The sequence below is a fragment of the Thermococcus prieurii genome (assembly GCF_054657655.1).
This window is the reverse complement of sequence record NZ_BAAHYH010000002.1, coordinates 712,465-1,151,521: the sequence shown is the minus strand read 5'-3', so window position 1 is coordinate 1,151,521 and position 439,057 is coordinate 712,465. Positions and strand designations below refer to the sequence as shown.

Here is a 439,057-nt window from a genome sequence, read left to right as displayed (position 1 = left end):
GAATTGCCAATCTGACGGGCATTTTTCTTTGCTTCACGTAACTTACCGGTTAACCCATTCCAAAAATCACCCTCGATGTGATAGAACCTTAGGGTGAGCCCCAAGGCTTTCAGGAATTTGTCGATATCAAACCCCATGTTAAGAGCATGGAAAAGGTCGTAGATGTCCTTGCCTTCCATGCGGTTGTACAAAGCCACCATCTTTTTTGCAAGCAGGTCCTCCAAGGAGTAAACCCTGAACATCGTGGGATGGCTATCAATGAATGGCGACTTCACCAACGCAACCTCTGCTTCAATGTATGGTGGCCTGCTGAGATAAAACTCCACCTTCACTCTGTCCCTGTTCCCAAGCGTGTTGGTATAGTAACAGTCAAAGCGAAACGTTCTGTGCAGAACCCTTGGCCCCTTCACGTTGAAGTCCTTTATTTTCTTCATTCCGTTAATTATTTCCTCGGCAGATACCTCAACGTTACCGTTGAAGTAGTCGATATCGATGTCCTCCGAAAATCTTGCCGCTCCAATCTTGGCTAAATAAACCCTGTTGAGTGCAGTCCCACCTTTTAGGATTGCTTTCTCACCAAAAACCTCCCACAGCTGGCTTAAGAGAAGTGAAATCTTTTCCTCCTTGTCCACATAGTTTAGACCCAGCCCGGTCTTGGCGGCCGTGTATCTCAGCATTCTCTCATCCATACACCCACCCCAGTATTCTTTCCTTTCCGAGGTTATCAATCAGCTTCCATTCTCTGATGCCTTTTCCTTTAGAGGGAAGCGTTGGAACGAGCTTGGTCCATGCCCCCACTCTGCTCTTTAGGCATTCAATAACCTCCCCCGGAACGTCAACACCGATATCTTTCACGAGCTGCAAGACATAGCCAGTTCTCTGACAGAGGGAATTGCTCGCAAAGCGCTTGAAGTAGCCCAAGAACTCGTTCCAGTCTATTTTCCCAGCCTCGTAGAGTGCTTTTGTTACCTCAGAATAGCCCCCACAGTAGCTCGGTTTGTAAAAGCAGTCAAAGAAAGTTTTAGCCAGGGTGGATGTGTAGATTCCATTTCTAAGGACCATTCCTACCGCTTTTTCACCCAATGCAATGGCTTTTATGGTGTACTCCCCGATTTCTTTTTCACCTGACTTCCCTGGTGTGGCTACAAATATAGTGAACGGTTCGTACTCAATAAGACCATAGAGCCTCAGGGCCGAGGAGAATGCAACGTAGCCCGGGAAGAGCATAAGCGCTATTTGATACGGATTTTTTATTAGAGGCTTTCCGGGTTCTTCATTTACAAGGTAGAGGCCCCTTTTAAGCCTGTAAAGGTGGCCCTTTCTTACAAGACTTGAGAGCACCTTTTTAATCATGTCATTGCTTAGCCTTGGGAACAAGTCCTTTATCTCTTGCGCACTCAATATCTCCGTGCTCCTGAGAATGCTCATTACTTCCTGCTCAGTTCTTGAAAGGTAGTAATTTTTCATCATATGGTGACCGTTTTGGTCACTAGCCTAATAAACTTTTCGGCCCAGATACTCCCTCAGCCCCTCCCTCCAGTCCGGCATCCTCAGGCCGAGCTCGTGAAGCTTTCTGTTCTCCAGCGCCGAGAACCTCGGCCTCCTCGCGAGCCTGTCCAGCTCGTCGGAGCTTATCGGCTCGACATCAACGTCCCAGCCGAGAATTTCAAATATCGCTTTAGTGAACTCGTACCAGGAACAGTGTCCTTCGTTCACCATGTGGTAGACCCCGTACTCCGGCTCAATCTTCAGGAGCTCGGTGAGGGTTCTGGCAACGTCGAGGGTGTGGGTCGGGCTCATAACCTGGTCCCTCACTATCCTGAGCCTCTCCCCGCGCTTCGCCCTCTCGATGACCCAGTTCACGAAGTTGCCCCCTTTTCCGCTCGCGCCGGCCTTTCCGTAGAGGCTCGCGACACGGATGATGTAGTGCCTCCTCGAATAGTTCCGTGTGAAGACCTCGCCCGCGAGCTTGCTCGCCCCGTAGACGTTTATCGGGTTTGGAATGTCGTCCTCGGTGTACAGCTCTCCTTTCTCTCCGTCGAAGACGTAGTCCGTGCTGATGTAAACGTTCACCGCTCCAACTTCCTCCGCAGCCCTCGCTACGTTGAGTGCTCCAATCGCGTTCACCGAGAAGGCCTTCTCCGGGTAACGCTCGGCGTCGTCGACGCGGACGTAGGCGGCCGTGTTGATTATGACGTCGGGCCTGACCTCCTTCAGAATCTCCAGGCTCTCGGGAACAGTCACGTCGAGGTCCCCGTGGGTCAGCGGAACGACATCAAATCCTTTCTCCCCAAAAACCTCAACCAAATCCGTCCCGAGCTGGCCGTTTGCCCCTATGATTGCGACCCTCATGGGGAACCACCTTTTCTGATCGCCTCATGAAAGTAGTCCAGGATAACATTGCTGTCAATGAAAAACCTAAACCCCCCACTCGTCATAGATATCAGCCTCAATCTTATCGATGCTTTTCTTTTTCCCTTTTAGAATCCCGGAGGTGTCTTTGAAGTCCTTGGTGGAGATTTTTCGCACTATGAGCTTGGCCTCCCTCTCTAGGAGCGACTTAACGAACTCCTCCATGCCGTCGGGAACGTTGAGAGTAATCACAACTTTGCCCACCTTATCACCTCAATTTTTGTCTGGGTAACGGGGGCTAAAAAGATTTGTGAGAACAACCTCAGAACACCCAGCCCCTCTCTATGGCCTCCCTCAGCGTCGGCAACTTCCTGTCCTTCTCCGAGACTATCGGCTCGTCCACCGGCCAGTCTATGCCCAGCTCGGGGTCGTTCCAGATTATTCCCCCCTCGTAGTTGGGGGCGTAAACGTTGTCCACCTTGTATACCACGTCGGCAACCTCGCTGAGGACGACGAAGCCGTGGGCGAAGCCCCTGGGAATGTAGAGTTGCCATTTGTTGTGCTCCGAGAGGATGACTCCGACCCACTTTCCGAACGTCGGCGAGTCCTTCCTCAGGTCAACAGCAACGTCGTAGATAACCCCCCTGACAACGCGGACAATCTTCGCCTGGGCGTAGGGCTCTCGCTGGAAGTGCAGACCGCGGAGCACGCCGTACCGGGAGCGGGAGTGATTGTCTTGGACGAACTCCCCTTTTATTCCAGCGCTCTCGAAGTCGGGCTTCTTGTAGGTCTCCATAAAGAAGCCCCTCTCGTCGCCGAAGACCTTCGGCTTGATGAGTACAACGTCCGGAATCTCAAGCCTCTCGAACTCGAAGGGCATGTTAATCACCTTAACTCAAGTTTAAGTTCGGGCGCCACTTTCTTTACCTCACCGAAGTGTTTATCCATCGTTACCAGCGTTAGCCCCCTGCTAATGGCAACGGCGGCAATTACCAAGTCCACGGCGGGAATTGGAGTTCCCCTCTTTACGAGCTTTTCCGAAAGCTCAACTGCCAATGCGTACTCCTTGGGTGTGGGGATTAGAACCCCCAGGTCAAGAACAACGCCTTTTGGATACTCGACGAGGTTGAGGGTCGTCGTGTACCCCCTGCTGGCATTTATCGTTCCTTTGACCATCTCAATCAGGACGTTCGTGTCGTAAAGCTTTTTGTCCTCTCCCATTCAAGCTCCCTCGCTTTTTTGTGATTAATCTCATATTTCTCAGCGGGAGTCGATGATATCTCGTCGAGTACGTTCTTTCCCAGGATTCTCCTGAATTCCTCCATTGACATCTCAGTCTTGGAGTTCTCAAGCTCTCTGAGGTATTCGGCTATTGCCCTTCTTGCAACTTCACTCCACTTTATCTCCGGATGTTCCTTCATCTTTCTGTACAGGTCAGGGGGTATCGAAAGCGTCATCGTTGGCATGGCACCACCGTACATAATTATGTGGAACCACATATTTAAGTTTTCTCACCACCCCAGCTTCCACGGCGTCGGGTGGAGGACCTTCTCGTTCACCAGCGGCCTCCACCAGTCCTCGTTCCTCAGGTACCACTCGACGGTCAGCTTTATGCCCTCCTCAAAACTCACCTTCGGACGCCACTTCAGGTCCCTCGTTATCTTCCAGGAGTCGAGGGAGTACCTCAGGTCGTGACCCGGTCTGTCCTCGACGAACTCTATCAGCGACTCGTCCTTTCCGAGGAGTTTGAGAATCGTTTTGACGACTTCGAGGTTCGTCTTCTCCTCGCCGGCGGAAACGTTGTAGACCTCCCTCGGCTCGCCCTTCAGAAGAACCGTCTCGACGGCCCTCACGTGGTCCTCAACGTAAATCCAGTCCCTGACGTTCTGGCCGGTGCCGTAGATTGGAACCTTGAGCCCCATGTTCGCCCTTATTATCGTCTTGGGTATGAGCTTCTCCGGGAACTGGTAGGGGCCGTAGTTGTTTGTGCATCTCGTTATTGAGGCGTTGAGCCCGTAAGTTCTCGTCCATCCGAGGACGAGGGTATCGGCGGCCGCTTTGGTGGCGGAGTAAGGGGATGAAGGCATCAGCGCGTCCTCCTCTCTAAAGGAGCCTCTGACTATGTCACCGTAGACCTCGTCGGTGCTTATGTGGACGAGCCTTACCTCGGGGTTCTCCTTCCGTATCGCCTCGAGGATTGTGTAAACGCCAATCACGTTGCTCCTGAGGAAGTGGTCGGGACTTGAGATGCTTCTGTCGACGTGGGTGTTGTGGGCTACTATGTTCCCGACACCAGCTATAAAGTTGTGAGATTTTTCGACCTCTAAGTCATAGACGTAGCCCTCGTACTCGATTTCAATTATCTCCCTTTTTCCAGCGGAAACATTGTAAAACAGCCTTGTCCTGATGGTGTATGAAGTATGGTTCCCATTTCTCGGCTTGCTTATATGGTACGTGTAATCAACACCCATCAGTGCCAGGAGCAATCCCAACCCAGCTGCCAGTCTTCTTGAAACCGTTGTATACTCGGCAGTCTTATCCCTTTTCCAGCGCCTATACGTTCCGTCTCCTTCTAATAACGTTTCCCAGAATAGCATTTGGTACTTCTTATCCAGTCCATACACGAAATCCGGAAGTCTTTTTTCTGAAGCATTTTTACCACAGAACCTTATGCACATTTGGTAAAATTCTTTGCTGTTTAGTTCCAGCTGATAAACTCCGTGTTTTCGTTTTGTAATTGAATATGAGCCGTTCGAAATTAGCGTATAATCTTCAGCCAAGCTCTTTAGCCATTCTTCATTGCTGTTATTTATGACCACAGTGTATGAGCCGTTTGCTTTGTTGTATGTAGCGTTTCCTTCTGAAATGTATGCTGCCAGGAGTTTTAGTAGTGCTTCTAATTTCTCTCCCGTGTATACCTTATCAAGAGTTACCCTTAAATGGCCGGTTCCCTCAGCACGAATCTTGGCAGTGTTTCTAAATTTGTGTTCATGTGGGTAGTAGTTTATCCTCCTAACTGCCAAAAGCTCCGGGTTTGAACCTGCATTGACGAGATTTCCAAAAACATCGTATACGGAGTGATTCGGGGTCACGCAGATTTCTCCCCACTTCTGGCGCAGGCATAGGAGTTTTCCCTTGTAATAATGCCTGATAATCTTTTTTAACGGAAACCATGCCCCACAGCCGTTGTAAAATGACAGCACCTTTATGTTTTTCCCCGAAACATCGATTATTTCATGCTTTCCGTCTTTTATCACTCTGTTGGTTTTGCTCAGTTGCTCAAATAATTCACCGAATGTTACAAGCTTTACCCTGCCATGTCTGTGAACTGCCACAAATTCATTTTCCGCAACGCTTTCGGCCGCGAAGTTAACGACCGCGTCAACCTGCTTTACGAGCCCCTTCATCAGCTCGAAGTCCGCTATGTCGCCCTTCACGAAGGTGTAGCGCGGGTCGTTTTCAACGTCCCTCAGGTTTGCCGGGTTCGAGCCGTAGCCGAGCTTGTCGAGGTTGATTATTTCCCAGTCTTTATGCTTCTCAAGGACGTAGCGGATGAAGTTGCTCCCTATGAAACCCATTCCTCCCGTTACGAGGAGTCTCATCCTTTCACCTCACAGGATTATCCTCGAGTTGTCGCCGACGACGAGCTTCTTCCCTAAGGGGTGGGAGTTGCCCTTTAGAATCTTAACCCCCCGCCCGATGACGCTCTCGACTATCCTGCCGGCGTTCCTAATCTCGCTGTCCGGCAGGATTATCGAGTCCTCCACCTCGGTGTTCTCAATGACGACGTTGTCGCCGATGCTCGTGTAGGGCCCTATGTAGGAGTTTCTGATTCTGACGTTCCTGCCGATTATCACCGGGCCCTTTATGACCGTGTTCTCGTCTATCTCGCTCCCCTCCCCGATGACGACCCTACCGTGAACCCTCGCCCTCGTCTCGATTCTCACGTCCGGTTTTAGGTCGTCGAGGATTAACCGGTTGGCGTCGAGCAAATCTTCAGGCTTCCCGGTGTCCTTCCACCAGCCCGTAACCTTGGTCCAGCCAACGCGGTAGCCGTGGTCGATGAGCCACTGTATTGCATCGGTAATCTCGAGCTCGTTCCTCCATGAGGGCTTTATGCTCCTCACCGCCTCGTGGATTACCGGCTTGAAGAAGTATATCCCGACAAGCGCGAGGTTGCTCGGCGGGTTCTTCGGCTTCTCAACGAGCCTCTTTATCGTTTTCCCGTCCTCGCTCAGCTCGGCGACGCCGAACTGCCTCGGGTCCGGGACCTCCGTGAGGAGGATGCTCGCGTCGTAGTTTCCCTTCTCGAAGTGCTCCCTGTGTTTGGCTATTCCCTCCCTCAGGATGTTGTCTCCGAGGTACATGACGAAGTCGTCATCGCCCAGGTAGTCCCTGGCCACAAGTATCGCGTGCGCCAAACCCTTCGGCTCTCCCTGGTAGATGAACTCTATCTCCGCGTCCCAGTCCCTGCTCATGACGGTTTCCTTCACCTGCTCGGCGTTTGGGCCGACTATTATCCCAATCTTGTGGATTCCCGCCTCGATGACATCCTCTATCGCGTAGAAGAGGACCGGCTTGTTGGCAACTGGAATTAGTTGCTTCTGCTGGGAGTACGTAAGGGGCCTGAGTCTCGTTCCGTGGCCACCGGATAGTATGAGTGCCTTCATCTCCATCCCCCCTCGAGCACGTCCTCAATCCTAAAAACTCCCCTGTCCACTATAACCTTTCCCTCCGCGTAGGCGTACCTGACCACAACGCTCCCGTTCAGGTTCTTCGGAAGCACGAACTCATTTCTGCCCTTCACGCCGTACCACTTCTTGAACACGAGCGTTCCGTTGTCGAGGTATCCCCATATCCCAAGTCCGGTCCCGGTCGCGTTCTCGAACTTGAGGACGACGGAGCCGTTTTCAGCGGTAACGACGACGTTCGGATGAAGGAAGCGGTAGACCTTGATGTAGCCGCCGTCGGAGTACACCAAGCGGTACCCCTTCATCCCGCCGTTGAAGAGGAGCTGGGCGAGCGTCGTCCTGAAGGCCTTTTCGTTCATGATGAACGCGTAGTCGTAGTTGAGGTTCACGTAGACGTAGAGGCCGTTTCCGCCTTTTCCCACGCGCTTGATGGACTTCCCAGCTTCAATAATCAGCTCTGCGGGGGTCACGGGTCCCCTCGGCGTCTGCACAGAGACGGAGATGGCGTTGCCGCTCCGCGCGAGGACGACGGAGTAGCCATCTCCCGAGAACACCATCGTCCCTCCTAGTCCTCCGTGAAGCCAGAGGGGCACGATGAAGTAGCCATCCCACCCCTTTATCCCCGCGGTGTCGAGTATGGACGGGAACTGAAGGGCTGTTGGAAGCGAGACGATGACGTAGTCAACGCCAAGGGTCATCAGCGTCCTGTTGGGCAGGAGGCCGAGGTAGTACTTTGCAACCAGTCTGCTTGGGCTTCCCTGTGCAACCGGTGCCCTGTGGGCGTAGTAGGTTACCCAGTGGCCGTAGTTCCACCAGGTGATGACAACGTCGTTTATAGCGGAGTGGTTGCCGATGTACTCCAGGGCGGCCTCCCAGTGGGGGTTCATGAAGGGCTCCACGTCCCACGTCGTCTTGACGCCCTCGATTGCAGTCACCGCTGGAACCAAGAGAACGAGGGCGGTGACGGCGAGCGCCGCGCCCTTCCTTTCCCTTCCCTTCACCAAGTCGGCCAGCTCAACGAGTCCAACCCCCGCCATAACCGCGACCGCAAGGGACCCTATGAAGAGGAACCGCGTCCATATCAGGAGCATTGGAACAGAGACGAACGCCAGGCCAAGGATGACGTAGTCGCCGAGCCTCTTTCTCCTGAAGCCCAGGAGGAACGCGGGGGCCGCGAGGAAGGAAAGGCCGTAAGCCTCCCAAAGGTCGTGGAGACCCGTTCTCTGGGTCTCTATTATCGGTGCGTTCACGAATATCCCCTTTACCAGCGACTCCGCGGTTCCGTAGTACCTGAGACCGATGAGGGCTGCGACGACCGCACCGGCTCCAACGACCCAGAGCCTCTTCCTTCCCCTGACCTTCCTCCCGACCACGAGGAGGACTACAATTGCAACCAGGGCAACCGGAACGGCGTACTTCAGGTAGGCCAGCAGAAACGCGTCTTTTATGAAGCCGAAGTGGAGGCCGAGCTTCTTCGCGAGGCTTTGTCCGAGTCCCCTGTCGTAGCCGACCATGCCGTAGTGGAAACGCCCGCCAATCCAGTTGGCGATGAGAACCCCCAAGACCGTTGAGAGCACGACCGCGAGTCCGTCGGCAATCTTCTCATCCTTTCCAAGGAGGAAAGCTCCGATTGAGAGGAGAACGGCGTTCGCCAGAACGAACGCGAATATCGGATAGTAAGCCTGCCAGAAGAACGCTGAAAGTCCGGTGGCAACGCCTGGAATCATATAAAAGGCGAACCTCTCATACCTCCATTTCTTCGGCTTCCAAGTCAGTCCGAGGGAGATTCCCAGGAGGGCGACGCCGTACCAGAAGAGCATGTAGTTGTCGCCGCGGTAGTAGCCCGCCATCGAGCGGAAGACGTGGCCGAAGCTAACCGCGAGGAGGAACGATGCCAGGAGCGCCTCCTTCTTCCCGTACAGTCGAAGGACCGCGAGGTACGTGAGGACGACCGTCAGCACGCCGAAGATTACAGGCGTGATTCTGAAGGCGTTGAAGACCGAAACTCCGAAAGGATGGAGGAGCTTGTACACGTAGGCCGGCGTCATCCAGAGGCCGAGCGGGTGGAAGAGCTTAATCTGCATGCCCCATGGGCCGAAGGCGTAGGGAAAGAAGTTCACCCAGCCGTGCTTGAGCGCGTACTCGATGTAGGCCAGGTGGAAGTACGGGTCGTAGCCGAGCAGGTACTTGAAGCGCATAGGTAGGAGCCTTACGACGAGCGCTACGGCCGTCACGACCGAAAGGGCAACCTTGGGCTCCAAGAACCTGGCGAGAACGTTTTTGGTTTTGTTTTCACCGCCCCCCATCAGAATCTCCCTCTCTTTCGCTGTTGTTATCCCTACGAAGGGGGGCAATAAAAGGATTGCGCAAGCGCTGGGGAGTTATTACCCCCGTTGAGCGCGGGGAAATGCCCCCAGGGACAAAAATTCGAATCATTTCAAAATACTATGGTGAATGTCCACCGGGGAGACTGAGGCGAAAGCTTCACCCCAAGCGAACCCCCTAAACTAGTGGTTCCATGGTCGGAGGGTCGTGGAATCGCTAACCAGGGGAAGTCCGTCAGGGATGAAGCTTCACTCCATCCTTTCCAGGGGCACTCCTCATTCCTTCTAACCCCCTCTTACACAGTCTGAAAATATCACGTCTGAAAGAGCCTCCTGACCACCGGGTCCGGGATTATGTATTCCCTTCCCACATGCTCCAGAAAGCCGTAGTTAACGAGCTTCTTGAGGAGCAGGTTAAGATTTTTGTCATCAATCCCCTTACCTTCTCTGAGTTCTAAGGCGTTCTTTATTTCCGTCCAGGAAGCAGAGTTCTTCCTAGAGGTGATGCCCGCTACGATTTCCATGATAGCCCTGTACCTTGGAGAAGTCCTGTCCAGTTCCTCAAACTCCGAACGAATGTATCCCTCAGCCTCGATGAGAACGTCCTGAATGGCATCCCAGTGTGTCTTCCCATCGACTCTGCTTGCCCCGTAGTGTGTCAGCCAGCCGGGTACACCATCAAGGGCCTTGATAGCGGAGAGTATTTCCTTTGGGCCCACAGACAATCCATATTCTTCAAAACCCCTCTCGAGGAACTCGAAACTCTGTGAGGGGGTGAACCTTGTTAGGGGTATTTTCACGTGATATCTGCCATAAAGGGGAGCTTTGTAGTCGTAAAAGCGCAGGAAGTTTTCAAGAACCCCCACCTGTGAGCCCGTCACAATCGTGATTATATTGGGAAGCTTATCGTAAACCCAGGCGAGGATTTTTGTAAAGTCCTCGTTTGCATATCTGAAGTACTGCGCTTCGTCGTACGCTATGATGAGCACGTCGTTGGAGTCGTTGAGCTCCCTCAGGATATCCGGCAAAGTGTATTCCCCGTCCTTCTTGAGCTTAAGTTTGACCCCCTTAATGGTGATACCCTCAATCGAGTCTGCTATTTTCGATAGCCGCCTTTTTTTGGAATGCTTTTTAATGCTAAGGAGTTCTCTCACAATTTGACCCTGGGGATTCTTTGAGTTGGCAGTTGAAATGGCCCTGGCGTCGATGATTATGTGGGGTATTTTGTACTTCTCGTGAAGGTCGTTCAGCGCCGCCGTGAGGAAAGTAGTCTTTCCAATCCTTCTCGGGCCAGTTATAACAAAGAAGTTCCTCCCGTTTTCGATTTTCTCAACCAGCTCCCAATACTCAGCCTTTCTTCCAAAGACTTCATCCATTGAAGCCTTTGGGCGAGTGTCAAAAAGCATTAGACCCTACCTGTTTCAGGTAGGGTCTAGTTGTTAATAAGGATTGCGATTTGATTTACCTCAAGACCAAAGAAGTAGACCTCACCTGAAACAGGTACCCTCTACTCTCCCCTCTGTATCTTTGCGTGACCACCGACGAGGCTTTTCCTCAGCTCGAGGTTCCTTATCTCGCACTTCTCGTCTATGATGGAGCGCCATATGGTGGAGTTCCTTATCACGGTCTTCCTGAATATTATCGAGTCACTGACGTCGGAGTTCTCAATGAGGCAGTCCTCGCCGATGTAGGCGAATGGCCCAATAATCGAGCGGCCCAGTATCTTCGCCCCGCGCTTTATGACGACCGGCGGGATTATCTTCGCGTAGGGACTTATCTGGATTTCCTCTATGCGGCTCTCCTTCAGAAGCGTCTTCAGAGCCTCCAAGTAGCTGTCCGCGCTTCCTATGTCGTACCAGTACTCGGAGAAGCGGTATGCCTTTATCGGTTCTCCCTTGGAGAGGAGCCACTGGACAAAGTAGCCCGGCGAATCCCTGTTCCCGTTGCTCAGGTAATCGTCGAGGAGCTCCATAACCCTCTCCGGAAAAACGTAGACGCCCGTACTGATTAGCGTCGAACGCGGCTGTGCCGGCTTCTCCTCAAACGCCACCACCCTGTCCCCCTCAAGCACGACAACACCGTAGCGCTTGGCCAGCTCAAGGTCGCCGACGTCGTAGACCGCTATGAGGGTTTCGCCAGAGTACCTCGCCAGGAAGTCCCCCAGTGAGAATGAGAAGAGGTTGTCACCGGCGATGACGAGGTAGTCGTCCAAACCGAGCTCATCGACGGCTTTCTTCATTGCCCCTATCGTCCCGAGCTTCTCCTCCTCGTGGAGCGTGTCTTCGACGATTAGCTCGACGCCGTACTCTTCCGCGACCGGCCTGAAGTGGGACTCAAAGAAGCGGTTCGTCGAGATGTAGACCGGGAGGTCGAGGTTGAGGACCTTCTCGAGGATGTAGTCTATTATCTTCTTCTCCCCGACAGGGAGCAGTGCCTTCGGGTTGTCCTTCGTTATCGGCCACAGCCGAGTTGCGTAGCCGCCTGCCATGATTAGGACCTTCACGGTTCTTCCCTCCGAAGTGCCTTTGAAATCGAATCCATAAATTCCTCAATATCCGACAAGTTATCCTGGAGTATCTCATAAATAAACTCATCATCAACCTCCCAGTAAATGTGAACGAGTCTGTTCCGGAATCTCGTCATGAGAACAAGTCTCTTGGTTAAATCATCGTTAATGATTCCCCTTTCGTTTAAAACCCTGAATGAATCTGCGTAGTCCTTTGGAAGCCTCATTTTGTTCTTTGATATCAGGTGGTAGGCAATGTCAATGCACGCTTCGATTGCAACAAGAAGGTTGTACTTTGCGCTTGACACATAGTGTCTGTTCTGAAGAAATTCCTCCTTAGGAAGTTCCGAGAGCTCATAAAGTGCCTCCAGAGCAGTCCTCGCCTCTGACATCAGGCGAGTTACCTTCTCCTCATCGTATTCCAAGGACCTCCCTCCTGTACATGTCCAGGTAGTATGAGTAATCGTGATACTCCCTCATCGTCCCCTCCTCGAAGTCGCACCGGGCTTTCTCGTCCCTGCTGAAGAGCAACAGGCCCCCAATGGCGCGGAACCTGAACGTTACAGGAGCGTCGTTGAGAACTCTAACGTCAACCGGAAGCCCGATTATTCTTGAGAGCTCCTCTTCCAGCTCCTCCTCGTAGAACGGGTGAACCTTTGACTTAACGTAGACTGCAACGTCCACGTCCCTGAAGGGACCGTCCTCGAGGAAGGAACCGTGCAGGTAGGCGAAGGCAACCTCATCTCGTTTCAGAAGAAACTCCCTGAGCAGCTTGATAATTCTTTCTTTTTCTTCCTTCCCAAGCGTGTAAACCCGCATGGTAGTGAGTATGGTGTTGGATACAAAAAACTTTCCCAAACCTTAATAACCTTCCTTCAAACTCCCAACGGTGATGGCATGAGGGTTCTTGTAACCGGCGGGGCAGGCTCATGGAGCTCGGACACGAGGTTAGGGTCCTCGACGACCTGAGCGCGGGCAGTCTGGACAACGTAAGGCGGTGGCTCGATAACGGGCGCTTTGAGTCCATAAAGGGCGATATGAGAAACCTCGAGATTGTAAAAGATGCCGTTAAAGACGTTGAAGCCGTCTTCCACCTCGCCGCCAATCCCGAGGTTAGAATCGGCTCCCAGAGCCCTGAGCTCCTCTATGAAACCAACGTGCTGATAACCTACAACCTCCTCAACGCGATGAGGATTCGAGTGCGAAATACATCATCTTCACGAGCTCCTCGACGGTCTACGGTGATGCCGAGGTTATACCAACTCCCGAGGACTACGCCCCCCTCGAGCCCATAAGCGTCTACGGCGGGGCGAAGCTCGCGGCTGAGGCCTTGATAAGCGGCTACTCACACACCTTCGGCTTCAGGGCATTAATCTTCCGCCTGGCGAACATCATAGGTGAGCGCTCCAACCACGGCGTAATCTATGACTTCATCAACAAGCTCAGGAGGAACCCAGAAGAGCTTGAGATACTCGGCGACGGAACCCAGAGGAAGAGCTACCTCCACGTGAGCGATACCGTTGAGGGCATGCTCAAAATATTCGAGCACTTTAAAGGAACCGGGAAAACCGTTGACTTCTACAATCTCGGCAACGACGACTGGATAACAGTCCGGGAGATAGCGGAGATAGTGAGCGAGGAGATGGGCCTTAAGCCGAGGTTCGTCTTCACGGGCGGCGTCGACGGCGGCAGGGGCTGGAAGGGTGACGTTAAGTTCATGCGCCTCAGCATAGAGAAGGCAAAGAAAACCGGCTGGAGGCCGAGGCTCAGCAGCTATGAAGCCGTGAGGAGAACGGTTAGGGAGCTCCTCTAACCGAAAACTTTTTAAACCCTCCAGCGCCCTTAATCTCGGACGCGCCCGGGTGGTGTAGCCCGGTCAATCATGCGGGACTCTCGATCCCGCGACCCGGGTTCAAATCCCGGCCCGGGCACCATAATTCTCGCGGGCCCGTGGCTCAGCCTGGTCAGAGCGCCCGCCTGATAAGCGGGAGGTCCGGGGTTCGAAGCCCCGCGGGCCCACCACATCAGCCCTTGCTTGCGCAAGCGCTGGCGGAAGATTAAGTGCTTTTTTGAAGTGTTCATTTCTGAGTGGGTTTTTATCTACTTGCTTCTTTGGTGAGTGTTCCACTCTTTAAACGGCGTCCTTCGGACGCCAATGACAAAGTTGGAACTGCTTGAAAAGCCTTGTTTTGGTGTTAAACCCTGTCTAATCTTGCTCTTTTGTTAGTGCACGACTGACTTCTTGCTCTCTGGTGAGAAGGGCGTTCCTTTCGCCAGCCTTTCCCAAAGGCTGTTGCAAAGTTTCATCAAAGTTCGTGATTCTCTTTTGAGTTGCTGTTCTTTGAGTGGATTTCTCTTGATTGCTCCTGTGGAAGGGTGAATTTTTCTAAGGGCGTCTTTTAACAAGGGGTTCAAGCCTTTTTGCGCTCCTTCGGAGCGCGGTTCAAGCAGAACCCGTGTGAAGGAGTCCTTAGAGTGTGAATTCAAACTTTCAACGGCTGACTTGATTTTGAAATCCTTTGAAGAGGAGCCCTAAAGAGGAATCACAAGCTTTTTGGTCAAGCTTTGTTAAAGCTTGCTGGCGAAAAGTTTGACCAAAAGTGTTTGACTGTCCAAGAGTGAAGTTTATAGTTCGTGCACGTCAGGGGGAGTGTCTCTTGTTTGGGGTTTCTCTTGACTTGCTCTTTGGTGAGTGTTTCTCTCTTTGAAGGCGCCCCTCTGGGCGCCCTTTTAAGTTGTAACACTTCCTCCCAAACCTACTCTGGAAGTAAACCCCAAAGCTATTGGGGTGCTTGATGAAGCATGCAACTTTTCCTTGCCTTTTCGGATAGTTAGACCATTTTGGTCAAGCTTTGCGCAAGCAAAGCTTGCGGGGAGTAAAATTTATAAATCCTCCCCTTTAGCTATCAACGGGCACAGCCCCGTGGTGTAGCGGCCAAGCATGCGGGACTCTGGATCCCGCGACCGGGGTTCGAATCCCCGCGGGGCTACCATCGTTTAAGGGCTCCAGAACCCCGAACCCCCTCTCTTAAATTCCCTTCTCGAACCTCGTGTTATACCTCAAGACGTATTTTTGCCGTTGATGTTCATCCTAACTTGTCGTGTTTTGTGACGTTTTTTTACCTCACTGGCTTCGTTGGAGGGACCTTGGAGGTTCCAGTTCCCTAAACTCTGGAAAATATCCAATCGTTCCTCTAACGAAAAAAGGCATTCCTTCGACTTCGGTGGTGTTGTCCGTTGATGTTTCCTTGTACCACCAAATGAACCCCTTCCAGCAGTTTTTACTCATTTAAAGTCTCTTTTCGAACTTTTGAGGCAGGTTTAAATACTCCTGTGACTTAATTTTCCCAAGGCCGGGTCTTACTCCGGTCGGGAGGTCGTAGTCATGAGGAAGGATTTTGAAAGTGAGATTGTTGACATGCTCCGGGAGAGGGAGCTCACGGTTGCGTTTCTCACGCGGTTTTTAACGGAGAGGGGCTTTGACGTCACCCGTCAGAGGGTTGAGAGAACGCTGAGGAAGCTCGTGAGCATGGGTCTCGTCGAGGCGAGGGTCGGCAACAACGGCAGAAAGCACTACAGGTTGGCACGGTGATTGCCATGGGAACCTCCTCGGTCATACTCGGAAACAGCCGGAGGATGCTCCTCATAGAATACCTCCGAAGCTGTGAGGGGAAGGCCGAGCTGAGGGACGTTGTTGAATTCATAGCCGAGAATGAGGGGAACACTGACAGGAAGCACAGGAAGAGCGTCTACGTGAGCCTCGTTCAGACGCATATCCCGAAGCTTGAGCGAGAGGGAGTTATCACATTCAAGCACGGCGTTATCACCCTCGTTAAGGTCCCGGACGACGTTACGGTTTACATGGAAACTGTAAAGAAGAACGACATAAGCTGGAGTTCGTTCTACATCGGACTCTCGGTTATGTTCTTCATAACCGCCCTCTACCTAAACAACCTTCACCTTGCCCTCGCGTCGCTGGTTTACGCCGGTGTTGGGGTCATTCACCATAGAAAAATGAGGCGCATCTGAGCCTTTTTCTTTGGGTAATCTCCCATTACCGGCCGTTAATCCGACATTTCATATATACCCCAAAGGTTCAATGAATCAGTGAGCAACCCCACGGGGTTGCAGAGGCACTGCGTTGATTTCACCGTTGCAGTGGTCGTGAGTGTGTCTTGGTTTAGGGATGAACTTTCACTCTCACCGCTGGCTTCTCTACCACAGTGCCTCCCTAATCCGGAGGCGAAAAAAGATGAGAAAGAATATTGCCCTTGGAATTTTTGGCCTGTTGGTGGCCTTTGGCCTTGTCTTAGGGGCTGGAGCCAACTTCAGGGACTACCACGCCAGCAGGAGCGTCCACTGGGATATCGTCAGCGACGATAACGAACTCATTGACCTAACTCCCCTTCAGCCCTACGCGTACATAAACAGCGGTGGCGTTCTGGTGGTGGATATCAGTCCGGACAACCCGAACTACCCAGGCTACGGCCAGGGCCTCAGCCCGAACTCGGAGTACAACTTCGACGAGGTCTTTGAGGTAAGCAACGACCTTTGGGAGAACAACATGAGCATAGTCGTTAGGATTACAAACGCCAACACGGCGATTCAGTTCTACGGCGCCGACCACGACGTGCACGACGCCGCGACCGGAGCGATTGTCTACCGCAGTGACATGGCCAAGAACGACGTCTGCTTCACCCTTGGTCCGGGAGAAGCCGCCAAGATAGGTATGGACTTCACCGTCGGAAACAACGCGCTCAACACCACTGAGAGCAGCACCATACACATTCAGGCATGGAGGCTCGGCACCGAGCCTGATGAACTCGCAGGAAAATGTGGACAGCCGGGACAGTGAGGGGGTGTAAAAGATGAATAAACTGTTTGGATTGGCCTTATTGATGGTTGGAATGCTCCTGGCCGTTGGAGCCGGAGCCAATTTCAGGTACTACTCTGCCGACAGGCAGGCGAGCTTTACCGTCGTTTCAGACGATAACGAGCTCATTGATTTGACTGCCCTCCAGCCCTACGTAACCTACGACGCTGGAAAACTCTACGTGGACATAAGCAAGTACAACCCGAACCACCCTGAATACGGCGGTGCTGGAATGAGCCCGAACACGACGTACGTCTTTGAGGAGATGTTCGAGGTCAGCAACGAGCTGTGGGAGAACAACAACACCGACTACCCGATATGTGTCACCATCACGACCGGGAACGACCATGTGTTAATCTTCGCCGGCGACTACGGAAACGAGATTGCCGGACCGGCCCACAACCTCAAGTTCACCGTTGAGCACGGAAGCCCTGTAAAGATTGGCATGATATTCAACAACACCAACGTCAGCATGGGCGAGTACCAGTTCCAGATGAACGTAGAGGCTCAGGCTGGTGCATGCGGACAGTGATTTCTTTTCGGGGCCTTTGCCCCAACCCCTTTGAGGGGGAGTTGATATGAGAAAACTAATCGAACTCACGTTTGCCATCATCGTTCTCGTTTTCATCACCGGTTCGTTAGTTGGCTTCTTCCTTGACAGGCCCGTTTTTCTCTCGTACGCTTACTCCAAGAGCATGACCCCCACTATAGACAAAGGTGACCTCTTTTTGATGAACCCATTCGCGAGGAACTTCGACGTCGGGGACATAATAGTCTTCCACCGCAGGGATGGCTGGACCGTCCACAGGATATTCGCCGTGACCGAGGAGGGTTTCATAACGAAGGGTGACAACAACGTGGCAACGGACCAGCAGGATGGCCTTTACAAGCCCGTTAAAGAATCTGACATCGCCGGAAAGGTCGTGGTTGTCCTCGGCCACCCCCTGGTCATCCGCGGCGGCGGTGCGTTCATACAGTCCCTTAGGGCAAGGCTGAACAACGTCTACGCCATAGCGTTTCTGCTTCTCGTGGGGGCCTTTCTAACGTTCTCGGGGGGCTCCAAACGGAAAAGGCGAACTAAATACTACCGAGTCAGTGTTAAGACCCTCTACGCAGTTGTTTCCGTCTTCATAATAGCGGGTTTTCTCTTCGTGACGGTGGCATCATGGGGAACTCTCGCATTCACTTACTCATCGACCCTCGCCGGTGGTCAGAGGGAGGGATGGTACCTCCCGGGTTCAACCTTCGAAAAGAACCTGAGCGTCCACAACAACGCGGTTTACCCCTTCTACTACTTCGTGGAGGGGGGCAGTGAGCGGGCGGAGCTCCTGGGACCTAATTTCCTGAGGCTCACTGGGGGTTCGAGCGCCAACGTCTCGGTTCACGTCACGGTTCCTAAGGACACGCGGATTTACAGGGAAGAGTTCAGCGTGCGCTCGTACCCTGCCATACTGCCGGCGTCCTTCGTTATCTTCCTGTACTCCCTAAACCCGTACCTGCCGCTGGTCGCCTACGCCCTTCTGCTGTCCGCGGTCCTCTGGGCGTTCTACCGCCTCGCGGGGATTTCCGAGGGTGACGTCATTAGAATCAGAAAAAGGAGGGGAAGCGTTCTCTCCAAGGTACTCGGAGATGGTTAGCATGAGAAAGTTCATACTCTTCACATCGTTCCTGCTGGGACTGCTCCTCATAGTGGGTTCGAGCGGGAACTTTAGGGAATACACGTCCCAGAGGGACGCGGACTTCGCCGTGGTGGATGGCAGCAACTCCTACGTTGCGTACCATTGCCTTCAGGGGCCGGTTATGCTGAACGCAAGTTCGGGCGTTGAATTCGCCGCGATAAAGCTTGAGAACCTGATGGACAGGATCATAACGGTTCGCGTCGTCGGCGATTACTCCAGCCTTCCTGATGGTATCAACGGGAGCGTGGACGGCTCCACTTACACACTCGAACCCGGCGAGGAGGTCTCGATTGGCGGTAGTTTTTCCGCCGGTGACGACGTCGAAAACGGAACTTACGGTGTTCCGCTGACGGTCTACGCCGAATGGGATGGTGGAAGCGCCGAACTCAAGGACTGCTCGATGTACGTCACCGTTAGGAGACCGACTTATGTGCTGAAGAAGGGAATAGTCGGGGACGTCTACAACTACACGACGAAGAAGGTCTACCGCATAACGCTTCAGCTCAACTTCACGAACAATGGACCAAGTGGGGACTTTGTCATAAAGGACTTCATCCCCAACCCGGGATGGAAGGCCATATACGTGCCCCTGCCCCCGGAGCCAACGACAGGAAACGTCAGCTACACCCTTGGGTTCTCGTGCTGTCATTGCTCTGGCATGGTGATAGTATGGAGGGTTCACGTCGCCCACGGGGCAACGGTGACCCTGAACATCCCCATGGAAGTCGTTTTCTTCCGCAAAGGGGACTATACACTCAACTGCGGTGCGCATCTCTGCGGGACGCACGTCGTCTCGAACCGCGTCACCGTTCACGTAACTGGAGGTAGGTGATTATGAAAGTTGATAAGAGAAAGGCTTTCCTGGTTGGGATTGCCTTTTCAATTTCCCTTGCCGTTGTTTTCGGCATGTACTCAAGCCTAGCCTACTCAAGGGCTCCCATAACGACCCACGCAACGTATTCAACGCTCTACGTCGAGGAGGGACACTTCAAGCACTCTGGATTTTTCTCGAACGAGACGGTGTACAAGAACGGAACGTCTCTTGAGTACTACCCCTCGAAGATAACCGAGGAACTGCTCGGTAACTACACCTTCACTTCGTCCCCGGGCACCATGGGAAGCTACGAGGCGACGCTTCACGTGAAGTATTACGTTTCCTCCGGGAAGAAGAAGGTCTACATCCTCAACGAGAGCTCCTCGCTCGGCAGGGGGACCTTCGCGGGTTCATTCACCCTTCCCGTTGAGTTCAACATGAGTGCCCTCGACGCGAGGCTCAAGGAGGTAAGGGAAGGAACGGGACTCTACCGCGCCGAGAGGGAAGTTTACTTCGTCGTCAAGGTGCGAGCCAACGGCAGGGAACCCTTCACCCAGGAAATCCGCCTGAACCGCGACGCCTCGGGAATGCTGTACTTCAGCGGTGCCGACAAGGAGTACAAGAAGGTCGTCAGGAACGTGAGCACGACCACGAACTCGGTGTCGTTCCTCGGCTCGGACGTCGGCGTCTCAACGGCCAGAACGGTCTTTCCAGCGATGGCGCTTCTCTTCGCCATCCCGCCGGCGGGCTTCATGTACGCGAGGAGGGAGAGAAAGGAGACGGAGCCTAAGGAGTTGAAGGGTCTGAGGAAGTACACCGTCGAGGGAACCGTTCCGGAGGGAAGGCGCGTCGAGCTGTCTTCTCCGCGCGACCTGGAGAGGGTCTTTGAGCTCGTTGACAGGCCGATAATTCATTACCGCGACGGCGAGACGGACGTCTACGCGGTTGCAGACGGAGAGACGGTTTACGAGTACCGGGCGAATTAGCCCGGGCACCAACAACTTTAAAAGCCCAAGCTAAAAGCCACCTTAGGAGTTCTAAAAAGGGTTAGAGGTGGTTAGAGATGAACCCGTTCCACGACATAGAGCCCGGACCGGAGGTTCCGGAGGTTGTCTACGCCCTTATAGAGATTCCGAAGGGGAGCAGGAACAAGTATGAGCTCGACAAGAAGACTGGTCTCATAAAGCTCGACCGCGTTCTCTACAGCCCGTTCTTCTACCCGGTTGACTACGGTATAATCCCGCAGACCTACTACGACGACGGCGACCCGTTCGATATAATGGTCATAATGCGCGAGCCGGTTTACCCGCTCACCCTCATCGAGGCCAGGCCGATAGGCATAATGAAGATGAACGACTCCGGCGACAAGGACTGGAAGGTTCTCGCGGTTCCCGTTGAGGACCCGTACTTCAAGGACTGGAAGGACATCGACGACGTCCCGAAGGCCTTCCTCGACGAGATTGCCCACTTCTTCCAGCGCTACAAGGAGCTCCAGGGCAAGGTCACCGAGATAGAGGGCTGGGGCAACGCCGAGGAAGCGAAGAAGGAAATCCTCAGGGCCATAGAGCTCTACAAGGAGAAGTTCGGGAAGAAGGAGTGACTCCTTCTCAACTCTTTTTGGAGGTCAGGCCATGTACAAGCTTTTGACGGTTAAGGACGTTGTCAGGATTCCGCCCAGGATGTTCACGATGGACCCGAAGGAAGCCGCCAAGAAGGTCCTCCGCGAGACCTACGAGGGCATCTACGATAGGGACGAGGGGGTTATTCTGGCAATCCTCGACGTCCACGACGTTGGCCAGGGAATAATCGTTCCAGGCGACGGAGCCACTTACCACGAGGTAACCTTTGACGTCCTCGTCTGGAAGCCCGAGAACCAGGAGGTCGTCGAGGGCGAGGTCGTTGAGATGATGCCCTACGGTGCCTTCATCAGAATCGGCCCGATGGACGGTCTCGTCCACATAAGCCAGCTCATGGACGACTACGTCGTCTTCGACGAGAAGAACAGGCAGTTCATAGGCAAGGAAACCAACCGCGTCCTCAAGCTCGGCGACTTCGTGAGGGCGAGGATAATCGGCATAAGCGTCAAGAGCAGAATCATTAGGGAGAACAAGATTAACATGACCATGCGCCAGCCCGGTCTCGGAAAGTTCGAGTGGATTGAGAAGGAGAAGAGAAAGGCCAAGGAGGAGTGAGCATGGCGAAGGAGAGGGCCTGCAGGCACTGCCACTACATAACGACCGAGGATCGCTGTCCCGTCTGCGGGAGCAGGGATTTGAGCGACGACTGGTTCGACCTCGTCATAATCCTCGACACCGAGAGCAAAATTGCCAAGAAGCTCCGCGAGAGCATACCAGAGGCCGCCAAGGTTCCCGGCAAATACGCCATAAGGGTCAGGTGAAATGCTGTTCCGCCTAACTGAAGAGCTCCGGCGAGAGCTCAAGGAACCGCTGGGAGAGCTGATAAGGGGCCCGATTCCGGAGCCCTACCTTCGGATTAAGGACGAGCTTAGGGGTAAAACCGTAATCACCGTCGGAGACGTCGTTACCGAGAACGTCCTCAAGCTTGGCATTTCTCCTTCCTTGGCTTTATACGACCTCAGGACGAAGAGGGCCGACTATTCTCCTGACATAAACGCGAAGGCCGTCTTCATGACCGTTTCAAATCCTCCTGGAACCATAACGAAAGCTTTATTAGACGCCATCAGAAAGGCCTTCCGCCTCGTCGAGCGGGGCAGGCCGGTTCACATACTCGTCAGCGGTGAGGAGGATTTGGGGGCGATTCCGGCGGTGCTCTACGCCCCTCTCAACTCGGTCGTCCTCTACGGCCAGCCCGACGAGGGGGTAGTGCTTATAAAGGTAACACCCGAATGCAAGCGCAGGTGTGCGCAGATACTTGCCAAGATGGAGGTGGTTCGTGATGGAGATTAAGGTGACCGAGATAAGGGAGAACAAGCTCCTCGGGAGAAAGGAGATATACTTCGACATCATCCACGAGGGCGAGCCTACCCCGAGCAGGGAAGCGGTGAAGGGTAAGCTCGTCGCCATGCTCGACCTCGACCCGAACACTACCGTTCTTCAGTACATCAGGAGCTACTTCGGAAGCCACGTCAGCAAGGGCTACGCCAAGGCCTACGAGACGAGGGAGAGGATGCTCTACATCGAGCCCGAGTACATCCTCGTTAGGGACGGCCTCATCCAGAAGGAGGAAGAGTGAGGTGGTATAAATGGCGAAGAAGAAAAAGACCAGCCAGAAGTGGAAGCTCTACGAGGTTAAGGGCGGAAAGGTCGTCAGGAAGAACAAGTTCTGCCCGCGCTGTGGGCCCGGAGTTTTCATGGCCGACCACGGCGACCGCTGGGCCTGCGGAAGGTGTGGCTACACCGAGTGGAAGAAGTGATTTCCCTTTCTTTTCTCTCTGGCGGTCAAAATGCCCACCTACTACGGTCTCAGAATCCTGCTCGACGAGAACGTCTATGAGCCGGCGGAGGATACGTTTCTCCTCGCCGAGACCCTTGAGGTTAAACCCGGTGAAACGGCGCTTGACGTTGGAACCGGGACGGGGATTATAGCCCTCCTCATGGCGAGGAAAGCCAAACGCGTTCTCGGCGTTGACGTGAATCCAAAGGCCGTAGAGCTCGCAAGGAAAAACGCCCTGCTGAACGGAATCGGGAACGTCGAGTTTCGCCTGAGCGACCTCTTTGGGAACGTCTCGGGAAGGTTTGACGTGATAACCTTCAACGCCCCCTACCTGCCGGGTGAGCCGGAGGAGGCCATAGATTTGGCCCTCGTCGGTGGGGAAACCGGGAGGGAGGTAATAGACCGGTTCATCCGAGAGGTGCCTGAGTACCTGACCGAGAACGGCAGGGTTTACCTCGTCCAGAGCTCGATAACCGGGATTGAAGAAACGCTGAATCTTTTCCGGAAAGCCGGCCTTAGGGCTGAGGTCGTCGCCAAAAGGCACCTCTTCTTTGAGGACATCGTGGTTGTTCAGGCCAGGCGGTAGCGCCTTATCTCGTGGAGGAGCTTCACCTTGGGCCTCTCGTTACCTTCCTCGGGCTCCTCGCTAGGGAATAGAACTATCTCCCTCGGCTTGAGCATGGGTTCGGGTTTTATGCGCATCATGGTTGTGGGCTCGGCTTTAGCTTTTTAAACCTTTCGCAGATTGACGAAGGAATTTTCGACGATGCACAGTCGCGACCAATCAGGTTTTTAAAACCTCCTCCGAGTTTGGGTTAGGTGAGACTAATGGCGATAGTGGTCAAGGCCAACCCTAACATGCCCGAGGAAATCGCGCTTCTCTTCAGGAAACAGCACTACGAGCTCGTCGGCAGGCACAGCGGAGTTAAGCTCTGCCACTGGCTCAAGGAGAGCCTCACCAAGGGCCGCTTCTGCTACAAGCAGAAGTTCTACGGCATAGCGAGCCACCGCTGTTTGCAGATGACGCCGGTCTTAGCCTGGTGCACCCACAACTGCATCTTCTGCTGGCGCCCGATGGAGGGCTTTCTCGGAACCGAACTGCCCCAGCCCTGGGACGACCCTGCTTTCATCGTCGAGGAGAGCATAAAGGCCCAGAGAAAGCTTCTCGTCGGCTACAAGGGCAACCCCAAGGTTCCGAAGGAGAAGTTCGAGGAAGCGTGGAACCCGAAGCACGCGGCGATTAGCTTGTCGGGCGAGCCGATGCTCTATCCGTACATGGGCGACCTCGTTGAGGAGTTCCACAGGAGGGGCTTCACGACCTTCATAGTCACCAACGGAACCGTTCCGGAGAGGCTGGAGGAGATGATTAGGGAGGACAAGCTCCCAACGCAGTTCTACGTCTCGCTGACCGCTCCGGACATCGAGACATACAATCGCGTAAACGTCCCGATGATTCCCGACGGCTGGGAGAAGATAAAGGAGACGCTTAAGCTCATGCGCGACGCGGAAACGAGGACGGTGATAAGGCTCACCCTCGTCAAGGGCGAGAACATGCACAGCCCGGAAAAGTACGCCGAGCTGATTAAGCTGGCGAACCCGATGTTCGTCGAGGCCAAAGCTTACATGTTCGTCGGCTTCTCGCGGAACAGGCTCACCATCAACAACATGCCGAGGCACGAGGAAATCAGAGCCTTCGCTGAGGAGCTCGTGAAGCACCTGCCAGGTTATCACATCGAAGACGAGTACGAGCCGAGCAGGGTCGTTCTCATCATGCGCGACGATGTGGACAGCAGAGGAAGGGGATTGACGGGAAGGTTCATCTCTGATTGATTCCACGCCACGTGGAAAACTTTATTTATATTCCCGACTTTTCTCCTCTAGGGGTGTTAGGGCTATGAATATGAAAAGGGTATTAACTATGATGCTACTCATAGTGCTTTTAACGATTCCGTACTCCGCCGCCGGTAGCGTCCTAGATAACGCTTCTAGGGTCTTCATCGGGGTCAATTCGTATGCGGACACCGTTCCGCTGAAGGCGTACTCACTGCTCGCACTTGATTCAATGGCCGGAAAGGTTCACAACGAGACCCCCCTTTTTGTCTCCATTGAAAACATTACCAAGAGCCTGCTCTCAATGCAGAATCCGGACGGGGGTTGGGGCTATCACGCGAATGAAATCAGCACCCCCCAGGATACTGCACTTGCGTTGATAGCTCTCAACTATTCCCTTACAGTTTCGAGGGAGTTTGGGGTTGGGCTGGATGAAAACGCCCTTCTAAAGGCCCTTCGAGAGGGGGAGAGCTATCTCCTGGACTCCTACTCCTCCCCCGGTTGGGGCTACGTTTCCGGTTCCGTCCCCAAGTTCTATCCAACCGCGCTCTCCCTCTGGGCCCTCGGCACCCTCGGGCTGAAGTACTCCAACAGCCTCATCGTTAAAACGGCCGCAGATTTCATAGCGAACGCCTCGGACCTTTCCCCGGAGTACATGGCCCTAAGGCTGATTGCCTTCCATGCCGTTGGTTATCCAAACGTGACCCCATACCTTTCCAAGTGCCGCGAACTGCTCTCAAGTGACACCCTAAACGAGTATCAGAGGGCGATACTCACCTACGCGGTCATACTCTACGACCCCCTAAGCTTCGACGTCGGTAGGTCCCTCGCGATACTCGAGAGCTTGGGGATGAGGAACGATACATACTTACTCGTGACCGAAGGGGTCCCCTTCATGACGAGGAACGACTTGATGGCAACGGCATACGCCGTCATGGCGTTTTCTAGCGTTTCCGACGTTCTCGTCAATGCTTCTCCCCGCAATCCTCGGGGTTTCCTTTACAACGACCTGGTTTCTCGTCAGAACCCCGACGGTGGCTGGCCGCTCCTCAAGAGTGGTATCTCCTCGGCGAAGGCCACTTACTACGCCCTCCTCGGAATCTCTGCCTCTGGGAATCCGTCTGGAGCCGTTGTGAAGAAGGCCGTCGCGTGGGCCAGGAACCACCTCCCCTCAGCCGAGGAGGCCGCTCGGGTCCGTGGCACCGTAACGGATGACTACTACTATACCGCCATGATACTCATTAAATTTGGGAATTTGTCCTCCGCCGAAAAGGACGAGTTAATCAACTTCACCCGGTCCCTTGAATCTGCCCCTGGCCTCTGGAGGGGTCTCTTTGGTATTCCCCAGCCATATCAGACGGCCCTTGGTCTGAACCTGCTTCTGGCTCTCGGTTACAGGGGGGAAGATGTGGACCTCGCCGCAAATTGGCTGCTCTCAATAAGCCCATCCGGCTGGGGCGTTAGGCTTAACTACTTCATGCCCGCCACCACCGGGATGGACGTTCCAACAACTGTCACCGTGCTCGAGGCCCTCTCCAAGGTAGTGTCTCCCGAGAAGTTGACTCCCCACGTCAAGTGGCTGATTGAGCAGAGGCTTCCGAGCGGTGTCTGGGGATACTTTGGAAAAAGTGTCACCATGCTTGGTAGAGTGTCTTACGCAACCCCCTCAATGGAATACACCGTGAGGGTCGTCGAGGTCCTGAGGAAGCTTGGTTATGACTACTCCAGGGACGTCCTCCCGTGGGTTCTCAAGCATGCCCTTGACTCCAACATGAGCACGGTTGATGAGGGCCTAGCCCTCCAGTTCCTCAGCGGCTTCAATCTCCTGCCCCCCACGACCCTCTACGAGGTAATTGAGAGCTTGGAGAGCGGAGGTCAGTGGTACCTCAACTACTGGGAGGGCTACGACTTCATCGCCCAGGAGATTGCCTCATCTCTCCTTCCAGAGACTGTGATAACGCTCGTTAAGGGCAACTTAATGCCGAGTGCCGGAAACCACATAATCATAGCCCCCATCGGTCTTGTGAACGTTTCCCGCTACAATCCGTTCGTCTCCGTCTATGTCAATGGCACTTCCGTTGTTGTAAACGGTCGTGAGTACCCGCTCTCAACGAGCATCGTCCTGGTGCCCGGAAGGACCCAGGATGGGGGCTACGTCCTCGTAATCCTCGTCGGTAAGGATGCCGTTGATGGTGTCCCAGTACTCTTCACGAGTGGCCTCTACCGCTACCTCCACGGTGCATACATGGTTCTCAGTGCCGTTGATAAGAACAACGATGGGAAAATTGAACCTGAAGAAATAACACTGCTGGGGTTGGGGTGAAGGCCCTTGAGGGCCCTGATAATAGGAATCGGACAGTGTGGGACGAAGATAGCCGACCTCTTCGCGCTGGTTGACTTTGAAACCCTCGCGGTAAACACCTCCCGCGGTGACTTGGAGTACCTCAAGCACGTCCCGCAGGACAGGAGAATACTCGTTGGGGAGAGCATAACGGGGGGCAAGGGAGTCAACGCGAACCCAATACTGGGTAGAGAGGCAATGAAGCGAGACCTACCGCTCGTGATGCGCAAGATAAACTCCATAGTCGGTTACGAAGACGTTGACATCTTCTTTCTAACCTTCGGCTTCGGCGGTGGAACCGGTGCCGGCGGAACGCCCGTCCTTGCTGAGGCCCTCAAGGAGGAGTACCCGGACTCGCTCGTCGTTGCCATCGGCGCGCTCCCGCTCAGGGAAGAGGGGATAAGGCCCACAATCAACGCGGCGATAACGATAGACAAGCTCTCCAAGATTGCGGACTCGATAATCGCTATAGACAACAACAAGCTGAAGGAGGGCAACGACGACATAAGCCGGGCCTACGAGAGGATTAACTATACCATAGTCGAGAGGATAGCCTCGCTTCTTGCCTTAGTCGACGTCCCCGGCGAGCAGACCCTTGACGCGAGCGACCTCAAGTTCGTCCTCAAGGCCTTTGGAAGCTTTGCAACGGTTGGCTACGCCAAGGCTGACGCGAGCAAGGTGAAGAGCCTGTCGAGGCTAATCATCAAGTCCTTCGAGAGCGAGGGACTGTATTTGGATGCCAACATTGAGTCCGCCCTCTACGGTCTCGTTGCCATACACGGCCCGCCGGAGGTTCTCAAGGCTGGAGACATCTTTGAGGCCCTGGACTACCTCACGGGCAAAATCAGGGGCAAGCAGATTTTCCGGGGCTTTTACCCTGACCCACGCGAGAGGGAAGTTGAAGTCGTTACGCTCCTCAGCGGAATCTACGAGAGCAAGAGCATCGAGGAAATCGTTAAAACTGCCAAGCAGTACGCGAGGTCCTTCATGGAGGCTAAGAAGGAGGCCGAAACCAAGAAGAGTGAACTGCTCAGTGGTCTGCCGGATTTCGACGATGTCTACAACGCACCGATTATTGGGGACGTTGTTGAGGATGACGGTTCCGATGTGGAGAGTGTTGTGAAGAGCCTCAGGAGGAAGAGAAATGGTTGACCTAACGGTCAGGGACTCGGTTGAGGTTGCCCTCGAGCTCGACGAGAAGTCCGTTTACTCACACATCGCCCACGACAGTGCAGAGGACATAATCAGAATTATCTCCTCCCTCGACGCGGAGAGGGCAAAGCTCAGGGGGGAGGTCATCTACTACGCCGACGACTGGGATGCTCTCATACGGGAGAGGATAGCCAAAGGAAAGCGTCACACGGCTTTTGACTTCTACAATCCGACTCTACTTGACATCTGGGAGGAGAAGGTTAAGTTTGGAAAGAAGCTAAAGCTGATTGAGAAAGCCGCTTACTCTATCCTGGGGGTTCTCGTTGCTGGAACTGGGGTTGCAACAATATTAACAGGCTCTCCATTTGTTCTCATCGGCCTCTCGGTAATCCCCCTAGCAATCGCCGTGAGGGATAGGGTGAAGAGCTCGCTCGACCTTATCTACTACGAGCTGACCCAGTTTTTCATTGACGAACTCAGAGAGATTGTTTCAAAACACGGTCTTAACCCCGGCCGGTACAAGTTTAAACTTTTCACTGGGGGTTATTTTGGGGTAGAGACTAGGAGAACACCTTCTGGCATATTTGCGGTTGTTGAAGACAAATCTGCGGAGTAACCGTTAAATATAGTCCAATCCAACTATTGATGGAGGGGAGATTATGGGGTTAGTCCTTAAAAGGCGAGGCCAGATATCACTGGAGTTCATGCTGGTGTTCGCGATAATGATGGTTATGCTGATGTACTCGGTCAAGAGCGTTGGCTTTAATTCGAGCTCTCCTTCCTCGGGAACGCTGGCCATTCAAATTGCCCTTGAGGAGAAGAGCGTCGCCAACGTGATAGCCGGGGCCATAGACCAGGTCTATGCCCAGGGGCCCGGCTCTAAGGTCACGGTTTACGCTCACTTCAACCTGCTTCGCAATTCGAAGTACCTCAAGAACGCCTTTAACCTCACGTCTCCCCAAGTTCAGCTCATGTTCCTTGGAACTAAGGACCCACTTTTCCCAACTGGGGCCGAAAACTCTGTGGTTGTCGTCGCGGTTTCCAACGCCGGCTCAACCCCGGTGATTTCCGGCTCCAACAGGACGGGGGTTTGGGTTCAGACGTACTTCCTTTACAACTCGACGTCCAAGACGGGGTTTACGCTTAGCTTTGCTCCATCAGACGTTCCCACAACGATGAGGGTGGTAGTGGAGTGGAACCCTTCAAAGCCCGTTTCCATGACCTATGATAGCACCTCCGGGACACTCCACATAAACATTAGGCCAGGTGGATGAAATGAGGGGTCAGGTGAGCCTTGATTTGCTCTTTGCAGTGACGATAATCTCGATAACGATGCTCAGCGTGATGAACGTCGCCCTGAGTGAGAAGACCGAGACAGAGGTTATCGGAACCTCCGCGCAGCTCAAGGCCTTCGCCATAGATTTGAGGGGAACCGTCGCGAGACTCTACGCGGCCCCCGGCATGACCGTGCTGAAGACGGCCCCCCTAAAGCTTCGGTCTGGGGACTGGATTAACGTCACCCTCAAGTCGGAGGGTTACCTCATAGTAAAGGCCCACATAGATGGAAAGGACTACGTCGTGGTTCAGAAACTTCAGGTTTCCCCCGGTGCCAACAGCTCCGTGATACTTACGCCCTCAAGTGAGGGGTTTAAAATGGAGTCAAGGAGGCTCTCCGATGGTGTTGAGGTCACGGTCACAACGTAGGGGTCAGACCGCTGTGGAACTGCTCTTCATAACCGCGATAATCCTGACTGGGATAGTTTACATTGTCCCTTCCGTTGTTCACACCAATAAGACCGTCTCCACAACGGACGCCTTCAGAACAGTCGGTTCGGACGTCTGTACGTACCTCAACACCGGTGTTATCGTTAACGATTCAACCCACGCACCCCTCAACAACATCGTTGAACTCTGGAACTACACTCCCGTTGGATGTCGGCTCGTTGGCCTCTCAGTTGTTCCAGTAAACGGCACGCTTAACGTTTCAATTGTGTACTCGTACCCGGACCCCGTCACGAAGTCAGCCTTCGTAGGCAACGTTACGGACTTTCTCAAGCTCAGACTCTCATCGATTCAGGGCTTCCGGCTCGTTGGTGATAACCTGTATTACGGCGGGATGAAGGTTAACCTCACGGTGGTGGTGAGATGAGGCGCGGTCAGCTCCTGAGCTTTGATGCCCTCCTCGCGGTCGTTATCGTCATCTTCATGCTCGGTGCGGTTAGTGCTACCTCCGATAACCTTAAGTCCGGCCTTACAAGCCTCCTCGGCTGGTACGATAGGACCAGTATCCCCGATACCATGCTCGATGTGCTCCTTAAAAGCCCGGGAAGTCCGCCAAACTGGAGTGAAAACGTTTCAACTCTTGCGGTCCCCGGCCTTAGGTCCTATTCCGGTCAATACGTCGATTACAACAAGGCAGTTGCCTTCTTTAACCTCCTGAAGAACAACGATTCCCGAGTCGAGAAGGCCCTCCTGAACCTCAGTTTAAAGCATCCGTTTCTCCTTGACTTTTACCTCGGCAAATGGACGTTTAAGGCCAACTTCTCATGGAACCCAAACGCGGGAGGGGGCATTCCACCGGGTTTTAGTGTTTATAACGGCAGTTGTTCGGTTTCCGGGACGACGAACATAGACTTTACTCAGCCCACGATAATTCCCTGTGACCCGGAGTTTTTCTCCCATGGAAGCCTAAGTATAAACTCCAACTCCGATATCTGTATAGTTCACGAATTCAGGAGCGTTGGTTCCTCTCACCTGTACATATCCAGCGGTGGCAACCTCGTGGTGGGTGGGGACTGGGTTATAGATGGAGCGGTTACTACCGATGTGGACGGAAGCGCCTACATTATGGGAGCCCTAGTGATAAGGGGAGAAGGTTCGAGGACTATTAACATAAAACACGACCTTTACATCTTTGGCGAGACCTCAACTCGGCCCTTAATCTCTGTAACTGGCGCCGCCACGATAAACATCGGAACCCCTGGATGCACGCCTGGCACCCAAGTTCCAGGATGTACCCTCGGTAACCTTTATGTGAACGTGAACGGCGTTTGGTACGCCGCCAACCGGTCCCCGATAACCGACCCCAACTCATGGTATAAGTGGACGGGAAGTGGATGGGAAAAGCTTGACAGCCTCGCGCCTCTGGAGGGAACCGTTTTCGTGAGGGGAGCCCAGCTTGCGATTAACATCGCTGGTCACCCCCTTTCCTCCGACTGGACCCCGCCTTCACCCCCCGAGTGCCTTAACTACGGCTCGGGCCAGCCCCTGACGGTTTCGTCCCTTGAGGGCAATTACACATATCCGCAACAGCTCAACGTGAGCCAGGCGTGGAACCGCGTCGCGTACCTCAACGGCTCGTTTCTCGTGAACCCGACCAACGTTTCCAACGTGTTTGCTGCGATGAACGCCTCCAGCTGGGTCTCGTACTCGGAGAGGAACACTGTAATGAGTCTATTCAAGTACAACAGAACCATGTGGATTGTAGGTAACTCCAAGGGCATAATCTTTGGAGGTGTCCTCAGGTACTCGATTCCCAACTACGCTCTCCTCAAGTTTGTTGTTCCCAACGAAACTGGCTACGTCCTCATCATGGTAGTTGATGGTGGAAACCTAAAGGTCCTCGGCGTTTGGAAAACTTCGGGAACGTCCACGGTAATGGGCCAGATATGGGAACTCGCCAATGGTACCGTCAGAACAGTGGCAACTTACAGGGGCTCCAGTAACTCCCTCACTGTCCCCTGGGGAGACGTATTCAGCTCCCCCGGCGGGGCGGGTCGGCCGGTGCTCATGTACCTGTACTCAAACACCTTCACGCTGCCCGTTGAGATGGTTGATGAAGGCGACATCGGGGTTCTTCTTAGTCCAATGTACGAGCCCCTCCTTGTAAAACTGTGGGTGTGGGATGAGAGATGAGGCGGGGATTCATATTCACGCTTGATGCCGTGCTGGCTCTCTTCCTAGTTTTGATAATGATAACCGCCATAACCACCGCCGAGAGCCAAGTTCAATCGGTTTACAAAACCCAGATGAGGATGGGGGAGTTGGGTGATGCGAACGCGATGCTAAAACTGCTCAGAACCGTTCCGCTGAGTCAGCTGGTTCCGGCTAACGTGATAGATAACTGGGAATCTGGCTCCGACCCGGTTCTGAACCTGACCTTGGTTACCCCCGACATGAGCCCCCTTGAGATAGCCGCCACCTACTGGGCAGTGAGCCCGCTTTACCCATCGAGGGATTACCAGAAGAAGGCCTCAATAATCATCGGTTACATTCTGAACTCGACACTCAAGGGCTACAACTACGAGCTTCTCATAAACAACTGGACGAACACCTTCCTGAGTAAGGGAACCTACAACTACTCCCTCGCAAAGGACGTTTCCGCCGCCACCCTTGTGCTCAGCGGTTACGCCTACAACCAGACTCCGAGGGGCTACGTTGCAAGGGCGTTCCTCAGCAAGCTGAGGGCGAAGGTTACGAGCTACGTGTACCAGGGAGACTACATTTCAACCCAGCACAGTAAGAAATGGATTCAAATTACCTACATTATACCTACCAGTCAGTTTCCGCTTAACACAACGATTATCAACGTCACCTGGTACTTTGAGGCCGCTGTCGTTGATTCCACTTATCGCGCCTACATCAATGGAGAGCCCGTCACTTGCTTTCCTCAATGGAGCACCATGACCTTTAAAGAAATCACTGACGATGGAAGTGGAAGCTGTAACTTGGTTGAGAACGTGCAGAAGAGTGTAAACGAGAGTACTGACACGAACTTTACCGTTGAGGTATACAACAGCGGTGGCGTGTCTGGTGAAGACGGTGCTCAGCACATCATAATAACTTACAAGACATCTCAGGCGTCCACCTTTAGGTATCCCCACTACTATCACTTCGCGGACGTTAGGGCAAACGACTCAATTCACATAGAGAAGTACGTTTTTGTTCCCGGTAACCTTACTGACTTGAGCATTAAGATAGCAGGTCAGAACATCAAAACGGTAACCGCTGCGATTAGGGTTTATGGAAGTGTATCGAAGAGTTTCTCTCTCACTAAGGTAGGTGGATACTTTGTTGCCACCAACGGAACGCTTGCGGACATAGTCAAGGACATGGGTTATAACTACTCTGACCTGTCGGGAACGTATTTCACGATACTCTTCAACGTCACTTGGGATGGGAGCGGTGAGTTGCATTTGGACGGTAGGGACTCCTATGTTTACGCCGACTACATACCGTTTACTGCAATGAGTCTGTATTCTGTGGACGTTACTGATGTGATACCCCCGTACTATTGGTCAGGCGGTCCCGCCTTGGGGTACTTCTATCACAATGCGGAGTGGGAGTGGGACATACCGGAGTACGCGACACCGCTGTACGTTACATTCCAGCTTCCATGGTATCACTCCTCTTTCAGTGATTGTCGTCAGAAGGTTTCTATCCTCATGAACTCGTCAACGAATCAGTGGAGAACCCTTTACTATGCCCCTGACTACAATCCATTCATAGACGCCTTCGCCAGGTGGGGATACACTAGGGTTACCAGGGATTACCTGGATAGAATCATTGGGAATGCCCTCCATACCGGGTTGAACGCCTTTGAGCTAGACTTTGGAAGCTGTTACTACGTTGCCCCCAAGTACACACTGGCCTCTGTCGTTTACCTCCTCAACGCTTACGCCCCCTACGGCAACGTTAAGCCCTACCTCATGCAGGGATACCCCAAGGTTAAGGCCTACAACTTGACCTACGTTTACAACCTTGGCGGACGGAACTACACTGCCTCCATCATAGTTGGAAGCCTCAACGCCGTGACATCTGGGGAGTACCTAAACATTACCGCCTGCAAGTTGGACCCGACCAAGTACGCAGTTGATGACGCGATACTCAGGCTCTTCAGGAACCTCGGGGGGAACGGCTGTACCAAGCCAATCTTGGTGAACCTAGGGGACACGCTCATAGACTACGTTTCCCTTCCGGGTGTTCCGCGGTCTATATCACCCATTACAATCACCCTCAGGATTTGGAGGGTCGGAGGATGAAGAGGCGAGGATTTGTAATAAACGCCACGGTCCTTGTTCTGCTCATACCCCTACTCCTGTTGCTCGCCACGTACAGTAACGTTACATCCTACGTAATACAGGCCCAGTCCCAGGCGACGCGTTTAAAGACGACCCAGGACGTTGTCTCCTACCTCCAGCTCGACCTTCAGAATGTTATGAGGCTCTCCCTTCAGCGAGCCCTTGTTCTGAGCATCGCCTACGTTACCACCGTTCAACCTCTGGACAACGCCCAGCTCGCACTTGAGAGTTTGGTTAAGTACGGCAAGTACTCCCAAATCAGCAATGCTGGGCCCGAGTGGGTGTCCCGGGAGGACCAGTTCATGGGAAACGCCACCCTCCTTAAGTGGCTTGAGAACATGAGAGACTACCTTAAGAAAATGGGGTACATCATGGTCACACCGCCTACCCAGATAGTTAACAACGTGAAGCTTACTATCGCCCCCCTCGACTCCTTCCACATCGTAGCCAACGTAAGCATCCCCCAGATTGTCATAAAAGACACATCCGGAAAGATAGTCTACAACTCTAGCATCCCCCCCAGGGGCTCTCTGTACGTTGTTGTACCAATAACGAACCTTGAGGACCCCCTAATTGCCTACTTAACCAAGGGCAGAATGTCGAGGGTCATCGAACCGTGCTCCTTTGCGTACCCGAACCTCACACCTCCATACTACCTCCTCACGGGTTACGGCAGTGACCCAAGTACGTATCCCCTTAGGTTTGCTGCCCCGTTTTCCCCCACTATTTCAAGCGATAAAGTGTACTACGGCGACACATACCCTGGGGATGGAGCCCTGGCCTACGTCCTCAGGGACAGTCCGAGCACTGCCCCAACGGTTCCCTACGTCTTTGGAACCTCCATAAACGGTTCCCTCGTTTCCCCATCATCCGTCCTCGGAGACGGGGACATGGGTGTCCTAGTCTTCTCTGGAAGGGTTGGCCAAGCGGTTCAGTGGTGCAACGATAGCTTCAACAAACGCGTTGAATTCACTCTCTCCGGCGTAACCAACCATAGCGTTGTCCTCCTTAAGTTCAACCCATCTTCCGTCCCGTTTTCAGAAATCTCCCACAACGGTTCCCTTGCCGAAATGAGAATATACACCTCGACCTGTCAGCTCGCTAATTACTGGATTGAAAAGTGGGACTCGAACGAGATTCTAATATGGCTCAACGTGACCGGAACGGACTACTATATCTACTACTCTCCTACTTCCCAGGTTCAGCCGAGCAGGGGCTATCTTTCGAACGTCGTTGGGAACAACTACTACACGAACGTTACCGTTTATCCAGGTCAGCGCGTCTTCTTGTTCAACACCACTGGGTCAGTCTTTGTGCGCTATAACATTACTGCAGATGAGAACTCCGGTTTCAACGGTGGCGTTGAAGTGCTGACACCCTCTGAAGGCCTTACAAGCGTTCTAAATATCACTTTGGATTACCCTTATAGTGTTAATGACGTTCAAGTTCCGATATACCTAAACTCGACATGGGCATCGCGTATTCCCCATTATGGGAATGAGTCCAGGATTGAAGTCTACTCCGACCCAGATTTCACGGAGAAGGTTCCCTTCTGGATAGAGTACTGGAACGATAGCGGTGCCCTGATATGGGTCAGGACGAACTTACCCGGCAACGTCTACATTAAGTTCGGTGAAGACCTTCCCCTTACCCGGGGCAACGGAGATGAAGTGTTCCTGTTCTTCGACGACTTCAGCGGCAACTCCCTGAACACCTCAAAGTGGTACGTTAAGAACCCGCGCGGAAGCTATTCCGTGAGCAACGGAATCTTACGCTTAAAGGGAAACAACAAGGCAAGTAACCCCGACGTCTGGCTGTGGACGAAGAAAACGTTTCCCTACTACCGCTACGTTATCGGGATGAGGGTGTACATAAAGAACCAGCCATTCTGGATGTGGTACATAGATAACGATGGATGGGGTTGGATGGAGCACATCATTGGACTGTACGGGCACCTGGGGGACTTCGACGTTAACAGCGGAGACTTCGATGATGGGATTGAGGATGGCGGTAAGTATACCAAAAACAGATGGAGCTATGTTGAGGTTGCAGTCAGGGACTATTACTACAATGGCTACCATCTTGCTAGCTTCACAACTTACCAGACGTTGAATCCGTTCGTCTGGAACTGGAGCGACCAGAGCGAGGTTAGTTACTATTACAGGTATTGGCAGGATGGGTGGAATTATTATCTAGCTACATACAACACCTCAATTGGCCTCGGCCAGTTTTATAAAGGCCCCACGGAGTACGACTTCATCTACGTTAGAAAATACCTCGACCTTTATTACCTCACTGAGAGCGTCAAGCAACTTACCTCTTCCGTTCCTGTATCGGTCCAACTCGTTGACAACTGGACGACGGCTGGAAGGCTGTTCATACTCAGGAACTGGACGGAGGTCCTGTCGAGGTATCAGACCGGAACATGGCCGGTGAACGTCCCCAATCGCTATGAGGTGGACATCATTCCCTCATCAACGCTGGCCTTGAACTTCACTCACGAGCCCAATTCTGTGGTTTCCCAGAACTCAAACGCTGACTTGGAGGTAACTCCAATCGGCAACCTGAGCGTATACCTCGTAGTTAACAATACCGCCGACAACTCAGCTCACTTTGCGTGGGTCTTCTGGGCCCCGTATCCATATAAGGTTATCACTCCCGCTCTTGGCGTTCCGGAACAGAAGCCGCCGACTGGCAACTATGTGAGCGCCAAGGTCTTCGACATCCAGCCGTTCATAAGCTGTGTTGTCAATGCCAGGTACTTTGGCGTCGCTGGAGCGCCTTCGTTCTTCGAGCGTCTTGAGGGCGGAAGTACTGCCCACAGAGCACAATACCTTGCCCTTGCCCAGGCGATGCAGAAGGCAGTGTACGGTCGCGTTAAGTATCCGATAGGTCTTGTCAGCTTCATTCTCCCGAGGAACCTTCCGGCAAACCTCAACTTCCTAATCCGCGAACAACCAGCCGTTGATTACATATACCTGGATTACTCCGACTACCCCGGAAACGACCCCGGTGCAATGAAGGTTCTGGGAATTTCGGCAACCGGCGGAATCAGCACGACTCCAGTTCTCGACCAGAACTTCTACCTGACGCTCCAAACCGCCCAGCTAATCTTCGGGCCCTACGCGGCAGACCTGCTCGTTCCACTAACATCTGGGTGATGCAAAATGAGCATTGAGAACCTCCTGTACTCGATAGGAGAGGGGGTAGAACGCCTCGCATCTGGATTTAAATCTTTCCTTTTCCCTGAACCTTCGAGGGAGCCTCCATCCTTTAGGCTGACCTCGCGGCTCGTGAAGTCCCGCGTTACCGTTCACGAGCTCCTCAGCCTTCACCTCCAGCTGTGTTTCCTAACGTACCTCCTTCTCAACTTTGCCGTGGTACTCCTGACGAAGAATCCCCAGTGGGTTGTCGCGGTTGCGGTCCCGTACTTCATTTACTTACATTATCTCTTCGGTCGTTATGGAAGTTTTCTTCTAGATGAGAAACCGTACCGGGTTTTCTATACGGTGATTTCAGCCCTATCCTTCCTGGCTTTTATCGGTTACTCCCTTGTCAGACTCTACCTTAAAAACGTCGTTGCCGTGTATCTATACGTCCTTATTATTGCAATTTCGGTCCTGCTCTTTCGCTGGTACTTCAAGAGAACCTTCGGCAGGGACTACACCTACGGCACCGTTGAGGAGGTTCGGGGTGACCTGGTTAGGGTTTTCGTTCACGACGATATAGCGGCCAACGTTAAGCCCGGCCTTTACTGGCTTCCGGCCGTTCCAGATGCCGAACCCGGTAGAGTCGTTAAGGTCCTCGTGGAGGACAGAACCTTCAGGAGCGCCAAGCCCGTGAGGATAATCGAGGTTTACTTCTCTCAGTCCTCCCAGAGCTCCACCGAGCCGAAAGCCGAGACCGAGTGAAGGATGAGAATGTAAATTGAATGGTGGGGCTCTATTAGGTTTGTCTTTGCGAATCCCGGCCCTTCTCTCTCTATTCTGAGGGGTTCGACCAGGGGGTGACCAGGATTCAGCACGAGTGCGTTGTCGAACACCTCAAGCCCGTATCCCAGTCCTGTGGAGACCCTCTCCATCAGCGAGACGAACGCTTTCCATTTCCTCACCACCGTGGTGTAGTAGAGGGTGTGTCCCACGATATCACCATTAAAGGTAAACACTAAAACTTTAAAAGATTTACTAATATGCAATCCCTAAGCGTAACAAACCCATTAAGTTTTTAAGGGCCGTCCATCGTGCTCGGTTGGTGGTGCCATGATAAACTTGGTTGCCCTCTTCAAGTACCTCCTGATTCTCTACGGCGGCCTGTTCGCGATAACTAACCCTGTTGGGGCCGTCCCCGTGTTCCTCGGCGTTACCCACGACCTCAGCCTCCGCGAGAGGAGGGAGATAGCGACGAAAACGGCCATGACTGTTATAATGACCCTAATCGTTTTTGCCCTCATCGGTCAGTGGATTTTCAAGTTCTTCGGTTCGAGCGTTGACGCCTTTGCGATAGCCGGTGGAATCCTTCTCTTCAGGATGGCGATGGACATGCTCTCTGGCAGGCTCTCCTCCGTCAAGATAAGCCGAGAGGAAACCGAGGAGTTCGATGAGGAGGTCGTTACGCTTGAGGAGGTCGCGATAATACCCCTTGCGATTCCACTGATTTCCGGCCCCGGTGCTATAACGACGGTGATGCTTTACATGGCAAAGGCGGGGAGCATCGCTGAGAGAGTCATAGTCTTGCTCAGCATCGTTCTCATAGGCATTACCGTCTGGCTCGTCCTCTGCTCGGCAAACGTGATAAAGGCCCGCCTCGGAAGGGTCGGCATAAAAGTCATGACGAGGATGATGGGTCTAATCCTGACGTCAATGGCCGTTCAGATGATTATAAACGGCATCAAGGGGGCCTTTGGTCTCTGATATGGTTTTTTCAAATCTCGCCGTTCACGGCGGAGGGAAGTCAGTTTTCCAAAACCCTTAAATCGTTCGAGTTGAACTCCCCTGGGTGTTGAAAATGCGCGGGGACCTGATAAGGATTCTGAGTGCCGTTGAGGAGAAGGCGAACGAGCTGAAGCTTGAAGGTTTCGAGCCCGATGTGGTTCTAGTCGGAGGGGAGGCCTACGAGTTCATAAAGGCCCAGGTGAACGAGGAATTCGGAGGCGACGAGGAGGTCCTCGAGCTCTCGGGCCTGCCTGTGAGGATAGTCGACGAACTCGGTAAGGACGCGGTTGTGATAGACAGCAAGGCCCTCGGCTACGCACCCGCCGCCAAGCGTTTCACCGTTGTGAAGTGACCAGCCAGGCCCTTCCGTTTCTCATTTCGACCCATACTCCGGCCAGAAACAGCAGGCTCAGCGAGACTGCCATAACGTCCGCCAGACTGCCCGGGTTCCTTAAGTCACTCTTCTCGCGCATGAACGTGTCGAACTCCTCAAGGCCCATTCTTCTCTCCAGAACGTCTCCTGCTTTTTCCCTGACGAGCTCGGCCTCTTCAATACCTGCCTTGCGCAGGATTAGCGTGTCGAGGTTTTCCGCGAGGAGCTCAATGAAGACCCCAACGACGGTCTCCTCCAGCGGGCCAGGAATCTCCCCGACAAGCCTCTTAAAGGTCTCGTAGGTGAGCCGGTAACCCTCAATCCACTCGCGAAAGACGAGCTCCCTTTCCTTGCTAATCTCGGCAATCCTGGAGAGGTTTATCCTGTCTCTGAATAGCTCCTCGAAGGCCTTCTCCGAGTAGACGTCGTATTTCACCCCGCTCGGGAGCCCCTTGGGGTTCGCGATTCTTATCGCCCGGTAGAGCTCCATTGTGTCCCTCACCGTTGACTCCTCGATGAGTAACTTCGCCTTCTCGCCTCCCTCGCGTATCTTCCTCGTCATCGAGAGCCCCATCAGGAGCGGAATCGAGAGGATTATCACCCCAAAGTTCGGGTTGGCATCTTGAACCCGTTTGCTCGCCTCAACGCCACGCCTTATGAGCTCCCCTATTCCCGCCTCGTTCGGCCTGAGAAGGCCGGAGCGGATTGATTCGGCCCTCTTTATCGCCTCGTGGTAGACCCCAGCCAAAGCAGGATACGCAACGAGAAAGTTGTAGATACCCAAATCCTCGAAGTCCCTCTTCCTGCTCACGTTTCCGGGCTTTGGAACGGTCGCCTCCACGAGTGGGCCGGTGAGAAAAGCCCTGATGAGCTCCCATCGGTTCATACTTCCACCACTGAAAGAAGGTAGGGGAACCTTAAAAAGTCAGCCCCCGACCTCGACGTTTCCCACCACGTCGTTCACGGAGACCTCAACCGACCCGTTTCTGGTGGCGTCGTTGATGACGTTGCCCATAACGTTCCTCGCCTTGAGCACCGCGCCCTTCCCCGGTGGAACCGCAACGACCACGTTTCCAACCACGTCGCTGACGGTGGCCCTCTCCATCACGTTGATGTAAACGTTACCTACGATGTTCGAGACTCGGTAGTCAGCCCACGCACGCCCCTTAATCGTTCCAACGATGTCGGAGAGCCCCACACTCGTTGCGTTCACGCCAACGTAAACGGTCCCAACGACGTTCTCAACCTTCACGTAATCGAGCTTCTTAGGAACCTCAACGATGACTGTTCCGTTCCTGTAATCGTCGCAGATTGTCCCCCCGCCGAGATGTGTGTGCTTCGCGGGGCAGTAGACGGTTAGGGCGCCGTTTTGAACGCTCGCCCTGACTGGGAGGTTGCTCTTGATGAGAACCTCGCTCACGTTGGCTGGAACAATTGAGACGTCACCGTTGACGTTCACAACCTTTAAAGCCGAGACTGAAGAATTAAACGCTCCCACCTTGACTATCCTTCCTGCAGTCTTCTTGGGCTCGGAACCGTTTAGTGTTATCTTTCCGCTCATGGCCAGCACAGTTATCGTGCCTGCGACCAGAAGAACGAGCAGGAAAATGCCAAGCGCGAGAACGTGAATGCCACCCCTCCTCATGGACTCACCCATGAGAACAATATCATATTTCCGTATAAGCTTTACGCAAAAACAGGGAAAGAAGAGTTCAGCGGAGCAGTTTGACGAACTCCCTCATCCAGGCGTACAAATCCCCGGGGTGCCTTGAGCTGACCCAGTTGCCGTCAACGACAACCGGCTCATCCACCCATTCTACCCCAGCGTTCCTCATGTCGTCCCTTATTCCGGCGTAGCTCGTTCCTTTCCTACCCCTGAGCACACCGGCCGAGATGAGTATCTGCGGCCCGTGGCAGATGCTCGCGACCGGCTTTCCGTCCTCGAACATCTTCTTCGCTATCGCCACGGCCTTCTCGTTGAGCCTCACCCTCTCAGGCGCCTTTCCGCCCGGAAGGACGAGGGCGTCGAATTCATCGGGGTCAACCTCGTCAAAGGCCAGCTGAACCTCAACGGTGTAGCCGTGTTTTCCGGTAATCTTCCCGCGCTCGAAGCTCGCTATATAGACCTCGTGACCCTCCTCCTTGAGCCTGTGGAGCGGATAAATCAGCTCGACGTCCTCAAAATCGTTGGCGCTGAGGAACAGAACCTTCACTTCAATCACCCCCTTAACGTTCAGAAGAATATATGGGTGACCGCTTATAACCCTAACTGGACAAAAATGGTTAGAGCGGGAGCTCGGTGGTTTCCTTGTGGGTCTTGAGGACGACCATCGTGTGGGTTGATTCGACTCCGTCGACCTCCCCAATCTTGTCGAGGAACTCGTTGAGCTCCTCACTGCTTCTCGTCCTAATCTTGACGAGCATATCGTAGTCCCCGGTCGTCTCGTAGACCTCGCATATCTGGGGGTACTTCTTGAGCTCGTCCGCGACGTGGCCGTACATGCCTGCGCGGGCCTTTATGAGAATGAAGGCGAGAATCTTGAAGCCCAGTGAGTCCGGGTCGAGGATAACCGTGAACTTCTTTATTATCCCCCTATCCTTCAGTTTCTTTATGCGTTCGTAGATGGTTGATTCGGCGAGGCCAACTTCCTTAGAAATCTCACGGAGAGGAGTTCTACTGTTTCGCTGAAGTATTGTGAGTATCCTCCTATCAACTTCATCGAGACCGCTCCTCGTCATTTCCATCACCATCGTGGAAAATTTTCGGGATTCCTTATAAATTTGCCGATTCTCGATAACCATACGTTTATAAAACGCCGTTCGTCTTTTAGTTCCGGGCCGGGGGTGGGCAGGAATGCCAACGAACGTAACAGCGGAATACCTTACCGCGGAGGAGGAATACAGGAACGCAAAGACGATTCCTGAAAAGATTCGGGCACTTGAAAAGATGTACGCGACGGTCCCAAAGCACAAGGGGACCGAAAAGCTCCGCCTCCAGATAAAGCGCAGGTTAGCGGAGCTCAGAAAGGAGCTTGAGAAGCAAAGGCAGATGCGCAAAGGTGGTGGCGGGCCTTCCATAGCCGTTAAGAAGGAAGGGGCTGCCCAGATAGTCCTCGCTGGTTTGCCGAACGTCGGCAAGAGTTCCCTCCTCAAGGCCCTTACCAATGTGGATGCGGACGTTGCCGACTATGCCTTCACAACCGTTCAGCCGATTCCGGGGATGATGCACCACAAGGACGTTCAAATCCAGCTCGTTGAGGTTCCTGGCCTCGTTGAGGGCGCCGCTTTGGGTAAAGGAATGGGCCCACAGCTCCTGAGCGTCATAAGGAACGCCGATGCAATAGCTATAGTCGTTGACCTCTCCCAGGACCCAGTCAAGCAGATGGAGATTCTTTTGAGGGAGTTTGAGAGGGCCGGAATAAAGGTCAACAAGAGGAAGCCGAGGGTCGAAATCAAGAGAACAGCGATGGGCGGAATCGTCATCAACGGCCAGGAGAACATAAAGGGCGACATCAGCGAGGTCATGAAGATGCTCCGCGAGGAGCGCATACACTCGGCCGAGATAACGGTCAAGGAGCCGGTGACGCTCGAGGAGTTCGCCGATGCCATAGACGAGAGCCTCGTCTGGAGGAGGGCCATAATCATAGCCAACAAGGGCGACGCCCCCGGGAGCAGGGAGAACTACGAGAAACTCGTCAAGGCCTACGGCGACCGCTTCAAAATAATCCCGATATCGGCAAAGAAGGGCATAAACCTTGAGGAACTCAAGGACGAGCTCTACGATTTGGCCGGAATCATTCGCGTCTTCACCAAGAGCCCCGGTGAAGAGCCGGCTTATCCGCCGGTCGCGCTTAAGAAGGGCTCTACCGTTATGGACCTGGCCGAGAGAATTCACAAGGACTTCGCCAAGAACTTCCGCTATGCAAGGGTCTGGGGCAAGAGCGTCAAGTTCCCCGGTCAGAGAGTCGGCGCCGACCATGTGCTCGAGGACGGCGACATAGTGGAGATTCACGCAAGGTGACCCTTCTTCCAGCGTCTTTAACCATTGGTGTACAACCTAACGTTTATAAGCATCGGTGTATAAGGTCGAACGCTTACCGTAAAATTTTCGGGGTGGGAGCATGCGAAAGCTCGACCTTACCGAGAAGGACCCTTCTAAGAGAGTCACGATTTACTTCGAGGGGCAACCCCTGGAGGCCTACGAGGGCGAGAAGATTACCGTCGCGCTCCTCGCGAACGGTATCTACTGGCTCACGACGAGCACCGAGGGCAGAAAGAGGGGCGCCTTCACCTTCGGCCCGGTCCCGATGGTGGTCAACGGCGTCAAGAACGTCAACGCGAGGAAAACAGCTGTAAAGGACGGCATGAGGCTTGAGAGGCAGGGCTACGGCGACTTCCAAGAAAAGGTAGAAATCGACGAGGACAAGCCCGTTCTCCGCTATGTTGTTGACGTGGCCGTTATCGGCGCCGGTCCTGCTGGCCTCGGCGTCGTCAAGGAAATCGGCGGAAGGCTCACGACGGCGATAATCGAGGAGAAGGGCTGGCTCGGTGGAGACTTAAAGCTCAAGGGCGTCGAGCAGGAGGGCTTTGGAGACCCGAGAGAGGCCCTGAAGGGGCTCTCCGATTTGCCCGAAAATACGAGGGTCTTCCTGAAGAGCGTCGCGATAGGTGTCTTCGACAAGGGTGAGTACTTCCTCGTGCCCATCGTTAGGGGCGACCAGCTGATTGAAATCCTCGCCAAGCGCGTGGTTTTAGCTACCGGAGCCGTTGACAACATCATGCTCTTCGAGAACAACGATTACCCCGGCGTCTTCAGGAGGAGTGACGCTTTGGAGGTTATGAACGTCTGGGGAGTTGCGCCAGGAAAGAAGGTCGCCGTCGTCGGGGCCTTCCCAGAGGAGCTGACGGCCGAGCTCGACCGCTGGGGGATTGAGTACGTTGTGGTACCCAATCCGAAGCGCGTTGAAGGCAACGAAAAGGTCGAGAGGCTCATAGACGCGAACGGCAACGTCTACGAGGTTAACGCCGTCATAGTCTCCGATGGCAGAAGACCTGACATAAACCCCGTGACCCAGGCCGGCGGGAAGCTGTACTTCAAGCGCGGTTACTACCGTCCGGTTCTCGACTCAAGTCATAGAATCCGCGAGGGAATCTACGTTGCGGGCAGTGCGGTTTCGATAAAGCCCCACTACGCGAACTACCTTGAGGGGAGGCTCGTTGGTGCCTACATCCTCAGGGAGTTCGGCTTCGAGGCCGAACCGTGCATCTACGGGGAGAGGCTCAGGAACTACGAGCCGATAGCGGTTCCAGTCCACAGGCTTCCGCTTGACGAGTTCAACGGCGAGGACGTCCAGATTTGCGGTTGCGACGTGACGCTGAGAAAGGTCGACGACGTCGTGAAGTCCGGCATTACCGACCTCCAGATAATCAAAAGGTTGACCCACCTCGCCATGGGCTTCTGCCAGGGACGCTTCTGTCTCTTCAACGGTGCCGTCGTTGTATCCCAGAGAACGGGAACGCCTATGGATAAACTTGACATTCCGGTCGCGAGGCCCCCGCTCAAGAACATCCGCATGAAGGTCCCCGCGGGGAGGGATTGAGGATGCCGACGAGGGAACTTCCTGAGAGGAGCGAGATAACGATTATCGGTGGCGGAATAGTCGGCGTCACGATAGCGCACGAGTTAGCCAAGCGCGGTGAGGAGGTCACGGTAATAGAGAAGCGCTTCATCGGCTCGGGCTCCACCTTCCGCTGCGGAACGGGCATAAGACAGCAGTTCAACGACGAGGCCAACGTTCAGGTCATGAAGCGCTCAGTCGAGCTGTGGAAGAAGTACAGCGAGGAGTACGGCTTCTCCTTCGAGCAGACAGGCTACCTCTTCCTGCTCTACGACGACGATGAAGTCGAGGAGTTCAGGCGCAACATCGCGATACAGAACCGCTTCGGCGTCCCGACGAGGCTCATAACGCCGGAAGAGGCCAAGGAAATAGTCCCGCTCCTTGACATCAGTGAGGTTATCGCCGCTTCCTGGAACCCAACCGACGGAAAGGCCGACCCCTTCCACTCCACCGCGAAGTTCGCGATAAAGGCCGAGGAGTTCGGGGCGAATCTGGTGGAATACACGGAAGTGAAGGACTTCATCATCGAGAACGGCGAGATTAAGGGCCTGAAGACGAGCAGAGGGGTTATAAAGACCGGCATCGTTGTCAACGCCACCAACGCCTGGGCCAAGCTCATCAACGCGATGGCCGGGATAAGCACTCCGATTCCGATAGAGCCCTACAAGCACCAGGCGGTCATCACACAGCCCATAAGGAAGGGAGCGATTAAGCCGATGGTCATATCCTTCAAGTACGGCCACGCCTACCTAACGCAGACCTCGCACGGTGGTGTCGTCGGCGGAGTTGGCTACGAGCTCGGGCCAACCTACGACCTCAACCCGACCTACGAGTTCATGCGCGAGGTGAGCTACTACTTCACCAAGATTATCCCGGCTTTGAGGGAGCTCCTTATACTAAGAACCTGGGCCGGCTACTACGCAAAGACACCCGACAGCAATCCGGCCATAGGGAAAATCGAGGAGCTGAGCGATTACTACATTGCCGCTGGTTTCAGCGGGCACGGCTTCATGATGGCGCCGGCTGTGGCGGAGATGGTGGCCGACCTGATTACCAAGGGCAGAACAGACCTGCCGGTCGAGTGGTACGACCCGTATCGCTTCGAGCGCGGTGAACTCCGCGGGGAAGCGCTCCAGATGGGCTGATTTCCCGCGATTTCCACCCTTTTCTTATCATTTCGACGGAAATTTTATAAGTCCCTCGCCGGTTCTCCCAGCGATGAGCAAGCGAGAACTCGTTGTCACCCAGGGAAAGCGCGAGAAAACGCTCAAGCTCAAGAAGCTTCGGGTTAAGCGGAGGAACGTCGTAGTCTTGGCCGTAGCCATGTTCATCGCCAACGTTTCATTCGGAATGGCCTTCCCCTATCTCAGCGTCTACATGCGCCTCCTCGGCGCGAGCATGTTCATGGTCGGCCTTTTGAGCGTGGCCTTCAACCTGACCTCGACGGTCTTCCAGTACCCCTTCGGCTGGCTCTCCGACTCAACCGGCAACAGGAAGGGCTTCATAGCCTTCGGCGTGGCCTCGATAGGATTCTTCTACATCGTCATGGCCTTCGTCGGCTCCGCCACCAGCGTTCTAATCCTGAGAACCCTCCAGGGTGTTTTCGGTTCCGCCATGACCCCGGCACATTCGGCGCTGATTTCAGAACTCTCCACGAGGGCGGGCTCGATATTCGGCCTCTTCAACTCCATCGAGAACGCAGGATACATGGTTGGCAACTTCCTCGGCTCCGCGATAGTCGGCTACCTCGGCGTCAGGAAGCTCTTCCTAATCTCCGGTCTCCTCCTGTTCGTATCCGCCGGAATAGTCCTCTTAATCCGCGAGCGTCCCATGGGAAGGCGCTCCCTCCTCGGCATGATTCTCGTGCAGGAAGGCAGGGAGAGCTGGAGGGCAACGGTTAAGGGCTCGGCCTTCAAAAAGCTCATGCGCGGGCACCTCGGTCTCTTCTACGTTACCGTCTTCCTCGTCATGGTCGCCAGCGGGCAGTTCTACAGCGTTTCCTCCGTTTACTTCAAGGAGACCTTCGGCGAGTGGAGCGTTGGCGTAATCTTCGGCATCGAGAGCCTCGCCGCGGCACTAACGGGCTACTTCCTCGGGAAGCTGATAGACAGGCACGGTGCGAAGAAGTTCTACCTGATAGCGATAGCGGGCTATGGTTTGGCCTTCCTGCTCTACGCCGTCGTTAGAAACGTCTGGCTCGTCTTTGGAATAGCCTTCCTCTCGGGCGTCAAGTGGGTTCTGACAATAAACTCGACCTCCGCCTACGTGGCCCAGAACGTCAGGGTGAGCGAGAGGGCCCAGGGAATGGGCCTGCTCAACGCCATGATGAGCCTTGGCTGGGTCGTCGGGCCTCTCCTCGGTGGCTACCTCTCGGGAATAAGCTTCCAGCTGAACTTCATGAGCACGCTGATTCCCCTCGGGCTGGCCTTTCTGCTTGCCTTTAAATTGTAAACTTCAATTTAATATTAACGGGTCTGACTATTTAATGTTATAAATTAAATATCGATAACTTTTTATTGTCATTGTTCGTACTTCTAATAGGGGAAGTGCCTATGGAGTACAGTGGTGATTGGTATACTGAAGCTATGACTTGTCTTATAGAGGCAAACCAGGGAATAAAACCAATTGAAAATTTTCTTTGCGTTATACAAAAAAGTGATAAGATTATAAAAAAGCCCACCCAAAGTCACGTGAGTATAAAATTGCTATATCTCTCAAAGCGGAGGCTCTAGGTTGGCCAGCGGAACATGGATATTCTCCAGAGAGAACATTGAATGATGCTATAAAAACATGCGATGAAGCTTTGAAAGTAATAACACCTACAGAAAGACAGCTTTATTCAGATATTTTGTTAATCAAAGCAAATGCACTAGTCAGACTTTCTGAACACTCCAGTAATGCAGTGAAAAATTTAAAGGAAGCCATAAAACTATGTGATGAAATCCTGACAACAATAGATTTTTCCTTACCAGTATACTATCTGGCATTAGGAACTAAAGGAAATGCACACCTCTTTCTGGCTCGATTATCAATTGATCCTGAGTTTAATTTGAATAGTGCGATTGAGGCATACACCCGAGCTATTGAGGGGCTAGCAAAACTCCAAACTGCCCCATACGGCATTGTTCAAATATTAATGAACAGGGCAGTGGCTTATAGTGTTCTAGCATTATATGCTAAAGATAACTACGTGCCATATTTAAAAAGATCTCTGGAAGACTATGATGTTGTTATTAAGAGTCTATCTAACAATGTAAAAAGCCAAAGTTATAATAGAGCGTTAGTCAATAAGGCATTAGTTTTGATAAGGTTGGCAGAATCTTCCCCAGATTCTCACACATTGTTAGTTAAGTCCATTGAGCTTTGCAATCGTGCGTTAAAAAATCTGCTCCCTACTTCGCAAAATTATGGAAGAGCTCTTCTATGTAAAGCTGAAGCATTGTTTAAACTGGGAAAAATCTCAGAAGCAGAAAAGGTGTATGCTTCAGCTATTGAAGTATTTAAAAATGCTGAAAACTGGCTTGGGTTAGTAGGGGCAAACTCTGAAATCGGGGATATCTATTACAAAAAAAGGGAACTTTAAACAGGCATTTGCCTACTATAAAGAAGCGATAGAATTAGTAGAAAAAGTAAGGTCGAATATTATGTCTCCTCAAGAGCGTGCGGGATTTCATGGGATGTACATTGAGGTATATCAAAAAATGGTTTCTACATGTATTAAACTTGAGAAGTATCAAAAAGCATTTGAATACGCCGAAAGGGCCAGATCGAGAGTTTTTGCTGAGATGTTATCGGAAAAAATACCTGAGAATAAGACAATTAGCAACACTATCTTGTCTCCCAATTTGCTAAAAGATCCCTCCGAGTCTATTCTTTATTACTTTGTTGCATATAGTGATGAAATTGTTGGGCTATTAATAAATCAGGGACAAATAAAAAGTGCCAAGTCTCTTGGCAATCTACATGAGATACGAAGTGATATACGAACAATACTGGAGAACTCAAAAGACATAGAGGGGCTTCCAGAAAACTCGATAAATGCACTATATAATATTTACCAAAAGCTTATTCAGCCTTTTGAGTCCCACTTAATGGAAGACATTATTATAATTCCACATAGAGAACTTCATTATATCCCCTTCGCGGCATTGTGGGATGGGAAATTGTACTTAATTGAAAAGCATAGTATAAAACTTGCTCCCTCTGCTACTTCGTTGAAACTCTTGAAAACTAGAGAATATCCCAATAAGAAGGCACTAATACTCGGCAACCCTACGACGGATTTAGAATGGGCCGAAGATGAGGCAAAAATTGTGGAAAAAATTCTCAAAGAGAAACAGACTTATGAGGATGTTGTGATTCTTCTTAGAGAGGATGCAACAACAAATAATCTAAAAAAAGAAATTAATACTGCAAATCTAGTTCACTATAGTGGGCATGCATTCTTTGATTGGGCTCAACCTGAGAATTCCGGGCTAATATTAAATGACGGAGTATTTACCATAAAGGACATTGCAGAGTTACATATCCCAGCCAATCTAGTAGTTTTATCTGCTTGTGAAACGGGACTTGCTAAAATTTCACCGGGAGATGAGCTAGAAGGGCTAGTTAGGGCTATCCAGCTAGCTGGAACCCGATATGTAATTGCAACACTTTGGCCTGTCAATGATTATATTGCGAGAAAGATTTTTGAAATATTTTATCTAGAAAAAGGAAGCATTGCGGAGAAACTAAAAAGCAGTCAAGAAAAGATAATCAAACTTTATAAGGAGAATATTGGTGAAAAGAGTTTCTGGTATTGGGCACCGTTTCAGATTTATGGAGGGTGACTTACACTCTATGGTAGTATGCACTCGGGCGGAACGCGCTCGACGATTCTCACGTTCTTTCCGGCTTTGTAAACCCTCAAGCCCCTTCTCCTCAGGCAGTCTGCATCTATGATGAGCAGGACCACATCTTTTCCGTGCCTTCTGCCCGTTTCAAGGGCCTCGCTTTTACTCGTCGTTAGGTGAACGAACTGCCTTTTCATCGGCTTGAGCCCTTCTCTCAGGATTCTATCGAGATTCTTCCTTGGCGTGCCGTGGTAGAGAACCCTTGATTCGGTGTCCTTCTCGTGGTCGAGGTCAACTTTGAAGCTGTGACCATAGCGGGCGCGGATTTTATCGTCCCTTATCTCGTAGCGCCCCTTGGAGTCCCTCTCAACTATCTCCCTCACGGACTCCTCTGTAACGCCTGGATAAACCGTTTGGAGGGCTTTAACGAGCTCGTCCAGCGGGATGAAGCCCTCCTCATCTGGCTTTAGCCCGAACTCTTCCGGCGAGTGCCTGAGAATGTATGCCATGAGCTTGCTGACCTTCACGCGGTTCATCGGTTGGGAAATAGAAAGGGGGTAGAAAAGCGTTTCTCACGCCCTGTACGATGCCGGAACGTGAACGGGCTTTTTGACGTTGATGTCCTTAACGACGAACTCGTCGTAGACGTGGCCCACCTCGTGGACCTCGACGGGCGTTCCCGTCGGTTGCACCGTTCTGAGCGTCATTTCTATTCTGTATGCCATTCTGCCCCCGACGAAGGTTCCGTTCCTGAACCTCAGCTCGAGAATCCCGTTCGTGACGTTCAGGCTGACGTTGGTGTTTGAGCCCAGGAAGGCAGAGGCTATGGCCTCGAGGTCCTCCTTTGTGATTGGGTAGTAGAGCAGTTCAGTGCCGTTGGCGTAGCTGACGTTGGAGGGCTTCCTCTTGAGGTACTTCATGGCGAACGACACTGTGTTGTACTCCCAGGTAAAGTTCAGTATCTTCGAAACGTTCAGCTTCGACGTCGCGTTGGTGAGCTTAATCCAGCTCCCGCTTGCGAAGATGTATATGTCGTTGCCCTTCACAATCTGGCGGGTGAATACTGAAGCCCCGCCCGGGAATGTAACCGTGGTTATGTTGATGGAAGCTTCCCTGTCCTTCAGGTCCACGTAGCCGGCCTTCCGGTAGATGATGGTTATGTTCTCGCTCTGCGTGAGGTTGCCGACGGCCAGGTTCATCGTGAGCTTGAGGCTGGTGTTCTCAAAGTAGGTGAACTGCTCTATCTCCTTCATTTTCTCCAGAAGTTCCTCGGTTGTGTAGAGCTTTGGTCCCGACGCTACTGGGGTCGTCGTTCCTGTATGGCTCCCTGAGGTGACGTTTGAAGCGCCGGGGGACCCGGTTGAAACGCACCCCGAAACGAAGGCCACCAAGATAACGGAGACCAAAACGAGTGCGAGCTTTCTCATGGTTATCACCCTTTCTGTACCCTAAGGGGATACCTTTAACTTGTAGCACTTTGGAGAGCCACTGGTTGGTACAACTTCCACACTTTAAAAATTTCCTCTTGTGCGTGGGATATCAAAAAGAAAAGAGGTCACCTGAACCTCCTCAGCGCCATCTCCGCCGCGACGCTTATCGGGTCAATCGTCGGGCTTATCGGCGGGGCGTAGGCTGTCTCAAGGTAAACGATATCTTCTACCGTCGCTCCCTTCTGAGCTAAGGCCGAGAGCGTCATTATCCTTCCCCAGACCCTCTCACCGCCGACTATCTGCGCGCCGACAAGCTTCCTGTCGGACTTCCTGAAGAGGACCTTGACCGTTATTGGCTTTCCTCCGGGGTAGTACTCGGGCTTTGTTGAGCCTTTGAACTTGCCAACCGCCACCTCGATTCCCTCTTTCTTCGCCCTCTCCTCAGTGATGCCGAAGGTGCCTATCTCGAGGCCGAAGAGCTCTGTTATCGCTGTATTGAAGACGGGCCTGAAGGAGACGTCCTTTCCCGCTATGTGCTCCGCCGCCACTTTTGCCATTCTAACCGCGCTCGTTCCGAGCTGGCTGAGCGTTCTTTCCCCGGTTACAGCATCTATCACCTCGGCGCAGTCGCCTATCGCGTAGATGTCCGGGTCGCTCGTCTGAAGGTGCTCGTTGACCACTATTCCCCTGTTAACCTCAAGCCCTGCCTCCTTTGCGAGGTCCGTGTTGGCCCTGACGCCGGTCGCGACGAGAACCAAATCAGCTGGAACCTCCTCGTCGCCTATCCTAACCGCCTCGACGGGACTGCCGATTATCTCGCTAACACCAACGCCGAAGCGGAAGGAGACGCCGTTGGCTTCCATCTCCTTCTGGACGAGCTTCGCGGTGTCTTTGTCGAGCATCGTCGGCATGAGCCTGTCCATAAGCTCGACGACGAGAACCTCCATGCCGAGCTTTGCAAACGCTTCAGCCCCTTCAAGGCCGATTAGGCCAGCGCCGATGACAACTGCCCTCTTCGGCTTTCTCTCGGCGATGTAAGCTTTAATCCTCCTCACGTCGTCGAGGCTCTTGAGGGTGAAGACGCCCTCGTCCTGAACCCCTTTAATCGGCGGAACGAAAGCTTTGGAGCCGACGGCAAGGACGAGCTTGTCGTAGGGAACCTCGCCCTTGTCGGTGATTACGACCTTTCTCTCGCGGTCAATTGCCTTTGCCTCGGTGTTGAGCATGAGCTTTATCTTCTGCTTTTCGTAGAACTCGTTCGGGAAGACGATGACATCTTCGGGCTTCTCTATCGTCCCGCTGATGACGTGGGGCAAAGCGCAGGGCGAGTACTGCATCGTGCCTTCCTTCCCGATGACAACTATTTCCGCCTTCCTGTCGAGCTTCCTCATAAAGAGGGCGAAGTTGCTCCCGGCTGTTCCAGAACCGATAACGACGATTTTCATGAGCACCACCAGCTTGAGAAGGGCGGGGAGGTATAAAAAGTTGGCTTTGGAAAGGGCGTTGCCTTTTCAAAAAGAATGCGCTGGGGAGGAGACAAACGTCAAGGTTTCCCGTCAGCGCATCCACTTCCTCGCTATCACCGCGACGATGAGGGCCATGAAGACGGCTCCTGTTAAGGCTTCGATTGCGCTGAGGGCTTTGAGCCAGCCGGCTGTGTGTATTTCGTCTTCCAAAGTTCAAATACAATCGTACCAAAAACTAATAGGATTGAACATATAATCCACTTGAAGGCAAGATCTCCCAGTGCGAGGAACAATGGCAGAGTTACCATACCAACCCCGGAGTTTACCAATGAGATCATTGAAATAGCCGAAGCTCGTATCTCAGAAGGGATTACAGAGTTCCTCATGTGGGCGATAAAGACGTAGTATGAACCGATTAATATCTCAAAGATAAACAGAAGCACTAATATTAACATTGCAGTAGGTTTAGTTGGATTTAATTTTAGCAGTAGGGCTATGGTTGATGTAATGACGGTGCCACCAATTAGGAACATCTTTATCCCCTTAATTTCACTGGAGGCCTTTCTTGCAAGGTAACTACCTAGGGCCATAAAGGTCATTAGCAAGAAATACACAAACCCAAGGAGGCTTTCATATATACCCACATCCCTCAGGGTTATCGGCCATATTACAAAGAACACTGAGAGCATTAAGGATACTAAAAGAATAATCAGCACCAGCATAGAAAATCTGATGTCCCTAAACATTCTTAGATTTTTTAATAGAATTGTTCTGCTGTCATGATTGCCCCTGTTATCTTGCAGTAAAAATAACATTGCTGGAGAAAGAACACCCAGGACACCGGAGAGTAACAGTGGCCATTTCAGACCCATATATTTGACAGAAATCCCAGCTAATATTGATGCGATCACCCCGCCAATGTTCTTCAGTGTTCCCATATTGGAGAACAGCTTTTTCATGTTAGTCTTACCAAAAGTATCCACTGCCCATGCCTCTAGGGAACCAGAGATGAAAGCCATTCCCGCACCTCCAAGTAGGGCGGAGAGAATTACAATGTAAACCTTGGGTGTTCCAAAAATCACCAGTACAAGCATACTCATTCCAAGCAAAAATGAACCCAACATTGTTGATTTAAGCCTTCCAACCTTATCTGCCAGCACCCCGGATGGGTACTCCAGCAGAAGATTGGAAACCCTGTTCAATGAGTATGCCAAACCAATCCAAGGTAGAGCGACGTACGTGTTAAGATACAGTATGAAATAGGGTCCCGGTAGGTACATGGAGACGGAGAGTAGAAAATAGAACAAAAGAAAGATCAGTTGTCCATTTGAACCTCCTCTATGTGCGGGCATAGAGGGTCCTCCCTGTTGATCGTACCGTAAAACGCATATGAGTTGTATGCACATCCACCTTTGCAGATGTTGAAAAATTGGCATTTTGAACAGTTTGTACTTTCTAAGGTGATCACCCTCTTGCTCCTGAAAGTATTTAGCACCTCCGAGTTCACCCAGAGGTCATAGAAATCCTGTTTAATGAGGTTCCCAGCTATGAACTCCTTATGGCCTAGAAACAGTGAACATGGGTATACATTCCCTGAATTGTCCACATGGAGAATCGTTCTTCCTGCGGCACAGACTCCTGCTAAATTTAGTTCCTTTAGCGTGCTAAAAGAGTCTGGATGTTTTTCCCAGGTAAATGTATACCCGAAGTCATCCAACATTACCTTGAACGTGTCTGTGGAGTACTTCTCAACAAGACGCTCCAGTTGGTATTGTATCTTTTGGACCTCATGCTTATTGATACCATATGTTTCAAAGACCTTTGAAGCCCTTCCTGCTGGGGTAAACACCATGAAATGTATTCCATCGGCCCCAAGATCTTTACTGAACTTGATAATTTCTTCCAATCTATTCATGTTGTGCCTGTGGATAACAGTCCCTATTATAAATGGAATTTCGGTCTTGTTAATCTTATTGATGAAGTCTACAGTTTGCTCCCATGCACCAGGTGTTCCTCTGAATTCGTTATGGCCCTCGCTGTCCACATCATCGAGGCTTATAAAAAGACCACCAACCTCTCTAACCTTGGACAGGAGATTAATAACATCCTCGCGGAATATGGTTCCGTTCGTCAGCACAGTGAAGTTGAGTTTTGTTGAGAGGTAAATGTACTTGATTATCCTGTCCAGTTCGGGGTGAAGGAAAGGTTCTCCTCCAGTAATGGCCAGATGGGTGACTCCTACTGAATCTAATTTTGACAATATCCTAACGAGATCCATAAAGCTGGCATGTTTCCCGCGGTGCAAGGCACTTGCATAACAGTGTTGGCATGATAGATTGCATGCGTTGGTCACATCCACTGACACATCATACGGAGCTGAAAGACTAAACACTGGAGTTTTGGATGGTGTTATTATTCTAGTGTCCACTGTGTCCATTGAGCCGAGCGAGACTTCGAAGATCTCTTTCATCATGTCTGATGGCTCCTCGAGAAATCCTGAAACAACTTCCTCTACAGGGGTACTATCCGGACTTGAGCACCTTCTCTTAAGTGAACATACGCTCCAAATGGCTCCTCTCTAATGGTCACATTATACTTCACCATATCAAAGCACCTCCTTGTGTTTGAGAGTATAAAAATCAAAAATAAAAAAGGTAACTTTAGAGTCCAACTGAATCATGGCTGTTCCAGTGGTAGCACCCGGCATTTGTCAGTTTTTTTATCTTCAGCTTCCGTTTCATTTGGGTCACCTCCGTATGTTTGTGTTGTGTGCATTAATTAATACTGGCTATTAAAATTTAAATATTTTGTAAACCTTAAGTTAATAATAAAAAGTTTAAGAGTTTGTAATATGATTTATTGATATTAAAATTTAAGAAACTCCGCCGGCGTCAGGATTAGAAACTCGTGCCCGTTTAATACGAATCTCCTTTCCTCATCCCTCAGCTTCAGCGCGTGCTTCTTGTCCAGACTTATCAGGAAGCCTGCCTTGGCTGAATATACAACGTCAAACAGCTTGTTGTCGTCCGGGTCGGGCGAGACTTCAAACCTCACTGCCGGGTTCACAACGATGGACGAGGCTCGGAAAACCCTGTAAACCCAGAGCGCATAAACCCTGCTTTCAAGATATCTGAGAACCTTCCCGCTCGTCAGCTTAAAGCGTAGCTCCTCGAGTATGGCCTCAGAGGTGTAGGAGAGAACCTTCCTCCCAACAACCAAATCCATAACCTTCCCGGAGCTTCCGAAGGGGTTTATAGCGGCCGTTATGACGACATTGGTGTCTAAGACGACCTTGCGCGCTTCCATTCCTCGTCCACTTCCTCGAGGAGCTTTTCAAGTTCTTCCTCCGGCGGAATCCTCCGCTCCCTCGCGAGGAGCTTGTAGGCCTCCCACAGCTCCTCTGGGGACTCGTAGTGGAGCAGGAAGAACCTCACGGCTTCCTTAATGAGCTCGCTCCGGCTTGAGAACTCGCCCTTTTCGACGAGCTCGTCAATCTGCCTCATAAGACCCGAAGGAAAGCGGACCGACACCTTGTCCGTTGCGGACATTCAACCACCGTAGGACAATAGTCGGACAAAATATATAAGGGTTGCGAAGGTTCAGCGATACGCCCTTTCGCGAGGTTCAACTTTCAAGATAACAACGGTATCCTCATCCCAGCGGACGGTGTAGAGAACCCTGTAATTACCGAGTCTAACGCGGTAGGCCCTTTCAGAACTGCGCATCTTCTTGACGTCGAAACTTTCAACAGGGACAAGGTTGGTTTTCAGTGTCTCAACGAGTTCCGCAAAACGCTTTAAGTGAGCCGGCGGAAGACTTCTTATCTCTTTCTCGGCTCTTTTGCCAATGATCACCTTGAAGCTCATAGGCCAAGCTCCTTCTTCAGCTCTTCCCAGTCCTTTCCTCTTTCAAGCGCTTCCCTTTCGAGCGCCTCGATTTCCTCTGGACTCTCACCATCTTCCTCCTCAATTAGCCTCGCCTTGAGCATAAGGAGGGCCTTTTCCATCTCATCTAATCGCTTCTTCATCTCGCGGATATCGTAGAGGAGAACGTTTATCGGGTCGGCTTCCATGCTCCCACCACTTCTGAATAAGCGGGGGAATATAAAAGGGTTAAGTACTGGACTAGATGACACTTCATTCCTCAAACTCTTCGACGAACACTTCCTTTCCGAGGATAGCTGAAATCATAGCGGCATACACGACACCTAAGAATGCTTCGATACTTGCCAGAAGTTTAACGATACCTATTGGATGGAAGTCTCCGTATCCAAGAGTCGTGAATGTAACTGCGCTGAAGTAGAGGTAGTTCAAGATGTTGTTGGCTGTTTTGTTTGTATCTGCTTTAATCCCCCCATAACCAGCTACTTCGATTACACAAAAGAGTACACCAAAAATCAAAATGAGTATCATACTCGAAATAACAGTTCTTCTCCAATTTGTAAGGTACTCACTAGGAAGTTCAAGGAAAATCAACTCGAGATATGCAATAGCTTTCTCTCTAAGACTACCTTTTTTCCTCTGATATCGGTTCAATTCTTTTTTAAATTCAACAGCGAGCCTGGATGCTTCTCTTATTCGGCCTTCCTGTTTTAAGGTCATAATGTAGACTCTCATAAGCTCTTTCTTTGCGTCTATTTCTGTAACTACAACTCTACCCCAGTCTATTTGGACTCCGAGGTAAAATGTTGAACGTTTAAAACTGATATTACCATAATACTTAGCTGTCAACTCTGCTAATCCCTCAAATAGAGACCAATCAAATACAACATCCCCCTTAAATTGAGATTCCAAAAAAGTTGCAGAGTCTCTAAACTTATCGTGTATAAATTCAGCTCGTGTTTCGAACATTGCACTCTTGAACTCTATAGGTTCTAATACTGTACTTTCGTTGAATTGGAGCGTATCTTTGAATGTTGCATTATTAAAGTTTGCTCCCTTCTCAAAAGTGGCAAAGTTGAAGAAAGCTTTCCCAAACTCTGCAAAGTCAAAGAATGCCGTATTTTTAAATATTGATTTTGCAAAGGTAGTCTCGGGATATGAGTAGTTCTTTTTAATTGGGGTTATATTCTTGTTAAGAAAGACACACCACTGGAAATCTGCTCCGTTATCAAATATGGCTCCACCGAAGTTAGCACCTTTTCTAAACTGGCATTTTGAGAAGGTTGTTTTAGAATGAAATTCAGCCTCTTGAAATGTCACTTCTTCATAAAACTGCGCAGAGGGCATGTTAAGTTTTTCGTAGAAAGGCGCATTAGAGTGAAGGACACTTATCACGTCTATGGATGCTCCTGAGAATGTCACATCATCCTGAAATTTTACACTTTTGAAAGAGACTTTATCCCCAAATTTTGCGGAAATAAAAATTGCAAAGCCATTAAATTGTGCTTCCTCAAATGTTGACTCTTTTACGAAAAATGCGTTCATAAACGATGCGCCTTCCATCTTAGCATTTCTAAAATCAACGCCACATCTAAACGTTACTCCGTTAAAACATGCACCGATTCCAAGAGAAGAACACCCTAAAAGTGCAGGTTCATCTGCTCCCAGCACTAAGGTACTATTCTGCAAGTCTTCCTGTTCAAATCTGTAGAATTTTGAGTTAGAAAAATCTGCTTGTTTGCCTGAAAACTTACATCCATCAAATAATGCCCCTTTTTTAAATACAGTACCGGAGAAAGAGACACTTGATTTGAAGACGGCATTTTTGAATGTAACAACGTCCAAGAAAATGGCTTCATCGAACCTTGCGCCAATTTCTATTTCCTTGGGCAGGTCATTGCGTTGGAGCAAGATTCTACCAAGAGGGATGTTCTGAAGAGCTTTGACAGTATCATGTGTCTCTCCTCCAAATATCGCACCTTTGAACGAAATTGGGCCCTCAAAAACTGCTTCATAAAATATTGTCTCCTTTTTAAATATCGCATTCTCAAATGGGTTTCTGCCCACCCATGTATGTCCTGAATTGTCTGTATGCTCAATGAACCAATTAAAGTCATTTGGTGTTTTCGGAAATACAAATCTTGGAGCAATTATTGGTTTTTCAAAAACCAGCCTCTTTATATTCCTTCCGCCAACCTCAATCTCTTCAACTCGCGCTCCAAACTTCTTCAAAAACATCTCCCAAAACAGTTTGGCTTCTTCAGGCGTTTTATTCTCCTTATAAAAAATCGACTCATCAACAGAGCCATTCGGCGACATGAAGTTATCTTACCCTCAGAGACTATAAAATCTTTTCGAAAAGATTCAGAATAAAATTTTAACGAAAATCTCAAGGCTCCACCACAGTCCCACTGTGCTTTCCTCTCACGACATCGAAGAGGTGATAGGCGTCCTTCTTGCCGACAATGTAAGTCCTTATCCGCCCGCGCTGGATGAACTTCGCCGCTAAGGCATCGACGACACCGCTTCCGCCGGCTTTGCTCTCGGCCTCCATCGCAATCTCGACGAGCCCTTCCGGCGTTATTCTGTCGAGCTTCTTCGCGTTCGGGTTCTTCCTCGGGTCGGAGTCGTAGACGCCGTCCACGTTGGTGACCACCACCAGAAGGTCGGCCTGAAGGTACTCGGCGAGGAGCGCCGAAACGGCATCGGTCGTGTGGCCAGGATGAGTTCCGCCCATTATCGGTATCTTCTTGAGCTGTATGACCTCCCACGCCTTACGGAAGTCCTGAATGACGAAGGGATAGGCCTTCTCGCCGAGCGCCGCTATCAGGAGCATCGCGTTCGCCCTCGTGATGTGGATTCCTATGTAGTCCTTGAAGGTCTCGTTGGGCGTGAAGGTCTTTGCGGCTTCTATGTACTTGCGTGCTACCTTTCCACCGCCAACTACCACCGCTACCTCGTGGTCCTCGCTTATCTTGATGAGCTCGTACGCTACCGCCTTGATGAACTCGACGTCCGGGTCTTCGGGAACGAGAACAGAGCCACCTATGTCGAAGACGATTCTCATGACGACCCTCACGGTGCTAATCGGCTCGATTTATAACCTTTTTCTTGACGGAGGGATGTTAAAAGGGAAAGCTGAAGAAAAAGCTCATCCAATCTGGAACGCCGAGCTTCTCAGCTCTCCGCGCTCGAAGCGGTACGGGTCGTACCACTCCCAGTCGAGAGGTACCTTGGAGCGGCCTTTCGATATTAGCTCCGCCATCGCCTGGGCAACGGCCGGCGCCATCATGAAGCCGTGTCCTGAAAAGCCGGCAGCAATGTAGAAGTTGTCGAGGAGCTTCCCGATTGCCGGGTTGGTGTCGGGCGTCTTCGCGTAGAAGCCGGCCCACTGCCTAACAACGTGGGCGTAGCGGAGCGGAGGGGCGATTCTCACGGCGTAGCGGAGGACCCCGCGCAGGAAGTCGTAGGTCGGTTCAACATCTTCTAAGCTCTTCGCCTCGTGCTCTATTCCAGCACCGCAGATGATTCCGCCGTCCTCGCCGTCCTGAATTATGTAGGCGTCTTCCCACGCTGGCGGGCACACCAAAGGCTCGGCCTGTCCCCGCTCAAGCGGTTCCGTTTTGACGAGCTGGTGCTTGTAGGCCTTAATCGGGACGAGGTCGCGCTTTAAGCCCGTCATCTCGTTGATTAGGGGCGCCCATGCGTTGGAAGCATTTAGGACAGCGTCAACCTTAACGCTCTCAACCTTCCCGTTGCTCCTGAACTTCACGGCGGTTATGGTCTCTCCTTCGCGCTCAAGTCCAACGACCTCCGTGTGCTCGCGCGCGTCAACGCCAAGCTCCCTCGCCCTCCGCAGATAGGCGAAGAGCGTCTTGAAGGGGTTCGCCTTTCCATCGGTAGGGTTCCACGCGCCAGCTAAGAACGGCTCGGTGTTGAGGATTGGCACTATCTCCTTCGCCTCGTCCATGTCGATGAGCCTCGTCGGAACGCCGAAGCGGTTTTGCAGCTTTATGTTGGCCTTGAACGCCTCAACCTCCTCCTCGCTCGTCGCCAAAAACAGGTAGCCGGTCTGGTTGAAGCCTATATCCGCCCCGAGCTCCTCCTCAAGCTTCTCCCACCTCTTAACCGAGTGCTTCATGAGCTTGATGTTCGCCTCATCCGTGAACTGGGCGCGTATTCCAGTGGCACAGCGGAAGGTGGAGCCCGAGCCGAAGTAGTTCTTCTCGAAGAGAACAACCTCCTCGCCGAGCTTGGCCAGCTCGTAGGCCGTGGCGACCCCGATTATTCCGCCTCCGATTACCGCGATTCTACTCATCGGCACCACCCACGATGACCTCTACGCGGACCGGCCGAATCGGAACCCTCGCCTTCGGGAGCGGTATCTCCTCGGGCCTCTTCCCGGTCTTCCTCGCGAGGATTGAGATTATGATTGGAATGCACGTCCTCCCCTGGCACGGCCCCATGCCGACGCGGAGGAGCCTTTTAATTTCCTCGATGTCCGTGACGCCTGAATCTATGAGCCTCTCGACGTCCTCAACCGTTACGTCGTTACAGCGGCAGACGATTTTCTTTCCGGTCATGTCATCCCCTCCGTTCAACCCTAACCGCCCGAACATCCCAGGCCAGCTCAATCGGCACCTCGACAACGATTATCGGCGTGTCGCCCTTGCTCTTCTCCCTCGGGACGATGGTGATTACCTTCCCCTTTCCGACCGGCTCGCCGACCCTGTTGAGGAGAACGACCTCTTTGCCCCTCTCTGGAATGGGAAGGAGCTCGTGGGGCATCGTTATGCGCGCTTTGTCCCCGACGTAGTGCACCATGAAGAACGCCAGACCGGGACAGATTTGGACGCAGAGGGAGCAACCGATGCACTTGTCGTAGTCGACAATCGGCAGGTCGTTAGGGGTGGGCATGTTTATCGCGCCCGTCGGACATATCTCCCTGCACGGGGCGCAGGGTATCTCCTGAGGGCACTCAGGAACTGCGACGGGCCTCTTCCTGAGCCTCTCCTCGCTCGGCTTCGGGATTATCGAGAACAGCTCCTCCGGGGTTATGTATCCCCTCTGAAGGTAGGGTGGTATCTCGCTCATGCTCTCGCCTCCGCGAGTATTTTCCTAATCCCCTCCGCCACGTGCCTGCCGAAGGGCCCGGAGCGGAACTCGTCGAGGTCGCGCTGGGCCTTCTCTATCTCCTCAACCCAGCTCCCGTCCGCTATTCCGAGTCTCAAGGCGGCGGCTATTCCAGCTATCTTGCCCTCGAGCATCGCGGTGGTTGCCTCCTCAATTCCGGCCGAATCCCCCGCAACGAAGATTCCCCGAACGGTCGTCTCCATCCACCCGTCGCGAACCGCCACGTGGCCTCCCAGCTCGCGGACGTACTTTATCTGACAGCCGGCCTGGTGGAGCAGTTCGATGCTGGGCCTCAGACCAACGGCGAGCGCTATGACGTCGACCTCGAAGGTCCTCTCGGTTCCCGGAATCGGCCTCCAGTTCTCGTCGAGCTGGGCCACAACCGCCCTCTCGACCTTTCCTTTTCCCTCCGCGCGCAGGATGGTGTGCCTTGTGAGTATCGGAACTCCAAGGCGCCTGACCTTCGCCGCGTGGACGAAGTAGCCTCCAACTTTGGGCATGGCCTCGACTATCGCCTTCACCTCGACGCCGGCCTGGATGAGCTGGTAGGCGAGGATAAGCCCCACGTTTCCCGCTCCAACGATGAGAACCCTGTCTCCGGGCTTGATGCCGTAGGTGTTCATGAGCGTCTGGATTGCTCCTGCCCCGTAAACCCCGGGTAAATCGTTGTTCTCGAAGGGAATCATCCTCTCCATCGCGCCGGTGGCGACGATAACTGCCCTTCCCCTGAACTCTATCAGTTCGCGCTCCTTTCTGACGGCTAAGACGAGCTTCTCTTCGCCCTCCTGGAAGATGCCAACCGCTGAGGTTTCAAGGAAGGCTTTGACGTTCTCGCTCTTCCTCAGCTCCTCCTCGAGGATTCTCGCGATTTCTACTCCCCTGACTCCCGCGAACTGCTCGCGCTTGCCGAAGAACTTGTGGGTCTGCTTGACGAGCTGGCCGCCGAGGGTGTGGTTCTCGTCTATGAGAACAACCTTCGCTCCAGCCCTCGATGCATGGATTGCCGCCATCAGTCCAGCGGGGCCGCCGCCTACTACAATGATATCCGCTCTAACGACCCTTGCATCTTTGAATTCCGGCGGTTTGGCCTTCGTCGGGAGCCTGGACCTTCCGTGCTGGCGCTTTATCCTCATGCCGTCCTCGACGAGGGTTATGCACGTCCTGACGTTTGGAATCCCGTTGACGACCATCAGGCAGGAGGAGCACTTGCCTATGGCGCAGAAGAGGCCCCTCGGGCGCTTCTCGTTCGGGGAGTAGTTGAGGACCCTGATTCCCGCGGCGTGCAGGGCAGTCGCTATCGTCTCGCCCTCGTAGGCCTTGAGGGGTTTCCCTTCAAAGTATATTGTAACCTCTCTGCCGCGTTCAAACCTGAGAACAGGATGTTCACTGAGGCGCATTAACGGTCACCTATGAATGGATGCTTCGTTTTGTTTATGAAAATTTTTCAACCCGAAGGTTCTTCACCTTTGGTTTTCCCACCTACCAAACCTTTATATATCCGGCTTTGAAACTAACGTTGGCGGCGGGCTAGGCCGGGGGGTTCGGCGTCCCCTGTAACCGGAAACCGCCGATATGCCGGGGCCGAAGCCCGGGGGGCGGTTCCCAAAACCGCGCCCCGAAGCCGGGGTGCAACGATGAGCCCTCGTCCCGGGGGGCCGGCGGTGGGCGAGGTCCGGCTGGAGGGCCGGGCTAACGCCCTTTGCCCGCCGAACCCCGCCAGGCCCGGAAGGGAGCAGCGGTAGGCGGGACGTTCGGCGCTCCCGGGGTAGCGGGGGTGAGGGAGCCCCGGTGGAGGGGCGCGGCGGAGGGTTCCCACCCCCGGGCGTGCCCGCCGCCGCTAAACTTTTGAACGGTTCTATCCAAATCTTAACGGTGGTTTCGATGCACCCGAAGATAGGTTCCCTTCTCGCGAGGTTTCCCCGGGTCGAGCTGATAAAGTGGGAGACTCCTATTCGGTACCTCCCGAAGGTCAGCGAAAGGCTCGGGGTTGACGTCTACGTCAAGCGCGACGACTTGACCGGCTTCGGAATCGGCGGAAACAAGGTCAGGAAGCTTGAGTTCCTCCTCGGTGATGCGATAGCCAGGGGTTGCGACACGGTCATAACAACCGGTGCCGTTCACTCCAACCACGCGTTCGTCACCGCTCTCGCTGCCAAGAGCCTCGGATTAGATGCCGTTCTCGTTCTAAGGGGAAAGGAAGAGCTCAAGGGCAACTACCTCCTCGACAAGATTATGGGAATCGAGACGAGGGTCTACTCCGTAGAGAAGACGAGCGAGCTCTGGCTGCTTGCCCAGGAAGTGGCCGAAGAGCTGAAGAAAGAGGGCAGAAAGCCCTACCTCATTCCCGCAGGTGGGGCCTCCCCGGTTGGAACGCTCGGTTACGTGAGGGCCGTTGGAGAAATCCACGCCCAGATGAAAATGCTCGGCGTTGAGTTCGATTCGGTCGTTGACGCCGTCGGCAGTGGGGGAACTCTGGCAGGCCTGCTCCTTGGCTCGGCCCTCGTGAAGGCCCCCTGGAAGGTCGTCGGCATGGACGTCGGCGGCTTCGTTGAAGGCCTTGGAGAGCGCGTTAAAAGCCTCGCCCTTCAGGCGTCGGAGCTGATGGGCGTTACCGTTGAAGTTCCGGAGCCGGAAATCCACGACTACGGCTTTGGAGCATACGGAAAGATAGTGAAGGAGGTCGCCGAGCTCATAAGGTTCGTCGGCACGAGCGAGGGGATAATCCTCGACCCTGTCTACACCGGAAAGGCCTTCTACGGCCTCATGGAGCTGGCCGAGAGGGGAGAACTCGGCGAAACGGTGCTCTTCATCCACACCGGTGGCTTCCCGGGCGTCTTCCACTACGGCGAGGAGATGCTCGAGCTAATCCAAAAGGCTTAAAGTTCCTCCCCCTTTTTGCCTTTGAGGTGTCAAGATGGCGAGCCTTGAGGTCGAGCTTTTCGGGATGAGGTTCGAGAACCCGCTCATTCTCGCATCGGGAATCAACGACAAGGTTCCGGAGCAGTGGATTCGAGCGCACGAGGAAGGCGCTGGAGGAGTCGTTACGAAATCAATCGGAATCGAGCCGAGGAGAGGTTACGACAACCCCACCATCGTCGAGCTTCCCTACGGCTTGATAAACGCGATGGGCCTGCCGAACCCGGGCTGGAGGGGCTTCCTTGAGATGGTTGAGGGCTACACCTTCGACTTCCCGCTGATAGTCTCGATTTTCGGCGGAACGCCTGAGGAGTTCGCCTTCTTAGCCCAAAAGCTGAGTGACGTTGCCGATGCCTTCGAGCTGAACCTCAGCTGTCCCCACGCGAAGGGCTACGGCATGGAAATCGGTCAGAACCCGGAGAACGTCTACGAGGTGGTGAAAGCCGTCAAGGATGCGACGGATAAACCCGTTATCGCGAAGCTGACGCCGAACACAGACGACATCACGAAGCTCGGCCTGGCGGCTGAGAAAGCCGGTGCAGATGCCGTCTCGGCGATAAACACCCTCAAGGCCGTTGCCATTGACATCTACGCGAGGAAACCAATCCTCAGCAACCGCGTTGGAGGCTACTCCGGGCCCGGCGTTAAGCCCGTCGCGCTCAGAGCTGTTTACGACCTCGCGAGGGTTCTTGAGGTTCCGGTGATAGGCATCGGCGGAATAACCACATGGCAGGACGCCGTTGAGTTCCTCCTCGCTGGTGCATCGGCGCTTCAGATTGGGACTGCAGTCTCGCTTCGGGGCTGGAAGGTCTTCAGGGAAATCAACGAGGGCATCGAAGCCTACCTCGAGAGTGAGGGCTTTTCGAGCGTGGAGGAGATAGTTGGCCTCGCCCTTGAGTGAGGTTTTATTCTGTTTTCCACGCCTTTTTCTGCCAAAAGGGCCTTATAGGAGAAAAGCCTACTATACTATGGTGAACTACTATGCCGGTCACGAAGGTAACCCGGAACTACCAGATAACGATTCCGGCCGAGATTAGAAAAGCTTTGGGCATAAAGCAGGGCGAATACCTCACCGTCGAGCTTAGGGGGGATGAGATAGTCATAAGAAAAGCCGAGGTGGAGTGGCCGAGCATTGACCTCGGCAAGGATTTCACGCCGGAGGAAATCGAGAAGAACGCCGAAAAGATACTTAAGGAGGCGTCCAGATGGGAGGAGTAGCGGTAGTTGACACGAACGTGCTCCTCTACTCGGTTAACAGGAGCTCCGAGAGATACGAAGAGGCGAGGGGCATTATAAATTCCCTGGACAGAATCGTCTTGCCGACAATCGTGGTGTACGAATTTGTGTGGAACCTTGCCGTCGCGGGAGCTTCCCCACAGGAAGCCGAAAGAACGCTCTCCAAAATTCTCCTTAATGAAAGGGTTACCCTCGCGGACGACAGGAGGTACCTACTCTCTGCCTTCGAGCTCTTCGGAAACCTCGGTCTCAAGCACTACAACGACTCCGTAATCCTTGCGATAGCCAAGGAAGTCGGGACCCTCGCGAGCTACGACAAAAAGCTTAGAAACCGTGCAGGGAAAGTTGGAATTAAAGCCATCCCGGAGGTGTTGGAATGAAACGCGCAGTGGTGCTGTTTTCCGGTGGACTCGACTCAACGGCCTGCCTCTACTGGGCGAAGAAGAACTACGGCGAGGTCATAATGCTCGTCATCAACTACGGGAGCAACGAGGAGCGCGTCACGAACAAGGTTGCGGAGTTCTTCTCGAAGGAGCTTGGAGTTCCGCTGAAGATAGTTCGCCTCGACTTCCTCGAGGAGTTCTCCAAGCTTAGGGGAACGACGCTCGTCGGTGGGGAGACGCCGAAGGTAACTGCGGAGGAGCTTGAAGACTTCGAGAGGGCGAAGGAGACGGCCAAAAGCGTCTGGGTTCCAGCAAGGAACGTCGTCCTCATAAGCGTTGCGGCTTCACTGCTCGATGCCCTGGGTGGAGGGGACATAATCGTCGGCTTCAACGCGGAGGAGGGAGCGACCTTCCCGGACAACACGCCCGAGTTCGTTGAGAAGATGAACGAGATGCTAAAGTATGGAACGATGGCCGAGGTGAAAGTCGTCGCCCCGCTCATAAACCTTGACAAAAAAGGTATCGCGAAGCTCCTTAAGGAGCTGGACGCTAAGTACGAGTACTCCAACTCCTGCTACATGCCGAAGGGTTTCACAGAGGACGGGAAGCCGATACACTGCGGTGAATGTGAGAGCTGTGTCCGGAGGCACCGCGGTCTCATTGAGGGCATTGGGGAGGATAAGACCGTTTACGCCGTCGAGCCGAAGATTTGATGTGCATACCTGTTCATTCGCCACCGCAAGATTTATAAATCTCTTCCTTGCCCTTATCTTTGGGCGTGGGGCGGTAGCTCAGCCTGGGAGAGCGCCGGACTGAAGATCCGGGTGTCGGGGGTTCAAATCCCCCTCGCCCCACCACTTTCTGTGCGGTGGTAGTCTAGCCTGGTCTAGGACACCGGCCTTCCAAGCCGGTGACCCGGGTTCAAATCCCGGCCACCGCACCACAGAAACTTTTGCCAAGCAAAAGTTTCATCAAAGTTTGTGATTCTCTTTTGAGTTGCTGTTCTTTGAGTGGATTTCTCATTGATTGCTCCTGTGGAAGGGTGAATTTTTCTAAGGACGTCTTTTAACAAGGGGTTCAAGCCTTTTTGCGCTCCTTTGGAGCGCGGGTAAATGGAACCCGCGTGGAAGGCCCTAATCCAATGAATTCAAACTTCCAACGGCTGGCTTGGTTTTGAAATCCTATTATGTCGGAGCTTTGAAGAAGAATCACGAGCTTTTGGTGAAGCTTTTTCCAAAAGCTTCCTGCGCAAGCGCTGGCGGAAAGTTAAGTACTCTTCTAGAAAGTGCAGGTTTTGAGAGGGGGTCTCTGTTAGATTTGCTCAACTTTTGGTGTTCCACTCTAAGAAGGCGCCCGGAGGACGTTAATAAGAGAACACACTTAAAACAGGAGGGTTTAGAAACAAATCACTCAAAAATGAACCTTTTTTAAAAAAGCATGCCCATTTTTGATGAAACTTTTGCTAAAAGTTTTTCTGCCAATGCTGAAGCTTTTCCAAAAGCTTCACCAAAAGTTAGTAGCTCCTCGCCCAAAGGCTCATGAAATCGATTTTGCTCACAAAATCGCGCTTTTCAAAAAGAACACGCTTAATAAGCTCCCATTAAGGAGTTTATTTTTTCCTTGACGCCTGAAGGGCGTCGATTTAAAGGCAAACCCATTACTCCACAAAGCAACATAAAAAGGTTCTCACACTTAAAACAGCCAACTGAAGAGAAAATCACCCAAAAACTTAACCTTCCAAAAGGAGCTACAAACTTTGATGAAACTTTGCCCACAGCCTTTGGGAAAGGCTGGCGAAAAGAGCGCCCTTCTATCCAAGGAGCAGAAAAATAGTCGTGCACTGGCCGAGTGCAAGTTTAGAGGGCGTTTACCACTAAACAAGGCTTTTCAAGCAGTTCCAACTTTGTTATTGGCGTCCGAAGGACGCCGTTTAAAGAAGGACCCCTTCCCAAAGAGCACGTGAATGAGAAACCCAATCAGAAATGAATACTTCAAAAAAGGCACTTACTCTTCCGCCAGCGCTTCCGTCAGAAAGGGCTGCAATGGTGGGGCCGCCGAGATTTGAACTCGGGTCTCCGGCTCCCGAAGCCGGAAGGATAGACCAAGCTACCCCACGGCCCCATGCCCGCTCTTAAGGACTTCGCAGTGCTTATAAAGTTTACGGACTACTACCCCGGGGTGTGGGGAGTGAAAATCAGCATCATCGTCCCAACGTACAACGAGCGCGATAACCTTCCCGAGCTCTTCGAGAGGATTTCAAAGGCGCTAAAAGACTACGATTATGAGATAATCGTAGTTGACGACGACTCTCCCGACGAAACGTGGAAGCTCGCCGAGGAGCTCTCGAAGGATTATCCCGTTAAGGTAATCAGGAGAACCGACGAGAAGGGCCTATCGTCGGCTGTAATCAGGGGGTTTAAGGAAGCAACAGGCGACGTTTTCGTCGTGATGGATGCGGATTTACAGCACCCTCCCGAAGTCATTCCCGAGCTTCTGAAGGCGATAGAGGAAGGTGCTGACATCGCGATAGCCAGCAGATACGTTCCGGGGGGCGGTGTTAAGAACTGGTACTGGTACAGAAAGCTCATCTCGAAGGGAGCGATAATGCTCGGCCGCCTCGCCCTCCCCAAAATCCGGGATGTTAAAGACCCCATGAGCGGTTTCTTCGTCCTCAGGAGAGAGGTCGTCGAGGGCGTTGAGCTGAACCCGGTTGGCTTCAAAATCCTCATGGAGATTCTAATCAAGGGCAACTACCGGAAGGTCGTCGAGGTTCCCTTTGTCTTCGGCCTGAGGAAGGCCGGCGAGAGCAAGCTGAGCGGGAAGACGATGCTCAACTACCTGAGGCACCTTTACCGGCTCATGCGCTGGGAGGGCGAACTCGACAGGCTGATAAAGTTCTCGCTTGTGGGCCTCTCAGGAGTCCTCGTCAACGAGGGCTTCCTCTGGCTCTTCGTTCACCTCGGCCTCAGCAAGTACGTCGCCAACATCCCCGCAACGGAGCTCGCGATACTCAACAACTTCCTGTGGAACGACCTGTGGACCTTCAGGGACCTCAAGAGAAAGCCCCTGTGGAAGAGACTTGTCAGCTTCCACGTCGCGGCCTTGACCGGCGCCGTTGTCCAGTGGGCAATATACGTGCCCCTCGTGTGGTTCGGCCTGCACTACCTCATAGCCAACCTGATAGGCATCGGTGCCTCTTTCGTCGTTCGCTTCGCCGTCAACAGACACGTCACATGGGGTTGAAATTTCCCCAATGGGTAACCTTTTATACTGGCTTTTTTCTAATCCTCATGGGGTGCGCGGAAAATGTACGTAGGTGAGCTACTCAAGGGATTGGACAGAATGCCAAGTGGTGTTCCTGGGCTCGACAACTTAATCGGCGGCGGCTTCCTGCCGGGCAGGGTCTACCTGATTACTGGACCTCCAGGTAGCGGTAAGACTACCCTTGGAATACAGTTCCTCGTCGAGGGCGCCAACAACGACGAGAAAGGCCTTTTCATATCGCTCTTCGAGACCCAGGACGTTATCCTGCGCGACATGCTCCGCTACAACTTCGGAATCCTCGAGCACTTTCAGTCCAAGCGGATAGCCTTCTACGACCTCGGCGAGATTCTCCTCAGCACGAACCGTGAGCTCACCTGGGACGAGCTTTTCAAGCTCCTCATTGAGATTATCAAGCGCGAGAAGGCCAAGCGCGTTGTCATCGACTCCTTCAGCCTCTTCGAGTCATTCGTCAGTGACCCAGCGGGAAAGAAAAAGGCCCTCGGAAGGTTCGTCAGGCTCCTCCGCTCCCTTGAGGTCACGACCCTTCTCCTCGCCGAGATGCTCAGCTCTGAAAAGTACACCGACGAGTACTACCTTGCCGATGGGGTGATAGTGCTCCACCACTTCATGCGCAACTACCAGATGGTCAGGGCCCTTCAGATACTCAAGATGCGTGGCGTTCCACACGACAGCAACCTGAAGAGGCTTCGCTTCACGACAGACGGAGTAAGGGTCTATCCGGAGGCCCCGCTATGACCGAGGAGAAAAAGAACCTCCTGAAGGAAGCCTATCAGTTCGGTTACTTCGTTGGCTTCAGGGGCCACAGCGAGTGGGCGGAGTGGGTGAGACAGAAGAGAGAGGAAATCTACCGGAAGGCCGAGGAACTCGGCATTTATGAGCTCGTCAAAGATGCCTACAGAAAGGGGAAGGAGCTTGGGAAGAGGGACAGAGAGGAGAAGCTCTACGAAGGACTCGCCGTCAAGGTGGATAAGGAGACTCCCACAAAACCGAGACCTCAGGTTGCTGGACCCTCTGAAACCGGAGAAGGACTCCATAAATCAGGTTCGAGGTCACCAACGACGCCTGAAATGGAGCGCGAGTACGTTGAGTTCCTCAACACGACGAAGCTGGCTTTACCACCCGAACTACTTAACACACTCAAACATCTCGAGCCACCGAAGATGCTCCGGCTCGGGGATTAGCCTTTTATAGTTTCTTCTCCACGTTAATACGGTGGTCTTCATGAAGTTGCCCGACGTCCGGCTCAGTCCGGAGCGCGTTCTGAAGGAGATTTCTGAGATAGCGGAGTTCCACAGGATTCAGGGCTCGAGGGAGCTCGTTGAGAGCGTCGAGATGATTAAGGAGAAGCTCGACGGGCTCGGCATTGAGAACAGGCTTTTACGTTCCACCTACGACGGAAAAACCTGGCACGGAACGCTGGCCTCGCCGATAGCTTGGAATCCAGTTCACGGGGAGCTGTCCTACGGCGAGAGGAAGCTGACGACGGAGGAAAGCCCGCTCCTTATAATGGCCCACTCACCCGAGGGAGAGGCCAGGGCCGAACTCTTGCCGGTTTTCCGCGACGAGGACTGGGAGAAGGCCGAGGGAAAAATCGTCCTTGTTGGGAGGAACTGGAGGGACGCCTATAAAAGGGCCAACGAGGCCGGTGCTAAGGCCTTCATAGCCTACCGCGAGGGAACCGGCGAGTTCTATCCCTACATCGGCCTGTTTCTGACGGAGGACGACCTTGAGTGGGCGAAGATTCCCGCACTGGCAGTTCCGGAGAGCGTGGCAAAAGATATGATTTCAAAATCCCTTAAAGGTGGCCTTGAGGTAAGCGTTTCCATTCAGGTAGAAACCCCTGTGAGGGAAGACCTCCCGATGCTCTACGCTACAATCGGAGAAGCCCCTTACATCGTCTTCTCGGCCCACATCTGCCACCCCAAGCCCGGGGCCAACGACAACGCGAGCGGGAGCGCGATGCTCATAGAACTCGCAAGGAAGCTCAGTGAGGCCTATGATAACTCCTTCCGCTTCGGCTTCGCCTTCCTCTGGATTCCTGAGTACCACGGGACGCAGGCCTTCTTTGAAAGGGTGAAACCTGAGGAATTCTATGCCAACGTAAACCTTGACATGGTCGCGGGAAGTCCTGACAGGAGTGGCTCAACGTTGATGCTCGTTAGAACGCCATTCTCACGCTTCTCCGTCGTTTCCGGCCTGCTCGAACACTTCATCGGGCTGACCAACGGGAAGGGGAAGAGCTTCTCTGGAAGCGAGCTCCCGACGATGGCCTTCAAAGCTTACCCCTACGAGATGGGGAGTGACCACGACATCTTCAACTTCTTCGGCGTCCCCGGAACGATGCCGATAACTTGGCCCGACAGGGTTTATCACTCGAGCGGGGACACCGTTGAGAAGGTCAGCCTTGAGACAATCGCGATAGTTGGCAACGCGGTCCTGGCGATGGCTCTTACTCTGGCAAAGGAGGACAGGGAGAAGCTGAGGCGCTTCGCGAGGGGCTACGCCATGAAGGTCCTCGGAGAGGTCTCGATGAGAACAGAGACCGAGGAGAGCGAGAAGCTCGTCATGAAGGGCCTCGCGAGGGATTCAAAGTTCCTCGGCTTCGAGCTCGGTTATGAGTTTGAGAGCGAACCCTGGCTCGAGTGGAAACTCAGGGGAATCCTCAACGAGAGGCTGATTAGACGGAATGGAGGAGACGCTGAGGAGTTCAAGAGGCTCACAGAGGACAGGAGTGCCTACGCCCAGCTCCACGAACTGCTCATGCTCGCGGAGCTGTTGCCAAAGGAGAGGGCCTTCAAAGCCCTTGAGGAGGAGTACGGCAAAGCGGATAAAGAAAAGCTTGAAAGGCTCGTCGGCGTTCTCGAGGGAGCGAAAATCGTTACTCTTTCCTGAGCTCCCTCTCTATTTCGTTTATCCGTTCGAGTATGTACTTCTTGAGGTTCTCAAGGAGCTCGCTCGGGGAAACGGCGGTGTAGGTGTAGCCGAGCCACCCCTGCTGGATTAGCTCCCTCCTGAGCATTCCCCTTCGGTAAAGACTGAGGACGTGCTCCCGAACGGAGCGCTCGCTTATGCCAAGCTCCTTAACTATCTCGGTAACTCTCATCGGCCTCTTCTTCTCCAGGAGCAAACGGTATATCCTCAGCTCCGTCCTCTTCAGACCCAGCGAGCGGAGCAGAGCTTCGAGCCTCTCGTAGACGTCGCCCATCTCTCTCACCACTATGCTTCTCACCTATGAAGTTTTGTGTTCATACGTGTTAATAAATGTTTGCGTTTTTTCACCACCTCCAATAGGCGCGGGTGAAGAGGACTAGGGCCGTTACAATCTCCAGTCGGCCAAGCCACATGAGGAAGAACATCAGGATTTTCGTCCCGGTGGGGAAAATCAGGTAGTTGGCCATCGGTCCGACGGCCCCTATGCCGGGCCCTATGTTGCCAAGCGTCGCCGCGACAGCGCTCATGGCATCGGCGAGGGGAATCGGCTTTCCTGTCGTCGTTCCGTTGAGAACAACCACCACTGACGAAACGAGGAAGACGATGAAATACAGCACTATGAAGGCCAGAACGCTCTGAACGGAGCGCTCATCGACGGGCTTTCCGCCGAGCTTTACCGGCTTGACGCTCTTTCCATGGAAGGACTGGAACAGCTCCCTCCAGACGGCCTTTATTCCGACCACCCAGCGGACGACCTTTATCGAACCGGCAGTTGAACCGCTCGAACCGCCGATGAACATGGCGAAGAACAGGACGAACTGAGCTGGAAGCGACCAGAGGGCGAAGTTCATCGTCGCGTAGCCGGTCGTTGTGACTATCGAGGCCACCTGGAAGAGGGCCTGCCTGAAGGCCGTTAACGGGGAGAAACCGTACTGGTTTATGAGCATTGGGGTTAGCAAAAGGCTCAGCGCGAGGAGCACTGCGATGTACCACCGGAACTCCTCGTTCCTGGTTATCCTGAAGTCTCTGTGCAGGAGGTACCAGAAAAGGGCGAAGTTCGCTCCAGCGAGTATCATGAAGACGATTATCACCCACTGCACCGCTGGAGAAAAGGCCTCAATCGAGAGTGCCAGCGGGGAGAAGCCCCCTGTGCTCATCGTCGTGAAGGCATGAACCAGCGCCATGTACGGGGTCATCTTCGGCGCCAGCCCAAGGTAGTGGAGGAGAACCAGAATTCCCGTTTCGAGGGCAGTTAGACCCACGTAGATTCCCCAGAAAATCCTCGCGGTCTGCCTTATGTGAGGTGTCAGCTTCTGGAGCTGAGGCCCTGGCGCTTCAAGGCTCATGAGCTCGGCACCACCGACACTGAGCCTCGGCAGTATCGCTATGGCGAGAACAACTATCCCCATTCCGCCGAGCCACTGGGTCAGCTGGCGCCAGAAGAGTATTGCCCTTGAAGGCTCGTTGAAGTTGTCCAGAACCGTTGCCCCGGTCGTTGTGAAACCGCTCATGCTCTCGAAGAGCGCGTTTACTGGGTTTGCGAGCGAGCTTTTGCCTGATATGATGTAGGGGAGCGCCCCGATTCCGGCGACGGCAAGCCAAGCGAGCGAGACGAGGAGAAAAGCCTCCTTTACGCCTATCTCCGGGTTCCTGTCGAGGGACCTCATTGCGATGCCGAGAACGAGGCTTATCGCAAGAGGTATCAGGAACGGTTTCACCGGGGTTCCGTCGTGGAGCGCCACGACCGTTGGGGCGAGCAACGTCAGTCCGAGGAGCGCTATTATCTCGCCGAGCAGGGCGAACGTTGCTCTAATCCTCATAGCTCTAACTCCCCCGCTATTTCCTCCTCGACGATAAGCGTTATAACATCCCCCTTCTGGAGGTGGAAGCTTGCCGTCGGCAGGATTACCTCCCCGTTCCTGAGAACCGGCCCCAGCGTTCCCGAAAGCTCGTCCGGCGTTCTGCTGGCGAGTTTCTCGTCAACCTCAACCGCGAGAACCCTCACGCCGGGTATCGAGGCCACGAGGCCGAGCGCCTTTTCGCCCCTCGTTGCGAAGACTATCCTGTCGGCCGTAACGACCTCCGGGCTGACCGCCGTTATTCCAGCCCTCTCGAACATTCCTATCAGGTTCCCGTCCCGAACCACCGCGAAGGTCCTCTCTATTCCCCACTCCCTCGACACCATAGCTCCCATCAGCGTTCTCTCATCCTCGTCGAAGGCTGAAACCGAAACCTCGGCCTCGTCGAGCTCTTCGTCGCGCCATAGTGACCTGCTGAAGGGGTTTCCAATGATTACCGTTGCATCTTTCAGAAGGGAAGAAACCTCCTCGGCCCTCTCCCTGTCCCTCTCAACTATCTTGACGTCACAGCCCTTCCGGATTAGCATCTCGGCGAGCATAACGGCGACCTCGCTTCCGCCAAGGATTAGGACGTTCCTCGGCTTCCTCGGCCTGTAAGCCCGCCTCAGCTCCTCCATGGTGGCAACGACGATTTTCCTGCTCCCGACTTCGGTGTGCCAGAGCCCCTCGGGAACCTCGATGGCGTCGCCGACGTAAATTCCATCGTAGAGGTTTCTCAACTGTCTCAGCTGGGGGAACTCGATGACGTTCGCGATGCTCTTGGCAACCAGCGGAACCGCGCTCACCATCAGGTTGACTCCGAGCGCTTCCCTTCCGCGCCCCCAGAGCCTTATGTAATCAAGCCTTCTCACCCTCGCGACCGTGAAAGGACTTCCGAGCGTCTTTCCAAGGGCGCAGACGACTATGTTGGTCGTGTCGTCCTCGGTCGTGGCAATCAGGTAGTCCGCCTTCCCGACATCTGCCTCCTCGAGCGTCTCAGGAAGCGTCGCGTCGCCAACGACCGTCAGAACGTCCAGATGAGAAACCTCGGCTATCGCTTCCTCGTCGCGGTCAACGACAACGACGTCGTGGTTCTTCGACAGGTGCTCAGCGACCCTTTTGCCGGTTCTCCCGGCTCCGACAACAATTACTCTCATGAAAACCGCCGTAGATATTAGGGTGTTCTCCTTTAAAGCCTCACCCTCCCGAGGTAGAGGCCCTCCGGAAGGAAAAGCTCGACCTCCTCCGCTTTCCTGAGGAACGGAACGAGCTTAAGCCCCTCCCTCACGTCGAAGCCCTCGATGTAAGGATTGGCCGTCGGGAGAACGAGGAATTCATTAACCCTCGCGAAGACCTTCACCTTCCTCGCGACACCGCCGGATTTCAGTGTGTATGCCGGGTGCGCGTGGCCGAGGAAGGCCTCCTCGAACTCTATCTTTGGCAGTCTCGTGTGGCCGTGGAGGAAGAGCTTTCCATCGAGCAGGAAGTGCTCCCGAACCTCGATGTTGGTGAACTTCCCGGCTACCTCCTCGATTCTTCCGTCGTGGTTGCCCTTGGCGATGAGAACCCTGACATCTTTCAGCGAGGAGAAGAAGCGCAAGAGCATTTCCTTCAGGCGGAAGCTCAGGCCGAGCGGTTCCTTCACGTCGCCGAGGATTATCAAGGCGTCGGCACCGCTCTCAACGACGAACTCCGCTAAACTATCCTCGAAGCCCGTTCTAATCCTCAATCCCCGGGAAAGCTCGAAGCCTATATGCGGGTCAGCTATCAGAAGGGTTCTTCCGAGGGAGGTGTCGAGCAAAAGGGATAAACTCTCAAAGTCGGAAAAAGGAGACATAGAACCACCGGGCTTCAGATGAGCCCGCGCTCCTTCCTGCGCTGTTTCTTGAGGCGCCTAATCCTCTTCTTAATCCACTTCCACCTCATCCTTCCCTTCTTCTTCCACTTCCTTGGGCGTCTCTTCATGAGCATCACCCCTGAGTTTCTCTCCGGGGTTAGCTCCGGGAGTCCCTTTTTAAGCTTTTCCCATCGGGTTGAGAAGCCCTCTCGGCCCTTCAATTGGGGCGTGAGCGGTTCAGAAACTCCTCTTGGTTCGCGGTATTTTTCTCGGTTTTGTCCAATCCATTCAGATTTTTAACTATGCTTCATCCTTTGTTCTGGCTTTGCGTTGTTGGGGCTATAGCATTCAGTGAACAAGGGTTTTTACTGAGTTTATACTGAGTTCGGCCCATTAACGTCGCGGATACGTCTCGCTTCCGCCTCCGCTAAGCTTATCTATTCCGGGGCGAACCCTATGCGGTGGTATCATGAAGGTCGCCTACGTGCAGATGGAGCCCGCCTTCCTCGACCCCGAAAAGAACTACTCGAAGGCTGAGAGGCTCATCGGCGAGGCGGTTAATGAGGGGGCAAAGCTCGTAGTCCTGCCGGAGCTCTTCGACACCGGCTATAACTTCGAGAGTAAAAGCGAAATAACGGAAGTCGCCGGCGAGATTCCCGACGGCCCAACCACGGAGTTCCTTGTCGAGCTCGCAAGGGAGAGGGAGGTCTTCATAGTTGCGGGAACGGCCGAAAAGGACGAGCGCGGAAACCTCTATAACTCGGCGGTTGTGGTTGGGCCCGTCGGCTGGGGCTACATCGGGAAGTACAGGAAAATACACCTCTTCAACCGCGAGAAGCTCTTCTTCAGGCCCGGGAACCTCGGCTTCCACGTATTCAATATCGGGGTTGCGAAGGTTGGTGTTATGATATGCTTCGACTGGTTCTTCCCCGAGTCCGCCAGAACGCTCGCTCTGAAGGGCGCGGAGATAATAGCGCACCCGAGCAACCTCGTCATGCCCTACGCTCCCAGAGCTATGCCGATTCGAGCCTTGGAGAACCGCGTTTACACGATAACGGCCAATAGAATCGGCGAGGAGAGGGGCTTGAAGTTCATAGGCAAGAGCACGATAGCTTCGCCGAAGGCCGAAGTCTTAGCGATGGGAAGCGAGGACAGGGAAGAAGTGGGAGTCGTAGAGGTAGACCTTGAGCTGGCGAGGGACAAGAGACTCAACGAGCTCAACGATATCTTCAAGGACAGACGGCCACAGTATTACGTCCTGTAGGGCTTCCCGAGGTAAATTATATCGCCGACGTTCACAACGCCGTGCTCGCTTTTCCTTATTATCCTCGCCTCATTGAAGAGGGCCTTGCCGATGCCTGCCAGGCCAGCCAGGTCCCAGTAGCGCGTCTCGATTTCTCCAATCCTCTCCCAGCCCGGCAACTTGTAGTAGCCCCTCCTGATAACGCCCCTCATCGGGTTGTATCCTTCATCAAGCGAGATTACCGTGTAGTCCTCGCCCCGAACTTCCGGCACAATCTCGCGGTAGGCCCTCCTGTAGAAGAACGCCCCGAAGCGGTCCATCTCTTCAAGCAGGAAGACACCGTCGCTTTCAAGAACCCTCGCGACGTTCCTGAAGAGTTCGGCCGTTTGAAACGGGTCGAAGTGGGGCATCGTGTAGCCGAAGATTAAAGCTATATCGAACCTCCCGAGCCTCCTCAAGTCGTCGAGGCAGTCCATAACGGCCCCGTAAACCTCTCCGCTCACCCAGTCCTCGACGAGGAGTAAATCCTCTTTCCTCTTGTCGACAACGGTCAGGGAAGCCTCGTAGCCCCACTCGTGGAGCGTCTCGTAGAGGGCACCACCTGCTATACCCGTTCCGGCGCAGAGGTCGAGGATTCTAAGCTTTCTCCTCTCGGGAAACAGGCCCTCCTTGACGGCCCAGTTGAAGAAGGAGCGCAGTCCGATGAAGCGGTTTTGGGCGATATCGCTCTTGGGATGGTTCATGGATGCCCATAGGTAGCGGTAAAGCTCCTCCATCGTCCCACCGTTGAACGTTCTCGCGGATTGGTTTTAAACCCATCGAAAGGCTTAAGAGCTTTGTCAACTTACATAGGTTGACAGGGTGGTGGTATGAAGCTCGACTGCTTTCCGTTCCCATCGGCCGGAAAACCGCTGGCCCTGAGGGTGGTCGGGTGGCTCCTGATAGTGGTTTCCCTCCTGTTGAAATCTGGAATTGCGTTCCTCGCCGGGGTTGTTCTCGTAATCGCCTCCACCGGGAGGGACGTCGTAATCGACGGGGGTCTGGTTCTAAGGTACGTCCTTTTCAAAGTCCGGGTCTCTGACGTTGACGAAATCCTCCGCCTGAGCGAGCTTGAGCGGGGGAAGCTGGTTAAGTGGGCGACTCCCCTGATTCTGGAGCCCTTCTTCCTCGTCCTGAGTCTGCTGATTCTTTTGAAGAGGGGGGCTGAAGCTTCCATCCTTCTTCCCGCTCTCCTCTACTGTATAGCCATGTACTCCGAGATGTTAATCTTCCCGCTGAAGGTGCTGAAGGAGAGGCTTGGTCTCTCGGTTCTCGTTCCTCTCCTGGTGTCTCTTCCCTTTGTTCTCGTTAACAGAGAAGCCCTGCCCGCGATGCCCTTCGTATGGGGTACAGGAACACTCTCGCTCATGAACATGCTCCTGAGGGACGGTGTTGTGATACGGACGAAAGGGATGAGCTATTTGCTCCTCTGCGGTGACTCCAGAAGGTTGATGGGGGTGCTGGCCAATGTCCCTAAGGATAATTGACCACCCCCTTCTGCTCCTTCCCTTCCTCCTGCTTGCGGTCTCCTTCCTCCTGGAGGGTAACGTCGGCTGGGCGCTCATGGCGTTCGCCTTCTGGCTTGTTGTTTACCTATCACTCACGAGCGATGCCAGAATCGAGCGTGGCCGGATAGTTGTTAGGATTGGACGGCCCGTTCCGCTTGCGATAAAGGAAATCCCGCTTGACAAAGTGGTGGAGGTTATTAAACTTCCCTCCGCTTCGGGAGTCCGGCTTATCGAGCAGTTCCAGAGGCCGTGGGTTCCGTTGGGCAATCTTGCGATTGGAGTTTCAATAGGTGCTCTCTTCCTTCACAGGGGCGAGTTTTACGGCCTCCTCTGGATTTACGTCTCCATACTCTCGGCTCTCAACTTCCTTTTCCGGCCCTCCGAGAAAAGAAACCGCGTCTTAGCTTCGGTGGTTGTGTCCCTTCTCACGGCCCTGGCGCTCCTGTACCTGGGGCATCCGGAGTTTGTTCTAATGGTTGCCCTCTACGGTCTCTTTGATGCAACGTTTGCCAACGAAAACTACGGCCAGGACGCGGTCATAATCAGAACCGAGCGGGAGAGGATAGTCCTCCTCGGGGATTCAACCGCTATCGAGGGTTTTATGGAGAAAATTAAATCTCTCCTGAGTGCGGGTGGTTCAAATGTTCCGGCTCCCTGAGGCGATGGAGCGAGTCTGGCTCATGAAGGCCAAGGGAATGCGCGAGGTGGATATAGCGAGGGAACTCGGGGTTTCAAGGCAGGCCGTCAACAAGGCCCTGAAGGACGCCCGGGTGAAGCTCTTCGAGGCCTTCTTTGGCCTGGCCGAGGTCTTCTCGTGGGAGATAGCCAGAGTCAACGCGGAGAAGGGCTTCATGGTCGCGAGGGGGAGGTGTCTCGATAAGAACGTACGCGTTTATGCATTCTACCTCCCGAGAAAGGGAATCAGGGCGTTTTTTGATGCGGAGTTTCCGGACTACGTTCTAAGGCACGCCCTCGAGCTGGGAATCGTTGACGAACCCGAGCCGAAAAAGCTAATCAAGGCCCTTGAGAGCTAATAGTAACCCTCCTCGTAGGCGCTCGTTAGGGAGACGAAGGCCGCGTAGAATACCGCGCCCAGGGAGACGAGGAGCATGAGGACTACGAGGAGCGGGCTCGCCTTGGGACTTAAGGCCACAACCGCCAGCTGAAGCGCTATCATCGCCGATACCACTGTCATTGCCCTCGCGAAGCCGAACGCCATCTCCCCCTTGAACTTAGGGGCGAGCTGGAAGACGAGGGGCCGGGAAACGAGGACCGTAAGCGCAAGGAGGAAGAGCTGAATGCTGGCGACCAGGATAATCCCCGGGTCCCTCGGGACTTCTCCGGTGAGAATGAGTGCGAAGGAAACGCCGGCGAACATGAGCTGAAGGGTGATGTGCTTTCTGACGCTCGGGGGTTCTATCCTCCTCCCGGGTTTCTCCGGGGCCTCCTCGGAGAGCTCCTCAAGTTCGTACTCGCGCTTTGCCACGAGGTAAGCGAGCAGGACGGTCACGCCGAGGCCGAGGACTATAACGGCCATGAGCCAGGGCATCGGCAGGAAAGGCGAGAGGACGATGAATGCCACCCCGGTTAGAACAATCCCGATTCCGGAAACGCGGTTCGCTTTTCTCCGCGCCCGCTCCGAGAGGTAGGTGTAGCCTATCCTGAAGCCTATCCCTGGCTCGCCCTTGGACGTGAAAGTCAGGACTCCCGCGATTATAAGGAAAATGCCAAGGAACAGCCCGTAGAGGATTCTCAGGAGCTCATGCCCGTTCATCCTTTCCCACCCGCAGGAGGCGGTAGATGCCGAGCCCGATGAGGACGAGTAACCCCACGGTTGCGTAGTTTATGGCGTTCGCCGAGACGGCACCCACGTTGTAGAGGAGCACCGTGAGGAACACCAGCGCGAGGGCGCAGCTCGTGAGCACGTTGAGCTCGAACCATCCGCGCTGAGTTACGCCCGCGCTCATCCTCGCGAAGAAGCCCGGGTCTCTGGCGAGGAACGTCAGGGAGAAGGGAAGCAGCCAGCCGAGGACCGGGAACACAATTAATCCTGAAAACCTGTCCATGTAGCCGTTCGGTCTTCCGCTCGCGCTGAAGTGGACGGCCACCCGCTCCGGGAGCTTATCCCAGAAAAGGGCAACTAAAATGAGGTAGAACCCCAAAAGGCCGAGCTGGACGAGGAGGTAGGGTCCCATGCTGGTTCCCTTCATAGCTTCCCCTTCGGTTGCTGGTGGCTTCTCCGGGGCCTCAACCGAGAGCTCTTCAAGCTCGTACTCCCTCTTCGCCATCCACGTTCCGATTACAACTTCGGAAAGCACGAAGGCCAGCATCGTTAGGATGAACGGAGTGAGCGGGATACCATAAATGGCAAGGATAAGCAGGAAAAGCGAGTACGCAATAGAGTAGAGGCCGGAGAAGGTGTTCACCTTTCGCCAAACCCTATCTGAGTGCCAGGTGTAACCCACCCGGAAGCCTATCATCCGGTTTCTCCTGTTCCTGAATGCGAGGGTTACCAGCCCCGCCCCGAGCAGGAGAAGCGAGATGAACACTTCAAGGGCTCTATCGTTCATTCAAACCCCTCCAGTCTCATGAGGGTCGTTTCAATCGTTTTTACTTCCTCCTTCAGCTCTAATAAAACTTCCCTTCCGAGGTCGGTGAGGCGGTAGTATTTCCTCGGCCTCCCGCCGACCTCGGCCCAGAAGTCCTCGACGAGCCTGTACTTCTTCAGGCTCTTCAGGATGTCGTAGAGGGCCCCTTCGCTCGGGACGAGTTTGCCATCGCTCAGCTCGCCGAGCCTCTTCCTTATCGCGTAGCCGTGGAGCTCCCCCTCCCTTTCGAGGAGCGAGAGGACTAAGTAGGAGTAAAGTCCGGAGCGCAGGTCCTTTCTGAGCTTTTTGAGGGCCTTCTCCCTGCCCGCGCCGAGCAACTAACGACCTCCTTTTGTGGAAGGGAAGAGGAGAAATAAAAAGGTTCACCACCTCACTTCCGGTTCCTCACTCTCGGCCCTTGCCAGCGGGAGGAGCTTCGGGAGTATCGCCAGGGCCGTGAGGAGCATCACCGCGTAACCTGCCGCGAGGACCTCATTGGAGGGGCTGACGTGCCAGCAGGTCGCTATGCTGTCAGTTAGCCAGTGGACGAGAACCATCGCGAGCAGCGCCTTCCTTCCCCAGCCGTTTCTGTATGAATAAGCAAAGAGGACGGTCGTTGACGCGTGGAAGAGGAGCGCGAGGGCTCTCTCGATGACGGCCATCGGTGAACCGGCGAAGAGCGACGAGAGCACCGCCGCGTACACTGCCTCCCCGACTCCAAAGCCAGCCCCAACGTAAAGGGCCTTTCCGAGGGTTTTGTTGCGGGAGAAGTGGTACTTGAGCGGCTCCTGGAAGAGCGCCGCAATCAGCCCTGTCCAGAGGACGAAGAAGGCCGTGCTGTCCACCCCAAGGAACTCAGGGAGCCTCTGTACAAGCGGCTGGAACAGGAGCACCGGAATCAGCAGGACCGCCCCGAGGATGAGCTCTCCAGCGTGGAACCTCCTCAGGTAGGCCCAGATGAGAAGCAGACCGAGCAGGCCGCCGAGGAGGGGGTAGAGGGCGTTCTTCGGGTTGAAGCCGGGAACGATGTGGAAGCCTTCAATCCTCCCGTCCTTCACAGTCACGCTCACCGTGTAGTTTCCCTTCTCCGCTATGACGCGGTAGATGTATATTTGATAGCCCCCTTTCTCCTCGGTCTTCTCGAGCTGGTAGCCTTTGATTTGCCCGTAGCTCTTCACCATTTCGTCCCTGACGGTCCTGAAGACCTTCTCAGAGAGGCCCTTCTTCATCTCGGGGCTCATGTACGGCTCCGCTATCGAGTAGTTCCCGCTCTTCCAGGCCTTCATCATGGCATCCTGCGGCGCTAAGGGAGGAGTATTCCCGTTTTGTGTCCCTGGAGCGGAGACCACGTGAAACCCTTCAACCTTCCCGTCCTTCACTGCCACGCTCACAGTGTATGCAGCGTTTTTCGCCTCAACACGGTAGTAGTAGACCTCGTAGCCTTCCTCTTTCTCCTTCTTTATCAGCCGGTAGCCCTCAATCTCACCGTACCTCTTTATGAGTTCCCCCCGTGCACTCTGGAATATCCTCTCAGAGAATGCCGCCTTCATGGCGGGACTGAGGTATGGCTCGACGATGGAGTAGTTCCCGGTCTTCCATGCCTGCATCATTGCCTCTTGTGGCGTCAAAGCTGAAACGTGACCAAGGAGGATTAGAGAAAGAAAGAGAAGACCGGCTATCTGGAGAATTTTCCGCCTCATTTCCCGTCCCCCCGCGTTATGTTCATAAAGAGCTTTTCTAGCGGGACCTCCTTGGGTTTCACCTGAAGGATTCCAACACCGTTCTCAGCAAGAGTTCTGGTTATCTCCGGGACCTCTGACGTGTAGTTGGAGACCCTGACGACGATGTTTCTTCCTTCGGCCCTTGCATCATAGCCCCTATCTTTCAAAACCCCAAGGGCGCGCTGGGAATCGCTCACTATCAAAACAACCTCAACACTTCTCAGGAGGGACATGAGGTTCTCAAGCTTTTCTTCAAGGACGAGCTTTCCATCCCGTATTATTCCGACCCTGCACCTGACCCCTTCGAAGTGCTGGAGCTCGCTAAGTATGTGCGTCGAGAACAGCACCACCCGTCCCCCGTCAAGGCTCTCGAAAATTTTGTCCCTCAAGCTTACAACGCTCGGCACGTCGAGGTTGCTGAACGGTTCGTCGAGAACGAGCACCTCTGGCTCGTGGAGGAGGGCCCTCGCGAGGGCAAGCCTCTTCCTCAAGCCCCTGCTCAGTTCTCCAGCCTTTCTGTCCTTATACTCTCTGAGGTTGAACTCGCGGAGAACCTCTTCAATCCTCTCCTCCGCGATTCCGTAAAGACGGGCGAAGAGAAGCAGATTTCTGTAAACGCTCAGGTTTGGGTAAACCCTTTCACCCTCCGGCAGGTAGCCGATTTTCACCTTGGCCTTCTCCGGCTCCCGCCAGAGGTCGATTCCCTCCACTACTACCCGCCCCCTTGACGGGGGGAGGATTCCAGTAATAACTCTGAACGTGGTAGTTTTCCCGGCTCCATTGGCTCCGAGCAGTAAATACAGTTCTCCCTTAGTTGCAGTGAAGGTTAGGTCTCTGATTACATCCCCCTCCCCGTAGCCGGCGCTCAGGTTCTCGACTTCGAGCATGGAATCACCTCAGTTCGTTATGAACGCCAGTCTGTTCACCATCTTCCGGGCGGCGAGCGTCACCAGAACTGCCAGGATCACGCTCGCGACGGCAACCCAGAATATCAGCCTGAAGTAGCCTTCAACAGAGACCTGCGAGGCCAGGATGAGGAGTACTATCGGAACGAAGATGACGAAGGTGCCGGAAGCCATTAGGAATTTGGAGCCTCTCATCCCAACGATTAACGCAAGGGGGAATGCAAGGGAGAGAAAGGCGGGCGGAAAGAACGCCATGAGGAGGAGATACCCCCTTGTCGGCGTCCACCACAGTCCGGTGCAGTGGTGGAAGATGAACTCTATGGCGAGCGTGTTCGCGAGGAACGAGAGGAGAAACAGAGAAACGCCCAGGATTACCCCCGTTATCATCTTGGATGCCACAACGTCGGTTTCGCTTACGGGGGCCGCGAAGAGGACTTCCATCGTCTTGTTGATTCTCTCCGAAACGAACGAGTTCGTTACGTACGAGTACGTCGTTACGTAAATCAGGATTCCAAAGGTCAGCGGGTTCTGGGCAACGAGCAGCCCGAACCTCACCGTCCAGTCTCCAAGGAGATGAATCAACTTGTCGTTTAATCCGAAGAGTGCGGGGTTTGAGAGGATTTGATGCCGGGCCGCATAGGAGCTCTGAGGGGTGGGGGGCACAAGAGAAGACATGAGGGTTACGAAGAGTATCAATCCCAGCCCGAGGAGGAGCATCGAGGGATTTCCCTTCAGAGCCCACAGCTCCTTCTCAACCAAAACTTTCACGCTAGCTTTCATCGTTCCTCCCCCTTGAAGAGGGCCTCGTCGAGGATTAGTATTCCCCTGTCGGTTTTCAGGACAACGGCGTATGGCGTCGTGCAGTGGACGGTGGCTGTTCCGTATTTTGTTTTGAACTTGCCCTTCTTTTTGGATGGGAGATTGATTCCCGATATTTTGTACTTAACCACCGAGTTTACTGGAACCCCGCTGTCGAGAACTTCAAGGATTCTGTACCTCTTTGAGGAGAGCGGAGACCGGAAGAGGACCTCGTTCCCTTTAACTTCCACGCTCGTCTTCATCAGGGAAACCGCGAGCACGACCGCGACGAGTACTAGGGCAACCGCCAAACCTACAAGGAGGATTGGGTCCATAACCCATCACTCCGGCTCGATTACCACCGCCGTCCCAAAGGCGTAGACCTCGGCCATCCTCTGGCCAACGTTGGAGGTCATGAAGCGCATTCCGATTACCGCGTTCGCGCCCATTTCCTCGGCCTGCTGAATGAGTCTTTGGAGGGCTATCTCCCTCGCCTGGGCCATCATCTCGGTGTACTCCTTCACCTCACCGCCCACGAGGTTCCTAAGACCTGCTAGGATGTCTCTGCCCAGGTGGGTGGCCATGACAACACCACCCCTCACGAGGCCTTTCACCTCGACGACCCGGTAGCCGGGGACCTCTTCGGTGGTTACGACAATCATACCTATCACCCCGATGCATCGGACTTCGAGGTATTGTTGGTGGAGAAGTATTTAAGGTTTTTCATCGTAGGGCATCCGGTGGTTGAATGCACGAGGTTCCGCACGGCGAGATACTGAAGGAACTGAGGAAGCTCCACGCTCATTGCGTCCTCATACAGTCACCGGAGGGCCTCAGAAGGGAAGCAGAAGAGCTTGCGCGCTTTCTGGAGGAAAACGGTATAAGGGTAATCCTCCACGGAGAGATAAACTACGGGGCCTGCGACCCGGCAGATGTCGATGCCAAAAGGCTTGGTTGCGACGCCTTAGTCCACCTCGGACACAGCTACATGCGCCTGAACCTTGAGGTGCCGACGATATTCGTCCCCGCCTTCGCGAAGGTCGAACTCGTTCCCGCCCTGGAGAAGAACCTTGACGAGATTCGGAAGCTCGGAAAGAGGATAGCGCTCGTGACAACGGCACAGCACGTTCACAGGCTCGACGAGGCGCGGGAGTTCTTGGAAAGACATGGCTTTGAGGTGCTCATCGGCAGGGGTGATTCGAGGGTGAGCTGGCCCGGACAGGTGCTCGGGTGCAACTTCTCCGCCGCGAAGGTCGGGGCAGACGGTGTCCTCTTCATCGGGGCCGGCTACTTCCACCCGCTCGGCGTTGCGCTGGCAACCAAAAAGCCGACTCTCGCAGTAAATCCCTACTCTGGCGACGCTCTCTGGCTTGATAAAGAGGTGGAGCGCCTGATAAGGAAGCGGTGGGCGCAGGTGGCCAGGGCGATGGACGCGAAAAGCTTTGGAGTAGTGGTGAGCACCAAGAGGGGACAGCTGAGGCTTGCCGAGGCCAAACGGATGGTTGAGCTCCTCCGCAGGCACGGCAGGGATGCGGGGCTCATAGCGATGGACCACATAAGCTATCCGAAGCTTGAGGGCTTTTCTTTCGACGCCTACGTCGTCGTTGCCTGCCCGAGGGTTCCGATAGATGACTACGAGAACTGGAGGAAGCCGGTTTTAACGCCGAGGGAAGTTGAGCTCCTCCTTGGTCTTCGCGAGGACTACGAGTTTGACGAAATAAACGGCGCGAGAAGGGATGTGAACGAACCTCTGGGGGTTGCGGTTCATGGACCTAAAACCGGTCTTTGAGCTCGCGGAGTTCACACTACTCTTTCTCTCCGCCTACTGGGGCCTTAAAGTCTCTACTGAAACTTTAACCTACGTTCGAGTCTCGGGTCCCCTGCTCCTCCTGCCACTGGCTGTTGCGGTAGTTTTTCGAGAAGCAGGTTTTCTTGCGTCGTTCCTTCTGCTCTTCGCGTTCTTCCTTCTAAAGAGAAACGGCTTGGGGCTCTCCTTGGTGGCTTCGATATTCGCGTTTATGGTGTTCCTCGTGGGGGCAATGGCCAGTGCCCTTGCGCTGGGCGTCATTGGCACCTACCTCCACGTCCCAGGTTACGAAATTCACGGCACCCTTCAGGAGCTCCTCCACAGGGCGGTGATGAAATGAGGAAGAAGCACCTCGCAATGCTCCTCTCAAAGCTTGAGGGCTTTCCGGAGCCGAAACCTGAGCTTGAGCAGTACAGGACGCCAGGTGACGTGGCGGCGGAACTCCTCTGGTTGGCCCACTCCGCGGGGGATATCAAGGGGAAGGTCGTTGCCGACCTCGGCACCGGAACCGGCGTTCTTGCGGTAGGTGCGAAGCTCCTCGGGGCGGAGAGGGTTTACGCAGTTGAGGTTGACGGGAGGGCCCTCAAGGTCGCAAGGAAAAACGCCGAACGGGCTGGTGTAGAGGTCGAGTTCATAAACGCCGACGTCTCGGAGTTCAACGAGAAGGTTGACACCGTCATAATGAACCCCCCCTTTGGGAGCCAGAGGAAGGGTGCGGACCGGCCGTTCCTGCTCAAGGCCTTCGAGGTCGCCGATAGGATTTACTCAATCCACCTCGCGAAGCCGGAGGTGAGGAATTTCATTGAGAAGTTCTCAGCCGACAACGGGTTCACCGCGATTCGACTGACAACGGTCCCCTTCGAGATTCCCGCCCAGTTCCGATTCCACAGAAAGAGACTTGAAAGAATCTTTGTTGATATCTACCGTTTCGAAAGGTATTAGGATTCAGAGATAAGCTCCCGAAAATTCCGGGCGAAAAAAATATATTTGTGTTCACATCAGAATCTAAATGATATAATCAAGGTCGGTGACGTGGATGCCTCGGGACGGTCTCGACTCCCTGCTTAAAAAATGGGAGATGCAGGATTTAATCAGGCTCGCCAGAGAGAGCGATGACGCTCTCGTGAAGATTCTAAACGCGGTTAGCTCCGAGGATATTGACCTTAGACTCGGAGCCCTCTCCGCGCTCCTTGAACTCGTTAAAACGGCAAACTGGCGTGAAAGGAAGAGGATTCTTGAGCTGGGTTTTGATACGCTCGTTGATGCCCTCTCGACGGACGACCCGCGCGTTCTGTGGAGGACCCTTGCGATACTCTCGGCCCTTCTGAAGAACAACCCCCTCAACGGCGTTAGGCTTCTCAAGCTCGTAAAGGCGATAACGAACCTCGCGGAGACCAGAAACGTCGTGGTATGGGATGAACTCCTGAACGTCGTGGACAACATAATGGCTCCGTACATAGGTGATGACGTTGCATGCGAGCTCAAGGAGCTCCTCAAGAATGGAACCGCGGGGGAGGCCCTCATAGTCGCAATGGTACTCCTCGAAACGGGTGCAATGGACAAGGATTGCTGGGTTGTTCTCGTCGAGAGAATCTCCAGCGCACTCCTCAGCGGGGAGCCGAGGCTCATTGATGCGGGTCTCGTTGCTTCGCTGAAGATTTCAAAGCTCCCGCCCGTGTACTCGATGGACGTTCTCATAAAGGAGCTCCTCCCCGCCCTCAGAAGGACCATAGTTGACTGCAAGGACCAGCTTAGAAAGATGCGCGCCGTTGAGGTCTTCGATAAGCTCAGGGAAACGCTCGTTCGTTACTATCGCGTTAGACCGAGGGAAGCCCAGAGGGTCGTTGAGGAGCTAATGCGCCTCGGCCTCATGGATGAGGCTTACATAATCTCATCGGCAATAGGCACGATTCCGTCGTCTCCCTGGGAGGCCTACGGGAACAGGGGTAGACTCTGATGCCAAAGCTCAAGCTCTCGGACAGACAGCTCTACGCGCTGGTTGAAGCGGTGAAGCTCGGCGAGGTAATCAAGCCGAGTCAAAGCGCCAAGAGGAAGGCCTTCTCGCGCTACAGAATCGAGGGCTGGGAGAACTCCAAGCTGACCGGAATATTCTATTCAATCCAGCGCAGGCTCGGCCTCATAGACGAGATTATCGCGGAACTGGTTGGCGTTTCTCCCCTAATCCTCGACCCCTGGCTGAGGGCGACGCTCAGGGTTGCGGTTGAGGTCGCTGTCTTCAGGGACCCGGGCGGGAGAACGGTCCAGCACCTCAAGGGCCTCGCCAAGTTCCTCTCGGGTAAAACGCACCCCTACGTGGGCTATTACTACTATGAGCTACTGCCGAGAATCATAAACTACGTCCCAAAGCTCGACTCCGAGGAGAAGAGGTTGAAGTGGGAGTACCTCTTCCCCGAGTGGTTCATAGCGAGGATGAGGGGGCTTTTGGGAGAAGAAGCCGAGGAACTGCTGAAGGCCCTCAACGAGACCCTTCCAGTCAGTCTTCGCGTTAATCGCCTTAAGGCGAGCGTTGAAGACGTTGAGGACTACCTGAGGAGAAAAAATCTCCGCTTCGAGAGGAGCGAGCGCGTTGAAACCGTAATCCGCGTTCTGGACCCCTTCAACCCCGGAAAGCTGATGGAGAAGGGCCTCGCTCTGCCCCAAGAGGAGGCATCGGCCGTCGCTTCCCTGATACTCTCTCCCAAACCTGGTGAGACGGTAATTGATTTGGCAGCGGCACCTGGGGGAAAGACCGCCCACATGGCCGAGCTCATGGAAAACGAAGGAAAAATCTACGCCTTCGACATCGATTCCGAGAGGATTAAGCGCATGAGGCAAATCCTGAAGTGGGCCGGCGTTGAGATTGTGGAAGTTAGGAAGCTCGACGGCAGGAGGGCCCCGGAAGTTTTGGGAGAGGGAATCGCCGATAGAGTTCTGCTCGACGCACCGTGCACGAGCGACGGAACCATCGCCAAAAACCCCGAGCTGAGGTGGCGCCTCCGCGAGAAGAACATACCGAAGGTCGTCGCGCTCCAGAAGGAGTTGCTTGAAAGCGCGTGGAGGCTTTTAAAGCCCGATGGTAGGTTGCTCTATTCGACCTGCTCGATGCTCCCGGAGGAGAACGAGGAAGTCGTAAAGTGGTTCCTTTCGAGGCACGACGACGCTAAACTTGTCCCGCTCAGCGGGCCGTACGATGAGAGCTTCCTGCCCGGCACGATGAGGGCCTGGCCCCACAGGCACGGGACGATAGGCTTTTTCTACGCGCTGATTGAGAAAGCCTAATATAGGGGTTCCTCGTAAGGACTACCATGCGGGACTACAGTGACGTTTTGCGGGAGATGCTCCTCGCGTGGAGAACCTCGAACGCCGTGGAGCTCGCGGTCTCGGACGAGGGGGCATTTTCTTCGCTCTTGGTTCTCCTTCGCGATGGTGACGACCGCGTCAGGAGGCGTGCGCTCATAGTGCTAAGGGAAATCCTCCGGCGCAAACCTGAACCGGGGTACACCTTTCCCGTCCTCAGGAACCTCCGAACCGTTCTCGGTCTTTTGAGGGACACCGACGAAGTTGCCATCGAGGCGCTCCGGCTTCTCGCGGTTCTGTTTTCACTCGTTCACCCTGAGGAGAAGGCCTACGTTGAGACGGTTGATGCGCTGGCTTCCCTCGTGCGCTCCGGTAGAAACGAGGTCGTTCTCCTTGAGATTCCTCCTGTTCTTGAGCGACTAAGGCCGGCGAAGACGTCATCCCTTGCCCGTTCGAGGGTGATGGGTCTGCTCTCTTCCGGCAACCCAAGGCTCCGTGCCATGGGTCTCAGACTGCTCGCCAACATGAGCGTTGGGGACTCGCGGGTTCTCTCGCTCCTGCTGGATGAGACTGACGAAGCCCTGCTGGGGGAGGACGTTCCCCTTCAGGATTTCATCCTCAACCTGCTCTCTGAGGTCCTCGTTCCCCCAAGTGAGGAGACCATCGGCAAGTACTGGGAGCTCCTTCGAGCCCTTGAAGTTGTTTCTCGCCACTCACCGGTTCCGGGGGTCAGGAGCAAGGCCAGGGACCTGGCGTTTCGGGTTAGAAAGCTCCTCGCCCTCTACTATTCCTCCCATCCGGGTGAGGCGATGAGAACAATAGCCGAGCTCCTCTCTGGGGGTAAGGTTGACGAGGCGATGGAGCTCGCCCTTGAGGCGGGAGAAGACGTTCCTAAGGGGTTCTCAAAGCTACCCTCGCGCGGAGGTTCACTCGTTCCGGGGCCGAAGTACGTTGAGCACCCGAGGGGTTCAGGGCCGGGTGATGGTTCGTCCTCGTGGGGAACCGTGCGGAAAAAGAAGCCGGAACCGCCGGAGAAGTCAGAAACCCGCGTTCCCTTTGAGCGCGTGGCCGAGCTCGTGGATGCCCTCTCAGGGAGCATCGAGGAGAAGATGGACGCCCTGTGGGAGCTCCACAGGCTCGCGAAGGAGCTCCCTGAGAAGGGACTCGTGGCATTAGAGCCCGCGGTAGAACCCCTGCTCGGTGTTCTCGCCTCCGAAAACAGGTGGGCAAGGGACAGGTCTGCGAGAATCCTTGCGAGGCTGGCGCTGAGGGCCCCTTACGGTGCCAAAATAGTGAGTTCCGTCATAGGGCTGCTCGAGAGGCAGAAGGCGGTTCCGGGAGCACTAACATTCCTCAGCTACTACTTCTCCAAGCGCTGGGATGGGGAACTCGCCGGAAGAGTGCTTCCGCTCCTGAGGACCCTGCTCAAGGAGTACCCCTTTGAGGTCCTTCTAACCCTCGAGGCCATGACGAGAACAGTCCCGAGGGAAGACGCGGTTCTCTTCGCGCAGTTCGTTCCCCTCCTGAAGGAGATAAAGAAAACGGAGCTTGCGCCGATTGCGCTCAGGGTTCTGGAAAACATAGCGGAAAAGGAGCGCTCACTCGTCCTCTAACTTCACCCTAAGCTCGTTGGCGAACCAGTTGACCCTCTGCGGGAACGGTATCTCGATTCCGGCCTCGTCGAGGGCCTCTTTGATTCTCTTCACGACCTCTGTCCTGACGTCGAACCACTTTTCACTCGGCGCCCACGCCCAGACCCTCAAAACCACCGAGCTGTCGCCGAGGTTCTCGACGTAGACCTTCGGTTCCGGTTCAGCAAGGACGAGGGGCATCTCATCGAGGGTCTTCTTTATGACCTCCATAGCCCTCCCGGCGTCCTCGGCGTACGCTATGCCGACGCTTACATCGACTCTCCTCACGGGGTACCTCTGGAGGTTGACTATGTTGCTGTTGAAGAGAGCCTCGTTTGGAATCCTGACGAGTGTTCCATCCCACGTTCTTATTCTCGTCGAGAGAATTCTTATGTCCTCGACTATTCCCTGAACGTCGCCGACCTGAACGGCATCACCTATCTGGAGCGGTTTGTCGAAGTACATGAAGATTCCTGAGACGAAGTTCGAGACAACGGTTCTTGAAGAGAAACCGAGGACTATGCCTGTTATTCCAGCCGCCGCGAGTAGCGCCCCGAGCTCTCCCATGATTCCCGCGAAGCTGAGCGCCAAAAAGAACGCGAAGGTTATGAACGCGTAGTAGAACAGCTTCGCCTTTATAACGTTCTCGGGTCCCTTCTTGAGCTGGAGGAAGTAGTCTTTTGACTTCTTTGCTATGAGGTACGAGATGTAGAAGAAGCCCACTGAGAATGCTAGGTTCCCTATCGTCGTCGGACCGAGGCTGTATTTCATGAGTCCAAGAGCGTAAAGGGCCCCTATTAGGCCGCCGAGGACGAAGAGCCTGAAGACGAGCTCCGCCGTGTCCTCGTTGAGTATCCATGTGAGGTTCGTTCCCTTTGAGGCCCGGATTATGAGCTTCTTGGCGGCTTCCCCAAGAACCATGGTGACCAGTAGGATTGCCAGCGCCTCGAGGGCACCCTTCACGGTTATCCCAAGGATTACCTCGCTCTGAAAGAGGGCCGTTGTGTTCACGGCCACCACCTCATCCTGAAGTTCGGAAGCGGTTCGGCCCTGTGCGTGGCCTTCAGCCTTCCGTCCGGGGGATTTCCGGTATTGTTGACCTCGTAGGGTTCCTTCGTCGTGAGTATGATGAGGGGATAGTAAGCTTTTTCGTCAGAGTAAAACATAACGCTGCTCCTTATTGGAATTACAACCCGTTCAACGAGTTTCCACTCCTTCGTGGGGTTCCTGACTGTGAGCTTGATTATCCCAAGGGAATCGGGTTCCTTCGCATGGAACTCGCTTACGTGATACCTCGCGATTACCCCAATGGTGTGTTCGCCGTAGAGCGCGTACTTCTCCCGTCCGATTGTGAAGCGGTCTATGAGTGCATTTCCGGCCTTTACAACAACGTCCAGGGGGGCGCTCAGGTAACCGTGAACGGTTTCTCCGGGGGGAACCGCGAGTCTCTCACTCAGTTTTACCAGGAGGAACTTGACACCGTAGCCCTCCGCCGGCGCGGGGAGGACCCACAGATGCCTTCCGCCGAGGATTTTGACCCTGACATCATCCCGTCGGTATGTAAACGTTCCGTCCGGGTTCTCAATGATGTGAATTTTCCTTTCGCCGACGTGGATGAACTGCGTTCTAAGCTCATGCTCGCCAAAGGTTTTCATGCTGAAAAATAGGGGGCCCAAAAATTTAAAGTTTCCTAAGAGGCCTTCGCGAGGTCGAGCTCCTCAATCTTAAAGTAGCCGTATATTGTCCTGGGGTTTCCGTTATCGTCAACGAAGGAGAAGTGACCGTCAACCTCCAGCGGAATGAATATTCTCGGCGCTACTTTCGCCTTTCCTTTCATTGAAACGCCCTCGGGTCCGGCGTAGCTCCAAGTCCCCTCGATGACCCTGAACTTGATTCCCGAGAACTCAACGGTTCCGTCTGGCCTAGTCTGCCAGTTCCAGGTGTGGCCGAAGAAGTCCCGCCACGTTCCGCTCTGCGGCACGAGCAGGTTCTTGCCGCTCCAGTCCGCCCACATTCCCACGTGGAGGACCGCGAACCAGCCGTAGTAGAGGTTCATCAGGTCGGTGTTCAGCTCGTCCATTATGTTCTGGTCGCCGCCGATGTAGGGAATCGCGGACTTCCCGACCGCCATCGGGTTTGTGTAGAGCATCTGCCTGTCCCCGTAGTCCATCTCGAAGCCTACGACTTGATTTTGGCCGCTGCCCCCGGTTGCCCATCCCATGTCCCAGGGGTAGATGAACGCGTCGCTTGCCCTTTCCGTGTACCACACCTTTATGATGAGCTTTTCTTTCATTGAGACCGCCTTAACTGGCGTTATGACCGTCTCGTATTCGTAAACCTCGAAGGTTCCGACGTCGACCTTGTTCCCCGAAAAGTCCGTTCCGTAGACCTTTACCTTTTTCTTCCTTTCGGTTTTCTCAATCCTGTACTCGTAGAGCGGGCTCGTCTCGTTGGGCTTGACCTTGTAAAGAACGACGTAGTGCGTTATTACGTATTTCTCCCCGTTCACTTTTATCGGCGAGTATTCCCAAGGGCTCGTCCAGTAGAGCTCCTCAGTTTGGGTTGAGGTGGACGTCGTCGACGTGGGGGTTTCGGTCTCCGTCTTGGTGGGGGTTGAGGAGGGCGAATTCGAATGCGTCCCGGAGGGGGTTTCAGTCGTCTCTTGGGAGGAGGTTTGAGTCGTTGAACTCGTCCAGCTGGGTGATGGTGATGTGTCGGGCGTTTCCGAAGTCTTTGAGGAAGTGTTCGAACCGGTGCATCCGCTTGCGAGCAGGACAACAACCACGAGCAACAGGGCGAGTGCAAACTTTTTCATAACTAACATCCCCTTAGTCGTTGATTTTGGCCCAGAAAAGCAAAGGGCATCTTTATATAATCCGCTCTTATTCTATTAAAACTTTTTTAAAAGTCCGAGCAAACTTGAAGTTTTTAAAATATCGTGAAGCGGAAATGGCCCGGCACCTGCCAATATTCCCGCAAACCCCGCGAGGTCGAAAACGTGGTCAACCTTCTCGATAACCCCAACGTCGGCAGTCGCCGCTGTTTCGAACGCCTTGAGCTCGTGGTCGGGACTTTTGACGAGCCTTATCTCTCCGGGAATTCCAAACTCATCTAGGAGTTTCTCTGTGAGTCTTCCAACGACCCCGCTCCCCGGGTTGTTCTTCCCGTAGAAGAAGACCGCCCTCCCGGGTGAAAGCTCCGCCAGGGCCGAGACAATGGGCCTCAAGTTGTTCCTGGTCTCCCTGTGCGGTCTGTACTTTCCCCGGTACTCTAAATCCCTGATGAGGCCGTCCTCGCAGAGAATAGCCCTCCCCGCGAGGAGCGATTCGAGGGTTATGAGGACGTTGAAGCCGTCTATTCCAAGAACCCGGCCCCTAATCTCCTCCGGCGGTAGAAGTTTTCGCGCAACTCCCTCAATCCATGAATCAGGGAAGACGCACCTCGCGAGAAGATGTCTCTCCTCCCTCCTCAGCCTGTAGTGGTTGGCCACGAAGTTCAACGCAACGCTCTTCCTGTAGCCCCTGTTGAGGAGGTACTTCAGGTCTCTGTACGCCTCAACCAGCATGGTGAAAAATTGGGAAGAGCTCAGATAACCTTTTCGAGGGTCTCCCCGTCCTTGCCGGTGTGAATCCTGAGCCTTATCTTACCGGCCAGCAGGGAGCTCTTGACCTTCTTCGTCAGAATCTCGTCCACCTGGAAGATTCCGGCGGGGTGCTTCATCCATATCTCGATGAGTATCGGCTGTCTCTCGTTTCCCTCCCTTATCTCCACGCGCTCTATTGCCAGGGCCGAGACGGCGTGTATGTCAACGCGGTCCTTCTTGTGGACGAGCCTGCTCCTTCCTGCCTCCATGTCACAGCCGTCCGCTATCGTGACGAGCGAGCCCTCTATCGTCGTGCACGGCACGTGCTCGTCGTGGGTGTATATAGCGTTGAGGGTTAAAGCCTTCAGGAGGAGCGGGTCGCGCCTCTCGAACTCCCTCACGAGCTTCTCGACTATCGGCTCGGCTAAGAAAACGCTGAACTCGTAGTGGTTTATCCTGTGTATCATGTTGCCGATGTCGTGCAGGAGCGCTCCGAAGGCGACGATGAACTTGCTCCACCAGTGGGGCTTTCCGAGCTTCTCGGCCGTCGTCTGGATTCCGAACTTCCTGAGGATTCTCAGCAGTTCCAAAGCCCTTCTCGTCGTCAGGAGGACGTGAACCGGCCCGTGGTCGTTGAACTGGTAGACGTTGAGCACTATGTAGTTGGTGGTGTCGAAGTAGTAGTGGTACTCCCTGAAGGTTCTTTCGTAGGCCTCAAAGAGCCTGTCGTCGTCGAGGAGTTCCCTAATCTCCTTCAGAAGTTCCTCCTCGGTGTACATTCTCCCACCCAAGGGCCAAACGGCGGGGAGAATTTAAGGGTTTTGAACGGGATTCGGTGAAAAAAGCTGGCGTTTGCGGGGCGGTTTTGACGTATTTGCCCAAATTCGATTTGAGAAGTTTTTATAACCCTCCACGTTGAAACCTCAATGGGGTGTGTAAGGTGAAGCTGAAAGTTGTGCTTGAGCCCCAGCCGGAAGGTGGGTACGTCGCGTACGTTCCTGCATTGCCCGGTTGCGTGAGTCAGGGTGAGACCGTGGAGGAAGCTCTCAAAAACATCAGGGAGGCAATAGAGCTGTACCTTGAGGTGGCAGAGGAAATGAAGCTTCAAGAGACCCTGCGCGAGATAAAGCGCAAGAATAACGTCCAAATTGCGGAGGTTTCGGTGTGAGACTTCCACGCGATGTTTCGGGGCTTGAACTTATAAAAGCCCTCCAGAAACTGAACTACAAACCCGTGAGACAAAGGGGCTCTCACGTCGTTCTCGTCAACGATTCGGGCAAAATGGTCGTTGTCCCTCTACACAAGCGCCTTAAAACTGGGCTCTTAAAGGCCATAATGCGTGAGGTGGGGATAACAACCGACGAACTGTTAGAACTGCTTGATGACCCGTAATCACTCAAGCATGCCCTCGAGCTCGAGTATCTTCTTCGAGCGGAGGTAAACCACTGGAATTCCCTTCTCGCGGAGGCGCTTCTTCAGGCCCTTGTCGTTGGTGCAGACTATTATCCTCTCGTTTTTGACGGCGAAGTCGTAAATCTGGTCGTCTATCGGCCTTTTCCCGAACTCCCCGATTTCAACGGTCTCGAACCTCTCAGCTAATTTCTTCGCCATTCTAACAGCGAGCAAATCCTTCCCGCGCGTCTTCCGCTCTATGACATCGAGCTCCTGAAGAACGACGTTTGGAACGACGATTTTGAACTTCACGTCGAGGATTCTGTTGAGCTCGGAAACTATGTCGACCCCGAACTGGCCGGGGACGAGGAGGAAGTTGGTGTCTGGAAGGACGAGCCATTCTCTCCTATGGGCCATCTCGACCACCGGGAAGAAAAGGGAAGAGGGGTCACTCCTTTATGAAGCCGTAGCCGATGAGGCGCCACCTTGAGCCAACCTGCCTGCTGATGGCAACCCTGTCGCCGACCTCCGCACATACTGGAATCTGGAGCTTGAGCTCGACCTCGTCCTTGCCGAGGCCGGTGACGAGGCCCATCGTCCTGGCGGTGCCGACGTTGAGGAGGAGGACCTCCTTCCTCTTGATGGGCTCGACCTTGAGCTCGTCCTCGGTTCCGACAACGCGCTCAAGCAGGTGGACTTCGAGGCGGAGCTCGTCCCATACCGGAGGCAGCTTTCCGGGCTTTCCGACGACGTTTCCTGCCATGAGGTCGCCCTTGGTGAGGAACGGGTCGAGCTTGGTTCCAACTCCGACGAGTCCACCGGGGTAGGCCTCCTCGACGAACCTTCCCCCTGCCTGGAGCGAGACAATCTCGGTCGTTATCGGCTCGTACTTGATTCTGCCGTGCTCCTCGTAGGGAACGCCCGGGCGAATCTCTATCTCGTCGCCAACTCTGAGCTTGCCCTGGACTATCGAACCGCCTATGACACCGCCGATGAGCTTCTCCGGCGGAGTTCCGGGCTTGTTGACGTCGAAGCTCCTCAGGACGAGCATCTTGGGTGGCTTGGTGGGGTCGCGCTCTGGCGTTGGTATGAACTTCTCTATTGCAGCGAGCAGAACGTCAACGTTCGCGCCGTGAAGTGCCGAAATCGGGATTATCGGGGCGTTCTCGGCGACGGTTCCAGCTACGAACTCCTTAATCTCCTGGTAGCGCTTCATAACGGTCTCCCTATCGACGAGCTCAATCTTGTTGAGCGCTATAACTATGTTCCTGTTGCCGACTATCTGAAGGGCCATGAGGTGCTCCCTCGTCTGGGGCATGACTCCCTCGTTCGCCGCAACGACGAGAACGGCACCGTCCATGAGCGAGGCACCGGCGAGCATCGTCGTCATCAGCGCCTCGTGGCCGGGAGCGTCTATGAAGGAAACGCGCCTCTCGAACTCAGTTTCGGCGCCACAGTACGGGCAGACCGGGGAAGTGGAGTAACGCCCGCACTTCGGGCACTTCCTTATCTCCGCGTCCGCGAAGCCTATCTTTATCGTGATACCCCTCCTCAGCTCCTCGCTGTGGGTATCTGTCCATATTCCGGTTAGAGCCTTGGTGAGCGTCGTCTTACCGTGGTCAACGTGACCTACCATGCCGATGTTAACCTCAGCCTGCCTAAACTTCTTGGCCATCTCTCTCACCCCTAAGCTTAGAAAGCGGGGACGTTTATTAAGGTTACCGCGGGGAGAAGAGGAAAATCGAAGGAGTTCAGAGAACTATCTTCAGGTTGACCTGGACGATGTTCGGGCTTATGGTGTTGCCGTGGACGGTCTTCTTCCTCCTCTCACCCTTCTCCCTGGGCCTGAATCCGGGTCCCTTGGAGAGGAGTATCTTAACCCTCCTCGGGCCGTGGACGTCGGGCCTCATGGGGAATCCGTCCTTGTCGGTTCCGCCGGTTATCTTGAGCTCCGCGTTCTCCGGGATGCTCTCGTCGCCGAATATCTCCCTGAGGTTGAGTCCGAGCTCCTTGGCTGGAATCGTTTCGCCTATGCGCTTTCCTACGAGCTTCTCGGCCTCTCCACCGGTTATCTCAACCTGCTTCGCTATACCGTTCTTCGGGTTCGATATAACGAGCTTGAAAGTGGCCATTCCTCCCACCTCCATTCATCAGCGGGATTCATTGGGCAGAGCCCTTTCCCGAGCGGTCTTGAACGGAGCGTTTAAAAACCTTACCGTGAAGCTTAAATATCATGGAGAAAACTCAAGGGCAGGTGATAGTATGGCGAAGGAAAAGACCACACTTCCGCCGACCGGAGCGGGACTGATGAGGTTCTTCGACGAGGACACGAGGGCCATAAAGGTCAGCCCGAAGGGCGTCATAGCGATGACCCTCATACTGGTTGCGGCCGAGTTCCTGTTGCACGCTTTCGGTCCGAGCATCTTTGGCTAAAGGAAGCTCGTTTTCTTCAATCCCCTCGCGTTTAATTCCTCGTCTATTATCCCCCTGACGACCTCCTCAAGCTGTCTCTGGATTAGGGCTTCAACGTCGGCCTTAATCTTGTCTATGTCCCCCCTGAGGCCCTCGAGAAGCCTTATATACTCCCTCGCCATCTCGAGCTGGCCCTCCTGCCTCACGAGCTGTTCCTTGAGGTGCTCGAAGTCGTCCTTCATGACCTGGAACTTTCTCAGCTCGCGCTGAAGCTCGTCGAGCTCCCTCTTGAGGCGGTAGTTTTCCTCCTTGAGGTGCTCTATCTCCTTTTGCTTCGCGTCGAGTTCGGCCCGAAGCGAGGTGTATTCCTCCGCTATCTGGTGGAGCCTCTCTATCTCCCTGAGCGGGGGAACCTTACCGTCGCCGAGGATTATGACGTCCGGTCCAACGTTGACTATATCGTTTGGGGTTATCTTGAGCTTTTTCTCACTCGTGAAGATGCTCTGTCCCTTTCCGAGGTTTTCGACTTCCTTCATCTTGAGGATGAAGTAGAACTGGTCGCCCTCGACCTCGACGTTTATGTCGGTGACGTAGCCGAGTATCTTGCCGTCGGTGAGGGAGATAACGAACTTGTTTATAAGCTGGTTGGCCCGCGCTTCCTCAGGCATATTCACCACCGCTGGATTTTGTCTTCCGGCATACTTAACCTTTCCGCCAAACCTTTTAAAGGCCCGAAAGAACTTCAGCCCGGTGGGGAGAGATGATAATATTCGCCGGGCGCTCCAACGTTGGTAAGAGCACCCTCATATTCGGGCTCACCGGAAAGAAGGTTAAGCGAGGTAAGAGGCCCGGCGTGACGAGGAAGCCCATCGAAATCGAGTGGCGCGGGAAGAAAATCGTTGATTTGCCCGGTTTCGGTTTCATGAGCGGGCTTCCGAAGCACGTCCAGGAGCGGATAAAGGACGAGATAGTGCACTTCATCGAGGACAACGCCGATAAAATAGAGCTCGCCGTCCTCGTCGTTGACGGAAAGGCCGCTCCCGAGATTATAGAGCGCTGGGAGAAGAGGGGCGAAATCCCGATAGATGTGGAGTTCTACCAGTTCCTCAGTGAGCTGGAAATACCTGTTGTAGTGGCGGTCAACAAGGTTGACAAGGTCAAGAACGTCGAGCGGGTCGTTCACTTCCTCGCCGAGAAGTTCGGCGTCCCCTACTCCGAGATTCCCGAAACCTTCGTTCCAATCTCTGCCAAGTTCGGGAAGAACCTCGACGAGCTCAGAAGATTGATGGAAAGGAAAACCCGCTCATAGAATCTCCAGAACGAGGTGGGTGTTGGTCTCCTTCACCCCGTCGAGGGAAGCTATCTCCTCAAGGATTTCGTCGAGCTTGGTCTTGTCGGCCTCGATGATAAGGTCAACGTCGCCGGTGACGCGGTAGATTTTCTTTATCTTGAGCTTCCTTATCGCCTCGTAGACCTGCCTTCTCTTGGTCGGCTCTATCTTGACGAAGACGAAGACGTCGCCCTTCTTCTCGCCGAGCAGTTCGAGGGCCTTGTCCGTCAAATCGATGAAACCCCTGCCGGTCCTTATGTAGCCGAGCTCCTTGAGAACCTTGAGGTGGTTGCTCAGAGCCTGTCTCGTTATTCCGAGCTCCCTTGCAAGCTCGTCCTGGGTCTTCTCGACGGTGTGAACCTCTATGGTCTTCCCATCCTCGTAGAGCTTCCTTAGAAGCTTAACCTGCCTTGGGGTGAGGGTGTTCCTCTCAACCATGAGCCTTCACCTTACCTTTTTTCAATTTGAGTGCGATAAACGTCAAATCTAACTTTTCATTTTCTCACTGGGAGTGATGTATCTTATAAGTTTTTCTAAGTTTCCCGGACTCAAGGTTTTTAACTCTCGGCGGAAACCTTAAACCATGAACAAGGCCATCTACACCCGCGACGTTCCACCGGACCGGCTTGAACTCCTCGCCGAACTCTCGTCCCGCGACGCGGTTAAGGTCATGGTCATCGGTGGCCTCGACGCCGGAAAGAGTACCCTCGTGACGTTTCTGGCCAACGAGCTCCTCAGCCTTGGGAGGAGCGTCGCGGTGGTTGATTCCGACGTCGGCCAGAAGGGTATCCTCCCGCCGGCCACGATAAGCCTCGCCCTTCCCGATGAGAACTTCTCCAGCCTTTCCGAGCTTAATGGAGTTGCGCACTACTTCATAGGCATCGTATCCCCTTCCCAGTTCACGGGCGAGATGGCCGTGGGGGTGAAGAGGCTCGTTGAGCTTGCCGAGAGGAGCGCCGAAATCGTTCTGATAGACACGACCGGCTTCGTAACTGGACCTGGCTTCGAGATGAAGCGCCTCAAGGCGGAGCTCGTGAGGCCAGACTTAATAGTCCTCCTCGAGCGGAACGGCGAGTTGGAATCCCTGGCGAGGGCTTTGAGCTCCTACGGCGAGGTCGTCAGGCTGACCGTCAGCGAGAACGCGAAAACCGTTGCGCGGGAGGAGAGGCGGGAGATAAGGTTTGAGAAGTGGAAGGCTTACTTCTCCAACGCCAGACTGGCGGAGTTCAGCCTTTCGGAGGTTGCATTAACGGGAACTTCGCTCTTCAACGGCCGTCCCCTCGATGAAAGAGAGAAAACCCTCCTCTCGCGGGCCTTCAGGTGGCTCGTTTTGGCGGGCTGGGAAAACGAGGGGCGCTACACGGTCGTCAAGGCCGATGAGGAGAGCTTCCCAAGGAGCTACCGCTCGATTCACGCCGTTGACTTCGAGAGGCTCAGCAACCTGCTCGTGGGTCTCCTCGACGGGAACGGGCTGTGTCTCGGCCTTGGAATCCTCAAGTGGGTGAACTTCAGCGCTGAAACCCTTCAACTGCTCACTCCCCTCGACGAGGAGGCATTTGGAGAGGTTAGGGAACTCCGCTTCGGCAGGATGAGGGTCCTTGAGACCGGCGAGGAACTCGGTCTCATGAGGAGAGACGAACTTTGAACCCATAAGGTTTTAAAGACTAACCATAACGGTTGGACGGTGGTAGTTTGGAGGCGAGGGCTTTCATCGAAATAACGAGGCCGCACAACTGCGTCCTGGCTGGGGTAGTCGGCCTGCTTGGTTCGATAGTGGCGGTAGGCCACTTCCCGGAGCCGGTAAAGGCGTTGCTCGTCTTCTTAGTGGTCACTCTCGGTTGCTCCGCCGGCAACACGATAAACGACTACTTCGACTACGAGATAGACAGAATAAACCGGCCCGAGAGGCCCCTGCCGAGGGGTGCGATGAGCAGAAAAACGGCCTTCTGGTACGCGATGGCGCTCTTCGCCATCGGCCTAATCCTCGCCTCGTTAATAAACGTCTACGCCCTCCTGCTTGCTGTTGTCGCCTACACAACGATGTTCCTCTACGCCTGGAAGCTAAAGCCACTCCCCTTCGTTGGCAACCTCGTCGTCGCAGGCCTTACCGGAGCCACACCGCTCTACGGCGCGATAGCGGTCGGGAAGATAGGCCTCGCAGGCTACCTCGCCCTGTGTGCGTTCCTCGTTAACGTCGCGAGGGAGGTAATAAAGGACATAGAAGATGTTGAAGGCGACCTCGCCAAGGGCGCGAGGACCCTTCCGATAGTCATCGGGAAGAAGAAATCCGCCTACGTGGGGGCGTTCTTCGCGTTTCTGACGGTTATCGCGTCCTTCCTGCCGATTAAGGCCGGCGTCGGCCTCAGCTACCTCGCGATGGTTCCGGTGGATGCCATAATTCTCTACTCGGCCTTCCTAATCCTCCGCTCTCAGGACAGGGAAACCGCCCACCGCTCGCAAAAACTGCTCAAAATAAGCATATTCCTTGCCGTTATGGCCTTCATGATAGCTTCGCTCGTGAGGTGATGAGTATGGAGTTTAAGGACGAGATAATTAAAGAGCTTGAAAACGATGAGCTCTGGATCGTTTTGACGTTCAAGACCCCGCACGGTCCGTCTAAAACGTTAAACGAACTCGCCAGGGTCGTTGAAGAAGCGGGCTGGAAGGTGACCTTCAAGGCCAACTGGTGGACCGCCGACATACCCTACGGCCTCATAAGGCTCGACCTCCAGAAGGACGGGAGGGAGAAGATTCTCCTTGGGAAGTGGATACTGGGGAGGGACTGCGAGCTAATTAGGGTTGAGAGCCTCGACCTCGAGCGCGGAAAGGACGAGTTCTTCCGCATGGTGGACAGCATAACGTCAACGCTGATACACGACCCCGTGATAAGGACGATGCGCGAGCAGTACTGACGATGGGTTTTTATCCTTACGACCCTTTATCCCTTTTGGGTGGTCCTGTGGGAATTGACCCGGATTTAGTTCTCCGTCGCCTGGAAGAGCTTGAAGATGCACTCACGGAGCTGGAGGAAATAGCTTCAATGGACTTAGAAGAGTTTTTGAGCGAAAAGTACGTCAAAGACGCCGCAAAGTATCGTCTTATAACGGCCATCGAGGCCGCGATTTCGGTCTGCAATCATATCGTTGCCAAACTCGGAAAACCCGCTAATACGTATTCTGAATGCTTTCTCAGGCTTTCTGAGCTGGGGGTGATAAGTGAAGACCTGGCACACAGGCTCTCAATGATGGCAAAGTTCAGGAACATGCTCGTCCATATTTACTGGAGAATAAGTGACGAGCGGGTCTATTCGATATTGAGAAACGACATTGGAGACCTCCGTCAGTTTGTGGATGAGGTGCTTGCGTATGTCGAGAGGACATCTAAACAAGGATGAGGCCATCAAAGCCCTCACCAAATTCCTTATGGAGGAGGGGGAGATAATCTTCGCTTACCTTCACGGTAGTTTCCTTGAGGGCGAATTCTACCGAGACATCGACGTTGCCGTGTACGTTGACCCGGAGAAGGTGAAGGACTTCCTCAGCTACGAGCTCCAGCTTGCGGTGGAGCTTGAGTTGCTCCTCAAATACCCTGTTGATGTCAGGGTTTTGAACGACGCACCACCTGCTTTTAGGTACAGGGTTCTCCACGGAAAGCTACTCTTCACCAAGGACGAGGAGAAATGGCTTGAGTTCTACGACCTGACGGTCAGGGAGTACCTCGACTTCAGGCACTTTGAAAGGGAAATGAGAAGGGAGCTCCTTCACAGGGGCTCGTAGAAGCCTATCTCCGGCTCGTAGATTTCCCCATCGGCTAAGAGCTGGCTTATAGCCTCCTCTATGATTTCCTCGTCGAACTCCTTGGAGAGCTTCTTGACTATGAACTTGTGCGACAGGGCTTTGCCCTTCTCACGGAGGAGGTTCATGACCGCTTCCTTCGCCTTCTCGAGCTCCGGGTTGACAGGTGTCTCCTCGGCCTCCTCGGTCGTTTCCTCCTCGATTAGCTCTTCTTCGAGAGCCCTCTGCTCGAGCATCATGGTGTAGAGCTCGTCTATAGTCTGGAGGAGCTCCTCGTCAACGCCCTTGTTCCTGGCTATGACCTTGGCCTTGGCCGTTATTCCGTAGCGGTCGTAGATTTCGAAGGCTATCTTCGCCTTCTCCGCGTGCTCGACCTTGTCGCGGAGCGTTTCAAAGCGGTGGAGTATCCAGAAGTTCGGACTCACCTTCGCAACTCCCTCGACGAGTATCTGCTTGTCGTCGCGCCATTCCGCCACTTTTCCGATTATCTGGACTATGTCTCCTTTCTTCACGAGCCTTATGAAGCGCGTGTCGTCCCTGAAGCCGAGAACCCAGATGGTTCCGGTTCCGTCGTCAATCTGGAACTTGCCGTAGGTTTCGTCGTCGCTTATCACCGGCTCCCTGACGACTGTGGCAACGACCTTGACGCGGTAGACCTTTCTGGCGTCGCGCGTTATGAGGTAGTTGGGCTCGAAATCACCTTCGCTCCTGACGTAGTAGCCGTCGAGGATGTCCTTGATGTAGACCCTGCTCGCCGGAAGGCGCTTCTTCATAGCTCCTCACCTCCGAAGAAGCTGATGACGTTCTTAACCTTCGGCAGTACTTTCCTCTCAAGCTCCCTTATCTCCTCCAGGGCCTCCAGGTCGGCGTCGCTGAAGTCCTGTATGACCTCGCCGAAGATGTGAACGCTCTCCTCGCTCCTTATGACCCTGCCGATGACCCTGACGACCTGGCCGTTCTCGGGGAGAACGTTCTCCTCGCTTTCGACGAGTATAACTCCAGTTCCGTCGTCGAGCCAGAAGGTGTAGTCGAGCTTGTCAACCTTGAAGGCCCTGCCTATCAGGGAAACCCTCGTATCGTCTTCCCTAATCTCGGCAATCTTCCTCTCAACGGCGGGCTTTCTGCGCCTAAACCTCATCTCCTCCATTTCACTCACCACCGAAGGCCCTCAAAACTTCCCTCAGCTCTCTCCTCGCGAGCTCTATCTCGCGCCTCTCATCAACGTCTTCCCAGGTTCTGGCCTTGAGGAGCGTTCCGAGGAACTTGTCCTCCGTGACGTTGCCCCTGACGATTATCTCCCTGCCGAGGAGTGGGTAGTAGGTTTCCTCCGCGAGCTTTCTTCCGGCTTCCCTCATCGTCAGGCCCTCTTCGATGAGCTTCTTGAGCCTCTCGTCTATCTCTTCTGGACTTTCGCCGAGCAACTCGCTGGCATCGTCGCCGAAGAGGGTAACGCGGATGTAGCCGGTTGAGTCGTCCAGGCCAAAGTCGAGGACTACCATCTTCACGGGCTTGACCGGGCCGTGCTCCGGGCAGACCCAGCTCTCGCTCGCCGGGTCGTAGTCAACCTTCCTTCTGCACTCCGGGCAGGAGTCGTAGGTTATAACCCTGTAAAGCCTCGCTATGGTCCCCCTGAGCTCGACGAAGCGCTCGTTCCCTTCGAGGTCCTTAACCTTCATCCTCCTGTAGTTGTAGTTCCTGACCTCTTCGATGGGCGGTATCTCCTCGACGCGCGGGTCCTCAGGGTCCTTGATGATTCTCGTGCGGTAATTGGCGTGGAGCTCTATCCCGCGCATTCCCTCCTTGACGAGGGGGTCTATGACCTTGATGACGTCGCCCGGGTTGAGCTCGTCGTAGTACTTGCTAACGAAGTTGTCCCAGAGAACGAGCCTCGCCTGACCGGTGGAGTCGTAGATGATGAGGTTGGCGACCCTTCCGGTCGAACCGTCCCTCTTCTGGTACTCCCTCGGCGGGAACTTTCTGAGAACCCTCGCGACGATGTTCACGTTGCTCATTCCCGGGATGAGGTCAGCTATGTGGAGGAGCTCCTCGCCCTCCTCGAGCTTGACGCCGAGCTCTTCGGCCAGCATTACAGCCGCGGCGTGCTCGGAAATCCCGTGGGTTTTAGCCAGCTCGGCAATCCTATCCTCGATTTCCTCCTTTGAGAGGCCTCGATGCCGGATGATTCGATTGATTATCTGCTCCTTTGTAAGGCCTACCATAGCACTCACCTTGATGGTAATTGGGACTCGGGGTATTTAAACTTTTTGTTCTCCGAACTCCTTTTGGCGAGAAGGGGCATTATTTCTGTGCTATCGAAGAAAAAGGATAACTGGGGGCTCAAGAAGTTCCGTCGCTTTCGGAGCTGTCTCCCTCAGTTTCGGTACTCTCGTCCCCTGCCTTGCCCTCGAGCTTCGCTATGAGGTCGCTGTACTCCGCATGGACAACCTTCTTGAAGGCCTCCTTGATTATCGCCGGGTCGTTCTCCGGGAAGCCGTAGAGCTCGGCAAACTTCTGGGTCGTCCCGAGGAGCTTCGTCCTCTCGTAGGGCTCCGCGTAGATTAAACCCATCTCCGTCAGCTTCCTTATGTGCTCGTAGGCCTGGCTTCCGCGGAGCTTTATGATTTTGCTCTGCTCTATCGGCTGGAGGTAAGCAATGAGCGCGAGGGTCTTCAGCTCGCCGGTTCTTAGGTCAGGTCTCGGCATGAGGTGGATAACCCTCTGACTGTACTCCTGCTTGACCTGCATGACGTACTTGTCGCCCAGAACTTTGACGACCTCTATTGCGCTCTTTCTCTCCGCGTACTCAGCCGCTATGAGCTCTATGAGCTTTTCAAGGTAGTCGAGGGATTTTATCCCGAGGGCCTTTGACAGTTCCTTGACGCTGAGCGGTCTTCCCGAAACGAAGAGGGCCGCCTCAACGAGGGCCTTGTCCTCCAGCAGTCCCATGGTTCACACCTGTCGAAGGTCTCGTCGAAGTTGGTTATTAAACTTCCGTCATTCCCCCGCAAAAATCCGCTTCAGCATGGACAGTTCCTTTGGATTCCAGGCATTTTCCTCCACAAAGACGAGCAGAAGGGCATTGTTGACGAGTGCCATGTCCCGGAGCGTCGCGAGGAACTTGAGAACCGGTTGGAGGCCGTTGTACGTCACGAGGAACTCCACGCCGTCAATGACAACAACCCCAGTAACGTCCTGGGTAGAGGCCTCGCGCAGGTATCTGCTCACTATCTCGCTCATCCTTGCGAGGTTCGTGGGGTGGATTCTCATATCTCCCGTCACAGCGGTTAGCATGTATCCGGTCCAAGCAGGAAATGTGTTTGGCTCCCTTAGGAACGCGAGGACGGGATAATCCTTAAGGTGGGTAACAACTCTCTCGTAGTCCCTCCTCGTTAGCAACCGGACACCTGGTTTGACTTCAACGGCAGGTTTGCTCCCAATGAACCTCTCCGAGAGCACCATCTTGGCCATTAGGTAAGCAGATAGTACCGTCAGGAAAGCTCCGAGTGCAAAACCTATTGGCGCGAACCACTGAACGTCCCTGAGGACGGGGTAGTCCATTTCGTGGAGCCCAAAGAGCGCCAAGGCGATTCCAGCCCTTCTCGCCGTTGGGAAGTCGGCCTCAGCAGAGGCTATAGTGACCCCCGCGAGAAAGACGTAGAATGCTGAAATCCCGTAGGACACACCAACTCGTGACTCCCAGCCGCTACCCAATAGGAGGCTGTAGATGGTCCCGACGATTGGAGGGAGGGCCCAAATCCAGGGTCGCTTGAGTGAGACCTGGCCCTCTTCGATTAGGAACAGCAGGGAGCCGTAAAAGAGAACTGCGGAGAAGAGGGCATAGAAAACCGCGACGAGCGTTTCCATATCGAGGGTGTCCATGAGTACGACGACCGCTGACACAAGCCATGCGATGGCGAGGTAAATTGGGGAACGTCTCCCTGAATGTAGGTACGCTTTTAAGAGGAACGCCGCCACGGCAACCTTTGCAAAGAGGCTCAAGAGCTGGCCTGCAATCAGCATAACACCCATTGCAACCACTCTAATATCTTTGAGATGTTGCTGTTATAACCTTTTTCCCCATTATTACTCAGTATTGTCCAACTATGCTCCATCTAAGTATGATGCACAAGGTTAGTTGTATAAACACCACTGTACGCAAGCGAAAAGTTTTTATAGTTGATAGTATGAAGGGATTCCGATGGCAATGAACGGCACCACCACCCGCCTCGGTCTCAATGGTGCCCTTCCCCTTCTTCTCATTGCTATAGACATTATCCTCATCATTGTTCTCTGAAGTGGCGGCTCTTTTTTGCCGCCCGCAAAAGTTCTGGAGGTGTTCTCCATGGAGTCCGTTGGTGGTTTCGGTTGGGATGGGTCCGTCTGGAACGCCCTTGAAAACTCCCCCGGCTGGCTGACCGTTGTCCTCAGAACGCCAGTCGGGCCAAGAGAAGTTGAGAGTTTCGTGGAGGAAGAGCTCAGGAGGCACGGCTGGAGCGTGGACTTCAAGGCCAACTGGTGGGTGTTTGGCTACGGCGTCGCCCTGTTCGAGGCCTTCAGGCACGGCAAGAGGAGGAGTGTCGTCGTCAAGTGGGTCTCCGGTGGAAGGGATGAGGTGCTGAAGGTCGAGCCCCTCGACGAGGAAACTGGCCGGTGCGAGCTCTTCTCGATGGTCGAGATGGTGAGCGACGGCCTGATGAACGACCCAGTGCTGAGGAATATGACTGGGAGGTACTGACGCGATGACGCCCCGCCGTACCAACCTTTCGATTTCCTGCCTTCTTCTCGGTGTCCCAACTATAGCCGTCATTATTGGGATTATTATTCTCTGAAAACCCGGCCAAGCCGGGAAAAGGAGGTTTTCTGTGGTGGTCTCTATGCGCGGTGCAAAGGCCCTCGTGAGGGCTCTGGAAAGGGAGGGTGTGAGGCACACCTTCGGCATAATCGGGGGAGGCATAATGCCAGTCTTCGACGAGTTCCCTGACAGCGAAATAAGGCACATAACGATGCGCCATGAGCAGGGGGCGGCGCACGCGGCGGACGGCTACGCCAGGGTTTCCGGCAGGCCCGGGGTTGCCATAAGCACCTCCGGGCCCGGCGCGACGAACCTGGTGACCGGAATAGCAACGGCCTACATGGACTCCTCCCCGATAGTTGCCATAACCGGCCAGGTGCCGACGTACATGGTCGGCAAGATGGCCTTTCAGGAGACCGACATCATAGGCGTCACGAAGCCGATAACCAAGTGGAACTACCAGATACGGAAGCCTGATGAGGTTCCCAGGGCCGTTAAGATGGCCTTTAGGATAGCGACTCTGCCGAGGACGGGGCCGGTTCTGCTGGATTTTCCCAAGGACGCCCAGACCGGTGAAGCTGAGATGGACTTTGATGTGGACGTTGAGCAGCTGATAACCCCCTTCAAGCCCCCGAAGCTCGACGCCTGTCCGGAGGAGGTGAAGAAGGCCGTTGGCATGATTCTCTCCGCCGAGAGGCCGGCGTTCATAGTCGGCGGGGGTGTCGTTGCCAGCGGTGCCGGCGACGAGATCCTCGCGATAGCGGAGCACCTGCTCATACCGATAATGGCCACCTTCATGGGCAAGGGGGCAGTCCCCGAGAACCACCCGCTCTACGTGGGCAACCTGGGGATGCACGGTAAGGTTGCCGCCAACAAGTTGTTGCCTGAGACGGACCTCATAATAGCTGTTGGAATGCGCTGGAGCGACAGGACGGTAAGCGAGTTCGAGAACTTCGCGCCCGAGGCTAGGATAATCCACATCGACATAGATCCGAAAGAGGTTGGAAAGAACGTCAAGGTTGACCTTGGAATAATCGGCGATGCAAAGCGGGTTCTGGCTTCAATAAGACGTGAGATAATGAGGCGCGTTCAGAAAAGGGAGGACTGGCTGTGGCTTAGGAAAGTTAAGGAGTTCAAGGAGCGCTACCGGGAGGAGATCCCGGAGATCGATGGGAACTACCTCCGGCCTCCTGAGATACTGAGGGAGCTCCGGAAGTTGCTGCCTGAGGACGCCATAGTTGCAACCGAGGTCGGTCAGAATCAGATGTGGGTTGCCCTCTACTTCCCGATACTGAGGCCCCGGACGTTCGTGACCTCCGGCGGGCTCGGAACGATGGGCTTCGGCTTCCCAGCCGCAATAGGGGCCAAGGTGGCGAAGCCCGACAGGGTGGTCATCGACATAGCCGGCGACGGGAGCTTCATGATGTCGGAGAGGGAGTTAGCTACGGCCGTGAGCGAGAAGATACCTGTGATCGTTCTTATCCTCAACAACTCCTCCCTCGGCATGGTGGCCCAGTGGCAGAGGATGTTCTTCAGAAGGCGCTACGTCGGGACGTACATCAGGAACCCTGACTTCGACAAACTGGCAAGGGTCTACGGGGCCAACGGCTTCCGCGCCGAGACAATGGACGAGCTGATCAAAGCCGTGAGGGAGGGCATGAACTCGGACGTCCCGACGGTTATAGACGTCCCAATCCACCCGGAGGACGACGTCCTGCCGATGGTTCCGCCGGGGGAGCACATAACGAAGGTTGTAACGAGGTACTGAGGTGATGGAAATGGTGAAGGTGTACTACGACGATGAGGTAAGCATGGACGTTTTGAAGGACAAGACGGTTGCCGTCATCGGCTACGGCAACCAGGGAGAGGCGCAGGCGAAGAACATGAGGGACTCCGGGGTGCACGTAATCCTCGGCCTCAGACCGAACGGGAGCTCGTGGAAGAGGGCCGAGAAGGACGGCTTCGAGGTTTACCCCATAGAGGAGGCCGTTAAGAGGGCCGACGTCGTGCACATCCTCATCCCGGACTTGATCCAGCCCAAAGTGTACAGGGAGCAGATAGAGCCGTACCTCAGGGAAGGACAGGCCCTCGGGTTCTCACACGGCTTCAACATCCACTTCAAGCAGATAGTTCCGCCCGAGTACGTTGACGTCGTGATGGTCGCCCCCAAGAGCCCCGGGAGGCGCGTCAGGGAGGTCTACCTGGAGGGCTTCGGCGTACCCTCCCTCATAGCCGTCTACCAGGACTACACTGGAAGGGCCAAGGAGCTCGCCCTGGCCATGGCCAAGGCCATAGGCTCGACGAGGGCGGGCGTCATAGAGACGACCTTCAAGGACGAGACCGAGAGCGACCTCATCGGGGAGCAGCTCGTCCTCGTCGGCGGCCTAATCGAGCTCATCAAGAAGGGCTTTGAGGTTCTCGTGGAGCTCGGCTACCCGCCGGAGCTGGCATACTTCGAGGCCTGCAACGAGGCGAAGCTCATCATGGACCTCATCTACGAGAAGGGCTTCACGGGAATGCTGAGGGCCGTCTCGGACACGGCGAAGTACGGCGGGTTGACCGTTGGGCCGAAGGTGATAGACGAGCACGTCAAGGAGAACATGAGGCGCTACGCTGAAAGGGTCAGGAGCGGCGAATTCGCAAGGGAGTGGATAGCCAAGGCTGACAACGCCCGGGAGGTTCTCGCGGAGCTGATGAAGCCGATTGAGGAGCACGAGATCGAGAGGGTCGGACGGTTCATAAGGAAGATGTCCGGCCTCGAGTCCTGACCTCCTTTTTTTGGAGGTGGGGCAATGAGGGTGGACGTTTTTGATACGACGCTCAGGGACGGCGAGCAGACGCCGGGTGTAAGCCTGACCGTTGATGAGAAGGTGGAGATAGCTAAGCAGCTCGCGAGGCTCAACGTCGATGTAATCGAGGCCGGCTTTCCAGTCGCGTCGCCGGGCGAGTTCGAGGCGGTTAAGAGGATAGCCGGGACGGTTGTGGGTCCCGTCATAGCGGCCCTCGCGAGGGCCGTTGAGGGCGACATACGGAAGGCCGGCGAGGCACTCTCAAACGCGGAGCGCTCGAGGATTCACACCTTCATAGCGACCTCCCCTGTTCACATGAAATACAAGCTCCGCAAGAGTCCTGAGGAGGTTAAGAAACTGGCCGTTAAAGCCGTGGAGCTTGCCGCTCAGTTCGCCGACGAGGTGGAGTTTTCAGCCGAGGACGCCACCAGGAGCGACCCCGACTTCCTCGTGGAGGTTTACGAGGCGGTCATAGATGCAGGGGCGACGGTGATAAACGTCCCCGACACCGTGGGCTACACGACCCCCGAGGAGTTCTACGAGCTGATAAGGTACCTCAAAAGGAACCTGAGCATGAGGGGCGTCAAGATAAGCGTCCACTGCCACGACGACCTTGGCTTAGCTGTTGCGAACTCGCTTTCGGCCATAAGGGCAGGGGCCGAGCAGGTGGAGGTGACCGTAAACGGGATAGGTGAGAGGGCCGGGAACGCCGCTCTGGAGGAGGTTGTGGTTGCCCTCGACACGAGGAAGGACTTTTACAAAGCGGAGACCGGGATAAACCTCTCCGAGATAGCGAGGACGAGCCGGCTCGTAGCTCACCTGACAGGGATAGAGGTGCCCCCGAACAAGGCGGTCGTCGGGGCCAATGCGTTCGCCCACGAGTCGGGAATCCATCAGGATGGCGTCCTCAAGGAGAGGACGACCTACGAGATAATAGACCCGAAGAGGCTCGGCTTCTCCGGCAGCAGGATAGTTTTGGGCAAGCACTCCGGCAGACACGCCTTCAGGGAGAAGCTGAGGGAGCTCGGCTACGAGCTGAGCGAGGAGGAGCTTGACAGGGCCTTCGCGAGGTTCAAGGAGATCGCCGACAGGAAGAAGAGGATAACGGAGCTTGACATTGAGGTGCTGCTGTACGAGCTGGAGGAGCCAACGTACCGCGTCGAGATGGTGCACGTGACGGCCACCAAAGGCCTCTCAACCGCCGCGGTCAGGGTTCTGGATGGTGAGGGGCGGGTTGAGGTTTCGCACTCGTTTAACGGACCTGTGGACGCGCTGTTCTCGGCCATAAACCGCGCCCTCGGAATAGAGGCCAGACTCGTGGAGTACCGCGTTAGTTCGGTCGGCTCGGGGAGAGATGCACTTGGGGAGGTCCTCGTCAGGGTTGAGAAGGATGGAAAGGTGCTCGTCGGGCGCGGTCTCAGCACGGACATCCTCGAGGCGAGCGCTCAGGCTTATCTCAATGCCGTAACGAGGTGATTTGAATGGGAATGACGATGGCTGAGAAAATACTCGCAAAACACGCTGGAAGGGAGGAGGTAAGGCCCGGAGAGATAGTCATGGCAAAGCTCGACTTCATGCTTGGAAACGACGTGACTGCACCGCTCGCCATAAAGAAGTTCAGGGAGCTCTCGGATAGGGTCTTCGACCCGGAGAGGATAGCGATAGTGCTCGATCACTTCACCCCGAACAAGGACATAAAGGCCGCGGAGCAGTGCAAGTTCTCCCGTGAGTTCGCCAGGGAGCAGGGGATAAAGTGGTTCTTCGAGGGGGGAAACGTCGGCGTCGAGCACTGCCTCCTGCCGGAGCTCGGCCTCGTTCTCCCTGGAGACCTCGTAATCGGTGCCGACTCTCACACCTGCACCTACGGGGCGCTGGGCGCCTTCGCCACGGGCGTGGGGAGCACGGATCTGGCGGTCGCAATGGCAACCGGCGAGGCGTGGTTCCGCGTGCCGGAGACGGTTAAGTTCGTCTACACGGGCGAGCCCGGCCCGTGGGTCACGGGGAAGGACCTGATCCTCCACACGATAGGGGACATAGGCGTGAACGGGGCGCTCTACAAGGCCATGGAGTTCGGCGGAGAGGTCATCGAGGGGCTCTCTGTGGAGGGGAGGATGACGATGGCGAACATGGCGATTGAAGCCGGGGCGAAGACGGGCCTGGTAGAGCCCGACAAAAAGACGCTCGACTACGTGAAGGAGCGTGCCCAGAGGGACTTCGAGCCGGTGAAGGGCGACGAGGACGCGAAGTACGCCGATATGGTGGAGTACGACGTCACGGAGCTTGAGCCTCTGGTGGCATTTCCACACCTGCCCGAGAACACCGTGCCGGTCAGCAGGGCCTCAAAGATGAACATCAAAATCGACCAGGTCTTCATAGGCTCGTGCACTAACGGCCGCTACGAGGATTTGAAGATGGCGGCTGAGGTCTTAGAGGGCCAGAAAGTTGCCCCCTGGGTCAGGCTCATCGTGATTCCGTGCTCGAGGAGCGTCTACTTCAGGGCGATGAAGGAGGGCCTCCTCGAGGTCTTCCACGAGGCCGGAGCTGTAATAGGGCCGCCGACCTGCGGGCCGTGCCTCGGCGGTCACATGGGAATCCTCGCGAGCGGAGAGAGGGCAGTTTCGACCTCCAACAGGAACTTCGTCGGCAGGATGGGGCACCCGGAGAGCGAGGTCTACCTGGCCAACCCCTACGTTGCTGCAGCATCTGCCGTTCTCGGAAGGATAGCCTCTCCCGAGGAGGTGGTAAAATGAAGGTTCGCGGGAGGGCGTGGAAGTACGGTGACCACGTCGACACGGACGTCATAATCCCTGCGCGCTACCTCAACACGTCCGAGCCGGCCGAGCTTGCGAAGCACGTTCTCGAGGACCTCGACCCCGAGTTCAGGTTCAGGATGAAGCCGGGGGACATGATAGTTGCCGGGGAGAACTTCGGCTCCGGGAGCTCGAGGGAGCACGCACCGCTCGCCATAAAGGCGGCTGGCGTTTCCTGCGTGATAGCGAAGAGCTTCGCGCGCATCTTCTACCGCAACGCCATCAACATCGGCCTGCCGATACTCGAGGCGCCCGAGGCAGTTGATGCCATAGAGACCGGCGACGAGCTCGAGGTGGACTTCTCGACCGGCGAGATAAGGAACCTGACGAAGAACGAGGTCTACCGCGCCAACCCGTTCCCGGACTTCGTGATGGAGATAATAAGCGCGGGCGGCCTCGTGGAGTACACGAAGAGGAGGCTTGCAAAATGAGGATAGCGGTCGTTCCGGGCGACGGGATTGGAAAGGAGGTTGTCGCGGAGGGCCTCAAGGTCCTCGGGAAGGTTGAGGAGCTCTTTGGGGCCTCGTTCGACTTTGAGGAGTATCCATTCGGGGCGGAGCACTACCTCAAAACCGGCGAGACGCTCCCGGACTGGGCGGTCGAGGAGCTCGGCAGGTTCGACGCCATCTACTTCGGCGCGATAGGTGATCCCAGAGTCAAACCCGGAGTCCTCGAGCACGGAATCCTCCTGAGGCTCCGCTTCTCCCTTGACCTCTACGTGAACCTCAGGCCAGTTAAGCTTTACCACCCGAGGCTGACGCCGCTGAAGGGGAAGGAGAGGATAGACATGGTCTTCGTCAGGGAGAACACCGAGGGCCTCTACGCGGGCTCCGGCGGCTTCCTCAGGAAGGGGACGCCGAACGAAGTTGCCGTGCAGGAGATGATAAACACGCGCCACGGCGTCGAGAGGGCGTAAGGTTCGCCTTCGAGTACGCGGTGAAGACGGGGCGGAAGAAGGTCACGCTCGTGGACAAGGCCAACGTCCTCACCTACGCCCACGACCTCTGGGAGAGGGTCTTTGCGGAGGTCGCCGCCGAGTACGGAGACATCGAGACCGACCACTACTACGTCGATGCCATGGCGATGAAGATGGTCCGCTCTCCTGAGAGCTTCGACGTCGTCGTCACACCGAACATGTTCGGGGATATCCTGACGGACCTCGGTGCGGAGATAGTCGGCGGGCTCGGGTTGGCCGCATCCGCCAACGTCAACCCCGAGGAAACGGGAATGTTCGAGCCGGTTCACGGCTCCGCTCCCGACATAGCCGGGAAGGGGATAGCCAATCCGCTCGCGGCGATTCTAACGGCCTCGCTCATGCTCGAGCACCTCGGCCTCGGGGATGCCGCGAAAGCGGTCGAGAGGGCCGTTGAAAGGGTTATAGCTGAGAACAGGGTAACACCGGACCTCGGCGGGAAGCTGAGCACCTCCCAGGTGGGTGATGCCGTCGTCGAGGCCCTCGAGGTGGTTGTATGAAGAAAGTCGAGCTCTACGACACGACGCTGAGGGACGGCTCCCAGATGGAGGGGATAAGCTTCTCGCTGGAGGACAAGCTCAGGATAACGGAGAAGCTCGACGAGTTCGGAATCCACTACATCGAGGGCGGCTGGCCCGGCTCGAACCCGAAGGACATCGAGTACTTTCGGGCCGTTGGAGATTTGAGCCTTGAAAACGCGAGGATAGCAAGCCTTTGGAAGCACGAGACGGCCGAGGCTAAAGCCAGAGGACGACCCGAACCTCAACGCCCTCGTCGACTCCGGGGCCGAGATAGCTACGATATTCGGCAAGAGCTGGGACCTGCACGTCAGGGAGGCCCTGAGGACGACCCTCGAGAACAACCTCGAGATGATAGCGGATTCAATCGAGTACCTCCGCGAGCACGGCATGCGCGTTTTCTACGACGCGGAGCACTTCTTCGACGGCCTTAGGGCCAACGAGGAGTACGCACTGGCGACGGTGAAAGCTGCGGACGAGGCGGGGGCCGAGAGAGTCATTCTGGCGGATACCAACGGCGGCTCGCTTCCATCGTGGATAAGGCACGGCTTCGAGCTCGTTAAGGAGGTCGTGAAGGCTCCGCTCGGCATACACGCCCACAACGACTCGGAGCTTGCCGTCGCTAACTCGCTCACCGCCTTCGAGGCCGGAGCTGTCCAGATACAGGGGACGATAAACGGCATAGGGGAGCGCTGCGGCAACGCGAACCTCGTTTCCATAATCCCTGCCCTCGAGCTCAAGTACGGCGTCGAGGTCGTTGGGAAGGAGAGGCTTAGGAAGCTGAAGGAGCTGGCCCACTTCGTCGCAGAGCTGGCGAACATGGAGATCCCGAGAAACCAGCCCTACGTCGGAGAGAGCGCCTTCGCCCACAAGGGCGGCGTCCACGTTTCGGCTGTCCTCAAGAACCCCGAGACGTACGAGCACATAAACCCAGAGCTCGTCGGCAACAGGAGGAATGTCGTCGTTTCGGAGCTCTCCGGGAGGGGCAACCTCATCTACAAGGCCAGGGAGCTCGGCATAGATTTCGACGAGAACGACCCGGCCCTTCCCGAGGTTGTCAGGCTGATAAAGGAGCTCGAGTTCAGGGGGTACCACTTCGAGGCGGCCGAGGCTTCCCTTGAGCTTCTGATAGAGAAGGTGCGCGGTAACTACAGGCCCTTCTTTGAGCTCGAGCGCGCGAGGATCATAACGGAGATACTCCCGGGAGGAAGCCCCATCTCTGAGGCAACCGTTGTGGTGCGGGTCGGGGACGAGAGGGTCCACACCGTCGCTGAGGGCAACGGTCCGGTAAACGCCCTAGACCTGGCCCTTAGGAGGGCCCTGACGGAGTTCTATCCCGAACTGAGGGAGATAGAGCTGGTTGACTACAAGGTCCGCGTCCTCGGGAGCGAGAAGGGCACGGCCGCAAAGGTCCGCGTCCTCATCCGCACCGGGGACGGGATGAGGAGCTGGGGAACCGTTGGGGCCTCGACGAACATAATCGAGGCGAGCCTGAAGGCGATAACCGACGGTATGGAGTACTGGCTTATGAAGGAGTGTGGTGGGAATGAGAAGCGATGTGGTAAAGAGGGGAGTTGAGAGGGCACCGCACAGGTCCCTCTTTAAGGCCATGGGGCTTACGGATGAGGAGCTGGAGAGGCCGCTCATAGGCATAGCAAACTCCTTCAACGAGGTCATCCCGGGGCACATACACCTCAGGGAGATAACGGAGGCCGTGAAGGCCGGCGTCAGGATGGCGGGGGGAACACCCCTGGAGTTCGGCGTGATGGGAATCTGCGACGGCATAGCGATGAACCACGAGGGCATGAAGTACTCGCTCCCCTCAAGGGAGCTCATAGCGGACACGGTTGAGACCATGGCAAGGGCCTACAACTTCGACGGCCTCGTCCTCGTTGCCTCCTGCGACAAGATAATCCCTGGGATGCTCATGGCCATGGCGCGCCTCGACATCCCGGCCGTTTTCGTCTCCGGCGGTGCGATGCTACCCGGCAGGTACAGGGGAAAGTACGTGGACATAAAGACGGTCTTCGAGGCCGTTGGGGCCGTGAAGGCCGGGAAGATGAGTGAGGCCGAGCTTCATCTTCTCGAGGAGCTCGCGAGTCCCGGCTGCGGCTCCTGCGCCGGCATGTTCACGGCCAACACCATGAACGCCCTAAGCGAGGCCCTCGGCGTCTCCCTGCCGTGGAACGGGACGGCCCCCGCTGTATACGCCCACAGGCGGAGGATAGCGAAGAGGACTGGGATGGCGGTTATGGAGCTCGTGAAGAACGACGTCAGGCCGAGCAGGATACTCACGAAGGAGGCCTTTGAGGACGCGATAGCTGTCGATATGGCCCTCGGGGGCTCGACCAACACGGTGCTCCACCTCATGGCGATAGCGAGGGAGGCGGATGTTGACCTGAGCCTCGACGACTTCGACAGAATCAGCGAGGTAACTCCAAACATCGTCAAGCTGAGCCCCTCCGGAGACCACTACGTCCTCGACCTCTACGAGGCCGGCGGAGTCCTCGGCGTCATGAAGCGCCTCTCGGAGCTCGGCCTCATCCACGAGGAGAGGCTTACGGTGGCGATGAAGACCGTTGGCGAGCTCCTCAAAGATGCCTTCGTGTCGAGGCCTGAGGTGATAAGGCCTGTGGATGAGCCCTACTCCCCGAGAGGAGGCCTGATGATACTCCGCGGAACGCTCGCTCCGGAGGGGGCCGTTCTAAAGGTCTCCGCGGTCTCTGGAGTGGAGAGCTTTGAGGGCACCGCGAGGGTATTTGAGAGCGAGGAAGATGCAACGAAGGCGATTCTCAGCAGGGAGATTGAGAAGGGTGATGTCGTGGTTATCCGCTACGAGGGACCGAAAGGCGGCCCGGGAATGAGGGAGATGCTGACCCCAACGTCCGCCATAGCCGGCATGGGGCTCGATAAGGACGTCGCCCTCGTCACGGACGGCCGCTTCTCCGGTGCCACGAGGGGCCTCTCGATAGGGCACGTCTGCCCGGAGGCGGCCGATGGGGGCCCGATAGCCCTCGTAGAGGACGGGGACAGGATAAGGATTGACGTCAGAGCGAAGAGGATAGACCTCCTCGTCCCGGAGGAGGAGCTCGAGGAGAGGAGAAGGAGGTGGAAGCCGAAGGAGAAGGTTCTTACCGGCTACCTCGCGAGGTACGCGAGGATTGTGGGGCCGGCCAGCGAGGGTGCGGTGCTCAGACCGCAAAATTTATAAACCCGCCACGACAGGTATGAATCGGCACGGCGGCCATAGCGGCGGGGTTACACCCGGTCTCGTTTCGACCCCGGAAGTTAAGCCCGCCTGCGTTCCCGGGTGTACTGCCCTCCGAGAGGGGGCGGGAAACCGGGAACGCCGCCGGCCACTATCACGCGCCCGGGTGGTGTAGCCCGGCCCATCATACGGGACTGTCACTCCCGTGACCCGGGTTCAAATCCCGGCCCGGGCGCCAAAGAACTTTTCCCGGAAACGCTTCACCAAAGTGAGCATGCTTTTGAAGGACAGTTTTTGAGTGGATTCCTTTGTGAGTTGCTCTTTTGGGGAGTGAATTCCTCTAATAATCCTTTTAAAATAGGTTCGAGTCTTTTTACACCTCTCGAGAGCTGAGAAAATGGAAAAAAGCTCAGTCCACGAAGGCCAGACCGTTCCACAGCTCCCTTATCTCGCGCGTCGCGTCGGGATAGAGCCTCTTGAAGGTTATCCTCCAGTAGCCGTTCCCCAAGTCCTCTATGTCCTCGATGTGGATTTTGAGGCCGAGCCTCTCAAAGTGGCTTACCATTCTGTGGGCGGTGCTCACGTTCTTCACTCTCACCCTGAAGGTCTCCTCGACGTCGTGGCCCTGTGATACTTCTTCAATGCTCTCAACGAGGGGCTTTAAGAGGGCCTCTCCGAGTGCCTTCGCGTAGTTCTCAAAGTCCTCGCCCCTAATCCTCCGCTCGGCTATGTGGAAGGCGAGCCGGCTTATCCGGCCCATGAAGTAGCCGCCGGGCAAGTCGAAGAAAATCCTGGAGCCTATCCTTATGTCGTTGATGTTCGCGTAGGGCGTCACGTACTTCGCTATCCTCTTCATGTCCGGCGTCTTCATGACGACGCCTTCCCGCTTCTCCTCGCTGAGCCTATCAACAAGCTCCCTCAGCTCGTCAATCCTTGACCTATCGTAGAGGCCGAAGACCTCAACCTGCGGAATCCCGTACTCCTCGGCGAGTTTATACCTCTCCTCAGCCGGAATGCTCCTGCCGGTTCCCTTCTCCTGGATGTCGAACAGGAAGAACTGGATGTCCTCCTTTACGTAGGGCGGTCCCTCGACGAGGTAGGGACTCTCGGGCCCGGCCATCTCGCCGACGAGAATGAGGTTGGGGTAATCCCTGAAGAACTCCTCGTTGATAAAGTCAAGAATCCTCTCGGTCGTGAAGGGGCAGACGAAACCGCCCCGGGTGAGCGCTAAAATCCTGTCCTTAACTTTGACAACGCGGACGTTGTAGCCGTCAACCTTCTCCTCGACGTAGAAGGGCCTGCCCTTGAAAATCCTCTTTACACCGTTCTCGAGCTGAACGATTCGCTTTATGTGAGGAAATCCTAAAACGACTGTTCCGTCCTCAAAAACGGCCGTTCCTCTCCTAAAGCCTCTCGCAGAGTCTCGGAAGCGGACGTAGCGGATTCCCTCGAAGGTGTCTTCCTCTATCCCGCCTTTGCCTTCAAGAACCTCCAGCCTGTCCTCGGGCAGGCCGAGTTTTAGGAGAAGGTTTCGAAACCCCAAGCTGACCATCCTCTCACCGTAGTACCTTGTCGCTGGGGGTTAAATAACGTTGTCATCCCGCTGTGACGTTCAGCTCCGCCCACGCCCGCCAGCCCCTATCTGAGACCGCGACGACGTAGAGGTGGAACGTTCCGCTCCTCCGCGGGGTGATGCTCACGCTGATGTTCTCCTCTCCGTTCGGCTGAAGGTAGAACTCCTCGGGCAGGACGCTGACGACCACTCCTTCCGGCGCGGTGAGGTGAGACTCAAGGGCTATCCACTGGGGAGTGTCCCTGGCAGGTCCCTCGTAGACTATCAGCGAGACCCGGCCGTAGTAGGGGTATTCCTCTCCGTGGATTCTGTAGTGTCCGCCCACGAGTTCGCCTTTGACCGTGAGCGACTGGCCGACCTTGAGGTGAACGCTGGTGGCGTTTAAGTGAATAAGTTTGGCGTTGAAGTTCCCGAAGCCCGGAGGGATTGGTTGAGCCTGGGGCTGGGAGTTGTAAGTCATGGCGTAGCCGAGAACCGACAGCGCCAGCAGCCCTACCACAACGAGGAGCGCTTCGACTCGCTCCATAGCAATCACTAATGATACATAGGACGAAGTGCGTAAAAACGTGTTGGAATGAAAGAAAGGGTCAGCGCTTCATCGTGGAGAGAACCTTGGTGGTGACGTCGTTGCCTTCCCTGTCGTAAATCCTGTAGTAGGCACTGTAGGGGAGCTTCATCTTGGCCCTCCTCATGGCCGCCAGTGCGAACTTGAGGTGGTTCTCGTTGACCCAGACGGTGAGTATCTTCTGGTCCTTCCTGACGCGGGCAGCTAAGCCAATCGGCTTTCCAAAGGGCCTGCGCATACCGTTTCCGTAACGGTCGGCCTTCCTTCCGGTGGCCATCGGGTTCTCGCGGAGCACCTGGAACGGGTAAACGCGAATCTTGAAGTGGTAGTTGCTCCTGCCGACGTTCTTCTGGAGGTACCTGTTGACCTGTATACGAATCGCCTCAAGGGCGTTCTGCCTTATCTGCATCGCCTGCTCCGCGTGAAGGCTAACCTCGTACTGGAACTCGGCCGAGAGGTTTCCCATGTCGAAGATGGTTATCCTCGGTCCGGGGGCACCGCGTATGTATTCCCTCCTCGTGTAAGCGGGCTTGTCAACGTCCCTATCAATCTTCGCTGGTCTAAGTCCCATAATCTCACCTCCAAATGAGCGTAACCGGTCTGAACTTAAGCCGTTTGAGCCCCTTATAAAAGTTTTGGACTTTCACCATCTTTCACCCTCGTTCCCTCGATTATCAGCCCGAGCGAAAACGGCAGGAAGGTTAGGAGCGCAAGGTTCAGGGTCAGCCCAAGGTGGACCTCCCCGAGTGAGTAAGCCAAGCCGAAGAGCATTCCGCCGATGAAGGTCGAGAGGTTCTGAACCGCGTTCACACCGCCTATCGCGAGCGAGGAGCGGTGGTAGCTTGCCAGAACTTTTCTTGAAATCGGGCGGAAGCTCTGGAAGGCGAAGAGGGCCAGAAAAATTCCAAGGAAAACTGTTGGCGCGGTCTTTATCGAAGCTAAAATCGGCGATATTCCCGCGAGCAACGCTGTGAGTTTTACCATCCTTGCCTCGCTCCTCACATCGGCGAGCCACGAGACGAAGTAGCTGAGCAACGCCGAGAGGAAACCGGTCCAGCCGAGCAGAACTGCGGTTCTCTCCTTGCTCAGCCCCAAAGCCTCCGAGACGTAGACGTAGGTTATCTCGCCCGAGGTGAAGGCCACTATAACCGCCATCAGCGAGGCAATCGTTAGAACCCTCTTCGGGTTTAAGCTCGGCCTCTCTCCGTCCGGCGTTTTCTTCTTCCTCGGCGTTATCAGGTCGAAGAGGAGGTAGTAGCTGAGGAGCATTATAAGGCCCGTCAGGACGAAGAAGGCCGAGGAAATCCACATCTGGCCGGTTAAGCCGAGCCCAACCGTGTAGGCGTAGACGTAGTTGCCGAGGAGAGACGCTATGCTCCCGAAGAAGAAGTAAACCGCGGTAACGCGCGCCCTTATCTCCCTCGGCGTCGTTACGGCCAGAACGAACTGGGCCATTGGCCAGCTTATCCCGTTGAGGAAGCCGTTGAGGAGCTTTATCCCAGCGACCTGAAGCCAGCTCGACGTGAGAGGGTAGAGCTGAACAGCCACCGCGTTCCCCATCATCGCTATCGCTCCGAGGTAGACGAGTTTCTTGCCCCGCTCAAGGACGAGACCGCCGAGGACGGACGAGAAGGCCCTCGCAAGCACAAAGGACATCGAGACGAGGGAAACAGCGAACATGCTCGCCCTGAGAATGTCTCGCGTGTAGAAGGCTATGGCGGGGGTTGCGAGGCGAAATGCAATCGTTCCCGTGAAGGCCGAGACGATGAGGAGCAGAATCCCGGCGAGTCTTCTGCGCTCCATCAGACCACCTTCTGAGCGTTATGCACTTGACTTAAAAGGGTTTGGCCACTGAAAGTTTTTCGAAAACCGAACCGATGGATGCGTCCAGTTTCAGATTTTCCATCTACCTGTCGAGCGAAGACTTTTTACAGGGATGGGTTAACACGCTTCGAGGTGATTGGAATGGAGCTCCGCTTCGACATGCAGTATGAGGACGCTTACAGGGAAGTTTACGAGATGGTGAAGCCGAAGTACAAGCTCTTTACGGCCGGGCCGGTTGCGTGCTTCCCAGAGGTTCTCGCGATAATGAGCGTGCAGATGTTCAGCCACCGCTCGGCCGAGGCGAAGGCCGTTCACGTTGACACCCTCGAGAGGCTCAAGAAGTTCCTTGAGGCCGACAGGGGCGAGATAATTCTCTTCCCGAGCTCGGGAACCGGCTTCATGGAGTCGGCCGTCAGAAACACCGTCCCGCGCGGTGGAAAGGTTCTCGTCACAATCATCGGCGCCTTTGGAAAGCGCTTCGCAGACGTCGTCGAGGCCAACGGAAGGAAGGCGGTAATCCTCGAGAAGGAGCCGGGGCAGGCTATAAAACCCGAAGAACTCGACGACGCCCTCAGGAAGAACCCCGACGTCCACGCGGTCACGATAACCTACAACGAGACCTCAACCGGTGTTCTCAACCCGCTCCCCGAGCTGGCAAAGGTCGTTCACGAGCACGACAAGCTTCTCTTCGTTGACGCCGTCTCGGCAATGGGTGGGGCTGACATAAAGTTCGACGAGTGGGGCATCGACCTCGTCTTCGCGAGCAGTCAGAAGGCCTTCGGCGTCCCGCCGGGCCTGGCCGTCGCCGCTGTGAGCGAGCGCGTTTTTGAGATAGCCGAGAAGATGCCCGAGCGTGGCTGGTACTTCGACCTACCGCTCTACAAGAAGTTCAACGAGAAGAAGAAGGGAACGCCGTCAACCCCACCGCTCCCGCAGATATTCGGCCTCAACGTCGTTCTCAGGATAATCGAGAAGATGGGCGGAAAGAAAGAGTGGCTCGACATGTACAGGAAGAGGAGCGAGATGATACGCGAGGGCGTCAAGGAGATGGGTCTCGGAATCCTCGCCGAGCCCGGCTACGAGAGCCCGACGATAACTGCCGTCGTCGTTCCCGAGGGAATGAAGGGAGTTGACGTTTACAACGCCATGCGCGAGAGGGGCTTTGAGCTCGCCAAGGGCTACGGAAGCGTGGCAGAGAAGACCTTCAGGATTGGAAACATGGGCTACATGACCTTCGACGACATCCGCGAGATGCTCGACAACCTCAGGGAGGTCATAGAAAAGCTTAAGGCTTAATTTTCCCTTCTTTTTAACCATGCGGAGGAGAACGGTTCTACTGGTTCTGTGGCTCACAGGAAACGTCCTCGTCTTCTGGGCAGTTGCCTTAACCGCGAGCGGTTACTCACTGGAGGGTTACCTCCCCTGGGAGAGCTCCAAGGTCTTCGCCTACTCCCCTGTTCTCCACTCCAAGCCCGGCGACGAGCCGACCGAGGTCCTCTACATGGTAGGGTGGGACGGCGAGCTGTACTACTACATCGTCTGGCGCGACGAGTACTTCAGCAACCCCCTCCTCGACAGGCTCTACCGCGTCATGAGGGGTCTAATCTACAGCACCACGGAGGACATAGAGGTCTTCGAGATAAACCCTGAAAACGGCTCCTTCTACTTCCAGACCTATGACCACTCGCCTGTTCACGGAAAAATATTCCCTGACGGCTCGTGCCTGTGGCTCGAACGCGGGCTGAGCGTTCCCAACTGCACCGTCAACGGAACCCACGTGAAGCTCTACGTGGTCACGTGGAACCACATGCTCTCACTCCTCCCCGAGAACGGCACTGTTCGGGTTTCGCCCGAGATGAGGCATATGACTCCAGAGGACTACGTGGCCCTCGGTATGGTGAAGCGGACGAAGTACAGCATCGCGGGCATAACCTTCGGCTCGCTAACGGCTTCCCTCGTCGTTACGGTTCTCCTGAACCTCATCCTCTTCGCCCTCTGGAAGAGAAAGCTTCTCCTGAGGGGAGGAAGAAGAAACGTGAAAAACCGCTGGTAGCTAAACTATTGGCTCGAGCTCCCCGTTCTTAATCCTGTAAATCCTGTTTATCTTCTTCATCCCGGTTCTCCAGTCCCTGCTCAGCTCGACGAGAATATCAAAGCGGTCGAAGGTCTTCTCGTCTATTCCGAGCCAGTGCATAACTTCGGCCTTCAGGTCGTCGCTCATCGCCAGCGAGGTGACTATGAAAGCGTAGTCGTCTATCAGCTCATCGAGAATCCTCGGGACGCTGACGGTGTGGAGGGTGTCTATCACGACGTAGTCCGGGTTGAGCTTCTTCAGCTTCTCAATAACCTCGTCGGTCCTCTCTTTCGTCGGGCGCTGGTCGAAGGCGGTATCTATGACCTCGATATTTGGTTTGAAGGGCTTGAACTCGCCGTAGGCAGTAACAACGGCCACCTTCCAGTCGTCGGGGACGTAGTGTAGTAGCGCCTCCACGAGCTTCGTCTTTCCGCTCCTGCTCGTTCCGACGATTAGTATGTCCTTCTTTCCAAGGACCTCCTCCTTCAGGAGCTCCATCTGCTCTGGCCGTGCCGAGCCGTAGCGTATCAAATCCTCGGGCTTGAAGATGTAGACGCCCATTCGGTTCACCGTAAGTATTTCTCGCCGGGGGTTATAACGGTATCTTTTGATGGGCTAAAGCTTCTCCACCTCCCTCAGCCTCTCGAAGTCCCCGCGCCTTATCATCTCGACGGCGAAGGCGTAGAGGCCAAGCCTCTGGAGGTTTTCGGGCGTGAGCTCCCCCTCGGAAAGCTCGGCAATCCGCGTGGAGAGCTTTTCGACTGCCTTTCGCTTAGCTTCCTCCGAGAAGCCTGCAAATTCCAGCCCGTTGAGGATTGAGAGGATTTCGAGCTTTTCCCGGAGAAGGGCGGTGGAATCCCGGCGCCCTCCACTTTCTTTCGCTCGATTGGTTCCCTCGTGCTCTTCAACGGTTGGTTCCTCTACCGCCTTCTTCTTGGGGGATTTCGGCGCCGGTTGCTCCTGCTCGGTTTGCTTCTGCGCCTTCTTCTCCACTGGGCGGAGGTAGAATTCTTCTCTCATTAGTGTATCTAGGTATCTCGTCAGTTTCTCGAGCTGGGCAAGTTCCTCGGGTTTTACCAGTGCTTTACCGTCTTCTCCAAGGAATTCCGCGACCTCCTCTGCTGCATCCATGGCGAGCTGGAGGTACTTCTCCATCTTCTCGCCATATCTGCTTTTTGGCATCTCGTGGGCTTCCAGAAAGATGTCTATGAACTTCTTCCGAAATTCGGGGTCCTTTTTTAGCTTCTCAAAGGGTGGGAGCAACTTTCCCTCTCTTGGATCATAGGGCGGCAGAACGATGTATTTTCTGCGCGGCACGTCGTCCTCCATTCTGTAGTAGAACACGGGTTCTCCGTGCTCTTCTTCCAGCGCCTGAAGGATGCGCTCGGTTCTCTTTCCCACGTCTTTTAGATCTGTTCTCTTATACTTTACTGCGGGCAGGATCGTTAGAAGCTGAAACAGGATGTTCCATTTTTGGGCGTCCTGCTTGCTCTGGTGGATGTGCCCGTATCTCTTTGAAATCAGAAAGTGGTCGTGTGTGTGTTATTGCTTTTGAGAGCGCCTTGCTCACTTCCTCTTCTTCCTCCCGCCTGCCCGGGAGCTTGCCGTATCGCTCCCGGATCGTCCTCTTGAGCTCACCTATGATTCTTCCGAGTGTGTGTGTCCTCGATCTCGTCCGCAATTATAACTTCAGCACTCTTTGATTTCAGGAACCCTTCCTTTTTCTTGTGGATCTTGCCCGTTCGCTTCACCAAGTACTCTATCATAGTTATCACCGCGGGCAGTTACTAGGGCGGCTTTGGAGATAAGGCTTTCGAAGTCTCCCAAATCCCATACAAGCCAGCCTTCTTTCCTCGGCTCCTCTTTTTCCTCAACACTCTTAGCCACAAGTCCATAGAACCTCTCCCAATCGTCCAACCCTACAAGCTCCGCCTTCCGTTCCAAGTCCTTCAAAACTCCCCGCGCTTCCTTTTTGCTCAGTTCCTTCCACTTAACCTCAACTAAGAGCACTTTCTTCTCGCGTTCGTTCAAAGCGACCAAATCAATCTCCTCACCCTTCCGCCACCATCTGCCGATTTTTGTGAACTTAAAGGGCAGTTTTCCAGCCCTGTTCAGCTCCATGAGGAACTGCCTGGCAATATCCTCGAAAACCCAGCCGAGATAGCGGTTGAAGTTCCTCTCGAAGTGCTCCAGCGCTTCATTAGGCATTCCAATCTCTATCCCTTCCTTGAACGGGTAAACAAACGTGTAGTAGAAGGCGAAGTAATTGTCCCGTATGAAATACCGCGAGTTCCTTGCCCGTTTCTTCGGCTTTTCCGTAACGGGGGCTTCCCTGCCAACGATACCGAGGTTCATGAGTATGCTGAGGTAGCGCGTCAGCTTCGAGCCGTCGAGCCCCGTCGCGTTCTTCAGCTCGTTGAACGAGCGGTGGCCGTAGCTTATCGCCTCCAGAATCGTGTTGTATGTGCTGAGGTCTCGGAGCTCGTAGCGGAGCAGGTATTCCGCTTCATCGTAGAGGAAGCCCCTCCCGAAGAACTCCTCCCGCGCGTTCTCCTCCGGGGAAAGAGACGGGTCGAGACGGAGCAGGTACTCCGGGATTCCATCCACCATGCCATAGACCTTGACGAGGTCTTCGAGGCTGTAGTTCGGAAAGAACTCGCCGATGTGGCGGAACTTCAGGGGCTCAACCTTGAGCGAGAGGGTTCTCCTCCCGTAGATTGGACTGCCGTAGGAAACGAGCTCCTCCATCATCGAGACGCTCGAACCGCAGAGGACGATGCTCCCGCTTCCCCTGAAGTCAAGGTGCTCCTGAAGGACGCCGAGGATTCTGGGGTGGTTTTTTGCTAAAATCTGAAACTCATCGAAAATAACCACGACGTCCTCCGGCAGTCTCTCAAAGAACTCGTCAAACGAGCGTACTGGGTGTCTCAGCAGTGATTCATCGCCCGTGAGCGAGAAGAGCTTCGCGTTGAGCGTTCTCAGGGTCTCACTAACTTCTTCCTCCTTGCAGAGATGATAGAGGGTTTTAAATCCCTTGGAAGCCTCGACGAGGAGTCTCGTCTTCCCCACTCTTCTCCTGCCGTAGACGATAATCAGCGCGCCCTTTTTGAAGGCTTTCCGTAGGGTCGTTAACTCCTCCTTCCTGTCAACGAACTTTTGTGTAATCATAATTATATAATCGCAATTATACTATTTAAAGGTTTTTCATTGTTCCAATTAGGGAAACTCCTCCAAGTCCCATACAAGCCAGCTCTCCTTCCTCAGCCCTTCTTTCTCCTCAACGTTCTTTGCCACCAGCCCATAGAACCTTTCCCAATCGTCCAACCCTACTAACTCTGCCTTCCGCTCTAAATCCTTCAAAATCCCTCTCGCTTCCCTTTCGCTCAGTTCCTTCCACTTCACCTCAACGAAGAGAGCCTTCCTCTTGCGTTCGTTTAAGGCAACCAAATCAATCTCCTCGCCCTTCCGCCACCAGCGACCGATTTTTGTAAAGTGGAACGGCAGTTTTCCAGCTTTGTTCAGCTCCATGAGGAACTGCCTGGCAATATCCTCAAAGGCTTTCCCCACATAGGTGTTGAAGGCGTCCCAATCCATCTCGAACGTTCCGAGCTCTATCTTTCCCCTGTTTGGCTTCACGAAGCGAAACCAGAAGGCGAAGAAGTTGTCGTTGAGGTAGTAGCGCGCCTTTTTGCTCCTCTCCGGCTCGGTAACAGGAACCTCGCGCCTCACGAGTTCGAGGGAGATTAGGGTTCTCAGGTACTTCGGCATGTCCTTCGCCTCGATTCCCGCGAAGCTGGCAATCTCGCTGACCCTGTGCTTTCCGAGGGCAATCGCCTCAAGAATCAGGTAGTGGCGGTGGACGTCGCCGAGCTCTTCCCTCAAAATGAACTCTGGCTCCTCGTAGAGGATTGACATCGGCGAAAAGGCCACCTTGAGGAGCTCTTCCTCGAAGTTTCTCCCCTCAAAGAGCCTAAAGTACATGGGAACACCGCCGGTAACAGAGTATATCTTCACGACAGTCTCAATCGGTGAGTTTTTGAAGTACTCGCGGACGTGGAAGAAGTTGAGGGGCTTAAGCTTGAGCTGTGCCGTTCTCCTGCCGTAGAGGGGGTTGCCGTACTCCATAAGTCCCTCCATCAGGCCGATTATCGACCCGCTCAGGATTAGGAAGAACCCATCGTCAATGATTTCGTCTATAACGTGCTGAAAAACCGCCGGGGTGTTCTTATCGGTGAGCAAAAGGTATGAAAACTCGTCTATAACGACGACGAGCCTTTCGGGAGCCTTGAGCTTCATGAGTTCAAAGGCCTCTCTGAAGTCCCTGACTTCAACCTTTGGCAGGTCAAGAACCTCTGCGGCTTCTCTGTAAAACCTCTTCGCGTTTGACTCTAGCCCGTCCCTATCGGCCAAAAAGTAAACGGCCTTTTTCCCTTCAATGAACCTTTTCACGAGCTCGGTCTTCCCAACGCGCCTGCGCCCGTAGAGAATCAGGACCTCCTTTTTTCCTGAGCGGTAGAGTGAGTCAAGGAACCTCAGCTCATCTTTTCAGTTGACAAACATTATCTTCACCAGGATAATCTTGAGCAGGATAATAATTTAAGCCTTTCTCCCGTCTCCGGTGGTTGGTGTACAAACAATCTGCCAATAAATCCAAGAAAATTTGTTTAATATCTAAAATAACTCGAAAATTCATGTCAAAATTTGACTTTCATCCCAAAATTTCTGCACAAAGGCAATAAACCCGAAGGCACTCTGACGAAAACTGGGTGATTGATATGAACGCTCTCCAAATTGTAAGCAGAAAAATTGACCCAATTGCCGAGGTTCAGACGAGGGCAGTAGCTTACCTCACGGGCGAGCTGTCCAAGAAAGGCTTTCGCTGGCTGCTCCCGATAGTGCTCAGCTCGATAACCGACCCCCTCTGGCCGGACCCCGCCGCCGAAGAGGCATTAAGGCCACCTGAGGTCGAGGTCTATGGGGAAAGGCTCAGGCTGACGCACAGCATGATACTCCACAAGCAGATGGCCGTTGCGATGGGAATAGATAAGCTCTTCGTCCTCTCGCCCAACATAAGGCTTGAAGGTAAAGAGGCGGACGATGGAAGGCACGCCTACGAGTTCACCCAGCTCGACATAGAGATTGCCGGCGCGAGCATGGACGACGTTATGGGCCTAATCGAGGAGCTGATAGTTGGACTCTTCCGCGAGTTGAGACCAGTAGTCTGGGAGTCCTTCGAGAGGGCGCTTCCAAAGCCCAAGAGACCCTTCAAACGGTTCACCATCGAGGAAATCCGCGAGGAGTTCGGGAGTGAGGAAGAGGCAAGCAGAGCCCTTGAGGAGCCATTCTGGATAACTGGAATCCCCGAGGGAGTTCTACGACAGGGAAGTTGACGGAATCTGGAGGAACTACGACCTCTACCTCCCGGGGGGCTACGGTGAGGTCTCGAGCGGTGGAGAGAGGGAGTGGGAGTACGAGAAGATACTGGTCAAGATACGCTCGGCCGGTCTGAGCGAAGAAGCCTTCAGGCCCTACCTTGAGGTGGCCAAGGCCGGTCTCCTGCGTCCGAGCGCCGGGGCTGGAATAGGAATCGAGAGGCTAATCCGCTACATCGTTGGAGCTAAGCACATAGCCGAAGTCCAGCCCTTCCCGAGGATTCCGGGCGTTCCGGCTGTTATCTGAACACTTCGAAATTGATTTAAGCTCTTTTCATATTATCCCTCCGGCGATGCCCATGATGCGGAACCTCTTTCCGGCCCTTGAGAAATTTAAGGCCTACATCAACACCGCGAGCACTGGACTTATGCCCTCGACGGCCCTTCTCGAGGCGACGAAGCTCCTGAGCGACGTGATAGAGTTCAACGGGGAAGTGAATTCCGTTGCCTACATGGACGAAGTTGTTCTAAAGCCCCTCCAGAGGGAAGCGGGCAGGCTCATGAAGGTGAGGCCCGAGAACGTCGGCCTCTCGATTCAAACCACCGAGGGGCTGAGGAGAATCCTGCTGGCCCTCGAGCCTAAGAGGGGGGCAGAACATAGTTTCCCTCGACACCGAGTTCCCCACGATTCCGGCACTGCTCAAGAGCTACGCGAGACGATTCGGCCTCGAGCTCCGCGTCGTTGAGAACAGGAACGGCCTCCACAGCCTTGAAGATATCGAGAAGGCCATAGACGATAACACCTTCGCGGTCGTTCTCAGCTCCGTGAACTGGGTCATCGGCGAGCGGATTGACCTGAGCGAACTTTCAAGAATCGCCCACGAGCACGGTGCGTGGCTGATAGTTGATGCCGTTCAGCACCTCGGCTCGCTGAGGCTCTTTCCGGAGAAGGAAGGTGTAGATGCCCTTTCAGCCGGCTCGGAGAAGTGGCTCATCAGCCCTGACACCGGGGCTGGGCTAATTTACGCCTCTGACGAACTCCTTGAGGAGGCCAAGCCGATATCTGGGCTCCTCAACAACGAACCGCCAACTGGAGACTGGGGCAGCTGGTGGGGTCTGCCGGAGAAGGACCCCTGGGGAGAGCTGAGGCCCGCGAAAGGAATCAGAAAGCTCGACTTCGGCGGAGGGCCGCCCTATCTAATAGCCTCTGCACTTCTCGCGTCGCTCAGGCTGATTAACGGGCTGGGCATTGATAGAATAGAGCGCCACAACACCAAGCTCGCAAAGATTGTCGTCAACGAGGTTAGGGCCCTTGGCCTCGACGTCTTTTCAGCGGACTCATCGATAGTGACGATAAAGACCGGGCTAGAACTACAACACTGAAGAGGAGCTCTACCAGAGGCTCGTTGCCGAGGGAATTTCCGTCAGCCACAGGGGAGTTCTTGGCCACTACGGGATAAGGGTTTCCCCGCACCTCTACAACGAGAGGGAGGACGTGGAGCTGTTCCTCGAGGCGCTCTCTCGGGCCATTGAGATGCGATAAAACTCCGGCCCCTTATGCGTTTTAACGTTTCCTTTTGTTCGTCCTTTCATTTCTGGAGCCAGTTTACGCCGGTCTGGGGATTGCACTTTCCTGTCAAAAGCATTAACGTTTGTTTTTCAATTTAAACACGCACCAGCCATGAGAGTTTCAGGGTTCATTGAATCTCCCCTTGGAATGCAGAAAAGTATTTTACCTTCTTCATTACAGAATTCATAGGGGGTTGTGATGAGGGTCACCGTATCGGAACTGATGAACCTTATTGCACCCGGTGAAACCGTGTTGGTTGAGTACACGACCTCTTACGTACCTGAGTTTGCCTTAAAGTTGCTGGCGGATTATACTAAGGGGGAGGGAATGCCCTTTGTGATAGACGACAACTTTGACAGCCTTTACACGATTCTTGAGCACTGCAACATACTCGGTCTCGACGTTGACCTCGACCATGCGGTTGTTTTTAAAACCGGGGGAAGGAGGTTGGTTGGAGGAACCGTTAGGAAGGTTGATTTCCATCCGGACCCGAGGGTTCTACTGAGGAACTACGAGAAGGTCTTCACGAACGAGTTCGGAACTCTTGAAAAGCCTGCAGTAAACCTGACACTCGGCGTTGAGAATCTCCTCTATTTTGTCAGGGACGTCCGAGACTTCTACCGCTTCCTTCTCGGCCTTCAGCGCTACGTGGGTGATAGGCGGAGGAAAGCCATTTACCTCGTTCACAGGGGGCTCGTTGGAGCACTACCCCCTTACATAATGCCGGAGATGAAACGCCTTGCCACGAGCGTTTGGGTGTTGCAGAGCTATTCCACCGGCGTGCTCGCCTCGATAGTTAAGAGCCCTTCCTTTGAACTCATTGGCAGGGAGTTCACGATTGACGTTGGGGGTGTCTTCGGTGGAGGGACCTAACCTGGGAAAGGTAACGCTTGAGAGCCTTATCGCTACGATGGATAAGGTCCGGTTTGGAGACATAACACTGATTGAGAACTACTCATCGATTGGCGCCGAGTTGTCCCTGTATTTCGTCGTGAAGTACGCCCTTGGAAAAGGCCTACCAGTTCTCGTTGAGGACGTGTTTGACGCATTTCCAGGGTATATGAAGCACTTGGAGTTCATGGGTATCGACTTTCCAATCGATGGCGTTGGCGTCGTGAAAATAGGGGGTGCGGAAGAGTACGGACATGTTGTCGAGAAGGTGCAGTTTGAGGCCGACCCGGCGCTCTACCTTGGCAAGAAGGAGAGGGCCATCTCAAGGGCCATGGGTGATGACAGGTACGTTCATGTGGTCGTCGGCTTTGAGCGTCTCTTTGGGTTCTTAAAGGACGTCAAGGACGTTCATGTTGTGGCAAATCACCTGCGCGAGCTCCTCGGCAACGAGTCGAGAATGGTATTCCACATAATAGACGGAAACGTTATCGAGAGCTTTCCGACGAACCCATTGCCCCTCCTTGAGACCGTGGCCACCTCGGTCGTAGCTATCCACGACCACGGCGATATGCTCCGCCTTCGTTTCAGGAAGTCCGTATTCACTTTCCTCGAAGGGAGGAATGAGGTCCTTCTACAACCCGCCGACATAGCGACATGGTTATAAAGTCAGGAAAAAAGCCCCAGCGGCGAGTAGCCTTCCATCACCCTCTCCATTTTCAGCTCCATTCCGAGGGCGTTGGTGACCGTTCCGCCCTTCTCGGCCCACCTGCCTGCAGGAATAACGAGGGTCTCGCCGGACAGCTCAACGGGTTCGTTCGAAACGACCACGTAGCGTTCTGCCTTCGGTATTCCAGTTACACCGGCCCTTATCAGACCCTCAGCGTTCGCTCCCTTCCTGAGTATCAGCGCCGGGACGTTCAAGACTTCTCCGTCCTCAGTTACGGCCAGCTCGTAGTTCTCCTCAACGATTTCCTTGCCCCTCAGTAGTATCTTGAGGAGCGGGAACTTCTCGGGGTCTGCCCTGAGCAGGACGCGCCTGGCTTTCCTGACGTCGTCGAGGGTCGCCGTCGATGGGCTTCCGCTCACGGTCGAGCCTATCGGAACGCCCTTACGCTCGGCGAAGGCCTTGAGGGCTTCTATCTCCTCGTTGGTCAGGCCGGGCGTTAGAACAAGGGCATAGCTTTCGCTCTCGATGAACTTCTTCGCCTCTTCCCAGCTTACCGGCTTTCCGTTGAGGAGCGGTCCGCTGAGGGTCTTCTCCCAGGGCCTCTCGAAGCGACAGACGTCGCAGAGGTACCTGTTCCACGAGTCCTCGACGCTCGAAGCCCTCACGAGAAGCCCGGCGTAGGTTTCGACGGCCATCTCGCAGGCGAGGGAACAGCCGTTGCAGACGGTTTTGATTTTCTCGGTCTTCCACGGGCCGGGCTTCGTGAGCGGTGGCCTCTCCACTATCACGCCGACGGGACAGACGTCGGCCAGCTCGCCGATGAACTTCCCTTCAACGTCGGCTATGGTGTCGCCGAGCGGTGGCCCAATCCTCGTGTCGTAGCCCCTGAATAGGTAGTCTATCACGCCCTCTTCGGCAATCTCGTGGGTGAAGCGAACGCAGAGGCCACAGAGGACGCACTTGTTGGGGTCGAGCGTAATCCTCGGGTGGCTCTCGTCAATCTCAAAGCGCTTTTCGCCCCTTCCGAGTTCGGGCTTTACGCCGTACAGCGTCGCGTACTCCCTCAGCTTGCAGTCGAAGACAGCCAGGCAACCACAGCTCATGCACCGCGAAGCCTCGCTCCTCGCTTCGCCCTCGCTCAGCGTTTTCTCGACCTCCTCGAAGCCCTTCGCCCTCTCCTCCGGGTCGAGGAGCTTCGGCCTGACCCTCGGCCTCCTCGGCGTCTCGCGGTAGTCCTCCTCCGTAACGTCCCTCCAGTGGTTGTAGGGTCTCAGGTCGAGCAGGAGTTCGTAGAGCTCTCTATCCTCGGTCAGCTCTCTGATGTGCTTCTCGGGTTTGCGAGGACTTCTCTGGCCTTCTCAAGCCTGCCCCTGAGGTAGAGGTCTATCATCAGTGCGCCCCTTCTCCCGGTTGCTATGCTCTCTATTACTGTTGACGGCCCGAGAACGAGGTCTCCGCCCGCGAAGACGCCGGGAACGTTGGTCTGAAGTGTAATCTCGTCAACAACGGCCCTTCCGCGCCTCGCCTCTATCCCAAGGCTCTTCAGGAACTCCTCATCGCAGTACTGGCCGATAGCCAGAATCACGTTGTCGGCCTTAACCCTGAATTCCGAGCCTTCAACTGGCACAGGCCTTCTCCTTCCGCTTGAATCCGGCTCGCCGAGGCGCATCCTGACGAGTTCCACCTCCTCGACCCTGCCGTCGCCGATAATCCTCACCGGGTTGGCCAGGAAGAGGAACTCAACGCCTTCCTCGATTGCTTCTTCCACTTCGCGCTCGTTGGCGGGCATCTCGGCCTTTGAACGGCGGTAGACGACGGTGACCTTCGCGCCGAGCCTTAGAGCAGTCCTCGCGACGTCCATCGCCGTGTTCCCACCGCCGACCACTATAACGCGCTCGCCAAGTTTCACTTCCTCGCCCGTGTTCACCTTCCTCAGGAACTCTATGCCGTGCATCACTCCCTCCAAATCCTCTCCGGGAATCCCCATCTTCCTGCTCTTCCAAGCTCCAACTGCCAGGAAAACGGCGTCGTACTTCTCGCGCAGCTCCTCAAGGGAAACGTCCCTGCCGAGGGCGGTGTTGGTTCTCACCTCGATGCCCGTGTTTATCACGGTCGCTATGTCCTTGTCTAAGACGTCCCTCGGAAGCCTGTACTCCGGAATGCCGTAGCGGGTCATTCCGCCGAGTTCGGGCATCGCCTCGAAGATTGTAACCTCGTGGCCCTTCAGCCTCAGGTAGTAGGCGCACGCCAGTCCTGCAGGCCCTCCTCCGACGACGGCAACGCGCTTCCCGGTCGACGGCGGTATCTCGAGCATCCATGGGCCGTTCTCGAGGTCGTAATCGGCGGCGAAGCGCTTCGCGAGCCTTATGCCGACCGGCTCATCGACGAGGTTCCTCCGGCAGGCCTCCTCACAGAAGGCCGGGCAGACCCTTCCGAGAACGGCAGGCAGGATGTACTTTTCTTTCATCAGCTTGACGGCCTCGTGGTACTTGCCCATCGCTATCAGCGCGAGGTAGCCCTGTATGTCCGCGTGAGCCGGACAGGCGTCCTGGCACGGGCCGATGCAGTCACCGTAGTGGCTCGAAAGGAGAAGCTCGAGGGCAGTCTTCCTCATCTCGATGACCCTATCGCTCAGGGTCTCGACTTTGAGGCCCTCCCTGGGCTTCAGCGTACAGGCTGTCGTTACTCCCCTCTCGGTCTCGACGAGGCAGAGCCTGCACGAGCCGTAGGGTTCGAGCTCTTCGGTGTAGCAGAAGCCGGGAACGTGGCCAATCTCGCGCAGGAACTCTATGAGGGGCTTATCCGCCGGAGCGTCAACTTCCTTTCCGTCAACGATGAGCCTGACCATCTCACTCACCCCCGGTAACGATTTCTATCGCGTTGAACCGGCACACCTCGTAGCAGGTTCCGCACTTGATGCAGGCAGATTGGTCAATCTCGTGGGGTTTGAGCTTCTCGCCGGTTATCGCGTTGGCCGGGCAGAAGATTGCGCAGGCGGTGCAGCCCGTGCACTTCTCTGGGATTATGACGTACCTTATGAGGGGCTTGCAGACCTTGGCCGGGCACTTCCCCTCGATATGGGCGAGGTATTCGTCCCTGAAGTAGCGGAGCGTCGTTAAGACGGGGTTCGGTGCCGTCTGCCCGAGACCGCAGAGTGAACCTGCCTTGACTTGGTGGGCGAGCTTCTCGAGCCTCTCAAGGTCCTCCTCGGTGGCTTTTCCCTCGGTGAACCGCTCGAGGATTTCGAACATCCTCTTCGTCCCGACCCTGCAGAAGGTGCACTTACCGCAGGACTCCTTGACGGTGAAGTCAAGGAAGAACTTGGCGACATCAACCATACAGGTGTCCTCGTCCATGACGACCATTCCGCCGCTCCCCATTATCGCGCCGGTCGCGTTCACGCTTTCATAATCTACCGGCGTGTCGAAGAGGTACTCCGGAATGCAACCGCCAGAAGGTCCGCCGAGCTGAACTGCTTTAATCCTCTTCCCTGTCTTCGTTCCACCGCCTATCTCGTAGAGTATCTCCCTCAGCGTCGTTCCCATCGGCACCTCGACGTTTCCGCCGTGCTTTATCTTGCCCGACAGCGCGAAGACTTTCGTTCCTTTGCTCTTCTCGGTTCCGAGCGAGGCAAAGGCCTTCCAGCCGTGCCTTATTATCCACGGCACGTTCGCCCACGTTTCGACGTTGTTTATGTTGGTCGGCTTTCCGAAGAGGCCCTTCTGGGCCGGATACGGTGGCCTCGGCCTCGGCATCCCGCGTTTGCCCTCTATCGAGGCTATCAAAGCGGTTTCCTCACCGCAAACGAACGCTCCAGCGCCTTCCTTAATCTCGATGTCGAAGGAGAAACCGCTTCCGAGGATGTTTTCCCGCAGAAAGCCCCTCTCCTTAGCCTGCTTCAGCGCTATCCTCAGCCTCCTTATGGCCAGTGGATACTCAGCGCGAACGTAGATGAAGCCCTTCGTAGCTCCAATCGCATAGGCCCCTATTATCATGCCCTCTATAACGCGGTGGGGGTCGCCCTCAAGGACGTTCCTGTCCATAAACGCTCCGGGGTCGCCCTCGTCGGCGTTGCAGATGATGTACTTCTCGTCGCCCTCCGCTTCCCTCGTGAACTTCCACTTCAGGCCGGTCGGGAAGCCCGCACCGCCCCTCCCGCGAAGCCCGGATTTCATAATGATATCTATGATTTCCTCCGGCTCCATCCTGAGGGCCTTTTTGAGGGCTTCATAACCACCGACGGCTATGTACTCGTCTATGTTCTCGGGGTCTATGTAGCCGGAATTTTCAAGGACTATCTTCACCTGCTTGGAGAAATAGTTGTCAACGTCCCACGTCTTCCTCTCGCCGTTCTCCCACCAGTCGCGCTTGACTATCCACTCCTCGACCGGCTTCCCGTTTACCACGTGCTCATCTATAATCCTCGGAACCTTCTTCGGGTCAACGTGGCCGTAGGTGATAATCTCGTCCTCGGTGATTATGTCAACGAGGGGCTCGCGGTAGCACATGCCAACGCAACCGACTATCTTGAGCTTCACGTCGAGGTTTCTCCTCTCAAGCTCGGCCTTTATCGCCTCGTAGGTTTCTCTCGCGCCTGCGGCAATCCCGCAGGAGTTCATGCCGACCGCTATGGCCTTTATCTCAGACATCGAGCTTCCCCTCCTTGAGCTTCTTCATGAGCTTCCTAACCCCGTCCGGCGTGAGCTTGCCGAACACCTTGTCGTTTATCATGACCACCGGTGCCAAACTGCAGCAGCCGAGGCAGGCCACCCTTTCGAGGGTTATCAGCCCGTCCTCCGTCGTCTGGCCCTCCTCTATGCCGAGCTCCTCCGTTATCGCCTGGGCAATGGTTACCGCCCCGTTCACGTGGCAGGCCGTTCCGTGGCAGATTTTGACGACGTACTTTCCGAGGGGCTCGAACCTGAACTGCGCGTAGAATGTTGCAACGCCGTAGACCCTGCTCAGGGGAATTCCGAGGTAGTCGGCGATTCTCTCAAGGACTTCCCTTGGAAGGTAGCCGAAGCGCTCCTGAGTCCGCTGGAGAAGGGGGATTAGCGAGCTCGGCTCGGGGGGATACGAGGTCAGGTAATCGACTTCCGCCTCCATGAGCACCACCACTTATGGGCGATAGTTGGTTTGCCGTGCTTATAAATGTGCATTGAAGCACAAGTTTGTAACAAAAGGTTCCCAACCTCCGGTTTGAAAAATCCTTAAGGGAATCTTTACAAACTTAAAATTATAGCCCGATAGGGGCGTGGTCGAGTTGAGATATGTAAAGCTACCCTCCGGGAACTTTGAGGACTTCTTCAATTCCCTGAAGGGGATAGGCCAAATCTACGGGCCGGTTAAAGAGGGGAAGACCCACCACTTCCGAAGGGTCGAGGAAGCCGGTCAGATGGACCTGAAATACACCAGAACGATGCTCCCTCCCAAGAAGTTCTTCGTCAGGCCGAGGGAGAGGCTCTTCAGCCTCGAGGACGGCTGGTGGCGAAAGGAAGGGGACGGAAAGCCCTTCGTGCTCTTCGGCGTCCATTCATGCGACGTTCACGCCCTCAAAATCCTCGACAGGGTTTACCTCTCCGAGCCGGTTGACCCCTACTACGCAGAAAGAAGGAAGAGCGCTTTCATCGTCGGCATAAGCTGTCTCCCCGACGAGCTGTGCTTCTGCAAGAGCCTCGGAACGCACTTCGCGATGGACGGCTTCGACCTTTTCCTCCACGAGCTTCCCGATGGATGGCTCGTCAGGATAGGGAGTGTGAGGGGACACGAGGTGGTCTGGGAGAACGCGAGGCTATTCGACGAGGTGAGCGACGAGGACATAGCCAACTTCAAGGCCTTCGAGGAGAGGCGCGCTGAAGCGTTCAAGAGGGAGCTACGCTCGGAGGGTCTCGCAGACACGCTCGATTTGGCCTACAACAGCCCGGTCTGGAAGGAGTACGCCGAGAAGTGCCTCGCCTGCGGGAACTGCAACCTCGTCTGTCCGACGTGCCGTTGCTACGAGGTCTGCGACCGCTGGGTCGATGCCTACAGGGCCGTTCGTGAGAGGCGCTACGATTCCTGCTTCATGGAGAGCCACGGCCTCGTCGCGGGCGGTCATAACTTCAGGCCAACGCGCTTGGACCGCTTCAGGCACCGCTACTACTGCAAGAGCTACTTCGACCCCTCGGCCGGCTTCAACTGCGTCGGCTGCGGCCGGTGCGACGAGTTCTGTCCCGCTGGCATAGAGCACGTTAAGGTTCTCGACGAGATAAGGGGGTCGCTGGAATGAATCCCTACGAGAGCCATCCGGCGAGAATCCTTGAGGTTAAGGACCTGACCCCGAGGGAGACGCTCTTTACACTCCGCTTCCTCGACGAGGAGCTCAACGAGGAGTTCACCTTCCGGCCGGGACAGTTCGTCATAGTGGACGTTCCCGGCTTCGGTGAGTTCCCTATAAGCCTCTGCTCGTCCCCAACGAGGAGTCCAATCCAGCTCTGCATAAGAAAGGCCGGCAGGATGACGAAGTTCATACACGGAATGAAGGAAGGCTCGGTCGTTGGAATCCGCGGGCCGTACGGCAACGGCTTCCCGATGGAGGACATGGAGGGCTCGAACCTAATCCTCGTGGCCGGCGGCCTTGGAATGGCGCCCCTGCGCTCGGTTCTCTGGTACGCCCTCGACACCGGCAAGTACGAGCACGTCTGGCTCTTCTACGGCACGAAGGCCTACGAGGATATACTCTTCCGCGACGAGGTTCTTCACCTCCTCAAGCACGGGAGTGCGATGAACTGCACCGTCAAGCTCGCCTACGAAATCGAGAGTCCCTCGTGCATCTACCTGGAGCAGGGCTTTTCCGACAGGGTCTGCAGGGGAGTGGTTACCGACCTCTTCAGGGGCGAGAACTTCGACGTCGAGAACTCCTACGCCCTAATCTGCGGTCCGCCAATCATGTACCGCTTCGTCATAAGGGAGCTCCTCAACAGGAAGCTCTCGCCGGGGAGAATCTACATGACCCTCGAGAGGCGCATGCGCTGTGGAGTCGGCAAGTGTGGCCATTGCGTCGTTGGAACGAGCGTCTCGATGAAGTACATCTGCCAGGATGGCCCGGTTTTCACCTACTGGGACGCCCTCTCGACGAGGGGGTTGATATGATGAAGCTCGGCGTGTTTGAGCTTACCGACTGCGGTGGTTGTGCCCTCAACTTCCTGTTCCTCTACGAGAGGCTTTTCGACGTTCTTGAGTTCTACGAGATAGAGGAGTTCCACATGGCGACCAGTCTCGAGGGGAAGCACTTCGACGTTGGCCTCGTTACTGGAACGGTCTCAAGCCACCGCGACCTTGAGGTTCTTAGAGAGGCCAGAAACCGCTCCGACTACCTCATAGCCCTCGGAACCTGCGCCACCCACGGTTGCCTTCAGGCGAGCGTCGAGCTTCCGCTCAAGGAGAAGCTGAAGGCCGTTTACGGCGACGAGGGAAACCCTATGAGGGCGCTCGACCCAAAGCCCATCGTCGAGTACGTTACCGTCGACCTCGCCATACCCGGCTGTCCCTACGACAAGAACGAGCTCTTCCAGGCGCTTATTGACATAGCGAAGGGCATCGAGCCGGTGAGGCCTGATTATCCAGTCTGCCTCGAGTGCAAGCTGAACGAGTACGAGTGCGTTCTGGTCAAGAAGGGTCTCCCATGCCTCGGCCCGATAACGCTCGGAGGCTGCAACGCTGCCTGCCCGCGCTCCGGACTCGGTTGTATCGGCTGTCGCGGACCCTTGCCCGGTGAGGTGAACCTGGCTGGAGAGTTCGAAGTTCTCAAGGGCCTCGGCTACGACGAGGAGTACATCATGAGGAAGTTCAAGACCTTCGCGAGGTGGGGGCAATGATAATCGAGACGAGGGAGTTCACCCGCGTCGAGGGGAACGGGAAAGCCGAGATAGTCATCGAGGAAAACGAGGTCAAGGACGTCAGGGTCAAAATCGTCGAGGGGCCGAGGTTCTTTGAGCTCCTCACCCTCGGAAGGGACTTCTGGGATGTTCCCGACCTCGAGGCAAGGATATGCGCCATCTGCTACCTCTCTCACAGCGTCGCTTCCGTTCTGGCCATAGAGCGGGCCCTCGGCGTTGAGGTTCCGGAGAAGACGAGGCTCCTAAGGGAGCTCGGCCTCATAGGGGAGCTCATCGAGAGCCACTCTCTTCACCTATACCTTCTCGTCGCGCCAGACCTCTTCGGCTATCCCGACGCGATAAGGCTCGCGACGAAGCACGGCGAGCTCGTTAAGGAGGGCATAGCGCTCAAGGCCTTCGGGAACAGGATTAGGGACCTCATCGGCGGGAGGGAAATCCACGGCATAAACGTTAAACCCGGTGGCTTCGGAAGGTGGCCGGGGCGGGAAGAGCTTGAGGCGATAGAACGGGAGGCGAAGGCACTCCTCACGGTGGCGAAGCGCGCGGTGAGGCTCTTCTCGGGAATCGGGGAGTACGGCGGAAAAGCGGAGCTGTTCGTCGCCACCGACGGCTACCTCACCGGCGACTCGCTCATCTCGAACGTCGAGCGGAACTTCCAGTACTTCGAGCGCATCGAGGAGCGCCCCCCTGTCTACAGCTTCGCGAAGCAGAGCCTCTACAACGGAAAGCCCTTCCTCGTCGGCTCGCTGGCGAGGCTCCTGCTCAAGGCTGAATCGCTGACCCCCACAGCTAAGAGACTCTTCGAGGAGAACCGGGAGAGGCTTGAAGCCGGATGGGTGAGCTACAACAACCTCGCCCAGGCGATAGAACTGGTTTACGCCCTCGAACGGGCGGGGGAAATAGCGAAAACCCTTCTCGACAAAGGCTTTGAGCCCGAGAACGTTCCGGTCGAGGCCGGGGACGGGGAGGGGATAGGTTATGTAGAAGCCCCGAGGGGAGTTCTCGTGCACCACTACAGAATAGCCGGCGGAAAAATCGAGCACTCCAACATAATAACGCCCACGGCCTTCAACCACGCCATGATGGAGGGCGCCCTCCTGTGGGAGGCGAGAAACCTCTACGGGAACGCGCCGGAGGATGAGCTCCTCAGAAGGCTCGAGGAAACCGTCCGTGCCTTCGACCCATGCATCTCCTGCTCGGTGCACTTCGTCAGGGGATAAGCTTTTCTCCTTTCTTTCCCACTCCCTTCGGTGGGAGCATGGGTCTGTTCGACTTTCTGAGAAGGTCGAGGGAAGGTGAATCCGGAGAGTTCATAGCGTCGAGGAAACCGGTCGCGAAGTTCAGGGTGGAACAGGTCCTTAACGTCCTCGGCAGGGAAACGCTGATTGGAACCGTTGAGGGGATAATCTACCCCGGCTACAAGGTCAAGGGAAGGAACATCGCCCTAATCCGGGAAATCCAGAGGGAGCGAAAGAGAGTTGACTTCGCAGTTGACGGCGACAGGGTCGCGCTCATCCTTGAGGGGAAGACAAACGCTAAAAAAGGCGACGTCCTCGAAATCTACCAGTCGTGAGGTGGGAGCATGATAATCCTCGACAATCATTTCCACGTTGACCCCTTCAAGGGTCTATTCCTCGAGGCGGTTAAGCAGTTCCACAGAGCGGGCGGGACGCACCTGATGGTGGTATACAAGACGGCCCACGACTACGGCTTCCCGGGCCTCAAGGCTGAGGACTTCATAAAGGCCATGGACTTCCATGTTGAGCTGGTCGAGAGGATAAACCGCGAGACGCCAGTTAAAGCCTTCGCCGTCGTCGGCGTCCACCCGGCGGAGTTCGTCTATCTGGCCGAGCAGAAGGGCCTTGAATACGCGAGAAACGAGGTCATGAAGGCCCTGGAATACGCGCAAAAGCTGTGCCTTGAGGGCAAGGCCGTTGCGATAGGCGAGATAGGAAGGCCGCACTACGAGGTGAGCGAGGAAGTCTGGAACGCCAGCATAGAGCTGATGAAGTACGGCATGAGCCTCGCCAAAGATGCCGACTGCGCGGTTCAGCTCCACACCGAGAGCTTCGACGAGGAGAAGTTCCGAGAGCTTGGAAGATACGTGAGGGAAGTCGGCATAAAGCCCTACCGCGTTGTCAAGCACTTCTCGCCGCCGCTGGTGAAGGTTGCTGAAGAGGTCGGTGTCTTTCCGAGCATAATAGCGAGCAGGAGGAACATAGAAGAGGCAATAAAGCAGGGCAACCGCTTCATGATGGAGACCGACTACATAGACGACAAGAGGAGACCCGGAGCGGTTCTCGGCCCGAAAACAGTTCCCAGGAGAACGAAGGCCTTCCTCCAGAACGGCCTGTTTACGGAGGAGGACGTCTATAAAATCCACGTCGAGAACCCTGAGAAGGTCTACGGGGTGGAGATGGAGGGGTAAAGCTTAGGGGATGTCTGCGAGGCAGAAGGTCACCCCTTTTTATCTACCTTTTCAGATGAGAATGTTAGTGTCAATCAAAAATCCCTCTCCCATTCCTCCCTCAGCTCCCTGAGGCTCTTCTCAAGGTTCTTCCTGTCCTTATAAATACCCCTGTATTTCGACGGGTCGAAGAACTCGCCCTTAACTTTCTCCCAAAGTTCTGGCGGTATTATCACACCTTTAATCCGCCCATGCTCGTCGTAAATGTACTCGACACCTTCCATTCTCCCACCATCTTTACTAAGAACTGGGACCTATTTAACCCCTTCGTCAGACCTCCGCCTTCCTCACCACCCTCACAACCCCCGGCTCTCCGATTTCTCCCTCGACCTCGAAGGTTTTGCCCAAAAACCGCTCCACGACCCAGACATTGGTGACGAGGTGGTTCGTGATTTCTGCAACGCCTATCTCTCCGCCCGCGAAGGCCAGGAACGGTATCAGCTGGTCGCCGAGGAACCTGTCAACGGCCTTCCTTGGCGTCAGTTGCTCAATCAGTTCTTCAGCGGCCTCCCTGCCGACCACCTCTGCCGGCTTTCCGCGCTTTCCGAGGGCGTCCCCAGCTAACCTAAGCGAGTCCGTCTCGGCCCAGACGACTATTCCGCTTCCCGGCCCGAGGGAGCGCGAGACCTCCCTTTCAATCTCGACCGGGACGCTGTAGAGGCTCCTCAGCTTCTCCTCCGCCGACTTCGCCTGTCTCTCCGCGACGTGGGCCGGCAAATTCGTCGCGTGGCTTATTCCCGCGAAGCGCTCTATCTTACGCCACTCGAGGGCAACGAGGGGCTTTCTCTCCTCCCACCGCTCGACCCTTCCGAGGACGAGCCCACCGCCCTTTGGATAGTGGCCCCTCCTCTTGAGCTCAATTTCTGCCCTCAGCCCCATCTTTTCGAGCGCGAAGAGCGTAATGTTCCTCAGGTAGTCCACAGGCGGGCTCCAGGGCACGTCGGTTCCGCCGGTTACCTCGAAGCTTCCCCTCACGAAGGCCATCGCTGGCAATAACGCCTGGAGGACGAGCGTTATGCTCCCGGCCGTTTTTATCGGGACTTTGATGTGTTTCGGCTCGGCCCTTCCGGGGACGAACTCAAGAACCGTAGAGCCGACTTTTGCCCCTTTAACCCTCGCGTTGCTCAGCTCCTTCAAAGCGAGAATACCGTGCAGGTGCTGGGGTCTTAGTCCGGGGTTCGGACGGTTTGCCCTTATTCTATGAATCCTCACAGGTTTTCCTGTGATTACCGACAGGGCAACGGCCGTTCTGAGTATCTGGCCCCCTCCCTCGCCGTACGAGCCGTCTATCTCGACCCACTCCATTCTCCCACCGTGGGGGAATTTCCCGCGAAGCCTAAAAACCTGACGAAAGGCTTTTAGGTGGGCCGAATAAGGTAACATGGTGAGAGTATGGACGAGCTTGAGTTCTGCGTGAAGAGCCTGAGTTACCCCCTCGGAACCCTCCTCGAGACGCTGAAGAGAAAACCCGGTGAGAGGGTCGAGATTGACGGGGTGCACCTAATCCTTCCGGAGCTCCCCTTCGCGGTTAAGTGCTATCTGACCGCCAGGGCGCTCTTCGAGAGCCTCGACCTCGTTGACCGGAAGAGGCTCGGCGACGAGGTGGCGTACGTTGAGGAGTTCATCGCGAGGGTTCTGTCTTCTCCGCTTGGAGAGAAAATCCGGCCGTACCTTGAGAAGGCCAGTGAAATTTCCATAAGGGGCAGGCTCAACGTGGACTGGCTTGAGTTTGAGAGGCGGAGCGAGAAGCTGAGGCCCCTCCTGGAGCGGATTCTGGCGGGAGAAGAGCCCCAGGAAGTCTCTAACCTTTCAGTTGACGAGTGCCTCCTCCTCAGCTATCTCGCGGGCGAGCGAAAGAAGCGTGAAAGAGTTAATGCTGTCCTTGGAAAGCTCAATCCCGCCTTCAGGGAGGCTGTTAAGGCCTACTTCAGGGCCCTGAAGAGTTGAGCTCGACTGCGATTTTCAGAGCTTCTTCCCTCTCAAACCCTTTCCTCACGAGGGCCTCGACGAGTTTGGCCAGTTTTTCGACGTTGCGCAGGTTTAGCCTGTTCTCGGGGAGGGAAATCAAGCTCACCGGAACGTTGAAGCCGAGCCTCGCCGAGAGCTCGACGGCGAACTCCTCTCTGCTCAGGGGAGGAATCCTCACGAAGGCTGAGAAATCGAGGTTCCGATACCTGCCCGCGTCCTTCGTCTCGACGATTATCGGCCCGTCCCGCTCCCCGTTCAGGAGCTCCGCAACGGTCTCAACGCTCGGCTCGTGAAGGATTAGCGCGTTCGCCGGAACGAGCTCGGACAAATCAACTCCCCTCAGGTTCTCGACGAGCGTATCGACGCCGAGCGAGAGAACTTCCCGCCAGCCAAGGGTTTTTTCCTCTTTTTCCCGCCTTTCCGAGGTGACCCTTTCGTAGAGGACCTCGCTGACGAGGGTTATCTGGTAGACCTCTTCGATGTCCTCGAGGGTCAGGATTCCGTTGGAGAGTAACTTAAGGCCGAGCCTCGCGAGGGAAGAACTGAGCTCCTCCTCGCTCCTCGTCGTTATGGCCTTCTTTCCGGAAACGTTTTCCAGACCACGGCTCACGAGCCTGTAATCGGTGGGGAAGAGTCCCTTGGCGTTGAAGAACTCCTCCAGCGTTTCCTTGGCTTTTTCCTCGCTGACGGCGTATACCTTCACGAACTCGACGTTTCCAGCCCTATCAACGCCGATGAAGACCACCGCGTCCCTCCTCTCGGCCGGCGTCAGTATGTCCATCGGCTCACCTCATACGCTCATAGCCCCCAACAGCTCGCCGGTCTCGATGTTGAAAATCTCCACAACCCTCTTCCTCGTGTCGAGTAAAGCAACGCTCTTGACGCCGGTTAAATAACCGCAGACCTCGCCGGGGTTGACGAGTATCGTCCTGCCCACCTCTCTAATCTCGTAGCGGTGGGTGTGGCCGACTATAACCACGTCGTAGAGCTTGCTGTAGGCCAGAGCCTTAACGAGGACCTCGTTCGTCCCGTGCGTCACCGCTATCTTCATTCCGTCCGCCTCGACCTCGATGAGCTCGTCCTCTATCCCTAACGCCTTCCTCAATCCACTCCTCTCGCCGTCGTTGTTGCCGAAGACGCCCCTCAGCGGGGCCTTGAGCTTTCCGAGCTCCCGTGCGACGAAGGGGGCGATGTAGTCACCCGCGTGGATTACGAGGTCAACGTTCCTCTCGTTGAAGAACTCGACGGCCTTCCTAATTGCCGGAAGGTTATCGTGGGTGTCGCTCATTATTCCAATCAGCATTACTACTCACCTTAACGGGACTGCTCGTTCAGGTTTAAAGGGTTATCGAGGCCAAAAGCGTCCTCCTGCTCATCTGTGCTCATGAATGCATTCGAGTGGAAATCGAACTGGCATAACTCCGCGCAACACCGTTCTAAGCTGTTCCGACAAGGTTTATTAGCCGAAGACCTTAGGTCGTTCAAGGTGGTGGTATGTTCACCGGCAGGGCGCTCATCGCTGTAAAGGTGTTAAAGCCCTTCTCTGACTGGAATCAGGGCGACATCGTCCTAATCGAGGACTGGAAGGCGAGGGAACTCTGGGAAGCGGGAGTGGTTGAGATTGTGGACGAAACTGACAAGGTAATCGGCGAGATAGACAAGGCCATCGCCGGCGAGAGAGAAAGCGAGCCGTTAACGGCACTCCCGGCCGGGCTCTACGAGAGGGCCGAGTTCTACCTGTATTACCTCGAAAACTACGTCCGCCTCAATCCGGGCGAGAGCGTCGAGACGATAAACGTCAAGCTGACGAAGCTTGCCAACCTCAAGAAGAAGCTCCGTGACCTGAAGATGATACGCTTCAACAAAATCCTCAAAGCGGTCATGCTGAGGCCCAACAGCCTTGAACTGCTCTCGCGCCTCTCGCCGGAGGAGAGACGGCTCTACCTCCAGATGTCCAAGATAAGGAACGAGTGGCTCGGTGATGCCTGATGGACAGGGAGGAAATGATTTCGCGCTTCGCAAAGTTCCTCCGCGAGTACGTTGACGACGACGGCAACGAGGTCTACATAAACCGCCTCAAGGACCTCCTTACGGTAACGCCGAAGCGCTCCTTGGCCATAGACTGGGCGCACCTCAACTCCTTCGACCCCGAGCTGGCTGAGGAGCTCCTCAACAACCCGGAAGAGGCGATAGCGAGCTGTGAGGACGCGATTCAGATTATCCTCCGCGAGCCCCCGCTCCTCGTTGAAAGGGATTTGAAGGTTCACGCGCGCTTTTACAACCTCCCTCACACGATACTCGTCAAGGAACTGGGGAGCGAGCACATAAACAGGCTGATTCAGGTCGAGGGAATCATCACGCGCGTCAGCGAGGTCAAACCCTTCGTCCAGAGGGCGGTTTTTGTCTGCAAGGACTGCGGAAACGAGATGATTCGCCTCCAGAGGCCCTACGAGAACCTCGTCAAGCCGGCCAAGTGCGACGCCTGTGGTTCAAGAAACGTCGAACTCGACGTGGAAAAAAGTAGGTTCATCAACTTCCAGAGCTTCCGCCTTCAGGACAGGCCCGAGAGCCTCAAAGGTGGCCAGATGCCCCGCTTCGTCGACGCGATTCTGCTCGACGACCTCGTCGACACAGCTCTGCCCGGCGACCGTGTTCTCGTGACCGGAATCCTGCGCGTCATCCTCGAGCAGAGGGACAAGAGGCCGATTTTTAAGAAGGTTCTGGAGGTCAACCACATCGAACAGCTCAGCAAGGAGATTGAAGAACTTGAGATTTCGCCGGAGGACGAGCAGAAGATTCGCGAGCTGGCGAAGAGGAAGGATATCGTTGACGCGATAGTGGACTCGATAGCTCCGGCCATCTGGGGCCACAGGATAGTCAAGAAGGGAATTGCTTTGGCCCTCTTCGGCGGTGTGCAGAGGGTTTTGCCTGATGGAACGAAGTTAAGGGGAGAAAGCCACGTTTTGCTGGTTGGTGACCCGGGTGTTGCTAAGTGCGTTGATTACCACACGAAGGTTCTCCTAGCCGATGGAAGCCTGAAGGAGATTGGTGAGATAGTTGACGAGGCCATCGAGAAGGCAAAAGCCGAAGGAAACCTCGGAAGGGTTGACGATGGCTTCTACGCGCCGATTGACCTCGAACTCTACGCCCTCGACGCGAAAACGCTGAAGGTCAGGAGAGTTAAGGCGAACATCGCCTGGAAGAGAACTGCTCCGGAAAAGATGTTCAGGATAAAGACCGCGAGCGGAAGGGAGATTCGCGTTACCCCAACTCACCCGTTCTTCACCTTCGAAAACGGCCAGTTCAGGACGAGGAAAGCCGGGGAGCTGAGGGTTGGGGACTTTATCGCAACGCCAAAGCGCGACACCGAGCCGAAAGTGGTTCCTGAAACGGAAGACGAAAGCCTGCGGAAGCTCCTCGAAGAGTCTGACATCTTCTGGGACAGGGTTGTCGAAATTGAAGAGTACAAACCCGAGCACGAGTGGGTCTACGACCTCCAGATTCCGGAGCACCACAACTTCATAGCCAACGACATCTTTGTCCACAACAGCCAGCTCCTCCGCTACGTGGCCAACTTAGCCCCAAGGGCGATTTATACGAGCGGTAAGAGCAGTTCGGCGGCCGGTCTCTGCGTTGCTCCGGATTCACTCGTGTTTTCGGATTCAGGGATTCACCAAATCGGTTCGCTCACTGAGAGCTGGATAAGAGACGTTGGCTCAATTAGGTACTCCGACGGCATCGATTATTCCCCCTATCTTGGTGAGAGCCTATCCGCAGAAGGTGGCAAGGTAAAGACCGCTCCGCTGAGCAGGGTCTGGAGACTCAAAGCGCCCAAGGAGCTTGTGAAAATCAAAACAATCACCGGCAAAGAGCTGACACTAACCCCCGAGACGAGACTTTTGACGATTCAGGACGGTGAACCGAAGTGGGTTGAGGCGAGGAATCTTACCAAGAAAGATTACGTTGCAACCCTGAGAAGGCTGACAGTCGAGGAGAAAAAAGTTCCCCTCTTGGAGCTTCTCAACGACCTCGATGACCTCGTTGTGTACGGAATCAAGGGGCAGGTCAAAGAACTCATTGAAGAAGTCACCAAAAAGCTTGGAATAAGCAAGAGAGAGCTTGCGAAGATGCTCGGGGTAAGTGAGAGCACCCTCTACTACAACTGGACGAATCCTAAGGCAAGGGGCAACATAAGAATGAAACACCTCCGCAGGCTCGTTGAGCTGGCCGGCTGGGGCTGGGAAAGGATAGAGGCAGAGGCCGTTTCAATTCAGGCGGGAACGAAGCTTAAGCTCCCCAAGTACCTTGACGAGAGGCTGGCCTACTTTGCCGGACTGGTAGCGGGCGATGGTAGTGTCTCAAAGGCTGGCTGGGGTGTGGCGATAAGGTTCTCAAACAAGAACCCCGAACTGAGACGCAGGTTTGAAGGGCTTGCAAAGGAACTCTTCGGAATTGAAGCTGCGGAGCAGGTTAAAGATGGAGTTCCATCGCTTCGTTTCCACTCAAAGGTTGTGGCACATCTGCTTGAGAAACTGGGCGTTCCTCAGTCTCCGAAGTCCAGCAAGCTCGATATTTCGAACGAACTCTTCACTTCCCCAAAGAGCGTCCTTGCCTCGTACATCAGAGGGCTGTTTGACTGCGACGGCACGGTGGTTATACGGGAAAACGGCTCTTCATACGTTGAGTTCGACACTGTCAGTGAGGGACTCGCCAAGAAGCTCCAGCTCGCCTTGCTCAGGTTTGGAATAGTGGCGCACCTCAGGAGGAGAAAGCGGGCAGGGTACACCTCAAAGTTTGGGAACAGGGAGATAACGTCAAGGCACGACAGGTGGGAGCTTAAAATCTACGGCGAGAACGTTCTGAAGTTCGCGACTGAGATTAGCTTTGAACACCCGGAGAAGGCGAGGAAGCTGGAGGCTCTCATGGAGAGAATGCAGGGGCAGAAGTACGACACCAACGTAGACGTTGTGCCTGGTGTTGGAAAGCTGATAAAGGAGATTAGAACGTTCTACGGCCTAAGCGTCGAGAAAGTCTACGGCTCGAACTTTGGAGCGCTCGTGGAGAAAGGAAAACCCATATCAAGGAAAGCCCTTCTCAGGGTCGTTGAGAACCTTTCAAAGGCAAAACTAGAGGAGTCTCCCGTTGGGCTTTCCGAAGAGCTCAGGAGTGCGATTGGAAAAGCGTTGAAACCAGAGGAGCTGGGAATGGATTACAAGGAATTCTACGAGCTGTTCCTCAGAAAGAGACCGCGCAGGCTTAAGTTTGGGCTTCTCGTCAAGGTGGCAAGGGTTCTTGAAAGCAGAGACAAATCTCTGTACTCCAAACTTGCTTGGCTTCTCAGTGAACATTATGCAAGGGAAGAGAACGTCAAGGCAAAGCTTGAGAAGTTAAAAGAACTTGCTACCTCGGACTACCTGTGGGAGAAAGTCAGGGAAGTAGAAATGATAAAATCGCAGTATGACCACGTCTACGACCTAACGGTAGAGGGCTCTCACAGCTTCATTGCCAATGGTTTTGTCGTCCACAACACGGCCGCCGCAGTCAGGGACGAGTTCACGGGCTCGTGGGTGTTGGAAGCTGGTGTTCTCGTGCTGGCAGATGGCGGGTTCGCTTGCCTCCACCCGGATTCACGGGTTCTTGTAGATGGAAAATACCAGAGAATCGAAGACCTCTTCGAGCTTGAGAAGTCATACAAGGCGCTCTCCGACGGCCAAATCGTGGACATTCAGGAGAAGGAGATGGAGGTTACTGCCCTCGACCTCGGAAGCATGAGGACGAAAACTTCCAAGGCCACGATAATCCGCAGGAAGCCCTGGAAGGGGGAGCTGTTAAAGCTCAAGTTCCGCTCGGGCAACGAGGTAACCCTAACTCCCGACCACCTTCTCATAGACGGCCAGACCCTTGAGTGGAAGGAGGCGGAGAAGTTTAAGGTTGGCGATATGATGGTTGCTCCGCTGAAGCTTCCATCAGTGGGGAGAAGAGTGTATCTGCTCGATATTTTGCCCCCGGACTGGAAGGTTAAGCTAACCCCCGAAGAAAAGAACGAACTGAAGCGAGAAATCCTCAGGAGATTCAAGAGCCTCGCGGAGTTCAACAGGGAGTATGGCGTTTCAAAGGACTTCCTCTCTGGAAAGGGTTCTATCCGCGTCGGGAAGTTCAGGGAGATACTGCGTGAGCTGGGACTCTACGAGAAGTGGCGTGAGAGGCCTCTAACCTATGGTCCGAACTACCGCAGGGAGCGCCTTAAAGTGGCCTACATAACACCGGAGCTTGCGTACTTCCTCGGATTCCTCTACGGCGACGGGTGGATAAAGAGGAACGGATCTAAGGTTCACGTTCGCATCGTGCAGTCGAAGGTTCACAAAGACCAGATTAGGGCCATCAGGAGGGCATTTGAGAGCTTCTACGATGGACCATTGAGAGAGTACGAGAGAACCACGAGGAGCGAGCTTGCTGGCAATAAAATAGAGAGCGACGCGATAACGTTCCATGTTAGCTCGCCACTGCTCGCCTACCTGTACGAGTATCTCACCGAAGACAACCTGAAAAACGCATTCTCTCTGGACGATGAGGCGCTGAAAGCGTTTATCGCGGGTGCTCTCGATTCGGACGGCTGTGTCTCAGTCAAGAAGAGCAAGAGGGGAAGCGTGGTTCACATAGAATTCCTGCTCTCAAATGATTTGGAAAGAGACAAGGCCTTCTCACTGCTCCTCAGGAGGTTTGACGTGTACGCCCGTGTGATTCCAGGGAAAGGCGTGAACAGGATTAGAGTAACTGGAAGGGAGGACGTCATAAACCTCCTCAACGCGGTTAAGGATTACAGCGTTAAGGTCAAGGAGATACCCATCAAAAAGCATCTCGTCTCGGCGAGGAGCGACAAAGTGCCGGCAGAACCCGTTAGGAAAATTGCTAGGGCCATCATCGAGAGCGTTCCTGCCAAAGTACTGCAGGAGAGAGGACTCTGGAGTACCGTTTATTCTTACGCCAAGGGCAAGTATCAGCCCGGCAGGATTCAGCTCAGAAAACTCATCGAGAGGCTTAGCGATGTCCTGAGTCCAGAAATCAAGATTAAGCTCGAAGTTCTTGCCACAAGGGATTATCTCCTTGACGAAATAGTCTCCATCGAGCGCGTTCCCTACGAGGGCTACGTTTACGACCTCTACGTGCCGGGTGAGCACAACTTCCTGGCCGAGGGAATCATAGTTCACAACTGCATTGACGAGTTCGACAAGATGAGTGACCGTGACAGGAGCGCGATTCACGAAGCGCTGGAACAGCAGAGCTACCACCACGACTTTGAGCTTCTCCTCGCTGACGGCAGGAAGGTGAAGATAGGCGAGCTGGTGAATTCCCTAATTGAGGCCAACCGCGATAAGGTGATACTCGGCAGGGACACCGAGATACTGCCCGTTGATGACATAGAGCTCCTCGCGTACGACCTCGAGCGGAAGAAAATCGTAAAGGTTAAAGCGGACCGCGTGAGCAGGCACAGAGCGCCGGATAAGTTCATACGGCTGAGGTTCTCGAACGGCAGGGAGATAACCGTAACCCCAGAGCACCCGATTATGGTGTGGGAGGACGGCGAAATAAGGGAGAAGCCGGCGGAGGAAATCAACCCGAGGGACATCGTCCTCGGGGTTGCCCGCTATCCCATCGAACTGCTCCCAGTTGAGGGAGAGCTTTTCAGGGACCCCAAAGACGCCGAGGCCAAAGCGGACTATCTCTACTCTCAGGGAAGGGTTGCGAGGGTGAAGCGCACTCGTGGAGGGTACATTGTGGAAGAGATAGAGAAGGCTTTTCCCCGCCCACTGATTAGACATTTAACCAAAGCTGGCAGAATCCTTGGCGTTGTTCAGCTCCCCGCGGAAAGGAGGAGGTTTGCCATTCCGCTAATCAGGGAGAGCTTCATTAGGCCCTACCTGGAGAGGGTCCTGTCGAGGATTGAGGAGTTAAGAACTCTCTCCGAAAATGACCCGTCAAAGGCCGTGGATTTGCTATCTCGCTCAAAGATATACTCTTACACGGGGGTTACGGCCGATAAATTGAAGAAACGCGCCGAACTTGGTGACCGCTGGGCAATTTCGGCTATAAAAACGTTAGCCGAGGGCACAATCAGGAAAGCCGAAAAAGAACTTGAGAGTTTCCTCAGCTACTGGAACGGCAACATCAACTTCCTCAGGGTTACGAAGGTCGAGGAAATCCCCAACGACCGCTGGGAGTGGGTCTACGACGTGACCGTTGAGCCGTACCACCTCTTCGTCTCCCACGGGCTGGTTCTCCACAACACGATAAGCATCTCCAAGGCCGGCATTACAGCCACCCTCAACGCGAGGACGACCGTTATAGCCGCCGCCAACCCGAAGTTCGGTCGCTTTAACAGGCACAAGTCCCTCCCCGAACAGCTCGACCTTCCGCCGACCCTGCTGAGCCGTTTTGACCTCATATTCCTCCTGCTCGACGAGCCGGACGAGAAGGTCGACGCGAGCATCGCCGAGCACATACTCAAGGTTCGCAGGGGGGAGGCAGAGGTTGTTACGCCGAAGATACCCTACGACCTCCTCAAGAAGTACATAGCCTACGCGAGGAAGAACGTCCACCCGGTCCTGAGCAGGGAAGCGATGGAGGAAATCAAGCGCTACTACGTCAAGATGAGGAAGGGCCTGAAGAGGGGCGACGAGGAGGGCGTCCAGCCGATTCCGATAACCGCGAGACAGCTTGAGGCCCTCATACGTCTCAGTGAGGCCCACGCGAGGATGAGACTGAGCGAGACGGTAACGCGCGAAGATGCGAGAGCGGCGATAGAGCTCATCGAGGCTATGATGAGGACGATAGCAGTTGACGAGGAGGGCAACATAGACGTCTCAATCCTTGAGATAGGCAAGAGCTCCAAGAAGCTTAACAAGATAGAGAAACTGGTCGATATAATCAAGAACCTCGAAGGGGAAGGCGACTACGGAGCGCCGGCAGAGAAGGTAATCGAGGCCGCGAAGCAGGCCGGGGTTGGTAGTAAGCGCGAGGTCGAGAAGCTCATCGAGGAGCTCAAGGCAGACGGCAGAATCTACGAGCCGAGGGCGGGCTTTTACAGGGTGCTCTAACAAAGGTTATAAAGCGAAGGGGAAACCTATGAGGGGGTGAGAAGATGAGCGAGAGCATTGACTTTTACGACTTCGAGAAGCTCCTCGATAAGGCTTACGAGGAGTTGCCCGAGAACGTGAAGTCCCACAAGTCCCGTTTCGAGGTTCCGCCGGCGGTCGTTACAATAGCCGGTAACAGGACGATAATCGAGAACTTCGTTGACATTGCCGAGGCCATGAATCGCGACCCGAACCATCTCCTGAAGTTCATCCTACGCGAGGTTGCAACGGCAGGAACGCTCGAGGGCAGGCGCGTAATCCTCCAGGGACGCTTCACTCCGTACTTAATAGCCAACAAGATGAAGAAGTACCTCAAGGAGTACGTCATCTGTCCGGTCTGTGGAAGTCCAGATACCAAGATTATCAAGCGTGGACGCTTCCACTTCCTCAAGTGTGAGGCCTGTGGTGCCGAAACGCCAATCCAGCACCTCTGAGGTCTTCCTTCTTTTTTCCCAGCCATTGGACAAATTATCCACTCTTGGATGAATTTCGCTCCTCAAAAACCCTTTTAAACTTTACAAACTACAACCCCCAAGAAATCAAGGGGGTTACTCTCATGGGCATGGAGGAGAAGCTCAACGAGCTTTACGAGAGGAGGGAAAAGATTCTCGCCATGGGCGGGGAGAAGGCCGTCGAGAAACAGCACGCCAAGGGCAAGCTCACCGCCCGCGAGAGGATTGAGAAGCTCCTTGACCCCGGAAGCTTCGTGGAAATCGGCATGTTCGTCAAGCACAGGGGGACTGAGTTCGGCCTCGACAAGAAGGAACTGCCCGCGGACGGCGTCGTTACTGGCTACGGAACCATCGATGGCAGGCTCGTTTTCGTCTACGCGCAGGACTTCACCGTCATGGGCGGTTCGCTCGGTGAGATGCACGCGATGAAGATAAAGCGCGTCATGGAGCTGGCCCTTGAAGCCGGTGCCCCTGTCATAGGCCTCAACGACTCAGGAGGAGCGAGGATTCAGGAGGGTGTTGACGCGCTCAAGGGCTACGGCGAGATTTTCAAGATGAACACGATTCTCAGCGGTGTGGTTCCGCAGATTACCGCGATAATGGGTCCCTGTGCCGGCGGAGCCGTTTACAGCCCTGCTATCGGAGACTTCATTCTCATGGTGGACAACCCGGCGAGCTTCATGTTCATCACCGGGCCTCAGGTCGTCAAAGCGGTTACCGGCGTTGAGGTTACTCCAGTTCAGCTCGGCGGAGCGATGGTTCACGCGCAGAGGGCCGGTCAGGCCCACCTCATAGGCAAGAGCGACGAGGAAGTTCTGGCTTTGATAAGGCGCCTCGTTGGCTACCTGCCGTCCAACAACATGGAGAAGCCTCCAAAGGTCAAGACGAGCGATTTACCCTTCAGGAAGAGCGAGAGGCTCTATGAGATTGTCCCGGACGACCCGAACAAGCCCTACGACGTCAGGGAGGTCATCTATGAGATAGTTGACCGCGACGAGAACGGTAACCCCGACTTCCTTGAGATACTCCCCTACTTCGCCCCGAACGCCGTCGTCGGCTTTGGAAGGATGAACGGCCAGACCGTTGGAATCATCGCCAACAATCCCAAGTACTTCGCTGGAGTTCTCGACATAGACAGCTCGGACAAGATTGCCAGGTTTGTTAGAACCTGCGACGCCTTCAACATCCCGATAGTCACGCTCGTGGACGTCCCCGGTTACCTGCCCGGCGTTGACCAGGAAAGCAGGGGAATAATCAGGCACGGCGCGAAGGTTCTCTACGCCTACGCCGAGGCGACGGTTCCGATGGTGACCGTTATCCTCAGAAAGGCCTACGGTGGGGCTTACCTCGCGATGGGAAGCAAGCACCTCGGGGCCGACTTCGTCTTCGCCTGGCCGACAGCGGAGATAGCTGTCATGGGCCCTGAGGGAGCGGCGAACATCATATTCAGGAAAGAAATCGCAGCGGCCGAGAACCCGGAGGAAGTTAGAGGGCAGAAGATAGCCGAGTACCGCGAGAAGTTCGCCAACCCGTACGTAGCAGCGGCCAGAGGTTACATCGACGACGTCATCGACCCTGCTGAAACGAGGGGCAAGGTGATTATGGCGCTTGAGGCCCTCGAGAGCAAGCGCGTCAAGCTCCCGCCGAAGAAGCACGGCAACATACCGCTGTGAGGTGAAAGCATGAGCCAGCTCACCGAAGGCGGATGGATTACCGTCATAGGAATCACCGTTGTCTTCGCCATACTCACCATTTTGGCCATCATCCTCTACGCCATAGGCGCCTTCGAGCGCGGTATGACTGGAAGGGCCAAGAAGGCCGAGGAAAAGGCCGCTGAGGAGACTGAGGAGAAGCCTGAGGTTGTCGAGAAAACTGAAGAAATTCCCCCGAGGGATTTGGCCATCATCACTGCCTCAATCCTCGCCTACCTCGCGAAGAAGGCCGAGGTTGCCAGGCCATTGCCCTTTAAGAGGAAAGTTTCCGATGCGTGGCGCCTCTACGGTTTACAGAGTGGTATGGATGAGGTTGAGAACTTCAACTACGAGATGAGGAAGTGGTGAAGATGAAGGTTAAGGTCATCATCGATGGAAGGGAGTACGAGGTTGAGGTTGAAGAGCTCGCCGGCGGGAAGTTCAAGGTCAGATTCGAGGGCAAGAGCTACGAGGTCAAGGCCGAAGGGCTGGGAATAGCGCTCCCAAGCGTTCCCGAAACTGCCAGCACTCCCTCGGCGGTTTCTGCCCCAGCCCCCGCATCAATCCCTGCTCCTGCTCCGGTTAGTGCCCCGGCTCCTTCGCCTGCTCCTGCGAGTGCTTCGCCGAATACTGTTACTGCTCCGATGCCTGGGAAGATTTTGAGGGTTCTCGTGAGTGAGGGGCAGGAGGTTAGGACTGGTCAGGGTTTGGTTGTGCTTGAGGCTATGAAGATGGAGAACGAAATCCCCGCTCCGAAAGACGGGATTGTAAAGAAAATCTACGTGAAGGAAGGCGACACCGTAAACACCGGCGACCCACTCATAGAACTCGGGTGATTGCCATGACGAGCTTCGTGGACTTCCTGAGCACAATGGGCCTGCTTCACCTCACGGTAGGAAACCTCATCATGATTGCAGTGGGCCTGACGCTCGTCTACCTCGCGATACGCTACAAGATGGAGCCGCTGCTTCTGCTCCCGATAGGCATCACGGCAGTTCTCGTCAACCTCCCCCTCAACGGCATAGCAAACTGCCCGACCACGGGGCCTCTCTGCTCCCACCCCGGCCTTTTCGACATAATCTACCACTACCTCATCAAGACGGAGATAGTGCCGCTCCTCATATTCTTCGGCCTAGGGGCGATGACCGACTTCGGGCCGCTCATAGCTGACCCAAAGACCGCTCTCCTCGGCGCGGCGGCGCAGGTTGGCGTCTTCGTTGCCATGCTTACCGCTCTCGCGCTGGGCTTCAACATCCATGAGGCCGCTTCAATAGGAATAATCGGCGGCGCGGACGGGCCGACGACGATATACCTCACCACAAAGCTCGCGCCCCAGATACTCGCCGCGACCGCGGTAGCAGCCTACAGTTACATGAGCCTCGTCCCATTGATTCAGCCGCCCATCATAAAGGCCCTCACCACCCCCGAGGAGAGGCGCATAAGGATGGAGCAGTTGAGACCCGTTTCAAAGCGCGAGAAAATCCTCTTCCCGATAGTCACGATGATAGTCATCGGCCTGCTCGTTCCCAGCGCGGCGCCGCTGATAGGAATGCTCATGATGGGCAACCTCTTCCGCGAGAGCGGCGTCGTTCCAAGGCTCACCAAGGCTGCACAGGAGGAACTCATGAACATCGTGACGATATTCCTCGGGCTCGGTGTCGGCTCAACCATGAGGGCCCAGAGCTTCCTCACGCCCCAGACCCTGGAGATACTGGGACTCGGCATCGTCGCCTTCGCCAGCGCAACCGCTGGAGGAGTGCTCTTCGGAAAGCTCATGAGCAAGCTCTCAGGTGGCAAGATAAACCCGATGATAGGCGCTGCGGGAGTTTCGGCGGTGCCTATGAGCGCGCGCGTCGTGCAGAGACTGGCCAGTGAGGAGGACCCGGGCAACTTCATCCTCATGCACGCAATGGGTCCGAACGTCGCCGGTGTTATTGGAACCGCCGTTGTCGCGGGTGTTTTCCTCGCGCTCCTCGGCTGACGTTCCGTCCATTTTCTTTTCTAAAACCTTAAATAGGGGGGCACCGTCTTAGGTTAAGCGGTGGTAGAACATGAGGGTAAAGACCCTGATGACAAAGGACCCAGTGGTAATTCAGTTGCCGGCGACAAGGGAGTACGCCCTCGAGCTCTTCAGAAAATACAACGTTCGCTCGTTTCCGGTCGTTAACAGGGAAGGCAAGCTCGTCGGGATAATCAGCATCAAGAACGTCCTCATAAATCCGGACGAGGACCAGTTGGCAATGCTCGTGAAGCGGGACGTTCCAATTGTCAAGGCCAACGACGACCTCAAAAAGGCAGTTAGGAGAATGCTCGACACTGACTACCGGCGCGTCGTTGTCGTTGATGACGAGGAGAAGCCAATAGGAATCCTGACGGTAGGCGACATCGTTAGGCGCTACCTGGCCAAGAACGAGAAGCTAAAGGACATAACGATTGAGCCATACTATCAGAAGTACGTCAGTGCGGTGTGGCGTGGGACCCCCCTCAAGGCGGCCTTGAAGGCTTTACTCCTGTGCAACGCGATGGCGATTCCGGTTATAGATGACGACGGAAACCTAATAGGAATGGTTGATGAGACCGACCTGCTCAAGGACAGTGAGGTAGTCAGGGTCATGAAGCAGACGGCCCTTTCGGCCTCAAGCGAGGAGGACTGGATTCTTGAGAGCAATCCGACGCTTCTCTTTGAGAAGGCCGAGCTCCAGCTTCCAAAGAAGCCCGTTGAGGATATAATGAACCCCAACGTCGTCGTGGCAACGCCTCACATGAGCGTCTACGAGGTCGCCCAGAAGATGGTTGAGTATCACATAGAACAGTTGCCAGTCATCAAAGGGGAAGGAGAGCTCGTCGGCATAGTTAGGGACATGGACATAATCAAGGTAATCCTCAACAAGTGATTTAAGCCCTTCCCCCTTTTCTATTCCGGTGATGGGATGGAGGTGAAGGTTGGGCTCTTCGGCTTCGGCAACGTTGGCAGAGCCGTTGCGCGGGTTCTGATTGAGAAGGAGCGCTTCTTCCGGGAGAGGTACGGTTTATCCTTCAGGGTCGTCAGCATTTCAGACACGAGCGGGATGATTTGGCTTCCAGAGGGAATTGACCTGAGGGAGGCTCTGCTCGTCAAGGAGAACTTTGGAAAGCTCAGTAAATGGACCAACGACTACGAGGTTTATAACTTCTCGCCGGCCGAGGCTGTGAGGGAGATTGAGGCCGATGTTGTGATTGACGTGACCAACGATAGAAACGCCCACGAATGGCACCTTGAGGCGCTGAGGGACGGAAAGGCCGTCGTTACGAGCAACAAGCCACCACTGGCGTTCCACTACGCGGAGCTTACTGGTGAAGCCGAGCGGAGAGGCCTGCCGTACCTCTTCGAGGCTACGGTTATGGCCGGGACGCCAATCATCGGGCTCCTCCGCGAGAACATGCTCGGCGACTCGGTAAGGAGAATAAAGGCCGTCCTGAACGCGACTACCACATTCATACTCTCAAGGATGGAGCAGGGGATTGACTTCGAGAAGGCGGTAAAGCAGGCGCAGGAGCTTGGCATAGCCGAGAGGGACCCGAGCGGAGACGTCCTCGGAATTGACGCCGGCTACAAGGCGACTATACTCCACTGCGTTGCCTTTAAGCCAATTACCTTCGACGAGATTGCCGTCAAGGGCATCGCGGAGGTTACGGTTGACGAGGTTAAGAGGGCTCTTGCAAAGGGGAAGAGGATTAGGCTCGTCGCGACAATCGAGGAAAAGGACGTTAGGGTCGCCCCGGAAGAGGTTTCAGGCCCGCTCGCGGTTTCGAGCAACGAGAACGTGGCGTTAATAGAGAGCGACCTTCTGGGAGAGCTTTTCATTAAAGGGGCCGGCGCCGGGCTGAAGGAGACGGCGAGCGGGGTTGTGAGCGACCTCGTGAAGGCTTCATTTGAACTTGAGAAGGTTAGAGAGCTTGATTATTTATTTAATCCATCCAAATATTTTTAAGTATGTACTCCACTAATTTAATAGGTGATGCATAAATGAGTTGGAACTGTAATTCTATTTGTGGATTCTGGGGATACAAAGGCCCTATGCTAAAAAGTGCGGCAGTATTTCTTCTCATTGGAGGCAAGGACGAAACAGGCAATATGTACGTTATAGTAGCAGACTTACCGTCCGAAGCTATGTTGAGTGCACCGATAAGTACGAGTGGCGGAAACGCGGAGTTAGTATATGCTACTTTAAAAAAAGAGCTAAGTAATCGTTGTTCTAAAGATGACACTTCTAATATTAAATGGTTTAGTTGGACAAAGAGTCGCATTGATGAAGTTATAGAAAAAGATAATGGTGAACTAGAGTATAAAACACCAAGTTATGAAATACGTTCGATTCTCCGGAAACTTGTAGAAGAGTGTCCCTGGGCGAGGATTTTGACAGAAAAATATAACTACAAATTATAGTTATATTCTTCCTTTACAAGCTTAGAAATCGGTGAAAGCATGGAGCACGTCATAGCGCTCCACCAGGTTTACGCCGAGCTGATATTCAGGGGCCTCAAAACGGTCGAGGTCAGGAAGAGGAAGGCCTTCGACGAGGGTGACCTGGTGTTCCTCTACATAGCGCGGGGAAACCCCTACGAGCTGAGGGACACGCTGAGGAGGCTCAACCTTCACGAGGAGCAGACGCTAACCCAGAGGGGAACAATAGCTGGAGGCTTCGAGGTTGGTGAGGTGATAAAGGCCGACCTTGAGACCCTCTGGGAGATGGCGAAGGATACGAGCGGTTTAACTCTTGTCCACGGCGAGAACGGGAAGAACTGGCTGGCCAACTACATCAAGGACTACGGCTACGTCTTCACCATCGAGAGGCCGTTTCTCTTCAAGGAACCCATGAGCAGGGAGGAGATGAAGGAGCGCTACGGAATCCACGTCGAGGGCATAATCCACCTCTCAAGGAAGACGAGGAAGCCGTGGGTCAGGGCCCTGATTGAGGACCTGCTCGCGAGGGACTACTTCTACCCCTGACGATTTTAGGGCTTCCTAACGCGCCTGCAAACCTTTTTAAGCTCCTCTCCCCCAGTTCTTGACTACCAGCAAAGTGGATGTGTTCTGAATGAAGTTTGGGATTAGATACGTTCTGGCGTTTCTTCTCGTGGGACTCGTTCTCGCGGGAAGCGGGTGTATGAGCTCCGGGACGAGCAGTTCAACGCCGTCCGCGACCGATACCTTCTCAGAGAAAAGTTCCGAGAAAACTCCGACCGAGACTACCGAAGACGTCAAGCTCAACGCCGACCTGCCGGTCACACTCAAGTTCGACACGATGAGGGTCGTTGTATCGGACGTTGACGAGCCCTTCATCGATGTCATAACGAGCGAAACCGGGAGCACCGATGCGGTCGTGGTCGTTCCAGAGGACTCCTATAATGTTCTCGAAACCGACGACGGCTACGTCGTTAAAATCGACTACTCAGACGGCTACTACATCAACATTGACTACTCATACAGCGACGACGAACCCCTCAAGACGTTCTATTACCTTGAAACCGACGATGACTACCTCGTAGTCAAATCGCGCGACTATTTTGGCGTGGTTGACGACACCGACCTGGGTGGCGACATCGAAAATGCAGTGGAGATGTCCAAGAGCGCGGACAACCTCGGTGAGTACACACTCATGGTGGCCGAGCCCAACGGCAGGCACATGACCTTCAACCCGGACAGCGATGACGTTGACGTTATAACTGGCAACGTTTACATGGCCGACGAGGACGTCGCGAAGGTGGGCAGGCCCTACGTTTTCATTCAAATCGTTGACAACGGCGGTTCGCTCGACGTGAGCGACGTCACCAAGGGCGTCGCCGGCGACATGGCCTTCGGAATGCCCTTCATACTTGAATACTCCAACTACGTGAACGGCGACGACGTCTTCAGCGTCATCGCGGTAAGCATGGATGACTATAAGAAACTCGCGAACGGGGAAGCTGAGCTAAACTTCGACGGAAGAAACGTGGAGGTAAATGGAATCGAGGACAAGGTCTTCGTCCTCATTTCTCACTGAGCTCTTTCCCCTCTTTTTTGGTTTCTTCTGGGTTTTTACCGCCTTCCCCGGCTTCTTCTTGCCCCTCAAGCTCCTCCGGGTTGACTATCTGGTACGGCCCGAGGCTCAGCTTCTGGATTTCCTCCTCGGTTAGGAGCCTGCTCCTGACCTTCTCGCCTATGAGCGCGCTGTTGCCCAGAGGGTCAGCTATCCTCACCGTCAGAGGTTTCTTCCCTTCCTTGACGTCCTCGATGTACTGGAGTATCTCGTCGGCCTTCTTTACCGCTTCCTCGTCGCCCTCCTGCTTCCTGAACTCCCTCGCCATTAGCAGGGTTTCGCGAACCCTCTCAAGAACGCCCTCAACGTTCGTGATGAAGCCTTCAGATGCCGGCCCAGGTTCAATCTTGACGCCTATCTCCTCCAGCTCTATCGTCCCGCTCTTGCTCCTGACGACGCGCGTGAATAAATCTTTCTCGTTCTCGACCTTAACCGTGTAAAGCTTCGGTGGCCTGTCTTCGAGTATCATGACGTCAGCGTTTCTATAACCACACTTCTCACAGATTATCGTGCTCTCCATGACCTTGCCGAAGTAGGGAATCTCGTGGATGTGCTGAATGGCCTTGAGCGTTCCCTTTCCACCGCAGATGGGACAGTCACCGAGGCTTACGACCTGAACCTCACCGAGCTCGGGGTCAACCTTCACCCTTTCACTCCTCTTTTCCTCCTTACTCATGAGCATCACCGAGAAGAGAACCGAGGTGGTGTTTATAAAGACGAGGTTTGAAAAAGGAAAGCCTCACTTGACAATCTTTATGTCGTTCGGCAGGAGGATAAGCTTAACCTCGGTCTTGCATATCTTGGCCGCCTGCCCTCCGAGCGCTCCAACCATACCCTTGAGCTGCTCCGCGACCTTTTCTAGGACATCCGGTCTCTTTTCAAGCGGTGTCAGGTCAACTATAACGATGTTACCCTCGTGGAGCTCGTTGGAAATTCTCTCTAGGTCGGAGTAGCTGGTCACGGTTATCTTCTTCAAGTAGCGAACCTGGGGCTTGACGAGCTCCTTAGCAAGAACATCCTCCTCAATCGGTACGACATCGATGTCATGCCTGGGAGCAACTTCCTTCTTAACGCTCGCGGGAGGCTTCATTTTAGGCTTGCTTTCTTTCTTTTTGAGGCTGTCGAACAATCCCATGAGGGTTCCCCCCGGTTAATCGTAAAGCCGTTTAGTTTTATGCCTTTTCCTTTATAGCTCTTTCCCAAACTCCTTGGGGTTTTCCCCGCGGAGCTCGAAGAGCCCGAGAAGAGAGAGTGCAAAGGCAACCATTCCGGACACAATAACTAGGAGATTAGACGTCCTCCACCCCTTGTCGTTGGCTATGTACAGCCCCCAAACCAAGAGGGCCAGTCCCCACATGGCGGTTGTAAGGAGTAAATCTTTCTTTCTCTCTTCCCGTAGGAGAAGGTAAAGGGTCCTAACGGCGAAGCCCGCGAATATTATTGCGGCGATGATGTTCATCACGTCCATGTTTATCACCGAAAAGAGGGAAAGGGTCAGGCCTTCTCAACGGCCTCGAGGACGATTTTTCTAAGTTCCTCGGCCTTCTTGAAGGCCGTGTCGACGGCGTACATGACTTCCTCGAGCTTAAAGCTTCCTCCCTCGCCCTTTTGGGCGGCCGAGATGTGGCCGTTCTCGTCGGTGGTTATCGTAATCCTGCCGTCCATGACGCGCTCCTCGTCGAGGTTCGGGTCTACTACCATCGTGCTGCCGATTTTCGCGAAGGTGACCGGTATCGGGACGCTCTTAACCGGCAGGGGCTCGTACTCGTCGAGTATCTTTACCTCTCCGCTCTCCTCGTCGTACTCAATCTTCGGAATCTTGGTGCTCATCAGGGCCGCTATGGCGCCTATTCCGCTCGCGTCGAGCAGGTTGCCGTCGTGGTCGAGGACGTGAACGTCGATGAAGATAACCCTGACGAGCTTGCCGGGAACGATGACGAGCTTCTCGAGCTCAACGGCCCCGCTCTCCCTTATTCCCCTGTCCACAACACGGGCAAGCTCGATGGCGTTCTCGTCCGGAGGACCGGGCTCGAAGGTCGGCGAGGCAAGGGGAACGAGCTCGACGTTGGTCGTCATGACTCCCTTCTCCGGCAAATCCGGGAACGGCTCGCCGAGGTCAACCTTTATTCCGACGAGGACCTGCGTGTTACCGAGCCTGACCCATGCAGAACCTTCGGCCTTCTCTATGACGTTGACCTTGACCTCGAGGTCGCGGTAGTCCTCAAAGGAGCGACCGTCAATCCTCTTGCCCTCCCTGAGGAGGTTTATGATGTGGTCGCGCATTATGCTGGCCATGACTTCCATCTCACTCATTGCCCGCCACCTCCTGCGCTATGCGGAGGTATTTTTCTTTGAGGGCCTCCCTCTGCTTCTGGTAAACCGCCTTGGCTCCCTTTATCGCGAGCTTCACTGCCTCGACGAACTCCTCCCTCGTCAGGTAGCCGTCCATCTGAAGGAGCGTTATGTCGTTCTTGAGGGGCATTATTGCAACGGGAACGTCCGCCTCACCGTAGTTGTCCTCGTCCTTGTTGAGGTCGAGGACTATCTCGCCGTCAATCTTTCCGGCGGCGCACGCGGCAACGAGGTCCCTCATTGGTATTCCGGCGTCCGCGAGGGCAAGCGAGGCCGCGGTTATTCCGGCAACCCTCGTTCCTGCGTCGGCCTGGAGGACCTCTATGAAAACGTCTATCGCCGTTCTCGGAAACATCTCGAGGATTAGGGCCGGCTCAAGCGCGCCCCTTATGACCTTGCTTATCTCGACGCTTCTCCTGTCCGGTCCGGGCTTTTTCCTTTCCTCAACGCTGAATGGCGCCATGTTGTAGCGGACGCGCAGAATTGCCCTGTCCGGCCTCTGGAGGTGCTTGGGATGAATCTCCCTTGGGCCGTAGACAGCGGCCATTATCTTGTTCTTGCCCCACTCGACGTAGGCCGAGCCGTCGGCGTTCTTGAGGATTCCAACTTCCATTTTAATGGGCCTAAGCTCGTACTTCTTCCTGCCGTCAACCCTTCTACCGTTCTCGTCGATGAGCTTTAAACCCTCAGGCCTGCCCATCATCTTTCTCACCTTCCTTTTCCTCAAGCTGGGGGATTTCCTCAATAACTCCCTGCTCCTTGAGCTCCCTGAGCCTCGAAAGCAGGTACTCCTTGACCCTGTCGGTCAGTCCCTGCGTGTGGCTCTCGCGGTCGACCTTGAGTATCGCCTCTATCGCGAGCTTCTCGAGCTCGTCGTTCTTTCCGCTCACCCAGACCCAGCCGTTCTGGCCCACTATGATTCTCGTTCTGGTGAGCTTCTTAATCATGTTAATCATCGAACCGCCCTTGCCGATGAGCCTCGGCACCTTGGAAGGCGTTATCGTGACGAGCTGTCCTCCCCTGAGCGGGCCACCCTTGAAGGGCATTCCCTTCGTTGTGAGGTCAATCTGGTTTATCTCGTTGAAGGCCTTCACCTTGGCGTAGATTATGTCGCCTATGTCGTAAATCTTCCTCAGGTCGGTCTTGAGCAGGTCTATGCGCTCCTCAACAGCGTCCTGAACGCGTAAATTGGCCTGGTACGGTGCCCCTATGTCAACGGTCCAGTTGGAGAACTTGACGTCCACTATCTTTCCGAGGACGTTGTCCCCGACCTCTGGAATGTAGGGCCCTTCAAGCGGAATGACCCTTATGAGGTCTCCCCTTATCTCGACGAGTCCTATCACCGTTGAGTAAATCCTGTTGCCTTCCCTGAAGGTTCCCCTTCCGTTCTTAAACGGTCCCTGGGCCAGCAAAGTGCCCGGGACCACCAGTTCCCTTGGTTTTACAAAAATCCGCCTCATAGTCCCTTCCTCTCTACAAGTTTAGTAAGAGCGGTGCCCTTCGTCAGGGCGTTGAGCTTCTCATAAAACTCCTCCTCGATTCCTCCGGGAATCTCGATGAGGAACATCCACGAGCCGTCGCTGGCCCACTCCTCGCGCTTTATCGTTCCGAACTTTCTAACCTCACCGTAGGCTCTTCCAACGTAGTCGCTCGGTATCTTCACCGCTATGACCTTGACCTCGAGCTTTATCGGGAGCAAAGGTCTAATCGCCTTGATGACCTTCGGAACCTGCGCCTCCGCGTCCTTGAAAAGGTCAACGTGGACTCCGGCCTCTTCCATTGCCTTCAGGATTCTGTCAACGGGGTGAGGATAGCCGGTCCTCGGGTCAACCGCGTGTCTGTGGATTATCGTCGCTATGTAGCGCTTCTTCTCCTCGAGCATCTGCCTCCTCTGCTCCGCGGTGAGCTGGACCTCGCCCTTCTGGAGGATTATTTTGGCCACCTCATAGGGGTCGCTGGTTCCGAAGATTTTCTCCATCTCGTGCTCGCTCGCCTTGTCGCCCTTGTGGGCGTCCTTGAAAACGTAAGGAGTTGCGAGGATTTCCTCTATGGGAACCTCCTTGCCCTCCTTGAAGTCCCTCGCGAGGTAGGGGTCAACGAGTATCTCGAAGGTCTCGCCGTGCGTCTTCAGACGGGCGATTACCGCTTTGTCAACGCTAATGGGCATCGCCCGTCACCTCAGTAGTTCTGGTCGAGTTCTGAATAGTCCTCGGCCTTCTCCTCAACCTCTTCCTCTTTAATCTCCTCCAGGACCTCGTTGAGGTACTTCTCAAGCTCTTCCCTTGGGAGCTTCTTCCAGCGCTTGTCCTCGGTGGTTATGTAGGCCACCTCTATCGAGTCGGCGGTTGGCTCTTCGAGGGTCTTGGACAGGGCGAGTATTGCAAGCTTTATGGCACCGTCCCTGTCGAGGTTCTCGTCGTAGTGCTCTTCGAAGATGGCCATCGCCACGTTCCTTCCGCTTCCTATCGCTACCGCCTTCCACTCGAAGTAGGCACCGCTCGGGTCGGTCTCGTAGAGCTCGGGCTTCTCGTTAACGCCCGCCATGAGCAAAGCGGCACCGAAGGGCCTCACACCGCCGTACTGGGTGTGGGCCTGCTTGAGGTCGCAGATTTTCTTCACCAGAACGGTGAGCGGAACGGGTTCGCCGTAGGTGAGGCGGTAAATCTGGGCCTCCAGCCTGGCCCTGTCAACGAGAACCCTTGCGTCAGCGATGATACCACTCGGAGCGGCCGCTATGTGGTCGTCAATCTGGAAAATCTTCTCGTAGCTCCTCGGCTCAATGAGCCTGCTCGTGATTCTCTTCTCAACGGCCAAAACGACTCCGTCCTTCCACTTAACTCCTACAGCCGTTGCGCCTCTTTTTACAGCTTCCCTCGCGTAGTTTACCTGAAACAGCCTTCCGTCCGGGCTGAAAACGGTTATCGCCCGGTCGTAGCCGGCCTGCGGTGGTACAAACGCCATTCTACATCACCCCTGTTTCTCACTCCTTTTCGATAGTTGCCGGGTTTTCTATTAAGCTTTTCTATCCTCCCCGGAAGGCTATAATCGCCATCTTCCTCGCGGTTCTCTTCGCCATCTCGAGCGGTATGAAAGCCAGCGCGAAGACGACGAGACCGATGTAGAGGGACGCCTTTCCGATGGGCTTGAATATCAGCAACGCAAAGCCGAGCAGGAGCAACAGCAGTCCAACCGAGAGGAATTTTTTGTGGAGTTTCTGGAGCGATTCAAGCGACTCCTCCATGCCACCACCGGGAGCTTTTTTAGGCGGGAGGATTTTAAGCCTTTGGTGTTGCCGATGGAGTGCCCCTTCTGCAGACCGCCGAGGGAACAGCTCCTCTACGAGGATAGCCTAACAAGAATCCTGCTCGACGCTTACCCGGCCAGCAGGGGACACCTCCTCGTCGTTCCAAGGAGACATGTCGAGCGCTGGGAAGATTTGACGAGAGAAGAAAAGCTCGCCCTGATACGGGGCATGGAGCTTGCGATGGAAGTCCTACGGGAGACGCTGAAGCCGGACGCCTTCAACGTCGGCATGAACCTCGGAAAGGAAGCCGGTCAAACCGTCCCCCACCTGCACCTCCACGTCATTCCGCGCTGGAGGGGCGACAGCAAAAACCCGAGGGGAGGAGTTAGAAAGGCCGTCCTCGATTTAGAGGACGAGAACTTAAGTTTGAAGGAGCGGTGGGTGAAGAACCGGCTGGACGGGGAAGAGAGGAAAGCCCTCCAAGAGGCCTTCAGTAAACGTGGCTCTCGCTCTCCCTGAGGAGTTCGAGGGTCTTCAGGAGTCTCTCAACTTCTTCCCTCGGGTAATGCTCCTCGACGTCGCTCTCAGGGTCGAGTTTCTCAAGCTCTGCCCTGAGCTTTTCCAGGTCCTTCAAATCCTCCTGAATCTCGACGGCCCTCTGGGCGAACTCGTAGCTCGTGTATGGGCTCTCAAAAATCCTTTGCTGGTTTGTCACGAGAGCTATCCTGAGGTGGCCTATCGTTTCCTCCAAAAGCTCGAGAAGTTCTTTGACCTTCATGAATCTTCCTCTACGTCACGGTATATAAGCCTTGGTTCGAAAATCTTTCGAAATCCCTGCCTGGCTGGTGAAGGCAGAGTTTTAACCTCCTGCGTCAATCCACTACGGTGGTGACATGGAGGCGGTTAAGGCTTACCCTTCTGATTCGGCCGAGGTGAAAGGTGAGAGGCGAGAGAAGAAGCTTCTCATGGGAAACGAGGCGATAGCCTACGGCGCCCTTGAGAGCGGTGTCGTTTTCGCCACAGGCTACCCCGGAACGCCTTCAACCGAGGTCATTGAGACGATAGCGAGGCTCAAGCCTGAAGTTTTTGCCGAGTGGGCGCCCAACGAGAAGGTCGCCCTTGAGGAAGCCGCTGGAGTTGCCTACACGGGCTTGAGGGCGCTCGTGACCATGAAGTGCGTCGGTTTGAACGTGGCGGCGGACCCACTTATGAGCCTCGCTTACTCCGGTGTTGAAGGCGGTCTCGTAATCCTCGTGGCGGACGACCCGGGACCGCATACCTCTCAAACGGAGCAGGACGACCGCTATTATGGAAAGCTCTCGCTCCTCCCCGTCCTTGAACCTACTGACCCGCAGGAGGCCCACGACCTGATTAAGTACGCCTACGAGCTGAGCGAGCGCTATAAGGTCCCCGTCATCTTCAGGACAACGACTAGGGTTAACCACACAACCGCCGACGTGGAGGTCGGCGAGTTCATCGAGCTCGATAGAAAGCCCGTCTTCAAGAAGGACATCGAGCGCTACGTGCGCGCGAGCATGGAAGGCAACAGGAAGAGGCATAAATGGCTCAACGAGACCCTGGCGAAGATTGAGGAGGAGTTCAACTCGATGCCCTTCAACTGGGTCGAGGGGGACGGTAGAATCGGAATAATCGTCGAGGGCGCGCCCTACAACTACGTGAAGGAGGTTCTTCCGAAAATCGGGGAGGACTTCAAGGTTCTCAAGCTCTCAACGCCCCACCCGCTCCCGAGGAAGCTCGTCGTTGATTTCCTCAAAACCGTTGATTTCGCGATTGTAATCGAGGACGGCGCGCCGTTCCTCGAGGAGGAAGTCAAGATAGCCGCTTACGAGGCCGGCTTGAACGTTCCGATATACGGCAAGAGAACCGGCCATCTGCCCCTTGAGGGCGAACTAACCCCGAGCCTCGTCAGAAACGCCCTCCTCAGGCTAATCGGTGAAAGCGAGGAAACCTACGAGAAGCCGGAGGAGGTAAAGCTCGCCGAAAGCCTCGCCCCGAAGAGACCGCCGGTAATGTGCCCCGGCTGTCCGCACAGGGGAAGCTATAGGGCCGCTTTAGATGCCCTCAGAGACCTCAAGCTCGGTCGCTATTCTGTCCCGATACACGGCGACATAGGCTGTTATGCCCTATCACTCCTCCCACCGCTCGAGGCCATCTGGACTGAATACGTCATGGGCGCGAGCATTAGTTTAGCGAATGGCCAGAGCGTGGTAATGGACAAGAAGATAATCGCGACAATCGGTGACTCAACGTTCTTCCACAACGGAATTCAGCCCCTCGTTGATGCCGTCTACAAGAACCTGAACGTTCTGGTGATGATACTCGACAACAGGACGACTGCAATGACCGGCCACCAGCCTCATCCGGGAACCGGTGGAAGTGAAACCGGCAGGAAGTTCAACGAGATTGACATCGAGGCCCTGGTCAAGGCGCTTGGCGTCAAGTACGTCAAGACCGTCGACCCATACGACCTCAAGGCCACGAGGGAGGCTATAAAGGAGGCCATGAATGTGGAAGGGCCGGCCGTCATAATAGCGAAGCGCGAGTGCGTCATTCCGGTAATAAGGCGCGGTGAGATAGGTGAGATACCGCTCGTCGTCGAGGACAAGTGCACCGGCTGTAAGGCGTGCATACTCCTGACCGGCTGTCCGGCGCTCGTCTACGACCCGGAGACCAACAAGGTGCGCATAGACAGCCTGCTCTGTACGGGCTGCGGCGTCTGCAACCAGACGTGCCCCTTCGACGCCATAAAGTTCCCGAGCGAACTGGAGAAGGGGGCTTAACCCCCTCACTCCCTCCAAACCTCAAGAACCATGAAGCGCCTCACGAGCGGGTTTGGATACAGCTCCCAGCTGATTCCCTCTGTTTCTGCTTCAATTTCCCCGAAGAGACCGCCCTCGCGCGGGTCGAGGCTTTCTCCGTAGATTTTTCCGGGCCTTATCTCGACTTTCATGTAGCGCGGGAGGCCGACGATGGCTTTCCTTTCCTTCCTCGCGTACTCGATGGCCCACTTCGCCGTGTACAAGCCAGCGTAGATTTCCGCTATTCTAACCGGGACGCTCGACTTGCCGATGGCGATTATCTCTATCCCCGTCTCCTCCCAGAACTTCTTCGCCAGCGGCTGGAGGTCCTTCGCGAGGTCTTTCCATACCTCCTTTCCGCGGTCGGTTATCGTTAAGGCATCAATGGTCGGCTCGTCGAGCTTTCTCACCTCTATCCCGCCGATTGTCGAGTCGAGATGGATAACGTCCGGTTTGACCTCCCTTGCAAGCTCCACCGCGAGGAACGCCTCGTCCCTGATGGCCTGCCTTCCGCTCATGTCGTAGTCGAAGGGGTCCGCGTAGCGAACCCTGCTGAGCGTCGCGGTTCTGTAGGGCTTCTCAACCAGCACCGCCGCCGTTGCAATGAGTCCTATCGGCTCGTAGTCCTCCGTTAGTAGGGCTCCACCCGTGTCGGCTGAAACAATCCTCATGGCAACCACCGTTAACGACCAATTACCGATATACTCTCAAGTTCAAATACGTATGGTGAGACCGATGGAGAGGACAGTTTATGAAGCTTTGGGAAAGTACGTTGACAGCTTATCAAACTCCCTGTACCTTGGGACGACCAAGGGCAGGGTTTACCTTGAGGGCGAGCCCGTAACTCCGGGGGAGATAAGGCTCTCACTCTTCTTCTCCGGAAAATCAATAGAGATAAGCTCCCTGTGGGGCAGGGAAAAGCACGGAGCGCTCTACTTGAGGGGTTCTCCAAAGGTTCGCTTCCGCTCTGGAAAGATTGAGCTGCTCTTCCTTACGAGACTGGGTCACGTTCTCGTCCAGCTTAGGGCGGGCAGGGGCTTTGCCAGAGTTCTCGCGAACACTGCCTCCCAGTGTAGCGGAGGTATAGGCTCCCTCTGGGTCAGGGGCTGAGTCTCGTCACCGCTCGGAACTCGGCAAACTCATCATCCCCTTCAGTTCTTCCAGCTCCTCCCTTAAAGCTCTTGCCGTTTCCTCACTTCCCGTGAGGGAGGAATACTTTCTCAGGGCCTCCTCGAGCTCAGGCCATTTTCCGAGGAAACCTCCGAGCCTCTCGGCCGGAACGAGCATTCCGGTTTCCCTGTAAACCACCAGCGCGCCGAGCGTTTTTAGGGCGTCGAGAAGGGCCTCAAAAGCCTCACCGTATCTGCCCTCGTTCATCAGCCTCTCGCCTCTCTCAAGGTATGAGCTGAACCTCTCAACCAGCGCCTCCTCCATACGACCACCGGCGGGTTTTTATAGTCGGGGCTAATAAACCCTTGGGATGAAGGCCGAGGAACTCGTATGGGGCGCGGTCGTAGCAATAATCCTCTACGTAACCTGGAGGGTAGTCAATCCACTCGTGACGCCCATATTCTTCGGGTTCGTTCTGGCCTACGCCTCATATCCACTTCAGCGCAGGCTCTCCGTGCGGCTCGGAAGGAAGCGCTCCGCCCTCGTGATAAGCCTTTCAATGCTCGTCTTTGGCGGAGCACTGACGCTGGAACTCCTCCTCGTCTCGGTTCAGGTCCTCATGTCATTCTACGAGGGCATCGTGAACGTCTTCAACTGGCTCCTGACCCTTCCTCTTCCTCCGGATGTCCTCAACTTCCTCCAGCACTTCCAGGACCAGGCCGTCCCCAAGATAGCCGATTACCTCTCAAGGCAGGCGTTCTCCCTGCCTTCCTACCTCCTCCAGCTCTTCGTCTTCTTCTTCACCTACTACTACGCCCTCGCCTACGGGGAGGAAATCCGGGCCCAGATATACGCCCTCCTGCCCGAGAAGAACCGCGAACTCGGCGAAGAAATCTTGCGGAGCGTGAACAAAACCCTCTCCGCCCTCGTTAGGGCATGGCTCCTCCTCAACGTGGCCAAGGGAATCCTGATGACACTCGGCTTCATAATCTTCCGCGTTTCAGACCTCTACACGGCCATAGTCGCCGGTTTCCTGACGTTCGCCTTTTCCTTCGTCCCCCTCTTCGAGGGCTGGATGATTTGGCTCGCGGCGGCGATATACTTTGCGGTCAAAGGCGCTTATCTACACGCCCTCGGAATAGCTCTCTACGGCTTCTTCCTCGTCTCCCCAATGCCCGACTACACGATAAGGCCCATGCTCGTGGCGAGAGACACGGAGCTCGACGAGACCCTCGTGTTCATAGGAATGATTGGAGGAACCTGGGCGATGGGGCTGAAGGGCCTTATAATAGGGCCAATCGTTTTAAACCTGCTCCTCGTCCTACTAAAAGAATGGAAAAGGCTCACAGAATCTTCACGCCAGCCTTCTCAAGCTCCTCAAGAGCTTTCTTCTCGTCCTTCAGGTTGATGCCCTTTACCGCGTCGCTCAGGAGATAGACCTCGAAGCCGTGCTTCACGGCGTCTAATGCCGTTGCCCTGACGCAGTACTCCGTCGCGACACCGCAGACGTAAACCCTCTTAACGCCCTTCTCTCTGAGTATCTCTGCCAGGTTCGTTCCCTCGAAGCCGGAGTAGGCTTCCTTGTCCGGTTCGGTGGCCTTGGAGATTATCACCGCGTCCTCGGGTAGCTCGACAACGAACTCCGCCCCCTCGGTTCCCTGAACGCAGTGCTTCGGCCACGGCCCGCCCTGTTCCTTGAAGCTGATGTGGTTTTCCGGGTGCCAGTCGCGCGTCGCCACTATCAGCGCTCCCTTCTCCCCGAACTTCCTGATGTACTCGTTGACCTTCGGAATTATCTTGTCGCCCTCGGGAACCGGCAACGCTCCGCCGGGCATGAAATCCCTCTGCATGTCCACGACGATGAGGGCCTCCTCGGGCATGGGCTTCACCAATTACAGAATCGGGGTGGAGGTTAATAAGGGTTAATCAGACGTCAATCCTGTCCCTGAACTTCGACATGTCAACGCCCTTCTCAAGGCCGAAGAGGTAAGCTAAAATCCGCTCGTCCAGGTCGCCGTAGCGCTCGCGCAGTGCCTTTATCCCCTCCATCACCTCAAGCTCGCTCCACCCGAGGGTCCTCGCTATATGAACAACCATCTCCCCGAGCAGGTTTTCAGGCTTCTCGGCCTCTTCAAGGGCCTCAATCCTCGCGTGGAGCTTTCCCTCGCGCTCCTCCAGGAGACCTTCCTTAATCCACTCCTCTATCAGCTCCTTTGCCTCACTAACCGAAAAGCGCCGCAGGCGAAAGCTCAGGATTCCGACCAGCTCGCTCCTCGTGAACTCGGTTGAGCCCTTGACCTGGACTGCCTCCTCCAGCGGGTGCATAGGCATCAAGCTTTTTATGCCGAGGGGATAGATAAACTTTTGGTGTGGGAAATGGAGCAGAGGACGCACAGGCTTACCTCTGGGAGACTCGTCGGAAGGCCGCTGAAAATCGAGCCCGGGAAAGCCGAGGTCGAGCTTTTAACCACTGAGGAGATGGCGGTTGATGAGTACGGCCTCGTTCACGGCGGCTTTACCTTTGGACTGGCAGACTACGCGGCTATGCTCGCCGTGAACGAGCCGACCGTCGTCCTCGGAAAGGCCGAGGTTAAGTTCCTCAAGCCCGTTAAGGCCGGTGAAAGGCTGATAGCTAAGGCCGAGGTAATCGAAGACCTTGGGCGTAAAAAGATTGTCAAAGCCGAGGTTTTCAACGAGAAAAACGAGAAGGTCTTCGAGGGAACGTTCCACTGCTACGTCCTTGAAAGGCACGTGCTTGAATAGCCGTCCAGCTTCCTGAGGTAGTACTCCACGACCTCCCTCTGGATTACGGGGATGAAGGGTATTTTCACGAGGATGCCCTTGATTCCGCCTTCCTCGTAGACGAGGAGAGACTCCCGGGAGTCCCTGACGAAGAGGCCTTTCACGACGTAGCGCTCCCCTGTGGAGAAGAGGGCCCTTGCAACTGCCTCCATGAAGTCCCTCGGCTCACCTTCGAGGACCTTTGAGAGGGGGAGGTAGTAAACATCTCCCAGTTCCTCAAGTCTGCTCTCACGGAAGGCCTTCCTCGTGAGTATGAGGATTTTTGGAGTTATTCCTCTCTCCTTCGCCCTCTCAAAGGCCCTCCTGAACTTCAGGACGAGGGCAGGTTCCATAAACGTCGCCACGAACTCTTCTTTGGTTTCTTCAGCGAGCTCCTCGGCGCGGCTCCTAACGCTCCACTCACCCTGGAGGTACCACACGGGGAGCCACTCCTCCTGCCTGTCCCTCTGGCGGCTCTTGAGCATTATTATCGCCTCCTCCGCTGAGCGAATGTAGTCGTCCCTGAGCGACGCTATCACCTTCTCGGGCTCAACCGCCCTGAAGTACGCCGGACTGCCCTCGCTGACCTCAACGAAGCCCCTCTCGTGGAGCCTCTTCAGGACGTCGTAGACCCTGGGCCTCGGGACGCCGCTCTCTTTGGCTATCTCGCTCGCCTTCGCGGGCCCGGTGATGACGAGGGCCGCATAGACCCTCGCCTCGTACTCCTTCAGACCAAGCCTCATCAGCCTCTCAACGAGCTCCTCCATGGGACCACCCTTTAAAATTTGTAACTCTTTCAGTTACAACATCCTTATATCCCTTTTCCCGGAGGTGAACCCGGTGGTGGCGATGCCCGCCCTCGTTGTTAAGGAGCTCAGGAAGAGCTACGGGGACTTTGAGGCCGTCAGGGGGCTCTCCTTCGAGGTTGAACGGGGAGAGATATTCGGTCTCATCGGGCCGAACGGGGCAGGAAAGACGACAACGATAAAGACAATAGTCGGGCTTCTGAAGCCGGATTCCGGCGAAATCGAACTTTTAGGCAGGAAAATGCCGGACAAAGAAGTTTTGGCCAGGGTCGGCTACATGCCGCAGGAGCTGGCCCTCTACCTGAACCTCACCATCGAGGAGAACCTGTGGTTCTACTCCCGCCTCTACGACATCCCCCGAGAGGAGTTCGAGAGGAAGAAGGAGGAGGTGCTGAGGTTCGTGGGGCTTGAGAAGTTTCGGGAGAGGCTTGTCGCAGAGCTCAGCGGCGGGATGCAGAGGAGGGCCTCCCTCGCCTGCGCGCTGGTGCACGAACCCGAGTTCCTAATCCTCGATGAACCCACCGTGGGGGTTGACCCAGGGCTGAGGGCAAGCTTCTGGAGGTACTTCCGCGAGCTGACAGACGAGGGTGCTTCAATCCTTATAACGACGCACTACATGGACGAGGCCGTGAACTGCGACCGCGTTGCGATTGTGATTGCCGGAAGGGTCCTCGTCACGGCGACTCCTGAGGAGATTATGGAGGAGACGGGCTCGGCAACGCTCGAAGAGGCCGTTCTAAAGCTCACGGGGGTGAAAGGATGAACTCGGGAAGGGTTTTGGCCGTGGCAAGGAGGAGCCTGCTGGAGCTGAGGCACGATAAGAGGCTCCTGAGCTACGCCCTAATCACGCCGATTGTCCTCATGGTGCTCTTCGGCCTGGCCTTCGGCGGCCACGTCCACGACGTTAAGGTGGTCGTCGTCAACGACGACGGAAGCTTCGGTTCCGAGTTCATTGGGAACCTCAACGCGAGCACGTTCTCTGTTTCGAGGGCGGAAACCCTGGGGGACGCCTTGAAAGAGCTGAGAGAGGGGAAGTGCTGGGCCGTCATCTACTTCCCGGAAAATCCCGGGGAAATCAGGGTCTACCTCGACAGGAGCAACACCTACATAGCCGACGCCGTCGTTTCGGGCATCAACGGTGCGCTCATGAGGACCCTCGAGGAAAACGGCCTCAGACTGCCGGTCAGGGTCAGCTACAATGCCGTGTACGGAAGGAACGCCAAGTTCATGGACACGTTCCTGCCGGGGGTCATGTCGCTCGCGGTGTTCCTAATCTCGACGGTGCTCTCAATCCTGTCCTTCATAGGTGAGAGGAACCTCGGAACGCTCGATAGGGCCCTGGCGAGCCCATTGAGTGAGGGGGAGGTAGTCCTTGGCTACTCGATAGCTTCGGGTGTAATAGGGACAATCCAGGCGGCGATAATGCTCGCCATAGCGGTCTTCGGCTTCGGAGTGAACGTTGAGGGGAGCCTCCTCTTGGCCTTCGCCCTCGTAGCGCTCTTGGCAATCGTCGGCGTCAACCTCGGGATACTCCTCTCCAACCTCGCCCGGAACGAGGCGCAGGCGGTCCAGTTCGTCCCGATGATAGTCGTCCCCACGTTTCTGCTGTCGGGCATCTTCTGGCCGGTGGAGGCCATACCGAAGTACCTCCGGCCGTTCTCCTATCTGCTCCCCCCGACGTACGCGGTGGATTCCCTCAGGTCGGTCATGATTCGCGGCTGGGGGCTTGATAAGATACGGGGTGACGTGGCAGTTCTTCTCGGCTTTGGGGTCCTCTTCCTCGGCCTGGCGGTGCTCAACATGAAGCGCCGCCGCTGAGCCAAAATTTTTTATACCCAAATATCGCATCTCGATATCGGTGTTCGATATGAAGTACCGCGACTTCTTAGCTCTCCACGTCCTCCACCACGCGAGGGAAGGCGTCACAGGCAGCTTCATGATGGAAGAACTTAGGAGGCACGGTTACAGACTCAGTCCCGGCACGATTTATCCCCTCCTCCACGAGCTCGAGCTGAAGGGCCTTCTCACGAGCAGGGAAGAAGTCCGGAACGGGAGGAGGGTCAGGGTTTACACGATAACGGAAAATGGCCTTAGGGCCCTTGAAGAGGGAAAAGAAAAGCTGAGGGAGCTCTGTGAGGAGCTTCTGGAGGAATGAAGATGGATGAGAAAGAAAAGAGGGTCTTCGGAATCAGCTGGAACGTCTTTCTCCTCGGCATCGTCAGCTTCCTCAACGACATGAGCAGCGAGATGATAGCGCCGATAGTTCCTGCTTACCTGACCGAGGTTCTCAAAGTCGGGAAGCTCGCTGGCGGTTCGATAATGGGCCTCATCGAGAGCGCGAGTTCGCTCTTCAAGGTCCTCTTCGGCTACTTCAGCGACCGTTTTAGAAAGCGTAAGGCCTTCGTGTTCACAGGCTACGCGCTCTCGACGCTCTCCAAGGGTCTGCTTGCCTTCTCGCGCGGTCCGCTCGACTTCCTCGCGCTTAGACTGCTCGACAGAACTGGGAAGGGAATACGAACGGCCCCGCGCGACGCGCTCATTGCCGAATCGAGCAACGGAAAAACCGGAAAGTCCTTCGGCTTTCACAGGATGATGGACACCCTTGGGGCCGTCGCAGGTCCTCTCGTGGCGGTTCTGCTAATCGGGCTCCTCTCATACCTGCCGAGGGAAACCCTCTACCGGAGGATTTTCCTCCTCTCCGCCGTCCCCGGTCTTCTGTCGCTCCTCATAATAGCGCTCTTCGTCGGGGACAGGGGCGGGGAAGTTAAGAGGAAGATAGCCGCCGTCTCGTCGCTGAGGAGCCGTTCCCTTCAGCTCTTCCTCGCGGTCGTTGCCATCGGAACCCTCGGAAGGTACAGCTACGCCTTCACCCTCTGGAAGGCCGAGGAGCTCGGCTACACGGTTCTTCAGGGCTCCGCCTTCTACGCGCTCTTCAACCTCATCTACGCCCTCTCAGCCTACCCGATAGGCGTTTACTCGGACAGGGTGAGCAAGAAAGCCCTAATCGGCGTTGGCTTCCTCCTCTCGGCCCTTGCAAGCCTGTGCTTTGCCTTCGCGAGGGACCTGGCGGTTCTTCTCCTCGCCTTCGTCCTCTACGGCCTCTACATGGCGGTGATTGACACGGTTCCGAGGGCGTACATGGCTGAGCTGGCAGGGGAGGGCGAGAAGGGAACTGTTATAGGTGCCTACCACACTGTGGTTGGAGTATTCGCCTTTCCTGCCTCGCTGATTGCCGGCTACCTCTGGAGCGCCTACTCGTTAACCTACAGCTTCCTCTTCGCTTCCGCCATGGCCTTCCTGGCCTTCGTCCTGCTCCAGTTCGATTGACATTTTGTCAATTTTTTCTGTCCTTTTTTGTTCATTCCCAGTCAAAAAGACTAAAAACTGTGGGGCATACTCGGCACGGTGGTGGGAGTGAGGATTCTAATAATCGGCACCGGCGGGACGATAGCGAGCGCGAAGACCGAGAAGGGTTACAAAGCCACGCTGAGCGTCGGCGAGATACTGGAGCTGGCCGGAATAAGGGGCGACGGCGTTGAGATAGAGGCGAAGGACATACTCAACCTCGACAGCACGCTGATTCAGCCCGAGGACTGGATAACGATTGGAAAGGCCGTTTTTGAGAGCCTGAACGACTACGATGGAATCGTCATAACCCACGGAACAGATACGCTCGCCTACACCTCCTCGGCTTTAAGTTTCATGCTGAGGAACGTTCCGATTCCTGTAGTTCTGACGGGCTCGATGCTCCCCATAACGGAACCCAACAGCGACGCGCCGAGGAACCTGAAAACGGCCCTAACCTTCGCGATGAAGGGCTTTCCCGGGATATACGTCGCCTTCATGGACAAGATAATGCTCGGCACGCGCGTTTCGAAGGTGCACTCCCTTGGCTTGAACGCCTTCCAGAGCATAAACTATCCCGACATCGCCTACGTCAAAGGCGAGGAAGTCGTTGTACGGCACAGGCCTGAGCTCCCGGCCCGGGAGCCGTCCTTCGACCCGAGGATAGACCCGAACGTTGCCTACCTTCGCCTAACGCCGGGCCTTTCTCCGGAGGTCTTTCTCGCGGTTGCGGAGAGGGTTCACGGCATAGTTCTTGAAGGCTACGGCGCCGGGGGAATTCCCTACCGCGGGCGGAACCTCCTCGAGGCCGTTTCAAAGGTCGCCCGCGAAAAACCCGTGGTCATGACGACGCAGGCCCTCTACGGTGGCGTTGATTTGACGCGCTACGAAGTTGGCAGGAGGGCCCTCGAGGCCGGCGTTATTCCGGCTGGAGACATGACGAAAGAAGCAACGCTCGTCAAGCTCATGTACACCCTCGGCAGGACGAGGGAGGTTGAAGAAGTGAGGAGGATAATGGAGAAAAACCTCGCCGGGGAGCTCAGCTCAGCTTTTTGAGCTCCTCGTCGCCTATTATGAGCGGTCTCTCTGCCTCTATGACGTAGCTCAGCTTCCACTCAACCTCTCCCTTGTTCATGAGCTCGGCGTAGCGCTTTGCCTTCTCCTCCGCCTCCTCAAGCGAGGAAGCCTCGACTATTCTCCTGACGTACCACTTTCTGTCTCCAAATCTGAGCTTGAACTCGGCCATGAACATGGGCATCACCATGGAAAATTGATGTGGCGGTATAAAAAATCTAAGGTTCAGCAGCCAGATATTTCCCGTCCCGTTCAAACGCCTCGAAGACCTTTCCTCCTTCTTTCGTTTTCAGCTCGACTAGGACCTTTTTGGGAACCTGTTCGACATCAACCTCAACCCTCTGATTGCTCAGGACTTGAATGAACGCATCACCGAGTCTCTCAAATTCGAAAACAAGGTTTTCGTCTTCCCATTTAGTACTGCGGAAGTTCACTCCGCCCATTCTAAAAGTTACCTCAAGAACTACCTTCAAAGCTTTCACCAGGATAAATAGTGGAGGGGGGTTAAAAGGGTTTCCTCGACAATGCGGTACTGGCCGTTACATTTTTCTTTTGAAAGCCTCGCCCTTTAGGGCGGGGAGGAGGTCAGAGGGACCTCGGAGTAAAGCACTAGCCTTAAGATGCTTTCAGCAATTGCCGAAAGGCTTATAACCCATTACGGGTAGTAACGTTCATGCTGGAGAAAGAGAAGGAAGCGCTCGCAAAGCGTATTGCAGGTGAGATAACACTCTCTTCTGACCCCGGAAAGACTATGCGGAAGTGGCGTGAAATCTTTGGAATAAGCCAAACTGAGCTGGCCGAGCATCTAGGGGTTTCTTCCTCGGTTATCAGCGATTACGAGGGGGGAAGACGAAAGAGCCCCGGTGCCTCCACGATAAGGAAGTTCGTTGAGGCCCTCCTGGAGATAGACGAAAAGCGCGGCGGGAACGTCATCAAGGCCTTCAGCAAAACGATAGAGGGCGAGCTCCCCACCAGTGCAATCCTCGACATAAGGGAGTTTGCAATTCCAGTAAAGATTTCGGACGTCGTCGAGGCCGTTCGGGGAGAGGTCGTTGCCAATCCACATCTCCTCGACAGACGCATCTACGGCTACACCGTCGTTGACAGCATAAGAGCCATCCTTGAGATGAGCAGTGAGGAGTTCCTCAAGCTCTACGGCTGGACTACGGAAAGGGCCCTCGTCTTCACGAAGGTGACTACCGGGAGAAGCCCTATGATAGCCGTTCGCGTTCAGGGGTTGAAGCCGGCTGTGATAATCCTCCACGGCGTCGAGAGACTTGATGAGCTGGCGGTCAAGCTTGCGGAGCGCGAAGGTGTTCCCCTCGTTGTGTCAAAGGCATCGGGAGAAACCGAACTTATAAACTCCCTCAGAAAACTTGTTGAAAAAACGGAAAAGGAATTTTAAATCTCCTTCTTCCTCCATACTCCCCCTTCCGCGAGCTTGGTTAGCCTGTCCCTTATGTGCACTAGAACGTCGCTCAGCGTTTTCCCGTTGTCGTATGACTCCACAATTCTCTCAAGCTCTTCCCTCGGAAGGTCCTTCATCTCGTTCGCCAGCTCTATCATCCTCGGATACGCCCTGACGATGTTATCGACTATCGTCACGTCCGCCATCCTCGCGCTCCTCGAGAGGGGGTTCAGGTCAACCGTAACCACGAACTTGCCCATCCTCACGAGCGCCTCCGTCCTGTCGCCGTCCTCGAGCGGGACGAGAACGACGTCGGCTCTCCAGATGCCGTTTTCGTCGACCTTCCCGCGCTCGTGCTCAAGGCCCGGAATCCTCTTCGTCGGGTTTATCCCGAGTATTTCCATCTCAGGGTCGTACTTCCGGAGCTCCCTCTCTATGGCCCTAACGCGCTCCTCGGTCCGGTAGAAGAGGTTTATCTCGAGCCTCGCGTTGAGGGTCTTCGCCAGCTCAATCGTCTCCTTTGGAACGAGCGCCGCGACGTTGCCGTTCACCGAGATTACGGGCCACTCCGCAAGTAGGAACTTGGCAACCGCCGCCCTCATAGCCCTTTCAGCCGGCTCTATCGTCTTCTCCCCGATGAGGTAGTCAAAGGCCTCCCCACGTCCGTGGGCGATTAGACCTGCTTTGGCAGTCATTCCCTTCTCCATACCCTCGATGATTTTCTCGCGGTAGTAAAGGCTCCAGTAGCGTGGATGGCTCTTGGGAATCTTGACCATTCCAACCACCGGGGGCTTTTCTCCCGAACCCTAATAAACCTGTCCCAACCTGCCCCACAGAAAAAGCCGGCTCGTTCCTCCTTTTGGCCTGAAAAGGGTTCTAAACCTTTGGTTCAAGAAAACCGTATAAACCCTTGGTTCAGAACGTTTGGTGAACAAAAGTGTTCCCGTGAACGGGGGTGTTCATCTTGGGGTACAAGATTACCGCGAAGGAGGACCTGAGTCCGATAGACTATTTCGTCGAAGTGGAGGCCCCTCACGTCGCCAGGGCCTGGAAACCGGGCCAGTTCGTGGTGTTCATCCTCCACGAGAGGGGCGAAAGGGTTCCGATGTCCGTCTACAAGGCGGAGGATGGAAAGGTGGGGATGTTCATAAGGAAGCTCGGAAAGACAAGCCTTCAGCTCTACCATGAGTACAAGCCCGGAGACGAGCTCTGGAGCTTTGTTGGGCCTCTTGGAAAGCCGATTAAGGTCAAGGACTACGGCAGGGTGGCCTTTGTTTCAGATGCGGTCTGCGGTCAGGCCGAGAACTACGCGACGCTCAAGGCGATGCGCGAGGCCGGTAACTACACGATTTCCGTCCAGACCTTTGAGGACAGGGAGAGGGTCTACCCGATGCGCTTCCTCGCGAGGGAAGTGGCGGACGAGTACTACCTTACAACCCTCGACGGTTCGGTAGGCATAAAGGGCCACTACCTCGACGTCGTGAAGGAGCTCATCGAGAAGGACAAGGTCGACATAATCTTCGCCGGCGGAAAGCTCGGCTCTCTCGCCAAGCTCGCAGAGCTCACGAGGCCCTACGGAATCCCAACATACGCAACGGTGAGGCAGATTATGGTGGACGGAACCGGCATGTGCGGTTCGTGCAGGGTCCTCTACGACGGGGAAGTAAAGTTCGCCTGCAGGGACGGGCCGGTCTTCGACGCCCACAAGATTGACTGGGAGGACGCGATTAGGAGGAACGCGGAGCGCTTTGCAGAGCAGGAGAGGCTTGCCAAGGAGCGCTATCTTGAATATCTCCGCGCCAAGGGGGTGATTTGAATGCCGAAGCTCATCAAGGAGAGGGTTCCAACCCCTGAGAGGCCCGTTGAGGAGAGGGTTAAGGACTTCGGTGAGGTTAACCTCGGTTACACCTTCGAACTTGCCGTTAAGGAAGCTGAGCGCTGTCTTCAGTGTCCCGAGAACTACGCGCCCTGTATAAAGGGCTGTCCGGTCCACATCAACATTCCTGCCTTCATAGCCAAGATTAAGGAGGGCGACATCAAGGGCGCCCTGAGGATAATCTGGAACGACAACACGCTCCCGGCTATAACCGGTCGCGTCTGCCCGCAGGAGGACCAGTGTGAGGGTGCATGTGTCGTCGGAAAAGTGGGCCAGGCGGTAAACATCGGAAAGCTTGAGCGCTTCGTTGCCGATTACGCGAGGAAGCATGGCATAGAGGAGGAGCTCCTCTGCGAGTTCGAGGAGAAGTGCACCGGGGAGCTTGGAAAGGTGGCCGTCGTGGGAGCAGGACCAGCGGGCCTGACCTGCGCTGGCGAGCTCGCGAAGATGGGCTACAAGGTGACAGTCTTCGAGGCCCTCCACAAGCCCGGTGGAGTCCTCATCTACGGAATCCCCGAGTTCAGGCTTCCGAAGGAGATACTCGACCACGAGCTGGCCAAGCTCAAGCGCCTTGGAGTCGAGATAAAGACGGACCACGTCGTTGGAAAGACGGTCACCCTTGAAGAGCTTCTCCAGGAGTACGACGCCGTCTTCATAGGAACCGGCGCAGGAACGCCGAAGCTCCTCAACATTCCGGGAATCCTGCTCGACAGGATTTACTCGGCCAACGAGTTCCTCACGAGGATTAACCTGATGAAGGCCTATGAGTTCCCCGAGTACGACACGCCGATAGCCGTCGGGAAGAAGGTAATCGTCATCGGCGCCGGAAACACTGCAATGGACGCGGCGCGCTCCGCACTGAGGCTTGGTTGCGACGTGACGATAGCATACAGGCGTGGCGAGGAGGACGTGACGGCGAGGATTGAGGAAGTCGAACACGCGAAGGAGGAGGGCGTGAAGTTCCTTTACTTCGTCCAGCCGGTTGAGTTCATCGGCGACGAGAAGGGCAAGGTTAAAGCTGTAAAGTTCGAGAAGATGGAGCCGCTGGAGGAGAGGGACTCAAGGGGGAAGAGAAAGATACGGCCGACCGGCGAGTACGTCACCGTCGAGGCCGACACGGTGATAATAGCAATCGGCCTTGAACCCAACAGGATTATCAGCGAGGAAGCCGGGATAAAGACCAACCCCAACGGGACGCTCGTCGTCGATGAGAACCTCATGACGAGCGTTCCCGGAGTCTTCGCCGGCGGAGACGCGATAAGGGGAGAGGCGACTGTTATCCTCGCGATGGGCGACGGAAAGAAGGCGGCGAAGGCGATAGACGAGTACATCAGGGCGAAGAAAGCCAGCGCATGACTTCTCTTCACCATTCCCTTTTTCTTGAGCCGAAGAAGAGGCCCTTTTTGAGGTAGTCCATGAACTCACTGTTTATGAAGATTTTAGCGAACTCCATCGTCTCTTCCGGCGAGAGCCACTCTATGTCCTCGGGGACCCCTTCAACCCAGAGGTACACGAGCTCGTTCTCCTTCCTCGCTATGAGCAGGGTGAAGATTTTAACGCCGAGCTCCTGCGCGAGCTTGACCTCCCTTCCAACGAGGGACGTGAACTTCCCGAGGGGGGCTACCGCTACGAGGTACTCGGCTTCCTTAATCCTGTCGCTCGTGTCCCTCATGCCGTACTTCGAGGGCACGAGGATGTTGTTGGAGTTCAGCTTCTCCTCAATGATTTCGAGGATTGCCTTCTCTGTTTTTGTGTGGTAGAGGAAGGTGGGCTCCGTCAGGTAAACGAAGGGCCCGTAGGTTTTCTTCCTCCTCAAAAAGCCCAGCATTGGACCACCTCGGGTGGGGATAATGTCATCATCTCGACATCAGGAGGGATGACACTCCTCATCGGTTCACAACCCAAATGGGTCTCTTTTGAACGGTAACGTTGGCGGTGCTTATCTCGAGGAAACATTGTGGGGGTAGGGTTATAAGTTTTCCGAGCCTAAGAGAGAAGTACATACTTCCACAAACTATGACCCTCACATGATACGACGGAGGCACCGCTTATGGGGCTCATAAAACCGGCACTCCGCATGACCGCGGTGTTTGTTGTGTTTTTGCTCTTGTTCAGCAACGCCATCGTATGGCATTTTGAGGGATTCGGGGCAAACGGCGGGGTAAAGGGTTTCCTGACCGCGCCAGTTAAAGTAATCGAGTACCGCCTTCACCATAGTGGGCCACCAAGGATAGAAAACCATGTGAGCAAAGAGGTGCCTCCCTGGAGACCTTTTTCCCCTGAGAAACTCCTCAGGGACATCAACAGCCCTCCCGTTAGGGAGTACATTGACAAACTGGTAAATGAGAGCATTCTAAGGATTAGGGCCTCAGGGTATCCCATAGAACCCTCCCTCGTTCGGGGAACAGCGTACTCACTCCTCTTAGAGCGTGTTGTATACACCTACCATCCCGGATGGAACCTTCCGTCCGAGACCATATCCAAAGGAGGAGTCTGTAGGGACTGGGCGCTTGTTGATTACGCCCTCATAAGGGCTGTGAACATGAGGTTTAACATCTCAGCGGATTACTACCTCGTCATAGCGTACCCTATAGTGGGGGATGGCCATGCATTTCTCGCGGTTTATTATCCGAAAACAAAAACGTGGGAGCTCTACGATTGGTTTGCGACTCCTTACCTAGAATCCCCCTATGAGAATTCAAAGTTCAAGGTCGTGAAGCTTGGTAAAAATACGTACCTGGCTGGATGGTTCCCGGCGGGAGTGGCGCGAGCCAACTCATTCTCCTCAATTGAAGAGGCTCTGAGCGTCTACTCTCTGGCAGGGGGCTTTATACAGAGTGGTTACAATGTTACGCTCTACAGGCTTCCAGGGTTTGAGAAGGAGTTTAGCTTTCCAAGTTTCAGTGTGCTGAAATCGGCAGAGAAGAGGCTCTCAGAGATAAAGATAAGGTTTGGAAACTACGGAAAAACTTACACAATAAGGATAACCCCAATAGGGAACCTGAGCGTGAGGCTGAGCAACGTAACCTTGTACGGAAACTTCCTTCGCCTAAACTTAAGCTTTGCAAAGCTCAACCCCCCGGTTGAGCTTGTGGCATCACTCGGAGGAGAGATTATATTCCCCCGAGCGGACCTCAAGATTATAAAGTGGAGGGGATTATCCTACGTTGAAGGATACCCTGCGTACAAGTACCTGCTACTCAGAAACAGTCTAAAAAGCGTTACACTGCTCGTCGAGCGAAACCGGGAGTATTTACCCTTAATCTCGGCGTTCGAGGTCACGGTCCAGGAGTATCTCGGGGGACGGGGCTTTATGATAGAAATTTCAAGCTGGTGAGCCAAATGAGAATCGTCCCGCTCGCCTCCGAAAGCCTCGGCGTTAGGAGTCTGGCGACGTTCGTGGAGGCCGGGGGGATAAAAATCCTCATCGACCCCGGCGTCGCCCTTGGACCCAAGCGCTACGGTCTCCCGCCGGCAAAAATCGAGCTCGAGACCCTTCAAAAGATGAGGAGGAAAATACAGGGCTACGCGAGGAAGGCAGAGGTCGTGACGATTTCCCACTACCACTACGACCACCACACCCCTTTCTTCGAGGGCCTTTACGAGAGCTCCAGCGAAACCTTTGCGAGGGAAATCTACGAGGGGAAGCAACTCTTCATAAAGCATCCCACCGAGAACATCAACTTCAGCCAGAGGAAGCGCGCCTGGGCCTTCCTCAAGAAGGCAGAGCCGATAGCGAAGAAGGTTGAGTTCTCTGACGGGAGGAGCTTTGACCTCGGCGGCGTTACACTGGAGTTCTCGCCGGCGGTTCCGCACGGCAGCGAGGGCTCAAGGCTCGGCTTCGTGGTTATGGTCCTCATCGACGACGGAACCAGGCTAATCCACGCCAGCGACATTCAGCTCCTCAACAGGAAGGCCGTCGGGTGGATAATTGAGAAGAACCCCGACGTCCTCATAACAGGCGGACCGCCAACTTACCTCGGAAAGCGCGCTGAGGGGAGCTGGGAAACGGGAATTAAAAACCTCAACGAGATAATCCGCGAGACGAACGCCCAAATAATCCTCGACCACCACATCGTCAGGGACAGGAACTACCCGCGCTTCTTCGACGAGCTCGAGAAGAGGCCGAGGACCTTCGCTGGATTTCTGAAGGTCGAGGACAGACCGCTGGAGGCCTACAGGCGGGAGCTCCACAGGATAGAGGAGGGGGAAAGGGTGGAGGTGCCGTTCCACGTTTAGGTTTCCCTGAACAATAAAAGATACACCGTGACGTCCTCGCTGCCGCTGTAGAGCCTGAAAGATACCTCGCCGAAATTGCCACATCCACCCTTTCCGTACTGCAACCAGCCGCCGGAGGCGATTAGGGTGAGGTCTCCTACGGTGGCGTAGGGTGCGCTGAGGGTTGTGGGGTCGGAGAAATAAACTTTGCAGAGTTCATTGTTCGGCGTCCTGACTCTCACGGCGTAGGTTGTGTATGGAATTCCGGTGTAAGTTCTGGTCCCATTCGTGAAGTTTGGTGGAAGACGTTGAATGTGCAATCCGCTGACGTTGATGGACTCTGGTCTAAAATTTATCCCGCAGCGTTCCTCGTGGAGAAAAAGGAGAACGTATCCATAGGTTTCGTTTCCCACCTGCATCGCGGTTTCGTTTATCATCCTTGAATCCGAAAGAAAGAGCCTTGTGAAGTTCGAGAATCTCTCCAGTTCTGAACCGTTTTTCTCTTCAATCGTCCGGTAGATTTCTTTTGCCCTCCCCAGCTCTTTCTCCATGAGCTCAACGGCGACTTTGTAAGTTGAACTGTTCGCGGTGATGTTGTCGGCGCCGTTCAGGACCGTAACGTTTCCTCGGTTTGGGCAGGCAACAGGGGTTATCGAGAACGTCGATGCCTTCTCATGCCCGGAGATACAGCCGGATGTGAAAACAAGTGCGATAATAAGGAGGGGCATCACAATATTAACGTTCATTTTGGACACCTATCACTAACACTATGTGCGATGTAGTATAATTACTTTTCGGCCACCTCGAGCCGTGAGAACACATCTGTGCGCGGACTCCTTCGGAAACCCTTAAATCCAACCGCGGGAAGTTTGTTTCAGGTGAGACCTATGGGGAACTTCTACATCGCCCACGAGGATGATATAAAGGCTGGAAAGACGACGGACGTCTACTTCATCAGGACGAAGAAAGTACTGACCGAGAAGGGGATTCACAGGAAAGTCTTCGCAGACGTCACGACGACGAGCCTCCCCCACGGCTGGAAGTGGGGCGTTCTCGCGGGAATTGAGGAGGTCGCGAAGCTCCTTGAGGGCCTTCCCGTGAACGTCTACGCGATGAGAGAGGGCACGATATTCCACCCCTACGAGCCGGTTCTCCAGATTGAGGGCTACTACGAGGAGTTCGGGATCTACGAGACGGCATTGCTTGGAATGCTCAGCCAGGCGAGCGGAATAGCGACGGCCGCCTTGAGGGTCAAGATTGCCGCGAACTTCAAGCCGGTTTACTCCTTCGGAATAAGGCACATGCACCCGGCAATAGCGCCGATGATAGATCGCTCGGCGTTCATAGGCGGCTGCGACGGCGTGAGCGGCGTCCTCGGAGCGGAGATGATGGGGGAGAAGCCCGTCGGCACGATGCCCCACGCGTTAATACTCACAGTTGGCGACCAGGTGAAGGCCTGGAAGTATTTCGACGAGGTTGTCGAGCCTGAAGTTCCGAGGACGGCCCTCGTTGACACGCTCTGCGACGAGAAGTTCGAGGCGCTGATGGCGGCCGAGGCTCTAGGCGAGAGATTAACTGCGGTTAGGCTCGACACGCCGGGCTCGAGGAGGGGGAACTTCAGGAAGATAATCGAGGAGGTCCGCTGGGAGCTTAACTTAAGGGGCTACGACTGGGTGAAGATTTTCGTGAGCGGTGGGCTGGATGAGGAGAGCATAAGGGAGATAGTGGACGTTGCGGACGCCTTCGGCGTCGGCTCGGCCATAGCGAGCGCAAAGCCGATAGACTTCTCGCTCGACATCGTTGAGGTTGAAGGGAAGCCGATAACGAAGCGCGGGAAGCTGAGCGGGCGCAAACAGGTCTACCGCTGTGAGAACGGCCACTACCACCGCGTTCCTGCAGATAAAAAGCTCGAACGCTGTCCCGTCTGCGGAGCTAAAGTAGAGCCGCTCCTCCAGCCCCTTATCGAGAACGGCGAGATAGTGGCCGAGCTCCCGAAGGCGAGGGAGATAAGGGAGTACGTCCTCGAGCAGGCCGAGAGGTTCAAGCTGAGCCTCGAATGAGCTCTTCTTAATTTTTTATATTGTCCTCAGAAAAGCCCAACAAGGAATAGGAAAGAGAGGCCTTCAGGCCTCCTCAATGCTGATAGCGCTAACAGGGCAGGCCTCCATGGCCTCCTGAGCGCAGTTGTAGAGGTTCTCGTCCTCAATAACCTCGACGACCGGCTGAGCCTTGCCCTCGTCGTTCATCTCGAAAACGTCCGGGCAGAGGCTAGCACAGATGGCATCACCAATGCAGGTGTCCTGGTCGACGGTAACCTTCCACGCCATGGCACATCACCGGGCTTAGGTGGAGTTTGACGAATATAAACTTTTCGTTCCTAAAACCGAGGGTTTGAAACGATAATCTGTGGAAAGGGAAGCGGAAGAAAGCTAAGATGAACAGAAAAAGACAAGATGGGTCAGTAAAGGCCCAGCTTCTTCTTGTACTCCGGGCTGATTCTGTCCGGCGTCCATGGTGGGTCGAAGGTAAGCTCAATCTCGGCATCCTTAACGCCCGGAATCTCAAGGATTTTGTCCTCAACGGCGCGAAGAATCCACATGGTCAGCGGACAGCCGGGGGTTGTCATCGTCATCTTGACGTAAACAGTGTTGTCGGGATTGACCTTCAGGTCGTAGATGAGGCCTAGGTTGACTACGTCAATGCCAATCTCGGGGTCTATGACCTCCTTGAGCTTCTCAAGGACCATCTCCTCGGTTATCTTGACGTCTCCAGCTTCCTTCACTTCCCTCTCGCGGTTGATGGTTATCAAGCCGACTCCCTCGAGCTTTCCGAGCTCGGAGTGGAGCTTTATGAGAACGTTGTCTATATCGGGAGTATCCTTTGCAAGGGTAACCGTGACGTTGCCCTTCTCGTCAACCTCGATTGAGCGGATGAACTTCTCGTCAACGACCGATTTCACGACCTTCTCAACCTCTTCCTTCGTAACCATACTCACCACCGCTCCAACTTAAGAACTACACATTTAAACCTTTTGGGTCAAAGTTGGGAACTAACGGAGGAGGACGTCCCTCATCAGCTCGACGGCCATCTCCGGGCTCAACGCCCGAGCGCGCGTCTCCCGCAGGATCCTCTGAAGGGCCAAACGCTTCGTCGAAGGGGCCCGCCTAAAGAGCTCCCAGAGAAGGGGACAGCCGAAACTTAACTCGTATTCTCCACCGATTATCTCAATAATCTCCCCCTTGTCGAGGGCAAGGAACGCCGGAAAGTTAAGGATAACGATGCCGTTCTTCTCGTAAATCGAAATCAAACCTGAACTCAGCATATCCCCCGTCGCAAGGATTCTCACGCCAAGCTCCCTCGCCTTCCGTTCAACCGCTTCCATGACCATTGAGTGACAGCGACCGCATATCGGCGCGCCCTTTTCGATGAGTTCCCTCATAACCTCCTCGTAACCCGGCACCTCAACCAGCACCGCATTCTCTGAGCGAACCTTTTGGAGGGTTTTTTCGTCCATCTGGGGCAGCTTCGCGGTTACTGGAACGACGTCAAAGCCTGCCCAGCGAAGGATTTTCAGCGTTGCGGTGCTGTCGGAGCCAGCGGAGAAGGCAACCGCTATCTTAACGCCCGTTGGTGTTCTCTCAAACTCCCTTCCCTTGAGGCGGAAGAGGAGGAGCTTCCTTAGCCGGGAATACGCGCTCTCACCTATCGCCTCCCTCACGCGCTCGAGGGCCTCAAGGTTGTAGCGGAGGCGGTAGCGCTTGACCGGGTCGTTGACGGGGGCGAGCATGGAGAATGGTGGAGGTTTTCCTTTTAAAAGCCCTCGGGAAAACCTTAAAAGAGGCCTTACCCAACCCCGTTCACGAACCAAAAATGCTTCTGGAGGGATTCGAGATGAGGGAGATAATCGAGAGGGTTAAGGCCAGAACGAGCATTCCCGTTTACGAGAGGACGATAGAGAACGTTCTTTCGGCGATTCAGGCCAGCAGTGACGTGTGGCGCATCGTTGACCTCAGCGAGGAACCGCTCCCGCTCGTTGTGGCGGTTCTTGAGGCGCTCCACGAGCTCGGCCACATCGCCTTTGAGGGTTCGAATGTTATCCTCACCGAGAGCGGTAAACAGCTCGTCGAGAAGTACGGAATCGGGCCAAGGAGGGACTACACCTGCTCCCACTGCCAGGGCAGAACCGTTGAGCTTTCCGCCTTCAGCGACCTGCTCGAGCAGTTCAAGGAGATAGTCAAAGACCGCCCACAGCCGAAGCACGACTTCGACCAGGCCTACGTCACCCCGGAGACGACCGTCGCGAGAGTCGCTCTGATGCACAGCAGGGGCGACCTTGAGAACAAGGAGGTCTTTGTTCTGGGCGACGACGACCTCACGAGCGTTGCTCTGATGCTCAGCGGTCTGCCCAAGAGGATAGCGGTCCTCGACATTGACGAGAGGCTCATGAAGTTCATCGAGAAGACGGCTGACGAGCTCGGCTACTCCGACATCGAGATATTCACCTTCGACCTTCGCGAGCCCCTTCCGGACTACGCGCTCCACAAGTTCGACACCTTCATCACCGACCCGCCCGAGACCGTTCCGGCCATAAGGGCCTTCGTCGGCAGGGGAATCGCAACGCTGAAGGGTCCGGGTTGCGCCGGCTACTTCGGCATAACGAGGCGCGAGAGCTCCCTCGACAAGTGGCGCGAGATTCAGCGCCTGCTCCTCAACGAGTTCGGCGTCGTCATAACCGACATCATCAGGAACTTCAACGAGTACGTCAACTGGGGCTACGAGGAGGAGACGCGCGCCTGGAAGCTCCTCCCCGTCAAGGTCAAGCCGTCCTACAACTGGTACAAGAGCTACATGTTCAGGATTCAGACGCTTGAGGGCTCAAGGGGATTTGAAGAAAAAATAGAAGTCGGAGATGAGCTCTACAACGATGAGGAAGCCTCCACGACCTGACCTGTGCTCAGCGACTTCGTTTTCCTTTTCTCTTCATCAGTGTAGCGTATTCAAACGCTCCCGCGAAAAGGACAACGGCCACGCAGTACACGACATAGAGTTTGTTGCCCTCTTTCTGGTGCCACATCTCGGTCAGCGGTTTTTTCCAGGGGTTTTTTGCCCTGAAGCCCGTCACCGGAACCGCGCTCACGGTTAGGGGATGGGTAGATGGGTACACGACAACGTAGCCCTCGAGACCATTGACGCACACCCTCTCGGTGGTATTCCCGTAGAAAATCCCGTTCTTTATCAAGAGGAACGTTGCGTTCTTTAGCTCAACGACGCTTCCCGTGCTGGTCGGTTGGGGGATATCCGCGTACAATGACCGCCTGATGAACTCGTACCCTTTTCTGTACATCTCTGTATTGGAGAGGCCCGTTTCTAAAAGAGCCCCGAGGACTTCAGCTGTCGTTTTAATGTTGTCTGGTGATTCCGCGTTGTAGCCCCACCCACCGCTTGGATGTTGATGACGTTTGAGTATCGTGAGGGTCCTGTTTAGGGCCTTTTTCATCCCGAACCTACCGAAGTCCACCAGGGCATAAGCGTAGTAGTAGTTTGGGTAGTCGTCCCTAACGTTTGAGGTGAGCCAGTTGAGAACGGGGGTGTAGTTCATCGTGATGTTGAGCGCTGAGAGAACCCAGACTATGTAGGCTGTGTCGTAGAAGTTGCCCCAGTGATTGCCCTCTTCGCTGTCCAGGAGGTAGCTAATCTCCCTCTCGTATGGCTTTCCGAGGTCGTGGTTAAGCCTCGCAATCTCCGCGACCATCCAGGGTTTCAGCTTCTGGAGATGGATTTCGGACAGGTCAATGCTGTGGTTGCACTCAACGTAGTATCTGGCGAGCACGACTTTCTCCCACTCGAACCTTGGCCGAACCTTGAGCATGTACGGGCATGCAATCGGCTTGAGGTCGTAGAACCCTGGAAGCGTTGCGGCTTCGAGGAGGTCAGGGGGTTGGTATCTGAGAACGCCCCAAAAGCCGAAGTGGAGGGAGTTCAACAACTCCTTCTCGTATAGCTTCTCCCCCGTTGCATACAGCAGGAGCGCGAGGGATGCAGGGTCCCGGAGAGGGGAGCTTATTTGAACGTTCTCACCGGTGAGGTACGCTATTGCAAACGCTTTGTATAGTGCGTTCACACCACTCGCCTCAACTTTGCGCAGGTCCTTCACGTCCCCGAGGGCCATGTAGCCGAATATCTGCCCCATCGTTGTTCCCGGCGTGTGGGTCTGGAGGTAGTAGATGCCGTTCGTTATGGCCTTTTTGACAGGGAGCCAAGAGTAAGCGAAGTCCTCATACTCACGGAGGGCAACCACCGCCAGGGCCGTGTCGGTGTAGTCCCCAAAGGAGCCATCCTTCCTCTGCTTGTACAGGAGCCAGTAAACACCCGCGTGAATGGTCTTATTGAAAAGTCCCCGGGCTATTGACTCCCCCCGCATGAGGGCCATCAGGGCGAGCGCCGTATACTTGGCCTGGGGTGCCATACCGTACTGGTACGCCCATGCGCCCTGGGGGGTTCTCAGCTTCATCAGCCAGACGTCGGCCTCCAGAACGTACTGGTATTCATGGGCTTTGTAGAGGGCAACGGCGGCCAAGGCAGTGGCAGGAATCGTGGGAGTGTAAACATATGGAACCAACTCAGCTCTTGCAGGGATCGAGCCCACTGGTAAAAAGAGCATTGCAACGAGCAGTAGCACCGCTGTTTTCCTCATTTAAACACCTCCAAAAAGTAAAAGGAAAGAGGCATCAGCCGTAGTATATCTTAACTGTTAGTTTGTAGCTGGCGGTCCAGTAGTACGTGTCGTACGCGTACACCAGGAAGTACCATGTTCCTGGCTGTGGGTTGCTGTAGCTCACGTGTTCATCTGAACCAGGATTGGTAGAGCTTGTTACGAGGTTCTGGTTCGGGTCGTAGAGGTAAAGGTCGAGGTCGTCGTAGCTGCTTCCATGGAGGAACCCTTCAATCTTTGTGGCGCCGCTACGAACGGTGACTGTGTCGACAACGTAGCTTCCGTACTCAACGGTTCCGGTGAAGTTCTTGACGACGACGTTGGGGGAGGGACTTGGGGACGGGTTTGGACTCGGATTGGGGTTCGGGCTAGGTGATGTTCCCTTCTTCACGGTTCCACCTTCGTCGAGAACCTCGAGGTGATAGTTGCCGCTTCCCTTGTAACTGTTGATTACGAAGTACCAAGTTCCCGGGGTCGGGTTCCGATAGGCGACCTTTTCGAAGCCGTAGTAGCCTGTGGTTGAGGAGTCTACGAGCTGACCGTTCGGGTCGTACATATAAAGGTCAAAGTCCGCGTTCTTGTTATCCCATGTAAGGAGTGCCGCAAGCCTCTTGGTTCCCTGACTGACAACAACGCTCATCGTGACGTTCTTCTTGTTTTCCAGGTATCCCGTGAAATCAACCTTTGAATCCTGGTCGTACTTGAGGGCTTCGTAGACGTTTATTCTGCCGGCACCGTAGGCGACACCGGCAATCTGGCTTGGAGCCACGACATCGGCCGTTATCTCAAGGACGTACTTTATCTTGTCCGGGCTCCAGTCGGGGTGAGCTTGCCTGAGGAGGGCAACGGCACCGCTGACGTGCGGAGTGGCCATGCTGGTTCCGGAGGCGGCGACGTAGTACTGACCGACGAGCTCATTGGTGAGCTCGGTTCCGGCAGCTCTGTCGGAGATAATCCAGTTGCCCGGAGCAACGACCTCCGGCTTGAGCCTGCCGTCCGCGGTCGGGCCCCTGCTGGAGAAGCTGGTGATGACATCGTTCTTGTCAACGGCACCGACGGTGATGACGTCCGGGGCGGCGGCGGGTGAGCCTATGGTGTAGGTGTCCGGTCCGCTGTTTCCAGCGGCAACACAGACGACTATTCCGTCCTCCCAGGCCTTGTCAACTTCCTGGCTGAGGGCGTCGGTTCCGTCGGAGCTCTGGCTTGAGCCGAGCGAGAGGTTTATCACCTTTATGTGATATTTGTCCTTGTTCTTTATAACCCAATCAACTCCCGCTATGATGGTTGAGACTGAACCGCTACCCTCGGCGTTAAGGACCTTAACACCGACGAGCTTGGCCCCCGGTGCAACACCCCTGTACTTACCGTTGCTCGCGGCACCGGTGCTAGCGATTATTCCAGAAACATGGGTTCCGTGACCGTTGTCATCGTAGGGATAATCCTTACCGTTTACAAGGTCCTTCCATCCCACAACTTTACCCTTCAAATCGGGGTGAGAGGCGTCGATACCAGTGTCAATGACCGCTACAACGATGCCGTTTCCGTTGTATCCGACGTTCCATACCTCGGGTGCGGATATCTGAGCCGTGGACTCGTCGAGACCCTCGAGGTCAGCATCAACCTTCACTTTGTAGTCATCCTGAATGAACTGGATGCCCTGGATATCGAGTCCCTGAATGGCCCCCACGTCTGCCAAACCTGCTAGTGCAAGGAGGTATTCGACTTTTATCTTGACCGCTAGCGCGGGTATTGCGTAGTAATTGTACTTTATTTTCGCTCCGAGGAACTTAAGGAGAGGTATGGCTGCCCTCTTGTCCCTTTGGTTGTCGAACATTATGATTGTTGAGATTTCCCTGCTTGGATCCATACCTTGAACTTTCTCAAAGAGCGTCGGCGTTAGGAGGCCGTAGTCTTTGGTGGTTTTATGGGCCATTGGCTGGCCAGTTGATGGCGAAATAGCCGCCGCAAAACCAAACGTCATGCCCACTAAGAGTACGGCAAGTACAAATGCCTTGAGCTCTTTCATTGGGTACACCCCTTGAAAGGTTTTAGTCATCGGGTATAGTAACCCTCATCGAGGAACATCTCTGAACAGTAGGGATATATAAACATTTCGATTTTCTTCCAAGGTATTGGATAATTTCCCATAATAAATGGATTTCTGCAATTATTTGCATAGGCTATTACATAAAGCCTAGAATTCACCAATACATTGAAACGCAGGTTGGATGATGTCACATAAAACAAGTTGCTTTGAACGGATAATATAAAAAGAAAACCTTCAAAGCTCCTCCAGGCCGAGCTCCTTGAGCTTCTCCTCGGGTATCCTGCCGTCCTCAGTCCATCCTCTGAGGGCGTAATACCTCGGAAGCATCAGGTGGAGTCTGACGACGTGGCCCTTGTTCGGTCCGTTCTTAACAGGCTCCTCGAGGAGCCTCTTCGGCAGGGTGTCCTCCTTGAGCGGGTCGAGACCGGCGCGGAGGTTGAAGAGCCTCTCGGCGTTCCAGATGCGCTCGCCTATCTTCATGTACTCCTCGGTCGAGAGGTTCCAGCCGAGGGCCGCGTTCAGCATGTCGCGGTAGTCGTCGGCACCGAGACCGAATGTCGTGAAGACACACAGTCCAGCGGCGTCGATGAGCGCGGTAAGGTCCTGGAACGTAATGACCATCTTGACCTTCTCGTCGCTTATATCGTGCGGGTCCATCTTGTACGGGTATCCGAGAATCTCGGGGCTAATCATGTACTGCTTGATGTGACAGCCACCGCGGTTGTTGGTGGCGTAACCGAGACCGTGACCTTCGGCACCACGCGGGTCGTAAGCTGGAAGCTCCTGCTTCTTGACGCCCATGAAGTACTCGACGCCGTTGTACATCTCGGCCAGGCGGTAGCCACCTTCGGCAAGCTTGTCACCGAAGCCCTCGCGCTTGGCAATCTTCTCGATGTAGTAGTGGAGCACTTCGGTGTTGCCCCACCTGAAGGGCGGAGCGTCCTCGCCGAGGTCCTCCTGCTTGAGCAGGCCCTTCTCGTAGAGCTCCATGGCAGTTGCCAAAGTTCCACCGAGGCTTATGGTGTCCATACCGTACTCATCGGCGAGGTGGTTGGCCTCGATGATGCTCGCGAGGTCGTTTATGCCGTTGTGAGCTCCCAAAGCCCAGATGCTCTCGTACTCCGGTCCCTCGGTGATGCCGAGCGTTGGAAGCCTGTTAACCCTTCCACATCCAATTGGACAGGCGTAACAGGGCTTGTTCCTGACGAGGTACTTGGCGGCCATGGCCTCACCGCTCTGCTCCTCCGCGTACTCGAACTGGCTGTACTGGAAGTTCCTCGTCGGGTAAAGGCCGTTCTGGTTGATTATGTTGACGAGAACAGCGGTTCCGTACTTGGGCAGTCCACCGCCGGCAGTCGGGTCGTTCCTGAGCTTGTCGGTCTTCTCCTTGACTACCGATGTGAACTTCGCCCTGTCTGCAACTTCAACGCGCTTGTGGCCTCTGACCACTATCGCTTTAAGCTTCTTGCTTCCCATAACCGCTCCAACACCGCCCCTACCCGCGGCGCGGTGCTCGTCGTTCATAATGGCCGCGAAGCGGACGAGGTTCTCACCAGCGGGTCCGATGAGTGCAACCCTTATGCGCTTGTCCCCTATCTCCTCCTTGAGGGCCTCCTCGGTCTCGGTTGAGGTCTTGCCCCAGAGGTGGCTCGCGTCCCTAAGCTCAACGCTCTCGTCGTTTATGTACAGATAAACCGGGTGGTCGGAAGCGCCCTCGACTATTATCGCGTCCCAGCCCGCGAACTTGAGCTCCGCTCCGAAGAAGCCACCGGAGTTTGCCATTGCAATGTAGCCGGTCAGCGGGCTCTTGGTTATCACCATGTACCTTCCGCCCGTTGGAGCGGTGGTTCCGGTCAGCGGACCGGTGGCAAAAATCATCTTGTTCTCCGGACTCAGCGGGTCAACGGTCGGGTCCATCTCCTTGAGGAGGTAGTATATGCCAAATCCCCTCGTGCCAAGCCACTTCTTGGCAAACTTCTCGTCGAAGTGCTCTTCCTTTATTGAACCGTCCGTAAGGTTCACTCTCAGAATCTTACCCCAGTAGGCGTACATACTTCGATGCCTCCAGCTGTTGTGCGAATCATTTTTGTACATTGATGCTAATAAACTTGACGAAAGCAAAAAAAGGGAACAAGAATGAACATCGAAAGCACATCTGTTTAACTACCAGAAGCCCTTCATACCCTTCTCCGGAATCGGGCAGAGGACTATCCTCCTAGCCCAAAGACAGTCTGCACAGCTCGGCGTGTTGCCCCAGCAGTCGTAGTTCGTATCCTGCACAAAGGAGCAGGACTCGTTCAGCGGGCAGTCAGTACAGCTCGGGTAGAGGGAGTTCTTGACAACGTAGCGGAACCAGCTGTATTCCCTGCTCGTCCATATCTCGGCCAGACTCTTCTCGCGGACGTTGCCAAAGGAGTGCGCGTAGACCTTTTTCTCCCTGCCGAGGACTATCTCGGGGTAGGTGTGCAGGAAGCGGTAGCAGGGAGCAACTTCGCCGTCCCACCTAACGACCGCCACCTTCTTGTCAACGAACTCGCACTTTCTCTCCGTCCTCAGGGAGAACTCCGCTATCTTGTGAAGGTAGCCGTGGTAAATCGCCTCAAGTTTATCAACAATGGGCTTCATGTCAACGGAACCGTCGTAGACTATCAGCTCCGCGTGCTCTTTGGTGATTGGAATCAGGTTCGAGATGAGCAAAGTGTCAACGCCGAGGGAGCCGACGTAGTGCGCTATCTCCGGCAGTTCCTTGTAGTTCTCCTTGGTTGCAACCACCTCGACGCCGATGTGGGGAACGTCGCTTCCGAGCTTCTTCTTTACCTCCTGAATCTTCCTTATGCGCGAGCTGGTGTAGTCTGGCCTTATGTGGCCGATGTCAACCGGCTGAGTCGGCACGGAGTCAATGGAGAAGTATATGAGGTCGAGGCCGAGCTTTACGAGCTCTTCGATGCGCCTGTCGGTGAGGAGGAAGCCGTTGGTGCTTATTCCAAGGGCAAAACCGCGCTTTTTAACCTCCTTCGCCATGTCCATGAAGCGTGGGTGAACGGTCGGTTCGCCGATTCCGCCGAAGTAAACCATCTCCAGCTCTGGAAGCTCTTCGGCGTCGTCGAGAATCTTGAGGAACAGCTCCCAGTCCATGTCGCCCTCGGGGTCGTCCCAGTACTGCTTGAAGCACATCTCACAGCGAAGGTTACAGCGGTTGGTTATCTCTATGTAAAGGTAGTGGATGTCCGGCTTCTTGGGGATTAGAACCTTGTAGTCCGACAAATCGAAAAGGTGGTGGTCCTCCATATTCGACACCTAAGGGAGGGGTTAAGCGGAACCGCTTATAACGGTTGGTGGGCAGAAGTGGGTAAGGAGCAAAGCTTATAAGGGCTCCCCCAGTTATCCCGTCGGGATGGGCCGGTAGCTCAGCCTGGTTAGAGCGCGGGGCTTTTAACCCCGTGGCCGCGGGTTCGAATCCCGCCCGGCCCGCCATAGAAACTTTTGCCAAGCAAAAGTTTCATCAAAGTTGGTAGCTCCTTTTGGAAAGCTATTTTGAGTGATTTTCTTATTGAATGGCCAATTTAAGTGTGAGAACTTTTCAAATTGCTCCTTGCTTATGGGTTTAACCTTTAAATCGACGCCCGATGGGCGTCAAGAAGAGAGCAAACCCCGTTTGTAGGTGTTCTTTGGATGTGTTCTCTATTGAGGATGCGCGATTTTGTGAGCAAAATCTCTACCATTCGAGCCCTTAAGTGAGAGCTACGAGCTTTTGGTGAAGCTTTTGGAAAAAGCTTCCTGCGCAAGGGCTGGAAGGGGGTGTGGGGGCGTTAGCCCCCCAGCAAGCTTTTAGAAAAAGCTTGACCAAAATGGTTTAACTGTCTAGAAGGGCAGAGGGAAAGTTGCATGCGTTATTAAACAGTCAATGGATTCCGGGTTTACGCTCACAATGGTGCGTGGGAGAAAAGTTTTTAGTTTTAAACAGCGCCCGGAAGGCGCTACCGGGAAGAAAACACATTCAAAACTGGCAGGTTTGGAAGTAAACCCTCCTGAGAACAAGCCATTCAAGAGGCATGCCAACTTTGATGAAACTTTTGCTTGGCAAAAGTTTCCTTGCAAAAAAATTACACACATCCAACCACGAAAAAGGGTTGCAGGGTTCGAAAGTCTTTTAAATAGTCTCCATAAGCTCCCTTCAGCGCGTTGGGGTTAGGGAGGACAGTGGGGGCGAAATATGGCTTGGCACGTCTTCATTCCCGATTCCCTCCTTGAGGAAACCGACGACCCGAAAATCAGGACGTACAAGGTTGGGCAGGTTGCGAGGGCCTGCGCAATCTTCGGCGTCGAGCACATCTGGATTTACAGGGCGGGCGGAAGGGACGGGAGGTTCATAAAAACGGTCCTTGAGTACATGGAGACCCCCCAGTACCTCAGGAAGAGGCTGTTTCCCCTGATGCCCGAGCTCAAGTACGTGGGCGTCGTTCCTCCGCTCAGGACGCCACATCACAAGCTCAAGGGAAAACCAAAGGTCGGGGAAATCCGCGAGGGCTACGCCTTCCGGAAGGGAAGGAGAATCTACGCGGACATCGGGCTCGACGAGCTGGCAATTGTTGAGGGGAACGTCGAAGGCAGGGCAACGTTCAGAATCGTGTCAACGAGACCCCTCAAGGTCGTCCCGGCGAAGCCAACTGAATACTGGGGGTACAAAGTTCACCTGAGCGGGAAGCCCCTGGCGAAAACACTTAAAAAGGCTCACCTGGATTTGGCAATCGCGACCTCGAGGAAGGGTCGCGACGTGAGAAAGGTCAACCTTCCCCCGCTCGAAGGGGAGGTTGGTATCGCCTTTGGCTCGCCGAGGAAGGGCGTCATGGAGCTCCTCGGCGGCGAGTACGAGTTCGACTTCGTGCTCAACATGATTCCAAATCAGAAAACTAAAACCGTCCGCACCGAGGAGGCGCTCCTCGCCACGCTGGCGATATTCAATCTCATGAGGAGGGATTGAGATGGGAAAGGTTCACAGACCAAGGAGAGGTTCACTCGCCTTCAGCCCAAGGAAAAGGGCTAGGAGTGTAGTCCCGAGAATCAAGAAGTGGCCAAAGGACAGTGAGGTCAGGATGCTGGGCTTTGCTGGCTACAAGGCCGGAATGACCCACATCCTCATGATAGACGACAGCCCCGGGCTCACCAAGGGCAAGGAGATATTCGTGCCCGTGACCATAGTTGAGGTTCCGCCTCTCTTCGTCTACGGAATCAGGGCCTACAAGCAGGGCTACCTTGGCCTTGAGACCGCCACCGAAGTTTGGTTCCACGAGCTCAATGACAACGTCAAGAGGCGTATAAAGACCCTGCCGAAGAACTACGACGAGGAGGCCTTCAAGGCCAAGCTCGGTCAGCTTGAGGACCTCGTCAACGACGGAGAGATTGTCGACGTCAGGCTTCTCGTCCACACCCAGCCCTGGCTCATCAAGCTCAAGAAGAAGCCCGAGGTTATGGAGTACGCCATCGGTGGCGACGACGTCAAGGCCAAGTTCGACTACGCCAAGGAGAAGATAGGCAAGGAGCTCCGCGCGAGCGAGGTTCTCCACGAGGGTGAGCTCCTCGACGTCATAGCGGTCACCAAGGGTAAGGGCACCCAGGGCCCGGTCAAGCGCTGGGGAGTCAAGGTCCAGTTCCACAAGGCCCAGAGGGCCGGAAAGGGCAGGCACATCGGTAACCTCGGTCCCTGGCACCCCGCTCGCGTCATGTGGACCGTTCCGCAGGCTGGTCAGATGGGCTTCCACCACAGGACCGAGTTCAACAAGAGGCTCATAGCGATAGGCGAGAACGGAAAGCTCGTGCTCAACGGCAACGAGATTGAGATAACCCCGAAGGGTGGCTTCCCGCACTACGGAATCGTCAGGAGCGACTTCCTTATGATTGAGGGTAGCGTTCCGGGTTCGTTCAAGAGGATAATCCGCGTTAGGCCTGCTATAAGGCCACCCAAGAAGAAGCCACCCGTTGAGAGGCCCCAGATAACCTACGTCAGTAGGGAGTCCAAGCAGTGAGGTGAGATAAATGAAGGTTAAGGTCTTCAACCTCGAAGGCGAGCCCGTTGAGGAGATAGAGCTCCCCAAGGTGTTCAGCACTCCCTTCAGGCCCGACCTCATCAGGAGAGCTGTCATCGCTTCCTGGACCCACAGGATACAGCCCCAGGGAAGGGATCCGCAGGCGGGTAAGAGAAGGGTCACTGAGAACATCGGTAAGGGCCACGGAATGGCGAGGGTCGAGAGGATAAAGACCCCGCCGAGGTTCGCGGCATTCGTTCCGTTCGCTCGCGGTGGAAGGAGAACCCACCCGCCGAAGGTCGAGAAGATAATCTGGGAGGACATCAACAAGAAGGAGCGCAGGTTGGCCATAATGAGCGCCATAGCCGCAACAGCCAACCCGGACCTCGTGAGGGCGAGGGGGCACGTTACGGACAACGTTCCGGCCTTTCCGCTGGTCGTCGTCGATGACCTTCAGGGCATCTTCAAGACCGCCCAGACCAGGGAGATATTCAAGAAGCTCGGCGTTTGGGACGACATCGAGAGGGCCAAGAGGAACACCAAGATAAGGGCCGGTAAGGGTAAGATGCGCGGAAGGCGCTACAAGAAGGCCAAGGGCCCGCTCATCGTCGTTGCCAAGAACGAGGGAATCGTCCAGGGAGCGAGGAACCACCCGGGTGTTGACGTCGTTACCGTTGACAACCTCGGCGTTGAGCTTCTCGCGCCCGGAACTCACCCCGGAAGGCTTACGGTCTGGACTAAGGGCGCTATAGAGAGGCTTAGGGAAATCTACGGGTGATGAGAGATGGACCCCTATAAGGTTATCATAAGGCCGCTCGTTACCGAAAAGGCCGTTTCGCTCATAGAGAGGGAGAACAAGCTCACCTTCATAGTGGACAGAAGAGCTACCAAGGCCGACATCAAGAGGGCCGTGGAAGAGATGTTCAACGTCAAGGTCGAGAAGGTCAACACCCTCATAACCATGAGGGGCGAGAAAAAAGCTTACGTCAAGCTCAAGCCCGAATACGACGCGAGTGAGATTGCCGCAAGGTTGGGATTGTTCTGAGGTGATGTGAGATGGGAAAGAGTCTCATACAGCAGAGGAGGGGTAAGGGCACTACCACCTTCCGCGCTCCTTCCCACAGGTACAGGGGAGCCGTTAAGTACGTTCCTCTTAGCGTGACTAAGGAGAAGACCCTCAGGGGAATCGTTGAGGAAATCCTCCACGACCCGGGAAGGACCGCCCCGGTCGCGAGGGTCAAGTTCGAGGACGGGACCAAGAAGCTCATCCTCGCTCCGGAAGGAGTCCTCGTCGGCCAGGAAATCTACATCGGTCCCGAGGCCCCGGTGGCGATAGGCAACACCCTTCCGCTCGCCAAGATACCGGAGGGAACCTACGTTTACAACATCGAGGGCATTCCGGGCGACGGCGGAAAGTACGTCAGGGCTGGAGGAACCTACGCCCTCGTCGTCAGCAGGGAGAAGGGCAAGGTCATCGTTCAGCTTCCGAGCGGTGAGCTCAAGCAGTTCAAGCCCGAGTGCAGGGCAACCATCGGTGTCGTTGCCGGCGGTGGAAGGCTCGAGAAGCCCATAGTCAAGGCCGGTAAGGCCTACTACATCGCCAAAGCTCGCAACAGGTTCTGGCCCAAGCCGAGGGGTGTCAAGATGAACGCCGTCAACCACCCGCACGGTGGTAAGGAGCACCACATAGGCAGGCCGAGCACCGTTTCGAGGCGCGCTCCGCCCGGAAGGAAGGTCGGTCACATAGCCGCGAGAAGAACTGGTAGGAGGAAGTGAAGATGGCGAGAAAGAAGGAGTTTAAGTATAGGGGTTACACGCTCGATGAACTGCTCAACATGTCCCTTGAGGAGTTCGCCAAGCTCCTTCCGGCCAGGCAGAGGAGGAGCCTCAAGAGGGGCCTTAGCCCGGAGCAGAAGAAGCTCCTCAGGAAGATTCGCCTGGCCAAGAAGGGCAAGTACAGCAAGCCCATAAGGACCCACAGCAGGGACATGATAGTCCTCCCTGAGATGGTCGGCATTACCATTCACGTCTACAACGGCAAGGAGTTCGTCCCGATTGAGATAAAGGAGGAGATGATAGGCCACTACCTCGGTGAGTTCGCCCTCACGAGGAAGATAGTCCAGCACGGCTCACCGGGTGTTGGAGCCACCAGGTCATCGATGTTCGTGGCAATCAAGTGAGGTGGTTTAGATGAGCAGGGGCAGATTTTCCTACTCATTCCAAAATTTTGACCCTGAAAGAATGGCTCGCGCGAGCGGAAGGGACCTCAGGATTTCACCCAAGCACAGCGTCGAGCTCCTCAGGGAGATAAGGGGCATGATGCTCAACGACGCCCTCAGGTACCTTGACGACGTTATAAACCTCAGAAGGCCCGTTCCTATGAAGCGCTTCAACGACAGCCAGGGCCACAAGCCGGGCAAGGGCTTCGGTCCAGGTCGCTACCCCGTCAAGGTCGCCAAGGCCGTCAAGAAGATACTCCTCAACGCCAAGAACAACGCCGAGCAGAAGGGCCTCGACGTCGACAGGCTCAAGATAATCCACGCGGCAGCGCACAGAGGCCCGGTCCTCAGGGGCTACATCCCGAGGGCCTTTGGAAGGGCCACCCCGTTCAACGAGGAGACGACCCACATAGAGATAGTCGTCGAGGAGATTAGGAGGTGAGACCTTTGGCTATCGAGAGGTACTTCATCAAGGAAGGCGTTAAGGAGATGCTCATCGACGAGTACCTTGAGAAAGAACTTAGAAGGGGCGGTTACGGAGGCCTTGACATCAAGAAGACTCCCCTTGGAACCAAGGTCATAATCTTTGCCGCGAGCCCCGGTTACGTCATCGGCAGGGGTGGAAGGAGGATAAGGCAGCTCACGAGAATCCTCGAGACCCAGTTCGGCCTTGAGAACCCGCAGATTGAGGTCGAGGAAATCAAGAACCCCTACCTCAACGCCAAGGTCCAGGCGGTAAGGCTTGCCCAGGCCCTCGAGAGGGGAATCCACTTCAGGAGGGCCGCTTACTCAGCAATCAGGGCCATCATGAGGAACGGAGCGAGGGGCGTTGAGATTAGGCTCAGCGGAAAGCTCACCGGTGAGAGGGCTAAAAGCGTCAGGTTCTACCAGGGTTACCTCGCCAAGGTCGGCAACCCGGCCGAGACCCTCGTCAGCAAGGGCTACGCCCAGGCCCTGCTCAAGCTCGGTGTTATAGGAGTTAAGGTTGCCATCATGCCTCCCGACGCAAGGCTTCCGGATGAGATTGAGGTCAAAGAGGTAGTCGAGGAAGAGGTGAGCGCCGATGAAGCCCAGTGAGATTAGGGAGATGAGCATCGAGGAGATAGACAAGAAGATAAGGGAACTCCGCCTCGAGCTTGCCAAGGAGAGGGGCGTGCTCACCATGGGGGCGTCCATGGAGAACCCCATGGTCATCCGCAACCTCAGGCGCGACATCGCGCGCCTGCTTACCATAAAGAAGGAGAAGCTTAGGGAGAAAAGGTGAGGTTAGGTGCCGAGGATTGTGAACCCTCTGGATGAGATGCTCTTTAAGGAGGTCCTGAAGGAACAGCAGAGGATTAGGGTCTACATTGAGAGGGCCCGCTACGGAAAGCTTAAGACCATAATCGAGGGCATAGACGAGAAGGAGTTCGACCTCGAGGACATAGCAAAGAAGCTGAAGGCGAAGCTGGCATGTGGCGGAACCGTAAAGAAGGGAAGGATAGAGCTCCAGGGCGACCACAGGGACCGTATCAAGAAGTTGCTCGGAGACCTTGGATTTTCCGAGGAGCTCATCGAGGTCGAGTGACGCGGAAAAACATAGTCTGGCACGAGCTCATAGGCCTCAAAGCAAAGATTATAAGGGCATCTCATCCAGAGCTGGTCGGCATCGAGGGCTACGTCCTTGACGAGACGAGGAACACCCTCACCATAGGTGGGGAGAGGGTTTGGGTCGTTCCAAAGGACGTGGTCGAGATTGAGTTCGACCTCGGCGATGAGAAAATCCGAATCAACGGTCGTGATTTGATTGGAAGGCCCGAGATGAGACTCAAGAAGAGGTGGCGGAAATGAGAGAGATTGGATTGAGGGTTCAGCCTCCCGCTGAGGTGTGTAACGACCCCAAGTGCCCCTGGCACGGGAACCTCAAGATACACGGGAGATACGTTGAGGGTATAGTCGTCAGTGACAAGGGTAAGAAGACCGTCGTCGTTGAGAGGCAGTACTACCACTACCTCAAGAAATACGAGCGTTACGAGCTCAGGAGGAGCAAGGTTCACGCCCACAACCCGGAGTGCATCAACGCCAAGACCGGCGACAAAGTCCTCATAGCCGAGACCAGGCCGATAAGCAAGACCAAGAGCTGGGTAGTTGTGGCCGTCCTTGAGAGGGCCGAGAGGAAGGAGGGGGTGTGAGGCAATGGCCAAGAAGGGTGCCGGTGCGACGAGGGGAATCAGCCCCGTTAGGCCCACCCGCGCGCTCCCGATTGGGGCCTACCTCAAGGTCGCCGACAACAGCGGTGCCAAGGTCATCCAGATAATCGGCGTCGTTGGCTACAAGGGAACCAGGAGGAGGCTTGCCAGCGCTGGAGTCGGTGACATGGTCGTTGCAACCGTCAAGAAGGGAAGGCCCGACATAAGGCACCAGGTCGTCAGGGCTGTCGTCGTCAGGCAGAGGAAGGAGTACAGAAGGCTCGATGGCATGCGCGTCAAGTTCGAGGACAACGCGGCCGCGATAGTTACCCCCGAAGGCGTCCCGAGGGGAACCGAAATCAGGGGTGCCATAGCCAGAGAGGCCGCCGAGAGGTGGGTCAGGCTCGGTAGCATAGCGAGCATAGTGCTGTGAGGTGAGAGTTATGAAGCTTGATATGAAACAGCCGAGAAAGCAGAGGAAGTTCCTCTACAACGCTCCCCTTCACCTTAGGAACAAGATAATGAGCGCGACCCTCAGCGAGGACCTCAGGGAGAAGTACGGCGTCAGGAACCTCCCGATTAGGGTTGGCGACAAGGTCAAGGTCATGCGCGGAGACTTCAAGGGTAAGGAGGGAAAGGTCGTCGAGGTCGACCTCAAGAGGTACAGGATTCACGTTGAGGGAGTTACCCAGAAGAAGACCGACGGAACCGAGGTTTACTACCCACTCCACCCCTCGAACGTGATGATTGTTGACCTCAACCTCGACGATGAGAGGAGAGAGAAGATAATTAAGAGGAGGGCTGAGTGATGGCGAGAAAGGGTCCGAAGAGGCACCTTAAGAGGCTTGCCGCTCCAACCGCGTGGTACATACACAGGAAGGCCTACAAGTGGGCGGTCAGGCCGAGTCCGGGTCCGCACAGCATGAAGACTTCCATACCGCTCCTCTACATAGTCAGGGACTACCTCGGCTACGCCAAGACCGCTCGTGAGGCCAGGAAGATACTCAACGAGGGCAAGATACTCGTTGATGGTAGGGTTAGGAAGGACTACAAGTTCCCCGTTGGAATCATGGACGTCGTCTCGATTCCCGAGACCGGTGAGCACTACAGGGTCCTGCCCAACAGGATTGGCAAGCTCATCCTCCACCCGATAAGCGAGGAAGAGGCAAAGCTCAAGCCCTTCAGGATTGACAACAAGAGGATGGTCAAGGGCGCGAAGGTCCAGCTCAACCTCCACGACGGAAGCAACCACCTCGTGGGCCTCGCCGAGAAAGATGCTTACAAGACCTCCTACACCGTCATCATGAAGGTTCCGGAGAGGCAGATAGTCAAGATACTGCCCTTCGAGGTCGGTGCCTACGTCTTCGTTACCCAGGGTAAGAACGTCGCGAGGAAGGGTAAGATAGTCGAGGTCAGGCACTTCCCGATGGGCTGGCCCGACGTCGTCACCATCGAGGACGAGAACGGCGAGCTCTTCGACACCCTGAAGGAGTACGCCTTCGTCGTTGGTAAGGAGGAGCCGGAGATTTCCCTTCCGTGAGGTGAGAGACGATGCAGATTAACAGGGAGGCTATCCTTGCAGACTGGGAAGCTCACCCGATGAGGAAGCCGAGGATTGCGAAGCTTACCATAAACATCGGTGTTGGCGAGAGCGGTGAGAGGCTTACCAAGGCCGAGAAGATGCTCCAGGACCTCGTCGGTCAGAAGCCGATAAGGAGGCGCGCGAAGCAGACCAACAAGGACTTCGGAATAAGGCGCGGTGAGCCGATAGCGGTTAAGGTCACCCTCCGTGGAAAGAAGGCCTACGAGATGCTTGACAGGCTCCTTGAGGCCGTTGACAGGAAGCTCAGCGTCGGCAACTTCGACGAGCACGGGAACTTCTGCTTTGGAATCCAGGAGCACATCAACATACCTGGCGTCGAGTACGACCCCGAGATAGGTATCTTCGGTATGGACGTCTGCGTCACCCTTGAGAGGCCCGGCTTTAGGGTCGCCAAGAGGAAGAGGCAGAGGAGGAAGATACCGGCCAAGCACAAGCTGACGAAGGAAGAGGGTATAGTCTTCGCTATTGAGGAGTTCAAGGTCAACGTGGAGGGATTGTGAGATGGCGAAGGCTGATTACAACAAGAGGAAGCCGAGAAAGTTTGGTAAGGGAGCGAGAAGGTGCATGCGCTGCGGCCAGTATGGCCCGATAATCAGGATACACGGCCTTATGCTCTGCAGGCACTGCTTCCGCGAGGTCGCTCCAAAGCTCGGCTTCAAGAAGTATGAGTGAGGTGAGAAGCGATGACTCTGCTTGACCCGCTTGCGAACGCTCTCTCCCACATGACCAACAGCGAGAGGGTTGGAAAGAAGGAGGTCTACATAAAGCCCGCCTCGAAGCTCATCGGTGAGGTTCTCAGGGTTATGCAGGAGAACGGCTACATCGGCGAGTTCGAGTTCATAGACGACGGAAGGGCAGGCATCTACCGCGTTCAGCTCATCGGCAAGATAAACAAGGCCGGCGCGATTAAGCCGAGGTTCCCGGTCAAGGCCAGGGACTACGAGTACTGGGAGAAGAGGTTCCTTCCGGCCTTCGAGTTCGGAATCCTCATAGTGTCCACCTCCCAGGGCGTTATGACCCACAAGGAGGCCCGTGAGAAGGGCATCGGCGGAAGGCTGATAGCCTACGTCTACTGAGGTGAGAGCGATGCCGATAGACGCGTGGATAAGGGAAGAGGTTGAGATTCCCGAGGGAGTCGAGGTCACCGTTGAGAAGGACGTCGTCAAGGTCAAGGGTCCCAAGGGCGAGCTCCAGAGGGAGCTCAAGTACCCGGGCTTTAAGATATTCACCGAGGACGGCAAGGTTGTCATATACAAGGAGTTCCCGAGGAAGAAGGACATTGCCATCGCGAGAACCTTCAAGGCCCACATAGCCAACATGATTAAGGGCGTCACCGAGGGCTTCACCTACAAGCTCAAGGTCGTTTACAGCCACTTCCCGGTCACCGTCAAGGTCCAGGGCGACGAGGTCGTTATCGAGAACTTCCTCGGTGAGAAGAACCCGAGGAGGGCCAAAATCCTCCCTGGCGTTACCGTCAAGGTTCGCGGTCAGGAGATACTCGTCGAGGGCATAGACAAGGAAGCCGTTGGCCAGACCGCGGCCAACATCGAGCAGGCCACGAGGATAACGAAGTGGGACAGGCGTGTCTTCCAGGATGGTATTTACATAGTTGAGAAGGCTGGCAAGCCGATAAAGTTCTGAGGTGTGAGAAATGGACGAGAAGGCGAGACTCCTTAGGGTGAGGGCCAGGCTCAAGAGGAAGAAGCCCAAGTTCCTCCGTCAGGAGTGGTGGAGGTACCCGAAGTTCAAGAACAACCCCAAGTGGCGCAGGCCCAAGGGAATCGACAGCAAGATGAGACTCAAGAAGAAGGGCAAGCCCCGCTCACCCAGCATAGGCTGGAGCTCACCGAAGGCCGTTCGCGGGCTTCACCCGAGCGGTTACGAGGAAGTCCTCGTTCACAACGTCAAGGAACTCGAGGCAATAGACCCGACCAGGCAGGCCGCGAGGATAGCTGGAACCGTCGGCGCGAGGAAGAGGGAGCTTATAATCGCGAGGGCCAAGGAGCTCGGAATTAAGGTCCTCAACGCGAGGTGATGCTCATGCTTAAGATGCAGAGAAGGATTGCCGCTGACATTTTGAAGTGCGGTGAGAACAGGGTTTGGATTGACCCCGAGAGGATTGACGACGTTGCCGCGGCAATAACGAGGGAGGACATAAAGAGGCTCATCCACGACGGCGTCATCAAGAAGAAGCCCATCAAGGGCCAGAGCAGGGCCAGGGCGAGGGCCTTCCACGAGGCGAGGAAGAAGGGACGCCACAGGGGTCCCGGAAGCAGGAAGGGCAAGAAGACCGCCAGGATGGGCAAGAAGGAGCGCTGGATGATGACCATAAGGGCACTCAGGAAGGAGCTCAGAAAGCTCAAGGCCGAGGGCAAGATTGACGCCCACACCTACAGGAGGCTCTACATCAGGGCCAAGGGTGGCCAGTTCAAGAACAAGAGGCAGCTCTACCTGTTCATGCAGGAGCACGGCATCTTGAAGGAGTGAGGTGAGATAAATGGCGAGAGGACCAAGGTATAGGGTTCCCTTCAGGAGGAGGAGAGAGGGTAAGACCAACTACCACAAGAGGCTCAAGCTCCTCAAGAGCAAGAAGCCGAGGCTCGTCGTGAGGAAGACCCTCAACCACCACATAGCTCAGATTATAGTCTACGACCCGAAGGGCGACAGGACTATAGTTTCCGCCCACACCAGGGAGCTTATCAGGGACTTTGGATGGAAGGGCCACACCGGAAACACCCCGAGCGCCTACCTCCTCGGACTGCTCATCGGGTACAAGGCAAAGAAGGCCGGCGTTGAGGAGGCCATACTTGACATAGGCCTTCACCCGCCGACGAGGGGCAGTTCAATCTTCGCCGTCCTCAAGGGAGCCGTTGACGCTGGCTTGAACGTTCCGCACAGCGAGGAGATATTCCCGGAGGACTACAGGATAAGGGGCGAGCACGTGGCGGAATACGCCAAGGCCCTCAAGGAGGAGGACGAGGCCCTTTACAGGAAGCAGTTTGGTGGCTACCTCGTCAAGGGCCTTGAGCCCGAGAAGCTCCCCGAGCACTTTGAAGAGGTTAAGGCCAAGATAATCGAGAAGTTTGAGGGGGCGAGAGAATGAGCGACCCGAGAGAGATTGCCCAGAGGGTTCTTGAGGAGTGGGAGCCGAGGACCAAGCTCGGCATGCTCGTCAAGGAGGGTCAGATAACTGACATTCACGAAATATTCAGGAAGGGTTACCAGATAAAGGAGCCCGAGATAGTGGACGTCCTCCTTCCCGAGACCAACCTCAGGGAGAACCAGGAAGTGCTCGACATCGCTCTCACCGTCAGAATGACCGACAGCGGTAGGAGGATTCGCTTCCGCGTTCTTGCCGCCGTTGGCAACAGGGACGGCTACGTCGGCCTCGGAATTGGCCACGGAAGGGAAGTCGGTATAGCCATCAGGAAGGCCATCAGCTACGCCAAGATGAACATCATCGAAATCAAGCGCGGTTGCGGTTCATGGGAGTGCAGGTGCAGGAGGCCACACTCGATTCCGTTCGCCGTCGAGGGCAAAGAAGGTAGCGTCCGCGTCAAGCTCATGCCCGGACCGCGTGGCCTTGGACTGGTCATCGGTGACGTCGGCAAGAAGATACTGAGCCTCGCCGGCGTTCAGGACGTCTGGTCTCAGACCCTCGGTGAGACGAGGACCACCGTCAACTTCGCCAAGGCAGTTTTCAATGCCCTCTACAACACCAACCGCGTCGCTATACAGCCCGGTATGGAGGAGAAGTACGGTATCGTCGTTGGCAGGGCGATGCCTCAGAGCTTCACCCTTGAGTGAGGTGAGAGAAGATGGCAAAGCTCGCACTCATAAGGCTTAGGAGCGGGATTAGGGCGAGGGGAGAAGTGAGGGACACCCTCGCCATGCTTCGCCTTCACAGGATTAACCACCTCGTCATAGTCGACGACAACCCGAGCTACCGCGGAATGATACAGAAGGTCAAGGACTACATTACCTGGGGCGAAATAGACAAGGAGACCCTCGTCAAGCTCCTCAGGAAGAGGGGTAGGCTCGTCGGCAACAAGCCGATAACCGACGAGTACGTCCGGGAGAAGCTTGGAATGACCATCGAGGAGTTCGCCGAGAAGGTCATCAACGGCGAGATGAAGCTCAGGGACTTACCCAACATCAAGCCCGTCTTCAGGCTCCACCCGCCGAGGGGAGGACTGAAGGGAAGCAAGAAGCGCACCTTCAAGGAAGGTGGAGCTCTGGGCTACAGGGGCGAGAAGATTAACGAGCTCATTGAGAGAATGCTCTGAGGTGGCGAGAGATGATTAGGAGGAGGAAGAAGGTTAGGAAGTTCCGCGGAAGTCACACTCACGGGTGGGGGTGCAAGAAGAAGCACAGAGGAGGAGGAAGCAAGGGCGGTCGCGGTATGGCCGGTACCGGTAAGAGGAAGGACCAGAAGTTCACCTGGACCATCAAGTACGCCCCCGACCGCCTTGGCAAGCGCGGATTCCACAGGCCCAAGGCCGTTCAGTACGTCCCCAAGGTCATCAACCTGAGCGACATCGACGAGAACTTCGAGCTCTTCAAGGACATGGGCATCATCTACGAGGAGGAAGGAAAGCTCGTCTTCGACGCCACCCAGCTCGGCGTTGACAAGGTTCTCGGTACAGGAAAGCTCACCCGCGCCATCGTCGTCAAGGCCTACTACGTTACCCCCAAGGCCGAGGAGAAGATTAAGGCCGCTGGTGGCGAGGTCATCCTCGCCTGATTTCTTTCAACTTTTGGCGGGTGTCGGCTATGGGAAAGGTAAGGGACATTGTATACGCCATAGAGCGCTACTTCCCCGAGGTTGAGAGGCCGAAGAGGCACGTTCCCCTCAAGGAAAAGTTCATGTGGACCGGAATAGTTCTACTGCTCTACTTCATACTCGCTGAAATCCCGTTGTATGGAATCCCACCCAAGGTTCAGGATTACTTTGCAACGCTTCGTTTCGTGCTTGCGGGTAGGAGTGGCTCCCTGTTAACGCTGGGTATCGGTCCCATCGTTACCGCGAGTATAATCATGCAGCTCCTCGTCGGTTCCGAGATTGTTCACCTTGACCTTTCAAATCCGGAGGATAGGAGATTCTACCAGGCCGCCCAGAAGCTGTTTTCGGTATTCATGAGCTTCTTCGAGGCTGCCATCTACGTCTTCGCGGGAGCGTTTGGTAAGGTTAGCACCGGAATTGGCGCCTTTCAAACTGTCACAAGTCCCGAGGGGGTAATCTACATAGGCCTGGGACTGGCCATCCTGATAGTCCTTCAGCTTGGCTTTGCCTCGACGATGCTCATACTACTCGATGAGCTCGTCAGTAAGTGGGGAATCGGTAGCGGTATCAGCCTCTTCATCGCCGCGGGGGTTTCGCAGACGGTCATCTACAAGGCCCTTGCTCCCATTCCGAGCAAGGAGTACATCGACCCACTCACGGGAAAACCTGCCATAGTAGGTGCCATTCCCGCCTTCATACAGCACCTAATTCACGGTGATATCAGCGGCGCCTTCTACCGTGGACCAACGTTGCCCGATATGGTTAAGCTACTTGGAACCATAGCCGTTTTCCTCATCGTCGTCTACCTTGAGAGCATGCGCGTTGAGATTCCGCTCAGCTACGGTCGTGTAACCGTCCGCGGAAGGTACCCGATAAGGTTCATGTACGTCAGCAACATTCCGATAATCCTCACCATGGCCCTTTACGCCAACATCCAGCTCTGGGCCAGGCTCCTCAACAACTACGGCATAACTTGGCTAGGAACCTTCGACCAGAACGGCTACCCTGCGAGCGGTTTCGTAACTTACCTCTATCCGCCGAGGGACATCTTCCACGTCATATCAGACCCGTGGAGAGCCTTTGTCTACGCCATAATGACCATATTCTGGTCACTGATATTTGGTTTCCTCTGGGTTGAGCTGACAGGACTTGACGCGAAGAGCATAGCAAGACAGCTCCAGCAGGCTGGACTCCAGATTCCGGGCTTCAGACGCGACCCGAGAATCCTTGAGAGGGTTCTCCAGCGTTACATTCCGTACGTTACGTTCTGGGGGTCCTTTACACTGGCGCTGGTGGCAGTGCTGGCAAACTTCCTCGGAGCACTCGGTACGGGTACGGGAATTCTGCTGACGGTTGGTATACTCTACAGGTTCTACGAGGAAATAGCAAGGGAACAGGCAACGGAGATGTTCCCGGCCCTGAGGAGATTCTTCTCCAAGTGACCCTTTCCTTTTCGCAAAACCTTTTAAGGTCGTTTTTCATTACCCAACCAGAACTCCCTGGGTGAGAGAGCTATGCCGTTTGTGGTCATGATTACAGGCATTCCAGGAGTTGGCAAAAGCACTATTACAAGACTTGCCCTTAAGAGAACCCGGGCTAGGTTCAGGCTCGTCAACTTCGGCGACCTGATGTTCGAGGAGGCCGTTAAGGCGGGCCTCGTTGAACACAGGGATGAGATGAGGAAACTTGACCCGAAGACGCAGAGGGAGCTCCAGCTTAAAGCCGCCCAGAAGATAGTCGAGATGGCCCGTGAGGAGCCGGTACTGCTCGACACCCATGCGACCATTAGAACTCCCGTCGGCTACCTACTCGGCTTTCCCAGGGAGGTTATCGAGGTCATAAACCCCAACTTCATAGTGATAATCGAGGCAACGCCGAGTGAAATACTCGGAAGGCGCCTCCGCGACCTCAAGAGGGACAGGGACGTTGAGACCGAGGAGCAGATTGAGAGGCACCAGGACCTCAACAGGGCCGCGGCGGTGAGCTACGCCATGCACTCAAACGCGCTCATAAAGATAATCGAGAATCACGAGGATAAGGGTCTTGAAGAGGCCGTTAACGAACTCGTTCAAGTACTGGACCTGGCGGTGAGTGAGTATGATTGAGGGGATTTACCAGTTTCTTGACAACGTTTTCGGGCCCTTTATGAAGAACTACCACCCCCTGTGGGTTATAACGTTCATGGGCTTCATAATCGGAGGATTCTACACGCTAATCTATTACTTCTTCACTGACATAGAGAAGCAGAAGAAACTCCAGAAGCTCGCCAAGGAAGTCCAGAAGGAGATGAGGGAAGCCCAGCAGAGCGGGGATGAGAAGAAGCTCAGGAAGGCCCAGCAGAAGCAGTTGGAGCTCATGAAGATGCAGGGTGAACTCATGAAGCAGCAGATGATTCCGATGTTCCTCACCATGCCGATATTTTGGATATTCTTTAGATGGCTGCAGAGATGGTACGTTGAGGTTGCGATAGTTAAGGCCCCCTTCAACTTCTTCGTCTTCGATTGGTTCCACAAGATGTATCACTCTGCCCTCTCGGGAAGCGAACTCGGCTACTTCGGCTGGTACATCCTTTCGAGCTACGTCATTGGTATGGTGCTCAGAAAGCTCCTTGACATGGGATAAATTTAAAAACGCTCCGCTGAAAGGGGTTGCGAGGTGAGAGTAATGAAGCCGATGTACCGCTCAAGGTCATGGAGGAGGAAGTACGTTAGGACTCCCGGAGGAAGAACCGTAATCCACTTTGAGAGGAGGAAGCCCAAGGTTGCCCACTGCGCCCTCTGCGGCAGACCCCTCAACGGTGTTCCGCGCGGAAGGCCGAGCGAGCTTAGGAAGCTCCCGAAGACCGCAAAGAGGCCTGAGAGACCCTACCCGAACCTCTGCCCGAGCTGCATGAGGAAGGTTATGAAGGCCCAGGTTAGGGCTTCCCTCAGCTGAGGTGCGCCTATGCCGAAGGGCTGCCTCGTCATAACCGTCAGTGGTCTTGCCGGTTCCGGAACTACTACTCTCTGCCGGAACCTCGCCAAGCACTACGGCTTCAAGCACATCTACGCCGGGTTGATATTCCGGCAGATGGCGAAGGAAAGGGGAATGACCCTGGAGGAATTCCAGAAGTACGTCGAGCTTCACCCGGAGATAGACAGGGAAGTTGACCGGAGGCAGGTCGAGGCAGCCAAGGAGTGTAACGTTGTCATTGAGGGTAGGCTCGCCGGATGGATGGTCAAGAACGCGGACCTTAAGATATGGCTCGACGCTCCAATAATGGAGCGTGCCAAGAGGGTTGCAAGAAGGGAAGGCGTCTCCGTCGAGGAGGCCTTCGTCCAGATTGCCGAGAGGGAGAAGGGGAACAGGAAAAGGTATTTAAACCTCTACGGTATCGACATCGAGGACAAGTCGATTTACGATTTAATCATAAACACTGCCAAATGGGGTCCCGATGGGGTCTTCGCGATTGTGAAGGCCGCCATCGACCACCTTTACCCCGACGGCGACGCGGGGTCGGGTTCAAGCCCGGAAAACAAAAAGAAGGAGGTGGGATGAATGCCAGCTATTGAGGTCGGAAGGATTGCCGTCGTTATTGCCGGAAGGAGGGCCGGACAGAAGGTCGTCGTTGCCGACATAATCGACAGGAACTTCGTCCTCGTCACCGGCGCTGGCCTCAACAAGGTCAAGCGCAGGAGGATGAACGTCAAGCACCTCGAGCCCCTTCCGGAGAAGGTCAACATCGAGCGCGGTGCCTCCGACGAGGAGATAAAGAAGGCCCTCGAAGAGGCCGGCATAAGCCTTGAGTGAGGGCTTTCCCTCACTCTTCTTCCAACAAGTTTCTTAACGCTTCTCTCGTTAATTCCTTGGGGATTGACATGATTGCACTCGTTACCGGCGCAACCGGTGGAATCGGAAGGCTTCTTGTGAAGGCGTTGCTTGATGAAGGTTACAGGGTTGTTGGCGTGGGAAGGAGACGGGAGAAGCTCGAGGAGCTGAAGGCCCTCGGTAACTTTGACTACATCGTCGAGGACCTGAGCGAGCCAAACAGTACAGAAAGAATAGCGAAAGCCCTAAGGGAGCTTGGAATAGGGGAACTCGACCTCCTCGTGAACAACGCCGGCTATGCACTCCGGAAGCCCCTCCTCGAACATAGCGACGAAGAACTCGAGAGGCTCTTCAAGGTTAACGCGTTGGTTCCCATTGAGCTCACACGGGAGCTGTTGCCCCTCTTTAGGCCCGGCTCAACGGTCGTCTTCGTAATCAGCGGGGTCGCCTTCGTGAACGTTCCCGAGCTCCCGTCTTACTGCGCCGCCAAGGGAGCACTGCACTACCTCGCGGTGAACCTCGAGCGGGAGCTGAAGGGTAAGAGAATCCGCGTTATGCGCGTCTATCCAAAGCAGGTCAAGACGGAGTTCTTCACCCGGAACAACGTGCCCTACCCGAAGGGTTCAATAGAGCCCGAAGACGTCGTTAGGGCAATAATGAAGGGACTGAAGAAGGGTAAACGGGAAGTCTTCGTCCCCGGCTACCTCAAACTGGTCAAATACCTCCCCAACTGGCCGGTTTTCACGTATCGCTTTAAGTATTAGGTGGGTTTATTAAGTCTGGTCTCAAACTCTATGGGGGTGAGTGAGGTGCAACTCCACGCCGTCATCTGGGAGGAAGAGGGCGTTTACGTCATTCGGGAGGTCTTCACGGGGGTTACGACTCAGGGAGATACAATAGAGGAGGCAATTGAGAACCTCAAAGAGGCCGTTGAGCTGTACCTTGAGGAGTTCCCTGAGCTGAGAAATGAACTGGAGAAGGTAAAGTTCGTGGGCGATTTTCATGTCGAAGTTGCCAAGGCTCTCGGGTGAAGCGGTCGTTAGAGTGCTTACCAAAAAGTTCGGCTTCCAGGTGTCCCGCCAGAAGGGTAGCCACGTTGTCCTCGTTAAATACGTTGACGGCAGGAAAATAGGAACCGTGGTCCCGCTTCACAAAGAGTTAAAAGCCGATATGTTGATTGGAGTCCTGAGACTTGCTCAAATAAGCAGGGAGGACTTTATCAAAGCGTTGGAAGACCCGTAGGTGATGCTCATGGCGAGGGACGAAGTGAGGAGAATCCTTCCAGCGGATATAAAGCGAGAGGTCCTGATTAAGGACGAGAAGGCCGAGACGAACCCGAAGTGGGGCTTTCCGCCGGAGAAGAGGCCGATGGAGATGCACATGCAGTTCGGCATAATCAACCTCGACAAACCACCGGGGCCGACGAGCCACGAAGTTGTCGCGTGGATTAAGAAGCTCTTCAACCTGAGCAAGGCAGGTCACGGCGGAACCCTCGACCCCAAGGTCAGCGGTGTTTTACCGGTTGCCCTTGAGAGGGCCACGAGGGTCGTTCAGGCGCTCCTTCCTGCAGGTAAGGAGTACGTAGCTTTGATGCACCTTCACGGTGACGTTCCCGAGGACAAAATCCTCGCAGTCATGAGGGAGTTCCAGGGCGAGATAATCCAGAGGCCACCGCTGAGGAGTGCTGTGAAGAGGCGCCTGAGGACGAGGAAAGTCTACTACATCGACGTGCTCGAGATAGACGGCAGAGACGTGCTCTTCCGCGTTGGCGTCGAGGCGGGAACGTACATACGTTCGCTGATTCACCACATCGGCCTTGCCCTCGGCGTTGGAGCTCACATGGCCGAGTTGCGCCGTACCAGAAGCGGTCCCTTCAAGGAGGACGAGACGCTGGTGACGCTCCACGATTTGGTGGACTACTACCACTTCTGGAAAGAGGACGGCATTGAGGAGTACTTCAGGAAGGCGATACAGCCGATGGAGAAGGCGGTTGAGCATCTGCCCAAGGTGTGGATAAGGGATTCTGCCGTTGCTGCGGTAACGCACGGTGCCGATTTGGCCGTTCCGGGAATAGTCAAGCTCCACAAGGGCATAAAGAAGGGCGACCTCGTTGCGATAATGACCCTCAAGGACGAGCTTGTCGCTTTAGGAAAGGCCACGATGACGAGCGGGGAGATGCTCCAGAGGAGTAAGGGCATAGCGGTTGACGTTGACAAGGTCTTCATGCCAAGGGACTGGTATCCGAAGCTGTGGTAGAAACTTTGCCAAGCAAAGTTTCATCAAAGTTGATAGCTCTCTGAAGAGCTAAGTTTTGAATTATTTTCTCCTCAATGGGTTGTTTTGAGAGCGAGAACTTTCTCAGCTTGCTCATTATGTAGGGGTTTAACTTTAAAATCGACGCCCGAAGGGCGTCAAAAGAGAGTAAACCCTTTTGTATGGGTTGTTTTAGTTGGGTTCTCTCTTGTAAAGCTCGATTTTCCTAGTAAAATCTGTCTCCTTTGAGTCTTTGATGAGGAGCTACTAACTTTTGGTGAAGCTTTTTTTCCAAAAGCTTCCTGTACTCTCAAACCCCCGTAGTGGGGCTTCGCCCCACGTTAAGAAACTTTGCTGGGCAAAGTTTCATCAAAGCCGGCATGCCTCTTGAATGGCTTGTTCTCAGGGGGTTTACTTCCAAACCTGCCAGTTTTGAACGTGTTTTCCTCCCGTTAGCGCCCGAAGGGCGCTGTTTAAAACTAAACACTTTCCTCCACACGCCATCATGAGCGTAAACCCTGAATCCATTGACTGTTTGATAACGCATGCAACTTTCTTTTTGCCCTTTTTGACAGTTAAAGCATTTTGGTCAAGCTTTGCGCAAGCAAAGCTTGCTGGGGGGCTAACGCCCCTACACCCCCGAAGCATCATGCCTTAATTCCATATTCTGTTAATCTTCTAGTTTCCTTAGTTTCTTTTTCTGTGTGTCTGCTGTTGAAAATATCCTTGATTTCGGACTCTGAAAAAGGAGGTTCATAAAACTCTACTATTGTTGTATGCGGGTCGATTAATGCCAAACCCAATTGGTTTGCTTCTATCTCTTTTATTCTCTGCTTGAATGTTTGGAACTTTTTGGGAATGCCTTGAGGAGGGATTCCTATGTATGTGTACGTTTGATATGGCAGTAGTCTGTTCTTATAGTCTGAAGTTTGAATGGTTCCTCTATGTGTTAATCTTTGTTTAACTTCAATCCCAATCTTGTGGTGGCCTATTAGGGGGTCCCCCCCTCTAATAATCCCTAAAACATCAATCTTCTGAGTTCCAGTTTTTGATGGGATTGGGTATTGACATAGTACTCTGTGCCCCCTATCTGTTAAAAACTCCCAAAGTGCATGCTCTATTACCAGTTCTCTTTCTTTATGGAGATATTGTGAAATTTTTTCTAAACTATCATTATCGCTCTTTTCCATGAATTCTCTGAGAACTGTTTCGAGATTTTCTGGTTGATATTCACAAATGTATCCTTCTCCAAATGCTTCCGCAACACATGAATTTAGATTTGCTTTAAGCACATTGCTATCCAACCTTAATGTTAAATCATCGGTTACGGATATCAGCCCAATTATCACAGATTCAAAAAAGAGCTCTGCACGTAGTTGTGTTTTTTGCTGGGCGTCAGAAAGTGAATATCTGAGGGTCATATCCTGGTTGAGTATGTACTTTATATCGGCCTTCATAAAAGGAGCAGGTACACCATATAACTCCGTGGGCACCCAAAAAGTCAATAGGGGTATATTTAATTTATCGAGAATTGTTGTATATTCGCTTATCTGACGTAAATCGCTATCGCTTAATCTCTTTTTGCATTTAACTTCAATTCCTATGGCTTGGTTCCCTTTAACTGCAATCAAATCTATGCGCTTGTGGCGGTTAATAAATTGTTCGGGATATACTTCAAAACCTAATTTAGCTAGTTTATCCCAAAGAAGATGAACAACAGTCTGTTCTATAATTTTTTCTTCTGCTTTTTTGCTTCTAATCGGAGGGAATCCATCAAAAGCGGGGCTTGATGTGGCAGTTGGTTTTTTGGGAGGGCCTCCTGGTGGAGAGCCTGCCGAAGAAAGTAATCTTTGGCTAGATTTTTTGTAGGATACAAGATTATACTTCATGTGTATCCCAGTTATAGACTCTTTTTGTTCCACTTTTAATAGTTTTGTTTATTGCTAATGAGTGATGCACATTGGTTGGAATCATAATGTCTAAGTTTATAAATCTAGTCTATTATCTCTGCACATGAGCCACTACTACTCCGAGGAGCCGAACGTCCCGCTGAAGACGAAGACGATAGAGGTCTGCCTTAGGGGCCACTGCTTCAAGTTCATAACTGCCAGCGGTGTCTTCTCCTTCGGGAAGCTCGACAGGGGAACAGAGTTGCTCATAGAGAACATGGTTCTCGATAGGAACTGGCGCGTCCTCGATTTGGGCTGTGGCTACGGGGCAATCGGGATAGTTGCATCGCGCTTCGTTGACTACGTCGTCATGACCGACGTGAACAGGAGAGCGATTAGCATAGCGAGGAAAAACTTAAAAATCAACGGCGTTAGAAACGCCGAGGTCAGGTGGGGAAGCCTCTACGAGCCCGTTAAGGGCGAAAAATTCGACTCAATCATCACCAATCCCCCCGTGCACGCGGGAAAGGAAGTCCTGAGGGAAATAGTTATAAACGCTCCCCGGCATCTCAACGATGGTGGCCTCCTGCAACTGGTGATTAAGACGAAGCAGGGGGCAAAGTATATTAAGGCCCTCATGGATGAGCACTTCACCGAAGTGAGAGAGCTTGCAAAGGGGAGCGGTTACCGCGTGTACGCCGGGATTGCCTAGCCTGGGAAGGCGCGGGCCTTGAGAGCCCGTGGGCGTTTGCCCGCCGGGGTTCAAATCCCCGTCCCGGCGCCAAAATCCCTTTGATTCCCAAGAGGGATGGGAGGTGTATTCGTAATGACCGAGAACTTCAGGCACATAGTCCGCGTTGCGGGCGTTGATTTGGATGGACACAAGCAGTTGAGATGGGCACTGACAGGGATTAAGGGAATAGGAATAAACTTCGCCACAATGGTGCTCAGGGTTGCAGGACTCGACCCCTACATGAAGGCCGGTTACCTCACCGACGAGCAGGTCAAGCTGATAGAGAAAATCCTCGAGGATCCCGTTGCCCACGGAATCCCGGCCTGGGCCGTCAACAGGCCGAAGGACTACGAGACCGGCAAGGACATGCACCTCATTACCGCCAAGCTCGTTATGGCCTGGCGCGAGGACGTCAACAGGCTCAGGAGAATACGCGCTTACCGCGGTATAAGGCACGAGCTCGGCCTGCCACTCCGCGGTCAGAGGACCAGGTCGAACTTCAGGCACGGAACTACGGTCGGCGTTAGCAGGAGGAAGAAGTGAGGTGGTGTAAATGGGAGACCCGAAGAGGCAGAGGAAGAAGTACGAGACTCCCTCTCACCCCTGGATTAAGGAGAGACTCGACCGCGAGAGGGTTCTGAAGAGAAAGTACGCCCTCAAGAACAAGAAGGAGCTCTGGCGCCACGAGACCCAGCTCAAGGAGTTCAGGCGTAGGGCGAGGCGCCTTCTCGCCGCCCGCGGTAAGCAGGCCGAAATCGAGAGGCAGCAGCTCCTCCAGAGGCTCCACAGGCTCGGCCTTCTCCCGGCCGATGCAGTTCTCGATGACGTTCTCTCGCTCACCGTCGAGGACGTCCTCGAGAGAAGACTCCAGACCATCGTCTACAAGAAGGGACTCGCCAGGACCATCAAGCAGGCCAGACAGCTCATAGTCCACGGCCACATCGAGGTCAACGGCCAGATAATCCGCTCACCCGGCTACCTCGTCCTCCGCGAGGAGGAGGACACCATTACCTACTCCAAGAACTCTCCCTTCGCGAAGGAATCTCACCCGGAGAGAATGGTTATCGAACAGGCCAAGCAGGGTGGTGAGGCATGAGCGAGGAAACCCAGCAGCAGGTTAACCTTAAGAAGAAGGAGAAGTGGGGAGTTGCCCACATTTACTCCTCCTACAACAACACCATCATCCACATCACCGACCTCACCGGGGCCGAGACCGTCTCCAGGTGGAGCGGTGGTATGGTCGTCAAGGCCGACAGGGACGAGCCCTCTCCTTACGCGGCCATGATTGCCGCCAAGAGGGCCGCTGAAGAGGCTATGGAGAAGGGCTTCGTCGGTGTTCACATCAAGGTTCGCGCCCCCGGAGGAAGCAAGAGCAAGACCCCTGGACCCGGTGCTCAGGCGGCAATCAGGGCCCTCGCGAGGGCTGGCCTCAGAATCGGCAGGGTGGAAGACGTTACCCCGATACCGCACGACGGAACCAGGCCTAAGGGCGGTAGGCGCGGTAGGCGCGTCTGACCTTTACAACTTCTTTTTTGGTGATGCAAATGGAGCCGAAGTTTGAAATTCTTGAAAAGAGGGAGGACTCAATAAAGTTCATCGTCAGTGGCATAGACGTTGCCTTTGCCAACGCCCTTAGAAGGACTATTTTGGCTGACGTTCCGACCTTTGCCGTTGACGAGGTCGAGTTCTTCGAGAACGACTCCGCTTTATTCGACGAGATAATCGCCCATAGGTTGGCTATGATTCCTCTCACGACACCCGTTGAGAGGTTCTCTCTCGACGCACTTGAACTCGACGACTACACCGTTACCCTCTCACTTGAGGCCGAGGGGCCGGGCATGGTTTACTCCGGCGACCTCAAGAGCAGTGACGAGGGAATCAAACCCGCGAACCCGAACATTCCGATAGTCAAGCTCGCCGAGGGGCAGAAACTCACGCTCAACGCCTACGCCAAGCTCGGGCGTGGAAAGGACCACGCCAAGTGGCAGCCGGGCTTCGTCTACTACAAGTACCTGACGAAAATCCACGTTAGCAAGGACGTTCCCGACTGGGAAGAGCTCAAGGAGCTCGCCGAGAGGCGCGGTTTACCTGTTGAGGAGAAGAAGGACGAGATAGTCATAACCACCACCAAGGCCTTCTACCTGCCGAGGAAGTTCGAGGCCTACGAGGGCGAGAAGATTAGGGAAGAGGTAGTGCCTGGAACGTTCGTCTTTACAGTGGAAACAAACGGAGAGCTCCCCGTTGAGGAAATCGTGAGCATAGCGCTCAAGATACTCATGAGGAAGAGCGATAGATTTATAAACGAACTCCATAAATTAGCCGACTGACGCGGGGGTAGCCGAGCCTGGCCAAAGGCGCGGGATTCAGGGTCCCGTCCCGTAGGGGTTCCGGGGTTCAAATCCCCGCCCCCGCACCATAACGCTCACCCCGTCCACCTGTCGGTTTCCCTGCGAGAGCGTTGAGGAGGTATGTTCATGGTCAAGAGAACCGGTCCCACCGACATCAACCTGAGAAGGCTCATTCGGGCACTCAGGAAGAAGTCGAACGAAGAGGGAGTTAAGATTTGGAAGGACATCGCTTGGCGCCTTGAGAGGCCGAGGAGGCAGAGGGCTGAAGTCAACGTCAGCAAGATAAACCGCTACACCAAGGAGGGCGACACCGTAATCGTTCCGGGAAGCGTCCTCGGAGCAGGAAAGCTCGAGCACAAGGTCACCGTTGCCGCTTGGAAGTTCAGCGAGACCGCTAAGAAGAAGATTGTCGAGGCCGGTGGCGAGGTCATAACCATCGAGGAGCTTATGGAGAGAAACCCGAAGGGTAGTGGAGTAATCATAATGGAGTGATGGGCCATGAGGATTATTAACGCTGAAGGACTCATACTCGGAAGGCTCGCCTCGAAGGTTGCCAAGATGCTCCTCGAGGGCGAAGAGGTCGTTATCGTTAACGCCGAGAAGGCCATCATCACCGGAAACCGCGAGGATATCTTCGCCAAGTACAAGCAGAGGACTGAACTCAGAACCAGAACCAACCCGAGGAGGGGCCCCTTCTATCCGAAGAGGAGCGACGAGATAGTCAGGAGAACCGTTAGGGGCATGCTCCCCTGGAAGACCGACCGCGGAAGGAAGGCCTTCAGAAGGCTCAAGGTCTACGTCGGCGTTCCCAAGGAGTTCGAGGGCAAGGAGCTTGAGACCATAAGCGAGGCCCACATGTCGAGGCTTGCCACGCCGAAGTACGTCACCGTTGGTGAAGTGGCCAAGTTCCTCGGTGGAAAGTTCTGAGGTGAGAAAGATGAGGGTCATCCAGACTGCTGGAAAGAGGAAAACCGCCATAGCGAGGGCCACCATAAGGGAAGGAAAGGGAAGGGTGAGAATCAACCACAAGCCCGTCGAGATAATCGAGCCCGAGATAGCGCGCTTCACCATTATGGAACCGCTCATCCTTGCCGGCGAGGAGATTGTCAGCAAGGTTGACATCGACGTCAAGGTCGAGGGCGGAGGCTTCATGGGTCAGGCCGAGGCCGCACGCGTTGCCATAGCAAGGGCCCTCGTCGAGTGGACCAACGACATGAACCTCAAGGAAAAGTTTATGAAGTACGACAGGACTATGCTCGTTGGCGACAGCAGGAGGACCGAGCCCCACAAGCCCAACCGCTCGACCAAGGGTCCGAGGGCCAAGAGGCAGAAGTCCTACCGTTGATGCCTTCCCTTTAACAATTTGAGGTGTGGGAAATGATAGTCCCCGTCAGGTGCTTCACCTGCGGAAAGGTGCTGGCAGACAAGTACTACGAGTTCAAGAAGAGGGTTGAGGCCGGGGAAGACCCGGGTAAGGTTCTCGACGACCTCGGCGTCGAGAGGTACTGCTGCAGGAGAACGCTCCTCAGCCACGTGGAGCTCATCGACCAGGTAATGGTTTATAAAGTCTACTAAAAACCGCAATTCTGGGCGGGGCCGTGGGGTAGCTTGGTCTATCCTCCCGGCTTGGGGTGCCGGAGACCCGGGTTCAAATCCCGGCGGCCCCACCAACATTCCGTTCACTGAAAAAAACCTCTCTTGAAGGTGTGGAAGGAAGGGGTGGTAAGTATGTTCAAGTACACCCGCTTTGAGAAGGCCCGCATCATCGGTGCGAGGGCTCTGCAGATAGCGATGGGCGCCCCCGTGCTGATAGACGTTCCCGAGGGAATAACTCCCCTTCAAGCTGCCTTAATGGAGTTCGAGAAGGGAATAATCCCGCTCACCGTAATAAGGCCGAGCTGATGAGCGATGACTGTGATAGAGAACGTAATCGGCAGGGTTGCAGTGCTCAGGGGTGGGAAGTACTCCGTCGAGGTAGACGTCATAACCAGCTCGGGCTTTGGGCGGTTTGCCTCGCCGATAGACGAGAACCCGAGCCTCTACATAGCCGAGGCTCATCGCGCTGTGAGCGAGGTTGACGAGATAATCGGGCCCGAGCTGATAGGCTTTGACGCAACCGAGCAGGAGCTTATAGACAGCTACCTCTGGGAGATAGACGGGACCGAGAACTTCGGACACATTGGAGCTAACACCGCGCTGGCGGTTTCGATAGCCACCGCAAAGGCAGCCGCGAGCGAGAAGAACCTTCCCCTCTACAGCTACCTCGGGGGAACCTTCACCACCGAGTTGCCCGTCCCAATCCTTGAGCTCGGTCGCGGTGAGGAGTTCGACTACTACGTCATGGTCCGTGATTTGATGGAGATTACCGACGTCGTTGACGCTTTCAACAGCGTCCTTGAGAACGTTGAGGGCAACACCGTTGAGGCCTACTCGAAGGCCACCGAAAAGGCCACCGACGAGCTCGGCCTTGAGGTTGCCCTCGGGCTCGTCCAGAAGAAGGAGCTCGATATAGAGACCGTCCTCTCGACGGTTGAGGACAACAACGTCGCCTACATAAAACCCATTGGCGGTGAGGAGCTCTTCCTTGAGCTCATAGCCGGAACCCACGGGGTCTTCGTTGACGGTGAGTACCTCTTCCGCGAGAAGGACATACTCGACAGGCGCTACTATAACGCGCTCTCCATAAAACCCATAAACCTGGGCACGCTCACCGACTTGTACAACCTCATAAACGACGCCAAGTCGGAGAGAATCGTTCCAATCCTCTCGGAGGCTCGCTACGAGTCCTCCGATGAGGCCCTTGCCCACCTCGCGGTGGGCTTCCGTTGCCCGGCGATGGTGCTCCACTCGAACTCCATCGCCAGGCTGAACGAGCTGATAAGAATAGCTGAGGATTTGGGTGAAAGGGGCAGGATAATAACCTTTGAAGGATGAGGAGGTGTGAAGGAAATGGAGGAGTATCTCGTTCCACTCGACCAGTATCTGGCAGCGGGTGTCCACATCGGCACCCAGCAGAAGACCCAGGACATGAAGAAGTTCATATACCGCGTCAGGCAGGACGGCCTCTACGTCCTCGACGTTAGGAAGACCGACGAGAGGCTCAAGGTCGCTGGCAAGTTCCTGGCCAAGTTCGACCCAGAGAGCATCCTCGCTGTCAGCGTCAGGCTCTACGGCCAGAAGCCCGTCAAGAAGTTCGGCGAGGTTACCGGGGCCAGGGCCATTCCGGGCCGTTTCCTCCCGGGAACCATGACCAACCCGCAGGTCAAGAACTTCTTCGAGCCGGACGTCATCATCGTCACCGACCCGAGGGCTGACCACCAGGCCATGAAGGAGGCCGTTGAGATTGGAATACCGATAGTTGCCCTCGTTGACACCGAGAACTTCCTCAGCTACGTTGACCTCGCAATCCCGACCAACAACAAGGGTAGAAAAGCCCTCGCGCTCATCTACTGGATACTCGCAAGGGAGATACTCTACAACAGGAAGGAAATCGAGAGCAGGGAGGACTTCAAGGTCCCCGTTGAGGACTTCGAGATGAGGATTGTGAGGACCTGAGGGGAAGGTTTTTAACTTTCCCCCTGTATTTCCCCTCGCGCGGGGGTGCCCGAGCCTGGCCAAAGGGGCCGGACTTAAGATCCGGTGCCGCAGGGCTTCGCGGGTTCAAATCCCGTCCCCCGCACCAAACCTTTAAAAGTTCCCCGTTGAACGAAACCCGTCAAGGTCATTTGAGGTGGTTGAGATGGCGAGATTCCCCGAGGCTGAAGCAAGAATCTTCAGGAAGCTTATCTGCATGCGCTGTGGCGCCACCAACCCGTGGGGCGCAAAGAAGTGCAGAAAGTGTGGTTACAAGGGGCTTCGCCCCAAGGCTAGAGAACCGCGCGGTGGCGGACGCTGATTAGGTTTTCTTCAACTTTTTCAGCGTTTCTTCCAGAAACTCTATTCCCTCTTTTAGCAGTTCCTCGCCCTTCGGCGTGAGCTTGTAATACTTTCTGGCCGGTTTTCCCGTTTCGCTCTCCTGCCACTCGGCGGTAACGTAGCCGTCCTTCTCCAGCTTGTACAGGACGACGTACGAGCTGACGGTGGCTGGCTCGAAGTCGAAGGCCTCTTTTATGCGCTCCTTGAGCTCGTAGGCGTACATCGGCCTCTCCTCGAGGAGCCGGAGTATGTAGAGCCAGAGCACCTCTTTCGTAACCTTATTCCTCAACCTCTCTATCGGCGTCGTCATGCTCCCACCTGTTTTACGTCTTGTAAATATTTTGGATGCGTGTAATTTAAGCCTTTTGGGGAAAGGTTTTATACGTTCGCTTCCTAAGGAACCTTGGTGGTGATTATGGATTTCAACGTTAGTGGCATGTTTGGCGATGTCGGTGTTGGTGCCATCGTTGGCTTTATCACAGGGTACGCCCTCAAAAAACTCATGAAGATAGCGATGGCTATAATCGGTGCCTACGTCCTCAGTCTCTTCTACCTTCAAAAGAAGGGCGTAATAACGATAAACACCGACAAGCTCTTCAATCTGACCGGTAGCCTAACTCAGCAGGTAGTCAGCCTTGGTCAAAAAGTCGTTGGAATCCTCCCCGGAACCAGCGCATTCGTTGCGGGCTTTTACCTCGGCTTCAAAAAAGGATGAAGAATTAAACCTTCCCGCGGTAGAGAATCTTGATGAGCTCCTCGGGAAGGCCTTCCCTCTTGATTTTCTCTTCGACGAGCTTCTTCTCTTTCTCGTAGTCAACCTCGATGAACTTGGCGTGGAGCGTGTCAACGTCAACTAGCGCGAAGGTTGCCTTGTGGTTCTTGTCCGGCGGATAGCCTATGCTTCCGGGGCAGATTACCCTTCCGTACCTGGTCATTGCGTTGACCGGGTACTTCGGCGACGCCACGAAGAGTATCTCGTAGTCCTTGACGGGCCTCATTATGGCCTCGTAGTAGCTCGTCGGCTGGTCGGGAAGAACCTGTCCCTCGAACGGGTTGAGCGGGCTTCCATAGACGCCGAAGATATCGTTTTTGCCTATCTTGTCCACGAGGTAAATCGGCAGGTCCCTGATGAACTCTCTGCCCTCGTGTCTGAGCTTCTCCCATGTGTACTCCAGGGCCTTCTTGATGTAGGGCGGGTAGTTCAGCTTGTCGATGTAATCAGGTCCCTCCGCGTGCGGGTCGCTTGCCGCTATGACTTGGTCGAACTCACCGCGGATGACCTTGACGACGTTGTTCCTGATGAGGTCGTCGAGCGTGTCAAGGACCTCCCTCGGGTACGGGAAGAGACCGACGACGTTTCCAAGGACGTAGTACTTCTCAATCTCATACCCTTCTTCCTTGAGGGCCTCAATCTTCTCGAGGGCCTTCGCCAGGGCGGGGAGATTTCCGTTTATGTTCGCCAGAACCGCTACATATACCATGGTACCACCCCCATTTTTTCTTACCTGAAGAAACTAAAAGTCCCAAGGTATTTAAACGTTTCGGGATATCCGGGAGTTAGGGGGGAGTTGGGAAAGAGTTGAAGGCATCAGAAGGGGAGCGTTCTTTCTTTTCTTGGTCGCCTCGCTCTGTGCATGCTCGAGATATGAAGTAACTCCCGTTACAATGGGAGTCCAAAAGGGAATCACGAACCCTGGTCAAACTTCGCGCACAGCCTTTGAGAAAGGCTGGCGAAAGAAACGCCCTTCTCATCAGTGGGCAAAAGTCAGTCGTGCGCTAACCAAGTGCAACTTTGGTGGGGTTTGACATTAAATGAAGCCTTCCAGTAATTTCAACTCATTTTTAGCGCCCGAAAGGCACCTTTTAGAATGAAACACTCATCAAAAAACAAGTTGAGCAAAACCCCTTTCAAAACTTGCATTACTAAAAAAGCACAAACTCTTCCGCCAGCACTGAAGCTTTTGAAAAAAGCTTCACCAAAAGTTAGTAGCTCCTCACCAAAGGCTCAGAGGAAATAAATTTTGCTTATAACCTCGTGGTTTCTAAAGGAGAACACACCCAAATGGCACTCTTAGAGGGGTTTACTCTCTTTTGACGCCTTTGGGCGTCGATTCTAAAAGTAACCCTCTGCAAAAAGGAGCAATTGGAGAGGTTCTCACACTCAAAACGACAAGTCAATGAGAAAATCACCCAAAATTTAGCCTTCCAGAAGGAGCTACAAACTTTGATGAAACTTTGCCCTCGCAAAGTTTCGATGGCGCCCCGGCGGGGATTTGAACCCCGGACCTCGAGGTCCGCAGCCTCGCGCCCTATCCAGACTAGGCCACCGGGGCACTGCCCGCTAACCCTTCTCGGAAACGCTTTATAAATTTAACCTTTTCCTAAGACCGAAAAATTTATAAATGCTCCCCAGATGAGTTAGTATCGGGCCTGTGCGGTGGTAGTCTAGCCTGGCTAGGACAGCGGCCTGCCACGCCGCTGGCCCGGGTTCAAATCCCGGCCACCGCACCACAAACTTCTTCTGGGGCTTCATCTCAAAACAAGTTCTCTCTGTCTGCTCTCTTGATACATAAGAAAAGAACATCAGGTTAGTTCTCACTGGAGTTTCCAACGCTTTTTCCAAGCTCAAATAACTCTCTGGAAATCCTTCTCAGCCGTTCGTCGCCTTTTTTCTTGGCCTCCTCGAGCATCTCAAAGGCGAGGAACTTCAGAATCCTGCCCCTCTTCCATTCGTCCGTTGCCCATATCAGCGCATTTCGTAGGAACTCCGTGTCAACTCCCCTCTCCTTGGTAACCTCATAAGCCACCATCAGCCTCGTTGCGGGGTTATGGGTCTTTTCGAGGTACTTCAAAACGAGTTCCGGCCTGTCGAGGTTTTTCTTGGCCAAGAGTGACCCTAGAACATCCGAAACTTCAAGCTCCCGAAATATTTCCTCCGCCCTGGTCGTGTCTCCCGTTTCAAGGAGCTTCACGCCAATTTCCTCAAGGTAAAAGCTCCTGAAGGGCTCTGGAAGCCCCTTTGCGAGCTTCTCGGCTTTTTCAAGCTCACCCTCCTCAATGAGCTTTCTGATGTACTCGAACACGTAGTCCTCGGGTTCTGACTCCTCGCTTTCAAAAACCGGTTTAGGTGGTTCCCTCTTCGGCCCCTCCGCCGATCTGTCCACTACCCCGCTCATGACCTTCCCCTTAATCCGGTGGAGCACCGAGCCGGGCATCAGCTTGCCGTCCTTGTAAACGATTCCGTAGGGGAGGGGTTTGAGGTCCTCAAGGTCCCTCTCATCGAGTTTCAGGTCGCTCAGCCGAATCTCAATGCCCTTGGTCGCAATGGCCCTCGCCAGGAAGTTGCTAACCGCTCGAAAGGCTTTCTTTCTCAGGAACGAGTTCCCAATCTTTCTCGCGGTTTCCAGGGCCTCTTTGAACTTCTCGTTCTTGGAAAAAACGTAGGCCAGGGAGCGAAGCGCCTCATCCCTAACCGAGGGTTCTTCAATGGACAGTGCCACCTCGAGGGCCCTCCCCGGTTCACCCGCGAGGGCTTCTGCGACCCATCTTAGTGCATAGGAGCGCCAGTATGGGTCTTCTATCTTCCTTGCTTCCTCCTCTGCCCCTGCAACGTCCCCTTCACTGAGGAGTTGCCTGACGAGTAACAGCCTCTCGTCCATCTCAACCCCTCAGCCCGGGGAACCATACCTTCTTTCCTTTCCTCTCCTTCTCCTCGTCCCACTCGGCGAGTATCTTCACGGCCTCGCTTGCCACCATCGCGGCTTCCTTCTCACCGGCCTTTCCGAACTCGTTCGTAACGCGGTTCGCAAACACTGCACAGACGCAACCGGCCCTAAGTCCGTAGATGTTGGCGAGGGTGTAGAGCGTGGCCGCTTCCATCTCGAAGTTCGTGACCCTCGCCTGTCTGAGGTCATCGAGGATGTTCCTCGCGAAGCTCGGGAAGTAGCCGTTCAGACCCGGCCTGCCCTGGCCAAGGTAGAAGCTGTCCGTCGAGGCCGTGATGCCGATGTGGTATCTAACGCCAAGGGTTTCGGCAGCCTCGATTAGAGCCAGCGTTACCTCAAGGTCCGCAACGGCCGGATACTCGACGCGGACGTACTGCTTTGAGGTTCCTTCAAGCCTCACAGCGGCCTTGGCTATAATCAGGTCGCCTATCTCCATTCCCGGCTGGATTGCGCCGGTGGAGCCGACCCTTATGAAGGTATCAGCTCCTATCGCCGCGAGCTCCTCGATGGCGATAGCGGTCGAAGGCCCGCCTATTCCCGTCGAGGTGACGCTTATTGGAACGCCCTTGTATTTGCCGGTGTGCGTTCTGTATTCCCTGTGGAAGGCTATCTCCCTCGCTTCGTCCCATAGGGAGCTTATCTTCGGCACTCTCTCCGGGTCGCCCGGCAGGAGAACGTAGCGCGCAACGTCACCGGGCTTGCAGGCTATGTGGTACTGGTAGCCTTCCTCGGTCTGTGGCCTTTCGGCTGAAATGAACTTCTCACCCATAGCAACCACCTTTTTAAGTTTCGATGTCCTTTATTCAACACCATCCCTAAAAAAGGTGATGCTATGCTGCGCTGTTCCCGTTGCGGGAGAACTTATCCAGAAATCTTTCGCCTTACCTGCGACTGCGGGGGAACGCTTCTCGTTGAGCGGGACTTAGATGCATTCACACCGGAGCCGTTCCTTGATGTTAGGCGCTACCGCAGGCATCTGCCCGTTAACGAGGAAGTTGCCCCAGTTCCAGCGGTTACACCTGTAAGCGGGCTCGAAATCAACGGCGTTAGGACCTTCTTTAAGCTCGAATACCTCCAGCCGAGCGGTTCTTTCAAGGACAGGGGAACTTGGGTCACGGTTTCAAAGTTGCTCGACGAGGGCATTACCGAGGTCGTTCTCGACAGCTCTGGCAACGCCGCGCTGAGCTTCGCGCTCTACGGCCTTGCAAACGGAATCCGCGTTCATGCCTTCGTCTCCTACGATACGAGTCCCGGCAAGCTCTCGCTCCTTCAGGGGCTCGGTGCTGTTGTTCACTACGTTGACGGCGACAGAATGGCCGTCCACGAGCGCACGGTCGAGTTCTCCGAACGGAGCGGAGTTACCTACGTCTCCCACTGGCTCAACCCCTACTTCCTGGAGGGCACCAAGACGGTGGCCTTTGAAATCTACGAGCAACTCGGAGTTCCCGACTGGGTTCTTGCCCCGACCGGAAGCGGAACCCTCTTTCTCGGCCTTTGGAAGGGTTTTTCCGAGTTAAAAGCGATGGGTGAGATTGATAGACTTCCGAGGCTCGTCGCGGTCCAGGCTTCCGGCTACGAGAGCCTCTGCGAGCGCTCGGCAGTGAAAAACACCCTCGCTGAGGGGATAGCCATTCCCGAACCGCCGAGGTTCTATGAGATGAGAAAGGCGCTGAAAGAGACGAGTGGGCTCTGTGTGAGCGTTGGCGAGCTTGAAACGATGGGCGCGCTCAGCTGGCTTAAGAGACATGGCTTTTTAGTTGAGCCGACGTCCGCCGTTGTTCTCTCCGCGCTGTGGAAGCTCATTGAAATGGGCCGGGTTGAAAAAGGCGAGCTCGCCGTTCTGCCTCTGACGGGGTCGGGGCTTAAAGGGACGATTTAGTGTTTTATCCCAGTTCTGTTAAAGTTTCCACCGGGGTGTTGATTTGCAGTGTGTACACTCCGTACTTTGAAATAACACTTAAGTAATTTCATAACCCACTACCCTCGGCGGTATTTCACGCTGGAATATCGCAAGTGCATGGATGGAGGCCTGTACATGAGAAAGCTATACTTTGGCGTGGTGTTGCTGGTCCTTCTCTTGGTGGCCGTGGTGTCCTTCTGGGGACATCAAGCCGAGCGAACTGGGCACGAGGGAAGTACTGCCGTGAGCCATTCCAGCACCCAGTCTAGTACCGTACTGAACAAGTACAACTCCTCAAATGCCTCGAGGGGGCAAAACACGTCGAAACAACCGCGGAACGCAACAACGGTGATTTACGCATCCAGTCTTCCGCTGGTTAATGCTTCCACAACGAACTGGAGGGAGCTTCTGAGCTCGTTTGAAAACAAGACTGCCCTCCTAGCAAACGTTACAGTCACTTTCAACTTACTGTACAACGGCACGTTCAACGCCACAAAGCGCATTGTCCTTCGAGGAAACGGTACTACCACACGCGTTCTTATCCTAGAAGGGAATTACATAAAAGTCCGGACTCTCACAGTGACAAAGGGAAAACTGCTCAATGCAACCCGCGTATCTCTTGGGGACAATGGAACCGGTATTGTAATAGACATTGCGATGGTGGGTGGAACTGCGGAGTTTGCCGTTAATTACACTGGAACCGTTTCCGACCCCGGAATCACATGGGTCAGTAACTACTTCCAGCATGGGGTCAATGCCGTTGATACGGAGCTCGTTCCAACGTACTTTCTCGTGGACGGCATACCAACGAATCACGCCGTTGAGTCTCTAGTAATAAACCTGCCTGATGAACTCTCGGGCAGCACGGGCATGGCGATGGACCTCAGGAGCCGTAACACATTCAATCTGAGCAAAAACGGTTCAACTCGGCTGATTTTTACATTCTCTGGCTCGCGGCTTCCCCTTCCTTTCGTTGCGATAGGGCAGTATCGCGTTCTCCACGATGAGTTCAGCGTTGGGGGCAGGGAAATCAAAGCCAGCTTTTACGTTCCCAAGATTTATCCCTCGAGCTACGAGGATCTTCTTGTAAACACAACCGAGAACATCGTTAGAACGTACTCGCACTGGTACGGGGAGTACCCATACGATTCCCTCAACATCGTTTTGACTCAGAACTTCTTGTACCATGGCATAAATCTGTTTCACGGCAACATCTTCATAACGTATAGTGAGTACCTTGCACGGGCCGATTATCCGATTGACTTTCAGGTCCTGGCGCACGAACTGGCCCACACTTGGTACGGAGATTATTCGCTCGGCAGTTCCCTTATGTCAGAGAGTTTCGCCACGTATTCTCAGATAACCTACATGGGAATCTTCTTCCACGTGCACCCAGAGGTTGCCCTCATGTTCTACAACACGAAGGATTACTTGGAGTGGCTTAACTCGTGGGAGAAATACGTCGTTAAGTACTCATCGTTACCCATCACCCTAGCCCAAACGTATGGTGAATGGATATCCGACATCAATGAGAGGGAGGCAATCATGTACTTTAAGGGGGCCTTTGTTTTGAGGTCCCTTCAGTTTACTCTAGGCAACGAGACGTTCCATGCAGGGATGAGGCGGGTATTTGAGACCTGTCACTCATCCAACTGCACCCTCTCAACTGTTCTTAGAATCTTCGATGATGTAAGCGGACGGAACCTCACGTGGTTCTACTCGGAGTGGTTTAACTCGACGAGCCTGCCGAACTACACCGTTCGGAATTTAGGGTTGTTGAAAACTGGCGATGGGTACACCCTGAACTTCACCATAGATGATGGAAGCGGCTTCAAAATGCCCCTTCAGGTCGAGGTCGTGACGGCAAACGGAAGCATTACAAAGACAGTATGGGTCAACGGAACTACAAGAGTGTCTCTTAAACTGAAAGAAAAGCCCGAGAAGATAATCCTCGACCCCAACGAATGGATTGCGAACTTCAACAGGGTCGAGACTGTCAACGGGGTTCGGGTCGTGGTGAACTGAACCCCTCTCTTTTACCATTTCCAACTGTTAAACTAACCCAAGGTATTTAAACTCTCGCGCCAACTAACTCCGGGGGTGGTGACGATGATAAGGTACCCTGCAGTCGCGGGAAGCTTCTATCCATCTGACGAAGCGCTCATCGAGATGTTAGAGGAGTTCTTCAGGGACCTCGGCGAGGCGGGGAGCGAGAGAAGGATAACCGCCGGAGTCGCTCCGCACGCGGGCTACGTCTTTTCGGGCTACACGGCATCGAGAACGTACAAGGCCATCTTCGAGGACGGCCTGCCGGAGACCTTCGTAATCCTCGGGCCGAACCACACGGGACTCGGCTCGCCGATAGCGGTCTATCCCGAGGGAGAGTGGCTCACCCCGCTCGGGAGCATCGAGGTTGATGCAGAGATGGCCAAGGCGATAGCGAAGCTCTCTGGCATAGCGGATTTGGATGAATTGGCTCATAGGTACGAGCATTCCATCGAGGTTCAGCTTCCCTTCATTCAGTATCTGGCAGAGCTCGCCGGGAAGAAAGTGAGAATCGTCCCCATAACCCTCGGCATTCAGGACGAAGACGTTTCGAGGGCCCTCGGAAAGGCGATATTCGAGGCGAGCGAGGAACTCGGCAGGGACGTCGTGGTCATAGCGAGCACCGACTTCATGCACTACGGGGCTATGTACGGCTACGTGCCCTTCAGAGCCAGGGCCGACGAGCTCCCGCACAGGATAAAGGAGTGGGACTTCAGGCTGATAAGGAGAATCCTCGACTTCGACGTTGACGGTCTCTTCAAGGAGCTCCGCGAGATGAGGCACACGATGTGCGGACCAGGGGCCGTGGGAACTGCCATCGTTTACTCCCGCCTCGCAGGGGCGCTTGAGGCTGAGCTTTTACACTACACGACGAGCTACGAGGTCAGCAAGAGCACCGAGGCTGTCGTTGGCTATGCGAGCATCGTGATGAGGAGGTGAAGTTTTAATAGTTCCCTTCCTATTTTCTACCATGAACATCAACGATGCCGTGAGAAAAATCCTCCAGCTCGGCGGTGACCGGGTGAAGTTCATCATCCTCTTCGGCTCCCGCGCGAGAGGCGAGGTGAGGAAGGACAGCGACGTCGATTTGTGCGTCTACTACGAGGGCACTCCCAGGGAGGCCTTTGAGTTCAGAATGCGGGTTCTTGGAGTTCTTCCGGAGGAATACGACGTCCAGATTTTCCAGCTCCTCCCAGTCTATCTCAGGAAGGAGTGCCTCAGGGGAAAGGTCCTCTTCTGCAGGGACGAGACTTTCCTCTACGACCTCGCCTACGAGACGCTGAAGGAGTGGGAAGACTTCAAGCGCTACTACTACGACTACCTCGGCCTGGAGGCGATAGAATGAGGGTTGAGCTCATACGCTCAAAGCTTGAGGAGATAATGGAGAGCTTAAGGCTCGTTGAGGAGAACCTGCCCGATGACTTTGGGACCTTTGAGTCCCTTGGGCTCATCAAGGATGGGATATACAAGAGGATTGAGTTCGCAATCCAGAACGTCATCGATATCTGCGCGATAATAAACTCCGACCTGAGGCTCGCGATGCCCGAAAGGGAGGAGGACGTTTTTGAGGGGCTGGTAAGGGCGGGAATAATCCCTCGAGAAATGGCCGAGAAGCTCAGGCTCATGAAGGGCTTTCAAAACATCCTCATCCACAGATACGGGCGAATAAACGATGAGCTTGCCTTCGAGGTCCTTCACGAGCACCTGGATGACATTCACGAATTCGTAGAGTTCATTGAGAGACTCATCGAAAATGAGAAAAAGATGTGAAAATCAGAAGGCCGCCTTGTGGCGCTCGTGCTTGACCTCCCAGCTGAAGAACTTGTAGGCAGCCCTCTTGGTGATGTCCTCGATGAAGAACCACACTATGCAGTAGAGCCAGACGAAGCCCGCGTACTTCCAGCCGATTGCGGTGACTCCCCATCCGTAGACCGTTATCAGCGTCGCTATGAGCTTTGTTCCAACGGCGCTCCAGAGGAGCCACTTGCCGGGCATTATGCTCCAGAACGGCCCTCTCGTTCTCGTGACGAATATCGTCAGGTGACCCGCGACGGCGAGCTTCAGGAAGATGATGCTCTGGAGCAGTGCCAGGCCCGTCGCTGTGTCCGGTGAGATGTTGAAGTAGTTTATCATTATCCAGAGCAGGAGGAAGGTCTCTATAACGCCCATGCTTCCGATGATTGTCGATACCGTCAGGATTTCGCGGATGTTCCACTTCTCGGGCCAGCGGTTGATTTTGACGTTGTCGTAGGCGATGGTGATTATGGGCAGGTCGTTGAGCAGAGCTAAGAGGATTATCATTACTGCCGTCACTGGATAGAAGTTGTACGCGAGTATGCTGAGCGTTATGAAGAACAGGACGCGAATCGTTTCCGTGATGCGGTAGACGACGTAGCTGTACATCCTCTGGAATATCTTCCTCGCCTCGACGATGGCGTTCTTAATGACGCTTATACCCGGCGCGAGGAGCACTATGTCGGCTGCCGCCCTTGCCGCGTCCGTCGCTCCCGAAACTGCGATTCCGACGTCGGCCTGCTTCAGAGCCGGAGCATCGTTGACTCCGTCGCCGGTCATCGCAACCTTGTGGCCGGCCTCCTGAAGGGCCTTGACTATCTTGAACTTGTGCTCGGGGTAGACCTGCGCGAAGCCATCTGCCTCTTCGCAGAGCTGGATGAGCTCGTGTCCCTTGGCCTTCTCAAGTTCATCGGCCGTATGTATCTTCGTTCCGATGCCGAGAATCTTGGCTATCTGCTTGGCAATCGCGATGTGGTCGCCGGTAATCATCTTCACGCGGATTCCATTCCTCTTGAGGAACTTGACGGTCTCGGCCGAGTCGTCGCGCGGCGGGTCAAACAGCGGTATCAGCCCGACGAACTTCCAGCCGTCGCCGAAGTCAACCGCGACGCCGAGTGTTCTATAGCCCTTCCTCGCGAGCTCCTCCACTTTCTCCATGACCTCTTTGGTGAGCTTCTCGTCGGCGTTAGCCATCTGTAGTATGACCTGCGGGGCGCCCTTGGCCGTCCTGAAGCGCTTTCCGCCCTCGCACTCGACCTCCGCCTCGGTGTGCTTTATAACCGGGTCGAAGGGAACGAACTTCACCTGCCGGCACTTTCCGAGCTTCTCCTTGTTCACCTCGCGGAGTATTGCCAGGTCAATGGGGTCCTTGTTCTCCTCCTTGCTCGCCAGCGCCGCGTAGAAGAGCATCTCCTCAACCGTGAAGCCGTCCCAGGCTATCGGGTTGTCGACCGTCAGCTGGTTCTTGGTGAGCGTTCCTGTCTTGTCGGCGCAGAGCGTGTCGACGGCGGCAAGCTCCTCAATCGCCACAAGCTTCGTCACTATCGCCTGCCTCTTGGCCAGCTCGTAGGCTCCTATGGCCATCGTTATGCTCATGACAGCGGGCAACGCCGCGGGAATGGCCGCCACCGTCAGGACGAGGGCGAAGCGCAGGAGTTCGATGAAGGGCTTGCCTCTGTGGAGCTCGACGAGGAACATTATGGCAATCATTATGACGCTAAGCACAATGAGGTAATTTCCGATGTTGATGACGAGCTTCTGGTACTCGCTGGTCGTCTTGGCGGTCTGGACGAGCTGGACGGTCCTTCCGAAGTAGGTGTGCAGGCCGGTTGCGATAACGACTCCCGTCATCTCACCGCGCTTGACGATTGTTCCGCTGTAAACCACGTCACCGACCTTCTTCGTCACCGGAACGCTCTCACCGGTCAGCGCCGACTCGTCCACCGTCAGGAAGTCGCCGTCTATGAGCTTTATGTCGGCTGGGATTATGTCGCCCATGCGGAGCCTCACTATGTCGCCTGGCACGAGCTCCCTCGCCGGAATAGTCTTCCACTGGCCGTCTCTGAGAACCCTGACCTCCAGAGCGAGCTTCTGCTTGAGGTACTCCATGATGTTCTCCGCCTTGTGCTCCTGCCAGAAGCCGACGACGCCGTTGATTATCAGCAGGCTGACTATTATGGCGAAGTCCTCCCAGTGGTGGACTATCGCCGATAGAATGGCCGCCGCTTCAATCATCCACGGAATCGGGCCCCAGAAGTAGGACAGGAACTTTATCAGCGGATGCACCTTCTTCTCGGGAATCTCGTTGGGGCCGACCTCCTGAAGGCGACGCCTCGCTTCCTCACTGCTGAGACCCTTTGTTGGGTCTACTTCAAGAAACTTCAGAACTTCCTCGATGCTCATGTGCTTTGCCTTCTGGGCTATCTTCTGGAGTTTGCTCTCTGGCATTATATCACCTCCGGTGTATTTTTTCCATTTTGTTACTATAATCTCGTAGATACAACCCCGTATAAATTTTACGTCAAAAAGTGTCGCACATCACCGTTATTTTATGATAAATGTTTAGCTATTCAGAAGTTAAACCGATAATCTTTTACTTTAGCCTTTCAACTTCAAGAGTCCCAAAGTTTTTTAGGGCTTTAGTTTAGACCAATTGGGTGGTGGCATGAGAGTTCTGGCTTCGGCCCCCGCTAAAATTATCCTCTTCGGCGAGCACAGCGTTGTTTACGGCAAACCTGCCATCGCGGCCGCGATAAACCTGAGAACCTACGTATGGGCTGAGTTCAACGAGAGCGGGGCAATAAAGATAGAGGCCAAGGACATACGCGTCCCCGGGTTAACTGTTTCATTCTCAGAAGACGAGATTTACTTCGAGAGCGATTACGGTAAGGCCGCTGAGGTGTTGAGTTACGTCCGCCAGGCAATAGAACTCGTGAAGGAGGAGGCCGATGCGAACGGAAAGGGCATTACAGTCTCGATAACTTCCCAGATTCCCGTTGGAGCTGGCCTCGGCTCCTCGGCAGCGGTAGCCGTTGCCACAATCGGCGCGGTTTCAAAGCTCCTCGGCCTCGAGCTGACCAACGAGGAAATCGGAAAGCTCGGCCACAGGGTTGAACTCCTCGTTCAGGGAGCATCGAGCGGCATCGACCCGACGGTCTCGGCGATAGGAGGATTCATTCACTACGAAAAGGGCAATTTCGAGCACCTTCCATTCACGGAGCTTCCGATAGTTGTCGGCTACACCGGCTCGAGTGGCTCAACGAAGGAGCTCGTCGCAATGGTGAGAAGAACCTACGAGGAGATGCCTGAGATAGTCGAGCCCGTCCTCGTTGCGATGGGCAAGATAGTGGAGAAGGCCCGGGAAGTTCTCCTTTCAGACCTCGATGAAGAGGTCCGCTTCGAGAGGCTTGGAAAGCTGATGAACATCAACCACGGCCTCCTCGATGCACTCGGTGTTTCGACGAAAAAACTCAGCGAGCTGGTCTATGCAGCCAGAACTGCCGGAGCCTTGGGGGCCAAGATAACTGGAGCCGGTGGCGGCGGCTGTATGTACGCCCTTGCACCTGAGAAGCAGAGCGAGGTCGCGACGGCCATAACGATAGCAGGTGGAACGCCGATGATAACCGAGATAAGCAGGGAAGGCCTCAGGATAGAGGAGGTGATTCCGTGATAATCGTCAAGGTCGGGGGCAGTGTCTTCAGCGACAAAAAGGGAGAGCCAGAAAACTTCCGTAGGGACGTCGTTGCCCGCATAGCCGGGGAAATCTCGGAGTTCTACCCTGAGAAGGATTTCATAATCGTCCACGGTGGAGGAAGCTTCGGGCACCCGTACGCCATGAGGTACGGCATAAGGGACGGCATTCCCGACGACTGGAAAACCGCGAGGTTTAGGATGGTGGGCTTTTCGGAGACCCATCAGGCGATGCTCAGGGCCAACTCGGCGTTCATTAGGGAATTCCTTCAGAGGGGCCTTCCAGCGTTTTCGGTTTCAACCTCCTCGGTTTTCATGACCGAGAACGGTGACGTTGCCTACGGGGACCTTGAGATAATCAAGAGGCTGGTTGAGCTCAGATTTATCCCCGTCCTCTTTGGAGACGTTTCCCTCGACTTGGCCAAGGGTATCGACATTCTCTCCGGTGACCAGATTATAACTTACCTCGCCAAGATGCTCAAGCCCGAGAAGGTTATCTTCCTCATGGACGTTGACGGCGTCTACGACGGCGACCCGGGCGAGGGTAACCTCATCCAAGCCCTCGGCCGAGATGAAATAGAAAGCCTCCTCTCAAAGCTCAACTGCTCCGGTGGCGATGTAACTGGAGGGATATGCAACAAGCTGAGGGAAGCCAAGAAGATAGCGAAGCACTCTGAGGTGTGGTTCGTCAACGGCCTCGCCCCGGGCAGGCTGAGCGGGGCCATCAGGGGAGACGGTTTCGGTACGAGGATTCCGAAAGCATAATAATCTCCCTGAGAAGTTTAGGCGGTGGTCATGATGGAGGCTTTTGATAAGGAAGAGCTCACTATCATCAGGAAGTTCGAGCACATAGAGCACTGCCTAAAGCGTAACGTGCAGGCCCACGTGAGCAACGGTTTTGAGGATGTGCACTTCGTCCACATGAGCCTGCCCGAGATAGACAAGGATGAAATCGATTTAAGCGTCGAGTTCCTCGGGAGGCGCTTTGATTACCCGATTTTCATAGCGGGAATGACCGGGGGAACGAAGGGTTCTCAGCTCGCCGGAAGGATAAACAAAACTTTAGCGAAGGCGGCGCAGGAGCTCAACATACCGATGGGCGTCGGCAGTCAGAGGGCGATGATAAGGAAGCCGGAAACCTGGGAGAGCTACTACGTTAGAGATGTAGCTCCGGACATCTTCCTCGTCGGCAACCTCGGGGCACCGCAGTTCTCCGAAACCATTCCGGAGCGCTACGGCATCGAGGAGGCCCTGAAGGCTGTCGAAACGATTCAGGCGGACGCTCTGGCGATACACATGAACCCCCTGCAGGAGAGCGTCCAGCCCGAGGGGGACACTCAGTACAGGGGCGTTCTCAAAGCTCTGGCGGAGCTCAAGGCGGAGTTTCCATACCCGATAATAGCAAAGGAAACAGGAGCGGGGGTTTCCAAGGAGGTCGCGGTCAGGCTTGAGAGCATTGGGATTGACGCGATAGATGTCGGCGGTCTCGGCGGGACGAGCTGGAGCGGCGTCGAGTACTACCGCGCGAAGGATGAGTTCGGTAGAAACCTTGCCCTCAGGTTCTGGGACTGGGGAATAAAGACCGCCATAAGCGTCGCCGAGGTTCGCTACGCCACCGACCTGCCGATTATAGCCACCGGCGGAATGCGCGACGGGATAACGATGGCCAAAGCCCTCGCTATGGGCGCGACCTTTGCTGGCGTCGCCCTGCCGTTGCTCAAACCTGCTGTAAAGGGCGACGTCGAGGGCGTCATCAGAATCCTGAGGCGCTACATCGAGGAGATAAGGAACGCGATGTTCCTCGTCGGTGCCAGAAACGTCGAGGAGCTTAGAAGGGTCCCGCTCGTTATCACGGGCTTCACGAGGGAGTGGCTCGAGCAGAGGATTGACCTTCCCGGCTATCTGCGCGCCCGGTGAGAACGGTGAGGCGTCTCTTTTCCCGCACATTTTCCTTCCTTGAAGGCTTCCTCATAGTGATAACGCCCCTGACGGCGGTTGCCGGCATAATCCTCTCCTTTCTGGCCTCGCTGTTCACGGTCTGGGAGCCCGGAAAAGACGGGCCAGCTTTTCTGCTCGGGGCCGTATCGGGCTCGACCGTTGCCCTCTCGCTCTGGGGGAGGGGCTGGTTCTCACTCTGGGGTTCCCTGGGGCTGATTCCTCTGGCCTTCGTCCTGGCGGTTTTTGCCGGGTCGGTGCTCTCGCTGAAGTCGCCAAGATAATGCACACCTTTTTAAACCCTCGTTCAGAGTAATGCCCAACGCAGCCCCGCGCCTCAGGAGGGGCCCGGGGCGGGAGGATGATTGAGATGATAAAGGTCTACACAATCAGCGGTTACGAGGAAGTCGGCAAGAACATGACAGCCGTTGGCTACTCCGACGGCAGGAAGGAGGAAGTCGTGATAATCGACATGGGCATAATGCTCGACAGGGTGATGATTCACGAGGACACGAGCATTCAGAAGTTCTCCGATAAGGAGCTTCAGAAGCTCGGCGCGATTCCGGACGACAGAATACTGTGGAAGAGCCGGAACAAGAAGGTCGTCGCGATTACGCTCACCCACGGCCACCTTGACCATATCGGCGCGATAGCCAAGCTCGCCCCTCACTACCCGGATACGCCCGTTTACGGGACGCCCTACACGATTAAGCTCGCCAAGGGAGAGGTCAAGAGTGAGGAGTACTTCGAGGTCAAGAACCCGATGTACGAGACGAACTACGGCGAGATAGTCCAGGTGAGCGAGAACCTCGCGATTGAGTTCATTCGCATGACCCACTCGATTCCGCAGGCTTCCATGGTAGCGATACACACACCGGAAGGCGTCGTTCTCCACACTGGCGACTTCAAGTTCGACAACAACAACCCGCTCGGCGAGAGGCCCGACTACAAAAGGCTGAAGGAACTCGGGAAGGAGGGCGTCAAGGTTCTCATCGCCGAATCGACGCGCGTTGCGGAGCCTACGAAGACGCCGAGCGAGGCCGTTGCTCAGATGCTCCTCGAGGACTTCTTCCTCTACGAGGGCATGGACGAGAAGGGATTGATAGCGACGACCTTTGCGAGCCACATCTTCCGCCTTCAGGAGCTAATCTGGATAGCCAACAAGATGGGCAGGCAGGCCGTTTTGGTTGGCCGCTCCCTGGCAAAGTACACGGGCATAGCAAAACAGCTCGGCCTCATAAAAATGAAGGGAGCAAGGGCCGTCAGGAGCCCCAACGCCGTCAGGAAGGTCCTCAAAGAGGTCTCTCAGGCGAGGGAGAACTATCTACTCATAGTTACCGGCCATCAGGGCGAACCCGGGGCCGTTCTTACCAGAATGGCGGACGGCGAGCTCTACGACATCGGAAAGGACGATACCGTCGTCTTTTCAGCTGGAACGATACCCAACCCCCTCAACTACGCCCAGCGCTACAAGCTCGAGACCAAGCTCAAGATGCGTGGCGTGAGAATGATTAAGGACCTCCACGTTTCCGGTCACGCGAGCAGGGAGGACCACCGCTACCTCATAAGGATGCTCAACCCTGAGAACATCGTCCCGGCCCACGGCGAGTTCAGGATGCTCACCCACTACGCCGAGCTGGCCGAGGAAGAGGGTTACATGATTGGAAAGGACGTCTTCGTGTCGAGGAACGGCTACATCGTTGAGATTCCGTGAAGGGCAAAGCTGATAAAGACTTGCCCCATTTTTCCTTTGATTGCTTTCATCACTCACGGGGTGGTAGCATGGGGAAGTATGATGCACTCTTCAGCAGGGTTAAAACCAAGGCCAAGGTCGTTGACGAGAAAATCTTCGAGCTCATCCCTGAGAGGGAGCCCAAAAACCTCTACGACGCGGCGAGGCATTACCCACTCGCCGGTGGCAAGAGGGTTCGTCCCTTCGTCGTTCTCCGGGCAACGGAGGCCGTTGGCGGCAACCCTGAGAAGGCGCTCTATCCAGCGGCCGCGGTTGAGTTCATCCACAACTACTCCCTCGTCCACGACGACATAATGGACATGGACGAGCTGAGGCGCGGAAGGCCGACAGTCCACAAGGTCTGGGGCGTCAACATGGCCATCTTAGCTGGCGATTTGTTGTTCTCAAAGGCCTTCGAGGCAGTAGCCAGGGCTGAGGTAAGCCCCGAGAAGAAGGCGAGAATCCTTGAGGTTCTCGTAAAGACCTCCAACGAGCTCTGCGAGGGTCAGGCGCTCGACATAGAGTTCGAGACGAGGGACGAGGTAACGGTTGATGAGTACCTCAGGATGATTAGCGGAAAGACGGGGGCGCTCTTCGACGGCTCGGCAACGATAGGCGCAATCGTCGGGACTGAGGACGAGGAGTACATAAAGGCCCTCTCGAAGTGGGGAAGGAACGTGGGAATAGCCTTCCAGATATGGGACGACGTTCTTGATTTGATTGCCGACGAGGAGAAGCTTGGAAAGCCCGTCGGAAGCGACATAAGGAAGGGCAAGAAGACGCTCATAGTCAGTCACTTCTTCCAGCACGCGAGCGAGGAGGACAAGGCCGAGTTCATGAAGGTCTTCGGCAAGTACGCCGGCGACGCCAAGGGGGACGCCCTCATTCACGACGAGAAGGTGAAGGAGGAAGTTGCCAAAGCCATCGAGCTCCTCAGGGAGTACGGTAGCATCGACTACGCCGCTCAGTACGCCAAGAACCTCGTGAGGGAAGCCAACGAGGCGCTGAAGGTTCTCCCCAAGAGCGAGGCGAGGAAAGACCTTGAACTCCTCGCCGAGTTCCTGGTGGAGAGGGAGTTTTGAGACTGGAGCCCTTTATCCATTTTACCTCCCTCTCGTCCGTCTACATGTTTTGTCGTCTTTCTCCTGAGGGCCGCTCCGGTGTGAGGTCCCGCCAGCCGTTCAATCGATACTTTTAAATTATGTAAGTATTAGTACGTTATTGGTGAGAAAACATGCATGACGCTCAGAAAGTTGCTGGATTGTCCCTTTTGATAGTGCTCTTGTCGTTTTTGGCAGGCTTCCTTCTCGGGATTGATGCTGGGGGGCTCCTTCCGCTTGCACTCTACTTAACAGGACTCCTACTGGGCTCACTTTTTGTTGCATTCGTTGCCTTCAGGCTTGGCGTTGGACCAAGAGAACTCACAAAAACGGCCTTGATGGCAGTTCCGGTCGTCCTCGCTGCTGTGTTGGCACTGATAAGGTTCGCGGCTTCCTTCGTTGAAGCGCCGGCGTCGGGCCCCACCGAGGGCGACGGTTTCATGATAGTGCTGCTCTTCCTCCTGCTCCCATCCATTCTGCTGGGCCTCCTGGGGAGTCTTTTTGAGCTTTCCCTGTGGAGGCGGGACGGCAACCTCTCGGCCTGATGTTTCTGGTTTTCTCTTTTCAGCGCTTTGCAATCAGCCACCCAACTGGGGGATGCTCCGCCCCAGCCTTCCACTTTTCATAGGCTCTCTCCCACCTTCTCAAAAGCTCGGCGCGCTTTTCCTCGTCTTTTATCCTCTCCACGTATTCCCTCGGAATGTAAGCGAGATAGTGTGGCAACTTGGGCTCGAAGGTCCCGCTCTCGATTACCTCTCCTTCCGCCCGCTCAACGAGTTTGGTGAGCTTCTCAATCGTTGGGTAGTGGAGGTCGTCTTTCTCGCCGAAGAGGGCCTCGAAGATTTCCTCGCGGAGGTTGTAGAGTTCGAGGTGTGCTCCCTGTCGCTCGTTTTTCGCCACAGGGAGGCTCTCCGCGATGAATACCCGCTCCGAGACCTGGAGCATTTCAGAGATGACCATAATCATAGTTTCTTCGTTTTTCAGGCTCCTGACTCCGTGGACGAGAACCGCCAAGTCGAAGGTTCTGAACGGGAACGGCAACTCCCGCGCGTCGAGCTTGAGCGGGATTATCCTGTGCTTTACGCCGGCTGAGGAAGTTACCTCCTCGAAGAAGCGCCAGCGGGAGCGGTCAACGGCAACAACACGGCCTGTCTCACCGACGAGATAAGCGAGGGGAACGGTGGTTAGTGCGTGCGCCCCGCAACCGATTTCAAGGACGTTCATTCCCTCTTTGATGGGTGCGAACCTAAGGACGCGGAAGCGTTCGAGCATTTCTGTATGGAGCCAATCAGAAGGGAGCGGTGGCTCGTTCCGGGGCGGGATTTTTGAAAGAACTTCTCTCTTAAACGTTTCTTCGCTAACAGGCATGGACAACACCGAAAAGGGCTAAAGACGCTCTCTTTAAGGCATTTTCGGAGAAAAGGTTTTATAAGTTGGGGGTGAATTGATAGCAGGGCTAGATTTTAGTATGTAACAAAAAAGAAGGATTATAAGGAGTTCTTCTTAGGATAGTTATGGTGATTAAGATGAATGAAGTGCTAATGAAATCGGGCATATTGATAACGATAGTGGAGGCCTTTAGAAGCATTAAAGATACTTTAACTGAAACTTTGCCTGATCCCTTTGGGATGATTCTATTTGTTCTCATAGCGATATTTTTCGTGATTATCTTATTTAATGTGGGTACGAATGTTCTCTTGATATTAAAACAAATTTTAAACCAGCAAGGAGATAAATTTCCAAGAAGATAAAGAGAAGTCAAAGCATCACTCCACAAACACAGCGGGCTTCAACGGCATCGCCTGCTTCTTCTTTCCTCCCCTGTCCTCCTCGGGGTTGATTGTCAGCTCGACGCCAAGTTCCTTCTCTATGAAGTCTTTGGCCTCCCTCAGCGCCTTTTCCTCGTCTATTCTCTTGACCTCGAAGGCCCTCTCCTTTATAAGGCGCTGTATCAGCTTGCTTATCTCCTTGCCGTGCTTCCGCATCTCCGGGTCCTTCATCAGCTCCCCCATCGCCGACTTGAAGTCCCTCTTCTCGGCAACGACCTCAACGACCCTCCACTTCCACTCCGGGGCGGTGTAGACGTAGACCCTGCTCGGGTTCTCTATCTTCGCAACGCGGATTATCTCCTTGACGTCCTCGATGAAGGCCTTGACGAACTCCTCTTCCGCCTCAACCGTCTCGTCCCACCACTCGGGGACGGGCTCTGGCCAGGGAGCGAGGCTGACGAAGCCCTCTCCTCCAAGCTTCTCCCAGAGTTCTTCGCTGATGTGTGGCGTAAACGGTGCCATCAGCCTAACCCAGACGTCGGCGAGCTTTCTCAGCACGTAGCGCTTGGCCTTGTCGTCCCTTCCCTCGGTTCTGCGCATGTACCAGCGCAGGTCGTTGAGAACGGTGTAGAACGCCCACTGGACGGCGGTCCTCGTCCTGAACTCCTCAAGGGCTTTCGTTGCCCCCTCGATGGCCTTGTTGAGCCTGTGGAGCATCCAGCGGTCGATGTTCTTGAGCTCTGTCTCCTCGGCCTCGTAGCTTGAGAACTCGCTTATCAGCTCGTAGAACCTCTCGACCTGCCTGCGGAGCTTTCCGACCTCCTTCCTGCGCCAGTCGAAGTCGCTGTCGTGCTCGGCGAGACCCATTATGTAGAGCCTGACGACGTCTGCCCCGTTCTCCTCGATTGCGTCAATGAAGTTCAGCACGTTGCCTTTGCTTTTGCTCATCTTCTGGCCCTCGAGCGTTCCGAAGCCGTTTACGGCGATTCCCCTCGGCCAGTGCTCGCGCCTGAATATAGCCGTGTGGTTGAAGATGAAAAAGCTCAGGTGGTTCGGAATGAGGTCCTTAGCTGAACAGCGCCAGTCGAGCGGGTACCAGTACTCGAACTCCTCCTTCATCTCGTGGATTGTCTCCGCCGGGATTCCGGTCTTCTCCTCGAGCTCCTTCTCGCGCTCCTCGCTGAAGTCCTCGCGGAAGATGTAGTCGAAGAACTCCCTCGTGAGCTTCTCGGGGTTGAGCCTGCCTTCCTCGCGGAGCTTGTTTATGTGTCTGCTTATCGTGTAGTAGGCCATGTAGATGGTTGAGTCGCTCAGGCTCTCGATGACCCACTCCGGGTCCCAGGGCAGGGGCGTTCCGAGGCCGACCTTTCTGGCACAGGCCTTCTTGTCGAGCCAGTCTATTACGGCTTCGAACTGGGCTCTTCTACTCTCGGGGTAAATCGTCATGTTTGCCAAAGCCTCGCGAGCTTTCTCCTTCCACTCGGGGTTTCCGTAGTCTATGAACCACTGGTCGTGGATTATCTTGATGACCGCCTGGTTGCCGAAGCGCGAGATGACGGGCTTCTCCGCGAACTCGTACATTATCTCGGCAATGCCCTTCTCCATCAGCTCCTTGGCGATGAGGTCTTTTACCTCCTGGACGGGCCTGCCTTTGTAAGGCTCAATCTTGAAGCGCCCCTTGTGGTACTCGGCCTTGTAGATGTTCTTCGTCGCTTCCTCGAGCTTTTCTTTGTCCTTCTGGCTCTTCACGCCGAGCCTCTCTGCCTCCTCAACGGCCGGGAACTCTCCGTAGCCCTCAAGCTCTATCAGCGAGATGTAGGTGATGTCCTCCAAGACGCGCGGGTCTATGTCGAACTTGAGGAGCAGTTCGGTTTCCTTCTTCAGGTCCTCCAGGGCTATGTGGTCGAAGGGGGCATGTGCCGGAACGCTCATCACCACTCCAGTCGCGTTGTCGGGGTCGACGAACTCCGCGGGCAGGATAATGACCTCGTCGCCCGTTACCGGGTTCTTCACGTACTTGCCGATGAGCCTCTCGCCCTTGAACTCCTCGATGACCTCTATCTCCCTATCTTGGAAGGAGAGCTTGTAGGCCGCTTCCTTGCTGATTATCCAGGTCTCTTCCCTATCACCGCGCCTGACCCTGGCTTTGACGTACGTGGCGTTGGGGTTGAGCCACATGTTGGTTACTCCATAGACGGTCTCCGGTCTGAGCGTCGCGGCCGGGAGGTAGATTTTCTCGCCGTTCTCCTCGAGGATGAACTTGATTATCACGTATTCGAGAATCTGGACGTCCTCACCTTCCATTATGTCGTGGTCGCCGAGGGGAGTTCCAACGACGGGGTCCCAGCGGACGCGGTGGGCACCCTTAACCACCAGCCCCATATCTTTGAGCGTCCAGAACTGCCACTCTATGAACTTGCTGAAGGGCGGGAAGAGACTGGTGGTGTGGAACTCTCGCGTCCAGTCCACGCTGAAGCCGGCCCTTATGAAGGTCTCCTTCGCGGCCTTCATGAAGTATTTAACGATTTCCTTGGGGTCCTCAAACTTCCAGAGAATGTCCTCGGGAACCTTGTAGACGTCGCGGTAGATGTGTATGGTCTTGGGGTCGCGGTTCTTTATGCGCTCGGCGATTCCGACTATCGGCGCGCCGGTGATGTGCCACGCCATCGGGAAGAGCACGTTGTAGCCCTGCATCCTCTTGAAGCGTGCTATGACGTCCGGAATCGTGTAGGTCCTCGCGTGGCCGACGTGAAGGTGGCCCGAGAGATAGGGAAAGGCGACGGTTATGTAGAACTTCTTCTCCTTGGGCTTCGCGTTTCTGTCGGGTTCGAAAACCCTCTCCTCAAGCCAGCGCTTCTGCCACTTCTCCTCAATAGCCTTGAAGTCAACTTTCATGTCCAAAACCTCCTCAAGGTTTTTCCAAAAGAGCGGGAGTCAAGAATAGGGGGGTTATCGATGAAATCAGGCACCGGTGTGATTCCAGCGGAGAAGACACTCCCCCCTCATCGGCATCGGTGCGAGTAACGGCTTTGAGTATTTAAGGTTTTTGGGCTTTTTGGCGGGAAACGTTAAATAGGCCCGCGTGATATCCAACCACATGAGGGGGTTTTTGGACGCCGAGGTTCTCATGCTCGCGGTCAGCCTCGCAACGTTCGGCTATCTGACGCTTCGCGCCCTTTGGGAGAAGTCCAGAACGCTTTTTTCGGCCTCCGCCGGTTGGGCGTTCCTCTGCGTTCACGTTGTCCTGAGGATACTTGGCCATCCCTCCTTCGCAGAGGTGTTTCTGTACTTTTTCGCCCTTGGGGTTTCCCTCTACGTAGTCCTCCTCGTCATCGAGATGCACCCATCTAAGACGTCCCTCTTCGCCCTCTACCTCCTTGTTCCCGTCTCTCACGTGGTCTATCGTATCATTGGGGTTCTGGGTTACAAAGTTCCCAAGGGTGTCGGCGGGATAGCGAGCGACTCCGGGGTCATGCTCCTAATAACTGCGTACGTGGCGTATCGCGTCTTCAAGCGTCCTTGGCTTTCTCTTTCAATGATTCCGGTGGCAGTTGTTTTTCTCGGCTACAAGGTTCTAAGGGGAACTTTCTTGGGTCTCTCACTCATGGCCGTTGGTGCCGTCGTTTTCTCGATTGCGACGATTCGTGTTACCCGCGAGGGGCTCTTCAAGGGTGGGAAGGCTCCGGAAGTCGAAACGAAGGGGCTCGTGCTCGTTGAAGGGAGAAATCTAAAGTCCATCCTCGACAAGTACCGGGACTCGCCCGTCCTGCTCCTCACCCGTGAGGAAGGCGAATTTCCGGAGAACTGGTCTGTGTTCCGAGTTTCAACGGTTCCCTTCGAGAACTCCATCCCCCCAACGGCCCTTGAAAAGATAAGGCACTTGATAGTTCAGTATCTCCTTGAGGCAAAGAAGAGCGGGTTCAGGGGACTCGTGGTAATCGACTGCCTCGATTTTCTGCTCCTCTACAACGATAAACTCGCGGTGTTGAAGTTCCTCGGGGATGTACGGGACCATGCGATGGTAAACGACGGGGTGGTATTTGTGGGTCTCAGCGAGTCAGTAGACGAGCACACGAGGCGGCTCATTGAAAAGCTGAGCGATGAAAGGCTGTAGCACAACCCTTTTATACGTCGTGCCTTTGTACCTTCTGGTGAGATGTTATGAGAAAATTCGCGGTGCTTTTGATGATTATCCTCATGACTCTGCAAAGTGTTAACGCGTGGGTGCTCGTCGAACGGGCCCAGCCTGGCAACGGGACTGTCGTGCTCTCAGTTTCTGCTGGGTACTCGTGCAATACACAGCGGGGCTGTTCTCCGCTCCGTCCCCTTTACGTTCTCTACGACGGAACCTCCTTCAGGATGTTGCCCCCGTCCGTTGGGGATTTTTCAATCGTCGGCTACATCAATGGGAGTTGGATTCTCCTCGGAGGCAACGAGCGCAGGTACTGCCTCGCCTACAACGGCAGTGGCTTTAAGGTCCTGTTCTCCGTGAAAACAATTGATTATATGCCCGTGTGGGCAAAGGTACTTGGAAAAAGGCTCTACGTCTACGTTGAGCGCCTTCCCAACGCCACGAGGGGAACCGCCGTCACTTCCGTCTACGAAGTTTCCCTGAACGGGAGTTCTACGTTTCTGGGAAGCGTCGAGGGAGAACCGAGCGGGATAGCATTCAGGGATTTCCTCTTCGTGCGGACCGTTCCGTTGAGATTCACCTGGCGCCGCTACAACTACTACGTCTTTTTCAATGGAAGTTTTCGGTGGCTTGCAAGCGGAAAGGTGTGGCTCGACTACTTCAACGGCACCCTCCTACTCCTGGAGTGGGGAAGAACCGAGCTCAATGAAACGCTAATCAATGCCCTCGGCTTCAGGGTGGATGCCCTGAAGGTCAAGACCCCAGAGATGAGCCTCGGCTGGAACGGAACCTGGTACATCTACCCGAACACGACCTTCGCGCTCAGCGAGGTCCTCTTCAAAGGGCGCCCCCTGAGACTCTACTCTCCCAACGGCTCCCTCCTCGGCGAGTACTACGTCTCGGCTCCTGGAGCCGGCGAGGTCTACATCGCGAACCCGAGAGGTTTCGTGAGGCTTAACGGCCTCTCGTGGTACACCGACAGGGACACCGGTGAGTGGTTGCCCCTCTCCGGCTACGAGAGCTTTGGGTGGCCCGTTGCGTTCGATGGGAGGCACGTCTACCTGTACTGGAACGACACCCTCTACATCTGGGAGAGGGGCACTGGCGAGAGGCGCTCGCTCGAAGTTGGAAAGCCCTACCTCCAGCTGACGCCGGCTGGGAGATTTCTCTTACTCTACAGGGGTGAGATGGGCGCTGACGGCGGCGTGTCAAACGCCCTCTACGTGTACTCCAACGGCTCACTGAGGAGCGTTCTCGACCAGCTTGAAGGTCTGTTCAGCTCGAACGAGAGTGCCCCCAGGGCCGAGGTTACCGCCCTCTTCTCAAACGGCACCTCGGCGTTCGTTGCCATCCAGATTGGGAACGGTACCTACCTCTACACTTTCAACGGAACGTTTAGGTACGCTGGTCCCTATTACCCGGTCTCGTGGATGGGTGTCGCCCTGCTCAAGGGCAGGGACGGCTACTACGTCTTCAACGGGAGCTGTGTTAAACCCGTGGGGCTCAACATCTACCGGGCAGCCGGAAGGTACGTCCTTGTTAAGAGTGGAAGCAAGAACTGGACCCTCTACTTCTACAACGGCGGCTTCCTAAGGCTCGGCTCCTTTAGGGGATGGGTCTACTTCCGCCCGGCACCCGGCGGGGTTCTCCTGCGGAACAACGAAACGTACTACCTGGCAATCAACGGACGGCTGTATCGGCTTCCCCTGAAGGGCGACTTTGAGCACTACGTTTCCGTCGCCTGCAACTCCAGCGGTGAAACCTGCTTCATCGCCTACAACTTCGAGCCGAGGCCGGGGTTCTTCAACGCCACCCTCTACCTCTGGAAGCCCGGCGAGCTCAAGAAAGCCGGAACGGTCAACGGCCGTACGGAGGTCCTCGGCCTCACGCCCTCCGGCTGGGTTCTCAGGTCTTCTCACTTCGGGAACGAGACGGCGACGGTTTACCTCTACGACGGCAGGCTGAGGCCGATTATCGAGACAGACTTGTTAACGGAAGCGTACGTTGTTGGGAACTACCTCGTGGTTTCGAACCTCAGCCTCCCCGTGCGTCCGGAGCAGATAGTCTACCTCCTGAAGAACGGCGTTGAGTACGTTGGAACCTTCCAGTCAAACGGAACCTCGTACCTCTCGGTGGACGGCAGACTTCTGATAGGCGATAACGGACGGATTCTCACCGTGCCGGGGAACGCGACGGTGCCCATCAACGGGACAGTGTACCACATGGTTCACTTAAAGAACGGGGTGATGATAAGCACGGATTCTAGCCTGTACCTCTATCAAAATGGACGGCTCATCGAGTACAGTTTGCCGGAGAAGCGTCCCGTTGAGGGAGTCCCTCTCTGCAGGAAAACCGAGAAACGGAAGAACGGAGGGACCGAAACCAGGCCGGCTGAAACCACGACACAGTCGTTTGAAAAACCCACGGAACCTACACCTTCGACCAGCGGAACCGGCGGGACTCCGTGGGGTGTCCTCTCCGTTGCGGCGATTGTCACAGCCGTGGTTCTCTTTGTGCTCTGGAGGAGGCGCTAAACCGAAATCAGCTCCCGCTCAGCCTTCGTCAGCCTCCTCCCCCTTCCCTCCACGACCACGTCGTCCTCTATTCTCACCCCGCCGAGCCCCGGGACGTAGATTCCGGGCTCTATCGTGAATGTCATTCCGTTCTCGAGGACGACCTCTCCGTCGGGCCCGATGTAGGGCTCCTCGTGGACATCTAAGCCCAATCCGTGACCGGTTCTGTGGGTGAAGTACTTCCCGTAGCCGGCCTCCTCTATGGTTCTCCTCGCGGTTCCGTCGATTTCCTTCGCCTTCGCGCCCTCCCTGACAGCCTGGAAGGCCCTCTCCTGCGCCTCCCAAACAACCTCGTAAATCTTTACAAGCCTCTCGTCGGGCTCGCCGAGGGCTATCGTTCTCGTTATGTCGGAGCAGTAGCCCTTCCACCTCGCCCCGTAGTCGAGTATCACCATGTCACCTTTCCTCAGCTTCCTCTCGCCCGGCTCGTGGTGGGGATTGGCGCCGTTCTCACCGGAAGCGACTATCGGCTCGAAGGAAATCCCATCCGAGCGCTCCCTTATCGCGAGCTCTATCTTTAAAGCCAGCTCCCTCTCGGTCATTCCAACCAAATCCCAGCCCAGAATCTCCTCGAAGACGTCATCAACGACTTTGGCGGCCCTCTCCATGAGCCTTATCTCCTCTGGGTCCTTCCTCATCCTGAGCTCCCTAATCACAACGCTCAGAGGATAGGGCCTCATCCGAACGGTTCTGTTAATCTCTATGAGCCAGTCGGCGCGCATGGTGTTCTCGATGAGGATTTTGCCGTCGCTTATGCCGAGCTCGTGGGCAATCGTCGCGAGCTTCGCGTAGGGGTTCTCGCCGTCGCGCCAGAAGGTAACGGGCACGTCACCTATGACGTTCTCGTAGAGGCTCGGAACGAGGAGGTGAAACTCCCCGTCGGCGTTTAAAGCCAGAATTGTCGGCCTTTCACCGGCCTCGTGGATTCTGATTCCGGTCAGGTAGTAGAAGTTCGAGCCCGGACTGACGAGCGCCCCATCAAATCCCCTCTCCTTCATCAGCTTTGCGAGCTTTCCGATTCTCATACCACCACCGGGGTTTATTTTTCCTGCCCGCCTTAAACCCTTTTCTCAATTCTCACCGCGACGAGAGCCACGAGGAAGCCCGCTACCGCATCCCAGACCCAGTGTTCACCGAGGAGAACCGTCGAGATTGGGACGAGCGCGAGGAAAACTGCGAGCGGGACGGTTTCCTTCCTCCTAACTTCCAGAACCGAGAGCAGGCCGATGAAGGCCAGCGTGCAGTGCGGAGAGGGGAGAACGAACTCGGGCCGAGCGGTCCAGTCGTTGGGCGCGTAGCGCTCCGGAAGGGTGTAAACGACGTGGGGCGCGTGAACGTGGAATACCAGAAAAGAGAGGGCCAGGATTCCGAAGCCAAGGGCGAACCTGAAGGCGAGCCTCTTCGCCCGCTCCGGGTCGGCGAATGTGAAGTAGAGGGCCGGGAGCCAGAAGCTACCCGCGAAGCCGGCCCTATAAACCGCCCTCATAAGCGCGTGGAGGCAATGATGGGAGACCGTCCAGCTCACGAGGGAGTACTCGAAGCTGTAGGACGTTAGTGGAAGGTTGAGGAGGGAACGGGTAACGTCTGCGCTCCAGCGCCCTACGAAGGGGTAGACTAAGGCGTAGGCGTCCCAGGAGAGGTAGACTACGAGGAAGAGTAGGATGAGCCCCAACCGTTTTCCCGTCATCGACGTTAGTCCTCCGCAACCCTTAAAAACCAATCCTCGAAACTCGACCGACTAGGCGGGTTCGCCCGCGGGATGTTCCGCTCTGCGGAGAACCACAAACGTGGGAGGGAGAAAGATGGGAATGTACAAGTATATAAGGGAAGCCTGGAAGAGCCCCAAGAAGAGCTACGTGGGAGAGCTCCTCAAGAAGAGGATGGTCAAGTGGAGGAGAGAGCCGGTCGTCGTTCGCGTCGAGAGGCCGACGAGGCTTGACCGCGCTCGCTCGCTCGGCTACCAGGCCAAGCAGGGCTACGTCGTCGTTCGCGTTCGCGTCAGGCGCGGTGGAAGGAAGAGGCCCAGGTGGAAGGGCGGAAGGAAGCCGAGCAAGATGGGTATGGTCAAGTACTCACCGAAGAAGAGCCTCCAGTGGATAGCCGAGGAGAAGGCCGCGAGAAAGTTCCCGAACCTTGAGGTTCTCAACTCCTACTGGGTCGGCGAGGACGGAATGTACAAGTGGTTCGAGGTCATAATGGTCGACCCGCACCACCCGGTCATAAAGAGCGACCCGAAGATAGCCTGGATTGCCCTCAAGCCCCACAAGGGTCGCGTCTTCCGCGGTCTCACGAGCGCCGGCAAGAAGGGCCGTGGTCTGAGGAACAAGGGTAAGGGCGCCGAGAAGGTCAGGCCCAGCGTGAGGGCCAACAAGGGCAAGACCAAGTGATTTCCTTCCCTTTTCTCTTCAGTTTAACAGTTCTCAATAAACTGTTACTGCCGTTTCTGGGAGATAACGAGAGGGTGACTGCACTCACCTTTTTAAATCCCTCCTCCAAAGGAGTTCGGGTGAGAGAAGATGACGCTCAGGGCGCACCACGTCAGGCTTACAACCTTCATTCACGCGACCGAGGACGAGGACAAGGTCTTAGAGGCGATAGGAACCTTCATTCCCGAGGAGATAGACGACGAGGACGTTCACTTTGATATCGAGGAAACCACTGGCTTCTTCGGCAACCCGATTAAGGTCGTCAACGTCGAGATAAAGAGGAGCCGGGCAGTGAGAACTTTTCTCAAGCACTTCAAAGGGCTCCTCGACGAGAACGCGAGGCGCTACATCCTTGAAAACCTCGACGAGAAGGTCGACGACGAGGGAACGCTCTACGTCCGCTTCAACAAGCAGAAGGCTTACCTCGGTGAGGTAGAGGTTGACGAGGGAGGCGACACGATCCAGGTTAAGATAAAGGTCAAGGCCTTCCCGATGAGGAAAGAGGCCGTTGTGAAATCCGTGAGGGAGTGGCTGGAGGAGGAGTGATGAGGGACTACTTCATCGAGATGGACGTCAGGAGCGTGGAGGCCTACGAGTTAGCTAATGAGTGGTTCGACGAGGTAGTCTTCACGAAGAAGCTCGTTCTCGACAATGAGCCGGACTGGGACTCGCTTAAGGAGGAACTCCGAGAGCTCAGAAGGATCTACGGGAAGGTCGCGGTTCTGCTCGTAACGAGAAAGCCGAGCCTGATAAGGGCTTTCAAGGCCAGGAACCTCAGAGCTCTGCTCTACGTTCAGGGAGGCGACATGAGGGTCAACAGAATGGCAATCGAGGCAAAGGTTGACGCTCTGATAAGCCCCTGGCTCGGGAGGAAGGACTACGGCTTCGACCACACGTTAGCGGGAATGGCCGGCAGGAGGGGCGTCGCGATAGGGTTTTCCCTCTCACCGCTCTTGAGGGCGAACCCCTACGAGAGGGCCCTAACGCTCCGCTTCATGGCCAAGGTTTGGGAGCTAACGAGGAAATACCGCGTTCCGCGCTTCATCACGAGCTCCGCCGAAAGTAAATGGGAGGTTCGTTCTCCTAGGGACTTGATGAGCCTCGGGATAAACATCGGGATGGAGATTCCAGAGGCGAGGGCAAGCCTGAACTTCCACCCGCGTTCAATTCTCTCGCACCTTTGACGCATTTTAGTATTTCTACCGGAAACTACACCAATTTTTTAACAGATTTGTGTTGAAAAACGTCCCATTTTAAAGCCTTTTCAGGCCTTAACTGTAACCACTCAAAGTTGTATAACTAGCGAGAATATTTAATGCCAAAAAATATGTCGAAAATTATATAAACGTCGGCTTCCAGCCACCGACGGTGGTGACATGAGACCCCTCCACGAGCCGGTGTACATCACTGTCGCCTTCGCGCAGTACGGCGAGGCCGGGAAGTCGGACCGGGGATTCGACCTGAAGTACAGCAGGGAGGAGAACCCGACCGTCAGGGTGCTTGAGAGGAACCTCTCGGCCCTCGAGGGCGGGAGGGAGGCTTTGGCCTTCAACAGCGGCATGGCGGCGATAAGCTGCCTCTACCTCTCACAGCTCTCCGCCGGGGACGAGGTGGTCCTGCCGATGGAGGCCTACGGGACGACGGTTCAGCTCGCAGAGGAGCTGGGGAAGTTCGGGGTGAGCGTTAAGCTCGCCTACCCGAGCGCCGAGTCCATCGTCGAGGCGATTGATGAAGGAACTTCCCTCGTGCTCCTTGAAACGGTGACCAACCCGACGCTCAAGGTGATAGACGTCCCGGAGGTCGTGAAGGGGGCGAGGGAGGTCGGGGCGAGGGTCGTCGTGGACAACACGTTTTCCCCGCTCGTCTTCCGTCCCCTCAAGGCCGGGGCCGATGCGGTGGTTCACAGCCTCACCAAGTACATCGCCGGCCACAACGACGTTCTCGGCGGGGCCGTAATCCTCGGGGACCTCGACGTTTCAGGGCTCTGGCACTGGAGGCGGAGGCTCGGCTCGATAATCCAGCCCGTCGAGGCGTGGCTCGTCTGGAGGGGCATGAAGACCCTTGAACTCCGCTTTGAGAGGCAGAGCAGGAGCGCCCTCGCTATAGCGGAGTTCCTGAGCGAGCATCCGAAGGTTAGGAACGTGCACTACCCGGGGCTGAGGGACGACCCCCACCACGAGACCGCGCGCAGGCTCTTTGAGAGGGACCTCTACGGCGGCGTCGTCAGCTTCGAGCACGCCGGGGGTAAATCCGGGGCCTTAAGCTTCCTCCGTTCGCTGAGGAGAATCTTCCCGTCGCCCTCTCTCGGGGGTGTCGAGAGCATAGCCTCCTACCCGGCGAAGAGCGCCGCGAAAGTGATGCCGCCCGAGAGAAGGAAGCTCCTCGGAATCACGGACGGCCTGATACGCCTCTCTGTCGGCCTTGAGGACGAGGATGAGTTAATCGAGGACCTCGACAGGGCCCTGGGGGGTGGTGGCGATTAGGGTCTACTCCTGCCCCAAGAGGCTTCTCAACGGGCCCTGCGGCGGGGCCCTTGAGGGTGCCTGCGAGGTGGACGGGAGGCACTGCCCGTGGACCGGCCTGATAGAGCGCGTTCCACTGGAACCGTGGATGCTCTTTGAGGAGCACCCCCTGCTCGCGGAGCTCGAGGGGCTCGTCGAGTCCGACTCGGTGCCGAGGAGTTCCGCCTTCTGGAGAAAGCTCACGAGGGGGAAGGCCTTCACCGTCGAGTTCCCTGTGAAGGTAGTCCGCTCCAGCGAGGACCTCCTCCGGGTCCTCCGGACGCTTGAGGCTGACCTCGTGACGGTTCCAGACAATCCCCTCGGCTACCCCCACTTCGACCCCGTGGCCTTCGCGACGAGGCTGAAGGACGTTGGCGTGAGGGCCGGCGTCATGCCCCACGTGACCGCGAAGGACAGGAACCTCTCGGCACTCGCCTCGGAGCTCAGGACCGCGCAGCTCTTCGGCTTCGAGGCCGTGCTTCTGACGACCGGGGACTGGCCCGGGCTCTCGATGCCGAGCAGGCCGGTCTTCGACCTCGACTCCCCGAACCTACTCAGGCTTGCGAGGCTCGTATTCGCCGGCGTGATGCCGCCGGGTCAAAGGGTTCAGGTCGAGAGCCGCCCGAGGGTTGCTGGGACTATGAACCCACATTACCGGCCGAGGGTGGAGGCGAGGAGAACAATCAGAAAGCTCGTGGCCGGAGCGGAGGTTCTCTTCACCAGGTGGTTGCGAGGCGGGAGAGCGTCCTCTCAATCCGAGAGGTACTGATGGAGGTTGAAGATAAGACCGGGGCGGAGGTCCCGGTTGTCGTCTCGCTGCTCTACCCCCTGAGGGACGAGCTCAAGCCCTTCCTCAAGCGGATGGGTATACCAACGGGGGATGAGGGCTTTGGAGAGCTCCTTGAGGAGGTGAAATCCCTCGACGCGAAGGGCGGCGTTAACCTGATTCTACTCGCTGAAACCCTCGGGGAGTGGCTCTCTCTGTGGGGTGAGGTGAAAGAACTCGTGAGGGAGGTGTTTGGATGATAGTTCCGGCTCTAATAGGCAGCCTTCCAAGGCCTGTTTCGCTGGCCAAGAAGATTGAGCAGTATTCAATAGGGAGACTGAGCGAGGAAAAGCTCGAAGAGGCCTACAGGGAGCACACGAAGCGGACGTTCGTGAAGCTGAGGGAGGCAGGCATAAGGGTAATCACCGACGGCCTCTATCGCTGGGACGACATATTCAACCCGCTGATAAGGTTCATAGACGGCGTGGAGGTCAACGGCCTCTTCAAGTTCTACGAGAACAACTTCTTCTACCGCTCCCCAGTTGTTAAGGGGGAGCTCTCGCTGAGGGAGAACCCAATCCCGGAGTGGCTCAACATCGCGCTCGAGATAAAGGAGGAGGTTTACCCGGGAGCGACGCTAAAGGCTGTTCTGCCGGGCCCGGTCACACTGGCATACCACTCCATAAACGAGGCCTATAGAAGCCTTGACGAGTTGGCGGAGGCCTACGCCGGCGTTCTGGCGGAGCTCATAAAGGACCTTCCCGTCGGTCTCGTGGAGCTTCAGGAGCCGGCCTTAGCCGCGGAGCTCTCGAGGGCCACGAGGGAGACGAGCGACGCCGTTTCGCCGAAGACGGCGAAGGGGCTCATAGAGGACCTCGCGAGGGTGAAGGAGCTCTGGGTGGTTACTTACTTCGGCACCCCGAGGGTTCTTCCCGAGGGGGTTATAATGAACTTCGACCTCATCGAGGGCTCGGTTCCGGAGAAATACTCGGGAAGGCTCGGTCTCGGTATAGTGAACGCGAGGGAGACGAAGATGGAGAGGCGCGACAGGCTCGTGGACAGGCTCAGGCCATTCCTGAGGAGGTACAGGGACCTCTACGTCACTCCGAACACGCTACTCGACTTCCTCCCTGAGAGTGTCGCGTGGAGGAAACTGAAGCTCCTTGGAAGGCTCGGGGGTGAGTGAGGTGGAGCTTCGAATCCTTCCCACAAGCGTCATAGGGAGCTATCCAAAACCGAGGTGGCTCCTGCGGGCGTACAACCTCTACTCCCTGGGCAGGCTCCCGGAGGAGGACTTCAGGGAGGCCGTGAGGGACGCGAGCGTGGCCGTTCTCAGGGAGCACGAGAGGGCAGGTATAGACATCCCCTGGGACGGCGAGATGGGCAGGAGCGAGATGACCGAGCACTTCACGGCGAAGATAAAGGGCTTCCGCTTCTACGGCCCGGTGAGGGTGTGGGGGAACGCCTACTTCAACAAGGCGGCGGCTGTTTCAAAGCTCGAGTACAGCGAGCCCCTCGTGCTCGACGAGTTCCTGTGGGTTAAGGCCAACACGACCCGTGGGGTGGTGAAGGTCCCGGTAACGGGTCCCTACACCATAGCCGAGTGGAGCTTCAACGAGTACTACCCGAGCAAGGAGGAGCTCGCCTTTGAGCTGGCCAAAATCCTCAACAGGGAGTTCAAGCTCCTCGAGAAAGAAGGAGCGAACTTCATCCAACTCGACGAACCCGCGATGCTCAACCACCCGGACGAGGTTCCCATAGCGGTGGAGGCCATCAACAGGGCGGTGAAGGGGGTCCGGGTGAAGTTCGGCCTCCACGTCTGCTACTCCAACTACCACCTCCTCGCTGACCACTTCGACGAGCTGAAGGTTTCCCAGTTCGCCCTCGAGTTCGCCAACAGGAACTTCCGCGACATGGACTTCCTCAAAAAGCTTACCCACGGGGAGCTCGGCTTCGGTGCCGTGGATGTTCACAACCCGCGCGTCGAGAGCCCGGAGGAGGTCGCGAGGGCGATAAGGAAGGTGATGAACTACGTCGAGCCGGAGAGGCTCTACGTCAACCCGGACTGCGGCCTGAAGCTCCTCGACAGGAGGATAGCCTACCAGAAGCTCGTGAACATGGTCAGGGGTGTTGATATTGTCAGGAGGGAGCTCGCGAGAGAAGGAAAGGAGACCATACCATTCAGGAGGTCCGCCTGATGCTCTGCCCGGGGAGGAGGTTCGTCGTCAAGTTCGGCGGGAGCTCTGTCAGGAACCACTTCGATTCGGCGGTGTCCTTCGCCAGTCGTCTCTGGGACGCCGGAGAAGTCGCCGTCGTCGTCTCGGCAATAAAAGGGGTTACAGACGCCCTGCTGAGGCTCGCAGAGACAAGGGACGGCATCGAGGGCATAGAAGCGCTCCACAGGGACTTCGCGCTCAGGCATGGCCTCGACCCCTCAATCTTTTCACGCCTCCTCGGGGAGCTTGAGAGGAGCGTTGAGTCGAGGGCATCGTTTCCGTCCGAAATGGCCTTCAGGGACCACGTCGTTTCGTTCGGCGAACTGCTGTCGGCGAGGGCATTCGCCGAGGCCCTGTCCGCGATGGGAGTCCCCGTCGTGCTCTTCGACCCCTGGGAGGTCATAGCGACCGACGGCAACTTTGGGAACGCGGAGGTCAACCTCAGGGAGACGCTGAGGGGGAGTGCACCGGTCAGGGAGGCCATCGAGGAGGGCTTCGTGGTCGTTGTCCCGGGCTTCGTAGGCGGCTACCTCGGCCTCAGGACGACCCTCGGGAGGAACGGGAGCGACTACACGGCCGCGGTCCTCGGGGATGCTATCGGCGCAGACGCCGTTCTGATAATGGGGGGTGTCGATGGAGTCTACACCGCTGACCCGAGGAGGGTTCCCTTCGCGAGGCCGGTTCCCTTCATCTCGCGGGAGAGGGTGAAGGTGGCCTCGCTCCTCGGTATGAATGCCCTTCATCCAAAGGCCACCGAGTTCGAGGTCCCAATCCTCATAGGCAGGACCGACGACTGGGCCTTCTCGACGGTCGTCGGTGAAGCGGACTCGGGGACGCCGGTAATCACCCACAGGAGGGAGGGGGAACTCTTCAGGGTCTCTGTGGTGGGCGTTGACTCGGTTCCCGGCTACGAGGGTGAGAGCCGGGAGTTCAACGGCGTTAGAGTGGTCTCCTTCTGGGTCGAGCGCCACTCCCTCAGGGGCTTCCTCAACTCTCTCCACTGGGCCCTCTTCGGGAGGCGTAGAACGGCGCCCCTCGCGGTGGTCTCATGATGACCATTTCTTCAAATTTTTTCCTCGATTACTTCACATTTCGTCAATTTTTCAACTCACGTCTTGAAAAATATTTAACCCCGGTTCCTCCTACCGTTGGGGGTGAACCTCGATGGGTGGTGGGGAAACTCACCGTTGTGAAATTCGGGGGGACTCCCTGAGGTTCTTGATGGAAGGAGCAACGGGCCTCGTTGCCATGTTGCGTGAGGACTCCAACGTCCTCGTCGTTTCTGCGCTTTCGGGCATTATCGACGCTTTGCTGAGGCTCGCAGAGACAGGGGACCCGGGGCTTCTTGAGAGGGTATTGGCCGAGCACTCCGCCCTGGCAGACTCCCTCGGCGCCGACGTTTCGGGGCTCCTGTCCGGGCTTGAGAGGGCAGTTGGGAGGCGCCGCTACGACCCAGTGTGGAGGAACTACATCCTCTCCTCCGGGGAGAGGCTTTCCGCGGTGCTCTTTGCCAGGACCCTCGAAAACGAGGGGATTTCGCTGGTACTCGGCAGGACCGAGGACTGGCGCCTTGGAACCCTTGTCGCTGAGTTCGGCGACGACTGGCCGATAGTCGTTCACGGCCTTGAGGGGAAAACCGCAAGAATAGCCGTCATCGGCGTCGAAGAGCTCCCCGGCTGGGAGGGGGTTAGGGGGAACGGCTATTTCTCCCTCGCCGCTGAGAGGGGGAGCTCACTCTGGTTCTCAGGGAAATACACGGGGTGATTTTCGATGAGAGTTCGGGTTCACGCTACCATAGCGAACTTCGGGCCAGGGTTTGACGTCTTCGGTGTCGGTATAGGCGAACCCTACGACGAGCTGACCTTCAGGGAGGCGGACGAGTGGGGGATACGTGTGAAGGGGCACGACGTGCCTATGGATGAAAGAAACGTCGCGGTGGTTGCCGCGAAGGCCCTCGCCGGGATGCTCGGTGAAGATGTAGCCCTGAGGATGAAGCTGAAGAAGGGGATAAGGCCAAAGAGCGGGCTCGGGAGCTCGGGGGCTTCATCGCTCGCGGGGGCGCTCGCCATGGCGAGGGTTCTTGGCGTGGAGGACGAGGGGCTCATACTCCGTGCGGCGATGGAGGGTGAAAAAGCCGCTTCCGGCAGCGTCCACGGGGACAACGTGGTTCCGGCTTACTACGGCGACTTCACCGTCATAGAGTCCAGCGAGCCGCTGAGGGTCTGGCGCCTTCCGGTGGACTTCGAGGTGGTGGCAGTTCTCCCGTCCGTGGAGATTCCGACGAGCGAGGCGAGGCGCGTCCTTCCGCCAAAAATCCCGCGGGGGGACGCGGTCAGGAACCTCGCGCTCGCGTCATCCCTCGTCCTCGCGCTGAGGGAGAACGACCTCCCGGCGGTTGGAAGGCTCCTCGACGACAGGATAGCTCTACCCTACAGGAAGAGCCTCATGCCGTGGTACGAGACGGTGAGAAAGGCCGCCCTCGAGGCCGGCGCCTACGGGTTCTCCGTGTCAGGCTCGGGTCCTGCGGTCTTCGCCCTCGGTGAGGACGTGGCTCAAATAGGGAAGGCCATCGCCGAGGCCTTCAACGGGATTGGTATCGAGGCCGATGTCTACGTCACAAAGGCTGGAAGGGGTGCCCTATGGTTTTGAGGTGTATCGAGTGCGGGAGGGAGTACGACGAGAAGGAGCTCCGCTACCGCTGCGACTGCGGCGGTCTGTTCGAGAGCGTGAGCGACGAGGAGATACTCCGCGCCCAGCACCTCCTCGCGAGCAGGGAGGGGCTCTTCGTCGAACCGGTCTCTGCAGTGCCGTTAGCGGGCCTCATGAGGCTCCTCGAGAGCGGGGAGCTGGGGAGGGGCAAGAGCTACGTTATCATAACGACGGGACACGGGCTCAAGGACCCGAACGTCGTTGTAAACCGCTTCGCCCTTCCCGAACCGATAGAACCGACGCTGGAAGCCTTCAGGGAGGTGATGGGATGAAGGTTGCCGTTCTTGGAGCGACTGGAATGGTGGGGAGAACGTTCGTGAGGCTCCTCGAAAACCACCCGTGGTTCAAACTCGGGGCCCTCGTCGCGTCGGAGCGCACCGCCGGGAAGCGTTACGGTGAGCTCGTGGAGGACGCACCGGAGGAGTTCCGGGACATGGAAATCGTCCCTCTTGGCGAGTTCCTCAAAGAACCCGACGTTGACCTCGTCTTCAACGCCCTCCCCGCCTCAATCTCGCGGGAGGTGGAGGAGAGGCTTGCGGAGCAAATCCCGGTCTTCACCAACGCGAGGGCCCACCGCTACGACGATGACGTGCCGATACTCGTCCCCGAGGTGAACCCGGAGCATCTTAAGCTCATCAAGATTCAGCGAGAAAATCGGGGCTGGGACGGCTTCATAGTCACGAACCCGAACTGTTCGACAGCGGTTCTAACCGTTTCCCTCGCCCCGCTGAGGAGGTTTGGAATCAAGAGGCTTCACGTGGCGACGATGCAGGCCATCAGCGGCGCAGGTTTCTCGGGCCTTTCCGCGCTCGCGATACAGGACAACGTGATTCCGCTCATCGAGGGCGAGGAGTGGAAGATTGAAAACGAGAGCAGGAAAATCCTCGGGCGCCTCGACGGGGGAAGAATAATCCCGGCGCCCTTCGAGGTGTCCGCGATAGCGACGCGCGTTCCTGTCCTCCACGGTCACACCGAGGCAATCTTCATAGAGCTCGAGCGCGGAAGTGTGGAGGAAATCAGAGAGGCCTTCGAGGCTTTCGACCCGCTGAAAGAGCTTGGCCTGCCGAGCTACGAGAGGCCTCTCGTTTACGCCGACGTTCCCCAGCCGAGGCTCCACAGAGACAGGGGGAAAGGTTTAACGGTGACCGCCGGGAGGCTGGAGAAGAGCGGTTCGGCCTTCAAGTACGTCGTCACCGGGCACAATCTCGTCCGTGGGGCCGCGGGGGGCTCACTCCTCAACGCGGAGCTCGCCAGAAGGATGGGATACATCTAAAAAGAAAGGGAGTCACCTAAGGGCCGGGAAGTAGTCCGGCTCATAATCTTCGAGCTTCCCGTCCAAGTAGTCCTCGTAGCCCTTCAGGTCGAGTAGGCCGTGGCCACTCAGGTTGAAGAGTATGACCTCCTCCTTTCCTTCTTCCTTCGCTTTCAAAGCTCTGTCTATGACGCCCTTTATCGCGTGGGCGCTCTCAGGCGCTGGGATTATGCCCTCGGTCTTCGCGAACAGCTCCGCCGCCTGGAAGACCTCGTTCTGATGGTAAGCTACTGGCTTGACGATGCCATGGTTTATGAGAACGCTCAGCGTCGGAGCTAAACCGTGGTAGCGTAGGCCGCCTGCGTGTATCGGTGGGACGTAGTAAGTGTGGCCGAGTGTGTGCATTTTCATCTTCGGGGTGTATCCTCCGGAGTCGCCGAAGTCGTATTTGTAAACCCCGCGCGTCATGCTCGGAGCTGCTTTCGGTTCGACCGCTATGAACTCGTATTCGTTTTTACCGCTCAGGACGTCCCTTACGAAGGGATACGCTAACCCAGCGAAGTTGCTTCCGCCGCCGACGCACCCGACTATAACGTCCGGCTCCTCGAACTCCTTCATCTGCTCCTGGGCTTCGAGGCCAATAACTGTTTGATGCATGAGCACGTGGTTGAGAACGCTCCCGAGGGCGTAGCGGGCTTTTTCGTCCCTTAAAACGTCTTCAATCGCCTCGCTTATCGCTATTCCAAGGCCTCCGGGATGGTTCGGGTCCTCGCTCAGGAACTTCCGTCCGATTTCCGTCCTGTCGCTTGGACTGGGGTAGATTTCGGCACCGTAGAGGCGCATTATCGTCTTCCTGTACGGTTTCTGGAAGTAGCTGGCGCGCGCCATGTAAACGCGAACCTTCAGGCCGAGCAGGGCACCGGCCAGGCTCAAGGCAGTCCCCCACTGTCCTGCTCCGGTCTCTGTAACGAGCCTTTCTATCCCCTGCTCTTTCGCGTAGTAGGCCTGGGCCAAGGCGGTGTTTATCTTGTGACTCCCCGTTACCGTTGTCCCCTCGTACTTGAAGTAAATCCTCGCCGGCGTGCCAAGGGCCTTTTCAAGGTTCGTCGCCCTGAAGAGCGGTGTTGGGCGACCTATCTTGGCGTAGAGCTCGCGGACCTTCTTTGGAATCTCGATGTACCTTTCCGTGCTCATCTCCTGCTTTACAAGCTCCTCCGCGAAAATCCTCAACAGCTTCTCCGGTCTCATAGGCTCGTCGGTTTCCGGGTCGAGGGGTGGAGCTAACGGCTCCGGGAGGTCGGGCAGTATGTTGTACCACCTCTTCGGTATCTTCGAATCGGGCAGAACGGCTTTCATTCTAACACCTCCTCCGGTTCCTTTAATCCGTTCGAGAAAGGTCCCAAAGGGTGAGGGAATAAGAGCGTGAGAACTAAACCAGAGAGTTTAAGTGACAGAACTGCGCGGCCAAAAGCAATCCCTCCTCAGCTCAGCGCCAAAAACAATCCCGCCTAACCGCTATGCCAAGGTTTGAGAAGCGACATTCAAAACCAAAAACAATCACTCCTAACCATCATGGTGCATCGAGGTAAGGAAACTGCATTTCCTTAAGTTCTTTTCGGTTGCTTTATTGACGATAAGACGAATTGTACGTCTTTGGCTTCCCCTTTAACTGCCACAGCGACGAAGTATCCTCTGCGTTCGAGGCAAATGGAAGTCGTCCTCGGGAGTCAGCCCTTTAACTTCTCGGCCGTTCCGCAGGCCGCAGGGTGAAAGCTCCTCCGCCGAGTTTTTCACTTCTGTAGTTTTCCCGCTCAGAACGAGGATTTCCTTCCCCTTAAGGGCAACGTAATGAGACCCTTCATTCCTTACCCGGAGGGACCACCTGCAGTCCCCGCTTTTTCCCTCCATCAACTTGACGTATCCGGTTCCCTTGAGCTCGATTTCTATGGCTTTGTAGGTGTTCCTTACCCACTCGCCGGGCCAGTCCGATAGGTCGAGCTTTCCAACCCTGACGCCCCCGTTTGAGCTCCAGTTGAAGAGGTATTCTCTAAAAATCGGCGGCTCGCTCGCGTTCCAGAGGTAGTCGTCGTGCCAGCGGAGCGCAAACCCCTTGATGCCCCTGCAGGGGCCCCGCGCCGAGATAACTGCGAGGCCACCGCCGAGAATCCTCGTCTCGGCCAAGTATACGCACTCCCCGCCCCTGGCAAAGAGGGCATCTCTCATGATGTGAGAGTACGTCCCGTAGTTCTCCACAATCCTTAGGTAGCCCTCCGATTCAACGCGTTTTGCGGCCTCACGGTAGGCGTTATCAGCCTTCTCACGTGGTTCATAGAGGGTTACGGAACGGCCAAGGACGGGAAGTCTGACCATTGAGGACTTCCAAGCGACCCCGCTGACGAGAATCGTCGAGTACGCAACCGTTTTGTTGCAGGAGTAGGTAAGCTCCCCACTACCCAGTGGCCAAGTATCGGCCTGTCGTCCCCAGCAGCCCGTAACAAAGTGGAGGCCGAACTCGACGTTCGGGCCCGTGACTGGAGGGGGCATTAAGAGGAGCATCAGGATGAGTGATGTTGCCAGAAACGGTGCCAGCTGGAGGAGCCTTTTGCTGTAGTAGTTCCTGAAAACCACTGGGGGTACGATAACCGCGGAAATGAAGAGGAGGACTCCGAGGAGGTGGTTGAGCTGGAGGATTATCCACGCGAGGGATGAGAGCAACGCCGAGACGGCAACGGAAGCAATCAGTTTGCCCGCCATGGGTCCTCCTCAGTTGTTACGTCTCAGGGAATATAACCTTTGTCATGGTTTCAAATTGTTTTTGAATCGTTCTGGACGGTTGATAAATTATGAAGAAAAGTCAGGTCGCTGGTTCCTGGATTATCTCAACCACTCTGTTCACGTCCGCTTTTCTTCCCTTCAGAACAATGAGGACCGTGTAGTCCCCGGCATCGCTAACAAGGAACCTCAGTCCCCTGTCCTTTTTCTTCATGAGGTACTCGGCGTACTTAACCTGGGTGTCGCTCGAGTAAACGAGGATGAGCACTTCAACGCCGTCCCCTATCTCTGCCTCAAACGAGAGCTTGGCGAGGTACCAGTCCGGTAGGGGTCCCGTCCAGTTGGTCCTGCTAACGGTAATGTTGTTCTTCATGAATTTGGTTCCCAAGGCTAGAGCCTCGGATTCTGCGAGCTTCCATGGGCTCGGCGACGGTAGCGGGCTTGCATCGAGGGGTTTTCCACATAGCCAATGCTCCTCGCTTGCGTTCAGAACCGCGTTTGGTGCACCTCTGATGGCCAGAAACCTCGTTCCGTTGTACGCGATATAATAAGCCTTCTTCCGGTTGTTCCAGTAGCTCCACTGGCACTTTATGCTACTCCAGTTTCCGGAAACCATGGAGTACCCGATTTTTGATAGTTCGCCGATGACCTCGCCGTACACTTCACTTGCGTTCTTCAGGGTTGCGTTGATTATCTCGACCCCTCCGCTCTTCTCCCAGCTCATGTTAACGAGGCTTGGGGGGTCGGTGTAGCCCCAAATTTTGGGTTTCGGCACCGGCGCTACGTAGTAGTACTCCCAGTAGACCAGTCCGGCGAGGAGGGAAACGGCGAGGATGATTCCAGCGACCGCCTTCTTCATCTCCATCACCCGCAGGAGGCTCCTCTTGTATCGGCAACGCTCTCAATCGAATCGTAGGCCCTGGAGATATCCCCCGCAGGGCCGTCGAGTACCACAAGCGCACGATAACTGAGGGCGGAGATGCAGAGCATTTTTCCCTCCAGGAGCGACCTCGCGTACTCAAGCTGTTCGTCCGTTGCGTAGATTAGAATCAGGATTCTCACCTTCCCCGCCTCTACACTGTAGTTGGCGAGGTTCCAGGGGATTTTTCCGTTCCACTCTGAGGGAACGACGATTACGCCGTCTTTCTCCAGTGCGTCGCCTATAAGTGAGGCCGTGTAGGAGAGGGCTTTTTGAGGACTGGGACCGATGACAGTCGTTTTCCATCCGGGCTTTCCGCACTTTGAAGTTTCGTTCACCCACTCGACGACCGCCTTCAGGTCTCCGCGTGCCACTAAAACGCCCTCCTCCGTTTCCCCAACGTAGTAAGCTTTCCTCCCGTTCCAGATTGTCCACCTGCAGTCGCTCCAGTTGGCGTAGACGGGGTAGTAGCCGAGGGGCCTGAGCTGGTAGTCGAGCTTTTCCTCGACGTCCCCGGAAAGCGTCGTCACCTCGATGTTCCCTTCCATCTCCCAGCTTACGGTTTGGAGAACCGGCGGGTCGGTGAGGTTCCAGAGGACGGGTTTTTTCGCCGGACTAACACTTTCTTCCCCGCCTTCCCCGTTCCTAGGCAGGTAGTTTACGACGCCAACGGCTATGAGCGCGATAACTATGATTGCCAGAACCCTGTGCGTTCCCTTCATTCCAACACCTCACGCGACCTCGGTTTGCTCGTAGGGGCTCCTTCCCTGCCTGTGCTTCACGAGGAGCGAGTAGAAGAACTCCTTCAGCTCGGGCGACATGCCGTCGTCGAGGAGTATGTCGGCTTTTCCCGAGTAGTTCTTCTCGGCCTTCGTCACGAGCAGGGCAATCTTCGGGGTCAGGTGTTCGAGCAGGGCCTTACCGACCTCCGCATATTCCTCGTCGTCGAGCTCCTCGTCACTCTCGATTGCTATGTAGACGATGAACCCCTTCATCTGAACCGCCAGCACGGTTTCAGTTTCGGTCACCTCGAAGAAGGAGAAGTTGTAGCCCTCCCTCTCGGCCCTCGCTATGAGGAGGCCCTTTATTGAGAGCGTAACCGGTTTCTCCCCAATCTCGAAGATTAAATCCTCCGCGAACTCCCTTCGCGCTATCGAGTAAAGCTCGTCCCTCATGCTCGAACCTACTCCGGTTCGGATAAAAGACTTTTGGAACAGATTTATAACTTCCGTGCCATCATCTCACTTGGTGGTGTTATGAAGGTGGTTCGTTTCGGCGTCTCCGTACCGGAAGAGCTCCTCGAAAAGTTCGACAGGATAATCGATGAGAAGGGCTACGTCAACAGGAGCGAGGCGATAAGGGACCTCATGAGGGACTTCATAATCAGGCACGAGTGGGAGACCGGCGATACCGAAGTCGCGGGGACGATAACGATGCTCTACAACCACGACGAGGCGGACGTCGTCAAGGAACTCCTCGACCTGCAACACGAGTACCTTGAGGAAATCGTCTCCAGCATTCACGTCCACATGGACGAGCACAACTGCCTCGAGGTCGTCATCGTCAAGGGAAAGGCGAGCAGGATAAAGGAGATAGCGGACAGGCTACTGAGCCTCAAGGGAGTGAAGCACGGCAAGCTCGTCATGACAGGAACCGGGAAGGAGCTGGTTTAACCGACCACCTCCACTATTTCTCCCCCTCCCGGAGGCAGAATCGCGTTCAAATCCTCCTCGCGAACCTTGTAGCCCCACTTCTCGAGGATTCCACGTATTTTCTTGACGAGCTCGCCCTTCTTGAGCCTGCCTGGCCTTATGACGATGTACCTGTTTGTGTGGGCCTTAATCGCGTCAACGGGCGCGCAGACGACGTAGTCTTCCCCTTCGTAGTTTATAACCCCCACAGCCAGCTTGAGCGGAAGCCCTCTCAGCCAGTTCCTCTTCCCGTAGACCATGAACGCTCCTTTGCCGAGGTACTCACCGCTGGGAGCTTGCTTCGTCACCTGATTTGGATAGGCCCAGTAGGCGTCCGTTCCATACAGCCCCTGACTCCATGCTCTGCTCATCGAGACCGCGAACTGGCAGGCCTCGAAGATGGTCTTTTCCCCGGCTTTCTGCCCGTCCTTGATGACGACGTGGGGAGCGCCGTAAACGTCGGCGTGGCAGTAGAGGTCGTTCTCGGTCATGTGCTTCTTTATGAGAACCTCGTTCGTTCCCGCGTCCTTTCCTGCCAGGACGAGAAAGCCCTCACTTGAAACGAACCAGCGGAACTTCTCGAACCACTTCTTCTTTCTCCTCTCGATTCTCTTGACGTTCAGTTCCTTCTTCATCTCCTCCTCGATGAGCTTCTCGACCTCGTCGAGCTTTCTCTTCGTGTCCTTGTAGGCCTTCAAGGCACCCTCGTACTTGTGCCTGAACTTCTTGGCCTTCTCGTAGTAGAGCTCGGCGTTCTCGCCTATGCTTTTGTTGAGGTAGAGTTTGACCTTCTTTCCTTCCAGCTCAATCGTTACGGCCTTCTCCTTCGGGTCGATGGCCTTCACCATGAGGGCTACCTTGTTCCCCGCCCTCTTGCCCTCTTCTATCCTCTTCTTGAACTCATCCCAGCCGAGCTTTTCGGTGGCCTTCCTGAACTCGTCCAAAAGCCGTTCAACCATCGCGTAGTTCGCGTATATTAAATCCCCTATCTCCTGGTTCTCGTTCATGGCCTTCTCGAAGCCCTTCAGCATCTCCTCCTGCTTCCTCAGCGTCGCCAAAAGCCCTTTCTTCCTGTTTTCGAGCTTCTTCGTCCTCTCGATTTTGGCTTTCTCGATTGTGAGCTTACCGAAGTACTCATCGAGGGCCTCGCTGAAGGTTGGGAAATAGCGCTTCTCAAGTCCCTCGTAGATTCTCAGCTCGATTGGGACGACGTCGTGCATGTTGCCGTCCTTGTAGACGATGTTCGACCTCGGCTCGTCGTTGAAGGTTCCCATCATGGCCTCGTAGACCTTCCTCAAATCCTCATCGCTCAGCTCCTTCACCGGCGTCGTCTTCTCGAAGCCTGCCCTTATTGAAATCTCTTCCGCGTACATCCCACCCATGTTGAGCTTCCTCGCCAAAGCTCTAACGAGCTCAAGCTCCTCTTCCTCCCTCATCAGCTCAAGGAAGCGCTCGAAGGAAACCTCCAGCGGGTTTTCACGAGCCGGCGGGAACCTGTATTCTGCCTTCGGCTTTATCGCCCTGTCCTTGTACTCCTCGTAGCGAAGGGCGGCGACAATGCGGTTCTCAGAGTCCACGAGGATTATGTTCCCCCTCCTAAAGAGCTCGCCGATGAGCGTGTAGTCGCCAACCCTAATCTTGACAATCCTGTCGAACTGGTGCTGCTCTATCGCGTCTATGAAGCCCCCGCTCAGGTGCTTTCTGAGGAGCATCGTGAAGCTTGAAGGCTGTTTCGGCGCTTCTTTAACGTAGCTCGTGAGGTGGAACCTCTTCCCCGCCTGGAGGATTAAATCGGCCCTGCCCTCTTTCGTGCGGAGCTTAATCCTAATCTCGTCGCCGTCGTGGTAGACCTTGTCAACGCGAGAGCCAACGAGCCACTTGAGTTCTCTCACAACGTAGCGTATGTCAACGGAACTCATCTCTTCCTTCATTCTCTCACCCGAAAAGAGTAGAGGGCGGGGGTTAAAAGGTTAAAGCCTGAGCGCGAGCAGAACGAGCGCCCCCGCAATCGCGAGGGAGGCCCTTACCGCGTCGCTCTTGTCCCCTTCGACGGCCTCACTCAGCAGTCCAAAGGATAGCCCCACTAGGCCGATGTCGTATAGGACGTAGGCCAGCCTTGTGAAGTCCCTAATGGGCATGGAGAGAATCGAGATTATAGCCCCAAGAAGAACCACCGCGAGGGCCCCTGCGATGAAGCCGCTCTCCGTCCCCGTGAGCTCGTCCAACCTCATGGTATCACCGAACTTCCTACGGGTTCGGAAATAAAACGTTTTCCATGCACATTACTGGTCACGGTGACAGGTCTGTTCCGAATAAGGTTAAATACGATGAGGCTTAAACACCACCGGTGATACCATGAGGGGCTACCTAACCTTCGTCCTTCACACTCACCTTCCCTACGTCAGGAAGCACGGCAAGTGGCCCTTCGGCGAGGAGTGGCTCTACGAGGCGATGAGCGAGAGCTACCTGCCCCTGCTCATGGAGTTCGAGCGCCTAAGGGACTCGGGAGTTCGCTTCCAGCTCGTGGTAAACATAACGCCCGTCCTGATGGAACAGCTGGCCGACGACTACGTCAAGGCCGAGTTTGAGAAGTATCTCTTGAGGAAAATCGAGAGGACGAGAGAGAACCTCGAATCTGGAAAGTATCCTGAGAAGTCCGTTAGAGAAGTCCTCCGTCACTTCGAGCGTGTTTACTCCTACTGGAAGGCCATAAACGGAGACGTAATCGGCAGGTTCCGGGAGCTTCAGGAGGGGGGCTACCTTGAAATCATAACCTCCCCCGCGACACACGCCTACCTGCCCCTCCTCTGGAGGGAGGAGTCAATACGCTCCCAGATAGCCAACGGAATAGCAACCTACGAGAAGCACTTCGGGAGGAGACCTCGGGGAATGTGGGTTTCCGAGTGCGCCTACCGGCAGAGTGGCGAGTGGGAGCTCCCGGGCGGAAGAACCGTCGAGAGGAAGGGGGTAGAGAAGTTCCTTGAGGAGTTTGGAATTGAGTACTTCTTCGTCGAGAGCAACCTCATTGACAGCGGACCGGTCAGCGACTCCTACGGCGCCCCGGTTCCTACCGGTTCTCTTGCGACGCTCAGGCCCTACTGGGTCAAGGGGTCAAACGTTGCGGTCTTCGCGAGGAACCGCGAGACGGGTCATCAGGTCTGGAGCGCACACTACGGCTACCCAGGGGACTACTGGTACAGGGAGTTCCACAGGAAGGCCGAACACAGCGGCAACCAGTACTGGCGCGTGACGGGTAAGGACGTTGATTTGGGCGATAAGGACTTCTACGACCCCGAGAAGGCCCTTGAGCGGGTTGAAGTGCACGCGAGGCACTTCGTCTGGCTCGTCGAGACCCTACTGGGTGAGTTCGAGGAGGAAACCGGTGAGAAGGGGATAATCGTTGCCCCCTACGACACCGAGCTCTTCGGTCACTGGTGGTACGAGGGTGTCAGATGGCTCGGCCGCGTCCTCGAGCTTCTTGCCGAGAGGGGAATCAAAACGACGACGCTTTCAGCCTTCCTCTCTAACTACTCCGGCGATAGGCTTGAGGTCGAGCTGCCCGAAGGCTCGTGGGGCGCCAACGCGGACCACTCGACCTGGTGGAATCCGGAAACGGAGTGGACGTGGGAGGAAATCTACCGCGCGGAGGACAGAATGGTGGCAATAGCGAGCCGCTTTTACGGGAAGGATAAGCTCGGCGACAGGGCGATAGAACAGCTCGCGAGGGAGCTTCTAATCCTCGAGGCGAGCGACTGGCAGTTCCTCATAACGACGGGTCAGGCGAAGGCCTACGCCGAGAGGCGCGTTCTGCTCCATAGTCGGGACTTCCACAGGCTTGCCAACGAAGTTGTCAGGTACTTCAAGACCGGCGAGATGGACGTTTCACTCCTCGAGGGCCTTGAGGAGCGCGACAACCCCTTCAGGCCGGTGATAGTTGCCCACTACGTCAGCGACAATCCACCTGAGCTTGAGGAGTACGTGGAGCCTCCTGAGGTGCCACCAGAGGGGAGAGGTAGAACGGAGGAAGTGGGAGGAACGTTCGTTGAGGCGGAAGCCGAGCTCGGTGAGAGCGTCTTCGAGGGTTCCGATGGGAGGTTCTACGCGAGTTCGCTCGCCTTCGTAAAGAGGAGGAAGCCGAAGGTTCCCCTCGCGAGGAGGATTGACACGAGGCTGACAAAGAGGGTCGAGAGGATTGGAACGCCCAGGAAGCTGAAGGCCGAGAAGAAACGCCCACGGTTGAAGCGCCTCATAGACGTCAGGGGCATTGGGCCCAAAACTCTTGCGAAGCTTAATAAAGCGGGGATAAACACACCCGAGGACCTTCTTCATGCGGACCTTGAGGAGCTCACAAGGAAAACGAGGATTTCAATAAAAAGGTTGAGAAGGTTCGTGGAGCAACTTTAGAGGAACGCGTGGCGGTGCCTGTAGAGCAGGTAGAGGCCGTACACGATGAGGTACAGCTCGACGGCGCTGAGGACGACCATGAATATCAGCCAGCCCTTGACGAACTCCGGGCTCTTGTTGAAGGTCTCCGCTATTTTTTCTATGGCACCGGGCGTCGTCAGCTGCCTCCAGCCGTAGGTCAGTCCCATGACACCCTGGATTATCGGGATTGGAGCCGCTGAGTATGCCAGGAGAAGGCCAGTGTAGCCCCTCCTCTGGAGGGAGAGCATCGATAGTATTATCGGGAGCGCCAGGATTAGGGCTGTTACGGCCATCACCTGACTCATGTAAACACCGACGAGTAAGAAAAACGCAGTCATGCCGAATATGTAGGTGCGGTAGGCCTTCTTCAGTTCCCTGAGCATCTCCGGGTCGAAGTCGTAAACGGCCGACTTGGAGTAGAGGTTCATCTTCTTTACCCGCTCGATGTACTTCTTCTTGCCCTCGCGCTCAATCCCCTTGTCCGTGCTGAGGTTCTTCAGCTCCTTCGCCTTCTTGAAGAAGAACTCCGCCAGCTGAACGTTGTCGTTCTTGACGTTCTTTGACAGCCGTCTGAAGTTCTCGGCGGCCTCCTTTATGAGCTTGATGACCTTCCTCTTCTCCTTCTCGCTCAGAACCGTGAGCCTTTCAACGCGAGGTATCGTCGTTTCCAGAACCTCGGCAGTGTCCTCAAGAATCCCCGGACTTTTCACGTCTATCCCTCCAAAACTAAAAAAAGAAGGGGGTTTAAGACCCTTGCCCCTGCTTCTCCGCCTCGAGGAGCTTCCCTATGCTCCAGAACATCAGGGCGAAGATTACGAACCACGCGAAGAGCATGTAGATTACCCAGCTTCCCATTGCCATCACCTCAGACCTTTATGAGCACCTCGTTCTTCGCTATCTCCTCGCCGTACTTCCTCTTGATGGCGAAGTAGGTTTCGATGGCTCCGATGATGAACATCACTATAATCACTGCACCCACAGTCGGCGGAATTCCGCCGCTAACGAAGCCCTTGAAGGTTCCGACCAGCGGAATCAGCAGGAATATTGGCGCCACTATGAGGGTAATCCACTTGTAGAACGTTGGAATCTTGACGTAGGCTCCCTTGTGGAGCTCCTCCCAAAAGTTGTCGGGCTTGAAGAGGTACACTGCGACTATGATGTCCAGCAGGGCCAGCAGGGTGAGCTGGAAGCTAATCCAGTTGTCGAGCGGTGTAACGTAGTTGTCGAGGCCGATGTAGATAACTGGCAGTCCGAGCACGAAGTATATCAGCAGGACGAGCCAGGTGCCCATGCTCCTCTTGATTCCGAGGTCCTCCTCGAAGAGGGCCACGAGGTAGTTGTACATCGCTATAGCCGAGGTCCAACCAGCGAACCAGAGCAGGAGGAACCAGAGTGCACCGAAGAACCTTCCGACCTCGCCCATGCTGACGAAGACGTTGGGCAAGCTCGTGTAGGCGAAACCGAGACCGAATTTGTGACCAATCCAGGCGAGGGCGGCGCTCTTGCCCTGGTCCAGGACATTTGCCGGAACAATCTTCGGGGCGTAGGCGGTCGCCAGAGGAATTGCGAGCGAGCCACCAAGGACAACCTCGGCGAACTCGTTGAGTGAAACGGTGGCTATACCGGAGAGAGCGACGTCATCGTTGGGACCGAGGTAACTGGCGTAGTTCTGAATGATACCCATACCGAGCGACAGGGTGAAGAATATCTGTCCCGCGGCCGCAAGCATGACCGTCGAGAAGTGCGCCTTGAGGTAGGCCCAGTTCGGGGTCCAGATGAAGGCGAATCCATCGAGCGTGCTCCAGTTCGGGTCGATTGGGGAACCGAGGACAAAGACGTAGCCGACCATTATGATGGCGAAGACGTAGAGCAACGGCATCATCACCTTGACCCATTTCTCGATACCCTTGCTGACACCCCTTCCGACGGCTATGGCGATGGTGACTATGGTTATGCCCCAGAAGAGGAGCACCTCGCCGTGGTTGCTGAGGTAGTTGCTGAAAAACGTTCCTGTGTTTTTGCCGAAGTAGGCTCCGGTTATGCTGAACCAGGTGTACGCGGCTGACCAGCCGATGAGGTGCAGGTAGTAACTGTTGAGCAGGGTGACTCCAGCAAAAGCCACCATACCGCTGATGACACCCATTATGAGGGCGCTTCTCGGCTTGAGGCTCTCCCTGGCCATGAGGTAGTAGCTCGGGCCGATGGTTCCGTGGCCGTACTTGCCCCCGTACCTTCCGGCGACCCATTCAACCCACATTATTGGTATTCCGAGGAGGAACAACGCTAGGAAGTAGGGCACCATGAAGGCGCCGCCACCGTTCTGGGCGACCTGGGTTGGGAACCTCACAAAGTTACCAAGGCCAACCGCGTTTCCGGCCATGGCCAAAATTAAACCAATCTTGGTCGCCCATTGGTCCCTCTGCTGTTCCATTTTCAGCCACCTCCATACTTAAATGTATTGTAGCTTATACCAATGCCCACCTCGGGGGCACTATGTATAAAGGCTTTCATCGTATAAAAAGCTTTTTGGGGGCCCCTTTCGACGAAAGACGATTTACTTTCCCGTAAAATAACTCGGGGGCGGTTTGTTGTCATTTTTCCAAATTTTAAACAGAGAAACGTGCGTTCTGTGTCCATATGACAAGTACTCGTTAAAATATTTGTCATTTTTTCAACAAAATGGCGTGGACAATCGTTTTATACTTTCTCCTCAAACTCACATTGCCCGATGATTGGAAAGAGAGTGAGCTGATTGTGTGATGACCGACTTCTCGCTGAGGGCCCTTTTCACATCTCTTCATTGTTGAATTTTGATGTCCATTGATGTTCATAAAATCTTGGATGTACATCCCTCTTTTTGGCTAAAAATTTCGAGAGAACTTTTTATTTCTTCGAAAATTTGAGATGCTAACTTTTTGTTGCAAACTAAGCTTTCTCCTGCCTCCTTTTCCGAAAGGTTTATATATGCAAAGGTCGTAGGGGATATCGCAGATTACCGAAACTGAGGTGGTAGCTATGGTCGAGATTGACCCGTTTGAGATGGCCGTTAAGCAGCTCGAGAGAGCTGCCCAGTACATGGACATAAGTGAGGAGGCCCTTGAGTGGCTCAAGAGGCCCATGAGGATTGTTGAAGTTAGCGTTCCCATCGAGATGGACGACGGTTCTGTTAAAGTCTTCACTGGATTCCGCGTTCAGCACAACTGGGCCCGTGGTCCGACCAAGGGTGGTATAAGGTGGCACCCTGCCGAGACCCTCAGCACCGTTAAGGCCCTCGCCACCTGGATGACCTGGAAAGTTGCCGTTGTTGACCTCCCCTACGGTGGCGGTAAGGGTGGTATCATCGTTGACCCGAAGAAGCTCTCCGAGAGGGAGCAGGAGAGGCTCGCTCGCGCTTACATAAGGGCCATCTACGACGTCATCGGCCCGTGGACCGACATTCCCGCCCCGGACGTTTACACCAACCCCAAGATAATGGGCTGGATGATGGACGAGTACGAGACCATAATGAGGCGCAAGGGCCCGGCCTTCGGTGTCATAACCGGCAAGCCGCTCAGCATCGGCGGTTCCCTCGGAAGGGGCACCGCCACCGCCCAGGGTGCCATCTTCACCATTAGAGAGGCCGCCAAGGCTCTTAACATGGACCTCAAGGGCAAGACTATCGCCGTCCAGGGCTACGGTAACGCCGGTTACTACACCGCCAAGCTCGCCAAGGAGCAGCTCGGCATGAAGGTCGTCGCCGTCAGCGACAGCAAGGGCGGTATATACAACCCGGACGGCCTCGACCCGGACGAGGTTCTCAAGTGGAAGCAGGAGCACGGCTCAGTTAAAGACTTCCCAGGCGCGACCAACATCACCAACGAGGAGCTCCTCGAGCTCGATGTTGACGTCCTTGCTCCGGCTGCCATCGAGGAGGTCATTACCGAGAAGAACGCCGACAACATCAAGGCCAAGATTGTCGCTGAGGTTGCCAACGGTCCGGTTACCCCTGAGGCCGACGACATACTCCGCGAGAAGGGCATCCTCCAGATTCCGGACTTCCTCTGTAACGCCGGTGGTGTCACCGTCAGCTACTTCGAGTGGGTCCAGAACATCAACGGCTACTACTGGACCGAGGAGGAAGTCCGCGAGAAGCTCGACAAGAAGATGACCAAGGCCTTCTGGGAAGTCTACAACACCGCCAAGGAGAAGAACATCCACATGCGCGATGGTGCCTACGTCGTCGCTGTCCAGAGGGTCTACCAGGCCATGAAGGACCGCGGATGGGTCAAGAAGTGATTTCTTCTCCATTCCTTTCCTTCTCAATTCTCCCGACAGGTTCTTGAAAGCAGGTTTGTTAGGGTAAGAAAGACTAAAAGAAAAGTCAGCCCTTCGTCCAGTAGTCCTTCTCCTCCACCATTGCCCTTATCATCTCGTCCTCGTCCTTGAACATCGTCCGCCTTGACGGGTTCTGCATGCCGTAGAACTCCATGAACGGGCTGGGCCTCCTCTTGAAGGGGTAATAGAGGTATATCGCCGCGAGCGTACGGTAAGCTTCGGCCATCTCGCTGACGACTCCCGCTGAAACGCCCTCGGCGTAGTGGTAGACCGCTATGGCCCTGCTGACATCGACGAGGTTGAAGTCCCTCTCAACGAGCTGTCTCCTCAGTATTTCCGTTGCCTGCTCTATGTCCCCCCTTTCGAGCTCATCAACCTCGTTCCCGTCGAGGAGGTGCTTTATCCTGATTTTCTTCACGTTTGGGTTCTTGGCGACCTGGTTGTCGTACTCAGCTACGACCCACCAGTCGTCCAGGGCACCGGGGTCGAGAACGGTAAAGTGCTCGCTCAGCTTGTCGTAGAAGCCCCTGACGCGGTGGTAGTACTCCTCCTCGTGGCCGGTCATCGGGTAGCTGAGGTAGACGAGGGGCTTCTCCTTCTCCCTGACCAGCAGGTCGAGGAAGACCTCCGGTGGGTGCCTTATGCCGAACTGGAGGACGTAGCGGACGTTTATTCCCTCCTTCTTGAGCTCGTGGACAAGGGTCTTCACGTGGTTTATGGCATCCTCGCGCCACATGACGAGGGTCGTCAGCTTTATGTTGTCCGGGTCGTTGCCGAAGCGCTCGAACCACTCGGGGTCGTTGATTATCCTCCTCCTGACCGAGAGCACGTCGTCGAGGACAATGATGACTCTGTCAGGTTTGAGGAGCTTGAGGTTGCTGAGGGTGAAGCCTATAACGCTCCCGCTCCCCCAGCGGAAGAGGCTCGGCGTCGAAACGAGGTGGAACCTTTTGTCGCTCTCGTCTATCTCCCGCCTTATTCTCTCGAAGGCCTCGTCGCGAATCTCGTTCATCAGGTCTTGGTGGTTTATCGCGAAGTCAAGGACGTTCTTGCGGGTTATCTTAACACCCCTCTCCTTTCCGACATCGCGGAGGTAGTCGAAGACGTGGTAGTATGCGTAGCTCTCTCCGCTGGCCTTTTCAAGGGCATCACTCAGGTATTCGTCGCGCCCGTTGAGGGGCGGGCCGGTTAGAAGGATTACCTCCTTTGCCATGACAACCACCCAAGGGAGTGGGGCGAAACCTTTAAATACTCTTTCTCTAAGCGGGGTTCAGAGGTTCTTCTATTCTAAAAACCAACTCCAGGGGTGTTGTAGTTGACTGAGAACCTAAAGGGAACCACTACCGTCGGCGTAGTTTGCAAGGACGGTGTAGTTTTAGCGGCAGACAGAAGGGCATCGCTCGGCAACATGGTGCTTTCTGAGGGAGTCACGAAGGTCTTCCAGATAGACGAGCACCTCGCCCTGGCAGGAGCGGGGAGCGTTGGCGACATACTGAGCCTCGTCAGACTTCTAAGAGCTGAGGCAAAGCTTTACCGCGCGAGGGTCGGCAGGGAGATGAGCGTCAGAGCCCTTGCAACCCTCACGTCGAACATCCTTCACGGAAACCGCTTCATGCCCTATTTCGGCTGGTTTCTGATTGCCGGCTACGACGAGAAGCCGGGCCTTTACTCGATAGACATGGCCGGTGGCGTCACGGAGGACAAGTTCACCGCCGCCGGTTCAGGAATGGAGTTCGCCTTCTCAATCCTTGAGGAGAACTACCGCGATGACCTCTCACTGGGGGATGGAATAAGGCTCGCCCTGAAGGCGATAAAGGCTTCCACCCGCAGGGACGTTTTCACCGGGGGTGGGGTTACACTCGTGACGGTAACGGAGGACGGCTACCGCGAGTGGAGCGAGGAGGAGCTCAAAGCGCTGTTCTGAGGTGGTGGCGTTGATTCGGAGGGAAACCTACGTTGACGAGATACTCAAGGAGATTCGCGAGGTCATAGCCCAGATGGTTCCGCCGAACGCGAGGATAACCGACGTCGAGTTCGAGGGGCCGGAGCTCGTCATCTACACCAAGAACCCGGAGGCGATAATGAAGGACGGCGACCTCATCAGGAACCTTGCGAAGGTTCTGAAGAAGAGGATAAGCGTCCGCCCGGACCCGGACATCCTAATCCCGCCTGAGAAGGCCGAGGAGATGATTAAGGAGCTCGTCCCGAAGGAGGCGGAGATAACCAACATCAGCTTCGACCCCTCCGTCGGCGAGGTTCTCATAGAGGCCAAGAAGCCCGGCCTCGTCATCGGAAAGAACGGCGAGACGCTTCGTCTAATCACGCAGAAGGTCCACTGGGCGCCGAGGGTCGTCAGGACCCCACCGCTCCAGAGCCAGACGATTTACTCGATAAGGCAGATTCTCCAGACCGAGAGCAAGGACAGGAGGAAGTTCCTCAGGCAGGTCGGCAGGAACATCTACCGCAAGTCCGAGTACAAGAGCAGGTGGATTAGGATTACCGGCCTGGGTGGCTTCCGCGAGGTTGGAAGGAGCGCGCTCTTGGTTCAGACCGATGAGAGCTACGTTCTCGTTGACTTCGGTGTGAACATAGCCTCGATGAGGGACCCGCTCAAAGCGTTTCCGCACTTCGACGCTCCAGAATTTCGCTACGTCCTCGACGAGGGCCTTCTCGACGCGATAATCATAACCCACGCCCACCTCGACCACAGCGGAATGCTCCCGTACCTCTTCCGCTACAAGCTCTTCGACGGGCCGATTTACACGACCCCGCCGACGAGGGACTTGATGACCCTCCTCCAGCAGGACTTCATCGAGATTCAGCACATGAACGGCGTCGAGCCCCTGTACAGGCCGAGGGACATAAAGGAGGTCATAAAGCACACCATAACCCTCGACTACGGCGAAGTCCGCGACATAGCCCCGGACATAAGGCTGACCCTCCACAACGCCGGGCATATACTCGGTTCGGCGATAGTCCACCTCCACATAGGCAACGGACTCCACAACATAGCGGTAACCGGCGATTTCAAGTTCATTCCGACCAGGCTCTTCGAGCCAGCAGTGAACCGGTTCCCGCGCCTTGAGACCCTCGTCATGGAGTCCACCTACGGTGGAAGCAACGACTACCAGATGCCGAGGGAAGAGGCGGAGAAGAAGCTCATAGAGGTCATAAGGGAAACAATCAAGCGCGGTGGAAAGGTGCTCATCCCGGCGATGGCCGTTGGAAGGGCCCAGGAGATAATGATGGTCCTCGAGGAGTACGCGCGCGTCGGAGGAATAGAGGTTCCGATTTACCTCGACGGAATGATTTGGGAGGCAACGGCAATTCACACAGCCTACCCGGAGTACCTCAGCAAGAGCCTCCGCGAGCAGATATTCCACGAGGGCTACAACCCGTTCCTCAACCCGATATTCAAGAGCGTCGCCAACTCGCGCGAGAGGCAGGATATCATAGACTCCGGAGAGCCGGCCATAATCATAGCCACCTCTGGCATGCTCGTCGGCGGACCGAGCGTCGAGTACTTCAAACAGCTCGCCCCCGACCCGAAGAACAGCATCATCTTCGTCAGCTACCAGGCCGAGGGCACGCTCGGAAGGCAGGTGCAGAGAGGTTTACGCGAGATACCGCTCATCGGCGAGGACGGCAGGACAGAGGTCGTTCAGGTCAACATGGAGGTCCACACGATAGACGGATTCTCCGGTCACGCCGACAGGAGAGAACTTATAAGCTACGTCGCCCGCGTCAGGCCGAGGCCAGAGCGTATAATCACCGTCCACGGCGAGGCCCACAAGTGCCTCGACCTCAGCTCCAGCATACACAGGAAGTTCGGTATATCAACGCGCGCGCCCAACAACCTCGACGCCATAAGGCTCAAGTGATGGGCTCGCTGAGCCCTTCCTCTTTTCGATAACGTTTTAAATCTCTCCCACAAGAGCCCCTTAGGTGGGAGGACGTGAAGATAGAGTACAAGTTCTCGTTCGCGGTTTACATATGGGGCATTATCACCGGGGTAATCAGCGGACTGCTGGCGTACTACAACAGGAGCGCCTGGATAATCGGCTTCCTGCTCTACTTCCTCGTGGACAAGTTCGTGATGGCGCTGATTAAGGAACTCCCGCCGGACGTTCCGGACGAGAGGGCTATACTTAGGAAGGCTTTCTGGGGCTGGCTGTTGTTCTGGCTATACTTCACGATGCTGACGTACTCGGTGGCCATCAACTTCCAGCCAGTCTGCTACTCTAACCAGAGCCTCCTTTACCAGGTCGCCCACAACGGAACGGCCGGGATTAAATGCGTGTTTAACGTGACGGGGTGATTTCATGAACGTTGAGGAAATGAAGAAGGCCGTCGCCAAGGAGGCCCTCAACCTCATCGAGGACGAGATGGTCATTGGCCTCGGTACCGGCTCTACGACCGCTTACTTCATCCGCTACCTCGGGAAGCTCATCATGGATGGTGAACTTGAGGAGGTCTACGGTGTCCCTACCTCATACCAGGCGAGGCTTTTGGCCCTTGAAGCCGGTGTTCCGGTTGTGAGCCTCGACGAGGTTGACGCGATAGACATAGCGGTTGATGGAGCCGACGAGGTTGACCCGCAGATGAACCTCATCAAGGGGCGTGGCGGGGCCCTCACCATGGAGAAAATCATCGAGTACAGGGCCGGAATGTTCGTTGTCCTCGTTGACGAGACGAAGCTCGTCGAGTGGCTCGGTCAGAAGATGCCCGTTCCCATCGAGGTGATTCCGGTTGCATGGCGCGCAATCGCGGAGGAAATAGAGGTCTTCAACGCCACCGCTGAACTGAGGATGGCCGAAAAGAAGGACGGGCCCGTCGTTACGGACAACGGCAACTTCATACTCGACGCCAAGTTCCACCGCATAGATGACCCACTCGACCTTGAGATAGAGCTCAACAACATCCCCGGCGTCGTCGAGAACGGCATCTTCGCGGACATAGCAGACCTCGTTCTCGTCGGCACGAAGGACGGGGTCAAGAGGATGGAGCGCTGAGAAAGAAGGATTCTTTACTTTTCAATCCCATATTTCTCCCTAATGTGCTTCAGGAACTCTCCGGCGGTGAGGATGTAGAACCAATGCCTCTTGAGCTGGAACCTGAGCGTCTTTTCGTTCCTCAGCTTAACTAAGTGTGCTGTGTTCATGCTGATGAGGTAGCGAGCTTTGGAAGCGTAAACCACATTGAGGAACTTAACATCGTCGAGGTGACCTACGGCATTAACTATCTTGGGGTCATCTTCAAACTTCACGCGGGGAGAAACTTTCTTGGTGTGGTTTTGAACGAGGTTGTAAATGGCCCTGGCCTTCTCTGGTTTCCCAATAAGGAGTCCGATGACTGCAAGGGTTTCCTTCATCTCCTGCAGGGTCTCCTTGGAACCATAGTTCTGGAGTGTTGATTCCTTGAGAAGCTCAAGAATCCTGATGGTAGGACTTCGAGAAGGGTCTTTAGTCTTAAGAGCGCTGATTAGAATTGATGTGTCGAGGACAACCTTGAGCCGAGCCATTCAAATCACTCCGAGCTTTTTCAGCTTCCCCTCGATGCGGTGAAACTTCTTAAGCTCCTCTCTCGCGAGTTCAAGAAGCTCCATGGTGCTTAAGTTTGCGGTTCTCTTGTCTTTCAAGATTATTCTCCAGGCCTTTTCGTCGCCCATGGGTTTGTCCATCTCGTTCATTAACTCTCTCACCTGGAAGAACCAGACAATATCCTCTGGCTTTTCTTTTGTGGCCTTGGCGAGGCCGTCAATTACCGACTCGAAGACTCGCCTATCAACGGCTTTTACCGCCATGCTCTCACCGGATTATAGTCGGTGAGAGGCTAGATTAACTTTGTGGTGTTTTTCTTAGGTTCTTCACAATGTTGAGTATGGAGCGCTGAAGCAAGGTTTATAAACTCAGCCCTTTTTCACTTCTTCGGGAGTCCCGCGAGCGCGGGGGTTGCCGAGCCTGGTCAAAGGCGGTGGACTCAAGATCCACTCCCGTAGGGGTTCCGGGGTTCAAATCCCCGCCCCCGCACCACACAAACTTCGCCTGCGCGAAGTTTGACCAAGGTTCGTGATTCTTCTCCGAGGACGCAATTCTAGGAAGTTTGCACTCTTAAGTGGTGGTACTCCAAGGGAATTCACTCCAAGGGACCCTTTGAAATGGGTTTCTCCGAGAGGCGCTCCTTCGGAGCGCAAGAAAAAGCAAACCCACACGAAAAAACTTCCAAAATCGAGGAATTCACAACCCACAAAAGCCATTAAGGCGCAAACACTCCAAAAGAAACCCTTGAGGAAAGAATCACGAACTTTGATGAAACTTCGCGCTCAGCCTTTGGGAAAGGCTGGCGAAAAGAGCGCCTTTCTCACCAAAGACCAGAAAAACAGTCGTGCACTAATCAACTGTAACATTAGAACGGGGTTAATCCCTCAAACAAACATTTTTCAGGCAGTTTCACATTTTATCGGCGCCCAAAGGGCGCCTTCTTGGAGTAAAACACCAAAAGTTAAGCAAGTTCGACGGAAAACCCATCTAGAACTTGCACTTTTAAAAAGGCACAACACTTTCCGCCAGCGCTTTCGTCAGAAAGGGCTGTAATGGAGCCCCGGGCGGGGTTTGAACCCGCGACCTGCCGCTTACCAAGCGGCCGCTCCACCAGGCTGAGCCACCGGGGCGCTGTTGACGTTGATACGATGGAGGGAGCCTTTATAAATTTTTCCCCCCGAGCTTCTCGACAAGACCCTCAAGGACGTCCTTGAACGCTGAAGCGTCAATCCACTTGATGCCCATCTTCTGCGCCCACGTCAGGATTCCAACGTCCGCAGAAACTATCGTCGCGTCCAGCTCCTTGGCGAGAAGGATTAGCTCGAAGTCCTCCTTGCTGTCAACGATTCCCTCTCGAAGGGCCTTGCGGTAGTTCCTCCGGAGCTTCTGGATTATCTTGTCCACGTTGTCCGTCTCGACGACGCTTTCTCGGACGGCCTTCTCGGCAACTCTAAGCCCCTTGTCAACCCGTCTCCTTATGTCGTCTATGAGCTCGTAAACGACGAAGGCCGGAATCTTGAGGTCGTGCAGGTTTGGAGGCTTCTTGATGATGTAGAGCTCTATCTCCGGCTTCAGCTCCTCGTCAACGAAGTGCATGACCTCGCGGTAGATGCCCGGTGGCATGTAGAACTCTACCTTCCCGAAGAGCTTCTCGGCGTAGCCCAGAAAGGTCCTCATGGCCTCGGTTGGGTTATCGCCGAAGTCCTTCCGGATTTCGGGGTTGACGAATATGCTCGTGTCGAGGACGAACCTCAGCGTCATCGGCCACCACAAGGTTATTTAGGGTCGGGGCTTTAAAAGGTTGGGTGGAAGCATGAAGGTTGGCGTTGCCTTTGGTCTTAGCGAACTCGCGAATCCTAAATTGTTTGAGAAGAAGGCCTCCGAGTTCCTCACGGCTCTCTCCGGGGACTTCGACGTCGTCGGTGGCTTCATGCTGAGCTCAAAGGCAGACTTTCGGGAGGCCAAAGAGGAGCTCAACTTCAACGATGTTGACGCCATAATCCTCTACCCCTTGACGGGTGGAACCGAGGGATTCCTCAAAGAGTTCTTCGTCTTCAGAAGGCCCACCGTAATCTTCGGCGACCCCTTCAACAACTCCCTCGCCGCTGGAATTGAAATCAGGGAGTTCCTGCGTGAAAGGCTTGTCCCATCGACGCTCGTCAAGGACATGAACGAGCTTAAAGCTGCCCTTCTCGCCTACGAGGACTCCCTCGAAACCCTTGAGCCATTCCTCAGGGCCAGGCTTGGCCTCATCGGCAGAGTTTCTCCCTGGCTCGTCAACGAGAAGTTTGAGCTCCCCTACACGAGGATTAGCCTTAAGAAGTTCTACGAGTACTACGATAGGGTAAGCGATGAGGACGGCTGGAAGGTCGTTGAGGAAATCTTCGAGCAGGCAAGCGAGGTGAAGGAACCCGGAAAAGATGTATTAGCGAAGGCTGGAAGGATATACCTTGCAATCAAGGAAATCCTGCACGATTACAGGCTCGATGGCTTCACGATAGGCTGTTTCGACCTTATAGGCAAGCTCAACGCCACGCCATGTCTGGCCCTCGCAATGTTCAATGCAGAAGGGATTCCTGCCGGTTGTGAGGGTGAGCTGAACTCTCTCCTCGGCATGTACATTGTGAGGAAGTACTTCGATAAGCCCGCCTTCATGGGCAACGTCGCGGACTTTGGGGAAAACCACGTTGTAATAGCCCACTGCACCGCGCCCCTGCTCTGGCGCTATCGCCTCAGGAGCCACTTCGAGAGCGGTATCGGCGTTGGCGTTGACGTCGAGTTCCCCAGGGGAAAGGCGAGCCTCTTCAAGCTCCGCGGGAGGCGTGCGGTTGTTGCTGGGGTGGAGGTTGTTGGAAACGAGCACCTTGAAAACAGGTGCAGGACGCAGGTGAAGCTCAGAATCGATGACGCCCCCGAGTTCCTCGATGGAACGCTCGGAAACCACCACCTGCTGGCCTACGTTGAGGGCGAAGAGCTTGCCGATTTGCTCAGCGAGTTGGGCTTTGAGGTTATGCTTTACTGATTTTCTCTTCGATTTCCTTACCAAAAGGTTATAACCTCGAACATCTTAGTTCTGATTGGAGGTGAGGGTATGAGACCTGCTCAGGCTGCAATAGAGTACCTCTTCATGATTGCACTTGCGCTCACCATGGTGCTCATCGCTATACGTTTAATGAAACAGAGTGCTCAGCAGGCATCTAGAAACATAGACAGTGCCAACAGGGAAATAATTGAAACCCTTCAGAACATGACGAGTGGGGGATGACAAACCTTTTTATTTCTGCTCCCTTTAAGTGGCCCGGTGGAAGCCATGAAGGTCATCATGACCACGAAAATCGACAGGGCTTCGATGAACATAATGGAGAAGCTCATCGAGAACTTCGGGTTCAAGGAAACCGACATGGTCTTCGACGGTAACCCCGTTTACAGGAGCGGGGAAACTCTGATACTCACGACCAACGACGAGATGATTTACTACGACAACCTCGACAAGGCCATAGAGGCTCAGCTCGGTTTTATGCCCGAGGTGATAGCCTTCGCCTCCAGGCATTCGAGCAAGCAGAAGTTGCCTGCCCTGACGACCCACGTGACGGGCAACTGGGGAAAGGCCATGTACGGCGGAAGGGACGAGAGTCTAGCGATAGCGTTGCCGAGCGCCATGAAGCTTGCCCTCCTCAAGATGAACGAGCTGAACGACCTCGGCTGGACCGTCTGCTACGAGGCAACACACCACGGGCCGAGCGAGCTCGAAGTTCCGAGCTTCTTCATAGAGATTGGCTCCAGCGAGGAGGAGTGGGCCAACGACAGGGCGGGTGAGATAATAGCTGAAACTATTGTCTACGTCCTCGAGAACTACGAAAAGGCCAGGTTCAAGGTTGCCATCGGAATAGGTGGCGGTCACTATGCGCCGAAGCAGACAAAGCGCGCTCTTGAGACGGATATAGCCTTTGGTCACATAGCGCCGAAGTACGCGCACCCCCTTCCAAGGGAGATGTTTCTGAGGGCCATTGAGAGAACCGCTGAGAGGGTCGAGGCGATATACGTTGACTGGAAGGGAAGCAGAGGTGAGACGAGACAGCTCGCAAGGTCGCTGGCGGGGGAGCTCGGCCTTGAGTTCATCCGGGACTGAGCCGAAACCTTTAAAGAGAGGATCAGCCAGTTAAGTTCAGTTTCGGGTTAGCTAAGTTTATATACCACTCCCCCACAAACTCCAAAGGGTGTTAAACTCTTCGGAGGGTGAAAAGATGCTGAAGCTGATTGAGGACGCCATTGAGAGGACCTCGGCGGCCCAGCCCAAGGCCGTTCCTGAGGTTCAGCCCCAGTCGGACATAGATGAGGAGCTTAAGAAGCTCCTTGAGCAGATTCAGGCCAAGATATACGTCGTCGGTGTTGGTGGTGCCGGCTGTAACACCGTTAACAGGATGATGCAGGTTGGAATCCAGGGAGCTAAGATAATTGCAGTTAATACCGATGCCCAAGATTTGCTTAAGATTCGGGCCCACAGAAAGATACTCATTGGAAAAGAACTCACCAGGGGTCTTGGGGCAGGCAACAACCCTAAGATGGGTGAGGAAGCCGCAAAGGAGAGCGAGAGGGAAATCAGAGAGGCCCTTGAAGGCGCGGATATGGTCTTCATTACCTGCGGTCTCGGTGGAGGGACTGGAACCGGCGCCGCGCCGGTCGTAGCCGAGATAGCCAAGAAGATGGGGGCCCTCACCGTTGCCGTCGTCACGCTCCCGTTTACCGTTGAGGGTATCAGGCGCATAAAGAACGCCGAGTACGGTCTCGAGAGGCTCAGGAAGAACACCGACACCGTCATCGTCATCCCGAACGACAAGCTCATGGAAGTTGCCCCGAACCTGCCGATTCACATGGCCTTCAAGGTCGCCGACGAGATACTCGTCCAGGCCGTCAAGGGCATCACCGAGCTCATCACCAAGCCCGGACTGGTTAACCTCGACTTCAACGATGTCCGTGCCGTTATGAAGGACGGTGGCGTCGCCATGATCGGTATCGGCGAGAGTGACAGCGAAAAGAGGGCCCTGGAGGCTGCCCAGCAGGCTTTGAACAGCCCGCTCCTTGACGTTGACATCAGCGGTGCCAAGGGTGCTCTGATAAGCATCAGCGGAAGCGACGTCAAGCTCGAGGAGGCCCAGCAGATTATCGAACTCGTCACGAGCAAGCTCGACCCTGAGGCGCAGGTTATCTGGGGTATCCAGCTCGACGAGGAGCTCGGCAAGATGATTAGAATCCTCCTCGTTGTCACCGGTGTCAGCTCGCCGTACGCCGTTCAGGAGGAGGAAGAGAAGCCGTACTTTGGTGAGGAAGGGGAGCGCAAGACGATAAAGCTCGACCTTGACGAGCTCTGAAGTACTTCGGGGGGTATACAATGGCCAGCGTGGTAGAGAAAATCCGTGGCTTCCTCTCTGAATCCAAAAGGGTACTGCTTGTCACAAGGAAGCCAGGAATGAAAGAGTTCAAGCTTGCCGTGAAGATTACGGGGCTTGGAATGATTATCATTGGGCTAATCGGCATGGTAATTAGGATGATTGGCTACTTCATCACCGGTTCGTGAGCCAGGGGTGGAAGCGATGGCAGAGGGCAAGATATTCACCGTTAGCGTTACTGTAGGTCAGGAAACAACGACGGCCAATCTGGTATATAGCAAAGCCAAAACCTACAACATCCCCATCCAGGCTATACTTGCGCCAAGTAAGGTCAAAGGTTACATATTCATCGAGGCTTCAAGCAAGAGTGTCGTCAACGAGGCGATAAGTGGAATCCGCCACGCGAAGCGCGTTCTCCCTGGCGAGATTCCCTTCCATGAGATAGAGCACTTCCTCGAGGAGAAGCCAGCGGTTAGTGGCTTCGAGCCCGGCGACATCGTCGAACTCATAGCCGGCCCGTTCAAGGGCGAGAAGGCCAAGGTCGTCAGGGTTGACGAGAGCAAGGACGAAATCGTTGTGGAGCTCATTGGCTCAATCGTCCCGATACCGGTCACGGTGAGGGGCGAATACGTTAGACTTATAAGCAAACGCCAGAAGGAGTGACAGGCCCGAGACAAAAGTAAAGGTGGTGAGATGAATGCCACAGGTTGTCGAAGTCCTCGTTGAAGGTGGAAAGGCCACACCCGGACCCCCGCTCGGTCCGGCCATCGGTCCCCTCGGACTGAACGTTAAGCAGGTCGTTGACGAGATAAACAAGGCCACCAAGGAATTCGAGGGAATGCAGGTTCCCGTCAAGATTATCGTTGAAGACCCCAAGAAGAAGACCTTCAGGATTGAGGTCGGTATTCCCCCGACCAGCCAGCTCATCAAGAAAGAGCTCGGCATTCCGAAGGGCTCGAGCGAGCCCGTCCACAACCCGGTCGGGAACCTCACCATGGAGCAGGTCGTCAAGATAGCCAAGATGAAGATTGACCAGATGCTCGCTCCGACCATCAAGGCAGCGGCGAAGGAGGTCATCGGAACGGCTCTCAGCATGGGCGTTACAGTTGAAGGCAAGGACCCGAGGGAAGTTCAGAGGGAGATTGACGAAGGACTCTACGACGAGATTTTTGAGAAAGCCGAGGAGTGAGGGAAAACTTTAAAAATCCCTCCTTTTAGGCATCTTTGACTTTTTCGGCTCAAATCGAAAACGAAAGGGAGGGCTGTAAATGGCCTTCGACAGGCAGAAACTCGTGGAAGCGGTGAAGGAGGCGAAGGCCCGGGCTAAGCCGCGCAACTTCACACAGACCGTCGAGATAGCAGTCAACCTCAAGGATATAGACCTCCGCAAGCCGGAGAACAGGTTTAAGCTTGAGGTTGTACTGCCCCACGGTCGTGGGAAGGAGCCAAAAATCGCGGTCATCGCTGATGGTGCCGTGGCTGAGGCGGCTAAAAAGCTCGGGCTTGATGTGATTAGTGGAGAACAGCTTGAGGAGATAGCGAAGAGCCCGAGGGAAGCGAGGAAATTAGCGAAGCGCTACGACTTCTTCATTGCCGCGGCTCCGCTGATGCCCAAGATAGGTAAGTACCTCGGTAGGTACCTCGGTCCGAGGAACAAGATGCCGCAGGTTGTTCCACCGACCATGACCAACCTCGAGCCGATAGTTGCGAGGCTCAAGAGAACCGTCAGAATACAGCTCAAGAACAACCCGGTTGTCCATGCCCCGATAGGCACCGAGGACATGGACGACGAGAAGCTCGCTGAGAACGCCGAGGCAGTTCTCAACGCCATCATCAACAAGCTCGAGCGCGGAGAGAACCAGGTGAAGTCAGTGTACGTGAAGACCACAATGGGCCCGGCCGTTAAGGTTGAGAGGTGAGGGAGATGGCCCACGTAGCCGAGTGGAAGAAGAAGGAAGTTGAGGAACTCACCAAGATTATCAAGAGCCACCCAGTGATTGCCCTCGTTGACGTGGCCGGTGTCCCCGCTTATCCGCTCAGCAAGATGCGTGACAAGCTTCGCGGGAAGGCCCTTCTCAGGGTCAGCAGGAACACCCTCATTGAGCTGGCCATAAAGAGGGCCGCCCAGGAGCTTAACAAGCCGGACCTGGAGAAGCTCGCCGACTACATCGAGGGAGGAGCTGCTATACTCGCCACAGAGATGAACCCCTTCAAGCTCTACAAGCTCCTCGAGGAGAGCAAGACTCCGGCCCCTGCCAAGCCCGGAGCAGTCGTTCCCAAGGACGTCGTTATTCCAGCCGGACCGACCTCGATTCCACCGGGCCCGCTCGTCGGTGAGATGCAGGCCCTTGGAATCCCCGCGAGGATTGAGAAGGGTAAGGTTAGCATTCAGAAGGACTACACCGTTCTCAAGGCGGGTGAGGTTATAACCGAACAGCTCGCGAGAATCCTCAACGCCCTTGGTATCGAGCCCCTTGAGGTCGGTCTCAACCTGCTCGCCGCTTACGAGGACGGCATCGTTTACACTCCTGACGTCCTTGCGATAGACGAGCAGGAGTACATCAACATGCTCCAGCAGGCGTACATGCACGCCTTCAACCTGTCGGTTAACACCTCCTATCCGACCAAGGAGACCATCGAGGCTATCATCCAGAAGGCCTACCTCGGAGCCAAGAACGTTGCAGTTGAGGCCGGCTACATCACGCCTGAGACCGTCGAGGAGGTCTTTGGCAGGGCTCTCCGTGCCGTCCTGCTCATAGCGCAGAACCTGCCCGAGGAGTTGCTCGACGAGAAGACCAAAGAGCTTTTAAACGCTCAGGCCCAAGTGGCCGTTGCCGCGGCTCCTCAGCCAACAGAGGAGAAGGTTGAGGAGGCCGAGGAGGAAGAGGAAGAAGAGGAGGCATCCGAGGAGGATGCGCTCGCCGGACTGGGCGCCCTCTTCGGCTGAATTACTTTCCCTCGCACATGTGTGAATAAAGGAATGAAGATGATTGGAGGTGTGAAAAAATGGAGTACGTGTATGCCGCTCTGCTGCTCCACGCCGCTGGTAAGGAGATAAACGAGGAGAACCTCAAGAAGGTGCTCGAGGCCGCCGGAGTTACTCCGGATGAGGCCAGGATAAAGGCCCTCGTCGCCGCTCTCGAGGGCGTCAACATCGACGAGGTCATCGAGAAGGCTGCCATGCCGGTCGCCGCTCCGGTCGCGGTTGCCGCCGCTCCGGCTCCCGCTGAGGGCGGTGCCGAGCAGGCCCAGGAAGAGGAAGAGGAGGAAGAGGAAGAGGTCAGCGAGGAGGACGCCCTCGCCGGCCTCGGCGCCCTCTTCGGCTGAATTCCTCTTCCCTTTTGTCCGCCTTCGGGCGGGCCTTTCAAAACTTTTCTCAGCGCTTCCTGAAGACGACAACCATCTTCCACGTCCTTCTGTACCCCTCTGGGTTGAGCTTTCTCCTCAGCAGTTCCATAAATGCCACATAAGCTACAAAGAAGACGATGGAAACGGTGACCTTTTCGACGATGTCCCTGAGGCCGTTGAGTGTGTTTATCCAGGCTACACCGAAGGTTCCAAGCATCAGGAATTCCAGGGTCTCGTACAGGGCAACGTTTCTCGGAAGGCTCTCAAACTTTCTGAGTGTTACCCCGACAACTAAAGTGATTAGGCCGAGAAGTCCTAAAACCACAGTTGTTGTATCCACTGCACTTGCTCCATATCTCTGTGCCAGCAGAAGGTAAAGGGGAAGCGCTGGTGCAAGTGCGAAAAAGCCCGCGATGGCGACCCCACTTACGACGAGCACTTTTGTGCTTCTTCTCATTCCTTTCTCCTAATTAACATTAGCCGAGGTAACCTAAAAGGTTTTCGCGAACCGCAAGGTTTATGTTTAACCCATCGGAACCATCAGGGGGTGGGCCGGTGGCCTAGCCTGGATGGGGCGTCGGCCTTCGGAGCCGAAGGTCGCGGGTTCAAATCCCGCCCGGCCCGCCATTCAAACTTCGCCTGCGCGAAGTTTGACCAAGGTTGGTGATTCTTTTCTAAAAACGCAACTCTAAGAAGTTGCACTCTTAAATGGCAGTACTCTCAGGAGAATTATCTTTAAGGAACCTTTTCGAAGGGGTTTCTCTAAGAAGCGCTCCAAAGGAGCGCGGGAAAATGTAAACCCAAGCGAGGAAACTCCCAAAATTTAGGAATTCGCATTCTATAAGAGTCCATTAAAAGCGCAAACACTCCAAAAGAAACCCTTGATGGAAGAATCACAAACTTTTGGTGAAGCTTTGTTCAAAAGCTTCCTTCGCAAGCGCTGGCGGGAAACTTTTCTTGATGAAAAGTTTCATCAAAGTGAGGCATGCGTTTTGAATGGGCTCATTTTCAAAGGGTTTACTTCCAAACTTGCCATTCTCGAGCGTGTTTCCTCCCGTTAGCGCCCTTCGGGCGCCTTCTTCGAGCGAATAGGAAAGCTTGACCAAAGAGTTAAACCCCCAGAGAGGACACCGGGAGAGTTGCATGCCTCTTAATCCGCTGGTTTTGGGTTTACGTTCATGTTAACTTTGAGGTGAAGTGTTTAACTTGGGACCCCCAAGGGTGCTGATATTGAAATTAAAACCACTTGGAGGGCTTTATTTTAGTGTTAAACCCCAATCAGAGTTGCACTTGGTTAGTGCATTACAATTTTGCTTGCTGGTGAGACGGGTGCTCTTTGCCCGGTTCCTTAAAGCCTGTCATGGGCGTTCCAACGTGTTTGGTGTCTAGAGAGTAGTGCTGGTGTTCTCTTGAGCTTGAGAATAAATTATTTAAACTCATTTCGACCATTGTCTTGTTACTTTTCGACACAGTAAAATTTATAAAGTTCTTGGATTAATCCATAGTGACGGAAGTGCAGGCGGGGGATACTTCGCTAATCCTGTGCCGGCAGGAGGGCCGGTGGGGGTTCGCCCCCCTTCCCCCGCCGATTTTCTCCGCCGGGGTGATATTGTGAAGTTCAACAGGAGGGCTGAGCTTCTCAACTTCGAAGGTGGGAAAACCTACCGCCCGAGCCCGGAGCTCGAGCTCTTTCTCAGGGCCGCGAGCAACCTCGTGAGGGAACCGAGGTTCTACACCGGGGCTGAAGAGGGTTTTCAGGAACTCCTGGATGCGTTTGAGAGGGCGATACTGATAAACCCAGAGTTCGTTGCCAAGCTCGTCGTTTACGCCCGCGAGGAACTCTTGCTCCGCTCCCTCCCAACTCTCGGAACGGTTATCCTCGCCAACCACGAGAGGTACAAGGGCACCGGCATACCCCGGAAGGTCGGCGAGAGAGTCTTCACAAGGCCGGATATGCTCACCGAGGCCCTCGCCATCCAGTTCGCCCTCTTCGGAAAGCCGATACCCAACAGCCTCAAGAAGGCCATAAGGAACAGCTTCACCCGCTTCGACAGCTACCAGCTCGCCAAGTACCGTTGCGACCGCTGTCAGGTCAAGCTTAAGGATGTCATTCTGCTTACTCATCCAAAACCAAGGGACGAGGAACAGGAAAAAGCCTTCCGGGAGCTCATCGAGGGCGGGCTCAAGAACACCCGCACGTGGGAGGCCAAGGTCTCCAAGGAAGGCTCAACCGCTGAAACATGGGATGAGGTCCTCGAGGAGTTCATCAGGTACAAGCAGGTCTTCGCGCTCCTCAGGAACCTTAGGAACCTCATAGAGCACGAGGTTGATACCAAGAAGTTCAGGAGGGCCATGGAGATACTTGCAGACCCGAAGGAGATGCGCAGGGCGAAGGTATACCCATACCGCTACCTGAGCGCCTACTTCGCCCTAAAGGGGATGAAAATTGACTCCCCCACACAGGCCGAGCTTAGAGATATCGCCCTCCGGGCCCTTCGAAAAGCCATAGAGGAGAGCATCGTTATGCTCCCCAACTTCGATGGCAGAAACCTTGTCCTCGTCGACGTCAGCGGCTCGATGGATTTCCCCCTCAGCAGGAGGAGCAGGGTAACCCTGAAGATGGTCTCCGCCTTCTACGGCGCGATACTAGCCAAGAAGTACGACACGGCGATAGTAGCATTCGCAGACGAATACCGCTGGATACCAAAGGGAGATAGCATCTTTGAAACTGCGGAGGACGTCTTGAGGAGTAGGGTCGGCTACGCTACCTACGCCTACAAACCTATGGGGGAAGTCCTGCGGAAGGGAGAGTACTTCGACAGGATTTTCGTGCTCACGGATATGGTCGTCTACTCCGAGAACTACGGCGACGACGCGTTCCAGCGCGCCATGAGGCAATACCGGAAGACTATTAACCCTGAGATGAGGCTCATCACGTGGGATTTGGCCGGCTACGGCCAGGTCTACCTTGAGGAGCACGACGTCAGGAACATCTACATCGGCGGCTTCACCGAGAGGGTCTTCGACCTCGTGAAGTACCTCGAAGAGGGAAACAAAATAGTTGAGGTAATAAACGAAAGGGTTTCGCTTTAAATGCCCCTTTGTTCTTCCATCATGTTCTCAGCTTCGCCAGCGCGTCCTCGGCCGCCTGGAGTATCTGATAGCCGACGGGCGAGGCCGTGAGGAGTGGATGAGTCGCTATCTGGAGGGTGTAGAGCTCGCTCGCCGTAAGTCTCTTCTGTATCGCAAGGGCGAGGATGTTTATCATCTCGCCGACGCTTTTGCCACCGGCTATCTGGGCTCCAAGTATCGCACCCCTGTCGCGGGAGAAGATGAGCTTCACTGTCACCATCGAGGTATCGGGGAACTTCGCCGGGTGCCTGTCCGGACCCCTGCCGTAGCCCACGATGACCTCAAATCCCTCCTTCTTTGCCTGCTCCTCCGTCAAACCGGCCGCCGCGAGGGTGAGGCCCACTATGTGTGTCGAGTAGGCACCTATCGTCCTTCTGTTCTCCCTGACAATCTGGAGCTTGAAGAGATTCGCCCCTGCAATCCTCGCCTCGAAGGTGGCCGTCGAGGCGAGCATAAGCTGGTAGGGCTTGCCCGTGAAGAAGTCCCTGTGCTCCACGCAGTCTCCAACTGCGAAGATGTCGGGGTGAGACGTCCTCATGTACTCGTCGGTCCAGATACCATAGCGCGTAACCTTGAGGCCGGCCTTAACGGCCAGCTCGACGTTGGGCCTGTAGCCGGTGGAGAGGATTACCAAATCGGCCGGGATTTCTCCTCCGTCAAGGAGCTTGACTTTCTCCACCTTCCCGTTCCCAGCGAAGCCCTCAACCTGTCCGTATGTAATGTTTATCCCTGCTTCCTTCAGCCTCTCCTCGACCATCTCGCTGAACTCCGGGTCAAAGGAGCTCCTCAGAAGCCTGCTTCTGACGACTAAAGTCACGTCCTTGCCGAGCTTCCTTATCTCGTCGCCAACTTCAAGGGCTATGAAACCACCGCCGACGATGACGATTTTCTCGGCTTCCTCTACCTTCTCGCGGAGCTTCTTGAGGTACTCGTAGTCCTTGGGAACGGTGTATATCCCATCAAGGTCAATGCCCGGAAAGTCCGGCTTTGCAGGCTTCGAGCCTGTCGCCAGGACCAGCTTCTCCCAGGCTATCTCCTTTCCGGACTTGGTCCTGACGACCTTCCTCTTGGGGTCGATGTCTGTAACTTCGTCCGTCAGGATATCGACGCCGAGGGGCTCCAGGAACTTCTCAACAGGCAGTACGTCATCGTCAACGCTTTTCAGCGTTCCGAAGATGTAGGGAATTCCACAGGGAATCATGCCCACCTTTTCCCTCTTGATGACAAGAACGCTCCTGTCGGGGTAGAACTTCTTGGCCGAGATGGCAGTTGTGATACCTCCCGCGGAGGCCCCGATAATCACGACGTCGTACTTCATTCGCACCACCGGAAGAATTAGGCCTCCCTACTATTAAACACTTTCTTTAACCTTCGGTTCTCAACGTAAGCACTTTTCGGGGGAGAAATGGAGGAAAGAGAACATCACTCGCCCGTTGCGCCCTTGAGGGCATCCTTGCACGGACAGCGACGCTCCTTGGGAACGTGCTCCACGGCCTTCATGAGGAGGAGCTTTATCTCTTCGCCCTTCTTCGCCATGAGCTCGACGACCTCGGTGTGGGTGAGCTTCTCCTTGCTGATTCCCGCGGCGTAGTTGGTAACTATGGCAACGCTCGCGTAGCACATCTCGAGCTCCCTCGCGAGAACAGCTTCCGGGCACTGGGTCATGCCAACGACGTCGGCGCCGAGTATCTTGAGCGCCCTTATCTCGGCCCTCGTCTCGAAGCGCGGTCCCTCCATGCAGCCATAGGTTCCGGTGGGATGATAGGTAAAGCCGAGCTCCTTGGCGGCTGTAATAAGGGCCTTCCTGAGCTCGGGGCAGTAGGGGTCGGTGAAATCCACGTGGGCGACGAACTTCCTGTCGTGGGGGCTCTCCTCACCGTCGTAGAAGGTGTAGTGCCTCGTCTTCGTGAAGTCCATGAGCTGGTCGAGGATTACGAAGTCGCCGGGCTTCATGTCGAGGTTGAGGGAGCCAACAGCAGAGGTTGCTAAAATTCTCTCGACGCCCAGTTCGTGTAGTGCCCAGATGTTGGCGTGATAGTTTATTTTGTGGGGCGGAACGCTGTGCTTCTCCCCGTGCCTCGGCAGGAACGCTATCTCCTCACCCTTGTAAGTCCCTATCTTGACCCTTACCGTTCCGTAGGGAGTCTCAACGGTTTCCTCCCTTACGTTCTCAAGCAGTTTCGGGTCGTAGACTCCGGAGCCTCCAATGATGGCTATCCTCGGCATGGTATCACCTGAAAAGAGAATTGAGGGGAGGGCTTTAAAACGTTAGCTTCCTTCCCAGAGTTTGCGCTGTGCTTCGGCGCGCTCCTCGATGTCCTCTTTTAACTCGCCGCCGGTCTGAACCTCAAGGATTTTGGCGATAATTTCACTGAGGAGCCAAGAGCCCCAGCGCGGGTCCTTCACCTCAAGGGAGGCATCGATGGCCCCGTCAACATCGTTCTCTTTGAGCTTCTCAACGGCGATGCTTCCAAAGGCCAGCGAGCGGAGGTACGGGTTGGTTAATTTTGATGCCAGCTCCCAGGCGTCATCGTAGGCGTGGAGCTTCGAGAGGTAGCGGACGGCCTTAACGATTATCCTCTCGCTGTCGGTTTCTGAGCCAATTCTCCTCACGAGCTCGTAGTACTCGTAGTTTGGCTGTCTCTCGAGGAGGGCATCGAGGATTGAGCTCATGACGAGTTCCTTCTCATCACCGATGAGCCGGTCAATTAGTCTCTCCAGGAGCTTTGGCCTGTCAAGAACTGCCAAGACTATCGACCTCAGGAGTTCGGGGCGGAGCTCTCTGGGAACCTTTGAGAGAACTCCTATTACGAAGTCTATCTCTCCCTGGGCCGCAACGCCAATAAGGAAGGACATTAGAACCTCAAAGCCAACACTGGAGGATATCCCGAGTGCAACATCCACGAACTTCTCGTACGTTCCCTCCGGAACGTTGGCTTTCTTCAAGTGGACCGCCACGGCCTTCATCGCCTCACCGAGCCAGTACTCGCTCTTGAACTCCGAGAGGACCTTAATGGCACTTCCAAACTCTTCCCTCTTCAGGTGCTCCTTAAGAACTTCGTAGGCCGCTATCGAGTGCCACGGTTCGTCTTCTATAAGTTCGAGGATTAGCCGCGCTTTTCTTAGATTGCCCTTTCCTATGTAGTTGTGGAGAACCCTTAAGAGGGCGTCGTTGCGCTTTACACTGTTCTCGATTTCCCTTGCGTAGAAGAAGGCGTCGTCAATTCTGCCGAGCTCAAGGAGTCTGTGAACGAGTTCTTCAAGCATCTCATCTCTGAGCGGCTGAGGAAACGTTTTGATTGACTCGTAGGCCTGGGTAAACGTTTTGCTCGCGCCCTTCGACCCAGTCTTCCCAAGGAAAGTCGCGACTTCGATTAGCGCTTTTACGAGAAGAAGGGGATTATCTATCGAGGCAACGGCCTTGAGGGCCCTTGTAAAGGCCTCCCCATAGCGTGGGTTCTTAGCCCTGTGCATGTAGTAGCCGATTCTAGCGTACGTTATCGCCCTGAGGTAAGGGTCGTTGATACTCCGAGTTAGGTAAAGGGCTTCATTGTAAAGGTCAACCGGCATGCTCCCACCAAGTCAGGTAAACAAGAAACCTATTTATGGTTTCCGGCTGGCGTCAGAATTAGGTAAGGCAAAAGACGAAATCACCCGAGGTCGTCGTAAACGACCCCAACCACCTCTCCATCGTCAAGTGAAACGAAACTCACCCTGGTTTTCTTTCCGGTTTTGGGGTCAACTACAAGGAAATCTGGCTGGAGAAGGTATTTGCTTGACGGCATTTTCCAGACATCGCCGTAGTGAACCTTCATCTCCCTTAAGAACCTGGTGGGGTCACGCTTAATAACCGTGGGCATCTTTCATCACCACTATTACCTACAACTTCAAAGTATAAAAGGTTTTCTGATAGACATTCGTTAAAAATAATATCGACAATCAGCGAAGTACGGGGTTGAGGCAGAGGAGGGAACCCATTGGAACACCAATTTCTCTCGCGATTGCTGAGCACTTGGCCTTGAGCAGGAAGAAAACCCTCGAATCATTGAGCTCGCTGAGGGTTTCGAAGTTGGCCTGTCCCTTCGCAATGACGACGTCCGCCGAGCGGAAAACCTCAAGGAACTCCTCGGAAACGTAGTCAAGCGGAGTGCCGGGCAATCTTGAGCCCGTCGAGATTACCTCCACGATTTCCCCAAACCCGGCCTCGAGGAGGTCTTCAACGGTCGCGTCGTTTATTATTGGGCCGTCTTTGCCTGTGACGATTATTTTAAGGTCGGGGAACTCCTCCCTCAGCTTCTCGATGAAGAGCCTGTCGAAGTATATCTCCCCGCAGTTGTCAACGAGGTAGAGGAGTGTCCCAGCGCGCTTCAGCCTCTCAAAGAGTTCCTCGCTGTGGTCTATGAGAAGGCTCTCATCGAGAACTCTTCTTATATCCTCCTCCAGTCTTTTGGGGTCGTAACCGACGGAGAAGTCCACGACGTTCCCGGCTATTGCGAGTTTTAGTGCGGTTTTAAGGTCGGAGTTCTCGAAGTGACCGGCGAGTTCTTTTGCTATCTCGTTTGAAACCCGCTTGTATTCTCTGAAAGGGTCCTCGTTTCCAATGAACTCGTAGAGGTCAAGGAAAAGCAGTCCACCGACAACGGCGGGGATTGAGTCCTCTGAGAACAGTTCCGATGCACGCTTGAGTGAGAACAGCATCGCATTCCTGCGGGGACTTTCATCGGATAAGCTCATCTCGACGATTTTCTGACACTGGTTTATCGCACAGGCGACGCACTCGTGGTGAATCTTCATAGCACCACCGGGAGAAATAGAAAGGACGCAGGCTTATAAAGCTCACCTGAGCATCTCAACGTACTCGAGCTCCTCCGGAATGCGCCTTTTCTTCTCCCTCTCGCGCATGAGCATGTACTCGTACATGGCTATCGGCCATATCATCTCTCTCACCTCCTTTTCTTTCTCTCCGGTATTTATTGGGACTGTTTGGGTTTAAAAAGATTTTCAGCTCCGATTTCAGCAAGAATGCCACGTTTGGCTCTATACTCGCTCAAAAAATGCCTTAGGACGGATTTTGGACTTTAATGAACACTTTTGTTCAAAGAAAACGGTTGTAACATCGCCGTTTTTGAAAAATGCATGCATTTATACAGGGCTTCCATACCCAACCGTTTATAAACTCCCCAGCCCTCATAGTAACGGTGGTGAGATGGCGTTAGAAAAACTTGGGAAGGCCCTTAACAACGCCCTCAGGAAGCTCGCGCGCTCTGGAACCGTTGACGAGGCGACGATAAAGGAGGTAGTTAGGGACATCCAGAGGGCGCTCCTGCAGGCGGACGTCAACGTCAAGCTCGTTCTTCAGCTCACGAAAACAATACAGAAGAGGGCCCTCGAGGAGGAACCGCCGGCGGGCGTCAGCAGAAAGGAGCACATAATCAAGATAGTCTACGAAGAGCTCACAAAGTTCCTCGGAACCGAGGCGAAGCCCCTCGAGATAAAGGAGAAGCCGACCGTTTTGCTCACCGTTGGTATTCAGGGTTCTGGAAAGACGACGAGCGTAGCAAAGCTGGCGAGGCATCTTCAGAAGAGGGGCTACAAGGTCGGCGTCGTCTGTTCCGATACCTGGCGTCCTGGAGCGTACCACCAGCTCAGACAGCTCCTCGACCCCTACGGCATAGAGGTCTTCGGCGACCCCAACGAGAAGGACGCGGTCAAGCTCGCGAGGGAAGGGGTTGAGCACTTCCGCGAGAAGGGCGTTGACGTCATAATCGTGGACTCCGCCGGAAGGCACAAGGAGGAGAGAGGTCTCATCGAGGAGATGAGGCAGATAAGCGAGGCGATAAAGCCCCACGAGGTTATACTCGTCATAGACGGAACCATCGGCCAGCAGGCCTACAACCAGGCGCTGGCCTTCAAAGAAGCCACTCCAATAGGCTCGATAATAGTCACGAAGCTCGACGGTTCGGCCAAGGGTGGTGGAGCGCTTTCCGCCGTTGCCGCAACGGGGGCGCCGATTAAGTTCATAGGTGTCGGTGAGAGGATAGAAGATTTGGAGCCCTTCGACCCCAAGCGCTTCGTTTCAAGGCTCCTCGGCCTCGGAGATATCCAGGGTCTCCTTGAGAAAATTGAAGAGCTCCAGAAGCAGCAGGAATTCAAGGAAGAGGACGTTGAGAAGTTCCTCAAGGGCAAGTTCAACCTCAAGGACATGTACGCCCAGCTTGAGGCGATGCAGAAGATGGGCCCGCTCAAGCAGATACTCCAGATGATTCCAGGCCTCGGCTACTCTCTCCCGGACGACGCGATTAAGGTTGGGGAAGAGAAGCTCAAGAGGTACCGCGTTATAATGGACTCGATGACGGAGGAGGAACTCGAGCACCCGGAGATAATCAACTACTCCCGCATAAAGAGGATTGCCAGGGGTTCGGGAACCAGCACCGCTGAAGTCAGAGAGCTTTTAAACCAGTACAATCAAATGAAGAAGATGTTCAAGAGCATGAACAAAAGGAAGCTAGCCAAGATGGCCAAGAAGTTCAACTTAGGGGGGTTCGGGGTATGATTGAGGCCTTCGTGTTGGTGGTCGTGAAGCCCGGAAACGAGGAGAAAGTCTACGAGATGCTTAGGAAGGACCCGCGCGTTAAGGAGGACTACAGAGTTTACGGGGAGTACGACATAATACTCCGCGTGGAGGTCTCGACGATAGACGAACTGGACAAGTTCCACGATGAGGTCCTCAGGAGGATTCCCGAGATAGAGATGACCGAGACGCTGATAGCGAGCACCTACCGGGGGTGAAGGGGTGAAGCGGTGGGTCGCGACGATTGACCTTGAAACTCTTGAGGTCGAGTCCGACCCATCCTTCAAATTTAAGTGCGTTGAAAACTGTGGGAGGTGCTGTGAGGAGCTTGAAATTCCCCTTCGGGATGAAGACATTGCCAAGATTGAGGAGCTGGGTTATAACGCCTGGGAGTTCGTGGACTACGAGAAGCTCTTCTACCGGGGGGATAAGTTCCTCGGCTACGCGCTGAAGAAGCGGCCCTTCGATGAGGCCTGCGTTTTCTTAGACCCGGAGACTAAGAAGTGCAGGATTTACAATCACCGCCCACTCGCGTGCAGGCTTTATCCGTTCATCTTTGTCAAGCACGGAAAGAAGATGGAGATTTACGTAAAGGAGGACTCCTTCTGTCCCGGCATAAATCACCCGGAGGGGGAGCCGGTCACAAAGGAGTTCCTCATGAGGGAGTACTGGGACGTCATAGAGGAGTATCGGCGAAAGGTCCTCGAGTGACCGAAACGTATTTATACATTTTCTTGTTAAACAACGGGCACGCGGAGGTGATAGTGTGAGTCAGCTGAAGTCCGTCCAGGAGAAGCTCAGACTCATCAGGGTGTTGAGGCTCCTCAAGAAAAGCTACACGTACGAGGAGCTCTCAAAGATAACGGGACTGCCGATAACCGTCCTAAACCGGTATGTTCGCGGGAAGGTCCTGCCAAGTGCCGAGAGAACGAGAGAACTGCTCGAACTTCTCCTTCCCTACATAAACCTTGAGGAAGAGGTAAAGAAGAGGATAAAGTTCGACGAGAGGGGCTTCTTCGACAACATGCCCGTCCTCAGCGACACCGCCTTGATGAGCCTCGTGGCAGAGGAGGTTGCAGGGAGATACCTCGACAAGGACGTGGACAAGGTTCTAACTGCCGCGACCGATGGGATTGCACTCGGTGTTCACATAGCCAAAGAGCTCGGCGTGGATATAGTTTACGCGAAGAAAAAGAAGGAAGTTGGAGTTGAGAAGTTCTACGAAGTCAGCTACGTTCCCAGTGCCTCTGGAACCGTTATGACCCTGTACCTCCCCCAGTGGGCGCTCAAAAAAGGCGAGAACGTCCTCATAGTGGACGACGTGATAAGGAGCGGGGAAACCCAGAGGGCCCTCGTCGAGATGACGAAGCAGGCCGGAGCAAAGCCGATAGGAATGTTCTTCCTCGTGAGCGTCGGTGACATCGTTGAGAAACTCCAGGAGGAATACGAGTTCCCGGTTGAAAGCCTCATAAGGTTGGATTGATATGAAGGGGTTCATCTACAATGCCGAGGGGCTGAGCCTGCCGATAGAGTTCGCCCCCGGCGTTCCCTTCAAGTTTGAGTGCAGTGAGGAGGACTGTGGAAAGAGGGTCGTCATAGAAGGTGTCGTCGTCGAGGTTGACAGCGATGAGTTCACTAGGGTCCTTGAAAGAACCGTCGAGAACAGCCCGGACTTCAAAAAAATCCGGGAGATAACCGCGAGGCGCTACGTTTTCCGAGGGAAGGTCAACGGAAGGGAAGTTGAGCTCCCAGTTGAGAGCTTCGAGGACTTTGCAAAGCGCTTCCTCGACGAGGTGTTAGTCTTCAAGGGCTAACCTTGGCTCCTCCTTCACAACCTGCATGGCCACGCTCGTGTTCGTTTTCTCAACCCCATCCAGGGATAGAAGCCACTTCACGAAGCGGTTCATGTCCTCCCTGTCCTTAAACTTCGCTATGACGAAGATGTCAAACTCGCCCGTTATGTCGTAGACCATCATCGCCCGGGTTTTCTCGGCTATCTTTCTTTCTATCTCCGCTATCTTCCGCCCCTGCGCCTTGATTCCGATGAGGGCCGTCAGTCCAAAGCCAAGCTTCTCGTAGTCGAGAACGGGGGTGTAGCCCCTGATAACGCCCTCCTCCTCGAGTTTCTTGATTCGGTTGTAGACAGTGCCAACGGCAACGTCGAGCTCCCTCGCTATCTCCCTAAACGAGAGGCGGGCGTTCCTCTGGAGGAGCGAGATTATCTTGAGGTCCAGCTCGTCAACCATGCCCTTCACCGGATAGAGTAAACCGTAAACTTTAAATACTCTTCTCCGGGAGGGAATAGCGGGCAGTGGACCGGTAGCCTAGCCAGGATAGGGCGGCGGCCTCCTAAGCCGCAGGTCCGGGGTTCGAAGCCCCGCCGGTCCGCCACAACTCGTTTGGGTTCTTGATAAAAACAGTGATGGATTTCTCTGGTTCCGTTGCAGCATCCCCAAACATCACGGTTGCTTCAGGGATGTTTCAATTCTCTTAGAGTCTTATTGCAACATACTCGTCGAGCTTAACTGAGCGCTCGACGAGAGTCTTTCAATTCTCTTAGAGTCTTTTGCAACCTCTCATGCTGACGTGGATGTACAGGAAAGCGGTGAACTTTCAATTCTCCTAGAGTCTTATTGCAACAAAGCCTCGCTCAGCTTCTGCTCTTCATCATTATCACTTTCAATTCTCCTAGAGTCTTATTGCAACATGCCTATACCGACAGCAAAGAAGCCATCGAGTTCACTTTCAATTCTCCTAGAGTCTTATTGCAACCCTTGAGAAAGAGATTCTTGAGATTGCAAAGGCCTGCTTTCAATTCTCCTAGAGTCTTATTGCAATCGTCATCAAGTACCATCACAGCACTCACCCGGTTCCTTTCAATTCTCCTAGAGTCTTATTGCAATCTAAGTAGCAACAAAATGCTAAGCATTGCCGAAATCCAACTTTCAATTCTCCTAGAGTCTTATTGCAATTAGTAACAGGTGCGGAGATAAAAAAATGATTGCGAACTTTCAATTCTCCTAGAGTCTTATTGCAATTTTGTTATTTTTGCACTTGTTAGCAACGGTTTAATGTCTTTCAATTCTCCTAGAGTCTTATTGCAATCGGGCGGGAAATCCGCTCGTTTGCCCGTTAGAGGGATATAATCCCTTGAATATTTAAGTTTTTCTGAAAACCTGCCTAAAAAGCGCCTCTTGTGTCCTCAGTGTGCACTCTCCCTCGCGGCTTATGTTCCCGGAAAGGGCCTTGCAGAACTGCATTCCTTTGAGCCCGTAAAAATGTCCACGTAATGCGCGGCGCTAAGTGGGTTTAGAATCGGCTGAAAAATCGTGTCTGGCGTTCTAACTGAAAAAGGCCGAGTTTTCATGGGGTGTCGCGGTATTACTATCCAACCCCGCCCCCATTCATTTTTTTGAAAATATTTCGTTATATTGTCTGTGTGTATATGTGACCAAAAGTTCCATTTAAAAATCAGTGAGAATCGATTTTCCAGGACAAGAAAAGGGCCGGTTTGGGTTTTCTACCCACTTCAATGACGCTTTTCGAGAGATGAGGGGTTTTTATCGTGATACGCCGCAAGCGTTAAATCCAGAGGCTCCCAAAATGATACGGTGGTCTGATGTACATCATCGTGGTCTACGACGTGAACGTCAAGCGCGTCAACCACGTGAAGAAGTTTCTCCGCCAGCACCTCCACTGGGTCCAAAACAGCGTTTTCGAGGGCGAAGTCACGAGGGCAGAGTACGAGAGGATTAAAGCCGGACTGAGGGGGATAATAGATGAAAGCGAGGATTCGGTGGTAATCTACCGCCTCCGCTCCCAGCCACTGCGCGACGTCCTCGGAACGGAGAAGAACCCGATGGAGGACATCATTTGACCTTTAGCTCCTCCCTGTCAATCTCGGCGCAAATCGGCCTGTAGGGACAGCGGTTGCACACCCAGTCCTTTCTCCCGACCGTCGATATCCAGCGCGGGAACTTCCCGCTTTCCAGTTCCTCAACGGCATCTATAACCCTCTCGGCCCTTCCCAGGAACCTCCTGAAAAGGTTCTCGTCGAATTCGACAGGGAATACCCGGAAGTCGAGCCCGTTCCTGTCGAAGATGTAGATGTAGCCTTTCTCCTTCCCGAGAATCCCCATGTAGGCGTTAATCTGCTCGACCCACTCCCGCGACGGCTCCGCGTGCTCAAGGTCGTGAGCCTTACCCTGCATTCCCCCAGAGTTACCCTCGAAGCCCTTGAACTTAAACTCAAGGACGTAGGGGCCCTTAACGGCATCGGCCCTTCCGACGAGCTTCCACCCGTCTTTTACCGGATACTCGACCTGAACCTCGAACTCCGCGCTCCCGACGACCTCCGCCAGCCAGCCGTGGAGGGCGGAGCCTATCTTTGCCCCCCAGCTACGCGAGGGGTTGTACGCGTTGAGGTATATGTCGAGGGCGGCCCTTCTGAGGCAGTAGCTCAGAGAGGTCACCCATATTCTCCTCTCGGGCCTGTGGTTGCCGTTTATGGCGTTCCTAATCTTCTCGTTGAAGGATTCGATTTCCTCCGGGAGGTTCATTCAGACCACCCCAATCATTCCGAAGCCGTGAGAGTTTCGCATTCCGAGCCCCATATCCCAGGCAACGCGGAGGAGTTCCTCATCGCCCCTCAGTCTAAAGTGGAACTCCCAGGCGCGGACTTGAGTGTATCTTCCGGTTCTGTTATCGCGTTTAATCCTGAACATCTTACTCCTCGCGTTTTCCGGGAAAACCTCAATCTCGAAATCTCCTTCAAAAGGCTCTCCGTGAACCATGAGGTATTTCTCGCGGAGGTTTCTGGAGACCAGCTCCTTCCACACGGCTGGCTCGTTCTCAAAGGGGCTGTTTGGCTGGCCCACCGGCGAGAGGTCCCACTGCCTGAAACCGTTGGGCGGGCTGTTGTGGTAAACACTGACGGGTGAGAGAGTTCCAAGCTTCCGTCCGGAGAGGCGTTTAGGGGTCTCAACCTGCTTAACTTCCACATCAAGAAGGCGTTTCTGGAGTATATGGACCTGACCAATACCAAAGGCAAGGCCGTTGGCAATGGCCTCCAGAACTGGCCACGCGGGGGAGCCCACGAAGAGCTTGACCCTTCCGGACTTTACGAGCAGGCCTTTATCGGTTTTTTCGGCACTTCCTACCGGGAACAACTTGGAGGCAACGAACTTGATGTCCTTTTTGTTGCCGTGTACGCGCTTCGCTATCATTGGGTCTCCCAGCTTTATCGCATGGATTAAAAACGAATAGAGCGGGCGGGGGTAGTTGTAGGGGACGAGAAAAGGCTCTTCAAAGTGGAGCAAGAGTTCAAGTCTCATTGCACCCCTCCCCCATCAGTTTAATGTACGTTCTACCGGCCTGTGTGATTTGATAGCGCGGGGCCCGCCCATCTGGACGTTCGCTCTTTATTAGGTAGTAATCTGCCATCTTCCTCAACTCGTTGCTTATTGTTGCGGGGGAAACACCAAGCTCCTCCGCTATTGTTCTGACGCTCTTCCCTTTCATCAAGCCACACAAAATCCTCGCCCATCTCCTGCTGTGCGGGGCCAGAAACGAACCAAGCTCAAGGGATATATAACCGGAGAGGTTCTCAAAGTCACTCTCAACGATGACCCGAACGCTCTCTAGACTTGTGAGTGCCAGCAAAGTTCCAACGACAAGGGGTCTCATTCCTCCGGAGAGAACGGCGAGGAGGATCCGGTCTCTGGTCAAGCTGTCTTCCACGCTTCGTTTTATTGTGGCCACCATTTCATCTCCGGTTGAAGGAACCTCCAAGTGAATGATATTCTCCTTTCCGACTATCGGTCCGATTATACTTTCTATAGCATTTAGGGCATTCAACGTCCTCTGTTCATTCCTATAGCCCTCTGGCAGAATGGCAATGAGCTTATCCCCTCTGATGAGACCATCTACATCTTCCCTTCTTCTCATCAGTGCCCTGACTATGAACTTCTCATCAAATCCCACCGGGAAGACAACCAGCAAGGTCCTACCCCCTTTATTTTGTCCCACAGTCGAATCGTATCCAGTGAAGCAATCTGGTACTGATACTTTCTACGACTTCACGACCAAGGGTGCTTCCCTTTCCGCCTCTGTTAATGGCAGCGGCGTAGTTGTCCGCAATCACAATCGGCAGGAGGAGGGAGTAAACTGCCCGGAGGTTACTCTGGAGGGTTTTCTCGACGCGGGAGTATTCCTCAACGGGTTCGCTCCAGGGTATTTTATCGGGAACTTCGAGGCCTGAAAGCACCTGTATTAGTCCGGGGCACTCCTCAGCCAGCCTCAAACTTGGAGGTCTTTTGACAATTGTTTTCCGTATCCAGTCGTGGTGATGGAGTAGAATTGCGACGGAAGCAACATTCCCGGCTTCTCCAAAGCCTGCCAGGACTTTTCGCGCCACGAGGTAGGAGTAGAACTCGTGGTAGCCAAAGCCTCCCCTCCTGTTCTGAAACGTCTCAAGGCACTTCCCCATATCGTGTAGAACGTACGCCTTTCTCAAAAGGTCCTCTGCGGTGGTGGGGTCAAGTTCAAGGAGCCTTCCGAGGAAGACTCCGTAGTTCCTCGCAAGATAAAGACCATCAATCAGCTCGAGACCCCGCTTTATATGGGCCTCCATCGTTTCGATGCACTTTCCGTTGCTGAAGTAAGCGCAGGGAATCATGCTATACCACGCTCCCGGTCATAGTCTCCAATGTAGATAACCTCAACGTCTTCACCAAGTGCAACCGCCTTCGCAACGCGGTAGGCATCGCCGATTCCGCGTAGCTCAAATTCAACCCCATTCAGCTTCACGAGGCCCCGGGAATAAAGTTCGAGGAGCTTCTTCGGGCTTACGAGCACGACCTCACCATCAACCGAGAGCGGAATGAGGAAATCCCTCATGACCGGAATTCCCTGCTGGATAAGCCTCTCGATTTCTCCAAGAACCTGTGGAGCCCTTTTGGAGGGGTCAGCCATGAACCTGACGAGTTTTCCGCCCAACGACCTGTTGATTAGCCGTGTAACGGACACAAGACTCGAGCCGTGAACCTCGTTTACTATCTCCTCGTACGTCGTGGGGACCCTCGGATGAATACCATCCGCCTTTAGCAGGCTCACGGTGCGCTCAACCTTCTCCGGCGGGTACGGCCCAGTGGGAGCGTCTTCCATAATAACAACCTGGCCTTTCCTGTCCCCGGCGTGCCTAACGAGCCTTCCAAGGCGCTGGAGGAGGGAGTTGATGGGCGCCCGGTCGGTAACCATCACATCGCTCGAAAAATCAACGCCGGCCTCAACTGCCTGAGTCCCAATCAGGAGGAACTCCTCATTTCTGAGCCTTCTGAGGCGGCCAATTAAGGCCCTCTTATGGCTCGGCTTCATCCTGCCATGAATCAGGATTATCCTGTCCCTCTCAAACCCGGCATCCCCGCCAATGGCTCTATTGTAAAGCTCAACGGCCCTTTCAACGGTGTTAACTATGACGGCATTTCTCTTCCCGGGTTCAACGAACTCAAGCGGGTTGCCACTACCAAACGCCATTGAGATGTCCTTCTGGAGTTCCCTCTTTATGAATGGATCGTTTTCATCGGGTTTAAGTATTTCAAACTCGTAACCGTTTTTTCCCGCATGCTTTTCAAAGAACCTAACGTGGCCACGGGAAAGGGTGGCGGTCATCACGACAATCGGGACACCCTGAGAAGTCAGGAATTCAACGACTGCACTGAAGGCCGTCGCCATGGACTCCTCATCAAGCAGAAAGTGGGCCTCGTCAAAGATAACGAGGGACGTTAAAATCGAAGCCTGGGTGAGGTAGTCGTAACCGAATTCCCGTCCGGACTTAACGAGGTGCCTCCTCTTGGTGTTCAGCTTAAGGAGGTCCCACGTGAACGTGTCGGCGGTTGTGATGTTCAGAGGAAAGAGGTGCATGAACTCGCCACTTGAGCCCATCATCTTCGTCCTTGAGAATCCAAATGCCTGCTCCGCGGTTCTCTGAACGTCCTCTATGATTGACCTCATTGGGAGGACGTGAATGACCCTGTCAAAAATGGAAGCGTCAGAAAGCGAGTGTAAGGCGAGGGCGTAGCTGAGGAGGGTTTTGCCGTAGCCGGTGGGAGCGTTCAGGATGAGAAACGGCTTTGGAGAAGAGGTTAAAAAGTCAAATGCCCTCTCAAGGAGGGGCCTTCTCTCCGGAGCAAACCCCTTAACCTCGGCAAGTCGTTCAAGGGCGCCTCTGTAGCCCCTCACAGGAACACCTCCACGTGGGGTTTCCACATGAAAGCCTTCAGAACCTTCCTCAGCTCGCCGCTTGCCCTCGCGTTCCCATCAAGCAAAGCCCTGCCCTGACGGAGGAGCCTGAAGACCGAGTCCTGAATGAGCCTTTTGTTCCCGCTGTTGATTGCCCGGTAGAGGTCTTTGACGAAGATGTAAGCCAGCATCTCGCCATCTCCGTTGAGGCCTTTTTTGAGCTCCTTCTCGGCGACGTCCACGAGGGCCCACAGCGGGTATTTGTGGACCGTGGCCTTCCCTTCCTTCAGCTCCACGGTTAAGGGAACCCCACCCGCGCTCAGGGCCCTGATGCGTCCCATGTAGGAATTCAGGTATCTGCTAAGGCTTGAAAGGTCAAGCTGAAGGGTCTTGAGTTCTGTGTACACCTGCCCCTCAAGGCTGATGAGGTGTAACGTCAGGGGATAAACTTCCCCCGGGACGTTCCGGCTTTCCTCAGCAAGCTTCATTGCAAGCTTCATTTCGTAGAGTTCCTCCGTGCTCAGCGAGAGCCTCCCGTGGATTCCTGCCTCCGTTATCGGCAACAATCCCTGAACAACCATGTCTTCGACCTCGTACGGCCAGAACCCCTCTATCCCGGGCTTTGTCATCAGGTAATACCTGCCGCCGACAAAGCCGGCAAAACCGGTAAAGAACCCAAGGGCGACGAAAGAGAACCACAGCGGGTCGAGGCGTATCTGGGCCTTCTGGCCGGTAGTCGGGACAAGGAACCCACTCTGGCGCTCGTAGTATTCCGGTTGCTTGATTATTGCAGGCAATATGGCGTAGTGGTCAGCGTTGAGCTTCTTTCCCGGGACATTGGAGGCTTTTCCATCATACTCAATGCCAAGGTACGTTCCGTTTTTGTCCACCCGAACTGCTGTCAGGGATGTCCGGGGGTCGATAGTGCCGTCCCTGAGGAGTTTAACAGTTTCGGTGACGACCAGCTCAAAAAGCTCTCCGTAGGTTTCGGGGGCGCTCCTGTTGAACCAGGTCTTGAGAACCTTATCAAAGGAGCTCCTGTCGTTCCTGCCCATCTTGGAGGTGTGGGCCTTGGCTCTATCGCCGAGTGAGCGGAGGGCACCTTCAAGGGAATCCGCCAGCTCGTTTGCGTCGGGTTCAAGGGTTCCTGTGTTCATAACTGCCCACGACATCCCGAGGGAGAGGAGCTCCCTTGTCAGGCCCTCGTAGGGATAGTTTACAATTGCCTCAAGGAGCAAGGACAACCGTCTCACCTCCTACGGTGGCAACCTTAAGTTTTCCCCGGACACTAACGGTACCCTCTGGGTAAAATACCACGATGCGCTTCGCGCTGGAGTAGTCTCCAATCCCCGAGCGCCAGTCCACTACAGACTGGAGCGTGCCCCTTCCACTGACCTCAAATCCCTTGAAGGGGAACGCGTATGATGTCTCAGCGCTACAGGCCTCGGATATCTCAGCTTTACCCGTCTCAACGTTCTCAACGCTGACAACGGACTCCCTTGAACCGAGCCTCGTTATTCCCCACGCCGCCCGTTCGAGGTCTTTCATCGTATAAGGCCCCTTGGAGAGCTCCTCCCCGTTCACGAGGTAGACCGCGGTTATTGTGGAGTCCCCTGAACCGTACATCACCGCGAAGGGAAATGACGTGACAGCACTCTGGGCCTTTCCACGGTAAACTGTGTTAATCTTCAGCAACGCACCGTAGAGCCTTGGCTTTCCAATGGTTTTAACAGTCACCCACTCAAACAGGTTCTTAACCCCATCAGCGGTGCTTTTGAACGTTTTCCGGTCGTATACCGTCTCGGCCCTGTTCCCTGAGACGTGCTGGAGTGGATACGCGATTGCCCCAATAAGCGTCGTCGGGGGGACGTAGCGGAGTGCCGTTCTCATTTTGCTCTGTGGCAGGGCACGGAGGGCCACTATGCCCGTCGGTCTCATCGTGACCTTCAAAAAGAAAGTCAAGGGAACCACCTCAGAACGCTCCCTGTTCTCTGAGGTAGTCCATCGCCTCCTTCAGGGCCTCCTCGGGAACCTTCTCACCAGTCGCGACGGTGAAAAGGTAGTTCTCCCCAAGGTCCTCGAGGACCTTTAGCCTCCGTTCCGTTCTGGCAATGTAATCGTCGTAAATTGGCGATGTGACGACGAACGGATGTTCTGTGACGACCACCGCCGCCTCAGTTATGCCTCCCACCGGGAAGAAACGGGAGAGCTTTGCCCCGAATTGTGCGGAGGAGAGCATCCTGAAGAGGGCCCTCAGAGCGGCTTCACGCCTGGCCTTTATCTCATTCTCGTCAAGAATTGGCTCCGAGGTTATGGCGCTCACGCCAATTGCGTCGAGGTCGAGGTTAAACGTGAAGCTGTAGAGCGCCGTACCTGTCTCCACGTAGTATATCATCTGCTCGGAGGCGTTGCCCTTCTTGCTTGACGCGTCCATCTGGGCGTGCCTCGCGTGGAGCTGGGGTTCCGAGGTTGCAAAGAGGGCAACGGACTTGACGGGCAGGGCGTAGCTGACCTGGAAGGCCGAGCTCCTCCTGACAGGGGGCTTCTCCGCATAGAGGAACCCGCCAATGTCTTCAACAACGCAGGACTTCACTATAGCAAGTTCAATATCCCTCGGGTTGTCGGGAATCGGGTCGACCTTCTTCTGGAGGTGAACCTTGTTCATGGACTTGTAGAACTCGTTCCTCCTGCAGTCATCGCAGACTGGCAGGCTCAGACCGATGGCTTCCCTCACAAGGTGCTCCTGGTAGGCATGGGCGAGGCTCTCACCGCTCAGCGCGGGAACGTAAACCGTCTTGAGCCTGCCGTCTTCTTCGACGAGATAGGGAACGCGCCTGTGCTTGCTGTAGTTTCCGGCCGTTTCAACCATGTTCAGGGCCTCGACGTTTGCCTCAAACCTGACCCCAACGCTCAAAAACATCACTCATCACCTCCGGATTCTTTCTGTGAGGGATATGCAAGGGCGAGGGTCGCAACGCGCTTTGCAACGCCGATATCGGAGTGCACTTCATCAAGAAACGCCTTAACTTCTTCCTCTGAGGGAATACCCAGAACGGGAATCTTCTTCCCGTCCTTCTCCACGTACCTCCGTCCATTTTCATCAACGGGTGCGCTTTCGCGTATTGACCTAAAGGCCCTCAGTGCCTCGTGGAGCGTTACTTCCACGGGCTCCGGATTGAGTGCATTTCCAATCCTGTCCACATAGCTGAAGTTCTTCGTCTGTACGAAGAACCTCAGCATTTTTACTATTCCTTCATATTCAGGCATGTGACCACCTCAGAATTAGTACGAGCGTTACTCCTATTTAAAGTTTACGTCTGATTTTTGTTCAACAGGATATACAAAATGTTTAGAAAAAACTAAACACAAGGGAGGAAATTGGCGAGTGGTGAGGCCGCTGGACTGCCCCCATAGCCCTTCCAAAACAATTTTCCCAGATGTTCAGTCATCCCCAAACACCTCAGAACCACGCCACCAGTGGCTCGTACTCCTTCACCCCAACGAGGTGCTTGATGAGCTTGTAAGCCTCAAGGCGAATTAGCCGTTTCTTCGTGACGTTCCTCTTCAGTTCGGGGTGTTTAACGCTCTTCGTGAGCTCCTTCTCGTACTCCGAAAGGACCTTCTTCATCCCCTCCTTCGTCAGGAGGACACCGTTGAGCTCCTCCCTGAAGTGCCCCTTTGAGAGCATTCTCTTGGTTACGAGCCTCGTCGCGAGCCTGTCCGCTACAATCGGCTTGAAAATCTCGCTCAGGTCGAGGGCAAGGGAGAACCTCCTTTCCTCGGGCTCGTGGAGGTAGCTGACGGTAGGGACAAGCTGGGTGTTGTAGAGCTCGCTCACAATGGTCGCGTAGAGCCTTGAGTTGAGGAAGCTTATCAGGGCGTTCATCTCGTTCTCCGGCGGCCTGCGCGTGCGCTTAACTATTTTGAAGCCTTCGGGAAGGTGGTCGTCCCACCTTGAGTAATAGGCCTCGCGAATCCTCGCCTCGACGTTCATGACCTCCGTTATTTTCCCCGCCCCTTCAAGCTCTTCGAACAGCTCTTTCAGCATCTCGGAAAACCCGTCGGTGACCTTCCAGCGCTTTAAGTTACGCTCCATGTTGAGGGCGCTTCCCCTAACGAAGAGCCTCGCCAGTTTGAGGCGCTTTTCTCCGTCGAGGTAGTGCTCCGCCTGCCTGATGACCAAATCTCCCGAGTTAAGGCTCTCCCTCGGGTAAAAGCTCCCGTCGTAGTAACCGTAGTGGTTGAAGAAGTGAACCGCTATCCCCCTCTGCGCCAGATAGTGGAGGGCCTGCGACGTTATCGTTACGTGGCCGTAGATATAGAGGTCATAGATTCCCTCGACCGCGAGCGGCTTCTTTCCCCTTTCGTTCTCGAAGTAGAGAGTGTTCTCCCGTCTGAAAAGCGTTCCGTCCGAGAGCAGGGTTATGGAGCGCTTTCTCATCTTTCACACCCAGCAGAGTTCGTAGTAGGCGCATTTGAGGCACTTCTTTGATTTAACGGGCTTCGGTGGAGCCGGGAGAGATTTAACCCGCTCAACCTCTTTTATCGCCTTCTCGATTTCACCCTCCCTGCCGTCGAGAGTTACCTCTTTTGTCTCGTTGAGCTTCGGGTAGTGGAGGACGGCCTTTGCCTTTATGCCAAGCTTTTTGAGGTAATAGAGGTAGTAGAGCGCCTGCATTTCGTGGGCCTTCTCCATGCTTTTCCCGAGCTTGACCTCGTGGATCTCTATGATGTCTCCCCGGCGAATGAAGTCAATCTTTATGCTCCCGACTTGAACTTCCTTCTCCTCGTTGGCGTAGCGCTGCTCGTGGAGGAACCTGCCGAGGTCGACCCACTCGCTCTCCTGCTCCATCGTGATGCCCCTCGCAAAGTACCAGAGCTTCGTCGGGCAGATGAAGAGGTAGTTGATTTCTGTGCCGGTGATGAGGAGGTCGGTTAGGGGGTATTCCTTCATCCTTCAACCCCCACTTATCTTAAGTATCCAGAGCTCAAAGAGGGGATTTTCCACCAGATATTTTCCGTTTTCCCGCACTATCAGCTCCTTTTCTTTAAGGGCTTTCAACGCCGCTTGGACCGTTGAAGCCCTTTCAAAACCGTATCGGTTAAGGAAGTCCCTCGAGTAAAGGTCGCTCTCGTTCCGTGCTATCGCAACGAGGAGCCTCCGCTGGTTTATCGTTAAAGAGCCCCATATTTCCTCAAAGAACTCCGCGGTTTCGTTGAGTATCTCTTCAAGAGCCTTCTCAAGGTCTTTTTCGGATATATCGTTCCTCTCCGAGAGGAGGGCGTTTAACCACAGCCGGTGGCATATCATCTGCGTGTAGTGGGGGTGTCCCTTAGTTACCTCCAGCACGGAGTCTATCAGCCCGTCATCGACCTCAAGCCCGCTCTCTCTGAATTTGTTTTTAATGAATGGCCCGAACTTTTCCTTCGGAATTCTCCTGAGAACCATGTGCATCCCAAAGTTGTAGAAGGGACTGCTGGGGGACTGAAATATCTCGCGCATCATCCCCTGCTTGCTTCCCACGAAGACGTAGGTTACTTCCCTGTGTTTCTGGAACTCGGCGCGCATCTTCGGGAGAACGTCCCTTCTGAGGTTGCTAACCTCCTGAAACTCGTCGAAAACGACCACGACCCTCTTCCCCGCGACTTCAGCGAGACGCTTTGGCAACTTTAGAGCCTCCTCGAAGGCGGCGTTTTCCTCCCCCACGACGAACTCCACTCCGAGTCTTTTCCCGACGGTGATTCTGGGCGTGGTTGTTTTGAACAGCTTCCTAAGGAACTCCTCAACCCGCCCCCTCCACGTTCTTATAGCTGCCGAGCTTATTCTCTCGGCGAGCTCCCTCTTGGTGAGGACTCCAGAGCAGTCGACTTCTATCGGATACACTCTCTCTCCAAGTTCCTCCAAGGCGATGCTCACGAGGGAGCTCTTTCCATAGCGCCTCGGGGAGTACACGATAACGTTCTGACCGCTCATCATGGCTATTTTGAGTTTCTCAACCTCTTCCTCCCTGTCCGCAAAGTGTTCCCTCCCCACTTTCCTCCCATAGACAAAGGGTGGCTTCATTACACCTTCACCTGTAACAGTGGTATATGTAGTGATTTTTATAGTTTTTGTTGTAGTTCACAGTATCTCCCCTCCTTCCCCCGGTTCCCGCTGGAGGCCCAGTTCCGGGCTGTACTCGAGCTCCGCGACAAGCACATACTTCCCCGGCCCCCTGTCTGAGAGCCTGTGGAATGCGTCGCTTTCACCCAGGTAGAGCCACATCGGAACCGGCACGAGGTAGCGGTGGACCTCGATTGACCGCCCGTGGTTAATCAGCTCCAAAACCCTGTCCTGATAGACCCCGGGAACCACCTCAAGGCCGTGGAACATCTCGTAGAATCTCCTCTCGCTCTCCCCGCCCTTCAGAGGCTTTAGGCTCCTGAACAGTTCGAGGGCCTGCTCTCTGTACGTTAACACCTCCTCTGTAAGCTTCTTCGCCAGCGGTTCATACGCACGGGTAACGAGTTCTGGAACCAAGGATTCGAGGAGGGGTTTTCCGTTGAGCTCCTCAAGGAGTTTGAGGCTCTCCTTCACGACCCCCATCGGGTATATCTTTTTGTCTCCGTCTCCACCTTTCGTCAGGATATGGACGTCCCGCGGTTCTCCAAATCCCCTCCTGTTCACCCTGCCGAAGCGCTGAATGAGTGCATCGAGGGGAGCAGGCTCGGTGATTATCGTCGAGAAGCTTATGTCGAGCGAGACTTCAACTACCTGTGTGGCAACAACGACATCGTAGTTGTTCAGGTTTGCGAGGAGATTCCTCTCCTTTTCCTCCCTGTCTCCATAGGTGAACCTGCTGTGGAGGAGCATGGCGTTGTAGTCCTCGCTCAGGCGGGAATAAACCTCCATCGCCCTCGATACGGTGTTGCAGGCAATTAAAACGGGACCATCCGCCGGAACTTCGGCGAGCAGTTCTTCAACCTCGTCCATTGAGCCGTCTATAACGTTCACGCGGTGCCTCGTGAATCTGTCAGCATCTTCAGGAGGAGCGGTTAACAGTTTGGGGTTGAGAGCTTCGCGTAAGAGCTCCTCAAGGAACTCGGGCAGGGTTGCGCTCATCACGAGGGTTCTGGTCTTTCTCTCCTTCAGCAGTTCGAGCATCGCGAGGATTATTCCGAGGACGTTCGGCTCGTAGGCGTGAATCTCATCGAAGATTAGGAGCGAACCGGTTAGCTCCGTCAGGCCCATCTCAGGGAAGCCGACGCCGAAGAAGGGCTTCATGAGCTGGAAAGGTGTCGTGACCTTGAGGGGCGTGTAAATCTTCCGGTAAAGCGAGGAGAGGCGCCTGTATTCAAGCTCTGAGGAGTAGAGGTAGAAGGCCGAAGAGCTGTGCAGAAGGCCAACGAGTTCGGGCTCGCGGAAGAGCGCCAAAAGGCGCGAGTGCATGGCGTTTATGCTGGCCCTGTAGGGGAGGACGTAGAAGATTCTGCTCGCCACTCCCTTCTTGGTTCGGAAGGCGTTCCTGTCGGCCCAGAGGAGGGAAGCCTCGGTTTTACCGTAGCCCGTGGGTGCTCGGAGGATTAAGTTGCCCTCGGTTTCTCCCGCCCGCCTCTGGAGGGGCCTCCAGCGCTCGGGTGGAACCCTTGCCTCAACGGCAGTCCTTATGTCAGACAGCAGGCGAACGGCAAGCTCACCGGCCGAGGCGAGGTGGTCTGAAGCGTTGAGGATTCCGCGGAGGAAGACGAGCTTGTTCCAGTACTTTTGGGAGTTCCGCTCATACCAAGTTAGCAGGGAGTCGAAGTCGTAGTCCCTGATTCGCTCGGCCCAGTCTTCCGGAGGGTTGAAAACACCCTTTCGCTTTCCGAAAAAGTACAGCTCCCAGTAGGGAACCCGCTCGAAGAAAATCTCCTCAATGTAGTCCCTGTTCTGGAGGAGTTCCTCGACTTTCTCCCCGAACTCCCCTGGGTGTTCCCTGCTTGGCAGTAATTCCTCAAGCTCGTTGAGGGTCCTGTGGTGGGTGAGGATTGCGAGTGCAATGAGGTTTCTCTCGTCCTCGGAAAGGTCGAGGAAGGCCGTGAACGGTGCCGAGAGTATCTCGTGACGGTAGCCCCACTTTCTCGGGTCCTTTTGGAAACCGCTCGCACACTTGCCGAGGTCGTGGAGAAGAACGGAGTAAAAGGAAAGCTCCCAGACGCGCGGAAAGAACTCCTCAAACCACTTGAACACCCCTTTCATGCTCTTCAGCACGTTTATCGCGTCGTTGGTGTGGCACTCAAGGAAGTCATGAGGTAGGAACTTGGCGTAGCAGACCCTCATTCCCGCCACCTGTGGAGGTAAACGCCGACCCCAAGTTCCTCGTCGTAGGGGAGCTTCAGCCTTGGCGCTTTGCCCTTTGGAAACGGCAGGACGACGAAGGGCCTGACGAGCCTCGCCTTCCTCGGCGTTACCGAATAGTCGTACTCGACGACGAGGGCGTGAACGACGCCGGGAACTCCGAGACTCACTGGAAGAACGGTTCCGCCGACTGGGGCTTCCCTTTCCTCCAGGCTAACCTCTTTTATCTCCTCAACCGTCGCCACGTCACTCGAACGGCCGAGGAGGAGCTGATACCTTGGCCTTCTGAAGTGCTCCGCCCACTCATCCGGGAGGTAGAGGTAAAGCTCGGCGTTGTAGAGGAATTCGCGCCTCATTATGTCCGTCTCGACCTTTCCGAGGGCGTAGATTTTTTCGAGGTCAAGGCCTTTGCCCTCGCTCCTGAAGACGTAGCCGACGTAAGGAAGCTCGGTCAAATAGACAGGCTCACCCTTCGCCGCGGAGAGGATTCCCTGAATCGTTGAGGGCGGAGGAACCGGTAGCGTCGGCTGATGGCCCGATTGAAAGGTGGGATAGCGGAAGGAAGCGGTCCACGCCCTCAATTTGACCCGTATCATGGGCTCACCCGTAGTAGGCCTCGATTTCCTTAGCGAACTCCTCTATCGCCTCTCCGATGGTGCCCGTGAAGACATTAATACCGGCTTTCTCCAGTGTCTTGGCAATTTCATTGACGTCCCAGCCGAGGGAGCGGACGAAACCTTCGTCGTAGCCGATGTAGAGCCTCGCGGTCTTGGGGATTACATCTTTGAGGTCTTTGAGCCTCTTCGCGAGTGCCTCGTCGTCAAAGCGGATTTCACCCCTCTCCTCGAAGACGAGGTCGCTTATGAAGGGGTTTATGCCGGCATCTACGTTGAGGAGCAGGACGAACTTTGGAGTTACGTCAGTGTGGTACTGGCTCTGCTTGGCCCCGCCGGTCAGGAGGCGAAGGGCCTTGATGGCCTCGGTGGCGCGCTTCTTCCGGATTTCAGGGGGCATAACCCACTCCCTGTCCCTCTTCTCGACGCCGAGTTCTTCAGCTATGCGCTCCATCTCTTTGATTTCATTGACAACGTCCTCGGCGCCCTTCTTTGGGTTGCCCTTCTTGTCCTTTGGAACGTCGTCCCAAGTGAGGAGGTTCTTGAAGCCGGCCTTGCTAATGATTGTGAACCTCCCAACGGAGTCGAGGTCGAGCGAGAAGGCCCCTTTGAAAACCGTTGAGTAGAACTCCTGGCTGTATGGGACGGGGTCTCCCTCGTGCCTTGAGGCGTAGCCCTCGTCAACCGTCACGGAGCTTCTATCTGGCAGTATTGAAATCAGGGGCGTGTTCTTGAGGGGCGAGACCCTCGTGACTGTGACGTTAACCCCGCCCTTCTTGAAGGCCCTCATGTAGCCGAAGACGTCGTCGTCCGGGTACTTGAGCGGGTTCGCCGCGGTGAAGACCTGCTTCTGCTCGCGGTAGAGAGGGGAAAGCTCCCAGTTGAAGTGCTCCTTGAGTGTAAAGCGCCACCAGTAGCGCCAGGCCTGTGGCGAGACGTAGGGGTAGCGCTTTCCCCCCTTCTGAAGGTCTTAACCCTCGTGACGTTCCTGTCGGCGAGGCTCTCATCGATTCCGAGCATGTTCAAAGCCGAGTGCGGTGCGTCAATCAGCACCATTCCGGTTGCAAACCTCATTCTTCCACCTCCCCAAGGCCGTAAACCCCAACGTCCTCAATTTCTTCAGCTTCTCCGGCCTCCTCAACCTCTTCTGAGGCCTTCATCAGGCGGTCGTGGAGCTTCTCATAGACTCTGAAGAGGAGCAGGTGCTTGACGGTCCTCCACGAGACGTTAAGGTCCTCGCCGTAGGAGGTGAGAACCGTCGCGAACTCGTCAAAGGTCATAAGGGGCTTCTCTATCCCAAGCCTCTGGCGGAGCTTTTCGAGGTTCACGAAGAAGGCCTCGAACTGGTAGAGCTTCTCCGCCTTCTCCAGCTCCCTGACGCGCCTCGAAAGCTGGTTGTCGGGGAGCTTCTCCAGCGTTTCGACAATCCTGTCGCCAACATCTCTGATAAACTCCAGAGCTTCCTTATCCAAACCCAACACCTCCGAACAGTAGAAAGACAAAAGCGACCATTTCGCGTTCGCACGGCGGTTTTTAACGTCGATGAAATAGGGCAAAATGCTCTCTTCGGCCAAGAGCCTGGCGTAAACCTCGTTGGCGTAGCTCCTCTCGTACTTCTCAAACTCCTCTTCGCTCGGCCTCTTTCTCCACCCCATAGCCACAATCCTCTTCCAGCCCCTTGGGTCCTCCCTGCTTGCGTGGGCGATGAAGCGTAGGACGGGCGTTGGAACGTGGATTATCGTAACGTCTGGGCTTTTGTTATTAACAACGAAATAGTAAAGCGTTATTGACGCGTTGGCCCAGAGGTCGTCACGCTCCGTCTTCCTCGTCAGCTCCCCAAAGAGGCGGAAGAGGAAGTTCTCCGGTCTCTTGAAGTCCCTCGCGTTCGAGGCAAGGAAGTTTTTCCTGACGTCGTTTAAGGCTTCTCTATGGAGCTCGAGCATGAGCTCGTAGGGGTAAGTGTGCATCACGAGAACCCTTCCCCCGACCTTGTAGGCGACCAGTGGAAGGAACTGCACGAGGAAGAGGCAGTGAGAGCAGACGTTGAGGCCGTCCTTGGCGGAAGGGAAGTAGTTGGGGACTCCTCCAGTGCCGACCAGCGGGAAGTCGGAGCGGTAGACCGGCTTTGGACGGGAGTGCCTCCTACCGCAGATTTCGCAGATTGGCGCGTTAGGGTCTTCAGACTCCTTGAGGAGACCCCTGAGGTTTTTGGCTATTGCTTCGGGTGTTCTCTTCTTCGCCATGCTCGGGTTGGCCATCAGGATTCCGCTGTTGGGGAGCATCATCGCGTGAATGTAGCCGGAACTCCACTCCTTGCGCGCGTAGAGCTTTGAGGCAAAGTCTATTGCCTTCTCGATGTCCTCTTCTGTGAGTTCTTCCGGAGAGTTCTTTCTGTTTATGAGGAGCAGTGCAACGAGGCCGGCATCCACAAAGGGGTGTCCAGTCCAATAGAAGCGAGAATTTTGTTTTCCTTTGGTGTCTGTTGAAACGTTTAACTTAGCTTGCCTTTTAAAGAATTCATCCAATGATTTTTCCTTTTTAATTTTTCTCACCTCCTTCTAACCACATATCATTGTCAACATCCGCACCGAAAAAGAGTGTCCTCTCACTATGCCGGTGTTTCCAGTTAACCCAACGCGCTTAGACCCCGCTGAATCATCGCACAAATTGATAAGGGACACCAATGGAGCCCCCGCTAGTGTTCCATAGTTTTATGAATGATGGCACTAATAAAATTTTCTGTGATGAAGAACAGCATCTTAACAATCGGGTAAGGAAAAAGAAAAATTACTCAGCCCGCTTTAGTTTTACAACCTCCTTTGCGAACTCCTCAAGCACCTCCTTGCGCATGCCCTCGAAGAATTTGATTGATCCCGCGTAGCTGTGGCCTCCTCCTTCAATTCCAGCTGAAGGCAGTCTCTCCTGGAGCCTTGGGATTATCTCGTTGAGGTCGAAGTTGTAGGCGGACATTCCGTCGCTGGCCCTAACCACGGCGAAGTCCGGTCCATAAGCCAGCGTTAGGATTGGACTGTCTTCACCGTACTTCTCCTTGAAGTGGTCGTGGATTAAGCCGCTCAGCTTGCCCGGGGAAGGATAGCTGAACTTCGGCGCGAACAGCTCCACGTCTATCGTGTTGAACCTTATCCCGTTCGGCAGGACGACGCTCTTGACGTGCGGTAACGATGCCTTCAGCGCTTTCTCCTGCTTCTCTTTCACTTCGGGGTAAATCGCGTTTATCAGCTCGCGGTGCCTCTGCAGGTTGCCGGTGAGGAGGAGAATCTCGTCTATTATTCCGTGCCCGTCCATGAACTTCCAGTAGAAGGCCTCGTGGTCTATGACCTCGGCAATCTTCTTCAGGTCTTCCTCGGTGAGGCCCTTCGCCTTCTTGGCAATCTCAAGGTACTGGTAGAACTCCGGTGCCTTGCTCCTGTCGCCGGTTCCAGCGATGGCAGGCAGGTGCTTAATCTTGTCCTCAACGTCGGGGTTGACGAAACGGGCCACCTCGGTGGCCAGCATTCCGGCAGTTAGTTCGTAGTAACCGCGCTTGACGTGGTGAGGATTGACGTGGACATCAACGTACTCGTCAACCTTCGCTTTATCCTCGCTCACCCACTCGCGCGGGTCGTGGTGGTCTATGACCACTATTGGAACCCCGTAGGCCTTTATCCTCTTGTAGGCCGGAATGTCCTCGCTCGTTCCCCCGTTGTCCACTATGACAACGAGCGGAAGTGGGTCGCCGAACTTCTCGTGGTCCTCGACCATGAATATTATGTCCTTGAGCACATCTTCCAGCTCGTAGAAGGGAGCCCTGCTCGGTCTGCGCTTGAAGAGCTTCCACCTCGCCCCCGGGTCCGGCGAGATGCTCTCTATCAGCGGGACTATCGCGTATTCAAGGGCCAGGCCTGAGGTGTAGCCGTCGGTATCCGAATGGTGCCTCAGGAGAATAGGCCTGCCCTCGAAGATGGCCCTGCGTATCATAAAGGCGGCCTTCATAATCTTCGGCTTGAGCTTCTCCAAGACCTCGCTCTGGACGAGGAAGCTCACGTCCTTCGGCTGGGCGCGCTTGTCGAGCTCGGCCTCTATCTGTTGCTTCACCCTCGCTGCATCGGGCCCCCAGAGCCTTGCCATGTCGCTGACTTCAATCTGAATCTCGCCAGAATGGAAGGCTATCTTGCCTATGACCTCGACGATGTCGCCGACGTTTATGTTCGGGTAGGCCCTCACTCCCGGCGCCTCGAAGGCGGCCGCCCAGGTTATCCCCGTTCCGTCGGTTATCGTGAAGACCGTCGGCCCCCCGGTGACCTGTATCTGGGTGACCCTTCCCTGTATCCTCACGGTCTTTCCGGCCATGTCCTTGCTGAGCTCGGCTATCGGCGTTACGGGGAGTTCCTTCTTGACGACGACGGTCTTGTAGTGCCTCTGTGGCGACTCGATGAGGTCTATCTCCCTCTTGTCTGGCCTGACGTCGAGAACCTGAACTATTATCTCCTGTCCCGGCAGGTACTCCCTTCCGCCGAGGAGGTCCTTTCTCTTGATTAGACCAACGACGTGCGGGTTGAGCCTGACGAAAACTCCGAAGCGCTCGACCCTGTCAATCGTTCCCTTGTAGAGACTGCCGATTTCCACATCTTCGTAGTCGCAGGTTTTGTCGAGTATGAAGACTACCTTGTACTTCCTGAGGCAGTCCGGGCAGACCCACGTCGTTTCCATTCCCGGCTCCCAGGGCTCCTTTACCTTGCCACAGATGTCGCAGACGAGCACCTTGCCCGTTCCGCCACAGGTGGGACAGGTGTCGTAAACCGGGACGGTTCCCTTGCCGTGGCACTCCGGGCAGGGTATCTCATCAACCTCGTCCTCAACGCCGAGGTGGTCGAGGTTCCTGTAACCTTTCAGCTTGTCACCTATCTTGAAATCAGCCGGAACGTAGCCCCAGCCCTCGCAAACGGGGCACTCCTTCTCGCCGACCTTCACCTTTCCCGTTCCGTGGCACTCTGGACAGTCCTTAACCGCCATTCTCTCACCCCGCTTAGGTTACGGCTTTGGCTTAAAAACGTTAGCAGGTTCTCGCTTCTCCTGCCTCCATTTCGTGGTTCGAACCTACATGATGTCCTACACAAATCGCTTAAAAGGGCTAATTGGAAGATTTTTTCATGGTAAAAATGACGGAATGAGCGAATGGAGGGGAAGGCTTTGAGATTCAGGCAGAAGCTCTACCTGGTCCTCATCGGAACCGTCATAGTCATAATGTTACTTATGGCAACCGCTCAATTGAGGGGTATAGAGCGCATGGGCAACACCATGGAAAAGACCATGGGACCCACTATCACTGAACAAGCGGAGAAGATTGCCCTTCTCGAAAGCGAGAAGTACGCGATAACGATAGACGAAAAGCTCCGCCCCCTTCAGCTCGTGGCTGACTCTTACGCACACTCCATAGCGAGTGAGTACGCCATAGACAACTATTTACCTGGCTACACTCAGAGTCCCAACTTCTGGAACACCGTCGAGAAGAAGCTAACGGAGCTGAGGGGCTCCGAGGGAGACATAATCAACGCTTACTACGCGGACCACACGGGGAGAATAAAAATAGTACCTCCAGCGAAGCTTCCCTCCGGCTTCAACGCCACCAAATCAACTTGGTACCGAAGGGCCGCTGAGAACGGCTCGTTCTGGATGGAGCCTTACAGGGACGTAATCACGAACAGAACCGTTATAAGCTACATAACCCCAGTCGTTTACAACGGAACCGTTGAGGGCGTTCTCGGGATAGATGTTGATTTCTCATCCCTTTTCAACGAGATTATCTCAACGAGGATTGGAAAAACCGGCTACCTCTTCGTTCTGAGCCCCAACGGGACCGTCATAATACACCCCAACAAGGCCCTGATTCACAGGGTAAACGTCTTCACGAACGAGAGCTACGCGCCCCTTGCCAGTGCCATGAAGCGCGAGGGGAAGGGCGTCGTCGAGATGAAGCTCAACGGGAGACTCATGGTCCTCGCCTTCGCGAGGAGCAGGGTTACCAACTGGACTGTGGTTGCGATTGCACCGAAGGACGAGCTGATAGGCTCCCTCGTTAGTTCTCTCAACACCGCAAAGGCAGACGCGTCCAGAAACCTCCTCTTCAGCCTACTGGCTGCCTCGGTGATAGCGGTCGTCCTCGTCATAGCGGGGATTCAGTACCTCAGAAAAGCGTTGAAGCCGATAGAGGAACTCACTAACGCGGCGGAGCTGATAGCGGAGGGCAGACTCGAGGAAGCCAAAAAGGTCGTTGGTTCCATAGAATATCCATACCGTGACGATGAGATTGGGAAGCTCCTTACCGCCTTCGAAGCAATCTCTCGCGATGTTATTGGAACCCTCAACGGCGTCATCCAGAAGCTTGAACGCCTCGCCGAGGGCGACCTGAGCAATGGTTTGAGCGTCGAGGCCAGGGGAGACCTGAGGAACATAATAAGCGCCCTCCGCGAAACGTCGGCCAAGATGAGAACGCTCATAGGGAACATAAGGCGCATAGGCCTTCTCCTCGACCAGCAGGCGGGGGAGCTAGCGCAGATTGCTGAGAACGTCCGCGGCTCGATGGACCAAGTGAGCGAGGCCATAGAGCAGGTCAGCGTCGAAGCCCAGAGACAGCAGGAGAGCATCAACGAGATTACCGAGGGAATGCGCCTCGTTGCCCAGGTCACCGAAGAAACTTCAAGCATAATGGAGGAGTTTGAGAGGGCCGTTGAGGAGGTAACGAGGACGGCATCCGAGGGTGGACGGAAGGGAGACGAGGCCATACGGGACGTTGAGAGCATCAAGCGCTCGATGGACTTCATTGACGAGGCGGTGAGGGCCGTAAGTGAGATGAGCAAGAGGATAGGTGAGATAACCCAGACGATAGGGAACATCGCCGAGCAGACGAATTTGCTCGCGTTGAACGCCGCGATAGAGGCGGCACGTGCCGGGGACGCAGGAAAGGGCTTCGCGGTGGTTGCCCAGGAAATCCGCGGTCTGGCCGAGGAGAGCAAGGAGGCCGCGGAAAAGATACGCGAAATCATAGCCGAGATGGACGAGAAGGTCAGGAGGGCCGTTGAGGAAACGAAGAAGGGCGTTGACACGGTTTCAAACTCGACCGAGACTCTCAAGGAGAGCCTTGGCTACCTTGGATACATAGCGGAGATGATTGGCTCGATAGGCGAAAGGGTATCCGAGGTGAAGGAGCAGGCCGAGAGGACGAAGGAAGAAGTTGAGAAGGCCCTTAGAGCCCTTGAGAACCTCGCCGCGAGCGCTGAAGAGACAACGGCCTCTGCCGAGGAAGTCAGCTCGGCGATGCAGGAGCAGAGGGCTGAGATAGAGGCCCTAAGCGAAGAGGCCAGGAAGCTCAAGGAGATAGCGCGGGAGCTCCGCGAAAACGTGGAGCAGTTCCGCCTCTAATCCTCTTTTTTGAAGGTTTCCCAAAAGACCGCCATCGAAAGCGAGTAAAGTAGAGCCGTTATGAAGAAGGGCCATGTTAGTGAGACGTCGAAGATGAAACCTCCGATGAACTGGCCCACTCCAAAGGTGGCCGTCCAGGAGAGGTTGTTGAGCGCCATTGCGGTTGAGCGCTCCTCCTCGCTGAAGAAGCCCATCATGAAGGAGCTCCATATCGGGTTGACGATGTTCATCAGGATTGTCCTGACGGTGTAGAGGAGCGCCGCGACCGGGAAGCTTGGGGAGAGGGGCATCAGGGCAATTAAAGCGCTCGCGCTACCGTTGAAGGCCACGATGGTCTTCACACTGCCCATCCTGTCCGCGATGATTGGGAGGAGGAACGTGCCGAGACCCATTATGAACTGCTGAACCGCGAAGAGCCAGCCGATGCTCTCAAGGCTCGTCCCAAAGCGCTGATTGAACCACAGCCCAACGTAGGGTATTGCTATTCCGGCTCCGAGACCGATTAACGCCTGCGGAACCGCGAACTTCGCGATTCTCCTGAGGATTTCTCCCCGGAGCTTTATCCTCCTTCCGCCGTTGAGTACTGGTCTCGTGGGAAGGATTACCAGAAAGCGGAGGGGAATGACAAGCAGGACAAGGGCGAACGTTTCCCGGTACGTCAGCCACCGGGGGAGAACTCCGGCGATGATTAGCCCAATCGCCGAGCCGATGGTTCCGAGGGCCGAGGACAGGCTGAACAGGTAGTGCCTCTTCTCGTCGCTCACCTCTCCGCTTAGGAGGGAGGTGAAGGACGGGCTCTCAAAGGCGAGACCTATTCCAACGAGGGCACCGCCGATGGCCAGGGGCAGGAGGGAAGGAAATGCCACCTGGATAGCTCTCCCTGAGAACATCAGCCCCAGTCCGAGGAGGATTGAGCGCTTGTAGCCAAGCTTAGCGCTCAGGGGGCCTGAGAAGAGGAGTGCCAGCGCCTGTGCGAGTGTTGATGCCGAGAACACCACACCGACGTCACCGTAGGTGTAGCCGAGGGACTTCATGTAGAAGGGCAGGATGAACCACGCTATGTTCCCGCCCAGCCATGATATGAACGAGTAAACCACCAGCAACCACGCGTCCCTGGAAAAGCCCCTGTACTTCTGTAGAGACATAAACGTTTAGATGGCCGTCGAGTATATAAAGCTTGTGAGGGAAGGTAGCCGAAGGTTAAAATGGCAACGGGAAGCTGACGGCAAAGAGGAGAAAGACAAAAATCAGCCGAGAGACCTCATGAACTCCTCAACGGCCTTCGCGGTTTCGCGGTAGGTCTTCCCCGCCAGTATGACGACGTAGTAGTTCGGGTTGTATGGGTTCTTGAGCTTGGCCACTATGTAGCCCTTGCTCATGAGCTCGTTCTTGAGCTCTTTGATTTCGTCCGCGCCGTACGCCCTCTCAAGAACCTCCCAGGCCTTGTTGCTAACCCACCCTCCGATTATCACGACGTTTTTGTCCTTCGGAAGGCCGTTGTCGAGGATGTATGTGTCGTTGACTATGAGGGAGTTTACATCATTCGTCGCCGTTACCGTCGGGGCTGTCACTGAGACAGTTCTGGTAACGTACGTTGTTCTGATGAAGCGGTAGCCTTCTATCCCAACGACGTTCCCGTTGTCATCTTTTTTGTAGACGGCGGTGAACTTTAAGTTCCATCCCGGAATGGGGATGTTGATGGACGTTCCGGGCTGAAGGTAGACCTCGGGGAACTTGGGATTGCTTGCGTTCACGTGGAGGTAAATGGAGTACGTCTTCTCCTCGCTGTTAATGTGCCAGACCCACTGTCCACTGTAGACATCGCCGCTTCTGTGGGTCTCCTTCAGATGATAGTACCAGTACCGGTATATGACCGCCTTGGAGCCGCTTATCCCCGTGAAGAACTCCAAGGGATTTATGACAACGACCTCTTGAACTCCAGACTGCAGGAGGGTTTCAACTTCCTCCTTGGGAAAGGAGTCGTAGGACTTAAAGACGTCCTCGCCCGCTTCGTGGCATATCAGATAGTATTTGCCCTCGTCCATGACCTCAAGAAAAACCCCATCTGGGTAGTGGACGTCAACGAGCATCTCGTTCGTCTGCTCGTTCATGTCGTGAAAGTACAGCCAAATGCTTCCAAGGTACAGGCTAGTGCCGATATCGCTTGAGTTCTGAGTGACGTTTACGAGCCTATAAATGTACAGCGTGTTCACGTTATCGAGCTTTGTGTAAACTAAGACGTTGTACTGGTTTGAGCCAAGCGGTACCAGGCTCTGGTTGAACGTTACACTTATGCTCCCGTCCCCGAGCTCGGCGGTTCCCGAGTTGGGGTTGTAGGCTATCTTGGAGAAGTTCACAGCCAGGACTATGCCTCCGTTGCTGAGGTTTTTGGTCAGGGGCAACCCGAGGTCCGGCATGTCCCTGCTCGTAAGGATGTAGTACTGGTTCTCGTCCGGTATCACCACGCTGTGGTACTCCACGGGCACGACAACGCTCTTTGTGTACGTTTTCTCGCTTATCCCCTTTAAAACTAGAAAAGCACCGAGTCTCGCCCCAGCTATTGCATCCTCATTTATGTGGAGGGGAACTTTATTGACCACCTTCGTGGTGGGCAACACGATTATCGTGTTCGCTGAGTTGAACGAGGCTCCCGCCGTTGTTCCCAAGGTGACAACCAGCATCAGCAAAAGCCCGAGGAGCATCGAGGCTCTCTTGTGTCCCATCTCACCCACCATCACGGTTTCCACCTTCAACCTTTATTAACCCTTCCCGGAACTTTGAAGTGCGATGATGAGTGAATCCAATGCTGACGGGATGATGAGCCCCGAACCTGAGCGTGAGGTGGTGGAACTGGAGAAACTTCGAAAGAGCGTTGATGAGCTCACGAGACAGGTTGCTAAGCTCGAGGAAAAGAAAAAGCCCGACTCCCTCGGCTGGGACGACGTTGCCCAGGAGATAATTGGGGCAATAACCTTTGCGCTCCCCTTCATCTTTACAGGCGAGGTCTGGGACGTGGCAAAGGACATCTCGGTCGAGCGCTCTCTGGCGATTTTCCTAATGACGATGGGATTAGCCTACCTGTTCCTCACGAAGGCCCAGCTCGGAAACCTGAAGCGCGAGGAAATCTTCCACGTCCCCAAGAGGCTCATAACCGTCGCCCTCATCTCCTACGCCGTTTCAGCTCTCTTAATCTACCTCTTCGGCATAGACTACATAGCGCGCTTCTCCCCGCTCCAGTACTTCAACGCGACGGTCATAATAAGCACCTTCGCGGTCATAGGAGCTATAGCGGTCGACATGGTGAGGTGAATGAAAGTAGTAACCGGAAAGCGCTGGGAGGCCTTCGCCGATGAGAATACCATCCTTTTTCCCGAGTACCAAAAGAACCGAGACGAGCTGATTAACTTCGTGAACTCGCTGAAGGGCGACGAGACCATCGTCACAGCCAGTTTAGAGCTGGTAGACCTGATAGCGAACCGCTTTAGGAAGGGCGAGGAGAACGTTCTAATCTACTCGGACACCGGGAGGAGCATAACGCTCAAGGAGACCTACGAGCTGAGGAAATACCTCGACTTCGACGTTCGTGGGGGTTTCTCGGGGGAAAATGCCAAGGCGAGCGTACTCTTCGTCGAGGGGAAGACCGACGCCAAGTTCTTCAAGGCCGTCTTCAAGAAGCTCTTCGAGTTCAGGGAGAGCCGAAAGGCTCCGTACCAGTTCCGCTTCATAGAGCGCGTCTTTGAGCGCGACAACTTCGACCTCCTCGGACGGGAATCTGATGGGGTTTACCTCGCCGTTATCCCGAGCGAGGGCAACTCCGGGGTAATTAGAAACCTTGGAAACTTCCTGAAGGCCATGGATGTCTTTGATTTCAGCGTTGAAAGGCTCGGCGTTGCGGTTGACATAGACGAGAGCAGGGAAAGCGCCCTCGCCTCGATAGCGGGGAAGCTCTCGGGCTTTGAACACGGGACGACGGCGAGGGGCTACCTCGTCGGAAAAACCGAGGTGATTCCGCTCGTCATTGGACTGCCCTTCGAGGACGAGCTAATAGAGTGGAAGAAACCGACGGTTGAGGATTTGATGCTCCACCTCATCGAGCGAGAGGGACTGCTCGAGAAGGTTAGACCTGGCCTTAAAGCGCTAAACGAGAGCCTTGGGAGGAAGCTCAAGCCCAAGGAAGTGATGTACCTCGCTCTATCTGCCTACGGCCACTGGGGCAACCTTGAGGGCTTCTACGAGCTGTTCGTCATGCGCTCCCGGTTCAGGAACCTCAAGGCCGTTCTTAGGGAAGCCGGGCTCATGGAGGGCCTCAGATACCTCGCATTCTCAGAGCGCTGAATTTTATGAAATAATTTTGTTACTTCATTAATTTGATTAATTTTACCCTACTCTTTCACTTATAACTGTGGTATTATGTTAATATTTAGCCACTTATTTGGATTAAATGGAATATAATTTGCCAAATAATAGGATATTTAGAGTTACTATTTTGTAATTTTATCACATTTGTCCCCGACCGAAAAATACTTAAGTGTTGCGACATAATAGTACATTGAGTAAACAATATTACTTAAAAACATTGTAAATAGGGGTGTATGCATGGCAGAGGTAGTCAAAAGTGCGTATGTTACGGAGGAGTACGAGAACAAGGGAAGGACAATTGTAGTTCTGCGCGGTCCGGCTATGATTCCACTTGACATTGAGACGTTTGTGGATACCCTCGACGAATGGCTTGGAGAGTTCAGTGACCCAAAAAACGAGATTCTTGAGGCAGTGTACAACGCGTTAGCTAAGGGGTTCATACTTCTGGCGTATGAAGAGGGCGAACTCGCCGGGATAGCGGTGGTATCAAGGATATGCTTTGAAACTTTCTTCCCGAGGTACCACCTCTCGTACATAGCAACAAAGCCGGAGTTCAGGGGAAGAGGAATTGGAACGATGCTCCTTGAAAAGGTGAAGGAAGTAACCGGGGGTGATTTTTCACTCCACGTTGACGTTAAGAACACCAATGCCATCAGGCTCTACGAGAAGGTTGGAATGAAAAAGAAGTACTACAGAATGCTTTATCGCGGGGGAACCACCGAATGAGTGAGTATCCCCGCCTGGTTGTAAACTTGAGAAAAATCAAAGAGAACACACGAACCATTGTTCAGCTCGCCAAAAGACATGGAATGAGCGTTGCAGGTGTTACAAAGGGGGTCTGCGGAAGCCCGGAAGTTGGGAAGGCCATGTTGGAGGGAGGAGCCTCATTTCTGGCGGATTCAAGGATTGAAAACGTCAAAAGGCTTCGAGAGGCCGGTATAAATGCCCCCATCCTGCTTCTTAGACCCCCAATGATTAGCGAAGTGGACGACGTCGTTGAGTACACTGACATGTCCTTAAACACCGAGCTCAAGACCCTCCGTAAGCTTTCAGAAGTCGCGCTCGAACAGGGAACGACTCATAACGTGGTTCTTCTGGTCGAGATGGGCGAGAGGCGCGATGGAATCTGCAGGAATGACCTTGAGAACTTCATTGACACTGCCACAAGCTATGATGGCATTGAGATAAAGGGACTGGCCATGAACCTGGCGTGTCTGACAGGGGTTATACCGACTGAGGACAAGATACACGAATTTGACTCGATAGTGAATCGAATTGAAGATAAATTTGGAATAAGGTTTGAGCTAATCAGCGGGGGAAACTCCGCAAACATACCCCTCCTGCTGGATGAACATCCGGATTCGAGGATAAACAACCTCCGTATCGGGGAAGCAATCTTGCTCGGGCACGACGCCGTTTATCGACGTCGGATTCCCGGAACTCATAGTGATGCATTTGTCTTAGAGGCAGAGGCAATCGAGGTTCGAAGGAAACCGTCCCTACCACAGGGGCAACTCGGAGAGAACGCATTCGGTGAAACACCGAAATTCAAAAATCTCGGCACGATTAGAAGGGCAATCCTCGCGGTGGGACGGCAGGACGTTGACCCAGAAGGCCTAAAGTCACCAGATGAAGTGAAGATCCTGTGGAGTAGCAGTGACCATATGGTTGTCTATAACATCCCCAGAAAGTCCAGTGTAGGAGACAGGTTTGCATTTGTAATACGGAGTTATGGTGCACTATTACGTGCGTTTACAAGTCCATACGTGAGGAAGGAATTTGTACATTGAGCTATATCTATAGAGTGTATCGTCCTTTTGACTTGCATTTCTTTTTGTTTTGGTCCTTCTGACTATCCTAATTTATGTATATCACAAAAGAACTTTAAACCACGTATGTTGTACTATGGGGAGGTGATAAAGGTGAAGCTCGTCTCATTCGACGTCTGGAACACCCTCCTCGACATAGAGGTCATGCTCGACGCCCTCACGGTGGAGCTGACGAAGCTCATGGGGGCATGCATACTCGACGTGGCAGAGGGAATAATGCTGACGCGCGAGAGGATAAAGGCCATGCGCGCCAGGGGAGAGGGCGACCCGAGGCGAGCCTTAGAGGAGAGCCAGGAGATGCTTGCTGAGCTTCTCGGAATAGACGTCGAGCTGGTGAAGAGAGCAGGGGCGAGAGCGGTTCTCAGGGTCGATGAGGCGATAGTGCTCCCCGGAGCCAAAAAGGCTCTTGAGGGCGTCAAGCGGAAGGGCCTGAAGGTCACCGTCACGGGCAACGTGATGTTCTGGCCGGGTTCCTACACAAGGCTTCTCCTTGAGCGCTTCGGGCTCATGAACTACATCGACAAAACCTTCTTCGCCGACGAGGTTCTCGCTTACAAACCCCTGCCCGAGATGTTCAGAAAACCGCTGGAGACCTTCAACGTGAAGCCTGAGGAGGCCATACACATCGGCGACACGAAGGCGGAGGACTTTGAGGGAGCTCTAAAAGCGGGCCTCTGGGCTGTCTGGATTAATCCAGAAGCTGAAGGCGTGAGGAGAATCCACGAGAGGGGCTTCGAGGTGCCGAGCGTCGAGGGGATTTTAGAGGTTCTGGAGAATATCTGTTGTATTTATACAAAAACATCATGTAACATTAACTATCGAAAACCTTAAATTTCTCTTTCTCCATAGTTTTTACTAAACTCCAAATATGTGTACTCTCAGCTTCATAAGAACTAAGACTGAAAGGTGTTGCATGATGAGAAAAGGTTGGAGATTAGGAGAACTTTCTAAAAATCTCGAAGAAATACTAAAAATTAGGGAACTACGTGATCAATACACTGGGGTCAGTGATCCCGAGTACGAAGAATTTAGAAAAGAAGAACCTACAGACACTGGAGGGGTAGTTGCTGAGTTTTTGGCAGAGCCGGGGAGTGCTGGTAATATAATAGACTTTAGAGGAAGCAGTAATGATAGAATTTATTTTTTCTCTGATGGTTCTGTAAGAACTAAAAAGGTTAAGGAGTTCAACTATATTGATCGAGCAGGATTTGTCAATGTAGTTCCAATCGTTCTCGGACAAGTGGGCATGGCTATAGTTGAAATCCGCCACTATCCCCGGACTGTTTATCAAGAAACAAGATTCGTAATTCTTGCCCCATTCAGACTAATGTACACTGAAAAAGAATACAAACGGCTATTGGATAGCTATGGCGCAGACTATGATTCCAATTGCGTGTTTAAGTCAGCTAGTATCCCCCTAGAGAAGCTCGGATATGAAGCACATAAAATAAAGTTGGACTTAATAGACAACACTGTGGGAACAGATAGAGACAAAATACCTCCCCAAGCTGGAAGTGGTGAGTGTATCTATTATGATCTCTCCAATGCCGAAGTCACTTTAGAAAAATTACGAGCTCTCTCCTCTAGAAAAGCGAAGTATCGCATGAACAAACTAGAATGGGAGGGAATAGTAAACTTTCTTCACTCATATCTTTCTGACGGCCAGGTATTGCCCAAATATTCTCTGGCAAAAGATGGTACATTGTTTGATATAATCAAATCCCGACCATCAAATATAAATTACCTAAGATACTTAGTTGGAATTAGCAAATCGTTTTCATTGCGTCCAATCTATGAAATACGACAAAAATATAACGTCCCAATGATGAGGGTGTTGCAAAATCTCAAAGAAGGCCAGAGAACTAGAGCATTTATACTTAATATCGACAGAGATTTTGTAATATTTTGGTATATGCGACTTAGAGAGCCTATAGGTCGCAATGCTGAATTGATTTCAGTAGGTGACCGATTCAATGGCTTGGTAAAAGTAGAGATATACCTTCCTGAGGCCAAAATTGAAGAGGTGAGAAAGAACAAGTCAATTACTAAATTATACAATATTATCTCTGCAAGGGTATACAACTCACGATTCCCGATTCCTTACAGAGATCGGCGGTGGCTTTCATCATTGTATCCAACATTTTTATGTGAGGAGGTCATCAAATCCGCATTTCTCTCTAACTTTTCATTAGCTCAAATTCTCGAAAACATATTTAGGGGGTTGTAAGGGATGGAGACAAAAGAAACTGCCCATGTGGGAATTGAAGAAAAGAAAAATATAAAGAAGAAACTCAAAGAGCCCACTGGAGTTGATAACAAAGAAAAACCGATTGGAAGAGTTTCTGCTACCGAGACTGACCCGAATACCTCGGATGACTTTAAGTTTTGGTTAGATCCAGATGTGGAGATATCTCCCACAGACATTGTTGAAGTCAGAACTGAGACAGGAAAAGTATTCGGCATTATAGACAATATCTCCCAATATTCTGACAGCAAACACCATATAGAAAATTTCGTATCCAGCAATTTTGGAGATACAGGCCAACTAGGAAATGAGATGAGACTACAAACTAATGTTGCTCATGCACTAGTCCTAAAAAGCACAAGTAATAGATATATGCCAGTTCCTTTACATGCCCCAGTACATTTCATATCGCCTGACAGTATAGATGTAGCTTTAGGAATTGATGAAATTAAGAGCGAAAAGCCAGAGAAGATAATACCTGCCGGGATTATTGAACTCTCTACTGGCCAAAAATTCCCGGCACATATTGACGTTGAATACCTATTAGGTCCAGAAGGCGCTCACTTGAACATTACAGGAATTTCCGGATTGGCTACCAAAACCTCGTACTTAATGTTTCTACTAAAAGTCTTACAAGAAAAACTTGAAGATGAAAATGTTGCATTCATAGTGTTTAACGTGAAAGAAAAAGATCTTCTTCACATAGACGAACCCCCAACGAATCTAAGTGACCAAGATCGTGAAATGTACAGCATACTAGAAATCTCCTCAACACCATTTAGAAATGTAACATACTTCGTTCCATATGGATATTTCTCTGCGAGTAGATCCCAGCGATCTTCCTTAGGGTACAACATTCTGTCCGATTCATCTAATCGTAGACCCAACACATTTGAACAAAGTGTAAGTTTCCACCAAAAACCAAATGTGAAGTATTATAGCTACACATTAGAGGCACTATGGCAGAGATTCGAGTATGTCTTTAGCCTCTTAGATTTAAATGAATCTGATGCTTTATTTAACTTAATACGTGATGTAAAAGAAGACATTGAACCCCCATCTTACTCTAACCCACGTAGACCGTCACTAAATATAAAAGATAAACAAAATAATAGAACAGTAACTAATACTTTTCCGGTCAACACCTTTAATGATTTACTCTCCGCAATATACAATGCGTGTAATTCATCCCACGGGCAACCATACAGAGGGTATGATCGTAGAACATTATGTAGATTCATGAGATATTTACGACAGTATCTCGTTGTCAGGAATACCGGCATATTCACAGACAATCCGACAGTTAAGGAATTCAACTTAAGAGATTATGTTTATGCTATTAGACCAAAAGATGTCTATGTTATTGACATAGCAAAACTTGCAGATCACGAAAAGGCTGTTGTCGTTGGTGATGTGATATCTTCAATATACCAGTTATTCTCAGGGGAGATTACCTACAGGGACATTTCTCCAAGAGTAAAAGAGGAAAAAATGAGTGATTTTGGAATAGAATCTGAAGAGGAACCTGTAGATGAACCTATCAGACCCTCAAAGGTCGTCATAGTAATTGACGAGTTGAACAAATATGCTCCAAAATCAGGAAGAGGGTCTCCTGTGCTAGGACATTTACTAGAAATATCCGAAAGAGGAAGATCTCTGGGGATAATCCTCTTTGGGGCTGAACAATTTGCAAGTCAGATTCATCCGAGAATTCTAGGGAACGCGGCAAACAGAATAATAGGAAGAACTGACACAACAGAATTAAAAGATGAAGCGTATAGATTCTTGCCCCAAGGCATAAAGAATCTAATCCCTAGACTTGAAAAAGGGGAGCTGATATTGCACCATCCCTTATACAGGCAGCCAGTAAAGATTAAGTTCCCGCGACCCCCGTATAAACAGAGGTAATAAATACTGTTCCGTTCCTCTTTTTTCTTTCTTAAACTACCACATAGTGGGGTGATACCAATGGAAAGTCTGAGTCGCGAAGATATGGTTGATAAACGGTTAGAAATTGCATATTCTATTATAGTCAGAGAATTCGAGGAAACTTTTACTCCTTTATTAGTTGAAATCAACGAGTTACCCAAGACACTAGGTATATCATTTGAAGAACTAGACCTTTTAAAGTCTAAACATCAAATAAGATATGTTCTAAACACCACAAAGGTGCTATTACAACCAAAAGAACCCCCAAAACTAAAAGTTGATAAGACGGCTAAAATAAGGAGATTAAAAAAATTAAATCATCTATTATCTAATATTTCAAAACTTTCTCTTGATGAAAAGGTAGAAATATCCCTTAAAATCATCAGGAAGTCTCTTGCCTATTCAAAAAATCCTGCAGTTGCATTTAGCGGAGGAAAAGATAGTATTGTCGTGCTTCATTTAGTGAGACAATTAATGCCAAATATTCTTGTGATATTTGATAATACAGGTGTTGAATTTCCTGAGACAATTAGATACATAAAAACCTTAGCCAAAGACTGGAACCTAAATCTAGTAGAAGTTAGACCAGACACAAGTTTTTGGAAAATAATTTCCAAAAAAGGGTATCCAATTGGAGGCAGAGGGAGTCAATTTTTCATGAAGAAGATGCAAGAAGATACAGGGATAAAAATTGGGAATAAATGTTGCTATGAATTAAAAGAAAAACCAGTAAAAAGACTAGTTAAAGAAAAGGAAATAGATCTTATATTTGTTGGGAATCGCGTTCATGAAAGTGTGATGAGAAAGTTTAACTTAGCGGATTTTGGAGCTATCCGTTTTTCTTCGGTATATAATACGGTGATAAGTTGGCCAATATTCTTCTTCACTGAAAAAGATGTGTGGGAATATATAAAAAGGCACGACCTTCCTATAAATCCGCTTTATAATATGGGATATAAGCGAGTTGGATGTTGGGCTTGTATGCAGGATATATTCCACAAGGATAGTCGTATCTTAGATCTAAGGAAGAACCACTACAAGCTATACATGTATCTGATTAGAAACTATGGGGAGGATATTATAACCATCTTAAAATACAAAACTGGGCCAGACAATCCTGTGGTGAAACTATTAGAAAGCGATCTAAACAATATAAAAAAGTATAAAAATAGTAGGAGCAAAGATGATTCTTAAAGTTTAATTTACCTTCAGCCACGCGCCCAAGCCGACCTGCTTCGTCTTCTGATACCTTAAGTCTTCCTTCCGGTAGCCGAAGGCCTTTAGAATCCTCTCGACAGCGGGAAGAACCTGGTTCTCGATGTAGTACTCCGCATCGTAGCGGTGCTTCGTCGGGTCGAACTCGTCGAAGGGAATCGCCCTGTCGCCTATCCTTCCAGAGCCCTTTAGGACGATGTAGCTTATCACCGTGCCGGGTCGGATTTTCACTCCACGCGCCGCGAGCCTCTTCGCCACGGCAACGTGCGGACCTGTTGCCTTGTATTCCCTCAAATCGCGCGTTATCTGCTCGTGGATTACCAGCTTCTCGGGCGGAACCTCGTACTTGCTCAGCTTTTCCGTCACTTCCTTGACTATCCTGACGGCTTCTTCAACGTCACCGTGCTTGAGTATCGCCTCGAGAACTCTCGCCTGCGTCTCCTTCGCTATCTCGCTCCAGTCGCGCCTTACAATCTCCAGCCCGCGCGTTGTTATCTTGCCCTCCTCGTCTATCACAGCGTACTTCTTCTTCGTGACGAAGAACCCCCTCACGTAGAAGCCTTCGTACTCAAGTTCGAGCAGGCCGGGCAGTTTCGCGTTGATGTACTTGAGGAACTCCTTGGCCTTCTTCTTCACGGTCTCGGCGTCGGCTCCGGGGATTGTTGCAAAAAATCCATCTGTGTCCGCGTAGAGCACTTTAAAGCCGAATTTCTCCTCTATTTCGCGGATGGTGGTTTCTATGTACTCCCTTCCCCATGCCGTAACGCTCTCAGCGCACTCCCTGCAGTACCACCGGGCCTTGGCGTAGCCGTAGTAGCCGTAGTAACTGTTGTGCGCGTAGAGGAGTCCAAAGCCAGCCAAAAAGTTCTCGTCTTCCTCAACGCTCAGGTCGTAGACGTGGCCCTCATAGTGCCTCTTTTTGACTTCCACGACCTTGTCTAGGACGATGTCCCCATTGATTAGCCATTCTATTCTCTTGGCCTTCTCCCCGTCGAGTCTTCCGTCATCAACGAGCTCCCGGAACTTTTCGTAGCTCATGTTCTTCTGGAAGACCTTACCGAACGTTTCCTCAAGCACTTCCTTCGGAATAACGTGGGAATAATAGGTGTTCTTTTTCTTTTTGTAGTCCGTGAACGGAAGCTCCTCGTTCACATAGACCCTGTAAACTCCGCTGTCGTATCTAAGCTTGATGGCAGAGACGCCGAGGGAGTTGAGGAGAAGGACCAGGCCGTTCGCTAGGAGCTCGCTCTTTGTCGAAAGGCGAACCCTCTTGTCCGGGTGAACGTCGCCGTCACCGATGAAGTATCCCTCAAGGAATGCCCAGCGCACGCTTTCGGGGGAGGTGAAAATTACCTCTGGAACCCGCTTGTTCTCCGCTAAAGTCCCGCAGAGAGCCTCAAAGATAATGCACGCCATTTTCTTTGGAATCTCGACGTAGTTCTTCCCACGTCTCACCTTTCCAAAGAACCTTTCTGAGAGACGCTCCATGTCGTCGAGAACGCTCTCATCGTTGTTGTAAAGCTTAACGGAATAACTCCAGCCGTTCTTCTGGTTCCTCTGCTTGCCCGCGTAGCCCTCGCTCACGTAGTAGCCAAGGAGCTTTGCGAAGTTCTCATCGACCTCTATAAACGGGCTCATCCTAAAGCCGTTTCTGGTTCCAATTTTCCACTCCTTCAGCTCCTCCTCAGGCATGAGCGCTATAACGTCTCTAACGGCGTTGAATTCGATGAGATACTCCCTTCTATTGCGGTTGTATCTGACAGCTTCCACCAAGCCCTCGTAGAGAGCCCTGTACTTTTTGAGCCCTTCCCCGTCGATGATTTCGTAGCCAATTTTCCTGAGTTTTACGTATCCGAGCTTCTCCAGGTGCTTCAAGTAGCGCCTCGCAGTTCTCGGCCTCTTTTCCTCGCCGAAAATCCAGCGGAGGGTTCTGAGCATTCCCTTGAAGAAGTTCTTTCTGCCTCTCGTCGGAATCGTCAGTACTATGTCCCCCGTTTCTTCCTCCGGCAGTTCGAGAAGTAGTTGGACAATGTTCAACGTTTCCTTTCTTTCGGGCAGGTGCACGCGCTTTGGAACCGCGAGGAGGTCTCCGGCTCTGATTTCCCCTCCAGTTACTTCGGCCAGCTTTCCATTCCTGTAGGCAAAGAGGCTGTGGCCCTCTGTTACGGTTATTCTCCTGCCTGAGCTTAGGGTTATCTCGTAGACGTTTCCAGAATAGCGATGCCTTATCAGGGCTTTCACGGGCATTAGGCGGGCTCTCTTCGTCTTCCTGTCAAATGAAACCACACGAATTCCGCTAATTTCAAGAACCTCAGTGTCCCCGTCTTTTTTGACCCTCTCTTCCTCGCCTTCCACAAGTCCATCCACGAACTCACCAATCCTAACGAGCTTGACCCTCCCCTTCTCAACTACAGGAATCCACTCTTCTGGCAGGAGGCTGTTGGCCAGGATTTTGATAGCGCGTTGCCTGTAATCGAGGAGCTTCTTCTCCAGCGGGTCAACCGTTGCCTTCATCTTCCGCTTTATCTTCTGCCTCTCCTCGAGCAAATCTCCCAGGAGGCTCGGTATGAAGCCGGGGAAGTCCTTACAGAACTTGTGTCCAACCTCAGGGGCGACGTCGTACTCTTTACAGCCCTCGCGGTTGAGGGTATCCGGCGAGACGTTGTGGGTTATGATTATTGAGGGGTACAGGCTCATGAAATCCAAATACACAATATTGTCCCATAATCCTCGCTCTGGTTCTTTAACGTATCCCCCCGCGTAGCCCCCGCGCCGTCTCGCGAGCTCCCTCTCGTCGGGCTTGTTTGGGGCCAGTTCGTTCCTCTCGTAGGCCTTCCGCAGGAGGAACCACTCAACTAAATTTCCGGTGCTCGAGCGCGAGACGTCCCAGAGGCTCTGACCTATAAGGCGGGAGAGCTGAGCTTCCATCGGGAAGAACTCCCTTCCCAGCTCGTAGGTTACTTTCGCGTCCTCCATCGAGTATTTTGCAACCCTTTCAAGGCCCTCCCCGCTCTCCCAGGCCTGCGCTATCTCTTCGGCGTAAACCTTCTCCTTTGGGGTGCCAAAGACAGCCTCGTAAACGGCCTCAAGGGTGTAGGTCGGGAGGTTTATGGTGTGCCTTATGACGGGATAGAGGTCGAAGTGAATCCTGCCCTTCACCTCGACGGCAAAGCGGTCGCCCATTCGCTGTATCTTCGGCTCGCTCCCGTCCCTGCCGAGTGTGAACTTTATTCCAAGCTTCTCACAGCGCTTCTTCAGGTAGGCGAAGTCGAAGTTGTCGCCGTTGTAGGTGATGAGCACGTCGGGGTCCTTCTCCCTGACGACGCGGAGGAAGCGCTTAATCATCTCCTTCTCGGTCGAGACGACGTCCACATAAGGCAGGTCAATCTTCTTCCAGGTTATGACCCTCGCCCCGTTCTCGTCGGCGTAGCTTATCATGAGGATCGGGCCCTCGGCGAACTCCTCGCCTTCGTGATAGAGCGTTTCGATGTCGAAGGCGAGCATCGTGAGCTCCTCGTCGCCCTCCATCGGGATTAAGCCTTTGTCGATGAGGTAGCGCTTGGCGAAGGGTATGTCGTACTCGTAGATATCAACGACGGCGGGGTGGGCGCGTATCTTGTCTCGAATCGCCGGGACGTCCTGAGGATGGTTGAAGTAGAGCTTCCAGACCTCTATCGGCCTGCCGAGGAACTTCTTCTGCACCTTCTCGGCGCGCTTCACCCTGACGACCGTCCCGTGCCTCTTTGCCGTTACTTTCTTAACGTCCTCTATCACCGAATCGTCCTTCAGAAGGGCGTAGAAGTAGGGCTCGAAGGTTCTGTCGTACTCGATTTTAAACTCGCCTTTCTCCTTCTTGAAGACCCTTATCACGGGCTTCCCGTTCTCGGTGATGTAGTCGGTATCGAGAATCATGACAACTCACCACGCAGGTTGTTCAAAATCCAGTGGGCGCTCTCACGCTCAAGCCTCGCCTCCTCCTCATCGAGAAGGGAGTACTCAACGCCTAACTTGTCGAGGAGAAATGCAAGTTCATCTAACCTCATATCGAGCAACTCTGCGGCTTTCTCAAACGTTATCTGGTGGCTTACGAGCAGTCTAATCACCTTTAGGAAGCGCTCTTTCTCACGGTAATCTTTGAACAGGGGAAAGTTGAAGACGAGCCTGTCAACCTCTTCCATGCTCCCACCGTTATGAAATTGCACTCGGAACTAATAAACCTCACCGCCACCTTTTTAAAGCGCCCCGCGAAGGGCCGAGCATGGAGCTGTTTTACAGGGTGAGCTTTCAGGAGGTCGTTGCGGACGCTTTGAGCTTAGTTGAGGAGCGTGAGCTCTCCTCCAAGCACGCCCTTGAGCGGGTCTTCCGGAAGGTTGCCGGAAAGGACAGGGAGAAGGCTCGCGGACTGGCTCACGCCTACGTCTTCGAGATTGAGAAGTGGAGGGGGAAAATAGACTTCATCATAAACTCCGTGCTGAAGGGTTCGAGGGTGGAAGACCTTGACCCCTATCTCGCTAATCTCCTCCGAATTGGAACCTTTGAAATCCACTTCCGGAAGGTCCCTCCCGCCATAGCTACCGACTCCGTCGTGAGGGTCGTCAAGGAGCGCTTTGACTTCAGCCGGGCGAAGTTCGTCAACGCGCTGATGCACTCGATAGAGAAGTTCGACGTGGAGAGGGCCTTGAGACGGCTCAAGGAGAGGGATAGGATTGAGTGGCTCTCGGTTCGCTTCTCCCACCCGCGCTGGTACGTTGAGTACGTGATAGAGCTTTTAGGCTACGACGAAGCCGTTCGCTTACTCCTCAGCAACAACAGGCCTCAGAGATACTACGTTCGCGCGAACACGCTCAAGACCGACGTAGATTCCCTCCGCGATTACCTTGAGGAGAACGGTGTGAGGACGGCCCTAACACCAGTTCCGGACGTTCTGAAGGTCCTCGACTACAAGACGCCGGTGACGAGGCTTGGCTGGTATAAAGAGGGGAAGTTCGTCATTCAGGATTTAGCGAGCGCTTACGTCGCCCACGTTCTCAGTCCGAAGCCGGGTGAGAGGGTTCTTGATTTGGCCGCCGCCCCAGGTTCAAAAACCTTCCACGCCGCCGCATTAATGGAAAACAAAGGCGAGATAGTCGCAGTGGACTACTCCTATGACAGGCTCATGCGCATGAAGGAGAAGATGAAGCTTTTAGGAATCAAAAACGTCAAGCTGGTTCACGCGGACGGGCAGAGCTTTAGGGATAAGGCCAAGTTCGATAAGATAATCCTCGACGCCCCGTGCTCAAGCTCCGGAACCTACCGGCAGTTCCCTGAAGTGAAGTGGCGCTTCGACGGGAACAAGATTAAGCGCATAATAAGCGTCCAGAGGAACATGCTCCGCAACGCCTATGAGAACCTGCGCGACGGCGGTGAGATGACCTACTCGACGTGCTCGATTAGGATTGATGAAGACGAGGAGAACGTCCTCTTCGCCGTCGAGAGGGTTGGACTGGAGGTAATCCCCTACGATTTCAGCTGGGGCGATAAAGGCTTCCTCGAAATCGGCGACAAGGTCTTCCGCGCGTGGACGCACAGGCACGACTGCAACAGCTTCTTCATAGCGAAGATGAGAAAGGGTTAAACCAACGGCTTCCTCCTCACCGGTCCCCTCGGGTACTCCTCCTCGAAAATCTCAGCGGTGAAGCGGTAGACCTTCGTGCCCGGGTCGAGCCAGCAGTCCGGTGGAAGACCGGCCTTCCAGCAGGTTTGAGCTAAGAACTCCTCCTCGTCCCAGCCCCACTCTATGGGCACCTGCGGGAGCAGTAAGCCCGAGTATATGCCCTTCTCGATTATTAGACCATCTCTGCCGACCTTTATCTTCCCCGGCCTCTCCTTGGGTGGACCCTCCACCGGCTCCGGCGGAGTCAGGACGCTGACCTCCACCACCAAATCGTCAAGTTCGCTCTCCCTAACCGGCGGGAAGCGCGGGTCTTCCACAGCCGCGTGGATTGCCGCCTTAATCGTCGCCTCGACCAGCGGGTAAATCGGCAGGGGGAAGCCTATGCATCCGCGAAGCGCCATCTGTGGCGGGGCGTTGTAGCGGTTGAGGGTCACGAAGACGCCCATTTTTTCCCAGAGCTCTGGTGGGGTGTCCTCTGGAGGTTCGATGACCCTTCTGTTCCTCACATACTCCTCGATTGCTTTCCTCGCGAGCTTAACCAAGAACTCGCCCCACTCGTCCTTAATCCTGTACATGGTTCCCACCCGTTAAAATTACCTCTCGTTAGTTTATTAACCTATCGCAACCCTTAAATTACTTCGTGAGGAGATTAAGGCGGTGTCGGGAATGGTCATCGTCGAGTTCGTGGTGGTTCCCCTTGGGGAAAAGAGCCTGAGCAGGTACGTCGCCGAGGTGATAAAGCTTTTAGAGAGGAAGGGCGTTAAATATCAGTTGACCCCGATGGCCACAATCATCGAGACTGACACCGTTGGGAAGGCTTTTGAAATAATCGAAGAGGCCCACGAGCTCATGTTCAAGCTCGGCGCTGAGAGAGTCTCGACGACGGTGAGAATAGACGACAGACGCGATAAAGAGCGGCACATGGAGGACAAGGTCAAATCCGTCCTCGAAAAGGTTGGAGAGGTGCGAGGATGAGGATTCTCGTTCTGGCGATAGACAGGGACGATGACTTTGGCAAGAAGGCGGGCGTTAAGGGTCCTGTCATAGGGCGAGAGGCCTGTATAGACGCCGCCCTGAAGCTCAGCCTGGCCGACCCGGAGGACAGCGACGCGAACGTCGTTTACGCGGCCGTTAAGCTACGGGATGAGCTCGAGAAGAAGGGGGAATTCGACGAGGTTGAGGTTGCGATAATAACCGGCCACCCGAAGGTTGGGTTAAAGAGTGATATGGAGCTCGCGAGACAGCTTGAGGAGGTTCTCAAGGTCTTTCCAGCCGATGGAGTTATCCCCGTTACCGATGGGGCCGAGGACGAGCAGATTTTCCCGATTATCACCTCGAAGGTCCCAATCATAACCTCCCACCGCGTCGTAGTCAAGCAGAGCCCTGGGATAGAGACAACATGGTACATCATCGTCAAGTACATGAAGGAAATCCTGAGCGACCCTGAGGTCGCGCGCGTCGTCTTCGGAATCCCCGGCTTGATGGCGCTGTCGTATGGAATAGCCAAGCTCGTGGGCGTGTGGTATCCCGAGAGCGAGAAGATAGTCTCAACCGTCATCTGGGGGACCATCCTGCTCATAATCGGCGGGATATTCTTTACAAAGGGCTTTAACTTCAGCCTCGGACGGTTTCTTGCGTCCATACGGAGGGCCGTCGTCGAGCAGTTCATAGTTGTCCTGTCCGTCATCGCTGGAATCCTTGTCATAGCGAGCGGTGCGATAAACGCTTACCTCAACTTGGAGAGTTATTCGCTCAAGCTAATCGGTAGCTACCCGGGAACGTCACTCTTGGCGACCCTGATTTATCTCAACGCCCTGGCAGGCTCGATTGCCTTGGGCATAGCGGTCATGATGGCTGGGAGGGTTATACAAGCTTACCTCAAGAAGGACCACCACATCTGGTACTACACGTCTGCCCTTCTCATGACGCCTGCCCTCTGGGTTACTATTGACCTCACCACCCGCTACGCCCTCGCGATACTGACGATTTCGGACATAGACGTCTTCCAGAAACTGCTCTTCGCGATTGCCGACGTTGCGCTTGCCGTTGTTGTTGGTGTTTACCTTCGTGGAAAAGTTAAGGGATGGATGAAGGTTGAGACTGGAGGAAGCGATACGGGAGTACGAGCTGAGGCGTGAGGAAGGCCTGAAAAAGGCCGAAAAGCTCAGAAAGAAGTACAACAAGTGGCTCGGCAAGAAGAAAAAGGAACTTCTCAAGGCCGTTGGGAAGCTGGAGAAGGCTAAACCCCCCAAGAACGTGGACGAGAGGCTCCTCCAGATAGTTGAGGCCGACAGGAGGAACTACGTAAGTGCGATGAGGCACGCCCTTGAGGGAATTCAGAGTATCGATGACCTTGGAAAGCGTCTTCCAGACCTTGCGAAAGTCCACGTCGACTACGGAAAGCACGTCATGATTCTCTTCGAGAAAGAGGTCTACGCGGTTAATTCTCTTCTCAAGGAGCTCAGCGAAGGTTACACAGAGTTCAGGGAAGAGCTCGAAAAAAGCGTCCCGCCCGAGATTGACGTCGTGGAGAAGCTTGAGGAGCTCAGAAAGGCTCAGCGTGAATTCCAGGCCAAGAGGGATGCACTTTCAAAGCTTGCCCGCGAGCTCGAGGAGGAAAGGAAAAAACTCGAGTCTCTCCTTTCATCGGAGGAGTTCGCGAAGGTTGAGAGGCAAATTCGCGAAATTTCTTCTAAGATTCGTTCAATCGAGCTTGAACTCCGTTCGAAGGTCTCAAAGCTCCAGAAACCGCTGAAGAGGATGCGTCTCGGCGGAATAGCCGATGAGGTTGCCCGGGACAGCGGGGTTGCCATTGAGAGGTCCGATGAGTTTCTCTCACTCCTCCTCAAGGTCTATCCAAGGTTGGATGGAAAGGCAAAGAAGGCCGCGGAGTGGTTGATGGAAAACCTCGACGATAAGCTGTCCGAGCTGAGTGGACTTCGTAGGGAGCTGGAAGGGCTTGAGGCACAGCGGGAAGAGCTCCTGAGAAGCGTTAAGCCCGTTCAGGATGAACTCCTTGCCATAGAACGGGAATTATCCCTGCTGGCGGACGACGTTAAGAAACTCGAGAGAAAACTTCTGAGAATCGAGGCCGAGCTCAAGGAGGAGTTGAAGAAGCTGGAGGACTACCTTGGGGAGAAGGTGGAGGTAAGTTTTTAAGTTAGGCTTCCCTAATCAAACCGGTGAGAGGGATGTTCAAAGTAGACAGGTTGCGTTTCGGAACCGCTGGAATACCGCTCTCAACGCCAAAGCGCTCAACGATAGACGGCATCATCCACGTGAGAAACCTTGGGCTGGACGCGATGGAGCTTGAATTCGTCAGAGGCGTCAATCTAAAGCCCGAACTCGCGAAGAAAATCAAGTACGTCGCCAAAAAGCACGACGTCCTGCTCACGGCGCACGCCCCTTACTACATCAACCTCAACGCGAACGAGAAGGCAAAGGTCGAGGCAAGCAAGAGGAGGATAATCCAGAGCGCCGAGAGGCTTTATCAGGCGGGTGGCTGGAGCGTCGTCTTTCACGCGGGCTACTACCTCAAGCAGGACCCGGCGAAGGTCTACAACAGAATCAGGGACGCGCTGAAGGAGATTGAGAGGGAGCTCCTGGACAGGGGCGTCAAAGTCTGGCTCAGGCCTGAGCTGACCGGAAAACCGACCCAGTTCGGCGACCTTAAGGAGATAGTGAAGCTCAGCGAGGAGCTTGAGACGGTTCTTCCGACGATAGACTTTGCTCACGCCCACGCGAGGAACAAAGGTAGGTGCAACTCCGTTGAAGAGTGGCGCGAGATGCTGGCATTTATCGAGGACAGGCTTGGTAGAGAGGCTCTGGACAACATGCACATCCACATGAGCGGTATCGAGTACACCGAAAAGGGGGAGAAGAGACACCTCCCGCTCCGGGAGAGCGACATGAACTGGGAGGACCTGCTTCGCGTTCTCAAGGAGTTCCGCGTCAAGGGCGTTGTCATAAGCGAGAGCCCCAACATCGAGGAGGACGCACTCCTGATGAAGAAGAAGTACGAGGAGATAAAGGATTAGTAGGCCTCGGCGAGGCTTGGCTGGTCGTACCACCTGTGCTCCTCGACCTCGATGTGCAAATCGAGCGGCTCGAGGGGTTTCACTTCATAGCCCTTCTTCTTGCCCCATTTCTCTATCTGCCTGAGGACAACCCTCACACCGAAGCGCGCCAGAGGATAGAAAGGAATCAGGAAGGGATTTCCGCGGAGCAACTGCGGCAGTCCCCTAACGACTTCCTTCCCGAGGTGCTTCCATGCATAGTAGAGGTGCAGGAACTGGCCGTAGGTTATCATGTCCTCGATGCGGTAAAACTCCTGGTCCTTTAAGAGTCCCATTGGCACGAAGGCGAGGGGTGTAACCGTAAAGTGGGCCCTGCTGCCGAGTTTGTTCTCGAGCTCCCTCTCCATCGTGATTATTAGCCTGGCGGTTTCTATTTCATACTCGTCGGTGTCGCCGGGCAAGCCGAGTATCGTGGTGTACGCCGGGAACCAGTAGTTCTTGTTGAATACGTAAGTTCCGTTGAGCAGAACCCACGGCCACTCCTCCGGCGAGAACGGCTTCATCTTGTTGTTCATGTACTTCCCAATGAGCTCCGGCGCCGCGGTCTCGAAACCTACCTGTATTCCAATCCAGTGGTTTGGACCGGCGTCAACGATGCCCGAGATAACCTCTATCATGCCGGGTGCGGCCAGCGCCGCCGCAACGGTTCCGTGGGTGGGGTTCACGTTCCCCGTGTACTTCCTGGCGGTCTCAAAGAGCTCAACGACTGCATCGACGTTGGGGTAGAAGGTTTTCCTGTCCTCGACCCTGTAGAGGAAAATATCCTCACTGTGGAGCCATGCGTGGTCTATCCCTGCCCTGACGTTGAGCTTTATTTCCTCCTCAATTCTCTCAAGCGGCATAAAGCGGGCGACCCTCAGGTTTGGCTCGCAAAAGCGGCAGCCCCTTCCACAGCCCCGCATGACCTCGACGAGCCCCTTATAGGAGGGGGCGACTATCGTTGGAATCTGCTCAACCCTCGGCCATCCCTTAACCATCACGGTCTCGTCAGCCGTTCCAGATTCTATCTCCCGAAAGAGCTCTCCGGCGATGTGGTCAACCTCTCCGATGACAACGTGGTCTATTCCGAGCCTCTCGCGCTCTTCCCTTCTAAATTCAAGCTGCCACGCCCCCGGGCCACCGACGATGAGCTTAAAATTGAGTCTTCTCCTTTCCCTGACCGCGTTTATTCTCTCCACGAGCTCTATGAACTTGACGCTGGTGTAGTTCTTCCACTGTCCCCCGTTTGTGAACATCATGCTCACTGGACCGAGACCCAGGGGGTCCATCTCGTAGAGCGCCACTACGGTGGTATCCTCTCCTATGAACTTCTCGACCTTCCGCGGGTGGGCAACTACGACCTCGCTCCGCTTAAACCCGTCCCTCAGCAGGGCAGCCTCAACCTTCCTGAGGCCGTAGGGGGCCTGCGTTAGAACGCCGTCCCTGTCGGGGAGCTGGGAGTCCATCACCCTGAAGACCCATTTGGGGAGTTTGTCGTAGGGAGCACAGCCCAGGAAGTCGAGCAGTGGGACGTCGTGGTATGTGCTCGTCAGAGTCTCGTCGGCCGTTAACACTATCCGCGTCAAGTTCATCACCCCCGATTATGAAGAAAAAATTGCATATTTAAGAATTTCTATCTTCCATTACAATTTAAGTGTTAATTTTGAATGTTCTATATTTTAACTACAAAACAAAGTATTTCTCACATGGAACATGAATAGAGAAACCAAGCAGACCGTACACAACGTTTCTGCGCTTTTGAACTGGGAGCGTTTTGAGCGAAATTATGGTAATAAAAATACAACATATTGTCCCGTTATATCGAGTCTTATCTATTTCGATGTTGCCAACTATTAAATATAACAACCTGGCATAAATAGATGAAATACTTTTTATATTTATGTTAAATTACTTTATTTTACAAAAAATTTAAATATGTTGATGTAGAATAAACCAATGCCCTCTCTGGGAGGGCAGGTGTGTACCTTACGGAGGGTGTGACATGAGGGTGCCGAGGGTGCTCGGCCTCCTCTTGATAGGGGGCCTGCTCCTTGGGGGACTCGGAGCTTACCATTGGGTTACGGCGGCGAGCGCGACAAAAACCTCCTGCTGGACGCCGTGGGATGATGACGTGGATGAGAAGAGCTGGAGCGCCACTACCTTTGTGTGGGCAGGTGTTCAGGCGAAAGTCCTCGTCTGCAACGGCCACTTCGTGCAGATAATCCCCGACCCCAACCACAAACCCCCATCACCCAACTTCGTGACAGAAGCACAAGGAGTCAGAGTGCTTGGTAAGTACAAGGGAATTGCTCCAGACTATAGCAAGGCATATGCCGAAGTTGATTATGTAGACCCAAGTACAAGAAACCCAGCCAAAGTACGTGCAGAGATTCCCCACTTCTGGCATTGACCGTAGGAGGTGGACCCGTGGAACTTCGAACTCTTTCACTTCCCTTTTTAATTTTCCTTCTCTTAACCCCCGCCGTTAGTGCGTTCACTCCACCCTCCTGGTTTAAGAACGGGACGTACGTGACTTATGCCATCCTTCCGGGGAAGGAAATGTACAGAGGGTACTCCAACAGTTTTGCATATATTCCCTCGGAACTTCCAAGGAGGAACTGGAACGCACTCATTGAGGCCCTGCAATCTTCTAATTCCAGGGGATGCCTTAACTTCACGAGGGAGATTGATGGTGGTAACTACACATCCTGTCTCTGGCCGTTGGAGGTGTATGGTTCAATGTTTTTAACTTTCAGGATAACTAACGTTACTAATGCCTCCGCTGTGGTTGAGGTAGTGCTTGTTATGGAGAACGTTTCCCCTCATTTGGGCTGTACCCTTTCAAGACTTACCTTTGAGGGGACCCTTATACTTAACATTACAAGTGGCTACTATTATATCAATGGGACTAAACTTGGCCCTCCTTCTTTCTTTGTACTCCCGTACGAACTTCCCAGTAAGAAGGCACTAATTTTCAGGTCCTCCCTTTTCAGGAGATATGGGGTTTTATGCAATGATATCTATGTTCGTAATGTCTCGTTTGATGATAAAAAATCAGTCAACACATTCGTTAGAAGGTTTTATCCCCCAATAATACAAGTTGCATCAACGTCTTCACCATTTCGATATTCTAAATGTGGCTACCTCTCAACATCTCTGAACATGGTTATCACCTATGATTTTGACACTGGAATCGCCATTGGAACCACCCTTTCTGGTTTCTGGCCCGAGCTTTATGCCCTCGGGATAATGGCCGCCGATATATTCAATTACCACTCAGCTGAAATAAATAAAAAGCTCGATACTTCTCGCGAGTTCTGGCCGTACGGGTTCGTTCTCTATAAAACGAACATTCAGTTCCCGAGGGAGGAAGCTGGGAGAGCCCCGGATACTGTGTTAAAGTACTACTTGATACTCGGGCTCCTCCTTCTCACAGCATCAGCATTACGGAGGTGGTGGAAGTGAAGAGATTGTTTCTGATAGGGCTCCTCGTCCTGGGACTCCTTCCTGGTGTTACTGCCTACGAACACGCTCCGAACTACGGTGTTTTGACCATCACTGGCAGCGTGGAGAAAGTCAGCATTCCCGGGGTTGGAGTCTTCCAAACTCCAGTGACGCTCATCCTTCCTGCCGGGAACTACACAGTGCTGGCGGATGGCCACGTCAAGCTTGAAGCGAGGGTGTTCCTGAACTCGTCCAAACACATAATTATTGAGTTACAAGATGCAGAACCAGGCAGGCTCGTTAACGGGAACCTCACGATCCTTGGCGTTAAAGTGACCTACGACTCGCGGAAGAACTACCCCAAATTCAACGGCACGCCAAGCCTCGGGTTAATAGGCGGATGCGGAGGAAGTTGGAGCCCATTCTATTACACTGACAAACCCCTCCCCCTGACCCTTGAGGATGTTTGGGATGATGTTGCAAAGCTTGAAATCAACGGCACGGTGATGCCCTGTTATCTTCGGGGTACTAGGGAGGATATAAGTGGAAAATTAGAGTACATCTTCTACGAGATTATTGGATCCTTCGGAACTAGTGGGCTGGCGCTCAAGAATGCGAGCTTTATAACGCCTCTTTCTGAAGTCAGTGTTTTGTCTGACTTGGAGTACGTTCAGGGGTACGTGTTCAACGTCAGTGCCTCCTCGATGGTCACGCCCTTCAAGTTAATTCTCCCGGTTATTCCTCGAGACGTTTACAACGTGAGGGGAGTGAGTGAGGAGGGCGATGTTATAACGATTAAGCACATTCCAAAAATTGACACTTACAACCTCAGCGTTGGGATCAACCACACTCTCTTAACCGCCGTCATTAAACTCGCCCCCCACGAGAGGTACTCCATCCACTACAACCTCAAACCCGCGGTGGGCCTTATACAAGTCACGGAGGAGCCCGTTGAGCTTTACAAACTCACCATCACCACGAAACCCGAGGGCGCCAAGTTCGTAATCACGAACGGCACCCTGAGAGTGGAGGGAACAAGCCCCACAACCCTCTACCTCCCCGGGGGCAAATACACGATTACCGCGTTTGCCAACGGCAGCGGTGCCGTTGAAAGCTTCTCAATCCCCGGGACGGGAAGGCTCAACCTCACGCTGAAGCCCCTGCCGGCGAGGCTTACTTTTAACGTGAGTCCTGAGAACGCTTCCATTCTCGTGAACGGAAAGCCCGTTGAGAACAAGAGCGTTGAACTTCCGCCTGGGGAGTACGTGATTAACGTTACGGCGGCTGGTTACGTGCCGGAGAGTGTTAGAGTGGTTCTCGCGCCTAACGAGAGTAAAACCCTCGCCGTGGTCTTAAAGCATTTGCCCGTGCTTTTTGTTAGGACGAAACCGGGTGGGGCTTTTGTTATCGTTGGGAACAGGACGTGTCGGAGTCCTTGTAAGGTCACTATGCTCCCGGGCAAGTACCTTGTCAGGGCATCGTTGAAAGGTTATGAGAACGGTACTGCGGTGGTTTATCTTGAGGATGGTGATGTTAAAAACGTCACCGTGACCCTTGAACCTATTGTGGAGAGGGCTGGGAATGTTTCAACCTCTACGCAGGTAATGACTGCGACTTTGGTTCCTGGTTCTCAGGGCAGAACGGAGACGTCCTCCTGGGGGGCGGAAGCGGGTTCCGCGCGCGGGGATTCGGTCCTTCCAAAGGCGCTCGCCCTCGCGGGGGTGGTTGTGGTGGTTTCAATCGTCCTCAAACGGAGGTGATTGGATGAGGACCGTGAGGAAACAGCTGGTGTGGGAGCTTGAGGACCCCTATATCTCCCTAATCTTCATATTCAGCTTTATCCTGCTCGCGGTAACGTTCTACACGGAGCTCTTTAAAATCAACACTGCATTCATGCCGATGGGTCTCAATCGGGCTACCGTTGATTACTACGGGGCTAAAACCCTTGCGACGCTTTTCCCGGGACTTTCAAAGGAGGCCTTTGTCGTATTCTCCTTTACTGGGGTCATTCTTGCGTCCTTCCTCATGAGGTATGACCGGGACACTGGTGTGGCGAGGAGCGTGTACTCGCTTCCTATGAGGAACTACGAGGGTGTTCTCGCCAAGTTCCTCGCCGTTTTCATAGTGCTCTTCATTTCAGCTTTCTCAGCCGCGTTCTTTGCGTACCTCTACGCTTATGGTGACAGTCCGAGGATGATTGTGCGGGGCCTCTTTGGTCAGCGCTACTTTCTCCTTCACCTGCTCTACTGGTTTGAGGCAACGTTTTACGTCTCCTCCGTCTCGTCGCTTATAGCTCTTCTTTGTCCTACGACGTTTGCTGCCATTCTTGGGGGGATTGCGGTTATGTACGTTCCCGGTGTTTTGGGTTGGGGTTTTCTTCCGCCGGATGTTCTTAACAGTGCACTTATAAAGGCGTATTTTCTTTTTGGTGGGCCGGGTGAGAGGGTTAGCACTTTCTTCAACAGAACGTTTTACGCGGGTCTGTTCCTTCCGCTCGTGGCCATTTCTCTCGCTCTCATTATCAGTGAGTGGAGGGATGTTGCATGAGGCTTGTGAGGGCGTTTCTTCTTGCGGTTCTTTTGTTTACTCTCCTTTCGTTTCCCCTTCAGGAGAGGGCTCTGAAAACGCCGACGTCGGGAGTTGCCGGTAGGGAGCACGGTTTTATCCTGCCTTCTGCTGGAATACTCCGTGTGACGACTAATGCTGGGAGGGGCACCAACTACTCGGTTGCCTTCTACGACCCGGAGGAGGGGAGGTTTCTCCTGAATGAGCACCCCAACGGGCAGCTTAATGGGTATCTGAGGATAAGGCACGCGGGTTTTTACTTTGTCTGGGTTAAGAGTGAGGTTGCTCCGGTGATTCTTGCCTACAGGATGACGTCGAAGTACTCTTCGAGGGGAATCCTTGAGATAAAGTACTTCGTGGGTGGAACCTCAGCGATACTTCTTGCAGTTTTGTTGCTGAAGGGGGGAAGGAGATGATAGTTGCTGAGAACCTTACGAAGCGTTTCGGAAAGCTGGTTGCTTTGGAGGGCGTGAATGTGGAAATTGGGAGGGGCTTCACCCTTATCTTGGGTCCGAATGGGGGTGGGAAGAGTACCTTCTTGAACCTGTGCGCGGGCCTTTATAGGCCGAGTTCTGGGAGGATTAAGGTACTTGGTGAGTCTCCGTGGAGTAACAGGCGCGTTAAGGGTAGGCTTGGGGTTTCGTTCGACCCGCCGGCGTTGCCAAAGCACAGGACTGGGAGGGAGTGGCTTGAGTACGTTGCCCGGTTCAGGGGGAGCGACAACGTGGATGAGGTGGCGGAGCTCTTTTCCGTGAAGGAGTTCTTGGACAGGAGGATAGGTGAATACTCGGCTGGAATGAGGAAGAGGCTTTCTCTGGCACAGGCGTTTCTTGGGGGACCTGAGCTGGTTCTGCTTGATGAGCCCCTCGCAAACCTCGATTTCAGGGGCATCCGTGAGGTTGCTGGGGTTTTGGAGGAGCTTAAGGAGGAGGGCCTCAACATCGTTGCGGTTTCGCATGTGTGGCGTCCTTTGGTGGGGTTTGCTGATGAAGTCATCGTCATCGCCGCGGGGAAGGTGGCATCACAGGGAACTCCAGAAGAAATAATCCCACAAATAGAGGAGATTTAATGGGAAAGCCTCCCATACCTTTCCATTATCTCGAGCAGTTTCTCGACCGGCAGGGCGTACCTCACGTGGCCGTTGCCCTCGACGGTTTTCGCCCCCAGGAGGGCGTTGATTATGGCCTCTTCCGTCGCCTCAGCCGTTGCCTTGAAGAGCCGGCTGAGGGCGCTGTCGGGCAGGAAGCTTATCGGGTGTGGCTCCTTATCGACGGGGACAGTCTGGGCAGTCGAAAAAGCTAAAACGACGTCGCCACTGCCGTGATAAGCGTAGCCACCCGTCCTCGCGAGGCCAACAACTGCCCTCTTTGCGAGCCTATTCAGTTGCCTCGCCGTTAGCGGAGCGTCTGTCGCTATTACCATCGAGATGCTACCCTTTCCCACCGTTCCCCTTCCAGGGTAGTCCTTCAGCTCGAGGCCGACTGGAACGCCGGCGATGGTCAGGTCTTCCCTCTTCCCGAAGTTCGCGAGGACGAGCGAGGCGACCGTATAGCTTTCGCCACCTATCTCGACGACCCGTGAAGACGAGCCTATTCCTCCCTTGAACTCGAAGGCGCTCATTCCGGTTCCAGCTCCAACCGCTCCTTCCTCGAAGTCCAGCGAGGCGTTTTTGAGTGCCTCGAAGTAGTGCTCCTCCCTAACCGCCATCTTCCTGACGTTGTTGAGGTAAGCGTCGTTGCACTCCATAACTACTGGGGAAACGCTCTTCAAATCGGGATTCAGCTCAATCATGTGCTTCACCACCGCGCTCGCGACCGTGTAGACGCTCAGCGTGTTCGTCAGGGCTATCGGAGTCTCGATGTATCCAAGCTCGTCAACCTGAACGAAGCCTATCGGCTTGGAAAAGCCGTTCATGACGAAAGTGGCCGAGAAGAGCCTCTCTTTGTAGGGGTTCTTGACCGGCGGTAAGAGAACCGTCACGCCAGTTCTCACGTCCTCCCCTTCGATGAGCGTCGCGTGGCCGACTTTAACGCCCAAATCCGCTATCGAGTTCCTCTTTCCGTGCTCGTAAACGCCGATTTTGATTCCCAGCTCTGGGGCCTTCATGGTATCACCGGTGATAGATATCACACTGGATTTAACAAACTTGCCCAATCAACGCTTATAAAGAGGCAAAACCGAGTTTTGGCCATGAGGTTCAGGCCGAGCTACCTACTCATAGCCTTCCCGCTGGCCTTCCTGCTGGTCTTCTTCTACCTGCCTATGGTGCATATTCTAAAGCTGGGCCTCTGGGACAACGGCCCGACGCTGAAGTTCCTCTCGGCAGTCCTCGGCAACTCCTACCACCGCTGGGTTATACGCTTTACAATCGGCCAGGCGCTCGCCTCGACCGTCCTTACGCTCATTATTGGCCTCCCCGGGGCGTACATCTTTGCCAAGTACGACTTTCCGGGCAAGAGGGTAATCCGGGCCATTCTGACAGTCCCCTTCGTAATGCCTGGTATAATGGTCGCCCTCGGCTTCATCCTCCTCTTCGGAAAGGACGGCTTCATAGCCCACCTCATCGGACGCGACCCGGGGATAATCTACACTTGGAAGGCCATACTCCTCGCCCACGCCTTCTACAACTTCCCGATAGTGGTTAGAATGGTCTCGTCGCTCTGGCAACGGGTCAACCCGCACTACGAGGAGATGGCCAAAACGCTCGGTGCGCGGGGCTTCAGGCTCTTCTGGAAGGTGACCCTGCCCCTAATTTCGCCCGCAATCTTTGCCTCGGCGATGCTCACCTTCGTCTTCTGCTTCCTGAGCTTCTCAATCCCTCTAATCCTCGGTGGCTACCGCTACGTGACCATGGAGGTGGACATCTTCTCGACCGTCATGACCCTCCTTGACTTCCGGACCGGCTCCGCTCTGGCGGTGATTCAGATAACCCTGAGTGCCATCTTCATGTACCTCTACCTCCGCTCCCTTGAGGCGTACTCTAGGAGGGAGGAGCAGAGGGTTCTTCAGAGGCCCCAGAAGCTCGGGCCGAGGGATTTCCTCAGCATCAAGGGGCTGGGCGTGGTCCTTTATTCGGTTCTCGTGTTCGTCTTCATCGTTGCCCCACTGCTGGCAATAGTTTACGACTCCCTTCTCTTCAACGGTCACCTCAGCCTTGAGAACTACCGCAGGGTCTTCTCGCCGGAGTACAACCCGATGTTCGGCGTCTCGACCCTTGGTGCGATAAAGAACTCCCTCCTCTTCGGTTTCACGACCGTTGTAATCTCGATTCTTGTCGCGCTCCCGCTCGCTTATCTCCTGAACCGCTGGGACTTCCGGGGAAAGCGCGTTCTCGACGTTCTCGTCATGCTACCCCTTGCGAGTTCCCCAGTAACGGTCGCGCTCGGATACATAATGCTCTTCCAGTCAACGCCCCTCTACTACACCTTCTGGATTGTGGCTATAGCCCACTCCGTCATAGCTTACCCCTTCGTCTTCCGCTCCCTCTCAACCGGGCTGGCCAAGATAAAGCGGAACCTGCGCGAGGCCGCCTTGACGCTCGGAGCCAACGAGTGGAAGGCCTTCCTGAGGGTGGAACTGCCACTGGCCTTTGGGAGCCTCATCGTCGGGGCAATCTTCGCCTTCGCGATGAGCATAGCCGAGCTGGGAGCGACCTACATGCTCGCCCCGCCGGAGTACACCACGATGAGCCTCGCCGTTTACAAGTTCCTTGGCGCGAGGCACTTTGGGAGCGCTTCCGCCCTCTCGGTCATCCTGATGGTGGTGTCTGCAGTAGGATTCCTAATAATAGAAAAGGTCGGTGAGGAGGTATGGTGAGCGTTGAGCTCAGGAACGTAAGCAAGCGCTGGGACGGTTTTGAGCTTCGCGTTGACCTCTCGGTGAAGGACGGCGAGTTCCTGACGTTGCTCGGCCCGAGTGGCTGTGGAAAAACGACGACGCTGAGGATTATAGCGGGCCTTGAAAAGCCTGACTCAGGGAGGGTTCTCTTTGGCGGTACCGACGTTACGGGCCTTGAGCCCAACGAGAGGAACATCGGCATAGTCTTTCAGGACTACGCGCTCTTTCCCCACATGACGGTCTTCAAGAACATCGCGTTCGGACTGGAGATGAGGAAGCTCCCGAGGGCGGAGGTAGAGAGAAGGGTTCGGTGGGCCCTTGAGCTCGTCGGGCTGGAGGGCCTCGAAAACCGCTATCCGGAGCAGTTGAGTGGCGGACAGCAACAGCGCGTTGCCCTCGCGAGAGCTCTTGTCATTGAGCCGGAAGTTCTGCTCCTGGACGAGCCCCTCAGCAACCTCGACGCGAAGATAAGGGAGCGCCTCCGCTCCGAGATAAGGCGGATTCAGCGGGAGCTGGGAATAACGACGGTCTACGTCACCCACGACCAGGAGGAGGCGATGGTGGTTAGCGATAGGATTGCCGTCATGAACGTCGGAAGAGTTGAACAGATTGGGGAGCCACTTGAGCTCTACTACAAACCCAGAACAGAGTTCGTGGCGCGGTTCCTTGGGACGAGCAACATCCTTGAGCTCGAAGCTGAGAACGGCGTGGCGAGGCTTGGAAACCTTGAGTTCTCTGTTGGTGTTGATGAAAAAGTTAAGGTGTTCTTCAGGCCTGAAAGTGTGTTGATAACGGAAGGTGAAGACGCCACTGTTACCGGTTACGAGCTCCTTCCAGGGAGGATGAGGCTTTACCTCGACGTTGAGGGCCATACCATCATAGCGGAGCGCCCACTGCCGGACTTGCCCTTTGAGCCAAACCGCGTTCCTCCGCGGGTGGGCATCTTAGTAAGGTCTTTCTCCCTTCTCACTTTATAACAGATTTATGTCAAAAAAAGTTTTATAAGTCCGTTTTATCGCCGTTTCTATGTCAAATCTTGGGGGGAAGGTCATGGAGTGGTTCGAGAGGTACTTCGAGTTTGACAGGTACGGAACCAACATGAAGACCGAGGTTCTCGCTGGAATAACAACGTTCATGACGATGGCGTACATACTCTTTGTGAATCCCCAGATACTCAGTGTTGCCATGGGTAAGGGGGCCTTTGATTCCCTCGTCACGGTTACGGCGCTCTCAGCGGGTATAACAACGATTATAATGGCCCTCTATGCCAAGAAGCCATTTGCCCTTGCTCCCGGAATGGGGCTGAACGGTTACTTTACGTACAGCGTCGTCAAGGGAATGGGCTACGACTGGCGGGTGGCCCTTGCGGCCGTTTTCGTTGAAGGCATCATCTTCATAATACTCACCCTGACGAAGGTCAGAAGCGCCATCATACACGCCATCCCAATGAGCCAGAAGTACGCTGTTGGTGCTGGAATCGGCCTCTTCCTTACGTTCATAGGCCTCAACGATGTGGGCCTCATAACCGCCGCGACTCACAATGGGGTTCTCGATTTCACTGGGATGCACTACGCGGCCCTCGCAACCAAGGCTGGGGTGCTGTTCTTCTTCGGTCTCTTTCTCACGGGAGTGCTCATAGCGATGCGCATTAAGGGTGCCCTGCTAATCTCTATACTGACGACGAGCATTTTAGGATGGATTACCGGGGCGGCGCCGTGGCCACACCACCTCTTCTCGGCTCCAACGGTGAGCTACACGTTCATGAAACTCGACTTCAGGGGTCTGTTAAACGTCGGTGCAATCGGCGTCGTCTTCGCGTTCTTCATGGTGGACTTCTTCGACACCATAGGAACCGTTACGGGACTCAGCGCAAAGGCTGGCTACCTGACCAAGGACGGTAAAATCCCGGACGTTGAGAAGGTCCTCCTCACCGATGCCATAGGAACAACGCTCGGTGCGGTTCTCGGCACCTCAACGGTCACCACGTACATTGAGAGCGCCGCGGGAATAGAGGAGGGCGGAAGGACGGGCATGACTTCACTCGTCACCGGCCTGCTCTTTCTGGGCATCGGCCTCTTCATCGCCCCGCTAGCCCAGGCCATACCGAGCTTTGCAACCGCCCCTGCCCTCGTCATAGTCGGCTACTATATGATAAGCGCCATCAAGAACGTGGACTTCAGCGACGCCACCGAGGCACTGCCGGCTTTCCTCGTGCTGATGGCGATACCGTTTACGTACTCAATATCAATAGGCATAGGGCTTGGATTCATAAGCTACGTCGTCCTCAAGGTCTTCAGCGGGCGCTGGAAGGAAGTACACCCAATAATGTACGCGCTAGCGGTAATCTTCGTGGCTTACTTCGCCTACCTTGCAGGCGTCTTGTGAGCAAAGTGTGAAAGAAGAGTTCATTCCTCCAACTTTTCTTTTAAAAACTGCTTGAGGACGTACGGGCACTGCTCCTGGATGAACTTCGCGAACTCCTTCATCCTCTTGACGGTTACCTCGCTGACGTAGTGCTCGAACTGGCAGGCGTCGTGCTCCGCTATCTCCGGTGGGATGCCGAGTATGTCCACGAAGAACTTCGTCAGGAAGACGTGCTTTGAGTAAGTTTCCTCGGCTATCCTCCTGCCTTCATCGGTCAGGAGAATCCTGTCGTACTTCTCGTACTCGACGAGACCCTTCTCGGCGAGCTTTTTGAGGGCATCAACGACGCTTGGGGGCTTGACGTTCATTATCTTGGCTATGTCCTTAACCCTGATTACACCCTTGTTCTTATGGAGAATGTACATAGCCTCCAGGTACTCCTCCTCCCTCTTGCTGACCTGCACGGCCCTCACCGGGTTAGGTTCGCCAAAAACCTTTAAGTAGTTTTCCCAAAACTTAAAAGTTTTAGGGCAATCCTGCATCGGTGGTGGGAATGGCGCTCTACTTCATAGGGCTCGGACTCTACGATGAGAAGGACATAACGCTCAAGGGCCTCGAAACGGCCAGGAAGTGCGATAAGGTCTTTGCGGAGTTCTACACATCGCTCCTCGCGGGAACGACGATAGAGGGGGTGGAAGAGCTCATAGGTAAGCCGATAGTCAGGCTGAGCAGGGAAGACGTTGAGCTCAACTTCGAGAAAATCGTCCTTCCGGAGGCGAAGGAGAAGGACGTGGCGTTTCTCACCGCTGGAGACCCGATGGTAGCGACGACGCACTCCGACCTGCGAATCCGGGCGAAGAAAGCCGGCGTTGAGAGCTACGTGATTCACGCCCCGAGCATCTACTCCGCGGTGGCCGTAACCGGGCTTCAGATTTACAAGTTCGGAAAGAGTGCCACCGTTGCATATCCTGAGAAGAACTGGTTCCCGACGAGCCACTACGACGTAATCAGGGAGAACAGGGAGCGCGGTCTTCACACACTCCTCTTCCTCGACATAAAGGCCGAGCGGAACCGCTACATGACGGCGAACGAGGCGATGGAGATACTCTTACAGGTAGAGAAGATGAAGAAAAAAGGAGTCTTCACGCCCGAGACCCTCGTCGTTGTTCTGGCAAGGGCCGGCTCGCTGAACCCGACGATAAGGGCAGGCTACGTGAAGGACATGATTAACGAGGACTTTGGAAGGCAACCCCACGTTCTCATAGTTCCAGGAAGGCTTCACATCGTCGAGGCGGAGTATCTGGTTGAGTTCGCGGGTGCACCTGAGGAGATTTTGAAGGATGTTTAGCGAAAGCTTTATATTTTTGCCCGCTCTCCATACTCCGGGCGGGCCCGTGGTCTAGTCTGGTTATGACGCCGCCCTCACGAGGCGGAGGTCCGGGGTTCGAAGCCCCGCGGGCCCACCAGTTACAAACTTCGCCTGCGCGAAGTTTGACCAAGGTCGGCGATTCTTTTCTAAAAACGCAACTCTAAGAAGTTTGCACTTTCAAATGACAGTACTCTCAAGGAATTCTCTTTGAGGACTCTCTGGAAGGGGTTTCTCTAAGAGGCGCTCCCCTGGAGCGCGAGAAAAAAGCAAACCCAAGCGGAGAAGCTCCAAAATCGGAGAATTCACATTTCAAAAAGCCGTTAAAAGCGCAAACACTCCAAAAGAAACCCTTGATAGAGGAATCACGAACTTTGATGAAACTTTGCCGAGCAAAGTTTCAGCGCTGGCGGAAAAGTAGGTGCTTTTTTGAGCTTCAACAATTTGTAAGAGTTTCTTTTTGACTTGCTCTTTCAAGAGTGTTTCATCCCTCCAAACGGCGTCCGAAGGACGCCAAAACTAAGTTGAAACTAATTCTCAAGGTATCTTTGAAGTTAAACTCGTTTTAAAATCGCGCCTTAATTAGTGCACAACTGTCTTTTTGCCCGTTGGTGAGATAGGGCACTTTTTTTTGGTCAAGCTTTCTTAAAGCTTGCTCGCCAGCCTTTCCCAAAGGCTGTTGTAAAGTTTCATCAAAGTTAGTAGCTCCCTCTGAAATGCTAAATCTTGAGTGATTTTCTTTTTGATTGGCCATTCTTGGTTGTGAGAACTTGTCGAGTTGCTCCTTTACTGCGGGTTTGCTTTTAAATTGACACCTCTCGGGCGTCAGAGAATAGTAAACCCCTTGGAAAGGCTGTTTTTGGTGTGTTTTCCTTTTGAAAAATAGGGTTTTGTGAGTGAAATCTACTTCCTTTGAACCCTTTGCAGGAGCTACTAGCTTTTGGGCAATCTTTTCCCAAAAGCTTGCTTGTGAGTGTTTCTCTCTTTAAAGGTGCTTCGGACGCCGATGACAAAGTTAAACTACTTAGGAGGTTTTATTTTGGTGTTAAACCCCTTCCAAAGTTACAGTTGATTAGTGCACGGCTGACTTTTGCTCCTCTGGATGGGAAGGGCATTGTTTTGGTCAAACTTTGCTAAGCAAAGTTTGTTCGCCTGCGCGAAGTTTCATCAAAGTTTGTAGTCCCTTCTGAGAGTTACATTTTGGGAGATTTTCTCTTTGATTGACGACTATGTTTCACTTAAGAGCTTTTATCCAATTGCCTGTTCTCGTTGGATTTAACTTTAGAATTGACACCTTGTCAGTGTTTGTAGTGATTTTAGAAGAAGAGCACGCCCCCAATAAGTCGTTCAGGCGTGTCCTTGCTGAGGGTGTAACTGTTGTGAAGTAAACTTTGGGTGGAATTTCAGCGTTGTACGACCTTCAGCTAGTCGTGAAGACGGTCCAGCTCTGGTAGTCCGCCTCGAGGAGGACCTCAATGATGTCTTCCTCTCCGTAGCGTATCTCCCTTACTGTTATCTCCTTCTTCACGCGCCCCTTCACTACGGCCTTGTGGACTTCTTTTGGGAGCTCTTCCGTGACCGGGATTATTCCGTCCTTCACGTATATCCCGGTTAGCTTGCCCCTCTGAAGCAGGAAGCCCCTCACTGGGACCACGTATTCATCAAACCCAACATCGTATCCGGTGCTTTCAAGGCGTCCGACCCCAACTGTCATACGAATCACCCATGTGTAAGTTTTCTATTACATATTTTCCCTTTAACTTTAAAAACCTTTCTGGGCAAAAATGGGTAGAAAAGGGCAGTTCAGTAGTCCACTTCGCCCTTCTCCTTCAGCTCAAGGTACATCCTCCAGCTGAGGACGGGCTTTTTAGCGGCAAGAACGTCGTCAACACGCCTCACGGCGGTGTTGTGGGGAGCGCCCTTGACGACCTCGGGGTTGCCGTAGGCTTCCTCGCTTATCCTCTTCAGCGCCTCGACGTACGCGTCGAGCTCCTCTCTGCTGACCGTCTCGGTCGGCTCAATCATCAGGGCCTCATGCACAATCAGCGGGAAGTAAACCGTTGGCGCGTGCAGTCCAAAGTCGAGCAACCTCTTCGCCACGTCCATCGCGGTAACGCCGGTTTCCTTCTTCATCGGCTCTGCACTGAAGACTGTCTCGTGCTTCCTAAGCTTTTTGCCGGGCAACTCGTAGCCCTTCGTTCCCAAAAGCTTCCTCGTCAGGTAGTTGGCGTTGAGAACGGCCATCTCGCTCGCGTTCTTCAGCCCGTCCCTACCCATGACCTTGAGGTAAACGAGGGCCCGCACCATGACCGCGAAGTTGCCGTAGAGTTCCTTCACCTTTCCTATGCTCTTGGGCACGTCGTAGTCGAGGTAGTAGCGGTCGTTCTCCTCGTCGTAGCCCATCAGCGGAACGGGCAGGTAGTCCTTGAGGAAGTCCTTAACTCCAACGGGCCCGCTTCCAGGCCCGCCTCCGCCGTGCGGTGTCGAGAACGTTTTGTGCAGGTTGAGGTGAACGACGTCGAAGCCCATATCCCCTGGTCTGACCTTTCCGAGGACGGCGTTTAAGTTGGCACCATCGTAGTAGAGAAGTCCTCCTGCTTTGTGGACTATCTTCGCTATCTCGAGTATCTCGTCCTCGAAGATGCCGAGGGTGTTGGGGTTGGTGAGCATCAATCCAGCCGTCCTCTCGCCCACAGCGTTCTCAAGGGCCTCCAGGTTCATCGTCCCCTCTTCCGTCGAGGGAATCTCGATGACCTTGAAGCCGGCCATCGCCGCACTGGCCGGATTCGTTCCGTGGGCGGAATCGGCAACGAGCATCTCGTCCCTCTGCGGTTCGCCGTTGTCAAGGTGGTAAGCCCTTATTATTGAAACACCTGTAAACTCGCCGTTCGCTCCCGCTGCCGGCTGTAAAGTAAAGCGGTCCATGCCGGTTATCTCTTTGAGCCACTGCTCCAGCTCCCACATTATCCTAAGCGCGCCCTGAACGGTTCTCTCGTCCTGGTAGGGGTGGACGTAGGCGACTCCTGGGTGACCGGCGATTTCCTCGTTTATCTTGGGGTTATACTTCATGGTGCACGAGCCGAGCGGATAGATGCCGGAATCGACGCCGTAGTTCATCTCGCTCAAACGCGTGTAGTGCTTCACTATCTCAGGCTCGCTTAGCTCTGGAAGGTTAAGTTTGCTCTTCCTCCTGAGCTTCTCGGGAATTTCGACATCCAAATCTTCAATCGGCTTCGGCAACGTATAGCCGACCCTTCCCTCTCTCGAAAGCTCGAAGATGAGGGGTTCGTCCCACTTAGCCTGGCGGAACATTCAGGCCACCTCCTTGAGGGCCTCGATTAGGGCATCTACCCATTCCTTTCTCGTCGTTTCAGTTGCTGAGAAGAGCGCTGTCTCGCCAAGCTCCGGGAAGTGCTCTCCGATGTAGTAGCCACCGTGTATTCCCCTCTCGAGGAGGGCCTCGTGTATCTCGCTGTATGGCCTTTCGAAGCGAGCGGGAACGTCCTTGAAGTAAAGGCCTTCGAAGGGAATCTCGGCAACCTCGCTCAGCCTTCTCTTCAAGTACGCGGTGTTTTTGAGTATGACCTCGCCGAGCTCCTTCAGGCCCTTCGGTCCGAGGCTGGCCAGGTGTATGGCGGAAGCAACGGCAACGAGTGCCTCGTTGGAGCAGATGTTCGACGTAGCTTTAGCGCGCCTGATGTGCTGTTCCCTCGTCTGGAGTGTCATGACGAAAGCCCTCTTTCCATCAGCATCTTTCGTCATTCCGATTATCCTGCCCGGCATCTGGCGGATGAGCTTCTTGTCGTCCCTCACCGTGAAAACCCCTGCCCTCGGCCCGCCGAAGTTCATGGGATTGCCGAGGTATGAAGCCTCGCCGACCGCTATATCGGCTCCAAGCTCGCCCGGCGCCTCGAAGATTCCGAGCATCGTCGGGTCGGCCCCAACGACGAAGTAGGCTCCGGCTTCCTTGGCTATCTCGCCTATCTCCCTCACGTTCTCCTCGACGAGACCGAAGAAGTTGGTCATCTCGACGTAAACTCCGGCCGCGTTTTCAACGGCTTCCTTGAGCCTCTCGACGTCGAGTTGGCCGTTCTCATCCCAGGGAACCTCGACTATCTCAAGGTTCGCACCGCGCGTGTAGGTCTCGATGACGGCCTTCTTCTCCGGGCTTATCGCCTTCGGAATCACGAAGCGCTTCCTCCTGCCCCTGTGGAGTCTGACGGTCATCAAAGCGGCTTCCGCTATGGCAGTTCCCCAGTCGTACATCGAGGAGTTGACGACCGGCAGGCCGTAGAGCTCGGCCATCATACTCTGGTACTCAAAGAGAGCCTGGAGCATCCCCTGGCTTATCTCGGGCTGGTAGGGGGTGTAAGCGGTGAGGAACTCGCTCCTCTCGATGAGGTACTTAACATGAGCCGGGACGTAGTGGAAGTAAGTTCCAGCTCCGAGGAAGCTCGGCATCTCGAGGATGGTTTTGTTCTTCGAGAGAACCTCGTTGAGCTCGAGGAAGACCTCGTACTCGCTCTTTCCCTCCGGGAGGTTGAACTCCTTCACCATTCCCTCGGGGACGTCCGAGAAGAGCTCGTCAATCGAGTTAAAGCCGATTTCCTTCAGCATTTCATCCCTCTGGGCGAGGTTGGGAAGGTAGTGCTTTCCCATGGCAATCACCTCGAAAGGTTAAGACGGTCGTTTGAAGTACTCCCCTGAGATTATATGCCTTGTGCTCCCGTACATTAGTACAGCTATGTACATCGAAAGCCTTAAAGCCGGCCCGAGAACTTCGTGAGGGATGGGCATGATAATTGGCTTCGACTTCGACGGAACGCTCGTGGACAGCTACTCCTGCATAGAGGAGGCCTTCAAAAGAGCCCTTGAGAAGCGCTACCGCTGGCTCCCGGGGAAGGCGCTGTGGGCGAAGCTGTTGACCAAAATCGAGCTCCAGTTCGAGAGGCCGAGCCTTGGGGGTCATAAAAAGACCCACAAACCGCCGTTCTTCCTCCGGACGAAGTTCTTCGAGACGTGGTTCATCGAGAGGGCGAAGCTTAGTCGGCCCATAGACGACGCTCCCGAGCTCCTGAAAAAGCTCAAGGAAGAGGGCCACACGGTCATCTCCTTCTCGGCAGAGGACTTCATAGACGGCATGAAGGTTAAACGCCTGAAGATGGCCGGCCTCTACGACCTCTTCGACGACGTCATCGTCTTTGGTAGGAAGATGACGCTCGACGAGGCCTTTCAGCTCATTCGGGAGAAATACGGGAACGAGACCTTCATCTGGGTGGACGACAAGCCCTGGCGCTTCATCGGCAGGGGCGACGAGAACACGGAGTTCGTGTGGTACTACTTTCCGTTTACCGCCAGATTCATCGAGAAAAATCGAGAAAAACTGGCCTTGATTCCGCACCTTCACGTCATAAGGGACCTTTGGAGCCTGCTCGATGTGATTGAGAACGTCAAAAAGGGAAAACATCCAGAACGATAAAATATTTTTAGGATGTCCTCCAACTACCTTTGGAGGATGCCCATGAAGAGCCCCTTCAAGAGCAGGGTCACGATTGTGTCCCTCGTGGCGTTTATCGTTATCATAGCCCTCTCCATTGGTCCTTGGTGGAAGGATCTCATGGGGGGCATACAGCCAACTCCCCCCAACGTGAGTGCCGTTTACCTTGGAACTTCCCCACCGAATGGAAGCTGGCAGTTCATCGTTGATGACAGGCTCATCGGAGACTGCTCCGTTGCGTACGTTTACAACTTCACCCCCACAGGCGTTTTAACGATTTATGAGATAGATTCCGGCACGCTCAAAGCCCTTGGTCTCGGAGGGAACTCGAGCAACTGCACGGGAGGTCTAACCTACGGTTACCTCGCCGTTAACTTCACTCAGAAGCTTGATACGCTCTCAATAGTCGTTTGGACGAGCAGGAGCTCCTCAAACGGCAACGAGGTGTACTTTCAGGAAATAGGAAGCTGGAAGTTCGTGAACGGCTCCTACATCGGCTACATAGCGCCTCCGATGGACAAGAACTACATGCTCCTGAACCTTGGAGCGGTGAAAATGATGATAAACCAGACTGGAATTCATTACATCAATCGCCGCTGAGGTACTCTAGGGTATCCTCCACAAACTCGTCCCAGTCCTCGTCGCTTACCTCTTCGATTTTGATGCTGAATTCTCGCCCAAGGTTCCACCTGACCGCTATTTTCCCTTTATCGGTTTCCGCGATGACGAGCCCGAAGGGGACATCACCCATCCAGTGGTGCTTTGAGAACTCAACGCCGAAGCCCCTTTTCTTGAGTTCTTCGAGGATTAATTCGTAGGTCTTCGCAGGTCCATAGGGGCTCCTTGCAAACCCAATGTAGGCCATTTTTACTCACCATTGCCACCTTAGTGAACGGACTTAAAACCTTTTCGGTTCTCCTAACAAAGTTTAAAAGCCTTCAAACGAACCAAGAACCATGAAACCAGAGCCCCTTACGGAGAAGGCCCTGCTCCTTGGGAGGAACCTCATCATAGCCGACCTGCACCTCGGCTACGAGATAGCGATGGCCAGGGAGGGGTTCTACCTCCCCAGGGTTTTCCACGAAATTGTAGGGGATTTAAAAGGCCTGATAGAGCGCGAAAGGCCGAAGAGGCTAATCATAAACGGCGACCTGAAGCACTCTTTCATTCCCGAATGGCGCGAGAGGGCGGAGCTCAGGTCGTTTTTCGAGGAGATAGGGCCGCTCGTTGAGGAGATAGTCCTTGTCAGGGGAAACCACGATGTTGGAACGCTCTGGCTCCGGGAGCTCGGCGTTGAGGTCGTTGATGAACTTGAGCTCGGAAGGTGGAAGCTCGTTCACGGGCACAAGGTCGTTGAAGGCGAGCGCTTCATAATCGGCCACGAGCACCCTGCGATAAGGCTCAGGGACGAGGTTGGTGCCATTGTCAAGGTTCCGGCCTTCCTCCTCGGCGAGAAACTCATCGTCCTGCCCGCGTTCAGTCCCTGGGCCTACGGCAACGACGTTCTCAGGGAGATTGTATCCCCGTTCCTCCGGTTTTACCCCGAGGACTTCCGCGTTCTGGTCCCCGTTGGGGACGAACTCCTAGACTTCGGCAGACTGTCCCGGCTTCGGGAGGCCCTCTCGCGGCTGTGACGAAAAGTTTAAACCCCCTGGCGGTTACCCTTATGGGTGATAGCGATGAACGTGCTGACGGCGCTCTTGTTCTTTGCCTACGCTCCGGCACTCGCGATACTATGGTACTTCTATCATAAGGATAGATACGAGCCAGAACCGAAGCGCTACGTCATAGCTACGTTCCTTCTAGGTGCAACGCTCTCAGTGGGCATAGCGTACGTTCTCGAGAGCATCCTTACAATAGGCGGCATGATTAAGCCCCTTCTACCAACGACGGCCTTCTACGTTGCCCTCGTTGCAGGTTTCGTCGAGGAGCCGGCCAAGGCTCTCGCGGTCAGGTTCCCCTACAAGGCCGGCCAGATGGACGGCATAATGGACGGCCTCGTCTACGGAGTCGCCGCCGGTCTCGGCTTTGCCGCCACCGAGAACTTCCTCTACGGGCTCGGCTGGGGTGTCGCGGTAACGCTGACGAGGGCTTTCCTGACGCCATTTGCCCACGGCACCTGGACGGCCATAGTCGGCGTTGGCTACGGTCTGAAGGCTGAGGGCAAAGTTTACTCCCTCGCCCCATTCTACGCCCTCGCGATATTCCTCCACTTTACATGGGACTACTTTGCCTTCCTGAGCGCGACCGTCCCCGCTTACAACATAATGCTGATACTACTCCTCCTCGTGAATCTCTCAATCCTCCGCTACTTCCTCATTCTGGGGGAGGAAGAAGACAGGCAGAGGTTCTGGTATTACCTCGTCAGGAGGGGATGGCGGTGAACGCGGAACGGCTTGAACGGGCCCTTTTTGAAGCCCGTCCTTACGTGGAGTACTGGGAGAGGCTGGAGAATCTCGTCAGGGAGCTCTGGAACGAGGCAACCGATGAGAAGAACTTTCTCCAGCTTTTAAACGAGGAGTTTCAGCGCGCCGAGGAGCCCTTTAGGACGGACTTGAAGATTTTCCTCCAGAAGTTCGAGTCCCTTTGAATTTTATTTTGGGGCAAAGTTTTTATGATGTTGTGGTAATATATATTGGGGGGACCATGAAGCGGTACGTAGGGGAAGTTGTAGTGCTCATCCTTCTCGTTTCGGTTCTGGTCTTCTGGGTTAGCAACGCAGGTGGGGGCGGTTCCGCTCCGACGGTGGGAAGCGTCCTGAGTCACGTTGGGAACACGACGTCCTTCTGCTGGAGGGTCGAGCTTTCGGGGAGCACTAACACCACGATTCTTGCGTGCATCAACTACGATAACAAGACCGCTGTGTGGAGGAGCAGGGGGAGAAACGGCGTCTACGCTCTCTCCGCAGTCCCGGGAGGCAAGTTCTACGAAATAAACTGGGACCTCGCCACGAGAAGCCACGGTGTTGAGTGGAACGTCATGAACTTCATTGCCTGGCTGTTTAGGAATGGAAACGTCAGCGGTCCTGCTCGCGTGGCAGAGGGGGAGTACGCGTTCAACGTTACCTACTCGTGGACCGAGAGCTACGCCATTGGGACGATTGAGAACGGCACCCCCTTTGAGGCCAAAAACCTAATCAGGGCAATCGTTAGGGTAGACCGGGACGGCAACCCGCTTGGTGGTACCTTCACGTGGGTCCGGTACGTTATATACCTCAACGAAAACAGAACCCTTCGTGAGAAGACCAAGGGAAGCTTTGAGGTGCTCGGTCCCTGGGGTAGCTTAAAGGGTTGAACCACGAAGGTTTTTATTGGAATAACTGATGAAATCAAGGGGATGCGGGTGAAAGGAAGGGTTGTAATCGTTGCCATTATCGTAGTACTCCTGGTCGCGATTGGGGCTTACGTTTACCATGGGAAGAGCAGTGGTTCCACGGGGGTTCCCTACAAGGCGTTCATACTCTCAAACCTCGGCTCGCTGAACTGCTACTCGTACACCGAGAACGCAACTGTGGTTAGGGACGGCAAGACGCTTCACATCTCAATGAAGGGTGGCTACTTTAACGGCACGTACTACTTCCACGGAAAGCGCTCCGGCCTCGAGTGGTACATCGTGCTCAAGAACACGACCGCTAAGGAAATCGTCATAATGAACGGTACGAAGAAGAAGTTCACCGCGACGTTAACGCTCGACGAGACCGCCAGAACCGAGGCCTACGACCCGGTCAAGGTCGCACTCCAGGCCATTGGCGCGGGTACCGAAATCAAAAGGGACTCCGACAGCGTCACCTACAGGTTCCTCATCACGGTTTCTCCAAGTAATGACCTCAAAATGAACGGAACAATTACGGTTAAGCTCAAAGACAAGGTCCCAACGGGCTTCGTAATCGACGCCGACCTGCTCCTGGGCGGTAAGAAGGTTGAGCACCGTAGTATAACGGCAGTTTTAAGCAGGGGTTGCTCCCTTCCAGAGTGGGTAAAAGAGCTGGAGGGCTAAGCTCCCCTCGTCGCCACTATTTTTATTCCCTCCCACTCCGCAACCGTTTCTCCGACCTTCACCGGTGCTTTGAGCCTGAGCTTCGTCAGAAACTTCATGAGCTCCGGTATCTTCTCCTTAGGCACCGGCTCGGCTGTCTTGACGCTCACCGTGGGCAGGGACCCTCCTTCAACCGGCACGACGCTCATCACGACCCTCTTCGGGTTCGTAACCTCCTGAATAGCCCACTCCTTCCCGCGCGGACAGGTGCAACCGCGAACTTCCTTGACCTTTCCGTCCTCCATCTCGACCTCGATTGAACACCCGAGGGGACATACGATGCATGTGAAGCGGTAAATCATGCCTTCACCACCTCCACGGTGAGCTTGCTGGCCTTCCCGATTTCTCCTGCCTTCAGTTTTATCCTCAGCATCTCGGCCGGCTTGACAACCGGGAGCTTCATTCTCCTGCCTATCTCCGGAATTCTGAGCTCGACGTCCTCCATGGGCTTAGCCACGCGCAGGTAGAGGTAGACGTCTCTATCTCCACTGAGGTAGTGCGGGACCAGCAGACGGACGTTTTCACCCTTCTCCACCTTAACCCACTTCCTGCTCTCGATTCCCCCGTTCTCGATGAACTCCTTAGCCCCTTCCGCTGCCAGCTCGCCCTGTTCCGCGACGTAGTCAACGAGGTCGTTTATCAGGAGCGAGTTCCCGGCAACGAATATTCCCGGGACGCTGGTTTCCAGCCTGTCGTTCACGACCGGTCCGCCCGTCGCAGGGTCAATCTCAACGCCTATGGCCTTCAATTTTTTAACGCTCGGGACGAGGCCGGCCGATATTATCAACGTATCCGCCTCAATCCAGAACTCCTCTCCCGTTTCGTTGAGGTTCTCATCAACCCTGACAACCTTTACCCGCTCAACGCGGCCCTTTCCGCGGACTTCCACGACCTTGTGGCTCAAGTAGAGGGGAATGTCAAAGTCCCTGAGAATCATCACGTTTCTCGCCAGTCCTCCTGGATAGGGCATCAGCTCGACGACTGCCTTGACCTTCGCGCCTTCAAGGGCGAACCGGCGCGCCATTATCAAGCCAACGTCGCCGGAACCCACGATGACTATCTCCTTACCGGGCATTATCCCGTAGATGTCCATCAGCGTCTGGGCCTCCCCTGCTGTGTAGATTCCCGAAACCCTGTCGCCGACGATTCCAATCTCGAAGGCGTGCCTCTCCCTCGCTCCCGCGGCGTAGATTACGGCCTTTGCCCAAACCTGATAAGCCCCGCTCGGCGACGTGAAGATTACGACCTTCTCGAGGTCGGAGTAGTTTTTAATCTCGAGAACCCTCGCGGCCGTTCTGTACTCCACCCCAAGCTCGACCAGCCTCTTCGCGAGGCGCGAGGCAAACTCGGGCCCTGTCAGCTCTTCTTTGTAATAGTGCAGGCCAAAGCCGGGGTGAATGCACTGGGGAAGTATTCCTCCAAGGTAGTCGTTCTCGTCGAGGAGCAGGACGTTTAAACCCAGCTCCTTGGCCCTAATCGCGGCCGCCATTCCCGCAGGACCGCCACCGACCACAACGACGTCGTAGCTCAGCATCGGAATCCTCGGGAACATCAGGCATCCCCCCTGAGGAGAACCTTGACGTCTCCTATTCCAATCTCGCTTCCCTTACCCTTCAGCGTAACCTCCCACGGCTCTACTCCGTATTCCTTCGCCAAAAGCTGGACAATCTTCGGCCTGCAGAAGCTTCCCTGGCAGGTTCCTGTTGTGGCTTTGGTTCTGAACTTGACGGAATCAACGCTCGGCGTTTTAACGCCTATAAACTTCATTCTCTCTATGGCCTCAAGGATGTCGCCCTCGCTGACGTTGTTGCACCTGCAGACTATCTTTCCATAGGATGGATTCTTCTTCACGGCTTCGTTCACCTGCTCGGGCGTCATCATGAAGAAGTGGCTGATTTCCTTCCTGTAGGGGTTCCACTTCTCCTTTTCCTTCAGCTCGATTCCGAGGTCGCGCTCGATTATTTCAGCAACCTCATAGGCTATCGCAGGGGCGCTCGTCAGGCCGGGTGAGCGTATTCCAGCGACGTTGATGAAGCCCCAGACCTCTTCCTCCGCTTTAATTATGAAGTCCCCTCCCGTCGGTTCGGGCCTTAGGCCGGCAAAGGTTCTGATTACCTTGCTCCTCGGGGGCAGTTGTGGCCAGAGCTTCTTGGCACCTTCCCAGACCTGCTCAAGACCTTCCTTGGTTGTGGCGAGGTTCTCCTTCTCCTCAGGCGGTAGGTCCTGGGCGTTCGGTCCTATCATCAGATGGCCGGAAATCTCGGTGGTTACAACTATTCCCTTGCTTATCGGCGTCGGCGTCGGGAAGAGGACGCGCCTCGGCCCGGGGACGTCGTCGTCAAAAATCCAGTACTCACCTTTCCTCGGGTGGATTTCGAAGTAGTCTATGCCTGCCATTCTCGCTATCTTGTCCGCGTAGAGACCCGCTGCATTGATAACGATGTCCGCCTCGATGAAGCCGTCCTTTGTTTCAACGCCTTTAACCTCGCCGTTCTCGACCTTTATCCCCGTAACCTCAGTCTCAAGGTGCGTCTTCACGCCGTTCGCAACGGCGTTCTCGGTTATCGCGATAACGGCCGGAATCGGCCCAATCTGACCCACTATTGGAACCCATAGAGCCCCTATTGCCTCCCTCGTGAGGTTGGGCTCAAGGTGGAAGAGCTCTTCTTTATCAACGATTCTCATCTCGGGAACGCCGTTCTTCCTTCCGCGCTCCAAGAGTCTCTCAAGCTCGTCGAAGTCCTCATCCTTCGTTGCGACTATCAGGGCCCCGTTCCAGACGTGCGGAATCTCAAGCTCCTTGACCCACTGGTGCCAGAGCCTGTTTCCCCTTATGCACAGCTTTGCCCTCGTCGGGTACTTCTCGGGGTCGTCGTCGTAACCACCGTGAATTAACGCTGTGTTGGCCTTGCTCACTCCCCAGCCGACGTCTGGAGCTTTTTCTATCAAGTGGACTTCGAGGTTCTCGTACCTGCTGAGAACCCTCGCTATGCTTGCCCCGCTAATTCCTGCCCCTATTATAGCGACTTTCGTCTTCATAACCTTCACCTCGATTTAACTTGAGAAAGGGTTTTGGATGTTTTAAAGCTTTCCTTAACCTTTAGTTTGGCGAAAAGGCGAGGAAAGAACTCTTTGGGGCATTAGAAAAAAGGACAGGGCAGGACAGGATTTGAATGGACGGAGATGTTCATTCATCATGGCAGGGTCTCAATGTTTGGAACCTTCTTAAAATCAGAGTCGAAGGTGGCAATCCTCTTAATCCCGTACTGAATACATGAGGCGAGAATCATCGCGTCGTTGGGAAGCAGGTTGTGTTCCTCAATTAATCTCCGTGCAATTTCCACGGTTCTTTCCGTTATCTCAACCACTTCAAGCTCGGGAAGTGCACTAAAGAACTCATCGACCACGTTGATGGCTTCTTTAATTTCTCCGACTTTTTCTCTTATGCCGTAGGTTGAGTACCTTCCATGCTTTTTCACGTACTCGTTAGCCATGAGCTGAAACCAGACCTCACCAATGACTGTTGGGTTGATGTAGAACCTTGTTCCTTCGTCAATCATTTTTTCAAGCGCAACCACGGCCTTCTCTTCTCCAAAAAGGAAGTTCAAGATGAAAGAGGTATCAAGGAAGACCCTTTCCCCTGTGGAGAACGTACTCATGATAAGCCTCCTCCAGCTCCTCAACACTAACAGCTCTCTTAACACTTCCCGCAAGTTTCAGGACGTCCCGCTTTATGACAACGGTTACTTTCTCACCTTCCTTGAGATTCACCCGTTTTAGGGGTTTTAGAACACCGTTCTCGTAGACGGCCTCGACTGTCTCCATGTTCCCACCTGAAAATAATTGGAGGAAACAGTAATAACCCTTTCGTCAGACCCCAACGACCTTCGCCCAACCCATGGCCCTCTTCACCGCCTCCTTCCAGCCGTGGTAGAGCTTTCTCCTCGTTTCCTCATCCATTCCCGGCTCGAACACCTTCTCCGCCTTCCAGAGGCTCTCTATCTCCTCAAGGCTCTCCCAGTAATCGACGGCCAGTCCAGCCAGATACGCCGCGCCGAGCGCGGTGGTTTCCTTGACGACGGGCCTGACGACGCGCCTGTTCAGTATGTCCGCCTGGAACTGCATCAGGAAGTCGTTCGCCGTTGCCCCGCCGTCAACGCGGAGCTCCTTTATCCCGACAAGCTTCTCCATCTCCTCTATGACGTCGCGCGTCAGGTAGGCTATTGCCTCCAGAGTTGCCCTCGCGAGGTGCTCCCTGCCGGTTCCGCGCGTTATGCCGATTATCAGCCCCCTCGCGAACTGGTCCCAGTACGGTGCTCCAAGGCCGACGAAGGCCGGGACAAAATAAACTCCTTCGTTGCTCTCGAGCTTCCTTGCGAGTTCTTCCGTTTCGGAGGCGTGTTTGATAATCTTTATCCCGTCGCGGAGCCACTGAACCGCTGCCCCGGTTATGAAAACGCTCCCCTCAAGGGCGTAGCTGACCTTTCCATTGAGTCCCCAGGCTATCGTCGTGAGCAGGTTGTTGGAGTAGCGGACTGTTTTTCCCGTGTTGGCCAGGATGAAGCTTCCCGTTCCGTAGGTGGCCTTCACCATTCCGGTCTCGAAGCCTGCCTGACCGAACAGAGCCGCCTGCTGGTCGCCTGCGTCTCCACTTACCGGAATCTCTGCCCCAAGGAGTTCCCTCTTCGTGTAGCCGTAGACCTCGCTCGACTCCCGCACCTCGGGTAGAACCTCCTCAGGAATCCCGAAGATTTCGAGCAACTCGTCGTCCCAGTCGAGCCTCTTTATGTTGAAGAGCATCGTCCTTGAGGCGTTGGAGTAATCGGTTACGTGCTCTCCGGTGAGGCGGTAGATTAGGAACGTATCAACGGTTCCAAAGAGGACTTCGCCCTTCTCCCCCTTCTCCCTTAAGCCTGGAACGTTGTCGAGGAGCCACTTGAGCTTGCTCGCGGAGAAGTAAGCATCGGGAACGAGGCCGGTCTTCTCCTTTATCACGTCCCCGTATTCGCGCTTTATCTCCTCCACCATCTCGGCCGTTCTCCTGCACTGCCAGACTATCGCGTTGTAGAGCGGTTTTCCGTCGCGGTCAAAGACTATTGTAGTTTCTCTCTGGTTCGTAACGCCTATCGCCGCTATCTGGTCCGGCTCCACCTTTGCCCGTTCAAGGGCGGTTTTGATGGCCCTGAACTGCGCGTCCCAGATTTCCTCCGGATTGTGCTCCACCCAGCCGGGCTTGGGATAGTGCTGGGGGAACTCGTACTGTCCGATTCCTATTACGTTGCTCTCCCTGTCGAAGATTATCGCCCTGGCTGAGGTAGTTCCCTCATCCAGTGATAGGACGTAGCGCTCCATACGACCACCGAGGTTGAACCTCTGCACTGGAGGTATTAACGGTTTCGTTCGTCTCCTGTGATGCTAGTGAGGATGCAACCGAGACCGAGGAAAACTCCAACGAACGCCAGCTTTGAGGAGAGGTCATGGTAGGCCTCCGGTGAGGCAGTGTATGGAAGATAAACCAAGATTACCAGCTGAGCCCGGTCGTACATGGCTGTTCTTAGGTTTTTAATGGCCTGCTGGTTTTCTCGAATGACTTCCCTCAGCACTTCCCTGCTTTCCGGGGATACCTCGTTTAGGTATTCCTCGATTATCTTGTCTTCAAGCTCGTATTTCCTTATGAACTCTTCATAAAAATGGCTTTCATTGTCGACTAAGAGATAGCCAACCCTTCCGGAAGCGTTTTTAAAAGCCCCCAGCTCCCGAAGAGGCAGTGTTCCGTCGAGCCTGAGGGTTTTGGGTCCGTCCCGTCTGACCCGGACGCTAACGTTGAACTCTTTGAGAAGCTCCGCGAGTTTTCTCGCCTTTTCGGGGTCGTTGAGTGTAACATGGAGAAAGACCAAGTTGCTCGAATCTTTTAGGGTTGCGTTGCTCTGGTTGAGCGCTTCGATTATTGAAATGGCCTTCTCTGAATTCCACTGAACCCACGAATCGTGGACGTAGGTGCCAACGAAAATTATCGAGAGGGCAATGAGGGCACCGAAGACGAGCTTTTTGTCCCTGCTCCTGCTTAAGATAACCCCAACAAGGGCTAAAACTCCCGCACCGGCCCAGAGGAGGGCCATGAACGGAACGTTGCTCTCGGGCTTTGGATAGTTTATATTGACGGTGGCGAGGGTGATGTTGCAGGGTTTGCCCTTGCTCCGCAGGCCGAGGGCATACTCCAGGGTAATGGTTAGGTCAACGGTTTTGTTGTGGATAACTGCCCTTTCCTCCGGGTCTTGAATAACGCTCTCAAGCTCCTTAAAGGCCTGAAGTTCCCTCCTGAGTTTCTCCTGCTCCTCCCTGCTGAAGGCGACTCTCGTTTCCTTGTAGTCTGTGATAATGCAATTTCGGGGAAGCCGTTTCTCAAATCCGGTTTCGTTGGTGAGTAAAACATTGAACGAGCCCCCATCCCAGGCGTACAGGGCGATGTTATTGTGAGGTAGACTTTCGAAGAACGACAGCGTCCCGTTGAGCTCATCATTGGTGTAGGCCCTGCACTCGACTGTCATCAAGGCCCGGGGGGTGCAGTTCCAGAGACTCGTGGTGTTGAACGAGCGGAGGACTTCATTGAATTCACCGTTGGTGGGAATGAAACGGTCGCCTGGGCCGGAGTACCTCTCCGGTGGAATGGCTGTCGCGAGCACCATGAACAGAAGGACAACGATGCAGATGAAGATGGTCTTATCGTGTTTCATCGCCCCGGCGCCTCCCCAGCGCGAGCCCCACAAACACGGCAACGAGGGCGAATTTGGCCAGGAAATCGGAGTGGCCCCCGTAGTCTGGAATTATCGCCTCGGGGTTAGTGGCAAAAACTGCTATGCATAAGTTCTTCTGGTCTCTATCTTGGTGAAGTGTCTCGTTTAGGTCGGCCATATAATCCTCGACGGCTTTCCTCTCGTCAGGGGTTAGGTACGGCAGATATTTTTCAAGCGTCGTTAGTGTCTCGTTTATCTCCTGTGTCCCGTGTCTCTCTTCAAGGAGGGCATTGAGGGATTCAGAGTCAATCACCGAGGTCTCCCAGCCCCTCTCTTTAAACGCCTCAATGATTCTCATGTAATTGCTACTATTCACCTTAACGTGGATTCTCAGGACCGTGTCCTCCCATCTGACCGAACTCACAGTTGCGTTGTTCTCCTTTACTGTTTTGAGGAACCAGTTGACATCTTCGCGGGAGCTGAAATCTCCCTGAGCGCCCCCTATCTCGGTGCACCATCCGCTGGTGGAGTTCAGGGTCAGTAGCTCGTTAAACGCCTCCGCCGTTCCGGAGATTTTTCTCTCCATTTGAATGTACTCCTCGAAGAAGATGGCGCTCAGAATAACCGTGATAAGGAAGACCGCGAGAAGGGATTTGCTCCGCCTATAGCTCACGAGGGCTCCCGCAATACCAACAATCAGAACCCCCAACCAGGTTATCACGAACGGTAGCTTCACGGGCTTCATCATGCCAGTGAAAAAGACCGTAACCGCAACCCGCGTCACGTTGACGGGAGTTTCCGGGGAACCCACAAAGCCAAAGAACGGCTCAAGCTTTTCGTAGTCTGGCGTGCCGGCGGTTAAGTTCTTGAGCCTCTCCGACGCCCTGTAAAGTTTATCGTCGTAATTGAGTGAGTTCCGCCCGAGGACGTAGCACCCCGAGGGTATCTCCTCAAAAAATCTGCTCCAGTTCCTCACGAGAACCGTTGTTTTGAACATCCCTGGTTTGGAGACGCCGTAGCCGTGCGGGTATTTCAGCGTCCAGTTCACTACGTAGCTGTAGTAGGAACTCGTGTCCGCGGTGCACTCAACGTAGCCGACCCACCCCGGTGGTCCATCATAAGTGTTGATGGTGCTCCCGAAGAAGCCCGCGTAAGGTGGGGAGTACGTGTAAGAGGGAATCGTGAAGGAAACCGTGAGAAGTGCTGTGATTATAAGGAGTAGCCAATAGGCCTTCTTCACTCCCTCCACCAAGAAAAGTAAAATAAAAAACCTTAAAAAGTTTACCTGAGTCCAGCGTCCTTGAGGTAGGAGAGCATCCTCTCGACGTCGTTCGCTATCACGACCTCGAAGAGCCCCCTGAGCTTCAGCAGGTTGTCGTCCTTGTAAAACAGCTCGTCGTTTGCCGTCCAGAGGACGACCTTGAGCCCGAGGGAGCGGGCCCAGCCGATGGCCTGAACCGTCTTCTCGAAGCCGAGCAGGGGTATGGCCTCCATCGGAATGTTGATTGACCAGAGGTTGAGCTCCTCCTTGAGCTTTGGAACCATTGGCAGAACGTCTTCCCTATCAATCAAAAGCCCCATTCTAGTTTCCTCATCGAACCTGCGGTATCCTCTGAGGGCTTCAACGTCAAAGGACGATATTAACACCCTCTCCGGGTTGTTCTCCTTCACGATTTTAGCGACTTCCTTAACGGCGTCCCCATCCTTGAGCTCAACGTTGATGAGGGCATCCCTGGGAAGGACTTCAAAAACCTCCTCCAGCGTTGGAATCCTCTCGCCAAGCCCTATGTCGGCCCTTTTGAGCTCCTCCAATGTCATGTCCTTCTGTCTTCCGCTCATGTCGCTGGTCCTGTCTATGGTCTCGTCGTGCATAACGATGACCTTACTGTCCTTGGTTAGCCACACATCGAGCTCTACGCCGTCTGCCCCGGCCTCGACGGCCTTCTTAAAGGCAAGCAGGCTGTTTTCAGGGAGCTTTCCCATGCAGCCCCTATGGCCAAGGACGATAACCCTATCTCTTTCCCACATTCTGACCGCCTCCGGTGTTGCCCCGGTTGAACTTTAACGATAAAAACCTTTTCAGCCTTCCCGGGTCGTCGGAAATAACCGCATCCGCAAGGGGGACAAGGCGTGGAATCCATTCCAGCTCGTTCATTCTGTAGTTCCAGAGCCAGACCCTTAGACCTTTCCTATGATAAAGCCGAAGGAGGATTTCAAGCCCCCGCGCTCCAATGTATCGGGCGACGTCTATGGGAACGTGGACCGAGTAGAGGCCCCTCTTAGTCAGGACCCTCACTGGGCTCGTCGGGGTCGTGATAGATAGGCCAATCCTGCAGTTCGGGCATTCTCTAACTGCTCTCATGGCGAGTTTCGGGTCGTCTGTTGAGACAACGACCCTTCCCAGGAGGTTTTTCCGCTCAAGCTCCTTGAGCAGGGGTGGAAGCGCGTTCGGGTCCTTAAGGTCGGCATTCATGACCGCTGGTGAGAGCTCCAAAACCCTGTTGAGGGTTGGGACGAGTTTTCCGAGGGGGTGCAGGCGTAGGAGTTCCCTGTATGTTACCGTTTCCACCCTGTAGTTTCTCCCGTCTGCCTTGAACTCCCCGTCGTGAAGCGCCACGAGCCTTCCGTCCGCGGTCACCCTGACGTCGAACTCTATTCCATCTGCGTATTTTAACGCCCTTTTAAAAGCCGGTAGTGTGTTTTCTAAGTGTCCCCTAAATCCCCTGTGCCCTAGGATGAGTTGAAACTCATTGTTCGGGGATGTCATCTTTACTACCGCCCAGAAATGAACTCACAAGGCTTAAAAGTTTCCGGAGGGTACAAAGGGATATCGAGCTAAACCGGGGGATGCAGATGGTGGAAGGAAAGGAGAGGTTGAGCCTCGGGACGGTTCTCGGCCTTGCCCTTCTGGGCTTCAGCATGAGCACTGGATGGGGCTTAAACAAGGGAATATCCTTTAAACTGCTTCAAAACGGCTACACCAACTCGGCCTTTGTAATAGGCGCCGTCCTCTCACTTCAGGGTTTAATGGGAATCTTCGTGCCCATCTTAATGGGTTACTACAGTGACCTCAGGCGTTCCGGCAGGGGGAGGAGGACACCCTTCATTCTCGCCGGGGGTATCTTCGCGGGTCTTGTCATACTCGGGGTGTATCTGAGTTACGTAGCCGGTGCACCGTTGCTTGCCTTTGCAACTATGCTGGCCCTGTTTTACTTCGCCATGTACTTCTACGTGGCCCAGTACCGTTCCCTTATGCCCGACGTTGTCCCCAGCGGAGAGCGAGGAAGGGCAAGCGGAATAATAACGCTGTTCGAGTGGGCCGGCAACCTGTTCATCTTCGGAATACTCGCCCTTTTGATAGTCAGGGCCTCGAAGCTAACGGGTCTTGATAACGAGATTAACGCCCTCATAAAGGCCGGCTACATGTGGATTCCGTTCACGCTGGTTGCGGGTCTTCTGATGGTCTCGGCGCTTGTCGTGTACTTCAAGGTTAGGGAGCCTGACTTTCCTGAGGAACTGCCTGAGGAGGGTCTCACCGACTACCTGCGCTCCATCGTCGCCGACAGGGACTTTCTCAAGTTCTACTCCGCCCAGATACTCTGGTGGATGAGCTTCGAGTTCGTTGCCGTCTTCATGTTCGGAATTCTGGAGTCGGTCCTTGGAACCAAGGACGTCACCGCCCTCGGGAACGCGATAATGGCCCTCTTCAACGTCACGGTGCTCGTGGGAGCGGTCGTAGGAGGTCCTCTCTACGACAGAATGGGGAGGAGGAAGTCGATAGTCCTCGGCGGCGTGATATTCCTTCTGCCCTTCCTCGCCGGCTGGTTCATTCACACCAAACTTCAGATAACGGCCCTCATCGGTTTTGCGGGCATTGGATGGGGAATGCTGATGGCAACGTCTTGGCCCGTTATCGGCGACCTGCTCACCAAATACGAGCGTGAAGCCTTCAACGGCCGCTATTACGGCTTCTTTGAGGCCACCAAGGCGTTTCCCGTCCTCGTTGCTGGGCTGTTGGGTGGAGGCATAGTCCAGCTCGCAGGGGGCAACTACAAGGTTCTGTTTCCGGTGGGTGCGATATTTATTTTAATAGCCCTCCCGCTGATATGGGGAATGAAGAACCTCGATGAACTGTCTGGAGGGAAGCCCAAAGTCGAGGCAATAGAAGAAACAGAGGTGGGGGTATGAGGTGTGCTCTGGGCCGTTTTGATTTTTCTCCTCGTTCTGTTCCTGGCTTTTTCAGCATTCGTCGCATACAAGATGGTAAAACCGCCCCGCTTCCTTGGAGACTGGACGCCGAAGGACCTCGGCTACGATTACGAGGACGTCACCATCGAGACGAGGGACGGTTTGAAGCTCAGCGCCTGGTGGGTTCCCAACGAGGGCCCCGTCGTGATGCCCCTCCACGGCTACACGAGGAGCAGGTGGGATAGGGTTTACCTGAAGCAGACCACCGAGTTCCTTCTCAACGAGGGCTACAGTGTCCTCGTCTTCGACTTCCGCGCCCACGGAAAGAGCGAGGGGAAGTTTACCACGGTCGGCGACAGGGAGCTGATTGATGTTCTCTCGGCAGTTGACTGGCTGAAGAAGAACCACCCCGAGAAGGCCGAGAAGATAGGGCTCGTTGGGTTTTCAATGGGGGCCGTCGTGACAATAAGGGCCCTCGCCGAAGATGACAGAATCACCTGCGGCGTCGCGGATTCGCCTCCGATTTACCTCGACAAGACCGGCGCGAGGGGACTCAAATACTTCGCGAACCTCCCGGAGTGGCTTTACACCTTCGTCAAGCCGTTTACCGTTCTCTTCAGCGGGGCTAAGGAGCTCAACATGCTTGAGTACGCGGACAAAGTTAGAAAGCCGCTCCTCCTCATCGCCGGCGAGAAGGACCCCCTCGTAAGGCCTGAGGAAGTGAGGGAGTTCTACGAGCGGAACAGGAAGGTAAACCCGAACGTTGAGCTGTGGGTCACGGATGCACCGCACGTCAGGACGCTGAAGTTCCACCCTGAGGCGTGGAAAGCGAAGGTCGGGGACTTTCTCAGGAAACACCTTTAGAAAGATTTTTACGTATCCTTCCCCTCTTTCTTCGATGAAGAGACTGCTCAAGTTTACGGTAACTGTGGGAGTCATGTTTCTCGTTCTTCTCTCTTCCAGTTCACTATTCAGTCCCGCATACCTCCCAAGCTTCGGGCGCTTTGCAATCCTCCTCCACGACGTCAGCCCCGGCTACCTTCCCCAGTTGAGACAGATAACGGCCGTTATCGATGAGTACGGCTTCCAGAACGAGACTTACCTTTTCGTAATTCCTGACCACGGCGGGAAGATGCCGATGTGGAGGTATAAGGGTTTCATAGCGTTCCTTGAGGAGCTCAAGCGCGAGGGCTACCACGTCGAGCTACACGGCTACACCCACATCGGCGACGAGTTCAACTGCAACGCGACTGTCGCCGAGAGAAAGCTTGAGTTGGGCCTGAGGGCGCTCTCCTACCTTAACGTCACGCCGGAATACTTCATCGCCCCGCGCTACACCCTCTCAAATGCCGCGCTGGAGGTTCTGCTCAAACACAACATCACCGTCATCGGCGAGGACTTCATTTACTTCCCGAACGGAACCGTCGAGCCGATTTACAATCACGAGTACACATGGTACATGCCGTCTTTTCTGCTTCCCTACGAGCTGACGAGCGCTGAGAGCGTTTACGCGAACATAAACGGGACGTTCTTCCTCTCAATCCACCCGAAGGCCGTTAACAACAGAGCAGGAATGGAGTTCTTGAGGGAGCTTTTGAGGTTCGTGAAAAAAGAAAGGGCTCATTCGAGCCGTTTAACGGCCCAGCCGTAAACCGCGACCGCAACCGCGAGGGTACCCAGGCTGACCGCGGCGAGGGGAAGCAGGTCCCCGACAACGCTGCCCGGGGAGACGTGGTAGATTTCCAGCAGGCGGAAGTCCTTCAGGGCCCTTCCAATTGGGAAGTAGTTCACGAAGGGCATCGCCCAGCTCGGGAGCGTGCTCGGAGGAACCACTATTCCGGCTAAAAACATTATCGGCCACGAGACGAGGTTTATGGCCGCGCTCGTGGCTCTTATGCTCCTCGTGAGCATCGCTATCGCCAGACCGAGCCCCATTGAAAACGCCCCCGCCGTCAGCAGTAGCGCCCATCCGAGCGGGCTTGGAACTATCGTCGCCCCGAAGGCAACCCGGGAAAAGATTATCAGCGCAACTATGCTCCCGAAGATTACGACCGTCGTCGAGAGAAGCTTTCCAAGGAGAAAGTCCCATGCCGTCGCCGGGGAAGCCGCGATGCGCCTGAGCGTTCCCTTTTCAATCTCCCTGAGCGTGCCGTTGCCGATTAGGCTCATAGTCGCGAAGAGGAACTGGATTCCCATAACCCCCGCGAGGAAGAAGAGCACCGGTTTGCTTTTTTCTCCGCTCACGGCCTTCTCCTCAACCGTCAAGGGGTTCGCCGTCCCCCAGATGAGCGGGGTGAGCCTCTTGGAGGCCTTCCCGGGGAGCAGTCTCTCGACTACGGCCGTCAGGTTGCCGGCCCTCCGAACCGCGAGCTCCCTTGAAAAGCCCGAGAAGAAGCCCTCGATTGCACCCTTTGCTATCTGGTACTCCTGCGGGTCGCTCTCGTCGTAGTAGACGATGACGTTTGCGGGAAGGCCCGAGCTGAGGTTCTCGCCGAAACCCTTGGGGAATACTATTACCGCGTCGAGCTTACCGGACTTGAGGGCGCTCAGGGCTTTCCCGGCGCTCCCGAATTCCTCGACCTTAAAGAGGTGCCGTCCGTCAATTGTTATGTTCGACATGTACACGATGACGCTTCCGGCATCTCCTCCAACGACGCCGACCTTCACCGTCACCGGGGGGCTTGTGTGGCCCCAGATTCCGCCCATGACGAGGAGCCACATCATTGGGAAGACGATAATCCAGAAGACCGTCATCTTCTCCCTGCCTATCTCGCGCAAATCCTTGACGAGGATTCCCTTGACTGCCCGGACTTTCATTCCAGCCCCCTCCCGGTCAGCTTTACGAAGACGTCTTCGAGCGTCGGCTCCTCGACCTTAACGAGCCTGATTTCGCTTCCGGCCCGCACTAGGGCCTCGATGATTCCCGGCAGTTCCCTTCTCGGGTCCTCGACCTTGAGCCTGAGCGGGTTTTCGCTGAGAACCCCAACGCCCTCGGGGAGTCCCTCAATCCTCAGCTCGCCCTCGATGTGAACGACGCTCCCCTCACCGACGAGACGCTTCAGCTCGTCAACCGTTCCGACCGCGATTACCTTACCTTCGTTGATTATCGCCACCCTGTCGGCCAGCTTCTCCGCCTCCTCCATGTAGTGGGTCGCTATGATTACGGTCTTTCCCTCCCGCCTGAAGCGCCGGATTATCTCCCAGAGCTCCCTCCTTGCCGGAACGTCGAGGCCGTTAGAGGGCTCGTCGAGTATCAGGGTTCTCGGCTCGTGGAGAAGCGCTATAGCTAAGTTCAGCTTCTTCCTCTGTCCTCCGCTCAGTTCCTTGGCCTTTTTGTTTGCTGGAAGGCCGAACTCCTCGATTAGCTCATCAATCCTCCCCCTTGGCGCGTCGTAGAGGTCCGCGTAGAAGCCCAGATTCTCCCTCACCGTCAGGATGTCGTAGGCTATGCTCTCCTGCGGAACGTAGCCAATCAGCCGGGCCGTTTCCTTCGAGAGGGGCTTTCCGAAGACGAGAACCTCCCCAGAGTCGTAGCGGAGCCCTTCCGCAAGAATCCTTATCAGCGTCGTCTTTCCTGCCCCGTTGGGTCCGAGCAGTGCGAAGACCTCACCCTCCTCTACCTCTAAGTTTATCCCCTTGAGGGCAAGGAAGTTCCCGTAGCCCTTCCGGAGGTTTCTCACAACTAACGCCTTCATTCTCTCACCGGTTTAAGAAAGGGTGGGGAGGATTTAAAACCCCCCGAAACTCTGGGATTCAGAGTAAATCTCACCGGCGATTCTTTTGTTAGGGCGCCTGAATACGAGAACCTCGGAAACCCCGGCAATGCCGTGTTCCTCGGGCGTTATCAGCTCCTCTTTTCTGAAGAAAATCCTCCCCAGTGCGAGCTGTGATGCTAAATCCCATGGCCTTAACTTCATCCCCGCTATCCTCTCAAACCCCGGCAGCTTGTAGTAGCCCCTCTCCTCCATCCCCCTCCTGACGTCGTAGCCCTCGTGGAGGGAAACCACGGCGTAATCGCGGGCCTTCTGCTCCACTAAGAAATGCCTGTAAGCGGAGCCGTAGAGGAACCGCTTTATCCTGTCGGTTTCTTCGACGAGGAAAACTCCGTCCTCACCCAGAACCAAGGCGACTCCGGAGAAGAGCCTAACCGCCTGGAACGGGTCGAAATGCGGCATCGTGTGTCCCCAGAGAACCGCGAGGTCGTGTTCCTCCACCAGCGAAGGAAGCTCCAGCACGTTCCCGGTGACGAGTCTGAGCTCAGGGTTTATGCCAGCAACCTCAAGCCACTTCTTAGCCTTCTCTAAGTCCTTCCCTCTCGCCTCCACCAGTGTCAGCCTCGAGGCGGAGAGGGCCTTCGCGGCCGCCACACCGGCGATACCCGTTCCGGCGCAGACGTCGAGGACGCTTGACGCATCAACTTCCTGCCCCTCAAAAAAGCGGACTATTGCTTCGAATCTCCTCAGGGCCCTCCCATCCTCCGGGTCCATCCACCATCTGAGGTGGCGGTAGAACTCTTCAAGCGACATCAGACCACCGGGGGCACTACGGCACGGGTCTTAAAACGCTTAGGCCTCGGCTAACCCTCTTCTCATCACCGTCAGCGTGGCTAACGCTCGTCATCGGCCGTCATAGGTTGTCCACAGGGTTTAAAAAGGCACTGGAGAATTGAACCGGGGGATGACGAGCGTTTACCGGTCTGAATGCTACCGAATGATGAGACTGGCACTGGCCGACCCAACCGAAAGACGTAAAAACTGTTCTCTTTAAAATTTAACCGGTGGTGAACGTGGATTCCGCTCTGTTCATGGAGCGATACGGGTACAAGATTCTCCTCGTGGTTTTGTTTGGCGGGGCCTTTGCCTTTGTCCTCGGTGCATTGGGCTACGGCCTCCACAGGATGGGGCACTACTCACTGGGCGAGACTGGGTTTTTCATCGGCCTGCTCGTGATCGCCTCTGTAATCGTTGCCATCACCCGGGGAAGATAGTAAAAACCAGAGGGGTTCAGGGGACCTTCACAGGCTCCCCAAAGGCCCTATCCCCCGCGTCTCCGAGGCCCGGCAGGATGTAGCCCTTGTCGTTCAGCTCCCTGTCGACCTTGGCAACGAACACCTCGACCTCGGGGTGCCTACTTTTTATCCTCTCTATTCCTTCGGGAGCCGCCAGCACTCCAACGACAACCAGGCGCTTCGGCTTCCCGTAGCGCTTGACCTCGTCGAGAACCTTAATCAGCGTCGAGCCGGTCGCTATCATCGGGTCGGCGACTATAACAGTATCCTCGGGCCTTATCTCCGGAATCTTGACGTAGTTCATCTCAATCTCGAACTTTGGGGCCTTTCCGCGCGATGCCGAGACGATGCCGACGCGCGCGTGGTCGAGCACCTTGATGAGGCCTTCCATCAGCGGAATCGCCGCGCGGAGAACGGTTATTATGACCACGTTTCGTCTGTCCCTGACGATTACGCCCTCGGTTTCTTCAAGTGGGGTCTTGACGGGAACCCTCTCGGTTTCCATGGTTTTCGTCAGCTCGTAGGCCATGTAACGGCCGAGCTTGACGAGGCCCTTCCTGAAGGCTATCGGCCCTGTTCTCTCATCGCGAAGCTCCGTTAGAATCTCCATCAAAAACGGGCTGTCCTCGAAGGAGTAAACGCCTTCCCACATTTCGGCCTTCATGCTCTCACCGCCCGCCACTCGGGGCGAGCCTTTATTAGCCTTCCGGATGTCTAACCCGGCCTGACTTTTCACTCTCTTTGGGCGTTTTTTCGATTATCGCCTTCATCCAGCTGCCGCGGAGGAACCAGGCGAGGGCTATCAGCGCGCCGATGAAGTTGCTCAGTCCCATGCCGAAGAAAACGCCTTTGCTCGTGAAGTCGAACAGCTCCGCCAGCGGAATCGTCAGTCCGAGGAGCGTTATCGCGCCGACGTAGCCGAAGGCGTAGCTCAGCGGAATCCTGAGACCCCACAGGCGGATTATGCCGAGGAGCATCGTCTTCTTCGTGTGTCCGGCCGAGCTGAAGGTCCTGTTAACGACTATGAAGATTCCGTTGAAGAAGGGCACAGAGATTAGGAAGTACTCGAGGACGATTTTGCTCTCCGCTATGACCTTCGGGTCGTCGAGGAAGACCCGGAAGATGGGAACGCGGAAGATTCCGATAATTAGAACGGCTAAACTAGCTATCGTGAAGTTGACGAGCATCGTTCTCTCCGCTATTTTCTTCGCCCTCTCGAACTTGCCCGCTCCAACGTTCTGGGCTATCATCGTTCCCATCGCCATGCTTATACCGCGCGAGATGCTCGTCAGGAAGTTGACGAGGCGGGTTGTTATGACGTAGGCCGCGTAAGTGACATCGCCGAAGCCCATTATAATCCTTGTGAGAATAACGAAGCCGAAGCTGTTCGCTGACTGGCCGATGCTCGACGGCAATCCAACGCGGAAGAGTCTCTTGTAGAACTCAAAGTCGGGCTTAAGGCTTTCAAAGCTGAGCTTTAACGCCACCCTGCCGGAGAACATCAGATAGGCCCCGGTAATCGCTCCAATGGCGTTCGCTATGACCGTAGCAAGAGCGGCCCCCGCCACACCAAGCTTTGGAAAAGGCCCAACTCCAAAAATGAAGAGCGGGTCGAGGACTATGTTTACAAGCACCGTCACGAGGGTTATCTTCATCGGTGTTTTGGTGTCACCGCTTGCCCTCATAAGGGCCGAGAAGGCCATGTACGCGAAGGACAGGGGCAAGCCAGCGAAAACTATGCTCGCGTAGGTTTTGGCATAGGGGTAAAGGCCCGGCGTTACCTTCATGAAGTGGAGCGCCTGGGGGAGGATTGCAAGGCTTATCAAGGCAGTGGCCGTTGAGAAGAACAGCATCAGGGAGTAGAGTGCCCCAGCGGAGCGGTAGGCCTTTTTGAATTCCCCCGCCCCTATGTACTGACCGACGAAGGCAAAGCCCGCCATGGTAAATCCCATGCCGAGGCTCATCAGCGTTCCGATGATTGGCCACACCACTCCTGGAGCGGACAGAGCTTCCCTCCCGAGCTTTCCGAGCCAGAACGTGTCGGTTATGTTGTAAACGACCTGAACGAGGTTGTTGACTATGAGGGGTCCCGCTAACTTAAGGAGGGTTCTTTCAATCGGCCCGTTGAGTATCTCCTCGCGCATCTCCTGGAGTCTTCGATTCCCCCTCATTGGCAGAACTTCCCCTCATCAGTCTATAATCCTTTCCATCCATCCTCCCCTGAGGAACCAGGCGAGCGCTATTACTGCCGAAAGGATGTTGCTCAGCCCCATTCCAAGGTAGACACCCCAGCTCGCACCGACGGCCAATCCCAAAAGGTAACTCAGTGGAATCCTTAAGCCCCAGAGTCTTATCAGACCGAGCACCATGCTCGTTTTAGTCTTCCCAGCCGTCTGGAAGACACCCGTGGCTACGGAGAATATGCCGAAGAACGGGAGGGAGGTCAGGAAGTACTTGGCAACGAGCGAGGCCTCATGGAGGATCTCGGGGTCGTTTATGAACGCCTTGAAGACGGGCTGGTTGAAGATTACTATGAAAGCCGTTCCCGCCGTTAGAACACCGAAGTTTATGAGCATCGTCCTCTCGGCTATCCTCTTCGCCCTCTCAAAGTTCTTGGCCCCTATGTTCTGGCCGACCATCGTTCCCATCGCCTGCGCTATGCCGTTGGCTATCGCGAACATGAAGTTAGTGAGCCTGTTGGCTATCGCATAAGCGGCAAACGCCACCGTCCCGTACTGGAAGATTATTCTCGTCAAAATCATGAAGCCGAAGGAGTTGAGGGACTGACCAACCGCGGAGGGAAGGCCGACCCTGAAAATCCTTCTGTAAAAGTCCCAGTCAGGCTTCAGGTCGTCGAGGGTGAACTTTATCCCCTTCTTGCCCGTTGCCAGGTAGTAGGCACCTATGACCGAACCAACGCTGTTGGAGAACATCGTCGCTATCGCCGCTCCAACAACACCGAGTTCTGGAAACGGCCCGAGGCCGAAGATTAAGACGGGGTCAAGGACCATGTTGAGGCCAACCGTGAAGAAGCTAATAACCATCGGCGTCTTCGTGTCCCCGACTGCCCTCAGGAGGAACGTGAAGGCATAGTACGTGAAGGCGAAGGGAATTCCAATGAATATGACGAGGGTGTATTTAATCGCGTACGGATAAACCGAACTCGAGACGTCCATCAGCTTGAGGATGTAGGGGGTAGAGACTGCCCCGATTATGGCAACGCCAATCGAGAACAGCAGGCTCAGCGAGTAAAGAGCACCCGCCGAGCGGTTCGCCCTCTTGAAGTCCCTCGCTCCTATGTACTGCGTCACGAAGGCGAAGCCCGCAACCGCGAAGCCCATTCCAAGGCTCATGAGGGTCGCTATGAAGGGCCAGCTGGCGCCCGGTGCCGAGAGCTGGTTCCTGCCGAGTTTCCCGAGCCAGAAGGTATCTGCCAGGTTGTAGAGAACCTGAACCATGTTGCTGACTATCAGAGGGCCCGCTAACCTGAAGAGCGTTCTCTCAATCGGCCCGTTCAGAATCTCCTCCCTGGCTCGCTCGACGGACATAACAATCAGATTGCTATCGAAACGTTAGTATAAAAGCTTTAGGGTGGATAAAAGGGCCACACCTCGAAAACGACCTGCTCCAGAATTACAATAAAAATCGGGGGAATAGAAAAGGGGAGAAAACCTCACTCGAGGGCCTTCCTCGCGGCCTCGAGTTTGATTCTCTGCTCCTCGCGGTAGACGGTCTTCCTGATGAGCTCGACCGCGTCCGGGTTGGCCGAGACGCTGTCGATGCCCATCCTGACGAGAAGCCTGACCATCTTCGGGTCGCTTCCGGCCTGTCCGCAGATGCTGGTCTCGACGCCGTACTTCTTGCAGACCTTGATGACGTTCTCGATGAGCTTGAGAACGGCCGGGTGCTTCTCGTCGTAGAGCTTGAAGACCCTCTCGTTGTCCCTGTCGATGGCGAGGGTGTACTGAGTGAGGTCGTTGGTTCCGAAGCTGACGAAGTCGATGCCCTCCTTGATGAGGTCCTCGATGATGAGCGCGCTGGCCGGGGTCTCAATCATGACGCCCCACTCGACATCCTTGTGCGGCTCGAGGCCAACGCTCCTGGCTATCTCCTTGGCCTTCCTTATCTGCTCAGGGTGGCTGACGAGCGGGAGCATGACGCCGATGTTGTCGTATCCCTCGTCGACGAGCTTCTTGATGGCCTTGAACTCGGCCCTGAGGAGCTCCGGCTGGTCGAGACCGCGCCTGATTCCGCGCCAGCCGAGCATCGGGTTCCTCTCGACCGGCTCGTCCTCTCCGCCCGGAAGCTCGCGGAACTCGTTGGTCGGGGCGTCGAGGGTCCTGTACCAGACACGCCTCGGGTAGAAGGCCTCAACGACCTTCCTGATACCCTCGGCGAGCTTCTCGACGAGCTCCTCCTCCTTGCCCTCCTTGATGAACTTGACCGGGTGGGCGCCGATTCCGAGTATCATGTGCTCGGCCCTGAGAAGTCCAACGCCGTCGGCGCCGGTGGCGGCGGCCCTCTCGGCGACCTCGGGCATGGAAACGTTGACCTTGACCTCGGTGGCGGTGATGAGCGGGGCACCGGCAACGACGACCTTGCCGCCCTCGGCCTTCTCCTCCTTCTCCTTCTTGACGAGGCTCTTGACTATACCCTTGTAGACGACACCGCGGGTTCCGTCGACGGTGACGAGCATGCCGTCCTTGAGCTTCTTGGTGGCCTCCTTAGTACCGACGACGGTCGGGATACCGAGCTCCCTACCGACGATGGCCGCGTGGCAGGTCCTTCCACCCTCGTCGGTGACGATGGCGCTGGCCCTCTTCATGGCCGGAACCATGTCCGGGTTGGTCATGGTGGTGACGAGGACGTCGCCCTCCTTGACCTTGTCGATGTCCTTGACGTCGAGGACTATGACGACCTTACCGGCACCGACGCCTGGAGAGGCTCCGAGACCCTTGAGGATAACCTCCATCTCCTCGGTCTCCTCGAGTTCCTCGCCCTCGGCCGGGGCCTCCTTGAGGGTGGTTATCGGCCTGCTCTGGACGATGTAGAGCTTGCCGTCGTCGGCGTCGTAGGCCCACTCGATGTCCTGTGGGTACTGGTAGTGCTCCTCAATCTTGGCGCCCATCTTGGCGACCTCGATTATCTGCTCCTCGGTGAGAACCTGCTTCTCAACGTACTCGGGTCCGAGGTAGTCGGCAACCTTGACGAGAACGGTTCCCTTGCCGGTCTCGGGGTTCCTGACGTACATGACCTCCTTCTTGGCGATGTACTTCTCCTTTATCTTCCAGGTGCCCTTCTCGACGATGTACTCGTCCGGGGTAACGGCACCGCTGACGACGGCCTCACCGAGGCCCCAGGCGGCGTTAATCATTATCTCGTTCCTGTTGTTGGTGACCGGGTTGGCGGTGAACATGACACCGCTGGTCTTGCTGTTGACCATCTTCTGGACGACGGCGCTGAGGTAGACCTTCCTGTGGTCGAAGCCCTGCTTGGCCCTGTAGAAGGTGGCCCTCGCGGTCCAGAGTGAGGCCCAGCACTTCCTGACGTTCTCGAGGAGGTCCTCGTCTCCTATAACATCGAGGTAGGTCTCCTGCTGGCCGGCGAAGCTGGCCTCGGGGAGGTCCTCGGCGGTAGCGGAGGAGCGGACGGCGACGTAAACGAACTCGCCCTTCTCCGGGTCCTTGTTGAAGCGCTTGCAGAGCTTGTGGTAGGCGTCGAGAACCTCATCCGCTATCTCCTTGGGCATTGGCATGGCGAGAATGAGCTCCCTGATGACAGCGGTGTTGTCCATAAGCTCCCTGCTGTCGTCAACGTTGGTCCTCTCAACGATGTCCATAATCCAGTCCTGGAGCGGCCTGGCCTCGTCCGGGGCGTTGGCAAGAACCTCGGCGAGGACGCCCTTCTCGGCCTTCTCGCCCATGACCTTCTTTATGTCCTCCTTAGAAACCTTGACGTTGTTCACGAAGTACTTGTAGGCCTCAGCGGTAACACAGAATCCGGGCGGAACGGGTATTCCAGCGTTGGTAAGCTCACCGAGGTTGGCACCCTTGCCTCCAACGAGGGGGACGTCCTCCCTTCCGAGCTCCTCGAACCACCTTATAAACTTGTATTCGCTCATGGCAATTCCCTCCGTTTAATTACTGCGGGTGATATATCGAGCGGCCGCTTTTAAAATTAACTATCCAAGACTGTTCCTCAGTGTATAAGGTTGAAAAAGAGAGGAAATGTGTTCATTTGGTGATAGGGCGCCCTAATTTCATTTTTGACAACTCTAACGCCTTATAAAGATTTTGAACAGTCCGTCGTAGAACTCCCTCACCAGCTTGTACCTCCCACTAGTGAGTACGTTGAGGTACTCTTTGGAGTTCTTGATGATGATTACGTCGTAGTAGCCCCCGCTTATCTTCCCCTCAACGCTCTTACGGTTGAGCATCATATCAACCTTGGCGCCCGGATAATAGAAGCCCGCTTTAGTGTACAGGGAGGGGGATACAAGAAGTGCCCTGGCAGGATAGTGCTCACTCGCGTACCTGAGAACGTGGGAGTCGTACTTACCAGTTATGTTCCACCGGTCCTTGAGATGGAACGCACTCTGGCCAACGGGGACGAGGAGGAGAAGGGCGAGGCTTATTGTGAGTGCCTTCTTCCACGGCTTTATCGGCCTCCCCGCGAGCTCAAAGGCTTTTTCAATCCCGTCCACGATTAGGGAAACCCCTTCCACGGCCAGGATTCCCATTACAGGGGCGAGGAACGTTATGAAGCGGGTCTCCTTGTGGGTGACGGTCATTATCATGGCGAACCCGATGAGGGCCCAGCTTATCAGGAGCCATCCCTTTTCGTCCTGCTTCTGCCTAACGAACCCGAGGAGTGCAAGGGCAGGGAGTACAGCTCCGATGTCATCAACAAGCCATTTGAGAAACGTCAAAACCGAAACCGGCCTGTCGAGAGTCACAACACGGCTGGCTATCTTGAAGGGCCTCAGAGCGCCCCCGTAATGGAGGTGTCCCAGGTAGAGCCAGGGGCTCAGCGTGAGGAACAGAAGTGCGAAACCAACGAGGTACTCCCTCTTTTTGACCCATTCCCAGTATTCCGTAAGCCACAGGTAGGCGACGAAGACTGCTATTATCGAGAGCCCTGTGTAGCGCGTTAGTATTGCCAGGCCCGCGGAGACGAAGGCGAGGTACATCCTCACCGCACTGCCCCTCTTTCTCCCGGTGTAGAGTAAATAAACGGCGAGGGTGTAGAAGAGGGTGAACTCGCTGTGAACGAGCTCCCTCATCCCCATCGTGAAGGCGAGCGCGTTGAAGATGAAGAACGCCGAGGCGAGGACCCCCTTGACTGCCCTTTCAAAGAGCTCCACCGTGAGCAGGTACACGAGCACCGCCGTCAGGGCGAACGACACGGCTGAAACGAGCCTTGCGACCGTCAGCTGGCTTAGGGGGTTGTGGACGAAGTGGTAGAATAACGACAGCGTGTAGGGGTAGAGCGGTGGGCGGTACATCATGTAAACTCCCTGATAGGTGAAACTCGTCGGGTTCACCGCTAGGTTCCTCGCTATGTCGATGTACAGAGCACCGTCGTAGGTTAGGGTGTCCCACGGGGGAAACGTGGCCAGTTGAATTCCAAGTGCGAACAGAAAAACCGCTACGGGGATTGCCTTTTTGATGCGCTCCATATCCCTCCCTCCGTACACTGTGCGAGGCATGCGAGGTACAGGATTGCAGCCAGGAACGTTCCCTCGATGCCTATGTCCATCATCAGGATTGCAACCGTGAACGCGAACGTCCCCGTGAACCCGTTCTTGGAGGCCGTTCTGAGGGCGGTGCCGAGGATGATTGCCTCAATCAGACCGAGGACCCCGAAGTCGTAGACCGGCTGACCGAAGAGCGTGTACGTGTAGCCGACCTTTTTCCCGAAGAGCCTCCCGACGTAGCCCGTTGGGTCCGGGGTGAACAGGAGCTCGTGATTCCCGAGTGGCATTCCCATGTGGAAGAGCCGCTCGTAAACCGTGTACGAGGATGCAGGCCTGTAAATCAGCGTCCCGAAGAAACCAAGCCTCCAGCCGGGGTACTCCTTGATGGTAACGTGGTACCTTGCCGCGAAGACGGCGAGGGTCAGCAGGACCACCGTTAGAATTACGTACTTCCTCCTCCTGGTCTCTTCCACCGTTAGCTTGCCGTCGTACGCCAGTCTGAGCAGGTACGCAACCGCGACACCGAGCCCAACCGTCCTTGAGGCCCCCACTATGGCTATCACTTCCCCGACTAAGAGAAATCCCAGCGAGGGTCTGGCGGCGATGACGCCAATCATTATGTCGCCGGCCACGAGGAAAGGAACGCTCGCACTGGTGTACCTGAGGGACGGCTTCAGCAGGGGAATCCCCCAGTGAAGCGAGGCGGCCACCACGAGGCCAATCGAGACGACCGTTGCCGGGACCGTTCCCCGAATGAGCTTGTCCCTCGACATGAGGTGTCTTAGAATCCCGAGGGCAACCAACCCCCCGAGGACGTACTGAATGCCCAGGGGGATTAAAAGGAGCATGGCGCCGAGCCCAAAGGCCCAGGCTGGGATTCCTGCGTCGATGCGGTACGAGAGGTATAGAATGACCAGAAACAAGACGGCGTAGGTGGCAGGGGCTATCTCTAGGCGCCCGAGGGTTGATGAGTAGAGCACCTTGCCGAGCCAGGCCGTTCCAACGTAGGCCCCCACGAGCAGGGCGAAGAACTCACCGGGCTTCACTTCGTCTCCTCACCTTCCATCCCTTGTATAGGATGTACGCCCCAAGCAGGAACAGCGCGTAGACGGGCAGGTCGAGGATTCCGGTCTCAACCCCAACTATCCCGTAGGCGAGCGTCGAGTAGTAGAGGGTCTTCGTCGTCGGGTGCTTCGCGTTCATTATCATGCCGTAGTAGAGGCCCAGGAGGAAGCCCTCGACTATCGCGAAGACCCCGAAATCGAGGTACATTCCCCCCAGGAGCGTCGCCGTTATCGTTGCACCCGTGTGGACGTAGAGGAACTTGGCTATCAGCCCTCTAGGGGAGTAGCCGCCGTGGATGTACGAGACGACGCCTGCCCACTGCAAATGACCCCCGTACGTCCCGCTCCAGTCGCCACGCCAGACTATGACATCGAGGGCGGAGACTGTGCTCTGAAAGCGAACCCAGAGGCTCGAGAGGGCGTTTCCGCGGAGGAAGGTTATCATGAGGAAGAGGAGTGCTCCACCGCCGAGGATTCCGCCGAGCTTTTTGACGTCGAGGCTTTTCTCCCTCGTCCCTTCGTAGTAGGCGATTGCTACCGCCAGCACGGAAACGAGCACGGGGGTCCTGTATGCGTACAGCGACACTACCACAGGATAGAGCAGTGAGTACTTCTTCCCCCGTATGAACAGGTAAACGCTCGACGGAACTCCCAGGAAATACGTGAGCGCGGTTAGCCTTGGGTTCAGATGGGTCCTTATCGTGGGGTGGAGAAGGGGGACGTTCCCGAGCCGTATGATTTGATAGGCTATAATCGCGAGCGCCAGCCAGAACGCCCAGTTTATGTACTTCTCTTCTATTTTGAGTCCCCCGTCGTTCCACTCCACACTCTTGCCCCTCCTGATTCCCAGGAGTATTGCAACCGCGAAGGCGAGGCTCACGGCTATCGTCTTTGGCTCGGCCAGTCCAACGGCAACGTAGGCCATGAAGAGGATTGGTATTAGGACCGGAAGGTCCCTCATGGACTTCTCACCTCAATGAGCTTCAGGGGCAGGTTCCTTTCGTCCGAGTTCACGTAGAGGAGCCCGTAGGTGTAGACGGTGTAGTTGCCGAGGTACTCGAGGAGGTACTGGACGGGGACCATGTTGGCGGTTATTATGGCTCCATTGGGTCCAAGGTGGTTGATTGTTATCGAACCGTAGGTCTTGTAGTCTGCCTGGTACTTCAGCTTGCCTATCTGGATGGGGGTTATGGCGTCGCCGATGTAGATTTTACCGGAGTAGCGAACGGAATAGTACTGCTTCGGCAGGAGCTTGGAGAAGACCTCTTTGCCCTTTCCCTCCATCGGAGAAACCTCGTAGAGGTAGACCTTCCCGTGGTAGATGACCCTTATCATCTTGGCCTTTATATCCTCCCTCGTTGCTTCAGGGCCACCGACAGTGTACGTCGTTCCGTTGGTCACGATTGAGATTGTTGAGCCCCTCACGCTCAGGAGGGTCCCGTTCACGGTTCGTCCATCGACGGTCTTCACGACGATTGTGACGTTGAAACCCCTCACGAGAAGGCCGTAGGCGTGGTTCGCGGCCTCGTAGATTTCCCCTCCTTGGTAGTGCTGAACATGCGAGTTGAGGACGAGGCCCACGATGGCGAGGGCTATTATTATGATTAGGTACTTCCTCATGATTTCCCCCCATTGTAGTAGGGGCCTCCACTTTTATGTCTTTCTGAGGAGGCTCTCTCCTGTTCACAATAGCCTGTTTTGTTTTATGATTTTCCGGGTTAGTTCCTGATACTTCAAATGGTGCAACGGCTGGTTACATTTTTTCCCTTCAAATCCATGCCAACATCTTCATGTCTTGACCTGTCCATTTGCGAACGAAATATTTATATCACGGCACTAACTAAAGGGTGGATGACTACATAATCGGAGGTGTTTGGATGAATCGAAAGGCGTTGAGCCTTTTAATCGTGGTAGCGATGGTGCTTGCAGTAGTTCCTGCAGGGCTTGCAACGACAGCTGTAGCGCCGAAAGTTCCCGTTTCAATTCAGTCCCAGCATGTTCTTTCAGTTGCAGAAGCAAATCCAATGCCGCATGGAACTGGTTTAAAGTGGATATCACCCTCTGAGTATAGTAAGGTTACCGGAATCCACTTTAAGCCGCTAACTGCTAAGGTTTTTGAGAGAGCCATTGAGAACGCTCCATTCTACCCCGGAAGAGGTGCTCCACTTCCATCAAGTTCAGTAACGTCTGAACTTACGACCCTACCAAGCCACGTCCTCAATACCATGTATCTACCACCAATTGGAAACCAGGGTTACGTCGGTTCATGTGTCGCCTGGAGTTCTACTTACTACGTCTGGACATACATGCTCAACTGGTGGAGGAACAACCCGTTCCCGAGCTCGCCGAGCGATATAATGAACCCCACGTTTGTGTACAACCTCATTAACGGTGGGGCAGACAACGGCTCGTACTTCGGTGACGCAATGAACATTATCTCAACTATTGGAGCAGTACCCATGAATGACTTCCCGCTCTATGTCCTTGGCCCTTATGGGGACCCAAGCGACTACGCGTGGGTCTGGCCTAACCTCACCCAGTGGATGATTGCTCCACACAACAAGGCCAACTATTACGACTATCTAGCGGGTGAATACGGAATAAACATTCCTGGAAACTGGTACATCGTTGATTTGTCCAATGCCACCCAGTGGGAGTACCTCAAGCGTCTCCTTGCCGAGGGTTATGTCGTTCAGACAGGTATCATGGTGTATAACAACTTCTTTGACTACGCGAATGCATCTGCTATCGTAAATCACTTAGAGACGTACTTAGAATGGACCGCTCCGTATATATCGGAGTACTGGGAGAACCAGAGCTTTGCCAATGGGACTTATGTGAACAAGACAGTGAAGTACCTTCTTGAGACTGCAATAGAAGATTACAAGGCATACGCTGGTAGCCTTTCTGCCCAGTTCAACGCCTCTATCGCCCTCTTCGAGAAGGTCCTCGAGAGCTACAACATAAGCCTTAACGATACTATCTCCGTGGCGTACCAAAAGTTCGAGCAGGGGGTCAAAGTTAAGTACATAGACAACCAGAGCTGGTGGAACAACGCGACGTTCTACATGTCCACTTACTCTCTAAAAGGTACGGAGTGGGCATTCAACCATGGTTACCAGGACATCTGGGCCATACACAACTTCGAGCTGATGGTCCACCACATTCCACTTGGTGATTACATAAAGACTTCATGGGGCTCCCCAGTCTCGGAGCTTAACTTCTACACATACTATCAGCCCGGTGGACACGGTGTGACCATCATTGGATACGACGATAACAGGGAAACCCCCGACGGAAAAGGAGCCTTCGTGATGGTTAACTCTTGGGGCACCGACTGGGGATACAGGGGCTACTGGTACTTCTCATATGATGCCGCGAAGGGAACCCCAGCAGTGATGACCGTGGATGGCGTGTTGCAGATGCCGATATTCCTTGGACAGGGTTATGCTTACGTTTACGTTCCGAAGGCTGCCCACTACACGCCCAAGTTGATGGCCGTTGTTGGCATAAACGATACCCTGAGAGGAGAGACCTTTGATGGGATCGTAGTAACAAATGGTAGCCCCTATGGTCCAATCCTCAGTGTGCCACTCAACGGAGGAATTGCAGTGGGGGTTATCCCCGGTGGTAGCGACTACCAGTTTAACATAACGTTCTTCGACTTGGCCAATAACTACCTGTGGATACCCTACCAGTGGTTGCCCTCGAACGTGAACATAAGCAACACTACCCAGGTAGAGATAGGTGTAGTCGAGTTGGCGGAAGCCGTGGCGGCATATTATAACATCTCGTATGCCCAGGCTCTTGACTTAATCGGGTTCCCGCAGACCCACCCCTATCCAAAGAGTCCAATGGCGTTTGACATTACGGATGATTTGGACTACCTTGCCCAGTACATTGAGGACACCAATGCAACCCCATTGAATGCGACGTTCTACATACAGCTCCACGATGCACTTCCTGATGGTATTACTGGAACTCTCTACAACTTCACGTTGCTCCTTAACATCAACGGACACTACCTCCCACTGGCGGCGATAGGCGAGAACATAACGATACCGGACGGTAAGAGCATAATGGTCCCCGTGACCGTCCCGCTGGTCAAGTACGAGAACGCCCCGAACAACGTGAGCCTTAACTTCGGTGCCTTCAACGTCAGCATCTTCAGCCTCATTCCGCTCAAGGGCGCGGAGATTATCATCGGTGGCAAGAGCTACCAGCTCAGTGCAGAGGAAGGTGGTTACTACTACTACGCAACTAACTTAGCCCAGAAGCTCAACCTCCACGCTGGAACTTACACCTACAAGGTCATCGTTACCTACCCGAACGGTAAGGAGGTCGCGCTCCCGCCGAGGACCGTCCACATCAAGGGTCCGCTCGTCTACGTGATATCTCCAGAACCCACCGTTTACAACACCTCACTCGTTCCTGTCAAGTTCAAGATAGTCGACGACAACAACGCGAGCGTTAAGGAGGTAACCGCGACCCTCAACGGTGAGAAGTTCAACCTCACCTACAACGCCACCACTGGTCTCTACACCGCCGAGCTCAACCTCACCAACGGCAAGTACACCTTAACGGTTACCGCAGTTGACGAGAAGAACGCCACCGGAAAGGCCACCGTTAACTTCGTTGTCAGCACGGAGGCCAAGGTCAAGACCGTCACCGTCAACAACGAGACCAACGTCACCGTCGGCGTCGTCGGAGGAAGCGCCAACGTTACGGCCGAGAACAACACCGTCGTTGCCAACGTCAGCACCTCAAAGGGAACCGTCACCGTTGAGGTCCCCGTGGTTAACAACGTCCAGAGCGTCGTCGTTAACGCAAGTGCAATCAACTCCGTTGCCACTGGCAAGAGCAACGCCAGCCTCGCCGCAGGATGGAATGCCAGCGTCAGCGTCACGACCACTGCCAAGTATGTTAAGACCGAGAACTACAAGAAGCTCTACTCCGTCACGATAAGGGCCAACGTCACCCTCGGTGAGAACGGTGTTGCCGTGGTCGCCCTCAGGGACATCAACATAAGCAAGATATACGTCTGGAAGAACGGTCAGAAGATACAGCTTACGACCGACAAGAGCAACCCGCTCGGATACTACTACAAGGAGGGCAACATCATCTTCGTCGTCCTCAAGGAAGACCCGGTCATAGAGGCCGACGGATACTTCGAGGTTCCTGTCCAGGTCAGCAGGAGCCACGGCGTGTCCTTAACGGCTCTCAACTTCCTCGCCTACCGCTGGTACAACATGTACCTCCAGGAGTTCAACGAGCTCTACCAGAAGGCCCTCCAGATGAACGTCAGCAACGAGACCCTCAAGCTCGCCCTCCAGTACAACGAGACCGCCGCCACGTACTACCAGAAGGCCCTCGAGCTCTCGAACAACAACATAATCCTCCACCTCGGTGACCTCCAGTTACTGGTGCCTCTCAGGAAGGCCTACCTTAACGAGGTCAAGGCTGTGGAGATACTCAAGGAGGCCCTGGAGAAGCTTGAGTCCCAGGGTAGCTAAACCCTTTTAACCTCTTTTCTCCCTTTTCTCCCGGTGGTGAAATGATATACGTCAAGGTCTACCGCGTCCAGGGAGAGGTTCTCCTCGCGGCGTGCGACGAGGAGCTAATCGGAAAGACCTTCCGCGAGGGCGAGCTCAAGCTCGAGGTCAAGGAGCGCTTTTACAGGGGCGAACTCGTTGAGGAGGAAAAGCTTGAGGAACTCCTCGACAGGGCAACGATAGCGAACTTAACCGGGGAGCGCTGCGTATCCAAAGCAATCGAGCTCGGCTACGTCGACCCCGAGAGGGTTCTCAGGATTCAGGGCGTCCCCCACGCGCAGATGGCGAAGCTCCTCTTCTGAGACTTTTTAAACCCTCGACCCAACTCGAAACGGGTGAGAGGGATGAGGTTCTGCTACCGCTGTGGGATAAGCGAGGAGGAAGGTGGTCCGCTCATCGAGGGCCTCTGTCAGGTCTGCTACCGCAAGGAGAATCCGGTCCTGCTCATAGGGGAGGAGGTGAACACGGAGCTCTGCCAGAACTGCGGGAGCTACAGGAAGAGGGGAGTGTGGGTTGACCCGAGGAGCTACGAGCTTAAGGAGCTCATCTTCGAGGTCGCCGAGAACGCCCTCCTCGAGGAGCTTGAGGATTCCTTCAGCGAGAAAATCAGGGAGTACGAGGTCGTTTCGCCCGAGGAGCTGGAGGAGATTGAGGATTTGCCCGTCGGCAGGGCAGTGGTTTCCTTCGAGCCCCTGGATTTCCACATCGAGCACTTTCCGGCGATAATCATCTACGAGGTTCGCGTTAAGGCCAGAACTCACGAACTCCAGAGGGAGCTCCACGATGAGCGGAAGCGCGTTACCGTCTACGTCCGCCAGACCGTCTGTCCCCGCTGTCAGAAGTTCCTCGGCGGTTACTTCGAGGCCATCCTTCAGGTTCGCGCCGAAGGCAGACCTTTGAGCGAGGAGGAGCGGAAGGCCATAGGAAAGCTCGTTGAGGAAAAAGTTGACGAGATAATGCGGAAGGACAGGATGGGCTTCATCCAAGATACCATAGAGAAGGAAGAGGGCCTCGACTTCTACATGGGCTCAACCAGTTCGGCGAGAAAGATAGCGCAGGCAATCCGCGAGAGGTTTGGGGGGACGATAAGCGAGGCCTATGAACTGGTGGGCCTCGACAGGCAGACGAGCAGGGAAGTCTACAGGACGAGCGTGAGCGTGAGGATTCCGAAGTTCAGGAAGGGGGACATCGTGGCCGACAGGAGGGGCAACGTCTACGAGGTCGAGCGCGTTGACGGCAAGGGCTTAACGCTCAAGAACCTAGAGAACTGGGAGAGCGAGCACCTCGACTGGAGGACTGCCAAGAGGGAGAGAGTTGACACCGTCGAGCACGAGGAGAGCGAGGCTATGGTGACGAGCGTTACCCTTGGTGAGGTTCAGCTGATGGACATGGAGAGCTACGAAACTTATGAACTCAACAGACCGCCCTTCGAGGTTGGCGAGGGAGAGGTTTATAGGATGGTGCGCGTTGGAAAGAGGAAGTATTTCCGGGGCAAGAAGTGATTTCCTCCACCAACCTTTTTAACCGAAGGTTTTGAACCCTTCTCGGTGATGGGAATGAAGAGGGTCGTTATCATCGGTGGCGGAGCGGCCGGAATGAGTACCGCCTCGCGCGTCAAGAGGCTCAAGCCCGAGTGGGACGTCAAGGTCTTTGAGGCAACTGAATGGGTCAGCCACGCCCCCTGCGGAATCCCGTACGTCGTCGAGGGAATCTCACCGACGGAAAAGCTCATGCATTACCCACCGGAGGTCTTCATCAAGAAGCGTGGCATAGACCTCCACCTCAAGGCCGAGGTCATCGAAGTCGGCCAGGGCTACGTTCGCGTTAGGGAAGGGGACGGCGAGCACACCTACGAGTGGGACTATTTGGTTTTCGCCAACGGGGCCTCGCCCAGGGTTCCCGCCGTTGAGGGGATAGACCTCCCGGGCGTCTTCAAAGCAGACCTACCGCCCGATGCCGTCGCCATCAGGGAGTACATGGAGAAGAACCGTGTTGAGGACGTCGTAATCATCGGAGGTGGCTACATAGGGGTTGAGATGGCCGAGGCCTTCTCAGCCCAGGGCAAGAAGGTCACCCTCATCGAGCGCGGGGAGAGGGTTATGAAGAAGGCCTTCGACAAGGAAATCACTGATATACTCGAGGAGGAGATGAGGAAGCGGATAAACCTCCGCACCGAGGAAATCCTCATGCGCATCGAGGGCAGGGAGAGAGTTGAGAAGGTAATCACAGACGCCGGCGAGTATAAGGCCGACATCGTGATTCTCGCCACTGGAATAAAACCCAACGTCGAGCTGGCCAAGGGGATAGGCGTCAGGATAGGCGAGACCGGGGCGATATGGACGAACGAGAGGATGCAGACGAGCGTCGAGAACGTCTATGCCGCCGGAGACGTCGCCGAGACGAAGCACCTCATAACCGGAAGGCGTGTCTGGATTCCGCTCGCTCCGGCAGGAAACAAGATGGGCTACGTCGCGGGAAGCAACATCGCTGGCAGGGAGCTCCACTTCCCCGGCGTGCTGGGAACGAGCGTCACCAAGTTCTTCGATGTTGAAATAGGCAAGACCGGCCTGACTGAGGCTGAGGCAATAAAAGAAGGCTACGACGTCAGGACGGCCTTCATAAAGGCGAGCACAAGGCCCCACTACTATCCGGGGGCAAGGCCGATATGGCTGAAGGGCGTTGTTGACAACGAGACCAACAGGCTCCTCGGCGTTCAGGCGGTGGGTGCTGAAATCCTTCCGAGGATTGATACGGCGGCGGCGATGCTAACGGCCGGCTTCACGACGAAGAACGCCTTCTTCACTGACCTTGCTTACGCACCGCCCTTCGCGCCGGTCTGGGACCCGCTGATAGTCCTCGCGAGGGTTTTAAAGTTCTGAACCTCTTCTCATTTTTTCCGCCAGCTCGACGAGCTTTCTTGCCCTCTCAAAGGAAACCTCGTTCTCGACCTTTCCATCGCGCTTGAGCCACGTGCCGACGATGAACCCATCGGCGTGCTTCCACAGCTCCGGCAGGTTGTCGTAGGTCGTTCCGGAGCCGACGACGACCGGAACTGGCGAGATTCTCTTCGCGAGGGCGAGCTTTTCCAAATCTACTGGCTTTCCTGTTGCCTTTCCGCTCACCACTATCGCATCGGCCAGACCGCGCTCAACGGTGTCCCTTACCGCGTCCTCGAAGTCGAAGAAGTGAACAGCGTGCTTGACATGAACGTCGGCGAAAACCTTGATTCCGCTCGGGAGAAGCTTCCTCAGCCTTGCAAGCTCGTGGGCGATACCCTCGATGATTCCCTGGTCAGTGTAGGCGACGCCACTCAGCACGTTCACCCTTATGAAGTCCGCTTTAATCGCGTAGGCTATCGAGTAGGCCGCTACCCCATCGTTCCTGAGGACGTTAATCCCGACCGGAACGCTCACCTCGTCCCTAACGGCCTTAGCTACCGCCGTGAAGGAAGCGACCGTCACCTTGTCAACTGTCTTGGGGAACGGGACGTCTCCGAAGTTCTCAATCATTATCGCGTCGAAGCCGGCACTTTCGAGGGTTTTGGCGTCCCTCAGGGCGAGCTCAGTAACGGTCTCAAGGTTGCCGTCGTAGAGGTACGAGCCGGGGAGGGGCCTGAGGTGAACCATGCCGATGAGCGGTTTCCTCTCGAAGTTCATACCAACACCTCCCAAACCGTAGGGGGCTTTTCCTTAAACGGTTTCCGGCAGGTTAATATATTCCACCGCCAAATTAGGTTAGGTGTTGTCCATGGGAGAGCCCGAACTTCCGAAGGCCCTCGGGAAGATTATTGAGCCCGGGGAGCGCGTCCTCTACTCGGTCAAGAAGAAGATGAGCCTTGAAAAGCCCAAGTGGCTTCTCGTTACGGACAGGAGGATTATCTACCTCGATGAGAAGATTCTCGGGAGGTACGACGTCAGGGCGTTGCCCTATCAGAAGCTCGAGAGGGTCACGGTCAAGCTCGGCATAATGAGCTCCGAGTTCATAATAGAGGGCGAGGAGAGCATAACGCTGAAGCTCGGCTGGATGGACAAAGAGGAGGCCAGAAAAACCATAAACGCCATTAAGGAAGCTCTCAACGCGATAGCGGTCGAGCCCGTGAGCATATCGGTTAAGAAGGGCCTCACCAGCGAGGAATGGGTTCTCAACAAGCCGAAGGAGCTCGTCACGAGAACTGCCCCCGTGTCGCACACTGCACCGGTTCAGGAGAAGAAGGAAGACCCGATGGACAGGCTGAAGAAGCTGAAGGAGCTCTACGATATGGGCGTCATAAGCCAGGAGGAGTACGAGGAAAAGCGGAAGAAACTGCTGGAAGAGATTTAGAGGATTACGACCTCCTTCCCGAGGAGTTCTCTCCTCGATGTTTTCACAACGCCTAGGATGTATCCCCTCTCCGTGGGGTAGAGCCCCAGGACGGTAGTCGCTATTTCCCTGAGGAGTGCTCCAAAACCCCCCGGCCTGGACTCAACGACGTCAGAGTTCATAAGGTAGAGTGCTATCCGGTCTTCCTTGCCGACGAAGCCTGCAACGTTTCTTATGAGCCTAAAGAGTTCCCTATCTGTAAGAACCATGAACAGCTTGTGAAAACCGATGACGGGGTTTATCATTACACCGTCCCTTACCTTGGAGTATACCATCTCATAGTACCTGAAATCTATAGAATGTCTGTCAACGTCCACGGTTCCTATAACGTTTCCAACGTTTTTGGAGCCCCCTATCTTTACCACCGGCAAATCCAAAAGGTTGGACACGTCAAAACCCAACGTTCTAAGTCTTGCTATGAACTCAGGGTACGTGTCGAGAACGTCATCCACCAGTATTGGTTTTCCTGCAGACGTTGCCCACTCGGCGATTAAGAGCAACAACAGCTCCACGGGAGAATCCGGGGAGTACTCGACGAGCACGGTCTCGCCGGGTCTAAGGGGCGACAGAAGCTCCTCAACACTGTTTGGCTCCATGGGTCATCCCCTACCAAAATTCGGCATGAAAGTATAAAAACGTTGTCAAACGAGCCTCCCCTCGACGATTGCCCTCGGTGAGAGAAAACTCGAAATTCTCTCAATCTCTTTTCCGGGTTTCAGCGTTCTGAGGAGCTCGAAGACGTTGCCGACGAGCATGTTGTCCTTGAACGGGTTTAGCTCGCCGTTCTCAACAACGTAGCCCAGCTCGACCGTCAGCGAGAAGTCGCCGCTTACCGGATTGGCCGTGTGCTCGCCGAAGACCCTCCTAACGATGACACCCTCGTAGTCCTCAAGGCTCTCATCCCCGGGTTCTATGATAAGGTTGCTCGTCCCGATGTACGGGACGCTCCTGAAGGTTCTCAGCGCGTTTCCTGTGCTCTCCATGCCGAGGAAAGAGGCGTAGGTGTTGTCGAGGAGGAAGTTCCTAACTATTCCGTCCCCGACGAGAACAGTTCTCTGGCCCGGAACGCCTTCCCCGTCGAAGGAATAGCTTCCAGGGAGAGCCGGTAGGGTCGAGTCGTCCACGAGCGTGAAGGAACCTACCTCGTCGCCGGGCTTCGAGAACCTGCTCCTGCCGTGGTAGACCTCATCGCCGTAGAGGTTGCTCAGGAAGACCTCTATGAGCGAAGCCAGAGCGTTGGGCTCCAGAACGAGCTCCCCGGAGTAGAGTTCGAGCTTTTTTGCTCTGGCGCTCAGCCTCGCCTCGTCAACCGCTTTCTCAACGGCGCGTTCAAGCTCCTCAACCGGCTGGAGGGAGGTGAAGCTCTGCCTGTAGGAGCCTGTTCCCGGAGGCTCGCTGAGCACCGCGTAGGCCGAAACGCCCATGTAAGTCGAACGCTCCTCAAGCTCGATTCCGTTGGAGTTGACGACCCCGCTCGTCCCGACCGCGAGGGAGAGCGAACCCGAAAGCGTCTCCTCGCCTTTCTTCTCCCGCATCAGCCCGGCGTATTCGAGGGCGAGCCTATGAGCATCCTCGAAGGGAATCTCATCTATCTCCCCGTCGTAGATTCCCTTGACACGGTTCACCCTTTCGCTGGTCGGAAAGCCCCTGAAGGGAACCTCACTTATCCTCGCCAGCTTTATTGCCCTCTCAACCAGCTTCTTAAGTTCTTCCTCGCTTGGATGGAGCCCCGTGATATAGGAGAAGCCGAGCCTGCCCTTTAACCCGACCCTGAGGCCTATTCCCGAGTAGAACTTCCTCTGGGAGCGCTCAAGGGTTTCCCTCTCGATTCTGAACGAGCCCGAGCGCCCGAACTGGTAAAATACCTCCCACTCGACGTTTTCGCTTTCAAGGAGCTTCACGAGCCTCTCAACGGCCTCAATCATCTCAATCCCCCCACGAGGGCCCTAGTGAGTATATGTGGCCCGCCGTCGTCAACCGGAACCCACTGGCCCTTTCCGCAGTAGCCCGGAAACTCAACGCGCGTGTCGTTTCCGATGGCCCTTATGTTCTTCAAAACGTCGAGGATTTTGCCTGAGAGTGCGACGTCGCGGACCGGTTCCTTAATCTCGCCGTTCTCCACGATGTAGCCGAGCTTCGCCCCGAAGGTGAACGTCCCGTTGGCTGTATCAACTTCGCCACCCTTGTCACCGAGCATGTAGAGGCCGTTCTTAACCTCCTCGAGGATTTCCTCGAAGGACCAGTCGCCGGGCTCGACGTAGGTGTTGCCCATCCTCACGAGGGGCTGATGGGAGTAGCTTTCAGCCCTCGCGTGGCCGTTGGGCTCAAGGCCGAAATACTCGGCCGTCTCCCTGTCGTTGAGGTAGCTGACGAGAACGCCGTCCTTGATAATCTCAACGCGTTTGGCTTTAATCCCCTCGTCGTCGTACGGGTAGCTTCCGAACTTGCCCGGCAAAGTTGGGTCGTCAACGACGTTCAAACCCTCGACAGCTATCTTATCCCCGAGCCTTCCAGCTAAGATGCTGTCGCCGTTCTTGACGGAGTCTGCCTCGACGGCGTGGCCAAGGGCTTCGTGAATGAAAACCCCTGTCAGCTCTGGGTCGGCTATGACGTCCATCTCTCCGGAGGGCGGTGAAGATGCCCTCAGAAGCTCAAGGGCCTTCTCCTTTACGTGGGCCGTCCAGTAGTAGAGGTCAATACCCTCAACCAGCTCCCAGCCGAGGGTTCCGCCGAAGCTCTTCCAGAAGTCCTGCATCTCGCCGTTTTCCTTGGCCGTTACTGAGAAGCCGAGCTGTATCCTCGGGACGACGGTTCTTATCTCACTCCCGAGGGAGTTGAAGTAGAGGGTTTCAACTATCGAATCGCCGTAGTTGACGGTCCTGCTGACGATTTTCTCGCCCCTTAGGAGGCTATCCACTTCCTTGACGAGCGAGAGCTTCTCCTCGATGTCAACTTCCGTGAAGGGCTTCTTAACCCTGAGCTTGACCTCGTCTCTCACCGGGTCGCCGAGGTAAATCCTCGCGTTCCCGCGAGAGAGCTTCGCTATCTTCATCGCCGTTTCTATTGCCTTCTCAAACCTCTCGCGGTCGTTGGCACTTGAAAAGCCCCATGTCCCGTTGAAGGCCCTCGCGCCGATGCCGAGCTCGGAGTTGCTCGAGAGTTCCCTCAGCTGGCCGTTGCTCATGACGAGCCTCCTTGAGGTGACCTTGACTAGTCTGATTTCATAGTAATCGAGGCCGTGTTTTCTCGCGAGTTCATCAGCTTTTTTAACCAACCATTCCATACTCCCACCGCAGGGCATAAAAGGGAAGACCTTATATTCCTTGCCATAGATGGATGAACCACAGGGTTTAAGGGTTGGGAGATGGAGCGGAGGAACGAGATACTGAACTACATCCGCAACAGGCCCGGTGTGACGTTCCGAGAGCTGGCAAGGGAGCTGGGACTGGGCATCGGCGACCTGCAGTACCACCTTGGGAAGCTTGAGAAAGAGGGGCAGGTGTTTTCAAGGAAAGTTGGCAGGAGACGTTACATCTTTCCGGCTGGCTTCGAGGAAGAGGCTCAGCGGCTGCTGATGGCCATCTCCACGGAAACCCGAAGGAGAATCCTGCTCCTGCTCATGGAAGGTTCAATGAGTCAGGGGGAGCTCGCCAGGGAGCTCGGAGTCAGTCAGCCAACGGTGAGCTACCACATGCGGGAACTCGAGAAACTCGGGGTCGTTCGGGCTAAAAGAGCCGGGAAGAGCGTCCTCTATGAGATAACCTACGATCCATCAACGCTGGCGCGTCTAATCAGGGAGTACCGGCCGAGTCTGTGGGAGAGGCTGGCAGATAGCCTTATAGACATCCTGACCGGAATGGGTGAGGGTGAATGATAGAGATGCTCCTAGGTTTGATAGCAATGGTGCTCGCAATGGGGCTGGTGGTAGTTTCATACATGGCCTACAGGAAGAGCCACCTGCGGGCGACGCTTTACCTTACACTGGCGTTCCTGCTCTTTGCGTTCAAGAAGGTTGTCGAGCTCTCTGCTGAGAGCAGGGCCATAAGACACGACATAAGCCTGATTGTTGATTCCTTGGAGGTTTTGGTTCTCCTGCTGTTCTTCCTGGCCCTGTGGAGGCGTTAAACTCTTGAACCACAAACGCTTTATTTTGCCTCTCTAATCCCTCCACGGGTGAAAGGATGAAGCGAGTGATGGCTTTAGTGGTGGCAATTTTCCTCCTACTTCCTTTAGCGACCCCAGTGGGTGCCCAGTGTCTCAGCGAGGGACACACGGTTGTGATACACGCACCCGCGGTTGCCAAGACCGCCACCGGCGGCTTGAAGGGTGTAGTCACGGAGTTCGTCATAACCGTAACCCCGGGTCACGGGCACGTCTACATAGAGACGTGGCCGCTGGCGCAGGTTGACATGCAGGCCAGCGCAAGGCTTGCAGCCCAAGTTGCGGGGCGGGTCCTTGGGGTTAACATGAGCCGCTACGACGTTTTTATCCAAGTTCGCGCGAACACCTCAATCATCGGAGGTCCCTCCGCTGGGGGAACCATGACCGTCGGTATAATAGCGGCCCTAAAGGGATGGAAGATTAACCCCAACGTTATGATGACTGGAATGATTAACCCGGACGGCAGTATCGGCCCGGTCGGCGGAATCCTTGAGAAGGCGGCCGCCGCGCACCAGGCCGGGGTTAAGCTCTTCCTTATCCCTGAAGGTCAGAGGATTCAGTACGTCCAGGAGACCCAGAAGAAAGAAGTTGGGGGAGTTATCGAAATCAACAGTGAAACCAAGCCCGTGGATGTCGTCAAATACGCCGAGCAAAGGTGGGGGCTCAAAGTTGTTGAGGTCAAGGACATCTATCAGGCGGTTTACTACTTCACAGGCCACAGGCTTCCGAGGCCAAAGGCCCCCGAGAACGTTAAGATTGACACATCGTTCCTCAAGAACGATGCCCTGAGCGACTACAAGAACACCACGGAGTACTACCAGAAGGTCATGAGGGAGCTCAAGGAGAGCAACGTTGGCTATGAAACCTACGAGACGCTCCTCGCGGCCCTTCAGAACGTTGGCCAGATTCTCAACCAGTCTAAGAGGTACATCGACGAGGGAATGTACTACACCGCCCTGAGCAAGGACTTCCAGGCCAGGATAGTGATAAGGCACGTGGACTGGTACCTCCAGACGAACACTCCGCAACAGGTTGAGGGGCTCCTAAAGAACACGAGCAAGGAGATAAAGCGCGTTGAGGCCTTTGTGGACAACCAGAGTATAAGGGGAGTGACCATGCTTCAGGCCGTTGCCGCGGCTCAGGAGCGCGTTGAAGACGCCAAGAGCAGTCTTGACCAGGCGTGGAAGTACTACTACTCCGGCGACTACTGGGACGCCATAGGAAAGGCGGCCTACGCCTACGAAAGGGCCCAAACGGCCGTGCTCTGGACGAACCTCGGAAAGCGCTTTGCGAAGGGCAATCCCATAAGCAAGGACGTTATAAAGACGACGGCAAGGGACTACATAGACGAGTCCGACCTGATAGTTGCCTACATCGAATCCATGTACGGCGACGTGATAGGGAACAGTCTAACGAACACGATAGAGAAGGCCCAGGAGTACTACGAGGATGGAAAGTACTCCGCGGCGCTGTTCACAGCCATGCAGGCGCGCGTTCAGGGTGAGGTCTTCCTCGACACTCTTGCGATAACTAACTGGTCTGTCCTGATGGACAAGCTCAACATGATTAAAGGGGACGCCAAAACCGCCATAGGCATCGCCGAGGAGAAGGGGATAACGCCGATACTGGCAATAGCCTACTACGAGTTTGCCCAGAGCTTCGAGGAACTCGCCAAGAAGAACCAAAGCGTCGACGACCTCCAGACGGCGATGACCTTCTACATGTACGCCAAGGAAACCGCGAACCTGTTCCTATCAACTCCGCTCAACCCGGTTCCGAGTGTCCCGGCCGAGAACGCCACGGTCCCCAACGTCACCCTTCCAAGCCAGACCGCCACTTCCGCCCCGGTAAAGACCAGCACCACCGGCGAGGCTGACTACGGACTCATGGGGCTCTTCGCGATAGTTGCCTTCGTCGTCGGTCTGGCCGTCGGAAGGAAGCTCTGAGGTAGGCCTTTATTCCCCTTTTCTTTAACAGCTCGACCTCCCATTCTGCTAAGCTTGGGCAAATGGTGCAGCCGAGCCTGTAAAAGCCCCCATAGTAGAGCGGGTGCAGTTTAAAGCCCCTTATGAGGATGAAGAGCTGAACCATGAACCCACTCCAGAACTTTATCGGCATGACCTCAAGGATTCTTCCGAAGTCCGTTTTCCTCTCAACGACCGGTGGCTTGAGCCTTCTCCTCGCGCTCTCACCATCCCTATCGCCGACGAGGAGAACGGGCTTCTCGAACTCCGAAACGACCGAATAAAGGGCCTCAACCTTCTTCCGCGTGCACCATCGGTTCCGATGGGTTGGCATGCCGTACTCCTCGATGGGCATCGAGACGTCGACGCGGAGGAGATTAACGCCGAGTCTTTTCGCAAGCTCTTCAACGTATTCGTCCGTCCCGGGCATCTCGTACTCCATTCTTACGTAGACCGCTGTAACCTCGTCGAAAACTTCCTTCGCTAAAATCAAGGTCGCGGTCGAGTCCTTTCCCCCGCTCCACGGAACGATGATGTCGTAGTCCTCAAAAGCCCTGAGGAAAGCCTTTGAAGCCCCTGCAAAGGCTTCTATGTAGTCCCGGTTGGCGGAGATAAGCGAGTCGAGCGAGACATCCTCGGTGCAGGGGCACTTCCAGAGGACCTCGGTCGGGAAGCCGAGCTTTTTACTCACCTCGGCCACCTTGTTCGGGCCGGAGTAATAGACCTCCTGGTTCATCGTCTTCCTCAGGACGAGCGAGTTCTCACCGAGCTCAACGTCGAGGAGCGAGTGCATGGCTTTTCTGAAGTCGTCGCCGATGGCCAGATAGATGTCGTAATCCGGATTAATTTCGATGCCGAAGGGGTTCTCGGGGTTGAGGGCGTAGGTTCCCCTCCACTCGATGCCGAGGCGAAAGTGGGCTTTTATATCCTCGATGTGTGAGTATAGCTCGTCAACGCGCATGTTTCTGACGCGCTTCGTCCTCAGAACCCTCGCGTAGAAGGGCTTTCCGGACTCCCTCAGAACCGGGAGGAGCTCCTCCATGAGGTCTTTCTCCTTCTCGCCGAGGAGGAGAAGGGGAATGTAGGGTCCTTCAAGGACTCTTTCAAGGTTCTCAAGGACCTCCTCCTTCTTCCTGCCTCCGCCAAGGCTCTCAACCCTTAGGAAGCCCCCGTAGTTCCTCTCGTTTATGTAGTTTAGAGCCTTCGCGTCCTTCCTTGCCCTCGCTATGAGCGCGAACATGGAAGGGGTTAAAAGGGGAGGCTTAAAAGTCTTCGTGCCGATGACGATAACTCCCTGCCCTGAGCTGTGATGAGACCGGCTTTCCCGAGGCTCAACAAACGTTTATATTAGCTTGCTTATTTTATTTAGCCAGGGTGATGCTCATGGGGAAGTACTTCGGCACGAGCGGAATCAGGGGTTTGTTCAACGAGTGCGTTACCCCCGAGCTGGCGTTGAAGGTTGGAAAGGCAGTCGGGACTTATCTCGGGGGAGGAAGGGTCGTCGTTGGAATGGACACGAGAACGAGCAGTGAGACCCTCAAGTCGGCTCTAATCAGCGGGCTTCTCAGCACGGGCGTCGAGGTGATAGACATAGGTCTGTCCCCAACGCCGCTCACGGGCTTTGCAATAAAGCTCTACGAAGCCGATGCGGGCGTTACGATAACCGCCTCCCACAATCCGCCGGAATACAACGGAATAAAGGTGTGGCAGTCCAACGGAATGGCCTACACTCCGGACATGGAGGCCGAGCTTGAGGGAATCCTAGAATCCGGGAACTTTAGAAAGGTCCCCTGGAACGAGATTGGGACGCTCAGGAGGGCCAATCCCAGGGATGAGTACATAAGGAAGGCCCTCGAGATGGTGAATCTCAACGATTCCTACACGGTTGTCGTCGATTCCGGCAACGGCGCCGGCTCAATCCTCAGCCCTTACCTCCAGCGTGAGCTGGGCAATAAAGTTATTTCGCTCAACTCCCACCCGAGCGGCTTCTTCGTGAGGGAGCTTGAGCCGAACGCGAGGAGCCTTTCGGGGCTGGCGAAAACCGTTAGGGTCATGAAAGCGGACGTTGGGATAGCGCACGACGGCGACGCCGACAGGATTGGGGTCGTTGACGACGGGGGAAACTTCGTCGAGTACGAGGTCATGCTCTCGCTCATAGCCGGCTACATGCTCAGGAAGTTCGGGAAGGGCAAGATAGTCACCACCGTTGATGCCGGCTTCGCCCTCGACGACTACGTCAGGCCCTTGGGCGGGGAAGTTATAAGGACGCGCGTTGGAGACGTAGCGGTTGCCGATGAACTGGCCAAACACGGCGGAATCTTCGGTGGCGAGCCGAGCGGGACGTGGATAATCCCCCAGTGGAACCTGACGCCGGACGGGATATTCGCGGGGGCGCTCGTCCTTGAGATGATAGACAGGCTCGGGCCAATAAGCGAGCTCGCAAAGGAGGTCCCGCGCTACGTAACGTTAAGGGCGAAGATACCCTGTCCCAACGAGAAGAAAGCTAAGGCGATGGAAATCATAGCGCGCGAGGCTTTGAAGAGCTTCGACTACGAGAGGCTCATAGACATTGACGGGGTAAGGATTGAGAACTCAGACTGGTGGATTCTGTTCAGGCCGAGCGGAACCGAGCCGATAATGCGCATAACCCTCGAGGCCCACACGGAGGAGAAGGCGAAGGAGCTGATGGGGAAGGCTGAGAGGCTCGTCAGGAGCGCGGTGGAGCGGGCTTGAGATGAAAACCTACATCATCTACGCCATCCTCTCGGCGTTTTTCGCTTCTCTCGTTCCAATATTTGGAAAAATAGGTCTCAGGGACGTCAACCCAACGCTCGCGACCGCCGTGAGGGCCGTCATAATGGCAGTCTTCCTCGTCGGCGTCGCCCTCGTGAGCGGTGTAACGCGGGAACCGCTGGGCGGAAGGGCGCTATTATTCATAGCGCTTTCAGGGATAGCGGGCGCGCTGTCGTGGCTCTTCTACTTCATGGCCGTTAAAGCCGGCCGTGTTCCAGCTGTAGTTGCGATAGACAAGACGAGCGTCGCGCTGGCAATCTTCCTCTCATGGCTCATCCTCGGGAGCAGGATGGACGTGAAAACAGCGGTCGGCGCGCTCCTCATAGTTCTCGGCGCGATTCTGGTTGCCCTTTAGGACTTCAGGGCCTTTCTGAACCTTTCAACGCTCTCCTCAACGTCGTCCTTGTCGAACTCTAAAAACTCCGCCTCCGGGAAGCGCTCCATGAGCTCCTCAAAGAGCAGTCCCGGCCCTTCCTTAACCTCAAAGCCAAATTTCTCAACGACTTTTCTGCTCTCCTCAAGCCTCTTCTCCTTGTCCATGTAGAAGAACGCAGGAATCAGGCCGTAGTCGAAGGAATCGGGGTCGTTCGAGGTCGTGTGGAAGACACCGCAGGTTGGGGAGCCTTTAACGCCGATAAAAATTACTCGCTCCGGCTTCTCCTCAGTTAGAACCCTCCCTATGAAGTCCGCTATGACCTGAACCCTCTCGCGCATGCCGAGTCTTTCAAAGCTCTCCCTTCCCATCGGGGGCCTCGGCCAGCCGATTAGCTCGAACTCGGGGCAGGGGTAGGCAAGAACCTGCCATTCCTCGCCGAGCTCTCCAATCAGCTTTCTCAGCTCTCTTGCCGTCAGGTATTCCTTCTCCTTCGGCCCGCGGTAGACGTAAAACGGACTCAATAGGCAGGGGGCTACTATTAGGAGGTTCATGGTAATCACCTGGTAACTTTTATCAGAGGAACCTTCTCGAAATCCGAGTCAAAGGTTAGAATGCTTTCAATTTCGTGTTCCGCGCAGGTTGCAACGATGAGGGCATCGTTGGGAAGCAGTTGATACTTCTCCCCAATCTCAGAGCGACTCATAGTATGCCTCCTTGAGGCGCTTGTAGTCGATTTTCTCGACCTTTCTGATGACCATGGAGTCGAGTATCTCGTCAATGTCGGGGGTTATCACTATCCTCACCCTCGCGTGCTCCGGCAGGTTGAGCTTCTTCAGGAGCTTCAGCACGCCGTTCTCGTAAACCGCCTCCACAACCTCCATGTCCCCACCAACTTCCCTTACTCCCAACTCCCTTTAAGCCTTGCTCAGCTCCTCGATAATCCGCTCCACCTTCTCCCTCAGCTCCTCAAGGGTTCCCTCGTTGACTATGACGTAGTCAGCCAGGCCCTTCAGCTCGCTCGTGTGGTAGATCCTCTCCTCGGCGTCGTCCATCTCCTTGAAGTCCTCGAATGTCTTGATTTCCCTGTCCTTCTCGGCTTTTCTCCTCATCAGGCGCTCGAACCTTGTCTCGGGTTTAGCCTCGACGTAGATGACTTTTCCGCCGAGCCTCTTTATCGCTTCGATTTCCTCCCGCGAGCGGACGCCGTCTATGACGATATTTTTGCAGTTCCTCTTTTTGTCAACGGCGAGGCGAATCAGTACGTCCCCGCCGTATTTGTCCTTCAGGTACTTTCCGAACTCTATGAGTTTCTCGCGCGTCGGTTCTGCCTTCCCCGGCAGTTCCGGAATCCACGAGTAGTCGGAAACGTTGTGGGTCAGCAGGTCAATCAGTGGCTCACTGCAGGAAACCCTGCAGAAGCCCTTCTCCTCGAAGAATTTAGCGATTGTCGTTTTTCCGGCGGCAATCTTTCCAACGACCCCGATTATCATCTCCTTCGCCTCCAGTAGCGCCATACAACCTTGGCCCCATCTGTTGACTCCATGAGGCCGTCGTAGGTGAGTTTAGCGACGAACTCCAAAAGAGCTTCTTTATCGACCATCGTAGGGAACTCGAAGCCAAAAAGGTACTTCAGCTCGAAGAAGCCGATGTGGAGAAGCCTGAAGGGGTTAAGAAGGTAAACTCCACCCTTCTCGCCCAGCGGGAACGGGAAATCCGCTAGGATAAGCTTTGCGCCCCTTTCCCCGGCGATTCTCACGAGCTTGTCCTCATTTGGGAAGAACAGCTCCCTAAGGTCGCCCTCAACGGCCTCGTATTCGAGCCTTGGAAAGGTGTGCCTCAGCCCGATTGCCCCGTAGGGGAGCTTGAGGGCTTTAGCGAAGCCAAGGAGCGGTTTGGCAGAGAAACTCAGGAAGACGAGCGTTTTCAGGTTTCCTCGAACTTCCGACCACTCCCTCGGCGGGAACCTACGCTCCGCCTCGATTATCGGCGTTAGGAACTCAAGCTCTTTGGGAAGGAGCCTTTCGGCCTCGTCCAGCTTTTTCCGCTTTACCTCGAGGTCGAGGTTTGAATAGACGGTAACCTGCCTGACTCCAAGCCTCTCGCGGAGCTTCCCGATGACGAGGCTGTTGCCGATGACGACGCTCTTGTCAGTTCTGTCGTGGGCTATGATGAAGAGCTTGTCCTCCTTCGGGTCGTAGCGGACCTCGTCTATCCTGAAGGGGCTCTCCGGAAGGCCGTGCTCAAGCCTTATCTCCCGAACGAGCTCTTCCAGCCTTTCCCTGCTCAACATTCGTATCCCATCAAACTACCCAGGACGGTTTTTGAACCTTCCGGGGTACTAATTGGGCTGTTCTATAAATGGTAACAAGCGAAACTTTTAGATATTTTTGGCACTAATCCTTTTTGGGTGCGAGCGATGAAGCTTTATCGAACTGGCGAAGTCGCAAAGAAGCTCGGAGTCTCCAAGATGACAATCCTCCGCTGGATTAAATCAGGCAAACTCAAAGCCCACAGAATCGGCAAAGAATACCGGGTCCCAGAAAGTGAAATCAAAAGAATTCTTGAAGGCAAAATCCCAGATAAAGTCGTAATTTACGCCAGAGTCTCAAGCCGAGACCAAAAAGAAGACTTGGAAAGACAAGTCGAATACCTCAAAAACTACTGCTCTTCCAGAGGTTACCAAGTGGCCAAAATCCTCACCGATATTTCCTCGATATTTCCTCAGGCCTGAACGAGAACAGGAAAGGGCTAAAACAACTCTTCAAACTCATCGAAAGCGGAGAAGTCACAAAAGTCGTCATAACTTACAGGGATAGACTCACCCGCTTCGGCTTCAAATATCTCGAACAATACTTCAACTCATACGGCGTCGAGATTGAAGTAATCTTTGACGATGAGGAAAAACTCCAGAAAAAGAGCTCGTGGAAGACCTGTTAGCAATCGTAACTTCCTTTGCTGGAAAGCTTTACGGGGCCCGTTCCCGCAAGAAAAAACGCCTTATCAAGGCGGTGAAGGATGCCCTCAGAGACGATTAAACTCACCGCTAAATTCAAGCTGAAAGAAACACCCAAAGGATTAGATGACCTCTTCCAAACTTATCGTGAAATCGTGAACTTCCTCATCACTCACGCTTTCGAGAACAACATCACCAGCTTCTACAGGCTGAAAAAGGAAACTTACAGGGGATTACGCAAAGAATACCCCGAACTCCCAAGTCACTACCTTTACACGGCCTGCCAGATGGCGACTGCGATATTCAAAAGCTTCAGGAGGAGGAAAAAGAAGGGCAAAGCGAGGGGGAGGCCAGTTTTCAAGAAAGAAGTTATTATGCTCGACGACCACCTGTTCAAACTCGACCTGGAGAATAAAACCGTAAAACTCTCCACTCCAAACGGACGAGTCCAGTTAGAGTTCTACCCTGCAAAATACCACGAGAAGTTCAAGGACTGGAAAGTCGGCCAAGCGTGGCTGGTTAGAACGCCGAAGGGCGTTTTTCTCAACACTGTTTTCTCGAAGGAAGTTGAAGTTAAAGAGCCCAAAACCTTCGTTGGTGTGGATTTGAACGAGAACAATATCACGCTCAGTCTTCCAAACGGGGAGTTTCTCCAAATCATCACCCACGAGCGGGAGATTAGGACTGGTTACTTCGTGAAGAGGAGAAGAATACAACAGACAATCAGGGCTGGAAAGAGACGGAGAGAACTTCTCGAAAAATACGGACAGAGGGAGAAGAACAGGCTCAACGACCTTTATCACAAGCTGGCTAATAAAATCGTTGAGTTAGCGGAGAAGTATGGTGGCCTTGTGTTAGAAGATTTGACTGAAATCAGGGATTCGATTAGGTATTCTGCTGAGATGAACGGTAGGCTTCATCGTTGGAGTTTCCGTAAGCTTCAGTCAATCATCGAATACAAGGCAAAGTTGAAGGGTGTTAGGGTTGTTTTTGTGAACCCTGCTTACACTTCTTCCCTGTGCCCGATATGTGGGGGGAAGTTAAGCCCGAATGGGCACAGGGTTTTGAAGTGTTTGAATTGTGGTTTTGTGGCCGATAGGGATGTGGTTGGGAGTTGGAATATTCGTTTGAGAGGCCTGAAGGTGTGGGGAGTTTCCGTTCCCCCTGAAAGCCCCACGATGAAACCACGAGTGGGGAAGGTTATCCGCTACGAGTGGTTCACAAGTTCCAAAAGTAGCGGATAACCAGAACGGAAACAATCAAAGTGCACCTGCTCACTTGAGTCCCTTAACCAGCTCCTCAAGGACCCCGAGGAACGTCTCAACCTCCTCAAGGCTGTTGTAGACGTGGAACGAAGCCCTCACCGTTCCGTTTATTCCCAGCTTCTTCATCACCGGCAGGGCGCAGTGGTGACCGGAGCGAACCATTATGTTGTGTTCGTCGAGTATCGCCGCGACGTCGTGCGGGTGGAGGGGCGGGACGTTGAAGCTAACGACTCCGGCGTGCTTATCGAGGTTTCTCGGCCCATACCAGGGAATCTCAAGCTCGTCAAGGCCTTCCGTAGTTCTCTTAACGAGCTTCCTCTCCTGCCTCTCGATTCTGTCTAACCCAATCCTCTCGATGTACCTTATTCCCGCGGCAAGGCCTATCGCACCGCCGATGTTGGGCGTTCCGGCCTCGAACCGCTCCGGTGGCTCGGTCAGCTTGTAGGAATCCAAATCAACGTCCTCAATCGTTCCGCCTCCGATTAGCGGCGGCTCGAAGACGTCAAAGAACTCCTCGTTGATGTAGAGAACTCCTATCCCCGTCGGTCCCATCGGCCCCTTGTGGCCGGAAAAGGCCAGGAAGTCCACGTGTAGTTTCCTAACGTCAACTTCCATGTGGCCTGCGCTCTGGGCGGCATCAACAACGAATATCGCTCCCTCCTCCTTCGCCATCTTTCCGAGCTCCTCGACCTCGTGGATAACCCCGAGGGCGTTCGAGACGTGCTGAACCGCGACGAGCTTCGCCCCCTTAATCTTCTTTTCCGCATCGCTCAAATCGAGGTTGCCCTCGTTGTCTCCGTCAATGAACTCGAGCCTAAGGTTGAGCTTTTTAGCTAACCTCTGCCAGGGGAGTAAATCCGAGTGGTGCTCGTACGGGGTCGTAACTATCTTGTCCCCGGGCTTGAAAATTCCCTCAAGGCCGAGGGCAACGAGGTTGAGGCTCTCGCTCGTGTTCTTGGTGAACGCTATCTCCTCGAACTTCGCGTTGATGAAGTCCGCAACCACTTTTCTGCTCTCCTCGTACTTGTGCGTCGCCATCTGGGAGAGCCTGTGCACACCGCGGTGGACGTTGGCCCTGTACTTAAGGTAGTACTCGTCCATGGCCTCTACAACCGGCTTCGGCGTGAGCGAGGTTGCCGTGTTGTCGAAGTAGATGACCTCGCTCGTCAGCGGTATGTCCTTTCTAACATCTTCCGGAATCCTCACGCTACCACCTCCAGAACCCCGGCGCAGTCGTAAACAATCCTCGCGATTTCCTCACCTTTCTTTGCATCCTCTAAGAGTTTGACGATTATCTTCCCGCTCGGGTAAACGCTGACCTCGTAGCCCTCCATCTCAGCGATGAGCATCATCCCGGGCAGGAGCTTCTTGATGGTGTGGCCCCTCTCCTTCAAACACTGGGCCGTTTTCGTCAGGTCGAGCTTTATTCTCTTCTCCCACGAGTAGGCCCCTATAACGACGCCCTTCATCGTGACGCAGGGTTTCGAGATAATCACCCTTCACCACCGTCCTTATTTTCGCGGGAGCATTTATACCGCTTTCCTGAACCTGAGGTTGGAAACAAGAATGAACCAAAGCCCTTATAAATCGTGCTACTTTTTTGCCCAATGGTGATACGAATGAAGGTTCTCGTGAGCGGTAAGGGCGGCTGTGGAAAGAGCACGATAAGCGCAATGCTCGGCAAGTATCTGGCCGGAAAAGGCTACCGCGTGCTAATAATAGATGCCGACGAGTCAAACCCAGGCCTCTACAGGATGCTTGGCCTCCCGAAGGTGAAAACCCTCGCCGAGCACCTCGGGGGGAAGAAAAGGGCCAAAATCCTCATGGCGGCTGAAGGTGAAGGCGAGCTCGACGAGGAGCTCTTTGACTGGACGCTCGACGAGATTCCGGAGGAGATTCTGGCCAGGAAGGGCAACCTCGCCGTTCTGACAATCGGGAAGATTGAGGAGGCTGAAGAGGGCTGTGCCTGCCCCTACGGATTCCTTGCCAGAAAGCTCCTCGAGGGCATAAAGCTGAAGGAGGACGAGGTCATCATCGTCGACACCGAGGCGGGCATAGAGCACTTCGGAAGGGGCGTTGACAAGTACGTTGACGTTGTCATCGACGTCGCAGAGCCATCGGCCGAGTCCATAGAGCTTTCGAAGAAGATAAAAGCGCTGAGCGAGAGCCTCGGTCTGAAGCACGTCCTCGTTCTCAACAAGGCTCTGCCCGGCGTCGAGGAGGAACTGCCGGTTAAGCCCGACGTGGTGATTCCCTTCGACCAGAACTTCATACTCGACAGCCTTAAGGGCAGGGAGGTTGAACCGATAGGGCAGATAGAGGAACTGTGGAGGATAATCAACGGATGAACACATTCGAAAAACCTTTGGCAGTCTGACGTTGCTTTCTCGTGTTTTTACACATTTTTGTAAACATTTGCGGGATTTTTTCGGAATCTTTTGGCGGTTCTTTGTCACTTGGGATTCCCCACATCCCTATTTCGACGAACGGCTATTCTGCTTTCGGCGTTCGGCTAATTAGCTTCCCCTAACTCTTTTTCGACTTTTGTCGGTTATCACTTTGACAATCAACGAAAGAATTTTAAGGTTTCCTAATTCTCATTTCTGAGAAGCGAGGTGGTAGCATGCAGATAGGCGAAGGATTTCTCAAGGAAAGGTACCTGCCGATGGAGGCCTTCAGGGAGGAGCACAGGAAGTCCATCGAGAACATCGAGGATTTCTGGGCCGAGCAGGCGAAAGTTTTGGACTGGTTCAAGACCTGGGAGAAGGTCCTCGACGACTCAAGGGCGCCCTTCTTCCGCTGGTTCGTCGGAGGCCAGCTCAACGCGAGCTACAACGCCCTTGACAGGCACGTTAAGGCGGGAAAGAGAAACCACGCCGCGATAATCTGGGAGAGCGAGCGCGGTGAGACGAGAACGCTCACCTACTACGAGCTATACCGCGAGGTGAACCGCTTTGCCTCGGCTCTGAAAAACCTCGGCGTCGAGAAGGGCGACAGGGTCGTCATTTACATGCCCCTCGTCCCGGAGGTTGTTATAGCCATGCTCGCCAGCGCGAGGATAGGGGCGGTTCACAGCGTTGTATTCTCGGGCTTCTCGGCGGAAGCATTAGCAACGAGAATCAACGACGCAAGGGCGAAGGTCGTAATAACGGCGGACTACCTCTACAGACGCGGTAAGAAGCTCAATCTCAAGGAGATAGTTGACAAGGCCCTCCTCGAAACGCCGAGCGTCGAAAGCGTCGTCGTCCTCAGGAGGGAAGAGAACGGCGTCAACATGGTCGAGGGCAGGGACTACGACTGGAACGAACTCCTCGACGGGGCCGAGCGCTACGTTGAGCCTGTTCCGGTCGAGAGCAATCATCCGCTGTTCATCCTCTACACGAGCGGAACCACCGGAAAGCCCAAGGGAATCGTCCACTCCACCGGAGGTTACCTCGTCTATGTGGCCAAGACGATGGAGTGGGCGTGGGGAGTAACCGAGAGCGACCTATTCTGGAACACCGCAGATGTTGGCTGGATAACGGGCCACAGCTACCTCGTCTACGGGCCCCTAACGCTTGGCCTTACGGTGATGATGTACGAGGGTGCGCTCAACTACCCGAAGCCCGACAGGCCCTGGGAGCTTGTGGAGAAGCACGGGGTGACGATATTCTACACCGCCCCAACGGCAATTAGAATGCTCATGCGCTACGGCGACGAGTGGGTGAAGAAGCACGACCTCTCGAGTTTAAGGCTCCTCGGTTCGGTCGGCGAGCCGATAAACCCGAGGGCCTGGAAGTGGTACTACGAGGTTGTGGGTGGTGGAAGGTGCCCGATAATCGACACCTGGTGGCAGACAGAGACCGGTGGCTACATGATCTATCCCTCGGCCGGAATACAGTTGCCCCCGCTTAAGCCCGGCTCGGCTACTTTTCCGGGTCTCGGCGTTGATGCAGACGTTCTCAGGGCAGATGGGAGCCCAGCGGAGCCGAACGAGCGTGGCTATCTCGTGATAAAGAAGCCCTGGCCTGGAATGCTCCTTGGAATCTGGGGCGACGACGAACGCTACATCAGGACCTACTGGAAGCGCTTCAGCAGGCCCGACGAGGGAATCTGGATTTACTACCCCGCTGACTACGCTATGAAGGACGACGAGGGCTACTTCTGGATATTCGGCAGAGCCGACGAGGTGCTGAACGTTTCGGGCCACAGGATTGGGACGGCGGAAATAGAGCACGCCATGGTCCTCCACCCGGCAGTTGCCGAGGCGGCAGTAATCGGAAGGCCCGACGAGATTAAGGGCGAAGTGCCGGTGGCTTTTGTAATCCTCAAGGAGAACTGCGTTCCGAGGGAGGGCCTGAAGAAGGAGCTCATAGACTACGTCAGGGAAACCCTCGGACCGATAGCGGCTCCGGCGGAGGTGTTCTTCGTCAACAAACTGCCGAAGACGAGGAGCGGGAAGATAATGCGCAGGGTTCTAAAGGCCCTCGCCAGCGGAAAGGGCCTCGGCGACCTATCGACGCTGGAAGACGAGGCGAGCGTGGAAGAAGTGAAAAAAGCTTTGGAAGGCTTCGAGATGCGTTAGCATATCCTCGGCACGGGGTCTCCGGCCGGAGGCTCCATGAAGCGCTTTCCGCCGATTCCGGTTTCGAGGAGGACCTTCCCCCTGTATTCTTCTATTACCTCGCCGATTATCGCCGCGTCCTTCCCCCTCTTCGTCTTCCTCATCGCCTCAAGGGCTTCCTCCGCGTGCTCCCTGGCAACGGCCATAACCACTTTCCCCTCGTTGGCAACATCGTAGGGACTGATTCCCAGCATCTCGCTCGCGGCCCTTACCTCGGGCTTCACGGGTATCGCATCCTCCCTGACGAGGATTCCGACGTTGCTCTTCCTCGCTATCTCGTTGAGGGCGTTGCTAAGCCCGGCCCTCGTGGGGTCCTTCATCGCGTGTATGTTCTCCCAGCCTATCGCTTTTGCAACCGCTTCAACGACCTCCCATATAGGAGCTACATCGCTCTTCAGCTCGGTTTCGAAGGCTATGCCCTCCCTGTGGCTCATCAGCGCTATTCCGTGGTCGCCTATCGTTCCGCTGACGAGGACTATGTCCCCTACCTTCGCCCCGGCGTCGCTTATCGGCTTTTCCGCGATTCCAACTCCCGCTGTAATTACAAACATCTCTATCGGCTCTTCAACGACCTTTGTGTCGCCGGTGACGATTGGAACGGGGACTTCCTTAGACGTCTCGTCCATCGAGCGGAGAACCCTCTCAAGGACTTCCATGTCGAGGCCTTCCCCGATAATCATCGAGTTCGCTAAGGCTAAAGGCTTCGCGCCCATCACGGCCAAATCGTTGACCGTTCCGCTTATCGCGAGCCTGCCTATGTCACCGCCGGGGAAGAAGAGAGGCTTAACCGTGTGGCCGTCTATCGTAAAGACTATGTGCTTATCGCCGAAAGGTATCGTCGCCCCGTCGTCCAAAGCGTCAAGTCCTATCCCCCCGGCGCTCTTGAGGGTCAGGGTCTTCAGTATAACGTCCCTCAGGAGCTCCTCCATTATTTCTCCGCCCGCACCGTGTTCGAGTTTTATCTTTTCACCCATCTTCAACCCTCCAGAAAGCCTTTCGAAATTAGATAGCGCCTGGTAAATTCGAGGAACTCTTCGGCGCGCCGTATGTTTTCGCGCGCCTCTTCCTCTGTTATATCAACCACGAAGGAGTAATCCGCGGTCTGCCTGAGATTAAACGCGGTTCGAAGGTGTGTGAAAAACCTGTGTGGGACTTCTCCAGTCTTGACGAACTCCCTGCCAAGGAGCGCTATGACTGCGGAATGCTTTGAAGCCCTTATCCCCCTCGTCAGCAAAATAGCCTCTGCGCAGTAGAACATCGTGTAGTACGCCCTTGAGAGTGCGAAGGCATAAAACCCCTTCTCCAGCAATGTCTTTGAGGCCTCAAGACTCCTCTCTGCTTTTTTCAGTATCTCCCTGTACCCGCTCATACTTTGACACCTTCCGTGTAAACGTTCTGAATCAGCGGGTCGTGTTCCATTCTCGGATTAACGGGGTAAACGATGAGCGAGACAACTAACCCTTTCTCCAGAACGTATTTCTCCGTGATTTCACTGAGCCGGTCGTGCTCTTCGAGCGTTAGCCTTCTCCTTACCATGACAATCACGTCAACGTCGCTGTCCTCTTTAGCTTCGTCCCTCGCGTACGAGCCGAAGAGGATAACCTCGACTAAGTCGTCGCCGAGGATTTCCCTTAGCCTTTCCTTTACCCCGCGCAGGATTTCGAGGAGCTCTTCCCTTGGGATTACGGGCATCGTCTTTCCCTCAGATAAATTTCCGTCTTTCCACTTAAACCTTCACAGCATCAAATCCTCCTTCGTCAGGTAGCCCTCAAGGTAGAGCCCGCCGAGGAAGGCCTGGCCGACGTTTATCCCGTTGTCCCCGCGCGGGACCTCCGTTGTAACGTGGAACTTAAGGCCCGACGCCTCAACAGCCTTCCTAACCGTTTTGACTATCAGCTCGTTGTAAGCGACACCACCGCTCATCACGACGTCCTTCACGCCGAACTCCCTGGCCTTCTCGATGGCAACCCCTGCAAAGGCCCTCGCGAGTGCTAAATGAACCGAGTAAGCTATGTCCGCCGGCGAGGCCTTTTCGAGGACGTCCAGCGCCTGCACGAACAGCTCCTCGACCTTGAGGAGTTCTCCTTCCACGGGCACCTCGAACTTGAGGTCGTTCTTGCCCTTCATCGCGAAGCTCTCGAGCTTCATCGCCGGTTCGCCCTCGTAGTGCCTTCTGTATGCTACGTTGAGCAGAACCGACAGGGCGTCGAGAACCCTTCCGGTTGACGAGGCGTAGGCGAGGTTTATCCCCTTGGCGAGCTGGTTCAAAGCGACTGAGAACTCCACCTCGCCGTACTTCAGGCTCTCCACGGCTTTCGGACAGCACTTCCTTATGACCCCTTCAAGCTCCTCGACGCTGTAAACTTTGCTCAGGATTCCCATCAGGGCCCTGAGCGGGTAGTAGCTCGCCAGGTCTCCGCCGGGAAGCGGGTAGTAGTCTATATGAGCCAATCTCTCCACGTCCTCGTAGCCGAGGTAGAGCACCTCACCGCCCCACGTGTGGCCGTCGGTTCCGTAACCGACGCCGTCAACCGCTATTCCCACGGCACTCTCAAGGTTCTTCTCAGCTAAGACACTCGCTATGTGAGCGTAGTGGTGCTGAACCTGGAGTAGCTCGACGTTCAGTTCGTTCGCAAGCTCCATGGCGAGCTTCGTCGTGTTGTAGGTCGGGTGGAGGTCGGCGACGATTAAATCGAACTCCTTAACCCTTAGGATTCTCTTGAAGTGCTCTATCGCTTCCCTCATGAACTCGAGAACCTCAACCTTTCCGGTGTTGCCGATGTACTGGCTCGGATAAACCTTTCCGTTTTTAGCAACTCCAAAGGCGTTCATCAGCTCCGCACCGACCGCCAGACCGCGATAGTTGAAGGGAATCTCTATCGGGAGGGGCACAAAACCGCGGGAGCGCCTAATAACGGCCCTCCTTCCGTCGACGAAGCGAATCACGCTGTCATCAGCTCTGTTGAGTATCTTCCTGTTGTGGAGAAGCAGGTAGTCAGCTACCTCCTTCAGCTCCTCGAAGGCCCTATCATTGTCCTTGACCATTGGCATTCCCGGGTAGTTGGCTGAAGTCATCACGTAGACCTTCGTTTTGCTCCAGTGGAAGAGTATGTAGTGCGTTCCCGCGTAGGGGAGCATGACGCCGATTGTGTGAAGCCCCGGCGCGAGGTTCTCGGGCAGGGGGAAGGGTTCTCTCTTGCGGAGCGTCACGATGGGCCTCCTGTAGGATGTCAGCTCCTCCTCTTCTTCTTTACTCACGTAGGCGAAGCTCTTGACCGTCTCAAGTGAGTCAGCCATTATCGCGAAGGGCTTCTGGGGCCTGAAGGTTCTCCTCCTCAGCTCGGCAACGACGTCTTCCCTTGTCGCATCGCACGCCAGGTGGATTCCGCCGATTCCCTTGATGGCCACTATGTAGCCCTTATCAATCAGCTCCGCCGCCTTCCTCAGCGGGTCTCCAGTGATTTCCTCGCCGTCGCTCGTGTAGAGCCTGTAGCTCGGCCCGCAGACGGGACAGCAGACGGGCTCGGCGTGGTAGCGCCTGTTCAGGGGGTCTTTGTACTCGCTCTCGCAGAAGTCGCACATCGGAAATTCCTTCATCGTGGTATTTTCTCTGTCGTAGGGTAAATCCTCGATGATTGTGAACCTCGGCCCGCAGTTGGTGCAGACGATGAAGGGGTACATGTAGCGCTTGTTCGTCGGGTCAAAGAGCTCTCTCAGGCAGTCCTCGCAGATGGCTATGTCGGGTGGGATTATCGAGTCCCCACCGCTTCCGCCCTTCGAGCTCTTCTCGATGTAGAAGCGGTCGAAGCCCTGGGGCGGGATTTCCTTCTTCTCGAGCCTGTCAACCCTCGCGAGAGGGGGTTTTTTCCGGTAGATGTCCTCTATGAAGGCCTCTATGTCCTCTTCCCTTCCTTCTACGACTATCTCGACTCCGGCATCGCTGAGGTTCTTGACGTAGCCCCTCAGGTTGTGCTCGTGCGCTATCCGGTAGATGAACGGCCTGAATCCAACGGCCTGAACGATGCCCTGAACGTGAATACGGTAAGCCTTCATGCCCACCCACCGGTTTTTCTCGGTATTTGGAGCCTTTATAGGTTTCCAAAACCAAAAGTTGAAAACGAGAGTGGAGTTTTGAACCTTTGGTGTTCTACCCACCGAGTAATTCTTTGAAATTCGTTATCCTCCTTAAGTCAGGTACGCTGTCGAAATCGGAGTCAAAGCTGACGAGCGGAATCTTTTCCCTCTGGCACGTTAACGCTATCAGTGCATCGTTTGGGAGGAGTCCAAACGCTCTTATAGTGCTGAAAAGCTCATCAGGTGTATAGCTGGCTTCCAGAACTCTGAACGGCTCCAACAACTCACGTACTGGATTTAAATCGACGTCGATTTTTGAGAGCTTTCTCTTTAAGTCATACGGCCTGAGGTTTGTTGCGAGTTTCAGGTAACCAAAGGTAACTTCTGACAAAACAACCCAGTTGATAACCCCTTCAACTGTTCCTTCAAAAACTGAGTCGATGAGTTTTCCCGCTTCCCTGTCACCGCCTAAAAATTTAAGGAAGACGTTGCTGTCATAGAACGCCTTCATTCTCAATCTCCTCTATGACTTTTTCAACGTCCTCCTTTCTGAACATCCCGAAGTATTTTCGAGGGGCCTTCTTCTTGATGACCACGGTTACCTCCTCTCCTTCACGAAGGTGAACCTTTTCGAGTGGAACGAGGACGCCTTTGTGGTAAACGGCCTTTACCTCCTCCATGCTCCCACCGCTTTAGTTTTGGTTCTCATTGTATTTATGCCTCACTAAAACAACGCCCCGTACTTGTAGAATATCGAGCACGTTCCCTCGTAGGACACCATGCACGGCCCTATCGGGTGCCTCGGCGTGCAGGTCTTTCCGAAGTGCGGGCACTGCGGTGGCAAAGCCAGTCCCCTGAGGATTGCCCCGCAGAGACAGCCCTTCTCGAGGTCGGGGAGCTTCGGGACTTCGGGGTCGTAGTAGGTCCTTATCTCGAGCTCCTTCCACTCCTTCCTCAGTTCGAGACCGCTCTTGGGCATTACACCAAGGGCGCGCCACCTCGCGTCCTTGACCTCGAAGAACTTGTCTATCAGCTGCTGGGCAACGACGTTGCCCTCGTATTTAACGGAGCGGGTGTACTCGTTGATTATCTTCGCCTCGCCGGCCTTCACCATCCTGACGAGGTAGAGTATCGCGAGGAGCATGTCGATAGGCTCGAATCCTGCCACAACCTGCGGGACGCCGTACTTCTCGGTTATCGGCTCCCAGCCCTTGACGCCTATTATGACCGAGACGTGACCCGGGTCGATGAGTCCGTGGAAGCGCGTCCCCTGCTTTATGAGAACCTCAACCGCCGGTGGCGTGAGCCTATGAACCGAGTAAATCTTGAAGTTCTCCAGCTCCTCCTGGGCAACGACGTTGAGCATTCCCGCGGCCGGAGCCGTGGTCGTCTCGAAGCCCGGTGAGAAATGGACCACCGTCCTGTCGGGGTTCTCCTTGGCTATGCGGTAGGTGTCGTAGATTGAGTAAACGACCCTGATGTCGTAGCCCTCGCTCTTCAAATCGGCGAAGCTCCCCCTCGGCGTCGGAATCTTGTACATGTCGCCGAATGTCGTCATGATTATCCTGTCACCTTCTTCGTAGGCCTGGCGCATTATCTCCATCATTTTAACGATGTCCTCGACCGGCGTAATGCAGACCGGACAGCCCGGCCCGCTGAGTATCTTGACGTTCTCCGGGAGAAGCGAGCGGATTCCGGTTCTCGTTACGGTGTCCTCGTGGGTTCCGCAGACGTGCATGAAGCGGACCTCGTCGAGGCCCTTCGCCTCCTCGTGGATTTTCTTCACTATCTTCTGAGCGAGCTCCCTGTCCCTGAATTTATCCAGCGTTCCCATTTCAATCACCCGGGTAGTAGTAGCCACCTATCGCGTCCTTTTCGAGCTTGAAGACCTCGTCCCAGGCGTTGAGTATTTCCTTCGCGGTTTCTTCATCGACCTTTTCGATTATGAAGCCGGTGTGAATCAGCACGTACTCGCCGGGCTTGACGTCGGGCATCAAATCAATCCTGGCCTCTCTCTTGACGCCTCCGAAGTCCACCCACGCGGTTCCCTTCTCCCTGTCAACCTCCAAAACCTTCGCAACGGTCGCCAGACACATGAGCTTCACCTACCTCGGGTTGTCCCAGCGGTTATTTAGCCTTTCTAAAACCTCCGGTTTGAAACCGTGAAGGTCAGCTCGAGCTTTCTTGAGCGGTGGTATGAGCACCTCGCGAGGGTCTCTTCGGCCTCGCTCCTGCTGACCTTCTCAAGAACTATGCCGTAGTAAATCTTCACGTAGTCCCCGGGTTTCACGTCCTTTACGAAGTCCAGCCTCGCCTCCTTGAGCTGGCCGTCAACGTCGACTATTGCCCTCCCGTTCCTTACCTCGAGGACCCTCCCCGCGAGCATCAGGGCCATGGTTATCAACCAAAGGTGATAGAAAACGATTTATAGACCTTTTCCTGACCAGTCAGTCAGGTGATTCGGATGGACATGGGGCAGATGATTAACGCCGGAAAGAGCAAGTACTCCTACGAGGAAACCATAGAGAAGATTAAGGCAAAGGTCGAGGAGATTGGATGGAGCGTTGTTGCCGAGCACGATATGGAGAAGAAAGTCGGTGTTAGGGTTTACATCATCGAGCTCTGCAACAAGGAGTTCGCAAAGAAGGCCCTTGAAAAGCCCGAGAACCGCTGGATTTCTGCCTTTATGCCGTGCCGTCTGGCGGTTGCAGACAACCCCGATGGGGTTTACGTTTACGGTATGAACATGGGTGCCTTTGCAGGGATGGTCCCGGGCGAGCTTGCCGAGATTCTCAAGAAAGTTTCGGAGGTTGACGAGGCCATTCTCAGTTCGGTTCTTTGAGCGCCTCTTTTTCCATCCTCCCCGGCGGAAAGTTTAAATTCTCCTCCTGCACATAATTGTCCATAACGTTAAGTGACCGAATGGTCAGAAGTGGTGGGCATGGCTACGAAGTCCCCAGGTAAAACCCGTGAGAAACTCGTGTCGTCTGCAATGGAACTCTTCGCGAAAAAGGGTTTCGATAAGACCACGGTAGACGAGATAGTCGCCAAGGCTGGAGTTGCTAAGGGCACTTTCTACCTCTACTTCAAGAGCAAAGACGACCTCATAAAGGAGCTCGCCTTTGAGGTAATGCCCATAATGGCCATGCCCTCCCTCAACGACCCATACATAACGGTCTCGTTCCCAACCCTGGAGAGCTACCTCCTCCAGCTTGGGAAGGAGTTCCTCGAGTTCTACTCCGAGAGCTACCGCGCGGAGATTTTCTTCCACATGCTCTCCGTTCGCGAGAGGATGAAGAGCATAGATGAAATCTACCGTCAGTCCTGTTCGGAGCTTTTGAGAGAAGGTGCGAGGAGGATTACTGCATACGTCAAGGTTGGTTTTGAGGATGCCCTCATAGCGTTTCAGGTCTTCATAGCGTCCCTCATGCACTACCTTCACGCCAAGGAGTGCATAGGTCTCTCCGGGGAGCACTACCTGAGGAGGATTGTTAAGGTGGTGTTGAACCACCTCCGCCTCTCCGCGAGCGTGTGATTCTGTTTAACGTTTCTTTATTGGTAAAATTCTTTTGTTTTCCATCATATCAGAAAACTATTTAAGGTTTTGACGACGAGCCTAAATGACTGGTCAGTCATTAGAAGGGTGATAGCCATGGCCGAGAAACTCGTGCCCGTAGTGTGTCCCTGGTGTTCAGTCGGCTGTCGCTTTTACGCGGTCAGCGTGAACGGCTACATCAGGAAGATTGAATTCGACTACGACCACCCCACCGTCAACCGCGGAAAGCTCTGCCCGAAGGGCGTTGCCTCCTACCAGTTCATTAACAGCCCCAGAAGACTCAAGAAGCCCCTCAAGCGCGTTGGTGAGAAGGGAGAAGGAAAGTTCGAGGAGATAAGCTGGAGCGAAGCTTACAAGATAATCGCCGAGAAGATTAAGGAAATCAAGGAAACCTACGGTCCCGAGGCTATAGCATTCCTCGCTAGCGAGAAGATAACCTTCGAGGAGAACTACCTCGTCCACAAGCTGTCGAAGGCGATAGGGACCAACCACCTCGACTTCCCGGGAAGGTACTGTCAGTACTCCAACAGCCCCGCGAGAACTGCTGTCTTTGGTAGCTCGGCCGCGACCAATCCATTTGAGGACGTTGCCAAAGCCGAGTTTATTCTGATTTGGGGCCACAACCCCGCTGAGACTGCACCTGTTTTCTTCGGTCAGTACATTGAGAAGGCCGTCCTCGACAACGGCGCCGAGCTGGTCGTCATCGACCCGCGCGCGACGAGGGGCCACAAGTACGCGAGCATGCACCTCAAGCCCTACCCCGGAACCGACCTCGCGATAGCCCTGGCCATGCTCAACGTCGTCATAAGCGAGGAACTCTACGACAAGGAGTTCGTCAACGAGAGGACGACCGGCTTCGAGGAGCTCAAGGAAGCCGTTAAGGACTACACCCCCGAGTGGGCCGAGAAGATAAGCGGCGTTCCCGCAGAGGACATAAGGAAGGTTGCGAGGCTCTTCGCCACCAAGAGAACTGCCCTCTTCGTTAACGAGGGCATGAACCAGCACGTCAACGGTTTTGAGATGGCGGTGGCCCTCGCTGACCTCGTGGCCATCACCGGCAACATAGGCAAAGAAGGCGTCTGGAGCGGTGTCTTTCCAGGTGCCCAGTGCGGGTTCTGTGCCGCAATGACCGGCATCGCTCCGAACAAGCTCCCGACCGGCAAGCTCGTCACCGACGAGGCCGCGAGGGCTGAAGTCGAGAGGCTCTGGGGCTTCAAGATACCTGACTGGGTCGGCCTTGACCTTACCAACATGATACGCGAGATGGGCAACAAGATTAGGATGATGTACATCGTCGGCGGCAACATCGCCAAGTCGGCCCCGAACAGCAGGTGGGTCAGGGAACAGCTCAAGAAGCTCGACTTCCTGGTTGTGCAAGACATATTCCTCACCGAGACGGCTAAATACGCTGACATAGTTCTCCCGGCCGCGGCCTGGTTTGAGAAGACCGGAACTGCAATAAGCGCCGAGAGAAGGGTCCAGAGGAGCTACAAGGCCGCTAATCCACCTGGGGAGGCCAAGCCCGACTGGCTCATTCTCGTTGAGCTCGCCAAGGAGCTCGGTCTCGGCGAGTACTTCAAGTACGAGCACCCGGATGAGATTCTCAGGGAGATAAACAGCGTCATTCCACTCTTCAAGGGCGCAACTCCGGAATATCTCGCGGAGCACCCCGAGGGATGCTTCTTCCCGTGCACCGAGCCCGGCGAGGGAACGAAGGTCCTCTTCAAGAAGGGCTTCAAGACGGCCGATGGTAAGGCCCACCTTCAGCCCGTTGGCTGGCGCGAGCCGCCGGAGATACCCGATGAAGAGTATCCGCTCTGGCTTACCAACTTCAGGTTCGTCGGCCACTGGCACACGGGAACCATGTCCTTCGAGAGTCCGAGCCTTGAGAAGCGCTGGCCAGAGGAGTACGTCATGATTAACCCGAAGGACGCCGAGAAGTACGGCATAAGGAACGGGGACCTCGTCAAGGTCGAGACCAGGCGCGGAAGCGTTCTCGTCAGGGCCGAGGTTACCGACCACGTCAGGGAGGGCGTTATCGCGATGCCGAACCACTGGAACATCAACGTTCTGACCCTTGAGACCATCCACGAGAAGACCAAGATGGCCGAGCTCAAGGCCGTCGCGGCCAGGATTAGGAAGGTGGAGGAGTGAGGTGGTTGGAATGAGCAAGAAGATTTTCCTCGACTATAAGCGCTGTATTGGCTGTAAGGCCTGTGAAGTGGCCTGTGAAATGACGCACGGCGAGGCAAGGATAAGGGTCTTCGAGTTCCCCGACCTCTTCACCGTCCCCTTCAACTGCCGCCACTGTGAAAAGGCTCCATGCGAAAACGTCTGTCCAACTGGAGCGCTCTTCAGGGACGAGGACGGCGCGGTAGCATTCGACCCGCTCAAGTGCATCGGTTGTCTCATGTGTGCTGTTGCCTGTCCATTTGGAATTCCAAAGCTCGACGAGGAAAACAAGATTATGGACAAGTGCGACCTCTGTTCCGACAGAAGGGCGGAAGGAAAGCTTCCAGCGTGTGTCTCGGCCTGTCCAACGGAAGCCCTGCTCTACGGCGACATGAACGAGGTGCTTTGGAACAGGGAAGGAAAGATAGTGGCCAACTTGAAGAGCTCCGCCGAGAAGGGGGAGGGAGAAAAGGCCTACATCGTCCTCTGACATTATTTTTTGCGAAGGAAACCAAGGGTTAAAAACGAGAGGTGATGGGAGTGTACTATGTTCCGTTCCTGGTCTCAATGTTCCTCCCCTTTGTGCTACTTGTGGTTTGGAAGAGCGAGAGTAGGGGTACAGGGGTCTTTGCGGCAGTAATTTTTGGAATCTCTCTAGCGTTCAACGCCTGGGGAGCCTACCAGTATCTGACGAACGACTTGGGCAAGACGCTTCACGTTGCTTACATAACCTACGGAAACGCCGGGGAAATCTTCGGTATTATTGTCGATGAGGTCTCGGTACTGATGGGCCTCGTGACCATGGTAGTGGCCTTCCTTGTAAGCTTGTATGCCATTGACTACATGAGCGAAAAGCACTCAGCAAATCCCTTTAAAGAGGGTAAAGGGAAATTCTTCGCCCTTCTTGGAGTTCTCGTTGCTTCTACGATGGTCTTCATCTACGGAACAAATCTCATCCAGTTCATAGTGTTCCTTGAGATAATCGCCCTTGCCCTTGACGACCTGATAAATACCTACGGAAACGCATCGCTCGACTCCCTCAAAGCATACCTCGTCTTGAACCTAGCGGTAGTCCTAATGATAATATCTTTCTTTGTACTCGGAAGCGGACAGGCGCTCTACAAGCTCGGTTCGGTAAGTGAATCCGCCAAACACACCGCCTTAGTGCTCATAGCCTTTGCGGCATTTGCAATGAGCTCACAGTTCTTCTTTTACTCCTGGCTTCCGAAGTCCACGAAGGGTCCAGTCCCAGTCTCTGCGTTAATCCACAGCGTTTCAGTCGTCTCACTTGGAATACTCCTCATGCTCAGGTTCATACAGTTTGGCGGGAAGTACGAGGGGCTGTTCTACATACTGGCAATTTTCTCAGTCTTCATGGTTGTTCTGATGATGTTTTACTACCCGATTCAGAGTGATCTCAAGACCCTCATAGCTTACTCAACAATAGGACAGGCAGCCATTGGCTTCATGACCTTGGCTTACGCTGCTTACGGTAGTTCCATAGGGCTCCAAGTGGCGACATATCAGGTCATCAACCATGCCTTCATCAAGTCGCTGGCGTTTCTCACGGCGGGAGCAATGGGATACTCCCTTGGAACAACCAACATGGCAAGGATAAAAGGCTTTGCAAAAAGCCTGCCTGCAGTAAGCGTTAGCTGGTTCTTGGCGATGTTCGGTCTGGCGGGGGTTCTGCCTATGGGGATGTTCTTCAGTAAGGCATACGAGACAATGACGAACGCTCATGCCCCGGGTGTGTTTTCTTGGCTCCTGCCAGTACTGATACTCTTCGAGGCGGCGATACTCCTCGTCGTTGTGATGGTGTGGTTTAGGAGGATATTCTTTGGCTCAGAGATTTCACCGCAGCCCTCCGTTAGTCCAACAAAGCTCATGTACTTCGCAATGCTTGTGCTGATAATAGCCGGCACCGTTTCGCCATGGGTGACCCTGAGTATCGTCAGCAAAATAGGATTCATAGCGGGGTGATATTATGCTGCCGTTGGAATACGCGATAATTGCCTTTATCATTGGTGCCTTTGCGGGTATCCTTAGGGATTATAGAGCCACCACTAAGGCCTCAAGCTTCATGGCGTTCCTCGGAGCACTGGCCCTGCTCTACCAAGTGTACTACGTCTACACCAACGGCCCGGTCAGCGGCAGTGTCTTCGGCCTTCCCGTTCACATAGACGGACTCT

Annotated in this window: 474 protein-coding genes, 19 tRNA genes, 1 rRNA gene, 1 other RNA gene, 6 pseudogenes and 1 CRISPR repeat array (2 of these 502 running past the window's edge); of the genes and pseudogenes, 291 read left to right on the top strand and 210 right to left on the bottom strand. The window is 54.8% G+C overall.

Features of this window, described 5'->3' with window-relative positions; genetic code table 11:
- The 14 genes from ACYQ04_RS09665 to mntA (ACYQ04_RS09600) form a co-directional block, all read right to left on the bottom strand.
- Positions 1 to 689, bottom strand: the 5' portion of a protein-coding gene (locus ACYQ04_RS09665) for a nucleotidyl transferase AbiEii/AbiGii toxin family protein (RefSeq protein ID WP_460129133.1). The gene continues 109 nt to the left of window position 1, outside the view; 689 of the gene's 798 nt are visible here — the first part of the coding sequence; it begins with the start codon at positions 687 to 689; its stop codon lies beyond the left edge, outside the window.
- Positions 682 to 1,467: a type IV toxin-antitoxin system AbiEi family antitoxin domain-containing protein gene (locus ACYQ04_RS09660; protein ID WP_460129131.1), complete on the bottom strand. Its 786-nt coding sequence runs from the start codon at positions 1,465 to 1,467 to the stop codon at positions 682 to 684. Before ACYQ04_RS09660 ends, ACYQ04_RS09665 begins: the two co-directional genes overlap by 8 nt.
- A gap of 27 nt (positions 1,468 to 1,494) precedes the next feature.
- Entirely contained in the window at positions 1,495 to 2,352 is an 858-nt protein-coding gene (rfbD, locus tag ACYQ04_RS09655) for a dTDP-4-dehydrorhamnose reductase (RefSeq protein ID WP_460129129.1), read from the bottom strand.
- Between the two features lie 66 nt (positions 2,353 to 2,418).
- On the bottom strand, positions 2,419 to 2,616 hold the full coding sequence (locus tag ACYQ04_RS09650) for a hypothetical protein (protein WP_460129127.1): 198 nt from the start codon (positions 2,614 to 2,616) through the stop codon (positions 2,419 to 2,421).
- A gap of 58 nt (positions 2,617 to 2,674) precedes the next feature.
- The gene (gene rfbC / locus ACYQ04_RS09645; protein ID WP_460129126.1) at positions 2,675 to 3,232 is read right to left on the bottom strand and encodes a dTDP-4-dehydrorhamnose 3,5-epimerase; all 558 of its coding nucleotides are present in this window, start codon (positions 3,230 to 3,232) and stop codon (positions 2,675 to 2,677) included.
- A 5-nt stretch (positions 3,233 to 3,237) separates the two neighbouring features.
- Positions 3,238 to 3,573, bottom strand: a complete 336-nt coding sequence (locus tag ACYQ04_RS09640; protein ID WP_460129124.1) for a type II toxin-antitoxin system VapC family toxin — start codon at positions 3,571 to 3,573, stop codon at positions 3,238 to 3,240.
- Positions 3,534 to 3,818, bottom strand: a complete 285-nt coding sequence (locus ACYQ04_RS09635) for a hypothetical protein (protein ID WP_460129122.1) — start codon at positions 3,816 to 3,818, stop codon at positions 3,534 to 3,536. The genes ACYQ04_RS09640 and ACYQ04_RS09635 overlap by 40 nt, the downstream gene beginning before the upstream one ends.
- A 45-nt stretch (positions 3,819 to 3,863) precedes the next feature.
- Complete coding sequence (rfbB, locus tag ACYQ04_RS09630; protein ID WP_460129120.1) at positions 3,864 to 5,954, bottom strand: dTDP-glucose 4,6-dehydratase; 2,091 nt, start codon at positions 5,952 to 5,954, stop codon at positions 3,864 to 3,866.
- Between the two features lie 9 nt (positions 5,955 to 5,963).
- On the bottom strand, positions 5,964 to 7,022 hold the full coding sequence (locus ACYQ04_RS09625; protein WP_460130148.1) for a glucose-1-phosphate thymidylyltransferase: 1,059 nt from the start codon (positions 7,020 to 7,022) through the stop codon (positions 5,964 to 5,966).
- Positions 7,019 to 9,349, bottom strand: coding sequence for an STT3 domain-containing protein (locus ACYQ04_RS09620; protein ID WP_460129118.1), 2,331 nt, complete (start codon positions 9,347 to 9,349; stop codon positions 7,019 to 7,021). The genes ACYQ04_RS09625 and ACYQ04_RS09620 overlap by 4 nt, the downstream gene beginning before the upstream one ends.
- Before the next feature lie 332 nt (positions 9,350 to 9,681).
- Positions 9,682 to 10,743 carry an AAA family ATPase gene (locus tag ACYQ04_RS09615; RefSeq protein WP_460129113.1) on the bottom strand — a complete coding sequence of 354 codons (1,062 nt, stop codon included), beginning with the start codon at positions 10,741 to 10,743 and terminating at the stop codon, positions 9,682 to 9,684.
- A gap of 131 nt (positions 10,744 to 10,874) precedes the next feature.
- Positions 10,875 to 11,870 (bottom strand): sugar phosphate nucleotidyltransferase, encoded by a 996-nt coding sequence (locus ACYQ04_RS09610; RefSeq protein ID WP_460129110.1) that lies wholly within the window; start codon positions 11,868 to 11,870, stop codon positions 10,875 to 10,877.
- Positions 11,867 to 12,298, bottom strand: a complete 432-nt coding sequence (hepT, locus tag ACYQ04_RS09605; protein ID WP_460129108.1) for a type VII toxin-antitoxin system HepT family RNase toxin — start codon at positions 12,296 to 12,298, stop codon at positions 11,867 to 11,869. Before hepT (ACYQ04_RS09605) ends, ACYQ04_RS09610 begins: the two co-directional genes overlap by 4 nt.
- Positions 12,285 to 12,692 (bottom strand): type VII toxin-antitoxin system MntA family adenylyltransferase antitoxin, encoded by a 408-nt coding sequence (gene mntA / locus ACYQ04_RS09600; protein ID WP_460129106.1) that lies wholly within the window; start codon positions 12,690 to 12,692, stop codon positions 12,285 to 12,287. Before mntA (ACYQ04_RS09600) ends, hepT (ACYQ04_RS09605) begins: the two co-directional genes overlap by 14 nt.
- Before the next feature lie 78 nt (positions 12,693 to 12,770).
- Between mntA (ACYQ04_RS09600) and ACYQ04_RS09595 the strand changes: the two are divergent.
- The 18 genes and pseudogenes from ACYQ04_RS09595 to ACYQ04_RS09510 all read left to right on the top strand — a co-directional run bounded on the left by ACYQ04_RS09595 (position 12,771) and on the right by ACYQ04_RS09510 (position 23,239).
- Positions 12,771 to 13,686 (top strand): annotated as a pseudogene (locus tag ACYQ04_RS09595) (NAD-dependent epimerase/dehydratase family protein).
- 43 nt (positions 13,687 to 13,729) lie between these two features.
- A tRNA-Glu gene (locus ACYQ04_RS09590) sits at positions 13,730 to 13,807 on the top strand.
- A 10-nt stretch (positions 13,808 to 13,817) separates the two neighbouring features.
- Positions 13,818 to 13,895: transfer RNA gene (locus ACYQ04_RS09585), tRNA-Ile, on the top strand.
- An 895-nt stretch (positions 13,896 to 14,790) separates the two neighbouring features.
- Positions 14,791 to 14,866: transfer RNA gene (locus tag ACYQ04_RS09580), tRNA-Gln, on the top strand.
- Positions 14,867 to 15,258: 392 nt separating this feature from the next.
- Positions 15,259 to 15,465 (top strand): helix-turn-helix domain-containing protein, encoded by a 207-nt coding sequence (locus ACYQ04_RS09575; protein ID WP_099209633.1) that lies wholly within the window; start codon positions 15,259 to 15,261, stop codon positions 15,463 to 15,465.
- Between the two features lie 5 nt (positions 15,466 to 15,470).
- Positions 15,471 to 15,902, top strand: a complete 432-nt coding sequence (locus tag ACYQ04_RS09570) for a DUF7344 domain-containing protein (RefSeq protein WP_099209634.1) — start codon at positions 15,471 to 15,473, stop codon at positions 15,900 to 15,902.
- A 223-nt stretch (positions 15,903 to 16,125) separates the two neighbouring features.
- Positions 16,126 to 16,728 carry a DUF1102 domain-containing protein gene (locus ACYQ04_RS09565; protein ID WP_099212392.1) on the top strand — a complete coding sequence of 201 codons (603 nt, stop codon included), beginning with the start codon at positions 16,126 to 16,128 and terminating at the stop codon, positions 16,726 to 16,728.
- A gap of 13 nt (positions 16,729 to 16,741) precedes the next feature.
- On the top strand, positions 16,742 to 17,278 hold the full coding sequence (locus tag ACYQ04_RS09560) for a DUF1102 domain-containing protein (protein WP_099209635.1): 537 nt from the start codon (positions 16,742 to 16,744) through the stop codon (positions 17,276 to 17,278).
- A gap of 46 nt (positions 17,279 to 17,324) precedes the next feature.
- Positions 17,325 to 18,383, top strand: coding sequence for a signal peptidase I (locus tag ACYQ04_RS09555; RefSeq protein ID WP_460129101.1), 1,059 nt, complete (start codon positions 17,325 to 17,327; stop codon positions 18,381 to 18,383).
- A complete protein-coding gene (locus ACYQ04_RS09550) occupies positions 18,376 to 19,257 on the top strand; it encodes a COG1470 family protein (protein ID WP_460129099.1) in 882 nt (293 codons plus the stop codon). The genes ACYQ04_RS09555 and ACYQ04_RS09550 overlap by 8 nt, the downstream gene beginning before the upstream one ends.
- 2 nt (positions 19,258 to 19,259) lie before the next feature.
- Positions 19,260 to 20,225, top strand: coding sequence for a DUF5305 family protein (locus ACYQ04_RS09545; RefSeq protein WP_460129098.1), 966 nt, complete (start codon positions 19,260 to 19,262; stop codon positions 20,223 to 20,225).
- Between the two features lie 77 nt (positions 20,226 to 20,302).
- A complete protein-coding gene (locus ACYQ04_RS09540; RefSeq protein ID WP_460129097.1) occupies positions 20,303 to 20,839 on the top strand; it encodes an inorganic diphosphatase in 537 nt (178 codons plus the stop codon).
- Positions 20,840 to 20,870: 31 nt separating this feature from the next.
- Positions 20,871 to 21,431 (top strand): DNA-directed RNA polymerase, encoded by a 561-nt coding sequence (locus ACYQ04_RS09535; protein ID WP_042691412.1) that lies wholly within the window; start codon positions 20,871 to 20,873, stop codon positions 21,429 to 21,431.
- A 2-nt stretch (positions 21,432 to 21,433) separates the two neighbouring features.
- Positions 21,434 to 21,637, top strand: coding sequence for a transcription elongation factor subunit Spt4 (gene spt4, locus ACYQ04_RS09530; protein WP_042691415.1), 204 nt, complete (start codon positions 21,434 to 21,436; stop codon positions 21,635 to 21,637).
- Position 21,638: 1 nt separating this feature from the next.
- The gene (locus ACYQ04_RS09525; RefSeq protein ID WP_167729102.1) at positions 21,639 to 22,166 is read left to right on the top strand and encodes a GTP-dependent dephospho-CoA kinase; all 528 of its coding nucleotides are present in this window, start codon (positions 21,639 to 21,641) and stop codon (positions 22,164 to 22,166) included.
- Positions 22,156 to 22,452 (top strand): 30S ribosomal protein S24e, encoded by a 297-nt coding sequence (locus ACYQ04_RS09520; RefSeq protein ID WP_167729101.1) that lies wholly within the window; start codon positions 22,156 to 22,158, stop codon positions 22,450 to 22,452. The genes ACYQ04_RS09525 and ACYQ04_RS09520 overlap by 11 nt, the downstream gene beginning before the upstream one ends.
- 10 nt (positions 22,453 to 22,462) lie before the next feature.
- Entirely contained in the window at positions 22,463 to 22,633 is a 171-nt protein-coding gene (locus ACYQ04_RS09515) for a 30S ribosomal protein S27ae (RefSeq protein ID WP_460129096.1), read from the top strand.
- Positions 22,634 to 22,663: 30 nt separating this feature from the next.
- Positions 22,664 to 23,239, top strand: a complete 576-nt coding sequence (locus ACYQ04_RS09510) for a HemK2/MTQ2 family protein methyltransferase (protein WP_460129094.1) — start codon at positions 22,664 to 22,666, stop codon at positions 23,237 to 23,239.
- Here ACYQ04_RS09510 and ACYQ04_RS09505 read toward each other — a convergent pair.
- Entirely contained in the window at positions 23,224 to 23,358 is a 135-nt protein-coding gene (locus tag ACYQ04_RS09505; RefSeq protein WP_460129091.1) for a hypothetical protein, read from the bottom strand. The two genes, ACYQ04_RS09510 and ACYQ04_RS09505, sit on opposite strands and share 16 nt — an antisense overlap.
- 123 nt (positions 23,359 to 23,481) lie before the next feature.
- Between ACYQ04_RS09505 and twy1 the strand changes: the two genes are divergently transcribed.
- The 11 genes from twy1 (at position 23,482) to ACYQ04_RS09450 (ending at position 37,967) form a co-directional block, all read left to right on the top strand.
- Positions 23,482 to 24,483: a 4-demethylwyosine synthase TYW1 gene (gene twy1 / locus ACYQ04_RS09500; protein ID WP_460130146.1), complete on the top strand. Its 1,002-nt coding sequence runs from the start codon at positions 23,482 to 23,484 to the stop codon at positions 24,481 to 24,483.
- Between the two features lie 64 nt (positions 24,484 to 24,547).
- Positions 24,548 to 26,806, top strand: a complete 2,259-nt coding sequence (locus tag ACYQ04_RS09495; RefSeq protein WP_460129089.1) for a prenyltransferase/squalene oxidase repeat-containing protein — start codon at positions 24,548 to 24,550, stop codon at positions 26,804 to 26,806.
- A 6-nt stretch (positions 26,807 to 26,812) separates the two neighbouring features.
- The gene (locus tag ACYQ04_RS09490) at positions 26,813 to 27,976 is read left to right on the top strand and encodes an FtsZ/tubulin family protein (protein WP_460129088.1); all 1,164 of its coding nucleotides are present in this window, start codon (positions 26,813 to 26,815) and stop codon (positions 27,974 to 27,976) included.
- On the top strand, positions 27,969 to 28,592 hold the full coding sequence (locus ACYQ04_RS09485) for a hypothetical protein (protein ID WP_460129085.1): 624 nt from the start codon (positions 27,969 to 27,971) through the stop codon (positions 28,590 to 28,592). The genes ACYQ04_RS09490 and ACYQ04_RS09485 overlap by 8 nt, the downstream gene beginning before the upstream one ends.
- A gap of 43 nt (positions 28,593 to 28,635) precedes the next feature.
- The gene (locus tag ACYQ04_RS09480; RefSeq protein ID WP_460129083.1) at positions 28,636 to 29,250 is read left to right on the top strand and encodes a class III signal peptide-containing protein; all 615 of its coding nucleotides are present in this window, start codon (positions 28,636 to 28,638) and stop codon (positions 29,248 to 29,250) included.
- Position 29,251: 1 nt separating this feature from the next.
- Complete coding sequence (locus tag ACYQ04_RS09475) at positions 29,252 to 29,680, top strand: hypothetical protein (RefSeq protein ID WP_099209647.1); 429 nt, start codon at positions 29,252 to 29,254, stop codon at positions 29,678 to 29,680.
- A complete protein-coding gene (locus ACYQ04_RS09470; protein WP_460129081.1) occupies positions 29,652 to 30,125 on the top strand; it encodes a hypothetical protein in 474 nt (157 codons plus the stop codon). The genes ACYQ04_RS09475 and ACYQ04_RS09470 overlap by 29 nt, the downstream gene beginning before the upstream one ends.
- Positions 30,122 to 31,891, top strand: coding sequence for a hypothetical protein (locus tag ACYQ04_RS09465; protein WP_460129079.1), 1,770 nt, complete (start codon positions 30,122 to 30,124; stop codon positions 31,889 to 31,891). Before ACYQ04_RS09470 ends, ACYQ04_RS09465 begins: the two co-directional genes overlap by 4 nt.
- A complete protein-coding gene (locus ACYQ04_RS09460; protein WP_460129077.1) occupies positions 31,888 to 34,017 on the top strand; it encodes a hypothetical protein in 2,130 nt (709 codons plus the stop codon). Before ACYQ04_RS09465 ends, ACYQ04_RS09460 begins: the two co-directional genes overlap by 4 nt.
- Positions 34,014 to 37,217 (top strand): DUF2341 domain-containing protein, encoded by a 3,204-nt coding sequence (locus ACYQ04_RS09455; RefSeq protein WP_460129075.1) that lies wholly within the window; start codon positions 34,014 to 34,016, stop codon positions 37,215 to 37,217. The genes ACYQ04_RS09460 and ACYQ04_RS09455 overlap by 4 nt, the downstream gene beginning before the upstream one ends.
- Positions 37,218 to 37,223: 6 nt before the next feature.
- Positions 37,224 to 37,967, top strand: a complete 744-nt coding sequence (locus ACYQ04_RS09450; protein ID WP_460129074.1) for a DUF2101 family protein — start codon at positions 37,224 to 37,226, stop codon at positions 37,965 to 37,967.
- Here ACYQ04_RS09450 and ACYQ04_RS09445 read toward each other — a convergent pair.
- A complete protein-coding gene (locus ACYQ04_RS09445; protein WP_460129072.1) occupies positions 37,922 to 38,197 on the bottom strand; it encodes a TonB-dependent receptor in 276 nt (91 codons plus the stop codon). The genes ACYQ04_RS09450 and ACYQ04_RS09445 overlap by 46 nt on opposite strands.
- Before the next feature lie 118 nt (positions 38,198 to 38,315).
- Between ACYQ04_RS09445 and snatA the strand changes: the two genes are divergently transcribed.
- Positions 38,316 to 38,966 carry a neutral amino acid NAAT transporter SnatA gene (snatA, locus tag ACYQ04_RS09440; RefSeq protein ID WP_460129070.1) on the top strand — a complete coding sequence of 217 codons (651 nt, stop codon included), beginning with the start codon at positions 38,316 to 38,318 and terminating at the stop codon, positions 38,964 to 38,966.
- Between the two features lie 94 nt (positions 38,967 to 39,060).
- Positions 39,061 to 39,339: a family 4A encapsulin nanocompartment shell protein gene (locus tag ACYQ04_RS09435; RefSeq protein WP_460130144.1), complete on the top strand. Its 279-nt coding sequence runs from the start codon at positions 39,061 to 39,063 to the stop codon at positions 39,337 to 39,339.
- Here the strand turns inward: ACYQ04_RS09435 and ACYQ04_RS09430 are convergent.
- From ACYQ04_RS09430 to ACYQ04_RS09415, 4 genes are all read right to left on the bottom strand, one after another.
- Positions 39,323 to 40,246 (bottom strand): triphosphoribosyl-dephospho-CoA synthase, encoded by a 924-nt coding sequence (locus ACYQ04_RS09430; protein ID WP_460129068.1) that lies wholly within the window; start codon positions 40,244 to 40,246, stop codon positions 39,323 to 39,325. The genes ACYQ04_RS09435 and ACYQ04_RS09430 overlap by 17 nt on opposite strands.
- 39 nt (positions 40,247 to 40,285) lie before the next feature.
- Positions 40,286 to 41,005 carry a hypothetical protein gene (locus ACYQ04_RS09425; protein WP_460129066.1) on the bottom strand — a complete coding sequence of 240 codons (720 nt, stop codon included), beginning with the start codon at positions 41,003 to 41,005 and terminating at the stop codon, positions 40,286 to 40,288.
- 67 nt (positions 41,006 to 41,072) lie between these two features.
- Entirely contained in the window at positions 41,073 to 41,573 is a 501-nt protein-coding gene (gene pfpI, locus ACYQ04_RS09420; protein ID WP_460130143.1) for a deglycase PfpI, read from the bottom strand.
- Positions 41,574 to 41,643: 70 nt separating this feature from the next.
- A complete protein-coding gene (locus ACYQ04_RS09415) occupies positions 41,644 to 42,111 on the bottom strand; it encodes an Lrp/AsnC family transcriptional regulator (protein ID WP_460129064.1) in 468 nt (155 codons plus the stop codon).
- 103 nt (positions 42,112 to 42,214) lie between these two features.
- On the opposite strand from ACYQ04_RS09415, the gene ACYQ04_RS09410 reads away from it, so the two are divergent.
- From ACYQ04_RS09410 to ACYQ04_RS09385, 6 genes are all read left to right on the top strand, one after another.
- A complete protein-coding gene (locus ACYQ04_RS09410; protein WP_460129062.1) occupies positions 42,215 to 43,381 on the top strand; it encodes an OBG GTPase family GTP-binding protein in 1,167 nt (388 codons plus the stop codon).
- A 100-nt stretch (positions 43,382 to 43,481) separates the two neighbouring features.
- Complete coding sequence (locus ACYQ04_RS09405; RefSeq protein WP_460129060.1) at positions 43,482 to 44,960, top strand: FAD-dependent oxidoreductase; 1,479 nt, start codon at positions 43,482 to 43,484, stop codon at positions 44,958 to 44,960.
- A 2-nt stretch (positions 44,961 to 44,962) separates the two neighbouring features.
- On the top strand, positions 44,963 to 46,123 hold the full coding sequence (locus tag ACYQ04_RS09400) for an NAD(P)/FAD-dependent oxidoreductase (protein ID WP_460130141.1): 1,161 nt from the start codon (positions 44,963 to 44,965) through the stop codon (positions 46,121 to 46,123).
- 73 nt (positions 46,124 to 46,196) lie between these two features.
- The gene (locus ACYQ04_RS09395) at positions 46,197 to 47,429 is read left to right on the top strand and encodes an MFS transporter (protein WP_460129058.1); all 1,233 of its coding nucleotides are present in this window, start codon (positions 46,197 to 46,199) and stop codon (positions 47,427 to 47,429) included.
- A gap of 352 nt (positions 47,430 to 47,781) precedes the next feature.
- Positions 47,782 to 48,561 carry a tetratricopeptide repeat protein gene (locus tag ACYQ04_RS09390; RefSeq protein WP_460129056.1) on the top strand — a complete coding sequence of 260 codons (780 nt, stop codon included), beginning with the start codon at positions 47,782 to 47,784 and terminating at the stop codon, positions 48,559 to 48,561.
- Between the two features lie 94 nt (positions 48,562 to 48,655).
- A complete protein-coding gene (locus ACYQ04_RS09385; RefSeq protein ID WP_460129054.1) occupies positions 48,656 to 49,807 on the top strand; it encodes a CHAT domain-containing protein in 1,152 nt (383 codons plus the stop codon).
- An 8-nt stretch (positions 49,808 to 49,815) separates the two neighbouring features.
- Here ACYQ04_RS09385 and ACYQ04_RS09380 read toward each other — a convergent pair whose 3' ends face one another.
- From ACYQ04_RS09380 to ACYQ04_RS09310, 15 genes are all read right to left on the bottom strand, one after another.
- On the bottom strand, positions 49,816 to 50,346 hold the full coding sequence (locus tag ACYQ04_RS09380; RefSeq protein ID WP_460129053.1) for an RNA 2'-phosphotransferase: 531 nt from the start codon (positions 50,344 to 50,346) through the stop codon (positions 49,816 to 49,818).
- A 36-nt stretch (positions 50,347 to 50,382) separates the two neighbouring features.
- Positions 50,383 to 51,237, bottom strand: a complete 855-nt coding sequence (locus tag ACYQ04_RS09375; protein ID WP_460129051.1) for a hypothetical protein — start codon at positions 51,235 to 51,237, stop codon at positions 50,383 to 50,385.
- Positions 51,238 to 51,365: 128 nt separating this feature from the next.
- Positions 51,366 to 52,685, bottom strand: coding sequence for an NAD(P)/FAD-dependent oxidoreductase (locus ACYQ04_RS09370; RefSeq protein WP_460130140.1), 1,320 nt, complete (start codon positions 52,683 to 52,685; stop codon positions 51,366 to 51,368).
- Positions 52,686 to 52,855: 170 nt separating this feature from the next.
- Positions 52,856 to 54,058 (bottom strand): MFS transporter, encoded by a 1,203-nt coding sequence (locus tag ACYQ04_RS09365; protein ID WP_460129049.1) that lies wholly within the window; start codon positions 54,056 to 54,058, stop codon positions 52,856 to 52,858.
- Positions 54,022 to 55,179, bottom strand: a complete 1,158-nt coding sequence (locus ACYQ04_RS09360) for a radical SAM protein (protein WP_460129047.1) — start codon at positions 55,177 to 55,179, stop codon at positions 54,022 to 54,024. The genes ACYQ04_RS09365 and ACYQ04_RS09360 overlap by 37 nt, the downstream gene beginning before the upstream one ends.
- Positions 55,180 to 55,571: 392 nt before the next feature.
- On the bottom strand, positions 55,572 to 56,012 hold the full coding sequence (locus tag ACYQ04_RS09355; protein WP_460129045.1) for a putative toxin-antitoxin system toxin component, PIN family: 441 nt from the start codon (positions 56,010 to 56,012) through the stop codon (positions 55,572 to 55,574).
- Entirely contained in the window at positions 55,988 to 56,254 is a 267-nt protein-coding gene (locus tag ACYQ04_RS09350; RefSeq protein ID WP_460129043.1) for a ribbon-helix-helix domain-containing protein, read from the bottom strand. Before ACYQ04_RS09350 ends, ACYQ04_RS09355 begins: the two co-directional genes overlap by 25 nt.
- 51 nt (positions 56,255 to 56,305) lie before the next feature.
- Complete coding sequence (locus tag ACYQ04_RS09345; protein WP_460129041.1) at positions 56,306 to 56,572, bottom strand: type II toxin-antitoxin system RelE family toxin; 267 nt, start codon at positions 56,570 to 56,572, stop codon at positions 56,306 to 56,308.
- The gene (locus ACYQ04_RS09340) at positions 56,569 to 56,778 is read right to left on the bottom strand and encodes a hypothetical protein (RefSeq protein WP_460129039.1); all 210 of its coding nucleotides are present in this window, start codon (positions 56,776 to 56,778) and stop codon (positions 56,569 to 56,571) included. Before ACYQ04_RS09340 ends, ACYQ04_RS09345 begins: the two co-directional genes overlap by 4 nt.
- 64 nt (positions 56,779 to 56,842) lie before the next feature.
- On the bottom strand, positions 56,843 to 58,906 hold the full coding sequence (locus tag ACYQ04_RS09335; RefSeq protein WP_460129037.1) for a pentapeptide repeat-containing protein: 2,064 nt from the start codon (positions 58,904 to 58,906) through the stop codon (positions 56,843 to 56,845).
- A gap of 70 nt (positions 58,907 to 58,976) precedes the next feature.
- A complete protein-coding gene (gene pyrH / locus ACYQ04_RS09330; RefSeq protein ID WP_460130138.1) occupies positions 58,977 to 59,654 on the bottom strand; it encodes a UMP kinase in 678 nt (225 codons plus the stop codon).
- Between the two features lie 84 nt (positions 59,655 to 59,738).
- Positions 59,739 to 60,905: an NAD(P)/FAD-dependent oxidoreductase gene (locus ACYQ04_RS09325; RefSeq protein WP_460130136.1), complete on the bottom strand. Its 1,167-nt coding sequence runs from the start codon at positions 60,903 to 60,905 to the stop codon at positions 59,739 to 59,741.
- Entirely contained in the window at positions 60,898 to 61,170 is a 273-nt protein-coding gene (locus ACYQ04_RS09320; protein WP_460129035.1) for a (2Fe-2S)-binding protein, read from the bottom strand. The genes ACYQ04_RS09325 and ACYQ04_RS09320 overlap by 8 nt, the downstream gene beginning before the upstream one ends.
- Position 61,171: 1 nt before the next feature.
- Entirely contained in the window at positions 61,172 to 61,681 is a 510-nt protein-coding gene (locus ACYQ04_RS09315; RefSeq protein ID WP_460129033.1) for a 4Fe-4S dicluster domain-containing protein, read from the bottom strand.
- A complete protein-coding gene (locus tag ACYQ04_RS09310; protein WP_460129031.1) occupies positions 61,678 to 63,117 on the bottom strand; it encodes an FAD-dependent oxidoreductase in 1,440 nt (479 codons plus the stop codon). Before ACYQ04_RS09310 ends, ACYQ04_RS09315 begins: the two co-directional genes overlap by 4 nt.
- Before the next feature lie 123 nt (positions 63,118 to 63,240).
- Here ACYQ04_RS09310 and ffs point away from each other — a divergent pair.
- The 8 genes from ffs (at position 63,241) to ACYQ04_RS09270 (ending at position 67,198) form a co-directional block, all read left to right on the top strand.
- An RNA gene (gene ffs, locus ACYQ04_RS09305) (signal recognition particle sRNA) lies at positions 63,241 to 63,554 on the top strand.
- Positions 63,555 to 63,601: 47 nt separating this feature from the next.
- Positions 63,602 to 64,600 carry a pyridoxal-phosphate dependent enzyme gene (locus tag ACYQ04_RS09300; RefSeq protein ID WP_460130134.1) on the top strand — a complete coding sequence of 333 codons (999 nt, stop codon included), beginning with the start codon at positions 63,602 to 63,604 and terminating at the stop codon, positions 64,598 to 64,600.
- A 34-nt stretch (positions 64,601 to 64,634) separates the two neighbouring features.
- A complete protein-coding gene (locus ACYQ04_RS09295) occupies positions 64,635 to 65,537 on the top strand; it encodes a dihydroorotate dehydrogenase (protein WP_460129029.1) in 903 nt (300 codons plus the stop codon).
- A gap of 80 nt (positions 65,538 to 65,617) precedes the next feature.
- A complete protein-coding gene (locus ACYQ04_RS09290; RefSeq protein WP_460129027.1) occupies positions 65,618 to 65,854 on the top strand; it encodes an AbrB/MazE/SpoVT family DNA-binding domain-containing protein in 237 nt (78 codons plus the stop codon).
- Positions 65,842 to 66,252, top strand: a complete 411-nt coding sequence (locus ACYQ04_RS09285) for a PIN domain-containing protein (protein ID WP_460129025.1) — start codon at positions 65,842 to 65,844, stop codon at positions 66,250 to 66,252. Before ACYQ04_RS09290 ends, ACYQ04_RS09285 begins: the two co-directional genes overlap by 13 nt.
- Complete coding sequence (gene queC, locus ACYQ04_RS09280) at positions 66,249 to 66,968, top strand: 7-cyano-7-deazaguanine synthase QueC (RefSeq protein ID WP_460129023.1); 720 nt, start codon at positions 66,249 to 66,251, stop codon at positions 66,966 to 66,968. Before ACYQ04_RS09285 ends, queC begins: the two co-directional genes overlap by 4 nt.
- A gap of 67 nt (positions 66,969 to 67,035) precedes the next feature.
- Positions 67,036 to 67,112: transfer RNA gene (locus ACYQ04_RS09275), tRNA-Phe, on the top strand.
- 8 nt (positions 67,113 to 67,120) lie between these two features.
- Positions 67,121 to 67,198, top strand: a tRNA-Gly gene (locus ACYQ04_RS09270).
- A gap of 1,100 nt (positions 67,199 to 68,298) precedes the next feature.
- On the opposite strand, the gene ACYQ04_RS09265 is transcribed toward ACYQ04_RS09270, so the two are convergent.
- Positions 68,299 to 68,376 (bottom strand) — tRNA-Pro (locus tag ACYQ04_RS09265).
- A gap of 66 nt (positions 68,377 to 68,442) precedes the next feature.
- Here ACYQ04_RS09265 and ACYQ04_RS09260 point away from each other — a divergent pair.
- From ACYQ04_RS09260 to ACYQ04_RS09245, 4 genes are all read left to right on the top strand, one after another.
- A complete protein-coding gene (locus ACYQ04_RS09260; protein ID WP_460129021.1) occupies positions 68,443 to 69,498 on the top strand; it encodes a glycosyltransferase in 1,056 nt (351 codons plus the stop codon).
- 63 nt (positions 69,499 to 69,561) lie between these two features.
- The gene (locus tag ACYQ04_RS09255; RefSeq protein ID WP_460129019.1) at positions 69,562 to 70,275 is read left to right on the top strand and encodes an RAD55 family ATPase; all 714 of its coding nucleotides are present in this window, start codon (positions 69,562 to 69,564) and stop codon (positions 70,273 to 70,275) included.
- A complete protein-coding gene (locus ACYQ04_RS09250; RefSeq protein ID WP_460129017.1) occupies positions 70,272 to 70,721 on the top strand; it encodes a hypothetical protein in 450 nt (149 codons plus the stop codon). The genes ACYQ04_RS09255 and ACYQ04_RS09250 overlap by 4 nt, the downstream gene beginning before the upstream one ends.
- Before the next feature lie 40 nt (positions 70,722 to 70,761).
- Positions 70,762 to 72,432: a DUF4910 domain-containing protein gene (locus ACYQ04_RS09245; protein WP_460130132.1), complete on the top strand. Its 1,671-nt coding sequence runs from the start codon at positions 70,762 to 70,764 to the stop codon at positions 72,430 to 72,432.
- On the opposite strand, the gene ACYQ04_RS09240 is transcribed toward ACYQ04_RS09245, so the two are convergent.
- The 4 genes from ACYQ04_RS09240 to ACYQ04_RS09225 form a co-directional block, all read right to left on the bottom strand.
- Entirely contained in the window at positions 72,419 to 72,745 is a 327-nt protein-coding gene (locus ACYQ04_RS09240; RefSeq protein WP_460130130.1) for a transcriptional regulator, read from the bottom strand. The two genes, ACYQ04_RS09245 and ACYQ04_RS09240, sit on opposite strands and share 14 nt — an antisense overlap.
- A gap of 70 nt (positions 72,746 to 72,815) precedes the next feature.
- Positions 72,816 to 74,291 (bottom strand): TrkH family potassium uptake protein, encoded by a 1,476-nt coding sequence (locus ACYQ04_RS09235; RefSeq protein WP_460129015.1) that lies wholly within the window; start codon positions 74,289 to 74,291, stop codon positions 72,816 to 72,818.
- Positions 74,288 to 75,466, bottom strand: coding sequence for an NAD-binding protein (locus ACYQ04_RS09230; RefSeq protein WP_460129014.1), 1,179 nt, complete (start codon positions 75,464 to 75,466; stop codon positions 74,288 to 74,290). The genes ACYQ04_RS09235 and ACYQ04_RS09230 overlap by 4 nt, the downstream gene beginning before the upstream one ends.
- Before the next feature lie 32 nt (positions 75,467 to 75,498).
- Positions 75,499 to 76,146, bottom strand: coding sequence for a metallophosphoesterase (locus ACYQ04_RS09225; RefSeq protein ID WP_460129012.1), 648 nt, complete (start codon positions 76,144 to 76,146; stop codon positions 75,499 to 75,501).
- Positions 76,147 to 76,615: 469 nt separating this feature from the next.
- Here ACYQ04_RS09225 and ACYQ04_RS09220 point away from each other — a divergent pair, with 469 nt between their 5' ends.
- On the top strand, positions 76,616 to 77,410 hold the full coding sequence (locus tag ACYQ04_RS09220) for a nitrilase (RefSeq protein WP_460129010.1): 795 nt from the start codon (positions 76,616 to 76,618) through the stop codon (positions 77,408 to 77,410).
- Here ACYQ04_RS09220 and ACYQ04_RS09215 read toward each other — a convergent pair.
- Positions 77,398 to 78,165: a class I SAM-dependent methyltransferase gene (locus ACYQ04_RS09215; protein WP_460129008.1), complete on the bottom strand. Its 768-nt coding sequence runs from the start codon at positions 78,163 to 78,165 to the stop codon at positions 77,398 to 77,400. The genes ACYQ04_RS09220 and ACYQ04_RS09215 overlap by 13 nt on opposite strands.
- A 93-nt stretch (positions 78,166 to 78,258) precedes the next feature.
- Between ACYQ04_RS09215 and ACYQ04_RS09210 the strand changes: the two genes are divergently transcribed.
- From ACYQ04_RS09210 to ACYQ04_RS09200, 3 genes are read left to right on the top strand one after another with little or no spacing between them, the layout of a single operon-like run.
- Positions 78,259 to 78,915 (top strand): hypothetical protein, encoded by a 657-nt coding sequence (locus tag ACYQ04_RS09210; protein WP_460129006.1) that lies wholly within the window; start codon positions 78,259 to 78,261, stop codon positions 78,913 to 78,915.
- A complete protein-coding gene (locus ACYQ04_RS09205; RefSeq protein ID WP_460129004.1) occupies positions 78,896 to 79,594 on the top strand; it encodes a hypothetical protein in 699 nt (232 codons plus the stop codon). The genes ACYQ04_RS09210 and ACYQ04_RS09205 overlap by 20 nt, the downstream gene beginning before the upstream one ends.
- Positions 79,578 to 79,970 carry an RNA polymerase sigma factor sigma-70 region 4 domain-containing protein gene (locus ACYQ04_RS09200; RefSeq protein ID WP_460129003.1) on the top strand — a complete coding sequence of 131 codons (393 nt, stop codon included), beginning with the start codon at positions 79,578 to 79,580 and terminating at the stop codon, positions 79,968 to 79,970. Before ACYQ04_RS09205 ends, ACYQ04_RS09200 begins: the two co-directional genes overlap by 17 nt.
- Here the strand turns inward: ACYQ04_RS09200 and ACYQ04_RS09195 are convergent.
- The 8 genes from ACYQ04_RS09195 to ACYQ04_RS09160 are packed head-to-tail and all read right to left on the bottom strand — an operon-like array spanning position 79,967 to position 85,610.
- Complete coding sequence (locus ACYQ04_RS09195) at positions 79,967 to 80,710, bottom strand: SdpI family protein (RefSeq protein WP_460129001.1); 744 nt, start codon at positions 80,708 to 80,710, stop codon at positions 79,967 to 79,969. The two genes, ACYQ04_RS09200 and ACYQ04_RS09195, sit on opposite strands and share 4 nt — an antisense overlap.
- Entirely contained in the window at positions 80,697 to 81,506 is an 810-nt protein-coding gene (locus ACYQ04_RS09190; protein WP_460128999.1) for an SdpI family protein, read from the bottom strand. The genes ACYQ04_RS09195 and ACYQ04_RS09190 overlap by 14 nt, the downstream gene beginning before the upstream one ends.
- The gene (locus ACYQ04_RS09185; protein ID WP_460128996.1) at positions 81,503 to 81,862 is read right to left on the bottom strand and encodes a PadR family transcriptional regulator; all 360 of its coding nucleotides are present in this window, start codon (positions 81,860 to 81,862) and stop codon (positions 81,503 to 81,505) included. The genes ACYQ04_RS09190 and ACYQ04_RS09185 overlap by 4 nt, the downstream gene beginning before the upstream one ends.
- Positions 81,863 to 81,907: 45 nt before the next feature.
- Positions 81,908 to 83,224, bottom strand: coding sequence for a DUF3887 domain-containing protein (locus tag ACYQ04_RS09180; RefSeq protein WP_460128995.1), 1,317 nt, complete (start codon positions 83,222 to 83,224; stop codon positions 81,908 to 81,910).
- Positions 83,221 to 84,132 (bottom strand): ABC transporter ATP-binding protein, encoded by a 912-nt coding sequence (locus tag ACYQ04_RS09175; protein WP_460128994.1) that lies wholly within the window; start codon positions 84,130 to 84,132, stop codon positions 83,221 to 83,223. The genes ACYQ04_RS09180 and ACYQ04_RS09175 overlap by 4 nt, the downstream gene beginning before the upstream one ends.
- 9 nt (positions 84,133 to 84,141) lie before the next feature.
- A complete protein-coding gene (locus tag ACYQ04_RS09170) occupies positions 84,142 to 84,930 on the bottom strand; it encodes an ABC-2 transporter permease (RefSeq protein WP_460128993.1) in 789 nt (262 codons plus the stop codon).
- The gene (locus tag ACYQ04_RS09165) at positions 84,927 to 85,283 is read right to left on the bottom strand and encodes a hypothetical protein (RefSeq protein ID WP_460128991.1); all 357 of its coding nucleotides are present in this window, start codon (positions 85,281 to 85,283) and stop codon (positions 84,927 to 84,929) included. The genes ACYQ04_RS09170 and ACYQ04_RS09165 overlap by 4 nt, the downstream gene beginning before the upstream one ends.
- 6 nt (positions 85,284 to 85,289) lie before the next feature.
- On the bottom strand, positions 85,290 to 85,610 hold the full coding sequence (locus ACYQ04_RS09160) for a YbjQ family protein (protein ID WP_099209690.1): 321 nt from the start codon (positions 85,608 to 85,610) through the stop codon (positions 85,290 to 85,292).
- An 86-nt stretch (positions 85,611 to 85,696) separates the two neighbouring features.
- Here ACYQ04_RS09160 and dph2 point away from each other — a divergent pair, with 86 nt between their 5' ends.
- The 6 genes from dph2 (at position 85,697) to ACYQ04_RS09130 (ending at position 91,665) form a co-directional block, all read left to right on the top strand.
- The gene (gene dph2 / locus ACYQ04_RS09155; protein ID WP_460128989.1) at positions 85,697 to 86,737 is read left to right on the top strand and encodes a diphthamide biosynthesis enzyme Dph2; all 1,041 of its coding nucleotides are present in this window, start codon (positions 85,697 to 85,699) and stop codon (positions 86,735 to 86,737) included.
- Entirely contained in the window at positions 86,715 to 87,095 is a 381-nt protein-coding gene (locus ACYQ04_RS09150; RefSeq protein ID WP_099209692.1) for a hypothetical protein, read from the top strand. Before dph2 ends, ACYQ04_RS09150 begins: the two co-directional genes overlap by 23 nt.
- Positions 87,092 to 87,697 (top strand): METTL5 family protein, encoded by a 606-nt coding sequence (locus ACYQ04_RS09145; RefSeq protein WP_460128987.1) that lies wholly within the window; start codon positions 87,092 to 87,094, stop codon positions 87,695 to 87,697. Before ACYQ04_RS09150 ends, ACYQ04_RS09145 begins: the two co-directional genes overlap by 4 nt.
- A gap of 94 nt (positions 87,698 to 87,791) precedes the next feature.
- Positions 87,792 to 88,712 (top strand): hypothetical protein, encoded by a 921-nt coding sequence (locus ACYQ04_RS09140; protein ID WP_460128985.1) that lies wholly within the window; start codon positions 87,792 to 87,794, stop codon positions 88,710 to 88,712.
- Positions 88,712 to 90,034 carry an RsmB/NOP family class I SAM-dependent RNA methyltransferase gene (locus ACYQ04_RS09135; protein WP_460128983.1) on the top strand — a complete coding sequence of 441 codons (1,323 nt, stop codon included), beginning with the start codon at positions 88,712 to 88,714 and terminating at the stop codon, positions 90,032 to 90,034. The genes ACYQ04_RS09140 and ACYQ04_RS09135 overlap by 1 nt, the downstream gene beginning before the upstream one ends.
- 26 nt (positions 90,035 to 90,060) lie before the next feature.
- A complete protein-coding gene (locus ACYQ04_RS09130) occupies positions 90,061 to 91,665 on the top strand; it encodes a hypothetical protein (RefSeq protein WP_460128982.1) in 1,605 nt (534 codons plus the stop codon).
- On the opposite strand, the gene ACYQ04_RS09125 is transcribed toward ACYQ04_RS09130, so the two are convergent.
- The 5 genes from ACYQ04_RS09125 to ACYQ04_RS09105 all read right to left on the bottom strand — a co-directional run bounded on the left by ACYQ04_RS09125 (position 91,651) and on the right by ACYQ04_RS09105 (position 96,045).
- Entirely contained in the window at positions 91,651 to 92,703 is a 1,053-nt protein-coding gene (locus ACYQ04_RS09125) for a mechanosensitive ion channel family protein (RefSeq protein ID WP_460128980.1), read from the bottom strand. The two genes, ACYQ04_RS09130 and ACYQ04_RS09125, sit on opposite strands and share 15 nt — an antisense overlap.
- On the bottom strand, positions 92,691 to 93,338 hold the full coding sequence (locus ACYQ04_RS09120; RefSeq protein WP_460128978.1) for a DUF432 domain-containing protein: 648 nt from the start codon (positions 93,336 to 93,338) through the stop codon (positions 92,691 to 92,693). The genes ACYQ04_RS09125 and ACYQ04_RS09120 overlap by 13 nt, the downstream gene beginning before the upstream one ends.
- Before the next feature lie 35 nt (positions 93,339 to 93,373).
- Entirely contained in the window at positions 93,374 to 94,507 is a 1,134-nt protein-coding gene (locus ACYQ04_RS09115) for a hypothetical protein (RefSeq protein ID WP_460128976.1), read from the bottom strand.
- Between the two features lie 66 nt (positions 94,508 to 94,573).
- Positions 94,574 to 95,248, bottom strand: coding sequence for a DUF434 domain-containing protein (locus ACYQ04_RS09110; RefSeq protein WP_460128974.1), 675 nt, complete (start codon positions 95,246 to 95,248; stop codon positions 94,574 to 94,576).
- A 20-nt stretch (positions 95,249 to 95,268) separates the two neighbouring features.
- The gene (locus ACYQ04_RS09105) at positions 95,269 to 96,045 is read right to left on the bottom strand and encodes an HD domain-containing protein (protein ID WP_167914386.1); all 777 of its coding nucleotides are present in this window, start codon (positions 96,043 to 96,045) and stop codon (positions 95,269 to 95,271) included.
- 161 nt (positions 96,046 to 96,206) lie between these two features.
- Here ACYQ04_RS09105 and ACYQ04_RS09100 point away from each other — a divergent pair, with 161 nt between their 5' ends.
- Both ACYQ04_RS09100 and ACYQ04_RS09095 read left to right on the top strand, forming a co-directional pair.
- Complete coding sequence (locus tag ACYQ04_RS09100) at positions 96,207 to 96,434, top strand: type II toxin-antitoxin system HicB family antitoxin (RefSeq protein WP_042692534.1); 228 nt, start codon at positions 96,207 to 96,209, stop codon at positions 96,432 to 96,434.
- Entirely contained in the window at positions 96,431 to 96,658 is a 228-nt protein-coding gene (locus ACYQ04_RS09095) for a type II toxin-antitoxin system HicA family toxin (RefSeq protein WP_460128971.1), read from the top strand. The genes ACYQ04_RS09100 and ACYQ04_RS09095 overlap by 4 nt, the downstream gene beginning before the upstream one ends.
- Here the strand turns inward: ACYQ04_RS09095 and ACYQ04_RS09090 are convergent, their stop codons facing one another.
- The 3 genes from ACYQ04_RS09090 to ACYQ04_RS09080 form a co-directional block, all read right to left on the bottom strand.
- Positions 96,659 to 97,075 (bottom strand): type II toxin-antitoxin system VapC family toxin, encoded by a 417-nt coding sequence (locus tag ACYQ04_RS09090; RefSeq protein WP_460128969.1) that lies wholly within the window; start codon positions 97,073 to 97,075, stop codon positions 96,659 to 96,661.
- A gap of 31 nt (positions 97,076 to 97,106) precedes the next feature.
- Positions 97,107 to 98,333 carry a translation initiation factor IF-2 subunit gamma gene (gene eif2g / locus ACYQ04_RS09085; RefSeq protein WP_460128967.1) on the bottom strand — a complete coding sequence of 409 codons (1,227 nt, stop codon included), beginning with the start codon at positions 98,331 to 98,333 and terminating at the stop codon, positions 97,107 to 97,109.
- Positions 98,334 to 98,409: 76 nt separating this feature from the next.
- Positions 98,410 to 98,790: a 30S ribosomal protein S6e gene (locus ACYQ04_RS09080; RefSeq protein ID WP_460128965.1), complete on the bottom strand. Its 381-nt coding sequence runs from the start codon at positions 98,788 to 98,790 to the stop codon at positions 98,410 to 98,412.
- A 130-nt stretch (positions 98,791 to 98,920) separates the two neighbouring features.
- On the opposite strand from ACYQ04_RS09080, the gene ACYQ04_RS09075 reads away from it, so the two are divergent.
- Entirely contained in the window at positions 98,921 to 99,091 is a 171-nt protein-coding gene (locus ACYQ04_RS09075) for a preprotein translocase subunit Sec61beta (protein WP_099209711.1), read from the top strand.
- On the opposite strand, the gene ACYQ04_RS09070 is transcribed toward ACYQ04_RS09075, so the two are convergent.
- Positions 99,088 to 99,738: a PRC-barrel domain-containing protein gene (locus tag ACYQ04_RS09070; protein WP_460128963.1), complete on the bottom strand. Its 651-nt coding sequence runs from the start codon at positions 99,736 to 99,738 to the stop codon at positions 99,088 to 99,090. The genes ACYQ04_RS09075 and ACYQ04_RS09070 overlap by 4 nt on opposite strands.
- Positions 99,739 to 99,830: 92 nt before the next feature.
- Between ACYQ04_RS09070 and engB the strand changes: the two genes are divergently transcribed.
- On the top strand, positions 99,831 to 100,379 hold the full coding sequence (engB, locus tag ACYQ04_RS09065; protein ID WP_460128960.1) for a GTP-binding protein EngB: 549 nt from the start codon (positions 99,831 to 99,833) through the stop codon (positions 100,377 to 100,379).
- On the opposite strand, the gene ACYQ04_RS09060 is transcribed toward engB, so the two are convergent.
- Positions 100,374 to 100,838, bottom strand: coding sequence for an Lrp/AsnC family transcriptional regulator (locus tag ACYQ04_RS09060; protein WP_460128959.1), 465 nt, complete (start codon positions 100,836 to 100,838; stop codon positions 100,374 to 100,376). The genes engB and ACYQ04_RS09060 overlap by 6 nt on opposite strands.
- A 145-nt stretch (positions 100,839 to 100,983) precedes the next feature.
- On the opposite strand from ACYQ04_RS09060, the gene ACYQ04_RS09055 reads away from it, so the two are divergent.
- The 5 genes from ACYQ04_RS09055 to mntA (ACYQ04_RS09035) are packed head-to-tail and all read left to right on the top strand — an operon-like array spanning position 100,984 to position 104,176.
- Positions 100,984 to 102,045 carry a Clp1/GlmU family protein gene (locus ACYQ04_RS09055; protein ID WP_460128957.1) on the top strand — a complete coding sequence of 354 codons (1,062 nt, stop codon included), beginning with the start codon at positions 100,984 to 100,986 and terminating at the stop codon, positions 102,043 to 102,045.
- A 47-nt stretch (positions 102,046 to 102,092) separates the two neighbouring features.
- A complete protein-coding gene (locus ACYQ04_RS09050; protein WP_460128955.1) occupies positions 102,093 to 102,926 on the top strand; it encodes a geranylgeranylglycerol-phosphate geranylgeranyltransferase in 834 nt (277 codons plus the stop codon).
- Between the two features lie 5 nt (positions 102,927 to 102,931).
- The gene (locus ACYQ04_RS09045; RefSeq protein ID WP_460130129.1) at positions 102,932 to 103,312 is read left to right on the top strand and encodes a ribonucleoside-triphosphate reductase; all 381 of its coding nucleotides are present in this window, start codon (positions 102,932 to 102,934) and stop codon (positions 103,310 to 103,312) included.
- A 47-nt stretch (positions 103,313 to 103,359) separates the two neighbouring features.
- Positions 103,360 to 103,794, top strand: a complete 435-nt coding sequence (hepT, locus tag ACYQ04_RS09040) for a type VII toxin-antitoxin system HepT family RNase toxin (protein WP_297516306.1) — start codon at positions 103,360 to 103,362, stop codon at positions 103,792 to 103,794.
- A complete protein-coding gene (gene mntA / locus ACYQ04_RS09035) occupies positions 103,766 to 104,176 on the top strand; it encodes a type VII toxin-antitoxin system MntA family adenylyltransferase antitoxin (protein WP_460128953.1) in 411 nt (136 codons plus the stop codon). Before hepT (ACYQ04_RS09040) ends, mntA (ACYQ04_RS09035) begins: the two co-directional genes overlap by 29 nt.
- Here mntA (ACYQ04_RS09035) and ACYQ04_RS09030 read toward each other — a convergent pair.
- The 5 genes from ACYQ04_RS09030 to ACYQ04_RS09010 form a co-directional block, all read right to left on the bottom strand.
- Positions 104,161 to 104,967 carry an OB-fold nucleic acid binding domain-containing protein gene (locus tag ACYQ04_RS09030; protein ID WP_460128951.1) on the bottom strand — a complete coding sequence of 269 codons (807 nt, stop codon included), beginning with the start codon at positions 104,965 to 104,967 and terminating at the stop codon, positions 104,161 to 104,163. The genes mntA (ACYQ04_RS09035) and ACYQ04_RS09030 overlap by 16 nt on opposite strands.
- On the bottom strand, positions 104,964 to 105,341 hold the full coding sequence (locus ACYQ04_RS09025; protein ID WP_460130127.1) for a replication protein RepA: 378 nt from the start codon (positions 105,339 to 105,341) through the stop codon (positions 104,964 to 104,966). The genes ACYQ04_RS09030 and ACYQ04_RS09025 overlap by 4 nt, the downstream gene beginning before the upstream one ends.
- Position 105,342: 1 nt before the next feature.
- Entirely contained in the window at positions 105,343 to 106,413 is a 1,071-nt protein-coding gene (locus ACYQ04_RS09020; RefSeq protein WP_460130126.1) for an OB-fold nucleic acid binding domain-containing protein, read from the bottom strand.
- 118 nt (positions 106,414 to 106,531) lie between these two features.
- Entirely contained in the window at positions 106,532 to 107,140 is a 609-nt protein-coding gene (gene scpB / locus ACYQ04_RS09015; protein ID WP_460128949.1) for an SMC-Scp complex subunit ScpB, read from the bottom strand.
- A gap of 48 nt (positions 107,141 to 107,188) precedes the next feature.
- The gene (locus tag ACYQ04_RS09010) at positions 107,189 to 108,223 is read right to left on the bottom strand and encodes a DUF835 domain-containing protein (RefSeq protein ID WP_460130124.1); all 1,035 of its coding nucleotides are present in this window, start codon (positions 108,221 to 108,223) and stop codon (positions 107,189 to 107,191) included.
- A gap of 313 nt (positions 108,224 to 108,536) precedes the next feature.
- Here ACYQ04_RS09010 and ACYQ04_RS09005 point away from each other — a divergent pair, with 313 nt between their 5' ends.
- The 13 genes and pseudogenes from ACYQ04_RS09005 to ACYQ04_RS08945 all read left to right on the top strand — a co-directional run bounded on the left by ACYQ04_RS09005 (position 108,537) and on the right by ACYQ04_RS08945 (position 119,522).
- On the top strand, positions 108,537 to 108,929 hold the full coding sequence (locus ACYQ04_RS09005; RefSeq protein WP_460128947.1) for a hypothetical protein: 393 nt from the start codon (positions 108,537 to 108,539) through the stop codon (positions 108,927 to 108,929).
- Between the two features lie 139 nt (positions 108,930 to 109,068).
- Positions 109,069 to 110,754: a biosynthetic-type acetolactate synthase large subunit gene (gene ilvB / locus ACYQ04_RS09000; RefSeq protein ID WP_460130122.1), complete on the top strand. Its 1,686-nt coding sequence runs from the start codon at positions 109,069 to 109,071 to the stop codon at positions 110,752 to 110,754.
- A gap of 10 nt (positions 110,755 to 110,764) precedes the next feature.
- Positions 110,765 to 111,754 (top strand): ketol-acid reductoisomerase, encoded by a 990-nt coding sequence (gene ilvC / locus ACYQ04_RS08995; protein ID WP_460130120.1) that lies wholly within the window; start codon positions 110,765 to 110,767, stop codon positions 111,752 to 111,754.
- Between the two features lie 24 nt (positions 111,755 to 111,778).
- Positions 111,779 to 113,251, top strand: coding sequence for a 2-isopropylmalate synthase (locus ACYQ04_RS08990; RefSeq protein ID WP_460128945.1), 1,473 nt, complete (start codon positions 111,779 to 111,781; stop codon positions 113,249 to 113,251).
- 5 nt (positions 113,252 to 113,256) lie between these two features.
- The gene (gene leuC / locus ACYQ04_RS08985) at positions 113,257 to 114,525 is read left to right on the top strand and encodes a 3-isopropylmalate dehydratase large subunit (RefSeq protein WP_460128943.1); all 1,269 of its coding nucleotides are present in this window, start codon (positions 113,257 to 113,259) and stop codon (positions 114,523 to 114,525) included.
- Positions 114,522 to 115,016 carry a 3-isopropylmalate dehydratase small subunit gene (gene leuD, locus ACYQ04_RS08980; protein WP_099209728.1) on the top strand — a complete coding sequence of 165 codons (495 nt, stop codon included), beginning with the start codon at positions 114,522 to 114,524 and terminating at the stop codon, positions 115,014 to 115,016. Before leuC ends, leuD begins: the two co-directional genes overlap by 4 nt.
- A complete protein-coding gene (locus ACYQ04_RS08975) occupies positions 115,013 to 115,501 on the top strand; it encodes an isocitrate/isopropylmalate family dehydrogenase (protein ID WP_460128940.1) in 489 nt (162 codons plus the stop codon). Before leuD ends, ACYQ04_RS08975 begins: the two co-directional genes overlap by 4 nt.
- 20 nt (positions 115,502 to 115,521) lie before the next feature.
- Complete coding sequence (locus ACYQ04_RS08970; protein ID WP_460128939.1) at positions 115,522 to 116,058, top strand: isocitrate/isopropylmalate family dehydrogenase; 537 nt, start codon at positions 115,522 to 115,524, stop codon at positions 116,056 to 116,058.
- A pseudogene (locus ACYQ04_RS08965) lies at positions 116,055 to 116,231 on the top strand (citramalate synthase); the annotation flags it as partial. The gene ACYQ04_RS08970 and the pseudogene ACYQ04_RS08965, both read left to right, overlap by 4 nt.
- Before the next feature lie 97 nt (positions 116,232 to 116,328).
- Positions 116,329 to 117,654, top strand: a pseudogene (gene cimA / locus ACYQ04_RS08960) (citramalate synthase); the annotation flags it as partial.
- A complete protein-coding gene (ilvD, locus tag ACYQ04_RS08955) occupies positions 117,623 to 119,287 on the top strand; it encodes a dihydroxy-acid dehydratase (RefSeq protein WP_460130118.1) in 1,665 nt (554 codons plus the stop codon). The pseudogene cimA and the gene ilvD, both read left to right, overlap by 32 nt.
- Before the next feature lie 25 nt (positions 119,288 to 119,312).
- Positions 119,313 to 119,434, top strand: a 5S ribosomal RNA gene (rrf, locus tag ACYQ04_RS08950).
- Positions 119,435 to 119,444: 10 nt separating this feature from the next.
- Positions 119,445 to 119,522, top strand: a tRNA-Asp gene (locus ACYQ04_RS08945).
- 171 nt (positions 119,523 to 119,693) lie between these two features.
- Here the strand turns inward: ACYQ04_RS08945 and ACYQ04_RS08940 are convergent.
- The 4 genes from ACYQ04_RS08940 to ACYQ04_RS08925 are packed head-to-tail and all read right to left on the bottom strand — an operon-like array spanning position 119,694 to position 123,225.
- Complete coding sequence (locus ACYQ04_RS08940) at positions 119,694 to 120,836, bottom strand: RNA ligase (protein ID WP_460128936.1); 1,143 nt, start codon at positions 120,834 to 120,836, stop codon at positions 119,694 to 119,696.
- Positions 120,837 to 120,879: 43 nt separating this feature from the next.
- Positions 120,880 to 121,392 carry a hypothetical protein gene (locus ACYQ04_RS08935; RefSeq protein ID WP_460128934.1) on the bottom strand — a complete coding sequence of 171 codons (513 nt, stop codon included), beginning with the start codon at positions 121,390 to 121,392 and terminating at the stop codon, positions 120,880 to 120,882.
- A 52-nt stretch (positions 121,393 to 121,444) separates the two neighbouring features.
- On the bottom strand, positions 121,445 to 121,993 hold the full coding sequence (locus ACYQ04_RS08930; RefSeq protein WP_099209734.1) for a 50S ribosomal protein L16: 549 nt from the start codon (positions 121,991 to 121,993) through the stop codon (positions 121,445 to 121,447).
- A gap of 53 nt (positions 121,994 to 122,046) precedes the next feature.
- A complete protein-coding gene (locus ACYQ04_RS08925; protein WP_460128930.1) occupies positions 122,047 to 123,225 on the bottom strand; it encodes an MFS transporter in 1,179 nt (392 codons plus the stop codon).
- A gap of 162 nt (positions 123,226 to 123,387) precedes the next feature.
- Here ACYQ04_RS08925 and ACYQ04_RS08920 point away from each other — a divergent pair, with 162 nt between their 5' ends.
- Positions 123,388 to 124,542 carry a pyridoxal-phosphate-dependent aminotransferase family protein gene (locus tag ACYQ04_RS08920; protein ID WP_460130117.1) on the top strand — a complete coding sequence of 385 codons (1,155 nt, stop codon included), beginning with the start codon at positions 123,388 to 123,390 and terminating at the stop codon, positions 124,540 to 124,542.
- A 19-nt stretch (positions 124,543 to 124,561) separates the two neighbouring features.
- Positions 124,562 to 125,299, top strand: coding sequence for a hypothetical protein (locus ACYQ04_RS08915; RefSeq protein WP_460128928.1), 738 nt, complete (start codon positions 124,562 to 124,564; stop codon positions 125,297 to 125,299).
- Here ACYQ04_RS08915 and ACYQ04_RS08910 read toward each other — a convergent pair whose 3' ends face one another.
- The 4 genes from ACYQ04_RS08910 to ACYQ04_RS08895 all read right to left on the bottom strand — a co-directional run bounded on the left by ACYQ04_RS08910 (position 125,300) and on the right by ACYQ04_RS08895 (position 129,856).
- On the bottom strand, positions 125,300 to 125,881 hold the full coding sequence (locus ACYQ04_RS08910) for a P-loop NTPase family protein (protein ID WP_460130115.1): 582 nt from the start codon (positions 125,879 to 125,881) through the stop codon (positions 125,300 to 125,302).
- 54 nt (positions 125,882 to 125,935) lie between these two features.
- Positions 125,936 to 126,721 carry a hypothetical protein gene (locus ACYQ04_RS08905; protein WP_460128926.1) on the bottom strand — a complete coding sequence of 262 codons (786 nt, stop codon included), beginning with the start codon at positions 126,719 to 126,721 and terminating at the stop codon, positions 125,936 to 125,938.
- Between the two features lie 288 nt (positions 126,722 to 127,009).
- Complete coding sequence (locus ACYQ04_RS08900) at positions 127,010 to 128,488, bottom strand: ATP-binding protein (protein ID WP_460128924.1); 1,479 nt, start codon at positions 128,486 to 128,488, stop codon at positions 127,010 to 127,012.
- A gap of 48 nt (positions 128,489 to 128,536) precedes the next feature.
- Positions 128,537 to 129,856, bottom strand: coding sequence for an ATP-binding protein (locus tag ACYQ04_RS08895; protein ID WP_460130113.1), 1,320 nt, complete (start codon positions 129,854 to 129,856; stop codon positions 128,537 to 128,539).
- A 239-nt stretch (positions 129,857 to 130,095) separates the two neighbouring features.
- Here ACYQ04_RS08895 and ACYQ04_RS08890 point away from each other — a divergent pair.
- From ACYQ04_RS08890 to ACYQ04_RS08870, 5 genes and pseudogenes are all read left to right on the top strand, one after another.
- Positions 130,096 to 130,999, top strand: a pseudogene (locus ACYQ04_RS08890) (asparagine synthetase A).
- Between the two features lie 46 nt (positions 131,000 to 131,045).
- A complete protein-coding gene (locus tag ACYQ04_RS08885) occupies positions 131,046 to 131,438 on the top strand; it encodes a hypothetical protein (protein ID WP_460128923.1) in 393 nt (130 codons plus the stop codon).
- The gene (locus ACYQ04_RS08880) at positions 131,350 to 132,075 is read left to right on the top strand and encodes an aminotransferase class V-fold PLP-dependent enzyme (protein WP_460130111.1); all 726 of its coding nucleotides are present in this window, start codon (positions 131,350 to 131,352) and stop codon (positions 132,073 to 132,075) included. The genes ACYQ04_RS08885 and ACYQ04_RS08880 overlap by 89 nt, the downstream gene beginning before the upstream one ends.
- A 385-nt stretch (positions 132,076 to 132,460) precedes the next feature.
- Positions 132,461 to 133,135, top strand: coding sequence for a DUF257 family protein (locus ACYQ04_RS08875; protein WP_460128921.1), 675 nt, complete (start codon positions 132,461 to 132,463; stop codon positions 133,133 to 133,135).
- A complete protein-coding gene (locus ACYQ04_RS08870) occupies positions 133,122 to 133,817 on the top strand; it encodes a DUF257 family protein (protein WP_460128920.1) in 696 nt (231 codons plus the stop codon). The genes ACYQ04_RS08875 and ACYQ04_RS08870 overlap by 14 nt, the downstream gene beginning before the upstream one ends.
- Before the next feature lie 2 nt (positions 133,818 to 133,819).
- Here ACYQ04_RS08870 and ACYQ04_RS08865 read toward each other — a convergent pair whose 3' ends face one another.
- A complete protein-coding gene (locus ACYQ04_RS08865) occupies positions 133,820 to 134,923 on the bottom strand; it encodes a hypothetical protein (RefSeq protein WP_460128918.1) in 1,104 nt (367 codons plus the stop codon).
- Between ACYQ04_RS08865 and ACYQ04_RS08860 the strand changes: the two genes are divergently transcribed.
- Positions 134,922 to 135,053, top strand: coding sequence for a hypothetical protein (locus tag ACYQ04_RS08860; protein WP_460128916.1), 132 nt, complete (start codon positions 134,922 to 134,924; stop codon positions 135,051 to 135,053). The genes ACYQ04_RS08865 and ACYQ04_RS08860 overlap by 2 nt on opposite strands.
- 76 nt (positions 135,054 to 135,129) lie before the next feature.
- On the opposite strand, the gene ACYQ04_RS08855 is transcribed toward ACYQ04_RS08860, so the two are convergent.
- From ACYQ04_RS08855 to nuoE, 3 genes are read right to left on the bottom strand one after another with little or no spacing between them, the layout of a single operon-like run.
- Complete coding sequence (locus ACYQ04_RS08855; RefSeq protein WP_460128914.1) at positions 135,130 to 136,668, bottom strand: FAD-dependent oxidoreductase; 1,539 nt, start codon at positions 136,666 to 136,668, stop codon at positions 135,130 to 135,132.
- A gap of 1 nt (position 136,669) precedes the next feature.
- Positions 136,670 to 138,469, bottom strand: coding sequence for an NADH-quinone oxidoreductase subunit NuoF (gene nuoF / locus ACYQ04_RS08850; RefSeq protein WP_460128911.1), 1,800 nt, complete (start codon positions 138,467 to 138,469; stop codon positions 136,670 to 136,672).
- Positions 138,462 to 138,926 carry an NADH-quinone oxidoreductase subunit NuoE gene (gene nuoE / locus ACYQ04_RS08845; RefSeq protein ID WP_460130109.1) on the bottom strand — a complete coding sequence of 155 codons (465 nt, stop codon included), beginning with the start codon at positions 138,924 to 138,926 and terminating at the stop codon, positions 138,462 to 138,464. The genes nuoF and nuoE overlap by 8 nt, the downstream gene beginning before the upstream one ends.
- A gap of 157 nt (positions 138,927 to 139,083) precedes the next feature.
- On the opposite strand from nuoE, the gene ACYQ04_RS08840 reads away from it, so the two are divergent.
- From ACYQ04_RS08840 to ACYQ04_RS08815, 6 genes are read left to right on the top strand one after another with little or no spacing between them, the layout of a single operon-like run.
- Entirely contained in the window at positions 139,084 to 140,088 is a 1,005-nt protein-coding gene (locus ACYQ04_RS08840; RefSeq protein WP_460130108.1) for a 4Fe-4S dicluster domain-containing protein, read from the top strand.
- Complete coding sequence (gene shyC, locus ACYQ04_RS08835) at positions 140,085 to 140,951, top strand: NAD(P)-dependent hydrogenase/sulfhydrogenase 2 subunit gamma (protein ID WP_460128909.1); 867 nt, start codon at positions 140,085 to 140,087, stop codon at positions 140,949 to 140,951. The genes ACYQ04_RS08840 and shyC overlap by 4 nt, the downstream gene beginning before the upstream one ends.
- Positions 140,951 to 141,676: an NAD(P)-dependent hydrogenase/sulfhydrogenase 2 subunit delta gene (shyD, locus tag ACYQ04_RS08830; protein ID WP_460128907.1), complete on the top strand. Its 726-nt coding sequence runs from the start codon at positions 140,951 to 140,953 to the stop codon at positions 141,674 to 141,676. The genes shyC and shyD overlap by 1 nt, the downstream gene beginning before the upstream one ends.
- Positions 141,673 to 142,917, top strand: a complete 1,245-nt coding sequence (shyA, locus tag ACYQ04_RS08825; protein WP_460128905.1) for an NAD(P)-dependent hydrogenase/sulfhydrogenase 2 subunit alpha — start codon at positions 141,673 to 141,675, stop codon at positions 142,915 to 142,917. Before shyD ends, shyA begins: the two co-directional genes overlap by 4 nt.
- Positions 142,918 to 142,955: 38 nt before the next feature.
- The gene (gene pbp11 / locus ACYQ04_RS08820; RefSeq protein WP_460128902.1) at positions 142,956 to 143,270 is read left to right on the top strand and encodes a tRNA-binding protein Pbp11; all 315 of its coding nucleotides are present in this window, start codon (positions 142,956 to 142,958) and stop codon (positions 143,268 to 143,270) included.
- Between the two features lie 9 nt (positions 143,271 to 143,279).
- Positions 143,280 to 144,125: a TatD family hydrolase gene (locus ACYQ04_RS08815; protein WP_460128900.1), complete on the top strand. Its 846-nt coding sequence runs from the start codon at positions 143,280 to 143,282 to the stop codon at positions 144,123 to 144,125.
- 74 nt (positions 144,126 to 144,199) lie between these two features.
- Here the strand turns inward: ACYQ04_RS08815 and ACYQ04_RS08810 are convergent, their stop codons facing one another.
- Together ACYQ04_RS08810 and rtcA are read right to left on the bottom strand one after the other, a co-directional pair.
- Positions 144,200 to 144,388 (bottom strand): hypothetical protein, encoded by a 189-nt coding sequence (locus ACYQ04_RS08810; protein ID WP_460128898.1) that lies wholly within the window; start codon positions 144,386 to 144,388, stop codon positions 144,200 to 144,202.
- Positions 144,389 to 144,434: 46 nt separating this feature from the next.
- Positions 144,435 to 145,469, bottom strand: coding sequence for an RNA 3'-terminal phosphate cyclase (gene rtcA / locus ACYQ04_RS08805; RefSeq protein ID WP_460128896.1), 1,035 nt, complete (start codon positions 145,467 to 145,469; stop codon positions 144,435 to 144,437).
- Between the two features lie 87 nt (positions 145,470 to 145,556).
- Here rtcA and ACYQ04_RS08800 point away from each other — a divergent pair, with 87 nt between their 5' ends.
- Complete coding sequence (locus tag ACYQ04_RS08800; RefSeq protein ID WP_460128893.1) at positions 145,557 to 146,111, top strand: hypothetical protein; 555 nt, start codon at positions 145,557 to 145,559, stop codon at positions 146,109 to 146,111.
- Here ACYQ04_RS08800 and ACYQ04_RS08795 read toward each other — a convergent pair.
- Together ACYQ04_RS08795 and ACYQ04_RS08790 are read right to left on the bottom strand one after the other, a co-directional pair.
- Complete coding sequence (locus ACYQ04_RS08795; protein ID WP_460128891.1) at positions 146,092 to 146,913, bottom strand: hypothetical protein; 822 nt, start codon at positions 146,911 to 146,913, stop codon at positions 146,092 to 146,094. The genes ACYQ04_RS08800 and ACYQ04_RS08795 overlap by 20 nt on opposite strands.
- A gap of 9 nt (positions 146,914 to 146,922) precedes the next feature.
- Positions 146,923 to 147,435: a metallophosphoesterase gene (locus ACYQ04_RS08790; protein WP_167914417.1), complete on the bottom strand. Its 513-nt coding sequence runs from the start codon at positions 147,433 to 147,435 to the stop codon at positions 146,923 to 146,925.
- Positions 147,436 to 147,626: 191 nt separating this feature from the next.
- Between ACYQ04_RS08790 and ACYQ04_RS08785 the strand changes: the two genes are divergently transcribed.
- From ACYQ04_RS08785 to ACYQ04_RS08730, 12 genes are all read left to right on the top strand, one after another.
- Entirely contained in the window at positions 147,627 to 148,121 is a 495-nt protein-coding gene (locus ACYQ04_RS08785) for a Gins 23 protein (RefSeq protein WP_042692650.1), read from the top strand.
- Positions 148,121 to 155,227, top strand: a complete 7,107-nt coding sequence (locus ACYQ04_RS08780; protein ID WP_460128888.1) for an LAGLIDADG family homing endonuclease — start codon at positions 148,121 to 148,123, stop codon at positions 155,225 to 155,227. Before ACYQ04_RS08785 ends, ACYQ04_RS08780 begins: the two co-directional genes overlap by 1 nt.
- Positions 155,228 to 155,271: 44 nt before the next feature.
- Positions 155,272 to 155,700 (top strand): translation initiation factor IF-2 subunit beta, encoded by a 429-nt coding sequence (locus ACYQ04_RS08775; RefSeq protein WP_042692655.1) that lies wholly within the window; start codon positions 155,272 to 155,274, stop codon positions 155,698 to 155,700.
- A gap of 122 nt (positions 155,701 to 155,822) precedes the next feature.
- The gene (locus ACYQ04_RS08770; protein ID WP_460128885.1) at positions 155,823 to 157,391 is read left to right on the top strand and encodes a carboxyl transferase domain-containing protein; all 1,569 of its coding nucleotides are present in this window, start codon (positions 155,823 to 155,825) and stop codon (positions 157,389 to 157,391) included.
- 9 nt (positions 157,392 to 157,400) lie between these two features.
- Complete coding sequence (locus tag ACYQ04_RS08765) at positions 157,401 to 157,778, top strand: OadG family protein (protein WP_460128883.1); 378 nt, start codon at positions 157,401 to 157,403, stop codon at positions 157,776 to 157,778.
- A 2-nt stretch (positions 157,779 to 157,780) separates the two neighbouring features.
- Entirely contained in the window at positions 157,781 to 158,245 is a 465-nt protein-coding gene (locus tag ACYQ04_RS08760; RefSeq protein ID WP_460130106.1) for an acetyl-CoA carboxylase biotin carboxyl carrier protein subunit, read from the top strand.
- Between the two features lie 5 nt (positions 158,246 to 158,250).
- Entirely contained in the window at positions 158,251 to 159,390 is a 1,140-nt protein-coding gene (locus ACYQ04_RS08755) for a sodium ion-translocating decarboxylase subunit beta (RefSeq protein WP_460128881.1), read from the top strand.
- A 70-nt stretch (positions 159,391 to 159,460) separates the two neighbouring features.
- Entirely contained in the window at positions 159,461 to 160,303 is an 843-nt protein-coding gene (gene hhpR / locus ACYQ04_RS08750; RefSeq protein WP_460128879.1) for a CBS domain-containing high hydrostatic pressure regulator HhpR, read from the top strand.
- A gap of 36 nt (positions 160,304 to 160,339) precedes the next feature.
- Positions 160,340 to 161,380: a homoserine dehydrogenase gene (locus ACYQ04_RS08745; protein WP_460128877.1), complete on the top strand. Its 1,041-nt coding sequence runs from the start codon at positions 160,340 to 160,342 to the stop codon at positions 161,378 to 161,380.
- A gap of 35 nt (positions 161,381 to 161,415) precedes the next feature.
- Entirely contained in the window at positions 161,416 to 161,835 is a 420-nt protein-coding gene (locus ACYQ04_RS08740; protein WP_460128875.1) for a hypothetical protein, read from the top strand.
- Positions 161,836 to 161,874: 39 nt separating this feature from the next.
- Positions 161,875 to 162,399 carry an ASCH domain-containing protein gene (locus ACYQ04_RS08735; RefSeq protein ID WP_167728798.1) on the top strand — a complete coding sequence of 175 codons (525 nt, stop codon included), beginning with the start codon at positions 161,875 to 161,877 and terminating at the stop codon, positions 162,397 to 162,399.
- A gap of 88 nt (positions 162,400 to 162,487) precedes the next feature.
- Positions 162,488 to 163,432: a hypothetical protein gene (locus ACYQ04_RS08730; RefSeq protein ID WP_460128872.1), complete on the top strand. Its 945-nt coding sequence runs from the start codon at positions 162,488 to 162,490 to the stop codon at positions 163,430 to 163,432.
- Here the strand turns inward: ACYQ04_RS08730 and ACYQ04_RS08725 are convergent.
- From ACYQ04_RS08725 to ACYQ04_RS08685, 9 genes are all read right to left on the bottom strand, one after another.
- Positions 163,419 to 164,150 carry a ZPR1 zinc finger domain-containing protein gene (locus tag ACYQ04_RS08725; protein WP_460128870.1) on the bottom strand — a complete coding sequence of 244 codons (732 nt, stop codon included), beginning with the start codon at positions 164,148 to 164,150 and terminating at the stop codon, positions 163,419 to 163,421. The genes ACYQ04_RS08730 and ACYQ04_RS08725 overlap by 14 nt on opposite strands.
- Positions 164,151 to 164,207: 57 nt before the next feature.
- The gene (locus ACYQ04_RS08720) at positions 164,208 to 164,603 is read right to left on the bottom strand and encodes a cell division protein SepF (RefSeq protein ID WP_099209770.1); all 396 of its coding nucleotides are present in this window, start codon (positions 164,601 to 164,603) and stop codon (positions 164,208 to 164,210) included.
- A gap of 51 nt (positions 164,604 to 164,654) precedes the next feature.
- Positions 164,655 to 164,936, bottom strand: coding sequence for a hypothetical protein (locus ACYQ04_RS08715; protein WP_460128868.1), 282 nt, complete (start codon positions 164,934 to 164,936; stop codon positions 164,655 to 164,657).
- 26 nt (positions 164,937 to 164,962) lie between these two features.
- The gene (rrp42, locus tag ACYQ04_RS08710) at positions 164,963 to 165,781 is read right to left on the bottom strand and encodes an exosome complex protein Rrp42 (protein ID WP_460128866.1); all 819 of its coding nucleotides are present in this window, start codon (positions 165,779 to 165,781) and stop codon (positions 164,963 to 164,965) included.
- Positions 165,774 to 166,523, bottom strand: coding sequence for an exosome complex exonuclease Rrp41 (gene rrp41 / locus ACYQ04_RS08705; RefSeq protein WP_167915255.1), 750 nt, complete (start codon positions 166,521 to 166,523; stop codon positions 165,774 to 165,776). The genes rrp42 and rrp41 overlap by 8 nt, the downstream gene beginning before the upstream one ends.
- Positions 166,507 to 167,280, bottom strand: a complete 774-nt coding sequence (gene rrp4, locus ACYQ04_RS08700; RefSeq protein ID WP_460128863.1) for an exosome complex RNA-binding protein Rrp4 — start codon at positions 167,278 to 167,280, stop codon at positions 166,507 to 166,509. The genes rrp41 and rrp4 overlap by 17 nt, the downstream gene beginning before the upstream one ends.
- Positions 167,277 to 167,987 (bottom strand): ribosome assembly factor SBDS, encoded by a 711-nt coding sequence (locus ACYQ04_RS08695; RefSeq protein ID WP_460128861.1) that lies wholly within the window; start codon positions 167,985 to 167,987, stop codon positions 167,277 to 167,279. Before ACYQ04_RS08695 ends, rrp4 begins: the two co-directional genes overlap by 4 nt.
- Before the next feature lie 11 nt (positions 167,988 to 167,998).
- Positions 167,999 to 168,781, bottom strand: a complete 783-nt coding sequence (gene psmA / locus ACYQ04_RS08690; protein ID WP_099209775.1) for an archaeal proteasome endopeptidase complex subunit alpha — start codon at positions 168,779 to 168,781, stop codon at positions 167,999 to 168,001.
- A 61-nt stretch (positions 168,782 to 168,842) separates the two neighbouring features.
- Complete coding sequence (locus tag ACYQ04_RS08685; protein WP_460128859.1) at positions 168,843 to 169,061, bottom strand: hypothetical protein; 219 nt, start codon at positions 169,059 to 169,061, stop codon at positions 168,843 to 168,845.
- 54 nt (positions 169,062 to 169,115) lie between these two features.
- On the opposite strand from ACYQ04_RS08685, the gene ACYQ04_RS08680 reads away from it, so the two are divergent.
- Positions 169,116 to 169,583, top strand: coding sequence for an HIT family protein (locus ACYQ04_RS08680; RefSeq protein WP_460130104.1), 468 nt, complete (start codon positions 169,116 to 169,118; stop codon positions 169,581 to 169,583).
- Here the strand turns inward: ACYQ04_RS08680 and ACYQ04_RS08675 are convergent.
- Complete coding sequence (locus tag ACYQ04_RS08675; RefSeq protein ID WP_460128857.1) at positions 169,555 to 169,842, bottom strand: hypothetical protein; 288 nt, start codon at positions 169,840 to 169,842, stop codon at positions 169,555 to 169,557. The two genes, ACYQ04_RS08680 and ACYQ04_RS08675, sit on opposite strands and share 29 nt — an antisense overlap.
- A 115-nt stretch (positions 169,843 to 169,957) precedes the next feature.
- Here ACYQ04_RS08675 and iorA point away from each other — a divergent pair, with 115 nt between their 5' ends.
- Positions 169,958 to 171,865: an indolepyruvate ferredoxin oxidoreductase subunit alpha gene (iorA, locus tag ACYQ04_RS08670; protein WP_460128855.1), complete on the top strand. Its 1,908-nt coding sequence runs from the start codon at positions 169,958 to 169,960 to the stop codon at positions 171,863 to 171,865.
- A 5-nt stretch (positions 171,866 to 171,870) separates the two neighbouring features.
- Here the strand turns inward: iorA and ACYQ04_RS08665 are convergent, their stop codons facing one another.
- Positions 171,871 to 172,554, bottom strand: coding sequence for a DUF4152 family protein (locus ACYQ04_RS08665; RefSeq protein ID WP_460128853.1), 684 nt, complete (start codon positions 172,552 to 172,554; stop codon positions 171,871 to 171,873).
- A 64-nt stretch (positions 172,555 to 172,618) separates the two neighbouring features.
- Between ACYQ04_RS08665 and ACYQ04_RS08660 the strand changes: the two genes are divergently transcribed.
- The gene (locus ACYQ04_RS08660) at positions 172,619 to 172,993 is read left to right on the top strand and encodes a hypothetical protein (protein WP_460128851.1); all 375 of its coding nucleotides are present in this window, start codon (positions 172,619 to 172,621) and stop codon (positions 172,991 to 172,993) included.
- A gap of 6 nt (positions 172,994 to 172,999) precedes the next feature.
- On the opposite strand, the gene ACYQ04_RS08655 is transcribed toward ACYQ04_RS08660, so the two are convergent.
- Positions 173,000 to 173,317 (bottom strand): hypothetical protein, encoded by a 318-nt coding sequence (locus ACYQ04_RS08655; RefSeq protein WP_460128849.1) that lies wholly within the window; start codon positions 173,315 to 173,317, stop codon positions 173,000 to 173,002.
- Positions 173,318 to 173,363: 46 nt separating this feature from the next.
- Here ACYQ04_RS08655 and ACYQ04_RS08650 point away from each other — a divergent pair, with 46 nt between their 5' ends.
- Positions 173,364 to 174,401 (top strand): AI-2E family transporter, encoded by a 1,038-nt coding sequence (locus ACYQ04_RS08650; protein WP_460128847.1) that lies wholly within the window; start codon positions 173,364 to 173,366, stop codon positions 174,399 to 174,401.
- On the opposite strand, the gene ACYQ04_RS08645 is transcribed toward ACYQ04_RS08650, so the two are convergent.
- A complete protein-coding gene (locus tag ACYQ04_RS08645) occupies positions 174,337 to 174,873 on the bottom strand; it encodes a nicotinamidase (RefSeq protein ID WP_460130102.1) in 537 nt (178 codons plus the stop codon). The two genes, ACYQ04_RS08650 and ACYQ04_RS08645, sit on opposite strands and share 65 nt — an antisense overlap.
- Before the next feature lie 46 nt (positions 174,874 to 174,919).
- Positions 174,920 to 175,318: a DUF2240 family protein gene (locus ACYQ04_RS08640; RefSeq protein ID WP_460130101.1), complete on the bottom strand. Its 399-nt coding sequence runs from the start codon at positions 175,316 to 175,318 to the stop codon at positions 174,920 to 174,922.
- Positions 175,319 to 175,369: 51 nt separating this feature from the next.
- On the opposite strand from ACYQ04_RS08640, the gene ACYQ04_RS08635 reads away from it, so the two are divergent.
- Positions 175,370 to 175,756, top strand: a complete 387-nt coding sequence (locus tag ACYQ04_RS08635) for a PaaI family thioesterase (protein ID WP_460130100.1) — start codon at positions 175,370 to 175,372, stop codon at positions 175,754 to 175,756.
- On the opposite strand, the gene ACYQ04_RS08630 is transcribed toward ACYQ04_RS08635, so the two are convergent.
- Positions 175,726 to 176,541: a TrmB family transcriptional regulator gene (locus tag ACYQ04_RS08630; protein WP_460128845.1), complete on the bottom strand. Its 816-nt coding sequence runs from the start codon at positions 176,539 to 176,541 to the stop codon at positions 175,726 to 175,728. The two genes, ACYQ04_RS08635 and ACYQ04_RS08630, sit on opposite strands and share 31 nt — an antisense overlap.
- 82 nt (positions 176,542 to 176,623) lie before the next feature.
- Here ACYQ04_RS08630 and ACYQ04_RS08625 point away from each other — a divergent pair, with 82 nt between their 5' ends.
- The 5 genes from ACYQ04_RS08625 to ACYQ04_RS08605 all read left to right on the top strand — a co-directional run bounded on the left by ACYQ04_RS08625 (position 176,624) and on the right by ACYQ04_RS08605 (position 180,981).
- Positions 176,624 to 177,343, top strand: coding sequence for an ABC transporter ATP-binding protein (locus ACYQ04_RS08625; RefSeq protein WP_460130099.1), 720 nt, complete (start codon positions 176,624 to 176,626; stop codon positions 177,341 to 177,343).
- On the top strand, positions 177,340 to 178,398 hold the full coding sequence (locus ACYQ04_RS08620) for an ABC transporter permease (RefSeq protein ID WP_460128843.1): 1,059 nt from the start codon (positions 177,340 to 177,342) through the stop codon (positions 178,396 to 178,398). The genes ACYQ04_RS08625 and ACYQ04_RS08620 overlap by 4 nt, the downstream gene beginning before the upstream one ends.
- A gap of 49 nt (positions 178,399 to 178,447) precedes the next feature.
- On the top strand, positions 178,448 to 178,735 hold the full coding sequence (locus ACYQ04_RS08615; RefSeq protein WP_460130097.1) for a PadR family transcriptional regulator: 288 nt from the start codon (positions 178,448 to 178,450) through the stop codon (positions 178,733 to 178,735).
- A 2-nt stretch (positions 178,736 to 178,737) separates the two neighbouring features.
- A complete protein-coding gene (locus ACYQ04_RS08610) occupies positions 178,738 to 179,907 on the top strand; it encodes an MFS transporter (RefSeq protein ID WP_460130095.1) in 1,170 nt (389 codons plus the stop codon).
- Between the two features lie 87 nt (positions 179,908 to 179,994).
- Complete coding sequence (locus ACYQ04_RS08605; RefSeq protein WP_460128841.1) at positions 179,995 to 180,981, top strand: asparaginase; 987 nt, start codon at positions 179,995 to 179,997, stop codon at positions 180,979 to 180,981.
- Here ACYQ04_RS08605 and ACYQ04_RS08600 read toward each other — a convergent pair.
- A complete protein-coding gene (locus tag ACYQ04_RS08600; RefSeq protein WP_460130093.1) occupies positions 180,965 to 181,177 on the bottom strand; it encodes a hypothetical protein in 213 nt (70 codons plus the stop codon). The genes ACYQ04_RS08605 and ACYQ04_RS08600 overlap by 17 nt on opposite strands.
- 40 nt (positions 181,178 to 181,217) lie before the next feature.
- Complete coding sequence (locus ACYQ04_RS08595) at positions 181,218 to 181,472, bottom strand: hypothetical protein (RefSeq protein ID WP_460130091.1); 255 nt, start codon at positions 181,470 to 181,472, stop codon at positions 181,218 to 181,220.
- A 200-nt stretch (positions 181,473 to 181,672) separates the two neighbouring features.
- Here ACYQ04_RS08595 and ACYQ04_RS08590 point away from each other — a divergent pair, with 200 nt between their 5' ends.
- Positions 181,673 to 182,404, top strand: a complete 732-nt coding sequence (locus ACYQ04_RS08590; protein WP_099209795.1) for a helix-turn-helix domain-containing protein — start codon at positions 181,673 to 181,675, stop codon at positions 182,402 to 182,404.
- Here ACYQ04_RS08590 and ACYQ04_RS08585 read toward each other — a convergent pair.
- Positions 182,401 to 183,183 (bottom strand): 4-phosphopantoate--beta-alanine ligase, encoded by a 783-nt coding sequence (locus ACYQ04_RS08585; protein ID WP_460130089.1) that lies wholly within the window; start codon positions 183,181 to 183,183, stop codon positions 182,401 to 182,403. The genes ACYQ04_RS08590 and ACYQ04_RS08585 overlap by 4 nt on opposite strands.
- Positions 183,184 to 183,371: 188 nt before the next feature.
- Here ACYQ04_RS08585 and ACYQ04_RS08580 point away from each other — a divergent pair, with 188 nt between their 5' ends.
- Together ACYQ04_RS08580 and gltA are read left to right on the top strand one after the other, a co-directional pair.
- Complete coding sequence (locus ACYQ04_RS08580; RefSeq protein ID WP_460128839.1) at positions 183,372 to 184,223, top strand: sulfide/dihydroorotate dehydrogenase-like FAD/NAD-binding protein; 852 nt, start codon at positions 183,372 to 183,374, stop codon at positions 184,221 to 184,223.
- Positions 184,224 to 185,639, top strand: coding sequence for an NADPH-dependent glutamate synthase (gltA, locus tag ACYQ04_RS08575; RefSeq protein ID WP_460128837.1), 1,416 nt, complete (start codon positions 184,224 to 184,226; stop codon positions 185,637 to 185,639).
- A gap of 7 nt (positions 185,640 to 185,646) precedes the next feature.
- On the opposite strand, the gene ACYQ04_RS08570 is transcribed toward gltA, so the two are convergent.
- Positions 185,647 to 186,111, bottom strand: coding sequence for a hypothetical protein (locus ACYQ04_RS08570; protein WP_460128835.1), 465 nt, complete (start codon positions 186,109 to 186,111; stop codon positions 185,647 to 185,649).
- Positions 186,112 to 186,333: 222 nt separating this feature from the next.
- On the opposite strand from ACYQ04_RS08570, the gene ACYQ04_RS08565 reads away from it, so the two are divergent.
- A complete protein-coding gene (locus ACYQ04_RS08565; protein ID WP_460128833.1) occupies positions 186,334 to 187,620 on the top strand; it encodes a hypothetical protein in 1,287 nt (428 codons plus the stop codon).
- 5 nt (positions 187,621 to 187,625) lie between these two features.
- The gene (locus tag ACYQ04_RS08560) at positions 187,626 to 188,522 is read left to right on the top strand and encodes an MBL fold metallo-hydrolase (protein ID WP_460128831.1); all 897 of its coding nucleotides are present in this window, start codon (positions 187,626 to 187,628) and stop codon (positions 188,520 to 188,522) included.
- Here the strand turns inward: ACYQ04_RS08560 and ACYQ04_RS08555 are convergent.
- A complete protein-coding gene (locus tag ACYQ04_RS08555; RefSeq protein ID WP_460128829.1) occupies positions 188,519 to 189,247 on the bottom strand; it encodes a hypothetical protein in 729 nt (242 codons plus the stop codon). The genes ACYQ04_RS08560 and ACYQ04_RS08555 overlap by 4 nt on opposite strands.
- A 141-nt stretch (positions 189,248 to 189,388) precedes the next feature.
- Between ACYQ04_RS08555 and ACYQ04_RS08550 the strand changes: the two genes are divergently transcribed.
- On the top strand, positions 189,389 to 190,561 hold the full coding sequence (locus ACYQ04_RS08550; RefSeq protein ID WP_460130087.1) for a nicotinate phosphoribosyltransferase: 1,173 nt from the start codon (positions 189,389 to 189,391) through the stop codon (positions 190,559 to 190,561).
- Positions 190,562 to 190,624: 63 nt separating this feature from the next.
- Here ACYQ04_RS08550 and ACYQ04_RS08545 read toward each other — a convergent pair whose 3' ends face one another.
- The 3 genes from ACYQ04_RS08545 to ACYQ04_RS08535 form a co-directional block, all read right to left on the bottom strand.
- On the bottom strand, positions 190,625 to 190,828 hold the full coding sequence (locus tag ACYQ04_RS08545) for a ferredoxin (RefSeq protein ID WP_099209819.1): 204 nt from the start codon (positions 190,826 to 190,828) through the stop codon (positions 190,625 to 190,627).
- Positions 190,829 to 190,959: 131 nt separating this feature from the next.
- Positions 190,960 to 191,490, bottom strand: a complete 531-nt coding sequence (locus ACYQ04_RS08540) for a metal-sulfur cluster assembly factor (protein WP_460130085.1) — start codon at positions 191,488 to 191,490, stop codon at positions 190,960 to 190,962.
- Between the two features lie 60 nt (positions 191,491 to 191,550).
- A complete protein-coding gene (locus ACYQ04_RS08535; protein ID WP_460128826.1) occupies positions 191,551 to 192,288 on the bottom strand; it encodes an ATPase in 738 nt (245 codons plus the stop codon).
- A gap of 104 nt (positions 192,289 to 192,392) precedes the next feature.
- Here ACYQ04_RS08535 and bpsA point away from each other — a divergent pair, with 104 nt between their 5' ends.
- Complete coding sequence (bpsA, locus tag ACYQ04_RS08530) at positions 192,393 to 193,448, top strand: N(4)-bis(aminopropyl)spermidine synthase (RefSeq protein ID WP_460128824.1); 1,056 nt, start codon at positions 192,393 to 192,395, stop codon at positions 193,446 to 193,448.
- 7 nt (positions 193,449 to 193,455) lie between these two features.
- Here the strand turns inward: bpsA and ACYQ04_RS08525 are convergent, their stop codons facing one another.
- From ACYQ04_RS08525 to ACYQ04_RS08510, 4 genes are all read right to left on the bottom strand, one after another.
- Positions 193,456 to 195,195: a prenyltransferase/squalene oxidase repeat-containing protein gene (locus ACYQ04_RS08525; RefSeq protein WP_460128822.1), complete on the bottom strand. Its 1,740-nt coding sequence runs from the start codon at positions 195,193 to 195,195 to the stop codon at positions 193,456 to 193,458.
- 34 nt (positions 195,196 to 195,229) lie between these two features.
- The gene (locus tag ACYQ04_RS08520; protein WP_460128819.1) at positions 195,230 to 197,239 is read right to left on the bottom strand and encodes a S8 family serine peptidase; all 2,010 of its coding nucleotides are present in this window, start codon (positions 197,237 to 197,239) and stop codon (positions 195,230 to 195,232) included.
- A 255-nt stretch (positions 197,240 to 197,494) separates the two neighbouring features.
- Positions 197,495 to 199,312, bottom strand: a complete 1,818-nt coding sequence (locus ACYQ04_RS08515) for an aldehyde ferredoxin oxidoreductase family protein (RefSeq protein WP_460128817.1) — start codon at positions 199,310 to 199,312, stop codon at positions 197,495 to 197,497.
- Positions 199,313 to 199,423: 111 nt separating this feature from the next.
- On the bottom strand, positions 199,424 to 200,548 hold the full coding sequence (locus ACYQ04_RS08510; RefSeq protein ID WP_460130083.1) for a tungsten cofactor oxidoreductase radical SAM maturase: 1,125 nt from the start codon (positions 200,546 to 200,548) through the stop codon (positions 199,424 to 199,426).
- A 108-nt stretch (positions 200,549 to 200,656) separates the two neighbouring features.
- Here ACYQ04_RS08510 and ACYQ04_RS08505 point away from each other — a divergent pair.
- From ACYQ04_RS08505 to ACYQ04_RS08330, 36 genes are all read left to right on the top strand, one after another.
- Positions 200,657 to 200,734: transfer RNA gene (locus ACYQ04_RS08505), tRNA-Lys, on the top strand.
- Between the two features lie 739 nt (positions 200,735 to 201,473).
- On the top strand, positions 201,474 to 202,241 hold the full coding sequence (locus ACYQ04_RS08500; protein WP_460128815.1) for a putative RNA uridine N3 methyltransferase: 768 nt from the start codon (positions 201,474 to 201,476) through the stop codon (positions 202,239 to 202,241).
- Between the two features lies 1 nt (position 202,242).
- Entirely contained in the window at positions 202,243 to 203,283 is a 1,041-nt protein-coding gene (locus ACYQ04_RS08495; RefSeq protein ID WP_099209827.1) for a 50S ribosomal protein L3, read from the top strand.
- Positions 203,284 to 203,293: 10 nt separating this feature from the next.
- A complete protein-coding gene (gene rpl4p, locus ACYQ04_RS08490) occupies positions 203,294 to 204,061 on the top strand; it encodes a 50S ribosomal protein L4 (protein WP_460128813.1) in 768 nt (255 codons plus the stop codon).
- A 6-nt stretch (positions 204,062 to 204,067) separates the two neighbouring features.
- Positions 204,068 to 204,328, top strand: a complete 261-nt coding sequence (locus ACYQ04_RS08485) for a 50S ribosomal protein L23 (RefSeq protein WP_042692801.1) — start codon at positions 204,068 to 204,070, stop codon at positions 204,326 to 204,328.
- Positions 204,329 to 204,339: 11 nt separating this feature from the next.
- Positions 204,340 to 205,059 carry a 50S ribosomal protein L2 gene (locus ACYQ04_RS08480; RefSeq protein WP_167914458.1) on the top strand — a complete coding sequence of 240 codons (720 nt, stop codon included), beginning with the start codon at positions 204,340 to 204,342 and terminating at the stop codon, positions 205,057 to 205,059.
- Positions 205,060 to 205,061: 2 nt separating this feature from the next.
- On the top strand, positions 205,062 to 205,463 hold the full coding sequence (locus ACYQ04_RS08475) for a 30S ribosomal protein S19 (RefSeq protein WP_167914459.1): 402 nt from the start codon (positions 205,062 to 205,064) through the stop codon (positions 205,461 to 205,463).
- 10 nt (positions 205,464 to 205,473) lie between these two features.
- The gene (gene rplV, locus ACYQ04_RS08470) at positions 205,474 to 205,944 is read left to right on the top strand and encodes a 50S ribosomal protein L22 (protein ID WP_460128810.1); all 471 of its coding nucleotides are present in this window, start codon (positions 205,474 to 205,476) and stop codon (positions 205,942 to 205,944) included.
- Positions 205,945 to 205,949: 5 nt separating this feature from the next.
- Entirely contained in the window at positions 205,950 to 206,579 is a 630-nt protein-coding gene (locus ACYQ04_RS08465) for a 30S ribosomal protein S3 (protein WP_460128808.1), read from the top strand.
- The gene (gene rpmC, locus ACYQ04_RS08460; protein ID WP_068665893.1) at positions 206,566 to 206,766 is read left to right on the top strand and encodes a 50S ribosomal protein L29; all 201 of its coding nucleotides are present in this window, start codon (positions 206,566 to 206,568) and stop codon (positions 206,764 to 206,766) included. Before ACYQ04_RS08465 ends, rpmC begins: the two co-directional genes overlap by 14 nt.
- A 36-nt stretch (positions 206,767 to 206,802) precedes the next feature.
- Complete coding sequence (gene yciH, locus ACYQ04_RS08455; RefSeq protein WP_206203870.1) at positions 206,803 to 207,069, top strand: stress response translation initiation inhibitor YciH; 267 nt, start codon at positions 206,803 to 206,805, stop codon at positions 207,067 to 207,069.
- Positions 206,955 to 207,332 carry a ribonuclease P protein component 1 gene (locus tag ACYQ04_RS08450; protein ID WP_167728765.1) on the top strand — a complete coding sequence of 126 codons (378 nt, stop codon included), beginning with the start codon at positions 206,955 to 206,957 and terminating at the stop codon, positions 207,330 to 207,332. Before yciH ends, ACYQ04_RS08450 begins: the two co-directional genes overlap by 115 nt.
- Positions 207,329 to 207,673 carry a 30S ribosomal protein S17 gene (locus tag ACYQ04_RS08445; protein ID WP_099209835.1) on the top strand — a complete coding sequence of 115 codons (345 nt, stop codon included), beginning with the start codon at positions 207,329 to 207,331 and terminating at the stop codon, positions 207,671 to 207,673. Before ACYQ04_RS08450 ends, ACYQ04_RS08445 begins: the two co-directional genes overlap by 4 nt.
- A 4-nt stretch (positions 207,674 to 207,677) precedes the next feature.
- Positions 207,678 to 208,103: a 50S ribosomal protein L14 gene (locus tag ACYQ04_RS08440; RefSeq protein WP_068665902.1), complete on the top strand. Its 426-nt coding sequence runs from the start codon at positions 207,678 to 207,680 to the stop codon at positions 208,101 to 208,103.
- Positions 208,104 to 208,113: 10 nt separating this feature from the next.
- Entirely contained in the window at positions 208,114 to 208,479 is a 366-nt protein-coding gene (gene rplX / locus ACYQ04_RS08435; RefSeq protein WP_460128803.1) for a 50S ribosomal protein L24, read from the top strand.
- Positions 208,479 to 209,210 carry a 30S ribosomal protein S4e gene (locus ACYQ04_RS08430; protein ID WP_460130081.1) on the top strand — a complete coding sequence of 244 codons (732 nt, stop codon included), beginning with the start codon at positions 208,479 to 208,481 and terminating at the stop codon, positions 209,208 to 209,210. The genes rplX and ACYQ04_RS08430 overlap by 1 nt, the downstream gene beginning before the upstream one ends.
- An 11-nt stretch (positions 209,211 to 209,221) precedes the next feature.
- Positions 209,222 to 209,773, top strand: coding sequence for a 50S ribosomal protein L5 (locus ACYQ04_RS08425; protein WP_460128800.1), 552 nt, complete (start codon positions 209,222 to 209,224; stop codon positions 209,771 to 209,773).
- A 1-nt stretch (position 209,774) separates the two neighbouring features.
- Positions 209,775 to 209,945, top strand: coding sequence for a 30S ribosomal protein S14 (locus ACYQ04_RS08420; protein WP_011250478.1), 171 nt, complete (start codon positions 209,775 to 209,777; stop codon positions 209,943 to 209,945).
- Between the two features lie 11 nt (positions 209,946 to 209,956).
- Positions 209,957 to 210,349 carry a 30S ribosomal protein S8 gene (locus ACYQ04_RS08415; protein ID WP_042692830.1) on the top strand — a complete coding sequence of 131 codons (393 nt, stop codon included), beginning with the start codon at positions 209,957 to 209,959 and terminating at the stop codon, positions 210,347 to 210,349.
- A 10-nt stretch (positions 210,350 to 210,359) separates the two neighbouring features.
- Positions 210,360 to 210,914 carry a 50S ribosomal protein L6 gene (locus tag ACYQ04_RS08410; protein ID WP_460128798.1) on the top strand — a complete coding sequence of 185 codons (555 nt, stop codon included), beginning with the start codon at positions 210,360 to 210,362 and terminating at the stop codon, positions 210,912 to 210,914.
- A 10-nt stretch (positions 210,915 to 210,924) separates the two neighbouring features.
- Positions 210,925 to 211,308 (top strand): 50S ribosomal protein L32e, encoded by a 384-nt coding sequence (locus ACYQ04_RS08405; RefSeq protein WP_167914465.1) that lies wholly within the window; start codon positions 210,925 to 210,927, stop codon positions 211,306 to 211,308.
- Positions 211,308 to 211,760, top strand: a complete 453-nt coding sequence (locus ACYQ04_RS08400; protein WP_206203809.1) for a 50S ribosomal protein L19e — start codon at positions 211,308 to 211,310, stop codon at positions 211,758 to 211,760. The genes ACYQ04_RS08405 and ACYQ04_RS08400 overlap by 1 nt, the downstream gene beginning before the upstream one ends.
- Before the next feature lie 10 nt (positions 211,761 to 211,770).
- Positions 211,771 to 212,376 carry a 50S ribosomal protein L18 gene (locus ACYQ04_RS08395; protein WP_167914466.1) on the top strand — a complete coding sequence of 202 codons (606 nt, stop codon included), beginning with the start codon at positions 211,771 to 211,773 and terminating at the stop codon, positions 212,374 to 212,376.
- The gene (gene rpsE / locus ACYQ04_RS08390) at positions 212,373 to 213,080 is read left to right on the top strand and encodes a 30S ribosomal protein S5 (protein WP_099209843.1); all 708 of its coding nucleotides are present in this window, start codon (positions 212,373 to 212,375) and stop codon (positions 213,078 to 213,080) included. The genes ACYQ04_RS08395 and rpsE overlap by 4 nt, the downstream gene beginning before the upstream one ends.
- An 11-nt stretch (positions 213,081 to 213,091) precedes the next feature.
- Entirely contained in the window at positions 213,092 to 213,559 is a 468-nt protein-coding gene (locus ACYQ04_RS08385) for a 50S ribosomal protein L30 (protein ID WP_460128795.1), read from the top strand.
- An 11-nt stretch (positions 213,560 to 213,570) separates the two neighbouring features.
- Positions 213,571 to 214,017, top strand: a complete 447-nt coding sequence (locus tag ACYQ04_RS08380) for an uL15m family ribosomal protein (RefSeq protein ID WP_167914468.1) — start codon at positions 213,571 to 213,573, stop codon at positions 214,015 to 214,017.
- A 29-nt stretch (positions 214,018 to 214,046) separates the two neighbouring features.
- The gene (secY, locus tag ACYQ04_RS08375; protein WP_460128792.1) at positions 214,047 to 215,498 is read left to right on the top strand and encodes a preprotein translocase subunit SecY; all 1,452 of its coding nucleotides are present in this window, start codon (positions 214,047 to 214,049) and stop codon (positions 215,496 to 215,498) included.
- Positions 215,499 to 215,570: 72 nt separating this feature from the next.
- The gene (locus ACYQ04_RS08370) at positions 215,571 to 216,161 is read left to right on the top strand and encodes an adenylate kinase (RefSeq protein ID WP_099209847.1); all 591 of its coding nucleotides are present in this window, start codon (positions 215,571 to 215,573) and stop codon (positions 216,159 to 216,161) included.
- Positions 216,154 to 216,678 carry an EMC3/TMCO1 family protein gene (locus tag ACYQ04_RS08365; RefSeq protein WP_099209848.1) on the top strand — a complete coding sequence of 175 codons (525 nt, stop codon included), beginning with the start codon at positions 216,154 to 216,156 and terminating at the stop codon, positions 216,676 to 216,678. The genes ACYQ04_RS08370 and ACYQ04_RS08365 overlap by 8 nt, the downstream gene beginning before the upstream one ends.
- Positions 216,679 to 216,720: 42 nt before the next feature.
- The gene (locus tag ACYQ04_RS08360; protein WP_460128789.1) at positions 216,721 to 216,990 is read left to right on the top strand and encodes a 50S ribosomal protein L34e; all 270 of its coding nucleotides are present in this window, start codon (positions 216,721 to 216,723) and stop codon (positions 216,988 to 216,990) included.
- A gap of 9 nt (positions 216,991 to 216,999) precedes the next feature.
- Positions 217,000 to 217,593 carry a (d)CMP kinase gene (gene cmk, locus ACYQ04_RS08355; RefSeq protein ID WP_460128786.1) on the top strand — a complete coding sequence of 198 codons (594 nt, stop codon included), beginning with the start codon at positions 217,000 to 217,002 and terminating at the stop codon, positions 217,591 to 217,593.
- Entirely contained in the window at positions 217,594 to 217,845 is a 252-nt protein-coding gene (locus ACYQ04_RS08350) for a 50S ribosomal protein L14e (protein WP_460128784.1), read from the top strand.
- Between the two features lie 68 nt (positions 217,846 to 217,913).
- The gene (locus ACYQ04_RS08345; protein WP_460128782.1) at positions 217,914 to 218,627 is read left to right on the top strand and encodes an SDR family NAD(P)-dependent oxidoreductase; all 714 of its coding nucleotides are present in this window, start codon (positions 217,914 to 217,916) and stop codon (positions 218,625 to 218,627) included.
- A 45-nt stretch (positions 218,628 to 218,672) separates the two neighbouring features.
- Entirely contained in the window at positions 218,673 to 218,894 is a 222-nt protein-coding gene (locus ACYQ04_RS08340; protein WP_460128781.1) for a type II toxin-antitoxin system HicB family antitoxin, read from the top strand.
- Positions 218,866 to 219,105: a type II toxin-antitoxin system HicA family toxin gene (locus ACYQ04_RS08335; RefSeq protein ID WP_460128780.1), complete on the top strand. Its 240-nt coding sequence runs from the start codon at positions 218,866 to 218,868 to the stop codon at positions 219,103 to 219,105. The genes ACYQ04_RS08340 and ACYQ04_RS08335 overlap by 29 nt, the downstream gene beginning before the upstream one ends.
- A 9-nt stretch (positions 219,106 to 219,114) precedes the next feature.
- On the top strand, positions 219,115 to 220,119 hold the full coding sequence (locus ACYQ04_RS08330; RefSeq protein WP_460130079.1) for an RNA-guided pseudouridylation complex pseudouridine synthase subunit Cbf5: 1,005 nt from the start codon (positions 219,115 to 219,117) through the stop codon (positions 220,117 to 220,119).
- Between the two features lie 644 nt (positions 220,120 to 220,763).
- On the opposite strand, the gene ACYQ04_RS08325 is transcribed toward ACYQ04_RS08330, so the two are convergent.
- The gene (locus ACYQ04_RS08325) at positions 220,764 to 222,038 is read right to left on the bottom strand and encodes a hypothetical protein (protein WP_460128778.1); all 1,275 of its coding nucleotides are present in this window, start codon (positions 222,036 to 222,038) and stop codon (positions 220,764 to 220,766) included.
- Positions 222,039 to 222,129: 91 nt separating this feature from the next.
- Between ACYQ04_RS08325 and ACYQ04_RS08320 the strand changes: the two genes are divergently transcribed.
- From ACYQ04_RS08320 to ACYQ04_RS08240, 17 genes are all read left to right on the top strand, one after another.
- Positions 222,130 to 222,717 (top strand): class I SAM-dependent methyltransferase, encoded by a 588-nt coding sequence (locus ACYQ04_RS08320; RefSeq protein ID WP_460128775.1) that lies wholly within the window; start codon positions 222,130 to 222,132, stop codon positions 222,715 to 222,717.
- A tRNA-Ser gene (locus tag ACYQ04_RS08315) sits at positions 222,703 to 222,789 on the top strand. Before ACYQ04_RS08320 ends, ACYQ04_RS08315 begins: the two co-directional genes overlap by 15 nt.
- 42 nt (positions 222,790 to 222,831) lie before the next feature.
- A complete protein-coding gene (locus ACYQ04_RS08310; protein ID WP_167914476.1) occupies positions 222,832 to 223,281 on the top strand; it encodes a 30S ribosomal protein S13 in 450 nt (149 codons plus the stop codon).
- Positions 223,282 to 223,291: 10 nt separating this feature from the next.
- Positions 223,292 to 223,834: a 30S ribosomal protein S4 gene (locus ACYQ04_RS08305; RefSeq protein WP_167914477.1), complete on the top strand. Its 543-nt coding sequence runs from the start codon at positions 223,292 to 223,294 to the stop codon at positions 223,832 to 223,834.
- On the top strand, positions 223,831 to 224,253 hold the full coding sequence (locus ACYQ04_RS08300; protein ID WP_099209855.1) for a 30S ribosomal protein S11: 423 nt from the start codon (positions 223,831 to 223,833) through the stop codon (positions 224,251 to 224,253). Before ACYQ04_RS08305 ends, ACYQ04_RS08300 begins: the two co-directional genes overlap by 4 nt.
- Positions 224,254 to 224,282: 29 nt before the next feature.
- Positions 224,283 to 225,065, top strand: coding sequence for a DNA-directed RNA polymerase subunit D (locus ACYQ04_RS08295; RefSeq protein WP_167914478.1), 783 nt, complete (start codon positions 224,283 to 224,285; stop codon positions 225,063 to 225,065).
- A 1-nt stretch (position 225,066) separates the two neighbouring features.
- A tRNA-Leu gene (locus ACYQ04_RS08290) sits at positions 225,067 to 225,154 on the top strand.
- A 58-nt stretch (positions 225,155 to 225,212) separates the two neighbouring features.
- Positions 225,213 to 225,578: a 50S ribosomal protein L18e gene (locus ACYQ04_RS08285; RefSeq protein ID WP_460128772.1), complete on the top strand. Its 366-nt coding sequence runs from the start codon at positions 225,213 to 225,215 to the stop codon at positions 225,576 to 225,578.
- Positions 225,579 to 225,584: 6 nt separating this feature from the next.
- A complete protein-coding gene (gene rplM / locus ACYQ04_RS08280) occupies positions 225,585 to 226,013 on the top strand; it encodes a 50S ribosomal protein L13 (protein WP_014122445.1) in 429 nt (142 codons plus the stop codon).
- A 10-nt stretch (positions 226,014 to 226,023) separates the two neighbouring features.
- Positions 226,024 to 226,431 carry a 30S ribosomal protein S9 gene (locus ACYQ04_RS08275; RefSeq protein ID WP_015859569.1) on the top strand — a complete coding sequence of 136 codons (408 nt, stop codon included), beginning with the start codon at positions 226,024 to 226,026 and terminating at the stop codon, positions 226,429 to 226,431.
- Positions 226,432 to 226,463: 32 nt separating this feature from the next.
- Entirely contained in the window at positions 226,464 to 226,661 is a 198-nt protein-coding gene (locus ACYQ04_RS08270) for a DNA-directed RNA polymerase subunit N (RefSeq protein WP_011250450.1), read from the top strand.
- A 17-nt stretch (positions 226,662 to 226,678) separates the two neighbouring features.
- Positions 226,679 to 226,756 (top strand) — tRNA-Pro (locus ACYQ04_RS08265).
- Positions 226,757 to 226,814: 58 nt separating this feature from the next.
- Positions 226,815 to 226,988: a DNA-directed RNA polymerase subunit K gene (locus tag ACYQ04_RS08260; RefSeq protein WP_042692889.1), complete on the top strand. Its 174-nt coding sequence runs from the start codon at positions 226,815 to 226,817 to the stop codon at positions 226,986 to 226,988.
- A 6-nt stretch (positions 226,989 to 226,994) separates the two neighbouring features.
- The gene (locus tag ACYQ04_RS08255; RefSeq protein WP_042692892.1) at positions 226,995 to 228,020 is read left to right on the top strand and encodes a hypothetical protein; all 1,026 of its coding nucleotides are present in this window, start codon (positions 226,995 to 226,997) and stop codon (positions 228,018 to 228,020) included.
- 15 nt (positions 228,021 to 228,035) lie between these two features.
- Positions 228,036 to 228,641 carry a 30S ribosomal protein S2 gene (rpsB, locus tag ACYQ04_RS08250; protein ID WP_042692893.1) on the top strand — a complete coding sequence of 202 codons (606 nt, stop codon included), beginning with the start codon at positions 228,036 to 228,038 and terminating at the stop codon, positions 228,639 to 228,641.
- Positions 228,642 to 228,680: 39 nt separating this feature from the next.
- Positions 228,681 to 228,768: transfer RNA gene (locus tag ACYQ04_RS08245), tRNA-Leu, on the top strand.
- 57 nt (positions 228,769 to 228,825) lie between these two features.
- A complete protein-coding gene (locus ACYQ04_RS08240; protein WP_014122450.1) occupies positions 228,826 to 228,981 on the top strand; it encodes a 50S ribosomal protein L40e in 156 nt (51 codons plus the stop codon).
- Here the strand turns inward: ACYQ04_RS08240 and ACYQ04_RS08235 are convergent, their stop codons facing one another.
- A complete protein-coding gene (locus ACYQ04_RS08235) occupies positions 228,982 to 229,311 on the bottom strand; it encodes a PadR family transcriptional regulator (protein ID WP_042692896.1) in 330 nt (109 codons plus the stop codon).
- A gap of 105 nt (positions 229,312 to 229,416) precedes the next feature.
- Here ACYQ04_RS08235 and ACYQ04_RS08230 point away from each other — a divergent pair, with 105 nt between their 5' ends.
- A complete protein-coding gene (locus tag ACYQ04_RS08230; RefSeq protein WP_460130078.1) occupies positions 229,417 to 229,716 on the top strand; it encodes an FUN14 domain-containing protein in 300 nt (99 codons plus the stop codon).
- A gap of 4 nt (positions 229,717 to 229,720) precedes the next feature.
- Here ACYQ04_RS08230 and ACYQ04_RS08225 read toward each other — a convergent pair whose 3' ends face one another.
- Together ACYQ04_RS08225 and ACYQ04_RS08220 are read right to left on the bottom strand one after the other, a co-directional pair.
- Entirely contained in the window at positions 229,721 to 230,482 is a 762-nt protein-coding gene (locus tag ACYQ04_RS08225; RefSeq protein ID WP_460128766.1) for a metallophosphoesterase family protein, read from the bottom strand.
- A 774-nt stretch (positions 230,483 to 231,256) separates the two neighbouring features.
- A tRNA-Arg gene (locus tag ACYQ04_RS08220) sits at positions 231,257 to 231,334 on the bottom strand.
- Between the two features lie 101 nt (positions 231,335 to 231,435).
- Here ACYQ04_RS08220 and ACYQ04_RS08215 point away from each other — a divergent pair.
- Positions 231,436 to 231,512 (top strand) — tRNA-Gly (locus ACYQ04_RS08215).
- A 77-nt stretch (positions 231,513 to 231,589) separates the two neighbouring features.
- Here the strand turns inward: ACYQ04_RS08215 and ACYQ04_RS08210 are convergent.
- Both ACYQ04_RS08210 and udp read right to left on the bottom strand, forming a co-directional pair.
- A complete protein-coding gene (locus tag ACYQ04_RS08210; protein ID WP_460128764.1) occupies positions 231,590 to 232,660 on the bottom strand; it encodes a hypothetical protein in 1,071 nt (356 codons plus the stop codon).
- Position 232,661: 1 nt separating this feature from the next.
- A complete protein-coding gene (gene udp / locus ACYQ04_RS08205) occupies positions 232,662 to 233,495 on the bottom strand; it encodes a uridine phosphorylase (protein ID WP_460128762.1) in 834 nt (277 codons plus the stop codon).
- A gap of 63 nt (positions 233,496 to 233,558) precedes the next feature.
- Between udp and ACYQ04_RS08200 the strand changes: the two genes are divergently transcribed.
- The 5 genes from ACYQ04_RS08200 to hepT (ACYQ04_RS08180) all read left to right on the top strand — a co-directional run bounded on the left by ACYQ04_RS08200 (position 233,559) and on the right by hepT (ACYQ04_RS08180) (position 238,442).
- Positions 233,559 to 234,605: a pyridoxal-phosphate dependent enzyme gene (locus tag ACYQ04_RS08200; protein WP_460128760.1), complete on the top strand. Its 1,047-nt coding sequence runs from the start codon at positions 233,559 to 233,561 to the stop codon at positions 234,603 to 234,605.
- Positions 234,606 to 235,286: 681 nt separating this feature from the next.
- Positions 235,287 to 236,651, top strand: coding sequence for a M1 family aminopeptidase (locus ACYQ04_RS08195; RefSeq protein WP_460128758.1), 1,365 nt, complete (start codon positions 235,287 to 235,289; stop codon positions 236,649 to 236,651).
- Positions 236,652 to 236,735: 84 nt separating this feature from the next.
- Positions 236,736 to 237,611, top strand: a complete 876-nt coding sequence (locus ACYQ04_RS08190) for an MEMO1 family protein (RefSeq protein ID WP_460130076.1) — start codon at positions 236,736 to 236,738, stop codon at positions 237,609 to 237,611.
- 31 nt (positions 237,612 to 237,642) lie between these two features.
- Positions 237,643 to 238,017 (top strand): type VII toxin-antitoxin system MntA family adenylyltransferase antitoxin, encoded by a 375-nt coding sequence (gene mntA, locus ACYQ04_RS08185; RefSeq protein ID WP_460128756.1) that lies wholly within the window; start codon positions 237,643 to 237,645, stop codon positions 238,015 to 238,017.
- Entirely contained in the window at positions 238,014 to 238,442 is a 429-nt protein-coding gene (hepT, locus tag ACYQ04_RS08180; RefSeq protein WP_460128752.1) for a type VII toxin-antitoxin system HepT family RNase toxin, read from the top strand. The genes mntA (ACYQ04_RS08185) and hepT (ACYQ04_RS08180) overlap by 4 nt, the downstream gene beginning before the upstream one ends.
- A 3-nt stretch (positions 238,443 to 238,445) precedes the next feature.
- Here hepT (ACYQ04_RS08180) and ACYQ04_RS08175 read toward each other — a convergent pair whose 3' ends face one another.
- Complete coding sequence (locus tag ACYQ04_RS08175; RefSeq protein WP_460128750.1) at positions 238,446 to 240,914, bottom strand: plasma-membrane proton-efflux P-type ATPase; 2,469 nt, start codon at positions 240,912 to 240,914, stop codon at positions 238,446 to 238,448.
- Between the two features lie 217 nt (positions 240,915 to 241,131).
- Here ACYQ04_RS08175 and ACYQ04_RS08170 point away from each other — a divergent pair, with 217 nt between their 5' ends.
- From ACYQ04_RS08170 to ACYQ04_RS08140, 7 genes are all read left to right on the top strand, one after another.
- Positions 241,132 to 242,136 (top strand): mevalonate kinase, encoded by a 1,005-nt coding sequence (locus ACYQ04_RS08170; RefSeq protein WP_460128748.1) that lies wholly within the window; start codon positions 241,132 to 241,134, stop codon positions 242,134 to 242,136.
- Positions 242,133 to 242,921: an isopentenyl phosphate kinase gene (locus ACYQ04_RS08165; protein ID WP_460128746.1), complete on the top strand. Its 789-nt coding sequence runs from the start codon at positions 242,133 to 242,135 to the stop codon at positions 242,919 to 242,921. Before ACYQ04_RS08170 ends, ACYQ04_RS08165 begins: the two co-directional genes overlap by 4 nt.
- A gap of 33 nt (positions 242,922 to 242,954) precedes the next feature.
- The gene (gene fni, locus ACYQ04_RS08160) at positions 242,955 to 244,073 is read left to right on the top strand and encodes a type 2 isopentenyl-diphosphate Delta-isomerase (RefSeq protein WP_460130074.1); all 1,119 of its coding nucleotides are present in this window, start codon (positions 242,955 to 242,957) and stop codon (positions 244,071 to 244,073) included.
- A 5-nt stretch (positions 244,074 to 244,078) separates the two neighbouring features.
- On the top strand, positions 244,079 to 244,375 hold the full coding sequence (locus ACYQ04_RS08155) for a hypothetical protein (protein ID WP_460128744.1): 297 nt from the start codon (positions 244,079 to 244,081) through the stop codon (positions 244,373 to 244,375).
- Between the two features lie 86 nt (positions 244,376 to 244,461).
- Positions 244,462 to 245,805: an RNase J family beta-CASP ribonuclease gene (locus ACYQ04_RS08150; protein ID WP_460130072.1), complete on the top strand. Its 1,344-nt coding sequence runs from the start codon at positions 244,462 to 244,464 to the stop codon at positions 245,803 to 245,805.
- Between the two features lie 68 nt (positions 245,806 to 245,873).
- Positions 245,874 to 246,905 (top strand): polyprenyl synthetase family protein, encoded by a 1,032-nt coding sequence (locus ACYQ04_RS08145; protein WP_460128743.1) that lies wholly within the window; start codon positions 245,874 to 245,876, stop codon positions 246,903 to 246,905.
- A gap of 152 nt (positions 246,906 to 247,057) precedes the next feature.
- On the top strand, positions 247,058 to 247,468 hold the full coding sequence (locus ACYQ04_RS08140) for a hypothetical protein (RefSeq protein ID WP_460128742.1): 411 nt from the start codon (positions 247,058 to 247,060) through the stop codon (positions 247,466 to 247,468).
- A 19-nt stretch (positions 247,469 to 247,487) separates the two neighbouring features.
- Here the strand turns inward: ACYQ04_RS08140 and ACYQ04_RS08135 are convergent, their stop codons facing one another.
- The gene (locus tag ACYQ04_RS08135) at positions 247,488 to 248,291 is read right to left on the bottom strand and encodes an SAM-dependent methyltransferase (protein ID WP_460128740.1); all 804 of its coding nucleotides are present in this window, start codon (positions 248,289 to 248,291) and stop codon (positions 247,488 to 247,490) included.
- 149 nt (positions 248,292 to 248,440) lie between these two features.
- On the opposite strand from ACYQ04_RS08135, the gene ACYQ04_RS08130 reads away from it, so the two are divergent.
- Complete coding sequence (locus ACYQ04_RS08130) at positions 248,441 to 248,674, top strand: hypothetical protein (RefSeq protein ID WP_460128739.1); 234 nt, start codon at positions 248,441 to 248,443, stop codon at positions 248,672 to 248,674.
- Positions 248,675 to 248,689: 15 nt separating this feature from the next.
- Here ACYQ04_RS08130 and leuS read toward each other — a convergent pair whose 3' ends face one another.
- Entirely contained in the window at positions 248,690 to 251,587 is a 2,898-nt protein-coding gene (gene leuS, locus ACYQ04_RS08125) for a leucine--tRNA ligase (RefSeq protein ID WP_460128737.1), read from the bottom strand.
- Positions 251,588 to 251,789: 202 nt separating this feature from the next.
- Between leuS and ACYQ04_RS08120 the strand changes: the two genes are divergently transcribed.
- Complete coding sequence (locus ACYQ04_RS08120) at positions 251,790 to 252,806, top strand: DUF835 domain-containing protein (protein WP_460128735.1); 1,017 nt, start codon at positions 251,790 to 251,792, stop codon at positions 252,804 to 252,806.
- A 71-nt stretch (positions 252,807 to 252,877) separates the two neighbouring features.
- Positions 252,878 to 255,358, top strand: a complete 2,481-nt coding sequence (locus ACYQ04_RS08115; RefSeq protein WP_460128733.1) for a hypothetical protein — start codon at positions 252,878 to 252,880, stop codon at positions 255,356 to 255,358.
- On the opposite strand, the gene ACYQ04_RS08110 is transcribed toward ACYQ04_RS08115, so the two are convergent.
- Together ACYQ04_RS08110 and ACYQ04_RS08105 are read right to left on the bottom strand one after the other, a co-directional pair.
- Positions 255,355 to 256,422, bottom strand: a complete 1,068-nt coding sequence (locus tag ACYQ04_RS08110) for a M24 family metallopeptidase (RefSeq protein ID WP_460128731.1) — start codon at positions 256,420 to 256,422, stop codon at positions 255,355 to 255,357. The genes ACYQ04_RS08115 and ACYQ04_RS08110 overlap by 4 nt on opposite strands.
- A 32-nt stretch (positions 256,423 to 256,454) precedes the next feature.
- A complete protein-coding gene (locus ACYQ04_RS08105; protein WP_460128729.1) occupies positions 256,455 to 257,084 on the bottom strand; it encodes a phosphatase PAP2 family protein in 630 nt (209 codons plus the stop codon).
- Between the two features lie 115 nt (positions 257,085 to 257,199).
- Here ACYQ04_RS08105 and ACYQ04_RS08100 point away from each other — a divergent pair, with 115 nt between their 5' ends.
- From ACYQ04_RS08100 to asd, 13 genes are all read left to right on the top strand, one after another.
- Complete coding sequence (locus tag ACYQ04_RS08100) at positions 257,200 to 257,784, top strand: 50S ribosomal protein L15e (protein WP_042692979.1); 585 nt, start codon at positions 257,200 to 257,202, stop codon at positions 257,782 to 257,784.
- A gap of 129 nt (positions 257,785 to 257,913) precedes the next feature.
- Positions 257,914 to 258,369: an RNA-binding protein gene (locus ACYQ04_RS08095; protein WP_460128727.1), complete on the top strand. Its 456-nt coding sequence runs from the start codon at positions 257,914 to 257,916 to the stop codon at positions 258,367 to 258,369.
- On the top strand, positions 258,369 to 259,007 hold the full coding sequence (locus ACYQ04_RS08090) for a Ribonuclease P protein component 3 (RefSeq protein WP_460128725.1): 639 nt from the start codon (positions 258,369 to 258,371) through the stop codon (positions 259,005 to 259,007). Before ACYQ04_RS08095 ends, ACYQ04_RS08090 begins: the two co-directional genes overlap by 1 nt.
- Positions 259,008 to 259,199: 192 nt before the next feature.
- Positions 259,200 to 260,306 (top strand): cystathionine gamma-synthase family protein, encoded by a 1,107-nt coding sequence (locus ACYQ04_RS08085; protein ID WP_460128723.1) that lies wholly within the window; start codon positions 259,200 to 259,202, stop codon positions 260,304 to 260,306.
- Entirely contained in the window at positions 260,296 to 261,093 is a 798-nt protein-coding gene (locus tag ACYQ04_RS08080) for a methylenetetrahydrofolate reductase C-terminal domain-containing protein (protein WP_460128721.1), read from the top strand. The genes ACYQ04_RS08085 and ACYQ04_RS08080 overlap by 11 nt, the downstream gene beginning before the upstream one ends.
- Positions 261,093 to 261,350 (top strand): hypothetical protein, encoded by a 258-nt coding sequence (locus ACYQ04_RS08075; protein ID WP_460128719.1) that lies wholly within the window; start codon positions 261,093 to 261,095, stop codon positions 261,348 to 261,350. The genes ACYQ04_RS08080 and ACYQ04_RS08075 overlap by 1 nt, the downstream gene beginning before the upstream one ends.
- Positions 261,347 to 262,276: a uroporphyrinogen decarboxylase/cobalamine-independent methonine synthase family protein gene (locus ACYQ04_RS08070; RefSeq protein WP_460128717.1), complete on the top strand. Its 930-nt coding sequence runs from the start codon at positions 261,347 to 261,349 to the stop codon at positions 262,274 to 262,276. Before ACYQ04_RS08075 ends, ACYQ04_RS08070 begins: the two co-directional genes overlap by 4 nt.
- A gap of 1 nt (position 262,277) precedes the next feature.
- Positions 262,278 to 263,288, top strand: a complete 1,011-nt coding sequence (locus tag ACYQ04_RS08065) for a methionine synthase (RefSeq protein WP_460128715.1) — start codon at positions 262,278 to 262,280, stop codon at positions 263,286 to 263,288.
- A complete protein-coding gene (locus ACYQ04_RS08060) occupies positions 263,288 to 264,358 on the top strand; it encodes an aspartate kinase (protein ID WP_460128713.1) in 1,071 nt (356 codons plus the stop codon). The genes ACYQ04_RS08065 and ACYQ04_RS08060 overlap by 1 nt, the downstream gene beginning before the upstream one ends.
- A 169-nt stretch (positions 264,359 to 264,527) precedes the next feature.
- The gene (locus ACYQ04_RS08055) at positions 264,528 to 265,070 is read left to right on the top strand and encodes a hypothetical protein (RefSeq protein ID WP_460128712.1); all 543 of its coding nucleotides are present in this window, start codon (positions 264,528 to 264,530) and stop codon (positions 265,068 to 265,070) included.
- Between the two features lie 6 nt (positions 265,071 to 265,076).
- Positions 265,077 to 265,955, top strand: a complete 879-nt coding sequence (locus ACYQ04_RS08050; protein ID WP_460128710.1) for a homoserine kinase — start codon at positions 265,077 to 265,079, stop codon at positions 265,953 to 265,955.
- The gene (locus ACYQ04_RS08045; protein WP_460130070.1) at positions 265,952 to 266,287 is read left to right on the top strand and encodes a threonine synthase; all 336 of its coding nucleotides are present in this window, start codon (positions 265,952 to 265,954) and stop codon (positions 266,285 to 266,287) included. The genes ACYQ04_RS08050 and ACYQ04_RS08045 overlap by 4 nt, the downstream gene beginning before the upstream one ends.
- On the top strand, positions 266,284 to 267,288 hold the full coding sequence (gene asd, locus ACYQ04_RS08040; protein WP_460128709.1) for an aspartate-semialdehyde dehydrogenase: 1,005 nt from the start codon (positions 266,284 to 266,286) through the stop codon (positions 267,286 to 267,288). Before ACYQ04_RS08045 ends, asd begins: the two co-directional genes overlap by 4 nt.
- 12 nt (positions 267,289 to 267,300) lie before the next feature.
- Here asd and ACYQ04_RS08035 read toward each other — a convergent pair whose 3' ends face one another.
- From ACYQ04_RS08035 to ACYQ04_RS08015, 5 genes are all read right to left on the bottom strand, one after another.
- Complete coding sequence (locus ACYQ04_RS08035; protein WP_460128707.1) at positions 267,301 to 268,623, bottom strand: TrpB-like pyridoxal phosphate-dependent enzyme; 1,323 nt, start codon at positions 268,621 to 268,623, stop codon at positions 267,301 to 267,303.
- A 309-nt stretch (positions 268,624 to 268,932) separates the two neighbouring features.
- Positions 268,933 to 270,021, bottom strand: coding sequence for a hypothetical protein (locus ACYQ04_RS08030; RefSeq protein ID WP_460128705.1), 1,089 nt, complete (start codon positions 270,019 to 270,021; stop codon positions 268,933 to 268,935).
- A 100-nt stretch (positions 270,022 to 270,121) separates the two neighbouring features.
- Positions 270,122 to 270,904 (bottom strand): hypothetical protein, encoded by a 783-nt coding sequence (locus ACYQ04_RS08025; protein ID WP_460128703.1) that lies wholly within the window; start codon positions 270,902 to 270,904, stop codon positions 270,122 to 270,124.
- Positions 270,904 to 271,680, bottom strand: coding sequence for a hypothetical protein (locus ACYQ04_RS08020; RefSeq protein WP_460128701.1), 777 nt, complete (start codon positions 271,678 to 271,680; stop codon positions 270,904 to 270,906). Before ACYQ04_RS08020 ends, ACYQ04_RS08025 begins: the two co-directional genes overlap by 1 nt.
- A gap of 9 nt (positions 271,681 to 271,689) precedes the next feature.
- A complete protein-coding gene (locus ACYQ04_RS08015) occupies positions 271,690 to 272,133 on the bottom strand; it encodes a hypothetical protein (RefSeq protein ID WP_460128698.1) in 444 nt (147 codons plus the stop codon).
- Positions 272,134 to 272,214: 81 nt separating this feature from the next.
- Between ACYQ04_RS08015 and nikR the strand changes: the two genes are divergently transcribed.
- The gene (nikR, locus tag ACYQ04_RS08010; protein ID WP_460128695.1) at positions 272,215 to 272,631 is read left to right on the top strand and encodes a nickel-responsive transcriptional regulator NikR; all 417 of its coding nucleotides are present in this window, start codon (positions 272,215 to 272,217) and stop codon (positions 272,629 to 272,631) included.
- Here nikR and rqcH read toward each other — a convergent pair.
- Together rqcH and ACYQ04_RS08000 are read right to left on the bottom strand one after the other, a co-directional pair.
- Entirely contained in the window at positions 272,628 to 274,580 is a 1,953-nt protein-coding gene (rqcH, locus tag ACYQ04_RS08005) for a ribosome rescue protein RqcH (protein ID WP_460128692.1), read from the bottom strand. The two genes, nikR and rqcH, sit on opposite strands and share 4 nt — an antisense overlap.
- A 39-nt stretch (positions 274,581 to 274,619) precedes the next feature.
- Positions 274,620 to 274,880, bottom strand: coding sequence for a hypothetical protein (locus ACYQ04_RS08000; protein WP_460128689.1), 261 nt, complete (start codon positions 274,878 to 274,880; stop codon positions 274,620 to 274,622).
- A gap of 124 nt (positions 274,881 to 275,004) precedes the next feature.
- Here ACYQ04_RS08000 and ACYQ04_RS07995 point away from each other — a divergent pair, with 124 nt between their 5' ends.
- Entirely contained in the window at positions 275,005 to 277,053 is a 2,049-nt protein-coding gene (locus ACYQ04_RS07995) for a 1,4-alpha-glucan branching protein (protein WP_460128686.1), read from the top strand.
- On the opposite strand, the gene ACYQ04_RS07990 is transcribed toward ACYQ04_RS07995, so the two are convergent.
- Together ACYQ04_RS07990 and ACYQ04_RS07985 are read right to left on the bottom strand one after the other, a co-directional pair.
- Positions 277,050 to 277,784, bottom strand: coding sequence for an alpha-glucosidase (locus ACYQ04_RS07990; protein ID WP_460128684.1), 735 nt, complete (start codon positions 277,782 to 277,784; stop codon positions 277,050 to 277,052). The genes ACYQ04_RS07995 and ACYQ04_RS07990 overlap by 4 nt on opposite strands.
- A gap of 155 nt (positions 277,785 to 277,939) precedes the next feature.
- Positions 277,940 to 279,505, bottom strand: coding sequence for a sodium-dependent transporter (locus ACYQ04_RS07985; protein ID WP_460128682.1), 1,566 nt, complete (start codon positions 279,503 to 279,505; stop codon positions 277,940 to 277,942).
- Positions 279,506 to 280,089: 584 nt separating this feature from the next.
- Between ACYQ04_RS07985 and gdhA the strand changes: the two genes are divergently transcribed.
- Positions 280,090 to 281,349 (top strand): glutamate dehydrogenase, encoded by a 1,260-nt coding sequence (gene gdhA / locus ACYQ04_RS07980; protein ID WP_099209905.1) that lies wholly within the window; start codon positions 280,090 to 280,092, stop codon positions 281,347 to 281,349.
- A gap of 85 nt (positions 281,350 to 281,434) precedes the next feature.
- Here the strand turns inward: gdhA and ACYQ04_RS07975 are convergent, their stop codons facing one another.
- Complete coding sequence (locus tag ACYQ04_RS07975; protein WP_460130069.1) at positions 281,435 to 282,601, bottom strand: hypothetical protein; 1,167 nt, start codon at positions 282,599 to 282,601, stop codon at positions 281,435 to 281,437.
- 102 nt (positions 282,602 to 282,703) lie between these two features.
- Between ACYQ04_RS07975 and psmB the strand changes: the two genes are divergently transcribed.
- From psmB to rpiA, 4 genes are all read left to right on the top strand, one after another.
- On the top strand, positions 282,704 to 283,312 hold the full coding sequence (gene psmB / locus ACYQ04_RS07970) for an archaeal proteasome endopeptidase complex subunit beta (protein ID WP_460128678.1): 609 nt from the start codon (positions 282,704 to 282,706) through the stop codon (positions 283,310 to 283,312).
- 10 nt (positions 283,313 to 283,322) lie between these two features.
- The gene (locus ACYQ04_RS07965) at positions 283,323 to 285,269 is read left to right on the top strand and encodes a beta-CASP ribonuclease aCPSF1 (RefSeq protein ID WP_460130067.1); all 1,947 of its coding nucleotides are present in this window, start codon (positions 283,323 to 283,325) and stop codon (positions 285,267 to 285,269) included.
- Between the two features lie 74 nt (positions 285,270 to 285,343).
- Positions 285,344 to 285,706, top strand: coding sequence for a hypothetical protein (locus tag ACYQ04_RS07960; RefSeq protein WP_460128676.1), 363 nt, complete (start codon positions 285,344 to 285,346; stop codon positions 285,704 to 285,706).
- 4 nt (positions 285,707 to 285,710) lie between these two features.
- Positions 285,711 to 286,400: a ribose-5-phosphate isomerase RpiA gene (gene rpiA, locus ACYQ04_RS07955; RefSeq protein WP_460128674.1), complete on the top strand. Its 690-nt coding sequence runs from the start codon at positions 285,711 to 285,713 to the stop codon at positions 286,398 to 286,400.
- 14 nt (positions 286,401 to 286,414) lie between these two features.
- Here rpiA and ACYQ04_RS07950 read toward each other — a convergent pair whose 3' ends face one another.
- Together ACYQ04_RS07950 and ACYQ04_RS07945 are read right to left on the bottom strand one after the other, a co-directional pair.
- Entirely contained in the window at positions 286,415 to 286,909 is a 495-nt protein-coding gene (locus tag ACYQ04_RS07950) for a putative toxin-antitoxin system toxin component, PIN family (RefSeq protein WP_460128672.1), read from the bottom strand.
- Positions 286,910 to 287,191: a hypothetical protein gene (locus ACYQ04_RS07945; protein ID WP_460128670.1), complete on the bottom strand. Its 282-nt coding sequence runs from the start codon at positions 287,189 to 287,191 to the stop codon at positions 286,910 to 286,912.
- Positions 287,192 to 287,332: 141 nt separating this feature from the next.
- Here ACYQ04_RS07945 and ACYQ04_RS07940 point away from each other — a divergent pair.
- Positions 287,333 to 287,420, top strand: a tRNA-Leu gene (locus tag ACYQ04_RS07940).
- A gap of 561 nt (positions 287,421 to 287,981) precedes the next feature.
- Here ACYQ04_RS07940 and ACYQ04_RS07935 read toward each other — a convergent pair.
- Both ACYQ04_RS07935 and ACYQ04_RS07930 read right to left on the bottom strand, forming a co-directional pair.
- Positions 287,982 to 288,058 (bottom strand) — tRNA-Thr (locus ACYQ04_RS07935).
- Between the two features lie 31 nt (positions 288,059 to 288,089).
- Complete coding sequence (locus tag ACYQ04_RS07930) at positions 288,090 to 288,683, bottom strand: RNA ligase partner protein (protein ID WP_167728999.1); 594 nt, start codon at positions 288,681 to 288,683, stop codon at positions 288,090 to 288,092.
- A gap of 58 nt (positions 288,684 to 288,741) precedes the next feature.
- Between ACYQ04_RS07930 and ACYQ04_RS07925 the strand changes: the two genes are divergently transcribed.
- The 10 genes from ACYQ04_RS07925 (at position 288,742) to rpl12p (ending at position 295,642) form a co-directional block, all read left to right on the top strand.
- A complete protein-coding gene (locus ACYQ04_RS07925) occupies positions 288,742 to 289,950 on the top strand; it encodes a hypothetical protein (protein ID WP_460128668.1) in 1,209 nt (402 codons plus the stop codon).
- A gap of 69 nt (positions 289,951 to 290,019) precedes the next feature.
- Positions 290,020 to 290,193 (top strand): class III signal peptide, encoded by a 174-nt coding sequence (locus tag ACYQ04_RS07920; RefSeq protein WP_099209912.1) that lies wholly within the window; start codon positions 290,020 to 290,022, stop codon positions 290,191 to 290,193.
- 45 nt (positions 290,194 to 290,238) lie between these two features.
- Entirely contained in the window at positions 290,239 to 291,057 is an 819-nt protein-coding gene (locus ACYQ04_RS07915; RefSeq protein WP_460130064.1) for a D-aminoacyl-tRNA deacylase, read from the top strand.
- A 115-nt stretch (positions 291,058 to 291,172) separates the two neighbouring features.
- Positions 291,173 to 292,297 (top strand): cell division protein FtsZ, encoded by a 1,125-nt coding sequence (gene ftsZ / locus ACYQ04_RS07910; RefSeq protein ID WP_460128666.1) that lies wholly within the window; start codon positions 291,173 to 291,175, stop codon positions 292,295 to 292,297.
- 20 nt (positions 292,298 to 292,317) lie between these two features.
- A complete protein-coding gene (locus ACYQ04_RS07905) occupies positions 292,318 to 292,503 on the top strand; it encodes a protein translocase SEC61 complex subunit gamma (RefSeq protein WP_460128664.1) in 186 nt (61 codons plus the stop codon).
- Between the two features lie 16 nt (positions 292,504 to 292,519).
- The gene (locus tag ACYQ04_RS07900; RefSeq protein WP_460128661.1) at positions 292,520 to 292,978 is read left to right on the top strand and encodes a transcription elongation factor Spt5; all 459 of its coding nucleotides are present in this window, start codon (positions 292,520 to 292,522) and stop codon (positions 292,976 to 292,978) included.
- 34 nt (positions 292,979 to 293,012) lie between these two features.
- Complete coding sequence (locus tag ACYQ04_RS07895; RefSeq protein WP_167914520.1) at positions 293,013 to 293,504, top strand: 50S ribosomal protein L11; 492 nt, start codon at positions 293,013 to 293,015, stop codon at positions 293,502 to 293,504.
- A gap of 79 nt (positions 293,505 to 293,583) precedes the next feature.
- Positions 293,584 to 294,234 (top strand): 50S ribosomal protein L1, encoded by a 651-nt coding sequence (locus tag ACYQ04_RS07890; protein ID WP_460128657.1) that lies wholly within the window; start codon positions 293,584 to 293,586, stop codon positions 294,232 to 294,234.
- Between the two features lie 5 nt (positions 294,235 to 294,239).
- Entirely contained in the window at positions 294,240 to 295,262 is a 1,023-nt protein-coding gene (locus tag ACYQ04_RS07885) for a 50S ribosomal protein L10 (RefSeq protein WP_460128655.1), read from the top strand.
- 59 nt (positions 295,263 to 295,321) lie between these two features.
- On the top strand, positions 295,322 to 295,642 hold the full coding sequence (gene rpl12p / locus ACYQ04_RS07880) for a 50S ribosomal protein P1 (protein ID WP_167914522.1): 321 nt from the start codon (positions 295,322 to 295,324) through the stop codon (positions 295,640 to 295,642).
- 49 nt (positions 295,643 to 295,691) lie between these two features.
- Here rpl12p and ACYQ04_RS07875 read toward each other — a convergent pair whose 3' ends face one another.
- A complete protein-coding gene (locus tag ACYQ04_RS07875) occupies positions 295,692 to 296,120 on the bottom strand; it encodes a hypothetical protein (protein WP_460128653.1) in 429 nt (142 codons plus the stop codon).
- Between the two features lie 92 nt (positions 296,121 to 296,212).
- Between ACYQ04_RS07875 and ACYQ04_RS07870 the strand changes: the two genes are divergently transcribed.
- Together ACYQ04_RS07870 and ACYQ04_RS07865 are read left to right on the top strand one after the other, a co-directional pair.
- Positions 296,213 to 296,290: transfer RNA gene (locus ACYQ04_RS07870), tRNA-Arg, on the top strand.
- Between the two features lie 984 nt (positions 296,291 to 297,274).
- Positions 297,275 to 298,756 (top strand): TROVE domain-containing protein, encoded by a 1,482-nt coding sequence (locus tag ACYQ04_RS07865; protein WP_460128651.1) that lies wholly within the window; start codon positions 297,275 to 297,277, stop codon positions 298,754 to 298,756.
- Positions 298,757 to 298,775: 19 nt separating this feature from the next.
- On the opposite strand, the gene ACYQ04_RS07860 is transcribed toward ACYQ04_RS07865, so the two are convergent.
- The 5 genes from ACYQ04_RS07860 to ACYQ04_RS07840 form a co-directional block, all read right to left on the bottom strand.
- Entirely contained in the window at positions 298,776 to 300,113 is a 1,338-nt protein-coding gene (locus ACYQ04_RS07860; RefSeq protein ID WP_460130062.1) for an FAD-dependent oxidoreductase, read from the bottom strand.
- 104 nt (positions 300,114 to 300,217) lie between these two features.
- On the bottom strand, positions 300,218 to 301,021 hold the full coding sequence (gene mtnP / locus ACYQ04_RS07855) for an S-methyl-5'-thioadenosine phosphorylase (protein ID WP_460128649.1): 804 nt from the start codon (positions 301,019 to 301,021) through the stop codon (positions 300,218 to 300,220).
- Positions 301,022 to 301,063: 42 nt separating this feature from the next.
- Complete coding sequence (locus tag ACYQ04_RS07850) at positions 301,064 to 302,365, bottom strand: hypothetical protein (RefSeq protein ID WP_460128648.1); 1,302 nt, start codon at positions 302,363 to 302,365, stop codon at positions 301,064 to 301,066.
- A gap of 80 nt (positions 302,366 to 302,445) precedes the next feature.
- Positions 302,446 to 302,655, bottom strand: coding sequence for an RNA chaperone (locus tag ACYQ04_RS07845; RefSeq protein ID WP_460128646.1), 210 nt, complete (start codon positions 302,653 to 302,655; stop codon positions 302,446 to 302,448).
- Positions 302,656 to 302,734: 79 nt separating this feature from the next.
- A complete protein-coding gene (locus tag ACYQ04_RS07840) occupies positions 302,735 to 303,589 on the bottom strand; it encodes a damage-control phosphatase (RefSeq protein ID WP_460128643.1) in 855 nt (284 codons plus the stop codon).
- 412 nt (positions 303,590 to 304,001) lie between these two features.
- Between ACYQ04_RS07840 and ACYQ04_RS07835 the strand changes: the two genes are divergently transcribed.
- The 5 genes from ACYQ04_RS07835 to ACYQ04_RS07815 are packed head-to-tail and all read left to right on the top strand — an operon-like array spanning position 304,002 to position 307,180.
- On the top strand, positions 304,002 to 305,348 hold the full coding sequence (locus ACYQ04_RS07835; protein WP_460128641.1) for a signal recognition particle protein Srp54: 1,347 nt from the start codon (positions 304,002 to 304,004) through the stop codon (positions 305,346 to 305,348).
- Positions 305,345 to 305,584 (top strand): Lrp/AsnC family transcriptional regulator, encoded by a 240-nt coding sequence (locus tag ACYQ04_RS07830; RefSeq protein WP_460128639.1) that lies wholly within the window; start codon positions 305,345 to 305,347, stop codon positions 305,582 to 305,584. The genes ACYQ04_RS07835 and ACYQ04_RS07830 overlap by 4 nt, the downstream gene beginning before the upstream one ends.
- A gap of 4 nt (positions 305,585 to 305,588) precedes the next feature.
- Positions 305,589 to 306,077, top strand: coding sequence for a YkgJ family cysteine cluster protein (locus ACYQ04_RS07825; RefSeq protein WP_099209928.1), 489 nt, complete (start codon positions 305,589 to 305,591; stop codon positions 306,075 to 306,077).
- 55 nt (positions 306,078 to 306,132) lie between these two features.
- Positions 306,133 to 306,849, top strand: coding sequence for a phosphoribosyltransferase family protein (locus ACYQ04_RS07820; RefSeq protein ID WP_460128636.1), 717 nt, complete (start codon positions 306,133 to 306,135; stop codon positions 306,847 to 306,849).
- 1 nt (position 306,850) lies between these two features.
- Positions 306,851 to 307,180, top strand: a complete 330-nt coding sequence (locus tag ACYQ04_RS07815; RefSeq protein WP_460128634.1) for a hypothetical protein — start codon at positions 306,851 to 306,853, stop codon at positions 307,178 to 307,180.
- Here the strand turns inward: ACYQ04_RS07815 and ACYQ04_RS07810 are convergent.
- Positions 307,163 to 307,612, bottom strand: a complete 450-nt coding sequence (locus ACYQ04_RS07810) for an Lrp/AsnC family transcriptional regulator (protein ID WP_460130060.1) — start codon at positions 307,610 to 307,612, stop codon at positions 307,163 to 307,165. The genes ACYQ04_RS07815 and ACYQ04_RS07810 overlap by 18 nt on opposite strands.
- A 67-nt stretch (positions 307,613 to 307,679) precedes the next feature.
- Here ACYQ04_RS07810 and ACYQ04_RS07805 point away from each other — a divergent pair.
- Together ACYQ04_RS07805 and cas2 are read left to right on the top strand one after the other, a co-directional pair.
- A tRNA-Arg gene (locus ACYQ04_RS07805) sits at positions 307,680 to 307,757 on the top strand.
- A 219-nt stretch (positions 307,758 to 307,976) separates the two neighbouring features.
- A CRISPR array of direct repeats spans positions 307,977 to 308,471; the repeat unit is 30 nt; unit sequence CTTTCAATTCTCCTAGAGTCTTATTGCAAT.
- Between the two features lie 514 nt (positions 308,472 to 308,985).
- A complete protein-coding gene (gene cas2 / locus ACYQ04_RS07800; protein WP_460128632.1) occupies positions 308,986 to 309,243 on the top strand; it encodes a CRISPR-associated endonuclease Cas2 in 258 nt (85 codons plus the stop codon).
- Here cas2 and ACYQ04_RS07795 read toward each other — a convergent pair.
- From ACYQ04_RS07795 to ACYQ04_RS07715, 17 genes and pseudogenes are all read right to left on the bottom strand, one after another.
- Positions 309,236 to 309,925 (bottom strand): CRISPR-associated protein Cas4, encoded by a 690-nt coding sequence (locus ACYQ04_RS07795; protein ID WP_460128630.1) that lies wholly within the window; start codon positions 309,923 to 309,925, stop codon positions 309,236 to 309,238. The two genes, cas2 and ACYQ04_RS07795, sit on opposite strands and share 8 nt — an antisense overlap.
- Positions 309,926 to 310,699 carry a CRISPR-associated endoribonuclease Cas6 gene (gene cas6 / locus ACYQ04_RS07790; RefSeq protein ID WP_460128628.1) on the bottom strand — a complete coding sequence of 258 codons (774 nt, stop codon included), beginning with the start codon at positions 310,697 to 310,699 and terminating at the stop codon, positions 309,926 to 309,928. It abuts the gene before it with no gap.
- Positions 310,689 to 311,366: a CRISPR-associated CARF protein Csa3 gene (gene csa3 / locus ACYQ04_RS07785; protein WP_460128626.1), complete on the bottom strand. Its 678-nt coding sequence runs from the start codon at positions 311,364 to 311,366 to the stop codon at positions 310,689 to 310,691. Before csa3 ends, cas6 begins: the two co-directional genes overlap by 11 nt.
- 13 nt (positions 311,367 to 311,379) lie before the next feature.
- A complete protein-coding gene (locus ACYQ04_RS07780; protein WP_460128624.1) occupies positions 311,380 to 312,042 on the bottom strand; it encodes a CRISPR-associated endonuclease Cas3'' in 663 nt (220 codons plus the stop codon).
- The gene (gene cas3 / locus ACYQ04_RS07775; RefSeq protein ID WP_460128622.1) at positions 312,039 to 313,604 is read right to left on the bottom strand and encodes a CRISPR-associated helicase Cas3'; all 1,566 of its coding nucleotides are present in this window, start codon (positions 313,602 to 313,604) and stop codon (positions 312,039 to 312,041) included. Before cas3 (ACYQ04_RS07775) ends, ACYQ04_RS07780 begins: the two co-directional genes overlap by 4 nt.
- Positions 313,601 to 314,848, bottom strand: coding sequence for a type I-A CRISPR-associated protein Cas8a2/Csx9 (cas8a2, locus tag ACYQ04_RS07770; RefSeq protein ID WP_460128620.1), 1,248 nt, complete (start codon positions 314,846 to 314,848; stop codon positions 313,601 to 313,603). Before cas8a2 ends, cas3 (ACYQ04_RS07775) begins: the two co-directional genes overlap by 4 nt.
- Positions 314,832 to 315,575, bottom strand: a complete 744-nt coding sequence (gene cas5a / locus ACYQ04_RS07765; protein ID WP_460128618.1) for a type I-A CRISPR-associated protein Cas5a — start codon at positions 315,573 to 315,575, stop codon at positions 314,832 to 314,834. Before cas5a ends, cas8a2 begins: the two co-directional genes overlap by 17 nt.
- 1 nt (position 315,576) lies before the next feature.
- A complete protein-coding gene (cas7a, locus tag ACYQ04_RS07760; RefSeq protein ID WP_460128616.1) occupies positions 315,577 to 316,524 on the bottom strand; it encodes a type I-A CRISPR-associated protein Cas7/Csa2 in 948 nt (315 codons plus the stop codon).
- Entirely contained in the window at positions 316,524 to 316,871 is a 348-nt protein-coding gene (gene csa5 / locus ACYQ04_RS07755; RefSeq protein ID WP_460128614.1) for a type I-A CRISPR-associated protein Csa5, read from the bottom strand. Before csa5 ends, cas7a begins: the two co-directional genes overlap by 1 nt.
- Positions 316,872 to 317,064: 193 nt before the next feature.
- Positions 317,065 to 318,045 carry a type I-B CRISPR-associated endonuclease Cas1b gene (gene cas1b, locus ACYQ04_RS07750; RefSeq protein ID WP_460128612.1) on the bottom strand — a complete coding sequence of 327 codons (981 nt, stop codon included), beginning with the start codon at positions 318,043 to 318,045 and terminating at the stop codon, positions 317,065 to 317,067.
- Between the two features lie 3 nt (positions 318,046 to 318,048).
- Positions 318,049 to 318,558 (bottom strand): CRISPR-associated protein Cas4, encoded by a 510-nt coding sequence (gene cas4 / locus ACYQ04_RS07745; RefSeq protein ID WP_460128610.1) that lies wholly within the window; start codon positions 318,556 to 318,558, stop codon positions 318,049 to 318,051.
- A 3-nt stretch (positions 318,559 to 318,561) separates the two neighbouring features.
- Positions 318,562 to 319,668, bottom strand: a complete 1,107-nt coding sequence (locus ACYQ04_RS07740; RefSeq protein WP_460128608.1) for an AAA family ATPase — start codon at positions 319,666 to 319,668, stop codon at positions 318,562 to 318,564.
- Between the two features lie 57 nt (positions 319,669 to 319,725).
- Positions 319,726 to 321,903, bottom strand: coding sequence for a CRISPR-associated helicase Cas3' (gene cas3, locus ACYQ04_RS07735; protein WP_460128606.1), 2,178 nt, complete (start codon positions 321,901 to 321,903; stop codon positions 319,726 to 319,728).
- Positions 321,900 to 322,517, bottom strand: a complete 618-nt coding sequence (gene cas5b, locus ACYQ04_RS07730) for a type I-B CRISPR-associated protein Cas5b (protein WP_460128603.1) — start codon at positions 322,515 to 322,517, stop codon at positions 321,900 to 321,902. Before cas5b ends, cas3 (ACYQ04_RS07735) begins: the two co-directional genes overlap by 4 nt.
- Positions 322,518 to 322,521: 4 nt before the next feature.
- Positions 322,522 to 323,609: pseudogene (cas7i, locus tag ACYQ04_RS07725) on the bottom strand (type I-B CRISPR-associated protein Cas7/Cst2/DevR).
- Positions 323,606 to 324,964, bottom strand: a complete 1,359-nt coding sequence (gene cas8a1, locus ACYQ04_RS07720) for a type I-B CRISPR-associated protein Cas8b1/Cst1 (RefSeq protein WP_460128601.1) — start codon at positions 324,962 to 324,964, stop codon at positions 323,606 to 323,608. Before cas8a1 ends, cas7i begins: the two are co-directional and overlap by 4 nt.
- A 358-nt stretch (positions 324,965 to 325,322) precedes the next feature.
- Entirely contained in the window at positions 325,323 to 327,548 is a 2,226-nt protein-coding gene (locus ACYQ04_RS07715; protein ID WP_460128599.1) for an OB-fold nucleic acid binding domain-containing protein, read from the bottom strand.
- A 162-nt stretch (positions 327,549 to 327,710) separates the two neighbouring features.
- Between ACYQ04_RS07715 and ACYQ04_RS07710 the strand changes: the two genes are divergently transcribed.
- Entirely contained in the window at positions 327,711 to 329,954 is a 2,244-nt protein-coding gene (locus ACYQ04_RS07710) for a methyl-accepting chemotaxis protein (RefSeq protein WP_460128597.1), read from the top strand.
- Here the strand turns inward: ACYQ04_RS07710 and ACYQ04_RS07705 are convergent.
- Complete coding sequence (locus ACYQ04_RS07705) at positions 329,951 to 331,099, bottom strand: MFS transporter (protein WP_460128595.1); 1,149 nt, start codon at positions 331,097 to 331,099, stop codon at positions 329,951 to 329,953. The two genes, ACYQ04_RS07710 and ACYQ04_RS07705, sit on opposite strands and share 4 nt — an antisense overlap.
- A 102-nt stretch (positions 331,100 to 331,201) precedes the next feature.
- Entirely contained in the window at positions 331,202 to 332,689 is a 1,488-nt protein-coding gene (locus ACYQ04_RS07700; protein ID WP_460128593.1) for an S-layer protein, read from the bottom strand.
- Between the two features lie 55 nt (positions 332,690 to 332,744).
- Here ACYQ04_RS07700 and ACYQ04_RS07695 point away from each other — a divergent pair, with 55 nt between their 5' ends.
- The 8 genes from ACYQ04_RS07695 (at position 332,745) to ACYQ04_RS07660 (ending at position 341,510) form a co-directional block, all read left to right on the top strand.
- Positions 332,745 to 333,263, top strand: coding sequence for a DUF2391 family protein (locus ACYQ04_RS07695; RefSeq protein ID WP_460130058.1), 519 nt, complete (start codon positions 332,745 to 332,747; stop codon positions 333,261 to 333,263).
- A complete protein-coding gene (locus ACYQ04_RS07690; RefSeq protein ID WP_460128591.1) occupies positions 333,264 to 334,289 on the top strand; it encodes a DUF3226 domain-containing protein in 1,026 nt (341 codons plus the stop codon).
- Between the two features lie 261 nt (positions 334,290 to 334,550).
- Entirely contained in the window at positions 334,551 to 335,039 is a 489-nt protein-coding gene (locus ACYQ04_RS07685) for a GNAT family N-acetyltransferase (RefSeq protein ID WP_460128589.1), read from the top strand.
- The gene (locus ACYQ04_RS07680; RefSeq protein WP_460128587.1) at positions 335,036 to 336,103 is read left to right on the top strand and encodes an alanine/ornithine racemase family PLP-dependent enzyme; all 1,068 of its coding nucleotides are present in this window, start codon (positions 335,036 to 335,038) and stop codon (positions 336,101 to 336,103) included. The genes ACYQ04_RS07685 and ACYQ04_RS07680 overlap by 4 nt, the downstream gene beginning before the upstream one ends.
- A 132-nt stretch (positions 336,104 to 336,235) precedes the next feature.
- Complete coding sequence (locus ACYQ04_RS07675) at positions 336,236 to 336,973, top strand: HAD family hydrolase (RefSeq protein ID WP_460128585.1); 738 nt, start codon at positions 336,236 to 336,238, stop codon at positions 336,971 to 336,973.
- A gap of 85 nt (positions 336,974 to 337,058) precedes the next feature.
- On the top strand, positions 337,059 to 338,369 hold the full coding sequence (locus tag ACYQ04_RS07670) for a hypothetical protein (RefSeq protein ID WP_460128583.1): 1,311 nt from the start codon (positions 337,059 to 337,061) through the stop codon (positions 338,367 to 338,369).
- A gap of 3 nt (positions 338,370 to 338,372) precedes the next feature.
- On the top strand, positions 338,373 to 340,295 hold the full coding sequence (locus ACYQ04_RS07665; RefSeq protein WP_460128580.1) for a hypothetical protein: 1,923 nt from the start codon (positions 338,373 to 338,375) through the stop codon (positions 340,293 to 340,295).
- Between the two features lie 60 nt (positions 340,296 to 340,355).
- Entirely contained in the window at positions 340,356 to 341,510 is a 1,155-nt protein-coding gene (locus tag ACYQ04_RS07660) for a phosphoadenosine phosphosulfate reductase family protein (RefSeq protein WP_460128579.1), read from the top strand.
- Between the two features lie 3 nt (positions 341,511 to 341,513).
- On the opposite strand, the gene ACYQ04_RS07655 is transcribed toward ACYQ04_RS07660, so the two are convergent.
- Positions 341,514 to 345,443: a DNA polymerase domain-containing protein gene (locus tag ACYQ04_RS07655; protein WP_460128577.1), complete on the bottom strand. Its 3,930-nt coding sequence runs from the start codon at positions 345,441 to 345,443 to the stop codon at positions 341,514 to 341,516.
- Positions 345,440 to 345,709, bottom strand: coding sequence for a hypothetical protein (locus ACYQ04_RS07650; RefSeq protein ID WP_460128575.1), 270 nt, complete (start codon positions 345,707 to 345,709; stop codon positions 345,440 to 345,442). The genes ACYQ04_RS07655 and ACYQ04_RS07650 overlap by 4 nt, the downstream gene beginning before the upstream one ends.
- 80 nt (positions 345,710 to 345,789) lie before the next feature.
- On the opposite strand from ACYQ04_RS07650, the gene ACYQ04_RS07645 reads away from it, so the two are divergent.
- Positions 345,790 to 347,145: an RsmB/NOP family class I SAM-dependent RNA methyltransferase gene (locus tag ACYQ04_RS07645; RefSeq protein ID WP_460128573.1), complete on the top strand. Its 1,356-nt coding sequence runs from the start codon at positions 345,790 to 345,792 to the stop codon at positions 347,143 to 347,145.
- Here ACYQ04_RS07645 and ACYQ04_RS07640 read toward each other — a convergent pair.
- Positions 347,142 to 347,759, bottom strand: a complete 618-nt coding sequence (locus ACYQ04_RS07640) for a TIGR00296 family protein (RefSeq protein WP_460130057.1) — start codon at positions 347,757 to 347,759, stop codon at positions 347,142 to 347,144. The genes ACYQ04_RS07645 and ACYQ04_RS07640 overlap by 4 nt on opposite strands.
- A 91-nt stretch (positions 347,760 to 347,850) precedes the next feature.
- Between ACYQ04_RS07640 and ACYQ04_RS07635 the strand changes: the two genes are divergently transcribed.
- Genes ACYQ04_RS07635 through ACYQ04_RS07620 form a run of 4 tightly spaced genes read left to right on the top strand, consistent with a single transcriptional unit; the run spans position 347,851 to position 351,221 of the window.
- Positions 347,851 to 348,159 (top strand): MTH1187 family thiamine-binding protein, encoded by a 309-nt coding sequence (locus ACYQ04_RS07635; protein ID WP_460130055.1) that lies wholly within the window; start codon positions 347,851 to 347,853, stop codon positions 348,157 to 348,159.
- Positions 348,156 to 349,322 (top strand): DUF373 family protein, encoded by a 1,167-nt coding sequence (locus tag ACYQ04_RS07630; RefSeq protein WP_460128571.1) that lies wholly within the window; start codon positions 348,156 to 348,158, stop codon positions 349,320 to 349,322. Before ACYQ04_RS07635 ends, ACYQ04_RS07630 begins: the two co-directional genes overlap by 4 nt.
- A complete protein-coding gene (locus ACYQ04_RS07625) occupies positions 349,279 to 350,343 on the top strand; it encodes a hypothetical protein (RefSeq protein ID WP_460128569.1) in 1,065 nt (354 codons plus the stop codon). The genes ACYQ04_RS07630 and ACYQ04_RS07625 overlap by 44 nt, the downstream gene beginning before the upstream one ends.
- A 32-nt stretch (positions 350,344 to 350,375) precedes the next feature.
- Entirely contained in the window at positions 350,376 to 351,221 is an 846-nt protein-coding gene (locus ACYQ04_RS07620) for a deoxyribonuclease IV (protein WP_460130053.1), read from the top strand.
- On the opposite strand, the gene ACYQ04_RS07615 is transcribed toward ACYQ04_RS07620, so the two are convergent.
- Positions 351,218 to 352,831, bottom strand: a complete 1,614-nt coding sequence (locus ACYQ04_RS07615) for a B12-binding domain-containing radical SAM protein (protein WP_460128567.1) — start codon at positions 352,829 to 352,831, stop codon at positions 351,218 to 351,220. The genes ACYQ04_RS07620 and ACYQ04_RS07615 overlap by 4 nt on opposite strands.
- A 410-nt stretch (positions 352,832 to 353,241) precedes the next feature.
- Here ACYQ04_RS07615 and ACYQ04_RS07610 point away from each other — a divergent pair, with 410 nt between their 5' ends.
- The 6 genes from ACYQ04_RS07610 to ACYQ04_RS07585 are packed head-to-tail and all read left to right on the top strand — an operon-like array spanning position 353,242 to position 358,317.
- Positions 353,242 to 353,649, top strand: coding sequence for a hypothetical protein (locus tag ACYQ04_RS07610; protein ID WP_460128565.1), 408 nt, complete (start codon positions 353,242 to 353,244; stop codon positions 353,647 to 353,649).
- 17 nt (positions 353,650 to 353,666) lie between these two features.
- Positions 353,667 to 354,704: a hypothetical protein gene (locus ACYQ04_RS07605; protein ID WP_460128563.1), complete on the top strand. Its 1,038-nt coding sequence runs from the start codon at positions 353,667 to 353,669 to the stop codon at positions 354,702 to 354,704.
- The gene (locus ACYQ04_RS07600) at positions 354,695 to 356,443 is read left to right on the top strand and encodes a PEGA domain-containing protein (RefSeq protein ID WP_460128561.1); all 1,749 of its coding nucleotides are present in this window, start codon (positions 354,695 to 354,697) and stop codon (positions 356,441 to 356,443) included. The genes ACYQ04_RS07605 and ACYQ04_RS07600 overlap by 10 nt, the downstream gene beginning before the upstream one ends.
- 4 nt (positions 356,444 to 356,447) lie before the next feature.
- Positions 356,448 to 357,230, top strand: a complete 783-nt coding sequence (locus ACYQ04_RS07595; protein ID WP_460128559.1) for an ABC transporter permease — start codon at positions 356,448 to 356,450, stop codon at positions 357,228 to 357,230.
- The gene (locus tag ACYQ04_RS07590; protein WP_460128557.1) at positions 357,227 to 357,664 is read left to right on the top strand and encodes a hypothetical protein; all 438 of its coding nucleotides are present in this window, start codon (positions 357,227 to 357,229) and stop codon (positions 357,662 to 357,664) included. Before ACYQ04_RS07595 ends, ACYQ04_RS07590 begins: the two co-directional genes overlap by 4 nt.
- Positions 357,661 to 358,317, top strand: coding sequence for an ABC transporter ATP-binding protein (locus tag ACYQ04_RS07585; RefSeq protein WP_460128555.1), 657 nt, complete (start codon positions 357,661 to 357,663; stop codon positions 358,315 to 358,317). The genes ACYQ04_RS07590 and ACYQ04_RS07585 overlap by 4 nt, the downstream gene beginning before the upstream one ends.
- On the opposite strand, the gene ACYQ04_RS07580 is transcribed toward ACYQ04_RS07585, so the two are convergent.
- Positions 358,314 to 359,354 carry a DmpA family aminopeptidase gene (locus ACYQ04_RS07580; protein ID WP_460128553.1) on the bottom strand — a complete coding sequence of 347 codons (1,041 nt, stop codon included), beginning with the start codon at positions 359,352 to 359,354 and terminating at the stop codon, positions 358,314 to 358,316. The two genes, ACYQ04_RS07585 and ACYQ04_RS07580, sit on opposite strands and share 4 nt — an antisense overlap.
- An 84-nt stretch (positions 359,355 to 359,438) precedes the next feature.
- On the opposite strand from ACYQ04_RS07580, the gene ACYQ04_RS07575 reads away from it, so the two are divergent.
- The 3 genes from ACYQ04_RS07575 to ACYQ04_RS07565 all read left to right on the top strand — a co-directional run bounded on the left by ACYQ04_RS07575 (position 359,439) and on the right by ACYQ04_RS07565 (position 363,470).
- Positions 359,439 to 361,064, top strand: a complete 1,626-nt coding sequence (locus ACYQ04_RS07575) for an ABC transporter permease (protein WP_460128551.1) — start codon at positions 359,439 to 359,441, stop codon at positions 361,062 to 361,064.
- Complete coding sequence (locus ACYQ04_RS07570) at positions 361,058 to 362,062, top strand: ABC transporter ATP-binding protein (protein ID WP_460128548.1); 1,005 nt, start codon at positions 361,058 to 361,060, stop codon at positions 362,060 to 362,062. The genes ACYQ04_RS07575 and ACYQ04_RS07570 overlap by 7 nt, the downstream gene beginning before the upstream one ends.
- A gap of 73 nt (positions 362,063 to 362,135) precedes the next feature.
- The gene (locus ACYQ04_RS07565; RefSeq protein ID WP_099209967.1) at positions 362,136 to 363,470 is read left to right on the top strand and encodes an NCS2 family permease; all 1,335 of its coding nucleotides are present in this window, start codon (positions 362,136 to 362,138) and stop codon (positions 363,468 to 363,470) included.
- A gap of 20 nt (positions 363,471 to 363,490) precedes the next feature.
- Here the strand turns inward: ACYQ04_RS07565 and ACYQ04_RS07560 are convergent, their stop codons facing one another.
- Positions 363,491 to 363,913: a metal-dependent transcriptional regulator gene (locus ACYQ04_RS07560; protein ID WP_099209968.1), complete on the bottom strand. Its 423-nt coding sequence runs from the start codon at positions 363,911 to 363,913 to the stop codon at positions 363,491 to 363,493.
- A gap of 89 nt (positions 363,914 to 364,002) precedes the next feature.
- Here ACYQ04_RS07560 and dph5 point away from each other — a divergent pair, with 89 nt between their 5' ends.
- Positions 364,003 to 364,797, top strand: a complete 795-nt coding sequence (dph5, locus tag ACYQ04_RS07555; RefSeq protein ID WP_460130051.1) for a diphthine synthase — start codon at positions 364,003 to 364,005, stop codon at positions 364,795 to 364,797.
- A gap of 40 nt (positions 364,798 to 364,837) precedes the next feature.
- Positions 364,838 to 364,915, top strand: a tRNA-Val gene (locus ACYQ04_RS07550).
- Between the two features lie 1,320 nt (positions 364,916 to 366,235).
- On the opposite strand, the gene ACYQ04_RS07545 is transcribed toward ACYQ04_RS07550, so the two are convergent.
- From ACYQ04_RS07545 to gcvPA, 3 genes are all read right to left on the bottom strand, one after another.
- Positions 366,236 to 366,529 carry a hypothetical protein gene (locus tag ACYQ04_RS07545; protein ID WP_460128545.1) on the bottom strand — a complete coding sequence of 98 codons (294 nt, stop codon included), beginning with the start codon at positions 366,527 to 366,529 and terminating at the stop codon, positions 366,236 to 366,238.
- 89 nt (positions 366,530 to 366,618) lie between these two features.
- Positions 366,619 to 368,127, bottom strand: a complete 1,509-nt coding sequence (gcvPB, locus tag ACYQ04_RS07540) for an aminomethyl-transferring glycine dehydrogenase subunit GcvPB (RefSeq protein WP_460128542.1) — start codon at positions 368,125 to 368,127, stop codon at positions 366,619 to 366,621.
- Positions 368,128 to 369,474 (bottom strand): aminomethyl-transferring glycine dehydrogenase subunit GcvPA, encoded by a 1,347-nt coding sequence (gene gcvPA / locus ACYQ04_RS07535; RefSeq protein WP_460128540.1) that lies wholly within the window; start codon positions 369,472 to 369,474, stop codon positions 368,128 to 368,130.
- 136 nt (positions 369,475 to 369,610) lie between these two features.
- Here gcvPA and ACYQ04_RS07530 point away from each other — a divergent pair, with 136 nt between their 5' ends.
- Both ACYQ04_RS07530 and ACYQ04_RS07525 read left to right on the top strand, forming a co-directional pair.
- Positions 369,611 to 370,294 (top strand): HAD family hydrolase, encoded by a 684-nt coding sequence (locus ACYQ04_RS07530; protein WP_460130049.1) that lies wholly within the window; start codon positions 369,611 to 369,613, stop codon positions 370,292 to 370,294.
- 36 nt (positions 370,295 to 370,330) lie between these two features.
- A complete protein-coding gene (locus ACYQ04_RS07525; protein ID WP_145955360.1) occupies positions 370,331 to 370,912 on the top strand; it encodes a hypothetical protein in 582 nt (193 codons plus the stop codon).
- Here the strand turns inward: ACYQ04_RS07525 and ACYQ04_RS07520 are convergent.
- Entirely contained in the window at positions 370,899 to 371,177 is a 279-nt protein-coding gene (locus ACYQ04_RS07520; RefSeq protein WP_460128538.1) for a hypothetical protein, read from the bottom strand. The genes ACYQ04_RS07525 and ACYQ04_RS07520 overlap by 14 nt on opposite strands.
- 91 nt (positions 371,178 to 371,268) lie before the next feature.
- On the opposite strand from ACYQ04_RS07520, the gene ACYQ04_RS07515 reads away from it, so the two are divergent.
- Genes ACYQ04_RS07515 through ACYQ04_RS07495 form a run of 5 tightly spaced genes read left to right on the top strand, consistent with a single transcriptional unit; the run spans position 371,269 to position 374,308 of the window.
- A complete protein-coding gene (locus ACYQ04_RS07515; protein WP_460128537.1) occupies positions 371,269 to 371,946 on the top strand; it encodes a metallophosphoesterase in 678 nt (225 codons plus the stop codon).
- Positions 371,947 to 371,991: 45 nt separating this feature from the next.
- Positions 371,992 to 372,696 (top strand): PrsW family intramembrane metalloprotease, encoded by a 705-nt coding sequence (locus ACYQ04_RS07510; RefSeq protein WP_460130047.1) that lies wholly within the window; start codon positions 371,992 to 371,994, stop codon positions 372,694 to 372,696.
- Positions 372,687 to 372,902: a hypothetical protein gene (locus tag ACYQ04_RS07505; protein ID WP_099209978.1), complete on the top strand. Its 216-nt coding sequence runs from the start codon at positions 372,687 to 372,689 to the stop codon at positions 372,900 to 372,902. The genes ACYQ04_RS07510 and ACYQ04_RS07505 overlap by 10 nt, the downstream gene beginning before the upstream one ends.
- A 56-nt stretch (positions 372,903 to 372,958) precedes the next feature.
- Positions 372,959 to 373,606, top strand: a complete 648-nt coding sequence (locus ACYQ04_RS07500; protein ID WP_460128535.1) for a hypothetical protein — start codon at positions 372,959 to 372,961, stop codon at positions 373,604 to 373,606.
- Positions 373,607 to 373,648: 42 nt separating this feature from the next.
- A complete protein-coding gene (locus ACYQ04_RS07495; protein WP_460128533.1) occupies positions 373,649 to 374,308 on the top strand; it encodes a hypothetical protein in 660 nt (219 codons plus the stop codon).
- Here the strand turns inward: ACYQ04_RS07495 and ACYQ04_RS07490 are convergent.
- The 10 genes from ACYQ04_RS07490 to ACYQ04_RS07445 form a co-directional block, all read right to left on the bottom strand.
- Positions 374,305 to 374,649, bottom strand: coding sequence for a DUF1667 domain-containing protein (locus tag ACYQ04_RS07490; RefSeq protein ID WP_460128531.1), 345 nt, complete (start codon positions 374,647 to 374,649; stop codon positions 374,305 to 374,307). The genes ACYQ04_RS07495 and ACYQ04_RS07490 overlap by 4 nt on opposite strands.
- Complete coding sequence (locus ACYQ04_RS07485; RefSeq protein WP_460128528.1) at positions 374,646 to 375,899, bottom strand: NAD(P)/FAD-dependent oxidoreductase; 1,254 nt, start codon at positions 375,897 to 375,899, stop codon at positions 374,646 to 374,648. Before ACYQ04_RS07485 ends, ACYQ04_RS07490 begins: the two co-directional genes overlap by 4 nt.
- Positions 375,899 to 377,386 (bottom strand): NAD(P)/FAD-dependent oxidoreductase, encoded by a 1,488-nt coding sequence (locus ACYQ04_RS07480; protein WP_460128526.1) that lies wholly within the window; start codon positions 377,384 to 377,386, stop codon positions 375,899 to 375,901. Before ACYQ04_RS07480 ends, ACYQ04_RS07485 begins: the two co-directional genes overlap by 1 nt.
- A 155-nt stretch (positions 377,387 to 377,541) precedes the next feature.
- Entirely contained in the window at positions 377,542 to 378,006 is a 465-nt protein-coding gene (locus ACYQ04_RS07475; RefSeq protein WP_460128524.1) for a type II toxin-antitoxin system VapC family toxin, read from the bottom strand.
- A complete protein-coding gene (locus ACYQ04_RS07470) occupies positions 377,969 to 378,172 on the bottom strand; it encodes an antitoxin family protein (RefSeq protein ID WP_014122534.1) in 204 nt (67 codons plus the stop codon). The genes ACYQ04_RS07475 and ACYQ04_RS07470 overlap by 38 nt, the downstream gene beginning before the upstream one ends.
- Before the next feature lie 45 nt (positions 378,173 to 378,217).
- Entirely contained in the window at positions 378,218 to 379,699 is a 1,482-nt protein-coding gene (gene glpK / locus ACYQ04_RS07465) for a glycerol kinase GlpK (RefSeq protein ID WP_460128523.1), read from the bottom strand.
- A gap of 35 nt (positions 379,700 to 379,734) precedes the next feature.
- Complete coding sequence (locus tag ACYQ04_RS07460; RefSeq protein ID WP_460128521.1) at positions 379,735 to 381,081, bottom strand: hypothetical protein; 1,347 nt, start codon at positions 381,079 to 381,081, stop codon at positions 379,735 to 379,737.
- Positions 381,068 to 382,330 (bottom strand): hypothetical protein, encoded by a 1,263-nt coding sequence (locus ACYQ04_RS07455; protein ID WP_460128519.1) that lies wholly within the window; start codon positions 382,328 to 382,330, stop codon positions 381,068 to 381,070. Before ACYQ04_RS07455 ends, ACYQ04_RS07460 begins: the two co-directional genes overlap by 14 nt.
- A gap of 32 nt (positions 382,331 to 382,362) precedes the next feature.
- Positions 382,363 to 383,109, bottom strand: a complete 747-nt coding sequence (locus ACYQ04_RS07450) for a glycerophosphodiester phosphodiesterase family protein (protein ID WP_460128518.1) — start codon at positions 383,107 to 383,109, stop codon at positions 382,363 to 382,365.
- A complete protein-coding gene (locus tag ACYQ04_RS07445; RefSeq protein WP_460128516.1) occupies positions 383,093 to 383,848 on the bottom strand; it encodes a glycerophosphodiester phosphodiesterase family protein in 756 nt (251 codons plus the stop codon). The genes ACYQ04_RS07450 and ACYQ04_RS07445 overlap by 17 nt, the downstream gene beginning before the upstream one ends.
- Positions 383,849 to 383,934: 86 nt before the next feature.
- Between ACYQ04_RS07445 and ACYQ04_RS07440 the strand changes: the two genes are divergently transcribed.
- The 3 genes from ACYQ04_RS07440 to ACYQ04_RS07430 are packed head-to-tail and all read left to right on the top strand — an operon-like array spanning position 383,935 to position 386,920.
- On the top strand, positions 383,935 to 385,269 hold the full coding sequence (locus tag ACYQ04_RS07440; protein ID WP_460130045.1) for an MFS transporter: 1,335 nt from the start codon (positions 383,935 to 383,937) through the stop codon (positions 385,267 to 385,269).
- 3 nt (positions 385,270 to 385,272) lie between these two features.
- Entirely contained in the window at positions 385,273 to 386,133 is an 861-nt protein-coding gene (locus tag ACYQ04_RS07435) for an alpha/beta hydrolase (protein ID WP_460128514.1), read from the top strand.
- Between the two features lie 34 nt (positions 386,134 to 386,167).
- Positions 386,168 to 386,920, top strand: coding sequence for a DUF2334 domain-containing protein (locus ACYQ04_RS07430; RefSeq protein WP_460128512.1), 753 nt, complete (start codon positions 386,168 to 386,170; stop codon positions 386,918 to 386,920).
- Here the strand turns inward: ACYQ04_RS07430 and ACYQ04_RS07425 are convergent.
- The 3 genes from ACYQ04_RS07425 to ACYQ04_RS07415 are packed head-to-tail and all read right to left on the bottom strand — an operon-like array spanning position 386,890 to position 389,795.
- Complete coding sequence (locus tag ACYQ04_RS07425; RefSeq protein ID WP_460128510.1) at positions 386,890 to 388,086, bottom strand: ABC transporter permease; 1,197 nt, start codon at positions 388,084 to 388,086, stop codon at positions 386,890 to 386,892. The genes ACYQ04_RS07430 and ACYQ04_RS07425 overlap by 31 nt on opposite strands.
- Positions 388,083 to 388,964 carry an ABC transporter ATP-binding protein gene (locus tag ACYQ04_RS07420; protein WP_460128508.1) on the bottom strand — a complete coding sequence of 294 codons (882 nt, stop codon included), beginning with the start codon at positions 388,962 to 388,964 and terminating at the stop codon, positions 388,083 to 388,085. The genes ACYQ04_RS07425 and ACYQ04_RS07420 overlap by 4 nt, the downstream gene beginning before the upstream one ends.
- A gap of 33 nt (positions 388,965 to 388,997) precedes the next feature.
- Positions 388,998 to 389,795: a class I SAM-dependent methyltransferase gene (locus ACYQ04_RS07415; protein ID WP_460128506.1), complete on the bottom strand. Its 798-nt coding sequence runs from the start codon at positions 389,793 to 389,795 to the stop codon at positions 388,998 to 389,000.
- Between the two features lie 251 nt (positions 389,796 to 390,046).
- On the opposite strand from ACYQ04_RS07415, the gene ACYQ04_RS07410 reads away from it, so the two are divergent.
- Complete coding sequence (locus ACYQ04_RS07410) at positions 390,047 to 390,256, top strand: hypothetical protein (protein ID WP_460128504.1); 210 nt, start codon at positions 390,047 to 390,049, stop codon at positions 390,254 to 390,256.
- Positions 390,257 to 390,272: 16 nt separating this feature from the next.
- Here the strand turns inward: ACYQ04_RS07410 and upp are convergent, their stop codons facing one another.
- From upp to ACYQ04_RS07370, 8 genes are all read right to left on the bottom strand, one after another.
- Entirely contained in the window at positions 390,273 to 390,941 is a 669-nt protein-coding gene (gene upp / locus ACYQ04_RS07405) for a uracil phosphoribosyltransferase (protein ID WP_460128502.1), read from the bottom strand.
- Positions 390,942 to 390,975: 34 nt separating this feature from the next.
- The gene (locus tag ACYQ04_RS07400) at positions 390,976 to 392,448 is read right to left on the bottom strand and encodes an MATE family efflux transporter (protein WP_460128501.1); all 1,473 of its coding nucleotides are present in this window, start codon (positions 392,446 to 392,448) and stop codon (positions 390,976 to 390,978) included.
- Positions 392,449 to 392,466: 18 nt separating this feature from the next.
- Positions 392,467 to 393,825, bottom strand: coding sequence for an MATE family efflux transporter (locus ACYQ04_RS07395; RefSeq protein WP_460128499.1), 1,359 nt, complete (start codon positions 393,823 to 393,825; stop codon positions 392,467 to 392,469).
- 125 nt (positions 393,826 to 393,950) lie between these two features.
- Positions 393,951 to 396,398, bottom strand: a complete 2,448-nt coding sequence (gene ppsA, locus ACYQ04_RS07390; protein ID WP_460128497.1) for a phosphoenolpyruvate synthase — start codon at positions 396,396 to 396,398, stop codon at positions 393,951 to 393,953.
- Between the two features lie 153 nt (positions 396,399 to 396,551).
- On the bottom strand, positions 396,552 to 397,955 hold the full coding sequence (locus ACYQ04_RS07385) for an ArnT family glycosyltransferase (protein WP_460128495.1): 1,404 nt from the start codon (positions 397,953 to 397,955) through the stop codon (positions 396,552 to 396,554).
- Positions 397,925 to 399,019 carry a hypothetical protein gene (locus ACYQ04_RS07380; RefSeq protein WP_460128494.1) on the bottom strand — a complete coding sequence of 365 codons (1,095 nt, stop codon included), beginning with the start codon at positions 399,017 to 399,019 and terminating at the stop codon, positions 397,925 to 397,927. The genes ACYQ04_RS07385 and ACYQ04_RS07380 overlap by 31 nt, the downstream gene beginning before the upstream one ends.
- A complete protein-coding gene (locus ACYQ04_RS07375; protein WP_460128492.1) occupies positions 399,006 to 399,998 on the bottom strand; it encodes a hypothetical protein in 993 nt (330 codons plus the stop codon). Before ACYQ04_RS07375 ends, ACYQ04_RS07380 begins: the two co-directional genes overlap by 14 nt.
- Positions 399,995 to 400,657, bottom strand: coding sequence for a phospholipase D-like domain-containing protein (locus ACYQ04_RS07370; RefSeq protein ID WP_099210003.1), 663 nt, complete (start codon positions 400,655 to 400,657; stop codon positions 399,995 to 399,997). Before ACYQ04_RS07370 ends, ACYQ04_RS07375 begins: the two co-directional genes overlap by 4 nt.
- Positions 400,658 to 400,914: 257 nt before the next feature.
- On the opposite strand from ACYQ04_RS07370, the gene ACYQ04_RS07365 reads away from it, so the two are divergent.
- Genes ACYQ04_RS07365 through cdr form a run of 4 tightly spaced genes read left to right on the top strand, consistent with a single transcriptional unit; the run spans position 400,915 to position 407,468 of the window.
- Positions 400,915 to 404,550, top strand: a complete 3,636-nt coding sequence (locus ACYQ04_RS07365; protein ID WP_460128491.1) for a C1 family peptidase — start codon at positions 400,915 to 400,917, stop codon at positions 404,548 to 404,550.
- A 41-nt stretch (positions 404,551 to 404,591) separates the two neighbouring features.
- Positions 404,592 to 404,891: a DUF424 domain-containing protein gene (locus ACYQ04_RS07360; RefSeq protein WP_460128490.1), complete on the top strand. Its 300-nt coding sequence runs from the start codon at positions 404,592 to 404,594 to the stop codon at positions 404,889 to 404,891.
- A gap of 42 nt (positions 404,892 to 404,933) precedes the next feature.
- Positions 404,934 to 406,091 (top strand): 60S ribosomal export protein NMD3, encoded by a 1,158-nt coding sequence (locus tag ACYQ04_RS07355; protein ID WP_460130043.1) that lies wholly within the window; start codon positions 404,934 to 404,936, stop codon positions 406,089 to 406,091.
- A 48-nt stretch (positions 406,092 to 406,139) separates the two neighbouring features.
- Positions 406,140 to 407,468 carry a CoA-disulfide reductase gene (gene cdr / locus ACYQ04_RS07350; protein WP_460128488.1) on the top strand — a complete coding sequence of 443 codons (1,329 nt, stop codon included), beginning with the start codon at positions 406,140 to 406,142 and terminating at the stop codon, positions 407,466 to 407,468.
- Here the strand turns inward: cdr and ACYQ04_RS07345 are convergent.
- Complete coding sequence (locus ACYQ04_RS07345) at positions 407,457 to 408,245, bottom strand: BtpA/SgcQ family protein (protein ID WP_460128485.1); 789 nt, start codon at positions 408,243 to 408,245, stop codon at positions 407,457 to 407,459. The two genes, cdr and ACYQ04_RS07345, sit on opposite strands and share 12 nt — an antisense overlap.
- Positions 408,246 to 408,336: 91 nt before the next feature.
- On the opposite strand from ACYQ04_RS07345, the gene ACYQ04_RS07340 reads away from it, so the two are divergent.
- Positions 408,337 to 408,909 carry a PH domain-containing protein gene (locus ACYQ04_RS07340; RefSeq protein WP_460128484.1) on the top strand — a complete coding sequence of 191 codons (573 nt, stop codon included), beginning with the start codon at positions 408,337 to 408,339 and terminating at the stop codon, positions 408,907 to 408,909.
- On the opposite strand, the gene ACYQ04_RS07335 is transcribed toward ACYQ04_RS07340, so the two are convergent.
- From ACYQ04_RS07335 to ACYQ04_RS07325, 3 genes are read right to left on the bottom strand one after another with little or no spacing between them, the layout of a single operon-like run.
- On the bottom strand, positions 408,906 to 409,544 hold the full coding sequence (locus ACYQ04_RS07335) for a DUF257 family protein (RefSeq protein ID WP_460128482.1): 639 nt from the start codon (positions 409,542 to 409,544) through the stop codon (positions 408,906 to 408,908). The genes ACYQ04_RS07340 and ACYQ04_RS07335 overlap by 4 nt on opposite strands.
- Positions 409,545 to 409,589: 45 nt before the next feature.
- On the bottom strand, positions 409,590 to 410,873 hold the full coding sequence (locus ACYQ04_RS07330; RefSeq protein ID WP_460128480.1) for a TldD/PmbA family protein: 1,284 nt from the start codon (positions 410,871 to 410,873) through the stop codon (positions 409,590 to 409,592).
- Positions 410,870 to 412,231: a TldD/PmbA family protein gene (locus tag ACYQ04_RS07325; RefSeq protein ID WP_460128478.1), complete on the bottom strand. Its 1,362-nt coding sequence runs from the start codon at positions 412,229 to 412,231 to the stop codon at positions 410,870 to 410,872. Before ACYQ04_RS07325 ends, ACYQ04_RS07330 begins: the two co-directional genes overlap by 4 nt.
- 81 nt (positions 412,232 to 412,312) lie before the next feature.
- Between ACYQ04_RS07325 and ACYQ04_RS07320 the strand changes: the two genes are divergently transcribed.
- The 3 genes from ACYQ04_RS07320 to ACYQ04_RS07310 are packed head-to-tail and all read left to right on the top strand — an operon-like array spanning position 412,313 to position 415,055.
- Complete coding sequence (locus ACYQ04_RS07320) at positions 412,313 to 412,822, top strand: winged helix-turn-helix transcriptional regulator (protein ID WP_460128476.1); 510 nt, start codon at positions 412,313 to 412,315, stop codon at positions 412,820 to 412,822.
- Positions 412,819 to 413,073 (top strand): hypothetical protein, encoded by a 255-nt coding sequence (locus tag ACYQ04_RS07315; protein WP_460128474.1) that lies wholly within the window; start codon positions 412,819 to 412,821, stop codon positions 413,071 to 413,073. Before ACYQ04_RS07320 ends, ACYQ04_RS07315 begins: the two co-directional genes overlap by 4 nt.
- Before the next feature lie 56 nt (positions 413,074 to 413,129).
- Positions 413,130 to 415,055: a S16 family serine protease gene (locus ACYQ04_RS07310; RefSeq protein ID WP_460128473.1), complete on the top strand. Its 1,926-nt coding sequence runs from the start codon at positions 413,130 to 413,132 to the stop codon at positions 415,053 to 415,055.
- On the opposite strand, the gene ACYQ04_RS07305 is transcribed toward ACYQ04_RS07310, so the two are convergent.
- Positions 414,994 to 416,313 carry a phosphoadenosine phosphosulfate reductase domain-containing protein gene (locus tag ACYQ04_RS07305; protein WP_460128472.1) on the bottom strand — a complete coding sequence of 440 codons (1,320 nt, stop codon included), beginning with the start codon at positions 416,311 to 416,313 and terminating at the stop codon, positions 414,994 to 414,996. The genes ACYQ04_RS07310 and ACYQ04_RS07305 overlap by 62 nt on opposite strands.
- A gap of 143 nt (positions 416,314 to 416,456) precedes the next feature.
- On the opposite strand from ACYQ04_RS07305, the gene glmM reads away from it, so the two are divergent.
- Positions 416,457 to 417,806, top strand: coding sequence for a phosphoglucosamine mutase (gene glmM / locus ACYQ04_RS07300; RefSeq protein WP_460130041.1), 1,350 nt, complete (start codon positions 416,457 to 416,459; stop codon positions 417,804 to 417,806).
- 1 nt (position 417,807) lies between these two features.
- A complete protein-coding gene (locus ACYQ04_RS07295) occupies positions 417,808 to 418,221 on the top strand; it encodes an EamA family transporter (protein WP_460128470.1) in 414 nt (137 codons plus the stop codon).
- Here the strand turns inward: ACYQ04_RS07295 and ACYQ04_RS07290 are convergent.
- Genes ACYQ04_RS07290 through ACYQ04_RS07270 form a run of 5 tightly spaced genes read right to left on the bottom strand, consistent with a single transcriptional unit; the run spans position 418,218 to position 420,532 of the window.
- Positions 418,218 to 418,793 carry a hypothetical protein gene (locus ACYQ04_RS07290; protein WP_460128468.1) on the bottom strand — a complete coding sequence of 192 codons (576 nt, stop codon included), beginning with the start codon at positions 418,791 to 418,793 and terminating at the stop codon, positions 418,218 to 418,220. The two genes, ACYQ04_RS07295 and ACYQ04_RS07290, sit on opposite strands and share 4 nt — an antisense overlap.
- A 5-nt stretch (positions 418,794 to 418,798) precedes the next feature.
- Positions 418,799 to 418,945: a PIN domain-containing protein gene (locus tag ACYQ04_RS07285; RefSeq protein WP_460128466.1), complete on the bottom strand. Its 147-nt coding sequence runs from the start codon at positions 418,943 to 418,945 to the stop codon at positions 418,799 to 418,801.
- A complete protein-coding gene (locus tag ACYQ04_RS07280; protein ID WP_460128464.1) occupies positions 418,932 to 419,123 on the bottom strand; it encodes an antitoxin AF2212-like protein in 192 nt (63 codons plus the stop codon). The genes ACYQ04_RS07285 and ACYQ04_RS07280 overlap by 14 nt, the downstream gene beginning before the upstream one ends.
- 33 nt (positions 419,124 to 419,156) lie before the next feature.
- The gene (locus ACYQ04_RS07275; RefSeq protein WP_460130039.1) at positions 419,157 to 419,732 is read right to left on the bottom strand and encodes an AAA family ATPase; all 576 of its coding nucleotides are present in this window, start codon (positions 419,730 to 419,732) and stop codon (positions 419,157 to 419,159) included.
- Complete coding sequence (locus ACYQ04_RS07270; protein ID WP_460128462.1) at positions 419,729 to 420,532, bottom strand: hypothetical protein; 804 nt, start codon at positions 420,530 to 420,532, stop codon at positions 419,729 to 419,731. Before ACYQ04_RS07270 ends, ACYQ04_RS07275 begins: the two co-directional genes overlap by 4 nt.
- Positions 420,533 to 420,658: 126 nt before the next feature.
- On the opposite strand from ACYQ04_RS07270, the pseudogene ACYQ04_RS07265 reads away from it, so the two are divergent.
- Positions 420,659 to 421,277, top strand: a pseudogene (locus ACYQ04_RS07265) (IS607 family transposase).
- Positions 421,258 to 422,439 (top strand): RNA-guided endonuclease InsQ/TnpB family protein, encoded by a 1,182-nt coding sequence (locus ACYQ04_RS07260; protein WP_460128460.1) that lies wholly within the window; start codon positions 421,258 to 421,260, stop codon positions 422,437 to 422,439. The pseudogene ACYQ04_RS07265 and the gene ACYQ04_RS07260 overlap by 20 nt, the downstream one beginning before the upstream one ends.
- A 30-nt stretch (positions 422,440 to 422,469) precedes the next feature.
- On the opposite strand, the gene ACYQ04_RS07255 is transcribed toward ACYQ04_RS07260, so the two are convergent.
- Together ACYQ04_RS07255 and ACYQ04_RS07250 are read right to left on the bottom strand one after the other, a co-directional pair.
- A complete protein-coding gene (locus tag ACYQ04_RS07255) occupies positions 422,470 to 423,666 on the bottom strand; it encodes a cysteine desulfurase (protein ID WP_460128458.1) in 1,197 nt (398 codons plus the stop codon).
- Positions 423,663 to 423,956: a hypothetical protein gene (locus ACYQ04_RS07250; RefSeq protein WP_460128456.1), complete on the bottom strand. Its 294-nt coding sequence runs from the start codon at positions 423,954 to 423,956 to the stop codon at positions 423,663 to 423,665. Before ACYQ04_RS07250 ends, ACYQ04_RS07255 begins: the two co-directional genes overlap by 4 nt.
- 123 nt (positions 423,957 to 424,079) lie before the next feature.
- On the opposite strand from ACYQ04_RS07250, the gene ACYQ04_RS07245 reads away from it, so the two are divergent.
- Positions 424,080 to 424,808: an ATP-binding protein gene (locus ACYQ04_RS07245; protein ID WP_460130037.1), complete on the top strand. Its 729-nt coding sequence runs from the start codon at positions 424,080 to 424,082 to the stop codon at positions 424,806 to 424,808.
- 275 nt (positions 424,809 to 425,083) lie between these two features.
- Complete coding sequence (acs, locus tag ACYQ04_RS07240; protein ID WP_460128455.1) at positions 425,084 to 427,024, top strand: acetate--CoA ligase; 1,941 nt, start codon at positions 425,084 to 425,086, stop codon at positions 427,022 to 427,024.
- Here acs and hypE read toward each other — a convergent pair.
- From hypE to ACYQ04_RS07195, 9 genes are all read right to left on the bottom strand, one after another.
- Positions 427,021 to 428,037, bottom strand: coding sequence for a hydrogenase expression/formation protein HypE (gene hypE, locus ACYQ04_RS07235; RefSeq protein ID WP_460128453.1), 1,017 nt, complete (start codon positions 428,035 to 428,037; stop codon positions 427,021 to 427,023). The genes acs and hypE overlap by 4 nt on opposite strands.
- Before the next feature lie 2 nt (positions 428,038 to 428,039).
- Complete coding sequence (locus ACYQ04_RS07230) at positions 428,040 to 428,432, bottom strand: HEPN domain-containing protein (RefSeq protein ID WP_460128450.1); 393 nt, start codon at positions 428,430 to 428,432, stop codon at positions 428,040 to 428,042.
- Positions 428,429 to 428,755 carry a nucleotidyltransferase family protein gene (locus ACYQ04_RS07225; RefSeq protein WP_460128448.1) on the bottom strand — a complete coding sequence of 109 codons (327 nt, stop codon included), beginning with the start codon at positions 428,753 to 428,755 and terminating at the stop codon, positions 428,429 to 428,431. Before ACYQ04_RS07225 ends, ACYQ04_RS07230 begins: the two co-directional genes overlap by 4 nt.
- Before the next feature lie 42 nt (positions 428,756 to 428,797).
- The gene (gene hypF / locus ACYQ04_RS07220; protein WP_460128446.1) at positions 428,798 to 431,116 is read right to left on the bottom strand and encodes a carbamoyltransferase HypF; all 2,319 of its coding nucleotides are present in this window, start codon (positions 431,114 to 431,116) and stop codon (positions 428,798 to 428,800) included.
- A gap of 94 nt (positions 431,117 to 431,210) precedes the next feature.
- Positions 431,211 to 431,648, bottom strand: a complete 438-nt coding sequence (locus ACYQ04_RS07215; RefSeq protein WP_460128444.1) for a PIN domain-containing protein — start codon at positions 431,646 to 431,648, stop codon at positions 431,211 to 431,213.
- A complete protein-coding gene (locus tag ACYQ04_RS07210) occupies positions 431,632 to 431,817 on the bottom strand; it encodes an antitoxin family protein (protein ID WP_285519122.1) in 186 nt (61 codons plus the stop codon). The genes ACYQ04_RS07215 and ACYQ04_RS07210 overlap by 17 nt, the downstream gene beginning before the upstream one ends.
- 44 nt (positions 431,818 to 431,861) lie before the next feature.
- On the bottom strand, positions 431,862 to 432,971 hold the full coding sequence (gene hypD / locus ACYQ04_RS07205; protein ID WP_460128442.1) for a hydrogenase formation protein HypD: 1,110 nt from the start codon (positions 432,969 to 432,971) through the stop codon (positions 431,862 to 431,864).
- Position 432,972: 1 nt separating this feature from the next.
- A complete protein-coding gene (locus ACYQ04_RS07200; protein ID WP_460130036.1) occupies positions 432,973 to 433,233 on the bottom strand; it encodes a HypC/HybG/HupF family hydrogenase formation chaperone in 261 nt (86 codons plus the stop codon).
- 44 nt (positions 433,234 to 433,277) lie between these two features.
- Positions 433,278 to 433,532 carry a HypC/HybG/HupF family hydrogenase formation chaperone gene (locus tag ACYQ04_RS07195; protein WP_099210036.1) on the bottom strand — a complete coding sequence of 85 codons (255 nt, stop codon included), beginning with the start codon at positions 433,530 to 433,532 and terminating at the stop codon, positions 433,278 to 433,280.
- Positions 433,533 to 433,601: 69 nt separating this feature from the next.
- On the opposite strand from ACYQ04_RS07195, the gene ACYQ04_RS07190 reads away from it, so the two are divergent.
- The 6 genes from ACYQ04_RS07190 to ACYQ04_RS07165 all read left to right on the top strand — a co-directional run.
- Positions 433,602 to 433,979, top strand: coding sequence for a DUF302 domain-containing protein (locus tag ACYQ04_RS07190; protein ID WP_460130033.1), 378 nt, complete (start codon positions 433,602 to 433,604; stop codon positions 433,977 to 433,979).
- 99 nt (positions 433,980 to 434,078) lie between these two features.
- A complete protein-coding gene (locus ACYQ04_RS07185) occupies positions 434,079 to 434,672 on the top strand; it encodes a TetR/AcrR family transcriptional regulator (protein WP_460128440.1) in 594 nt (197 codons plus the stop codon).
- A 117-nt stretch (positions 434,673 to 434,789) separates the two neighbouring features.
- Positions 434,790 to 436,847: a formate dehydrogenase subunit alpha gene (gene fdhF / locus ACYQ04_RS07180; protein ID WP_460128437.1), complete on the top strand. Its 2,058-nt coding sequence runs from the start codon at positions 434,790 to 434,792 to the stop codon at positions 436,845 to 436,847.
- Positions 436,848 to 436,857: 10 nt separating this feature from the next.
- Positions 436,858 to 437,355 (top strand): 4Fe-4S dicluster domain-containing protein, encoded by a 498-nt coding sequence (locus ACYQ04_RS07175; RefSeq protein ID WP_042688855.1) that lies wholly within the window; start codon positions 436,858 to 436,860, stop codon positions 437,353 to 437,355.
- A 209-nt stretch (positions 437,356 to 437,564) separates the two neighbouring features.
- Positions 437,565 to 438,848 carry a proton-conducting transporter transmembrane domain-containing protein gene (locus tag ACYQ04_RS07170; protein ID WP_460128435.1) on the top strand — a complete coding sequence of 428 codons (1,284 nt, stop codon included), beginning with the start codon at positions 437,565 to 437,567 and terminating at the stop codon, positions 438,846 to 438,848.
- A gap of 4 nt (positions 438,849 to 438,852) precedes the next feature.
- Positions 438,853 to 439,057: the start of a proton-conducting transporter transmembrane domain-containing protein gene (locus ACYQ04_RS07165; RefSeq protein WP_460128433.1), read on the top strand. Its footprint extends 1,817 nt past the window's final position; only the first 205 of its 2,022 coding nucleotides appear in the window; its start codon is at positions 438,853 to 438,855; the stop codon falls past the right edge of the window.

Coding starts and splice junctions, on each gene's coding strand:
- ACYQ04_RS08475 (WP_167914459.1), top strand. CDS start 205,062: ATGGCGAGAAAGAAGGAGTTTAAGTATAGGGGTTACACGCTCGATGAA.
- ACYQ04_RS08515 (WP_460128817.1), bottom strand. CDS start 199,312: ATGTACGCCTACTGGGGTAAGATTCTGAGAGTGAACCTTACGGACGGT.
- rpiA (WP_460128674.1), top strand. CDS start 285,711: ATGAACGTTGAGGAAATGAAGAAGGCCGTCGCCAAGGAGGCCCTCAAC.
- ACYQ04_RS09615 (WP_460129113.1), bottom strand. CDS start 10,743: ATGGATGAAGTCTTTGGAAGAAAGGCTGAGTATTGGGAGCTGGTTGAG.
- ACYQ04_RS08610 (WP_460130095.1), top strand. CDS start 178,738: ATGGATGAGAAAGAAAAGAGGGTCTTCGGAATCAGCTGGAACGTCTTT.
- ACYQ04_RS08420 (WP_011250478.1), top strand. CDS start 209,775: ATGGCGAAGGCTGATTACAACAAGAGGAAGCCGAGAAAGTTTGGTAAG.
- ACYQ04_RS08425 (WP_460128800.1), top strand. CDS start 209,222: ATGCAGATTAACAGGGAGGCTATCCTTGCAGACTGGGAAGCTCACCCG.
- ACYQ04_RS07355 (WP_460130043.1), top strand. CDS start 404,934: ATGAGGTTCTGCTACCGCTGTGGGATAAGCGAGGAGGAAGGTGGTCCG.
- ACYQ04_RS07475 (WP_460128524.1), bottom strand. CDS start 378,006: ATGAGTACGTTCTCCACAGGGGAAAGGGTCTTCCTTGATACCTCTTTC.
- gltA (WP_460128837.1), top strand. CDS start 184,224: ATGCCGAAGCTCATCAAGGAGAGGGTTCCAACCCCTGAGAGGCCCGTT.
- ACYQ04_RS07485 (WP_460128528.1), bottom strand. CDS start 375,899: ATGTTCCCGAGGATTCCGATGCTGAGCTACGACGTCGTTGTGGTCGGT.
- cdr (WP_460128488.1), top strand. CDS start 406,140: ATGGGAATGAAGAGGGTCGTTATCATCGGTGGCGGAGCGGCCGGAATG.
- ACYQ04_RS07325 (WP_460128478.1), bottom strand. CDS start 412,231: ATGGAATGGTTGGTTAAAAAAGCTGATGAACTCGCGAGAAAACACGGC.
- ACYQ04_RS08940 (WP_460128936.1), bottom strand. CDS start 120,836: ATGGTCAGCTTGGGGTTTCGAAACCTTCTCCTAAAACTCGGCCTGCCC.
- ACYQ04_RS09250 (WP_460129017.1), top strand. CDS start 70,272: ATGACCGAGGAGAAAAAGAACCTCCTGAAGGAAGCCTATCAGTTCGGT.
- ACYQ04_RS07210 (WP_285519122.1), bottom strand. CDS start 431,817: ATGGAGGAGGTAAAGGCCGTTTACCACAAAGGCGTCCTCGTTCCACTC.
- ACYQ04_RS07320 (WP_460128476.1), top strand. CDS start 412,313: ATGGAGCGGAGGAACGAGATACTGAACTACATCCGCAACAGGCCCGGT.
- ACYQ04_RS07635 (WP_460130055.1), top strand. CDS start 347,851: ATGGTCATCGTCGAGTTCGTGGTGGTTCCCCTTGGGGAAAAGAGCCTG.
- hypE (WP_460128453.1), bottom strand. CDS start 428,037: ATGGGTGAAAAGATAAAACTCGAACACGGTGCGGGCGGAGAAATAATG.
- ACYQ04_RS09165 (WP_460128991.1), bottom strand. CDS start 85,283: ATGGACCCAATCCTCCTTGTAGGTTTGGCGGTTGCCCTAGTACTCGTC.
- ACYQ04_RS09010 (WP_460130124.1), bottom strand. CDS start 108,223: ATGGGTGTTATGCTGATTGCAGGCCAGCTCTTGAGCCTCTTTGCAAAG.
- ACYQ04_RS09475 (WP_099209647.1), top strand. CDS start 29,252: ATGAGGGGTCAGGTGAGCCTTGATTTGCTCTTTGCAGTGACGATAATC.
- ACYQ04_RS08310 (WP_167914476.1), top strand. CDS start 222,832: ATGACCGAGAACTTCAGGCACATAGTCCGCGTTGCGGGCGTTGATTTG.
- shyC (WP_460128909.1), top strand. CDS start 140,085: ATGAATCCCTACGAGAGCCATCCGGCGAGAATCCTTGAGGTTAAGGAC.
- ACYQ04_RS08050 (WP_460128710.1), top strand. CDS start 265,077: ATGAGAGTTCGGGTTCACGCTACCATAGCGAACTTCGGGCCAGGGTTT.
- leuD (WP_099209728.1), top strand. CDS start 114,522: ATGAAGGTTCGCGGGAGGGCGTGGAAGTACGGTGACCACGTCGACACG.
- ppsA (WP_460128497.1), bottom strand. CDS start 396,398: ATGAGCGAATACAAGTTTATAAGGTGGTTCGAGGAGCTCGGAAGGGAG.
- ACYQ04_RS08535 (WP_460128826.1), bottom strand. CDS start 192,288: ATGCTCGCCCCCGTCAACGACCCGGTCAAGCGCTACCGCCTCCGCTAC.
- ACYQ04_RS09565 (WP_099212392.1), top strand. CDS start 16,126: ATGAGAAAGAATATTGCCCTTGGAATTTTTGGCCTGTTGGTGGCCTTT.
- ACYQ04_RS07915 (WP_460130064.1), top strand. CDS start 290,239: ATGAAGGTCATCATGACCACGAAAATCGACAGGGCTTCGATGAACATA.
- ACYQ04_RS08760 (WP_460130106.1), top strand. CDS start 157,781: ATGAAGGTTAAGGTCATCATCGATGGAAGGGAGTACGAGGTTGAGGTT.
- ACYQ04_RS08385 (WP_460128795.1), top strand. CDS start 213,092: ATGGCAAAGCTCGCACTCATAAGGCTTAGGAGCGGGATTAGGGCGAGG.
- ACYQ04_RS08410 (WP_460128798.1), top strand. CDS start 210,360: ATGCCGATAGACGCGTGGATAAGGGAAGAGGTTGAGATTCCCGAGGGA.
- gcvPB (WP_460128542.1), bottom strand. CDS start 368,127: ATGTTCCGCCAGGCTAAGTGGGACGAACCCCTCATCTTCGAGCTTTCG.
- ACYQ04_RS08555 (WP_460128829.1), bottom strand. CDS start 189,247: ATGAACGTTAATATTGTGATGCCCCTCCTTATTATCGCACTTGTTTTC.
- ACYQ04_RS07610 (WP_460128565.1), top strand. CDS start 353,242: ATGAGGGTGCCGAGGGTGCTCGGCCTCCTCTTGATAGGGGGCCTGCTC.
- ACYQ04_RS09450 (WP_460129074.1), top strand. CDS start 37,224: ATGAGCATTGAGAACCTCCTGTACTCGATAGGAGAGGGGGTAGAACGC.
- ACYQ04_RS09510 (WP_460129094.1), top strand. CDS start 22,664: ATGCCCACCTACTACGGTCTCAGAATCCTGCTCGACGAGAACGTCTAT.
- ACYQ04_RS07655 (WP_460128577.1), bottom strand. CDS start 345,443: ATGATTCTCGATACCGACTACATCACCGAGAACGGGAAGCCCGTGATA.
- gdhA (WP_099209905.1), top strand. CDS start 280,090: ATGGTCGAGATTGACCCGTTTGAGATGGCCGTTAAGCAGCTCGAGAGA.
- ACYQ04_RS07920 (WP_099209912.1), top strand. CDS start 290,020: ATGAGACCTGCTCAGGCTGCAATAGAGTACCTCTTCATGATTGCACTT.
- rplV (WP_460128810.1), top strand. CDS start 205,474: ATGAGCAGGGGCAGATTTTCCTACTCATTCCAAAATTTTGACCCTGAA.
- ACYQ04_RS07310 (WP_460128473.1), top strand. CDS start 413,130: ATGAAGCGAGTGATGGCTTTAGTGGTGGCAATTTTCCTCCTACTTCCT.
- ACYQ04_RS07875 (WP_460128653.1), bottom strand. CDS start 296,120: ATGAGAAGAAGCACAAAAGTGCTCGTCGTAAGTGGGGTCGCCATCGCG.
- ACYQ04_RS09495 (WP_460129089.1), top strand. CDS start 24,548: ATGAATATGAAAAGGGTATTAACTATGATGCTACTCATAGTGCTTTTA.
- ACYQ04_RS08625 (WP_460130099.1), top strand. CDS start 176,624: ATGCCCGCCCTCGTTGTTAAGGAGCTCAGGAAGAGCTACGGGGACTTT.
- ACYQ04_RS08545 (WP_099209819.1), bottom strand. CDS start 190,828: ATGGCGTGGAAGGTTACCGTCGACCAGGACACCTGCATTGGTGATGCC.
- ACYQ04_RS07640 (WP_460130057.1), bottom strand. CDS start 347,759: ATGTACAGGATTAAGGACGAGTGGGGCGAGTTCTTGGTTAAGCTCGCG.
- ACYQ04_RS09205 (WP_460129004.1), top strand. CDS start 78,896: ATGTCCCTAAGGATAATTGACCACCCCCTTCTGCTCCTTCCCTTCCTC.
- ACYQ04_RS08725 (WP_460128870.1), bottom strand. CDS start 164,150: ATGCTCATGAGTAAGGAGGAAAAGAGGAGTGAAAGGGTGAAGGTTGAC.
- glpK (WP_460128523.1), bottom strand. CDS start 379,699: ATGGAGCGCTACGTCCTATCACTGGATGAGGGAACTACCTCAGCCAGG.
- ACYQ04_RS07245 (WP_460130037.1), top strand. CDS start 424,080: ATGAAGGTTCTCGTGAGCGGTAAGGGCGGCTGTGGAAAGAGCACGATA.
- ACYQ04_RS07695 (WP_460130058.1), top strand. CDS start 332,745: ATGAGTGAATCCAATGCTGACGGGATGATGAGCCCCGAACCTGAGCGT.
- ACYQ04_RS07225 (WP_460128448.1), bottom strand. CDS start 428,755: ATGCCCGTAATCCCAAGGGAAGAGCTCCTCGAAATCCTGCGCGGGGTA.
- ftsZ (WP_460128666.1), top strand. CDS start 291,173: ATGCTGAAGCTGATTGAGGACGCCATTGAGAGGACCTCGGCGGCCCAG.
- ACYQ04_RS08255 (WP_042692892.1), top strand. CDS start 226,995: ATGACTGTGATAGAGAACGTAATCGGCAGGGTTGCAGTGCTCAGGGGT.
- ACYQ04_RS08740 (WP_460128875.1), top strand. CDS start 161,416: ATGAGTTGGAACTGTAATTCTATTTGTGGATTCTGGGGATACAAAGGC.
- ACYQ04_RS08865 (WP_460128918.1), bottom strand. CDS start 134,923: ATGAGCTGTGGTTGCCTGGCTGTCTTCGACTGCAAGCTGAGGGAGTAC.
- cas6 (WP_460128628.1), bottom strand. CDS start 310,699: ATGAGACTTGAACTCTTGCTCCACTTTGAAGAGCCTTTTCTCGTCCCC.
- ACYQ04_RS08800 (WP_460128893.1), top strand. CDS start 145,557: ATGGACGAGCTTGAGTTCTGCGTGAAGAGCCTGAGTTACCCCCTCGGA.
- ACYQ04_RS08270 (WP_011250450.1), top strand. CDS start 226,464: ATGATAGTCCCCGTCAGGTGCTTCACCTGCGGAAAGGTGCTGGCAGAC.
- rrp41 (WP_167915255.1), bottom strand. CDS start 166,523: ATGATGGGCAGGCCTGAGGGTTTAAAGCTCATCGACGAGAACGGTAGA.
- ACYQ04_RS08300 (WP_099209855.1), top strand. CDS start 223,831: ATGAGCGAGGAAACCCAGCAGCAGGTTAACCTTAAGAAGAAGGAGAAG.
- rplX (WP_460128803.1), top strand. CDS start 208,114: ATGAAGCTTGATATGAAACAGCCGAGAAAGCAGAGGAAGTTCCTCTAC.
- ACYQ04_RS08520 (WP_460128819.1), bottom strand. CDS start 197,239: ATGAAAGAGCTCAAGGCATTTGTACTTGCCGTACTCTTAGTGGGCATG.
- ACYQ04_RS07690 (WP_460128591.1), top strand. CDS start 333,264: ATGAAAGTAGTAACCGGAAAGCGCTGGGAGGCCTTCGCCGATGAGAAT.
- ACYQ04_RS08885 (WP_460128923.1), top strand. CDS start 131,046: ATGCCCATGATGCGGAACCTCTTTCCGGCCCTTGAGAAATTTAAGGCC.
- rpsE (WP_099209843.1), top strand. CDS start 212,373: ATGAGCGACCCGAGAGAGATTGCCCAGAGGGTTCTTGAGGAGTGGGAG.
- ACYQ04_RS07290 (WP_460128468.1), bottom strand. CDS start 418,793: ATGAACCTCCTAATAGTAGCCCCCTGCCTATTGAGTCCGTTTTACGTC.
- ACYQ04_RS07510 (WP_460130047.1), top strand. CDS start 371,992: ATGAACGTGCTGACGGCGCTCTTGTTCTTTGCCTACGCTCCGGCACTC.
- cas1b (WP_460128612.1), bottom strand. CDS start 318,045: ATGAGAAAGCGCTCCATAACCCTGCTCTCGGACGGAACGCTTTTCAGA.
- ACYQ04_RS09140 (WP_460128985.1), top strand. CDS start 87,792: ATGCCTCGGGACGGTCTCGACTCCCTGCTTAAAAAATGGGAGATGCAG.
- ACYQ04_RS09535 (WP_042691412.1), top strand. CDS start 20,871: ATGTACAAGCTTTTGACGGTTAAGGACGTTGTCAGGATTCCGCCCAGG.
- ACYQ04_RS07945 (WP_460128670.1), bottom strand. CDS start 287,191: ATGGCGGTAAAAGCCGTTGATAGGCGAGTCTTCGAGTCGGTAATTGAC.
- ACYQ04_RS09030 (WP_460128951.1), bottom strand. CDS start 104,967: ATGAAGAAGCGCCTTCCGGCGAGCAGGGTCTACATCAAGGACATCCTC.
- ACYQ04_RS07950 (WP_460128672.1), bottom strand. CDS start 286,909: ATGGCTCGGCTCAAGGTTGTCCTCGACACATCAATTCTAATCAGCGCT.
- ACYQ04_RS08780 (WP_460128888.1), top strand. CDS start 148,121: ATGGACAGGGAGGAAATGATTTCGCGCTTCGCAAAGTTCCTCCGCGAG.
- ACYQ04_RS07305 (WP_460128472.1), bottom strand. CDS start 416,313: ATGTTCGCGCTCATAGCGAGGGCAAGGAAGGACGCGAAGGCTCTAAAC.
- ACYQ04_RS07345 (WP_460128485.1), bottom strand. CDS start 408,245: ATGAACTTCGAGAGGAAACCGCTCATCGGCATGGTTCACCTCAGGCCC.
- ACYQ04_RS08655 (WP_460128849.1), bottom strand. CDS start 173,317: ATGGAGGAGGCGCTGGTTGAGAGGTTCAGCTCATACCTTGAGAGAGGC.
- ACYQ04_RS08900 (WP_460128924.1), bottom strand. CDS start 128,488: ATGATTACACAAAAGTTCGTTGACAGGAAGGAGGAGTTAACGACCCTA.
- ACYQ04_RS08285 (WP_460128772.1), top strand. CDS start 225,213: ATGGTCAAGAGAACCGGTCCCACCGACATCAACCTGAGAAGGCTCATT.
- ACYQ04_RS08095 (WP_460128727.1), top strand. CDS start 257,914: ATGACGCTCAGGGCGCACCACGTCAGGCTTACAACCTTCATTCACGCG.
- ACYQ04_RS09290 (WP_460129027.1), top strand. CDS start 65,618: ATGCCGGTCACGAAGGTAACCCGGAACTACCAGATAACGATTCCGGCC.
- ACYQ04_RS07670 (WP_460128583.1), top strand. CDS start 337,059: ATGAGAAAAGGTTGGAGATTAGGAGAACTTTCTAAAAATCTCGAAGAA.
- ACYQ04_RS08020 (WP_460128701.1), bottom strand. CDS start 271,680: ATGAAGGGAACGCACAGGGTTCTGGCAATCATAGTTATCGCGCTCATA.
- ACYQ04_RS07885 (WP_460128655.1), top strand. CDS start 294,240: ATGGCCCACGTAGCCGAGTGGAAGAAGAAGGAAGTTGAGGAACTCACC.
- rfbB (WP_460129120.1), bottom strand. CDS start 5,954: ATGAGACTCCTCGTAACGGGAGGAATGGGTTTCATAGGGAGCAACTTC.
- ACYQ04_RS08675 (WP_460128857.1), bottom strand. CDS start 169,842: ATGAAGGTCAAAGAACTTCTCGAGCTTTTGGAGGAAACGATAGGCCAC.
- ACYQ04_RS08360 (WP_460128789.1), top strand. CDS start 216,721: ATGAAGCCGATGTACCGCTCAAGGTCATGGAGGAGGAAGTACGTTAGG.
- nikR (WP_460128695.1), top strand. CDS start 272,215: ATGAAGGTGGTTCGTTTCGGCGTCTCCGTACCGGAAGAGCTCCTCGAA.
- ACYQ04_RS07215 (WP_460128444.1), bottom strand. CDS start 431,648: ATGAAGGCGTTCTATGACAGCAACGTCTTCCTTAAATTTTTAGGCGGT.
- hepT (WP_460128752.1), top strand. CDS start 238,014: ATGAGGGTTGAGCTCATACGCTCAAAGCTTGAGGAGATAATGGAGAGC.
- ACYQ04_RS08720 (WP_099209770.1), bottom strand. CDS start 164,603: ATGGGATTGTTCGACAGCCTCAAAAAGAAAGAAAGCAAGCCTAAAATG.
- ACYQ04_RS07415 (WP_460128506.1), bottom strand. CDS start 389,795: ATGTCGCTTGAAGAGTTCTACCGCCACCTCAGATGGTGGATGGACCCG.
- ACYQ04_RS07315 (WP_460128474.1), top strand. CDS start 412,819: ATGATAGAGATGCTCCTAGGTTTGATAGCAATGGTGCTCGCAATGGGG.
- ACYQ04_RS08540 (WP_460130085.1), bottom strand. CDS start 191,490: ATGGTTACGAAGGAAGAGGTTGAGAAGGTCGTGAAATCGGTCGTTGAC.
- ACYQ04_RS07830 (WP_460128639.1), top strand. CDS start 305,345: ATGATTGAGGCCTTCGTGTTGGTGGTCGTGAAGCCCGGAAACGAGGAG.
- ACYQ04_RS07285 (WP_460128466.1), bottom strand. CDS start 418,945: ATGAGTCGCTCTGAGATTGGGGAGAAGTATCAACTGCTTCCCAACGAT.
- ACYQ04_RS07520 (WP_460128538.1), bottom strand. CDS start 371,177: ATGGCCTACATTGGGTTTGCAAGGAGCCCCTATGGACCTGCGAAGACC.
- ACYQ04_RS09200 (WP_460129003.1), top strand. CDS start 79,578: ATGTTCCGGCTCCCTGAGGCGATGGAGCGAGTCTGGCTCATGAAGGCC.
- ACYQ04_RS08175 (WP_460128750.1), bottom strand. CDS start 240,914: ATGCCAGAGAGCAAACTCCAGAAGATAGCCCAGAAGGCAAAGCACATG.
- csa5 (WP_460128614.1), bottom strand. CDS start 316,871: ATGCCTGAATATGAAGGAATAGTAAAAATGCTGAGGTTCTTCGTACAG.
- ACYQ04_RS09550 (WP_460129099.1), top strand. CDS start 18,376: ATGGTTAGCATGAGAAAGTTCATACTCTTCACATCGTTCCTGCTGGGA.
- ACYQ04_RS09225 (WP_460129012.1), bottom strand. CDS start 76,146: ATGTCTCCTTTTTCCGACTTTGAGAGTTTATCCCTTTTGCTCGACACC.
- ACYQ04_RS08405 (WP_167914465.1), top strand. CDS start 210,925: ATGGACGAGAAGGCGAGACTCCTTAGGGTGAGGGCCAGGCTCAAGAGG.
- secY (WP_460128792.1), top strand. CDS start 214,047: ATGGGAAAGGTAAGGGACATTGTATACGCCATAGAGCGCTACTTCCCC.
- ACYQ04_RS07845 (WP_460128646.1), bottom strand. CDS start 302,655: ATGCCCACGGTTATTAAGCGTGACCCCACCAGGTTCTTAAGGGAGATG.
- ACYQ04_RS09025 (WP_460130127.1), bottom strand. CDS start 105,341: ATGGAGGAGATGAGGTTTAGGCGCAGAAAGCCCGCCGTTGAGAGGAAG.
- ACYQ04_RS09570 (WP_099209634.1), top strand. CDS start 15,471: ATGGGAACCTCCTCGGTCATACTCGGAAACAGCCGGAGGATGCTCCTC.
- ACYQ04_RS07385 (WP_460128495.1), bottom strand. CDS start 397,955: ATGGAGCGCATCAAAAAGGCAATCCCCGTAGCGGTTTTTCTGTTCGCA.
- ACYQ04_RS07565 (WP_099209967.1), top strand. CDS start 362,136: ATGGAGTGGTTCGAGAGGTACTTCGAGTTTGACAGGTACGGAACCAAC.
- ACYQ04_RS09425 (WP_460129066.1), bottom strand. CDS start 41,005: ATGAGGAGGGGTGGCATTCACGTTCTCGCGCTTGGCATTTTCCTGCTC.
- pbp11 (WP_460128902.1), top strand. CDS start 142,956: ATGGGTCTGTTCGACTTTCTGAGAAGGTCGAGGGAAGGTGAATCCGGA.
- mntA (WP_460128953.1), top strand. CDS start 103,766: ATGTCGAGAGGACATCTAAACAAGGATGAGGCCATCAAAGCCCTCACC.
- ACYQ04_RS08915 (WP_460128928.1), top strand. CDS start 124,562: ATGCGGAGGAGAACGGTTCTACTGGTTCTGTGGCTCACAGGAAACGTC.
- ACYQ04_RS09285 (WP_460129025.1), top strand. CDS start 65,842: ATGGGAGGAGTAGCGGTAGTTGACACGAACGTGCTCCTCTACTCGGTT.
- hypD (WP_460128442.1), bottom strand. CDS start 432,971: ATGGGAACGCTGGATAAATTCAGGGACAGGGAGCTCGCTCAGAAGATA.
- ACYQ04_RS07660 (WP_460128579.1), top strand. CDS start 340,356: ATGGAAAGTCTGAGTCGCGAAGATATGGTTGATAAACGGTTAGAAATT.
- ACYQ04_RS07190 (WP_460130033.1), top strand. CDS start 433,602: ATGGACATGGGGCAGATGATTAACGCCGGAAAGAGCAAGTACTCCTAC.
- ACYQ04_RS07780 (WP_460128624.1), bottom strand. CDS start 312,042: ATGATTCCCTGCGCTTACTTCAGCAACGGAAAGTGCATCGAAACGATG.
- ACYQ04_RS07275 (WP_460130039.1), bottom strand. CDS start 419,732: ATGATAATCGGGGTCGTTGGAAAGATTGCCGCCGGAAAAACGACAATC.
- ACYQ04_RS07270 (WP_460128462.1), bottom strand. CDS start 420,532: ATGTTGAGCAGGGAAAGGCTGGAAGAGCTCGTTCGGGAGATAAGGCTT.
- ACYQ04_RS09075 (WP_099209711.1), top strand. CDS start 98,921: ATGGCGAAGGAAAAGACCACACTTCCGCCGACCGGAGCGGGACTGATG.
- ACYQ04_RS09355 (WP_460129045.1), bottom strand. CDS start 56,012: ATGGAAGCGCGCAAGGTCGTCTTAGACACCAATGTCGTCATAACGGCC.
- cas2 (WP_460128632.1), top strand. CDS start 308,986: ATGTACATCATCGTGGTCTACGACGTGAACGTCAAGCGCGTCAACCAC.
- hhpR (WP_460128879.1), top strand. CDS start 159,461: ATGAGGGTAAAGACCCTGATGACAAAGGACCCAGTGGTAATTCAGTTG.
- ACYQ04_RS07570 (WP_460128548.1), top strand. CDS start 361,058: ATGGTGAGCGTTGAGCTCAGGAACGTAAGCAAGCGCTGGGACGGTTTT.
- nuoE (WP_460130109.1), bottom strand. CDS start 138,926: ATGGAGGCGGAAGTCGATTACCTGACCTCGTATCCCCCCGAGCCGAGC.
- ACYQ04_RS08275 (WP_015859569.1), top strand. CDS start 226,024: ATGAGGGTCATCCAGACTGCTGGAAAGAGGAAAACCGCCATAGCGAGG.
- ACYQ04_RS09480 (WP_460129083.1), top strand. CDS start 28,636: ATGGGGTTAGTCCTTAAAAGGCGAGGCCAGATATCACTGGAGTTCATG.
- ACYQ04_RS08600 (WP_460130093.1), bottom strand. CDS start 181,177: ATGTTCATGGCCGAGTTCAAGCTCAGATTTGGAGACAGAAAGTGGTAC.
- ACYQ04_RS08640 (WP_460130101.1), bottom strand. CDS start 175,318: ATGCACCCGCTGGAGGAGGCAGTCCAGGTCAAGGGCTCAACCGAGTTC.
- ACYQ04_RS08810 (WP_460128898.1), bottom strand. CDS start 144,388: ATGGAAGGTGTCGAGTACATTTACGACGAGCATGGGCGGATTAAAGGT.
- rplM (WP_014122445.1), top strand. CDS start 225,585: ATGAGGATTATTAACGCTGAAGGACTCATACTCGGAAGGCTCGCCTCG.
- ACYQ04_RS09110 (WP_460128974.1), bottom strand. CDS start 95,248: ATGCTGGTTGAGGCGTACAGAGACCTGAAGTACCTCCTCAACAGGGGC.
- engB (WP_460128960.1), top strand. CDS start 99,831: ATGATAATATTCGCCGGGCGCTCCAACGTTGGTAAGAGCACCCTCATA.
- cas7a (WP_460128616.1), bottom strand. CDS start 316,524: ATGTTTTTGAGCGTTGGGGTCAGGTTTGAGGCAAACGTCGAGGCCCTG.
- ACYQ04_RS09660 (WP_460129131.1), bottom strand. CDS start 1,467: ATGAAAAATTACTACCTTTCAAGAACTGAGCAGGAAGTAATGAGCATT.
- ACYQ04_RS09435 (WP_460130144.1), top strand. CDS start 39,061: ATGCGCGGGGACCTGATAAGGATTCTGAGTGCCGTTGAGGAGAAGGCG.
- ACYQ04_RS08415 (WP_042692830.1), top strand. CDS start 209,957: ATGACTCTGCTTGACCCGCTTGCGAACGCTCTCTCCCACATGACCAAC.
- ACYQ04_RS07175 (WP_042688855.1), top strand. CDS start 436,858: ATGAGCAAGAAGATTTTCCTCGACTATAAGCGCTGTATTGGCTGTAAG.
- ACYQ04_RS09115 (WP_460128976.1), bottom strand. CDS start 94,507: ATGTTAGTTATGAAAAAGTTTGCACTCGCCCTGTTGCTCGTGGTTGTT.
- ACYQ04_RS07710 (WP_460128597.1), top strand. CDS start 327,711: ATGGAGGGGAAGGCTTTGAGATTCAGGCAGAAGCTCTACCTGGTCCTC.
- ACYQ04_RS08330 (WP_460130079.1), top strand. CDS start 219,115: ATGGCGAGGGACGAAGTGAGGAGAATCCTTCCAGCGGATATAAAGCGA.
- ACYQ04_RS08015 (WP_460128698.1), bottom strand. CDS start 272,133: ATGAGGGACGAGCTTTACTCGATAGCGCGAAGGGAGTTCGCGGAGGAT.
- ACYQ04_RS07835 (WP_460128641.1), top strand. CDS start 304,002: ATGGCGTTAGAAAAACTTGGGAAGGCCCTTAACAACGCCCTCAGGAAG.
- ACYQ04_RS08060 (WP_460128713.1), top strand. CDS start 263,288: ATGCTCTGCCCGGGGAGGAGGTTCGTCGTCAAGTTCGGCGGGAGCTCT.
- ACYQ04_RS09350 (WP_460129043.1), bottom strand. CDS start 56,254: ATGTCCGCAACGGACAAGGTGTCGGTCCGCTTTCCTTCGGGTCTTATG.
- ACYQ04_RS08075 (WP_460128719.1), top strand. CDS start 261,093: ATGGAGGTTGAAGATAAGACCGGGGCGGAGGTCCCGGTTGTCGTCTCG.
- ACYQ04_RS08590 (WP_099209795.1), top strand. CDS start 181,673: ATGCTGGAGAAAGAGAAGGAAGCGCTCGCAAAGCGTATTGCAGGTGAG.
- cas3 (WP_460128606.1), bottom strand. CDS start 321,903: ATGAGGGTCTGCTACGCCAAGTTCCTACCTCATGACTTCCTTGAGTGC.
- ACYQ04_RS08055 (WP_460128712.1), top strand. CDS start 264,528: ATGGAAGGAGCAACGGGCCTCGTTGCCATGTTGCGTGAGGACTCCAAC.
- ACYQ04_RS08445 (WP_099209835.1), top strand. CDS start 207,329: ATGAGAGAGATTGGATTGAGGGTTCAGCCTCCCGCTGAGGTGTGTAAC.
- ACYQ04_RS07575 (WP_460128551.1), top strand. CDS start 359,439: ATGAGGTTCAGGCCGAGCTACCTACTCATAGCCTTCCCGCTGGCCTTC.
- ACYQ04_RS09505 (WP_460129091.1), bottom strand. CDS start 23,358: ATGATGCGCATAAAACCCGAACCCATGCTCAAGCCGAGGGAGATAGTT.
- rfbD (WP_460129129.1), bottom strand. CDS start 2,352: ATGAGGGTCGCAATCATAGGGGCAAACGGCCAGCTCGGGACGGATTTG.
- ACYQ04_RS09360 (WP_460129047.1), bottom strand. CDS start 55,179: ATGATGAAAGAGATCTTCGAAGTCTCGCTCGGCTCAATGGACACAGTG.
- ACYQ04_RS08910 (WP_460130115.1), bottom strand. CDS start 125,881: ATGGGCGTCTACATCTTCAAGCCCGAGGATTTGATACGCTACGGCTCG.
- udp (WP_460128762.1), bottom strand. CDS start 233,495: ATGGGTGAGAAGTTCATTTCAGCCGAAAGGCCACAGACCGAGGAAGGC.
- ACYQ04_RS08755 (WP_460128881.1), top strand. CDS start 158,251: ATGACGAGCTTCGTGGACTTCCTGAGCACAATGGGCCTGCTTCACCTC.
- dph5 (WP_460130051.1), top strand. CDS start 364,003: ATGGCGCTCTACTTCATAGGGCTCGGACTCTACGATGAGAAGGACATA.
- ACYQ04_RS08140 (WP_460128742.1), top strand. CDS start 247,058: ATGCATGACGCTCAGAAAGTTGCTGGATTGTCCCTTTTGATAGTGCTC.
- ACYQ04_RS08450 (WP_167728765.1), top strand. CDS start 206,955: ATGTGGCGGAACCGTAAAGAAGGGAAGGATAGAGCTCCAGGGCGACCA.
- glmM (WP_460130041.1), top strand. CDS start 416,457: ATGGGGAAGTACTTCGGCACGAGCGGAATCAGGGGTTTGTTCAACGAG.
- shyD (WP_460128907.1), top strand. CDS start 140,951: ATGAAGCTCGGCGTGTTTGAGCTTACCGACTGCGGTGGTTGTGCCCTC.
- ACYQ04_RS09415 (WP_460129064.1), bottom strand. CDS start 42,111: ATGGTGATGGAAATGACGAGGAGCGGTCTCGATGAAGTTGATAGGAGG.
- ACYQ04_RS07295 (WP_460128470.1), top strand. CDS start 417,808: ATGAAAACCTACATCATCTACGCCATCCTCTCGGCGTTTTTCGCTTCT.
- ACYQ04_RS09245 (WP_460130132.1), top strand. CDS start 70,762: ATGAAGTTGCCCGACGTCCGGCTCAGTCCGGAGCGCGTTCTGAAGGAG.
- ACYQ04_RS07975 (WP_460130069.1), bottom strand. CDS start 282,601: ATGGCAAAGGAGGTAATCCTTCTAACCGGCCCGCCCCTCAACGGGCGC.
- ACYQ04_RS07370 (WP_099210003.1), bottom strand. CDS start 400,657: ATGAGGAAGTACCTAATCATAATAATAGCCCTCGCCATCGTGGGCCTC.
- ACYQ04_RS08120 (WP_460128735.1), top strand. CDS start 251,790: ATGAGGGGGTTTTTGGACGCCGAGGTTCTCATGCTCGCGGTCAGCCTC.
- ACYQ04_RS09455 (WP_460129075.1), top strand. CDS start 34,014: ATGAAGAGGCGAGGATTTGTAATAAACGCCACGGTCCTTGTTCTGCTC.
- ACYQ04_RS08380 (WP_167914468.1), top strand. CDS start 213,571: ATGATTAGGAGGAGGAAGAAGGTTAGGAAGTTCCGCGGAAGTCACACT.
- ACYQ04_RS09545 (WP_460129098.1), top strand. CDS start 19,260: ATGAAAGTTGATAAGAGAAAGGCTTTCCTGGTTGGGATTGCCTTTTCA.
- ACYQ04_RS09175 (WP_460128994.1), bottom strand. CDS start 84,132: ATGCTCGAAGTCGAGAACCTGAGCGCCGGCTACGGGGAGGGGGATGTA.
- ACYQ04_RS09370 (WP_460130140.1), bottom strand. CDS start 52,685: ATGAAAATCGTCGTTATCGGTTCTGGAACAGCCGGGAGCAACTTCGCC.
- ACYQ04_RS08440 (WP_068665902.1), top strand. CDS start 207,678: ATGGCCAAGAAGGGTGCCGGTGCGACGAGGGGAATCAGCCCCGTTAGG.
- ACYQ04_RS09365 (WP_460129049.1), bottom strand. CDS start 54,058: ATGCCCGCACATAGAGGAGGTTCAAATGGACAACTGATCTTTCTTTTG.
- ACYQ04_RS09210 (WP_460129006.1), top strand. CDS start 78,259: ATGAAGCTCGACTGCTTTCCGTTCCCATCGGCCGGAAAACCGCTGGCC.
- ACYQ04_RS09485 (WP_460129085.1), top strand. CDS start 27,969: ATGGTTGACCTAACGGTCAGGGACTCGGTTGAGGTTGCCCTCGAGCTC.
- ACYQ04_RS08110 (WP_460128731.1), bottom strand. CDS start 256,422: ATGAGAATCGGAAAGCTCGCAAAGCTGATGAAGGAGAGGGGATTTGAT.
- ACYQ04_RS07425 (WP_460128510.1), bottom strand. CDS start 388,086: ATGAAAGTCCGGGCAGTCAAGGGAATCCTCGTCAAGGATTTGCGCGAG.
- ACYQ04_RS09410 (WP_460129062.1), top strand. CDS start 42,215: ATGCCAACGAACGTAACAGCGGAATACCTTACCGCGGAGGAGGAATAC.
- hypF (WP_460128446.1), bottom strand. CDS start 431,116: ATGAAGGCTTACCGTATTCACGTTCAGGGCATCGTTCAGGCCGTTGGA.
- ACYQ04_RS08070 (WP_460128717.1), top strand. CDS start 261,347: ATGATAGTTCCGGCTCTAATAGGCAGCCTTCCAAGGCCTGTTTCGCTG.
- ACYQ04_RS09235 (WP_460129015.1), bottom strand. CDS start 74,291: ATGAGGATTAGAGCAACGTTCGCCCTGCTCGGCGAGATAATAGCGCTC.
- ACYQ04_RS08150 (WP_460130072.1), top strand. CDS start 244,462: ATGATAAAGGTCTACACAATCAGCGGTTACGAGGAAGTCGGCAAGAAC.
- ACYQ04_RS08235 (WP_042692896.1), bottom strand. CDS start 229,311: ATGACGACGCCGATAGAGAGGTTGAGGAATAAGGTTACGAAAGAGGTG.
- ACYQ04_RS07650 (WP_460128575.1), bottom strand. CDS start 345,709: ATGGAAGAGGTTGACAGGCTCGTCTTCAACTTTCCCCTGTTCAAAGAT.
- ACYQ04_RS07195 (WP_099210036.1), bottom strand. CDS start 433,532: ATGGCCCTGATGCTCGCGGGGAGGGTCCTCGAGGTAAGGAACGGGAGG.
- ACYQ04_RS07740 (WP_460128608.1), bottom strand. CDS start 319,668: ATGAAGCCACCCTTTGTCTATGGGAGGAAAGTGGGGAGGGAACACTTT.
- ACYQ04_RS09620 (WP_460129118.1), bottom strand. CDS start 9,349: ATGGGGGGCGGTGAAAACAAAACCAAAAACGTTCTCGCCAGGTTCTTG.
- ACYQ04_RS08660 (WP_460128851.1), top strand. CDS start 172,619: ATGGAGAGGACAGTTTATGAAGCTTTGGGAAAGTACGTTGACAGCTTA.
- ACYQ04_RS07450 (WP_460128518.1), bottom strand. CDS start 383,109: ATGTGGGAAAGAGATAGGGTTATCGTCCTTGGCCATAGGGGCTGCATG.
- ACYQ04_RS09325 (WP_460130136.1), bottom strand. CDS start 60,905: ATGAGTAGAATCGCGGTAATCGGAGGCGGAATAATCGGGGTCGCCACG.
- rpmC (WP_068665893.1), top strand. CDS start 206,566: ATGAAGCCCAGTGAGATTAGGGAGATGAGCATCGAGGAGATAGACAAG.
- ACYQ04_RS07480 (WP_460128526.1), bottom strand. CDS start 377,386: ATGAAGACGAAAGTCGCTATAATAGGGGCAGGAATTAGCGGGGCAAGC.
- ACYQ04_RS07230 (WP_460128450.1), bottom strand. CDS start 428,432: ATGAGCGGGTACAGGGAGATACTGAAAAAAGCAGAGAGGAGTCTTGAG.
- ACYQ04_RS08260 (WP_042692889.1), top strand. CDS start 226,815: ATGTTCAAGTACACCCGCTTTGAGAAGGCCCGCATCATCGGTGCGAGG.
- ACYQ04_RS07925 (WP_460128668.1), top strand. CDS start 288,742: ATGAAGGTTGGCGTTGCCTTTGGTCTTAGCGAACTCGCGAATCCTAAA.
- rfbC (WP_460129126.1), bottom strand. CDS start 3,232: ATGCCCTTCGAGTTCGAGAGGCTTGAGATTCCGGACGTTGTACTCATC.
- ACYQ04_RS07330 (WP_460128480.1), bottom strand. CDS start 410,873: ATGATTGAGGCCGTTGAGAGGCTCGTGAAGCTCCTTGAAAGCGAAAAC.
- ACYQ04_RS08035 (WP_460128707.1), bottom strand. CDS start 268,623: ATGAAAGCCGTTCTGCCCGATTCGAAGATACCGAAGAGGTGGTACAAC.
- ACYQ04_RS09460 (WP_460129077.1), top strand. CDS start 31,888: ATGAGGCGGGGATTCATATTCACGCTTGATGCCGTGCTGGCTCTCTTC.
- ACYQ04_RS09120 (WP_460128978.1), bottom strand. CDS start 93,338: ATGAAAACCTTTGGCGAGCATGAGCTTAGAACGCAGTTCATCCACGTC.
- spt4 (WP_042691415.1), top strand. CDS start 21,434: ATGGCGAAGGAGAGGGCCTGCAGGCACTGCCACTACATAACGACCGAG.
- ACYQ04_RS09310 (WP_460129031.1), bottom strand. CDS start 63,117: ATGCGCCTCAGTGAACATCCTGTTCTCAGGTTTGAACGCGGCAGAGAG.
- ACYQ04_RS07400 (WP_460128501.1), bottom strand. CDS start 392,448: ATGAGGGGGAATCGAAGACTCCAGGAGATGCGCGAGGAGATACTCAAC.
- ACYQ04_RS09335 (WP_460129037.1), bottom strand. CDS start 58,906: ATGTCGCCGAATGGCTCTGTTGATGAGTCGATTTTTTATAAGGAGAAT.
- ACYQ04_RS09575 (WP_099209633.1), top strand. CDS start 15,259: ATGAGGAAGGATTTTGAAAGTGAGATTGTTGACATGCTCCGGGAGAGG.
- ACYQ04_RS07430 (WP_460128512.1), top strand. CDS start 386,168: ATGAAGAGACTGCTCAAGTTTACGGTAACTGTGGGAGTCATGTTTCTC.
- ACYQ04_RS07685 (WP_460128589.1), top strand. CDS start 334,551: ATGGCAGAGGTAGTCAAAAGTGCGTATGTTACGGAGGAGTACGAGAAC.
- ACYQ04_RS07905 (WP_460128664.1), top strand. CDS start 292,318: ATGGCCAGCGTGGTAGAGAAAATCCGTGGCTTCCTCTCTGAATCCAAA.
- ACYQ04_RS08785 (WP_042692650.1), top strand. CDS start 147,627: ATGTTCACCGGCAGGGCGCTCATCGCTGTAAAGGTGTTAAAGCCCTTC.
- ACYQ04_RS07815 (WP_460128634.1), top strand. CDS start 306,851: ATGAAGGGGTTCATCTACAATGCCGAGGGGCTGAGCCTGCCGATAGAG.
- ACYQ04_RS09180 (WP_460128995.1), bottom strand. CDS start 83,224: ATGAGGCGGAAAATTCTCCAGATAGCCGGTCTTCTCTTTCTTTCTCTA.
- ACYQ04_RS08365 (WP_099209848.1), top strand. CDS start 216,154: ATGATTGAGGGGATTTACCAGTTTCTTGACAACGTTTTCGGGCCCTTT.
- ACYQ04_RS08715 (WP_460128868.1), bottom strand. CDS start 164,936: ATGGACGTGATGAACATCATCGCCGCAATAATATTCGCGGGCTTCGCC.
- ACYQ04_RS07620 (WP_460130053.1), top strand. CDS start 350,376: ATGTTCAAAGTAGACAGGTTGCGTTTCGGAACCGCTGGAATACCGCTC.
- ACYQ04_RS09060 (WP_460128959.1), bottom strand. CDS start 100,838: ATGGTTGAGAGGAACACCCTCACCCCAAGGCAGGTTAAGCTTCTAAGG.
- ACYQ04_RS08585 (WP_460130089.1), bottom strand. CDS start 183,183: ATGGTCAAGATTCCCAAGAGCCATCCACGCTACTGGAGCCTTTACTAC.
- ACYQ04_RS07185 (WP_460128440.1), top strand. CDS start 434,079: ATGGCTACGAAGTCCCCAGGTAAAACCCGTGAGAAACTCGTGTCGTCT.
- ACYQ04_RS08145 (WP_460128743.1), top strand. CDS start 245,874: ATGGGGAAGTATGATGCACTCTTCAGCAGGGTTAAAACCAAGGCCAAG.
- ACYQ04_RS08100 (WP_042692979.1), top strand. CDS start 257,200: ATGGGAATGTACAAGTATATAAGGGAAGCCTGGAAGAGCCCCAAGAAG.
- ACYQ04_RS08650 (WP_460128847.1), top strand. CDS start 173,364: ATGAAGGCCGAGGAACTCGTATGGGGCGCGGTCGTAGCAATAATCCTC.
- ACYQ04_RS08495 (WP_099209827.1), top strand. CDS start 202,243: ATGGGAAAGGTTCACAGACCAAGGAGAGGTTCACTCGCCTTCAGCCCA.
- ACYQ04_RS09255 (WP_460129019.1), top strand. CDS start 69,562: ATGTACGTAGGTGAGCTACTCAAGGGATTGGACAGAATGCCAAGTGGT.
- ACYQ04_RS09020 (WP_460130126.1), bottom strand. CDS start 106,413: ATGGTAGGCCTTACAAAGGAGCAGATAATCAATCGAATCATCCGGCAT.
- ACYQ04_RS08645 (WP_460130102.1), bottom strand. CDS start 174,873: ATGCCCGAGGAGGCCCTCATCGTCGTGGACATGCAGAGGGATTTCATG.
- ACYQ04_RS09515 (WP_460129096.1), top strand. CDS start 22,463: ATGGCGAAGAAGAAAAAGACCAGCCAGAAGTGGAAGCTCTACGAGGTT.
- ACYQ04_RS09405 (WP_460129060.1), top strand. CDS start 43,482: ATGCGAAAGCTCGACCTTACCGAGAAGGACCCTTCTAAGAGAGTCACG.
- ACYQ04_RS07715 (WP_460128599.1), bottom strand. CDS start 327,548: ATGGCGGTTAAGGACTGTCCAGAGTGCCACGGAACGGGAAAGGTGAAG.
- ACYQ04_RS08570 (WP_460128835.1), bottom strand. CDS start 186,111: ATGCTGGGCTTTTTGAGGAGGAAGAAAACCTACGGGCCCTTCGTTTAC.
- ACYQ04_RS09220 (WP_460129010.1), top strand. CDS start 76,616: ATGAAGGTCGCCTACGTGCAGATGGAGCCCGCCTTCCTCGACCCCGAA.
- ACYQ04_RS09005 (WP_460128947.1), top strand. CDS start 108,537: ATGGAGTCCGTTGGTGGTTTCGGTTGGGATGGGTCCGTCTGGAACGCC.
- queC (WP_460129023.1), top strand. CDS start 66,249: ATGAAACGCGCAGTGGTGCTGTTTTCCGGTGGACTCGACTCAACGGCC.
- ACYQ04_RS08430 (WP_460130081.1), top strand. CDS start 208,479: ATGGCGAGAAAGGGTCCGAAGAGGCACCTTAAGAGGCTTGCCGCTCCA.
- ACYQ04_RS08875 (WP_460128921.1), top strand. CDS start 132,461: ATGAGGGTCACCGTATCGGAACTGATGAACCTTATTGCACCCGGTGAA.
- ACYQ04_RS07705 (WP_460128595.1), bottom strand. CDS start 331,099: ATGTCTCTACAGAAGTACAGGGGCTTTTCCAGGGACGCGTGGTTGCTG.
- psmA (WP_099209775.1), bottom strand. CDS start 168,781: ATGGCGTTTGTACCACCGCAGGCCGGCTACGACCGGGCGATAACCGTT.
- ilvB (WP_460130122.1), top strand. CDS start 109,069: ATGCGCGGTGCAAAGGCCCTCGTGAGGGCTCTGGAAAGGGAGGGTGTG.
- ACYQ04_RS08525 (WP_460128822.1), bottom strand. CDS start 195,195: ATGAGGAAAACAGCGGTGCTACTGCTCGTTGCAATGCTCTTTTTACCA.
- yciH (WP_206203870.1), top strand. CDS start 206,803: ATGCTCTTTAAGGAGGTCCTGAAGGAACAGCAGAGGATTAGGGTCTAC.
- ACYQ04_RS08135 (WP_460128740.1), bottom strand. CDS start 248,291: ATGCCTGTTAGCGAAGAAACGTTTAAGAGAGAAGTTCTTTCAAAAATC.
- ACYQ04_RS08775 (WP_042692655.1), top strand. CDS start 155,272: ATGAGCGAGAGCATTGACTTTTACGACTTCGAGAAGCTCCTCGATAAG.
- ACYQ04_RS08225 (WP_460128766.1), bottom strand. CDS start 230,482: ATGGTATATGTAGCGGTTCTGGCGAACATAAACGGAAATCTCCCCGCC.
- bpsA (WP_460128824.1), top strand. CDS start 192,393: ATGAGGGAGATAATCGAGAGGGTTAAGGCCAGAACGAGCATTCCCGTT.
- ACYQ04_RS09340 (WP_460129039.1), bottom strand. CDS start 56,778: ATGGAAGCCGACCCGATAAACGTTCTCCTCTACGATATCCGCGAGATG.
- ACYQ04_RS07530 (WP_460130049.1), top strand. CDS start 369,611: ATGATAATTGGCTTCGACTTCGACGGAACGCTCGTGGACAGCTACTCC.
- ACYQ04_RS08695 (WP_460128861.1), bottom strand. CDS start 167,987: ATGCCCATTAGCGTTGACAAAGCGGTAATCGCCCGTCTGAAGACGCAC.
- ACYQ04_RS09375 (WP_460129051.1), bottom strand. CDS start 51,237: ATGAGAAAGCTCGCACTCGTTTTGGTCTCCGTTATCTTGGTGGCCTTC.
- ACYQ04_RS09145 (WP_460128987.1), top strand. CDS start 87,092: ATGAGGAAGAAGCACCTCGCAATGCTCCTCTCAAAGCTTGAGGGCTTT.
- ACYQ04_RS09055 (WP_460128957.1), top strand. CDS start 100,984: ATGAACAAGGCCATCTACACCCGCGACGTTCCACCGGACCGGCTTGAA.
- ACYQ04_RS08930 (WP_099209734.1), bottom strand. CDS start 121,993: ATGGGACTTAGACCAGCGAAGATTGATAGGGACGTTGACAAGCCCGCT.
- iorA (WP_460128855.1), top strand. CDS start 169,958: ATGGAGGCGGTTAAGGCTTACCCTTCTGATTCGGCCGAGGTGAAAGGT.
- ACYQ04_RS08975 (WP_460128940.1), top strand. CDS start 115,013: ATGAGGATAGCGGTCGTTCCGGGCGACGGGATTGGAAAGGAGGTTGTC.
- ACYQ04_RS07615 (WP_460128567.1), bottom strand. CDS start 352,831: ATGAACTTGACGCGGATAGTGTTAACGGCCGACGAGACTCTGACGAGC.
- ACYQ04_RS08635 (WP_460130100.1), top strand. CDS start 175,370: ATGGAGCAGAGGACGCACAGGCTTACCTCTGGGAGACTCGTCGGAAGG.
- ACYQ04_RS07850 (WP_460128648.1), bottom strand. CDS start 302,365: ATGCCGGTTGACCTTTACAATGAAGCCCTTTACCTAACTCGGAGTATC.
- ACYQ04_RS09090 (WP_460128969.1), bottom strand. CDS start 97,075: ATGGCCCATAGGAGAGAATGGCTCGTCCTTCCAGACACCAACTTCCTC.
- cas4 (WP_460128610.1), bottom strand. CDS start 318,558: ATGAAGGAATACCCCCTAACCGACCTCCTCATCACCGGCACAGAAATC.
- dph2 (WP_460128989.1), top strand. CDS start 85,697: ATGCACGAGGTTCCGCACGGCGAGATACTGAAGGAACTGAGGAAGCTC.
- ACYQ04_RS08500 (WP_460128815.1), top strand. CDS start 201,474: ATGGCTTGGCACGTCTTCATTCCCGATTCCCTCCTTGAGGAAACCGAC.
- ACYQ04_RS08400 (WP_206203809.1), top strand. CDS start 211,308: ATGCTCATGCTTAAGATGCAGAGAAGGATTGCCGCTGACATTTTGAAG.
- ACYQ04_RS07680 (WP_460128587.1), top strand. CDS start 335,036: ATGAGTGAGTATCCCCGCCTGGTTGTAAACTTGAGAAAAATCAAAGAG.
- ACYQ04_RS07630 (WP_460128571.1), top strand. CDS start 348,156: ATGAGGATTCTCGTTCTGGCGATAGACAGGGACGATGACTTTGGCAAG.
- ACYQ04_RS08630 (WP_460128845.1), bottom strand. CDS start 176,541: ATGGAGGAGCTCGTTGAGAGGCTGATGAGGCTTGGTCTGAAGGAGTAC.
- ACYQ04_RS09300 (WP_460130134.1), top strand. CDS start 63,602: ATGCACCCGAAGATAGGTTCCCTTCTCGCGAGGTTTCCCCGGGTCGAG.
- ACYQ04_RS09640 (WP_460129124.1), bottom strand. CDS start 3,573: ATGGGAGAGGACAAAAAGCTTTACGACACGAACGTCCTGATTGAGATG.
- mtnP (WP_460128649.1), bottom strand. CDS start 301,021: ATGCCGAGGATAGCCATCATTGGAGGCTCCGGAGTCTACGACCCGAAA.
- rtcA (WP_460128896.1), bottom strand. CDS start 145,469: ATGGAGTGGGTCGAGATAGACGGCTCGTACGGCGAGGGAGGGGGCCAG.
- ACYQ04_RS08665 (WP_460128853.1), bottom strand. CDS start 172,554: ATGAGGATTGTTTCAGCCGACACGGGTGGAGCCCTACTAACGGAGGAC.
- ACYQ04_RS09560 (WP_099209635.1), top strand. CDS start 16,742: ATGAATAAACTGTTTGGATTGGCCTTATTGATGGTTGGAATGCTCCTG.
- ACYQ04_RS07365 (WP_460128491.1), top strand. CDS start 400,915: ATGAATCGAAAGGCGTTGAGCCTTTTAATCGTGGTAGCGATGGTGCTT.
- ACYQ04_RS09385 (WP_460129054.1), top strand. CDS start 48,656: ATGTACATTGAGGTATATCAAAAAATGGTTTCTACATGTATTAAACTT.
- ACYQ04_RS09315 (WP_460129033.1), bottom strand. CDS start 61,681: ATGAGCGAGATACCACCCTACCTTCAGAGGGGATACATAACCCCGGAG.
- ACYQ04_RS08170 (WP_460128748.1), top strand. CDS start 241,132: ATGAGAGTTCTGGCTTCGGCCCCCGCTAAAATTATCCTCTTCGGCGAG.
- asd (WP_460128709.1), top strand. CDS start 266,284: ATGAAGGTTGCCGTTCTTGGAGCGACTGGAATGGTGGGGAGAACGTTC.
- ACYQ04_RS08485 (WP_042692801.1), top strand. CDS start 204,068: ATGGACCCCTATAAGGTTATCATAAGGCCGCTCGTTACCGAAAAGGCC.
- ACYQ04_RS09395 (WP_460129058.1), top strand. CDS start 46,197: ATGAGCAAGCGAGAACTCGTTGTCACCCAGGGAAAGCGCGAGAAAACG.
- ACYQ04_RS08335 (WP_460128780.1), top strand. CDS start 218,866: ATGTCGAAGTTGCCAAGGCTCTCGGGTGAAGCGGTCGTTAGAGTGCTT.
- ACYQ04_RS09295 (WP_460129029.1), top strand. CDS start 64,635: ATGGCGAGCCTTGAGGTCGAGCTTTTCGGGATGAGGTTCGAGAACCCG.
- ACYQ04_RS08620 (WP_460128843.1), top strand. CDS start 177,340: ATGAACTCGGGAAGGGTTTTGGCCGTGGCAAGGAGGAGCCTGCTGGAG.
- ACYQ04_RS09345 (WP_460129041.1), bottom strand. CDS start 56,572: ATGAGCTTCAAGGTGATCATTGGCAAAAGAGCCGAGAAAGAGATAAGA.
- fni (WP_460130074.1), top strand. CDS start 242,955: ATGGAGGCTTTTGATAAGGAAGAGCTCACTATCATCAGGAAGTTCGAG.
- ACYQ04_RS07840 (WP_460128643.1), bottom strand. CDS start 303,589: ATGAAGATTCACCACGAGTGCGTCGCCTGTGCGATAAACCAGTGTCAG.
- ACYQ04_RS08615 (WP_460130097.1), top strand. CDS start 178,448: ATGAAGTACCGCGACTTCTTAGCTCTCCACGTCCTCCACCACGCGAGG.
- ACYQ04_RS07590 (WP_460128557.1), top strand. CDS start 357,227: ATGAGGCTTGTGAGGGCGTTTCTTCTTGCGGTTCTTTTGTTTACTCTC.
- ACYQ04_RS08550 (WP_460130087.1), top strand. CDS start 189,389: ATGGGGAACTTCTACATCGCCCACGAGGATGATATAAAGGCTGGAAAG.
- ACYQ04_RS07440 (WP_460130045.1), top strand. CDS start 383,935: ATGGTGGAAGGAAAGGAGAGGTTGAGCCTCGGGACGGTTCTCGGCCTT.
- ACYQ04_RS08025 (WP_460128703.1), bottom strand. CDS start 270,904: ATGGAGATGAAGAAGGCGGTCGCTGGAATCATCCTCGCCGTTTCCCTC.
- ACYQ04_RS07515 (WP_460128537.1), top strand. CDS start 371,269: ATGAAACCAGAGCCCCTTACGGAGAAGGCCCTGCTCCTTGGGAGGAAC.
- ACYQ04_RS09520 (WP_167729101.1), top strand. CDS start 22,156: ATGGAGATTAAGGTGACCGAGATAAGGGAGAACAAGCTCCTCGGGAGA.
- ACYQ04_RS08855 (WP_460128914.1), bottom strand. CDS start 136,668: ATGGTCAGGCTCATCGTTGACGGAAAGGAAGTTGACGCTCCGGCGGAT.
- ACYQ04_RS07580 (WP_460128553.1), bottom strand. CDS start 359,354: ATGAAGGCCCCAGAGCTGGGAATCAAAATCGGCGTTTACGAGCACGGA.
- ACYQ04_RS08990 (WP_460128945.1), top strand. CDS start 111,779: ATGAGGGTGGACGTTTTTGATACGACGCTCAGGGACGGCGAGCAGACG.
- ACYQ04_RS09465 (WP_460129079.1), top strand. CDS start 30,122: ATGAGGCGCGGTCAGCTCCTGAGCTTTGATGCCCTCCTCGCGGTCGTT.
- ACYQ04_RS07595 (WP_460128559.1), top strand. CDS start 356,448: ATGAGGACCGTGAGGAAACAGCTGGTGTGGGAGCTTGAGGACCCCTAT.
- ACYQ04_RS07335 (WP_460128482.1), bottom strand. CDS start 409,544: ATGGAGCCAAACAGTGTTGAGGAGCTTCTGTCGCCCCTTAGACCCGGC.
- ACYQ04_RS08745 (WP_460128877.1), top strand. CDS start 160,340: ATGGAGGTGAAGGTTGGGCTCTTCGGCTTCGGCAACGTTGGCAGAGCC.
- ACYQ04_RS09105 (WP_167914386.1), bottom strand. CDS start 96,045: ATGTACACCGAGGAGGAACTTCTGAAGGAGATTAGGGAACTCCTCGAC.
- ACYQ04_RS08305 (WP_167914477.1), top strand. CDS start 223,292: ATGGGAGACCCGAAGAGGCAGAGGAAGAAGTACGAGACTCCCTCTCAC.
- acs (WP_460128455.1), top strand. CDS start 425,084: ATGCAGATAGGCGAAGGATTTCTCAAGGAAAGGTACCTGCCGATGGAG.
- ACYQ04_RS08765 (WP_460128883.1), top strand. CDS start 157,401: ATGAGCCAGCTCACCGAAGGCGGATGGATTACCGTCATAGGAATCACC.
- rpl4p (WP_460128813.1), top strand. CDS start 203,294: ATGAAGGTTAAGGTCTTCAACCTCGAAGGCGAGCCCGTTGAGGAGATA.
- ACYQ04_RS07895 (WP_167914520.1), top strand. CDS start 293,013: ATGCCACAGGTTGTCGAAGTCCTCGTTGAAGGTGGAAAGGCCACACCC.
- ACYQ04_RS07995 (WP_460128686.1), top strand. CDS start 275,005: ATGAGGGGCTACCTAACCTTCGTCCTTCACACTCACCTTCCCTACGTC.
- ACYQ04_RS08770 (WP_460128885.1), top strand. CDS start 155,823: ATGGGCATGGAGGAGAAGCTCAACGAGCTTTACGAGAGGAGGGAAAAG.
- ACYQ04_RS08815 (WP_460128900.1), top strand. CDS start 143,280: ATGATAATCCTCGACAATCATTTCCACGTTGACCCCTTCAAGGGTCTA.
- ACYQ04_RS07500 (WP_460128535.1), top strand. CDS start 372,959: ATGAAGCGGTACGTAGGGGAAGTTGTAGTGCTCATCCTTCTCGTTTCG.
- ACYQ04_RS08370 (WP_099209847.1), top strand. CDS start 215,571: ATGCCGTTTGTGGTCATGATTACAGGCATTCCAGGAGTTGGCAAAAGC.
- ACYQ04_RS08200 (WP_460128760.1), top strand. CDS start 233,559: ATGCTGCGCTGTTCCCGTTGCGGGAGAACTTATCCAGAAATCTTTCGC.
- scpB (WP_460128949.1), bottom strand. CDS start 107,140: ATGGGACTGCTGGAGGACAAGGCCCTCGTTGAGGCGGCCCTCTTCGTT.
- ACYQ04_RS07985 (WP_460128682.1), bottom strand. CDS start 279,505: ATGGAACAGCAGAGGGACCAATGGGCGACCAAGATTGGTTTAATTTTG.
- rpl12p (WP_167914522.1), top strand. CDS start 295,322: ATGGAGTACGTGTATGCCGCTCTGCTGCTCCACGCCGCTGGTAAGGAG.
- ACYQ04_RS09380 (WP_460129053.1), bottom strand. CDS start 50,346: ATGAACCGCGTGAAGGTCAGCAAGCTCATGGCATACATTCTCAGGCAC.
- ACYQ04_RS07810 (WP_460130060.1), bottom strand. CDS start 307,612: ATGGTTGACGAGCTGGACCTCAAGATAATCTCGCTCCTCCAGAGGAAC.
- ACYQ04_RS08320 (WP_460128775.1), top strand. CDS start 222,130: ATGAGCCACTACTACTCCGAGGAGCCGAACGTCCCGCTGAAGACGAAG.
- cas5b (WP_460128603.1), bottom strand. CDS start 322,517: ATGATACGGGTCAAATTGAGGGCGTGGACCGCTTCCTTCCGCTATCCC.
- ACYQ04_RS07890 (WP_460128657.1), top strand. CDS start 293,584: ATGGCCTTCGACAGGCAGAAACTCGTGGAAGCGGTGAAGGAGGCGAAG.
- leuS (WP_460128737.1), bottom strand. CDS start 251,587: ATGAAAGTTGACTTCAAGGCTATTGAGGAGAAGTGGCAGAAGCGCTGG.
- ACYQ04_RS07360 (WP_460128490.1), top strand. CDS start 404,592: ATGATATACGTCAAGGTCTACCGCGTCCAGGGAGAGGTTCTCCTCGCG.
- ACYQ04_RS09635 (WP_460129122.1), bottom strand. CDS start 3,818: ATGCCAACGATGACGCTTTCGATACCCCCTGACCTGTACAGAAAGATG.
- ACYQ04_RS08090 (WP_460128725.1), top strand. CDS start 258,369: ATGAGGGACTACTTCATCGAGATGGACGTCAGGAGCGTGGAGGCCTAC.
- ACYQ04_RS09130 (WP_460128982.1), top strand. CDS start 90,061: ATGCGGGACTACAGTGACGTTTTGCGGGAGATGCTCCTCGCGTGGAGA.
- gcvPA (WP_460128540.1), bottom strand. CDS start 369,474: ATGGGAAAGCACTACCTTCCCAACCTCGCCCAGAGGGATGAAATGCTG.
- ACYQ04_RS09525 (WP_167729102.1), top strand. CDS start 21,639: ATGCTGTTCCGCCTAACTGAAGAGCTCCGGCGAGAGCTCAAGGAACCG.
- ACYQ04_RS07280 (WP_460128464.1), bottom strand. CDS start 419,123: ATGGAGGTTGTGGAGGCGGTTTACGAGAACGGCGTGCTGAAGCTCCTG.
- ACYQ04_RS09320 (WP_460129035.1), bottom strand. CDS start 61,170: ATGACCGGAAAGAAAATCGTCTGCCGCTGTAACGACGTAACGGTTGAG.
- ACYQ04_RS08085 (WP_460128723.1), top strand. CDS start 259,200: ATGAGACCCCTCCACGAGCCGGTGTACATCACTGTCGCCTTCGCGCAG.
- ACYQ04_RS08190 (WP_460130076.1), top strand. CDS start 236,736: ATGATAAGGTACCCTGCAGTCGCGGGAAGCTTCTATCCATCTGACGAA.
- ACYQ04_RS08030 (WP_460128705.1), bottom strand. CDS start 270,021: ATGGCGGGCAAACTGATTGCTTCCGTTGCCGTCTCGGCGTTGCTCTCA.
- ACYQ04_RS08565 (WP_460128833.1), top strand. CDS start 186,334: ATGGGGCTCATAAAACCGGCACTCCGCATGACCGCGGTGTTTGTTGTG.
- ACYQ04_RS07445 (WP_460128516.1), bottom strand. CDS start 383,848: ATGACATCCCCGAACAATGAGTTTCAACTCATCCTAGGGCACAGGGGA.
- twy1 (WP_460130146.1), top strand. CDS start 23,482: ATGGCGATAGTGGTCAAGGCCAACCCTAACATGCCCGAGGAAATCGCG.
- ACYQ04_RS07470 (WP_014122534.1), bottom strand. CDS start 378,172: ATGGAGACAGTCGAGGCCGTCTACGAGAACGGTGTTCTAAAACCCCTA.
- shyA (WP_460128905.1), top strand. CDS start 141,673: ATGATAATCGAGACGAGGGAGTTCACCCGCGTCGAGGGGAACGGGAAA.
- ACYQ04_RS09080 (WP_460128965.1), bottom strand. CDS start 98,790: ATGGCCACTTTCAAGCTCGTTATATCGAACCCGAAGAACGGTATAGCG.
- ACYQ04_RS08230 (WP_460130078.1), top strand. CDS start 229,417: ATGGATTTCAACGTTAGTGGCATGTTTGGCGATGTCGGTGTTGGTGCC.
- eif2g (WP_460128967.1), bottom strand. CDS start 98,333: ATGGCCAAGAAGTTTAGGCAGGCTGAGGTTAACATCGGCATGGTAGGT.
- rrp4 (WP_460128863.1), bottom strand. CDS start 167,280: ATGAGGCGGATTTTTGTAAAACCAAGGGAACTGGTGGTCCCGGGCACT.
- ACYQ04_RS08735 (WP_167728798.1), top strand. CDS start 161,875: ATGGAGCACGTCATAGCGCTCCACCAGGTTTACGCCGAGCTGATATTC.
- ACYQ04_RS08860 (WP_460128916.1), top strand. CDS start 134,922: ATGCACCGCGAAGCCTCGCTCCTCGCTTCGCCCTCGCTCAGCGTTTTC.
- ACYQ04_RS09555 (WP_460129101.1), top strand. CDS start 17,325: ATGAGAAAACTAATCGAACTCACGTTTGCCATCATCGTTCTCGTTTTC.
- ACYQ04_RS07200 (WP_460130036.1), bottom strand. CDS start 433,233: ATGTGTCTGGCGACCGTTGCGAAGGTTTTGGAGGTTGACAGGGAGAAG.
- ACYQ04_RS08395 (WP_167914466.1), top strand. CDS start 211,771: ATGGCGAGAGGACCAAGGTATAGGGTTCCCTTCAGGAGGAGGAGAGAG.
- ACYQ04_RS08350 (WP_460128784.1), top strand. CDS start 217,594: ATGCCAGCTATTGAGGTCGGAAGGATTGCCGTCGTTATTGCCGGAAGG.
- ACYQ04_RS08480 (WP_167914458.1), top strand. CDS start 204,340: ATGGGAAAGAGTCTCATACAGCAGAGGAGGGGTAAGGGCACTACCACC.
- ACYQ04_RS07260 (WP_460128460.1), top strand. CDS start 421,258: ATGCCCTCAGAGACGATTAAACTCACCGCTAAATTCAAGCTGAAAGAA.
- ACYQ04_RS08920 (WP_460130117.1), top strand. CDS start 123,388: ATGGAGCTCCGCTTCGACATGCAGTATGAGGACGCTTACAGGGAAGTT.
- ACYQ04_RS08680 (WP_460130104.1), top strand. CDS start 169,116: ATGGAGTGCCCCTTCTGCAGACCGCCGAGGGAACAGCTCCTCTACGAG.
- ACYQ04_RS09540 (WP_460129097.1), top strand. CDS start 20,303: ATGAACCCGTTCCACGACATAGAGCCCGGACCGGAGGTTCCGGAGGTT.
- ACYQ04_RS08240 (WP_014122450.1), top strand. CDS start 228,826: ATGGCGAGATTCCCCGAGGCTGAAGCAAGAATCTTCAGGAAGCTTATC.
- ACYQ04_RS07900 (WP_460128661.1), top strand. CDS start 292,520: ATGGCAGAGGGCAAGATATTCACCGTTAGCGTTACTGTAGGTCAGGAA.
- ilvC (WP_460130120.1), top strand. CDS start 110,765: ATGGTGAAGGTGTACTACGACGATGAGGTAAGCATGGACGTTTTGAAG.
- ACYQ04_RS08210 (WP_460128764.1), bottom strand. CDS start 232,660: ATGGACGAGAGGCTGTTACTCGTCAGGCAACTCCTCAGTGAAGGGGAC.
- ACYQ04_RS07395 (WP_460128499.1), bottom strand. CDS start 393,825: ATGTCCGTCGAGCGAGCCAGGGAGGAGATTCTGAACGGGCCGATTGAG.
- rrp42 (WP_460128866.1), bottom strand. CDS start 165,781: ATGAGTGAGATGGAAGTCATGGCCAGCATAATGCGCGACCACATCATA.
- ACYQ04_RS07525 (WP_145955360.1), top strand. CDS start 370,331: ATGCCCATGAAGAGCCCCTTCAAGAGCAGGGTCACGATTGTGTCCCTC.
- ACYQ04_RS07490 (WP_460128531.1), bottom strand. CDS start 374,649: ATGATTTACCGCTTCACATGCATCGTATGTCCCCTCGGGTGTTCAATC.
- ACYQ04_RS09400 (WP_460130141.1), top strand. CDS start 44,963: ATGCCGACGAGGGAACTTCCTGAGAGGAGCGAGATAACGATTATCGGT.
- ACYQ04_RS09135 (WP_460128983.1), top strand. CDS start 88,712: ATGCCAAAGCTCAAGCTCTCGGACAGACAGCTCTACGCGCTGGTTGAA.
- snatA (WP_460129070.1), top strand. CDS start 38,316: ATGATAAACTTGGTTGCCCTCTTCAAGTACCTCCTGATTCTCTACGGC.
- ACYQ04_RS07460 (WP_460128521.1), bottom strand. CDS start 381,081: ATGAAACACGATAAGACCATCTTCATCTGCATCGTTGTCCTTCTGTTC.
- ACYQ04_RS08730 (WP_460128872.1), top strand. CDS start 162,488: ATGAAGTTTGGGATTAGATACGTTCTGGCGTTTCTTCTCGTGGGACTC.
- ACYQ04_RS09240 (WP_460130130.1), bottom strand. CDS start 72,745: ATGGGCGACGTCTACGAGAGGCTCGAAGCTCTGCTCCGCTCGCTGGGT.
- ACYQ04_RS07860 (WP_460130062.1), bottom strand. CDS start 300,113: ATGAAGTACGACGTCGTGATTATCGGGGCCTCCGCGGGAGGTATCACA.
- ACYQ04_RS09625 (WP_460130148.1), bottom strand. CDS start 7,022: ATGAAGGCACTCATACTATCCGGTGGCCACGGAACGAGACTCAGGCCC.
- ACYQ04_RS07340 (WP_460128484.1), top strand. CDS start 408,337: ATGGGAGAGCCCGAACTTCCGAAGGCCCTCGGGAAGATTATTGAGCCC.
- ACYQ04_RS09430 (WP_460129068.1), bottom strand. CDS start 40,246: ATGAACCGATGGGAGCTCATCAGGGCTTTTCTCACCGGCCCACTCGTG.
- ACYQ04_RS08685 (WP_460128859.1), bottom strand. CDS start 169,061: ATGGAGGAGTCGCTTGAATCGCTCCAGAAACTCCACAAAAAATTCCTC.
- ACYQ04_RS07795 (WP_460128630.1), bottom strand. CDS start 309,925: ATGAACCTCCCGGAGGAAATCGAATCCTTCAACGAGAAGATTAGGAAC.
- ACYQ04_RS09160 (WP_099209690.1), bottom strand. CDS start 85,610: ATGATTGTCGTAACCACCGAAGAGGTCCCCGGCTACCGGGTCGTCGAG.
- ACYQ04_RS07665 (WP_460128580.1), top strand. CDS start 338,373: ATGGAGACAAAAGAAACTGCCCATGTGGGAATTGAAGAAAAGAAAAAT.
- ACYQ04_RS09470 (WP_460129081.1), top strand. CDS start 29,652: ATGGTGTTGAGGTCACGGTCACAACGTAGGGGTCAGACCGCTGTGGAA.
- rqcH (WP_460128692.1), bottom strand. CDS start 274,580: ATGAAGGAAGAGATGAGTTCCGTTGACATACGCTACGTTGTGAGAGAA.
- ACYQ04_RS07420 (WP_460128508.1), bottom strand. CDS start 388,964: ATGAAGGCGTTAGTTGTGAGAAACCTCCGGAAGGGCTACGGGAACTTC.
- ACYQ04_RS07545 (WP_460128545.1), bottom strand. CDS start 366,529: ATGACAGTTGGGGTCGGACGCCTTGAAAGCACCGGATACGATGTTGGG.
- ACYQ04_RS08510 (WP_460130083.1), bottom strand. CDS start 200,548: ATGGAGGACCACCACCTTTTCGATTTGTCGGACTACAAGGTTCTAATC.
- ACYQ04_RS09190 (WP_460128999.1), bottom strand. CDS start 81,506: ATGAACGATAGAGCCCTTGAAGTGTTCATCTCGCTTCTCCTGCTCGGG.
- ACYQ04_RS09195 (WP_460129001.1), bottom strand. CDS start 80,710: ATGAACGGGCATGAGCTCCTGAGAATCCTCTACGGGCTGTTCCTTGGC.
- ACYQ04_RS08560 (WP_460128831.1), top strand. CDS start 187,626: ATGAGAATCGTCCCGCTCGCCTCCGAAAGCCTCGGCGTTAGGAGTCTG.
- ACYQ04_RS07375 (WP_460128492.1), bottom strand. CDS start 399,998: ATGAGGGACCTTCCGGTCCTAATACCAATCCTCTTCATGGCCTACGTT.
- ACYQ04_RS08105 (WP_460128729.1), bottom strand. CDS start 257,084: ATGACGGGAAAACGGTTGGGGCTCATCCTACTCTTCCTCGTAGTCTAC.
- ACYQ04_RS08115 (WP_460128733.1), top strand. CDS start 252,878: ATGATTATCCTCATGACTCTGCAAAGTGTTAACGCGTGGGTGCTCGTC.
- ACYQ04_RS07495 (WP_460128533.1), top strand. CDS start 373,649: ATGCGGGTGAAAGGAAGGGTTGTAATCGTTGCCATTATCGTAGTACTC.
- mntA (WP_460128756.1), top strand. CDS start 237,643: ATGAACATCAACGATGCCGTGAGAAAAATCCTCCAGCTCGGCGGTGAC.
- pyrH (WP_460130138.1), bottom strand. CDS start 59,654: ATGAGAATCGTCTTCGACATAGGTGGCTCTGTTCTCGTTCCCGAAGAC.
- ACYQ04_RS08345 (WP_460128782.1), top strand. CDS start 217,914: ATGATTGCACTCGTTACCGGCGCAACCGGTGGAATCGGAAGGCTTCTT.
- nuoF (WP_460128911.1), bottom strand. CDS start 138,469: ATGTCTGAGATAAAGGCCATAGCGGTCGGCATGAACTCCTGCGGGATT.
- mntA (WP_460129106.1), bottom strand. CDS start 12,692: ATGCGGGTTTACACGCTTGGGAAGGAAGAAAAAGAAAGAATTATCAAG.
- ACYQ04_RS08295 (WP_167914478.1), top strand. CDS start 224,283: ATGGAGCCGAAGTTTGAAATTCTTGAAAAGAGGGAGGACTCAATAAAG.
- ACYQ04_RS09215 (WP_460129008.1), bottom strand. CDS start 78,165: ATGGAGGAGCTTTACCGCTACCTATGGGCATCCATGAACCATCCCAAG.
- ACYQ04_RS08795 (WP_460128891.1), bottom strand. CDS start 146,913: ATGGACATACTGACGCCGGCCGAGAGGAGGGACGCGGTGGTCTTCATC.
- fdhF (WP_460128437.1), top strand. CDS start 434,790: ATGGCCGAGAAACTCGTGCCCGTAGTGTGTCCCTGGTGTTCAGTCGGC.
- ACYQ04_RS08925 (WP_460128930.1), bottom strand. CDS start 123,225: ATGGAGCGCAGAAGACTCGCCGGGATTCTGCTCCTCATCGTCTCGGCC.
- ACYQ04_RS09070 (WP_460128963.1), bottom strand. CDS start 99,738: ATGCCTGAGGAAGCGCGGGCCAACCAGCTTATAAACAAGTTCGTTATC.
- ACYQ04_RS07505 (WP_099209978.1), top strand. CDS start 372,687: ATGGCGGTGAACGCGGAACGGCTTGAACGGGCCCTTTTTGAAGCCCGT.
- cmk (WP_460128786.1), top strand. CDS start 217,000: ATGCCGAAGGGCTGCCTCGTCATAACCGTCAGTGGTCTTGCCGGTTCC.
- ACYQ04_RS07645 (WP_460128573.1), top strand. CDS start 345,790: ATGGAGCTGTTTTACAGGGTGAGCTTTCAGGAGGTCGTTGCGGACGCT.
- leuC (WP_460128943.1), top strand. CDS start 113,257: ATGGGAATGACGATGGCTGAGAAAATACTCGCAAAACACGCTGGAAGG.
- ACYQ04_RS09045 (WP_460130129.1), top strand. CDS start 102,932: ATGGAGTTTAAGGACGAGATAATTAAAGAGCTTGAAAACGATGAGCTC.
- ACYQ04_RS07585 (WP_460128555.1), top strand. CDS start 357,661: ATGATAGTTGCTGAGAACCTTACGAAGCGTTTCGGAAAGCTGGTTGCT.
- ilvD (WP_460130118.1), top strand. CDS start 117,623: ATGAGAAGCGATGTGGTAAAGAGGGGAGTTGAGAGGGCACCGCACAGG.
- ACYQ04_RS07700 (WP_460128593.1), bottom strand. CDS start 332,689: ATGGTGGGTGAGATGGGACACAAGAGAGCCTCGATGCTCCTCGGGCTT.
- ACYQ04_RS09230 (WP_460129014.1), bottom strand. CDS start 75,466: ATGAGAGTAATTGTTGTCGGAGCCGGGAGAACCGGCAAAAGGGTCGCT.
- ACYQ04_RS08000 (WP_460128689.1), bottom strand. CDS start 274,880: ATGAGGTTGGACGAGCTCACGGGGACGGAGAGCGGCTTCATCGCAGGG.
- upp (WP_460128502.1), bottom strand. CDS start 390,941: ATGAAGGCCGAAATGTGGGAAGGCGTTTACTCCTTCGAGGACAGCCCG.
- ACYQ04_RS09150 (WP_099209692.1), top strand. CDS start 86,715: ATGGACCTAAAACCGGTCTTTGAGCTCGCGGAGTTCACACTACTCTTT.
- ACYQ04_RS08790 (WP_167914417.1), bottom strand. CDS start 147,435: ATGCTGATTGGAATAATGAGCGACACCCACGATAACCTTCCGGCAATT.
- rpsB (WP_042692893.1), top strand. CDS start 228,036: ATGGAGGAGTATCTCGTTCCACTCGACCAGTATCTGGCAGCGGGTGTC.
- ACYQ04_RS09170 (WP_460128993.1), bottom strand. CDS start 84,930: ATGAAAGCTAGCGTGAAAGTTTTGGTTGAGAAGGAGCTGTGGGCTCTG.